This window comes from Reinekea sp. G2M2-21 (genome assembly GCF_015687175.1).
Lineage (GTDB): Bacteria > Pseudomonadota > Gammaproteobacteria > Pseudomonadales > Natronospirillaceae > Reinekea.
In genome coordinates, this window is the sequence record NZ_JADPQG010000002.1 from 115,343 (window position 1) to 576,715 (window position 461,373).

General features: G+C 49.1%; 362 protein-coding genes, 1 tRNA gene and 1 pseudogene (2 of these 364 only partly in view). 149 read left to right on the top strand and 215 right to left on the bottom strand.

Annotated features, from left to right (window positions below; genetic code table 11):
* Window positions 1-744: the 3' portion of an OmpA family protein gene (locus IYN85_RS09350; protein ID WP_196158633.1), read on the top strand. It extends 771 nt beyond the left edge of the window; only the last 744 of its 1,515 coding nucleotides appear in the window; the start codon falls outside the window, past its left edge; it ends in the stop codon at window positions 742-744.
* A 194-nt stretch (window positions 745-938) separates the two neighbouring features.
* On the opposite strand, the gene ptsP is transcribed toward IYN85_RS09350, so the two are convergent.
* Both ptsP and nagE read right to left on the bottom strand, forming a co-directional pair.
* On the bottom strand, window positions 939-3,485 hold the full coding sequence (ptsP, locus tag IYN85_RS09355) for a phosphoenolpyruvate--protein phosphotransferase (protein ID WP_196158634.1): 2,547 nt from the start codon (window positions 3,483-3,485) through the stop codon (window positions 939-941).
* A 151-nt stretch (window positions 3,486-3,636) separates the two neighbouring features.
* Complete coding sequence (gene nagE / locus IYN85_RS09360) at window positions 3,637-5,067, bottom strand: N-acetylglucosamine-specific PTS transporter subunit IIBC (RefSeq protein WP_196158635.1); 1,431 nt, start codon at window positions 5,065-5,067, stop codon at window positions 3,637-3,639.
* Window positions 5,068-5,308: 241 nt separating this feature from the next.
* Here nagE and IYN85_RS09365 point away from each other — a divergent pair, with 241 nt between their 5' ends.
* Window positions 5,309-6,520 carry an ROK family protein gene (locus IYN85_RS09365; RefSeq protein ID WP_196158636.1) on the top strand — a complete coding sequence of 404 codons (1,212 nt, stop codon included), beginning with the start codon at window positions 5,309-5,311 and terminating at the stop codon, window positions 6,518-6,520.
* Here the strand turns inward: IYN85_RS09365 and IYN85_RS09370 are convergent.
* Entirely contained in the window at window positions 6,502-7,428 is a 927-nt protein-coding gene (locus IYN85_RS09370) for a LysR family transcriptional regulator (protein ID WP_196158637.1), read from the bottom strand. The genes IYN85_RS09365 and IYN85_RS09370 overlap by 19 nt on opposite strands.
* Before the next feature lie 109 nt (window positions 7,429-7,537).
* On the opposite strand from IYN85_RS09370, the gene IYN85_RS09375 reads away from it, so the two are divergent.
* From IYN85_RS09375 to IYN85_RS09390, 4 genes are all read left to right on the top strand, one after another.
* The gene (locus IYN85_RS09375; RefSeq protein WP_196158638.1) at window positions 7,538-8,056 is read left to right on the top strand and encodes a hypothetical protein; all 519 of its coding nucleotides are present in this window, start codon (window positions 7,538-7,540) and stop codon (window positions 8,054-8,056) included.
* A 141-nt stretch (window positions 8,057-8,197) separates the two neighbouring features.
* Window positions 8,198-8,944 (top strand): MBL fold metallo-hydrolase, encoded by a 747-nt coding sequence (locus IYN85_RS09380; RefSeq protein ID WP_196158639.1) that lies wholly within the window; start codon window positions 8,198-8,200, stop codon window positions 8,942-8,944.
* 145 nt (window positions 8,945-9,089) lie between these two features.
* On the top strand, window positions 9,090-9,368 hold the full coding sequence (locus tag IYN85_RS09385; protein WP_196158640.1) for a hypothetical protein: 279 nt from the start codon (window positions 9,090-9,092) through the stop codon (window positions 9,366-9,368).
* 732 nt (window positions 9,369-10,100) lie between these two features.
* A complete protein-coding gene (locus tag IYN85_RS09390) occupies window positions 10,101-12,119 on the top strand; it encodes a S8 family serine peptidase (protein ID WP_196158641.1) in 2,019 nt (672 codons plus the stop codon).
* Window positions 12,120-12,287: 168 nt separating this feature from the next.
* Here the strand turns inward: IYN85_RS09390 and IYN85_RS09395 are convergent, their stop codons facing one another.
* The 5 genes from IYN85_RS09395 to IYN85_RS09415 form a co-directional block, all read right to left on the bottom strand.
* Complete coding sequence (locus IYN85_RS09395) at window positions 12,288-13,664, bottom strand: hypothetical protein (RefSeq protein WP_196158642.1); 1,377 nt, start codon at window positions 13,662-13,664, stop codon at window positions 12,288-12,290.
* A gap of 63 nt (window positions 13,665-13,727) precedes the next feature.
* Complete coding sequence (locus IYN85_RS09400) at window positions 13,728-14,510, bottom strand: outer membrane lipoprotein-sorting protein (protein WP_196158643.1); 783 nt, start codon at window positions 14,508-14,510, stop codon at window positions 13,728-13,730.
* Between the two features lie 9 nt (window positions 14,511-14,519).
* Complete coding sequence (locus tag IYN85_RS09405; RefSeq protein WP_196158644.1) at window positions 14,520-16,979, bottom strand: RND family transporter; 2,460 nt, start codon at window positions 16,977-16,979, stop codon at window positions 14,520-14,522.
* Window positions 16,979-17,590 carry a TetR/AcrR family transcriptional regulator gene (locus IYN85_RS09410; protein ID WP_196158645.1) on the bottom strand — a complete coding sequence of 204 codons (612 nt, stop codon included), beginning with the start codon at window positions 17,588-17,590 and terminating at the stop codon, window positions 16,979-16,981. The genes IYN85_RS09405 and IYN85_RS09410 overlap by 1 nt, the downstream gene beginning before the upstream one ends.
* A gap of 91 nt (window positions 17,591-17,681) precedes the next feature.
* Window positions 17,682-18,230 (bottom strand): carboxymuconolactone decarboxylase family protein, encoded by a 549-nt coding sequence (locus tag IYN85_RS09415; protein ID WP_196158646.1) that lies wholly within the window; start codon window positions 18,228-18,230, stop codon window positions 17,682-17,684.
* A 72-nt stretch (window positions 18,231-18,302) separates the two neighbouring features.
* On the opposite strand from IYN85_RS09415, the gene IYN85_RS09420 reads away from it, so the two are divergent.
* Window positions 18,303-18,527, top strand: coding sequence for a hypothetical protein (locus IYN85_RS09420; protein ID WP_230390657.1), 225 nt, complete (start codon window positions 18,303-18,305; stop codon window positions 18,525-18,527).
* 824 nt (window positions 18,528-19,351) lie between these two features.
* Here the strand turns inward: IYN85_RS09420 and IYN85_RS09425 are convergent.
* Together IYN85_RS09425 and IYN85_RS09430 are read right to left on the bottom strand one after the other, a co-directional pair.
* Window positions 19,352-20,269: a diguanylate cyclase gene (locus IYN85_RS09425; protein WP_196158647.1), complete on the bottom strand. Its 918-nt coding sequence runs from the start codon at window positions 20,267-20,269 to the stop codon at window positions 19,352-19,354.
* Between the two features lie 61 nt (window positions 20,270-20,330).
* Window positions 20,331-21,074 carry an ABC transporter substrate-binding protein gene (locus IYN85_RS09430; RefSeq protein ID WP_196158648.1) on the bottom strand — a complete coding sequence of 248 codons (744 nt, stop codon included), beginning with the start codon at window positions 21,072-21,074 and terminating at the stop codon, window positions 20,331-20,333.
* A gap of 133 nt (window positions 21,075-21,207) precedes the next feature.
* Between IYN85_RS09430 and IYN85_RS09435 the strand changes: the two genes are divergently transcribed.
* Window positions 21,208-22,185, top strand: coding sequence for a sensor domain-containing diguanylate cyclase (locus IYN85_RS09435; RefSeq protein WP_196158649.1), 978 nt, complete (start codon window positions 21,208-21,210; stop codon window positions 22,183-22,185).
* 6 nt (window positions 22,186-22,191) lie between these two features.
* On the opposite strand, the gene IYN85_RS09440 is transcribed toward IYN85_RS09435, so the two are convergent.
* From IYN85_RS09440 to IYN85_RS09450, 3 genes are read right to left on the bottom strand one after another with little or no spacing between them, the layout of a single operon-like run.
* Complete coding sequence (locus IYN85_RS09440) at window positions 22,192-23,043, bottom strand: DUF817 domain-containing protein (RefSeq protein ID WP_370592182.1); 852 nt, start codon at window positions 23,041-23,043, stop codon at window positions 22,192-22,194.
* A complete protein-coding gene (locus tag IYN85_RS26350; protein WP_196158650.1) occupies window positions 23,043-23,531 on the bottom strand; it encodes an acyloxyacyl hydrolase in 489 nt (162 codons plus the stop codon). The genes IYN85_RS09440 and IYN85_RS26350 overlap by 1 nt, the downstream gene beginning before the upstream one ends.
* Window positions 23,528-24,721 (bottom strand): MFS transporter, encoded by a 1,194-nt coding sequence (locus IYN85_RS09450; RefSeq protein WP_196158651.1) that lies wholly within the window; start codon window positions 24,719-24,721, stop codon window positions 23,528-23,530. The genes IYN85_RS26350 and IYN85_RS09450 overlap by 4 nt, the downstream gene beginning before the upstream one ends.
* Before the next feature lie 399 nt (window positions 24,722-25,120).
* Here IYN85_RS09450 and IYN85_RS26355 point away from each other — a divergent pair, with 399 nt between their 5' ends.
* Both IYN85_RS26355 and IYN85_RS09460 read left to right on the top strand, forming a co-directional pair.
* Window positions 25,121-26,272, top strand: coding sequence for a helix-turn-helix transcriptional regulator (locus IYN85_RS26355; protein ID WP_196158652.1), 1,152 nt, complete (start codon window positions 25,121-25,123; stop codon window positions 26,270-26,272).
* Between the two features lie 205 nt (window positions 26,273-26,477).
* Window positions 26,478-27,551 carry a DUF418 domain-containing protein gene (locus tag IYN85_RS09460; protein ID WP_196158653.1) on the top strand — a complete coding sequence of 358 codons (1,074 nt, stop codon included), beginning with the start codon at window positions 26,478-26,480 and terminating at the stop codon, window positions 27,549-27,551.
* 135 nt (window positions 27,552-27,686) lie between these two features.
* Here the strand turns inward: IYN85_RS09460 and IYN85_RS09465 are convergent, their stop codons facing one another.
* The 6 genes from IYN85_RS09465 to IYN85_RS25870 form a co-directional block, all read right to left on the bottom strand.
* Window positions 27,687-28,190 (bottom strand): heme-binding protein, encoded by a 504-nt coding sequence (locus IYN85_RS09465; RefSeq protein WP_230390658.1) that lies wholly within the window; start codon window positions 28,188-28,190, stop codon window positions 27,687-27,689.
* 612 nt (window positions 28,191-28,802) lie between these two features.
* A complete protein-coding gene (locus tag IYN85_RS09470; protein ID WP_196158654.1) occupies window positions 28,803-29,120 on the bottom strand; it encodes a hypothetical protein in 318 nt (105 codons plus the stop codon).
* Window positions 29,121-29,462: 342 nt separating this feature from the next.
* On the bottom strand, window positions 29,463-29,888 hold the full coding sequence (locus IYN85_RS09475) for a hypothetical protein (protein WP_196158655.1): 426 nt from the start codon (window positions 29,886-29,888) through the stop codon (window positions 29,463-29,465).
* A 482-nt stretch (window positions 29,889-30,370) separates the two neighbouring features.
* A complete protein-coding gene (locus IYN85_RS09480) occupies window positions 30,371-30,760 on the bottom strand; it encodes a hypothetical protein (protein WP_196158656.1) in 390 nt (129 codons plus the stop codon).
* Window positions 30,761-31,169: 409 nt separating this feature from the next.
* Window positions 31,170-31,580: a hypothetical protein gene (locus tag IYN85_RS09485; RefSeq protein ID WP_196158657.1), complete on the bottom strand. Its 411-nt coding sequence runs from the start codon at window positions 31,578-31,580 to the stop codon at window positions 31,170-31,172.
* Between the two features lies 1 nt (window position 31,581).
* Entirely contained in the window at window positions 31,582-37,701 is a 6,120-nt protein-coding gene (locus tag IYN85_RS25870) for an RHS repeat-associated core domain-containing protein (protein WP_230390659.1), read from the bottom strand.
* Window positions 37,702-38,630: 929 nt separating this feature from the next.
* On the opposite strand from IYN85_RS25870, the gene IYN85_RS09495 reads away from it, so the two are divergent.
* The gene (locus tag IYN85_RS09495; protein ID WP_196158658.1) at window positions 38,631-39,560 is read left to right on the top strand and encodes an exopolyphosphatase; all 930 of its coding nucleotides are present in this window, start codon (window positions 38,631-38,633) and stop codon (window positions 39,558-39,560) included.
* Between the two features lie 98 nt (window positions 39,561-39,658).
* On the top strand, window positions 39,659-40,087 hold the full coding sequence (locus IYN85_RS09500; RefSeq protein ID WP_196158659.1) for a GNAT family N-acetyltransferase: 429 nt from the start codon (window positions 39,659-39,661) through the stop codon (window positions 40,085-40,087).
* Window positions 40,088-40,125: 38 nt separating this feature from the next.
* Here IYN85_RS09500 and IYN85_RS09505 read toward each other — a convergent pair whose 3' ends face one another.
* Window positions 40,126-40,608 carry a peptidylprolyl isomerase gene (locus IYN85_RS09505; protein WP_370592196.1) on the bottom strand — a complete coding sequence of 161 codons (483 nt, stop codon included), beginning with the start codon at window positions 40,606-40,608 and terminating at the stop codon, window positions 40,126-40,128.
* 232 nt (window positions 40,609-40,840) lie between these two features.
* On the opposite strand from IYN85_RS09505, the gene IYN85_RS09510 reads away from it, so the two are divergent.
* From IYN85_RS09510 to IYN85_RS09535, 6 genes are all read left to right on the top strand, one after another.
* Window positions 40,841-42,052: an MFS transporter gene (locus IYN85_RS09510; RefSeq protein WP_196158661.1), complete on the top strand. Its 1,212-nt coding sequence runs from the start codon at window positions 40,841-40,843 to the stop codon at window positions 42,050-42,052.
* Complete coding sequence (gene mnmH / locus IYN85_RS09515) at window positions 42,007-43,152, top strand: tRNA 2-selenouridine(34) synthase MnmH (RefSeq protein ID WP_370592183.1); 1,146 nt, start codon at window positions 42,007-42,009, stop codon at window positions 43,150-43,152. The genes IYN85_RS09510 and mnmH overlap by 46 nt, the downstream gene beginning before the upstream one ends.
* Window positions 43,125-43,925 carry a hypothetical protein gene (locus IYN85_RS09520; RefSeq protein ID WP_196158662.1) on the top strand — a complete coding sequence of 267 codons (801 nt, stop codon included), beginning with the start codon at window positions 43,125-43,127 and terminating at the stop codon, window positions 43,923-43,925. Before mnmH ends, IYN85_RS09520 begins: the two co-directional genes overlap by 28 nt.
* A 5-nt stretch (window positions 43,926-43,930) precedes the next feature.
* Entirely contained in the window at window positions 43,931-46,051 is a 2,121-nt protein-coding gene (gene selD / locus IYN85_RS09525; RefSeq protein ID WP_370592184.1) for a selenide, water dikinase SelD, read from the top strand.
* Window positions 46,052-46,103: 52 nt separating this feature from the next.
* Window positions 46,104-47,876 (top strand): C13 family peptidase, encoded by a 1,773-nt coding sequence (locus IYN85_RS09530; protein WP_196158664.1) that lies wholly within the window; start codon window positions 46,104-46,106, stop codon window positions 47,874-47,876.
* Window positions 47,877-47,944: 68 nt separating this feature from the next.
* A complete protein-coding gene (locus tag IYN85_RS09535; RefSeq protein ID WP_196158665.1) occupies window positions 47,945-48,490 on the top strand; it encodes a hypothetical protein in 546 nt (181 codons plus the stop codon).
* Window positions 48,491-48,494: 4 nt separating this feature from the next.
* Here the strand turns inward: IYN85_RS09535 and IYN85_RS09540 are convergent, their stop codons facing one another.
* The 15 genes from IYN85_RS09540 to IYN85_RS09605 all read right to left on the bottom strand — a co-directional run bounded on the left by IYN85_RS09540 (window position 48,495) and on the right by IYN85_RS09605 (window position 60,679).
* Window positions 48,495-49,364 carry a prephenate dehydratase gene (locus IYN85_RS09540; protein WP_196158666.1) on the bottom strand — a complete coding sequence of 290 codons (870 nt, stop codon included), beginning with the start codon at window positions 49,362-49,364 and terminating at the stop codon, window positions 48,495-48,497.
* Window positions 49,365-49,507: 143 nt separating this feature from the next.
* Window positions 49,508-49,717, bottom strand: coding sequence for a cold-shock protein (locus IYN85_RS09545; RefSeq protein WP_196158667.1), 210 nt, complete (start codon window positions 49,715-49,717; stop codon window positions 49,508-49,510).
* A 273-nt stretch (window positions 49,718-49,990) separates the two neighbouring features.
* Window positions 49,991-50,509 (bottom strand): GNAT family N-acetyltransferase, encoded by a 519-nt coding sequence (locus IYN85_RS09550; RefSeq protein WP_196158668.1) that lies wholly within the window; start codon window positions 50,507-50,509, stop codon window positions 49,991-49,993.
* A gap of 268 nt (window positions 50,510-50,777) precedes the next feature.
* Window positions 50,778-51,014: a hypothetical protein gene (locus IYN85_RS09555; protein WP_196158669.1), complete on the bottom strand. Its 237-nt coding sequence runs from the start codon at window positions 51,012-51,014 to the stop codon at window positions 50,778-50,780.
* A 15-nt stretch (window positions 51,015-51,029) separates the two neighbouring features.
* Window positions 51,030-51,809: an HAD family hydrolase gene (locus IYN85_RS09560; protein WP_196158670.1), complete on the bottom strand. Its 780-nt coding sequence runs from the start codon at window positions 51,807-51,809 to the stop codon at window positions 51,030-51,032.
* Window positions 51,809-52,363 carry a TMEM165/GDT1 family protein gene (locus IYN85_RS09565; RefSeq protein ID WP_196158671.1) on the bottom strand — a complete coding sequence of 185 codons (555 nt, stop codon included), beginning with the start codon at window positions 52,361-52,363 and terminating at the stop codon, window positions 51,809-51,811. The genes IYN85_RS09560 and IYN85_RS09565 overlap by 1 nt, the downstream gene beginning before the upstream one ends.
* Before the next feature lie 361 nt (window positions 52,364-52,724).
* Window positions 52,725-53,180, bottom strand: a complete 456-nt coding sequence (locus IYN85_RS09570) for a hypothetical protein (protein WP_196158672.1) — start codon at window positions 53,178-53,180, stop codon at window positions 52,725-52,727.
* Between the two features lie 338 nt (window positions 53,181-53,518).
* Window positions 53,519-53,830: a hypothetical protein gene (locus tag IYN85_RS09575; protein ID WP_196158673.1), complete on the bottom strand. Its 312-nt coding sequence runs from the start codon at window positions 53,828-53,830 to the stop codon at window positions 53,519-53,521.
* Window positions 53,831-53,923: 93 nt separating this feature from the next.
* Window positions 53,924-54,520 carry a hypothetical protein gene (locus IYN85_RS09580; RefSeq protein ID WP_196158674.1) on the bottom strand — a complete coding sequence of 199 codons (597 nt, stop codon included), beginning with the start codon at window positions 54,518-54,520 and terminating at the stop codon, window positions 53,924-53,926.
* Between the two features lie 78 nt (window positions 54,521-54,598).
* Complete coding sequence (locus tag IYN85_RS09585) at window positions 54,599-55,171, bottom strand: hypothetical protein (RefSeq protein WP_196158675.1); 573 nt, start codon at window positions 55,169-55,171, stop codon at window positions 54,599-54,601.
* 607 nt (window positions 55,172-55,778) lie between these two features.
* Complete coding sequence (locus IYN85_RS09590) at window positions 55,779-56,255, bottom strand: JAB domain-containing protein (RefSeq protein WP_196158676.1); 477 nt, start codon at window positions 56,253-56,255, stop codon at window positions 55,779-55,781.
* Window positions 56,256-56,370: 115 nt separating this feature from the next.
* Window positions 56,371-56,709 (bottom strand): hypothetical protein, encoded by a 339-nt coding sequence (locus IYN85_RS09595; protein ID WP_196158677.1) that lies wholly within the window; start codon window positions 56,707-56,709, stop codon window positions 56,371-56,373.
* 354 nt (window positions 56,710-57,063) lie between these two features.
* On the bottom strand, window positions 57,064-57,192 hold the full coding sequence (locus IYN85_RS26140; RefSeq protein ID WP_255533703.1) for a hypothetical protein: 129 nt from the start codon (window positions 57,190-57,192) through the stop codon (window positions 57,064-57,066).
* Between the two features lie 1,480 nt (window positions 57,193-58,672).
* The gene (locus IYN85_RS25875) at window positions 58,673-59,092 is read right to left on the bottom strand and encodes a hypothetical protein (RefSeq protein WP_230390660.1); all 420 of its coding nucleotides are present in this window, start codon (window positions 59,090-59,092) and stop codon (window positions 58,673-58,675) included.
* 147 nt (window positions 59,093-59,239) lie between these two features.
* On the bottom strand, window positions 59,240-60,679 hold the full coding sequence (locus IYN85_RS09605; RefSeq protein WP_196158678.1) for an RICIN domain-containing protein: 1,440 nt from the start codon (window positions 60,677-60,679) through the stop codon (window positions 59,240-59,242).
* A gap of 212 nt (window positions 60,680-60,891) precedes the next feature.
* Here IYN85_RS09605 and IYN85_RS09610 point away from each other — a divergent pair, with 212 nt between their 5' ends.
* The 4 genes from IYN85_RS09610 (at window position 60,892) to IYN85_RS09625 (ending at window position 67,941) form a co-directional block, all read left to right on the top strand.
* Window positions 60,892-62,715: an RICIN domain-containing protein gene (locus IYN85_RS09610; RefSeq protein WP_196158679.1), complete on the top strand. Its 1,824-nt coding sequence runs from the start codon at window positions 60,892-60,894 to the stop codon at window positions 62,713-62,715.
* Window positions 62,716-62,862: 147 nt separating this feature from the next.
* Window positions 62,863-65,550, top strand: coding sequence for a LuxR C-terminal-related transcriptional regulator (locus IYN85_RS09615; RefSeq protein WP_196158680.1), 2,688 nt, complete (start codon window positions 62,863-62,865; stop codon window positions 65,548-65,550).
* A gap of 573 nt (window positions 65,551-66,123) precedes the next feature.
* Complete coding sequence (locus tag IYN85_RS09620; protein WP_196158681.1) at window positions 66,124-66,279, top strand: hypothetical protein; 156 nt, start codon at window positions 66,124-66,126, stop codon at window positions 66,277-66,279.
* A 360-nt stretch (window positions 66,280-66,639) separates the two neighbouring features.
* A complete protein-coding gene (locus tag IYN85_RS09625) occupies window positions 66,640-67,941 on the top strand; it encodes an HD domain-containing phosphohydrolase (protein ID WP_196158682.1) in 1,302 nt (433 codons plus the stop codon).
* A 2-nt stretch (window positions 67,942-67,943) separates the two neighbouring features.
* On the opposite strand, the gene IYN85_RS09630 is transcribed toward IYN85_RS09625, so the two are convergent.
* Together IYN85_RS09630 and IYN85_RS09635 are read right to left on the bottom strand one after the other, a co-directional pair.
* Complete coding sequence (locus IYN85_RS09630; protein WP_196158683.1) at window positions 67,944-69,116, bottom strand: kynureninase; 1,173 nt, start codon at window positions 69,114-69,116, stop codon at window positions 67,944-67,946.
* An 11-nt stretch (window positions 69,117-69,127) separates the two neighbouring features.
* Window positions 69,128-69,907: a tryptophan 2,3-dioxygenase gene (locus tag IYN85_RS09635; protein ID WP_196158684.1), complete on the bottom strand. Its 780-nt coding sequence runs from the start codon at window positions 69,905-69,907 to the stop codon at window positions 69,128-69,130.
* Between the two features lie 165 nt (window positions 69,908-70,072).
* Between IYN85_RS09635 and IYN85_RS09640 the strand changes: the two genes are divergently transcribed.
* Complete coding sequence (locus IYN85_RS09640) at window positions 70,073-71,281, top strand: HD-GYP domain-containing protein (protein WP_196158685.1); 1,209 nt, start codon at window positions 70,073-70,075, stop codon at window positions 71,279-71,281.
* 1,025 nt (window positions 71,282-72,306) lie between these two features.
* On the opposite strand, the gene IYN85_RS09645 is transcribed toward IYN85_RS09640, so the two are convergent.
* The 6 genes from IYN85_RS09645 to IYN85_RS09670 all read right to left on the bottom strand — a co-directional run bounded on the left by IYN85_RS09645 (window position 72,307) and on the right by IYN85_RS09670 (window position 75,916).
* Window positions 72,307-72,510, bottom strand: a complete 204-nt coding sequence (locus IYN85_RS09645) for a DUF2892 domain-containing protein (RefSeq protein ID WP_196158686.1) — start codon at window positions 72,508-72,510, stop codon at window positions 72,307-72,309.
* 112 nt (window positions 72,511-72,622) lie between these two features.
* Entirely contained in the window at window positions 72,623-73,261 is a 639-nt protein-coding gene (gene pdxH / locus IYN85_RS09650) for a pyridoxamine 5'-phosphate oxidase (RefSeq protein ID WP_196158687.1), read from the bottom strand.
* A gap of 64 nt (window positions 73,262-73,325) precedes the next feature.
* Window positions 73,326-73,526, bottom strand: a complete 201-nt coding sequence (locus IYN85_RS09655; protein ID WP_196158688.1) for a hypothetical protein — start codon at window positions 73,524-73,526, stop codon at window positions 73,326-73,328.
* A gap of 77 nt (window positions 73,527-73,603) precedes the next feature.
* On the bottom strand, window positions 73,604-74,701 hold the full coding sequence (locus IYN85_RS09660) for a low specificity L-threonine aldolase (RefSeq protein WP_230390661.1): 1,098 nt from the start codon (window positions 74,699-74,701) through the stop codon (window positions 73,604-73,606).
* Window positions 74,702-74,769: 68 nt separating this feature from the next.
* Window positions 74,770-75,543: an ABC transporter substrate-binding protein gene (locus tag IYN85_RS09665; RefSeq protein WP_196158689.1), complete on the bottom strand. Its 774-nt coding sequence runs from the start codon at window positions 75,541-75,543 to the stop codon at window positions 74,770-74,772.
* Between the two features lie 184 nt (window positions 75,544-75,727).
* Window positions 75,728-75,916, bottom strand: a complete 189-nt coding sequence (locus tag IYN85_RS09670) for a hypothetical protein (RefSeq protein ID WP_196158690.1) — start codon at window positions 75,914-75,916, stop codon at window positions 75,728-75,730.
* A 166-nt stretch (window positions 75,917-76,082) separates the two neighbouring features.
* Here IYN85_RS09670 and IYN85_RS09675 point away from each other — a divergent pair, with 166 nt between their 5' ends.
* From IYN85_RS09675 to IYN85_RS09685, 3 genes are all read left to right on the top strand, one after another.
* Window positions 76,083-77,015 carry a LysR substrate-binding domain-containing protein gene (locus IYN85_RS09675; RefSeq protein ID WP_196158691.1) on the top strand — a complete coding sequence of 311 codons (933 nt, stop codon included), beginning with the start codon at window positions 76,083-76,085 and terminating at the stop codon, window positions 77,013-77,015.
* 174 nt (window positions 77,016-77,189) lie between these two features.
* Complete coding sequence (locus tag IYN85_RS26360) at window positions 77,190-78,857, top strand: methyl-accepting chemotaxis protein (protein ID WP_196158692.1); 1,668 nt, start codon at window positions 77,190-77,192, stop codon at window positions 78,855-78,857.
* Between the two features lie 879 nt (window positions 78,858-79,736).
* Complete coding sequence (locus IYN85_RS09685; protein ID WP_196158693.1) at window positions 79,737-81,335, top strand: ABC-F family ATP-binding cassette domain-containing protein; 1,599 nt, start codon at window positions 79,737-79,739, stop codon at window positions 81,333-81,335.
* Here IYN85_RS09685 and IYN85_RS09690 read toward each other — a convergent pair.
* From IYN85_RS09690 to IYN85_RS09740, 11 genes are all read right to left on the bottom strand, one after another.
* Complete coding sequence (locus IYN85_RS09690; protein WP_196158694.1) at window positions 81,324-82,358, bottom strand: CaiB/BaiF CoA-transferase family protein; 1,035 nt, start codon at window positions 82,356-82,358, stop codon at window positions 81,324-81,326. The two genes, IYN85_RS09685 and IYN85_RS09690, sit on opposite strands and share 12 nt — an antisense overlap.
* Window positions 82,355-83,503 (bottom strand): acyl-CoA dehydrogenase family protein, encoded by a 1,149-nt coding sequence (locus tag IYN85_RS09695; protein WP_196158695.1) that lies wholly within the window; start codon window positions 83,501-83,503, stop codon window positions 82,355-82,357. The genes IYN85_RS09690 and IYN85_RS09695 overlap by 4 nt, the downstream gene beginning before the upstream one ends.
* Window positions 83,504-83,518: 15 nt before the next feature.
* The gene (locus IYN85_RS09700; protein WP_196158696.1) at window positions 83,519-85,618 is read right to left on the bottom strand and encodes a 3-hydroxyacyl-CoA dehydrogenase NAD-binding domain-containing protein; all 2,100 of its coding nucleotides are present in this window, start codon (window positions 85,616-85,618) and stop codon (window positions 83,519-83,521) included.
* Between the two features lie 3 nt (window positions 85,619-85,621).
* The gene (locus IYN85_RS09705) at window positions 85,622-86,839 is read right to left on the bottom strand and encodes an acetyl-CoA C-acetyltransferase (protein WP_196158697.1); all 1,218 of its coding nucleotides are present in this window, start codon (window positions 86,837-86,839) and stop codon (window positions 85,622-85,624) included.
* 434 nt (window positions 86,840-87,273) lie between these two features.
* Window positions 87,274-87,573 carry a hypothetical protein gene (locus IYN85_RS09710; RefSeq protein WP_230390662.1) on the bottom strand — a complete coding sequence of 100 codons (300 nt, stop codon included), beginning with the start codon at window positions 87,571-87,573 and terminating at the stop codon, window positions 87,274-87,276.
* 83 nt (window positions 87,574-87,656) lie between these two features.
* Window positions 87,657-88,592, bottom strand: a complete 936-nt coding sequence (locus IYN85_RS09715) for a DUF1152 domain-containing protein (protein ID WP_196158699.1) — start codon at window positions 88,590-88,592, stop codon at window positions 87,657-87,659.
* A 255-nt stretch (window positions 88,593-88,847) separates the two neighbouring features.
* The gene (locus IYN85_RS09720; RefSeq protein ID WP_196158700.1) at window positions 88,848-101,141 is read right to left on the bottom strand and encodes a calcium-binding protein; all 12,294 of its coding nucleotides are present in this window, start codon (window positions 101,139-101,141) and stop codon (window positions 88,848-88,850) included.
* The gene (locus IYN85_RS09725; RefSeq protein ID WP_196158701.1) at window positions 101,134-101,538 is read right to left on the bottom strand and encodes a hypothetical protein; all 405 of its coding nucleotides are present in this window, start codon (window positions 101,536-101,538) and stop codon (window positions 101,134-101,136) included. The genes IYN85_RS09720 and IYN85_RS09725 overlap by 8 nt, the downstream gene beginning before the upstream one ends.
* Before the next feature lie 977 nt (window positions 101,539-102,515).
* The gene (locus IYN85_RS09730) at window positions 102,516-104,108 is read right to left on the bottom strand and encodes an ankyrin repeat domain-containing protein (protein ID WP_196158702.1); all 1,593 of its coding nucleotides are present in this window, start codon (window positions 104,106-104,108) and stop codon (window positions 102,516-102,518) included.
* Window positions 104,109-104,113: 5 nt separating this feature from the next.
* The gene (locus IYN85_RS09735) at window positions 104,114-105,490 is read right to left on the bottom strand and encodes an HlyD family type I secretion periplasmic adaptor subunit (RefSeq protein WP_196158703.1); all 1,377 of its coding nucleotides are present in this window, start codon (window positions 105,488-105,490) and stop codon (window positions 104,114-104,116) included.
* Entirely contained in the window at window positions 105,487-107,706 is a 2,220-nt protein-coding gene (locus IYN85_RS09740) for a type I secretion system permease/ATPase (RefSeq protein ID WP_196158704.1), read from the bottom strand. The genes IYN85_RS09735 and IYN85_RS09740 overlap by 4 nt, the downstream gene beginning before the upstream one ends.
* Window positions 107,707-108,750: 1,044 nt before the next feature.
* Here IYN85_RS09740 and IYN85_RS09745 point away from each other — a divergent pair.
* A complete protein-coding gene (locus IYN85_RS09745) occupies window positions 108,751-109,614 on the top strand; it encodes a hypothetical protein (RefSeq protein ID WP_196158705.1) in 864 nt (287 codons plus the stop codon).
* 100 nt (window positions 109,615-109,714) lie between these two features.
* On the opposite strand, the gene IYN85_RS09750 is transcribed toward IYN85_RS09745, so the two are convergent.
* The 7 genes from IYN85_RS09750 to IYN85_RS09780 all read right to left on the bottom strand — a co-directional run bounded on the left by IYN85_RS09750 (window position 109,715) and on the right by IYN85_RS09780 (window position 116,460).
* Window positions 109,715-109,942, bottom strand: a complete 228-nt coding sequence (locus IYN85_RS09750; RefSeq protein ID WP_370592197.1) for an HIT family protein — start codon at window positions 109,940-109,942, stop codon at window positions 109,715-109,717.
* A 197-nt stretch (window positions 109,943-110,139) separates the two neighbouring features.
* Complete coding sequence (locus IYN85_RS09755) at window positions 110,140-110,499, bottom strand: nuclear transport factor 2 family protein (protein WP_196158707.1); 360 nt, start codon at window positions 110,497-110,499, stop codon at window positions 110,140-110,142.
* Between the two features lie 84 nt (window positions 110,500-110,583).
* Window positions 110,584-111,585, bottom strand: coding sequence for an AraC family transcriptional regulator (locus tag IYN85_RS09760; protein WP_196158708.1), 1,002 nt, complete (start codon window positions 111,583-111,585; stop codon window positions 110,584-110,586).
* A 32-nt stretch (window positions 111,586-111,617) separates the two neighbouring features.
* Window positions 111,618-111,863: a hypothetical protein gene (locus IYN85_RS09765; protein WP_196158709.1), complete on the bottom strand. Its 246-nt coding sequence runs from the start codon at window positions 111,861-111,863 to the stop codon at window positions 111,618-111,620.
* A gap of 4 nt (window positions 111,864-111,867) precedes the next feature.
* Complete coding sequence (locus IYN85_RS09770) at window positions 111,868-112,743, bottom strand: GNAT family N-acetyltransferase (protein ID WP_196158710.1); 876 nt, start codon at window positions 112,741-112,743, stop codon at window positions 111,868-111,870.
* Between the two features lie 45 nt (window positions 112,744-112,788).
* A complete protein-coding gene (locus tag IYN85_RS09775; protein ID WP_196158711.1) occupies window positions 112,789-114,618 on the bottom strand; it encodes an ABC transporter ATP-binding protein in 1,830 nt (609 codons plus the stop codon).
* A 12-nt stretch (window positions 114,619-114,630) separates the two neighbouring features.
* Window positions 114,631-116,460: an ABC transporter ATP-binding protein gene (locus tag IYN85_RS09780; RefSeq protein WP_196158712.1), complete on the bottom strand. Its 1,830-nt coding sequence runs from the start codon at window positions 116,458-116,460 to the stop codon at window positions 114,631-114,633.
* An 804-nt stretch (window positions 116,461-117,264) separates the two neighbouring features.
* Here IYN85_RS09780 and IYN85_RS09785 point away from each other — a divergent pair.
* Window positions 117,265-118,581, top strand: a complete 1,317-nt coding sequence (locus IYN85_RS09785; RefSeq protein WP_196158713.1) for a hypothetical protein — start codon at window positions 117,265-117,267, stop codon at window positions 118,579-118,581.
* 29 nt (window positions 118,582-118,610) lie between these two features.
* Here IYN85_RS09785 and IYN85_RS09790 read toward each other — a convergent pair whose 3' ends face one another.
* Window positions 118,611-119,261, bottom strand: a complete 651-nt coding sequence (locus tag IYN85_RS09790; protein ID WP_196158714.1) for a TetR family transcriptional regulator — start codon at window positions 119,259-119,261, stop codon at window positions 118,611-118,613.
* A gap of 166 nt (window positions 119,262-119,427) precedes the next feature.
* Here IYN85_RS09790 and IYN85_RS09795 point away from each other — a divergent pair, with 166 nt between their 5' ends.
* Together IYN85_RS09795 and IYN85_RS09800 are read left to right on the top strand one after the other, a co-directional pair.
* Window positions 119,428-120,570, top strand: a complete 1,143-nt coding sequence (locus IYN85_RS09795; RefSeq protein WP_196158715.1) for an MBL fold metallo-hydrolase — start codon at window positions 119,428-119,430, stop codon at window positions 120,568-120,570.
* The gene (locus IYN85_RS09800) at window positions 120,570-121,517 is read left to right on the top strand and encodes an oxidoreductase (protein ID WP_196158716.1); all 948 of its coding nucleotides are present in this window, start codon (window positions 120,570-120,572) and stop codon (window positions 121,515-121,517) included. Before IYN85_RS09795 ends, IYN85_RS09800 begins: the two co-directional genes overlap by 1 nt.
* 218 nt (window positions 121,518-121,735) lie before the next feature.
* Here IYN85_RS09800 and IYN85_RS09805 read toward each other — a convergent pair whose 3' ends face one another.
* The 6 genes from IYN85_RS09805 to IYN85_RS09830 form a co-directional block, all read right to left on the bottom strand.
* Window positions 121,736-122,017, bottom strand: coding sequence for a hypothetical protein (locus tag IYN85_RS09805; RefSeq protein WP_196158717.1), 282 nt, complete (start codon window positions 122,015-122,017; stop codon window positions 121,736-121,738).
* A gap of 510 nt (window positions 122,018-122,527) precedes the next feature.
* A complete protein-coding gene (locus IYN85_RS09810) occupies window positions 122,528-123,463 on the bottom strand; it encodes an isopenicillin N synthase family oxygenase (RefSeq protein WP_196158718.1) in 936 nt (311 codons plus the stop codon).
* 106 nt (window positions 123,464-123,569) lie between these two features.
* Window positions 123,570-124,556 (bottom strand): ABC transporter permease, encoded by a 987-nt coding sequence (locus IYN85_RS09815; RefSeq protein WP_196158719.1) that lies wholly within the window; start codon window positions 124,554-124,556, stop codon window positions 123,570-123,572.
* 3 nt (window positions 124,557-124,559) lie between these two features.
* Window positions 124,560-125,681, bottom strand: a complete 1,122-nt coding sequence (locus IYN85_RS09820; protein WP_196158720.1) for an ABC transporter permease — start codon at window positions 125,679-125,681, stop codon at window positions 124,560-124,562.
* On the bottom strand, window positions 125,678-127,255 hold the full coding sequence (locus IYN85_RS09825; protein ID WP_196158721.1) for an ABC transporter ATP-binding protein: 1,578 nt from the start codon (window positions 127,253-127,255) through the stop codon (window positions 125,678-125,680). The genes IYN85_RS09820 and IYN85_RS09825 overlap by 4 nt, the downstream gene beginning before the upstream one ends.
* 154 nt (window positions 127,256-127,409) lie before the next feature.
* A complete protein-coding gene (locus IYN85_RS09830; RefSeq protein WP_196158722.1) occupies window positions 127,410-128,408 on the bottom strand; it encodes a BMP family protein in 999 nt (332 codons plus the stop codon).
* Between the two features lie 294 nt (window positions 128,409-128,702).
* Between IYN85_RS09830 and IYN85_RS09835 the strand changes: the two genes are divergently transcribed.
* The gene (locus tag IYN85_RS09835; protein WP_196158723.1) at window positions 128,703-128,885 is read left to right on the top strand and encodes a zinc-ribbon domain-containing protein; all 183 of its coding nucleotides are present in this window, start codon (window positions 128,703-128,705) and stop codon (window positions 128,883-128,885) included.
* Between the two features lie 71 nt (window positions 128,886-128,956).
* Window positions 128,957-130,075 carry a hypothetical protein gene (locus IYN85_RS09840; protein WP_196158724.1) on the top strand — a complete coding sequence of 373 codons (1,119 nt, stop codon included), beginning with the start codon at window positions 128,957-128,959 and terminating at the stop codon, window positions 130,073-130,075.
* A 9-nt stretch (window positions 130,076-130,084) separates the two neighbouring features.
* Here the strand turns inward: IYN85_RS09840 and IYN85_RS09845 are convergent, their stop codons facing one another.
* The 3 genes from IYN85_RS09845 to IYN85_RS09855 all read right to left on the bottom strand — a co-directional run bounded on the left by IYN85_RS09845 (window position 130,085) and on the right by IYN85_RS09855 (window position 134,442).
* Window positions 130,085-131,098, bottom strand: coding sequence for a BMP family protein (locus IYN85_RS09845; protein WP_196158725.1), 1,014 nt, complete (start codon window positions 131,096-131,098; stop codon window positions 130,085-130,087).
* A 163-nt stretch (window positions 131,099-131,261) separates the two neighbouring features.
* Window positions 131,262-133,250, bottom strand: a complete 1,989-nt coding sequence (gene tkt / locus IYN85_RS09850; RefSeq protein WP_196158726.1) for a transketolase — start codon at window positions 133,248-133,250, stop codon at window positions 131,262-131,264.
* 211 nt (window positions 133,251-133,461) lie between these two features.
* Window positions 133,462-134,442 (bottom strand): TauD/TfdA family dioxygenase, encoded by a 981-nt coding sequence (locus IYN85_RS09855; protein ID WP_196158727.1) that lies wholly within the window; start codon window positions 134,440-134,442, stop codon window positions 133,462-133,464.
* Window positions 134,443-134,606: 164 nt separating this feature from the next.
* On the opposite strand from IYN85_RS09855, the gene IYN85_RS09860 reads away from it, so the two are divergent.
* Complete coding sequence (locus tag IYN85_RS09860) at window positions 134,607-134,951, top strand: MazG nucleotide pyrophosphohydrolase domain-containing protein (protein ID WP_196158728.1); 345 nt, start codon at window positions 134,607-134,609, stop codon at window positions 134,949-134,951.
* On the opposite strand, the gene IYN85_RS09865 is transcribed toward IYN85_RS09860, so the two are convergent.
* Window positions 134,893-135,789, bottom strand: a complete 897-nt coding sequence (locus tag IYN85_RS09865; RefSeq protein ID WP_196158729.1) for a LysR family transcriptional regulator — start codon at window positions 135,787-135,789, stop codon at window positions 134,893-134,895. The two genes, IYN85_RS09860 and IYN85_RS09865, sit on opposite strands and share 59 nt — an antisense overlap.
* 92 nt (window positions 135,790-135,881) lie before the next feature.
* Between IYN85_RS09865 and IYN85_RS09870 the strand changes: the two genes are divergently transcribed.
* Both IYN85_RS09870 and IYN85_RS09875 read left to right on the top strand, forming a co-directional pair.
* A complete protein-coding gene (locus tag IYN85_RS09870) occupies window positions 135,882-136,865 on the top strand; it encodes a YeiH family protein (RefSeq protein WP_196158730.1) in 984 nt (327 codons plus the stop codon).
* Between the two features lie 349 nt (window positions 136,866-137,214).
* Window positions 137,215-137,817: a pentapeptide repeat-containing protein gene (locus IYN85_RS09875; RefSeq protein WP_196158731.1), complete on the top strand. Its 603-nt coding sequence runs from the start codon at window positions 137,215-137,217 to the stop codon at window positions 137,815-137,817.
* 86 nt (window positions 137,818-137,903) lie between these two features.
* Here the strand turns inward: IYN85_RS09875 and dctP (IYN85_RS09880) are convergent, their stop codons facing one another.
* The 3 genes from dctP (IYN85_RS09880) to IYN85_RS09890 all read right to left on the bottom strand — a co-directional run bounded on the left by dctP (IYN85_RS09880) (window position 137,904) and on the right by IYN85_RS09890 (window position 141,083).
* Complete coding sequence (gene dctP, locus IYN85_RS09880; protein ID WP_230390663.1) at window positions 137,904-138,977, bottom strand: TRAP transporter substrate-binding protein DctP; 1,074 nt, start codon at window positions 138,975-138,977, stop codon at window positions 137,904-137,906.
* Between the two features lie 156 nt (window positions 138,978-139,133).
* A complete protein-coding gene (locus IYN85_RS09885) occupies window positions 139,134-140,420 on the bottom strand; it encodes a TRAP transporter large permease (protein WP_196158732.1) in 1,287 nt (428 codons plus the stop codon).
* 3 nt (window positions 140,421-140,423) lie between these two features.
* Window positions 140,424-141,083 (bottom strand): TRAP transporter small permease, encoded by a 660-nt coding sequence (locus IYN85_RS09890; protein WP_230390664.1) that lies wholly within the window; start codon window positions 141,081-141,083, stop codon window positions 140,424-140,426.
* A 204-nt stretch (window positions 141,084-141,287) separates the two neighbouring features.
* Here IYN85_RS09890 and IYN85_RS09895 point away from each other — a divergent pair, with 204 nt between their 5' ends.
* The 3 genes from IYN85_RS09895 to IYN85_RS09905 all read left to right on the top strand — a co-directional run bounded on the left by IYN85_RS09895 (window position 141,288) and on the right by IYN85_RS09905 (window position 143,653).
* Window positions 141,288-142,034: a GntR family transcriptional regulator gene (locus tag IYN85_RS09895; RefSeq protein WP_370592185.1), complete on the top strand. Its 747-nt coding sequence runs from the start codon at window positions 141,288-141,290 to the stop codon at window positions 142,032-142,034.
* A gap of 62 nt (window positions 142,035-142,096) precedes the next feature.
* Complete coding sequence (locus IYN85_RS09900; RefSeq protein ID WP_196158733.1) at window positions 142,097-143,209, top strand: Gfo/Idh/MocA family protein; 1,113 nt, start codon at window positions 142,097-142,099, stop codon at window positions 143,207-143,209.
* A 93-nt stretch (window positions 143,210-143,302) separates the two neighbouring features.
* Window positions 143,303-143,653 (top strand): DUF6172 family protein, encoded by a 351-nt coding sequence (locus tag IYN85_RS09905; RefSeq protein WP_196158734.1) that lies wholly within the window; start codon window positions 143,303-143,305, stop codon window positions 143,651-143,653.
* Window positions 143,654-144,509: 856 nt separating this feature from the next.
* Here the strand turns inward: IYN85_RS09905 and IYN85_RS09910 are convergent.
* From IYN85_RS09910 to IYN85_RS09920, 3 genes are all read right to left on the bottom strand, one after another.
* On the bottom strand, window positions 144,510-145,736 hold the full coding sequence (locus IYN85_RS09910; protein WP_196158735.1) for an EAL and HDOD domain-containing protein: 1,227 nt from the start codon (window positions 145,734-145,736) through the stop codon (window positions 144,510-144,512).
* Between the two features lie 117 nt (window positions 145,737-145,853).
* A complete protein-coding gene (mutM, locus tag IYN85_RS09915; protein ID WP_196158736.1) occupies window positions 145,854-146,675 on the bottom strand; it encodes a bifunctional DNA-formamidopyrimidine glycosylase/DNA-(apurinic or apyrimidinic site) lyase in 822 nt (273 codons plus the stop codon).
* A gap of 85 nt (window positions 146,676-146,760) precedes the next feature.
* Window positions 146,761-147,801 carry a GGDEF domain-containing protein gene (locus tag IYN85_RS09920; protein ID WP_196158737.1) on the bottom strand — a complete coding sequence of 347 codons (1,041 nt, stop codon included), beginning with the start codon at window positions 147,799-147,801 and terminating at the stop codon, window positions 146,761-146,763.
* 190 nt (window positions 147,802-147,991) lie between these two features.
* On the opposite strand from IYN85_RS09920, the gene IYN85_RS09925 reads away from it, so the two are divergent.
* Entirely contained in the window at window positions 147,992-148,600 is a 609-nt protein-coding gene (locus IYN85_RS09925) for a LysE family translocator (protein ID WP_196158738.1), read from the top strand.
* Window positions 148,601-148,647: 47 nt separating this feature from the next.
* On the opposite strand, the gene IYN85_RS09930 is transcribed toward IYN85_RS09925, so the two are convergent.
* Window positions 148,648-149,646: an NADP-dependent oxidoreductase gene (locus IYN85_RS09930; RefSeq protein WP_196158739.1), complete on the bottom strand. Its 999-nt coding sequence runs from the start codon at window positions 149,644-149,646 to the stop codon at window positions 148,648-148,650.
* A gap of 115 nt (window positions 149,647-149,761) precedes the next feature.
* On the opposite strand from IYN85_RS09930, the gene IYN85_RS09935 reads away from it, so the two are divergent.
* Window positions 149,762-150,670 (top strand): LysR family transcriptional regulator, encoded by a 909-nt coding sequence (locus tag IYN85_RS09935; RefSeq protein WP_196158740.1) that lies wholly within the window; start codon window positions 149,762-149,764, stop codon window positions 150,668-150,670.
* Here IYN85_RS09935 and IYN85_RS09940 read toward each other — a convergent pair.
* The 5 genes from IYN85_RS09940 to IYN85_RS09960 are packed head-to-tail and all read right to left on the bottom strand — an operon-like array spanning window position 150,667 to window position 152,900.
* Window positions 150,667-151,392, bottom strand: a complete 726-nt coding sequence (locus tag IYN85_RS09940; RefSeq protein ID WP_196158741.1) for a hypothetical protein — start codon at window positions 151,390-151,392, stop codon at window positions 150,667-150,669. The genes IYN85_RS09935 and IYN85_RS09940 overlap by 4 nt on opposite strands.
* Before the next feature lie 9 nt (window positions 151,393-151,401).
* Entirely contained in the window at window positions 151,402-151,605 is a 204-nt protein-coding gene (locus IYN85_RS09945; protein WP_196158742.1) for a hypothetical protein, read from the bottom strand.
* Window positions 151,606-151,607: 2 nt separating this feature from the next.
* On the bottom strand, window positions 151,608-151,832 hold the full coding sequence (locus tag IYN85_RS09950; protein ID WP_196158743.1) for a DUF350 domain-containing protein: 225 nt from the start codon (window positions 151,830-151,832) through the stop codon (window positions 151,608-151,610).
* Complete coding sequence (locus IYN85_RS09955; RefSeq protein WP_196158744.1) at window positions 151,832-152,434, bottom strand: transglycosylase SLT domain-containing protein; 603 nt, start codon at window positions 152,432-152,434, stop codon at window positions 151,832-151,834. Before IYN85_RS09955 ends, IYN85_RS09950 begins: the two co-directional genes overlap by 1 nt.
* The gene (locus IYN85_RS09960) at window positions 152,418-152,900 is read right to left on the bottom strand and encodes an NUDIX domain-containing protein (RefSeq protein WP_230390665.1); all 483 of its coding nucleotides are present in this window, start codon (window positions 152,898-152,900) and stop codon (window positions 152,418-152,420) included. The genes IYN85_RS09955 and IYN85_RS09960 overlap by 17 nt, the downstream gene beginning before the upstream one ends.
* Window positions 152,901-153,114: 214 nt before the next feature.
* Here IYN85_RS09960 and ppsA point away from each other — a divergent pair, with 214 nt between their 5' ends.
* From ppsA to IYN85_RS09980, 4 genes are all read left to right on the top strand, one after another.
* Window positions 153,115-155,511 (top strand): phosphoenolpyruvate synthase, encoded by a 2,397-nt coding sequence (gene ppsA, locus IYN85_RS09965; RefSeq protein WP_196158746.1) that lies wholly within the window; start codon window positions 153,115-153,117, stop codon window positions 155,509-155,511.
* 210 nt (window positions 155,512-155,721) lie between these two features.
* Window positions 155,722-156,282, top strand: coding sequence for a DJ-1/PfpI family protein (locus tag IYN85_RS09970; RefSeq protein ID WP_196158747.1), 561 nt, complete (start codon window positions 155,722-155,724; stop codon window positions 156,280-156,282).
* Window positions 156,283-156,405: 123 nt separating this feature from the next.
* On the top strand, window positions 156,406-156,756 hold the full coding sequence (locus tag IYN85_RS09975; RefSeq protein ID WP_196158748.1) for a ribbon-helix-helix domain-containing protein: 351 nt from the start codon (window positions 156,406-156,408) through the stop codon (window positions 156,754-156,756).
* A 101-nt stretch (window positions 156,757-156,857) separates the two neighbouring features.
* Window positions 156,858-157,559 carry a hypothetical protein gene (locus IYN85_RS09980; RefSeq protein ID WP_196158749.1) on the top strand — a complete coding sequence of 234 codons (702 nt, stop codon included), beginning with the start codon at window positions 156,858-156,860 and terminating at the stop codon, window positions 157,557-157,559.
* Here the strand turns inward: IYN85_RS09980 and IYN85_RS09985 are convergent.
* A complete protein-coding gene (locus IYN85_RS09985; protein ID WP_196158750.1) occupies window positions 157,556-158,398 on the bottom strand; it encodes a TraB/GumN family protein in 843 nt (280 codons plus the stop codon). The genes IYN85_RS09980 and IYN85_RS09985 overlap by 4 nt on opposite strands.
* A gap of 128 nt (window positions 158,399-158,526) precedes the next feature.
* Window positions 158,527-160,272 (bottom strand): 2-isopropylmalate synthase, encoded by a 1,746-nt coding sequence (gene leuA / locus IYN85_RS09990; RefSeq protein ID WP_230390666.1) that lies wholly within the window; start codon window positions 160,270-160,272, stop codon window positions 158,527-158,529.
* 351 nt (window positions 160,273-160,623) lie between these two features.
* Between leuA and IYN85_RS09995 the strand changes: the two genes are divergently transcribed.
* Window positions 160,624-161,109, top strand: a complete 486-nt coding sequence (locus tag IYN85_RS09995; RefSeq protein ID WP_196158751.1) for an Lrp/AsnC family transcriptional regulator — start codon at window positions 160,624-160,626, stop codon at window positions 161,107-161,109.
* Between the two features lie 60 nt (window positions 161,110-161,169).
* Here the strand turns inward: IYN85_RS09995 and IYN85_RS10000 are convergent, their stop codons facing one another.
* A complete protein-coding gene (locus IYN85_RS10000; protein ID WP_196158752.1) occupies window positions 161,170-161,973 on the bottom strand; it encodes a hypothetical protein in 804 nt (267 codons plus the stop codon).
* A 476-nt stretch (window positions 161,974-162,449) separates the two neighbouring features.
* Between IYN85_RS10000 and IYN85_RS10005 the strand changes: the two genes are divergently transcribed.
* From IYN85_RS10005 to IYN85_RS10080, 16 genes are all read left to right on the top strand, one after another.
* Entirely contained in the window at window positions 162,450-162,857 is a 408-nt protein-coding gene (locus tag IYN85_RS10005; protein WP_196158753.1) for a hypothetical protein, read from the top strand.
* A gap of 105 nt (window positions 162,858-162,962) precedes the next feature.
* The gene (locus tag IYN85_RS10010; RefSeq protein ID WP_196158754.1) at window positions 162,963-163,112 is read left to right on the top strand and encodes a hypothetical protein; all 150 of its coding nucleotides are present in this window, start codon (window positions 162,963-162,965) and stop codon (window positions 163,110-163,112) included.
* Between the two features lie 115 nt (window positions 163,113-163,227).
* On the top strand, window positions 163,228-163,728 hold the full coding sequence (lspA, locus tag IYN85_RS10015; protein WP_196158755.1) for a signal peptidase II: 501 nt from the start codon (window positions 163,228-163,230) through the stop codon (window positions 163,726-163,728).
* Window positions 163,729-163,730: 2 nt separating this feature from the next.
* Window positions 163,731-164,816, top strand: coding sequence for an alpha/beta hydrolase (locus IYN85_RS10020; RefSeq protein ID WP_196158756.1), 1,086 nt, complete (start codon window positions 163,731-163,733; stop codon window positions 164,814-164,816).
* Between the two features lie 125 nt (window positions 164,817-164,941).
* Window positions 164,942-166,378 (top strand): dihydrolipoyl dehydrogenase, encoded by a 1,437-nt coding sequence (lpdA, locus tag IYN85_RS10025; protein WP_196158757.1) that lies wholly within the window; start codon window positions 164,942-164,944, stop codon window positions 166,376-166,378.
* 125 nt (window positions 166,379-166,503) lie between these two features.
* The gene (locus IYN85_RS10030; RefSeq protein ID WP_196158758.1) at window positions 166,504-167,091 is read left to right on the top strand and encodes a TetR/AcrR family transcriptional regulator; all 588 of its coding nucleotides are present in this window, start codon (window positions 166,504-166,506) and stop codon (window positions 167,089-167,091) included.
* A 162-nt stretch (window positions 167,092-167,253) separates the two neighbouring features.
* Window positions 167,254-167,895, top strand: coding sequence for a hemolysin III family protein (locus tag IYN85_RS10035; RefSeq protein WP_196158759.1), 642 nt, complete (start codon window positions 167,254-167,256; stop codon window positions 167,893-167,895).
* A gap of 127 nt (window positions 167,896-168,022) precedes the next feature.
* A complete protein-coding gene (locus IYN85_RS10040) occupies window positions 168,023-168,388 on the top strand; it encodes a GFA family protein (protein ID WP_196158760.1) in 366 nt (121 codons plus the stop codon).
* A 24-nt stretch (window positions 168,389-168,412) separates the two neighbouring features.
* A complete protein-coding gene (locus IYN85_RS10045; RefSeq protein ID WP_196158761.1) occupies window positions 168,413-169,024 on the top strand; it encodes a fumarylacetoacetate hydrolase family protein in 612 nt (203 codons plus the stop codon).
* A gap of 1 nt (window position 169,025) precedes the next feature.
* Window positions 169,026-169,670 (top strand): glutathione S-transferase family protein, encoded by a 645-nt coding sequence (locus IYN85_RS10050; RefSeq protein WP_196158762.1) that lies wholly within the window; start codon window positions 169,026-169,028, stop codon window positions 169,668-169,670.
* Window positions 169,671-169,859: 189 nt separating this feature from the next.
* The gene (locus IYN85_RS10055) at window positions 169,860-171,656 is read left to right on the top strand and encodes an extracellular solute-binding protein (RefSeq protein ID WP_196158763.1); all 1,797 of its coding nucleotides are present in this window, start codon (window positions 169,860-169,862) and stop codon (window positions 171,654-171,656) included.
* A 12-nt stretch (window positions 171,657-171,668) separates the two neighbouring features.
* On the top strand, window positions 171,669-172,757 hold the full coding sequence (locus IYN85_RS10060; protein WP_196158764.1) for a microcin C ABC transporter permease YejB: 1,089 nt from the start codon (window positions 171,669-171,671) through the stop codon (window positions 172,755-172,757).
* Window positions 172,754-173,779: an ABC transporter permease gene (locus IYN85_RS10065; protein WP_196158765.1), complete on the top strand. Its 1,026-nt coding sequence runs from the start codon at window positions 172,754-172,756 to the stop codon at window positions 173,777-173,779. The genes IYN85_RS10060 and IYN85_RS10065 overlap by 4 nt, the downstream gene beginning before the upstream one ends.
* A 10-nt stretch (window positions 173,780-173,789) precedes the next feature.
* Window positions 173,790-175,373: an ABC transporter ATP-binding protein gene (locus tag IYN85_RS10070; protein ID WP_196158766.1), complete on the top strand. Its 1,584-nt coding sequence runs from the start codon at window positions 173,790-173,792 to the stop codon at window positions 175,371-175,373.
* Window positions 175,374-175,458: 85 nt separating this feature from the next.
* A complete protein-coding gene (locus IYN85_RS10075; RefSeq protein ID WP_196158767.1) occupies window positions 175,459-176,547 on the top strand; it encodes an endonuclease/exonuclease/phosphatase family protein in 1,089 nt (362 codons plus the stop codon).
* On the top strand, window positions 176,548-177,363 hold the full coding sequence (locus IYN85_RS10080) for a dienelactone hydrolase family protein (RefSeq protein WP_196158768.1): 816 nt from the start codon (window positions 176,548-176,550) through the stop codon (window positions 177,361-177,363).
* Between the two features lie 256 nt (window positions 177,364-177,619).
* Here the strand turns inward: IYN85_RS10080 and IYN85_RS10085 are convergent, their stop codons facing one another.
* The 12 genes from IYN85_RS10085 to IYN85_RS10140 all read right to left on the bottom strand — a co-directional run bounded on the left by IYN85_RS10085 (window position 177,620) and on the right by IYN85_RS10140 (window position 184,993).
* On the bottom strand, window positions 177,620-177,958 hold the full coding sequence (locus IYN85_RS10085) for a hypothetical protein (protein WP_196158769.1): 339 nt from the start codon (window positions 177,956-177,958) through the stop codon (window positions 177,620-177,622).
* A 117-nt stretch (window positions 177,959-178,075) separates the two neighbouring features.
* Window positions 178,076-178,543 (bottom strand): hypothetical protein, encoded by a 468-nt coding sequence (locus IYN85_RS10090; RefSeq protein WP_196158770.1) that lies wholly within the window; start codon window positions 178,541-178,543, stop codon window positions 178,076-178,078.
* Window positions 178,544-178,733: 190 nt separating this feature from the next.
* Window positions 178,734-178,958 (bottom strand): DUF6429 family protein, encoded by a 225-nt coding sequence (locus tag IYN85_RS10095; protein ID WP_196158771.1) that lies wholly within the window; start codon window positions 178,956-178,958, stop codon window positions 178,734-178,736.
* Between the two features lie 126 nt (window positions 178,959-179,084).
* Window positions 179,085-179,708 carry a hypothetical protein gene (locus IYN85_RS10100; protein WP_196158772.1) on the bottom strand — a complete coding sequence of 208 codons (624 nt, stop codon included), beginning with the start codon at window positions 179,706-179,708 and terminating at the stop codon, window positions 179,085-179,087.
* Between the two features lie 190 nt (window positions 179,709-179,898).
* The gene (locus tag IYN85_RS10105) at window positions 179,899-180,123 is read right to left on the bottom strand and encodes a DUF6429 family protein (RefSeq protein ID WP_196158773.1); all 225 of its coding nucleotides are present in this window, start codon (window positions 180,121-180,123) and stop codon (window positions 179,899-179,901) included.
* A gap of 567 nt (window positions 180,124-180,690) precedes the next feature.
* A complete protein-coding gene (locus tag IYN85_RS10110) occupies window positions 180,691-181,128 on the bottom strand; it encodes a GNAT family N-acetyltransferase (RefSeq protein WP_196158774.1) in 438 nt (145 codons plus the stop codon).
* A gap of 113 nt (window positions 181,129-181,241) precedes the next feature.
* Window positions 181,242-181,511: a hypothetical protein gene (locus tag IYN85_RS10115; RefSeq protein ID WP_196158775.1), complete on the bottom strand. Its 270-nt coding sequence runs from the start codon at window positions 181,509-181,511 to the stop codon at window positions 181,242-181,244.
* 413 nt (window positions 181,512-181,924) lie between these two features.
* Window positions 181,925-182,341 carry a hypothetical protein gene (locus IYN85_RS10120; RefSeq protein ID WP_196158776.1) on the bottom strand — a complete coding sequence of 139 codons (417 nt, stop codon included), beginning with the start codon at window positions 182,339-182,341 and terminating at the stop codon, window positions 181,925-181,927.
* A gap of 443 nt (window positions 182,342-182,784) precedes the next feature.
* Window positions 182,785-183,078, bottom strand: coding sequence for a hypothetical protein (locus IYN85_RS10125; protein ID WP_196158777.1), 294 nt, complete (start codon window positions 183,076-183,078; stop codon window positions 182,785-182,787).
* A 116-nt stretch (window positions 183,079-183,194) separates the two neighbouring features.
* Complete coding sequence (locus tag IYN85_RS10130; RefSeq protein WP_196158778.1) at window positions 183,195-183,485, bottom strand: hypothetical protein; 291 nt, start codon at window positions 183,483-183,485, stop codon at window positions 183,195-183,197.
* Window positions 183,486-184,043: 558 nt separating this feature from the next.
* Window positions 184,044-184,532 carry a JAB domain-containing protein gene (locus tag IYN85_RS10135; RefSeq protein ID WP_196158779.1) on the bottom strand — a complete coding sequence of 163 codons (489 nt, stop codon included), beginning with the start codon at window positions 184,530-184,532 and terminating at the stop codon, window positions 184,044-184,046.
* Between the two features lie 122 nt (window positions 184,533-184,654).
* The gene (locus IYN85_RS10140) at window positions 184,655-184,993 is read right to left on the bottom strand and encodes a hypothetical protein (protein WP_196158780.1); all 339 of its coding nucleotides are present in this window, start codon (window positions 184,991-184,993) and stop codon (window positions 184,655-184,657) included.
* A 1,448-nt stretch (window positions 184,994-186,441) separates the two neighbouring features.
* Here IYN85_RS10140 and IYN85_RS10145 point away from each other — a divergent pair.
* From IYN85_RS10145 to IYN85_RS10155, 3 genes are all read left to right on the top strand, one after another.
* Window positions 186,442-187,500: an adenosylhomocysteinase gene (locus tag IYN85_RS10145; RefSeq protein ID WP_230390668.1), complete on the top strand. Its 1,059-nt coding sequence runs from the start codon at window positions 186,442-186,444 to the stop codon at window positions 187,498-187,500.
* A gap of 71 nt (window positions 187,501-187,571) precedes the next feature.
* A complete protein-coding gene (locus IYN85_RS10150; RefSeq protein WP_196158782.1) occupies window positions 187,572-188,363 on the top strand; it encodes an META domain-containing protein in 792 nt (263 codons plus the stop codon).
* Window positions 188,364-188,453: 90 nt separating this feature from the next.
* On the top strand, window positions 188,454-188,774 hold the full coding sequence (locus IYN85_RS10155) for a rhodanese-like domain-containing protein (RefSeq protein ID WP_196158783.1): 321 nt from the start codon (window positions 188,454-188,456) through the stop codon (window positions 188,772-188,774).
* Window positions 188,775-188,808: 34 nt separating this feature from the next.
* Here IYN85_RS10155 and IYN85_RS10160 read toward each other — a convergent pair whose 3' ends face one another.
* The 14 genes from IYN85_RS10160 to IYN85_RS10225 all read right to left on the bottom strand — a co-directional run bounded on the left by IYN85_RS10160 (window position 188,809) and on the right by IYN85_RS10225 (window position 202,487).
* Entirely contained in the window at window positions 188,809-189,810 is a 1,002-nt protein-coding gene (locus IYN85_RS10160; RefSeq protein ID WP_196158784.1) for a hypothetical protein, read from the bottom strand.
* A 46-nt stretch (window positions 189,811-189,856) separates the two neighbouring features.
* Window positions 189,857-190,789 carry a 23S rRNA (adenine(1618)-N(6))-methyltransferase RlmF gene (gene rlmF, locus IYN85_RS10165; RefSeq protein ID WP_196158785.1) on the bottom strand — a complete coding sequence of 311 codons (933 nt, stop codon included), beginning with the start codon at window positions 190,787-190,789 and terminating at the stop codon, window positions 189,857-189,859.
* Window positions 190,790-190,915: 126 nt separating this feature from the next.
* Window positions 190,916-191,563 carry a hypothetical protein gene (locus IYN85_RS10170; protein WP_196158786.1) on the bottom strand — a complete coding sequence of 216 codons (648 nt, stop codon included), beginning with the start codon at window positions 191,561-191,563 and terminating at the stop codon, window positions 190,916-190,918.
* 76 nt (window positions 191,564-191,639) lie between these two features.
* A complete protein-coding gene (locus IYN85_RS10175; protein WP_196158787.1) occupies window positions 191,640-192,452 on the bottom strand; it encodes an AraC family transcriptional regulator in 813 nt (270 codons plus the stop codon).
* A 136-nt stretch (window positions 192,453-192,588) separates the two neighbouring features.
* On the bottom strand, window positions 192,589-195,726 hold the full coding sequence (locus tag IYN85_RS10180) for a glycoside hydrolase family 3 protein (protein ID WP_196158788.1): 3,138 nt from the start codon (window positions 195,724-195,726) through the stop codon (window positions 192,589-192,591).
* A gap of 128 nt (window positions 195,727-195,854) precedes the next feature.
* The gene (locus IYN85_RS10185) at window positions 195,855-197,291 is read right to left on the bottom strand and encodes a sensor histidine kinase (RefSeq protein ID WP_196158789.1); all 1,437 of its coding nucleotides are present in this window, start codon (window positions 197,289-197,291) and stop codon (window positions 195,855-195,857) included.
* Window positions 197,284-198,330 carry a TRAP transporter substrate-binding protein DctP gene (gene dctP / locus IYN85_RS10190; protein ID WP_196158790.1) on the bottom strand — a complete coding sequence of 349 codons (1,047 nt, stop codon included), beginning with the start codon at window positions 198,328-198,330 and terminating at the stop codon, window positions 197,284-197,286. The genes IYN85_RS10185 and dctP (IYN85_RS10190) overlap by 8 nt, the downstream gene beginning before the upstream one ends.
* A gap of 111 nt (window positions 198,331-198,441) precedes the next feature.
* Complete coding sequence (locus IYN85_RS10195; RefSeq protein ID WP_230390669.1) at window positions 198,442-199,104, bottom strand: glutathione S-transferase family protein; 663 nt, start codon at window positions 199,102-199,104, stop codon at window positions 198,442-198,444.
* Between the two features lie 43 nt (window positions 199,105-199,147).
* Entirely contained in the window at window positions 199,148-199,696 is a 549-nt protein-coding gene (locus tag IYN85_RS10200; protein ID WP_196158792.1) for a class I SAM-dependent methyltransferase, read from the bottom strand.
* A 220-nt stretch (window positions 199,697-199,916) separates the two neighbouring features.
* Window positions 199,917-200,714: an ornithine carbamoyltransferase gene (locus IYN85_RS10205; RefSeq protein WP_196158793.1), complete on the bottom strand. Its 798-nt coding sequence runs from the start codon at window positions 200,712-200,714 to the stop codon at window positions 199,917-199,919.
* Between the two features lie 152 nt (window positions 200,715-200,866).
* Complete coding sequence (locus IYN85_RS10210; RefSeq protein ID WP_196158794.1) at window positions 200,867-201,076, bottom strand: hypothetical protein; 210 nt, start codon at window positions 201,074-201,076, stop codon at window positions 200,867-200,869.
* A 77-nt stretch (window positions 201,077-201,153) separates the two neighbouring features.
* On the bottom strand, window positions 201,154-201,546 hold the full coding sequence (locus IYN85_RS10215; protein WP_196158795.1) for a hypothetical protein: 393 nt from the start codon (window positions 201,544-201,546) through the stop codon (window positions 201,154-201,156).
* 69 nt (window positions 201,547-201,615) lie between these two features.
* Complete coding sequence (locus IYN85_RS10220; RefSeq protein WP_196158796.1) at window positions 201,616-202,008, bottom strand: hypothetical protein; 393 nt, start codon at window positions 202,006-202,008, stop codon at window positions 201,616-201,618.
* Between the two features lie 104 nt (window positions 202,009-202,112).
* Window positions 202,113-202,487, bottom strand: coding sequence for a hypothetical protein (locus IYN85_RS10225; RefSeq protein ID WP_196158797.1), 375 nt, complete (start codon window positions 202,485-202,487; stop codon window positions 202,113-202,115).
* A gap of 702 nt (window positions 202,488-203,189) precedes the next feature.
* On the opposite strand from IYN85_RS10225, the gene IYN85_RS10230 reads away from it, so the two are divergent.
* Both IYN85_RS10230 and IYN85_RS10235 read left to right on the top strand, forming a co-directional pair.
* Window positions 203,190-203,861: a DUF3142 domain-containing protein gene (locus IYN85_RS10230; RefSeq protein WP_196158798.1), complete on the top strand. Its 672-nt coding sequence runs from the start codon at window positions 203,190-203,192 to the stop codon at window positions 203,859-203,861.
* 3 nt (window positions 203,862-203,864) lie between these two features.
* Window positions 203,865-205,721: a hypothetical protein gene (locus tag IYN85_RS10235; protein ID WP_196158799.1), complete on the top strand. Its 1,857-nt coding sequence runs from the start codon at window positions 203,865-203,867 to the stop codon at window positions 205,719-205,721.
* A gap of 36 nt (window positions 205,722-205,757) precedes the next feature.
* Here IYN85_RS10235 and IYN85_RS10240 read toward each other — a convergent pair whose 3' ends face one another.
* Window positions 205,758-206,735, bottom strand: coding sequence for an IS30 family transposase (locus IYN85_RS10240; RefSeq protein ID WP_196158800.1), 978 nt, complete (start codon window positions 206,733-206,735; stop codon window positions 205,758-205,760).
* Between the two features lie 84 nt (window positions 206,736-206,819).
* Window positions 206,820-208,025 (bottom strand): serine hydrolase, encoded by a 1,206-nt coding sequence (locus tag IYN85_RS10245; protein ID WP_196158801.1) that lies wholly within the window; start codon window positions 208,023-208,025, stop codon window positions 206,820-206,822.
* 178 nt (window positions 208,026-208,203) lie between these two features.
* On the opposite strand from IYN85_RS10245, the gene IYN85_RS10250 reads away from it, so the two are divergent.
* A complete protein-coding gene (locus tag IYN85_RS10250; RefSeq protein WP_196158802.1) occupies window positions 208,204-208,593 on the top strand; it encodes a YkgJ family cysteine cluster protein in 390 nt (129 codons plus the stop codon).
* 17 nt (window positions 208,594-208,610) lie between these two features.
* On the opposite strand, the gene IYN85_RS10255 is transcribed toward IYN85_RS10250, so the two are convergent.
* The 5 genes from IYN85_RS10255 to IYN85_RS10275 all read right to left on the bottom strand — a co-directional run bounded on the left by IYN85_RS10255 (window position 208,611) and on the right by IYN85_RS10275 (window position 213,968).
* Window positions 208,611-210,908: a caspase family protein gene (locus IYN85_RS10255; RefSeq protein ID WP_196158803.1), complete on the bottom strand. Its 2,298-nt coding sequence runs from the start codon at window positions 210,906-210,908 to the stop codon at window positions 208,611-208,613.
* Window positions 210,909-210,913: 5 nt separating this feature from the next.
* Window positions 210,914-211,771, bottom strand: a complete 858-nt coding sequence (locus IYN85_RS10260; protein ID WP_196158804.1) for a hypothetical protein — start codon at window positions 211,769-211,771, stop codon at window positions 210,914-210,916.
* Complete coding sequence (locus IYN85_RS10265; RefSeq protein ID WP_196158805.1) at window positions 211,768-212,268, bottom strand: RNA polymerase sigma factor; 501 nt, start codon at window positions 212,266-212,268, stop codon at window positions 211,768-211,770. The genes IYN85_RS10260 and IYN85_RS10265 overlap by 4 nt, the downstream gene beginning before the upstream one ends.
* A gap of 131 nt (window positions 212,269-212,399) precedes the next feature.
* Window positions 212,400-212,972, bottom strand: a complete 573-nt coding sequence (locus tag IYN85_RS10270) for a hypothetical protein (RefSeq protein ID WP_196158806.1) — start codon at window positions 212,970-212,972, stop codon at window positions 212,400-212,402.
* 12 nt (window positions 212,973-212,984) lie between these two features.
* Entirely contained in the window at window positions 212,985-213,968 is a 984-nt protein-coding gene (locus IYN85_RS10275; RefSeq protein WP_196158807.1) for a GGDEF domain-containing protein, read from the bottom strand.
* Between the two features lie 157 nt (window positions 213,969-214,125).
* Between IYN85_RS10275 and IYN85_RS10280 the strand changes: the two genes are divergently transcribed.
* Window positions 214,126-215,682 carry a hypothetical protein gene (locus IYN85_RS10280; RefSeq protein WP_196158808.1) on the top strand — a complete coding sequence of 519 codons (1,557 nt, stop codon included), beginning with the start codon at window positions 214,126-214,128 and terminating at the stop codon, window positions 215,680-215,682.
* A gap of 79 nt (window positions 215,683-215,761) precedes the next feature.
* Window positions 215,762-215,893: a hypothetical protein gene (locus IYN85_RS26145; protein WP_255533709.1), complete on the top strand. Its 132-nt coding sequence runs from the start codon at window positions 215,762-215,764 to the stop codon at window positions 215,891-215,893.
* A gap of 7 nt (window positions 215,894-215,900) precedes the next feature.
* Here the strand turns inward: IYN85_RS26145 and IYN85_RS10285 are convergent, their stop codons facing one another.
* The 8 genes from IYN85_RS10285 to IYN85_RS10320 form a co-directional block, all read right to left on the bottom strand.
* A complete protein-coding gene (locus IYN85_RS10285; RefSeq protein ID WP_196158809.1) occupies window positions 215,901-216,965 on the bottom strand; it encodes an alkene reductase in 1,065 nt (354 codons plus the stop codon).
* A 94-nt stretch (window positions 216,966-217,059) separates the two neighbouring features.
* Window positions 217,060-217,479: a hotdog fold thioesterase gene (locus IYN85_RS10290; RefSeq protein WP_196158810.1), complete on the bottom strand. Its 420-nt coding sequence runs from the start codon at window positions 217,477-217,479 to the stop codon at window positions 217,060-217,062.
* A complete protein-coding gene (locus tag IYN85_RS10295; protein ID WP_196158811.1) occupies window positions 217,457-218,797 on the bottom strand; it encodes an AMP-binding protein in 1,341 nt (446 codons plus the stop codon). Before IYN85_RS10295 ends, IYN85_RS10290 begins: the two co-directional genes overlap by 23 nt.
* Before the next feature lie 2 nt (window positions 218,798-218,799).
* Window positions 218,800-219,744, bottom strand: coding sequence for an o-succinylbenzoate synthase (gene menC / locus IYN85_RS10300; protein WP_196158812.1), 945 nt, complete (start codon window positions 219,742-219,744; stop codon window positions 218,800-218,802).
* Window positions 219,745-219,747: 3 nt separating this feature from the next.
* Window positions 219,748-220,614 (bottom strand): 1,4-dihydroxy-2-naphthoyl-CoA synthase, encoded by an 867-nt coding sequence (gene menB, locus IYN85_RS10305; protein ID WP_196158813.1) that lies wholly within the window; start codon window positions 220,612-220,614, stop codon window positions 219,748-219,750.
* Window positions 220,611-221,342: an alpha/beta fold hydrolase gene (locus IYN85_RS10310; RefSeq protein ID WP_196158814.1), complete on the bottom strand. Its 732-nt coding sequence runs from the start codon at window positions 221,340-221,342 to the stop codon at window positions 220,611-220,613. The genes menB and IYN85_RS10310 overlap by 4 nt, the downstream gene beginning before the upstream one ends.
* The gene (gene menD, locus IYN85_RS10315; RefSeq protein ID WP_196158815.1) at window positions 221,332-223,020 is read right to left on the bottom strand and encodes a 2-succinyl-5-enolpyruvyl-6-hydroxy-3-cyclohexene-1-carboxylic-acid synthase; all 1,689 of its coding nucleotides are present in this window, start codon (window positions 223,018-223,020) and stop codon (window positions 221,332-221,334) included. Before menD ends, IYN85_RS10310 begins: the two co-directional genes overlap by 11 nt.
* Window position 223,021: 1 nt before the next feature.
* The gene (locus IYN85_RS10320) at window positions 223,022-224,425 is read right to left on the bottom strand and encodes an isochorismate synthase MenF (protein WP_196158816.1); all 1,404 of its coding nucleotides are present in this window, start codon (window positions 224,423-224,425) and stop codon (window positions 223,022-223,024) included.
* 189 nt (window positions 224,426-224,614) lie between these two features.
* Here IYN85_RS10320 and IYN85_RS10325 point away from each other — a divergent pair, with 189 nt between their 5' ends.
* Entirely contained in the window at window positions 224,615-224,965 is a 351-nt protein-coding gene (locus tag IYN85_RS10325; protein ID WP_196158817.1) for a rhodanese-like domain-containing protein, read from the top strand.
* Between the two features lie 46 nt (window positions 224,966-225,011).
* Here the strand turns inward: IYN85_RS10325 and IYN85_RS10330 are convergent, their stop codons facing one another.
* The 8 genes from IYN85_RS10330 to IYN85_RS10365 form a co-directional block, all read right to left on the bottom strand.
* Window positions 225,012-225,230 (bottom strand): hypothetical protein, encoded by a 219-nt coding sequence (locus tag IYN85_RS10330; RefSeq protein WP_196158818.1) that lies wholly within the window; start codon window positions 225,228-225,230, stop codon window positions 225,012-225,014.
* Window positions 225,231-225,497: 267 nt separating this feature from the next.
* On the bottom strand, window positions 225,498-226,439 hold the full coding sequence (locus IYN85_RS10335; protein WP_196158819.1) for a CAP domain-containing protein: 942 nt from the start codon (window positions 226,437-226,439) through the stop codon (window positions 225,498-225,500).
* A 229-nt stretch (window positions 226,440-226,668) separates the two neighbouring features.
* Window positions 226,669-227,355, bottom strand: a complete 687-nt coding sequence (locus IYN85_RS10340) for a response regulator (RefSeq protein ID WP_196158820.1) — start codon at window positions 227,353-227,355, stop codon at window positions 226,669-226,671.
* A complete protein-coding gene (locus IYN85_RS10345) occupies window positions 227,352-228,734 on the bottom strand; it encodes an ATP-binding protein (protein WP_196158821.1) in 1,383 nt (460 codons plus the stop codon). Before IYN85_RS10345 ends, IYN85_RS10340 begins: the two co-directional genes overlap by 4 nt.
* On the bottom strand, window positions 228,728-230,182 hold the full coding sequence (locus IYN85_RS10350; protein WP_196158822.1) for a TrkH family potassium uptake protein: 1,455 nt from the start codon (window positions 230,180-230,182) through the stop codon (window positions 228,728-228,730). The genes IYN85_RS10345 and IYN85_RS10350 overlap by 7 nt, the downstream gene beginning before the upstream one ends.
* A 261-nt stretch (window positions 230,183-230,443) precedes the next feature.
* Window positions 230,444-232,648: an immune inhibitor A domain-containing protein gene (locus tag IYN85_RS10355; RefSeq protein WP_196158823.1), complete on the bottom strand. Its 2,205-nt coding sequence runs from the start codon at window positions 232,646-232,648 to the stop codon at window positions 230,444-230,446.
* Window positions 232,649-233,257: 609 nt separating this feature from the next.
* Window positions 233,258-234,004 carry an ABC transporter substrate-binding protein gene (locus IYN85_RS10360; protein ID WP_196158824.1) on the bottom strand — a complete coding sequence of 249 codons (747 nt, stop codon included), beginning with the start codon at window positions 234,002-234,004 and terminating at the stop codon, window positions 233,258-233,260.
* Window positions 234,005-234,970: 966 nt separating this feature from the next.
* Window positions 234,971-235,504 (bottom strand): phenylacetic acid degradation protein, encoded by a 534-nt coding sequence (locus IYN85_RS10365; RefSeq protein WP_196158825.1) that lies wholly within the window; start codon window positions 235,502-235,504, stop codon window positions 234,971-234,973.
* Between the two features lie 262 nt (window positions 235,505-235,766).
* Here IYN85_RS10365 and IYN85_RS10370 point away from each other — a divergent pair, with 262 nt between their 5' ends.
* From IYN85_RS10370 to yeiP, 4 genes are all read left to right on the top strand, one after another.
* Complete coding sequence (locus tag IYN85_RS10370) at window positions 235,767-236,585, top strand: carbohydrate-binding protein (RefSeq protein ID WP_196158826.1); 819 nt, start codon at window positions 235,767-235,769, stop codon at window positions 236,583-236,585.
* Between the two features lie 215 nt (window positions 236,586-236,800).
* On the top strand, window positions 236,801-239,296 hold the full coding sequence (locus IYN85_RS10375) for an AAA family ATPase (protein WP_196158827.1): 2,496 nt from the start codon (window positions 236,801-236,803) through the stop codon (window positions 239,294-239,296).
* A 215-nt stretch (window positions 239,297-239,511) separates the two neighbouring features.
* The gene (locus IYN85_RS10380) at window positions 239,512-240,597 is read left to right on the top strand and encodes a hypothetical protein (RefSeq protein ID WP_196158828.1); all 1,086 of its coding nucleotides are present in this window, start codon (window positions 239,512-239,514) and stop codon (window positions 240,595-240,597) included.
* A gap of 156 nt (window positions 240,598-240,753) precedes the next feature.
* Window positions 240,754-241,320 carry an elongation factor P-like protein YeiP gene (yeiP, locus tag IYN85_RS10385; RefSeq protein ID WP_196158829.1) on the top strand — a complete coding sequence of 189 codons (567 nt, stop codon included), beginning with the start codon at window positions 240,754-240,756 and terminating at the stop codon, window positions 241,318-241,320.
* 72 nt (window positions 241,321-241,392) lie between these two features.
* Here the strand turns inward: yeiP and IYN85_RS10390 are convergent, their stop codons facing one another.
* The 6 genes from IYN85_RS10390 to IYN85_RS10415 form a co-directional block, all read right to left on the bottom strand.
* A complete protein-coding gene (locus IYN85_RS10390; protein WP_196158830.1) occupies window positions 241,393-246,693 on the bottom strand; it encodes a DNA repair ATPase in 5,301 nt (1,766 codons plus the stop codon).
* Window positions 246,694-246,827: 134 nt separating this feature from the next.
* A complete protein-coding gene (locus IYN85_RS10395; RefSeq protein ID WP_196158831.1) occupies window positions 246,828-248,762 on the bottom strand; it encodes a hypothetical protein in 1,935 nt (644 codons plus the stop codon).
* A 27-nt stretch (window positions 248,763-248,789) separates the two neighbouring features.
* Entirely contained in the window at window positions 248,790-249,458 is a 669-nt protein-coding gene (locus tag IYN85_RS10400; RefSeq protein WP_196158832.1) for a DUF1449 domain-containing protein, read from the bottom strand.
* A 9-nt stretch (window positions 249,459-249,467) separates the two neighbouring features.
* Window positions 249,468-250,157: a PspA/IM30 family protein gene (locus IYN85_RS10405; RefSeq protein ID WP_196158833.1), complete on the bottom strand. Its 690-nt coding sequence runs from the start codon at window positions 250,155-250,157 to the stop codon at window positions 249,468-249,470.
* Complete coding sequence (locus tag IYN85_RS10410) at window positions 250,157-250,789, bottom strand: YjfI family protein (RefSeq protein ID WP_196158834.1); 633 nt, start codon at window positions 250,787-250,789, stop codon at window positions 250,157-250,159. Before IYN85_RS10410 ends, IYN85_RS10405 begins: the two co-directional genes overlap by 1 nt.
* Before the next feature lie 691 nt (window positions 250,790-251,480).
* Window positions 251,481-253,655, bottom strand: a complete 2,175-nt coding sequence (locus IYN85_RS10415) for a LemA family protein (RefSeq protein ID WP_196158835.1) — start codon at window positions 253,653-253,655, stop codon at window positions 251,481-251,483.
* A gap of 159 nt (window positions 253,656-253,814) precedes the next feature.
* Here IYN85_RS10415 and IYN85_RS10420 point away from each other — a divergent pair, with 159 nt between their 5' ends.
* Entirely contained in the window at window positions 253,815-254,549 is a 735-nt protein-coding gene (locus tag IYN85_RS10420; RefSeq protein ID WP_196158836.1) for a pyridoxine 5'-phosphate synthase, read from the top strand.
* Window positions 254,550-254,554: 5 nt separating this feature from the next.
* Window positions 254,555-255,187, top strand: a complete 633-nt coding sequence (locus tag IYN85_RS10425) for an HAD-IA family hydrolase (RefSeq protein ID WP_196158837.1) — start codon at window positions 254,555-254,557, stop codon at window positions 255,185-255,187.
* Here IYN85_RS10425 and IYN85_RS10430 read toward each other — a convergent pair.
* The 7 genes from IYN85_RS10430 to IYN85_RS10460 all read right to left on the bottom strand — a co-directional run bounded on the left by IYN85_RS10430 (window position 255,160) and on the right by IYN85_RS10460 (window position 259,101).
* Window positions 255,160-256,149: a Gfo/Idh/MocA family protein gene (locus IYN85_RS10430; RefSeq protein ID WP_196158838.1), complete on the bottom strand. Its 990-nt coding sequence runs from the start codon at window positions 256,147-256,149 to the stop codon at window positions 255,160-255,162. The two genes, IYN85_RS10425 and IYN85_RS10430, sit on opposite strands and share 28 nt — an antisense overlap.
* Before the next feature lie 49 nt (window positions 256,150-256,198).
* On the bottom strand, window positions 256,199-256,666 hold the full coding sequence (locus IYN85_RS10435) for a hypothetical protein (RefSeq protein WP_196158839.1): 468 nt from the start codon (window positions 256,664-256,666) through the stop codon (window positions 256,199-256,201).
* 109 nt (window positions 256,667-256,775) lie between these two features.
* The gene (locus IYN85_RS10440) at window positions 256,776-257,288 is read right to left on the bottom strand and encodes a hypothetical protein (RefSeq protein ID WP_196158840.1); all 513 of its coding nucleotides are present in this window, start codon (window positions 257,286-257,288) and stop codon (window positions 256,776-256,778) included.
* 115 nt (window positions 257,289-257,403) lie between these two features.
* The gene (locus IYN85_RS10445; RefSeq protein WP_196158841.1) at window positions 257,404-257,898 is read right to left on the bottom strand and encodes a PspC domain-containing protein; all 495 of its coding nucleotides are present in this window, start codon (window positions 257,896-257,898) and stop codon (window positions 257,404-257,406) included.
* A 10-nt stretch (window positions 257,899-257,908) separates the two neighbouring features.
* A complete protein-coding gene (pspB, locus tag IYN85_RS10450) occupies window positions 257,909-258,154 on the bottom strand; it encodes an envelope stress response membrane protein PspB (protein WP_230390670.1) in 246 nt (81 codons plus the stop codon).
* 75 nt (window positions 258,155-258,229) lie between these two features.
* Complete coding sequence (gene pspA, locus IYN85_RS10455; RefSeq protein WP_196158842.1) at window positions 258,230-258,907, bottom strand: phage shock protein PspA; 678 nt, start codon at window positions 258,905-258,907, stop codon at window positions 258,230-258,232.
* Window positions 258,908-258,945: 38 nt separating this feature from the next.
* Entirely contained in the window at window positions 258,946-259,101 is a 156-nt protein-coding gene (locus IYN85_RS10460) for a hypothetical protein (protein ID WP_196158843.1), read from the bottom strand.
* A 168-nt stretch (window positions 259,102-259,269) separates the two neighbouring features.
* Between IYN85_RS10460 and pspF the strand changes: the two genes are divergently transcribed.
* From pspF to IYN85_RS10475, 3 genes are all read left to right on the top strand, one after another.
* Window positions 259,270-260,280: a phage shock protein operon transcriptional activator gene (pspF, locus tag IYN85_RS10465; RefSeq protein ID WP_196158844.1), complete on the top strand. Its 1,011-nt coding sequence runs from the start codon at window positions 259,270-259,272 to the stop codon at window positions 260,278-260,280.
* A 111-nt stretch (window positions 260,281-260,391) separates the two neighbouring features.
* On the top strand, window positions 260,392-260,934 hold the full coding sequence (locus IYN85_RS10470) for a DUF3575 domain-containing protein (RefSeq protein WP_196158845.1): 543 nt from the start codon (window positions 260,392-260,394) through the stop codon (window positions 260,932-260,934).
* Window positions 260,935-261,040: 106 nt separating this feature from the next.
* Window positions 261,041-261,382: a hypothetical protein gene (locus IYN85_RS10475; RefSeq protein WP_196158846.1), complete on the top strand. Its 342-nt coding sequence runs from the start codon at window positions 261,041-261,043 to the stop codon at window positions 261,380-261,382.
* Between the two features lie 134 nt (window positions 261,383-261,516).
* On the opposite strand, the gene glnK is transcribed toward IYN85_RS10475, so the two are convergent.
* The 3 genes from glnK to IYN85_RS10490 all read right to left on the bottom strand — a co-directional run bounded on the left by glnK (window position 261,517) and on the right by IYN85_RS10490 (window position 264,706).
* Window positions 261,517-261,855, bottom strand: a complete 339-nt coding sequence (gene glnK / locus IYN85_RS10480) for a P-II family nitrogen regulator (RefSeq protein WP_196158847.1) — start codon at window positions 261,853-261,855, stop codon at window positions 261,517-261,519.
* A gap of 82 nt (window positions 261,856-261,937) precedes the next feature.
* The gene (locus IYN85_RS10485) at window positions 261,938-262,495 is read right to left on the bottom strand and encodes an ATP-dependent Clp protease proteolytic subunit (RefSeq protein WP_196158848.1); all 558 of its coding nucleotides are present in this window, start codon (window positions 262,493-262,495) and stop codon (window positions 261,938-261,940) included.
* Window positions 262,496-262,801: 306 nt separating this feature from the next.
* On the bottom strand, window positions 262,802-264,706 hold the full coding sequence (locus IYN85_RS10490) for an ABC-F family ATP-binding cassette domain-containing protein (RefSeq protein ID WP_196158849.1): 1,905 nt from the start codon (window positions 264,704-264,706) through the stop codon (window positions 262,802-262,804).
* On the opposite strand from IYN85_RS10490, the gene IYN85_RS10495 reads away from it, so the two are divergent.
* On the top strand, window positions 264,705-265,139 hold the full coding sequence (locus IYN85_RS10495; protein WP_196158850.1) for a DUF2390 domain-containing protein: 435 nt from the start codon (window positions 264,705-264,707) through the stop codon (window positions 265,137-265,139). The two genes, IYN85_RS10490 and IYN85_RS10495, sit on opposite strands and share 2 nt — an antisense overlap.
* Here the strand turns inward: IYN85_RS10495 and IYN85_RS10500 are convergent.
* The 4 genes from IYN85_RS10500 to rsd form a co-directional block, all read right to left on the bottom strand.
* Window positions 265,136-266,395: a hypothetical protein gene (locus IYN85_RS10500; protein ID WP_196158851.1), complete on the bottom strand. Its 1,260-nt coding sequence runs from the start codon at window positions 266,393-266,395 to the stop codon at window positions 265,136-265,138. The genes IYN85_RS10495 and IYN85_RS10500 overlap by 4 nt on opposite strands.
* A 155-nt stretch (window positions 266,396-266,550) precedes the next feature.
* Window positions 266,551-267,258 (bottom strand): ParA family protein, encoded by a 708-nt coding sequence (locus IYN85_RS10505; protein ID WP_196158852.1) that lies wholly within the window; start codon window positions 267,256-267,258, stop codon window positions 266,551-266,553.
* Between the two features lie 44 nt (window positions 267,259-267,302).
* Window positions 267,303-268,214, bottom strand: coding sequence for a WD40 repeat domain-containing protein (locus IYN85_RS10510; RefSeq protein ID WP_196158853.1), 912 nt, complete (start codon window positions 268,212-268,214; stop codon window positions 267,303-267,305).
* 204 nt (window positions 268,215-268,418) lie between these two features.
* On the bottom strand, window positions 268,419-268,883 hold the full coding sequence (gene rsd / locus IYN85_RS10515; protein ID WP_196158854.1) for a sigma D regulator: 465 nt from the start codon (window positions 268,881-268,883) through the stop codon (window positions 268,419-268,421).
* 305 nt (window positions 268,884-269,188) lie between these two features.
* Between rsd and IYN85_RS10520 the strand changes: the two genes are divergently transcribed.
* Complete coding sequence (locus IYN85_RS10520; RefSeq protein WP_196158855.1) at window positions 269,189-269,614, top strand: flagellar basal body-associated FliL family protein; 426 nt, start codon at window positions 269,189-269,191, stop codon at window positions 269,612-269,614.
* A gap of 3 nt (window positions 269,615-269,617) precedes the next feature.
* Here the strand turns inward: IYN85_RS10520 and rmf are convergent, their stop codons facing one another.
* The 5 genes from rmf to IYN85_RS10545 form a co-directional block, all read right to left on the bottom strand.
* On the bottom strand, window positions 269,618-269,818 hold the full coding sequence (gene rmf, locus IYN85_RS10525) for a ribosome modulation factor (RefSeq protein WP_196158856.1): 201 nt from the start codon (window positions 269,816-269,818) through the stop codon (window positions 269,618-269,620).
* A gap of 223 nt (window positions 269,819-270,041) precedes the next feature.
* A complete protein-coding gene (gene gshA, locus IYN85_RS10530; protein WP_196158857.1) occupies window positions 270,042-271,586 on the bottom strand; it encodes a glutamate--cysteine ligase in 1,545 nt (514 codons plus the stop codon).
* Between the two features lie 215 nt (window positions 271,587-271,801).
* Window positions 271,802-274,126 (bottom strand): Tex family protein, encoded by a 2,325-nt coding sequence (locus IYN85_RS10535; RefSeq protein WP_196158858.1) that lies wholly within the window; start codon window positions 274,124-274,126, stop codon window positions 271,802-271,804.
* A gap of 259 nt (window positions 274,127-274,385) precedes the next feature.
* Entirely contained in the window at window positions 274,386-275,369 is a 984-nt protein-coding gene (locus IYN85_RS10540) for a prenyltransferase (protein ID WP_370592186.1), read from the bottom strand.
* A gap of 120 nt (window positions 275,370-275,489) precedes the next feature.
* Window positions 275,490-276,356, bottom strand: a complete 867-nt coding sequence (locus tag IYN85_RS10545; protein ID WP_196158859.1) for a hypothetical protein — start codon at window positions 276,354-276,356, stop codon at window positions 275,490-275,492.
* A 239-nt stretch (window positions 276,357-276,595) separates the two neighbouring features.
* On the opposite strand from IYN85_RS10545, the gene IYN85_RS10550 reads away from it, so the two are divergent.
* The 3 genes from IYN85_RS10550 to IYN85_RS10560 are packed head-to-tail and all read left to right on the top strand — an operon-like array spanning window position 276,596 to window position 278,490.
* Window positions 276,596-277,321 carry a Type 1 glutamine amidotransferase-like domain-containing protein gene (locus IYN85_RS10550; protein WP_196158860.1) on the top strand — a complete coding sequence of 242 codons (726 nt, stop codon included), beginning with the start codon at window positions 276,596-276,598 and terminating at the stop codon, window positions 277,319-277,321.
* On the top strand, window positions 277,318-277,911 hold the full coding sequence (locus IYN85_RS10555) for a histidine phosphatase family protein (protein ID WP_196158861.1): 594 nt from the start codon (window positions 277,318-277,320) through the stop codon (window positions 277,909-277,911). Before IYN85_RS10550 ends, IYN85_RS10555 begins: the two co-directional genes overlap by 4 nt.
* Window positions 277,912-277,953: 42 nt before the next feature.
* Window positions 277,954-278,490, top strand: coding sequence for a prepilin-type N-terminal cleavage/methylation domain-containing protein (locus IYN85_RS10560; RefSeq protein ID WP_196159193.1), 537 nt, complete (start codon window positions 277,954-277,956; stop codon window positions 278,488-278,490).
* A 10-nt stretch (window positions 278,491-278,500) separates the two neighbouring features.
* Here the strand turns inward: IYN85_RS10560 and IYN85_RS10565 are convergent, their stop codons facing one another.
* Window positions 278,501-279,736, bottom strand: a complete 1,236-nt coding sequence (locus IYN85_RS10565; RefSeq protein ID WP_255533711.1) for an MFS transporter — start codon at window positions 279,734-279,736, stop codon at window positions 278,501-278,503.
* A 92-nt stretch (window positions 279,737-279,828) separates the two neighbouring features.
* On the bottom strand, window positions 279,829-281,073 hold the full coding sequence (locus IYN85_RS10570) for an HD-GYP domain-containing protein (protein WP_196158863.1): 1,245 nt from the start codon (window positions 281,071-281,073) through the stop codon (window positions 279,829-279,831).
* 147 nt (window positions 281,074-281,220) lie between these two features.
* Between IYN85_RS10570 and IYN85_RS10575 the strand changes: the two genes are divergently transcribed.
* From IYN85_RS10575 to IYN85_RS10595, 5 genes are all read left to right on the top strand, one after another.
* Complete coding sequence (locus tag IYN85_RS10575; RefSeq protein ID WP_196158864.1) at window positions 281,221-281,550, top strand: HU family DNA-binding protein; 330 nt, start codon at window positions 281,221-281,223, stop codon at window positions 281,548-281,550.
* A gap of 66 nt (window positions 281,551-281,616) precedes the next feature.
* Window positions 281,617-282,126 (top strand): winged helix-turn-helix transcriptional regulator, encoded by a 510-nt coding sequence (locus tag IYN85_RS10580; RefSeq protein ID WP_196158865.1) that lies wholly within the window; start codon window positions 281,617-281,619, stop codon window positions 282,124-282,126.
* A gap of 151 nt (window positions 282,127-282,277) precedes the next feature.
* A complete protein-coding gene (locus tag IYN85_RS10585) occupies window positions 282,278-282,955 on the top strand; it encodes an OmpA family protein (RefSeq protein ID WP_196158866.1) in 678 nt (225 codons plus the stop codon).
* A gap of 62 nt (window positions 282,956-283,017) precedes the next feature.
* Window positions 283,018-283,920 (top strand): DMT family transporter, encoded by a 903-nt coding sequence (locus tag IYN85_RS10590; protein WP_196158867.1) that lies wholly within the window; start codon window positions 283,018-283,020, stop codon window positions 283,918-283,920.
* Window positions 283,921-283,924: 4 nt separating this feature from the next.
* A complete protein-coding gene (locus tag IYN85_RS10595) occupies window positions 283,925-284,266 on the top strand; it encodes a hypothetical protein (protein ID WP_196158868.1) in 342 nt (113 codons plus the stop codon).
* A 36-nt stretch (window positions 284,267-284,302) separates the two neighbouring features.
* Here IYN85_RS10595 and IYN85_RS10600 read toward each other — a convergent pair whose 3' ends face one another.
* Together IYN85_RS10600 and IYN85_RS10605 are read right to left on the bottom strand one after the other, a co-directional pair.
* Entirely contained in the window at window positions 284,303-284,779 is a 477-nt protein-coding gene (locus IYN85_RS10600; protein ID WP_196158869.1) for a divergent PAP2 family protein, read from the bottom strand.
* Between the two features lie 99 nt (window positions 284,780-284,878).
* Window positions 284,879-285,505, bottom strand: coding sequence for a LysE family translocator (locus IYN85_RS10605; RefSeq protein WP_196158870.1), 627 nt, complete (start codon window positions 285,503-285,505; stop codon window positions 284,879-284,881).
* 246 nt (window positions 285,506-285,751) lie between these two features.
* On the opposite strand from IYN85_RS10605, the gene IYN85_RS10610 reads away from it, so the two are divergent.
* Both IYN85_RS10610 and IYN85_RS10615 read left to right on the top strand, forming a co-directional pair.
* Window positions 285,752-286,408 (top strand): hypothetical protein, encoded by a 657-nt coding sequence (locus IYN85_RS10610; protein WP_196158871.1) that lies wholly within the window; start codon window positions 285,752-285,754, stop codon window positions 286,406-286,408.
* Between the two features lie 19 nt (window positions 286,409-286,427).
* A complete protein-coding gene (locus IYN85_RS10615; protein WP_196158872.1) occupies window positions 286,428-287,039 on the top strand; it encodes a hypothetical protein in 612 nt (203 codons plus the stop codon).
* A gap of 45 nt (window positions 287,040-287,084) precedes the next feature.
* Here the strand turns inward: IYN85_RS10615 and IYN85_RS10620 are convergent, their stop codons facing one another.
* From IYN85_RS10620 to IYN85_RS10640, 5 genes are all read right to left on the bottom strand, one after another.
* The gene (locus IYN85_RS10620; RefSeq protein WP_196158873.1) at window positions 287,085-287,717 is read right to left on the bottom strand and encodes a UPF0149 family protein; all 633 of its coding nucleotides are present in this window, start codon (window positions 287,715-287,717) and stop codon (window positions 287,085-287,087) included.
* Window positions 287,718-287,727: 10 nt separating this feature from the next.
* Entirely contained in the window at window positions 287,728-288,024 is a 297-nt protein-coding gene (locus IYN85_RS10625) for a DUF1244 domain-containing protein (RefSeq protein ID WP_196158874.1), read from the bottom strand.
* Window positions 288,025-288,085: 61 nt separating this feature from the next.
* Window positions 288,086-288,478, bottom strand: coding sequence for a translation initiation factor Sui1 (locus IYN85_RS10630; protein ID WP_196158875.1), 393 nt, complete (start codon window positions 288,476-288,478; stop codon window positions 288,086-288,088).
* A gap of 104 nt (window positions 288,479-288,582) precedes the next feature.
* A complete protein-coding gene (locus IYN85_RS10635; protein ID WP_196158876.1) occupies window positions 288,583-289,203 on the bottom strand; it encodes an FKBP-type peptidyl-prolyl cis-trans isomerase in 621 nt (206 codons plus the stop codon).
* A gap of 78 nt (window positions 289,204-289,281) precedes the next feature.
* A complete protein-coding gene (locus IYN85_RS10640) occupies window positions 289,282-289,938 on the bottom strand; it encodes a DsbA family oxidoreductase (RefSeq protein ID WP_196158877.1) in 657 nt (218 codons plus the stop codon).
* Window positions 289,939-290,105: 167 nt separating this feature from the next.
* Between IYN85_RS10640 and IYN85_RS26150 the strand changes: the two genes are divergently transcribed.
* Window positions 290,106-290,228 carry a hypothetical protein gene (locus IYN85_RS26150; RefSeq protein ID WP_255533713.1) on the top strand — a complete coding sequence of 41 codons (123 nt, stop codon included), beginning with the start codon at window positions 290,106-290,108 and terminating at the stop codon, window positions 290,226-290,228.
* 14 nt (window positions 290,229-290,242) lie between these two features.
* On the opposite strand, the gene IYN85_RS10645 is transcribed toward IYN85_RS26150, so the two are convergent.
* Window positions 290,243-291,061 carry an AraC family transcriptional regulator gene (locus IYN85_RS10645; protein WP_196158878.1) on the bottom strand — a complete coding sequence of 273 codons (819 nt, stop codon included), beginning with the start codon at window positions 291,059-291,061 and terminating at the stop codon, window positions 290,243-290,245.
* An 11-nt stretch (window positions 291,062-291,072) separates the two neighbouring features.
* Window positions 291,073-291,690 (bottom strand): LysE family translocator, encoded by a 618-nt coding sequence (locus IYN85_RS10650; RefSeq protein WP_196158879.1) that lies wholly within the window; start codon window positions 291,688-291,690, stop codon window positions 291,073-291,075.
* A gap of 128 nt (window positions 291,691-291,818) precedes the next feature.
* Between IYN85_RS10650 and IYN85_RS10655 the strand changes: the two genes are divergently transcribed.
* A complete protein-coding gene (locus IYN85_RS10655; RefSeq protein WP_196158880.1) occupies window positions 291,819-292,391 on the top strand; it encodes a rhomboid family intramembrane serine protease in 573 nt (190 codons plus the stop codon).
* An 18-nt stretch (window positions 292,392-292,409) separates the two neighbouring features.
* Here the strand turns inward: IYN85_RS10655 and IYN85_RS10660 are convergent, their stop codons facing one another.
* Window positions 292,410-293,393 carry an NAD(P)/FAD-dependent oxidoreductase gene (locus IYN85_RS10660; RefSeq protein ID WP_196158881.1) on the bottom strand — a complete coding sequence of 328 codons (984 nt, stop codon included), beginning with the start codon at window positions 293,391-293,393 and terminating at the stop codon, window positions 292,410-292,412.
* Window positions 293,394-293,537: 144 nt separating this feature from the next.
* Here IYN85_RS10660 and ribA point away from each other — a divergent pair, with 144 nt between their 5' ends.
* Together ribA and IYN85_RS10670 are read left to right on the top strand one after the other, a co-directional pair.
* On the top strand, window positions 293,538-294,152 hold the full coding sequence (ribA, locus tag IYN85_RS10665; RefSeq protein WP_196158882.1) for a GTP cyclohydrolase II: 615 nt from the start codon (window positions 293,538-293,540) through the stop codon (window positions 294,150-294,152).
* A 29-nt stretch (window positions 294,153-294,181) separates the two neighbouring features.
* Window positions 294,182-294,871 (top strand): SDR family oxidoreductase, encoded by a 690-nt coding sequence (locus IYN85_RS10670; RefSeq protein WP_196158883.1) that lies wholly within the window; start codon window positions 294,182-294,184, stop codon window positions 294,869-294,871.
* On the opposite strand, the gene IYN85_RS10675 is transcribed toward IYN85_RS10670, so the two are convergent.
* Window positions 294,858-295,208 (bottom strand): DUF3817 domain-containing protein, encoded by a 351-nt coding sequence (locus IYN85_RS10675; protein WP_196158884.1) that lies wholly within the window; start codon window positions 295,206-295,208, stop codon window positions 294,858-294,860. The genes IYN85_RS10670 and IYN85_RS10675 overlap by 14 nt on opposite strands.
* 224 nt (window positions 295,209-295,432) lie before the next feature.
* Here IYN85_RS10675 and IYN85_RS10680 point away from each other — a divergent pair, with 224 nt between their 5' ends.
* Together IYN85_RS10680 and IYN85_RS10685 are read left to right on the top strand one after the other, a co-directional pair.
* Window positions 295,433-296,335, top strand: coding sequence for an alpha/beta fold hydrolase (locus IYN85_RS10680; RefSeq protein WP_196158885.1), 903 nt, complete (start codon window positions 295,433-295,435; stop codon window positions 296,333-296,335).
* Window positions 296,336-296,674: 339 nt separating this feature from the next.
* The gene (locus IYN85_RS10685) at window positions 296,675-298,192 is read left to right on the top strand and encodes a bifunctional diguanylate cyclase/phosphodiesterase (RefSeq protein WP_196158886.1); all 1,518 of its coding nucleotides are present in this window, start codon (window positions 296,675-296,677) and stop codon (window positions 298,190-298,192) included.
* Here IYN85_RS10685 and IYN85_RS10690 read toward each other — a convergent pair.
* Entirely contained in the window at window positions 298,171-299,037 is an 867-nt protein-coding gene (locus IYN85_RS10690; protein ID WP_196158887.1) for a LysR family transcriptional regulator, read from the bottom strand. The genes IYN85_RS10685 and IYN85_RS10690 overlap by 22 nt on opposite strands.
* 154 nt (window positions 299,038-299,191) lie before the next feature.
* Between IYN85_RS10690 and IYN85_RS10695 the strand changes: the two genes are divergently transcribed.
* Both IYN85_RS10695 and IYN85_RS10700 read left to right on the top strand, forming a co-directional pair.
* Window positions 299,192-299,653: a cytochrome c gene (locus tag IYN85_RS10695; RefSeq protein ID WP_196158888.1), complete on the top strand. Its 462-nt coding sequence runs from the start codon at window positions 299,192-299,194 to the stop codon at window positions 299,651-299,653.
* 129 nt (window positions 299,654-299,782) lie between these two features.
* On the top strand, window positions 299,783-300,346 hold the full coding sequence (locus tag IYN85_RS10700; protein WP_196158889.1) for a GNAT family N-acetyltransferase: 564 nt from the start codon (window positions 299,783-299,785) through the stop codon (window positions 300,344-300,346).
* Here IYN85_RS10700 and IYN85_RS10705 read toward each other — a convergent pair.
* From IYN85_RS10705 to rpmH, 5 genes are all read right to left on the bottom strand, one after another.
* On the bottom strand, window positions 300,256-300,678 hold the full coding sequence (locus IYN85_RS10705; RefSeq protein WP_196158890.1) for a (deoxy)nucleoside triphosphate pyrophosphohydrolase: 423 nt from the start codon (window positions 300,676-300,678) through the stop codon (window positions 300,256-300,258). The genes IYN85_RS10700 and IYN85_RS10705 overlap by 91 nt on opposite strands.
* Before the next feature lie 22 nt (window positions 300,679-300,700).
* On the bottom strand, window positions 300,701-302,065 hold the full coding sequence (gene mnmE, locus IYN85_RS10710) for a tRNA uridine-5-carboxymethylaminomethyl(34) synthesis GTPase MnmE (RefSeq protein ID WP_196158891.1): 1,365 nt from the start codon (window positions 302,063-302,065) through the stop codon (window positions 300,701-300,703).
* Between the two features lie 104 nt (window positions 302,066-302,169).
* Window positions 302,170-303,825, bottom strand: coding sequence for a membrane protein insertase YidC (yidC, locus tag IYN85_RS10715; RefSeq protein ID WP_196158892.1), 1,656 nt, complete (start codon window positions 303,823-303,825; stop codon window positions 302,170-302,172).
* A gap of 149 nt (window positions 303,826-303,974) precedes the next feature.
* Complete coding sequence (gene rnpA, locus IYN85_RS10720; protein ID WP_196158893.1) at window positions 303,975-304,343, bottom strand: ribonuclease P protein component; 369 nt, start codon at window positions 304,341-304,343, stop codon at window positions 303,975-303,977.
* 18 nt (window positions 304,344-304,361) lie between these two features.
* A complete protein-coding gene (gene rpmH / locus IYN85_RS10725; RefSeq protein ID WP_196158894.1) occupies window positions 304,362-304,496 on the bottom strand; it encodes a 50S ribosomal protein L34 in 135 nt (44 codons plus the stop codon).
* A 710-nt stretch (window positions 304,497-305,206) separates the two neighbouring features.
* On the opposite strand from rpmH, the gene dnaA reads away from it, so the two are divergent.
* Genes dnaA through gyrB form a run of 4 tightly spaced genes read left to right on the top strand, consistent with a single transcriptional unit; the run spans window position 305,207 to window position 311,324 of the window.
* A complete protein-coding gene (gene dnaA, locus IYN85_RS10730) occupies window positions 305,207-306,664 on the top strand; it encodes a chromosomal replication initiator protein DnaA (protein WP_196158895.1) in 1,458 nt (485 codons plus the stop codon).
* Window positions 306,665-306,688: 24 nt separating this feature from the next.
* Window positions 306,689-307,795, top strand: coding sequence for a DNA polymerase III subunit beta (dnaN, locus tag IYN85_RS10735; RefSeq protein ID WP_196159194.1), 1,107 nt, complete (start codon window positions 306,689-306,691; stop codon window positions 307,793-307,795).
* 17 nt (window positions 307,796-307,812) lie between these two features.
* Window positions 307,813-308,910 carry a DNA replication/repair protein RecF gene (gene recF, locus IYN85_RS10740; RefSeq protein ID WP_196158896.1) on the top strand — a complete coding sequence of 366 codons (1,098 nt, stop codon included), beginning with the start codon at window positions 307,813-307,815 and terminating at the stop codon, window positions 308,908-308,910.
* Window positions 308,907-311,324, top strand: a complete 2,418-nt coding sequence (gene gyrB / locus IYN85_RS10745; protein ID WP_196158897.1) for a DNA topoisomerase (ATP-hydrolyzing) subunit B — start codon at window positions 308,907-308,909, stop codon at window positions 311,322-311,324. Before recF ends, gyrB begins: the two co-directional genes overlap by 4 nt.
* Window positions 311,325-311,492: 168 nt before the next feature.
* On the opposite strand, the gene IYN85_RS10750 is transcribed toward gyrB, so the two are convergent.
* From IYN85_RS10750 to IYN85_RS10760, 3 genes are read right to left on the bottom strand one after another with little or no spacing between them, the layout of a single operon-like run.
* A complete protein-coding gene (locus IYN85_RS10750) occupies window positions 311,493-311,990 on the bottom strand; it encodes a GNAT family N-acetyltransferase (RefSeq protein ID WP_196158898.1) in 498 nt (165 codons plus the stop codon).
* A 42-nt stretch (window positions 311,991-312,032) separates the two neighbouring features.
* Window positions 312,033-312,320, bottom strand: coding sequence for an MGMT family protein (locus IYN85_RS10755; protein ID WP_196158899.1), 288 nt, complete (start codon window positions 312,318-312,320; stop codon window positions 312,033-312,035).
* Between the two features lie 44 nt (window positions 312,321-312,364).
* The gene (locus tag IYN85_RS10760) at window positions 312,365-312,844 is read right to left on the bottom strand and encodes a peroxiredoxin (protein ID WP_196158900.1); all 480 of its coding nucleotides are present in this window, start codon (window positions 312,842-312,844) and stop codon (window positions 312,365-312,367) included.
* Window positions 312,845-313,037: 193 nt separating this feature from the next.
* Between IYN85_RS10760 and IYN85_RS10765 the strand changes: the two genes are divergently transcribed.
* Both IYN85_RS10765 and IYN85_RS10770 read left to right on the top strand, forming a co-directional pair.
* A complete protein-coding gene (locus IYN85_RS10765) occupies window positions 313,038-313,550 on the top strand; it encodes a GNAT family N-acetyltransferase (protein ID WP_196158901.1) in 513 nt (170 codons plus the stop codon).
* A 173-nt stretch (window positions 313,551-313,723) separates the two neighbouring features.
* The gene (locus tag IYN85_RS10770; protein ID WP_196158902.1) at window positions 313,724-316,093 is read left to right on the top strand and encodes a hybrid sensor histidine kinase/response regulator; all 2,370 of its coding nucleotides are present in this window, start codon (window positions 313,724-313,726) and stop codon (window positions 316,091-316,093) included.
* A gap of 6 nt (window positions 316,094-316,099) precedes the next feature.
* Here IYN85_RS10770 and IYN85_RS10775 read toward each other — a convergent pair whose 3' ends face one another.
* The 4 genes from IYN85_RS10775 to IYN85_RS10790 form a co-directional block, all read right to left on the bottom strand.
* A complete protein-coding gene (locus IYN85_RS10775) occupies window positions 316,100-317,524 on the bottom strand; it encodes a GGDEF domain-containing protein (RefSeq protein ID WP_196158903.1) in 1,425 nt (474 codons plus the stop codon).
* A gap of 72 nt (window positions 317,525-317,596) precedes the next feature.
* A complete protein-coding gene (locus IYN85_RS10780) occupies window positions 317,597-318,499 on the bottom strand; it encodes an endonuclease/exonuclease/phosphatase family protein (RefSeq protein WP_230390674.1) in 903 nt (300 codons plus the stop codon).
* A 125-nt stretch (window positions 318,500-318,624) separates the two neighbouring features.
* Window positions 318,625-319,266 carry a thiol:disulfide interchange protein DsbA/DsbL gene (locus IYN85_RS10785; RefSeq protein WP_196158904.1) on the bottom strand — a complete coding sequence of 214 codons (642 nt, stop codon included), beginning with the start codon at window positions 319,264-319,266 and terminating at the stop codon, window positions 318,625-318,627.
* A gap of 236 nt (window positions 319,267-319,502) precedes the next feature.
* Window positions 319,503-320,135 carry a cytochrome c gene (locus IYN85_RS10790; protein WP_196158905.1) on the bottom strand — a complete coding sequence of 211 codons (633 nt, stop codon included), beginning with the start codon at window positions 320,133-320,135 and terminating at the stop codon, window positions 319,503-319,505.
* Between the two features lie 184 nt (window positions 320,136-320,319).
* Between IYN85_RS10790 and yihA the strand changes: the two genes are divergently transcribed.
* Complete coding sequence (gene yihA / locus IYN85_RS10795; protein ID WP_196158906.1) at window positions 320,320-320,958, top strand: ribosome biogenesis GTP-binding protein YihA/YsxC; 639 nt, start codon at window positions 320,320-320,322, stop codon at window positions 320,956-320,958.
* Between the two features lie 30 nt (window positions 320,959-320,988).
* Here yihA and IYN85_RS10800 read toward each other — a convergent pair whose 3' ends face one another.
* Window positions 320,989-321,894, bottom strand: a complete 906-nt coding sequence (locus tag IYN85_RS10800; RefSeq protein WP_196158907.1) for a MaoC/PaaZ C-terminal domain-containing protein — start codon at window positions 321,892-321,894, stop codon at window positions 320,989-320,991.
* Between the two features lie 322 nt (window positions 321,895-322,216).
* On the opposite strand from IYN85_RS10800, the gene IYN85_RS10805 reads away from it, so the two are divergent.
* The 3 genes from IYN85_RS10805 to IYN85_RS10815 are packed head-to-tail and all read left to right on the top strand — an operon-like array spanning window position 322,217 to window position 324,066.
* Window positions 322,217-322,456 (top strand): YheV family putative zinc ribbon protein, encoded by a 240-nt coding sequence (locus IYN85_RS10805; RefSeq protein WP_196158908.1) that lies wholly within the window; start codon window positions 322,217-322,219, stop codon window positions 322,454-322,456.
* Between the two features lie 15 nt (window positions 322,457-322,471).
* Window positions 322,472-322,981, top strand: coding sequence for a 5-(carboxyamino)imidazole ribonucleotide mutase (gene purE / locus IYN85_RS10810; protein ID WP_370592187.1), 510 nt, complete (start codon window positions 322,472-322,474; stop codon window positions 322,979-322,981).
* Window positions 322,978-324,066, top strand: coding sequence for a 5-(carboxyamino)imidazole ribonucleotide synthase (locus tag IYN85_RS10815; RefSeq protein ID WP_196158909.1), 1,089 nt, complete (start codon window positions 322,978-322,980; stop codon window positions 324,064-324,066). Before purE ends, IYN85_RS10815 begins: the two co-directional genes overlap by 4 nt.
* Here IYN85_RS10815 and IYN85_RS10820 read toward each other — a convergent pair.
* Both IYN85_RS10820 and IYN85_RS10825 read right to left on the bottom strand, forming a co-directional pair.
* Window positions 324,063-324,662, bottom strand: a complete 600-nt coding sequence (locus tag IYN85_RS10820; protein ID WP_196158910.1) for a hypothetical protein — start codon at window positions 324,660-324,662, stop codon at window positions 324,063-324,065. The two genes, IYN85_RS10815 and IYN85_RS10820, sit on opposite strands and share 4 nt — an antisense overlap.
* A gap of 275 nt (window positions 324,663-324,937) precedes the next feature.
* Complete coding sequence (locus IYN85_RS10825) at window positions 324,938-326,272, bottom strand: MATE family efflux transporter (RefSeq protein WP_196158911.1); 1,335 nt, start codon at window positions 326,270-326,272, stop codon at window positions 324,938-324,940.
* Window positions 326,273-326,501: 229 nt separating this feature from the next.
* Here IYN85_RS10825 and coxB point away from each other — a divergent pair, with 229 nt between their 5' ends.
* From coxB to IYN85_RS10845, 4 genes are all read left to right on the top strand, one after another.
* The gene (gene coxB / locus IYN85_RS10830) at window positions 326,502-327,641 is read left to right on the top strand and encodes a cytochrome c oxidase subunit II (protein ID WP_196158912.1); all 1,140 of its coding nucleotides are present in this window, start codon (window positions 326,502-326,504) and stop codon (window positions 327,639-327,641) included.
* Between the two features lie 11 nt (window positions 327,642-327,652).
* Entirely contained in the window at window positions 327,653-329,239 is a 1,587-nt protein-coding gene (gene ctaD, locus IYN85_RS10835; protein WP_196158913.1) for a cytochrome c oxidase subunit I, read from the top strand.
* A gap of 6 nt (window positions 329,240-329,245) precedes the next feature.
* Window positions 329,246-329,806, top strand: coding sequence for a cytochrome c oxidase assembly protein (locus IYN85_RS10840; RefSeq protein WP_196158914.1), 561 nt, complete (start codon window positions 329,246-329,248; stop codon window positions 329,804-329,806).
* 73 nt (window positions 329,807-329,879) lie between these two features.
* Complete coding sequence (locus tag IYN85_RS10845) at window positions 329,880-330,788, top strand: cytochrome c oxidase subunit 3 (protein ID WP_196158915.1); 909 nt, start codon at window positions 329,880-329,882, stop codon at window positions 330,786-330,788.
* A 49-nt stretch (window positions 330,789-330,837) separates the two neighbouring features.
* On the opposite strand, the gene IYN85_RS10850 is transcribed toward IYN85_RS10845, so the two are convergent.
* Entirely contained in the window at window positions 330,838-331,062 is a 225-nt protein-coding gene (locus IYN85_RS10850; RefSeq protein ID WP_196158916.1) for a DUF2909 family protein, read from the bottom strand.
* Here IYN85_RS10850 and IYN85_RS10855 point away from each other — a divergent pair.
* From IYN85_RS10855 to IYN85_RS10900, 10 genes are all read left to right on the top strand, one after another.
* On the top strand, window positions 331,046-331,777 hold the full coding sequence (locus IYN85_RS10855; RefSeq protein WP_196158917.1) for an SURF1 family protein: 732 nt from the start codon (window positions 331,046-331,048) through the stop codon (window positions 331,775-331,777). The genes IYN85_RS10850 and IYN85_RS10855 overlap by 17 nt on opposite strands.
* A 49-nt stretch (window positions 331,778-331,826) precedes the next feature.
* Entirely contained in the window at window positions 331,827-332,411 is a 585-nt protein-coding gene (locus IYN85_RS10860) for a hypothetical protein (RefSeq protein ID WP_196158918.1), read from the top strand.
* A gap of 6 nt (window positions 332,412-332,417) precedes the next feature.
* Complete coding sequence (locus tag IYN85_RS10865; RefSeq protein WP_196158919.1) at window positions 332,418-333,434, top strand: heme A synthase; 1,017 nt, start codon at window positions 332,418-332,420, stop codon at window positions 333,432-333,434.
* The gene (gene cyoE, locus IYN85_RS10870; protein WP_230390675.1) at window positions 333,427-334,347 is read left to right on the top strand and encodes a heme o synthase; all 921 of its coding nucleotides are present in this window, start codon (window positions 333,427-333,429) and stop codon (window positions 334,345-334,347) included. Before IYN85_RS10865 ends, cyoE begins: the two co-directional genes overlap by 8 nt.
* Window positions 334,348-334,363: 16 nt before the next feature.
* Window positions 334,364-335,017 carry an SCO family protein gene (locus IYN85_RS10875; protein WP_196158920.1) on the top strand — a complete coding sequence of 218 codons (654 nt, stop codon included), beginning with the start codon at window positions 334,364-334,366 and terminating at the stop codon, window positions 335,015-335,017.
* Window positions 335,018-335,230: 213 nt separating this feature from the next.
* Window positions 335,231-338,383: a diguanylate cyclase gene (locus IYN85_RS10880; RefSeq protein WP_196158921.1), complete on the top strand. Its 3,153-nt coding sequence runs from the start codon at window positions 335,231-335,233 to the stop codon at window positions 338,381-338,383.
* Window positions 338,384-338,513: 130 nt separating this feature from the next.
* Window positions 338,514-339,482 carry a prolyl aminopeptidase gene (gene pip / locus IYN85_RS10885; RefSeq protein WP_196158922.1) on the top strand — a complete coding sequence of 323 codons (969 nt, stop codon included), beginning with the start codon at window positions 338,514-338,516 and terminating at the stop codon, window positions 339,480-339,482.
* Complete coding sequence (gene dtd, locus IYN85_RS10890) at window positions 339,479-339,916, top strand: D-aminoacyl-tRNA deacylase (protein WP_196158923.1); 438 nt, start codon at window positions 339,479-339,481, stop codon at window positions 339,914-339,916. The genes pip and dtd overlap by 4 nt, the downstream gene beginning before the upstream one ends.
* 95 nt (window positions 339,917-340,011) lie before the next feature.
* Window positions 340,012-342,126 (top strand): diguanylate cyclase domain-containing protein, encoded by a 2,115-nt coding sequence (locus IYN85_RS10895; protein WP_196158924.1) that lies wholly within the window; start codon window positions 340,012-340,014, stop codon window positions 342,124-342,126.
* A 116-nt stretch (window positions 342,127-342,242) separates the two neighbouring features.
* Window positions 342,243-345,311 carry a beta-galactosidase gene (locus IYN85_RS10900; protein WP_196158925.1) on the top strand — a complete coding sequence of 1,023 codons (3,069 nt, stop codon included), beginning with the start codon at window positions 342,243-342,245 and terminating at the stop codon, window positions 345,309-345,311.
* Window positions 345,312-345,483: 172 nt separating this feature from the next.
* Here the strand turns inward: IYN85_RS10900 and IYN85_RS10905 are convergent, their stop codons facing one another.
* The 4 genes from IYN85_RS10905 to IYN85_RS10920 all read right to left on the bottom strand — a co-directional run bounded on the left by IYN85_RS10905 (window position 345,484) and on the right by IYN85_RS10920 (window position 352,583).
* On the bottom strand, window positions 345,484-347,256 hold the full coding sequence (locus IYN85_RS10905; protein ID WP_196158926.1) for a VanW family protein: 1,773 nt from the start codon (window positions 347,254-347,256) through the stop codon (window positions 345,484-345,486).
* Window positions 347,257-347,580: 324 nt separating this feature from the next.
* Window positions 347,581-348,243 (bottom strand): hypothetical protein, encoded by a 663-nt coding sequence (locus tag IYN85_RS10910; RefSeq protein ID WP_196158927.1) that lies wholly within the window; start codon window positions 348,241-348,243, stop codon window positions 347,581-347,583.
* A 5-nt stretch (window positions 348,244-348,248) separates the two neighbouring features.
* Entirely contained in the window at window positions 348,249-349,577 is a 1,329-nt protein-coding gene (locus IYN85_RS10915; protein ID WP_230390676.1) for a hypothetical protein, read from the bottom strand.
* A 105-nt stretch (window positions 349,578-349,682) separates the two neighbouring features.
* A complete protein-coding gene (locus IYN85_RS10920; RefSeq protein WP_196158928.1) occupies window positions 349,683-352,583 on the bottom strand; it encodes an ATP-binding protein in 2,901 nt (966 codons plus the stop codon).
* A 309-nt stretch (window positions 352,584-352,892) separates the two neighbouring features.
* On the opposite strand from IYN85_RS10920, the gene IYN85_RS10925 reads away from it, so the two are divergent.
* Complete coding sequence (locus IYN85_RS10925; protein ID WP_196158929.1) at window positions 352,893-357,611, top strand: binary toxin-like calcium binding domain-containing protein; 4,719 nt, start codon at window positions 352,893-352,895, stop codon at window positions 357,609-357,611.
* A gap of 509 nt (window positions 357,612-358,120) precedes the next feature.
* On the opposite strand, the gene IYN85_RS10930 is transcribed toward IYN85_RS10925, so the two are convergent.
* From IYN85_RS10930 to glpX, 3 genes are all read right to left on the bottom strand, one after another.
* A complete protein-coding gene (locus IYN85_RS10930; protein WP_196158930.1) occupies window positions 358,121-358,942 on the bottom strand; it encodes a hypothetical protein in 822 nt (273 codons plus the stop codon).
* Window positions 358,943-358,974: 32 nt separating this feature from the next.
* The gene (locus IYN85_RS10935; RefSeq protein ID WP_196158931.1) at window positions 358,975-370,878 is read right to left on the bottom strand and encodes a putative Ig domain-containing protein; all 11,904 of its coding nucleotides are present in this window, start codon (window positions 370,876-370,878) and stop codon (window positions 358,975-358,977) included.
* A gap of 260 nt (window positions 370,879-371,138) precedes the next feature.
* Window positions 371,139-372,158, bottom strand: a complete 1,020-nt coding sequence (gene glpX, locus IYN85_RS10940) for a class II fructose-bisphosphatase (RefSeq protein WP_196158932.1) — start codon at window positions 372,156-372,158, stop codon at window positions 371,139-371,141.
* Window positions 372,159-372,947: 789 nt separating this feature from the next.
* Between glpX and IYN85_RS10945 the strand changes: the two genes are divergently transcribed.
* The gene (locus tag IYN85_RS10945) at window positions 372,948-373,748 is read left to right on the top strand and encodes a TatD family hydrolase (protein ID WP_196158933.1); all 801 of its coding nucleotides are present in this window, start codon (window positions 372,948-372,950) and stop codon (window positions 373,746-373,748) included.
* Window positions 373,749-373,850: 102 nt separating this feature from the next.
* Here IYN85_RS10945 and IYN85_RS10950 read toward each other — a convergent pair whose 3' ends face one another.
* Window positions 373,851-374,744 carry an acyltransferase gene (locus tag IYN85_RS10950; RefSeq protein ID WP_196158934.1) on the bottom strand — a complete coding sequence of 298 codons (894 nt, stop codon included), beginning with the start codon at window positions 374,742-374,744 and terminating at the stop codon, window positions 373,851-373,853.
* 28 nt (window positions 374,745-374,772) lie between these two features.
* Complete coding sequence (locus tag IYN85_RS10955) at window positions 374,773-375,444, bottom strand: class I SAM-dependent methyltransferase (RefSeq protein WP_196158935.1); 672 nt, start codon at window positions 375,442-375,444, stop codon at window positions 374,773-374,775.
* Window positions 375,445-375,633: 189 nt separating this feature from the next.
* Here IYN85_RS10955 and IYN85_RS10960 point away from each other — a divergent pair, with 189 nt between their 5' ends.
* Window positions 375,634-376,089 (top strand): GNAT family N-acetyltransferase, encoded by a 456-nt coding sequence (locus tag IYN85_RS10960; protein ID WP_196158936.1) that lies wholly within the window; start codon window positions 375,634-375,636, stop codon window positions 376,087-376,089.
* 9 nt (window positions 376,090-376,098) lie between these two features.
* Here IYN85_RS10960 and IYN85_RS10965 read toward each other — a convergent pair whose 3' ends face one another.
* The 9 genes from IYN85_RS10965 to IYN85_RS11005 all read right to left on the bottom strand — a co-directional run bounded on the left by IYN85_RS10965 (window position 376,099) and on the right by IYN85_RS11005 (window position 383,976).
* Complete coding sequence (locus tag IYN85_RS10965) at window positions 376,099-376,290, bottom strand: hypothetical protein (protein ID WP_196158937.1); 192 nt, start codon at window positions 376,288-376,290, stop codon at window positions 376,099-376,101.
* Complete coding sequence (locus IYN85_RS10970; protein WP_196158938.1) at window positions 376,290-377,015, bottom strand: 16S rRNA (uracil(1498)-N(3))-methyltransferase; 726 nt, start codon at window positions 377,013-377,015, stop codon at window positions 376,290-376,292. The genes IYN85_RS10965 and IYN85_RS10970 overlap by 1 nt, the downstream gene beginning before the upstream one ends.
* Before the next feature lie 31 nt (window positions 377,016-377,046).
* A complete protein-coding gene (locus tag IYN85_RS10975) occupies window positions 377,047-377,466 on the bottom strand; it encodes a hypothetical protein (protein ID WP_196158939.1) in 420 nt (139 codons plus the stop codon).
* Window positions 377,463-378,410 (bottom strand): N-acetyl-gamma-glutamyl-phosphate reductase, encoded by a 948-nt coding sequence (gene argC, locus IYN85_RS10980; protein ID WP_196158940.1) that lies wholly within the window; start codon window positions 378,408-378,410, stop codon window positions 377,463-377,465. Before argC ends, IYN85_RS10975 begins: the two co-directional genes overlap by 4 nt.
* A gap of 120 nt (window positions 378,411-378,530) precedes the next feature.
* Complete coding sequence (gene metF / locus IYN85_RS10985) at window positions 378,531-379,367, bottom strand: methylenetetrahydrofolate reductase [NAD(P)H] (RefSeq protein ID WP_196158941.1); 837 nt, start codon at window positions 379,365-379,367, stop codon at window positions 378,531-378,533.
* Window positions 379,368-379,469: 102 nt separating this feature from the next.
* A complete protein-coding gene (ahcY, locus tag IYN85_RS10990) occupies window positions 379,470-380,852 on the bottom strand; it encodes an adenosylhomocysteinase (protein ID WP_196158942.1) in 1,383 nt (460 codons plus the stop codon).
* Between the two features lie 64 nt (window positions 380,853-380,916).
* Window positions 380,917-382,071 carry a methionine adenosyltransferase gene (gene metK / locus IYN85_RS10995; protein ID WP_196158943.1) on the bottom strand — a complete coding sequence of 385 codons (1,155 nt, stop codon included), beginning with the start codon at window positions 382,069-382,071 and terminating at the stop codon, window positions 380,917-380,919.
* Window positions 382,072-382,103: 32 nt separating this feature from the next.
* On the bottom strand, window positions 382,104-383,036 hold the full coding sequence (locus tag IYN85_RS11000) for a metalloregulator ArsR/SmtB family transcription factor (RefSeq protein ID WP_196158944.1): 933 nt from the start codon (window positions 383,034-383,036) through the stop codon (window positions 382,104-382,106).
* 184 nt (window positions 383,037-383,220) lie between these two features.
* Window positions 383,221-383,976, bottom strand: coding sequence for a hypothetical protein (locus IYN85_RS11005; RefSeq protein WP_196158945.1), 756 nt, complete (start codon window positions 383,974-383,976; stop codon window positions 383,221-383,223).
* Window positions 383,977-384,261: 285 nt separating this feature from the next.
* Here IYN85_RS11005 and IYN85_RS11010 point away from each other — a divergent pair, with 285 nt between their 5' ends.
* Together IYN85_RS11010 and IYN85_RS11015 are read left to right on the top strand one after the other, a co-directional pair.
* A complete protein-coding gene (locus tag IYN85_RS11010; protein ID WP_196158946.1) occupies window positions 384,262-385,311 on the top strand; it encodes a hypothetical protein in 1,050 nt (349 codons plus the stop codon).
* Window positions 385,312-385,319: 8 nt separating this feature from the next.
* Entirely contained in the window at window positions 385,320-387,194 is a 1,875-nt protein-coding gene (locus IYN85_RS11015; protein WP_196158947.1) for a DUF3857 domain-containing protein, read from the top strand.
* 131 nt (window positions 387,195-387,325) lie between these two features.
* Here the strand turns inward: IYN85_RS11015 and IYN85_RS26365 are convergent, their stop codons facing one another.
* The 4 genes from IYN85_RS26365 to IYN85_RS11035 all read right to left on the bottom strand — a co-directional run bounded on the left by IYN85_RS26365 (window position 387,326) and on the right by IYN85_RS11035 (window position 391,172).
* The gene (locus IYN85_RS26365; protein WP_196158948.1) at window positions 387,326-388,639 is read right to left on the bottom strand and encodes a GGDEF domain-containing protein; all 1,314 of its coding nucleotides are present in this window, start codon (window positions 388,637-388,639) and stop codon (window positions 387,326-387,328) included.
* Between the two features lie 259 nt (window positions 388,640-388,898).
* Window positions 388,899-389,666, bottom strand: a complete 768-nt coding sequence (locus IYN85_RS11025; RefSeq protein ID WP_370592188.1) for a nucleotidyltransferase domain-containing protein — start codon at window positions 389,664-389,666, stop codon at window positions 388,899-388,901.
* A 60-nt stretch (window positions 389,667-389,726) separates the two neighbouring features.
* Window positions 389,727-390,857: a slipin family protein gene (locus IYN85_RS11030; protein WP_196158950.1), complete on the bottom strand. Its 1,131-nt coding sequence runs from the start codon at window positions 390,855-390,857 to the stop codon at window positions 389,727-389,729.
* 242 nt (window positions 390,858-391,099) lie between these two features.
* A tRNA-Asn gene (locus tag IYN85_RS11035) sits at window positions 391,100-391,172 on the bottom strand.
* A gap of 341 nt (window positions 391,173-391,513) precedes the next feature.
* Here IYN85_RS11035 and rtcR point away from each other — a divergent pair.
* The 18 genes and pseudogenes from rtcR (at window position 391,514) to IYN85_RS11205 (ending at window position 457,395) form a co-directional block, all read left to right on the top strand.
* Window positions 391,514-393,097 carry an RNA repair transcriptional activator RtcR gene (rtcR, locus tag IYN85_RS11040; RefSeq protein WP_196158951.1) on the top strand — a complete coding sequence of 528 codons (1,584 nt, stop codon included), beginning with the start codon at window positions 391,514-391,516 and terminating at the stop codon, window positions 393,095-393,097.
* 144 nt (window positions 393,098-393,241) lie between these two features.
* Window positions 393,242-394,462 carry an RtcB family protein gene (locus tag IYN85_RS11045; RefSeq protein WP_196158952.1) on the top strand — a complete coding sequence of 407 codons (1,221 nt, stop codon included), beginning with the start codon at window positions 393,242-393,244 and terminating at the stop codon, window positions 394,460-394,462.
* Between the two features lie 1,059 nt (window positions 394,463-395,521).
* The gene (locus IYN85_RS11050; protein WP_196158953.1) at window positions 395,522-396,328 is read left to right on the top strand and encodes a peptidylprolyl isomerase; all 807 of its coding nucleotides are present in this window, start codon (window positions 395,522-395,524) and stop codon (window positions 396,326-396,328) included.
* Between the two features lie 2 nt (window positions 396,329-396,330).
* Entirely contained in the window at window positions 396,331-397,161 is an 831-nt protein-coding gene (locus IYN85_RS11055) for a peptidylprolyl isomerase (RefSeq protein WP_196158954.1), read from the top strand.
* A 212-nt stretch (window positions 397,162-397,373) separates the two neighbouring features.
* A pseudogene (locus IYN85_RS26370) lies at window positions 397,374-397,892 on the top strand (hypothetical protein); the annotation flags it as partial.
* Window positions 397,893-404,597: an Ig-like domain-containing protein gene (locus tag IYN85_RS11060; protein WP_196158955.1), complete on the top strand. Its 6,705-nt coding sequence runs from the start codon at window positions 397,893-397,895 to the stop codon at window positions 404,595-404,597.
* Complete coding sequence (locus tag IYN85_RS11065; protein ID WP_196158956.1) at window positions 404,594-409,993, top strand: hypothetical protein; 5,400 nt, start codon at window positions 404,594-404,596, stop codon at window positions 409,991-409,993. Before IYN85_RS11060 ends, IYN85_RS11065 begins: the two co-directional genes overlap by 4 nt.
* Complete coding sequence (locus IYN85_RS11070; RefSeq protein WP_196158957.1) at window positions 409,984-410,994, top strand: hypothetical protein; 1,011 nt, start codon at window positions 409,984-409,986, stop codon at window positions 410,992-410,994. The genes IYN85_RS11065 and IYN85_RS11070 overlap by 10 nt, the downstream gene beginning before the upstream one ends.
* 208 nt (window positions 410,995-411,202) lie before the next feature.
* Window positions 411,203-411,502: a transposase gene (locus IYN85_RS11075; RefSeq protein ID WP_196158958.1), complete on the top strand. Its 300-nt coding sequence runs from the start codon at window positions 411,203-411,205 to the stop codon at window positions 411,500-411,502.
* A gap of 12 nt (window positions 411,503-411,514) precedes the next feature.
* The gene (locus tag IYN85_RS11080; protein WP_196158959.1) at window positions 411,515-411,940 is read left to right on the top strand and encodes a hypothetical protein; all 426 of its coding nucleotides are present in this window, start codon (window positions 411,515-411,517) and stop codon (window positions 411,938-411,940) included.
* Entirely contained in the window at window positions 411,918-412,292 is a 375-nt protein-coding gene (locus IYN85_RS11085) for a hypothetical protein (RefSeq protein ID WP_196158960.1), read from the top strand. Before IYN85_RS11080 ends, IYN85_RS11085 begins: the two co-directional genes overlap by 23 nt.
* A gap of 53 nt (window positions 412,293-412,345) precedes the next feature.
* A complete protein-coding gene (locus IYN85_RS11090; protein ID WP_196158961.1) occupies window positions 412,346-412,516 on the top strand; it encodes a hypothetical protein in 171 nt (56 codons plus the stop codon).
* Window positions 412,503-413,645 (top strand): hypothetical protein, encoded by a 1,143-nt coding sequence (locus IYN85_RS11095; RefSeq protein ID WP_196158962.1) that lies wholly within the window; start codon window positions 412,503-412,505, stop codon window positions 413,643-413,645. Before IYN85_RS11090 ends, IYN85_RS11095 begins: the two co-directional genes overlap by 14 nt.
* A 317-nt stretch (window positions 413,646-413,962) precedes the next feature.
* Window positions 413,963-416,389 (top strand): hypothetical protein, encoded by a 2,427-nt coding sequence (locus IYN85_RS11100; RefSeq protein WP_196158963.1) that lies wholly within the window; start codon window positions 413,963-413,965, stop codon window positions 416,387-416,389.
* 56 nt (window positions 416,390-416,445) lie between these two features.
* Window positions 416,446-417,963, top strand: a complete 1,518-nt coding sequence (locus tag IYN85_RS11105; RefSeq protein ID WP_196158964.1) for a hypothetical protein — start codon at window positions 416,446-416,448, stop codon at window positions 417,961-417,963.
* Window positions 417,956-418,969 carry a hypothetical protein gene (locus IYN85_RS11110; protein ID WP_196158965.1) on the top strand — a complete coding sequence of 338 codons (1,014 nt, stop codon included), beginning with the start codon at window positions 417,956-417,958 and terminating at the stop codon, window positions 418,967-418,969. Before IYN85_RS11105 ends, IYN85_RS11110 begins: the two co-directional genes overlap by 8 nt.
* 377 nt (window positions 418,970-419,346) lie before the next feature.
* Complete coding sequence (locus IYN85_RS25890; RefSeq protein WP_304627154.1) at window positions 419,347-456,621, top strand: Ig-like domain-containing protein; 37,275 nt, start codon at window positions 419,347-419,349, stop codon at window positions 456,619-456,621.
* Between the two features lie 150 nt (window positions 456,622-456,771).
* Window positions 456,772-457,395, top strand: coding sequence for a class I SAM-dependent methyltransferase (locus IYN85_RS11205; RefSeq protein WP_196158966.1), 624 nt, complete (start codon window positions 456,772-456,774; stop codon window positions 457,393-457,395).
* Window positions 457,396-457,403: 8 nt separating this feature from the next.
* On the opposite strand, the gene IYN85_RS11210 is transcribed toward IYN85_RS11205, so the two are convergent.
* Entirely contained in the window at window positions 457,404-458,522 is a 1,119-nt protein-coding gene (locus IYN85_RS11210) for an extracellular solute-binding protein (protein WP_196158967.1), read from the bottom strand.
* A gap of 447 nt (window positions 458,523-458,969) precedes the next feature.
* Between IYN85_RS11210 and IYN85_RS11215 the strand changes: the two genes are divergently transcribed.
* A complete protein-coding gene (locus IYN85_RS11215) occupies window positions 458,970-459,218 on the top strand; it encodes a hypothetical protein (RefSeq protein ID WP_196158968.1) in 249 nt (82 codons plus the stop codon).
* Between the two features lie 67 nt (window positions 459,219-459,285).
* Here the strand turns inward: IYN85_RS11215 and IYN85_RS11220 are convergent, their stop codons facing one another.
* Window positions 459,286-460,431: a toxic anion resistance protein gene (locus IYN85_RS11220; RefSeq protein ID WP_196158969.1), complete on the bottom strand. Its 1,146-nt coding sequence runs from the start codon at window positions 460,429-460,431 to the stop codon at window positions 459,286-459,288.
* A gap of 187 nt (window positions 460,432-460,618) precedes the next feature.
* Between IYN85_RS11220 and IYN85_RS11225 the strand changes: the two genes are divergently transcribed.
* A complete protein-coding gene (locus IYN85_RS11225; protein ID WP_196158970.1) occupies window positions 460,619-461,320 on the top strand; it encodes a hypothetical protein in 702 nt (233 codons plus the stop codon).
* 16 nt (window positions 461,321-461,336) lie between these two features.
* Window positions 461,337-461,373 carry the 5' end (the start) of a VWA domain-containing protein gene (locus IYN85_RS11230; RefSeq protein ID WP_196158971.1) on the top strand. The gene runs 1,625 nt beyond the window's last position, so 37 of the gene's 1,662 nt are visible here — the first part of the coding sequence; it begins with the start codon at window positions 461,337-461,339; its stop codon lies beyond the right edge, outside the window.

The window sequence follows — 461,373 nt, forward strand, 5'->3', positions numbered from 1 at the left end:
TTATGGTATCAGGGGGAACTTAGCGATGCGGTGAAACCCGTTTACCCAGACCTGCCCTTTGATCTTGAAAACAAAGTTGTGATTAAAAGCATCAACCAAAAAGTCGCTATGTTGGCAACCAATTACACAGCGATGGAAAAGAACAAAAATGCGGTCATCGCCAACTTAACCAAAGAGAATGACGCACTGTTGATGTCGACCAACGAGTCCACTGCCAGCATCGTCAAGGAGAAGAATCGGGAGATTGCCTCGTTAACCGCGAAGAATGCAGCCTTAGTCAGTGCATCTAGCGCCAGTGCCGTTAAAGACAAAGAAGTTGCTGCTAAATTTGTTAAAGTCCAATCGCTGTTTACCGACAATGAAGCAGATGTCTATCGAAAAGCGGACGACATTCTCATCAACGCCCACGGTTTTCAGTTTGTCTCCGGCCGAAGTGAAATCGAATCTGAAAACTTTGCGATGATGGATAAAATTATTTCCGCCATCCGCGAATTTCCGAATTCGACGATTGTTGTTTCGGGTCATACCGATAGCCAGGGCGATGGCAACAGCAACAAAAAACTGTCTCAGGATCGTGCCGATAAGGTCGCCAAATTCTTATTGGATGTGGGTGGCATTACCTCGAACCGGATTACAGCCGTGGGTTATGGCGAGGAAAAACCCGTGTCGTCAAACGGCACCAGTGCAGGTCGGTCTTCCAACCGACGGGTAGAAATTTTCATCAACAATAACGCGGCTTTGTAACGCGTCGCAACGCACATTAATCCGTCTACAGAACGTCCCGAGCCCAAGGTTCGTGGACGTTTTTTCTCGTATCAGCCTGACCAAAACGCCCGCGTCACGAATACAGGGATTAGGTGACACAAAAAAGGGGTCCAAAGGACCCCGAAAAAACACAACTCAACAACGATGAAGGTTTGCGTTACTCCAGAAAAAACTTAGCCTGCATGGTGCTGCAACAATGCCCGAACTTCGGCGGCCGTGCCTTTGCTCAATGCTGTTCGGGCAAGGAGCTTACAGTCTTCCATGTGCAGGTGACGCACTTTGTCTTTGATCAGTGCCAATGCCGGAATACCGGTCGATAACTCTGTCACACCGAGACCGATCAACACCGGTACGGCCATTGGGTCACTGGCGATGCTGCCACAGATACCCGTCCATTTACCATGTTTCTGACTGGCTTGCGCGGTCAGCTTAATCAGCGCTAATACCGCCGGGTGCAAAGCATCAACCTGAGCAGCCAGTTTAGGATGACCACGGTCCATGGCCAGGGTGTACTGGGTTAAATCATTGGTGCCGATGGAAAAGAAATCCACTTCGGTGGCGAACTGTTCAGCCATCAGCGCGGCAGAAGGTACTTCCACCATAATGCCGATCTCCAGATCCTCAACACCGGCTCGCTGCTGTTCTTCAAGTACCAGCGCTTTCGCCGCGCGGAATTCATCGAGGCTGGCGATCATCGGGAACATGATGCGCGGTTTGCCCGCTCCCGCCGCCTGCAGGATGGCGCGAATCTGTTTGCGCAGCATGTGAGGTCGGTTCAACCCGATGCGAATACCACGTTCACCCAAAAAGGGGTTTTCTTCAGCGGGCATGGGCAAGTACGCTAAGGGTTTATCACCACCGACATCCAGGGTACGGATAATACAACCGCGTTGTGCGCCAATACCGTTCAACAAACCGCGATACACGTCTGTCTGTTCTGCGAGCGACGGTTCTGACACCCGATCCATGTATAAAAATTCGGAACGCACCAGACCTATGCCATCGGCCCCGGCCTTGGCCGCGTTGATGGCATCGGTCACGCTGCCGACGTTCGCGGCCACTTCGATGCGGACGCCATCTTCTGTTATTGCCGCTTCGTGTGCCTGGGCCTGCGCAATGTGCAATTGTCGCGCTAAGGTGTCTTGTAGCGTTTTGAAATCCGCCACCTGAGCATCGCTCGGTGCAAGCTGCACGGTGCCTTTGAGCGCGTTCAGAATCACCCGGGTTCCGGCGGCCTGTTGTGTAATCTGCGACGGGACGTTCACCACATAGGGCAAACCCAGTGACCCGGCCAGAATCGCCGCGTGGGAGGTGGAGCCGCCCTCGATGGTAATCAGGCCAACAATGCTTTCGCGATCCAGACTGACGATTTCCGAAGGTGTAATGTCGTCCATCACCAAAATGGTTTGCGCGTCAGCCGATACATTCTGTTCATCTACGCCCAATAAAAGACTCATGACCCGGTAGCCAACATCGGCAATATCGGTGGCGCGGGCTTTCAGCAATGGGTCGTCAAGTTCGGCCAGTTTTTTGGCCTCGGTTGTGTATGCCAGATGCCAGGCAGCCATAGCGCTGAGGCCGTCTTTAATGCCTGTCTGTGCGACGCTGATCAACGCCGGGTCATCCAACAGCTCAATGTGTGCGCTGAATACATCGGCCTGCGTCGTCAATTGGTTCTTTTGTAACTGTTCAATCAGTTGTTGCAGCCCTTGGGTTGCCTGCGACAAGGCATACGTTAATTGCTGCTGTTCTTCGGCACTGTCGACTCCGTCGGTGGGATAACTGGGCAACTGTTTGCTGCGAACTTGTAGAAACCCCACGGCCATACCCTGCGCCGCTTTCACCCCTTGCAGTACATCGGCACTCAAGGTGCCCTGTTGCAGTAACGGCGCTTCTACCGGAAATTCTTCGTCAACTTCCTGGCCAGCCGACGCTGGGCTGACATCTTCACCCAGACCCTTTTCAACGGCTTCGACTATGGCGTTCATCGCCAGCTGTGCATCTTGGCCCGTTACCGTCACCTGCAAGGCCGTGTTTAATTTGGTTTGTAATCCCATGATGCCGGTCACACTGGTGGCCAGACATTCACGTTGATTTAATTCGTTACGCAAGGTGACCTGCACGGGAAATTTTTTAACCACGCCGACCAACTGCGCCGCTGGACGCGCGTGCAATCCCTGTGGGTTTTTAATCACTACGTTGGCGGTAACGGTGTCAGCACCGGTCCACTCAACGTCGTCTGCTGGCTCAGCATTGTCTGCCAGCGCGAATTCAAATAACCGATCCTGTTGCGCGATAATCTGCCGGGGATAGGTTTGTGTTTTTATCGCTTCACCGGTCGTGATTAACACCACGGTTTGCGCACTGAGGCCCTGAGCCTCAATCTGTTGCTTGTTGAACTGAATTAAAGGTTGGCCCTGAGTCACCGTTTGACCCAACGCGACTTTAGGCTCAAAGCCCTGACCTTTAAGTGTCACCGTATCAATACCGATGTGTATCAGCACTTCCACACCATCGGGCTGTTTTATGGCGATGGCGTGATGCGCATCATGCAGCTGACTGACGGTACCACTGCACGGTGCCAGCAACAGTTCACTACTGGGTTCGATCATGACACCGTCACCGACCATGCGCTGGGCAAAAACCGGATCGGCTGAGCGTTCTATCGATTGCAACGTACCGTCCAATGGCGCAGTCAGGGCTGTGTTTCGAGCGTTCATGGTTTACCTGCTTTGTTTGGGCCGGTTATACATGTTGTTCGGCCAATATTGCTGTGAAAAGACCTGCCGATGGATGGGCTGTAGCGCCTGGCGGCCAGAGCACACTACTCTGGCCACACAATTTCAAAGGGATCAACAGGTCCCGTTCAACTTAAACCGCTGGGCTGAGCGACTTCATTTCATCGGCAATGATCTCAGCCTCAGGGCCAATCACCACCTGAATGTTATTGCTGCCAATGCGTACAACGGCGGCAGCACCCAAGGCTTTGATACCCGCTTCATCGATCACGCTGGTGTCTTTTAAGGTTAAGCGCAGACGCGTGATGCAGGCATCGATCTTGGTCATGTTATCAAACCCGCCTAACAGGCTGGCGTAGTTCAGTGCCAGGTCAGATTTGGTCGACGCTGCCGTTTTCGCAGCGGCAGGCTGCACATCAACCGGCGCAGCATCGCCAGCTACGGCAACCGCGGGTGTCACATCTTCACGGCCTGGCGTTTTCAAGTTCATCACCCGAATCAGGGTGTAGAAAATGCCAAAGTAAACGGCAAAGTAAACCAGACCCAGGACAACCAAAGTCACCGGATTTGTGGCCAGGCCCCAGTTCAGAACCATGTCGAACAGACCCGCAGAGAAGCCAAAGCCAGCCAACGTACCCAGCGCATTCGCCAGCACCAGTGCCAAGCCGGTCAGAATAGCGTGTACCACGTAAAGCACCGGCGCCATGAACATGAACATGAACTCAAGTGGCTCAGTGATACCGGTTAAAAACGAGGTCAGTGCAACCGAGAACAATACACCACCGATCTGGTTGCGGTTTTCAGGTTTGGCGGTTAAGTACATCGCCAACGCCGCACCAGGCAAACCAAACATCATGACCGGGAAGAAACCACTCATGAACACCCCGGCAGATGGGTCACCGGCAAAGAATCGGTTCAGGTCACCGGTAAAAACTTCGCCAGCGACATTGGTGAAATCACCCAAGCCAAACCAGAAATACGAATTCAATACGTGATGCAGACCAAAAGGAATCAACGCGCGGTTCAGGGTTCCGTAGAGGAAGTGACCCACCGAGCCGGATTCAGCGATACCGTGGCCAAAAGCGTCGATACCGCTTTGAATGAATGGCCAGACATAACCGGCGACGAAAGCAACCACCAGAATAATCAGGCCGGTCATAATCGGCACCAGGCGCTTGCCGCTGAAGAAGCCAAGGTAACGTGGCAACTGCGTCGCGTGGAAGCGGTTGTAACTGTGCCCAGCCACGATACCGGCAATGATGCCACCAAAGAAGGACATGTTAATGTCTGGGTTGATGGTGCCGGCTGCCGCCGTCAGAATAAAGTAACCCACCGCACCTGCCAGGGCTGCAGCGCCGGCGTTGTCCTTCGACAGGCCAACGGCAATACCCATCGCAAATAACAGCGGCAGGTTGCCGAAAATCGCGCCACCGGCTTCGGCCATGAATGGAATGCCTAACAGATCGCCCTGACCCAGACGCAGTAACAATGCCGCAACTGGCAGTACTGCAATGGGCAGCATTAACGCTTTACCCAATTTTTGGAGATATCCGAGGATGTTCATAAGTTTGCCTCATTTTTCTGTTTTTGTTTGTTGTTGTATTAATTCACGCTATGAATTATTGGCTAACACTAGCGCTGAAATGATCGTATTTCAACCAGAAAATGCAATATTTATTAGATTTTTTAAGCTATATTTTTTACGCTATGAAATATATGAACATTGTGCGTTTCTAAGTGCTTGATTTATGGTAAAAATGACCAATGACTGAAAAGCCGACGTATTTCCGACAACAGAAGGTGCCATGGACAAAAATCCGGTCGCAAATCTCGACTCCGTAAAACAGTTCAATCTGGCGCGGCTGTTTAAAATCATTGTCGAGTATGGCCTCATATCCCGGACTCAGTTGGTTGACGTATCCAACATGGCCGCAGGCAGTGTCACCAAGTTGTCTCGTTTGCTGATCGACCAGGGCCTGGTGCATGAAGTGGCGCACATGGCATCGGAGCGCGGTCGCAAAGCCGTGCTGTTGGCCCCCAAATCTGACGATATCCAGATTCTCGCCGCACGGGCTGACCGGCAATATCTCTACGTAGGTCTGTGCGACCTGTCCGGAAACCTGCTGCATCGCATTTCGGTGCCGCTAAACGCGCGCAGCGAGGCAGACTTTGTTGCGCAGATCACCCAAACCCTGACTCAATTTTTAACCGACCACGTAGATCAGATTCGCCACATTATCGGGGTTGGTGTCACCATGCCGGGGCTGGTCGATGCGGAAAACGGCGTTGTTAATTTCATGCCACACGTGCCAGTTAACCAATTGCCGTTACGCCAGCTGTTGCAGGACGCTCTGGGTTTACCCTGTTATTTGAACAGTTTCAGTTCTGCCATGGCGCTGGCGGAGAAACAGATTGGGGCTTCGTTTCACGCGAAAAACAGCCTGTTTGTCGAAATTCACAACGGCGTCGGCAGCGGTTTGATCATCAACGATGAGTTGCACAGTGGTGCCGGTGTCGGCGAGATTGGCCACATTCAGGTCGATCCACTCGGTAAGCATTGCGTGTGTGGCAACTTTGGCTGCCTGGAAACGGTGGTGTCTGACGGCGCCATAACCCTGAACTATGCGTACCGCGCAGGTGAAACAGGCAACACAACGCTCACGATCAAAGATGTGGTGTCGCGCGCCATTGCGCTGGAGCCCACCGCCATTGCCGTGCTCAAAGATGCGGCGGCGCACCTGGGGTCGGCCATTGCCATGGTGGTGAACGTACTGCGCCCGGACAGCATCATTCTGGCGGGCGAGATCACTCAGGCTTGGGCCATCATTGAACCGGTTATCCAACAGCAACTTAAAACCAAGAGCTTGCAGATACAGGGTTTAAACAACGTTGCCGTAGTACGGTCAGACCTTTACGACAGCCCTTGGTACAGCGGTTACGCTCTGGTACGCCAGGCTTTGCTCAGCGGTGAACTGCTGCCCAACCTGTTGGTACCGGATCAGACTGAAACCAATTGATCCCAAATCACCTGCTGTTCCAGCTCTTGGGAGTAACGCAGAAACACATTGGCGATGGGCGATAAGGCCTTCTCGTTCGGCCAGACAAAAGACCACTGACTGGGAATCGGGAAACCGTCCACCGGCAATTTAACCACCCCTTCATCACCCCCGAAACTCAAGGCGTGAGCCGACAAAATAGTGAACCCAAGATTGGCCACCACGCAGTGCTTAATGGCTTCATTGCTTTCGATGGTCATGCGAACCTGCAGGTCGATACCTCGTTCGTGCAGGAAGCGTTCAATGGCATGTCGGGTGCCACTGCCGGGCTCCCGCGCCAGAAACGCGTGTTGACTGAGGTCGGCGAGCGACACCTTCGTCTGTTTTGCCAGCGGATGGGAAGGCGCTGCAATGGCGATTAGCGGGTTGGGCAGAAATGCAGTTGCGCTGATATGCGGCAGATCCGGCACATGACTGAACACATAAAAATCATCTTCAGCCATGGCCAACCGTTCGATCACCTGCTCCCGGTTACCGACCTTTAACTGAACGTCGATGCCCGGATAGCGTTGACAAAAAGGCCCTAGCAAATGAGGAATGAAGTACTTCGCAGAGGTGACTACTGCCAAGCGCAACGTCCCTTTGGTTAAACCGTGCAACTGATCCAGGTTTTCGCGCAGCGTTTCCATTTCTTGCAAAACAGCACGTGCCGACTGTACAAAAACTTCACCGGCCTCGGTAAAAACCAGTTTCTTACCGACTTGGTCGTAAAGCCGGATATCGTTCTGCTCACTCAATTTTTTCAACTGCATCGACAAAGTCGGCTGTGTCAGGTTTAGTGTTTCGGCGGCTTTACTGATCGACCCACACTGATAGACCGCCAACAGTATTTCGAACTGTCGCAACGTGCCCAACCGGTTTACGCTCATCACTCACTCCATTGTAAAAAGCTTATAGAAACTATAAGAAACATCTAGTTTTCTTGATACGTATCTTGCCACAAACTGGTTTACATCACAGACCTACGGAGGAATCGTGATGAAATCATTTCATGCCCTGCTACCGATGAATGCCCAATCTGCTCTGGATTCACGCTACGCCGACGCGCTGGCGCATCTCAATGAACGTCACGCAACTGTCCACCTGATCATGCATCACACACCCACGGCCCGCCTAAACGGCCAAAACAATAGTCTTCGGAATTACCAGGAACAAACCGAACGCATGGGGCAGTATCTGAAATACGAAACCATGGATCGGCAGGTGATGAAGATACAGGCCGAGTATCCCAACCTGATGTTTGCCTACCACGTCACCAGCTTCCCATTACAGCAATTCCTGACGCGGCTGCAGGACGACGCTGAAGTGCAGTTGATCATTATTGACGAACCGGTGCTGGATAACTTTGATGGTCCGGAAGGCCATCCCCTGGCGTTTGTGCAATCGTTACAGGACATACCGGTATGGCGCATTGAAGACTGCGACGATGATGCGGCCACCACAGACCACCCCTATCTGAGACAACGCAGTCAGTCGTCACTGTCGCTGTCTAACTGATGACAAAATGGCACTAAACCGCCCCGGCACGCGGGCGGTTTAGCATCGGCAACGTTAAACCAAGTCGATCCTTCGCGCGCCCCTGTTGGGTAGTGCCATTCCTTTGTACACTGCAGGGCTTTAATAACAACAAGCATCGCCATGCAACTGCACACGCTTAAAGGCTACATTCAAAATATTTATCTGGTGGAGTACCCACACGGACTGTTGCTGCTGGACGGCTGTTGCCGCTGCGACATTCCCACCATTACTCGGTTTATTCGCGAAACCTTGCAGCGACCATTAACGGACTTAAAGCTTGTGGTGGTAACACACATGCACCCGGACCACGCAGGCGCGGCACACGCCCTGCGCAAACTCAGCGGTTGCCAAGTGGCCACCGGCGTGGCGGACAAACCCTGGTACGCGGGTCCGAGCGGACGACTGATGCACCTGACGGATGTGTTGCTGAGCTGGTACGTTGCCCACCGTACCGGCAAACCCATTAAGAACATGTGGTATGCGCCGGTACTGCGACCAGACTGTGTACTGGCCGATCAGCAAACGCTGCCTGGCTTTCCCGAATGGCGCGTCTACGAAACCCATGGCCACACCGACCGGGATATTTCCCTGCTGCATGAGCCGACACACCGCATCTACGTGGCCGACCTGATTGTGAAAGTGCGCGATAAGTTCATCACGCCGTTTCCGCTGTTTCACCCTAACCGGTATCGCGAATCCGTTGCGCGGGTGACCGCACTGGCACCACATTATGTGCTGTTAGCACACGGGGGCGAGCTGCAAACCACGCCCGACCACCCTTGTTTTTCAGTACATACGCCCGCATTGCCCAGAACGCACTGGCGAGCGGTGAAGTATCGCTTCCGGCAAATGCTGCAGCGAAGTTAGCTATTCCCATAACACAACGTTCGCAACCACTCAGGTGCTACCCAAAGTGACCTCATTGCTACTTTGATGACAGTGCTGGGGTTTCAGGTGGCCATGCGTATTCTTACTTGTGCAATGCAGGTCATTGCTGCCAAGGAGAACGCACATGAACAATTCCATCGACGCCGCCCTGCTGTTTGCCGCTAAAAACGAAGGTTATCGAGCCATGCTGGGTATCATTACCGAGGGCAACATTGCCGAGGGCATCCTTAGCTGGGCGGCATTGAACACGCAAACCGGTGACTGTGTGGTGCCAGATATGGACGCGTATTTTTCCCAACACCCTACCGCACGCTGGCAGACATTGAACCCCAGGCAACTTCGCGAATATTTGGCACGGCACGACGAAACCGCTTTTTTGTATTCTCAGCACAAACGCGCCTGATCAGATTTCTGCTAAATATTTGCACAGAACTAAAACTAAGATCGGCTTAGATTTCGTCTTGACTTACAACACATCTGAGCCGTTTCGATCGCGTTTTAATGTCTCCTGAGTCGGACGCATCTCCAAAGGCATCCTTCACAATGAGAATCATTTAAAGACATGTTCACCAATAGCGACACTGTGAAATTATCGTGCGGAAGAAGGATAAAATTGAGACGGAAAAAGGCAGCTTTGATTCTTTCTGCTTACCTTACTCTAATCAAATTAAGCGTCGAGCATGAGCAAACCGCTATAAAAAATTCACAACAACGATCCGCTATGGATCTGAATGACACGCCAGCACAATTACTCCTGTGATCCTGTTCAAAACATTGCAAAAAAATGAAAAGTCAACCGCAAAACCCATAAATAAGAACCCAGTCACACAACGCCTTTTTAAGCGCGCTATTCCATTCGATATCGGGAACTTTCGAGCTTTTTTTCCTCGAATTCTGGATCATTAATTCACAAAAAAAAGATTCAAACTGGTCAAATAGAAAAACACGAAACCGACTTCACAAAACCAGTGTTCAACAGTTCTCTTTTTACAATTACGAAGTATGAGACCATCGTGTCCGCTCAGCGTCTTGCTGTCATGAGCCTGGAAAGCGTCGCACTACCCTGCGATAAAATGGAAATTGAGCGCTCATTTTCACAAAAAAATAGAGCTCAGAAAAAAATAATGGAACGATCATGACCCCTAATAAAAAAATTATCACCAGCGCCGTTTTTGCTTCACTGGTGCTATCCGGTTGTAATGTCAGTAGCTTTGATTCAGCTACCGATGCAGAAAAAAATGAAGGAGTACAAGCAGAACAACCTATTGTTAACGTCCCAAAAAACGCAGAAAACCGATATGTCGTTGTCTATAACAACGCGGCAAAAGACAGAAACTCAGTGCTGCGGGATAACGGCGAGTTTTCAACTCGAAGAGCTGAACGAACGCTGTCCACGTTCAATGTCAACGTCAATAACATTATCGAACATCTACCGAGCAACAACGCTACCGTCGTCACGTTGAATGACGAACAGTTGGCTGAGCTGCAAGCGATGACAAACATCGCGACCTCGCCAATTGCCATGGTCGAACCCGACGTTAAGCGCAAACTCATTGAACCGTTCCTCGATAACAGTCCGCTGCTTGCCGCAGAGTCATCACCTTATGGTATTGCCCTGGTCCAAGCTGACAAGGTGTCCGACCAATATGCGGGAAACCAAACACTTTGTATTATTGACAGTGGCTATGACATTGCCCATGACGACCTGCAAAAAGTCGGTGTAACCGGCGGCAATACCGCCTCTTCAGCCGGTCAATGGAACGTAGACAAAAACAGCCACGGTACACATGTTGCCGGTACGATTGCAGCCTTAGGAGGCAATGGTATTGGCGTTCGTGGTGTTCATCAATCCGGTAACTTGAACTTGCACATTGTGAAGGTCTTCACCGCCGATGGCTGGGCATGGGGTTCCGATCTGGTTAAGGCCATCGCGCAATGTCGAGACAATGGTGCCAAAGTTGTCAGCATGAGCTTAGGCGGCGGTGGTGCGTCTAACTACGAACGTAATGCGATGAATGATTTCTACGCGAACGGAATGTTGCTCATTGCAGCGGCCGGTAACGATGGCAACAGCAGCTTCTCCTATCCTGCTTCGTATGATGCGGTCATGTCTGTCGCCGCGGTAGACCGCAACCGAAACCGAGCCAGTTTCTCGCAATACAATGCACAGGTCGAAATATCCGGCCCGGGTGTCGCGGTAAAATCCACGGTTCCAAATAACGGTTATGCCTCTTACAACGGCACCTCCATGGCGACCCCACATGTTTCCGCGGTTGCGTCACTGGTTTGGAGCTACGCTCCGAACTGTTCAGCGGCAGAATTGCGTGATGCGATGATCAACTCCGCACAAGACTTGGGTAGCGCAGGACGAGATCAATCGTATGGTTACGGTTTAGTACAGGCATTGGCCATGAAAACGAATCTGGAATCCCGCAGCTGTGCTTCTGGCGATACCGGACCGACCGATCCGACCGATCCAACTGACCCAAGTATCGTGGATCTCAGCAATGGTGTCGCCGTCAGTCAGCTCAGTGGACAAGAGTCAGCAACATTGCCGACCATCGCTTATCGTCTCAATGTACCGACCAACGCAACGGATCTGGTCATTTCAATTTCCGGTGGTTCAGGCGACGCTGACTTATATGTTCGTCATGGCGTGGAACCTGAAATGAAAGCCTACACCTGCCGTCCTTACAATTGGGGCAACAATGAGACATGCACGATCTCGAAACCAGACTCTGGTGACTGGTACATCATGCTGCATGCCTACAGTAATTTTGCCGGCGTATCCCTGAAGGCTTCCTACCAAGAGCCCGTGAGCCAAACCGAACGAATTCTGTTTGAAGGTTTGCAAGCGAAAAAGGGCGATATGCTGCTCGATCAAGATGGCAAGGCCTTTGTGGTCACTGTTGACGATACCATGAAGAAAGTTACTTTCACCATTTCAGGTGGCAGTGGTGACGCGGACCTGTATTTACGTCAGGGTGCAGCACCAACTCGTCGTGTTGCAGACTGCAAACCCTTTGTCGATGGCAATGAAGAGGTTTGTACCCTGGAAGGCACTGACTTAGTACTTGGTGATTGGTACGTCGGCGTTCAAGCGTTCGAAGACTTTTCGGATGTGGATTTATTTATTGATTTAGAAAAAAAGTAAGTCAGTAAACGCTTGATTTGATTCAAAGCCCTCAACGTTAGAGGGCTTTTTTTATTTTATACGAAATGCACGGTAATGCTCAGTCGTCGATCTGAAGGACCCGGAGGGCGGCCTGACATGGCAAATTTCTGCACCCGCTGAGGTAGATAGCAATTATTCAGAGCTGGCCTAAAACCGATAACTCACTGACGCTATCAATCGGTCGCGATCATCCGCACCATTCAGGAAACTGAAATCGCCATCAACATAATCGATGTAACGCAGAGTCGTCGACAGTTGATCGTTCACATCGTATTCCACCGTAACACCCTGCAAACGCCCACCACTGGCATCAATATCAAAACCTATCACCTGACCAGTCAGGGTTAAGCTATCACGCAGAAAACTTTTGGAGTACATAACAGCCCATTGCACTGACTTTTCATCGGTTTGCAGAAAGTTCTTTGTGTCGTAATCCAAGATGGACGTCGTCTGCACCTCAGCTACCAAACGCCCCAGAACGCTATGATTGAAATCAAAGCCGACGGTACCCGCAGCGCGCTCAAAGCTGACTAGTTCGCCGGGCAGCATACCGTCCAACGCCTGAGCTTGCAGACCATCAACGAACGCCGCTTCGGCTTTCCACAGTACCGAACCCATGACGTAACTGCCCGCGACACCCACGGTCGTAGTACGAGGATAATGCAATGCCACGGGGGCAGGTCCCATACCAGTCATCCCTAACTCCACTACCGGTGCATGTTCCAGCTGAGAAATCACATTCAACTGCCAGTCAAGCGGACCGACAACGCCAGACAGCGACGTAAAACCACCGGCGTTTTCAAACGCCAATCCTTCCTGCGTCAATTCAAGGTTAACGGCATCCAGTAACATCTGTATACCGGTGTCAAAATCACTGCCTTGTGTCGGCAACTGGTTCAACTGGTGTCTATGCACCACACCGGCTTTTACCCGCACCGGACCCACCGCACCTGAGACCAGTGAGGTCCACGCCGGTAGCACGGCATCATCGATATCCTGCAAACCGGGTACCGATAAATTCTGGGCGTTTAATACGTTCGACACTGACAAAGCATCGGCCAAGCCCAGGGTGACGGTTTGCACCCCGGTGCTGACTTGCCAATTATTTATCCGATACTGTGCCACCAATTCTTTAAGCTCCGCTTGAACCTGACGGGCGTCGATGTCTGCTTCGGACCAATCGTCATCGCCACGCAACCAGAAAATGCCATCCACGCTCAACAGCGCTTCGCCACTCAGAGACAGCTGTTCATTGGGCTGAAAGCTGAATGACGGGCGGTAACTGAGCTGTCCACTGGTAACCCCGGAATACAAATCCTCCACGGCATTACTTTTATCACTGTTCACGTTAATCACCGTTTGCGCGCCAACCTCATGCGACAGACTGAACAAGCTGGGTTCTGCCGCGCTGGTTTCGACGTCGATATCGGCGAAGGCATCGTCACTGAACATGTCATCAAAATCGTCGGCTGCGCCTATCGCACTGACCACGGAACAAAACACAGAAAACACAAATTTGTTCATCGTTTTTACCTTTTTCTTCCGGTCTTTTACTCGAAAGCCTCGTTGCCAAAGCGATGCCATAGGTTATAGACCCTGCTCTAAGCGTGTCAGGGTGAAATCGTCAGGGTTTACATTAAAGTCCACATCGATGTTGTCCATTTTCATTAGTGTACGGTGCACAGTCTGACCATTTTTCTGCGACACCATCTGCGTTTCCGTCGCAATCCAATAGCCACCGATCTCAACAAAATTGGCGATGTTCATCAATTTCACTTCGCCCTTTTTCTGCAAATAGCTGATACCACGGGTGATGTGAAAGTTATCCTGCCGGACATAGGCAATGGATTTGGTGTAGCCGGTTTTTTCAACAACCTCGTCACTGACCGGCGTTGATTCAATCACCCAAACCTTCACGCCATTAATGTCATCCTCCTTGACCAACTCATAAGTCCATTCTTCCAGGTTGCGTTTTGACATATCCGCGTAGGTAAAGTCGCTGCCCATAAAGGAGCCGGTTTTATCACCGCTGGCAATACGCTTCGCTTTACCCAGCGACGGCAGAAGCATCCATTGATCGTCATCGGCGTCAGCCGCCTCATAATCGAACATTAAAAAACCAGTGCCTTTCACATCGCTGGGTTCCAGGAAAAACATCAAGGATTTATCAACGCCATCAATTTCGGCACTGACGCTTTGCATGGAACGCACTCGCTGTTTGCCTTTGTTGTCGACCAGCACCATAGTCATGTTCGATTTCATCGATTGCGGTTCAGCGACCTGATCAACTTGCTGCATAATTTCGTCAGCGGTCATAGCGAAGGCCGGGACAGACAAACCAGCGATCAGGGTGACTATCATTTTTTTCATATTTCGCTCCTAGTGCGCTGTAACAGCGCTCTCTTTGTGATGACGGTAGTACCAACGCAGTAAAAATGGCGTCAGGGTAAAGTTAGAAATCATGGCCAGAATAAAGGCGGTGCCACATAAAAAGCCGAGGTTAAAAATGCTGTGCACATCGCTGAACAAAAAGACGTAAAAGCCTGCGGTTAACACGATGCAGGTTGTGAATAATGCCTGGCCCGCACCGGCGAACGCATCTTGCATGGCAGCCTGAACACTGTGCCCCTGCTCCAGGCCATGGCGGAAGTGATGGGTGAAGTGCACGGTGTTGTCGACAGCAATACCAATAGCAATGGTCGCGACGAGCATGGTTAACATATCCAGTTGAATGCCCAGCGGGTACATTAAGCCCATGACAACCAGAATCGGTGCGATATTCGGAATCATGGCCAGCAATCCCAGCGGAATCGAGTTCAGTAACAGCATCATCATCAGTGCAATGACAAAGGCCGCCACCAGATAGCTGGACGCTGTATCAAACACCAACTTGACCATGGTGCCGGACATCAGCGCAATCATGCCGGTGACATCAACCTGAGCCATATCCCCGAAACGACGATTACCTTCAACGGCGATCTCATCGACAAACGCCGAATAGAACATCAGATCACTCCAGGGCAACACCAGCGTGACTTTGGTTTTGGTAAAGTCGGCATCGACGAGTTGGTACAGCGTGTCAGCGGCGGAGTTTTCAAATAGAAATATTTCTTCGTTCAGCAATGACTGAGAGTCCGGCAATTTAAAATGTTCGTCACCACCACCCTGCAGTGCCCGGTTCGATTCTTTGATAATGTCGATTAACGAATTTACCCCTTTGATCTCAACCGGCCCCTTTTTATAAACTTCGAGCTCCTCCTGCCACTGCGCCAGCGTGTTTAAGAACTCCAGATCTTTAGCGCCATTCACTTTGCCGGTATCCAGAATTAAATCCAGTGTCATCGTGCCGCTGAGTTCTTCATCGATAGTCTGAGTGGCCTGTACGATCTGCAGATTGTCCGGCATCCAATTCAGTGGGTCATGCGAGAACTGCAATTTGGTGATCTGTGTAAGAGAAAGCAGCGACGCCACCAACCAGAACAACGCAATCTTACCACCGTGTTTCCAGCTAAATTTTCCGATCCAATCAATCCAACGGGCAACAGCGGCATGTGAACTGTCTGCCTTGACTTTGCGCATGGGAATAACCATGACCAAAGCCGGAATAACAGTAACCGTGAGCAGGAAGGCCATCATTACGCCGATGGCTGAGAATATACCGAGGTTGCGGATCGGTACGACATCGGCGATCGACAGCGACAACAAACCTCCGGCCGTGGTCAGAGACGTTAACAGCATGGGAATGGAAGTTCGGTGAACGGCGTGAAACATCGCGTCTTTCTTGTCTTCACCGAGCTGTATTTTTCGGTAAAAATGCGTTAACAGGTGCACGGCATCGCCAATCGTGATGGCCAGCAAGAACGACGGCAATAGCACAAGCGGTATCTGCACTTTGTTGCCGCTGATAACCAACATCGACATGGTAAAAATCAGTGCAGCCAACACGGCCAACATGGGAGCGATGACGGCATTTGCCTGGCGGAAAAAAGCCACCAACGTCAACACAATCAACACCACCGTCAAACGCAGAAAGAACAGCATTTCCGATTGCATGGTACCTTCGAGTGCGTCGTTCATGGCCGGAATTCCGGCCATTAGTGGGTTAAGGTCCGCGTAATCAGCCTGAATAGCATCCAGTTCCGCGAGCATATCGCGGACCTGAAACTGGGTGACAAAGGGAATGTCATTCTCGATGACACTGGCGTCGCCGGCATCGACCTCGAAGGCATCGGTGCTGAACAAATCATCGCTGAATGCTTCGTCGAAACTGTCCACGTCAGCTGATTCACCACCGGCGGCTGCGTAGTCATAGGTGGCCGGTTCTATCATCATAAGTGCCATGGTACGGGCATCGTTCACTAAGACGCTGCTGGCCAACGTGCTTTCCTGAATACGTTGCTCCAACTGCGCAAGTTCGGCCGGTGTTTGCGGAATCGCCTCAATCAGGTCGAGCACTTCGAGTGAATCATCCGTACCACGTTGATAAGGCGCGTTGATGATCGAAGTGACTTCTTCCACATAGGGGACGTCGTTTTCAATACGGCTTTGCATCGCTTGCAGGCGAGTTAGAAAGTCGGTCGACATCACATCACCGCGCAACGCCAGCATAACGATGTCGTTACGGCCAAACTCTTCCTTTACGCGGTCGTAGATCACCCGCACCGGCGCAGTTTCTTCGACAAAACTTTCCATTTCCGGATCGATCTCGACAAAACGCAACGATTGCCCAAAGCCGACAATGATCAACAAAAAGAGCAATAACGACAGCTTAGGTCGTTTCATAATGGCAAGGCTAAAGAACGAAAATTTCGTTTCCAGCCGGTGCTTCCAGTTCGACATTACTTAGTCTCCAGTTCAAAATAAGAGGTCACCATGGCCGTATTCAGCACGGCAAGGTTATCGAAAAATTCTTCATTGATTTCATCCGGATGCAGTTCCTTTAATATCGGTTGCAGCAGTTTTGGACCCAGCATAAGACTTTGCAACGCGGTCCGAAGGACTAGCGGGTCTACCGGTTTTCCGTGTTTGTCGATAATGTTTTCTGCAATTTTGGTGGCCGTCGCCAGCGCAGGGCGCATCAGGTTTTCCAAAATCCAGTCGCGCATTTCACTGCGTTCATATACCAGGGTTCGCACCACCAAATGCGTTAACTCAGGCGGTACCGTTCGGTAGAAATAGATCAGGAAATCCTGCAAATTCATCTCATTGACATCCTCGACCGACTCCTGCGCCCGGGCCATAGCCGACTCAATGTAGGACTTGATCATTTCCCGGAACAAACCGCTCTTTGAACCAAAGTAATAGGCGATCATCGCTGAGTTCACCTTGGCTTTATCAGCAACTTTGCGGATGGAAATATTGGCGTAGCTGTTTTTTAAAAACAGCTCACGGGCTGCCGTCAGCAAGGCCGCGCGCTTATCGTCTTCCGAACGAGGGGTGATTTCTGACATCCCGATACCCTTAACTAATCAATTGATTAGTAGGGTAGTCAGGAAGGTTAGGAAGTAACAGGACTATCGTTCATCAAATTTAATCAAATGATTAACTCGTCGGTATTCGGCAGAATCCCTGAGCCGGGACATCCAAGGCTGCGTTGAATTTACTGGACAGGTTCTGGAACGCGATTAAACCCGTTAACTCGACGATTTCGTCATCGCTGAACACCGCCTTCAGGCGCGCCATCAGCGCTTCGCTGACCTGCGTGTCCGAGCGTGTGACGGCCTCTGTGTACTCCAAGGCTAGCCGTTCCTGCTCGGTATAGCAGTCCGCGTTTTGCCACTGTTCCAGGGCCTCCACCTTATGCATCGCACCTGCGCGTTGCATCAGGGTATTGGAGTTGATATCCACACAGAAGGCACACCAGTTAATTTGCGACACGCGCACGGTGACCAATGAGCGCAACACCGGTGTTAACGGCGAAGAACGCCTGTCCAACGCACCATACAGCAGTGCCACGGTAGCAAACAGCCAGGGACTTCGGCCCCAGAGCAATCCAGGTTTCAGAACCTGGCCGTACTTACGACGTTGGCGCCAGAAAAACGGCCGGATGAAAAACGGATATTGGTGCAGAGACTTTTCGTTTATTCGCATATTAGAATTCCCTAATTAATAACATTAGAATATACTAATAAACATATCCGAACAATGACACAGGTTAACGCTATGATGATGTGGTTAGACAACTTAGATTGGCCCATGCTGATAATCGCAGGCCTTTTTCTGGCCATTGCGCCCATGCAGCCCGAACCCCATTTGGTGGAAAAATTGCGCATGCTCAGCGAAGGGACACTGGTAAAACCCATCGACATCTTCGACTTGCTCATGCACAGCGCCCCCCTATTGCTGATGGCGGTAAAGGCGTTCCGTCAATTTGTTTTAAAAGTTTAAAACCGGGCTTCCGTGGGGGGCTCTTTCAAGTACCAAACCAATCGGATGATTCGGTTTCGTTCTTAACAAAAGAATTTCTCAGAGTTTTTTGTTTCAAGGGGCGACCCCCTTGAACCCCCCTCTGTCGCCCGCTTTGGAGTTCTGCCGTGCCAGACACTTTCTTCGAACGGTCGCTTGAGCGTGCGTCCTTGCACGCGCGGCGCTTCCAAGGGCATCCATGCCCTTGAATCCGTTGCGATGTGTCTGCCATGTCAGCCAAAGCAGATGCGACGAAACAGTTATTTACGCCAGTCCCTGGTACATAGAATTTAGAGGTTGGTTTTATCTATCGAGAAAGTAGCTCTTGCCGCGGTTTTCTCCGCCTTTCAAACGACCACGCGAAGCAATTTGCGTCTCACAGGTTGTTCAAGCAGGGATGCTTGAACAAGTGAGCCGGCCAGGGAAGGCCGTCACGAACGACCTGTCGAAGACGAAATTGAGAAGTGTGATCAGTCGTTTGTGGCGGCGGCTGGGATTGTTAAGGGACGAGCTGTTGCGGCCCTTGACGGCGAAAGTTTCCCAGTGAAACCAAGTCACTGAATGATGCAAACGCTGAAGATAAAAACTAAATACGTTTAAGTAAGTACCATTCGGGGCGGAGCCCTTGAAAAGAAAAAACTCTGATAGATTAATTCTTCTAGATTAAAAACCGAATCATCAGATCGCTTAGATCCGCAACGACAATGCACACGCTGTGAACTTAGCTAAGGGTTTGCCCGACAGTGAAATTTACCGGCTAAATGGCATTTAAGAAACGGCCGTTCAGATCGATACGGTTGTGTCGATCAGTCTGCCACTACAAACCGATTGCGCCCGTCATTTTTGGCCTGGTATAGCGCTTGGTCGGCGCGTTCCAACAACAGGTCGGCCATCACTTCACCACTGGGTGAGATGGCGATGCCGATACTGGCAGTCACACGTGAACTGACCTGAGACTTTTCATGCGCAATAGCCAGTATTTCCAAGTTACGTTGTATCCGTTCGGCCACTTCCGCGGCGCCTTCACCGGACGTTTTAGGAAGAATCACCACAAATTCTTCGCCACCATAACGGGCTACAAAGTCAATTGGTCGCAATAGGCTGTTTGCCAGTACTTCTGCAAACTGAACCAAGCAACTGTCACCCGCCACATGACCGTAATGGTCGTTGTAGGTTTTAAAGTAATCAAGATCAATCAATAGCAAAGCTAAGTCAGTATTTTCACGTCGCGCTTGCAACTCGTGACGGCGCAATGTGTCATCAAAAGCCCTGCGGTTTGGTATTTTAGTCAAGCCATCATGCGTGGCGTAATGCTGCAGCTGTTCATTGGCTCGATTCAAGGCCATTTTCATATCGGCGATGCGTCCCATCGCTTTTAAAATAGCTTCCAACACACGTGGATTGACTGGCTTGGCGACGTAGGCATCGCCACCGGCGTCCAGCCCTTCAACGATGTATTCAGTGCTGTTTGTAGCACTTAAGTAAATCACCGGAAACCAACCATCTTGTGCGATAGCCCGCAAACGGCGACAGGTTTCGAAGCCATCAATGCCTTCCATGGTGACATCTAGTACGGCGATATCAATGTTGTTTTCAACAAACAACTCACAAGCCTGTTCGCCAGAGCCCGCGGGGACTGCCCTGTAACCCAAGGATTCAACTAGCGATGTGATCATCGACCGCATCGAGGCGCTGTCGTCAACAACTAGAATGGTTGCACTCATCTGTATTCTCAGTCGTCCTTCAATTCAACACCCGGTCCGGGCGAGAACCGTCATGGTTAATTTATTCGTTGGTCAGGTACTGTTGTTGAATGTGCGTCATGACGCCTTCATCTTGCATGTCCTGCAGCGCATCCTCAACAGCATTCCGCAACGCTTCCGGCAGCGCTCGGCTGTACAACATATTCTGTGGAATTGTCCGGTAGCGAGTCGGTAACACTTGCAAAGGCAGACCACGGGTACGCACGTAGTAGTTCAATCCCAAATCATGATAGAAGAAATATCGCAGACCTTTTTGATCGGAAATAAGTTTCACGACATTGTCGAGCGATACGTGATTATTGCTAACCTGTACGCCGGGTTGATGCATAAGCCAAGCCGACGAACTGGTGCCATAAAAACTGCCAATGACCAGCTGCTTTTCCGCGATCTCCGCAAAGGTTGTTGGGATAACCGTTTCCTCTTTATGTGCCAAGATCACGTTAGAGACGTGATAAACGGGGATCTTAGAATAGACATACAGGGTTTTTCGCTCATCGGTCATGCCTGCGCCGCAAAACGCATGCCCCTGGCCTGCTTCCAGCATCGCCAGAATTCGCTTAACCGGATAAAAAGCCTCATCAACGGTGGTAGTGATACCTTGCTCAGACAGGCGCTTCGATAACTCGGCATAAATCTGATCACACAAACCACTTTGGTCAGGTAAGTATTTCGGTTCTGAGTTCTGTTTGACGAAAACTATGTCCGCTGCATGACTGACGGAGCCAAGCAGAAAGAACATCGCTAAACAGGCAATTAACACGCGCATAACGACAACTTTTCCGATAACTCACCTCAATATAGCAAGGAAAACTGCGATGGGAGGAAAATCTGCCGTGTTTGCCTTTATCCCTTTCAAGAACCTAGGTATGCTGAAGCATCGTTGGACAAGATAAATAACAATGGCAACGAAACAACCGAATGTGAATTCAACGAAGACGAACAGTGTGCGAACTGACAATACGGACGCCGCGCAACTGCATTTTTTGCAGACGGTTTTTAACGCCTCTCCGGACATGATTTTCATCCTTGGTCATCAGTCCATAGTGCTTGATGTCAACGACGCCGCCCTTAAGCAGTTTGGTTACAGCAAGACTGACTTATACAAACAATCGCTCAGCCACTTCATGGGTAAGAAAACCAGCAGCGAGTCATTACCCGGATATTACCGGACAGATACCAGCAGCCAAGCCAGCACCCCCATGTTCCAATGGTTTGCCCGCCGCAGAGACGGGTCGGAATTTCCGGTCGAAGTGTGCATGAAACAGTTGCCGAAAGGTTTAAAGCTGGGGCCACAAACGGCACAGGTGTTGTTGACGATCCGCGACATCAGTCACCGCTGCGATCACGAAGAAAAACTGATGCGGCTAGCGCATTTCGACCCGGTTACCGGCCTGATTAATCGTTCGCTGTTAGAGGATCGGGCCAATCTCGCCCTCAGCCGGTGTCAAAGACGAAAAAAGAAAATGGCCTTTTTGTTTCTCGACCTGGATCGGTTCAAGCAAGTTAACGATGAACTGGGTCACCGTATTGGTGACCGTCTATTGAAAGCCGTTAGCATGCGCATTCAATCGATTCTTCGCCAATGCGATACGTTTGGCCGGCTGGGGGGCGATGAGTTTCTGATTCTGGCCGAAGATATTCAGTTTGCCGACGATGCCATGCACATCGGCAAGAAGGTCATACACAGCATTTCTGAACCGTTCGGCATCGACGGTCATGTGATCCAGGTATCCACCAGTGTCGGCATCAGTCTCTACCCCGAACACGGCCGCACGTTGACTAATTTGATCCACCATGCCGACAAAGCGATGTACCGCGCCAAGCAGTTGGGTCGCAATCAACTCGCGGTATATAACCCAAAACTGAAGGTTGACTGAGCCCGCCTAGGGGGCCACATGCACGAGCGCCTTTATGTGCTTAAGATGCGTCACAATGGTAAAGGTCATGATCACCAGCATCGACCAGGAACTCCACTTCGACAAATGCACCACGCTCCAGGCACCGAGTTGATCCGGGTACTGCCAGATTCCCATCAGCGTGCTGATGTTTTCCGCCAGCCAGATAAAAAAACCAATCAACACAAACGCCAGCAACAAAGGCATGCGTCGCTCCGCCTGTATGGGCACAAACGTCACGTAACTGCGCGCGTACAAGCCCAAAACAAAAGCGGTTAAATACCAACGGTAATCGCCAATGAAATGGTGCGTAAAAAAGTTCAGATAAATCAGCAGCGCGATGAGTGTCGCCATCCAATACAGTGGATGATGATGAATACGCAACTGAAACAATCGCCAGGCCTGAATGATGTAGCTGCCCACCGCGGCATACATAAAGCCGGAAAATAACGGTACACCCAACACTTTGGTAACACCCTCACCCGGGTAACTCCAACTGCCAATTGTCGGATGGGTTTTAAACACTTCCAGAACAAACCCCACCAGGTGAAACAATGAAATGGCCTTGAGTTCATCGACCGTCTCCAGTTTCAACCACACCATGGCAGCCTGCAAAGCGATGGCAATCACCAGCAATACATCGTACTTGGCGATACCGGCGATACCCGCATTTGGCGTTAAAAACACCGAGACAAAAAACAGCCCAGCGAACAAACACGCGCGCGCCTGTTTGAAACCAAAAAACAAAAACTCAAGTACAAACCGGCGCCAGCCCCGCATATGTTCGGTGCGGTGCGACGCCATTAACCATTGATCAAGGTGATTGGTCGTTGCGGTCACTAAAAGGGCAGCTCGTAGGTGACGGTAATCAGTTCAGTACCAGGGTTGACATCGGTAATGCTGGCGTTCGACAGATGCGAGAAATGCACGCCAATGCGCGTGTCATCGGCAAACTGCCAGAGTAGTCCGGCACTGGTACGCAATTCAAAAATGTGCCCCAGATTGGTGTCTTCCCCACCGCCGTGCAAATACAAACCAGGACCAAAACTGAAGGTTAAGGCGAGCCCGGTGGCGGAGTCGGTAAACTTCGACGTGCGACTGAAACCGGTGTACAGATAATGGGAGGCATCCCGGGTGCGCATTAAACCCACAAAGGGTTTGAAATCGTAACGGGTTTTGCCTTGGGCAAATTGAAACTCCACACCGTACTGGGAATCCTGATTCACTTTAAAAGTATCAACGGTGCCGATGAACACTTTGCCGAATGCCGTGTCGTCGGCATAGGCGATATTCATCAACAATAAACACATTAGAATTGCTTTTTTCACTTTGACTCCTGTTGATGTTTAAAGAGGCGGCCGCTGTGTGCATACGCCAGCAGAGATATCACGCAAACACCACCGGCAATGTACCACAAAGTGCTGCCGGTATTGGCGGCAATCAAAAACCCGCCGAACAAAGGACCTAACCCATAGCCAAGCGCGTAAAGATTGCTGGCCCCAAAATAGGTGCCCTTAAGATGATCGGGTGCGATTTGGTCGGTTTTTAAATTCAGCGTCGGGAACAATACGGCTTCGCCAATACTGAGGATAATGGTACCAATCACCCAACCAATCAGCCAGTCAACCGGGGTCAGGGCGTACACCAAGAACCCCAGCAAAAAACCAACCACACCGAAGCGGATACGGGCGTCGTAACTCCAGTTTTTCATCATCGCCAGTAACGGAAACTGCGCGAGCACCACCGTGGCCGAATTGCCAGCTACCACGAAACTGAAAATAAACGCGGCGCGTTCGAAATCCAGATAATGTGATAAATACTGAACGATGGAACTGTCCTGCTGAGCGTAAGTGTATGCGATCAGAATGCTACCAATCATCAGCCAGCGGAATACCTTATCCGCACGCAGTACACGCATCACCTCACGCCAGTGCGTTTGTTCGGTATTCACATGTTTGTTCGGCACACGCCACAACGCCACAAACAACGCGCAGGTATAAAGCGCAATAACCGCCGCCGTAACCCAGAAAGTAGACTGTCGCGCCGTAATCCCCAGATACAGTGCAATGAACGGCCCGGTGGTTGCGCCCACATTGACCATAAAGTAATTCATGTGAAAGGCCATTTCGCGCATGGCTTTGTCGGTGGTCAGATCGGTCAGTATGGCTCGGGTCGGTGGATCGACGACATGACGGGTCGCCACCACCAAAACCGCGCCAATTATGATAAACAGCGCGCTGTCAGCAGACGCCATAATGGCAAAGGCGACCGCAATGGTGATATTGGCGCCAAGAATAATCGCCTTACGGCCAAAGCGATCGGACAGGTTACCCGAGATCAAGGACGCACCGGCGCCGATGAACGCCGCCATAGACAACACACCACCGATTTGCGCGGCACTCATGCCAAAGTCCCTTTTCAGAACAATGGCCAGAAACGGCCAGGTCATAAAATAGCTCAGGCCAAACATCAGGGTACCGGCCATGATGACCCAGACCGGTAACGGAAACTTGCGCATGCGTATCCTTAGTTCAATAGCTCGTTCCAGGCGCGCACCGTCGCGGCGGAAGGAGGGAATAAAAGAGGCGGGCATAGTACGCCGCTGCGGTCAGATTGACAATTTTGCCAGCGGTGGTTATTGCAACCTGTTGTTCACTAGTGTCCTGAGTCAGAAGTGCGTATGAATTCAGCGTGCCATTCAAGTTCTATAGCTAGGCGTGTCTCGCAGTTAATGGTTGTTCCATTGAAAAGAAACAGAACAACGCTAGAGAGCTTGGATGTCGCGCCCGAAGGGAGCTCTGAAACTATACGAACTTCCGACTCAGAACACTAGCCAGTGGTTGAAACCACCGGCGCAGTACAGGACAATGCCTGCCTTGTTAAAAGTCCGCCTAATACCACGCCAAGGAAAGGTTCAGTGATCAGTACGTTAATGTATGCCGGTTCTATTCAAGGGTTGTTCGTGACCGTGGTTCTGCTTATGCAGCGCCATCGCGATGTCCGGTTTGCACGGTTACCGTTAGCGGCCTTAACGGGTTTGCTGTCTTATGACCTGTTCATGGAAGCGCTGTATTTCAGCCGGGACATTCTGGCCGTACCGCATGCGACGGCGACGGAATTCCCCATCAACTTACTCTATGGCCCCGCGTTGTGGTGGTACTGCTACACCGCCACTCGTCAGCAGCCTCCTCGCCTCTGGCACAGCTGGCAGCTGTTACCTGCGCTGCTAACAGTGGTACTGCTTTTGCCGTTCTACCGCCTAACCGCCACCGAGAAGTCCGCCCATTTGCAAGCGCTGTTCGCGCAACCTGCTGCCGATGCCGACTCAATGTTTTTGTGGGCTCTGCTTATTCTTTCTGGCCTGGTGTACAGCGTGATCTGCTGGCGTATGGTGCGCCGGTACCAACAACAATTGCCGGATCAGATTTCGTATCAACAAACCCGAAAAGTCGGTTGGTTGGTATCGCTCACCGCCACCTTTGCGGTCATCTGGGTGTCTGGTCTGATGCAATGGTCACTCCTGTTGTTGGCACAGTCGCCTTCGGAGTTCGCGTTTACCCTGCCTAATCTGGCGTATGCGTTGGCACTGTATGCTATGGGGTATCTTGCGATTAAAAACCCCGCCGCAATGTTCGGCGATGTAGATGTCCACGTTGACCGCACCGAGACAGCGCCAACAGAGCGAGAATCCGAAAAACCGACATTCCAGCTGTCTCCAGAACGCCGCACGTCCATCGCCCAGCGTATGGACAGTGCCATGAACGATAAACAGTTGTTTTTAAACCCCGCGTTAAAGCTGCGCGACCTGGCAGATTTCATTAGGGCACCCGAACATCACCTTTCCATGGTGATTAAAGATGTGTTTCAGGAAAATTTTTTCAGCTACGTGAATGGCTACCGCATCCAACACGCCAAACAATTGTTGGCGGACTCGACTCAACAGCATCTCAACATGCTGGATATTGCCCTCAGCTGTGGCTACAACGCGAAGTCGACTTTCTATACCCAATTCAAAGCACGCGAGGGCATCACGCCCCTGCAATACCGGCAAAACCAAATCTCCGGTTGAGCGATTCAACCGCAAACGAGTGTCCTGAATCAGAAGTTCGCATGAATTCAGCGTGCCATTCAAGTTCTATAGCTAGGCGTGTCTCGAAGTTAATGGTTGTTCCATTGGCAAGAGACAGAAGTACGGATTCGCCAAACCGGACCCTAAACCCCGCGCAAACCCTTATGTTTGGTCTTCTCGTTTCAATCTAGGAGATAACAAGGACATGCGCATTCAAGGCCTCGACATTGCTCGCAGTATCGCCATATTCGGCATGGTACTGGTTAACTTTAAACTGGTCACTCACGCCACCGACACTCATCATGGGCTTACCCTGTTCGCCAACCTGTTTGAAGGCAGAGCAGCACCGCTTTTTGTCATGTTGGCGGGCGTCGGCCTGAGCCTGATGACCCGTTCCGCACGCGACAGCAGCGACAGACATCGCCGACACCAGGCGCAACGACATATCCTCAAACGCGGTGTTGTTTTGGCTGTTGCCGGAACCGCCTTCCTGCCCATTTGGCCCGCCGATATCCTGCACTTTTACGGGCTGTACTTCGTATTGGCTGCGTCGGTTATTTACGCGAAATCAATCACCCTGGTGTGGCTGGCCATTATCGGTAATATCGGCTTTCTGGTTCTGTTGGTCATTCTGGATTACAACCAAGGGTGGGATTGGGATTCCCTGACCTATGTGGATCTTTGGACCGTTTCCGGGTTTCTCCGGCACTGGTTTTACAATGGCTTTCACCCGGTACTGGTCTGGATGAGTTTTCTGCTGGCCGGAATCTGGTTGGGGCGTCAGCCCATTCACCAACCTCGTTTTACGCGCCATCTTTTATGGCGTGCCAGCCTGTTATGGCTCGCCGTACATGTCATCGCCTGGTCGGGCAACCAATGGGTACAAGGACTGTCGCTGCCACCGGCAGAGGCCGAAACCCTGAGCTTCTTGTTCGGCACCGATGTCATACCGCCCATGCCTCTTTATGTTCTGTCGGCAATCGCTTCCAGTACCATCATGATCTGCCTGAGTATCGAACTGTATGAACGTTGCTCGCATTGGCGGCTCTTACAGTGGTTGGTGGTGGCGGGTCGCCAGTCCTTAACGCTTTATGTCGCCCATGTTTTTGTTGGTATGGGCATTATGGAGACCCTGGGCATGTTAAACAGCGCCAGCATCGACCAAGTGTTTCTGGCAACCGCGTTATATGTGGTGGGCGGTATTGTTTTCGCAAACGGGTGGGCACGTTATTTCAAGCAAGGGCCATTGGAAGGTGTTTTTCGACGAATCACGCAATAACGGAACAGTTAACGCCTTTCAACGTTTCCAGTTTTCCAAAAAGACCGAAGTCCCATCAAAGGACGGGGCTTCTGTTTATCATCATTGAACGTTAAGGACGGCAATACCACTGAAATTTTCGAATCAATAGAAAACCTATTTAACGGCATCCACGCCCGCTTGCGCGACAATCTTATCGTTTTCGACAGTATCCCCACTGACACCGATCGCACCAATCACTTCACCCGCTGAATTGTGAATGGGCAATCCACCCGCAAAGGTGATGAGGCCTTCATTGGACAATTCAATATTGTATAAATCACCGCCGGGTTGCGAGAGTGCACCGAGTTCGTCGGTTGGCATGTCGAATAATCGTGCGGTTTTTGCTTTTTTAATGGCAATGTCGATACTGCCTATAAACGCACCATCCATGCGAATGAACGCAACCAAATTGGCACCGGCATCCACCACAGCAATATTCATTTTTGTATTCATTTTAGACGCTTCTTTCTCGGCAAACTTCAATGCTCTTTCCGCTTGCACCAAGTCGATGCCAACAGAGCCTTCCGCGAACACCAAGGATGAACTCAAGCACATCAGCGATATAAAAAATAAACGTGCTAATGTTTTCGACAGCTTTCCCGTACTACGATTGATCATAAACTTCACTCCTGCTCACCATAACATGGCTTTGTCACCACCAGACGTTGATAAACGACGATCAGCGCCTTCGCCTCTTTTAGGTCGAAGAACGTCGCTCATCATTGAAAGATAACATCTAGTTGAAACAGTCTGTTTTGTCTTGGAAAGCGAAGGACCAATCGCAAAAATTGCGACGCCTGTGGCAAATTTCTGGGTTATTGTTAGAGGCGGTTTCTCAGTAAAAACGCCGGTAACCATGCCAGTACTCGCAACGTCGCTTTTCCTTACGAGTATAAGAACTGCCAAACGTCAAACGTCAATCGTCAATCGTCAAACGTCAAACGTCAAACGTCAAACGTCAAACGTCAAACGTCAAACGTCAAATAACAATCTAGTTTACTGAATGTTCCTGCAAGAAAGCATGAGCAATATCCATAGGACATCAGCTGAAAAATTCGTGTCTCGACATGAGCGTAAAGCGTTAGCTAAGTAAGATTACCAGATCACAAAAAAGAACTGCAGGAGCAGAAAAATTAAAGCCCCAATCGAAAGATGGGGCTTAAAATGTTTAAGGTAATGCCGAACTCTATACATGCAAAGACGGTTCAGCCTATTGCAAATACAAGCGATTTAGCCCGCGGGATCGACCTGTGTAATTAAGCAATAGCCTGTGTTCGTTGGGGCTGTATAAACAGCAACAGTTTTTCCCATTGTCCAGGCCATGAGTGTCAACGATACCATTGCAGTCTGGTCTTGCGGAATAAACATCCAAACTTTTCCACTGGTACAATTCTGAGGAACTTCATTCGGACCGATTCTTACCAGCAAACCGCCGGTAATACTGGTTATATTGGTGATACTGCCGGTAACATGTCCCGGCCCGATTGAAGCGCTGGCGAAAGCCGACATTGCAAGTACCGCCACCACTAAAAAATTCCTGATTCTCATACCATTTCTCCCTGTTTATTTCGATTCATACAAATTCAATGTAATACGACTAATATTTTTCTCATTTTCCGGGTCGAGAACATTGTTTATCTTACCTACTTCTAACCACTAGAGAAAGCTCTAGGTGCAAGCCCTAACCACGTTGAGATCGATATAGGGTCGTTTCGAGCAACGAAGAATTAGATGGACAGGCACGCTAAAGAACACAACGGAATCCTACACCAAAATTTGCTAAGTTGGTCGTTTCTTCAGGGATTTGATCACCTTAAGTCTATACCAGAATCCTTTTAGTGCCTGTCCATTTAAGTTGCTATCGCATGGTCGACTAATATCCTAACGAACTCAATGGCTTTCGTAATAGGCCGTGACCAAATTCATCAGCGGATAAAACTTAATTTTTGATTTTTCACCACGAGCATCGGCCATAAAGAACTCATGCAGAGAATCGTCTCGCTTCGATGAGTTAAATAAAAACTGATACCTCTTAATCAATACATACAAATCGCCAGTGCAAAAGTGGTTCGACAACATGTCTTTGGCTTCAGCAGACCAGTCTGTCGACTGAATTTCCCCGTCTTGTACCACGACGGGATCACCAGCGATTGTTAGATCTGACGACACCGCAAATGTAATGGACAACTCAACGTCCCCGATTTGATAGTGAATGACAATGCCGTCCGCAGAACCGATTGAGTATGTCGATGCAATATCAACAAATTCAGTGGCGTTCACGGAACTCAACTTAGCCATTAAATCATGAATATTCATAAGTAAGCCTTTCTGTCGGTAACTGAACATTTGCCAGTGTAATAAATTGGAGGCTAAGCAACCACTCAATATGTGCTTGCTGGTTTTTAAAAGAAGAAACTGAAGCAAACATTTTGTGTAACGTGCCAGTCCATTTAAGTTTCCTGTTTTGGAACGTCAGGTGCAGCTCTCATCAGGGCTCGGAAGAATCATCAAACTTCCAAATAGAAGCCGGATATTTGTCAGCACGACTGCTCATAGTTAGGAACGATAAGTGAGAAAAAAGGATTTTGAACAGCCCAGCAATCTGAGCTGTTAAGGGTGGTATTGGTTGACACCTTCAGGGCGTCCAAATATGTCCATCTAAAACTCTGTCCATCTTAACTGCGAGGTTGAAGGCACTAAACGCTACGTGCTGCCGTGATCCATCAGCAGCAGAACTTTGCAGCAAAGGATTTGCCTTGATTGAAGGCCTGAAGTGAAAAAAGCCAGCGAATGCGGGTTTAAAACTCTATTGATTCATCTGAGTAGGGTGCCAACTTTTCTAAAACCGCCTTTTTCAGTTCCTCAGCGGTGCATGCACCATATCCTTCAACATCAGGCTCAAAATAATAAAAATCATTTATCACTGCCAATGCGCATATTTTACAAGCCTTACTATTCGTTCTGTTTGCAATGGCAATAATAAAATCTAACGCCTTGAGTAAAACCGGATAATAAACACCTGCATGGTTATTGCCCAAAGCATTCATCAATCCATTGCCTACCTCTTCAGCTTTACTCGAATCATCAAGCTCTATCAACGAATAAAGTGCTGATGGAACAGACTCAGCATCATACGTGGGCGGGCCGGTAAAGCTCGACCAATCCACACTAGCAATTTCTTCTTTCAAATTGTGAGTAATCATTTTTTCAAAATTGGCCGTTTGCTACATGGAACCATTAGTCCCATGCTCCACCTTTATCGTATTTGACATCTGCAGAAAACTGACTTTTATCGTACTTAGACTGACACCTCGTACAAACGGGAATATCTGTATACTCAAGCTCCCCCGTTGCTTTTTTTCTTCTAAAACCTTTAGCGCCAGTCATCTGCGCGTCGGAACCCAATTGACGAGCAATATCATCTTCCGCGCACCCTATTGGATTACTAGAACATCCTGAAACAACTTTTAGTCTTTATGGCCGCCGGCGTAAGTAGCATGCTTTCGTTTAAGCTGATTCGCGGTGGCATCTTGAGCAGCTTCTGCACTCTTTGCAACATTACTGCATCAGTTATATGCGGCAAGGCTACAAACTAAACTAATCCTCGAACTTAAAATACTCTGTCATCATATCAATAGGCATATCTAAATCGACACCCAACTGCCCTAGCACCTCAAAGAACCACGAAAGGTGCTCCCCTAAGTCTTCAACATCGTCCAAGGTTACTGACAGCAAACAGATCGCAATTCTGGCATTCAAAGCATCTTTACTTTCAAGATCACGAGTTGCGCCAGTACCGTCTAGATAACCCCACCATACATTAGCAGAAGATCTGTATTCATCTTCTGGTAGCGACCCAGCTATGTAGCTTTTGGTTGTAGCTAATGGATCAGGGCCTGCTGATGAAAACTTAATCCCTAGTGCCTCAATAACTTTTATTAGAAATCCAAGATAAAGTTTTATCGCAACACGCCCATCAGAAGGCCAAACAATAGATCCAATATTCATCTTATTTATTAACTCCGAAGTGATCTAAGACGTCGTTGCATGATGAGCATATCTTTTTGGGTGTTCTATGCCCCTTACCAGACACACCAATATTGACGGCTTTCATCGTACCACCCGCGGGATTGACTCCTGCATTTAGAGCTTTATCGAGACATACAATCTCGGCACAGCCACCATGCCATGGTTTTCTCGCGGAAGCTGGCGTACCCATAAGAGCGCCAGTAACTTGAGGGTTATGAGCTACTTTCTCTCCGCTGACTCCGGTAAACACTTTATCACCAACCCTAAGTTCAGCTGCAGCACCTGATTTCTTGCCAGCAGCTAGCGCGGCATCTGCAGCAGAGCCTGCAGTGTTTGCAACATTACCTAAATCATCTAGTTTGCTATACCCACCACCGGGAAGGATGAAACCCGCACCAACTAAGCCTACGGCTACTATTTTTGCCCCTAAACCAACACATGGATCCAATAGGGTCCTTCCAGTGTCGTAAATATCATAGGCGCTCATCGCAACTTCCGCAGCACTCCACAGTGCAGCACCAGCCCAAATCAACAGTGGAACTATTTCCCCGGTTGGATCAGTGTACATCAGTGGGCTCTGATAAGCATACGCGTAAGTATTCAAGCCACCATTCAACCCAATGGGGTCGCTTTGAATGTACCGCCCCAAACTCGGATCGTAATCCCGATGGTAGTTATAGTGCGTGCCAGTTTCCTTGTCAAAATACTGTCCAGGGAAGCGCAGCGGCATCTCAAACAATCCGTCATGCAGCTTTTCACCACTGGCCAGCAGGTTTAGTCCGAAAGGTGAAGCGCCAACTTCGAAGTCTCGGCGCTGCCAAACCTTGGATTTCGTCGAGTTACTGGTGACAGCATAGACGGCGCCTAAATGGTCGCTGTGCAGATAAAACAGGTTGTCATTCGCTGCCGTAAAACGCGTTTCAATCTCTGCTTTGGTATTCTCCGCGACAGCGCCCACATAGGCTTCATCGGTTGTAGGTAAGTTATATTCGCGTACAGTCGTCCAATTTATTCCGTCTACCGAGGTCAGCACCGTCACAAATTGGGCGTTACGTTCCAGTTTCACCCAATCGCCGGTGCGTTCAAAGCTATCCGTTTTGGTGGTGCCCCCGGCATAAACAATGGAGACTTCGAGCTTCTCATTGCTTGTCGACTTACTGAACATGGGAATTGGTACGATTTTGCCTTCCGGTGTTTTTACCGTCAGCATATTTACCGTTGATGAATTGGTTGCTGTAAAGGCAGCCGTAATTTTGGCTCCGCTCAAACCATCCTGTTGCTCACGCAGTGTTAGTCCATAAGCTTCTTTGCCAGAGTTGCGGCTAAGATCGGTTAACTTTGCGCTGATTTCATGATTGCCGGTTATTCGCATAAGAGATGTAGATTCTGCGTTTTTGCCTGCATCCAACTGAAACTCGGTGCTGCCCACTAATGTCTGTGACGTGCTGGCAACACCCGTATAGGCATCTGAACCCGTTAGCATTGCTACCGGCATTCCACCTAAATAGGCATATTCGCGAATTGCTTGTCCACTGCTGTTCGACTCAGCGATAAGTTGTCCTGCCAGGTTATAGTGGAAGTGTGTTTCCGCGCCATTGGCTACTTTGCTGACGCGAAGGCCGGATGCGTTGTACGAGTAGGTTCCGATTACTGCAGCGCCGTTTTTAACCTGCGTTAGGCGTTGACTGCGGTTGTAAACATAATTCTTTTGTCCATCTGTTTTGGTTTGACCCGTACCGAAGTATTCATAAGAATTCGTCAACGCATAAGCGCCGTCATTAACGGACTTGTTAATGTCTTCAATCTGGTTATTGGTTGGAGCTATGCTGTACGCCCAAGATTCAGTTAAGTTATTGAATGTCTGACTGCGACCTCGCTTAGCGATGCGATTACCAAATGAGTCATAATCAAACTCAAGATACTCATTATTGCTCAGCGATTTGCCATGCGATTTCGTCCAACGTGTCGCCGTCAGCCGGCTTCCGATATCGTATTCATAGCTCTTTGCATCCCAGAGGGTTGTTCTATCTGCATTGATGATCGAACGGCTCTGGCTCGTTATTCTGTCCGCCGTGTCATAGCCGTACTGAATAACCTCATCTTCTGTAAGCCATCCGTGCGTAAGAGTCGTTGGCCGATAAGACTTGTTGTAGCTAACGTGACGAGTAGACTGATTTCCAAAGCTCAGGCTTTCAATCGGACCGAAAGGCAGATAAGTAACGTCACTTACAATCGTTTTAGCTACCACGCCTGCGCCAGAAATACTTACTTCATTAGCACGACCTAAGACGTCAAAACCGTATTCGACAGTTTTGCCACTCGGGTAGTGTATCGCTTCCAGCTGACCGACCGTATTGTAATCATAGTCGATTGAATAAAGCCGGTTGTTAATAGTGTAGTCGATGACATCAATAAGACCTTGCTCGTCATACGTCAACGTCTGGGCACCACTTTGGTCCTCGATCGTCGTCAAGTGGCCAATGCCAAACAGGCCCTCATCGTATGTTAAATCGACGTTTTCAGCAGATGCACCCGTGGGTCGAACTGTTTTTAGCCGGTTCAAAGCATCATACGTTTTTACTGTTTTTTGATTTTCACTGTTCAGCTCCTCAACCACATTACCGGCTGAGTCCAGCTTATAAATTGTTGTTCCAGTAGCAGGGCTTTGCTGTTGAATGACCTCTCCAAAACCGTTATAGACGAAGGTCGTTTTTTGATGAACCGTCGTTCGTCCACTATTGATCTTTATCGGCCTGTCTACCTCTACTAAATTTCCAGCTTCGTCATAAGTATAGTATGTAGACGCGACCACTGGGGCATCCCCCAGTGCCCTCAATGACAAATACGGACGAGTTGACTCCATCCTGACCCGATTGAAAACATCATATGTAGAGTCTTGCACAATAGTTTCAAAGCCAAGACCATCTTCTTCCGGCGTTATCCGAGATGTGATGTTTCCGGAAGAATCTCTTTTTAAGATAGTCTGGTGACCTTCTGGTGACGTAATTTCCCTTACACGCCCCATTTCGTCAAACAGTCTGGATTGCTCAAAACGGACACTACCTGCAGAATCAACGTATTGCAGTTTCGTCCAATCTCCGTTGAGTTTGTTCGGCTCAAAATTCTGCTTTTCACCCAAGTTATTAAGGATATAGTCCAGTTGCCTTGCATCATTGTATACATAGGTCAAAGACGAGCCGTCAGGTGAGGTTTTGCTCTTTAGCAAGCCATTTTTGTAGTAGCTGTAGCTGGTAGTGGCTGAGCCTTGTGAATATTTAACAGTTTGTGACTTCAGCCAACCTCTGGGCCAATACTCGTAGGAAACCTCAATACCGTTCTGTTCAATAATCGTGCCCGGTAAACCGCGACTGTTATAGTCTCGATATTCAATAGCATGGTTAAGCGCATTGCTACTTTGGCTCAATAGACCCTGGCTGTTGTATTCTAAAGTTGTGATATCACTGAGGTCGACTCGTGAACCGTCTATCGTGATTTTCTTGATGACTTTGCTGTCCGGATAGTACTCGTAGCCATAGTCTACGATGCGCTGTTGTCCATTTGTCGAGTATGGCAACACATGAGTTGTGGTGTCAGTAGACGTTATTGCGTCTATTCTTCCTTCAGGTGTGTAATCACTTACAATCTGAAGGCCAGGCTTCGTTGTGATATACGGCAAACGTAAAGCGTTATACTCGACGGTTGTTGTAACCCGCTCATCAATGGTTCCGGTCCAGCCGGCACCCGTGTCAATAACTGTCGTACTTTCAACTTGGCCATATTGGTTGGTAACCAATAGAACCCTGTTTCCACGCCAGTCTATTTTCTCATTTGCAAATCCGGTCTCTGGGTCATACTTGGTTTCAGCGTATGTTGCTGCACAGTTTGCACTTTGATGCCCAGTGACACCGGTGACCTTTAAAATCCCTTTAATGGATTCATACCAATAGGTTGTCTTCTTACCCAGTGCGTTGGTTGTTGTTACAGAACCATCGGCGTTATACGCAATGTTGAACTCTTCCACATCAGCGCCGTGCTTACTAAAGTTAGCTCGACCTTCAGCGTCATACTGCCATGTCGCAAACCGTATACTCTCTTCATCGAGTAACCCCGTCAGTGCATGTGGATAGTCCGTATTCTCGTATAGATAGTGTTTTTTTGGATTATCCGTTTGTACATTTTCTGTCTCATCCGGATACGTTACAGATGTTAAATTACTATTCTCGTAACTGTAGGTAAAAGTGAAACTATCCGGATCCGTAAAGCTTTCAATGAATCCGCTACCGTTATGTGTAAAGGTAATGGCGTTTCCAAACGAGTCCTGTATGGAACTTAATCTCCCAGATTCATAGGTATACGTGAGCGACAAACCCGTTAAAGCCGTTACTTGGGTGATTTTTCCACTTTGCTCATATTTTTTAACTGTACCGTTAAACAGGGTATAAACCCACGTACCGTCAGAATTTCTGGAAAGCGTCCCGAGATTCGAGCTTTCGTCAACCCATTGGCCTGCAGTGAAATCAAATCGCTGAACTGCGCCGGTATCGCTGACAACACTGGCTTGTTCTGCTTCTGCGTCATAGTCGACGCGCTCTTCAATATTACTGGACCAGCCGTAACCGAATAACCCCACACTTTTGGAAGTACTGTTGTAACTGCGCTTGATGTGCAGTGGCATCTCAGTTTTCGTCGAGAAATCTACTTCTGAGTGATACTTGTTCCCTGTGATCAAGTTTATCGGATTGCCACCAAAGCACTGGCCGTCATTCTGATCACCCATATTCTTTTCAGAATCATAAATGGTAATGACAAAATTCCGTGATGTCGTTTCACCTTCGACTGTTGTCGTGGCTGTAATTGAATGCAATCCTTCTTCGAGTCCCGAAAGTGAAAATTGCTTTGTGCTGCCAAGGCTGCCTGCCAGGTCTGACTGCCAAGAGATGGCGGCATCAGCCAGTACAGAACCTTTGAAATAGACGCTGGCGTCAAAACTGATAGATTCCTTAATGTCGAATATCTGGCCGCCACGTGGCGACGCAATCTCAAGTTTTGGCGTTGATGGTAGAATTTCAACTGTGGTCGATTTAACCGCTGTATTGCCATCCATTGAGAGCTCAGCGCGAATATTGTGACTACCCTCTGCCAATACTGTTGTGTAGCTTCCGCCCGTTGCAACGTCATTGCTATCGACAAACCATCGAACCAGATGTTTACTATCATTGTCATCAATGGTCGCTGTCGAAACGGAAAAGCTGACAGGCATGTAGGCTTCATGGTCGTCAGGAATATCCACATTAATATTGCTAAGCACGATACCATGTTCATTTACTTCAAACTGATGAGAAGCACTTGCGGACAGACCTCCAGTATCTGTCACAGAAGCAGTGACCGTATAAGCTCCCGCCTCAAAGGCTTTAGTAAAATAGGGCTTATTGCTCTCGACTACAGTGCCACCAATGGACCATTGTATGTAATAGTCTTTATTGCCATCTTCAGCGTCCCCCGCGGTGGCACGGAACGTAATATCTCTATTGTTGTAATACTGTGAATCGTTTGCAGGCGACTGTATGGATATTGTTGGGGAGGTGTTGAAGTTGAAACGATAGTGGTGCTTGCAGGTTAGTTCGCCAAAGTACTCATGATCGTAATACTCTGATTTCGAATCAGAATGCTTTTTACAATAGTAGTCTCCTACTCGACTTTTATTCGAATACGATTTTTTGATTTTTGTTAAATCACTGTTGCAAGCATTAAGAGCACTAGCCTCAGAACTGTATCTACTGTCTGTTTCGTCATTATGGTTTGGATCTGGATATGCAAAGTAGTGATCAGTAATATTTAGGTTAGTTTCAACAAGCGCTAATGCAACGTAACCATGAATACCATCATCTAGACTAGAAAAATTGGGCAGGTAATTACAGGCATACTTATTATAGAGATACACGGCTTCATAAGCTGATTTTCTATCCGTACATTCTAGAAGAGCTTCAAAGTAATTCGAGAGAATATGTACGTGCCTGATATTATACCCATGACCAAAGGCTAAAACGCCAACTTGAGATAAAAATAGCGTCAGTAACAACGTTTTGATACTTCGGATCATCTGCAATTCCCTATACAAAGTAGTTATGGGGCAAAATCAGTTTCGAATATTATTTTTGAAACTTTTATTGAACCCGTACGACAAAAACTCGAACATGTTTTCCGATAGTCAACTGAAAAAAAGAAACCGGCCACAATAGCCATTTAATCCCTTTAACTTTCTATCTCTATTGAAATTTTTCGTTTCAGCTTGGATAGACTCATGATTGTGCCAAACGGCATTCCAATGCAGGTGATACCGGCAGCAGGACCATATTGAAACAAGAATCTCGAAACAATATTTTTTATACAAATCACACCAATAATGAGACTTGTGTCACAAAAAAACAAAGACTCTTAGGATTTTCTGTATTTACACTAATACCTGTCTGGAAAAATTGTTACAAATTGTTCAGGTATTAATCAATGTATTGGCAAGGTAGTACTTAAAATAAATAAACTAACTGACCAGACCAATTCACCTCAACATCTGGGCAATTGCGCACGGCATATTGAAAGACTTTTTGGTTGGTCCATTTATCGATTTGATCCTGACCTCACAAGTTTTAATAAGTTACCGATTTTGTTCGATTCGAATTACCGTTTACTAACCCTTCTCGGGTAGTGCCTTCAAGAACTGGTCGAATTCTCTTGATCCAAGTGCACCGCAGAATAATTCAGCAGGTTAGTGTTTTGCCCCGTTAGAAATGTCAACGCACATTTTATTCACTGGCATTACCTCGTTGTCGTTGGTCAACTTTTCGCGGTTTCGCCGTTTTGGGCGAGCAACGGTTAAGCTCGGAATAAGGCTATGAAATGCGACTAAAAAGAGCTATAGACACTGACGTTATTGAGGACTAACCAGTGTTTTTTGATTGTACTTCACCACCATGCAACCCCAAAAAAACCGCCTATACTCAGTCTCGAACTGTTAAATGGGAACCCTTCTCTATGTCTGCTACCAAATACCGCCTGGTCACCCGCAGCGATTTCGACGGCCTGGTTTGTGCTGCGCTGCTGAAAGAATTAGACATGATCGATGACATTCTGTTTGTGCACCCTAAGGATATGCAGGACGGCAAAGTCGAGATTACCGATCGGGACATTACCACCAACCTGCCCTATGTTTCCGCGGCGTATCTGGCATTCGACCACCATCTGTCGGAAACACTGCGTAATGAAAAAGCAGACAACCACATAATTGACCCGAACGCGCCTTCGGCCGCCCGGGTAGTGTTCGACTATTACGGGGGTGCAGACAAGTTCCCGCACGTCAGTGACGATATGATGGTGGCGGTGGATAAAGGCGATTCCGCGCAGTTTAACAAGCAGGAAATTCTCGACCCGCGCGGCTGGGATTTAATGAATTTCCTGATGGATGCGCGCACCGGGTTGGGCCGCTTCCGGGATTTCCGAATTTCCAATTATCAGTTGATGATGGAACTGATCGACAAGTGCCGTGAAATGCCCATAGACGATATATTGAAATTACCGGACGTTCAGGAACGCGTGGAGCTGTACCTGGAGCATCAACCCAAGGCGAATGAGCAGATTCTGCGTTGTGCCACGGTCCATGGCAACCTGGTGGTGCTCGACTTACAAAACGAAGATGAGATCTGGGCGACCAACCGGTTCATCATTTACGCGCTGTTCCCGCAATGCAATATTTCCATCCACCGGCTGTGGGGTTTGAAGCAACAGAACACGGTTTTTGCCATCGGCAAATCCATTCTGGACCGCTCGTCGAACACCAACGTGGGTGAATTGTGTTTGAAGTATGGCGGCGGCGGTCATCAGGCGGCGGGCACCTGTCAGGTGGACAACGACAAGGCCGATAAGGTGCTGAACGAGCTGATTGCTCAGATCAATCAAGATGGCTAACGGCAGTTCCATGCGCTGATCTGCGTCAACGCAATTCGCGCATGGGCAGGCAACACTGGTCCGATCTCTCAACCCAAACCCGGCACAGGAGAAACTCGATGATCCGACAAGCGACCAACACGGACTTTCCGGAATTGGCGGACATTTATCACGACGCCAGTTTAATTGCGCATCCCTTTATCGACCCGGAATTTATTGCCGGTGACCGGCTGCGGGTCCGCGATGAATATCTGCCCTTAAACGAAAGCTTCGTCTATGAGGTGCAGGGTGAGATTCTGGGGTTTGTCTCGTTGACGGACGATCACATTAACGGCCTGTTCGTGAAGGCTGATCATCAGCGGGAAGGGATCGGCAGCGATTTGCTCAATCACGTAAAAGAGCGCCATCCGCGTCTTGAGTTGTGTTGTTTTGTGGATAACTACCAGGCGCAACGTTTTTATCACGCTCAGGATTTTGAAATAGTCGAGGAACGCGGCAACACAGAGTTGCCGTTCGATGAATACCGTATGCTGTGGCAGGCAAGTTAATCGCCTGCCGTTGTCACAACCGACGGTACCGGTCTTGCTTAGTGGTGGTGACCACCAGGGCCATGCACGTGGCCGTGCGCCAGTTCTTCTTCCGTTGCATCGCGCACTTCAACCACAGAACCGGTGAAATGCAGTGTCTTGCCAGCCAGCGGGTGGTTCGGGTCGACAGTGATGTCGTCTTCTTCCACACCGGTGACCATCAACTGGACCGGGCCGCCTTGAGTCTGGGCGGTAAACACCATGCCAGGCTCGATAGATTCAACGCCTTCAAACGCGCTGCGAGGTACTACCTGTACCATCTCTTCGTTGTATTCGCCGTAGCCATCTGCTGGGGCGACGACTGTGTCGAAACTGTCACCCGCGGCTTTGCCGACTAACGCAGCTTCCAGACCAGAGATAATGTTATTGGCACCGTGCAAATACGTTAACGGATCTCCGCCTTCAGAGGTGTCGATAACCTCGCCATGCTCGTCTTTAACGGTGTAGTTCAGGGAGACAACTTTGTTTTCTTCAATCATGATGGTTTCCTTGGTTGGAAAGGTTTGGCGGGCTTAAACGAGACCAATGACAGGCAATAATCGCAAACGCGCGGTGAACAGTTCGGCGCTGTGAACAGCTATCCAAGGAAACAAGTATGGGGCAGCTGACGGATGATTCAACCTTTCGCGTTAAAAAACCGCCATATTTGCCCGCAAACACGCCAATTTGAGCACCCTATGATAAACTGGCGCTCCATTGTGACCGATGTTTTGCATGTCCCAACGTTCTGCGCTCGCTAACCCAGACTATCGCCGGTATTTTATCGCTTCCAGCTTCGCTACCTTAGCGGTGTGGATGACCCGCTTCATGTTCGGGTGGCTGGTCTGGGAAACCACCGAATCGTTTTTATGGGTAGGCGTTGCCAGCGCCAGCATCCTGTTCCCGTCTTTATTGATCACACCGATCTTTGGGGTGATCTCCGACCGCATCAACCTTAAATTTGGCGTCATCGCCTGGCTCGCCAGCCAAGCGCTGGTCACTCTGGTGACTCTGCTGGTGTTTGAGTTTGTCGGTCAATCACTGCCGCTGCTACTGCTGATGACCTTTCTGTTCGGCTGCGTGGCCGCTGCCGGCTCTCCCTTACGGTTAACGCTGATCCCGAAATTGGTGAATGCTGCCGAATTGCCCAATGCCGTCGGCTGGGGGGCCATGCTGTTCAATACATCGCGTATTGTTGCCCCAGCAATAGCGGCCTGGTGCTTAACCCTGTTTCCGCCGCAGTGGGTCTTTATTCTGTGTACGCTGGCATTTATCTGCGCGGGGATCATCAATGCCGGGTTACCCAATGTGCAGGGGGTGGTGAAAAAGTCCAGCACCAGTGGCTGGCAAGATTTTATCGCGGGCATTCAATACTGTTGGGCGTCCCCGATGATCCGTGTGCTGTTTATCCTGACACTGACCAACTCGCAGGTTGCCCGGTCGCTCATGGAACTGCTGCCAGCGCTTTCCGGTACGCTGACCACCGGCACCGCAGCGGATCTCGCCACCCTCACCGGCTGCGCCGGTGCTGGCAGTATTGTCGGTGGCTGGTATATCTCCCGCCAACGTGGTGCGGTATCGACATTAATTAACTTGCTCGCCTTTGCTATGTTCAGCACCGCACTGCTGCTGGTGCCTATGCTGTTTTCCTTGCCAGTTTGGCCGATGGCGGTATTGGTCGGCGGCGTCAGCCTGTTCATGACCGTCCTCGGCACCGGTTCGCAGATCGTACTGCAACTGACCAGTGACGACAGCAAACGCGGCCGCGTCATGAGCCTGTGGCTGACCATTGCGCTAGTGGGTCCGGCCATTGGCGCGCTAATCATGGGCGGCATTGCCGAGTGGTTTGGTTTTCCCGTCATGCTGATTCTGATGTTAGCATTGAGTCTGGCATCCGCCCTGTGGCTGAAAACATCGGCTTCTTCTTTCAACAGCGACACCAGGTAGGCAACATTTTGCACGCGATTACCGATTACCAACGATTGTTTTTACAGGACGTTCCGATGATGGATGTCCGTGCGCCCATCGAATACAGCAAGGGGGCGTTTCCCCACAGCGAAAACTGCCCTCTGCTGGACGACGAACAGCGTGAACGCGTTGGCACCCGTTACAAAGAACAGGGGCAGGATTCCGCCATAGAGCTCGGTAACGAATTGGCCACCGAAGCGATTAAAGCGGATCGGCTGGCGCAATGGCAGGACTTCTTCAAACGGCACCCGGACGGCGTGCTCTACTGTTTTCGCGGCGGACTGCGTTCGCGCATTACTCAACAATGGTTAGCCGAAGCCGGGTTGGAGATTCCATACATCACCGGTGGCTACAAGGCCATGCGGGGTTACCTGTTGAACGAATTGCATGAGCGCATCGGCGAGGGCAATGTGCAGATTCTGTCGGGTCCCACCGGCAGTGGTAAAACCGAACTGATCGAGCAATGGCCACATTCGGTCGATCTTGAAGGTTTGGCGAATCACCGTGGCAGTGCTTTTGGTCGCACCGAAACCGAACAACCGGCGCAAATCGACTTCGAAAACGTTTGGTCCATTGCCTGGATGAAACGCACGCAGCACAATACTGCGCCAGTGTTGATGGAGGATGAATCTCGGTTGATCGGTCGCATCGCCGTGTTACCGGAATTCCTGGAACTGAGCAAACGATCCAATGTCGTGTTGCTGCAAGCTTCCGTTGAGGAACGCATAGAACGCATTCGCCGCGACTATGCCGAACGCATGTTTGCGCACAAACAAACCCACGGTGAAGAAGCAGCAATCGCGTATCTGGATGACTTTGTCCGCTCGGCCTTAACCCGTATTCGCAAACGCTTGGGCGGCGACCGTTTTGCGCAGTTATCCACCATGCTCAATGACAGCTTGGTCGCTTTACAGAACCAGCAAAGCTGGCAGGGGTTCGATGACATCGTCGCCTGTCTGCTGCAAGACTACTACGACCCAATGTACACTTACCAATTCGGCAAAAAAGCCCAAAATGTCGTGTTCAGGGGCAACCAAACGGAGATACTGCAATGGTTGAGCGAGCAACAACAGGCTTGAGCACGCGGGTTAAAACGGCGCTGACGGCGTGTATCGTATTGGCGGTGGTCATCAACTGGCTGCCAATGATCGACGCGAAAGCGCAAACGTACCTGACCGACACCATCAGCAGTAATGCCATTGTGTTTGGCGTGGTTCGAACTCTGAACGGGGTCATTTCGGTGGTGCAGTCTTCGGAAGTTAGCATCGGGGTTGCCAGTGTGGGGTTGGGCGAAATTTTTGACCCGGTCAATGACCTGATTGAACGCTTTTCTGGTCTTCTACTGGTGACCTTAACCGCACTCGGTATTCAGCAAGTCATTCTGTTATTCACCACTTCGCTGGCGCTGAAAATTGCGTTCAGCAGTTTTGCCGTTTTTCTGTTGCTCGTCGTCTGGCGCATTGAACAACAAGCGCCGGTTTGGGTGCGCATCGGCATCGCCGTTTTGTTGTTGCGTTTCCTGCTGACGCTGGAAGTCGGGCTGGTCTGGTTGTTTGACTGGCTCTATTTCAATGCCACCGGCGCCGAGGCTTTATCAGTACTCGAAGCCACCACTCAAGTGGTGCAGAACATTCGCGAATCGCTGACGAGTATCGACCTCGGCAAGCTGATCTTCGGCAACAACGACCCGGTATTGCAAAACGAAGACATCGGCAGCCGTATTTCCGCATCTGTGGTCACGCTGATTGTGGGCATGTTGTTCAAGAGCATAATTATTCCCGTAGGCACCTTATGGAGCGGCTATCAAATCAGCAGAGCCGTCCTTTGGGGCGTCTCGCAACCCTCAAGGTAGCTGCTGTGTTTGAACGTGATTTAGTTTTTATTGGCGGCGGTCACAGCCACGCCCTGGTGTTGCGGATGCTGGCCATGAAGCCGTTAACCGGCGTTCGCCTGACCTTAGTTACCGACACTCTACTCACGCCCTATTCCGGTATGCTGCCGGGTTATATGGCCGGACACTACTCGTTGGACGACACCCATATCGACCTGAACAAGCTGTGCCGCGCGGCCGGTGTACGGCTGATTCACGACCGTGTCATCGGGCTGGATGCGCAGCACAAAACCATTCGCCTGGCGAACCATGGCGACTTGCGTTACGACCGCGTATCGATCAATACCGGCTCAACACCCAACCTGACCATTCCCGGTGCCGCTGAATTTGCCGTGGGTGTGAAACCGGTCAGCCAGCTGACCGCCATGTGGCAACGATTGTTGGAGGCTGACTATAAAGGCAAAACACCGCATTGGGCGGTGGTGGGTGCCGGCGCTGCCGGTGTGGAAGTGATCCTGGCCATTGCGCACCGGTTTGCCCGCCTGCAAAAGCCCATCCGCCTGTCACTGGTGTACTCCAGTGCCGATATTTTGCCTAACTACACACCGCGCATTCGACGTGTTGTGTCCGACGCATTGGCAAAAGCCGGTGTTGAACGGGTGGCGAATTTTTCTGTCGCCGAAGTGCGCAAAGACCGCCTGATCAGTGCCAATAATCTCGAATTGCATCTGGATAAATCCATCTGGTGTACGCCAGCTACAGCACCACATTGGCCACAGGACGCCGGTCTGGATGTTGACCACAATGGCTTTATTACCGTTAACCAATACCTGCAAAGCACCAGTCATTCGGACGTGTTTGCGGTGGGCGATGTCAGCGCCATGACCTTAACGCCAAGACCAAAGGCCGGTGTTTTTGCGGTTCGTTCAGCGCCGTTTTTGCGCCACAACCTCACCGCCGCGTTTACCGACCAACACATGCGGCCGGTTCGGCTGCAAAAAGATTTTCTGTCGTTACTGGCGTTGGGCGACCAACGAGCCGTTGGCATGCGCAACGGTTTTTCGTTTGCCGGGCGTTGGGTCTGGCGCTGGAAAGATCGGATCGACCGGCAATTTATGGCGTTGTTTTCCACCGCGTTACCGCAAATGCAAGCCAGTGACAGCATGAGCGATAACACCATGCACTGCGCCGGTTGTGGCAGCAAATTAGGCCCGGAACTGCTCAGCGAAACGTTGGCGGAGCTGCATCAGGGTAAACACCACCAAGCCGAAGATGCGGCCCTGGCGTTTAACAGCGGAGGCCATCAACTGTGGCAAAGCATCGACGGCTTTCGCAGTTTCACAGATGACTTATATCGCCTGGGTCAGGTGGTGACGCACCATGCGGTGAATGACAGTTACGCCATGGGCATTGCTCCCAGCAGCGCGCAGGTCTGGGCGAACCTCGCATTCAGTCACCCACGGATTGCCCGTCGCGACTTTAGGCTGCTTATGTCTGGCATTCAAAGCGCATTAGCCGAGCACGATACTGAACTCATTGGCGGCCACAGCACCGAAGGTTTAGAAACACACGTCGCCTTGGTGGTGAACGGTGAAGGCACCGCGCAGTGGCACAAAAGCAACATCCAAGCGGGCGACTGGTTGCTGCTGAACAAACCCATTGGCTCAGGCATTTTGCTGGCAGCCGATATGCAGGGCAAAGCACACGCGTTGGCGATCGAAGCGTTGTGGGCGCAGTTGCTGCGTTCGAATCGGGCATTTTTCCAGCAGTTGCAAACACACACCGTGCATGCCGCAACCGACGTGACCGGCTTTGGTTTGATCGGCCACCTTTTGGAAATGACCGATGGCAGCGGCTGCAGTATTGCGCTGGATGCCGACGCTGTGCCGCTGATGCGCGACGCTCTGACCTTAAGTGAGCAAGGTGTGCACTCCACACTCTTGCCGCAACTGACGCCGCTGCTGTTGCGTTGCAAAGTCGAGTGCGAGAACACAGCTTTAGTGAATTGCTTGCTCGACCCACAAACTCAGGGAGGTCTGTTAATTTCGGTGCCGCCCGCTACGGCCGAGGCGCTTCTGGCGCAAGGTGATGTGTGGAAAATTGGCGAAGTCACCGAAGCCAACTCGAAACCCATTACCGTTCGTTAACTAACTCAATTCGCAACAAGGTGTTACGCCTGTAAAAAGGGATCTACAAATCATGCTCGTTCGGACTATTTTTTTCAGTACCATATTTCTGCTGACCACCGCTTCGCTGCAAGCGGAGACCTTAACTCTGCCAGATGGCAGCGAGTACGAAGGCCCTCAGGTCAATGACCGCTTGCACGGCGAAGGCACCTTGAAATGGCCTAATGGCGATGTATATGTGGGAGAATTTTCAGAAGGTCAAATGGCCGGCGCTGGCGAACTGACCTATGCACTCGGTGCCCATTACAGCGGGAATTTTCTGCAGGGATATTTCCATGGTCAGGGCGAGTACGCCGATACAAACGGCTCGGTCTGGACCGGAGAATTTGAGCAAGGGAAATTTCAACAGGGCACCGTTGTGCACAAGGATGGCTCAACGCTGACGGGCCAGTTTGCTAATTGGCAATTATCCGGTGAAGGTCAAGCGACCTTTCCCCAGCAAGGCACCTGGTCCGGTCAATTCAAAAATGGCGTGATAAACGGAAAAGGGCATTATGAAAATGAAGCGGGCGTCCGTTACGATGGCGGCTTCGCACGATGGAGCTACCACGGCGACGGCGAACTGACCTTACCGGACGGCACACATTACGTTGGGCAATTTCAGTATGGTCAATACCAGGGTCACGGTGAATTAACACTGCCATCTGGAGAAACTTATGTCGGTGAATTTGAATACGGTGAATATTCCGGCGACGGCAAGCAAACGCTGCCAGACGGCGAAATCCGAACCGGGGTCTTCGACTGGGGTTACCTCAACGGAACCGGTCGTATCGACTACCCCAACGGCGACTGGTACGAAGGCAATGTCGTTAATAACCAGTATCAGGGCACCGGCAGCCGGTATACCCAAAGCGACAACACTCTGGTAAAAGGCCTCTGGCAAGCGGGTAAATTGGTTGCGCGCATTCACGATGACGAACGCATCGAGCACTTGGGCAACTTGGCGGAACAGGTGCTGTACAACCAGAACGATCTGCTGCAAACCCAGTTTGATGCCTTGCTCGACAGCAACCCGGAACAAACCAACGCCTACCTGCTCGCTGTAGGCGGAGATGGCAATCAGGAAGTGTTTCGCCGCGAAGTGTTGTACGCGCAGCAATTGTTCGACACCCGCTTTGCGACCAAAGACCGTAGCGTGGTTTTGATCAACAGCAAAGAAACAGCGGCGGCGTATCCCGTGGCAACGGTCACGTCCATCGAAAAAACGTTGCAGGTATTGGCCGGTAAAATGAACCCGGAAAAAGATATTCTGCTGCTGTACTTAACCAGCCACGGCAGTGCCGACCATCAACTCTATTTGAATCAGCCAGGTATGGGGTTAGTGGATTTATCTGCCGACTACCTCGCGCAACTGCTGCGGAACTTCCCGGTACGCGCAAAGGTCGTGATGATTTCTGCCTGCTATTCCGGCGGCTTTATCGATGCGTTGAAGGATGACACCACGCTGGTGATGACCTCAGCGGCGAAAGACAAAACCTCGTTTGGTTGCAGCGATGACGCAGATTTCACTTACTTTGGCCGAGCACTGCTGGAGCAATCACTGCAACAAACACAGGATTTTCGCCGAGCGTTTCACAGCAGTGTGGACCTGGTTGAGCAATGGGAAAAAGAAGAAGAGATCACACCCTCCAAACCCAAATTGCACGCTCCGCAACCCATTTTAGACACATTGGCGGCGTGGTATGAATCGTTACCGGGTTATACGCCAACACCCACAACACCAATGGAATTGACCCAATGGTGGTGGCGGGAGACTAAACAGTTGCCCACCGTGAGTGCCGACTAGCGGCACTTGAATGGCGCTTATTTTAGCTTTTTTACGGCGCACATAAGGCTTTTGCGTCATTCGGCGACTTGGTTTCGCTGGGATTTTTTACTACAAGTAATGGATCAATTCTGAAGACTAAGGTTTTATTTTTAACCAAAAGGTTTATTGGAGGATTTCTTTTTTCAAGGGGAGATCCCCTTGCACCCCCTTCTGTCGCCCGCTTTGGTATTCTGCCCTGCCAGACACTTTCTTCGAACGGTCGCTTGAGCGTGCGTCCCTGCACGCACGGCGCTTTTAAGGGCATCCATGCCCTTGAATCCATTGCGATGTGTCTGTCATGTCAGCCAAAGCAGATGCGACGATCGAGTTATTTACACCTGATCGGGCTTATCAGCATTTGCTGGTTTGAAATGGTTATCAAGAAGCCGACTCATGCGGTTGGTTCTTCGCCGTTCAAACGACCTTTCAAAGATGAAGTTGAGAAGATTGATCAGTCGTTTGTGGCAGCTGGGGTTGTTAAGAACCAAGCCCGTATCGTCGGACTGGTTTGGCCCTTGACGGCGAAAAATCGCCCAGTGAAACTAAGCCAGGAGATGATGCAAATACGCGTAAGCAATAACCGTTCAGCGTGACCCTTTATTGCTCCAGCACCCGTTGATTCGTCAACCGAAACGGGTGCGCTACGTAAGTGCCCATGATGCGCATTTCCTGGGTAAAAAAGGCCAGCTCTTTTAAAGCATATTGCATGAGTTGCTCGGAAGGGTGGCCTTCCACATCCAAGTGAAAACTACTGCCCTTCGGCACACCGCTGCCCATGTAACTTTCCAGCTTTACCATGTTAATACCATTGGTCGCAAAACCGCCCAGCGCTTTATACAACGCCGCCGGAATATTGCGTACAGTAAACATTAACGAGGTGATGAACGGTACTGACGCATCGAAGTCTGGCAGACCGGCGTCTTTCGACAAAATAAGAAACCGTGTGGTATTGCCAGTTACGTCCTGAAAATTTTCCCGCAGAATGGTCAGGTCATACAGTTCGGCCGCCAGGCTGGAGGCGATCGCTGCCCGGCTTTTATCGCTACCTTGGGCAATTTCACAAGCCAAACCGGCGGTGTCGTACCCTGCGATGGGTTCCAGCCCCAGTTCATGAATGTGCTGGTCACACTGCGCTAAGGCTTGAGGGTGCGATGTGACTGTTTTGATATCACTCAGCTGAGCCCCTTTTAACGCCAACAAACAATGATTAATCGGTTCAAAGTGTTCACCAATAATGTGCAGGTGTGTGGAAGGCATTAACCGATACATTTCTTCAACCCGTCCAGCGGTTGAATTCTCCAATGGAATCATCGCCAGTTTGGCGTCGCCACGTTCCACCATAAACATGGCTTCTGCAAAGGTTTCGCAGGCAATGGCCCGCATGTTCGGAAAAACATGGCGGCAGGATAAATGAGAGTAGGCACCTTCCAGCCCCTGGAAAGCAATGATATTGGTGGTCTCGGCCATAGCAATTCCAAAACAAAGTTGATGAGTTCAGAACGCAGAATTATGGCACAAGCGCGATACGTTGCAGATTGACTTTTAACAGCCCAAAACAAAAAAAGGGCAGAGTCTTAACGACCCTGCCCTTTTTTAAAACGGTTTAGCAATTACACAGCGACGATGTTTTCCGCTTGTGGGCCTTTAGGGCCTGCTGTCACCGTAAATTCAACCGACTGACCTTCAGTCAGTGTTTTAAAACCTGAACTGACGATAGCACTGAAGTGTGCAAAGACGTCTGGACCAGATTTCTGCTCAAGAAACCCAAAACCTTTCGCTTCGTTGAACCACTTGACGGTACCTGTTGTTGTATTAGACATAATAATAATCCTGAAATTTAAAAATAAATGTGCCTTCAAAAGGCTTGAATGCGTAAAAACAGAGACTGGAACTTAAAAACTGCAGGACGTGGTGTTACGAATAAAACAACGAAATGTAGGATGTAAATAGGAGACTTAATTTCTAGCTGCGACCCACAGTATAGAGTTAGTGGGTCGCTGTCTATGTTTATTTTAAAATACTTTTTCAGCGGTGTGTGACCGTGACAAACTTGGTAACTGCTCGTGGCGGCGCTAAAGGCAATCGCGTTTGACTCAACTAATCCAATCCACCTTGTGAAGCTCATAGTGCTTTAACTGCCGCTCACCAACGCCAACGTCACCCTGATAGACAAAGCCATTCTTGATCATCACACGACCCGACGCGGGGTTCTCCGGCAGATGACGAGCATAAATAAGCGTCAAACCAAACTGATCAAACCCATACTGAATCAACGCGGTTGCCGCTTCAGTACAGTACCCCTTACCCCAGAACGGAACCCCAACCCAGTAACCCAAATTACCACTCGCATCTTCAATTTGTGTGAGACTGATCGTACCTAAGTGCTCGCCGGTGCTGTTCAATTCAATCGCCAGTGCAATGGCTTTACCGCTTTCAAACCAACCTTGGTGATTGGATATCCATTCTTCCGCCATACCCTTGCGATAAGGGTGAGGAATATTTGCGGTCATGTCCGCAATAATTTTTTCACCCGCCAAACGCTGAACACTCTTAGCATCTGACAGTTGGTACGGTCGCAGTGTTAATCGGTTTGTTTTAAGTGTGGGTAACAAGAGCGTTCCTTTTTAGAATTTAACCAGGGCCAGGTTAGGGCTCAGTTTAAAACAATAGTTAGCAAGCACCAAAAACTTCATGCAATGTGGGTTCTACCCTTTTCGGTTTTAGGGCTCTTTTTAAAGGGCCTTACTCGACGATTCGGACATGCCCCATAACAATTCCAGCTTCCACATATGACTTCACACTTCTCAATTTCGTCTTCGACAGATCGATCCTGATGGACAGGGTTATCTAAGATTCCTATTCATAAATAGTTCAATCTAATCAATTGAAAGCCTTTGCGGACATTGGCGTAAATAACCGTTCCGTCGCATCTGCATAAATTACTACGCATCCATCCTGAGTTTCATCAAATGCTTCTGCCGAATACGAACTTGCACCGGAGTCATTCGTGATCTTCGTCAGTGCTAAATTAAGTTCCTGCACCAACGCAATGCAGTCTGCGTGATCCGGCTTCACTGGCTTCGCTTCAAGGTTTAATACATTGGGATTCTGATTCATAGACTCTTTTAAATTCTAACCAAACTGCAGGCGCATGAATTCCAAATACTCATTCAGCGCAGCAACTTGATGGTAATCGTTTATCCGCTGATGGTGTTTTGTCCGATCTCCCACGACCACCAAATTCCAATTCAATTCCGCGCAGGCTTTTTTGTCCCAAGAGGCATCACCAAAATATGTGATCGACACGTTATTGCTGTTCGGTTCCAACACCGTATTACCCTGTTTAACACGAGCCAGTGCAATGTTCATAATATCGACTCGCGAAATGGCATCGTTTGCTGAGACAAGCGGTAAACCTTTAGTTGCGATACCAGCGGAATTCAATTTGGCAATCGCGGTTTCACCCCAGCCGCCGGTCGCAATGCCCAAGCAGACATGTTCATAATCACGCAGGTGAGCGATGAACGCATTGGCGCCGGGCACTTCCCGTACCGGGTTTTTCTGCAAATGCGCTTCTATCCTGGCAATAAAAGACGCTTTTACCCGCCGTGTTAATTCCGCCTCGTGCTGTTGCAAACCATGTGACACGACAATTTCATTTAAAATACCGGAATCCGTCACATGGGCGTATTCGCCCCAATCGTCTTTAAAGGAGACGTCCATGTGTTCCAGAACCGCCTCTTTAAAACAAGCGGCATCAAAACCCGTCGATTGCGTTAAGGTGCCGTCGATATCAAAAATAATGCAGTGCAAAGGCCGCTCTCTTTTCGTTTGTTCATCTGAAAAACCAGAGAGTGTAACGTACAACAGAGCGGCAGAGTTGTCATGCTCAACCCCAGTTGTTAAGCGCATTACCCGATAATCTGGAACACCCCAACCAGAACGAACACCAGCGCGGCAACAAGGTGCGCGGCTTTCAACGGAATTCGTTTCATAATGTATTCGCCCGCAAAAACAACCGGAACATTTGCCAGCAGCATTCCCAGTGTTGTGCCGAGTGTCACCAACACAACCGAATGAAATTGCGCGCCAAGCAACACGGTGGCAATTTGCGTTTTATCGCCGATTTCCGCCAGGAAAAACAACAGCGTCGACGCGGCAAAGGCACCGTATTTTTGAAATGCAGAATCTTCACTGTCGTCTTTATCCGGCACCAACAGCCATAACCCTAAAACAATAAAACTGCCGCCGAGCAGCCACTGGCCTAACTCGCTTTGCAGGTATTGGGCGAGCCAACCACCCAACCAAGCGGATGCGGCATGGTTAAGCAGAGTCGCCACCAAAATGCCAGCCACAATAGCCCATTTGTTGCGGAATTTTGCCGCCAGAAACAGAGAAAGCAGTTGGGTTTTATCACCAATTTCGGCCAATGCCACGGTGAACAGGGAAATGTAGAGAGGTTCCATATAAGGGCTCCGGTGGGATTGATCATACAAAAGGCAAACAACAGCCTCCCACCATAGGAACTGTTATTTGCCTTAAGTCTTGCCAATACCAAACGGGGTACGAACCGACCATAAGCCATGAGGGCTCAAGTATGTTGACCGGTTCTCTCAATCAGAGAAGACTACTCCCTTAAGGACGCGCGAACTTTACAACAGGTGCTTTGGAAACTCAAATCGGATTTTCCTAACTACACAGCTGCACACTAAGTATTATTACCGTTTTCTGATAGCTAATTATGACTGCTTAACAAAGCCACTTATTCTTCCACGAGCCGCATATTTGCGATCAAAGACGTTAGCTTATCAACATCATTACTGGTATTTAGTTGAAAGACCAAGTCGAAACTACGCTCGCACCGTACGCGGTTGGTCCAAGCTCTGTTGTGGTAATAACGAATAGCCAGTCCCCTTTTTCCATCACAGTAACTTTTTCTGATTCTGAAACGGAAAATACTTGTTTTAGCTTTAGACCAAGTTCAGAACTGAAAGATGGATCTACTAGCCTTTGTAGAAATTCACGATTAAGAACACCAACTTTACCTGGCGCATCCGCAAAGAGAGTTTCAGGATAGTCCTTGAATACAGTGAATCCACTTTCTATGTCTCCAACGCTTAGCGACACGCCCGATGATTGAAATGCCTGTAATTGAGAAACCTCTGGCTCTATCTCAAACACAAATGGAAAGACGGTGAGTGATAGCGGATTCATTCGCTCTTGGTTAATCGACGCACATCCTGTCATTAATATTGTTGCCAGAACCAAACTAAGCAATTTCATTGTTATATCCCCGCTGCTAACATTTCAAGCTCAGTCCTATATTGCCAAAGCCGAGTTTCTTGCTACGTCATAAAAAAAAAGGGCGCTGGTCAGCTGTTCATAAGAGTACGATTTGTAGTTCAGCTTCATTCAGTACCTAATGTCGTTGAACACCTAGCTCACCTGAAACATGGGAGCACAGCGAGTATTTTGTCCGGCGCAGCCACTTGATAGAAGCTGCTGTTTCATGTTCTAAAGATTTGTACATATCTAAATCTTCCCAGCTATCTTCCAAAGCTTCCAGAATTGTCGAAGGTAAGATTCTACTCATAAGATAAGCTTGATCCCCTGCCTTTCGTTCAATTCATCAATGGCCATTTTTTAAACTCAGGCCACCTTGTAACATGAGCAATATAATCAGCAAGTTCAGAAGGTATAAAACCAGCAGGTCTCTTAGTTTCCTTTGCCAAATGTAGCCAGTCTTTTGAAAGAGTTACTTTGAGTTCATCCAGAAACCAAGTTTTAAGATCGGGATGCTCTGTTAAATGTTCAGAGAACCTCACGAAAATAAACTCTGCGTGATTGCATCCACAGGTAGATCTTACCCACAACATGTCATATGCATTGTCTAGTGGGGTTTCCCCGTATTCTTTGGCGTACTCTATTTCCACTAGGTATTTCTAACACCATTATTTTTCAGCGAATTTACCATTCCGAAGCCCACGCACGAAGCAAGGTTTTTGGGCTTGAACAACAATTGTTTGTTAAGAGACTTGTTCTGGTGGCTCATAGCCCTTAATCATTTTAAAGTGGTGTTTGATACACTTTCTTGACTGCAGTATATGGAAGTGATCACACCCAATTTCGTTGCAATTTTGAACGCCATCTTCGGCACCTAACTGCAAATAAAAATAGTAATCATCATTTGAGTTGAATTTTTTAGATATCAAAGACTCAGACTTTACCCATTTAAATTTCGGTTCATCATGCGACAGGACATCTAAAGTGTTCAAATTACTAATAAAACGAAAGTTCTTTGGTTCTCCGCTTATTAATATTTCAGAATCCGGCAAGTGCTTGAACCAATAAGAATTTTTTACAAGAAGAAATGGATAACATGAGCCATTAGTCAGACGTGGAAGCGTCTCAGGGTATTGGTAATCCATAGGATGCCAGTGCTCGTCAAAGGAAGTAAAGCCAACAATGTGACTAAAAGTAACTACAAGATCTGACAAGACTCCATCTATGCTTTGATCTAAACCTATAGTTATAGCCAAAGCGGCACGTTTCAAATCATAATGGATGAAGTCTGAACATTTGTTTATATCCGGTTTTGTTATAAATGATTGATAAGTTTCCATAATCTCTTAACGCTTGCTGTAGTTGCGCGGGCTTTTTCGCGTCGACTGCTTATGTTTGTTATTTGGGTTAAATTAAGTTCACCAAAATTTCGATTTAGCCGAGTTACAGTAAGCAATCACTTGTCTTAAACCTTCTTCGCTGTGATTAAGGACTTCAATTATTGACTTTTGACCAAGTGCGGGAATAGATTCATTAAGCCATAATTCAGTTTCAGTGCAAGGTCCACGACCAATTGAAATCAATGCACTCCTAACTTGATCTGGCAGCGTACTAAAAACAGTCTTTGTAGGTGGCACTTTTTCCAATTTACGAGTAAGTATTGAGCTGCTCAAATCAGGAAAGACTCGTCCGAGTAACTCAATGAATGATTCTTCGCTCAAATAGCATTCTACAAATTGGTTGTTGGGGCTCTCGTCAGCGCCTAAGTAAAAACGCCACCCTTTAAATTCAGATACACCATAGTCTTCTACGCAATGCTCATCGAATTTGTGAATCCCCCAATCTAAATCACCTCCGATTCCTCCTTCGGCAAGCATTAAGCTAACAAGTACTTTATGGTTTTTAAGTTCAAAGATCCTGTTAATGCAATAGCGAGCGATATTGTCTTCCCGCTCAATGTTTAAATAGTCAACTACTAAAGGTTCGTTCATGTTGGATACTTCAAATGACAGTTTCTTATGCCGCTACAGTGGTTTTTTCCGGTGCCGTATAATCAGGATAGGTTTCTGTTCACATTCGGCTCAATGTCAGTCATATTCAGCGGTGCAGACACTATTGTCAATCTGGTCACCCTAAAAACCGCATGAGCGGTTTTAACATCAATATTTGTGCGTCTGAAACGCCCTATTCATGGGGGCTAGCCTAATAAGCGGGAAATGGATATTCCGTTAGTTCCCGAGTTTTGCGGCGCGTGCATAAGTATTCAGGAGATTTCCGGAAAATGCAGCGTAAAGGCTTTTTTAGCGGGATTGAAGCTTTTTTCAAAATGAATAAGCAACGTTTACCCATAATTGGGGTGACGGTGCGTATCATGAGGTGGTTGCGGTGGTGGTTATGCATTTTGGGCTAAAGCCGCGATCTACATATTTAGTGCCCCTTCGACTGCTTCGCGCTCTGTGCGAACGAATGGGGCTTATGGTTTCGCGTCTCTGCGTTGCGAAGCCGGATTCAGCGTAGACATTTTAATTTGTCGGCCTAAAGTCCGATCTTCAAAGATATCGCCTCTCCGCGTTGCTCAGAAGGCTCCTACAAAAAAGATTACACCAAACCGAGTCTGGCGAGTGAGGTGGTGTTCATTCGGTTAGAATTAGAGTCGGCTTTGGTGATGAGGAAGAAGTCGTCCAGCCAGATCGAGTATTCCAGTAGTCGGTCTTTTATTCGTGTGGCTTCCAGCAAATGTTTGTCTTTTATCGATAAGCTTCCCTTTGGGTTGTGGTGAATCAATATTAAACGCGTAGCGTTGGCTTGAATGATGTGGCTGATGAGTAAGTTAGTGGTGAGTTCTTTCAGGGAGAATTTCCCGTTGAGGATGGGTCTACTTTCTAATAATACACTACGGGTGCTGAGCATGAGTGCGTGTATGGCTTCGTGTTTTAAATGTATGAACGTATTGGCGATGTATAGCTCGGCACGGGCGATGCTGTCCAGTAAAACCGGGTTAGGTTTTTCCAGTTCACGTTGATGGGCGTGGGTGAAAAGCAGTTCGTCGTCTATGTTGGTGATTTTTTTGTACATGGTTTGTCTCGCTTTTTAAATTCGTTATCTGTTTTTAAGCATCAGAAACCTTGCCTGCGTGCGCAGGCAAGATGTGCGGCTAAGCAATGTGTTCTGTGTTTTCTACTGCGTGAGTTCAGCGTTTGTTGTTACTTCGGTACTGCTTTAACAGTTGCTGATAACTCATGTATTTCACGGAACACGGCTTTAGCCGCATCGAATTTGGAAAAGCTCCGGTGTACAACGCAAGGGCTATACGAAAACGCCACCTATGTAGCGCGTGTAAGTACGCGGGGTCGGTTTCTATCTGTGGGTTTCGGTGCCGGTTGGCCATTGCTTGTTTTATTGCGGGGTCACAAGGGTTTTTCACTTCAACGGGGTGTTGAAGGTCGCTTTTAGTTGCGCTTAGTTTCCCTTGCGGGGAGATTTTTTCTTGGAACGAGCGGTGCTCTAGCTTACCATTGAACTTAGCCATAATTGATACCTACTATATCGGTTGTGGTTAGCTGCCCTTGAGTGCGTCAACACTCTTGGGTAGCGCTTAGTTTTCGCTACTTTCTTTCCGTTATTTGCCTCCTGAATTTTCTTAAAAACCAACCTGTATAAAACACTGGGTGATGAATGAACACAATTTATTTTTTGTGTGAGGTGAGGTTATTGTGATGGATGTCTAAAAAAATTTGGTTTGTTCAATGAGGAGGTGGGATTTTTTCAGTGTCTTGTTAAAAGTTTTCAGCCTTGGTGACTCAAACCTTTTGCTGGTTTTAGTTTTGTGGTGTTTGGTTCATTCGAGAAATGGTTTAGTTGGGAGGCTTTTTTTCGTCAAGGGTCAAACCGGTCCGACGATTCGGGCTTGGCCCTTAACAATCCCAGCCGCCGCCACAAACGACTGTTCACTCTTCTCAATTCCGTCTTCGACAGGTCGTTCGCGACGGCCACCGAAACGTCGGACCGCCATGGCCGGCTCACTTGTTCAAGCATCCCTGCTTGAACAATCTATGAGACGCGAATTGATTCGCGTGGTTGTTTGAAAGGCGGTGAAACAACGGCATGAGTCACTCTCTCGACAGCCAGTTAAACCGTCAGTTCCTGTCGCTATATTTTGACCCACCTAAATACATTCCATTGCCGACATCGGCGTAAATAACCGCTCCGTCGCATCTGCTTTGGCTGACTTAATTGGCACGTCGCAATGGATACAAGGGCATGGATGCCCTTGGAAGCGCCGCGCGTGCAGGGACGCACGCTCAAGCGACCGTTCGAGGAAAGTGACAATTAAGGAAGATCACCAAAGCGGGCGACAAAGGGGGGTGTAAGGGGGTCTCCCCTTGGAAAAGAAATACTTCCAAGCGAAGTTTTGGTGAAAAATGGAACCATAATCTTCGGAAAGGATTTAGTACTTGAAGTAAAAAATCTCAGTGAAACTACTTCACGCAGCATTGATGCAAATTCCATTGAACACGCTTAAGTACGTGATATTCGGACCTGCCCTCTTGGAAAAGAAAAACTGAACTATTTCCCAGCACAAACGCCAAAAAAAAGGTCCAAAAAAGACATCGCGACCGCCCTCGTGCCTCGGTTGTTCGCTACTACCAAACGAATAAATCTCCACTTTCGATATCGGCGTAAATAACCGCTCCGTCGCATCTGCTTTGGCTGAATTAATTGGCACGTCGCAACGGATACAAGGGCATGGATGCCCTAGTAAGCGCCGCGCGTGCAGGGACGCACGCTCAAGCGACCGTTCGAACGAAGTGGCAATTAATGAAGAACGCCAAAGCGGGCGACAACAGGGGGGTTAAAATCGATTAAAAGCGAAGCCCCAATGGGCTTCGATTCGATTTTAACGACTTCACCTCTGGTGAAGGCCGGATCAAGGGGATCGCCCCTTGGAAATAAAAAACTGAACTGCATGCCAGCACAAATATAAATTATCTGCATCGAGTGCAAAAAAGATATCGCGAACGCCCTCGTGCCTCGGTTGGTCGCTTCTACAAAACGATTAAATCTCCACTTTCGATTTCGGCGTAAATAACCGCTCCGTCGCATCTGCTTTGGCTGAATTAATTGGCACGTCGCAACGGATACAAGGGCATGGATGCCCTTGGAAGCACCGCGCGTGCAGGGACGCATGCTCAAGCGACCGTTCGAAGAAAGTGACAATCAAAAGAAGACCACCAAAACGGGCGACAAAAGGGGGGTTAAAATCGATTAAAAGCGAAGCCCCAATGGGCTTCGATTCGATTTTAACGACTTCACCTCTGGTGAAGGCCGGATCAAGGGGATCGCCCCTTGGAAAGAAAAAACTGAACTGTATGCCAGCACAAATATAAAAACCGATCCGTCACAAAAGATTTAAGGGCACGGATGCTTTTGGAAGCGATGCCAGAAAGGCCTAAACTGCGCCAAACTTAACCTATTGGTCAGGTAATTATGTCTCATGTTTCCAGCTCATTTCTCCAGCAATTAAATTGGGTGCAAAACCAGATGCCACGTACCCGGAATGCCCTTACACCGCGTTCCGGGCGTTGCCGAAAACCCCGATTGCCATCTGCACTCACCTCGACATTAAAATGATTCCGGTTTTCGAAGGTTTGCTGAACGCCGGTTGTGAACTGTTCATAACCACATGCGATCCAAATACCGTACGCGACGAGGTGGTCGCCTATCTGGTCAGCAAGGGCGCAGAAGCGGACGCTTGGCATGGCATGTCGGAAGCGCAATGTCGCGCGTCGCTGCCGCTCGCGCCTTGGAATGCGGAGGTGCTTATGAGGGGCCAGAATGCCAGGGTTCTGAGTGGTCACCACAATCACACGGGCATCGTGGTGCTGCCCTTCCCGGACTTTTAGGCGGTTCATGGCTGGCACGAGTCCGCCGCCTATCAGGCGCTGGTGCCATTGCGGCAGGAAGCGGCGGATGTGGACCTGATCAGCTACGAATCAGACGTCGGCTCGTGAACCCCAGCCATTGAATCCCTGTCTTCATTGGTGTCGCCCGGAAAACCGTTAGTGCGCGATCAACCGGAACTGCTGATTGGCGCTTAAAGGCGTACACTCCCACTGAATCAATTTTGCTCCATTGGCGCCCGAGCGCCCTGATATATCCATGCAAAGCTCGCTGCGCCGGTTAACAATACGCCATTTCCCAGCGCCAGCATTCTGAAAACGGAATTGCTGGTTGGCACCGCCCCAGTAGTCCCAGTTCAGGATCCTGGCGCCGTTATCCAAGGACTGGTCTTCTACATCCAGAACCTTCCCGGGCGTGCGCTCCGCGGAGAGTGTGTGCCATTGGCCATCCACCGGTGTGATGGTGAAGACCTGACAATCGTTATCAAGCCAGTCCCATTGACCGATTTCGCTGCCGTTTTGGGTCGAGCACTGTTGCAGGTCCAGCGTTTTCCCGCTGTGTACAGGGACAATTCGGTAACGGCCTTCAATGAGGTTGCTGTCACTGCCGCTCGGTGGTGTTCCTATGGGGTCGCAGCCATTCACATGGATACTGGACGAATCGGTTCGAACCAACTGACAATTGGGCCGGCCGTCGGCAACACGGCCACCCAGAATGTGGGTGTCCGTTGCGTCCTCCAGCAAAATACCCTGAGCGGAAGAACTCTCGATATCAACAGAACCAATGGTGGTGCCATGACTGCCGCTGACGCTGAAAACGCCTCGCCCGGAATTCCGCGAGTAAACGCTGCGCACAGACACGTTAGGGCCATTATTATTGGCTACGCGGAAACTGGCATAGCCGCCGCCGGTGTCGTTATTCAGGCCCACCACATGGCCTACGGTTCCATTCCGGGAATTATTCAGCAACACGCCGGATCCTCCGGAATCGACTACGGTTACGTCACCAATGGTAAAGCCGTCCACACCATAGGTTTCCAGGCCGTGTCCGTTGGCACCTTTAATATGGATAGTGCCCTGCACCGTCAGATTTTTGGCTAGCCCGGTGGAGTCATCCACCCGGATGCCTAGGCCCACTGATCTGTGGCGAGTCAGGTCCATGGTAATGTCTTCAAGGACCACATCCGAACAGCCTCGAAACCAGAGGCCGTATCGTGGGGCGCCGGTCACATGCAGGTTGCGCACCGTAATATTGTTTCGATTATCGCAGTAGATCGGCACAACGAACTCGCCCCCTTCCACTATCACGCGGTGACCGTGGAAATCCAGTGTCTGATCGGTTCGAGGCCGTATCGCGTGCAGTCGGCCGGTATCGAGCCCGCTAGCACCGGAATTGCGCACATTAATCGTGCCCGCGCCCATGCTATTGGCCGCCGCGTTTACTGCATCAAAGAACTGGTCGCCTTGGTATACGGTGTTCCCATCCACGCGGGACCACCAGCTGCCATCGTTCTGACGAGTCACTTCAGCATCTGCCATCACCAGGCCGTGCCAGAGCAGCAGAAAACAGGCAACGGTAATTTTTGTTTTGGAATCCATCGGATAACTCCCTTTAAAACTGCGTGACGACAGGTTTGACATAACTGACGGCGTTTATAAAGACCTTCACCGGGCCTTCGGCGGGCGTTGCGTGTTCTGTCACAGTTTTAAATGCACAAATGACCGATTGACCGATTCAATGAGCAGGAGCTGGGGATAGACTGGCCAAGGAAAGTTGACCATTTGTTTCTCATTGAAAAAGGACATTCCCGATGCGCAATCGAACAAGAATAGTTAGCGGGTTAACGGGCTGTTTGCTGGTCTCGGCGATGCTGGTGCCTTCGGCCCAGGCGTTCGACGCAGATCAGTTCTATTACATCGTTAATCAACAAAGCGGCCAGTCTCTGGACGTGAATGGCGCCTCATCAGAAAACGGCGCCAACGTGCTTCAATGGTCTTACTGGGAAGGCGCACACCAGCAATGGCAGGTAATTGATAACGGCGATGGCTCTCATCGGCTGATCAACCGCAGCAGCGGCCAAGCGCTGGACGTTGCCGGCCGTTCCGTCCAGGAAAACGCTAATGTGCTGCAATGGCCCTGGAAATCCACCAATAACGCCAACCAGCGCTGGGAAATCCGCGAACTGGGCGACCAGTCTTTCAGTTTAATGGCACGCCACAGCCAGAAAGCACTGCAGGTGCTGGATGGGTCGACCAGCAGTGGCGCTAATATTGTGCAGGGCTCTTATTATGGAGCTGCCCACCAGCGCTGGGAAATCCTGCCAGTCGGGCCTGCGATACCGGATCCCCAGGAGCAGCAGGCAGAGGATGCCATTTGGTTGTCCGGTGCGGTGCGCCAGAACGAACATGGAGGCTTTCAGGGTTCTGCGTATGTGAACTTCGAGCCCAATGAACCAGGCGGCTTTATCCAGTGGCACATGGATGTCGAAAGAGCCGGCAACTACAAGCTTGAATTCCGGTATGCTAACGGGGCTGGCGACTCGCGCCCGGGCGACATCCGAATTAACGACCAGTCCGTAACCAACCTGCACTTCGGGCCGACCGGTGGCTGGGATCGCTGGCAGACAGATTCCGCAACGGTTTACTTCGCCCAGGGTGAAAACAGAATCCGCCTGACAGGTACCGGTGCGAATGGCGGCGCCAACATCGATTCACTGGCTATTAGTTGGCAAAACGACGACACACCCGTCGAGCCAGAACCGGCACAGATGCTTGGTTTTGCGACCCTTAACGGCGGTACCATCGGTGGTCAGGGCGGCCGCGAAGTCACCGTCAGCAACCTGGAGGAGTTTGCCCGCTACGCGGACAGCGACGAGCCTCACATCATTCGTGTTCAGGGCATCATTCCGCTCACGGGCATGGTGCGGGTCGGCTCCAACACGACGGTGTTGGGTGTTGGCAATAACAGCGGCTTCACCGGCGGTGGACTGGACATTCGGCGCGTGCGCAACGTGATTATTCGCAACCTCAAGCTGTCCTTCAGCCGAGACGACCTCATCAAGGTCAAAGAATCCGAAAACATCTGGATCGACCACAATGAACTCTGGAACGACCGCAACCACGACAAGGACTACTACGACGGCCTGGTGGATATCACCCGCGGCAGCAGCTACGTGACCGTGTCGTGGAACTACATGCACGACCACATCAAAGGCAGTCTGGTCGGCGCTGGCGATGACCACGGCGATAGCGACCGCGGCCGTCTGAAGGTGACCTATCACCATAACCTGTTCGAAAATGTGAGTTCCCGCATCCCAAGCCTGCGTTTCGGCACCGGCCACTTCTACAACAACTTGGTGGTGAACGCAGATTTCGCGATCAACTCGCGGATGGGCGCCCAGATGCTGGTAGAGGGCAATATCTTCGATTCGGTAGATTTGCCCATCTCCACCAACCGCTACAGCCGCGAAGACGGCTACGTGGTTGAGCGCAATAACCGTTACCTGAACAGTGGCAACAATGAAATCACCCGGACGGGCAGCTTCAGTAGTGCTCCCTACAGTTATTACCTGGACGAACTGGACAACCTTGCCGACGTCCTCGCTGATGGCGTGGGGGTGGGTGTCATCCGGTAGCTGCAAGCTTAAACCTGATCAGTGTTTCTAGGGCCAATTTTTGTATTGGCCCTTTTTTTGTGGGCCATCAGAGATCTGCCAATTTCGGTTGCAGGCTTTCCGGGAAGCCAATATCTTAACCATCCAAGCTCATGACACTGATGAACGATGCTGCTAGCAACCAAACTTCTCAGGCCTGGCCTGCCCGCAGGATTTCTTTCCCGCAACCGCCCGCTTCAGGCCCTGGACGATGCCACTGCCCGCCAGGTATGCCTGGTTTGCGCGCCCGCCGGGTACGGCAAAACCACACTGCTGGTTGACTGGTTGAAGCAACGCCGAAAACAAGCGGCCTGGCTGTCACTGGATGCAGGAGAGAACGACCCCGTGGCTTTCTGGTATGCGTTCTGTTCAGCGCTAGGTCAACTCAATGCCCGTTTCATCAACAATGTCTGGCCCCACTTCGCCGACACCGGTGAGGGTACCCGCCCCGGCGTTCATCAATTGGTCAACGAGCTTTGGGCCTGGTCCCGCAGTTGGGCCGCCAACGATGCACACTATCTGGTGATCGACGACTTCCACACGCTGAGCGATCCAGGCCTGCTGTCGTCCTTTGACTGGTTTCTGGACCATCTGCCAAACAACCTGCGCATCATTCTGGTGTCGCGCACACAGCCCGACCTTGGTCTTGCGAGGCGTCGCCTGGCCGGAAGCTATCAGATGATCGGTGAAGCTCAGCTGAGATTCTGTCGCGAAGGCACCGAGGAACTGTTTGCCGAACGATTCAACCTGGTACTGTCAGCGGATCAGATTCAGCAGATTCTGGCTCGCACAGAAGGCTGGGCGGTTGCCCTGCATCTCACAGGCCTGGCCTGGCAGGAGCAGGGACATTACGGCCAGCTTCCAGAACCCGCGCGGCATGAGGCACAGGGATTATCCGATTATCTGATGAATGAACTGTTCCAGCGTCAGCCGGACGCCGTCCAGTCGTTCTTGATCCACGTGGCCCGGCTTCCTCGCTTTTCGGCAGGGCTTTGCAGTGCGCTGCTGCAACGCGAGGACAGCGAGGCAATGGTGGAATACCTGGTTCGACATAACCTGCTGGTGCAGGCATTGGACGACCGACATGAGTGGTTCCGGTTACATGATCTGTTCCGCGACTGGCTGAACAGCATGCCGCTTCCAGCCACCCGGGAACACGCCCTTCGCCAACGCGCAGCCCGTTGGTTGGAAAATCAGGGTTACACCTATGAAGCCTTCGAGCAATGGGTCGCGTTGAGCGACTGGAGCAGCGCCGCCCGTCTGGTCACCCTGCATTTTTTGCTGTGGTGGCAGCAGGGCTGGCTGCCCAGGGCCGAGAGATGCCTGCAGCAGTTCCCCCGCGCCTGGCTAGCCGCAAACCCCTGGCTTCGGTATCTGGAAGGGTTCATTCTGTTTCAGCGTGGTGAGCTGATTAATGCGGCTCAGGCGCTGCGCGAAGCGGAACATTGCTTCAGCCATCATCCATACTGGGCTCCGGAAGAAGAGCCGCTCTTCCCGGCAGGACAATCCTTGCCCGACGTTGTACGAGCTGAATTCCCCCTGCATATGGCCTCTTTACGGGCCCATATTGCCAGGCTCGGAGGAGATATCCAGACCGCTATGGCGCTGTCCAAAGGGCTTAGCGACGAGGCACAGTTTTCTGATTCGCCATTGCTGGATTGGACGCTTGCCGGCTGCTGCACCGATCAGTTTTACCGGATGAATCTGCCATTGGCCCGTGATTTCGGCTTCAGGGCCATCCATCAGGCGCGGCGTAATCAGAATGCATCCTGCCAAATTGTCAGCCTTATCTGGCTGGTGACAAGCCTGGTTCAACAGGGCGAACACAGGGACGCCATGGCCTGGATCGATCGAACGCAGGAAGCGATTGGCCCGAGATGGAAAAACAATGTGTGGGCGCCCAACCTGTATTGCCAGCGAGCCCTGATTCTGCGCGAGCAGAACAAGCTCGAAGCCGCGGCCGAATCACTGAACCAGGCCTTCACCATGGCAACGGACCAGCTAATGCCCCAATGCCTGGTGTATTTTGAGTTTCTGCGCTGGCACATTGCCCTGAACCGCGGCGATTTCGACACGGCGGAACAAGCCATTGAGCAGATTGAGTACTGGCATTCTCGCCAGGATGTTCAGCACTGGCACTACACGGTTCTTGAGCCGGACCTGATGCGCGCTCTGCTTCGTGCCGCCCAGGGGCAGATAGACACTCTGCTGGCATGGACCCACCACTTTGACCCCAACTTGCCCGACATGCCTACCTGGCTCGACTTTGCCCGGCTGGCGGTGTGGTTGCGCGTGCAGGTTGATCTGGGTGGCGATATCGCAGATCCGCTGTCACACTTCCGGGAACAGGCGAAGGCTGGCAATGTGATCACCTGGCAAACCAAGGCCGCCCTGCTGGACTATCGCCTTGCACAGCGGGAAGATCGGCCGTCGGCCCGGCAATTCATGCATCAGGCTCTGTGGCTTTCCGTTCAGCACGACCAGTTGCGCACCTTTCTAGATGATGGTCCGGGTCTGGCATCAGGACTGCAGGATTGCCTTGAGGATCAGGGAGTGGCCAAGGAGGCAGGCCGGATTCTCGCTGCTATGGGTGTGGATGTGCCAAGGCAGGCGGAGGCCAACGATCCTCTGAGCGACCGGGAACGGCAGGTACTTGCCCTCCTGGAATCCGGCATGAGCAATCCGGAATTGGCCCGGGAATTAGGAATTTCACTGTCTACAGTCAAGGCGCATCTGCGAAACATATTCGTGAAGCTTGGCGTTAAAAACCGGACCCAGGCGATTTCCCGGGCCGGGAAGTTTGGCTTTGTGTGCTAGCCCCGAGTGATGGAGCCATGCTGTTCATCATACGCGTTGTCCCGCAATCGCTGGTGAACGACATTGGTGGAGCCAACAGCACCTGAATACACACTGACCCCAAGAACCAATAACGTTGCCCACAACCGCGAGCGGTAGTGAGTCGAAGGCCCACCCGCAGCAACGCGAAGGGGTATTAAAGGGCCTAGTGTTGCTGGTCCTTGTTAACAATTTAGTATTACATCGAACTCTTTCCATGAATAGAGGAAAACCGGTACAACAGTACCATCCGGTGCTTTCCATGAATCTGCTCTAGTTTTTCTTCCACCTAAACGAGAATAAAACTTCTGTGCTCGTTGATTGTGTTGAGTAACTAACAAGCCAAAGCAGATGCGACGGAACAGCTATTTACGCCAAAGTCGGCAATGGCTTTCGATAAGCTCGTTATTGAAAGGTGTGACAGAAATTGACCGAAGAAATGTCTATCAAGAAGGCAAGTCACACGGCCGTTTCACCGCCTTTCAAACGACCACGCGAAGCAATTTACGTTTCACAGGTTGGTCAAGCAGGGATGCTTGAACAAGTGAGCTGGAAATGGCGGTCCGACGTTTCGGTGGCCGTCGTGAACGACCTGTCGAAGACGAAATTGAGAAGTGTGATCAGTCGTTTGTGGCGGCGGCTGGGATTGTTAAGGGCCGAGCCCGAATCGTCGGACCGGTTCGGCCCTTGACGGCGAAAATTTTCCAATGACACCAAATGACCGAATGATGCAAAAACTTCAGGGCGCAAAAAGAATTCAGCTTTCAAAGATCCTCTTGGAAAAGAAAAACTGAATTATTTGCCCGCTCAAACACCAAAAGCAAGTGCTAAAAAGATAGCGCGACCGCCCTCGTGCCTCGGTTGTTTGCTCCTACCTATCGAATCAAATTCCACTTTCTTATAAAAGTAAAAACCATTCAATCACATCTGCTTTAGCTGCGTTAACTGGCGGGTTGAAGTCATGCCGCTAACGGCGTTACAGGCCTTTGTGAATCTTTGTTGCCAGCTTTGTGATTTTGGAAAAATCCGGTCTACACTTGGTCATATTGAACGCTACGCGTCGAGGATTCTATGTTCCAGCCCGCCTCAATGACGATCGATTTACGTCAAATGATTCTCGCTATCGAAACGGCGGTGTCGTTGGTGGGTATGAACGATACCAATCATGGTAAACGGGTGGGGTATATTGCCAGTCAGATCTCTTCGGGGCTGGGTCAATCCGATGACGAGATTCAGGCTATTTTCGAACTGGGCATGCTGCACGATTGTGGTGTGTCTACGGAACAGATGCATTCGAATCTGGTGAATCATTTCGATTGGAGCGATGCGCACATTCATTGTGAGATCGGGTACCGGTTGTTAAAAGATTTTGTACCACTGGAGAAGTATGCGTTGCCGATTCTTTATCATCACACGCCCTGGGAGAAGCTGAAAACGTTAGATTTGCCGGACGAGATTAAACGTAAGGCGAATCTGATTTTCCTGTCTGACCGGGTGGATGTTCTGGCGGCAACGCATTACGACAGCGATATTCTCATTGTCCGTGATGAGATTCTGGCTTCTATCAATTCGTATCGGGAAACGTATTTCGATCCGTTTCTGATCGATGCCTTTGCGCTGGTAGAAGCCTCTGAAGCCTTCTGGATTACGCTGTCGGATCGGCACATTACGCGTTATACGTGGGATATGGGTCAGTTCTCCAGCAGCGAGCCATTGTCGTTAAAGCAAATCAAACAGCTGTCGCTGATCATGTCTTATATCGTTGACCAGAAGAGCGCTTTCACGGCGCAGCATTCGGCCCGTGTGGCGGATTTGGCAAAGTTTCTGGCTTACAGGTACGGCCTGACCGATTACTTGTGCGACAAGGTGGAAATCGCCGGTCTGTTGCATGATTTGGGTAAGTTACACACGCCGGATCATATTCTGGAAAAACCAGGGCCGCTGAATGCGGAGGAACTGGCAATCATGAATCAACACAGTTACGAGACCTTCGAAATTCTGCGGCACATCAGTGGTTTGGGGGATGTCGCGGAGTGGGCGGCGTTTCATCACGAGGGCGTCAACGGTTTGGGGTACCCGTTCCATTTAAAAGATAGTGAGTTAAGCATTGAAGCTCGCATCATCGCGGTGGCCGATATTTTCCAGGCGCTGGTGCAGGACCGGCCATACCGCAAAGGAATGACGGAGCAAGAAGTCCTGGAGATTCTCGATGGCATGGCGCAGTCCGGCAAGTTGGATGTTGAAGTCGTCGGCATAGCCGAACGCCACAGCGCGGAGTGCTTTAACATCGCGAAGGGTACCAGCGAAAAGGGCAACAGGAATTCGATTGATCTGTTTGCACCGTTACCCGAAACCGTCCCTGCCTGGTGTTAATGTCATGCGGTCGCGCAGCGGTGTAATTCTGCCACGGCGGCCATTAATTGCGCTTCGGTAATGTACGGTGCTGGTCCAATCCTCAGGTTGTTCTGCCGTGAATCGGTGAAAATATTTTTCTCACGCAAGGCACTGACCAGCGCGGCGGCACGTTCAGTTTTTAACACTAAAAAACCACCACGTTGTTCTATGTTGTCATCAGGCAACTGAATGTCTTGCGGCCAAGCATAGCGATGAAGTTCACGCAACAGCACGCGCAGCTGTGCTTGATTGATGGCGCGCAGAGTGTCGACGTGCAACCCTTGTTGATTGAAAAATTCGATCACGCTGGCGGCCCGGTAATGGCTGGTTGGGTCGTAGGTTGAACCCTCAAACGCCCAGCGACCAGTGCCGTACTGCACGGCTTGACCTGGCGCCTGATTCAGGTTGGCAAACTCGGCATACCAGCCGGTAACAACAGGTCGCCAATCGCATTGTTTCGGCACTCGTAAAAAGCAATTGCCTTCCCCAAACTGGCAGTATTTGTAGCCGCCGCCGACCACAAACACATCGTGCAGTTCATGGTCGTCCATTGAAAATGGGACAACATTCACGAGGTGGTAGGCATCCAGCAGTAGCGGAATGGCCTGAGTTCGCAATTGGCGGGCGAGCGAATCGATGTGCGGCACAATCTCGCTGGTTTTGAACATGACCATGGAGCACATGACTGCGGCGGTTTTGGAGTCGACTTCTGCCAGCAGGCGGTCGGCTAACGTTGCGACCGGTTGTGACGCAACCTTGACCACGTCGATGTTGGTTTCATTCAGGCGGTCCAGCAACCGGCGCATGGAGTGAAACTCGCCGTCGGTGGTGATGATTTTTGCGTGTGCTTGCAGCGGTAAAGCGGATAGCCAGCGCACCAGCAATTCCTGAGTGTTGGTGCCCAACACGATCTCGCCATGCCGGTCGCCTAACCGGTCCAGATAAAACTGGCGCAGGGTATCGGCTTTGGCAAAGGCTTTGTCCCATTTGTCGTCGACCCATTGGGCGGCGTCATCAAAGGCGTCCAATTGCGCCGCTCGGGCAACATCCGGCCAGGCCTGATGCGAATGGCCTGTGAGCAAAATGCGTTCATTAACCCGAAAATGTTTGTAGTGCGCCTGCAGGGCTTCGGCGCGTGCATTCCAATTGTCCATGCGCTTAACCTCTACAGTGCGGAGCGGATTTCCCACAAGTCTGGGAAGACCGGTTTGAACAGAGTTTGCTGTAAATAAGCCGCGCCACTGCTGCCGCCGCTGCCCATTTTCGCACCAATGGTGCGCTGCACCATTTTCACATGGCGGTAACGCCATTCTTGCAGACCTTCATCAAGATCCACCAGCAGTTCACAGAGTTCAGAGAGGTTGTGGTTGGTGCGGTACAGTTCAATCAGTACCTGCTGAACCTGCTCGTTTTCAACCGTCGCTTCGGTCACGGGCTTGGTTAATTCCGTTTCCGGAATGGCGTAACCGTGTCGGGCCAACAGCTGCACGAACACCTGCCAGACCGACGGTGTTTGCAAACAATCTTCCAGTAACTTGCGCCCTACGGAACCTTCCGGTTGAAACGTCAAGGGTTGTTCGCGTTTGTAGCCGAGTAGAAACTCAAATGCGCGGAATTGATAAGATTGAAACCCGCTGGAGGAGTCCAACCGGTGCCGGAAACTGTCGAACTCCAGCGGCGTCATGGTTTCCAGAATATCCACCTGACCCACCAACGTTTTCATGATTTTCAAAATGCGTTTCAATACATGGAAACTGCGAGAAATGTCGTCTGCCTGCATGCGGCCCATTAAGAACCGGGTTTCATGCAGCAGTTGCTTAAACCATAGCTCATAGGTTTGGTGAATCACGATAAACAGCATTTCGTCGTGTTCCGGCGGCTCCGAACGCAAGGCTTGCAGGTCCAGCAGGTCGTCAATTTTCAGGTAATCAGCGTAGGTCAACATAGAATTCTTTTTATTAGCTGTGAAAGTGCCTTACAGACTATCTAATATGACGGGGAATATCTTCCGTGGATGCGACTTATTCTTATCGGCTTTATGGCAAATAATGCTGACACTTGAGGCGGCCTTGAACTATGCTGAAACTTAGTTATTTGTTGAGTTCGTGCATTGATAAAAAAAATCACCATAGACCAACTCAAGCCTGGCATGTACGTGGCCGACCTGAACAATCAGTGGGTGCCCAAGAGCAATGCATCGCGCAGCGGTTTAATTAAGTATCAGTCGACCATCGACAAGGTACGTGCGTTGGGCGTTCAGGAAATTTATATCGATACCGATAAAGGCGTGGATTGCCCCGATGGCATACCGGTGGATGCTGTTAAGCAATTACAGGCAGAGCAGTTCAGATCAATCAGTGTACAAAGCGGTACGCGTGCGTCGGTACGTACCTCGGTGGAGGCCGAACGCGAACGAGCCCACAAACTCTATGGCCAAACTAAAAACCTGATCGGCGGGATTCTGGAGGACATCAAGCAGGGTAAAAGTGTTGATGCCGAAGCGGTGGATAACTCTGCAGCGGACCTGGTCAGCTCGCTGGACGCCAATGAAAACGCACTGGCCTGTTTGTCTTACATTCGCTCTAAAGATGAGTACTTGTTGGAACACTCCATTAACGTGGGCCTATTGATGGGCATCTTCGCCCGCTCAAAACGTATGGACAATGATCTCACCCGGCAACTGGTGGCCGGCGGCTTGTTGCACGACATTGGCAAAATTCTGGTACCCGACGAAATATTAAACAAACCCGGTAAGCTGACCCCGGAAGAATGGGAAGAAATGAAGCGCCATGTGTCTTATGGCGAACAGATTCTCGACGTAACGCCCGGCTTAAGTGACGTCACGCGCAGTATATGCGCGCTGCACCACGAACGGCTGGATGGCAGCGGCTACCCGCGCAACCTACCAAAAGACCAAATCACCCAAGTCGGACGCATGTCTGCGATCTGCGACGTATACGATGCGGTCACTGCCGACCGGGTCTATCACGTTGGTATGGCGCCCAATGAAGCGCTGAAAAAATTGATTGAGTGGAGCATTTTTCATCTCGACAAAGACCTGGTGTATGACTTTATCCGCTGCCTGTCGGTTTACCCGGTGGGTACGTTGGTCGAACTGTCGAATGGTCGCGCAGGGGTGATTGTTGAGGCTAACCGCCGGCAACCCAAACTGCCGTTGGTACGGGTGTTTTTCAATACCCGTCATCAACACCAGGTGGAAACGCACTTGCTAAATTTAGCGGATGCCAAAGTGGAGGTTGAAATTATCAACACTCTGGACGCACGCGCCCTGGGTATTGATATTCGGCCTTTCATGTAACTTGGACCAATAAAGCTCATTGGTAATGTATTTTTTAATGTCTGAAGTGCCTGCGACTTGGTGGAATTGTGTGTTGTTTGATGCGAAGAATTAATCTGGTCTGACAACTTTGGTTGAGTTCTCAATTACCATTCTCTTGGAAGGTTTTTCTTTTCAAGTGGGCAGCCCCAAATGGCACTTACTTAAGCATATTTCCGTTTTTTTGAGACTTTTACGTCATTCGGTGAGTTAGTTTAACCGGGATTTTTGCTTCAAGTACTAAATCAGATACGAAGACTATGGTTCCATTTTTAACAAAAAGATCTCTTGGCGGGTTTTTCTTTTCAAGGGGAGATCCCCTTGCACCCCCCTCTATCGCCCGCTTTGGAGTTCTGTCATGCCAGACACTTTCTTCGAACGGTCGCTTGAGCGTGCGTCCCTGCACGCGCGGCGCTTCCAAGGGCATCCTTGCCCTTGAATCCGTTGCGATGTGTCTGTCATGTCAGCCAAAGCAGATGCGACGTAACAGTTATTTACGCCAGTCTTTGGTAGATAGAATTTAGAGGTTGGTTTTATCTTTCGAGAAAGTAACTCTTGCCGCGGTTTTCTCCGCCTTTCAAACGACCACGCGAAGCAATTTGCGTCTCACAGGTTGTTCAAGCAGGGATGCTTGAACAAGTGAGCCGGCCATGGATGGCCGTCGCGAACGACCTGTCGAAGACGAAATTGAGACGTGTGATCAGTCGTTTGTGGCGGCGGCTGGGATTGTTAAGGGCTGAGCTGTAGCGGTCCTTGACGGCGAAAATCTACCAATGAAACCAAGTCACCGAATGACGCAAAATCCGAAGATAAAAACTAAATCAGCGTAAGTAAGTGCCATTCGGGCAGCCCCCTCTAAACCCGTTGCGACGCGCCAACGAATTCCGCCAATGCAAATGCCACGGAACGGTCATATCCGCCGGTTCAAAAATGTCCGAATTATGTGTTTCGCTTGGATGATCGGAAATGCCACTTAATTTAGTGACATTCAATCCGATCTTTTATCGCTATTCCGATTTGTTGGTGCTCAGGCCAAACGGCAGATACAAGGGACAGAACTTCACGGTCGCTGTAATCACAAATACCGCCGCGAGCAACGCGACGATAATGGCGATTGCGCCACTGACCCATTGCAATACGACCGCTAAAATCATGATGGCGGCCAGTATTAAACGTACGATTCGATCCACATTGCCCATATTCACTTTCATCGTTGACTCCCTCTTTGCAGGTAAGATGCAATGAGTGTAGGCCAGATTTATATTATAAAAATCTAATTTACGAGAAAGCTGCGAAATAGTTGATGCAGCGCAACCCAACGGGCTAGGGCTGCAAACGATCCAACTGCCATGCACCGTCGGTTAAGGTGTACATGAACCGGTCGTGCAAACGGGAGCCACGGCCCTGCCAGAATTCGATTTTGGTCGGCTTAACTCGGTAGCCGCCCCAAAACGACGGCAGTGGGATGTCGCCTTCTTTGAACTTCGACTTCATCTGTTCAAACGCCTGCTCCAGCAATTTGCGAGAACCGATCTTTTGACTCTGATGGCTGGTCCAGGCAGCTATCTGGCTATTACGGGGACGGGACAGAAAGTACCGAGTCGCTTCGGCGACCGACAGCTTCTCGGCCTCGCCATAGACGATGATCTGCCGCTCAAGCGGTGTCCACGCGAAGTGAAGGCTTACTTTGGGGTTGTGTGCAATGTCCTGCGCTTTCTGGCTTTGCAGATTGGTGTAGAAAACAAAGCCTTTCGGGTCGTATTGCTTGAGCAGCACGATACGCTGGCTCGGCTGGCCTTCGGCGTTCACAGTCGCTAATGACATGGCGGTTGGGTCGGCATTGAGGTTGGCGTCCATCGCCTGTTGCAACCACTGTTCAAATTGCACAATGGGGTCGGCATTCAGTTGCTCTCGATCGAGCCCCTGTAAGGTATATTCGCGACGGATATCTTCTAATTTCATGACTCTTCCCGGGTCGATGCAAACGAGCTGCATCATACTGAAACTGCGGCCAGTTACCAGCGACTCACGGCAGATGACGTTTCCGCACCTGCGTGGGTGATAAGTACCAAGCCAACGCTGAAAACACACACAACTGCATTAGCGCGCGGGCACTGTGCCACGACACTAACGCGTCCTGTAGATACCGAATTCCCAATTCAGCGAGGGAAAACACCGCCAACATAACGGCAATGGCACCAATGAACATTTTAAACAATAGCAGCATGGCTCAGGCTTCTTAACATTTGCGCTGCAGCCTAACAAACCATACGCGGTGAGTCCGTCGCTCAGATCACACTGCGTTCAAATCAGAACCTGCTCGGCAAACCGGGCCAGGTGTTGCTGCCATTCTGCCGGTGTCTGTTCTGTGAACGCGTCACCAATGGTCATTTCACACAGGTAATAGCCTTCGCCGGTTTCGTAAGGCGGCGTGATAAGTGCGACGTTGTTGTCGAGCATCCACTGGGTCGCAGTGTTGAGATACCTTTCTACATCGACCGACATTCGTACCCGAAACATATTGGTTTGCGGCACGCGCGGCCAGGTGGTCACACCCAGTAGCTGATTCAACTGCTCCGCCAGCCATATCGCCTGTTCGCGACGCGCAGCTATGTGAGGTAGGTGTTTTTTTAAGCCTTCGCGTGCCGCCACGATATAAGGGGCCAGCGAGAAAAGATTACCGCCGGCGCGGCGCACCCAGATTTTTGCTTGGGCAATAAAGCTTGCATCGCCCGCCAGACAGGCACCGGAAATACCGCCCAGGTCTTTGTAGAAACTGACGTACACCGAATCGAACAGCGCGGAAATTTCCGCTAAGGATTTCCCATAAGCGGGTGGGCATTGCCACAACCGAGCGCCGTCCATATGCAATTTTATGTTGTGTTCACGCGCCCAACTGGCTTGCGCCACCAGGTCTTCCCAAGCCGGTAGCTGCCCTCCAATTTCCCGCATGGGCAATTCCAGCAAAACTGCGGCCAACGGCTCTACCGCAGCGCTTTGGATATCCGCCAGGGTGGGCACCCGATGATGACTGCCCAGCGTCACACCGCGTAGACCATAGAGAGTTTGATAGGCGTTATGTTCGTGTAATTGCAAGTGACTGGTCGCGTGCATCGCAACGTTGGGTGATCGTTGCTGTTCAGCCCAGATTTTCAACGCAATAGGTTGCGCCATGGTTCCGCTGGGTAAGAACAGCGCTTGTTCTTTGCCGAGCAAGGCGGCGATTTCCTGCTCGAACTGTTCGATCAATGCACCGTCACCATAGACATCCGTTTGCTCGTTATCGTCGACGGCATCGGCCAGAGCCTGCAATCGCATTTTTAAATTCTGCGCGGTGTGTCGGGCGGCACTGTAACGACAGCCCGATGCGGCTTTACGATAGGCTTTGATGAGAGTTTCCATGGCGCTGCATCCAATATTTTCAGATGGCACAGCGTATCAGAAAAATGGGCAGCGCCAACCGCAGTTGCTCAATCGGTATGATCGGATACGTAACGATCAATAAACGTTGCGGTCAGCGAATCGCGCTGTTCGCCGATGGCCGTCCAGAATTGTTCCACCAGCGCAGGGTGCTGTTCGGCAAAGGGCTTGGAGAAAACCAAAAAATAATCTTTGGTCACGATGGGCAATGTGCTTTTTTGAATCTGGCTCGACGGCATGTCGCTCAGATATCGGTCGACCACCACGCCCTGACCAACATAGGCCGGTATACGCTTGGTCATCAACTTTTTCAGATTGTTCAGTGTTCCGGGGGTCTCTTCCACTGGATAACCCAAAGCTTTCAGGTTACCAACTATCGAATAGCCCAGATCGACACCCAGTGGCCCGTTAAGTTGGCTGAACACTTCACCGTCCCAGGTTACGCCACTGTCGTTAAGGGTGTAGAGATAATAACTTAGTGTGGCAATGCGCTTTTCGTGGTCGGGCTTACCATCGCGCATTGGGTAGCGGGTGAAAACACTGCGTTGAGCGTTGTAGGAAAAAATAAAAGCCCCATCTATTTCACCCTGCTCTAACGAATAGATAACTCGCTTACCGGGCAAGCGCTCCAGCTCTATGGTCCAATTATTTTGTCGTGCTATGGTCTGGATAATATCGACCGCGATACCCGGCTGAGCGGATATGCGGTTTGAATTGTCAATCTGATAAGGGAAGGACTCGGTATCGGCGTAGGCTAAATGAATGGTCTCTGCACCGGCCATGCGGCAGGTTATAAGCAACAGAAGCGAAAACACTCTAACCATGGAGAAAACCGGCATCTGCTACCTCGTGACGGATTAACACGACTACATAATGGGAAGTTTAGTCTCTGTTCTGGATTGGGCAAATGACGGCAACGCGGATCGGTTTTGGCTGTTTATTTTAAGCAGCGCCAACCGTGGGTTGGCGCTTATAAGGTCAGAATTCGGTGAATCGTGGCATGCGCAATTACATGCGGTGTTTATAGGTTTGGAAGTCCCGTATGCTGATGTTGAGATCTTTTTTTTGCCAGTCTGGCATTTGATCTAACATTAGTTCTGCTTTTCGAATGCGACGGGTTAATTTGCGCTTTTCCTGTTCCTTGCGCAGAGTGATCATCATCATTTCCGGAATTCGAAAAATGAAGTTTAGTGCCATGCTGTGTCTCCCTGATTGACGGGTATGCCTACCCATGATGTTGCCTGAACGGCGGTGAAAGACTGAAACAGTGGTCATTTTGAAGCAGATCTTGTTATGATACCAACGATAGTTCCTAACAGATTCCATAAGCAAATCTTATATTTGAACTCGTGGTCAACTCCTTATGACGCAACTCAAACTACCCGATCTGGAAAGTTTTCGTTTCTTCGAAGCCGCTGCGCGTTTGAGCAGCTATACCCGCGCCGCGGAAGAACTTTGTGTAACGCAAGCCGCCGTATCGCAACAGATTCGAAGCCTGGAAAACCGCCTGGGCGTTAAGTTGTTTCAACGCAAAGGCCGGACAATGGTCCTCAGTGAACAGGGGCATTTGATTCTGCCGGAGGTGCAGGATGGACTGAAACTGCTGCAGTTAGCCGTGCGCAAACTAGACCACTACAAACAACCGGATGTACTCAGCGTCACCATGCTGCCGAGCTTTGCTGCCCGCTGGTTGGTGCCGCGTTTGTGGCGGTTCAATCACCGCTACCCGGATGTGGAACTGCGCTTGAACCCCACCCACACCCAAGTCGACATGCTAAACAGCGACCTCGATTTAGCGATTCGTTTGGGGGTAGACGACTACCCAGCCTTGAGCTGCGAATCGTTGATGGATGAATACGCCTACGCTGCGGCGTCTCCTCAGATTGCCAAGCAAATAAAAAAGCCAGAAGACGTGCTTAAATTCATGTTGATTCATGGCTGGGTCGACAGCGGCATGAACTGGGAAAGTTGGTTCCGCAAGACCGGGGTGAGCACCCGTGGTCGTCGCATCAAGAAACAGGTCATCAACGAAGGCAGTATCACCATTGAAATGTTACTGTCTGGGCATGGTATCGCCGTGGTGCGTAACACGCTGGCACGAGGTCTGGTGGAAAGTGGCCAGCTGGTGCCGCTGTTGGGTGTGACCATTTCCAGCCACTTTCAATATTTTATGATTCACCGTAAAGAGCAGCATGCGAACACTAACTTAACGGCGTTCAAGCACTGGTTGCGCGAAGAAGTGGCTGAATTCACAGCCAAACACCCGATGGAAGACCTGTTTACCATTGCGCAATAAAATTCACCAAAGGGCTCAGTTTTCGCGGCCATCTGTCGATAACCTTCTACACTAGTTAAGGGCACATCTAAAAAGTCCGTCGATCTCTATGTGTTGCTAGCCCGCACGCTAAGGGGACTTAAGGTTTTTTTAAAGTGCCCTTAATTGATTGCCACCAAACCAAAGAGCCTTATTGTGAAGAAGTTATCTATATCGCTGAAAATCAGTTTGCTGGTTTCGGGTCTTATCGTTGCGTTGTTGGTCACCGCTGGATTCTTTATCAGTAGTTTCAGCAACGCCATTCGAGCAAGCCAACAAGAGGCGAATCTGCGTCAGTTTGAAGTGGAGCTGTTGCAACACTGGGAAGACTTGCAAGCGCAATACAATCTGTCTCGCGCGCAAGCACCGGAATTCTTTTCCAAGAAGATTGAACAGTCTGAATTAGAAGCCATTATTGCGGAAGGTAAACGCCGTGAACAGGAACTGGCCGATCACCTGTCGACGCTCGACATTTCCATTGCCAACAGCTGGAACGCGGCCAATTCAGACGAAGGTGGCAGCCTTTCTGACTTTACCAACCGCTTCAACGACGCTGTTTCCCAGGCGCAAGAGGTGTATGCATCCGCCGCAGAGGTATGGATCGCTAAAGGCGCGTGGAATGCCCGCAACGCCGCCGACAAAGGCGTGTTAGAGGCCATGGTACCCATCGACAACATCGTTAAAGAATTCGGCAGCCGTTTTGGCGCACTGGTGGCGATGCGCTCAGAGCAACTGATTGCCTCGCAGCAAGCAACCATTCGCAACCTGATTATCATCATCGGCTTACTCACATTGGCCGCCATAATTATTTCGTTCAGTGTATTACGTAATTTAAAAAGCAACCTGTACGCAATTGTGTCACTGACCAACCAACTAGCGACTGGAGACCTGACTGCCGACATTGTCGCCCGCGAAAACGGCGACGAAGTTGACGAAGTAAAACTATCGGTTGCAACCATGATTGAAAAATTGCGCAGCATTGTGGAGTCTGTCGTTGAACTGGCCGAACACCTTAAATTGTCCAGTGAGGAAATACTGGTCGATACCGAAGCACGCTTAAGCAGCGCTGAAAACCAGAACCAACGGCTGCAACAATTAACCGAAGCCACCAAACTGTTAGAAGCCTTTGCCAGTGAAGTGACGGAGGCTGCAAATGAGTCGCTCACTGTGGCCAACCAGGCCGATGGATATGCCGAAAATGGCAGCGTCACTGTCACGGAAACTGTCCGCTCCATCGAAAGCCTCGCGGCAGATATTGAACAGTCTGTTTCAGTCATTGAACAGCTGGACGCACAAGCCGAAAACATCACCGCCATCATCGGTACCATTCAATCCATCGCCGAACAAACCAACTTACTGGCGTTAAACGCCGCCATTGAAGCCGCGCGCGCGGGTGAACAGGGTCGCGGTTTTGCCGTCGTCGCCGATGAAGTGCGCAGCCTCGCCGGACGCACCCAGCAAGCCACCGAAGAAATTCAAAAAACACTGGAAGAACTGCGCCAGGGTTCCCGTCAGGCCGTTACCGTGATTGGCAACAGCCACCAGCAATCGGTGGCGTCTGTGGCAAAGGCCACCGAATCTGGCGAAGCTATTTCGCACTTTAATGCCGCTGTCGCCACCATCAAAGATTACTCAGCCCAAACCACCGATGCGACCGAAAAGCAAAACCAAACCTTGTTGGACATCAGTGCCGCTGTCGATGCCGTGAGTGTGATTACTGAGGAAAATACCGACCGCGCCAAAGCATCGTTGAACTCAACGGAGATTCTGCGTGATTTGAGTAAGGATCTGGTGCAATCGATTTCGTTTTTTAAATTGCATTGATGGTGAGTGGTTTACTTTTTTGGGTTAGTGGAGGTTTATCGATTGTTTCTTAACGAAAGAAATCATCATCCCAGTGGGAGTTCCCCATGATCCGGTGTTTACCGAAGTTGAAATAAATTGACTGCACGGGTCTGTCAGAGCCCTTTTTTTCTGCCTTGGGGGTTTCAAGTGAGTCGTCGCACCGAGCAAAACCCCCAAACCCGAATGGTACTTACTTAAGCTTATTTTCATTTTGTTTGAGACTTTTACGTTTTTCGGTGACTTAGTTTAACCTAGATTTTTTACTTCAAGTATTAAATCAGTTACGAAGACTATGGTTCCATTTTTAACCAAAAGTTCTCTAAGAGAATTTTTTCTTTCAAGGGGAGATCCCCTTGATCCGGCCTTCACCAGAGGTGAAGTCGTTAAAATCGAATCGAAGCCCATTGGGGCTTCGCTTTTAATCGATTTTAACCCCCCCACTGTTGCCCGCTTTGGTTTTCTGCCATGCCGGACACTTTCTTCGAACGGTCGCTTGAGCGTGCGTCCCTGCACGCGCGGCGCTTACAAGGGCATCCATGCCCTTGCATCCGTTGCGATGTGTCTGTCATGTCAGCCAAAGCAGATGCGACGGTGGGGTTATTTACACCGGTCCTTGGCGGCGAAAATCTTCTGATGAAAGCAAGTCGAAAACTGCTGCGAATGCCGAAGTTAATCCTGCTTAAGTGATCACCATTCACTGAGCCCTTTTTTCGGCCAAAACAACATCTGAGAAATTAGACATATCCGAAAACCGCTGTTAAAGTACCGGCTTCTGCTCACCTGCAAAGGTCCCTCAGCCAATGAAGTAATGATTTTTCACATCCGCACCACACATTTATCGGATTTGGAGAATCATCTATGGCTATGCCTTTGGCGTTACACAACGTCTCGTTCACCCTGAACAACGGTCAAACACTTTTTAACTCGATTACAGCTCCGTTTTCACATCGCCTTTGCGGGTTGGTGGGTATCAATGGCGTTGGTAAATCGGTCTTGGCGCAAATACTCTCTGGTAGGCTGTTGCCTTCCGACGGCCAGATCACTGCGCCTGCTCACGTTGCCTATGTGCCTCAACAATGGACTGGACAGGCGTCGGATCCGGTACTTGCGGTGCTGGGCCTGGCGGCGCCCGTTGCTGCGATCGAACGCATTGAAACGGGCTCGGTGGACGAACGCGATTTCGAATTAGCGGAAGCGTTCTGGGATTGGCCGGTACAGTTACGTACTACATTGAACACGGTCGGTTTTATTAACGACCTTGATTTACAGCGGCCCATCGCGAGCTTCAGTGGTGGCGAACAGTTTCGTGTTATGTGGGCTGCGGCTCTGCTGAAAAATCCAGATGTTTATGTTTTCGACGAACCTACTAATCATCTCGACCGAGACGGCAAAGCGCTGTTGTCGACATGGCTTGAAACCAGCAACAAGCAGTTTGTTTTAGTGACACACGACCGGGCTCTGCTGCAAACCGTTGAGGCGATTTACGAACTGACACCCACGCAAATTCACACCCACCCCGGAAATTACGACGCCTACTTTCAGAGCAAACACGCCCGCTGGGAACAGCAGGAATCGCAGTTGAATCAGGCGCGACGGCAGCAAAAACAAACCGCCATAAAAGCGCAACAAGCGCTGGAGAAACAACAGCAGCGGGTGGCACTGGGCAAAGCCAAAGCCAAGCGTGAGAACTGGAGCGTACTAGAACGCGATGGTGCCAAAGAGGCCGGTGAAAACAGTATGCGCAATGCCAAGATTTTGCGGGATAATCGCAGCGAACGTCGCCTGCAGGATACCCAGTTGGCCGAAAACCAGCGCGAGTGGTTTGACCCCATCGGCTTTGAATTACCGGCGTCAAAAGTTTCATCAGCAAAAGTGGTTTTAAGGTTGACGAACGCTTGTGCGGGTTACACGCAGGCGTTGCATCCACCGCTGACTCTGTCCCTGAACGGTCCTTTTCGCTTGCACATTACCGGCCGTAATGGGGCGGGTAAAAGTGCGTTGTTAAAAACAATCTTAGGTCGTGAAAATCTCTGGCAGGGCGAGGTTTATACCCATGTGCCTGTGGCTTACCTAGATCAACATTTTTTTGGGTTTCAGGCACAACATTCGGCGCTGGAAAACTTGCTGGCGCTGCAACCCGAGCTCAGTGAAAAGGAAGGCCGTGACCGTCTCGCCTGGCTACGTCTACGCAACACAAAGGCAGACGTGCCCTTTGGCGCACTCAGCGGCGGTGAACAACTGAAGGTGGTGTTGGCCAGTAAATTAATGGGCAAGGTCACTCCGCAATTGCTGCTGTTGGACGAACCGACCAATCACCTGGACCTGGACAGCACCATCGCGTTGGAAAATGCGCTGGCGCAATTTCAGGGAGCGATTATTTTGGTCAGTCACGACGACTATTTTGTGCAACAACAACGGATCACCCACCGGCTGGATCTGGACATGTTATCCGGTTGAGTCCTGTTCCGCGTGAAAACGGATCGGCACGTTCAGATACTGTTTTCCTTGATCGTCGACGCGGACCACTCCTCGTTCGACAAACTGCGGATGGCGCAGCGCGTCGGCCAGATTCAACACCGGCGTCACGCAGCATTCGTCATTAAGAATGCTCAGCCACGCTTGCTGAGTGCGCTGTAGAAACAGGGCGCGCAAATCCGATTTCAATGACTGTTGATTGGCGTCGCTGTAATCGGCAAACCGACTGACCCATCCTGGCTTGCCCAAAGCTTGGCACAGGGCGTTAAAGAACTTGGGTTCTAAAGCACCCACGGCCAGCCATTGCTGGTCTGCGGTTTCATAGTAGTCGTAAAACGAGCCGCCATTGAGCAGATTACTGCAAGCCTTGGGGTTCGGCTGACCTGCCAATACTTCAGGGGCGGTGAGTGTGTTTAAGGCCAGCGCGCCATCAGCCATGGCAATATCAATATGCTGGCCGAATCCGGTTTGCTGGCGTTCAATAACAGCGGCCAATATGGCTACCATAGCGGGATAACTACCACCGGCAATGTCGCCGATTTGCACGGCGGTAGTCACCGGGGTCGCGGCGCCGTTGTAACTCGCCAACCCGGCCATCGCCTGATAGTTAATGTCGTGCCCGGCTTGCATCGCCAGCGGACCCGTTTGCCCGTAGCCCGTCAGCGAGCAGTAGATCAACTGCGGAAATTCCGCTTTTAAGGCATCGTAACCCAACCCCAAGCGTTGCATGACGCCGGGACGAAACTGCTCCAGCAGGATGTCGACATCGCGCAATTGTTGTTTAATCGTTGCAATGGACGTTGAGTCTTTCAGATCAAGCACCAGCGTGTTTTTTTCGCCATTGAGCTGCGCGAAGGTATTGGGGTAAGCGCGCAGTAAATCTGGATGCGTCGGTGATTCAATTCGCGTCACCTGCGCACCCATACTCTGCAATTGCGCGGTCGCCCAAGGGCCGGGCAACAACGTGCTGAAGTCCAGAATGTTCAGACCCGCCAGTGGTTTCATTGCCGGTCCAACAGCGAGCGGCTGATGATAAGCTTCATGATTTCGTTCGTTCCTGCATAAATACGCTGCACGCGCGAATCCACCCAACCACGCGCCACCGGGTACTCCCACATGTAACCGTAACCGCCGTGCAGTTGCACACATTCATCGGCCACTTTGCATTGCAGATCAGACGCCAAGTATTTGGCTTTGGCGGCCATGACGGCGTCCAGTTTGCCATCGATATGCCAGGCCAGACACTGATCTACAAACACCTGCATCACGGTAAGTTCGCTGTCCATTTCAGCGAGTTTAAACTGCGTATTCTGAAAGCTGGCGATGGCTTTACCAAAGGCATTGCGCTCTTTGACATACGCCAACGTTTGCGACAACAGGCTCTGCGCGTGTGCAACTGCTCCCACGGCGACGCTGAGTCGTTCCTGTGGTAATTCTTTCATCAGATACATCAAACCCATGCCGCGCTCGCCGAGCAATTGACCAGCGTCGAGCCGACAGTCATTGAAAAACAACTCGGCGGTATCCTGAGCTTTCATGCCGACTTTCTTCAACGGTTGACCTTTCTCAAATCCAGGGGTTCCGGCATCGACCAGAAACAGACTGAATGCTTTCGAGCCGGCGTCCGGATCGGTTTTCGCAACGACAATAGCAACGTCTGCCATGTAACCGTTGGTGATAAAAGTTTTGCTGCCGTTTAACACCCACTGCCCATCACGCAAAACGGCGTTGGTCTTAATGCCCTGCAAATCTGAACCCGTACCGGGTTCAGTCATGGCGATGGCGGCAATTTTCTCACCCCGAGCCATGGCGGGCAGATAACGTTGTTTCAAGTCGTCGCTGCCGTAATGCAAAATGTAAGGCGCGACGATGTCAGAATGCAAACCAAAACCCAGCCCGGTTAACCCGGCACGGTAAACTTCCTCGTCGACGATTGAGTTGAAACGAAAGTCGCCATCCACACCGCCGTATGCCTCTGGCATGGTCGGACACAAAAAACCCAGTTCACCGGCTTTCTGCCAGACGCTGCGATCGACATGGCCTTGCGCTTCCCAGGCTTCGCGATGGGGCTCCGCTTCGGTTTCTAAAAACTTGCGTACATCGGTACGGAACATTTCATGGTAACTGTCGTAAACACTGCGTTCAGTCATCGGACTTTCCTTTTTTTATTCGATCAGCATCGACGACACGTTGAAACGTTCGCCGCACTGTTGTTCAAGTTCATGGGCGCGCGCCACAAAGTTAGCCAACCCGGTTTGGTGCGCAAACTGTATAACCCCACCCGTCCAAGCGGGATAACCAAAACCAAGAATGGAACCGACATTGGCTTCGTCTTTACTGGTGACAATGCCATCGTTCAGCGCACGGAATGCTTCAATACTTTGGATATAGAGAAAACGATCTTTCAGCGTTTGCAGATCAAACGACGCCTGACCACCAAAGTGTTCGGCCAAGCCCGACCATAACTGTTTTTTAGCCCCGGACGGATACTGATAAAAACCGCCGCCGCTGTTTTTACCCACCCGATTCAGCTCAAGCATACGGTCGATAACCGCATCACCCGGATGGCACACAAAGGATTGGTTTTCCGCCGCCATATCGGCCTGTGTTTGGCGACGAATACGCTCCATCAACGTCAGTGTCACTTCGTCACTGACCGCTAACGGCCCCACCGGATAGCCCGCCAACCAGGCAGCATTTTCAATGGCGGCTGCCGGTATCCCTTCGGCCAGCATCGCCATACCTTCGTAGGTGAAGGTTTTAAACACGCGCGAGGTGAAGAAACCGCGCCCGTCGTTGACCACTATTGGGGTTTTGGCAATTTGACCCGCAAAGGCCAGCGCCCGCTGCACAGTCGCCTCAATGGTCGCTTCACCTTTGATGATTTCCAACAACGGCATTTTGTCGACCGGTGAGAAAAAGTGCAGTCCGATAAACGTCTCGGGCTGATTGACTGAGTCGGCAAGCGAGCTGATCGGCAACGTGGAGGTGTTCGATGCCAACAGCGCATGTTCAGAAGTGTTTGCCTGTATCTGGCGGAAAACATCGGCTTTCAGTGCGCGATCCTCGAACACGGCTTCGATGACCAGCTCGCAAGGTCGCAATGCTTCGAAGGAATCGCTGGGTTGAATGCGATTCAGCAGGGCTTGCCCCTGTTCGGCCGTCAGTTGTTTTCGTTCAAGGCGTTTGTGCACTATCGACTCACTGTAGGCTTTGCCTTGCTCGGCTTTGGCTAAATCGGTATCCACCAACACCACGGTTAACCCTTTTACGGCGCAAGCCCAGGCAATACCTGCGCCCATCATGCCCGCACCAACCACACCGACGGTGGTCACAGTTTGCGCGTTATCCGTGCGGCTGGTGGCTTCTAATTTGTTTTTGGCAAAGAACAGCGTGTTGATCAGATTCTTCGACACCGCGCCCTTGGCCAAGGGTAAGAAGTACCGCGTCTCCAGCCGACCTGCGGCGTCCATCGACAAGGTCGCGCCTTCGACTGCACAGGATAAAATCGCATTCGCGGCCGGATAACAGCCCTGCGTTTTCTTCAGAATCATCGCCGGTGCAATGGACAGCAGTTGCGCTGTTTTTGGCGATTGCGGCAGACCACCGGGCATGCGAAACCCATTTGCATCCCACGGTGCAACGGATTCGGGGTGCGTGTCGATCCAGGCGATAGCCTCGGCGCGGGCTTCGTCTGCGGTCGTCACCATTTGGGAGATGATGCCCAGTCGTTGCGCGCTGCTCAACGAATGCAAACGGCCTTCGGTTAAAAACTGAATGGCTTGTTCCAAACCGAGCATGCGCGTGATGCGGCTGACCCCACCGGCAGCGGGTAATAAGCCCAGAGTCACTTCCGGTAAACCGACCTTGGTCTTTGGATTGGTGACCGCAATGCGATGATGACAGGCCAGCGCCAGTTCCAGACCACCGCCCAACGCGCCGCCATTCAGGCACGCCACCACGGGTTTCCCTAACGTTTCCAACTCGCGCAGACTGTGTCGGAAACGATCCAACAGGGCGATCACCTGGTTTGCGTTATCATCCGTTACGGTCGATAGCAACGCCAGGTCACCACCCGCTACGAATGTACTTTTAGCGGACTCAACGATCACGCCACGCAAATCCTGCTGCGCTTTCAGCTCAGCGACGACGGTGTCGAATTCCAGTGTGAAAGCATCATCAATTAAGTTGGTTTTACTGTTGGCTCTGTCGAGGGTCAACACAACAATGCCATTGTCCAACGTCGTTCGTTGTATGTCGGTCATGCGTTACTCCTTCACCAGATTTTCAACAATGGTTGCGATACCCATACCACCACCCACGCACATGGCTACCAGACCATAGCGCTTGTTTTGTGCACGCAGTTCGTCCATCAGGGTGCCAATCAGCATGGCACCGGTAGCGCCAAGAGGATGCCCCATCGCGATGGCACCGCCGTTAACATTGACCGTGGCCGGATCAAGTTCGAAGTCATCAATAAAACGCAAAGTAACGGATGCGAACGCTTCGTTGATCTCCCACAGGTCGATGTCGTGTTTAGACAGGCCAGCCACGTTTAACGCTTTTTCGGCAGCGGGCATCGGGCCTGTGAGCATGATGGTCGGGTCGGTTCCGACCAACGCGGTGGCTACCACGCGTGCCTTGGGGGTAAGGTTCCAGCGTTTGGCTTCGGCTGCGCTGCCGAGTAACAACAGGGCTGCGCCATCGGCCAATCCAGAAGAATTTCCGGCGTGATGTACATGATGAATGCGCTCAACCTGCGGGTATTTAGCGCGAGCGACAACATCGAACGCCATCTCCCCCATACCCGCAAAAGACGGTTTGAGAGCAGCGAGGGTTTCCGGCGTGGTTTGAGCACGCACCAGTTCATCTTGTGCGAGAATCAGTTGCCCGTTGAAATCCATCACTGGCTGTACGGAACCGGCATTTTTACCCGCAGCCCAGGCAGCCGCCGCGCGGCGGTGTGATTCACTGGCAAAGGCATCGAGCCGGTCTCGATCATAGCCCGCTAAGGTGGCAATGAGGTCCGCTCCGATACCCTGCGGCAGAAAACCGGTCTTGTTGTTTGTCTGTGGGTCCAGCGCCCAAGGTCCGCCGTCACTTAAAATCGGCACACGCGACATCGATTCAAAACCACCGGCCACCACCAATGACTCCCAACCGGAACGAACTTTCATCGCCGCAATATTCACCGCGTCCGCCCCTGAGGCACAGAAGCGGTTTAAGGTAACGCCTGCCACATTGGTATCCCAACCGGCGTATAGACTGGCGATTTTAGCGATATCACCGCCCTGATCGCCCACGGCCGAGACACAACCCAGCACCACATCATCGATGGCAGCGGTATCCAGTGGATTTCGTTGAATCAGTGACTGCATCAAGCCAGCCACCAGCTGAATGGGTTTTACTTCGTGCAACGCACCACCGGGCTTACCTTTACCCCGCGGCGTACGGATAGCGTCGAAGATCAATGCTTCGTGAGTCATGTGAGCGTGCTCTTATTGTTTTTGTTGCTCACAGGTTAGCGGGTTTCAGCCGGTTCTCAATGACCTGAGCGATCACGCGAATTGATAAAAGTGATCACGTAAGAATGTTTCTGCGGCTTGTTCTTTCCGAGTGAGTCAATCCGGCCGGGTAACTGGTAGACCACCAGTGAAGCGATTTGCTACGTTTTTCCGCATGGGCTACTAGCGTTAGAGGATCCATTAGAGGACTTTCTTTCCAAGGGGAGATCCCCTTGATCCGGCCTTCACCAGAGGTGAAATCGTTACTTACGCCTTTATCGGAAATGGAAAATGAAAGCATTCCAAATTTTTTTTTAAGAAGGAAAAGAGCCGAGGAACGTTCTTTACGGAGATAAAAAAATAACGCTATTATTCCGACTTACAAACGACCTGTCGGCGACGCAATGCATTAGTCATTACGCTTCCAGCCAATGGTTGATTTCAGCAACCCATTGATCCGATGAAGCCAGCACAAATTCATAATGGTGCCCGTCCGTCATTTTCAACCGGATGGCATCGGACGTAATCGGCAAAATGCCCGCACCTTTACCAAAACACTTCTCAGCGCTGGCTATCGTGGCCTTGGCTAAGTGATACGGCCCCAGGCCGAACTCTTTATTGAACGGTTCAAAACTGATTTCGGCGTCAGTCAGGGTAAAACGACCGTCGGCGCGCACAGCGCCATTTTGCACCATGCCGATAACTGATTTTGTCACTTGTGTTTCCATAACAGTGAATCCCGTTTTAGATTTTAAATGTTCGGTACAATGCTTGAGCACAAACTGAGTGTAGCTGGATATTATTTCAATGGAATGGCCCGGTCTGTGCGCGGTCGCACCTTATAGCGGAACTGACGGTACTCATTCGCAACTTCGGACATGCTCTCAGTATCTTCAATACCGGCACCGAACTTAAGATTTTCGCTTATAGCTTTCGTATTGAAAAAAAGATACATACACATCAACGAACTGACAAACTGTACGGTTCCGGCGGTACGTCCAATAGCGTGATAATCTCCAAATTCGCCCAGCATCGCGCTTTTTATCGAATTAATGACAATGCTCTTAAAGCGCATGTTACTGTTGATATGGTTAACAAAGTCTATAAATGCCTTGCCTTCATCCGTTTGTTCTGTCAGTGATACCGATCCTAAAAAGTCTCCACTTTTTATTAAGGTAGATATGTTCTCAAGACAGGCATAGTGGTTAAAGTCATGTTCCACACCGAATCCAATCGCAGCGGTAAAGTTACGTTCAACACTCATTTGACTGGCGGCAGTAATTGAACAGGCATCTTCTACAATTGTGCCAACCCGCGCCTCATCGCCAAACATAAGGCTGTCCGTTCCTCCGTCGATCAGGATCAGGGTATCGACGTCATGTTTTTCGATCAGATAGCGGTAGGCTGCCGATAACTTTTTTACACCAGAGTCATAGAGAATTCCGTAAATAGGCGCACTCATGTCCTTCTCGATCAACCAATCATACAACCGCTTTTCCGGAAAATAAGGCAGATCTGAAGCTGCATCATTAACAGCAAACACATGCTCATACTCTTCGTCCGCATTGGTGTCATATAGCTTGGTGAAGGACAAATTGGCGAGTGTTACCTCGATATTCTGACTCTTAAGGTAAACCAACAACGGGAGCCCGCTGATTACATCAAATCCACCTCCGGCTCCAACAATCAGCACAGACTTGGCTTTCGACAATTCTTTAAAAAATGGTACTTGCATATCAAATCCTTTTTTCTAACGAGTAACGTTCATGCTGAAGGTAATCAACAGCGCTTCTCGATTCATGTTCTCTGCTGAGCATCGTGAGAAACCTAGCGCCTTGGCAGTGTAGACTGGCGTCAGCTTTCAGTACTCCAAACAGTATGTCTTGTAAAAAAAAGACACCAGCGTAGTAAAAAAACAAACCCTAGCAAAGCTAGGGTTCTAAAGTCAGACACATTGCAGGCGCACAATGTTATCTAATGCACTTAAACACTAACCTACGTTTGCGATGCCAAAAGACATATCCTCTTGAGTCGTTCTTTGAGTGTTTGTAGCATCAAACGGTTTGTCGGTATCAAAAGTCGACATCGCCTGTATCAGCTTGTCTACTCCAACACCTTGAACCGCTGGCGTTATGTCCTGAGCCATGCTGGCGATAGCGGAGGCGGATATAGCGTAACCTCCATCACCTGGTTGAACGTATTCAATTGCATGATCGCCACCCAGGAAGTGGTCCGTCACAGTCACTTGATTACTTTCATCGCCATCAATGCGGATAAGAAGGTCATCCCCTTGACGATACCAGCTAAGTTGGTCTCGCCCGATACCATTGAAGAAAACCCAATCGGTGCCGCCTTCGGAGTCGTCGATAACATCTTGACCGGTATTGGCTCGGAATATGTATTGATCATTGCCGGCGCCACCAATAAGTTGGTCATTGCCATCCTCACCAACTAAGGTGTCGTTACCTGCACCTCCTACCAATATGTCGTCGCCGGACCCGCTGAACGAGCCGTTTCCACCAGAGAGATAGTCATCACCTTCGTTACCAAGCAGATAGTCATTACCTGCAAAACCAAAGATTTGATCTTTCAAAGCATGACCTCGAACATAGTCGGTTCCGTTACTGCCCAGAGTTTGCTCACCGGTGGCATCGATGACCTGATCGAAGTCAGCGGGATTCACACCCGTTCCAGTGCCGGTACCAGGGTCAGTGCCTGAACCGCTGTCAGTGCCTTCGCCAGAATCACCATTGTCCGCTGAACTCTGTAAATCAGTAACCAAGGTTGCAATTTGTGCGGCACTAATCGCCGATTCGCCGTTGACAGGCTGTACCCATTCGATAGACGCGCCGTCGAAGTGCCCCTGCACGCGTACTTGTTGAGTTTCATCGTCATCAATCCGAATCACCAAATCATTGCCGTCTTTGTACCAATGCAATCGACTGGTTTGCACATCATTGAAGAACAGTACATCTTGCTCACCTGACGTATCGATAATGAGGTCCTGACCATTGTTGGCCTGAATGTAGTAATTATCGCTATCGCTACCACCTGCCAGTACGTCATTTCCATCTTCGCCCACCAAGGTATCTTGGCCAGCACCGCCAACCAGAATGTCGTCACCTGAGCCATTGTACGATCCGTTGCCTCCTGACAAATAGTCGTTACCGGCATTACCTTCAAGGTAGTCGTTACCGCTGAAACCGAAAATCTGGTCATCCTGGTCGTAACCTCGAATGTAATCTTTTCCATTGGAACCCAGAGTTTGACTGCTGGTCGCATTGATCACCTGGTCGTAATCGGCCGGGTCAACGTTTAACGATGGATCAGTGTTACCAGAGTTGCCCGTGTCAGGATCGCCATCACCAGGATTGCCATTATCAGGTTCTCCACCATCCGTTTGGGACGCTAAGAATTGATCGATGGAAACGACGGCGATTGCTCCGTTGCCATTGTCATAACCAATTCGTTCTATCTGATTATTCGCGTTCAAATAGTGATCTTTAACGCGAATTTCCTGCTGTGTGTCATCATCAACACGAATGATTAGGTCATCACCATCACGCTCTGTTGACAGCTGGCTTTCACCGATGCCAATGAAAAACACCGAGTCAGTACCGCCACCAGTGTTATCAATAACGTCCTGCCCCGAATTCGCACGATAGTAATAGGTGTCATTACCCGTACCTCCTATGAGTACGTCGTTACCCGTTCCTCCGTCCAAGGTGTCGTTACCTGCCCCACCAATCAGCTCGTCGTCACCACCTAGTCCGAAAACAACATCATCACCTTCCAGCGCATTGATTTGATCCTTACCGGTATTACCTTGCAGGGTTTCTCCCGTTTCTGTACCTGTCATGACTTGGTCAAAACCGGTCCCCGCAGCATTGATGATTTGCTCAATAGCGTCCGCCTGAACGACCTGACCACCGCCTAACACGATGTAATCTATTCGTGCATCGCCACCAGCAAAATGATTTTCCACACGCACGGTTTGGTTTGCATCTTCATCAATGGTAATCAAAAGGTCATTACCATCTTTCGCGTAGTTCAGTCTATCCCCGGTAACACTAAAGAAAATACCATCGTTACCATCGCCGGTTTGACGAATCACGTCATTACCACTGTTATTCGCGTAGATGTATTTATCGTTGCCGTCACCGCCATCCAAAATGTCATTACCCAAACCGCCGTTCAGCTGATCATCTCCGGCTTCGCCAAAGAGGATATCATCACCGCCTTTTGCATCCACGTAGTCATTCCCGGCACCCGCTTCAAACGTTTCAGACCGATCCCCTGAACCAAAAAGTGTATCTTTCAGGTCAGTCCCCCGGTAAACAACGCGATTCTCTATGTCTTCATAACTCAATTTTTGACCATCAGAGAATACGAATTCTTGAATTTTAAACAGCTCAACATTGTTCGTGTATGGGTAGTACCAATTCTGGATCGTGATCTGATCCAAACCATTACTGTGTTCAACGATCAGGTCGTTTTCCTGACGAACGAATGTTAAATCGCTTAAGGCAATATCACTTCCAAACTCCAGCTTGTTGTCAGCAATTTTTTGGTTAGGGTACGTATGATTGTCGGACAACACTGTTTCGATAATCACGTCATTACCATCACCCAAATTAAACTGGTAAGTATCAGCCGCGAAGGAGCCATAAAGAGTATCGTCGCCAGTACCGCCGTTAATGACATTGCGAATATTGGCACCAGAAAACCAGTCATCATTCGAAGCATAGATGGTGTCGTTACCAGCACCACCGAGCAGAATGTCAGCTGAGTTAGCATCACCGGTTAAGGTGTCGTTTCCTTCCCCACCGTCTAGAGTGCCTCTGCCAGACAGCGTGTCCTTTCCCGCACCTCCGTCGAGCGTGCCTTCACCGGTAATGGTGTCGTCACCTGCACCACCTTCCAGCCGTCCTGTACCGCTGAGCGTGTCATTGCCCGACTCACCGTACAGATTTCCATCGCCAGAGATGTCATCGTTGTCTCTGCCGCCATACAAATCACCCGAACCGGTTATAGTATCTTCCCCAGCGTCACCGAAGACAGTACCGGTGCCATCAATGATGTCGTTCCCTTCTCCTCCACGCAGGGTACCGGTTCCTTTTAAGGTGTCGGTACCGTCACCACCTCGAATCGTATTTGTTCCCGAGTAGTCGGTTATTGTGTCGTTACCGGCACCACCATCCAGTTCGTCATCGCCTAAACCACCAACAATCTCATCTTGCCCGGCTTCACCGAAAACGATGTCGTTTCCATCGCCAGTATAAATGGTATCGTCGCCCTCTCCGGCGTATACGGTGTCGTTCGTCGTATGACCTTTAATCTGATCATTCAAGGCAGTACCTTTAAGCGTTTGAGCCAAAATATCTGCGTAAGAAAGTATTGTCGAGCCAACGATTACGGAGTCGATTGATGCATCAGAACTTTCACTTTCCTGGTCAAACTGTTTCCGAACCCGGATAAGTTCAACTGGCGAAGTAGCAGACCCTGTGGATTGCTCCAATGCCTGGCTGGCCTTGTCTAAAATGATTAAATCATCACCTTCCCGTCTGAATACGAGTTCATCTATTGTGTACCCGGTAATATTGAGTGCATCGTTACCGGACGCCTCAATAATTGAATCGGTACCATCCCCTTTTTGGTAGTGGTATGTATCATCACCACCAAGCCCTTGCAAAGTGTCGTTACCGCCGGCACCCAACAGATTGTTGCCACGAGCGTTTCCGATCAACTCTTCATCAATGGACGTCCCTTTCACGGTTGCTTCTTCTATGTCCTCAACAGACCATTGAATGATTTGATCGTTCGCATCCACAAACTCGATTCCATCTCGCGCATAATAGTCTGGCGAACTGAACCAGTTGTTTAGGGTCAGTTTGTCGGTGCTTTCCGCGGTCGAGAATGTTATTTCGAGGTTATAGCCGGCGCGTCTGAAAACGGCGTCGCTCAGGTTCAAATCGGTCAATTCAATGGTCATCTTGCCGGTCAGATCGACAATAGAATCTGCACCATCGCCCAAACCAAAAACGTAACGATCATCGCCTTCACCACCTTTGAGACTATCGCCCCCCACACCACCGGCTAAGGTATCATTGCCGTCTCCGCCGACCAGCGTGTCGTCACCTTGGCCACCCAACAGAGTGTCATCGCCACCCAGGCCAAACAATGTATCGTTACCAGCGGCACCTAACATGTCGTTTGCCCCTGCGTTGCCAATCAATTTCTCGTCTGCGGCAGTTCCTATAACCGTGGCGGCTTCAATATCTTCCGCTGACCAATAAATGACTTGGTCATCTGCATCAACAAATTCGAGTCCATCACGTGCGAAATAGTCAGGTGAATTGAACCAGCTGGTTATCGTCAATTTATCGGTGCTTTCTGCGGTCGTAAACGTGATCTCTAGATTACTGCCGGTACGTCTGAAAATCGCATCACTCAGATTTAAGTCGGTCAATTCGATAGTTAATTTACCGGCATCATCCGCAATGACATCCGATCCGCTGCCAGATCCAAAGACGTAGCGATCATCGCCTTCGCCACCGCGTAAGACATCACTACCTTCACCACCGACTAAGGTATCGTTATCGTCGCCTCCGATGAGTGTGTCATTCCCTTCACCACCATATAAAGTATCGTTACCTGAACCGCCATCCAGCGTATCGACCCCACTGTCACCAAACAGCGTGTCTTCACCCATACCGCCACTCAGACTATCGTGCCCATCACCACCATAGAGCTCATCATCGCCTTCTTCGCCGTATAGCCAGTCTCTATCGGCGCCACCAAAGATTTTGTCATTGCCTGCTTTACCGTAGAGTTTATCTACTCCTGCCAAGCCTGTTATTTCATCGTCGCCTTCACGACCATAGATCGTGTCAGAACCTGCTGTACCCACGGTCGATAAGCGAAGCATCTCGGCTTGATCCAAAGTTGAACCATCCGCAAATTCAATCAGCTCAATCAGTGAAGCTTCACGCTTCCAGTTTTTAAAGATAACACTCACGTTATCTGCCGGTATGGACACTTCCAAATCGAACTCACCACTGTGGCGAATAACGACATCGTCTTTGGTCAAAGATGCATCAGTAATTTTGATTTTATCTATGGCACTAGCGTCTTTGCTGAGGTCTTCAATGACAACATGCCCGCTGCTCCGATCGATCTGATAAGTCGTGCCGCCATGACTGCCACCAATAAAGCTCAGGTCGCTGCTTACTTTGACAACCGACGTATGCTCATCAAGGTACAGCGTGTTTGCGCCTGATATTACCTCCACAGGAATGGCATTTAATTCTGCTAAGGTGAAAATCGCACCATTGGCAAAGGTGAGGCCTTTGATCAATCGTTCAGATAGTCGGAATTGATCTTTTACAACAACAGAACTATTGGTCGACGTGTCGGTGATGACCAGGTCATCATCCACGTGACGCAGGATCAGATTTTCAAGCAGAACATCTGCGCCAAAAGACAGAGTATTCTGACTTCCATCCGCAATTTCATAGACATTATCTTCGCCCCAACTACCCGTAAAGTGGTAACGGTCTGCACCTTCTTTGCCTATGAGAGAATCATTCCCCGCACCGCCTTCAATGACATCGTCACCAGAGGTTGCTTCCACAAAATCATTAAATTCAGAACCCTGGTTAGCCGCGCTTGCAATATCAGCTGCCGTCAACACCGTTGCATCCGAAAACCGAATATTGGCGATATTCGGGCTATTCACAAACCAGTTTTTAACGACGATTTGATCACTACCCATCGATATAAACAGATGTTTCTCGGTACGCGAAAACGTTAAGTCCGCTAAGGTGACGGTGGCATCAAATTCTATTTCGTTGGTTCCAGAATTATCGTCTATCGTGTCTTGACCAAAACCAATGCCATAACGATAGGTATCGTTTCCGGCACCGCCTTTAAGATAGTCGTTTCCGCCTTTGCCTGTGATGACATCGTCTCCGCTGGATCCGGTTATGTCCTCAGTTCTGTTAGAGCCCGTAACCTCACCTGCTTCGTTTAATGTAACGATACTGGAAATTTCATCGGTCAGTACGCCAGCATTGTCGGCCAGTATATTTACCTGGTCCTTTTCCCAGACCACACCATTGGTGAACTCGATACGCTCAATAGGATAGTCCGGTGAGTTATACCACCCTTCGATAATCACCGTGTCGTCGGTGTCGCTGAACGTAATATAAAAATCCTTACCCTTGCGGTAAGCATTCAGGTTATCGGGGTTTTCACCGCTAAAGCGAAGAACATCAAAATCTCCGGAAGCATCGTGAATACGTGCGATACCAAAACCAGCCGCCATCGCGTAAACATCGACATTGTTCGCCGTATCGAAAAACTCCAGATCAGCGCCAGGTAAAGGCAATGAACGCTCAACATCGTCAGGAACAAGCTCTGATGTTTTTAGCTTTTGCAAAACATCGTTTCTATTCCAAACCGTGCCGTCGGAAAACTCAATGAATTTAAAACGGTCGCTGGTGAAGCGTACGTTCACGTCACCATCTGCATTGGTAACATAGAAAGTGCCATACTGGCGTTTAAGTTGAAGCTCAGACGCTGCAATGCCCTCGCCAAATTTCAAGGTATCGTAGGCGTTGAGATCAAAGTTGATCGCATCATTACCATCACCTTTTTCATACAGGTAGGTATTGGCTCCAGTCCCGCCGGACAAATTATCATTGCCTTTGCCCCCGCTGAGGGTGTCATCGCCGTCGGCACCGTACAGCACATCGTTGCCATCACCACCGTCAAGATTGTCGTCACCGATAGCACCATAGAGCTTATCGTTACCCAACCCACCCAATAGTGTGTCGTTACCGGCCGCACCCAAAACAGTATCGTCACCATCGAGCGCATCGATTACATCGTTCTCAGCTGAACCTTCTAAATAGTCATTGCCTTCGGTAGGGGCTTCAGTCAACGCGATCACGTCATCGGGTAAAAGCAGTGAACCGTCTGCAAATTCAAACTCACGAATCGATAAATGTCCCGTACCGCCAAACCAACCTTCAATGGTTACTTGGTCACTGGTAGTATCACTTCCGGGCGCTTTCAATAAAACCAATAAGTCTTTATCTGAACGCGAGAACGTGACGTCGTCTTGGGTAACGCCCTCCTTAAAGCGCAGTTTATTCAACTCGACAAAAAGGCCACCATTGAGCTGACGACTGCCCCGATCGTTGATGTAATCATGGCCATCACCGAAACCGAATAGGTATGTGTCGTTTGCACTACCGCCTTCCAGGCGGTCTTGACCTGCACCACCGTCGAGGGTGTCTTCGCCATCACCGCCATATAGCAAATCGTTGCCACTGTTACCGAATAAAACGTCAGTGCCACCACCCGAGGACAACGTATCGTTGCCTTCGCCGCCGGAAAGAGTGTCGTTACCTAAGCCAGTAAATATTTGATCGTGACCCGCGAGCCCATCGACAACATGACCATCATCGCCTTGCACAAGATAATCACTACCCATTGTAGATTGGTTTGCAAGCGCTAAAATCTGTTCAGCGTCCCATACGGTGCCATCTGCAAAAACAATTTCTTCTATCTCGAACGAGTCAGACGTAAGTTTGCTGAAGGTCAACGATGCATTCGAGCCGATGAGTGACAGAATAACGCCATTCTGAGTCGACCGGATCACAACATCCGTTTCGCTAATACCTTCATCCAACATCACTCTGTCGGTTCCCGCCACCCCTTTGCTTTCATAAATACGATCCTGTCCGGATTCATGGCCAAACAGGTAAGAGTCGCTACCGTTCCCGCCATAGAGGTGATCATTACTATTGACTCCGCCGGACAATGTGTCGTTCCCGCCATATCCGTAAATACGTTGATTAAGACCGTTCTCACCAATAAGCGTGTCGTCGTCTTCAGTTCCATAGACTCGTATTTGGGCATTGAAATTTGGCGCACCAGGCGTCTTTTCCCAAACCTCTGCCGCTGTCCAGACTGTACCGTCCGAAAACTCAAACTCGTCAATAGAACTAACATTACGTAAGAAGAACGAACTAACCGTTAATACATCGGTTAAGTTCGTAAAACGAATAACCAGATTGTTACCTTGTTTTTCAAACGAAACATTTTCAGAACTGAAGTCACCGGTAAATTCCACTCGGTCTTGCGCACCTTCAAAATCAGAAACTTCATCGTGCCCAAAACCATTGGCGAAAATGAACCGATCGTTACCGGTACCTCCGCCTAGCTTGTCGGAACCAGAACCTGCATGAATAATGTCATTACCACTGCCTGCAATAACTTCATCATTGCCGTCACCGTCATAAATAGTGTCATCACCACTTCGACCAAAGATTTTGTCGTTACCTTTACCAGCGTCGATGATGTCATCACCCCCACGAGCGTCGATCTGATCCGCCACATCAGAACCCGTGAGCGTGTTGCTGTCCCCCGTGTCTTTTATCAGCCGGGTACCGTCTAACAATTCAACGTTGTAATAAAATGGCAAGTCTGACTGAATCAGCTCGTTTTCCAGGAACAGTTTTTGATACTTCTCTGCCTTAGCTGGGTCAATCGAATTGAGGTCATCGAAATAGCGTTGGAAATGGCCATCAAAATCATCTGTTATCCATATACCATCTTCAGAATCATAAACATCACTGGTGAAGAAATTGCTTAGAAAACCATAGCGTACCATTCGGTCATTCAGATAATCGCGATACCCTTGCAACTGGTTTCCTAAATTACCCACGTTAAAGGTATTGGCATCGCTGCCTGAAAAACGCTCTAACGTGCGAATGGCCTGCAGCTGAGTATTGTCAGTGATGTAGTCGGTACCCACCCACTTGAACAATATCGCATTGAGTTTCTCGGTATTACCTATGTTGGCATCATCACTGATAAAGTCTTCAACGAGGGCCTGTAGCTGGCCGGTTGTGTCCAATGCCATGGCTTGATGCAACGTGGCGACTTTTCCAGAACCCAATGCCTGTGGCAAACTCTTAATGAGCTCTGAAATTTCGATGTCGATATCTAAAAAGCTGTCGTAGTTATCGGCGGAGAAAAATACCGCTGCGGTATCACGAACATCACCATCCGTCCGAGTGTACGATGACGCATAAAACAGCTCATTGCCGTTTTGGATGGTACCATCCAATTGGTGTTCAATATTAATGCTCTTAACACCCGCTTGTTCCATCGTCATCATTTCATCAAGCGTCGAAACGCCATCACCGTCTTTGTCTTGCCAAACACGCAAATTTTTGAATATCGCATCGTTTTCATCGATGACTTTATCGTTGTTGTCATCGACTGCCGCGAGTGCTTCAAAACCATGTAGTGAAATGTTCCCGTCGTTCAATACGGTACTGTCACCAAACAGTTCTCGACCATTGTCGATAACACCATTCCCGTTTAAGTCAACAGACAAAATGCCATCGTCCGGCGAGACAAAACCGGTGCGAGTGCGGAAGCCATCTGAATTTAAATCGAAGTGAACGGACTGGTTGGTTGTTTCAACACCGTCACCGTCTAAATCCAACACAATGGGGTCGCGGCGCTGTGGTGGGTCTAGATCGGGGTTATCGGGGTTGTCATCGTCACCGCCTTTTAAGCGAATGCTTAGGTCGTTGTTGCTGAAGTTCAGGATGCTGGTGCCGTTTGCGAGATTCAGGTCACCGTTGTTATCCCAGTGATAAATTTCACCGGAGTCCGTATTTTGATAGTACCGGCCTGAGTCATCCTCATCGATAAGCTCACCACCGGTATATTGAAAACCTTTTTCACCGCTGCCATTGTCGTTAAACACTTGACCGCTGCCATCGGCGTCAAGGATTCGGTCTCCCGCGCCAGCGATGTAGGTATCGTAGCCCTCGGTGTCTACCAGCAGATCCTCACCTGCCCCTCCAATGAATTGGTCGTTACCCGAACCTCCGTTGACAACGTCATTTCCATCACCACCGGTCAATACGTCATCGCCACCGGCTCCCATGATTTGGTCATCGTCGATTCCGCCGTCAATGACGTCATCACCGTCACCCCCAGACAATGTATCGTTTCCTTCACCGCCTGAAATATCGGTTGATTGATTGCTAGCACTGATCTGGTCATCGAAGCTCGAACCTATAATATTCTCAGCACCCTCTACAACTAAACTTTGCGAATCTCCTGAGGTTGTGATCGATACAGAATTTTCTCCTTGGCCAGTAACAACTGCCGCTTTCGCACTATTGGTGAAGTCGATGGTATCGCCATCTTCCCCTTCTGCACCCATGTCAACGGAAGTTAAATCGTTGATGCTTTCATTGGTTAGTTCACTGACATTGATGACATCATCTGCATCGCTCAATGTTATTTTTTCGACTCGATATAACTCGTCTTCCCACGAACTCCCATCTTTTGACTTTACTGTGTTGCCTACTTGTCCACTGGAGTCACTAGTGACGTTGGCGTCTAAATCGATCCGTACGCCGTCAACAATATTACTGTAGGTGACTTCGTCTTCTGACCCATCACCCCCATCTATATAATCATTCCCTTCAGTACCAATGGCAATATCATCACCACCCATGCCAAAGAGGTGATCATCACCCTTGCCGCCAATCATCACTCCAGAGTGATCACCATGGAATACTATTTCCCTTGAATCGATAATTCCGCCGTCGACTCCATCGACATAAAGCTCATCGTCATCATCGACAAAATGAATATCTCCGGGAATAGGTAGTGGAAAGAATAGTGGCCCGGAAAAGGTGCCATCAGTATCGCCCGACAGCCAGTACTGTTTAAACAGAAGTAAATAAGAAGCTCTCTTATCTATCCATTCATCGGTCGCACTGCCTGTCCCGGCTTCTGGATTGTAGAAGTCGAGCAGATTGTCTTTGTGAGCGGAATAGTCAGCGTCTTCAATAACAAATGGGTTTAACTCCATTAGAGCATATTGCCAAGCTTCGCTGGTTTTTACTTTGGAAAGAATTTCCTGTTTGGTTTCGTCAATTGTTTTAAAATCTTCAAACTTTAAAGCACCCGATTGAAAAGAAGCTTTAATAGAATCACTGCCTTCAGGGAAGAACAGTTTATCAAGTCTCACAATTAGGTCTCTTTTTTGGTCTACTGTGAACCCGAAAAATGCCTTATAAAAATCTTTTGCAGTTTCTTCACCAAAATACCCACCCAAAAACGCGACGCCAATAATGAGTGCAACGGCAGGTGCACCAGTGATACCTAATGCTATAGCACCTAGCCCTGCAACCGCTCCTGCTGCTGATCCCAAAATTTCGGAGCCAGCTGTTTCAACTGCAAATTCAGCCAATATACCCTTCGCGAGCTCATGATCACCAGCTGCTTCTGCAGCTTGTGCTTGAGAAACAGCAACCATTGTTCCTAGTACAAGAGCAGCAGGGCCCATTTTATTCAGGACTGACCCACCATATTTATTTGCGTAGTCTAGTGAAACGGTATAAGAGGATTTGAGGTAGTCTCTCAGCCCACCGTCACCAAGCAGCTCCTGATACAACTCAACCTGTGCAGTAGAAAGAGTTTCCGTGTTTAAACTCGCAGGATCAAAGTTCATTAGTCGAGTCATACCGTCCAATGAAAAACCGCTAAACATGTCTGAAGCGATCAACTGTGTAATCGAATTTCCAACGAGAACCTTTTCAATCTCTGCAATACCATAGCTATCAAATAGCTTCTTTACATCTGCGTAAGGCACGCCGTCAATCGACTTAATATTCGAATTTTGCAAAAGTGCTGGTAGCTCTGATTGAATAAACACACTTGAAGGGTCAGGAACTTCCGGCAATATAAGCCTAAAGTGACCGTTGGCTTCGGCTACATATTTTTCTGAAGCAATATCCCAAAGTGAAGTAGAGCTTACTCGGCTACCACCATCAACGCGACCCTCGTAGGCGACGTCAAACTTATAGTCAATACTACTTTGCTGTTCTGGTGAAAGCTCTTCATATCTAACGCCTTCCTGCTCATAGGCAATAGAGTCCCTCAGTGCCTGTTTAAATGGTTGAGAACTTAAAAACGAACCTATCTCACTAGACCCCACATCCACATACTGACCTTCAGGAGCGTTCGTGACCAACTCACCCGCAATTTCTACAGCCCTCGTGCCATTTGTAAATTTGCCACTGAACAGTAAGTAAGTATCGTCTGGTGTTGAATTATTGACTTTACCACTAACCTGGTCAACGAGGTCATATAATTCCTGAGTAGTAAATATTTTTGCAGTACCATCAGGGTTTTTGTCACCTAATCTATTGAATGCTTGTTGTGCAGTTAGTTCACTCATCGTCTTTAATCTCCACTGCCATAAACCCGTCCAACACACCATCGTAACCATGCACAGCGAAAGCAGCTTCTAACTCATCCCTAAATTCTTTTAATTTATTGGTGTCAGGGCGCTGTATAACTTCAGCTTCGCGTGTCACTGGAGATTCAATACGTATAGCGTATAACTTATCTTCGAAGCAAAAATAGAAACTTTTTACCTTAGTCATAAGGTGTTCATCTGGCCCGACTACCAAAAAATTTCCGTTTCCTGGGTTAATTACATAGTTCATCCACTGACCGTAATTATTAAAATAGCCACCTCGTGCTTTAAGTTTTAAGTAGAGTTTACTTTTTGGATCAACTAGCGAGAAAAACCTCTCGACAAATTGATCATCAACGGGTTTGAATTTGTACATATTATCTTCCTTTATATTTTCCGTTCATATAACGACACCCAATGGGAATGTAATTAATCAAAGGGGCAGTGTCATTGATCTGAACCCTTCACTTTTAAATTCTTGCTCATTAGATGCAAAAACTTCAATCACAAAAGTTACTCCAATCTATTAATGGTAACGTGACACAGTAATTGACTATAAAATCACGACCACAGGGAGACCTAATTCAAATATCAATTGCTCTGACCCCTTTGAATTTTTTCATTAGAATTTTTTAAGTGGGTTGTGCACATTTTAAAGAAAAGGGGTCAGTGTCATTGATCTGAACCCTTCACTTTCATTTCTTGCTCATTAGATGCAAAATCTTCAATCATAAAAGTTACCCCAACTTCTCCATTTTAAAGTTTCACAATAATTAATTTTAAAATCACGATCACAGGTAGACCGAATTCAAATATCAATTACTCTGACCCCCTTTGATTTTGACTCACTTGAATTAGCGGTAGACGTTATTCATTCTATTTTTTAACTTCATTAAAGATCATTCTTCCTATTCCAAACGAAAACAGTAGCCATAGGATAGAAAACAAAATATACACAATAACTTCAACCCTACTTCCTTTATGCTCTTTCCGTTCGAACACGATTCGGCCATTAAATGCCAAATAGAACAACTGTTTTCGTCCAGACATCCCGATTGTATACTTTGCGTTATATTGCGATTCTCCCACTCTATTTCCACTGAGAAAGGAAATGTCACTAAATTCATAATCTTTAAGTACTGCTCTCAGTTTTAACTTCCCTCCATCAACTTTCGTGAAATAAATACCATGCCCACCAGCTCCTTTACGCGGGGGCAATGTAACGCTTTCGACTTTCCCAACAATCTCTATCGCTTCAGCACCATTGCTATACCAGGTATACCAATTGTAGAAACTTGAAATTTGATCATATGATCTGTAACAAGCAAGCTACTGTTATTACGTTTACTGGCTTCATGTTTTGTTTTCTTGATTCTGTTTCGACTTAGACTTTAAGTACTCAACTTTCTCGTCACCTACCGCATAATCCAGTGCCGTTTTTCCCTTGTCATCCGTCGCATCAATATCAGCCCTCTGCTCAATCAGGAACTCAAGCATTGCTAAATCCGCATGTTGTGCGGCATGCATCAAGGGGGTTCTGCCCATGTTTTCAAGAGTCAGGCAGGTATAGTAATTTTCTTCACTTTCTTGATACGGCTTGTTTACGTCGGCACCATTTTCCAACAGTACTTTTACAGTTTCATGTTGATTGAATTGAATTGCATAAAAGAGCGGTGTTTTACCGAACTCGTTGGCGTGGTCCACCTCAAAGCCTGCGTTGATAAGCATTGAAACAATATCGGGGTGATTGATTGCTAAAGAGATGGGGGTTTCCGGCGAATACAGTTGCGTTTTGTCGTTAACTGAATGTGCGACGGTCTCTATTAAATCTGGCGATGCGTTCTGAGTGATGAGCATTCGAAGCGTATTCAATTTGTTTTGATCATCTGCTTCGTTCAGCGCAGTAATAAGTGGATCTATGTCGCCTTTCATTGCCGCTAGCGTATGTGGCACAACTGCCCAGGCCTTATCCTGATAAGAGAAGGCACCGAATGCCCACCGGGAGATATCATCAGTCGCTTTGCTTGCAAATATCGTCGCTTTTGCGCTCGATGCCTTGTGTTTGGCTTTGTACCACTCGGTAAGTTTTACGGTGACACTGGCAAGTTCACGGTTAAATTCTTCATATAAGCGACGGTTGTATAAACTCTGATAACTCCAGTACTCAAAATAGCTGTGCGCTGGCTGGGTATCTGAGAAGTAAGTGTTGTAGGTTTGAGGTGAGTACCCAAGCCATGTGAGTCCGAAGTCGTAAAATCTCCGTTGTGCGTGAATTATAGAACCGCCACATGTCGAGCCATATGCGGGGCTTCTTATTTGTCCAGCAAGCGTTAGAAGTTCTTTTAAGAATGCTAATTGCCTGAGGCTATTTTGGCACTGAAAGTCTACTTGTATTGGTGAGCCGTGGCCGGTTCCTAAATCGAGATCGGTATGAAAGATCTGACTCGGGTAGGCTTCCAGTTCGGCGCAGCTTACTTGGCCATCCGCCAGAGGGTCGGTCAGTTGAAAGGCATAGCCTTCTGGTAGTTCACCGGTCTGTGTGTGCACGCCATACCAAGTACCCGAGTACTCAGCAACGTTCGTTGCCTTTGGCCAGTCTGTGGTTTGTATAATAACGTCGCCAATAAAGGTTTCTTTAATATTTGGGTTGTTAATAGTCTTTAACGTCAGTACGTTTCCCTCTAGCTTGCCGGACAGCTCGATAGGCGTTTGCGTCTTTAAGTAAAAGTAGTGCCCTTTGGCGACACCATCATCTTTGATGTATACCTGCATTTCTATTGGCGTTTTCGCCACTGTACCTTGAGCGCCTAGGTTTATATCTGCACCGCTGAAAGGAGCGCGCAACACCATGGCAATGACTGCTAGTTTTTTAATATTCATCCTAAGTTTAATGCTCAGTTCTGGGCTTTTTGAAGCAGGTTTCTGAACCAATTTCGATTTAGACATCTTCGTTACCGTTCCCTGAGCGATTCCATTTTCATTCGCATTAATGGCGACAGGAAAAACTCAATGAGCCGACGATTGCCAGTTTGTATTTCAGCCGTGACAGCCATGCCGGGCTTGAATTTTACGTCGCGGCCTTCAGCGTAAAGGGAACTTTTCTTTAGCTTCAACAACATGCTGAATACAAGGCCACGCTTTTCATCCAGTATTGCGTCACTGGAGATCGACAGTATTTCTGCGTCGACAATGCCATATTTTGTAAAGGGTAATGTGTGAATTTTCACTTCGGTGCTCATACCTTCATGAACAAAACCTATATCCTGATTGGCGATGAATACTTCCACCTCGACGGCATCGCCTTCTGGAACAATGGTCATCAGCTTTTCCGCATCGGTAACGACTCCGCCCAGCGTGTTGATGACCAGATTCTGCACAACCCCATCAACCGGGGAATTCAGCGTATAGCGTTGCAGCCGTTGCTCGGCTTTGGTTTGCTCATCTAGCAAAGCCAATTTCTTCTGTCGTAATTCTATGATCTCATCCAGCAGCTGGTTATTCGTTTGCGCCGTGAGTGCAGCGATGCGTTGAACGGATTCTGCGTAGGAGGCTTGCAGCTGTTGTTTTCGTTCCCGCTCTAACTGTAATGAGTAGGTGGCTTCAGTAAGTTCCTGCTGAAGGCTCATCATTTCCATCTCAGAGACACCATCGTACTTGTAAAGCGTGCTCACTTTCTCGAATCGCGTTTCAGTCAGAGGTACGGTTTCTTGCAGTTTTTCAATGAGTGTTATATTCATTTGTTGTTCAATTGCCACACGAGCCATGGCTTCAGATAAGCCTTGTAGACTGGCATGATATTGTCGCCAAAGCCCATTCAGTAAATCTTGGTCTTGTAAGTGATCGTCTCGGTTTCGATACCAATCCGCCATAACGAGCCGTGGCTGAAGGTTGATTTCAGCCTTATTTGACTCCGCCAAAACAAGGTTTCTATAGCTTTGCTTCACCCAAAGTTTCCGCTCAGTGGCGTAGAGGTCACTCTGGATACGATTAAGATCCGCACCAACGCTAATGCTGTTGAGTTCTACCAAGGGTTGCCCCTGCGTCACCAGCTCACCCTCTTTTACATAGATTTTAGTGACCGTACTTTTTTCATAGGGCTGAACATACTGCACGCGCTGAGTCGGCAGTATTTTTCCGTCCGCACTAACAACGATGTTTACAGTACCGATACAAGCCCAGGCAACACCAATGATCAACAACAACGACAACGCACGAGCCAACCAACGCGATAACGGATTCGGCGGTGTGGCTTGAACTGAAAGTGCCGCTGGCATGAACTGGTAAGTTTCCATGTCGGCCTTTGCGTGAGACTTGTTAAAGAATTTCATGCCTCTGCCTCAGTTTTAACAGAGACTGTCGCTCGTTTAAGAACGACGTTTGGATTACCCGTTGTTTGTACATTTGGGCTGCGTGACTTAATGGGTTTCTGTTGTATGGCATGGAGCTGAGCGTAACGGCCATTTCCAGAAAGTAACGCTTGCGGCGGGCCATATTCAACAACCCTGCCTTTCTCTAACACCAGTATCTGGTCGCACTGTTCAACTGCCGAGAGCCGGTGCGCAATAATAAGTACAGTACGGTTTGAACAAATAGCGCGCATGTTCTCCTGAATCACTTTTTCTGATTCATAGTCCAACGCACTGGTGGCTTCGTCAAAAATTAGAATTCTGGGATTGTTGATTAACGCGCGGGCAATGGCCAGCCGTTGACGTTGACCACCGGAGAGATTGCTACCCTGCTCCTCGACTAACGTGTCATAACCATTGGGAAGCTCCGCAATAAAACCATGGGCTCCCGATAATTTTGCGGCTTCAATAACTTTCTCGATGGGAATTGAGGGATCGATTAAAGCAATGTTTTCGCGAATAGTTCTGTTAAACAGAAAGCTGTCTTGCAGGACAACGCCTATTTGCCTGCGCAACACGGTAGGATCGATGGTACCCAGGTCGATACCATCCACGCAGATGCGACCGCCTTCCGGTACATACAAACGCTGTAGTAACTTTGCGATCGTGCTTTTACCTGATCCTGAACTACCAACAATGCCGATTGACTGTCCCATGGGCAGGGTGAAGTTCACGCTGTTTAAAATCGCAGGGCCGTCCACCACATAGCGGAAGTCAACGTTTTTAAATTCTATGTCGCCCTGAATGTGCTCCATAGTAGACGATGCCTTGCCCTGGTTCGGCTCCCTCGGTGCATTTAAAATGTCACCCAGGCGTTGGATTGATATACCCGCTTGTTGAAAGTCTTGCCAGAGTTGTACCAGCTTCAGCACAGGACCACTGATACGACCGGCAATCATGTTAACGGCTATCAACTGACCAACCGTTATTTCACCATTGATGACCAAGTGGGCACCAAACCAAACAATGCCCAACGTCATTAGCTTGTTTATGAGCCCTGATATCTGACTCGCAATATTGGTCAAGTTCGTACTTTTAAACGAAGCACCGACGTAGGCAGACAAATTGTCTTCTAAACGGCGCTGCATTTGAGGCTCTACCGATAACGCCTTTACGGTTTCAATGCCCGTTATAGATTCGGTCAGAAACGAAGTATTCGCAGCACTGTGTTTGAATTTCTCATTTAGACGTTGACGCAGAACCGGTGTAATGAGCAGCGACAAAACGACGTACAGCGGAATCGTACCCAGAACAACCCAAGTTAGCGTAGGGCTGTAATACCAAAGTACGCCAATAAATAGAAACACAAACAACAAATCAATCACTAAGGTCAACGCCGTACCGGTGATGAAATCGCGGATGGTATCTAACTCGCGTACGCGCGCTACGTTCTGACCAACTTGGCGGGACTCGAAATATGGGAGAGGTAACGCCAGAAGATGATTATAAAGCCGCGCACCAAGCTCTACATCGACCCGATTGGTCGTGTGACTGAATAGGTAGTTGCGAAAGCCCCCCATGAAGGCTTCAAATACAATGGCAATGAGAAATCCAATCGCTAAGACGTTCAGTGTTGAAAATCCCCGATGCACAACCACCTTATCCATAACAACCTGGAAAAAGAACGGTGTTACCAGAGCAAACAGCTGCAATACCAATGAGGCTATCAGAACTTCTGCAAAAAGCTTTCTGTACTTAACTAACGAGGGCAAAAACCATGAAATATCAAACTTCCTGGCCAGGGCGTCGGCTATGTTTGTTTTCTTGGTAATGAGAATTACTTCGCCCAACCAGCGTTGTTCAAAACTCGGTAGATCCAGAACTTCTGGTTTAGTGCTCCGCAAGTCTTGGATAAGGATCGACGATATGACACCGGCTTCATCCTTCGCAATTTTTGCCAAGATGAAGTAACTTCCATCTTCGCCTTTTACAATACAAGGAAGATTAGCAGGCTTAAGGGCCGCGAGCGACGGAGACATCTTTTTTGCTTTTAGCGCCAGAGCCTCAGCGGCTTGCAGTAGGCTGATGTCATCAAATGGCTTGTGCGTATGACCATAAAGATGTTGAAGCTTCTGAGGATTTGCACTGATCTGATGATACTTTGCAAGCGCCACAAGCGTGGCTAACCCGGTGTCCATGACTGTTGAATTCCTTTAAAACAGCAAACTTACAATGACTGCGCTGTGATATTTGTTGAGCCATTTAATTGAGTTTTTGGTCACTCAGCCGCAACTAAATTATAAGCACCCAGTGATTTTAAACTTAAATACTCGCAAGAATTGCAGTTGGTAACGGTCAGTTTTTAGGCTTGATACGCTGGCATTTATTGGCGAATGCAAGAGGCTAGTAACTTTGAAACCAGGGATGAAATTACCGTGATTGTTGAGATGTTTATCAGCAATCATGAGCTGAGTGGTGACCATCACCTAAGGCTCTCAATTACAAATTGTTACAGATGCTTACGCAACATCACATAATACTAAATGTGATACAAATCACAAAAACAAGGCATACATTAGAATCTCATAAAATAATTTATGTCGATATCTCACCAATAATGGCTAAAAAAAAGAATTAGAATGGGATTGATATACAAACGTAGTGACTACCCACGGTTAGAAATTGCATGTGGAGCAATCACTTTGCAAGGAATTTTGCGTCACTTTTCATACCCTAAAAAAGTTGGTGCACTATCGGCCACATTATTACGACATTTGTTAAACACACTTCTTTTACATTCGAGAAAAAACAACTCATACCTTTATTTTCGAATTCAGATTTTGTTTCTGCCAACATTGATCCCAACGATACATAGCCATTCCGGTTCAGACGATTCATCAGTCCAGATAGCATTTCCACGTAACGTTTTGACCTGATCGATTTCGCGGTTTACCATTGCAGCGAATCGATCCGTTATTGAGAGAAAACACGGCTAACAAACAGGGAAGTTATGCGCAAACAATATTGAGCATCTACAACATGTAGCGCAAGACATCTAAAAATAACGCCCAAGGATAATCTAAAAGGAATCAAGGTGGACTTAGCCCCTGTGGTTATTCCAATCAACACATGATTGTTTTTTGGTTGCACTTATTTTTTACCTTCACCTAATTCCAATTCACGATATTCATTCCAACAAACGACAATTTCGTTGCATAGCGAACGAAAATAAGGAACGCACGTTGAATAAAAACTTTACAGGTTCTGTAGGTAGGAACACTTCAAAGATCGCACTATCTCTAACCTTGATCAGCGCTGTTGCATCTGCAGGGGATTACAAAAGGACATTCTCTGTCACGAGCGTGTCTGAAAATAAAACGCAGACTGAAGCCTGTGTAGAGGCAACGTTAAAAAACCGAGCAATGGCCGATATCGAATTTGGTGAAACAAATTACATGATGATATCGTCTGATAAGAAACTGAATTATTCTGATGAGTCTGTGTTTGTTTGCGAAGCCACTATTCTTTGGGGCGTACCGGGCGTAGAGAAACCCAAGCTTATCACTCTTCATAACCCCACAGATGAAGATATCATTGAAACAACAAACGAAAAACAACAAGGGCAGCTTACACTATCTGTTGGCCAGTCATTTTCGTTTGAATCACTAGCCGGATACAAGACTTTAGATGGGCAATATGTGTCAGGCACGTATTCAAGCGCAGGTAAGACCGGCTATCGCATAGCTCTTTATCAAAGCCGTTTACATTATAAGTTCCCGGAAAACGATGAAGAGAAGCAGACTAAAGCTTTCACAAGCGTTGGTATCGGCATAGAAAGAACATTATTGAAAAGTCCCTCACTACAGTTACTGGTAAGACTCGACGCAATAGAACCTTTTCCGTTTTCCCAGACATTAAAAATAGATCATGAGGAAGGAACTGTAGAGAAAAAACTTGTTGCTGGAAATGTGATTTCGGTAGGCTTGCCAATAAACTATCAATGGCGAAATACTAACTTCTCTTTGAACCTGAATCGCGTCATTTATTCAGATTTGCGTAATTTGCATCCATATAGTTTGGGAGTCGAAATAGGCTACCGATGGTAGCATTCTATTTGGCGGCGGGCATTGGTACGAAGCACCTTCGAAGAATTGAACTTGCTTACTGAGGTCCGACGTAAGCAAGTTCTGCTCAAAAGGTATCTGTTTACTGCTTAAACATGTCTTTACCTTTTCCAAGTACTGGCCACGCATCAATGCCATCGCCTTCGCGTCTGGGCAAGATATGAAAATGCAAGTGATCAATGGATTGTTGTGCACTCACACCTGTGGCATTGAGAATGTTAAAGCCGGTAAAGCCATATTGTGAACTCACTTCAGAGTATACATACTGCACGAAGGCCATGACGTCTGCTAACAGTGTCGCAAAAACTATAGCTCATAATGTACCTTTAGCCTTTTTGAAATTATGTTTTGCGTGCACGGATCTGCATAGAATGGACGTCAATCGATTTTTGCGAGTCATGTTTAGCTCACACGAATCCCAACCCATCATTGCTTTTGATTTACAACCCAAAAGTGGGAATTCCTTGCACCACCATCAGCCGCCCGCTTTGCTTTTCAACCTAAGGTTTAGTCAACTGAGTAACAGGACGTGCATCGGCTGACTTTACCATTGGTATCAAATTCAAAATACTCCGCCGTTTCACCGCCGCGCGCATTCTGATAATAGAGGGTTATACCGTCGACACCCATCAATATTTGCCGTAGCTTGAAAGTCAGTGACGGGTTACGAGTCAGTCCGATCAAAAAATACTCGCGCAGTTTGTCGCGACTAACGATGGTCCCAGCAGGATCGTTGTAACGCTCGACAATCAACGGGCTTTTGAACACCAGCGGATCGGCGTAGTGAGAAATGATGCGCTCAATATCGTGTGTGTTCCACGAGACAATCCAGTCGCTTGCGAAGGCCTTGACCTCTTCCAATGTCATATACGGTTGTTTCCTTATGTCCATGCATTCATCAATTCTTTGAGTACTGAGTGACGCAGTCGTATTGATGAACAGATGACGGAATTATGAGTTCTGTGACTGCCGTATGTCGCCAGGATTCATCCCCGTCCACTTTTTAAACGCGCGCGAAAAAGCACTCGGTTCAGAGAAGCCCAGCTGAGTGCTGATGTCGTGTATCGACCTGTCGCTCATGCGTAATAGATGCATCGCTTGTTTACGCCGCCATTGATCTTTCAGCGTCTGAAACGATTGACCTTCCGCACTGAGTTGCCTGCGCAGAGTCGCGGCCGATATTGCGAGTTGCTCAGCAACGGCATTCTGATCAGCGGCAATGGCGTTCGGCTGATGTGAGAACAGGTCCAGCACTAGTGCCGACACGCTATTAACCTGCTGATAGTGCACCAACAGGTTTTCTGGCGCGTTACTGAGAAACTCTGGCAGATCCTTAGCTGTTTTAACAATGGGCAAGCTCAGGTAGTGAGACGGAAGCACCGCGCAACAATGAGTCTGTTGACTGAATACGTGGCAATGGTACATATGCGGATATTCGTCCGACCAATCCGGGCTGGCAAACGGCAAGTGCACGCGATTCAACAGCAAGGGTTGTGCAATAAGCCAGCTGCTCCAACGTAACCAAAGGACCAGCATGGCGTCGTAAAATACCCGTAAGTCTGCAGAATCATTGCCCGTAATGCGCAACGAGAGCGTTGCTTCTTCACCCTGTTCCGTCAGATCGAACTGAATGCCGATATCCATCAGTTTATAGAATTGCGCACTGCGCAACAGCGCCCGACGAAGATTCCCAGCGGAGATAATCGCGTGCATGCTCATGGCAAAGGTCCCAGCCTTAACCGGATTCGGTAGAAAACCGCCGGACTCATCATCATTTTCCTGCCACATGGTCGACAACCATTTCGCGAAAGCACCTGCATCACTGCGCCCGGTCCCCATTCGAACGGCATCGAGGTGCAACCCCGATTCGGTCAACAGATTCGGACGCAGATAACCCACTTGTTCAGCCTGCCGATAGTGAGCCTGCAAAATTGAATTGGCGATCGTGGCCATAAACTCGCACCGGAAAAATGGAACCTCAGAGCTTACTGAAAATCCGCAGGCTTCGCCAATTGTGCGGACACCTGCTGCGCCAAACGCTCATTGCCACGCTTATAGTTTCCCGTAAGTCTGGCCAACAACTGCTGCTGGTCCGCAAAGTCCAGCCGCGTCAGCTTTTCAATAACCCCGCGTGCTTTGTGTGCTGAAAAGCGCGTGGCATAACGTCCATGGTGATAAATACTCACATCACCGTTCTTGGTCTGTTGCCAGGTAAAACCTAAGTCGTCCATGCTGTTAACCTCGTTGTGTATCGGGTAAACAATAGATATCCAATGCCGGAAACGCATCATCAGCAAAGAACCAATCCTCGTCACTCATGACGGGCTGCGCTTCACACTGCAACTGGTCCGGACTGAAAAAGAATTTCACAACGGTTTGCTCAGAAACGGAAAAATAGGGTTGTAATTCAGCCCAACTGGGAATCCGCAACGCAATAATGTCCTTTACCTCAATATCGTCACCTTGAAAGACTGCGATCACGTAGGCTTCCAAATCCGGTAACCAATACAAATTCTGCTGATGAAAGTATTGGCAAAACCAATGCAGTAACCAGTTTCGCTGTACGAATCCCATTTTCTGGGAGACCGCCTGGCGGAGTTCTGCGACACGCTCAAACTGCTGGCGCTGGGCAGGGTCGTTCAAATCGATCGGCTGCATCTTTTTTCTGGCGGGTGCGTTAACGTTAGGCGCTAATGCAAAATAGTCGGTCAACGGAAAGGTGCGATAACCGAACTTGCCGTAAAAGTCCGCCATGTGCTTATGGGCTGTAAAAAACGTTCGGCCGGTCGTTTGTGCGATGTGCTCTTGCACCGGCTGAAACAGCGCACGGATCAACCCTTGATTGCGGTGAGGCTCTGCCGTCATCACGGTCTGAATCATGCTGGCATCAAAGGTTTTATTGTCCGCGACCAAGCAAAAGCGTCCAACACAGACGTTCGCAACCACGTCGCCATTCAATATTTGCGAAAAGGGCACATAATCCGTCTCGCCCCCCTGTAATACGGTGATACCCCAGAGACTGTTGGAGAGCCGGTTCAGGCTGTCCCGCAATTGCGCGTTGTCAGCGTAATGGCTGACAAACGAGTACCCATTAAGTGTGTTTTTATTCATTTTAATATCCTTGTCGGGGCACCTCATTCGGTGCCCCTGCGACCGTTATTGGCTCAGTAACTCTTCTTCCGTTTCGGTCTGAAATTGTTTGCGATACAAATCGAAGTACCGGCCCTTTTTCGCCAGCAATTCATCGTGACTGCCCTGCTCGACTAATTCACCTTGGTCGATGACCACAATAGTATCGGCCGAACGAATGGTCGATAAACGGTGAGCGATCACAAAGCTGGTACGACCCTGCAGTACTGTTTGCAAACTCTGCTGCAGCAGATGTTCGGTTTGAGTATCCACCGACGACGTCGCTTCATCCATCACCAAGATCTGCGGGTTACCGATGATCGCGCGAGCAAACGAAATCAACTGCTTCTGACCTGTCGACAGATTGTTACCGCCTTCCTGAATCTCCGTGTCGTAACCGCGTTCCATCTGCATAATAATGTCATGCACGTTCACCGCTTTGGCGGCGGCAACAATCTCGTCATCAGTCGCGTCAAGATTGCCATAGCGAATGTTCGAACGGACGGTACCAGTAAACAGAAACGGAGTTTGCAGCACGATACCCAGGTTTGACTGTAACCAGGCGAGGCTGCGACCTCGGTAATCTTCACCATTAATCAAGATCTGTCCTTGGGTCGGTTCATAGAAACGACACAGCAAACTGACAATGGTGGATTTACCAGAACCCGTCGCGCCAACCAACGCAACGGTGGCACCCGCCTTCACCGCCAGATTAAAGTTTTTCAACACCGGTTCTTCTGCTTTGTAGCCAAAGTCGACGTGTCGGAACTCAATGGTGTCTATGCGTGCATCACCGCCATCAAGCGTTTCCGCGCCCGACTGCAAAGCCTGCTCGATATGCTTCTTAACCTGCTCTGAATCGGCGATGTCCGGCTGTACTTCCAGCAAACCGATGACGCGCTCAACACAGGCCGTTGTGCGTTGCAGTTCTGCCAATTTTCCAGAGACTTCCAGCATGGGGTCCATCAACGAGCGCGCATAGGTCATGAAGGCAACCAGGGTACCCAGCGTCAGTGTTCCAGCCAACACGTCGACGCCACCCAGCCATAAAGCCGCACCAACCGCCATACTGACAAACACGTTTACGAATGGGTAAAACGCGGAAGTCAGCAACAGGTTGTGCATGGATAGCCGGTACATTTTGCGCGTGTCGTTCTGAAACTCCTTCAGGTTTTCGTCTTCACGCACCAAGACCTTACTGGTCTGCACACCGGATATACTTTCGTTATACACAGCGGTTATCCGGCTGTTGGTCCGGCGGAGATTCCGCGAGCTATCCAGAATCCGGATGTTGAACCACATGGCCACAGCAGCTAAAAATGGGAACAAACCGAGAACAACCAAGCCCAGTTGCCAATCCAAAATCAGCAGCACCGTAAAAATTCCCAGAATAAATGGAATACCCCAGAAAAGGTCCAACGTTCCCCACGCTACAACATTGGCAATGCGTGTTGTGTCAGACGTGATACGTGCCAGCAACCAACCAACGGCGTTGTTGTCAAAAAAGGTAAAAGACAAGCTCTGCAGATGCTCAAAGCTTTGCTTGCGCAGGGTGTACATCAGCGTGGTGGAAAGTCGTCCGGCCAGGCGGATGAAATACCAGATGGAACTGACAATACTGAGCATCAATACGGTAAACAAGACCGCATACTTGAGCAAATTTGCCTCCACACCATTAGCGACAATGTCATCTACCAACGACTTAGTCACCAGCGTAAAACTGGCGTCTATCGTCGCGGTAAAGATGGCCACTGCCATAAGAGTGTGGAATAGTTTTTTCTGAGGTCGGTAGACCATCAGGAATAACGTTTTCCAGGCCCCCTTTCGAGCGGGGGTACTGTTGTATTGTGTTGTCATACCTAATCCTTATCAGGCGGTGACGGCAAGATCGGAGTCGAACTGATCTTGCTGACCGCTTTGTATTTGCCACAACTGCTGGTAAAAACCCGGCTGCTGTTGCAATTGTTCGTGCGTCCCCTGCGCAGTTAACTTACCGTTTTCCATGACGAATATCCGATCCGCATTGCGGCACACACTGATGCGGTGCGTAATGATGATCAACGTCTGCTGGCCACGTTTTTTATGCAAGGCTTTAATAATCTGGCGTTCAGTTTTGGAGTCCACGGCGCTCAGGGTGTCATCCAAAACCAGAATCGGTGTTTCCTGAATCAACGTCCGCGACAAGGTCACCCGTTGTTTCTGTCCGCCACTCAAACTCACGCCACGTTCGCCAATCACGGTGTCATATTTATGCGTGAAGGCTTCAATCGTATGGTGCACGGCGGCGTCATGTGATGACTTCACCATCTGTTCGTCCGTTGCGTCAAAGCGGCCAAACTTAATGTTATCCTTCAAGCTTCGACTGAACAGAAACGGTTCTTGCAACAGAGAGCCAATGCCACTGCGCACGCTGCGACGGTCAAGACCGTTCAGCTCATGCCCAGCGAGTTTTATCGACCCTTCCGTGTAATCATACAAGCGCATCAACAGTTGAATCAGCGTACTTTTTCCAGAACCGGTTGGTCCGACAATCGCAATGGTTTCGCCCGCATCAATATCGAAACTCACGTTATTCAATGCCAGCTTGTGTGCATCGAAACCAAAACTGACGTTGCGGAATTGGATACTGCCATCAAAGTCAGCGGGCAAGGCGATGGCGGTATCACTTTCGGGCTCTTCCGGTGCATCCAGAATTTCCTGAATCCGCCCAATAGCAACGGTTGCCTTACCGGCCTCACTTAACTGCTGACCAAGCTGACGAATCGGCCAAATCAACATAATGGTGTATCCGATAAACGCAAAGAACGTTCCCATGGAAATGATGCCGCGAGAGGCCAAATAGCCACCGCCAATCAACACGATACCGTTCTGACAAATGCACAACAGATCGGAGGTTGCCCAGAAATTCGACAACATCTGAATCAATTTATAGTGCAGTTGGCTGTAGAGACGATTGCCTTCATCGAACTTCTTGCATTCGTATTCCTGGCGCGCAAAGGCACGCACCACACGAATGCCGGTCAGGTTCTCCTGGACGATGGTGGTCATCGCACCTTCTGCCTCATCAACCTGCTGAAACAAGGCTTTTATCCGACCAAAGAACACCCAGGCGAAGGTGAACACAATGGGTACCAACATCAAAGAAATAACCGACATGATCACGCTTTGCATGAACATCAACGGAATGACGATGCACATCAGCACCACGGTTCGGCCCATGTCCATCACCTGCATGGTTAAAAATTCACGCAAGGTATCCATGTCGGACGTACAACGCTGCACTAGGTCACCGCTGTCCGCTTTGTTTAAATACGCTTCGGACAATCGATGCAAGTGCGCAAAGAGTTCTTCACGTAAACGCCGAATTGTCGACTCGCACGCGGTCGCAGCCAGATAGTCTTTAAGGTACATAAACAAACCCGCAAGCGCGGTAGTGATGACAATCGCAATGCCGGCAAACCAAAGATTTGCCGCTAAGGAATCGGCACCACCGAACCATTGGATCACGTTATCGACGAATCCTTCGTCGGTTATTCGTGGTTCCGTTATGACGCGGTCGATAACAATTTTGCCGATCGTCGGCACTAAAAACATGAAGTAACTGGCTATGCTGACGGCCACGATAGAGCCCAGGTAATACCACTTCTTGTTGCGAATAAGATCAACGAGGATTCGATGATGATGTTGTGATTTATTCACGTTCTTTTCCCTTACAAATCAACTACTTTGCGCGGGCTTTGGATTGCGAGTTACCTTTTAAGGGGTATGCAATCAACTTTTTCCAAGAACCTAAACGAAAAAAGCCCGCATAATTGCGAGCTTTTCGGCATGAACATCACAGGATGTTTTCAGCTGCTAGCCCGCAACACCGACGGGCTTAGCTGGAATTAAAGCTTACCCGTCAGCGAAAACGTACAGACGCATTTGGTGCGTCCCAATTATGGAAGATGCTGTTAATCATAAAAATTTTCCTTTTAGATTAAATTCTTCATCGTTGCGTTTTCCGCGGGTTAAAAAATTCACACAGCTGTGTGAGATGTCGTGCAAATTTAGGCGACTTTTTTTGACATTGCAAGCCGTAAAACAATTTATTTCAAAAATCATCGGCAAATAGTGCGATGAATTAGCCATAATTTCCAAGCGCCGCGAAACTGCGCGAGCCAGAAACCTCTAGTGCCCTGGGTCAGAAGTTCGCATGAATTCATGCGTGCCATTCAAGCTTTATAGCGAGGCGTGTGTTGCAGGAAATGGCGAGTCCTTTTCAAAATATTGTTCACAAAAAAAGCTATCGAACAGCGCCGCATTTATTTTCACAGGCCATCGGTTGGGGCTGAATCGACTTGCATGGCTGTAGCGTTAACGTGACAGATTCGACGAACTCAACCTCGAACATGGGTCAATACGCCATTGTTATCATCATTATGATGAGTTATTGTGCACCCCCATCTCGGATGTTGCCTTGGAGGCAAGGGATGACGAGCTGCACCAACAAAAGGGAATATCATGCGTCTGGCACCTATACTGTTACTAAATTTTTTGATGCTGGCTGGCTGTGTGCCGGATTCACAACATCCTTCGGATAACATTAACCCTGCGCCAGAACCAGACGAACTCGACACGCCCACTAAGATCAAATTGCCACTCTATGCCTATGACGAGTGGGATGTACCCATCACCGAAGCTCAGGTTGGCGATACCATCGTATTGGATGCGACTCAGATAGATTTTGATACCGACCTGAACTACAACTGGGTTACCTGGACAGGTGAAGAGCAGAGTACGCGCGGCTGGAACAGTGGTGCGTTTGGCTCAATGGACCGCTCCTTGGCAACCACTGAGTTTTCGGTTCCGTTTCCGGGTTACTATAAAATCAGCTGGTGTCCGGTGCAGACAAGTCAGCCGTGTGTATCGTTCGGAGAGTTACACGCAACCGGCGAAGCGCCCGAGAATCGCGCTCCGTTAGTGGACTTTTTTTACGAGGATACCGTCAACCTCAAAACCTTGTGCGCAACTTCCTGTCAGACGTTAATCCCAACAGGTGAGTCCATAAAACTGATCGCTGAGATCGATGATGACGATACAGCACACACCTTCAGTTGGCGCAGCACCCGCGTTCGCCAGAGAGATTCCGTAGAGTCTGCTTATGGATTAACAGCAGACGAACTCGTTTTTTCGCCCAGCATTGAAGGCAGCTACCGGGTCAAGTTAGATACCTTTGACGGGCACGTTACTGTTAACGGACCACAGTCCACACAGGCTTTCTGGAATTTTGTAGCACGCGGAGCAGACAATCAGCTTCCGACCGCCAGTTTCAATATGGTTGGTCATCCGGCCGTGACCGCCTCGATGTCATTTCTGTTTGATGCGGAAAACCAACGTTACTTTCCGTCAATTCAGTATTTTTATGAAACCACCTTCAGCATCGATGACTGCGATCCATTGCCCGGTTGTAACCAGGATGACCTGAGATTCGACACCTTTCAGAACAATAACAGTGCAGCCATACCCGAGTTTCAAGTGGGTTCCCGTGTCGATTTCGATGCCAGTAACAGCATGGACCCGGACGGTGACGAATTAAGTTTTCTATGGAGTGGATTCGTTGACAAAGCGGCGAACGGAAATGGCATTTATTTAAAAGTTGGCGATGATTCGCCCACTTTCTCAGTCGATACGCAGGTTGCAGGCGACTACTATATTTCGTTATGCGTTCAAGAACGCGACACCTTTACGTTATACAGCGGCGCTGACCGGTTTGTTCGCCCTCTGTACGATTTGCCATTTCACCGGTGCCCGCAAATACAGTTTCGGGTTACGGAGTAAACTAAGAACCCAGGCGCGTAGAAGCAAGCTCAGCCACTAAAAGACTGATAGAGCGCCTGCACACCTTCCACCAACGTTTGCTGAGCATCCTGAGCTGAGAAGCTCAAGTCCAGCTCATCCATGATCTGTCGTTGTCGATCTGTCATTGTCACCATGGCATACATGCCGCTCATTAGTGACGTCTGCGTCACCAAAAACTTATGCGCTTTTTCTTCTTCCCGAAACAGGTGCTTTGCCTTCAGGCTGCCTGTAATGGCACGGATATCCACGTCGGTCGCCAACTTGAAGGCTTTAAAGCGTTCGTCTGACACATTCTTTTCCAATAGTGTATACAGCAGTCCAAACAGAGTGAGTAAACGATCATAATTCAATAGCAGACCCACCCAGGCTTCGGCAAAGTTAGCCTGATTAATTTTATCGTTTTCTATCCATTCAACACCCTGTTCGCGCCATTGCTTCATATCATGCGACAGCAATTGCAAAAAAATTTCTTCCTTGGTGCTGAAATAACGGTAAAGGTTCGAGCGGGTGAACTTGGCTTCTTTGCCAATCATCGCCAAGGTTATTTCATCTAGCCGATAACGGCTGAGTAAATTAGCGGCAGCCTCCAGAATGGCATCCGTTCGCTGTTCGATCTGATTTTCACTGCGGGCGCGCTGCCAGCTTATGCAATTTTTCATACTACCCTTTGGTTAGCCAGTGTCCATGATGGCATTTGTTTGTGCTCATTTTAGGGCTCTCTGGCCGAAAGTCACAAATTTCATTTTAGTGACACAGCGTCTCTTGTCAAGAGACTTGGTGTCACCTATTATCAGTACACGATTTAACCAGCCCAATGAGGATTTCATGCGCCGGGTAATCACGATTATCGGCCTGTTGCTGGGCTTTATATTTCTGACAGGAATTCTATTCATGACGTTCAATTCACAATTTGGGGCCAAACCAAATGCTGAGGACCGACTGCGATACCAACAATCTCAAACCTTCAACGGCCGCATATTTGAGAATCAAATTGCGACAAATATGGGAATGGAAAAGGGATCAACCTGGTCGACTCTGTGGCAATATCTGAAGGGCAATCCGAATCGCACTCCAAAAAAGGGCGACGTGCAGGTAATACCGGTTACGCCAGAAGCCCTGAGCAACACTGCTCACGACACCCGCATTCTCTGGTTTGGCCACTCCACATTTTTACTGCAGCATGGTGGTAAAAACTATCTGTTTGATCCGGTATTTGCTGATGTGCCATCACCGGTTTCCTGGCTGGGCACACCCCGTTACAGCGGTGAACTGCCGATTAAACCTGAACTCCTGCCCGACATCGACGCTGTCTTCATTTCGCACGATCATTACGACCATCTGGACATGGATGCCATTCAATTACTCAACGATAAGGTCGCACATTTTTATGTGCCACTTGGGGTCGGCAATCATTTGCGGAAATGGGGAGTCGAGGCATCGCGTATATCCGAGATGGATTGGTGGCAAGAACAACCCTTACACGATTTAAAACTGGTCTTGACTCCGGCACGCCACTTTTCCGGGCGTCGCTTAACCGGACAGAATCAAACATTGTGGGGTGCATGGCTGTTAAAAAGCGATGACTTTTCCCTCTACTTCAGTGGCGATTCTGGCTACGGACCTCACTTCAAGGAAGTGTTTGAACGCTACGGTGCTGTCGATTTCGCGCTCATCGAGTGTGGTCAATACAATGTGAACTGGGCCGATATTCATATGCTACCGGAACAATCCGTTCAGGCCGCTCGCGATTTACAGGCACGGGTGATGATGCCCGTGCATTGGGGTGCCTTCACCCTGTCACTGCACGACTGGTTCGAACCCGCTGTACGCGCAACCGCGGCAGCGGAACAAGCTGGACAACCTATTGTGATACCGCAAATAGGCGAACTCATGTTAGTTAACAACGAGCCAATTCCCCGTAATGCGTGGTGGGAAAATGTTTTGGCAGAACTCAGGAGTAATTTCTAATGTTTACGATGAACAATGTCCCCTCGCAACAGGGGCGGGTCGCAATTGTCACCGGCGCAAACGTCGGCTTAGGCTTTGAAACCACCAAAGTACTCGCTGCAAAACAAGCAACTGTGATTATGGCCTGTCGATCGGAAGCGAAAGCGCTTGAAGCTCGAACTAAGATAATGGCCGAGCATCCCAGTGCCGATGTGCACTTCATAGCGCTAGATCTCAGCGACCTTGCCTCCGTGCGAAAATTCGCAGAACAATTTTTATCACAGTTTAAACGACTGGATCTGCTCATCAACAATGCAGGCGTCATGATTCCACCGTATGAAAAGACCGTCGATGGTTTCGAACTGCAAATGGGCGCAAATTATTTCGGCCACTTTTTACTGACCAGTTTGTTGTTGCCAACACTGGAAACAACTGCGGGCGCACGTGTCGTGCAATTGAGCTCAATCGCGCATAAGAGCGGACGAATTCATTTTAGCGATATGCACTTTGAAAAGCGCTACTCGCGTATGAAAGCCTACGGGCAAAGTAAATTAGCTATGTTGATGTTTGCGTTTGAATTAGACCGACAACTGAAAGCACATGGCTACAAGACGCTTTCGGTTGCGGCGCACCCCGGCGTATCGAGCACAAACTTATCTCGTTACATTCCGGGTTGGTTAATGACCTTGGCATCGCCTCTGTTCAAATCCATGTCCCAGTTACCTGTCGATGGTGCACAACCACAGTTGTACGCCGCGCTCGGAGAAGACATTAACGGTGGCGACTTTACCGGCCCCGACGGACCGAGAGAAATGAAAGGCAAACCGGTAAAAGTCAGTGCCATGCCACACGCACTCGATAAAAGCGTTGCCAAAAAATTATGGGACGTTTCTGTTGAGTTAACCGGCGCAACGTGGTTTACGACAAGCGAACAAAAAATAGATTCTGAAGCAAAAGAATTAGCTTAAGTTGTGGTGGTCAAAAGGGCACTGGTTTATCTCCATTGCCCTTGGTTTTGTTGGCTTGCGGTGTTCATCGTTTGAGTTTCCTTTACCAGACAGATAAGACCGAATAGTTGTTACCTGGAACTGTGAATTCGACTCATCCTCAGACCCATCACGTGGTCAGTTTTTTCCGTATTTTTTTCTTGCAGGGTACTAGATTTGATCTTTGATGAAAGAATATTTTAAATTCCTTTCTTTCCCATTTTTGCTTTTATATCTAAAATTCGAAAGCTATCGGGACTTTGATCAACTGTTCGTTTAGCGTTGTTAATGACGAGTTCGGTCCTACGATTGAGCTTTAAATCTCGCAGAGTGAGTTGCTCGAAATGTTTTTCTTTCCAAGGGGCGATCCCCTTGAACCCCCTTTTGTCGCCTGCTTTGGTATTCTGCCTTAATTGCCACTTTCTTCGAACGATCGCTTGAGCATGCATCCCTGCACGCGCGGCGCTTACAAGGGCATCCATGCCCTTGAACCCGTTGCGAAGTGTCAATTAAGTCAGCCAAAGCAGATGCGACGGAATGGTTATCTACACCAATGTCGGCAATGGCTTTCGATTATTTAGTCAAAAGATGTCAGAACGGAAATCGATTGTAGAAAAAATCTATAGAGATGGTGATTCAGTCGCTGTATCACCGCCTTTCAAACGACCTCGCGAAGCAATTTACGTCTCACAGGTTGGCCAAAAATGGCCGTTAAATTGCCGAGAGTGAATAAACGTTTTTGGCGGCTGGGATTGTTGGGGTTCAAACCCGAATCGTCGGGATGGTTTACTTTTTGACAACAAGAATCGTCCAATGAAACAATGTCATTGAATGATACAAATGCTACGGATATAAACCAAATCAGCTTAAGTAAGTACCATTAAGCCTGCTCCATTGAAAAGAAAAACTCCTTTATCTATTTCAAGGCTATGAATGAACCTATGTTTACCACATAGATTCATAACATGAAAAGCTGGCGTTCAACAAGCCGTCTATTTGATCAGCCCAATCTCACGTAACCGCTGCATTAAATAGTCATTCGCTGTAATTGCCGGTTCCCGTTTCGGATTATCCTCGGTGACACATTGCGGCAACGCATCCAAGGACGTATCCGGGTTGGCGTGCATGAAGAACGGAATGGAATAACGAGATTTTTTACCAGCCTCTCCTTTTGGGTTAACAACACGATGCGTCGTCGACGGTAAAACATGGTTAGTCAACCGTTGCAGCATGTCGCCAACATTACAGATGATGGTGCCTTCAATCATCGTAATGCCTACCCATTCTCCGGTTTTACTAAGCACTTCCAGACCTTCCTGTTCAGAACCGACCAGCAATGTGATGAGGTTAATGTCTTCATGTGCACCGGCACGCACATTCGGCAAATTCGGGTCGGTAATTGGCGGGTAGTGCAATGGCCGTAAAATGGAGTTACCAAAGTTCACCTTGTCTTTGAAATAGTCGGCCGATTCACCAACAAATAATGCAAATGCCTGAAGCATTCGATTGGCGAGTTTGTCGAGCTCGGTGTACAACGTCAGCATGGCCGGTTTGAATTCAGGTGTTTCGGCGGGCCACAAGTTGGGTAGCAGTTGTGGGTAGGGAGGCTCACCGTCAATCTCGCGTCCGACATGCCAGAATTCTTTCAGGTCGACATATTCTGCGTCTTTGGCTATTTCCGTTCCAAACGGGGTATAACCGCGTTGGCCGCCGTTATCCAGAAAGTATTGCTTTTTGGTGGCCTCTGGCAAGGCAAAAAATGCTTCAGAGGCTTTCAGCGCGTTTTTGATAACGTCCATCGGAATGCCATGGTTAGTGATACCGGCAAAGCCCCAGGCCTGATAGGCTTCGCCCATCTCTTTCACAAATTGTTCAGGGTTTATGTCAAATTCGGCAATATTCAGAACGGGAATAGTCGGTTGGTTCATGTTGTGTCCCTTAAAATGGTTGAGCCCGCCGTTTTACGGGCGGGCTCTTTCTCAGTGAGGTTCCAATCTAACGTCGGAATCCCCGAAGCTTGCGTTGAGCCCGTTATTACTCGCGCTCTTTCACATATGGTCGGCCAATAGCTTTTGGCGGAATGGCTTTACCAATAAACCCGGCCAGTAATACGACGGTCAGCACGTATGGTAACGCTTCGATCGCCTGCACTGGAATGGCGAAACCACCCAGCGACACGCCCTGAGAGCGGTCAGCAATGGCCTGCAAAATACCAAACATCAAACAGGCTAACAGCGCGCCACGTGGTCGCCATTTACCAAAGATCAGCGCCGCTAAGGCCATGTATCCCTTACCCGCACTCATGTTCGGCAAGAACTGGGCCGTCACCGCGACTGACAAATACACACCCGCCAAGCCTGCTAACACACCACAGATCGTCAATGACAGATAGCGCATTCCAGCGACGGAAATACCAGCAGTATCAACCGCAGATGGGTTTTCACCAACGGCACGCATACGCAAACCAAAGCGAGTACGGAACATTACCCACCAACAAACAGGTACGGCGGCCAGTGCGATGTAAACCAATAAGAAGTGACCACTAATCAACTCAGAATACAGGCCACCGATCACCGGCACATCCGCAAGCTGGTCAGCAAAGGGCAATGTGATCGGTGAGAAGCGCGCATCAATGTCATTGAATGGGTCAACCAGATTGGGCGTATTACCACCCTGTTTGAACCAGAAGTTACCCAGGGCCGCCGTTAGACCGGCCGCCAGGATATTAATCGCCATACCGGACACCACGTGATCACCATTGTGAGTGACCGTTGCAAACGCATGCATCCAAGCGAACACAACAGATACCATGACGCCGGCCAATAAACCCATCCAAGGAGAGTTAGTGACATAGGCGGCGGCAGCGCCAGCAAATGCACTGGCGAGAATTTTTCCTTCCAAGGCGATATTCACGATACCGGTTCGTTCGGAAAACATGCCCGCCAATGCAGCAAAAATCAACGGTGTTGCGACCCGAAGGGTGGCATCCAGAATCAGGATCAGACTGTTAAATGCTTCCATGATTTATGCCTCCGCCGCTGCTGACTTCTTGGAACCCGAAGCCAGTTTTAGATACAACTTTTCGATCGGATGTTTCATCATTTTCTCCAGCGCGCCGGAGAATAAAATGACCAGACCCTGCAATACAACGATGATGCGTGGGTCAACGCCGTATTCAAACTGCAACTCACCACCACCTTGATATAAGAACCCGAATAGCAAACTGGCGATAACGATACCCAAAGGGTGATTACGCCCCATGAGTGCCACCGCGATACCGGTAAAACCCATACCGTTCACTAAACTCAGTTTGATCTGATGGGCTTCACCCTGAACCACATTCAACGCAAAGAAACCCGCCAGCATACCGGACACCAACATGGCCAAAACAACGGTTTTGCCTAAGTTAATACCGGCATACTCTGCGGCCGAAGAATTCTGTCCAGTAGAACGGATCTCATAGCCCCAGCGCGTCTGCCAGATGAAGTAATAAACGCCCGCAGCACAAAGAATTGCCCACACGATTGAAAGGTTCAATGGAGATTTCTGCAGGTCAATGCCAAAGAAACCCAGAACTTCCCACATTTTCGGAATCCAGCTGGCCTGATCGAACACCGCACTTTCAACGGACATGGTGCCCACTGGCTTCAGCACTTCAACCAAGAGGTAACCCATCAACGCTGATGCAATAAAGTTAAACATGATTGTTGTGATTACGATGTGAGATCCGCGATAGGCCTGCAGCCAAGCTGGGATCAGGGCCCAGGCAGCACCGAATACGCCAGCAGCTATAATGGAAATAGGTAGCAGTATAATAAATGGCACGTGTCCACCTAATCCCAAACAAACCAGACCGACACCCAGTGCGCCGATGTAGGCCTGACCTTCACCACCGATGTTGAACAGTCCGCAATGAAACGCGACCGCAACAGCGAGACCGGTAAAGATAAAACTGGTTGTGTAGTAGAGTGTATAACCCCAGCCATAAGAGTCGCCAAATGCGCCATAGGCCATGGTTGAAACGGCATCCAACGGGTTGATATCCAAGTATAAGAACACCAGACCCGCTGCAAAAGACGCCAGTAGAATGTTTGCCAGTGGAATGACAATGACATGAATCCAGGCTGGAACGTGTTGTTGACTCATGCGCTGGCCTCCTGCTGTAACGCCTTCACTTCATCGGGAACAATATTTGCCATCATCAATCCAAGGATCTGTTCATTCGCTTTGCTGGCCGGAACTTCGCCCACAATTTTGCCGTCGAACATCACCAAAATACGGTCAGCCAAGCTCATGATTTCTTCCAACTCCACTGAGACCAGTAACACGGCCTTGCCCTTGTCTCGCATTTGAATAATGCGATTATGGATCGCTTCGATGGCGCCAATGTCGACACCGCGGGTCGGTTGTCCAACCAACAGGACATCAGGGTCTTGTTCCATTTCACGGGCAATAACTAGCTTCTGCTGATTACCGCCAGAGAAGTTAGCCGTTTTTAAATTCGGATCTTGAGGGCGCACGTCCCACTTATCCATTTTTTCCGCGCAGTCACGATTAATCGCCTGCCGTTTGGTGAAAATTTTTCCGTTGTATTCTGGCTTGCGATGGAAACCTAGAATGAAGGCTTCGTCGGCGTTGAAGGAGTTGATCAATCCCATTTTGTGGCGGTCTTCCGGAATGTGACCGACCTTAATATCGCGCACCTGAGACGGATTTAACTGATGCCCCTGATTGATTTCGTGACCATTCAGGCGAATCGTGCCGGACTGCACATTTTTAATGCCCGACAAAACGTCCAATAATTCTGATTGACCATTGCCACTCACACCAGCAATACCAACGATTTCACCAGCACGGACATTCAAATTAACATTATCGAGTTTGACCACACCGTCTGACGCAGTCCAAGTCAGGCCTTCAACCTCCAGCAGTTTTTCAGCTGGGTTTGGCTCGCCTTTTTCAACTCGCAATAAAACTTTGCGACCCACCATCAATTCCGCCAGCTGTTCTCGACTGGTTTCGCGGGTCTTAACATGGGCCACCATTTCGCCACGACGCATGACACTGACATTGTCTGTCGCAGCCATAATTTCCTGCAACTTGTGGGTAATGAGCATCACCGTAGTGCCCTGCTCTTTCAGGGAATCCAGAACTTTAAACAAGTGTTCGGTTTCCTGAGGCGTTAACACACCTGTTGGCTCATCCAGAATCAGGATTCGTGCGCCCCGATACAAGGCTTTTAAAATCTCGATCCGTTGCTGCAAGCCCACCGACAAACGTTCAACAGGCACATCCAATGGCACATCCAAGCCGTATTCTTTGGCGAGGCGAACCAACTCGGCGCGCGCATGGTCCATGCTTTCATTGATCAGAAAACCGCGCTCAGCGCCCAGCACTACATTTTCTAAGGCCGTCATGTTCTGAATCAGCATGAAGTGTTGATGCACCATCCCAATGCCAGAGGCAATCGCGATTTTGGAATCGGTGATCCGGGTTACCTTGCCATCAATGAGAATGTCACCTTCGTCGGCTTCGTAGAAACCGTAGATGATGCTCATCAAAGTGGATTTGCCTGCACCGTTTTCACCGACGATACCGTGAATAGTGCCCTTTTCGACCTGAAGGTCGATATGTTTGTTCGCGTGTACTGCACCGAAACGTTTATCGATACCGCGTAGTTCGATTGCCATCTGAGCAGCAACATCTGTCTGAGCAGTCATGACTCACCTGATGTTTGAAATTGGAAGAGGTCAACAAAAACAGACAACCCTATTTACTGCTACAGTGATTGCCTGTTCGGTTTAAGCCTAGTTCGATTCTTCGACTTTGGCTGTAAAAAAACGGGTACATAATTTCATGTACCCGATACCTGACTTAGTAGTTGCAGGTATTGTCGCTCATGTAGTCATGAACTTTGATCTTACCAGCGATGATGTCTGCTTTAATGGCATCAACTTTCGATTTCATATCGGCAGAAACCAGAGACTCGTTGAAAGAGTCTAGAGCGTAGTCAACACCGCCAGCGGCCAGGTCAAGAACCTTCAGACCACCTTTCCATTCACCTGCCTGTGCTTCTTCCCATGAACCGTATGCTGCAACGCCAACACGCTTAACCATAGAGGTCAGCATAGTGCCTGGTTGCAGGAAGTTTTGGTTAGAGTCAACACCGATTGCCAGCTTGCCTTCGTCTTTAGCTGCCTGGTAAACACCAATACCGGTACCACCAGCGGCTGCGAACAATACGTCAGCGCCTTTCGCGATTTGAGACTTGGCCAATTCAGAACCACGTGCAGGGTCGTTAAAGGCCGCAGGCGTAGAACCAGTCATGTTCTGGAACACTTCTGCATCAGCGTTAACGTACTTAGCACCTTGCTCAAAACCACAAGCAAACTTACGGATCAATGGAATGTCCATGCCGCCAACGAAGCCGACTTTGTCAGATTCAGACGCCATAGCCGCCATCGCACCGACCAGGAACGAACCTTCATGTTCAGCGAAAACGATAGACTGAACGTTTGGCAGATCAACCACTGAGTCGATGATGACAAACTGGACATCTGGGAATTCACTTGCGACTTTTTCTACTGAAGAAGAGAAATTAAAACCAACCGCAACGATTGGGCTTTGACCACGGCTGGCCAAACGGCGCAGACCCTGTTCACGTTGCTCTTCGTTTTGAGGTTCAAATTCACGAACACGGATACCCTTGTCGGCAGCGAATTTCTCAGCGCCGTTACGGAAAACCGCTTCGTTAAAAGATTTGTCGAATTTACCAGCAGTGTCATAAACAACAGCAGGTGCGAAGTCAGCAGCCATTGCCGTGGCAGACATGCCGAGTACAGCAGAAGCAGCAAGCGTTAAAATAGCTTTCATGGAGGATCCCCTTTACGCGTTTTTCTTTTTAGGTTTTTAGTTACGTACGGTGTAACTGCAAGGTGGTTTTACACACCTTAAAGAACCTTGACCGTTTGGTCAAGACTTTACCGTCACTAACTCAATCATTATACACAGTAAACCTTTGGTTACACCGTGCTCGGCGAGATTCATTCATTTAATGTTCATCTCGCGCTAAGCCACGCACCATCTTGACTTCCATTGATTGAAGTCAGCACAGAAACAGGGCAATTAAGTACCCTGAACAGCATAGTCAACACACTGGAGAATAGTATGAATTTAGTATGTCCGGATTGTTTAAAACCGATAGAAATCATCAAAGCTTGTGGTTGTCGCGATTATTTCTGCAATCACTGCAATCAATTGGTTAGTAAAAGCAGAGCCTTGGATATAGATGAGTTGTCCAACTATCAAGAAAAAGAAGTAGATGATAAGTCGACTGAATCGGCAGCATAACTGATTCTTAATGTGATGAGTCCTTCTGTGGTAAGCTGCGGCAACACTTCATTTGCCTAAACTCATCTTATATGTCCGACCCATTTCAGGTTATTCCGTTATCTGGCTTTGACTTAGCCAATGCGAGCTCATTGAGGCGCAAACACGTCCGCAATGAATCCCGCCGCAACGAGCACTATCTGGCACGTTATGACGACACAACGCTGTTCTACGATTGTTTTTATAACCCCCAAAAGCGCTGTTACACCTTTACCGCGCCGCGATTTCTAAATCTTTGGCCTGAATTCAAACAGGCTGTACAGGTTAATGGAAGTCGCTTTAGGGGGCGCCTGAAGCGCTATACTTGGCAGCGTTGCGAGCAGGTTGAGGTCTATGCCCCTGCCAATGCTGAACTCAGCTTGCGTAGCGAACACCTGAACGGAGTCATTCCCGTAAGAGACAGTCACCGAGACCTGTTCTCGGCTATGAACTGTGCCTTGGCCATCAGTAAGGATAATCAACTAAGTTGGATTCGAGATTGGGCACAGTTTCATGTGCGGGCACATGGGCTGGAAGCAGTTTGCATCATTGACAATGCATCGACGGAGTACACGGCTAGTGATGTACTTGAAACTTTACGCTCAGTATCAGAGCTAAAGGCGGCAGTCGTTCTCAGTGCGCCCTTTCCCTATGGACCCGTCGATAGCAGCAAGAAATTGGAAGTCAGCCCGCGCTTTTTACAGACCTCTATGTTCAATTTGATCAAACAGGATCTGTTCGCAGACGCTCGAGCCATTTTGAGCGTCGATATTGATGAGTTGGTGATGCCTAATAAGTCTGTTTCCGTTTTTGATGCGGCAGTCGCAGCCCGGCTAGGAGCCGTTTCGTTTCGGGAACTGCGAGTGTTCCCTGAGGCCAATGAAGAACGTGCTTACAATCATCGTGCTCACACGCAGGTGCGGGCTGGGCGTAAATTGGGCAATACTAAATGGTGTGTCGCCGGTCACGGTTTCATGAATCGATTCGGATGGGCAGTGCATCGCTTTGGCGGGGCTTTTTTTCCGTTTACCGAAACGCAAGACTTCACTTACTTGCATTGCCATGCTACATCAACCAGCTGGAAGAAAAACAGATACGGACAAGTTGAGAATTTGATGGTGGATGGAGCCGTTCAAAACGCCCTGACTCAATACTTGAAGCAGGGCGAATGAGTTTGGATCTCAATTTTCCAGCAATGGCACCGGGCATTGATTGCTGTCAAGATAGTCAACCACTTTGATCTTACCGGAAATGATATCATCGCGAATGGCGTTAATACGCTTTTCTTCCTTCAGTGACACCAAGCCCCGGTTAAAGATATCCAACTGCCAGTCCACGCCGTTTTCGGCCAAGCCTAGGGATTTCACACCGGCTCGCCAAGTGCCCCGCTTTGACTCTTCCCAAGAGCCATAGGCTGCAACGCCGACTTTTTTCACCATGGAGGTCAGCATGGTGCCCGGGTGCAAAAAGTTCTGGTTAGAGTCGACCCCGATTGCATACACATTAGCGTTTTTGGATGCGGCTTTATGCACGCCATTGCCAGATCCACCCGCGGCGGCATAAATGACTTCCGTACCGCCGCCGATTAACGCGTTGGCGATTTCCTCGCCTTTTGCCGCATTGGAGAAACCAGAAAAGTCCGAGGCAATCATGCGTAACTGCACTTCGGTTTTCTTATTTACATAGTGCGCGCCTTGCGCAAATCCACAGCCAAAGCGTCGAATAAACGGCAAATCCACACCACCAATGAAGCCTAATTTGGCATTTTTCGCCTTCATAGCAGCCAAAGCACCAACCACAAACGAACCTTCGTGCTCTTTAAATACAATAGACTGAACGTTAGGCAGATCGACCACCGTATCAATTACGGTAAACTGCAAGTCTGGGTAGTTCGGCGCCACCTTCTGCACGGCTTCTGCGTACGAAAATCCGACAGCCACAATGGGACTACGTCCTTGATTGGCCAGATCGGTTAATACCTGCACGAACTGGGTTGGCGAGTTAGGGTTAATTTCGACCAGATCATTGCCGTACTGAGACTTAAAGGGAACGACACCCTCACGATAGACGGCTTCGTTAAAGGAGCTGTCGAATTTGCCAGCTTCGGTATAAGCCACTGCCGGGCCAGACGCCATTGCCACAGGTGTGGCACTGACAATTAACATTGAGACTAATAATTTTTGTAATGACATCATTCGACCTGCCTGGTAATTCATTGACTGAAAGCTCGACCATGACATCCCTGATCTACTTGATTGCACACTCCACTGCACAATTCCTGACCAACTATACAACTAAATAGCACAAAAACAAAAAAGCAGCATGAGAATGCTGCTTTAACGTAACTCTCAGTCAACTTTAGACGTTAGCTTCGACCAATTCCACTAAGGCGTCACTGGTAATGCCAAAGTGCTTGAACAACTCACCGGCGGGTGCTGATTCACCGAAGCTCTCCATACCGATGATGCCACCTTCCAGGCCAACATATTTGTACCAGAAATCTTTCGCACCGGCTTCGATAGCAAAGCGCTTAACGCCTGCAGGCATAACACTGTCTTTGTAGCTGGCATCTTGCTGGTCATAGACATCGGTACATGGCATTGAAACGACTTGAACCTGCTTACCTTTGGCAGTCAGTTTTTCTGCTGCTTCAACCGCCAGCGCAACTTCGGAGCCGGTCGCGATCAGCACGGCATCCGGCTTTTCAACGGCTTGTAATACGTAACCGCCCTTGCGAATGTCGTTAATCTGCGTCGCTGTGCGCTCGCAATGAGGCAGGTTTTGACGTGAGAAGACCAAAGCATTTGGCGTCTCGGTACTCTCAATAGCCACAACCCAGGCGACGGCGGACTCAACCGCATCCGCAGGACGCCAGGTATTCAGGTTAGGCGTGGCGCGCATAGCCGCCAACTGTTCGACGGGTTGGTGAGTCGGACCGTCTTCGCCCAGACCAATGGAGTCATGGGTGTATACATGTATCAACGGCAGCTTCATCAATGCCGCCATACGCACAGCATTTCGCGCGTATTCCATGAAGATAAAGAACGTGGCACCGTATGGCTTCAGACCACCGTGCAGGCAGATACCGTTCATGATCGCAGACATACCAAACTCCCGCACACCATAGAAACAGTAGTTGCCGGATGGATCGGCGGCACTGACCCCCTGCGCACCACTCCACAGAGTCAGGTTAGATCCGGCCAGGTCGGCAGAACCACCAAACAACTCAGGCAATGCTGGCGCCAGCGCTTCAATCGAATTTTGGGATGCTTTACGTGAAGCAATCGTATCCGCTTTGCTGTTCACGTCTGCAATGAATTTTTCCGCGATCTCAGAGAAGTTACCCGGTAACTCACCGTTCATACGGCGAACGAATTCATCGGCCAATTCGGGGTAGGCTGATTTGTATGCCGCAAATTTTTCATCCCAAGCCGCTTCCTGACGCGCACCTTCGGCATTCGCGTCCCAAGCTGACTTGATGTCTGCAGGGATTTCAAACGCGGGGTGTTTCCAGCCCAAACGTTCACGGGTCAGGGCAATTTCGTCGTCACCCAATGGCGCTCCGTGACAATCTTCTTTGCCTTCTTTGTTCGGTGAACCGTAACCAATAATCGTTTTGCAGCAGATCAATGTCGGTTGTTCGGTATTGGCACGGGCTGTTTCAATCGCCTGCTTGATCTCTTCTGGATCGTGACCGTTTACTCGTGGGATGACCTGCCATCCGTAAGATTCGAATCGCTTCACAGTATCGTCTGTGAACCAACCTTCAACTTCGCCATCGATGGAAATGCCATTGTCATCATAAAAAGCGATCAATTTGCCGAGACCCAAGGTACCCGCCAAAGAACAGACTTCATGAGAAATGCCTTCCATCATGCAGCCGTCACCCATGAAGACATAGGTATTATGATCAACAATGTCGTGACCATCGCGGTTGAACTGACCGGCCAAAACCTTCTCAGCCAGTGCGAAGCCAACGCCATTTGCTATACCCTGACCCAAAGGACCAGTCGTGGTTTCCACACCTGGGGTATAACCATATTCAGGGTGACCCGGTGTTTTGGAATGCATTTGTCGGAAGTTCTTCAGGTCGTCAATGGAGACATCGTAACCAGTTAAATGCAGCAGTGAATACACCAACATTGAGCCATGGCCGTTTGACATCACAAAACGGTCTCGGTCATACCATCCTGGGTTCGCTGGATTGTGCTTCAGGTAATCGCACCACAATACTTGGGCGATGTCGGCCATACCCATTGGGGCGCCAGGGTGACCAGATTTGGCTTTTTGAACGGCATCCATGGCGAGCGCACGAATGGCATTGGCAAGATCACTGCGTGATGACATTTTTTTTCTTTCCTCGGAGTAGGTAGCAACGTTGGCTCGGTACACGTGATGGCACCAGAGCGCGAATTGTCCCAGAAAGGCGCACGCTATTCAAAGCCGAATGCGGCAATTGTTTGAGTATTTAGGACGTTTTTCAATAATGACAGCAATTCAGTCCATGAATTCCCTAGCCGGACATGGTTACCCAACCGAAGTCGGGTTGGAGATCCCCTTATTTGTAGGCAATCGACGCCAGAATCCGACGATCGCCGGTATAGGGCTCACGCGCGTGCAATACAGTGTGATTATTGATGAACAATACATCGCCCTGCTGCCACTTAAAGTTCACACACAACTCGTCCATGGCGGTCACGGTTTTGGCCATAACATCCGGGTCCATTTGGTCACCGTTGGGCAGAGTCACGGCTTTATTAGCCACATTGCGGGCATCATCCCAGCCGGTGTAGACCGCCAGTATGGAATTGAAAAAAGTCTTTTGGCTGGTTTCCTCGTCAAACCGAATCGCCGGCAGGGTTTGGGATTCCGTGCGCAGCAAGTCATCTTCAAGCCATTGCCAGGTCATGCCGTCGTCTCGCAAACGGGCTTCGCAATCTGCCCGGTTATCAACATGGAATGTCTCCTTCCAGGATCGACCAATGGCCGAGTTAGTGTCAGTTTCTGCCGGCATGTAACGAATATATCGAACCCCCTCCTGCTCAACTCTGGCCGCAAACTCCGGTGCTAATTCAAAAAACCGCTGACAGATTTCGGCCGAATGCAGAATGGAGGTCGCCCCACCGGAGGCAGGGGCAATGTCGCAATAGAAAAAAATGTAGCCCGGTGGATGCGGCGTTTGCGCCATTTCATGATGAAACGGGATTTTCTCACTCGCGGGAGATTCATTGGCGGTCACAATTCTGGATTTGGTCACCTGCGTTCGTGGCGCCGCGCCGCCGACATAAGGCATATTCTGATAATCGGTTTGGTCGAGAAAGGCCTCAAACGCATCAGCTGACGGAACCGGGAAGCCCCGAAAAAGAATGGCTCCATGCTGAATAAGCCGCTGGTGCAGTTCATTTTTATGGTCAGCCATCCACCGATCAAACGCGGCGCGTTCACTGGCCACCTGGTCATCTGGAGGTAACACCACCAGAGGGAAATCTAAGCCACTCACCTGTTTTTGTTCTTCGATGATGCCGATGTTCAGACTCATGTTCAACTCTCTCAAAATATAAATCAATGTTGTATGAATTTAATCGAGATCACCTTAGCAACGATTGTTACTGATGTAAATCAATAGTGAATGAATTAATGCTGACAAAGTGTGACGCAATAACCCACTACGCTACGATGTGCACTTAACATCGAGGATTGAAAATGGATGTAAACCAACTGGCGACTAGCCTGGAAATACTTTCCAAACAGTATGCGCAGCGCTATCAGATTGACCGTACGGGACAATGGCTGATGCTAAAACTCATGGAAGAAGTTGGAGAACTGACTCAGGTTTTCCTGAAACAGTCCGGGCAAACGCGGAATACCCGCACAGAAGGCGACGCCAAGTGCGCTTTCGAGAACGAATTAGCGGATGTACTGGGTATGACCTTATTGGTTGCCCGCAAATTTGATCTCGACATTGACGCAGGCCTGCAACGAAAATGGTTCAGTCACCAGACAGCGAACGAGGCCGCCATTGCCGGGCGAAGTCCAGGAAGTGCTTAACTAAGGCTGACGGGGTAGATTGCTTTAAGGACAGCAGAGAAAAACGGCGGGTCAGTTGCAGACTGGTCCGCAGTTCAACCAAGGACCCCGCGGCCAATTCATCTGCAACGGCCATCCGGGACAGGCATCCCACCCCCAATCCCGCGCGGGCCGACTGTTTGATTGCCTCCTGCCGAGTGAGGGATAACTTGATTTGCGGCGTTTCCTGACGCTGTGCAAAAGCGTGATCAAATACCGCACGGGTACCTGACCCCAGTTCCCTTACGATCCAGGGTTGCGCAGCCAGTTCACCGTCGGGTATGGCCCGTTTTGCAGCCCAGAAAAAATCAGCTCCGGCAAAGACAGTAAGCTCATCACGCAACCAGGCTTCCTGCTGGGTATACGCCGAATAGGCAGGCCCTTCTATAAAGCCGACACTGGCCTGGCCACTTTCGACCTGGTGCACCACTCTTTCGGTGTTGTCGATGTCCAGCTTTGGCACCACTTTCGGATAGCAGGCGACAAAGGCTGCGAGTAATTGTGGCATCAGATAAGAGGCAATGGTTTCACTGGCACAGACTTTCAGCTCGCCACCCACAAACTGATCGCTGGGAAATCGCAAGCTGTCGAGGTTTGACAAGACCTGCCGGACCTTAGGCAAGGCCAGCGCACCGGCTTCGGTCAGCGCCAGTACCCGTCCAGCTTTGCGGAACAGCGCGTAGCCGAGTTGCTTTTCCAGCTCCTTCAAGGATTGACTGGCCGCAGACTGACTGATGGCCTGCTCGTCTGCCGCCAAGGTCAGCGACTGTAAACGACAGATGGCATCAAACAACTTCAATTGCCGTAACGTAACATTCATTAGATTTACTTATGTTTTTTATTGAATATATCCATTATTTTTAAATAAGCAATCGACCTAAGCTGCAGCTTCTTTAACAGAGCGACCTGCCTATGTGGATTGCCTTACCTCTGATCAGCTTACTGGCGTACCTGACCGCCCAAACAGAGGCCGCTCAGCGGGCTGGTCTGGGTGCCCTGCCGATAGCGATTGTGCTGGGCATTGTGGTCGGCAATGTGTTCGCTGACCGCACACTGTCTGAACGCAGCATGCGAGTACTGGAATTCAGCAAGAAGAAACTCCTGCGCGGCGGCATCATTCTGTTTGGCAGTCATCTGACATGGGCTCAGTTAGCTGCAGTCGGTTGGCAGGCTGCAGTATTGGACGCCATCGTTATCTGTTGCGTGCTAACGATTGGCTATCTGGTGGGTGTTCGGTTGCTGGGCATGGGCCGGGAAGAAACCATCCTGACCTCGGTCGGCAGTGCGGTATGCGGTGCCGCCGCTATTCTGGCCACGGAACCGGTGTTAAAAGCGAAACAACAGGATGTCTCTGTTGCCGTTGCGACGGTTGTCGTGTTCGGCACCCTGGCGTTGTTTTGCTATCCGATCATCTTTAGCCTGACGGACATCAGCAGTGATGCCTTCGGTATCTATATTGGCAGTACCGTGCATGAAGTCGCTCAAGCCGTTGCGGCAGGCCAGGCCATTGACTCGGTGGCGATGAACAATGCAGTGATCGTGAAACTGATGCGCGTAATGATGCTGGCACCGGTTGTTGCTCTCATCGCCTGGCTTTACCAGCGCCAGCAATTGCACGCGACAGACCGTTATAACCGCACTGTGCCTTGGCCTTGGTTTGTACTTGGCTTCCTCATTATGGTGCTGGCCAACAGTCTGTTACCACTGCCGGCGCGGTTCGTCTCGGCGTTGCAAAGCACCGCACAAATATTGCTAACCATTGCTATGGCCGCCCTGGGACTGCAAACCAAAATCAGCGCCATTAAAACAGCTGGGGTCAAACCCCTGTTGCTGTCGTCCTGCCTGTTTGTGTTGCTGCTGGCAGGGGGGTTCGGCGCGCATCAGTGGCTATACTGAATGCAACCACTGGCCAACAAACTAGTGTTCTGAGTTAAAAGTTCGCATGAATTCATGCGTGCCATTCAAGTTTTGTAGCTAAGCGTGTCTTGCAGTCAATGGTTATTCCATAGACAAGAGACTGAACGACGCTAGAGAGCTTGAATGTCGCACCCGAAGGGGGCAAACGGAAAACACTATGACGGCGTTGCTCTTCTTGAAAAGATCTCGATATTCTCTACAAAGAGCGCCTTGTACTAGCCCTTCCCATGCGCTCTGAAACTATACAAACTTCCAACTCAGGACACTAGGTTTACCTGACTCCGGCCACACGCTACCCTTGCGGGAATTTCAATGAAGGAGTAGTTCGATGACCTCACCGGACGATAGTCAAACAGAATATGTTTCAGAAACCTTTGTCGGTCTTGATCTGGCCAATACCGAATTTGTGCATAAAGAATTTGACGGCTGCGTTTTCAAAGACTGCAACTTCAGCGACAGCGTGTTTGATCATTGCAAATTTATCGAATGTGAGTTCCGCAATTGTAATCTCAGCCTGATGAAACCGAAGTATTCCCGGTTTATGGACGTGTTGTTCAGCGAGAGTAAACTGGTCGGCGTCGATTGGACCACCGCTCAATGGTCAAACATGTCGTTGCCTGCACCCATCGGGTTTTACAAGTCGGTGCTGAACGATTCTTCATTTTATGGTCTGTATCTGGCTGAATTGCGATTAGAGGAATGTTCCGCCAGAGATGTGGACTTCCGGGAAGGCGATTTTCATGACGCTCAGTTTGCCGGTTCGGATTTTACCAACGCGTTGTTTAACAGCGCCAACCTGGGAGCCGCCAATTTCGAGTACGCAGAAAACTATTTCATCGATCTCAACCACAGTAACATCAAAGGCGCAAAGTTCAGTCGGGATGAAGCCGTCAATCTGTTGCTCAGTCTGGATATCGAACTGCTCGATTAAGCAAAAAAAGCCCACATCAATGTGGGCAAATTCGACAACAACAAACAGAGAAAAATCAGCGTTATTATTCTTGGTCGAAATCCTTACTACAGGTCTTTCGCGTACTCGGCATCCACTGCTTTTTCAGCTTTTCCAGCTTCAGCGACCAACAGATCATAATATTTCTGACCGGACTTCACGTTCTCAGTAAACCAGCTGTATACCGGCGATGCCGCTTTACGGAACTGTTCTTTTTCCGCGGGCGTGGGTACGTACAATTTACCGCCAGCTTTGGCAAAGTCCTGATAGGCTTGAATCGCTTTACGCTTTGGGGAGGCAAAGGTGGCTTGTTGTAACGCACTGAAGCCGTCCACTACCACGCGACGTAAATCATCTGGCATATCCATATACATCTCGTTATTCATGAACCACAGCGCGGACATGTAGGCGTGTCCATCCAAAGTGACATATTTCAAACCAGCTTCCGGGAACTTCATGCTCATGATATCGGTAATGCCGTTTTTGGAGCCTTCAACCACACCGGTCTGGAACGAGGTATACAGTTCTGGCCATGGGATTGGGGTTGGGCTCGCGCCCAGGGCTTTCACCAATTCCTGCGGCAAGTCCGCAACGACGGTACGGATTTTCAAGCCTTTAATATCATTCGGTGTCTTTATCGTGCGTTTGGTATTGGCAAAGTTACGCCAACCGCCGGTATTACCGATGGTCATTAACCGGATACTGTTGTTGGAATCTTTCAAAATGTCTTTGCGCATTTCGCGAACGAAATCTCCGGTTAAAACTTCTTCAGCAATGCGATCGTCTCGTAACAGGTAAGGTAAATCGAGCACCTGCACGTAAGGAAACATATTGGCCGTACCGCCACTGGTGGAAATGTATATATCCACCGAACCATCTTCCAGCGCCTGCAGACATTCCGTGCCGTTTGCACACAGTTGTGTACCGATAAACAGATCCACACTGATTTTGCCGTTCGAATGAGCTTCCACGAAGTCTTTGAATACAACAAGACCGTCGTAATCTTCATCGTTTTCATTCGAGTTCGCCACCGCGCGCAATTTAAAATCTGCCGCTTGAGCGATGCCTATCGACAGTGTCAGCGCAGCAGCGACAAGGCCTCCGGCAATTTTTTTAGCCATATGCTTGGTATCTGGAGTCATAAGGGTAACCTCATTATTATTGTTGGTTAGTTCCGGCTCTCTCGTCCGGGTTGCAGGACACGCAAAGCTGATACTCTGACGCGGTCAAAGCATGCGCTGCGCCCTTTCTTCTCAAAACCACAGGCAGACTGCACAACCTGCGTTGGTTTTATCTGTCTACGCCAACCCAAGCAGCCGAGGTATCGTCATCGACACCGATGGGAAAAACGTAATTAAAAAGATCACAAAAATTTCCACCGCCAAAAAGGGCAAAATAGCTTTGGCGATGGATTCTACTTTTTCGCCTGACACGCTAGAGGCAACAAATAACACCAGCCCCATGGGCGGTGTAGCCAACCCCACGGTCAAATTCACGCTCATGATGATGGCGAAGTGCACCGGGTCGATGCCCAGCTGAATGAAAATGGGTGCCAGTATTGGCCCCAGAATAATGATCGCCGGACCGGCATCGAGAAACATGCCGACGACGAACAGCAAAATGTTAATGGCAAACAATAAGATCAAGGCATTGTCACTGATCGCCAAAACCCAACCGGCTAAATCCTCGGCCGCGTGTGACAAACTCACCACGGTTTTAAAAGCAATGGCAGAGCCAACGATCAGCAACACCACCGACGACGCCATCGCGGACTTGGTAAAAATCGCAGGCAGATCGGACAGCTTCACCGTCTTTAAAACCCAAACACTGAGAATCAGCGCGTAGGCGACGGCAATGGCCGACGCTTCGGTTGGTGTAAACACGCCGAAGATAATACCGCCAAGAATAATAACCGGCGTCAGTAGTGGCAGAATGGCTAACCTGGTGGCGCTGCCGCGTTCACGCCAGGTGGCCTTTTCAGTTGCCTTTGGAAAATTGTGTTTGCGGGCCATGACGGCAGTGACTGCCATTAATGCCAGTCCCACTAACAGACCTGGAACAATACCTGCCGCAAACAATGCCGCCACGGAGACTTCCATCGTGTAGGCGTAAATGATCATGATGCCGGAAGGCGGAATAATCGGGCCGATGACTGAGCTGGCTGCCGTAATAGCGGCAGCAAACTTACGAGAGTAGCCGTTCTTTTCCATTGCAGGAATCAGCATTGATCCCAGGGCGGAGGTATCAGCCACCGCAGAACCGGACAAGCCTGCGAATAACATACTCGACATAATGTTAACGTGCGCCAAGCCACCACGGACATGGCCAATAAACACTTGCGAAAAATTCACCAGCCGAACGGTAATTCCGCCCCGGTTCATGACCTCACCGGCCAGCATGAAAAACGGAATCGCCATCAGAGGAAATGAATCAATACCGTTGTAGATGTTGCGAAACAACAGCGGGATATCACGCGACATATCATTCAGCAGCAACATAAAGCCAGGCGCAAACAGCGTCGCAAAAAACACCGGCAGGCCGATTAAAATCAGAACCAAAAATAATGGTAAAAACAAAACTAGCATTGGCTATTCCCCGGACATGACAACGTCGGCTGGTTCGGTCTTCATACCCAGCAGATTTTTCAGGATGAGCTCGATATTGACGAGCAACATGGTGCCGAAACATACCGGCATTGCCAGATAGATCCACGCTCGTGCCAATTTGAAGGACGCAGCGCGGGTGCGGAAACCACGTTCAAAAAATTCCAGGCCCAAAAAGAAAAGTTTGTAGAGCACCAGTCCTGCTAAAACCAAGAGCAACAGTTGTAGCCAGCGGCTGATGGAAGCGGGCAGGGCATCGGGCAGCATCTCTATTGCGACAAAGGCTTGATTGCGGTATGCCCTGGAGGCGACTAACGCCATCATCCAGATCATCAGAGCACGGGCAACTTCCTCAGGCCAAGGCAAGGCGCTGTTCAGAACATAACGGCAAAACACCTGCAGCAGAATGGTTAACACCATCAGCGCAACACAAACCCAGGCAACCGAGGAGCCAACCCTCATTACTAAAGAGTTCAACCGTTCCAACAGTACAAGAAATTGCTTCAGGGCAACCATGCATTGCCCTCCCGTCGGGTGACGTACTTCATATAAGTTTCCATTTTTGTTTTTATTGTCAGGTAACACCTCTGCAACAAGCGGGTGCTCCTCGTACTCTCGTCCAGTCAGCCTTGAAAAGGTTTTCAACGCATTAACCTAGCTTACCAGCCATTAAGTATAAATAAACAGGCAACGTTTTCATTCACTATTCATTCATATTTGTCTTGCGAGAACACACTAGCAATGTATGATACTGATGTAAATCAATAATGAATGAATTATCTGAAATTATTTGATTTTGAAAATGTGATAGTCTGACAGCCTTTATCAGCCGCCCTACGGAGTCAGTGCGTGACAACGGACACCCCAGTTCTGAATGCAGACGATTTTGCCGCCCGCGCAGGCAAGCGCAGACCCAAGTACGTTCAGGTCAGCGAGCTGCTGATCCGGGAGATTAAGGCGGGCCATTGGCGTGAAGGTGAACGCTTGCCCGTTGAAGCCGACCTTGCGGTTGAGCTGAACGTAGCTGTAGGAACATTGCGAAAAGCACTGGCTTTACTTGAGGACGATGGCTTATTGGAGCGTCGACAGGGTTCCGGCACCTACGTAAAAAAACCACCCAAAGAAGCGGCCTACCAGCTGTTTCGGTTGGAGTTACTGGCCGGGGGCGGTACGCCACATGCAGACACGCTCAAGGTCAGCCGGGAAAAGAATACGGAGGTTGCCGCACATTTTGGTTTGCCAAATTCCACGTTGTTCTGGCGCATTGAGCGGAAACGTTTTCTGAACGCGACCGCCATTGCCGCAGAAGAAATGTGGATACGAGCATCACACGCCAAAACGTTGAGCGCCCAAGAACTGGATGAATCGTTGTACCGGCATTATCGCGAGCACTTTGGCTTTTGGATCAGCCATGTTGAAGACCGCATTCGTGTTGCAACGGCGACTTCATGGGCGGCCGGCATCCTTGGCGTAACCAACGGTACACCTCTGGGTTGGATTGAGCGGATAAGCTGGTCGGATCAAGACCGTGTGGAAGAGTATTCACGCACCTGGTTTGATCCCTCGGTCTGTCATTACGTGTCCCGGATGGCGTGACCCGAGACTAGACTGGCATCGTCACATTTTCTGTAAATAACAATAACGGAACAGGAAATTTTATGACATTACGCTACGGAATCATTGGCTGCGGGATGATGGGCCAGGAACATATTCGGAATATTCAACTGCTGCCGGATGCCGCCATCACCGCCATTGTTGAACCTGACGCGGGGATGCGAGCAGCCATTCAGACATTGGTGCCGAATGTCGATTTTGAACCCTCGATCGATGCTCTTTTGGCGCGGCACGATCTCGACGCGCTGTTAATCGCCAGTCCTAATTTCATGCACGCCGAACAGCTGTTGCAGATATTCCAACAAACCACCTTACCGATATTGGTAGAAAAGCCCCTGGTCACCGACGTCGCAGACATCCCCCGGATTCGTCAAGCCGCCGAGCAACACCCGTCGCCGGTTTGGGTCGCGATGGAATATCGCTACATGCCACCAGTGGCGGCATTGTTGAACGAAATCAATAAACAGACACACGGTCACACCAAACAATTCAGTATCCGCGAGCACCGCTTCCCGTTTCTGGAAAAGGTAAACGATTGGAATCGCTTCAACAAAAACACCGGTGGTACGTTGGTGGAAAAATGTTGTCACTTTTTTGATTTGATGCGACTTCAGGCGGGCAGTGAAGCGATTCGTGTTTTCGCGTCTGGCGGTCAAAACGTGAATCACCTCGATGAACGTTATAACGGGCAACAACCCGACATTCTGGACAATGCCTTTGTTATCGTTGATTTCGCCAATGGTCAACGGGCACTGTTGGAGCTGTGCATGTTTGCCGAAGGTTCGGAGTATCAAGAAGAGCTTTGCGCCGTCGGTGAAAAAGCCAAGCTGGAAGCCAAGGTTCCGGGGCCGGGCCGATTCTGGAACACCGACCTCGGACCCGCACCTGTACCAAAGTTGATTATCAGCCCACGCCGCCCAACCGGTCCGGTTGAAACTCCGATCCCTGTCGACCCGACCTTGCTGGCTGCCGGTGATCATAACGGTTCGACCTACTACCAGCACCTCGGGTTCTATAAGGCCGTCACGGAAGGTGCGCCGGTTGAGGTCAGCATCGACGACGGATTGAAAGCTGTCGTTCTGGGGTTAGCGGCTCAGGAGTCGATTAAAACCGGGCAAGCCATGACCATAACCAACAACGGATTTACGTTCAGTTAAACGACACTCCCATGGGCAAATGCCTTGCGCAATTGCCCATCTACCCTATAATTCAGCCACTTTTCACCCCACCCCCTCCCGTTCAGGATAATCATGAAAAAGACCTTCTCCCTGCTGCACCCGAAAATCAATGTTGATCGACGCGTGGAAGCCATTAAACACGAAATCAAAAAATATCAGACTCGCGAACGCAAGAAGCCGTTGCCAGCCGAGGCTGACTTCTGGGGTTTTGATTGCCGATTCGGCAACACAGAAGCCGATGCGGTTGACATTCATGTTGCCGAGATCAATAAAAAAATCGACGCCATTCATGCACAGGGTTTAACGTCGTTTTATCTTGAAGTGATGGCAGTGCCACAGCAACGCACAGCAAGACCGGTCGAAGACCCGTTGGATGACGACAGCAATGACATTGCCGAAGACGAAGACATTGAAAATAACTGAATCGAATTTTTATTGGTAAGTCTGCCTTAAATTCTGTCAAACGCTTCTTGTTTTCGTTCCCTATTCTGCCAAAAACCGAAGGCGTCTGGCTCTCGGTTTTGCAGGGGAATAACCCGGCTGGTACTGACTACAGCGTATTTGCATTGTACCTGTGGTATTTGCATAAATGCGTGACTTAGTTTCACCTAAGTTTTTTAGAAATCTGTTACGAAGACTTTGGTTCCGTTTTTAACCAAAAGATCTCTTGGAGGATGTTTCTTTCCAAGGGGAGATCCCCTTGCACCCCCTATTGTCGCCCGCTTTGGTGTTCTGCCTCCATTGTCACTTTCTTCGAACGATCGCTTGAGCGTGCATCCGTGCACGCGCGGCGCTTCTTCGGGCATCCATGCCCTTGAATCCGTTGCGAAGTGCCAATTGAGTCAGCCAAAGCAGATGCGACGGAATGGTTATTTACACCAATGTCAGCAATGGCTTTCGATTGGTTGGTCTATAATTGAGAGGTCAGAAATCGACTTTAGAAGCGTCTATCATGGTGGGACTCATGCGGCTGGTTCACAGCCTTTCAAACTACCACGCGAAGCTACTTCCATCTCACAGGTTGGTCAAGCAGGGATTCGTGAATAAGTGAGCCGGAAATGGCGATCCTTAACGGAGAAAACATCCCAATAGAACCAAGTTGCAAAATGAAGCAAATACCGACGATATAAACTGCATCAGCTTACGTATCATTCGGATCGCCCCTTGGAAAGAAAGAAACCCACCAAATGATCTTTGCTTTAACAATCGAACTACAGCCTCCCGAACCGGATGGGTTCTTCACAACAGAGAACACACATCACCAAGCTCTAAGTATGCTCTACACCAGTATTTGATAAACCGAATCGGCTTCCTGTTCGCTGCGTAGAAATGTTCGGAATATTTCGGCCATCGGAACATTAACGGGCTGCTTTTCCAACGCGTCCCAATTACCCAACATGAGGTTGTCTATCAACGTCAGCATTTCGCCGACTTTCCCCTGTCGATGGACAATGGCATTCATCACAACCGGGTCCAATGGTAATTTGCTGATTAATTCTGGCAACGGTCTATCGAAATGCGTGTCCAGCCGAGACAGAAATCCCACAAAGAAACAGTCGGTGGCACTTAGGCCGATATCCGACATCAAATCCGTGGCAAATATTTCCATGGCATAGGCGCAGACCAGCGTGAATCGAATGAGTTCCGGTGGTTTATTATCGAGATCGGTTAATGCAATCAGCGATACCCAGCGCTTGAGCTGATCCAAACCCATGATGACAACAGCCTCTTCCAGATTCTTAACCTTATTTACTCGCGCGTAGCGACTGCTGTTCACCAACTGTAAGAGTTTCACCGTCAGAACAGGGTCAGATTTCAGCTCGTGAGCAATGTCATCGAACTCTACTTCCGGCTTCATCAGTGCCGCCAACAGAGACAGGGTTGTTTGCTTAGGCGGTTTAACCAACTTATCGTGACGTTGTTCGGGTTTGCAGAAAAAATACCCTTGAAACATGTCGAAGCCCAAAGGTAACAACCATTCAAACATTTCCTGTGTTTCGACCTTTTCAGCCACCAACGTGACTTTGTGTCTTTTGAGAACCCGCACGGTATTTTTGATTTCGGTTTTAGGCAGGTTAAGTACGTCAATTTTTACGATGTCCGCTTCAGGCAATAACTGCGACGTATTCAGGCTTAGGTCGAAGTCGTCGAGTGCTATCTTATTTCCTTGGTGTTTCATGGCTCGAATAGAGGACGTCAACAACGGCGTGACGTTTACATCTTCCAATACTTCGATCACACAATTAGGGCGATCGATAGGCACGCCCTGAATAATCCAGGCCGCGGTGAAGTTAACAAAGATGGCCAGATCTTCATTGGCCAACACCGGGTCATCGCTGGTGAACGAATTCAGCAATACCTGGGCTGTCGCATTGTTGCCATCGGTAATCGACAAACTTTCCTGTGGCCGGAACAACAGCTCATAACCAATGACCTCCAATTCCCGGTTGAACAGAGGTTGCTTAGCATATAGAGGGGGTTCAGTGGGGGTTGGGCTGTCACTCATTGTTTACTCGTTTGCTTGCTCTTTACCGCAGTATAGATCAGCTTGCCGGCTTAACCGTCCCGAACGTTGTTAATATTCCTGGTAGAGATTTAACAGTTCCTAATCACCCATATGCGCTCAGTTTCTGGCTTGGCATTGCGGGCAATAACAGGTACTTCGGTTATTGGTGCGTAATTCCTTAATCAAAGTTCCACAGTGACGACACAGCTCACCCGCGCGACCATAAACATTCAACGACTGCGCAAAATAACCGGGTTTACCATCGCCCCCGACAAAGTCGCGCAAGGTCGTGCCGCCCTGATTAATCGCCAGGGCCAACACCTGTTTAATATTGCTCACTAACTTCTCTGTTTCCGCTCGGGTTATTTTGCCCGCGAGTTTATGCGGGTAGATACCACTTAAGAATAACGCTTCATTGGCGTAGATATTACCCACGCCGACTACGACGCTTGCGTCCATAATGAACGACTTTATTTTGGTTTTGCGCTTTCGGGTTTTGGCATAGAAATCAGCGACATTGAAAGCATCGGTCAGCGGCTCTGGTCCGAGATGCTCGATCAACTGATGAGCATTAATGTCCGTTTCGGTATACAGCCAGGCGCCAAAGCGGCGCGGATCGTTGTAGCGCAGACGGACACCGTTATCGAGCTCCACGTCGACGTGGTCATGCTTACCCGGAGTCGGATCATCCATCAGTACGCGCAAACTGCCAGACATACCCAAATGCACAATTAACGTGCCCCGCTCCAGTCGGATCAGCAGATACTTGGAGCGTCGCTCGACAGATAAAATGGTTTGATCGCGCGACCATTCATCAAGCTCATCCGGGATCGGCCAGCGTAAACGGGCATCCCGCACCACGATGCGGCTGATCCGACGATTTTTAATGTGCGGTTCTATACCGCGACGGGTGGTTTCAACCTCTGGAAGTTCCGGCATGCAAGACTCAAATTTTTTTGGTTGGAGAATTGTAGAGTGCTTCGGTAGAGAAGGAAACCGGCGCTCTCACGAGCAGCGAAGCGCGTTAGAACAGATCAATGTCGTTGCTCTGGTCGGCGCGCACTTCAGTAATCGCCTGTTCTGCCACCAACGCCTGATAATTGCGGACCGAATTACGACCATGTTTCTTCACATAATAAAGCGCTTTGTCAGCCTTTTCGGCTACCTGCATGGGGTAGTCTTTCTCGGTGATTTTTTCATAACCGATACTGACCGTGACCTTGTCCACCAGCGGAAAGGATTGCTCGGCAACATTGCGCCGGAAGCGGTCGAGAATTGCGAACACTTCCTGTTCTGCCGTGGGCGCCAGCACCACGACAAATTCTTCCCCACCGAAGCGAAACAACAAATCCTCATACCGAAACGATTTCCGCATAAGATTCGCCATGGCCAACAAGACCTCATCACCACAAACATGACCGTACTGATCGTTGACGGATTTGAAATGGTCGATATCTATCATGGCTAACCAAAGGTGCTGATCAAGACGATAGGATCGCGAATGCTCCCGACCAACAGCCGCCAACGACTGTTCTTTGGCGCGCTCATAGTGGGCACGTTGGCGGGTCACCAAACGTTCAAACTTCACGTCGAACGTTTGTCGGTTGAACAATCCCGTCAGCGTATCCTGCTCACTGGCGGTTAAGATTTCCAGGTAGTTTCGGTAAATCTCACTGAAGATGCTCAGTTCATTGGCATAGCCCGATAGGTCGTGCTCACAATGCAGATCAATACCGCCAACTGGTTTCTGGTCACTGTGCAATGGCACTATTATCTGCCAACCGGCGTCGCCGCGCTGGATGAACACCGGTTGCTCCGTGGTACTGAGATAGTGCACCAGTTGTGTGTCATCCGCAGTGCGGCAATGTACATCCAGTTCGTATTGCCCATCTTCATCTTGGTACAGGGTCAGTGCGTGCTCGCATTGTGCATCATTGATCCGGTACAACGTTGCCTTGCGACCATCAAAATGTTCAACCAAGGTTGTTACCAGCGTCATTTCGAGCGAATCGACATCTCGGGTGCCAGACAAGGTGTGCAGAATGTTCACGATTTGTTTAAACATAACTCTCGAACAATTATAGTGCGAAAAACAGGGGGCTATGCGTTTACCGCGCCGGTAAGGCGGGTTCACAGCAATAACAAAAGAATCAAAAAAGCAGTGTAGACCACTGTGAACATTGTCTGCTTTCTATTGACCGGTATTTTTGGCAAGCTTGCCGCCAAAGACTTTTACTCAAAACACAGGATTTCAGATGACACTTACCGCCTGGTTAACCATTGTCGGCATTTGCGCGCTCGGCGCTTTGTCTCCCGGCCCGTCACTGGCTGTCGTTCTTAAACATACGCTCGCCGGCGGGCGTCGCAAAGGGATGGCGGCAGCCATTACTCATGGCTTGGGCGTCGGGTTATACGCGCTGATCTGTATTTCAGGCTTGGCGGTGGTGATTGTCACCTCCGAAACCCTGTTTGCGATTTTGCAATGGTCTGGGGCCGCGTATCTGGCATGGATGGGCGTCAAAGGCCTAATGAGCCGTGCGAACCCGAACCAGAACTTGCCGGAAATTGAAGCACATACCGCCGCCCGCGATGGCTTTATGATCGTATTCCTGAATCCGAAAATCGCCGTGTTCTTTATCGCGCTGTTTTCACAGGTAGTGGGAACCGACACCACCGTTCTGGGCAAGCTCGTGTATGCGTCAACGGCGATGCTGATCGATGGTCTGTGGTATGTGATCGTCGCCTGGTTATTTTCCAATCCGCGTTGGCTGGCAACGCTGCAAGCACGAGCGGTGTGGTTAGATCGGATCTTCGGCGTGGTGCTGATTGGACTGGCCAGTAAACTGGCTTTAGACATGGCTTGAATGACAGCCCTGTTCACCAGGTGTGAACAGGGCGTCAGAACAACGGCTTACAGCTTAACGATCAGTTTGCCTTTGTTGCCACCGGTAAAAAACAGGTTTAAACCGGTCATCGCGGAAGCCAAACCTTCCAACGTATGGGCTCGGTATTTAATCTTGCCCTGCATCACGTAAGGCGTCAGCTTTTCCAACAGCTTGGGCGCATTGTGCAGGTGGTCCGGCATGGTGAAGCCCTGAATTAACAATCGTTTCTTGATGATGTTCATCCAGTTTGGACCCGGAGGTGGTGTCGCTGTGGTGTAGTCGGCAATCTGTCCACAAACCGCAATTCGGCCATGGGCATTCATGCGCTCAAAAACCAGCGACTGAATCGGACCACCAGTGTTTTCAAAATAGATATCTATGCCGTTTGGCGTCAATTCAGCGAGTTGCTCTGCCAAGTTATCGCTCTTGTAATCAATCGCTGCGTCGAAGCCCAGTTCATTGACGATCCAATCGCACTTCTCAGTGCCACCAGCGACACCGACCACGCGCAGGCCGTCCGCTTTCGCCAGCTGACCTACGATAGAGCCCACGGAACCCGCAGCGCCGCTGACTACCAGCGTTTCACCTTCTTTATGCTGGCCAATGGCATACAAACCCTGAGTGGCGGTTAAGCCCGGCAGTGCAAACACAGATAGCGCCATTTCAGGGTCAATCTGCGAATCCAGTTTATTAATCCCCTGACCTTTACTTAAGGCATATTCGGTCCAGCCAAACATTCCCATGACCTTATCGCCCACCGCAAAATCAGAGTGCTTAGAGGCAACAACCTCACCAATGCCAGAAGAGCGCATGGTGGTGCCCAGTTCCACAGGAGGGATATAGCTGTCGGTCGCGGGGCTCATCCAACCAAGCATCGCCGGGTCCAGGGACATATGAGTCTGTTTTACCAGAAACTCGCCATCGGCGACGTCTGGTATGGGTTGTTCAACGACCTTGAACAGATCGGGGCCGATTGGACCGCCATGAGGGCGGGCAATTAATTGAATCGCGGTATACGTGCTCATAACTCTCTCCAAATTAGGTCGAAAATTCGATAGCACCCATATTAACGATAAATTCAGTGCTATATACGGGTGAAAATGCGAATATTTATTGTCTTTAAAACAAAAATGAGGCGATATGGACCAACTCAGAGCCCTACGGTATTTCGTTGCTGTGGCCGAAACCGGCAGCTTTACGGAATCGGCAAAACGCTTTGGCGTACCACCGTCGTCTTTGTCACGCCGGGTTGCCGATCTGGAAAACAGTCTTGGCGCAAATCTGTTGCAGCGCACCACGCGCTTGGTCAAGCTGACCGAAGTGGGGCAGGAATACTATCGTCAGGTGAAGGATGTTTTGGAACGACTCTCGCAAACCGATGCGTCTGTGCGTAACTACCAGACCGAACCCATGGGGCGTTTGCGCATCAGCTCCATGGTCGGTTTTGGTGAACGAATCCTGTTGCCATTGCTGGATAAGCTCAAAGCGGCGTACCCCAAGATCATACTGGATGTCAGCCTGACGGATGAGGTGTCGACGTTAAACCGCGACGACATCGACATCGCCATACGCGGTGGATACGTGCCCAATGAACGCGTGGTCGCGTTACCGTTGTTGGATAACAATTTCATTGCCGTCGCGGCCGAACACTACCTGATTCGCGCCGGGATACCCGCAAACCCATTCGATCTCAAACAACATCAAGGGCTTTATTTCCGCACGCCAATGGGACCTACACCTTGGCTCACCAACATAGACGGCCAATGGCACGATGTTTCAGGACCCGCCGCCCTGATCAGCAACAATGGACAATGGTTGGTACGACAAGCTATCAATGGGGAAGGCATTCTGTTCTTGCCTCGCTGGGTATTGCAAGAGGCGATCGCGCATGGGCACTTACAGGAACTACGCTTCGATCATCCGGTGAATATCACGCAACAACCGGATCTGGGTGTGTATCTGCTGTATCAGAAGCACCGCTACGCGATTCCGAAAATTCGCGTTGCGGTGGATTTTATTCGGCAGGAAGTCACCGATTCATTAAGTTAGCAGGGGCTGCCGTCGCAGGTTCTGGTAGTGGTGCCTAAATCGAGCGTTGTCTGCATCACGTGGCCATCGGTCGAAATATCAAATATCATCGAAGTGAATCCACCGCTGTCGGTTATTACTAGATTATCAGTAGTGGTATAAGTCACCGTACCTGAAAGACTATAGCGAATATCATTTTCATAGAACACGAAGTTAGAAACACTCCGACCGTCAATGTGATAAATAGTTTCTTCTGTAGTTGCCAACCAAGTAGCGTCAATCATCACAGAAAACTCTTCTGCTTTGGCTAAAGAAAGGTTATCCAGGTTTTCCTGCAACATGGTATCAGTCGTAATTAAGTCGGCGATACCTGTTCTGGTCTCTTCATAATCAATTCGCTCAACACCTTCACTATCATCAAGGTAAAAAACAAATCTTTTTTCAAATACACCATGATTTACTTCGTAATCGTAACCGTCATCATTAAGGCTGGATACACAACGTTCGGCATCTGTTTTGAATTTGAAAGTTATCGTATTCGCATTACTGTCTACAGTTTTACTCGCAGAAAAATGCTGCGTTCCATAGAGATCACAAGAAAACTCTTCATGGGTTTCAGTCGCGGCTTCTGGATTTGCCTGGAACTCTGCATAATCAGATTCAAGGCGATTAATTGATTCAAGCCTGCCCTTCACCAAAGCTTCCCAGTTGGCATTCGAATAAGAGGCTGATGCGAGAAGCATATATTGCCATTAACCAGAGGTTCCAGCACTAGCCGACCCACTAAAAAAGTTGTGCAGTTGCACCCCTCGATCACTTTCGATTTCATAAAACTCCAAATTCTCGACGGGCGGAATGGAGCCTTCCGGTGCTGTTGTTTCAGTCGGGCAACCACTGAACAAGGTTGCTGCGACACATGTCAGCGCGAGGGTTGTGCCCGTATCAAATAATTTCACGATCAATTTAATCCCATCCCAATCACCAGACCCACGGCAATCCCTAAGCCGACAATAATCGCCGCAATTACGGTACCGACAGCCTGATTGCCTTTGGCTAATTCATCGTGGGTATTAAACGGTGTGATTTTGTCGAACAACCAATAGCCTGCGGCCATGAATACCAGGGTGATAGTGCAACCAAATATGGCGTAAACGAAATTAATGAAAATGATGGACCAATCCATTATTTAATGTCCTCTTTAATAGTGAATATTTTTTCAACGTAGTTCAGGGTTTCTTTCGAATGATCACCGGTAACTTTGGGCAATGCGTGCACCATTGAGTCCCAAACTTTGGGGTTTAATCCGGCGTTTATGGCTTCGCGCTGAGCTTTCAGCAAGTTACCGCGTCCGGCGTTATAGGAGCCATACATAAAACGCAATCGTTCTTCGAGGCTTCGGCCTTTTTCCCAAAAATCGAACTGTTGCTTGTTGTACCAAATGCCCGCTGCAATGTTCCATTTCGGTTCTGTAGCGGTACCTTCAATAAACTTACTTTTGACTCTTATCTCTTCAAACGTACGCGGCATAATTTGCATGATCCCCTGCGCGCCCACATAGCTTTTTGCTTCAGGATTCAAATTACTTTCGGCAACGGCCTGCGCCTTGAAGTAATGCCAGTCAAAAGCAGGGCTAAAGAAACGTTTACTGTATTTGCGAAAGTAGTCGTCGTAATCGTCATGGTGTTTGTATTTGCTGAAGTCGGCGGCAATGGCTGCACCGGTTGTGAGCAGAAGGCACGTAACAACAAACAGGAACTTTGCCAGGGCTTCAGAATTCCGCATCATCGCCTTCTACCTGAACACCCAAATGTACTGGATGGATGAAGGGTTGCTCTATCCGCGCCCACAGATCATCCGCCAATTCTTTCGGGTAAACCCGCATCGACGCCAGTTCATCGCGGTGGACAAAGCGAGCTTCACTGATCATATGCTCATCACCACCGAGCCCAGCCAGATTGGCCAGTGTCAATTCACCCTGCCATTCCGTTACCCGGAAAAACTGCTCCATATGGTAGGTATTCTCAGACAGCGACTTGAATTCCCGAACATACACCAGTTCACCGACGCTAGTGACGTCCAGCCCGGCTTCTTCTTTAACTTCACGTACAACGGTATCTCGTGTGGTGGCGTCGACGGTTTCCAAACCACCCCCGGGAGGTACCCAAAAAGTACGGCCATTCATGGTGTGTTTGATCAGTAGTACAGTGTTATCCCGAACCAATAGTCCAGCAGCGCGGATTCGATGTTGCATACAGCTTCCTTTTCTTGAGTCCGGCATTAAAACCAATCCTGCGCGGTAGTGCAATGTCGCTCCAAGACGCTTGATGCAGGTCAATGCCGGATGTCATCAACAAGCGCAACATTTAACCAACATTGCACATCAACATCCGAATTCTGGTAGACACCAGAGCCACTTGGATGACAAAAGTGAGCCATGGCGGCTACCTCTCGGTTAGGAGGCCTCCATGACTACGTCCTATACATTCCTGAAACGTTTTTCTGAATTGCGTCTGACTGACGTGCCTCTGGTTGGCGGTAAAAACGCCTCGTTGGCCGAAATGTACCGCGAGCTATCGGGGGCTGGGGTGAAAGTGCCTAATGGCTTTGCCACCACCGCGGACGCCTACTGGGCGTTGCTGGATGAAAACCATCTGCGCGACCGCATTACCGGACTACTGGCGGATCTGGATAAGCGCGATGTGGATGCGTTAAAACGTTGTGGCAGTACCATCCGAAGCTTGATCCGCCACGCCACCCTGCCGGCGCAACTGGCTAATGAGTTGCGACAAGCCTATCACGAGCTCAGTCAGGAAGGCGGGGCCGATGTCGCCGTGCGCAGTTCGGCTACAGCAGAAGATCTGCCAAACGCCTCTTTTGCCGGTCAACAAGAAACATATTTAAATGTGCAGGGTGAAGAAGCCCTGATGGAAACCTGCAAAGCCTGCTTTGCCAGCCTGTTTACCGACAGGGCGATCAGTTACCGGGAAGATCAGGGGTTTGATCACATGAAAGTCGCTCTGAGCATCGGCGTGCAGCGAATGGTACGTTCGGACAAAGGTGCCTCTGGAGTGATGTTTACGCTCGACACCGAAACGGGTTTTGATCAGACCGTGCTAATTACCGCCGCCTATGGTCTGGGCGAAAACGTCGTTCAGGGTGCGGTCAATCCCGACGAATACCAGCTGTTTAAACCCGCTTTGCGGTCTGGCAAACGGTCGATAATCCGCAAACACCTTGGCGAAAAAGCCATTCAAATGGTGTATGCCGAACACAAGCCTCATCGTTCACCGGTAAAAAATATTCACGTCGGCAAAGCTATGCGGGAGCGCTTTGCGCTTACGGACGAAGAAGCAGAGCAATTGGGCCGGTACGCGCTGGCTATTGAGGATCACTACAGTCAACTGGCCGGACAATATCGCCCCATGGACATCGAGTGGGCAAAAGACGGCATCTCTGGTGAACTGTTTATTGTTCAGGCCCGACCCGAAACTGTTCACAGCCAACGTCAGCAAGCCGTCATCGAAACCTATGTGCTGAAGCAGCACAGTGATGTACGCATTACCGGGAAGAGTGTCGGGAACAAAATCGCCAGCGGTCGTGCCCGGGTGATTCTGGATGCAGCCCATATGAACGAACTGAAACCCGGCGAGGTGTTGGTCACCGACATCACTGACCCGGATTGGGAACCAATCATGAAACTGGCCAGCGCCATTGTAACCAACCGTGGCGGCCGTACCTGCCACGCGGCCATCATCGCACGTGAACTGGGCATACCGGCGGTCGTCGGCACCTCCCACGCGACCGACGTGCTGCACGATGATGAACCGGTTACTGTTTGCTGCGCCGAAGGCGATACCGGGTATGTCTATAAAGGGCAATTGGCCTTTGATATTCAGCGTCACGAATTGGCCGATGACCGCGTGTTAAAGACCAAAGTCATGGTTATCCTGGGCAACCCTCAAAAAGCGTTTGAAGTTCAGTATCTGCCCAACGACGGTGTCGGCCTGGCGCGTCTGGAATTCATCATCAACAGCGGCATTGGCATTCACCCCAACGCTCTGTTGAACTTTAAGGACCTCGGCCCGGAATTGCAGAAGCAGATTCAATCGCGCATCGCCGGTTACGAAAATCCAGTCGCCTTTTATGTCGACAAGTTAACCGAAGGTATCGCGACGCTCGCTGCTGCCTTTTACCCCAAACCCGTTATCGTCCGGCTGAGCGACTTCAAATCGAACGAGTACGCGCAATTGATCGGTGGCGAAGCCTATGAAGAAAAAGAAGAGAACCCGATGATCGGTTTCCGCGGCGCGTCCCGCTATATCGATTCTCGTTTCCGTGACGCATTTGCGTTGGAATGTCAGGCACTGCGACGCGTCCGCAATGACATGGGGCTCACAAACGTTGCCATCATGGTGCCTTTTGTTCGTTCCGTCGATGAACTGCTGGCGGTACAGAAAGAACTAAAAAGCCATGGGTTAGAACGTGGCAAGGACAATCTGCAATTGTTTGTTATGTGTGAAGTTCCGACCAACGCGTTATTGGCGGATCGATTCCTCAAACACTGTGACGGTTTTTCCATTGGCTCCAACGACCTGACGCAGCTGACACTCGGTGTGGATCGTGACAGCCAACTGGTGACAGGACACGACGAACGAGACGATGCGGTTAAAGTCTTGATGAAACTGGCCATTGATGCCTGTAAAGCCCAACACAAATACATTGGTATTTGTGGACAGGCGCCCAGCGATTGGCCGGAAATCACCCGTTGGTTAGTTGAGCAGGGTATCGAATCCATCTCACTGAATGCCGACACCTTGCTGGCCATGCGCACCTTGGTCGCGGATGTTGAAAGCAAACAATAAACTAATCCAAGTCGGCATCTTATGACGATGCCGACCTTCCCTTAGTAAGAAGACACCGACACAATGACAGAAAGCTATAAAGTAGTATTCAACTAATACCTTGCGATCACGTCAACTTGCTATGTTCACACTCGGCGATATTCCTGCACCAGCAATGGGCGTCGTCAAACCATCCAGAACACAACAACAAAAAATTATGGAGAGAGAACAATGAAAAAAATTCTAATGATTACCGGCGATTACACCGAAGACTATGAAACCATGGTTCCGTTTCAAACCTTGCTTGCGGTTGGTCACCAGGTCGATGCTGTCTGCCCAGACAAGATTTCCGGCGACACCGTTGCCACAGCCATTCACGATTTCGAAGGTGAGCAAACGTACTCCGAAAAACGCGGACACAACTTCGCGCTAAATGCGACATTCGCAGATGTGAACGCAGCAGATTACGATGCTTTGGTTATTCCTGGGGGGCGTGCGCCAGAATACTTACGCTTGAACAAAGCGGTACTGAACATGGTGCAGCATTTTTTCGTGACCAACAAACCGGTGGCCGCGATATGCCACGGCGCACAACTGCTGGCAGCCGCGGGTGTGTTGGAAGGAAAAACCTGTTCTGCTTACCCAGCGTGCCAGCCAGAAGTCGAAGCTGCGGGAGGAACTTTTGCCGCGATTGAGGTGACGGCCGCGGTGACCGATGGAAATCTGGTGACGGCACCGGCATGGCCTGCGCATCCGCAATGGTTGGCTCAGTTCATGGCGCTGCTGAAATAGTCGCCAAAAACTCTCCCGACACAAAGTCACGGCGGATTGTTAATTGCCGCTTTGGTCGCATAGCCAGACCGTGAGATCGGGTTATACTCACGCTGGCTTGTGACTCGAAAAAGGAAACTGTGTATGTGCAAACTCTTTATCGGCGCCGACGCCAAACTCTGGAAAAGCAGTACCCGTTCCATCCGAATCGACGGTATGGTGACCAGTGTCCGTTTGGAGAATTATTTCTGGAACGTGCTGGAACGTATCGCCGCCCGTGATGAAATGAATATCCCACAGATGTTGACGCGACTTTACCACGAGTCAATCGACGCCGGTCACGATCTCGGTAACTTCACTTCTTTTTTGCGCGTGTGCAGTATGCGTTATCTTGCGCTGCAGTTGAGTGGCGACATTCCATTGAACGAAAGTATTTCAATTGCTTCTTTAGACGCAGATTCCATTTTGTCACAAGAAGTTGAAAACATGCATTGACAGCCAATAGCAAACCGGGGCAAATTAGCTGAACGACGTGCGAAGTGAATCGCCAAGACAGAACGACACTTTCTGAACAATTAAAAAAAAAGGAATGACCGTTGAGACCTTCTGCTCTATTGTTAAAAGCTGTCGAAAACAACATTCATTGGTGCGACGCCGTTGCACAATCCCATTCACTGACCACACACTTCACGGAACATCATTGGTACTGTACCAATGCCACACCTCCGCTTTACCCGAACATCATTACCCGTCAACCCAAGCATTTTAACCCTGCGCAATTCAACGACCTGATGGGAAAACTAAACACAGATTGGGCTATGAAAGACAGCTTTCACGAAGCAGAGCAGTTTGAGCACGCCTATCTGAACTTATTTACCGCGCACTGGTATGGATACGAACCTCGCAACCTGCGTGACCACGGCTTTCATTACCCTCAACTGAAAACGGTCAAAGACAGTCATCAATTAGCGTTGTGGGTCGCAGCCTGGGGGCAAACACCCGCGGGACAAACTATTTTCAACGACCGCTTGCTGCAACACCAATATGTGACCTTTGTTTTCTTAACTGAACAGTCAGTTATGACATGCGGTGCCATTTTGTTCGAGCACAGTGACGTATTGGGTATTACAAATTTGTTTGGCAGCAAAGAAGAACAGCAGCGTCTGGTCAGAACGATTCAGGTCAGCTTTCCTGAAAAAACACTGGTTGGTTATGGTGATGACGCTGAGTTCACCCTGTTAAAACCTTTTGGCTTTCATGAACTGGGCAAACTCAGCGTACTCCTGTCTCAGCGTTAATCGCGCAGTTGCGTCACGCGATAACCGGCCTGTTTAAACTGGTTGAGTAAGCCGTGGTCGGCGGCCATGTGCAGTGCACCCACCGCAACGCATTGTACGCCGTCGTGAGTAGAACCCAACAGGGATTTCATCCACGCATTATTACGTTCAACTAACATGCGTTGTTCCACACGCTCATAACCTTCGAACGCGGCCTGTTCGTACATGGTTGCAACGTCACCACTGCGCCAATTTCCATACAAGTCCTGGACCAGTTGATCTACATCGTTCATATCGGCTGTTGAAAACTCGACAAACTCATCGCCATACTCATCCGACAATTCATCAAACATATTCAGTTGCCACAGCAGGGTTTCAAATGCGCGCACTGGTATATTCTGCTGCTGCGCGAAACGTTGCAGATACATGTCCAGCCCTTCACCGGTAAAGCCTCTCTGTTGAAAAATCATTAGTGTCAGTTGGTTCGCTGCAGCCCAAGGTTTTAGTCCTTGCAACAACGACAAAGGCACGCCGGCCTTATCCGCCAGAATCTGCAATTGTTGATAAGCATTCTCAGACAACTGATCCTGGAGTTTGTCGCCCACGGGCAATCGCATCATTTGTTGAAGTTCGTGCAATACGTTGGCGTCCTTCAGTTCATCACTGTCAGCTTCCAGCCAAAGTGCATCGCATTTTTGCAATGTCGAGGCATAGACGGGCGGTAGCGGATAAGAGTCCGGCTTCAGAACGTGGATCGTGCCAAACAGATAGAACTCCTGTTCGCCATCGACATGCCAAATGGACGCAGCATAGGAATGCACACCGAGAAAAAGTGAAAAAAGAGTTATGAGAGAACGCATAGGTTTTACCAGAAAAGTTTTGCCATACCTTAACACGGCACCGTTTAAAAATGTTTGCGGCAAGTCTGACTTTACTTTCCTGATAACAAAAACGGGCCCGCAGGCCCGATTAGGTGTGTGCTATGACATCAGGCTTCTGTTGTTTCTTTGTGCAGAAAACCAACGGTTAGCGCGGCACGTCCGACGGCCGACAACAGCGCCTGTAAATTTGCGGTTGTAGTGTCTTCATTAATGGACGAGGCGACAGATTCAACACCATCGACGGTGATACAAACACTCGCGATGGCGTCGGCGTCGGTACCCTGACGTAACGCGTGCTCATCAAACTGGGTGACTTTCATGGTCACACCGTAGTGCTGACTTAAGGCGTCTGCCAGCGCTTCCAGCGCGCCCTGACCTTTACCCTGTAACTCCAATGGCTCCGCTGCTTCGATGCGGAAAGTCGCCAGAGTTTGCGAATCCTGCGTGCTTAAATCGTATCCGCGTAAATTCCAACCATCTGGTATGGCGACAAAATGCTCATCAAAGATGGCTTTGATTTCTTTACCTCGCAGTTCAGAGCCGGTTTGTTCGGCAACTTTCTGTACCACTTTGGACACGTGTAGGTGCATCCACTTCGGTAATTCAATGCCGTAATCCCGTTCCAGAACATGAGCGACACCACCCTTCCCTGATTGCGAGTTGATGCGCACGACGGCTTCGTAGTCGCGCCCCAAATCAGCAGGGTTAATGGGCAGGTATGCCACTTCCCAATGTTCGAGCCCCTTCTTGTTATGGAACTCCAGCGACTTACGGATCGCATCCTGATGTGAACCGGAAAAAGCGGTGTAGACCAATTCACCCACCCAAGGGTGACGCGGGTGAACAGGTAAGTCAGTCACTTCGGTACAGATGTCGATCATCTCCTGAACATTACTGAAATCCAATTCAGGGTCGATACCCTGCGAATACAAGTTCATCGCCAGGGTAACCGTGTCCATATTGCCGGTTCGTTCACCGTTGCCAAGCAACGCGCCTTCAACGCGATCGGCACCGGCCATCAAACCTAATTCAGTTGCCGCCACACCACAGCCGCGATCGTTGTGGGTGTGCAATGACACAATGACATGTTCACGTTGATGCAAACCGCGGCACATGTACTCAATCTGGTCCGCGAAGACGTTCGGTGTGCTCATCTCAACCGTCGCAGGTAAATTAATGATCACCGGCTTGGTGTTTTGCGGATCCCACTCATCGATCACCTGATTACAAACATCTATGGCGTAATCCACTTCTGTGCCGGTAAAACTCTCCGGCGAATACTGGAATTGCCAATCTGTGTCAGGGTTCTGTGCCGCGTATTCCTTGACCCATTTCGCCCCCTGCACGGCAATCGCGGCGATTTCTTCTTTGTTCATGCCGAAGGTTTGTTCACGCTGCACAGTGGATGTGGAGTTATACACATGCACAATGGCACGCTTCACACCGCGCAAGGCTTCGTAGGTTTTCGCGATCAGATGTTCGCGCGCCTGCGTCAACACCTGAATAGTCACGTCATCGGGAATGAGGTTATCGTCGATCAATTTACGGGCAAAGTCGTACTCCGGCTGCGCCGCCGACGGAAAGCCGATTTCAATTTGCTTGAAACCAAGCTTCACCAAAAGGTTAAACAGGCGAACCTTTTGTTCAACGCTCATGGGTTTCACCAGCGCCTGGTTACCATCGCGCAGGTCCACAGAACACCAGATTGGCGCTTTGGTCAGTTGTTTGTCAGGCCAGGTGCGGTCTTTCAGTGACAGAGGCGCATACGACTTATATTTGCGGTAATCAAAAGAACCCGATTCAGCCATCTGCTGAGCAACGGATTTGTTGTCGTGTTGCGTTACGTTAGCCATATGCCACCCTGTGCATTATTCATTGGAAGTTGTAGAGACAAGTAAAGGCGCGCACGGATGGGGCCGTACGCACCTTTGTAAAACTGTTCATGCTTTTGGTGCCTGATTAAAGCACCGGTTCACTGGATCAGTGGGTTGACATGGTAGGGCGATGGTTGCCGATGAGCAAACCTTGCGAATCAGACTTTGGGTAGGAAGTCTGCAAACCACTCATTGCCTAAGCTTGGGAGAAAGTCTACGCAGAGCAGGGCGCAATGTCCTTGCGTTATTCATTTATTTTGACCATATTTAGCAAGAAATCACCAGTATATTTAAATTTTCAGCAAGTTATTGTCTTAAAGGCGGATTGGTATGGCAGAAAGTACAACGTTAGACCGGTTTGACCGGCAGATTCTCGAGTTAATCCAACAAGATGCGGGGTTATCGAATCAGGACATTGCTGAAAAGGTGGGTTTGTCGGCCTCGCCCTGTTCGCGCCGAATCAGAAGTCTCGAGGAGCGCGGCTTTATTGATCAGCGCATCACGCTGGTCAACCGCAAGGCGGTAAACCTGAACCTGATTGCCATAGTGGGCATCCGCATGGACAAACACACGCCCGAACGCTTTGCCCGTTTCGAGCAAGCGATCCGTGAAATCGACGAGGTGATTGAGTGCTTTTTGGTCACCGGTCAGGACTCAGACTACCAACTCAAGGTGGCCGTGCCGGACATGGACCATTACCACAATGTGCTGCTCAAGCACATCACGACTATTGAAGGTGTCGACGGCGTGCATTCGAGCTTTCTGCTGAGGGACATCATTAAGAGCAAGCCATTACCGTTGAAATACTTGTCGTAGAAAACACGCATAAAAAAGCCCCGCAATTTATGGGGGCTTATTGGCCGGTAACAGGCAATATTAACCCTCGCAATCAGCCTGTTTAACCATGACGGTGTCCATTAATACATCGTCCGAGCTGGTGTAGTTAAATACCAACGTCGCGCCACGTTCCAGCAGTGTTTTTGACGGGTTCATGTCACAGGAACTTTGAACGACCCCTTCGCGTAAAACATCCGCAAGGTTGTCGACAATGTCCTCGGCGGCGAGTCCAACTAACTTGTAGTTGTACGCCATAGATGTTCCTTGAGCCATGACACTGGAAAGCTCAGTATCGGCATCGACCATAGCCGGTAACTGAGCGTTATAAGCATCCGCTGTCGCCGCTAATGTTCCAATGAGTGCCTTGTTCGTTTCGCATAGGCCCTGAGCTAATGTCACTGAGTACTCTTCTGTAATCGCCAACTTACCGGTGTCGCTTTCTTGAATCACCATGTAATAACTGTCATCGGAAAAACAGTTCAAATTGGAATATCGAGTAGCGGTAATTTTAGCGCTGGTTTCATCCAGCAACGCCACTCGAACATTTGAATAGTCGCTGGCATCACCTGCCTGTTTCGCGCTGACTAACAGTTTAGGCAACATTGCCTTAAGGCTGGCAAGCGGTAACGCCATTGTTTGTTCCGTGCCATCGGCAGATCTTCGACTGGACAGCAACTGACCTTCGTCAGCGTACAAATCGACGACAGCGGCATCGAAGTTCGAGCTCAGCGTTTGGTAGCGATCGAAGAATTGCGTCGCCGATTCTGTGGTAATCGCCTGCGATAAGCTCGATAGAGCGACAAGAGAACTGGCTACGGCAATGTTAAGAGTTGTGTTTTTCAAACTGATTTCCTTTTGAATCCGTTCAATTGAGCATATTTGTTCAAGCGGCGATTAAACGGAATTCCTAGCTGCATACAAGTACTCCGTAGCGAAATCATAATGGGAATCCAAATACCAAGGAATTGCTCGAAATTTTCACCATAAAACGGTAGCAAATGGTGGGATAGGTACTCAATTGGCATTGAATACGATACGCACTTAGCAAGTCCGACTTCATTTCCGTACGAGTTAAAACTCTTTTTCAGCATGAATTTGCGTATCAAAGAAACACTGCGTCAACATAGACAAAATATCGTCAAAATTAATGTGTTGGTCACAGCTCAAACGCATCCAAGACATCGGTTAACGGATTTTTGACGCAAACTCTCGTTTTTTGATCAAAACTTCACCAGCCCAAACAGGCCACATTGACGTCGAGTTACCAGCCTTTAAGATCGCGGCTTTTAAATTGCGGTAAACTGAGACAACAACGAGCCATGCCTTTTACGCTGAACCTGACCCTAAAAGACCTGATGATCATCATTGGTTCTGCTCTTATGATCACGCTATTATTGCCCAAAATCTTGGTCCCGGTGTTAATTGCGTCTTCCGGAGTTCCGGCAAATTACGTCGAAGCGTCAGAGTCTCGCGCGGAAGGCGACCTGATTAACATCTGTTTTGAAGACATAGCGCGCAAGTCCAATCTATCGGTGGACAGCCTTCGCTTAGATAAACGTTCCACGGCTTACCGTGGCGATCGCTATAACGTCCATGGCTATGTCGAAAGAAACGATGGGGACTACGATTTCCAATGCTGGTTTGCGGCCAACGGTGAATTTGAATCATCCCAAGCCAACCGCTTCAGTTTGCAAGACGCGTCATCAAAGCCCTCAAGCCCTTTTTAAAGCAGGGAACTTCGTCGAGGGAAACTACCTGGACACGTTCAAATAGCCTCAGGCTTAGCAGATCAGAAACTGAACGAGGCGCGTGTGGCAGGAATGGTGCCTTCTTTGCAAAACACACAACAGTTCTCAGGTATGGATCTGCAAGACCCAGAGGACGGGGCTGCAATTCTCGATTTCATTGTTAAGCCCTTTGCCAAGATAAAGATATTACCGACCGAACTGCCTGGATACCCCCATATTTCCGTGCCCGCATAGATAGATGGCAATTATTCAGACGTACCCCAGATACATTTAAATGCCACTGACACTGCTTTTTTAAATTTTCCGGTATACTGCGCGGTCTCATTCACTTGGATTTGTGCAGTACACCATGAAGGAACAGATTAAAGCCCGCCTTTGGATTATGGCCCCGATAATCAGCGTGGGCATACTTTTCGATCAACTCACTAAAATCTGGGCCGTTAACGCTTTGCAGGGTGGTCCGCGCTACAGTTTTTTAGGCGACACCATCCGTATTGCATACGCTGAAAATATCGGAGCCTTTCTGGGGCTCGGTAATTCATTGCCCCCGCATTTACGCATGTTGATATTCACGGGGCTGGTCGGTTTATTTCTGTTAGGACTGTTCATCTACTTGCTGGTGGCAAAACAGATGGACAAGTTAAGCTTAGCGGCTCTGAGCCTGATTTTCTCAGGCGGATTCAGCAATTTTATTGATCGGGCCATGAACGATGGTGCCGTTGTCGACTTTATGAATATGGGCATTGGCGGATTGCGCACCGGCATTTTCAATGTCGCCGACGTCTATATCATGATTGGCGCCGGTCTGATCATCGCCGGCCAGTGGCTGGTCGAGCGCCACAAACCCTGACGATGACCCTACTCCGTCCCTTCATCGCGGCCCTCAGCGGCCTGTTTCTGATCGGCTGTGTGCAGAATGTGCGGCCGATCGGTCTGGATGACAACCAGGCGTTCTCACCAAGACATGTATATTTTGCCACCAATCGCAATGAAACCGACAAGACCAACTTGAACAAACGCTTTGGTCAAGACCGAGCCGACGTCAGCTTTGGTGTTAACACGGTTGCGATCCCCGCGGATTATCCCAAGGCACACTCCGCATCTTTTATTCACTGGAACTTACCGCTAAAACGCAATCCTGAAAAACATCTCGCTTTAGTGAATTCTGCTCCCTTATCAGAAGCGGCATTTTATGAGCGTATCAGTACAGAAACGCGACGATTTAATCCGCACGATGCACTAGTTTTTATTCACGGTTACAACGTCACCTTTGAACGGGCAACGCGCATCAGCGCCAAGATGGCCTATGATCTGAACCTGAGCGGTCCGGTGGTGATGTTCAGTTGGCCATCGGAAGAAAGCGCCACCAAGTACACCGTCGATGAAGTCAACCTGCAATGGAGTCAGCCAGACATTGATCGTTTCCTGGCGCAACTGTTCGCACAAACCGACATTGAACGGGTGTATCTGTTAGCCCACAGTTTGGGGAATCGGGCGTTAACCCGTTCGCTGATACATCTGCTCAGCCAACACCCGCAATACGCGGCTCGCATTGGGGCTGTCATTTTTGCCGCACCGGATATGGACAGTGAGATCTTCGCGCGGGATTTTCTGCCCAAGCTCACCCCTTACAAACTGCCGATGACACTCTACGTTTCCTCCCGTGACCTGGCACTTTCCGCCTCCAGTAGGTTGCACGGATATCCAAGGGCGGGTGAAGCAGGGGACAACATCATTGTTACCCCAGGCGTAGATACCGTTGATGCCAGCGATGCCGAAGCCGAACTGCTGGGTCATGAATATTTTTCGCAAGGCGCTCACACCATTGCAGACATCTACCAGTGGATTATTGAAGGCAAATCCGCCGATCAACGTGATAATTTGCTGGCAATTGAGCACGCAAATGGCCATTACTGGCAAATCGTACCCAGCGAATAAGCACCGGTTAAACCGCAAACACCCATCGTCAAATAGTAGGATGACCCTCTGGTAATTCTGGGGCTTCCCTTTCTGCCGTGCTAACCTACCTACTGATAGGTTGATCAGTAACAGGAGAGTAGCGCATGTCAAACAGCATAACGCAATTGAAAACCGACGTTCTGGTACTGGGCTCAGGTCCTGGCGGCTACTCTGCCGCCTTTCGAATAGCGGACTTAGGCAAAAAAGTTACCCTGGTCGAACGCTATGCCACTTTAGGTGGTGTGTGTCTTAACGTTGGCTGCATTCCGTCCAAAGCGCTGTTGCATGTCGCTCAGGTGATTAATGAGCCAAAAGAGTCAGGACATATTGGCGTTACCTTCGAAGAGCCCAACATCGACATTGAGGCTATCCGTGCCTTTAAGGATAAAACCGTGCAAAAGCTCGTCGGTGGTGTGGGCGGCATGGCCAAAACCCGTCATGTACAGGTCGTTCACGGTACCGGCAGCTTTGCGGATAGCCATACTCTCACCGTAAACGGCAGCGAAGGGCAGACGACTATTGTATTCGATCATTGCGTTATTGCAGCCGGTTCACAGCCGGTGACCTTGCCGTTTATTCCGCATGACGATTCCCGGATTTGGGACAGCACTCAGGCGCTGGAGCTACCCTTCATACCACAAAAAATGCTGGTCATCGGTGGTGGGATCATCGGTCTGGAAATGGCCACAGTCTATGAAGCGTTGGGCAGCCAGATCACCGTTGTCGAGTTCGCCGATCAGCTCGTACCGGCCGCCGATACTGACCTGGTGAAAGTTTATCAACGTTACAACAAAGACCGCTTTTGGATACACCTGAAAACCAAAGTTACGGCAGTGCATGCCGACGCTAAAAACCTGACCGTTACCCTGGAAGATGCCAAAGGTGAGAGCCGGACCGAGCAATTCGATGCGGTACTCGTCGCGGTGGGGCGTCGACCGAACGGCAAGCTTATCGGCGCGGAACAGGCAGGTGTTGTGGTGGATGACGCGGGGTTCATTCCGGTGGATGCGCAGTTGCGAACCAATGTTCCGCACATTTTTGCCATCGGCGACATTAACGGCAATCCGATGCTGGCCCATAAGGCGACTCACGAAGGACACGTGGCGGCGGAAGTTATTGTAGGCCACAACGTTGCCTTTGAGCCACGGGCCATTCCGTCGGTCGCGTACACCAATCCAGAAATCGCCTGGACCGGTCTGACCGAAAAGGAAGCCAAGCAACAATCGCTGAATGTCGAGGTGGCCACGTTTCCTTGGACGGCCAGTGGGCGTGCCATTGGCGCAGATCGCCAAGAAGGCAAGACCAAGCTCATATTCGATAAAGACAAGGGCAAGCTGTTAGGCGCCGGCATTGTTGGCATCAATGCCGGGGAATTGCTGGGTGAGCTCAGCCTGGCGCTGGAGTTCGACGCCGACATTGAAGACATTGCACTGACCATTCATGCGCACCCAACACTGCATGAAACTGTTGGCCTGGCGGCAGAAATGGGCGCAGGGACCATCACCGATTTGCCGAATCCAAAAGCCATAAAGCGCGGCTGATTTTCTTTCAATATGCAGTGGTAACGTTGCGAAAAGGGTTTCGGTAAACATGCCGATTAACCACTTTTCGCCACCACTGTCTGCGTTCATAATTCAGTAACAACACACACTTAGGAAGACTTCAGGTGAGCAGTACCCGAGACGCATTAATGGACCGTGCGGAGTTTTACATCCGCACCGGCGGCTACAGTTCTTTCAGCTTTCGTGATTTGGCGAAAGATCTGGCGATAAAAAGTGCGAGTGTTCACTACCATTTTCCGACAAAAACGGACCTCGGCACGGCCGTCATGCAGCGCTATAACGACCGTTTCAAAGCAGCGTTGCCCGACCCGTCGTTAACAACCTTAACGGCGCCCGAGCACGTGCGTCATTACATCATGATGTTCTACACCGAAATGATGCAGAATCAATCAATGTGTTTATGCGCGGTTTTAAGCGTGGAGCAGATGTTGTTGCAACCGGCGCTGACAGATTCGGTTGATGCATTTTATACGCTAAACCTCGATTGGCTGACCTCTGTCTTTCAGCTTTCACCGCAACCGGCGTTGCCGAAAGCGCAGGCAGTGCAGCGCGCGACGCAAGTGCTTGCGACACTGCAAGGGGCTTTGATTGGCGCGAGTGCACGCACAGAGGCTGACTACTTTATTATGGCGGCCAAGGCCCTGTACAAAGACCTGTTCGGTAAGGATTTGCGTTTTCCATCAACCCATTGATGCCCAAAAACCCGGACCGTTGATCTTTTACCGAAGCGAGGATTTCCGTCACCAACTTGACGCTTTGTTGTATTTTTGCAGCCTGAACACCGTTTTTGTGGAATTTTTTGTGAACTGGTCGATCTTTATAGGTAACCGTAGTCGTTGTACAGAAGGTTAACGATGAGTGATGCACTGCCCACCTATTCACGTTTAGAAGATCAGTTAAACGTTTCCTCGCACGCACTGGGCGGTGCACTCTCACTCGTCGGCACGGCGCTGATGCTGATTGTCGCCATTCATCATGACAACAACTGGGCCATTGTCAGTGCGGTTATCTACGGGGCGTCCCTGATCACGATGTTCGCTTCGTCGGCCATCTACCACGGCATTCAAAACCCCAAGATCCGCTCACTGATGCAACGTTTTGACCACATCGCCATCCTCTACCTGATTGCCGGAACGTTCACACCTTTCGCGCTGGTCAGTCTGCAAAATCTTTGGGGCTGGCTGGTTTTTGGTTTCGTTTGGTTCTGTGCCATTACGGGCACCATCGTGCATCTGACGCCATTGCGTCGTTACCATCTGATGATGGTGGTGTTAAACCTGATCATGGGATGGTCGGCTCTTTTGCTGATCGGCCCCTTGATGGCCGTCATTGAGCCGGCAGGTTTGGGTATGCTTATTGCCGGTGGCATCACCTACACTCTGGGTCTGGTGTTCTACCTGAACGACCGCCTCTGGCTCAACCATTTCATCTGGCACCTGTTCGTCCTGATCGGCGCTGGCCTGCACTTCTGCACCGTCTTGTTTTACGTGTTGTAAGAAACTCAGACGGGCCAAATAAGCCTTCATTTTGACTTGTACCGCCTGCAACTTCGATTACACTGAAATGTACCTCTAATGTATTTGACGCTTCGAATCACCCACCTGTAACCAGAAGGAACTCTGAGTGCTGACCGGACATTGCCATTGCGGCAACATAACACTGACTGCCAATAAGCATCCCAAAACAATTACCGAATGTAACTGCTCGATCTGTCATCGCTATGGTGCTCGCTGGGCTTATTATACCGTCGCCGACGTCAGCATCGAGTTACGCGACACACCAACCGTCACCTATCGTTGGGGCAACAAGATGATCGACTTTCATCATTGTCCACATTGCGGGTGCATGACACATTATTCCGGTGTTGAGGCGCAACCCAAGCCAGACGACCGCATCGCCATCAATACCCGCATGTGTGCCATTGATCAGATGGCCGACATAACTATCCGGCACTTTGATGGCGCTGACAGCTTTAAATATCTCGACTGATTCTTGAAGAAAAAAGGATACCTGATGACCTCATTGGTTTTTAATGGAGAAGCATTTTTACCGGGAAAGATCGTCTGTGTGGGTCGCAATTACGTCGACCACATCAAAGAACTCGGTAATGACATGCCTGACGACATGGTGGTGTTCTGCAAACCTAACACCGCTGTTTCCGACAGCCTGTTGGCTGAGCAGGATGAACCCCTGCATTACGAAGCCGAACTTTGTTTTCTGGTCAGCGACGATGATCTAACCGGTGTCGGAATCGGGCTGGATCTGACTAAACGCAACCTGCAAAACGAATTGAAGAAAAAGGGGTTACCCTGGGAGCGCGCCAAAGCATTTGATGGTGCGGCAACCTTCAGTTACTTCGTACCGGTGCCGGAAGACCTGTCGAAACTGACGTTCACGCTGCATATCGACAACGAGCTGATGCAACAAGGTGATCCCTCGCTGATGATCTACTCACCGGAAACCATCCTGCTTGAGTTATCACGGTTCATGACACTCAACGATGACGATATTATTATGACCGGCACGCCTAAGGGCGTAGGCACGGTAAAAGAGGGCAGTCAATTTGTCGGTCGTGTTTATTACGACCATGAATTGCTGATCGAACACACATGGATAGGACAATAACATGAACGTTAAACTGGTCATTGGTAACCAAAATTACTCCACTTGGTCTCTGCGACCCTGGCTGCTACTTAAAGCTTTCAATGTACATTTCGAAGAAGTGAAAGTTTCGCTAGCCGAAGAAGGCTTACGGGAACGACTGCTGGAACATTCACCAACCGCCAAAGTACCCGTGTTAATTGAGCGTGACTTGCATATCTGGGATTCGCTGGCGATCTGTGAGTACGTGAATGACGTACACCTCGAAGGCAAAGGCTGGCCACATACCGCGAAAGATCGAGCCAAGGCACGTGCCGTTACCTGTGAAATGCATTCGGGCTTTGTCGCCGTTCGCGGGGCGATGCCCATGAATATTCGAGCTAAGCGCAAAGTGAATATCACCCCAGCGGTCGCACAGGACATTGCACGGATTGAAGCAATCTGGGCAGATCACCACCGATCCGGATGGTTGTTTGAAAGTTTCAGCATTGCTGATTGTTTTTTTGCACCCGTGGCTTTCCGCTTCCAAACCTATGGCGTGGAATTAAACGAAGCCGCCAGCCAGTATCAGCACAAATTATTGGCCCATCCGGCCATGGCACTATGGGTTGAAGCAGCCCTTGCCGAAGATGGAATCCTGCCGGTCGATGAGGCCGGAGAGCCGGTTTAATTTTACCTCTGAAAGGGGCAAACTGTTTTACCCCTTTGTCTTACCTCGCCCGTCAATCATTTCCAGTATAGCCATATGCAATAAACTAAACCTATTTCTATCACGTATCTTCTTCAATTAATCTCATTTACACGCTATGTTAAGAACCTGACCTGAATTTAACGATAAAAAAAGCCGTCGGAGACTGATATGAAACGCATCATTGCTACCCTGACCCTGCTTTGTTCCGTAGCCTTTGCCGACGTATCTTTTATAGATGCCGAATCCATCGCACTACGAGGACAACCGAAATACGCGCCCGGATTTCTTCATTTTGATTACGTTAATCCCGACGCACCAAAGGGAGGCATGTTACGCAGCGAAGCCATTGGTACATTTGACTCGCTAAATCAATATGGTCAACGAGGTGATCGTGTCATTAACGCAGACGCACTGAATGACACTTTAATGACCGATTCGGACGATGAAATATCTGTCTATTATCCACTCATCGCAGAGCGTATCCGGTACGCAGATGACTACTCATCCATCACCTTCTTCATAAATCCTAAGGCTCGATTTTCAGATGGTAAAAAAATAACCGCAAACGATGTGAAATTTTCATTCGAAAAATTCTCAACTCAAGGTGTGCCACAGTTTGCAAAATACTACGCCTTTGTAAAATCCATTGAGGTGTCCTCGGAAAACACAGTCACCTTCAGCTTAGAGGGCGCTGACAGAGAACAAATGATGTCTCTTTGCAATTTGACGGTATTGCCGGAACACTTCTGGTCCAGCCGAGACTTGTCTGAGCCACTAAAGGAAGTCCCGATTGGCAGCGGCGGTTTTACCATCAGTGATTTCAAATTTGGGCAGTACGTCATTTATAAACGTTTACCCGATTACTGGGCCACGGATCTACCGGTAAACAAAGGGCAAAGTAACTTCGATGAATATCGTTTTGATTATTACCGAGATCAGACAGTCGCATTTGAAGCATTTAAGGCTGGGGATATCGATATTTGGCAGGAATCAATCGCCAAAAATTGGGCAACCGCCTATGACATACCTGCAATTCAGCAAGGAAGAATGATTCGTGAAGAGATAGAACATGACATTCCTCAAAACATGCAAAGCTTTATTTTTAATACCAAGCGAGCTGTGTTCTCTGACGTCAGAGTCAGACAGGCACTGAATTACGCATTGGACTTTGAATGGATGAATAAGAATCTGTTTTACGACCAATACTCTCGAACAGTCAGTTATTTTCAAGGCACCGACTATATGGCGCGCCAGCTACCAAGTGATGAGGAACTGGCCATTCTGGAGCCTATTCGTGACAAAATTCGCCCAGAAGTATTCACCCAGATTTATGAGCCGCCAAAAACCGACGCGAGTGGGAATATACGCAGCAATTTAAGAGCTGCGCTGGCCTTATTGAAAGAAGCAGGGTGGGAAGTTAAAAATCAGAAATTAACCAATGTCGACACTGGTGAATTATTCACTTTCGAACTTTTGACTTACAGTCCAACAACTGAACGAATAGCGATCCCGTTGCAGGAAAACTTGCAAAAAATGGGTATTGAAATGACTATTCGGCAGGTTGACACTTCCCAATTTGTGAATCGGTGGCATGACCATGATTTCGACATGGTCTCCATGCGCTATAGCGCAAATGCTTATCCGTCGAGCAACCTGCAGATTGTTTGGCGATCCGACTTTGTCGATTCTACTTATAACCAGGCTAATGTTACGGACGAGGCAGTTGACTATTTGATAGACGGTATCGTCGCCAACCAATCGGATGAAAATGCGCTTTTGCATTGGGGCAGAGCACTTGACCGTGTTTTGCTTTGGAACCATTACGTCATTCCACAATGGCATTTGAGCAAATTCCGTGTCGCTTACTATGACAAGTTTAGTCGACCCGCGCAGCGACCGAAATACGCACTGGGCACATCTACCTGGTGGCTTGACAAGGAAAAAGCCAACAAACTCAAACAGTAAGAGAGCATCCGAATGGGCAGCTATGTCATCCGACGTTTGCTTCTTATGATTCCAACCTTGTGGGCAATAATTACACTGAATTTTTTCATTGTGCAGATTGCTCCGGGTGGCCCCGTGGATCGAATTCTTGGACAAATGCAAGGCATCAATGGGGAGCTTCTAGACAGGGTTACCAACGCTAACCAAGAAGAAACCTCTGTGACATTTGACAATGCGGAACAGACTAGCTATCGGGGTGCTCAAGGACTCGACCCTGAAATCGTCGCTGCCATTGAGAAACGTTTTGGGTTTGATAAGCCAATAACTGAACGTTATTTCGACCTGCTTTGGAACTACATTACTTTTGACTTTGGAGACAGTTTGTTTAAATCAGGCACGGTCATTGAACTTATCGTCGACCGTATGCCGGTATCCGTTTCGCTGGGACTGTGGAGCACGTTGATCATATATTTGGTTTCTATCCCTCTGGGCATTCGAAAAGCGTTACGTCATGGCACCCATTTCGATGCTTGGACAACAACCATTCTAGTGGCTTTAAATGCCATCCCGGGTTTTCTATTTGCAGTATTACTTGTCATCTTATTTGCCGGAGGAAGCTATTTTGATTGGTTTCCTCTACGAGGCCTTGTGTCGATCAACTGGCAAGACCTTCCCTGGTGGCAAAAAATCCTCGACTACTTCTGGCATATGACGCTACCGATAGTGGCGACGGTCGTCGGAGGCTTTACCGTATTAGCCATGTTAACTAAAAATAGTTTTCTTGATGAAATCAGCAAACAGTATGTTGTGACAGCACGAGCCAAGGGTAACTCTGAAAACCGGGTTTTATATAAACATGTCTTTCGAAATGCCATGCTGATTATTATTGCGGGTTTCCCTGCAACATTCATCAGCATGTTCTTTACCGGTTCGGTGCTTATCGAAGTGATCTTTTCATTAGAAGGACTCGGATTGCTCGGTTTTGAAGCAACGACTCAGCGAGACTATCCGGTCATGTTTGCAACACTCTATATCTTCACATTACTCGGTTTACTACTTGGGTTGATAGGTGACTTAATGTACACCATTGTCGATCCCAGAATTGATTTTTCAGCGAGGTGAATCACTTGTCTCCCCTGAATCAACGTAGACTGAATCGCTTCAAGAAAGATCGGAGAGCTATCATTTCTTTCTGGCTATTTAGTTTACTTTTTATGGCCTCTCTTTTTTCGGAACTTATTGCGAACGACAAACCACTGTTGGTGAAATATGAATCGCATTTTTTCGTTCCGTTTTTAAAGGCTTATTCAGAAACTGAATTTGGCGGCGACTTTGAAACTGAGGCCGATTACAAAGATCCCTACGTCATAGATCTCATTGAAGCTAATGGATGGATAATTTGGCCGGTTATTCGCTTCGACTACTCAACCATAAATTATGACTTACCCACACCTGCGCCGTCGCCACCAGATCAGACAAACTGGCTGGGAACGGATGACAATGGTCGCGATGTAGTTGCAAGAATACTGTACGGTTTTCGTATCTCCTGCCTTTTTGGTTTCACGTTAACAATCATATCTGCTTTGATTGGTGTCATCGCGGGCGCGCTTCAGGGGTTTCACGGTGGAAAGCTAGATCTTCTTTTTCAGCGTTTCATTGAGGTGTGGGGCAGCATGCCTACGCTCTTTATTCTTATTATCCTCGCTAGCGTTGTTCAACCAAGTTTTTGGATGCTGATGGGGTTTTTATTGCTGTTCAGTTGGATGGGCTTTGTCGGTGTCGTGCGCGCTGAGTTTTTGAGAACCCGGAATTTCGAATACGTGCTCGCCGCCAAAGCTTTGGGGATGAGTAATAATCGCATTATGTTCAAGCATGTTCTACCCAATGCCATGGTGGCAACGCTTACCCTGATGCCTTTTGTGTTGAGCGGTTCAGTGACCACACTTACGTCATTGGACTTTCTCGGCTTCGGGCTTCCTCCAGGATCGCCCTCGTTGGGCGAACTTTTAGCACAGGGAAAAGCCAACATTCAAGCGCCCTGGCTAGGATTATCCGCCTTTTTTGTTATCGGACTATTAATGGCTTTGCTGGTGTTTATCGGCGAAGGTGTTCGCAATGCTTTCGACCCACGACATACGGATTGAAAAATAGCCAATGAATGAATTAGTCTCAATCGAGAATCTGAGTATCGCGCTGAAACAGGGCGATAGAACTCAAGATTTAGTCCAAGATATCAATCTAACCATAGGCTACGGTGAAACACTCGGACTAGTTGGCGAGAGTGGCTCTGGCAAGTCCATCACGGCGCTTTCCATTGTGCAATTGAATCCAAAACCACAAATGTTTCATCCAACTGGCAGAATCATGTTGGACGGCATTGATATCCTCCGACAAGATGAAAAGGACCTGCGACGACTAAGAGGCAGTACCGTCGGGTGCATTTTTCAAGAACCTATGACATCCCTAAATCCATTGCAAACGGTTGAGAAACAGTTAGCCGAAGTCCTGTTTTTACATAAAGGATTATCGGTTGAGCGATCTAGGTCCACCCTGATTACCTGGTTGGATCGGGTCGGAATTCGGGAACCTCAGCAAAAGCTTAAATCTTATCCACATCAGTTATCAGGCGGTGAACGTCAACGAGTTATGATTGCGATGGCTCTTTTAACAGAGCCGAAGTTACTCATTGCGGACGAGCCGACAACGGCACTGGATGTGACCGTTCAGGCACAAATACTTGACTTGTTACAAGATCTACAAAAGGAATTGGGCATGGCCATGTTGTTCATCAGCCATGACCTTGGCGTTGTTAAGAAACTGGCGAGCCGTATCGCCGTTATGCAGCAAGGTAAACTGGTTGAAACCGGCTTGGTTGATGATGTGTTCAATTCGCCTCAACACCCCTATACGCAGTCACTGATCAATGCTCAACCTCATGGTGAACCGGTAATAGTCGCTGACAGCACTACACTCCTACATGCCGACAGTGTTCACGTATGGTTTCCTGTTTACAAAGGAGTTTTCAAACGTACCGTCGGACATGTTAAGGCTGTTAACGATGTCAGCTTTGCGCTGAGGCGAGGCATGACACTCGGTATTGTAGGTGAGAGTGGATCCGGAAAGTCGACCCTCGCCAAGGCGCTGCTCGGTCTTGAAAAAGCCCAAGGCGACATTGATTTCGATAATCAACCACTTATAGGTCTCAGTCATAAGGCGTGGCAACCATTGCGCAGACGAATCCAGGTTGTTTTTCAGGACCCTTACGGCAGCCTTAGCCCCAGGATGTCTGTCTCTCAAATAATCATGGAAGGGCTGGAGGTTAACCGAATTGGTAACAAGGAAAGTCGAGAGCAGGCAGTAGAAGACATTATGCGCAAAGTTGGGCTTGATCCATCGCTAAGTCATCGATATCCGAATGAGTTTTCGGGTGGTCAACGCCAACGCATTGCCATTGCGAGAGCTATGATTCTAAACCCCGATGTTGTTATCCTCGATGAGCCAACTTCCTCTCTTGATCGCACAGTACAATTTCAAATCCTGTCACTGCTCAAGGAGCTGCAACAGCAACGCAGATTAACGTATATATTCATTTCTCATGATTTAAAGGTGGTGAAGTCCATTGCACATCATGTAATAGTCATGAAACAGGGCAGTATTGTTGAGCAAGGAGCCAACATATTTACTGACCCTCAAGATCCGTACACGAGATCGTTAGTTGAAACTGCTTTCGCTTACTGATCCAACCAGTTAGATTAGAAAAGATCTGACCCTCAAGCTTATTGAGGTTTGCATTTTAGAACAAAATTTCTGCAGGATATTATCGATGTCGCTAAGAACTAAAAAAATAATCGTCGGCTTTTTCGCTACGCTACTCACACTGGTATTCACCATCGCCGCACTCATTTACGCGATCACCTTTCACCCAAAACCCATTCAAGCGGCGGCGGTAACCTGCCCAGCCGATACACCAACACTGACCGCCGGGCAGTCCGTGAAAGTGCTTAATTACAATGTGCAGTACTTTGCCGGAAAGGATTACGTATTCTATTACGATGTCGCTGATGAGGCTGGGCCGGATACCCGACCGAGCCCCGAAGCGATCAGCAAAACCTTTGATGACATTGCCGCGCTGATTCGCCAAGAAAACCCTGATGTTCTGTTATTGCAAGAGGTGCACGAGGGTGCGAAAGCAACCGACTATGAAAACCAGACTGAGCGTTTGTTGTCACTGATTGGCGACCAATACCCCTGCTACAGTGAAGCGTTTTATTGGCAGGCGAAGTTTGTGCCGCACCCTTCCATTATGGGCAGTGTCGGCATGAAGTTAGTAACGCTCTCGAAATATAAACTGCAGTCGGCGCAACGATATCAATTGACCAAAATGGATTCCGACCCGGTGACCAAAGCCTTCAACCTGAAACGAGCCATTCTGACAACCGAAATGCCCGTCCAGGGTGGCGAACCGCTCATTGCCATGAACACGCATCTCGATGCCTTCTCGCAAGGTATGGATACCATGGATCGACAAGTCGCCGAAGTCGCGACCTTACTGGAAGCCACGCAACAACCCTGGTTTATTGGTGGTGATTTTAACCTGCTGCCACCAGACCAGTACACTGCTCTGCCGGATCATCAACAGATCTGGTACAACCCAGAAACCGAAATTGCGCCCCTGGTGCGTCAGTACCCGAGCATTCCTTCCATGGCGAATGTATCTGGCAGTGACCGCGAACGATGGTTCACGCATTACCCCAACGATCCATTAGTCAAAGGACCGGATCGCACAATAGATTACATTTTCTACGATTCACGGTTAACGTTAGAAGATTCGAGTGTGATACAAGACGAGGCCATCACGCTGTCTGATCACTTACCCGTCACGGCCGTTTTCACGCTGCCAGAGGCAAATTAAGTGAATACCCGCCACTTCCTTAAGGATTATCGTAAAGAGGAATTTGCGGCTAAAACGCAGCGGGGCGATCGCATCGTTCATGACATTTACAGCAAGGGAGACGGTCCGCCGGTGATTCTGATACAGGAATTGCCGGGCATCGGGGAGGCCACATTTCGTTTGGCCGACACACTGTGCGCGAATGGCTTCAAGGTTATTCTGCCGCACCTGTTTGGCCCCATTGGCAAACTCAGAACCGTCGGTAATATGGCGCGTGTTTTTTGTATGCGGCGTGAATTCCACCTGTTTGCGAAAAACCACTCCAGCCCGATTGTTGATTGGCTGAAAGCACTGTGTGCACGAGTCCGGGTTGAGGAGCAGGTGGAGGGTGTCGGCGTAATCGGCATGTGTTTAACCGGCAACTTTGCGATTTCCTTAATGGCGGACAACAACGTTTTGGCTGCGGTGGCGTCACAACCGTCGCTGCCGTTGACAAGTCAGTCCGCGCTGCACATGAGTCCCGAAGAAATCGATGCCGTGAAGGCGCGCATCGACACAATCGACTCCTCCCACGGGTCACCCCTGAAAGTATTTCGATTCTCCGGTGATTGGATGTGCAGCCAAACCAAACTGGACGCCATAGATGCCTGCTTTAACGAGCCAAACCGGCAGCGTGTTCACTGTGAATCCTTACCCGGCCATGGACATTCAGTGTTAACCGTAGACTTTGTCGATCAAGTCGGTCACCCCACTCACACCGCGTTGCAATCGGTTCTGGATTATTTCGGGCGCCAACTAACAGGAAAAAGTGCAGCCCCAAACAACACAAAACAATAGCTAGTTCATTTGAAAGTGTTGGTTTAAATATGCTGACGGCGAATTTTCTTACGAGGTTGGGTTGAGGTATGCTTCTCGATAAAGTTGGTACGTGATATTCAACATCGTTCAATCCACCGTTGCTAACTCCGACGCTCACCTATTGAATTAGGCGACAGAACGTACGTATTTGCGGCGAGATGAGCGCCAGCGAAATTGAGTCCTAGGCCCAACTGAGTGGAATGAAGGGGTTTTTGACCGTTGCAACATACGCTTGTTATTGGCAGTTTTGACCCCCACTTTCAATATATCTTTCTAATTCGGCCATCATTTCTAAGTTGTTTTCTTTTTGCCAAGAAAACTGTGGCTCTAAATAGTTAGGTATGTCTGTCTGCATAAATAGGTCATGTTGATTGTATTTCATAACCTCAATTAAGTAGTAACAAACACCTTTTTTGTTGTCCTCTATAAGTCCTTTTGCAATCCCAGTATTTCCATTGTTAAATGATAGTAGTAGTTCATAAGTCCCAGCCATACCAACAACATCTGTTATTACAAAGAATGTAACCGAACTACCGATAATTATCCCAATCACGAATCCAATTATTAATTTCATATCTCACGCAAATAACGTTTCTGTAACCGGCAAATTTGAGCGCCAGCGATAATAAGTCCGAGGCCCGCCGCGATAGCGGTGATTTTAGGGCTGTATTGCTACAGCACTTGTTACTTACTAGTGCACGTCAGCCACAAAGGTTTTATGAGAAGAAATAGCGTCTGCAATTTCTCTCGCGCTAGGATGACCGCTTAAATTACAGCGGACTTTAATATTTCGGGATGCACCTGGTGCGATTTGATTTTCGCTACCTTCACACTGATAAATAAAGTCACCTGCCTCGTTAAAGAGATCAGTCTTCACAAATACCCAAGTAGCTTTTTTTTCAGAGTGATTGGTTAATGTAGCCATAAATTCAGGACCAAAACTACTGAAAGTCATGCCCCTATCCTCAATTGAAAACTCAGAAGCCCAGTTTTTCATTTGTGGCATAACAACTATGTCTTCCTTGGTTGGCTCAATGATTTCTGCCGTATCTAAATTTCGTTCTAAAACTCGATTTGAGAGAAGCAGAACTAAGACTACGGCTAATGAGAACCCGATTCCAAAAACGAATCCCATCGCACCCTTTTTCAAATATTCCACATAGCATCCTTTTGTAGGTAACGCAGTGCTTTGCGACGAACGATAGTGAGTCCAAAGCCTACCGCGAAGCGGTTTTAGGCGGGGCAAATTAACTGTGCCTTGTTATTGCTGGCAACTCCGTAAACCATATTTCTGACTGCCCCAAAACATTGTTTATATTTAATCACCAAGAAATAAATTAACGGTGGGACTATTTTGAGAATAGTACGTTAAACAATTCTTCTGATTTTGACAAACCCTCGTCAGTAAGCCGAACCGACTTGCTTTTAGTGACAGGGTCGTCGATAAAACCTTTCTCATAGAGCCTATTCATCACCTCAAAGTCCATTCCCTTCCAGGCTCTACGCTCATCATGAAGGGTGAGGTATAAGAGAGCTAAAACTGCATCATCGAATTTTTCAGTATCTATTTCCATATATGAAAACTTCTCTTAAATGCAATAACGCCGTGCTAATTGGTTTGGGTAAGATGGCGGTATTTTTACGGCTTTTTGCGAAAATAGCGACAGCTTGCCCAAATCCAATTGAACACATTGTTATAGCTAATCATTCTGTCCAGGCCCAGGAACTCTCAGCACCTTAAGATTTGATATTTTGGGAAGTCCCATTTCATTTGCTACGACGTTGCCTTCCTCATCTCGCTCTATATCATATTCCCAAATCTTAGTTGAGTAGTATTTTTCATCGACGAAGCTACCGTTTAGGTAACCTAAAACAGGTTTGTCTGATTCGACCCATAAAAATTGTCCATATACAAACATCAGATCCTCTCTGCCTATTGCACTTCGTATATAAGGCTCGAATTGAGACTTTTCTTTGTAGCGGAAGAGAACAATAAAGTCACCGCCACCTTTACTGGAAAGAAACATCCTTTCAGTTTGGATGCTGTAATCTTCGACATAGTCCCAATACTTTTGAGATAAGGTAAGCTTAGCTACTTGCTCACCTTTATATTCAACAAATTCAACATCTTTTAGAATACCAATCCAATGTATTTCTTTGCCTAAAAAATCCGAGGGAGCTTTCAGTACATCGCTAGGCATTTTATCTTTAATTGCCACTTTAAAGTTTTCTTTCAAATAGTCAGGAGGACTATACATTCGACTCCCAGGAGCAACGCAACCGCTAATAGTTAAAATTATCAATATTGCCAGAAAATTTCTCACTGCTTCTCCTTTGCTATAACGTTTTTATTTTGGGGTGAGGTTCAGCGAGTCCTAAGCCTACCGCGAAGTGGTTTTAGGCGGGGCAAGTTAACAATGCCTTGTTATTGCTGGCAACTCCGTAAACCATATTTCTGACTGCCCCAAAAACATTGTTCATATTTAATAACCAAGAAATAAATTAACGGTGGGACTATTTTGAGAATAGTACGTTAAACAATTCTTCTGATTTTGACAAACCCTCGTTAGTAAGCCGAACCGACTTGCTTTTATTGACAGGGTCGTCAATAAAACCTTTCTCATAGAGCCTATTCATCACCTCAAAGTCCATTCCCTTCCAAGCTCTACGCTCATCATGCAGGGTAAGGTATAAAAGAGCTAAAACTGCATCATCGACTTTTTCAGTATCTATTTCCATATATGAAAACCTCTCTTAAATGCAATAACGTTTCCCGCATGGCGACCGACACAAGGAGGGAGTCCAAGGTCCGCCGCGTAAGCGGCCTTAAGCGGGCCTAATGTTGCCGGGGTTTGTTAAGTATTGATATACGCGTATTCCCGTAAAAACCACAGCGGTCATTACTAAATAAGGCAATACAATACAACCGACGTAGAAAACTACCAAAAAGATTGAAAGATCTGTAAGAATTTCAAGCCAATTGCTGATAAATGAGGCAATTAAAATTGGAATAACCATATAAACAGGTGAGATTACCAGAAGGTATCCATAGGTTATAAATGATGGGCTAATAAGTAGGGCTAATACTAGTGACGCCTTTAAGGACTCAATAACACTTTCTCTTTTGTGTTCCCCACTAAAAATAATCTTCGAAAATAGCCAGATACCCGGAAGCCAAGTCAAGATGTGTATTATGGTGTACAAGTTCATAAAGATACTTAACGCGCATGGTTTGGGGCGAGTGAACGCGAGTCCATAGCCCGCAGCGTCAGCGATATAGATCGGGCTATTCCCAACAACTTTTTGTTAGAGATAGGTCGACTCAAATACCTTCTTAAAACAAATTCGCTCACCGTCTTTATTACCGTAATTTTCAACAGCCGTTATATCGTAGTCATTTGCTAATAACATGTGCAGCATTGAGCGAAAACGATTCATGGATTTAACCGTAATGCTTGTAAACGAACGTTCCCGTACAATCTTCTCTTGCAGGGCGAGCATTCTTTTAGCTGACCCGAGTTTTCGCATTTCTGGAATTACACCACCAAGCCAGCTATAGAATTCATTATCGTTTAAAGGATAACCAATCTTAAACCCTATAAGTTGTCCTTTATTCTCGCTGACTAGGATTAAAGCACCATCCTGAATTTTTTCACGCATCTGTTCTATGGAAAGATACTGATCTAGTTCAGGGACTTTTTTAAAGACTTCGAAAGCTTCTTCTACTGTGCCCAATCTTTCCATAAATGGTCTCTAACGCCAAAATAACTGGCGAGATTGCGCGCCAGCGAAATTGAGTCCAGCGCGTACCGCGAAGCGGTGTTTACGCACGTAGTTCATTGCCTTGTTAATGGTATTCATTTATCGCGTTTGCTCTTTCTTACTTCTAGCCCATGAATATGGCCGTTTGCAATATCGGAAATGGAGCGTGAGTCGGCACTATCTTCTTCATATTCGCCGATCATATAAATGAAGAAGAAAAAACTACTAAACCCTCCACCTATAAGAAACGGCACTCCAAATACTGGATATACGAAGTGCTTTAGAATTAGGCTACCAACCCATACAGCTAAAACACTTACAATGAAACCTACTAACATTTTCCTTTTGTAACGTGACAGTTTCATATATTTACCATTAACAGTGTGATATACGGACCCAACTGCAAAAGACTGGTCCGTATATTACTATTTATGTCATTCATAAATGAAGCCCGCGTCTAAAGCCCATTTCCGTATTTTCTTAATACTCGGCTTAGGAAGAATAACGGCATTAAAACAAACAACCCCCATATAGGATAAAGAGGCTCAGGATCAAAAAAATTTGAATATAGTGTTAGAACAATGAACAAGCCTGTATAGAACATAAACAACCACCCTAAAACCTTAAGGGTAAAGTTTAAAACTTTATAATAGGTCTTCATATTCGAGTTACCTAAAAGACATAACGTTCTTGGTTTGGGGCGAGTTGAGCTCCAGCGAAAACGAGTCCAATGCCCGCCGCGCTAACGGTAAAAGTGGGTATGAACAACACCAGTTTGTTAGCTGGCACTTGCCACTGCTTCGGAACTAAATTTTAGTTTTAGTGAAGGAGCTTCTATTAACCAGGTACTAAATACACAGTTATGCGATTGAGCTACGTCAGCCATAAATTCAACCCAAGCTTTGTGCTGTTCATTAGATAGGTTCATGCCATATGGTCGAGTAGTACCTTTGATAAAATACATGTCCTTTTCGAAAGCCACTTTCATTTCGTAATTTTCAGATAGCTGATTCGATAGTGCTTCGGCACCTTCTTTAGATTTAGAAAAATGAACAAAGTCCAGTGCCAAAACCGTATCTTCAGTAACACCAGACTCCTGCATATTTCGAGTTAAGACATCAACCTCTTCAATACGCTGTGCTCTCTTTCGAGCATAATAGTCGTCCCAAACCTTCTCTGGATCATCCTGTGTCATAAATCATCCTTTCAGACAGCTAACGCTTGCAGTAGTTGCGCGGGATTTTTCGCGTCGACTGCCTGTAATTGTTATAAATCAGTCTCTACTAATTCTCGAATTCTTCCCTCTAAGGCTCGTAGCTCAGGATCATCTGCATTTGTTCTACGCTTATCGAGATAAGCGTTTAGAAGCCCCGCAGTTAACGCGTCTATTTTTTACCAAGATACGTATACCTTTCTTCTAACGGGCCTATTTCAAAGCTCATTGCATCAGCTGCGATCATGCTTTTTGCAGTACTTCGAATTGCATATAACTCAGAGAGTCTGCTTCCCACTTTGAGGTATTCATCAAACACTTAGTCTTATCCTTAAGTCAATTTATAACGCCAAAATTTGGGGCGAGCGGTAGCGAGTCCAAGACCCGCCGCGAAGCGGTTGGCGGGGCTGCCCAACATTGCCTTGTTACTTTTTGCTAGTGTAGACGAAATCGTATACATATGACTTGTCACCTTTACAACTAACCCACTTACCTTCAGGTGGTAGTTCACCTTGCTCATCCCACGGCATGAACCAAGGAATAGAAAAAACCTCGTCATGCTCGTTCACACAAACCCAGCCAAGTTTTGGTATGAACTTTATCCAGAGATCCATGTCGATTCGCTTCCAGACGTTCTCAGCTGAATCTGCAACCGGCTTGTACTTATAAATTACATCCGCTGGCAATCTTCTTCGAAACTCAAAATACAAGTCAGTCATTCAGTCGCATCCCTAATGAAAAGTAACGCATTTATTTTGGGGCGAGCGACGAAGGAGTGAGTCCCTTGGCCCGCCGCAAAGCGGTTTTTGGCGGGACAACTCGCAACAATTTCTTGTTAAGTGTATGCACGAACCACCCCCTCAATTTCAATAAAGACCTTTGAATCAATAACTTCTCTAAATACCTGACTTATTTGATTAACCCAGGACTTCATGTCTTGCCAGCTAAGATCAACTTCAATTCCAGTGGCACGATTTACTAATTTTGGCTGGTAGTGCTCCTCAACAGAACAACTGTCAATAGATAGCATTAACCAGTACTCACATGAATCAGCAGCCTGAAATGCTACAACGAGCGAACCACCATCTCTTAGCTTTTCAACATTTAGCACATGCAGTATTTTCATGATTACACTTAACAGTTTCTTCTTAGGCCACCGCCTATTTTTTCCTGAGCGCATATGTAATTAGCTGAAAGAACCACAGAATTGCTCTCTGCCAGTCATACTGCAGCCTTCAAACATCCTTGTCAATTTGGTTGTCATTACATATGAGCGCATGCCTAAGTATTTTAAATACTGCAGCGCTTGAAACGCCCTATTCATGGGGGTTAGTTGAATAAACGGGAAATGGATATTCCGTTAGTTCCCGAGTTTTGCGGCGCGTGCGTAGATATTCAGGAATTCTCCGGAATATGCGGCGCAAAAGCTTTTTGGTGCGAACCCTGGGGTGGTTGCAGTGGTGGTTATGCATTTGGAGCTATATTGCTGGCCTAAAGCCCGACTTACAAATTCATTGCCCCTTCGACTGCTTCGCGCTCTGTGCGAACGAAAGGGGCTTATGGTTTCGCGTCTCTGCGTTGCGAAGCCGGATTCAGCTTAGACATTTTAATTTGTCGGGCTAAAGCCCGACACACACAGTTATCGCCTCTCCGCGTTGCTCCGAAGGCTCCTACAGAAAAACTGTCATACTAAACCCAATCTTGCGAGCGAGGTGGTGTTCATTCGGTTGTAACTACTGTTGTTAGCGATATCCGCTTTGGTGATGAGAAAGAAGTCGTCCAGCCAAATTGAGTATTCCAGCAGGCGGTCTTTGATGCGCGTGGCTTCCAGCAAGTGTTTGTCTTTGATCGATAAGGTTCCTTTGGGGTTGTGGTGAATGAGGATGAGCCGTGTGGCGTTGGCTTGAATAATGTGGCTGATGAGTAAATTGGTGGTGAGTTCTTTCAGTGAAAATTTGCCGGTGAGGATGGGTCGACTTTCCAATAACACGCTGCGCGTGCTGAGCATGAGTGCGTGAATGGCTTCATGTTTTAGATGGATGAAGGTGTTGGCGATGTACAGCTCGGCACGGGCGATGCTATCCAGTATAACCGGGTTGGGTTTTTCCAGTTCGCGTTGATGGGCGTGGGTGAACAGCAGTTCGTCGTCGATGTTCGTGATTTTTTTGTACATGGTTGTCTCGCTTTTTAAATTCGTTTTCTGTTTAAAAATTTTCAAGCATCAGAAACCTTGCCTGCGGGCGCAGGCAAGATGTGCGGCTAAGCAATGTGTTCTGTGTTTTTTACTGCGTGAGTTCAGCGCCTGTTTTTACTTCGGTACTGCTTTAACAGTTGCTGATAACTCACGAATGTCACGGAACACGGCTTAAGCCGCATCGAATTTGGAAAAGCTCCGGTGTACAACGCCAGGGCGATGCGAAAACGCCACCAGTGCAGGGCACGTAAATACGCGGGGTTGGTTTCTATCTGTGGGTTTCGGTGCCGGTTGGCGATTGATTGTTTTATTGCGGTGTCACAAGGGTTATTCGCTTCAACGGGGTGTTGAAGGTCGCTTTTAGTTGCGCTTAGTTTTTCTTGTGAGTGGATATTTTCTTGGAACGAGCGGTGCTCTAGCTTAGAATCTTGCTTAGCCATAATTGATACCTAACTTATCGGTTGTGGTTAGCTGCCCTTGAGTGCGTCAACACTCTTGGGTAGCGCTTAGTTTTCGCTACTTTCTTTCCGTTATTTGCCTCCTGAATTTTCTGAAAAACCAACCTGTATAAAACACTGGGTGAGGAATGAACACAATTTATTTTTTGTGTGAGGTGAGGTTATTGTGATGGATGTCTAAAAAAATTTGGTTTGTTCAATGAGGAGGTGGGATTTTTTCAGTGTCTTGTTAAAAATTTTCAGCCTTGGTGACTCAAACCTTTTGCTGATTTTAGTTTTGTGGTGTTTGGTTCATTCGAGAAATGGTTTAGTTGGGTGGCTTTTTTTCGTCAAGGGCCACAACAGCTTGGCCCTTAACAATCCCAGCCGCCGCCACAAACGACTGTTCACTCTTCTCAATTCCGTCTTCGACAGGTCGTTCGCGACGGCCATCCGTGGCCGGCTCACTTGTTCAAGCATCCCTGCTTGAACAACCTGTGAGACGAGAATTGCTCCGCGCGGTCGTTTGAAAGGCGGTGAAACAACGGCATGAGTCACTCTCTCAACAGCCAGTTAAACCGTCAGTTCCTGTCGCTATATTTTGACCCACCTAAATGTATCCCATTGCCGACATCGGCGTAAATAACCGCTCCGTCGCACCTGCTTTGGCTGACTTAATTGGCACGTCGCAACGGGTTCAAGGGCATGGATGCACTTGGAAGCGCCGCGCGTGCAGGGACGCACGCTCAAGCGACCGTTCGAAGAAAGTGAAAATTAAAGAAGATCACCGAAGCGGGCGACAAAAGGGGGTTCAAGGGGATCGCCCCTTGGAAAGAAAAAACTGAACTGCATGCAAGTACAAATATAAATTATCTGCATCGAGTGCAAAAAAGATATCGCGACCGCCCTCGTGCCTCGGTTGGTCGCTCCTACAAAACGATTAAATCTCCATTTTCGATTTCGGCGTAAATAACCGCTCCGTCGCATCTGCTTTGGCTGACTTAATTGGCACGTCGCAACGGATACAAGGGCATGGATGCCCTTGTAAGCGCCGCGCGTGCAGGGACGCACGCTCAAGCGACCGTTCGAGGGAAGTGACAAGTAAGGAAGATCACCAAAGCGGGCGACAAAAAGGGGGTTCAAGGGGATCGCCCCTTGGAAAGAAAAAACTGAACTGTATGCCAGCACAAATATAAATTATCTGCATCGAGTGCAAAAAAATATCGCGACCGCCCGCGTGCCTCGGTTGTTCGCTTCTATATATGTAATCAATTTCCCTTTGCAGTACAAACGTAAAAAACCATTCCGTCACAAAGGATTTAAGGGCACGAATGCTCTTGGAAGCGACGCCAGAAAGGCCTAAACTGCACCAAACTTAACTTATTGGTCAGGTAATTATGTCTCATGTTTCCAGCTCGTTTCTCCAGCAATTAAATTGGGTGCAAAACCAGATGCCACGTACCCGGAATGCCCTTACCGCGTTCCGGGCGTTGCCGAAAACCCGGATTGCCATCTGCACTCACCTCGACATTAAAATGATTCCGGTTTTCGAAGGTTTGCTGAACGCAGGTTGTGAACTGTTCATAACCACATGCGATCCAAATACCGTACGCGACGAGGTGGTCGCCTATCTGGTGAGCAAGGGCGCTGAAGCGGACGCCTGGCATGGCATGTCGGAAGCGCAATGGCGCGCGTCGCTGCAAAAGGCCATCGCTTGGCAACCTTCCTTTATCTGTGAATTTGGCGGTGAACTCACCGCGCTCTACCACCAGCAACCGGGGCAGGGCTTAATTGCGGCGATGGAAGGTACGGGCTCGGGTGTCGCTAAATTAAAAAAACTGGATCTGCAAACACCTGTGTTGAACTGGGATGACCTGGATGCTAAAGAAGGCCTGCACAACCGTCACATGGTTGGCCTTACCGCCTGGCAAGCGTTTTGCCAGCGCACCCATCTGACTTTGCATGAAAAGCAGGTCACTCTGCTTGGCTATGGTTTGGTCGGGCAGGGCGTCGCTGCTGCCGCTCGCGCCTACGGGGGTTGCGTGACTGTCGTCGAACGCGATCCAGCACGCCGGCTAATGGCAGCCTACGATGGCTGGCGAGTAGCTGAACTGGAATCTGTGCTGAGCACAACCGATGTTTTGGTCAGCGCCACCGGCGCCGTCGGTGTTGTGGGTCGGCAAGAAATAGAACAGCTGAAAGACGGTGCCTTTGTGATGAATGTCGGGCACGGCAGCGGTGAAATCCGTACTCAGGAATTAGCCGACATCACACCGACCGAAGTGATGCCTTTTGTGTTTGATTACCCGGTGAATGATCGACACGTTTACCTGCTGGCAAACGGCGCTATGTTTAACTTAACAGCCGGCTTTGGTGACAGCCTTAATGCGTTTGATGTCACGTTGGCGATTATGGCGGGCGGACTTCACTGCCTGTTGACGGAGGCCGACAAACTGCCTGCAGGATTGCACCTGTTACCCGATAACGCCTGGAAACCCTGGCTGGCCTGAAACGGTGCCATTCACCCAACGTTCAGCCGGGGCAGGCATACTGCTGTGGAAGAATACTGAGGAAAAACATCATGTTACGTATTTTCAGTCTGTTTATCGTTGCGCTGCTCACCGCTTGTTCTATGCCACCAGCCGCCGTTTCCGCTGACAACAGTCGCACAAGCCTGGATTGGACCGGGACTTATCAGGGCCTGTTACCCTGTGCCGATTGTGAAGGCATTCAAACGGTTATTGAACTGATCAACAGTCATGACGGATCAAGCAATACCGGGCACTATCGGCTCACGCAACACCACCTGAAAGAGGGCAATACGGAAGTCAGCCATACGTCTGGTGTTTTTCAATGGCAACCCGATGGCTTGCGCATTTCACTGTTCGAGCCCGAGCAAGACACCGTGCAACTGAAAATTGAAGAAAATCAGTTACGCTGGCTGGACCAAAATGGCCAAGTGATTCAAGGTGATTTAACGGAAAACTATCGGTTACAGAAAGTCGCTGATAACACCCGGGTAGTGCTCCCAATTGCCGGAATTCACTGGCAGCTGACGGAATTAAATAGCGTTTCAACCGTCGATCAGAATCAATTGCCCACGTTGCTGATAAGCCCTGACGGGCGCGCTTCCGGTTTTGGCGGATGCAACCGTTACGCAGGCGACCTGAACATGACCAAGGCAGAACCCCTGTTTGGCCCACTGATGTCGACGCGCCGAGCCTGCATCGCCGCAACACTGGAACCTGAATTCTTCGCCACGCTGGCGAAAGCTGACCGGTTCGTTTTAACCCAAGCCAACGAGCTGCACGTGATAAACACGCAGGGGCAAATCGTTTTGCGCTTTGCCCCGGAGGCGTCCGCCGTCGACTGAACAACTCTTTCGGAAATAATAGACATGGGCACTTGCACTTAATATTAGAAAAAACTAATATTAGGCAAACTTCAATTCTCAGGTGACACTATGTTCGGTTTTTTAAAGAAGTTATTTGCGGACGACAGCGATGCGTTAGTTGCAGCATTAAAACAGGGCGGCACGGTTATTGATGTACGCTCACCCGGCGAATTCGCCAGTGGCTCAGTACCGGGAGCGATCAATATCCCGCACACCGATATCCGCAAAGCGAAGAAGAAACTCGCCAAAGCCAAACAGCCTCTCATTTTATGCTGCGCCTCTGGCATGCGATCTTCTGTAGCGTTGCAAGAGGTAAAGGCTTTGGGTTACGACAGTGCGATCAACGGTAAAACCTGGGGTAGGGTACTCAGCGTGAAGAAAGGGCTTTGATGCCCTTTTTAATCCAGAGAAGAAGATAAACGACTTAACCTAAACTAACACCGAGCAATTCTTCAACAACTTCATCATAGAAATATTCATCTGTGTCGATCAGGTTCCAAGGATACGGTAAAAACCGAGTTCCTCCTTTTCTAAGTGCTTGGCGAGCTCTCTTCTTTTCACCCATTAAGTAAAAACAAAACGCGAAACTATTCATCGCAATAATATGCCCAAAATCTGTCATTGGTCGACAAACGGTTTTTTCATAGTTCTTAATAATTTGCTGTTTAATGACGGGGTTTTGAAAATAGTTCTTCTGAGGAATTTTGTTCGCTTCAAACCCCAATAAAAACCAAGCTTCTGCATGGGCATCACATACCAAACTATGGATTGCAGACCCCAATGGAGCCTGCTTACTTGCATTCATGGCAAATTCTATCGCTTCACCTGGCTCACCACGCCATTTTTCAGACAATGCATAGACCATTCTTGAATGTACTTGGAAGTTATTAGGTTCACGCTTACCTGCAATTGCAAAAGCTTTCCACAAATGTTCGATTGATCTATTAGAAATCATTTCAACTTGAATCAGAAACGTGAATGGAACGACCGTTTTGCTGTTAAGTTTTATAGCGGTAATTAAACTGGTACCCGCTTGTTTCATACGCCTGAGAAGAATCTCGGCATTTTCTTCAGAAACGGATGAAGACCAACCAGTCCCTCTGGCGCGATAGCCTATTTCAATAAAGTTTGCAGCCAATACGGTGTGACTTATCCAAGAATTGGGTCTTTCGCTTGCCCAGCGGGAAAACAGTGTGGATGTTTTTTCCATACTGGCAATATGACCGATAACGTTTGCCTGGAGTTCGGTGGGTAGCTTGGAAATAAGTGACTCTGCTTTAGCCCACCTATTTGCTTTTAAATAGCGATAGCCATGATGTATTGCGTGTCTGGCTTTCGGCGACTGATAGCTTCGAACCAACGGTGCGCGGTCTAACGTAGACTTAGCAAAATAAACAGCTTTATCAAGCCAATATGGTAAGTACATCTAAAATCCCTTCTTACGTGCTTAACAAAGTAATTTGTCAGGCAATTTACAACGATTTCTGCAACCATTCACTGCGCTGCAATTGACTTAAAAACGTCCAGGCGACGAATCGGCTGACTTTCTGCCCCTGCGCCATGTCAATGATCCGCACATCGGTTGGCTTGCACTTCTTCAACATACGCTTCACGACGGAGAGGTGATCCTGCTTGGACACGAGACAGGTAAACCAGCAGACATTGTTTCGAAACACTTTGCTCTGTTCAATCATGTTGCCAATAAATGCCAGCTCGCCGCCTTCGCACCACAACTCCGATCGCTGCCCGCCAAAGTTCAGTGTCGACTCTTGTATTGCTTTGCCTTTGTTCAGGTTTCGGTTTTTACGTTGCGATCCGGCCGCAGCATCCGCAGCCGATTTATGGAAAGGTGGGTTGCACATCGTGAACGAGAAGCGGTCGTTTGGCTGTATCACGCCCTTAAATACAGAACTGGCATCGGTTTGCTCGACTAATTTAATTTTCGAAACCAGATTAGGGTTTTGAGTGATATTTGCCGCCGCGGCGCGATGGGATTCCGGATTAATTTCTGAGCCGGTAAACTGCCAGCCGTATGTTTGGCTGCCAATGATTGGGTACACCAGATTGGCACCGGTACCCACATCCAGCACACGTACCTTTTTACCGACCGGTACTTTGCCGTTGTTGTCGCTTGCCAAGAGATCTGCCGCGTAATGGATGTAATCAGCACGGCCCGGAATAGGCGGGCACAAAAATCCGTCCGGTATCGACCAGTGATGAACCCCGTAATGGTGAGCAAGTAAGGCTTTATTAAGAGCCAGTACCGCCTTCGCGTTACTGAAATCAATGGTGTCTTCGCCGCGCGGGTTCTTGGTGACAAAGGGTTTCAGCCCAGGCGTTGCCTGACACAGCAGGTCGATATTATAACGGTCTTGGTGCGGGTTGCGCGGGTGCAGCTTGGACATAACAGGGCAATAACCTTGAGCGGGAGCAAATTCGACGGTACAGGAAGCGATAGTAAGGTAATGCCTGCCCGCCCGCCACTTTGCAAATCGCCCAAAGGCTCAAATCACGCCGCTTGCCGCTAATTGTTACAACCCTTCGGCGGTGTTCAGCAGATCCATATGCCATTGAGCCTGAGCCAGCCCACCTTCATTGCGGTGCCAGGTAATCACCTGATCGCCATCGGCATCCGACCCATGAACGATGGCCGTCACCAGATCGTGTATTGCGTTTACCTTGGTTCGGGCTTCTGACAAGTCGTTCATGACGGCCACATTGTCTGTCAGCGCAATGGCCTGCTCAGCCCATAACGCGACGTTGCTGGCAGAGGTGCCGATGTGCAGGGCGTGGAGTTGGACGGCATCTGACGAACCGGGCGATTGTGCTGCCAGCATGATGTGTTTTTTCGCGCCTTTGGCGGCATCGACTACGCCAAAACCGAGTCCATTGCCGGAGCCTTCACCAGACAGCGCTTGGGCAACCTGACGCACATGGGCTTTTAACTCCGCGAGATCACTCGCTTGGGTTGCGGCCAGGCTGTGTTGCTCCGCAATGCTGGCTTCGGCGATGGCCGTGGTCAGGAAGCCTTGTTGATCCGGTGTGCTGGCCCATCGTTTATCCACGTGCTCCATATGGGCATGCGCCATATTCGGGGTGGGGTTGGTGGTTGTACCATAATCCGCGGCAAGCGCAGTTAATGACAGAGAAGCGAAAAGCAGTACGGTGAATGAGCGCATGGTTGAAACTCCAAAATTTGAGGGGGTTATACGGGTAACGAACCCAAGCCCCTCATTGGATGCAAAAAATTGAAAATTAAGCCACCGTCACCGCGCGCCAATTGCCCAACACCTGATGTTGCTTCTTCAATGCGCCCGGGCTGCTGCCATACTTTTTCTTAAACGCGCGAATAAAGCCGCTTTCAGATTCAAACCCGCTCATGGCTGCCACCTGTTTGATGGGGCGATTTTCTGAGACCAAAGTCAACGCATATTCCATACGGCATTGGTTGATCATCTGGTACGGGGTTAAGTCGGTTTTTTCATGAAAGATATTATGCAGTTGCGAAACACTGACAAAGGCGGCATCCGCGACCATGTCGACGGTCAGTGCCGGGTCTTTGAAATGATCGGAAATAAACTGAAAAGCTTTGTCGAAAGCCAACGCTGAGGAATGCGAAAGGCTCTGAAAATCGGCGCCCAACATGGGTTCACTGTGCACCTTGAGGGCACAGTACAGATATTCGGCAAATTCGGGGTCATTCACGTGTTCAGTCAATCGGCGCAGCGCATCTTCTGCAAACTGCCGGATACTGATCACACCGCTCCAGCGATTCATTCGCGAACGGCGCAAGCTGCGACGCGGGTTTATCTCCAACGCCAGAATAATGCACTCATAAGGATGGCTTTCACGCGTGCTGCAAATGGTCTGATCGCCGGGACGATGCCAGATGACATCGCCGGGTCCCACCCGGTATTCCTGATGGGGTGTTTTCAGAATCGCCTGGCCGTCGAGTACGAGTTCGATCTCTTCACGACCCGGATATATGATGCGCGGCAGGTAATGCCGGTCGTAGGTCTGAAATGACATGAGCGACAACAACGACGCCACGTACGGTGTGTTGGGCATGGTAGACAGTCTTTTGTTGTTTTTATAGTGCTGCCCATTCTATGTGCTTTGCCCTGTGTTGTGTGTATCAAAGTATTACATGGTTGCGGGCACAAAAAAGGCCGGTTAAAACCGGCCAAGACTAACGCCTGATGATTTACGGAAGAATGCGAATGTTATCGATCTGGAAGTGCACATCGTTGTGTGTTTCGTTCCAGTTTGGCAACACCTCGAGCACAGTGCCGACTTCGCTGAAGTCGATGTCCGCTGAGCTATAATCGGAAAATACAATTTCGTTGGTTACCCAGGTATCCAGCGTACTGTTCAACACAATATCGCCGGTCGACATATTGCCCGGGCTGACCATCTTGCCCCAGATTTCGGTCGCGCCTGCGTAATCCAACACTTTAATATCAAATTGCACCTTACTCATGGCACTCAGGTTGTGCGCGGTCTTAAACGGTATGGAGACGGTGGCTTTCGGACCGTCGGCCACGTCATGATTCCCGTAGAGAATATCCAGCGCCAGGTCGCCCGCGCCCTGATCAACATCGGTCACGGTGACATAATCAGGAATTCCACTCCAGTCGGTTGCGCTCTTGGCTGACCATACCGCCGGAGCATTGAACAGGTCGGTATCGGCGATGCCATCGATGTAAACATCGGTACTGGTGGTGATTTCCGGCGCTGGGTCTGGTTCAAAGCTCGAACAGTCTGGCGAGCTGCCGGCGGTAAATGGCATCCAGCGTACCTCTTCTATTTCCAGATCAAGCCCGGCATCGTCCGCCCAGATCAGGAAAGGGGTATTGATGTTGGTGACATCCAAACCGGAGAAGCACTGCAATGGAATAGAAACGTCATTCCACTGACTCAGCGTCATGCCACTCAATAGCGGCGCAATGTTTACTTCACCCAAACAAGGGTAAATGCAGTGCACGCTGAGATTAACCGCGGCGGACTGCGGAGCCGCATTGACTTTCACGCGGAATTGAATGGACGTTTCAGAATTCGCGTACGCCGCCAAATCTGTCCCAACAGAGTCGATTTCATTTTGCAGATAGATCTGCCCGTTACCGATCCACAACGCGCGTTTGGCACTGTACTGCACGGCGCCGTCTGTGGTGGTAACCACGATGTCGGTGTCGGTGGCATCGCCCGGTGTCGTATCGGTCGACGCCAGCGGATCAACACTCACCGCTGTTCCGTTCCAATTGCTTGGACCGCCAATGCGCATAACGTATTCACCCTGCGCGGTACCGGAGGTGAAGATATCCAGCGGCTCATTGGTGGTGCCGGCATCGGTGATGTCGGGCGCGCCGCAACCTCGGTCGGATTCGGTTTCATCCAGCAAACCGACGGTGACAGAATCCGATGTCGCCAGACCATACCCCAGCGCAAACAGAGGGGTTTGTCCATCGCCGGCATTCACCGGAACCTGGCAGTCTTCAGCAGGCCAGGAGTAAGACAATTTGCCGGTGAACGGTACGTCGCCAAACAAAACATCCGCTACGCCTTTGCCTTCCGAGCCTGGTAACCAGGCACTGACGAAAGCTTCGGACAAGTTCAGTTCTTTGTTCATCCATAATGGTCGCCCACCCACGTAAACGGTCAGAACCGGTGTGTTCGGATCGTTCGCATCCAGATCCGCCAACAGCTGGCTGGCAGCCGGGTTTTGCCCGTCAAACGCCATGGTTTCAAACTTACCGATATCGCCATTGCCTTCGGCGTAAGGCGTTTCACCAATGACCGCAATGATGAGGTCATAGCTACCGTCGGCCAGTGAACCGTCGGCGCTGAACGTAACACTGCCCGTTCCTTCGGCGACTTCGGCGCTAAAGCCATCCAACAGGGTGTCACCATTCGGGAAATCGGCATTGGTGTTACCGGTTCCCTGCCAAGACAAGGTCCAGCCACCGGTTTGATTTTGCATGCTGTCGGCAGACGCGCCCACCACCAGGATGTTGGCGTCTTTGGACAATGGCAACAGGCTGTCGTTGTCTTTCAACAGCACCAAAGATTTCTGAACGGCTTCGCGCGCCAAGGCACGCATTTCTGCGGTGGCCAGCTTGCTGTCATCACCCGCGTCCAAACGTAACGATGGTTTCGGTTTGCTGAACAAACCTGCGCGGTATTTCACCCGCAAGATCCGACGCACGGCATCGTCTATGCGTGTCATGGAAATTAAGCCCGCGTCGACATCCGCGATGGTATTGGTAATAAAACCTTTCCAATCCTGCGGCACCATCATCATATCGATACCGGCATTCACTGCCTGAGCACAATGATCGTTAGTACAACCGGTCACCTGACCCTGACCGTTCCAGTCGGAAATAATGAAGCCATCGAAGTTCATCTTTCCTTTCAGAACATCGGTGAGCAGGTAATCATCGCCGTGAATTTTTTCCCCGTTCCAGCTATTGAACGAGGCCATGACTGTTTGAACTCCAGCATTCAATGACGAGTAATAGCCCTGTCCGTGCAGGTTAATCATCTGCAACTCGGTGGACAGGTTGTCGCCCTGATCATCACCGCCATCGGTACCGCCATCACCAATGTAGTGTTTCGCTGTGGCAACGACGTTGTCTTCGGCAAAAGTACCCTGCAGCCCTTTCACCATGGCACCGCCATAATTGAAAATGATTTCCGGGTCTTCCGAGTAACCTTCGTAGGTTCGCCCCCAACGATCATCCTGTACCACGGCCAAGGTCGGCGCGAAGGTCCAGTCGATTCCCGTCACAGTCACCTGTTTGGCCGTCGCGGCGCCGATTCGCGTCATCAGATCAGCGTCGTTTGCAGCACCGAGGCCGATGTTATGCGGGAAGATAACAGCACCATAGACATTGCTGTGGCCGTGTACGGCATCCGTTCCCCAGATCAAAGGAATCGCTGCGTGTCCGTCGCTGGTGTCCATGGAGGCTTCCCAGTAGGCGTCGGCCAACGCCAACCAATCAGCAGCGGACGCCGTCTTGCTGCCGTTCGGCCAGGAGCCGCCGCCATTCAATACCGAACCCAGGTGATAGTCGATCACGTCCTGTGGTGTGGCTGAATTGATTTCTGGTTGCACCATTTGGCCAACCTTTTCAGCCAATGTCATGTTGGCGATTAACGCTGAGATCTGATCTTCAATGGTCTGATCCAAGGCAATGGCACTGGTAATGTCCGGCCAATCGGTATGGTCTGTGCGGAATGTGAATTCCGTTTCGTTATCGGGTTTATCGTCTTTCGGCTGATTGGTTTCGCAGCCGCTGACCGCTAGCGCAATGGCGACGGCCAGAAACAGTGGTTTCGTATTCATGTTGATCCGCTTTTTATTTTTGTAGGGAAACCGAACTGTATGGAAATGACTCTCAATCAAACATCGATGAAGAGTTTTGGCCCATGAATTTGGAGAAATGGTACATTTTTGAAACGCGGTCTGATGCGTCAGGTGGTCAATTGGCGATGCGAGATCCGTTGCAGTTTTTTCGGTAACTTAATGTCGAACCGGGTACCTTCTCCGGGCGTAGACGCCACGCTGATGTGGCCCTGCAGTTTTTTAGTGACGATGTTGAACACAATGTTCATGCCCAGACCCGTGCCGCCTTTGCCCCGCTTGGTGGTAAAGAAGGGGTCGAAGATCCGTTTGCGAGTGCTCTCTGTCATACCACGGCCATTGTCACTGATACTGACGGTAAAAAAGATCTGGTCATAGTCATCGATGCGAATGTTAATCCGTTTTTCAGCGGGCGCAGTCCAGGTCACACCCGGTTCACTGGCACCGTCACTGAACGCATGCAACAGGGCATTATTCACCAAATTGGTCAGCACCTGTGCGATCGCGCCTGGTATCGAACGAACCACCAAAGCATCACCGCCACTGATGGTGAACTGACAGCCGGCTCGTTTAATCCCGATGGCCAGAGTGACCATCACTTCATCGATGTATTGGCGGATATTTATTTCACGCGTATCTTCCACGACCTGGTCGGACGATATCTGTTTAAAGTGGTTCACCAACTCAATGGCGCGGTACAGACTCTGATTCGACACATGCACCGTTTGCAGTGTGTGTTGAAGATAATCATCCAGACTCGACTTCGTCATTTGGTTCGATTCAAAAGCGCGTTTAATTCCTTTGGTCTCAGTCTCTACCGAACTGAACGAAGTCAGCGCGATACCCAATGGTGTATTCAATTCGTGGGCAATGCCTGCCACCAGGGAACCCAAACCGGCGAGTTTTTCTGACTCAACTAATTTTTCCTGAGTCTCTTTGAGATTCTCCACGGTTTGCAAAATCTGTTTGCGCTGATGACTGGCGCGATACAGCAAATACACCGACATCTGCAGTAAGAACGTCACCATAAAAAACCGAAAGGTACTGGCTACTTTCAACGAAGTGGTGCGAGCCAGGTGAAAGGCATCGGTGTAATAAATTTCGATATGGCCGATGGTCATGGCGCCCTGCACCATGCCGGAACGAATTTTTTGCGTATAACGCGGAGTGATTTCCGAAACGTGGGTCACCGGCACAATCAGGCCGTCCTCGGTTTTCTGGCGACCCATCAACACATGCCCAAAATTACCCAACACGGTAATGGCCACGATAAAATCCACGTTCAATTCAGAGTCGAGAATGTCGGCGGCCAGCTGTTCCGGGAACTGACGGTCCGTACTGCGCTGATACACTTCCCAAGCTGTGGGCGCCACACTTTTGGTCAACCGCTGGGCAGCTTCGTCGGCACGCTCCAGCAGATTTTGCTGCATCTGTTTATTAATGCCATTCAATTCTTGAAGATAGAAATACCCCACGAGAACAAACACCAAGAAAGACAGTACGGCGAAAAATCGATCGGATGTCGGGTCTATGCGGTGCTTAATCATAGGGTCCAAACAATTGATAATAATCGTTGTAGCGCTGCTTGAAGGCGTGTTTTGACTCAATCAACCGTCGCGAGTATTCATCACGATCGGCATAAATGCGATAAATATTGTCACTGGTTGATTTCCAGACTGCCAGGTCTTCGTTTGACCAACGCACAATGGAGGTATTGGCGGCGCGGAATTTCTCCAGTGCCTCAATGTCCTTCGATTTACCCAGCGCTGTTGTGGTCAACGTAAATGAGCGGATCGCCGTCATTAAAATCGCCTGCAAATCGGGGGGCAGCTCGTTGTAAGCCGTTTCGTTTATTAAGAAGTCAGCCAGTACCGATGGCTGCCAAACAGCCGGAATAATCGCGTGAGTCGCCAACTCGCTCAAGCCCAAATCCCAGGCACCGGCGGTCGTTGTCCATTCCACCGCATCCAGGTCGCCACTGGTTAGTGCTGGTTTGATTTCTTCCGGAACCAGCGGAATCGCTGCGGCACCACTGGCGGACGCGAGAACTTCGCTGGGCAGCCCGGGCCCCATGCGAACGCGTTTCCCTGCAAGATCTTTCAAGCCCAGTATCGGTGTGCTCGACAGCAGACCAAATTCCATGCCAGGCCACCAGGCAGGTCTCCAGAGTATGCCGTCACGTCCGGACAATTCGTTCGCCAGTTCTGTACCACCACCGTTTAAGAAGAACATCAGTGAGGCATCGATATTCATGAACTCATAAGGACCTGCGTTCATCACTGCCCACGCAGGGTGATACCCTGACCACCAATTTGGCCAGCCATTGCCCATTTCAACACGGCGATCTTTCACGGCGCTGTAAATATCCGCACCTCCGGTGATCTGGCCCGCATAATGCGGTGTGATATCCAGCCGACCCTGACTCATGAGACGAATGTTATCCGTCATTTTGACCAGCTCTTGATAATCAAAACTGGTTTCCGTGGCGTGGGACTGCAGAGCCCAGTGAAAGGTTTCTTCACGCGAACAAGCGACCAAGCTCAGACAACCAATAACGATCAGGAAACGGGAAAGATATGGATGCATGACGACGGCCTCGGAGTTCTGAAATGCACCGGCTGCAAGCGAGCCGTGTAGCCTTCAGTAAAGCACCGAAGCCCGAATAGTCAACCAGGTTCAGCGGCCGGAATGACTAGCCTATCCGTTACGATCCAGGACACCGTAGTCGAGATCGATTGTCCTTAGATTTTCCTTCTTACACACGGTATAAACTTCCTCGCGCTGAGCCATTTGGCGCAGGTAACGAGCCAAATTCGCGAACGACAGCGGTGGTTGCTGGAACTCATCGGCCCAAACGGCCAACATGAACAGGTAATAGTCGCAGGCGCTGATGGCGTGCCCCAGCAAATATTCTTTACGCTCAAGCTCCTGATCCAGTAACCGAAACATGTCGGTTACCCTGAGTTCCTGAGCCCTTTTAATACACTCAGCATCCGCCAGTTCGGTAGTGTGCCGCTCCGGGTAAAAATACACCATCAATTCCGCCTGCAGCGTGTTGGTCAGATACATCAGCCATTGCAGGAATAAAGGCCGGGTGCTGTCACCCACGTTTGGTATCAAATTGTATTGAGGATGAGAATCGGCCAGATAAATGCAGATCGCCGCGCTTTCAAAGATGGGCTGGCCATTGTCAACCAATGTCGGGATACGTCCCGTCGGATTTAACGCCAGGTATTCCGCTGATTTTTGCGCATTGTGCTCACGGTCAACCAATATCAATTCGTAGTCGATCTGCATCGCTTCCAGAATAAAATGCGGTGCCATGCTGGCATTTAACGGATAGTAATATAACTGATACAAAATATGCTCCTTGGACTTTTGTTTCTTCCGTGGTTGTTTTTGGCTATACGGAAGGCCTTGCATTCACCGCGCCAAATTCCCAAACCGTTTTCACTTTGTCATAACGGTCTATTTGTTTTTCGGTAAGTTTGACTAATGTCCAGCCGTCGCTAAACAATTTGACAATATCGTCTCGCGTAAAGAAACGTTTGAGCTGTTCCTTAACCAGAAACAGCCGGGTTTCGATTTCAGGGTAACCTACCGCGCCGTAGTGAATGTCCTGTATGGAGTTCACCCGGCAAATCAATAGTCCTTCACTTTTTAAGACGCGTTGAATCTCATTAACAATATTAACCGTCAAGCGCCACTCAAAATAATGCAGGGTCAAACTGGCCACAACTACGTCGAATTTGTCGTTCTCAAATGGCAAAGGCTCGCGATGATCCAGGTGAGTCACAGACGCATGGCGGGGGTTCAGGTCACCGGCGATCAGCTGATCGGTCAAGCAGGCAAGCGATTGTGTATCGATGCCACTGCCAGCGCCCAATTCCAGAACGGAACGGTCAGTGATGTCATTCGCCCATGAGTCCAGCCAGTGATCATCTTTTTTCATTAGGTCGCCTTTTTTCAAACGAGGATGAGTTTAAAAGTCTGTTCTCGCGGTTAACAGTACTTAGTAGTCCATGCGTTAAATGGGGTAAGTAAAGCGCATAGCAATCGCGCCGAAGGCAAGGCGAAAAAGTGAAGGCATAGTGGTGCTCTGTCAAACTTTTCCAACGCAGCATTCGGTAGGAGGGCGAAGCGATGTGCAACCCTAATTTCCGCATGGACCACTAACCAAGCAGATAAGTAATAATGGCTCGTTGAACGGGTAACAACAATTGCTTCTGCGCGTAACCTACAAAACCCTGATACTCACTCAACGGTTGCGCCAGTTCGTTGCCGACCGTCACCGGTGGCGTTGGCAATAACAGCGGGTCGCCAAGCTCGGCAAGGGTGTTCTTTGTAAGCGTGTAACGGTCATCGGTAAATCCCGATGGCCAAGCATCGGTAATAAGCACGTCATAATGCCCCGACAATTGCGATACAAAGCGAACTGGCGCTTCGTTGGTTTGGAACGGTTCTGGGCAATAATGCGTGACGTTTAACCCCATCACCCGTGCCAAAGCATGCCACGACTTAAACACGTTGGTCATCGGCCCCCACAATAAAATGCGAACATCGGGCAGTGACGTAAAGCGGGTGGACAGATAGTACGCATCGGTCAACACCTCGCAGGGATGCGCTTCACTGGACATGGCATTGATCAGCGGCCGTTTTGTGGCGGCCGCGAATTCCACCAAACGTGAATGATTGCGTTCACGGATGACATACACATCGTAAAACCCATCCATGTAACCGGCCAGGTCGGCCACCGATTCATCGGTCTTCAAAAAATTAGGTAATTCGATGTAAGTCAAACCCAGTGACTGGAACGCTTGCAGGAAAGTCGTTCGGGTACGGATGCCGTTCCCTTCAAAAGACCAAGCAACGTTGCCGGTCAACGCCGGTACGGTCGTTACCGTGACATGTCGCCATATTTGCTCAATGTCGTGTGCTTGCAGCTGGTCTATGTCCAACAGTTTAATCATGGTTTACGTCACCTTGTAAGACATTTTGCATGAAGGCAGAAGTATCGGCTTGCTTTCTCCATCACTGAAACAGAGACAGAAACAATAAACCACCTTTGTTCGGAGTGATCGGTAAGTATTACTCAACAATCGGATTCAACGTACACGGCGGGTTATAAAACCTTCACCTCACTGTGTGCAGGTGTTGCCCACTCATGACATAAATCAGCGATATACGCTGCAACGTCGGCTTCATCCAGATTGGTCGGCACCACAATATCATGTGCTTTGCGTTTTTTCCCATCATTGCCGAGGTAATAAACACACCATTCATTATGTTGCCTGAGAACTTCGATCCGCCGACCGAATACATCAAGTTTCATTAAGGTCACCTCCAAAAGAGCCCTCGCCAGAAGCTTGTTCTTAAATCCTAAGTCAAATGGTCTTTCCAGAGCCGACCCTAAAGATTTTCCAATTTTATTTTCACCAACTCGGCCAAGGCTACGTACCGATCCGCACCATTTTTTGGTGGTTTGTTGGGTCTGGCAAACACGTCAGGGTCTCTAAGGCTTTCATTTTCCCAGAATTGATCGCCGGTTGCGTCTATCCGGGTTCCGTCTGGCAGTTCATTCGAATAATGAAAACCCACTTGCTCGTCTTCGACAAAGACCTTCCAGAGAACCAGGTTGCCACCGAAATAATCATTCACAATCAACGATGATATGCCGCATTGCCCCCGGCTGGGGTTGGAAGGTGTCCAGTTTTCAGGTTCTTCTGAACTGGCCAGCGACCAAGATTCCCGCAATGCCTGCAACACTTGGGGAAGGCTCGGTGGTTGATTATATAACGTCACGTTTCTATTACCTCATGCTCTAACGAATTAACCGGCCAGGGTTTTTGTTTACTTTTTAGGTTTACTTGACTAGTCACCGTTACAAATGAACGATGAGACACGAATATTTCCATCCACAAAAACAAAATGTGCTCGCGCTTCAATACCGATGACGTCCGAGTCACCAGCCAGAGGCGGCGCAACACACGAGTTTCTTTCAGAGTTTAAGCGACAGCCTAATTGAAGTACATTGAGCATTTTCCGAAAACACGCTCCATCCTCTTCATACTTCTGCAGAAACGCACTGTATCCTACTTCGCCCGGACCGAAACCCAGTAACGTATTTTCGGCAAGAAAAGGTTCCAAATCTTCGAACTGTCGTGCTTCGAAAGAATACAAAAATCCCCTGTATGCCCAATCAAACTCATTTGCAAAAATACATGGACTAAAAAGCAAGGTTATGCAAACTAATATAATCCTCATACTCCCATCCTTAATAGCCATTTTAAAAATACAGTCAATCAAGTATTGCGTCACTTATTATTGCCCTGCAAAATTTAAACAACATTGGTAAGGCACTGCAAAGGTCAGTATAACTGGCTGTACTGCTGCCGCCATTCTGGTTGTTGACCCAGTTGCGCCCAATAAGTTTCTATCTTTCGTATTAACCCAACTTCTACAGCCATAATAGACGTTGCATAAAACTGCTCTTCCGCATCTGGGCTGGTCACCAGCATAATACTGAGATATTCAATATTCGAAAGCGGCATCAACTTGTGTTTCTTGAAATTCCAGCGGCCTGGAAACGCGACATTCATCGCGATAAATGACTCAGCGTTTGTAAACATCTCACGGCTTGTTGGCCAAATGAATTGTAGATCGTCTGCCAAAAATTTGCTCGCGCTGAAAAAGTCAGCCTTATCAAAACAAGCCCAGAATAAATCTATTATTTTTTCATGCACTATGATATTTCCTTATATTGATCACGCCTTCGACTTTTATCAGCAAGCAATAAAAAGATTAACTCAGCAACAGGGGTGTTAACACTTAATATTCATCGAACCCTTCTATGGGAGGCGAGCGCGTTTATAATCTCTAGTAGAATTGACACCGTTCCACATAAGGTTCAAAAGACAACTCTTTTTACTAAGGCTAAAAACAGACATTAATAAAGGCTTTGTAAACAGTAAAACTAATGGACTAGAAACTCCGTCCTTGTCGAGCATTATGATATGGGTGTAGATAATCCTTTTAGTCTAAAAGTTGTTGAATTCTTCTGATGGCAGTAATGGCCTTGAGTACTGAGTTGCGATGCTTTGCCCTAATATACGTCAGGTAACTCTTACCAAAATTCAAGGTGAAATCCCTGCAGGAAACAGCTTGCTCAAATTAGTGTGTGCGGGGATACTACAAGTATTCGAGCACCGAGCGCATCTCGTGAATAATTAACGCCCAATGTCTCATTTGGCAATACAGTATTAGGGTTGACTGGATGATCAAATGATCTTAATAAACACACTATATAAAATAACTCGTAGTTGTCTATTGGCACCACGAGGAATTCACCCAATACAAATTTTTCCCATAGTATTAGCGCCCTATGGATCATCCTAGTAAGTTGAGAATTTTTAATGAGGCTAAGGCATAGACTAAAGAAAACCATTTTGGTATTGCCATTGTCGATATCTATTGGTGGTTTTTTCTTCTTACTTCAAACTTTTTCGCCTTCTAGCTCTTTGGAGTATTGGATTTGGCGAAATAACGATATGCGATTTGTACCTAATGAAAGCAGATTGTATGTCTATCAAGGTAATATATCTAAAGACTGGTTTTATGAACCCTTAGGTATAAAACCTATTGGAATTTCTCAAAAGAATATTGCTGTAGTTCTTCGCCTATATACCTTGGTTGATGTCCAACAACTCACTGAACTTTTTGAATCTCTAGTCAATGATTGGGCTAGATTTGGCATTACTGTAAATGAGCTTCAGATCGACTATGACAGTGCGAGCAACAAGCTTTCAGAATATGCAATCTGGTTGGGCACGTTAAACCCTTTAATAAATGTTGAACTAAGTGTTACGGGTCTATCGACATACTTGTGGGACAACCAGGCGGGATTGCGTGAGATTGGTCAGAATGTTAGTTATATAGCAATGCAGCTTTATCAAGGACGAATACCACATGATAATTATGAGGAAGTTATAGACAAAATGAATAATTTAGGTTTACGACATAAGATAGGAATTACATCCGACAAGGGTTTTAACAATGTTTCACGTTTATGCAAAAGACATTGTATAGCAACTATCGTTTTTATGAATTTTAAGGACTAATCAGTGAGATTTCGAACTTTTATTTCAATTGCCTATATTGGATTCAGCTCTACATTTGCATTCTCAGGTGGTTCTGACGAACCATATACCCGAGAAAATTCATTCGAAGATTTTAACAATCCGAATTTGGCAATTCAGGCAGAGGTAAATTCTGCCTTAATCAAGGACCTCATTTCAGAATCTGATTGGTACATATCAAACTACTGGGGATCTAGCCTTGATCTAGGTGGCAAAAATTTCAGTACGTATGTGAACGACTATTTAACCGAAAATGGACGTTCTGGTTCAATAGTAAAGAGCACTTTTTTAGACGACGGAGGCTGGTCACGATGCAAAGGTAGTGAAGCTCAATCAGGTGTAATTAACCTTTTGGACATTATTGTGCCGGACAAGAATTTAAGTGATGCCGAAGTAAAAGGTATTTTATTAGCACGTTATGAGGTTGCCAAGGAATGTGCAAGTAGCCGACCAAATCTCAGATTAAGTAAGATTTCTCACCTTCCAGATGACTGGGAATTGTACCTAAATGCAACTTATGCGTGGTACAAGCAGGACATTCATTCTACGATTTTATTTTTGGAAGATTTGCTAGAGAAAACCGAACCACAAAGTTCAATCCATCAGCTATCCGAGTACATGATTGGACGAAGCTATTTGATTAAGGCCCAGGAAAATTGGATTTCTTGGGAAGGAAAAGAAGGTTTAGATGTTGAGGAATTAGAGAAGGCGAGATATTTCTTTGAAACGCATTTTAACGAACAGCGCATCTATGCAGACTCTGCGTATGGACTATTGGGTCGTATAGACTATTTACTTGATGACGAATCGGCCTACATTCAAAACTTATCGAATCGAGTGGCCTTAGCATTAGATAATAGGGATACAAAGTGGTTCTCACAAATTGTACGTGAGATTTTTCTAACCGACAAAGAACCATTGTTCGAAAAACTTTTGTCAGAGTATGTTATAGAAAACCCACAGACACTTACTGACGGTCCGTTTGCTAACTTTCTGTCTTTCATACATGCTCATATTCTTTATCAATCAGGTAGTAGACCAGAGGCTATCCCTATTTTTGCGACCTTAAACTATTCTGCAGGCTTCAACTACATTATGGAGTATGCAAAAACAACTAATGACTTCCAACTGGAAAGGAAAGCGATAGATCAATACTTAGATGGCAATACTAAAGACCTATATTTGGCTGAGCTAGATTATCGTAGTAAGGGTGTATCTGCCTTCTTGCAGTCTCGAAATAGTGAACTTGTAAGCAACGTTGCAATGGCCTATTGCAAACCTAGCAGTTTAGCCAAAGACATCAATAGCAATTTGGATGCCCCACACATTTTCGAGGCCCAGAAGATACTATATCGTAGCCTCATTCAAAGAAAGGATTTTGAGACACTCTACCAATTATTTAACTCTCCAGGTTATACACTAGGAGAGTTTGAACTTGTCCGAACAGCTATTAAACAGGCCGCCAACAACGTGGCACTAGGGAAAGCATACATGAATATTGGTTATTTTATGGAGGCCAAACAAAGCTATCTGGAGTATTCCGGTGTAGTTAGTTACTTAGAAAATAAATATTCGGACGTTTTTTGTAAAGGAGGACTTCTTGACAATTACAGGGGGCCACAGTTTTTTTATCATTTGTCTATCGGGAAATTTTCTGAACTGGAAAAAAACATCGATGAAGCAAAAGCATTGTCTTTCATGATAAATTGTGATCGTCCCGGCATGAGGGGTTGTTGGGGAAGTCGACCTCAAGACGCTGAGTCATCAGAAGCTCTTTTTCAAAGGCTGCATAGAAAATACCCTGATACGAGTTGGGCTGAGAACACACCTTATTATTACTAAAGACTAAAAGCGCGCTTTCAAGTAATGACTGCAATTTCATCTGATTTGCGCTGCTAACAAGTCTTTTCGCAGCCCCATAAATAATTCATTTGGTGATCGACAAGCTCTTGTCTTTCTGAGACGGTCATTCAGCTTGTCCATCACCTTTTTTATGTCTTCATCGCTGACTTCGTTAAAGTCAGTTCCTTTTGGAAAATACTGTCGGATCAGACCGTTGGTATTTTCGCTTATTCCTCGCTCCCAGGATGCATAAGGATGAGCAAAGTAGATATTTGCCTCAAGTGCATCGGCAATTCGTTCATGTTCTGCGAACTCCAAACCGTTATCCAAGGTGATCGTTTTTATTCGATCTTTTAATTCGACCATGGCTGCAATTGCTGCATCAGCCAATAAGTCGGACTGCTTGCCTGTTAGGCGAACGATGATGGTGTATAACGTCTTTCGTTCAACCATTGTCAGTAACGCACTTTTGCGCCCCTTGCCCATGACCGTATCACCTTCCCAGTCTCCGATTCTAGATCGACGATCAACAATGTTGGGGCGCTCATCAATATCCACGCGATTGCGAAGCTTGCCTCGACGATCGTAGTGGCCATAGAGCTTACGATAAGGCTTTGAAGCGATACGCAGATGTGTGTATAAATCGCCACCTTCGGCCTTGTCCGCATATATCCATTGATAAATCGTTTCATGGTGCAGATCGATACCTTTATGCTTCTTTAAGTAGTCGACAACCTGTTGCGGACTAAGCTCCTGACGAATCAGTCTTTCCATCCATTCAACAACTTCTTCACTCAACTTGAAGTGCTTGTAAGCACTTACCCGTCTGTGATCGCTAATCGCCTGCGCTTGTTTTGGGCGATACCCTCGAAGTCCACTGTTCCGCTTTGTCTCTCTCGATATCGTTGATGGACTCCGTTTTAAATTGTCTGAAATTTGTTTTTGGTTGAATCCCTCTTTCAATAGCGAATAGATCTGGTATCGTTCGTTTTCAGTCAGCTGATGGTAGTTCAAAGTGCTTTATCTCTTGGTCGGGAGGAGCGCAACTCTATCAGCTGGCTCCTCAACTACCAAATGCACTTATTATGCGAAATCGCCTTATTCTAAAGAGTCTGCAATGGCACGGAATGCCGCAACGACTTTGTAATCACTCTCGTAGTTGTTATCCATAAATTCCCGGTCCGCACTGTTTTTAACAATCACCACATCCTTCGGTCGGTTGATGTAGATGTATTGGCCATATATGCCGATAGCCATAAACTCGCCGTCGGAATTTTCTGGAATCCACCATTGATAACCATAACCAAAACTTGTGTCAGAACTGTCGCGCGGCCCAGGCATGAGGTGCGGTGCGTCTGGGGTAATACTGTCGATAATCCATTGCTCGGGGATGATCTGCTCGCCGTTCAAGCGACCGTTGTCTCGATACAGTTGACCAAACCGTGCGTAGTCGCGGCTGATCATGTTTAAGCCACCCAACACCATAGGTTGCTTCTCGGTGTCGATGATGTAATACGCATCACGTTCGGCACCCAGTTTTGACCACAATTTGTCGTTGAAATAGTCCACCACGTCTCGCCCGGTTGCTGCGCGCAGTACCATGCCGATCACGTGCGTATCGATAGAAACATAATGCATGTAGTTGCCAGGTTCCCGGCCGCGTTCCAGCGTTGCGGCAAAATCATCGAAGCTGCCACCCAGGGCGAGGATACGGCCGAATCGGTTAATGTCACTGTTAAAGTCACCGTAGTCTTCGTTAAAGTGCACTCCGCTGGACATTTGCAATACGTCTTTGATGCGGACTCCGTCGTATCCGGTGCCCACCAGCTCAGGCACGTAGTCGGTCACCGCTTGCTCCAGCGATGCTACATCGCCTTCCGCAACAGCAACGCCAAACAACGCACTGAGAAACGATTTGGCCATGCTCCATGAGATGCGTGCGTCCCATTCGGTGGTGCCCTGGTAGTAACCTTCGTAGGTTATGTCGTTCCCCTTTAAAACCATCAGCGCCGTCGTCGAGGAGTCCACCAACCAATCGTTGAGTTCATAATTTTTACCCTTAAACTCAAATCGTGTCGGTAACGGTTGTGGTGCGCGACCGAACGTGTGCTTGGGTGGTACCGCGGTGAGTGTGACGGTATCGATCATCGTGTCGATGTTTGAAAAGTTGTGAACGATGACGTCGTCATCAAATAGATGAATCACGTGATACAGCTGCGTGAGTTCCTTTTTATAAAGCAATCCACCGACGGAAAGGACAATGACTAAACTTCCCAACCCAACCAGGGTGATTCTCTTCAACATATCGCCACTCTCTTTTATTGTTTGCGGTCTTTATGCCCTGTACGTGTTTGAGTTGCAATCATTCTTTACGGCGGCTTTTTCACCCGTGAACTTGCGAGCTAGGGCTAAGGATGGGACAGTAGTGCTAAACAGGCCCGAGATACAATGAACCGGAACCGATCATGAAAAACACCCAAACATGAAAGCCTGTAACGCCTGCGGAAAGTGCTGCATTAAATACGGCGGTCAGGGTTTGGACGTCAATGAAGATGAGATTGCGGCGTGGGAAACCTACAACCCAACCGTACGAGAATACGCACGTAACGGAAAAATCTGGATTCATCCCACCAGCGGTGAACCCTTACAGCAATGCCCCTGGCTGGAGAAAGCAGAAGGGCAAAGCACGTACACCTGCAAAATCTACACAGATCGCCCAAACGATTGCCGCCATTACCCTACCACAGTGAGTGAAATGGTTCGGGATGAGTGTGAAATGATTGAAGCACACGACATTACCAACCTTGATCGTGCGCAACGGGAACTCGACCGGTTGATGGCGGACAGTCGTCCGCCAGTTCAATCCCGATAAACCGCGCTCAACCCCTACTACAGAATTTCCAAACCAAACGAATAACCGACCCAACGACGACCGTTGCCTTCCTGCCAAAGGGCATCGGTCAGATAATTCTGCGCGAAGTTGGCAATCGGTTCGTTAGACCAATAGTCCGTATTCCAGCCATCCAACGTGCCGTTCAAACTGATGCCCGCCACCAGGTTGATATGACGGGTTACTTTCTGGCCCAGATTGAAACGCAAACGGGTGATGGATTTGTCGGTGATTGTCGGGTTGCTGCAGAAAACACAGCCCTCTGGTTTCAGGTACTGTACCTGTCCGAAATCGGCTTCCAGAAAATGGGACCGTAAATCCAGCATACGCACGCCGAAGGCCACACTGACCGACGTTAAATCATCGTCCATGCGCTTGCCGACGGCCAATTCGGTGTAGGTTGAACGACCACCCGTTTTTAATTCCAGCGTTGGCATTTGACGTTCGTTATAGCGCAAACTGACACCGTGCCGACCGTTACCAATAAAATTCAACAAGCCGATGGCTTCACCATCCAGTTCCCGGGCAACATTCACTACGCCAATTTGCGACCCCCGAATGGTATTGGCAATGTTGACGGTACCAATCTGCACGCCGTGATCTACGGTCAGTGCGGTATTCACACCACCGGTCAACTGCAATCCCTGTTCAAATGATTTGGCAAAGTTCACGCCGCCGCTGATCTGAACACCTTCCGCAAAATGGTCCGCGTAGTTCAATGCTCCGGCACCTTGCACACCCTGGTTAAAAAACTCGGCGTAGTTGATCGCGCCCGTCAACTGCCCGCCCTGCGAAAACTCTGGGGTGTAGTTCAGCAAACCGGCGGCCATAAAAGACTGATCCGCACTCACCATGGCCAGGTTAACAGCCCCCATCGTAAACGCCTGCTCCAAAGTGCCGCCAATCAGGTTTAAACCACCGGTGAGCATAAATGAACGCTCGACATCGCCACCCACATCGTTCATTAACCCGGAGATTGCCACACCATTCAGATCGCCACCGATGCGATTATAGAATCCAGCCAATTGCACGCCGCGCGTGTTTTGCTCGGTGTGGGTTAACAATGCACCGGCAGACAAACCATCAATGGTGTAGGTCTTGTTACCAAACAGGTTGAAGTCCCACTTCACCCGCTGCCGTTCACCCGGCAGAGTCGCGGGAGAGGATTTCGATTCGGTGAAGGAAAGTTTCACGTCTACATCGACCACATCCAACGCTGGCAGAGACTCCAGTGAACCTCCACGAGCCGAAGCCAGTTCCGTCTGCGCCAACGAGAGGTCATCCATGCTTAAGGTGGAAATACCTTTGTTAACGGCAAACGATTCGGAACGGAAGATCTCACCCTCGCGCTCCAGAGTGATTTTGTAAGCACCCGGTTCCAAACCAATTTTCAGTGGTTTGGATTCGTTCTTGGACAGCTCCACCATCAAGTTGCCGCGCGCATCGCGAATATACAACCGACCGGTAATGTCCTTGCCCAATATCAATTCTCCGGAGGTCTGGTTCAGGTCAGTCAGCACCAGGTCGCCTTCACCAGACAGCTGGATATTGTACGCCGCGTGTTGCGCCCCGTACTGGCTGCCTTCGGTACGTGCCAGCGTTTCATTAAAGGCAAAGTGATAGGCTTCGTTCAGTGTGACTTTGTTATCCGCGCTGAGATCGCCCGCACCGCGTAACGCGGACACCATGTAATGGGTGAAGTAAGCACCACCAATGGCATCACTTTCCTGGGCGGCTTCGTCAGCGGAACTCGACGCCAGATAAGCGTACCCATTCACCGATGTGGCGCTGTTGGCCAGGAAGGGTTTCACGTGCGTTCCACCTTTCAGGCGAGTAAACGCGCCAGACGCGCAGGAGTCGAGCATCGCCACGGTCACGTCGGCGTCTATTTTGTCGATGGCGACTTTCAGTTGTTCGTAACTGACTGCCTCCTGGCCGATTAACAACGCTTTTTCATCGGAATGGCCGGAGTAATAAAACAGGAATTCAACGCGCGGTGCTGGCGAAACAGAACTCAGTTTGGCCGTGGCTATATCGCCTTCGACCTTCGCCAGCGCGGCGATTAAATCGTTCGCCGAAGGCTCCAACATCAGCTGCGTGCGCTCGGCGGACAAACCACCGAGGCTGGTGAACACACCGTAAATAGATTGCGCATCGACCGTGGCGTATTTCAGTTGCTGGCGTTCCGGTCCACCGTCATTCACACCCACAATAACCGCGTGACGAACAACACCCGCCTCTGCAAACAACCCGCCACTGAGTAACACACTTAAACAGAACAGAAGAAAAGCTCGCATGGTGATTACTCCTTATCGGCTTTCAAAAACGTCATGCTGGTCACCGAAAAACTCTGCGACGGCGGTGTCGGAAACACGAGCTGTCCATAGTCGGCCGTTTGCGAATCAAGCAGTGCGTTAATCGCCCGATCCACAATCTCCGTCGGGAACGGTTCTGGTGACGTGACGAAAATAAACCGTTCAAAACCGGGTGCGTCATCTAGCCGGTAGCCTTCGGCTAAACGCACTTCGCCGTCACTGAGCAAAGCCACCGACTGACCGGCGTTAGCCAAATGAACGGTGGTCACATTGTTGCCATCCACCGACACCAAATATCCGTAAGCTTGCCCCGCGGCAACGTAACTTAACTGCAACAGGTCGCCTGCTTGCAGTGAGTTTTGTACCGACAACCGATGAGGCTCGTCCTGCTCCAGCCGATAAACCCGAAACGAGGGGGTCAGGCCTTTTAACCGCACACCCTCTTCAGTCACCTGCACCGAGGCTGTCTGCGGTGTATTGATGATCGTCGGCAACAGCATGATGACAAAGACCGACATCAACGCGGCTGCGCCAATGGTTGTCCAAGCGCGCGAACCCATGTTTTGCTGCCACCAGCCCGTAAATTGCGCCCAGAAATGCGACTGTCGCTGCTGTCGTTGCTGGGTAGACGAAATTTTGTCTGCCGCAACCGCGTTCGCCACCGAAGCCGCAAAAGCCTGAGGGGGCATTGCCCGCATTAACGCGCGGTTACTGTTATGAATTTGATTAATGCGTGCTTGCAAGGCCGTATCTTGGCTAGCCTGTTGCCGTATGCTGCGCATGTCATCCGCGGGTAACTCCGCCAATACGTATTGCTCCAACATCCAGTCTGTTATTTTGTTCATGGTGACACCTCCGTTTGCGGAATCACTTGCCGCAATTCACGCAGTAAACGGCGTGTATTGGAATTCGACATGTGCATCATGGTTGCAATTTCATCCATCGTAAAACCGTCAACATAGTAATAAAGCGCGGCTTCCTGGGTTCGCTCTGGAACCCGGTTCAGCACTTTCATAATGCGGTCCAGATTGATAATTTGGTTTTCAGTGGAGGTTTCTTCGAGGTCATCTTCTGGGATAGAGTCCAAAAGCAGGTCGCGCTCGCGCACGCGCTGATGACGCAATGCATTCAGACTGACATTGGTGGCCATCCGGTACAACAGGCTCGATAGCCCATTTGCCGTGAGTCGCGTTTGCTGCTGCAGCAATTGCACAAACACATCTTGCATGGCGTCCATGGCCCGCTGTTCATTCGCCAATATCGACTGGCACCGGCGTAACACCATGCCCCCGTATCGTTCGTACAGGTTTGCCACTTCCAATAGCGTATTTTCTGTTGTCATGTCCTTTCCGTGTTACCCGTTGAGTCACTCCACATCGCTTCCACTGACCGGTTTTTGTTTGGGTTAATGGCCTTGCGATATGTGTTAAACACCTGAGCGACCAAAAAGCGTCAAAAATAAATTAAAAAAACTCAGCTTTGGTACCGAACCTGAATAAAACCGTAAAAGACAAAACTTAAAGACAAGAGCTGTAACGTCATGAGGATGGGCTTACCCTGCAAGCCCATCAAGGTCGCCATCGACAGATTCATTAACATGAAAAACAACCAACCGACAGGATTGCTTTTCGCCAGAAAGTAACTGCCCAACAGGAATCCAGTCATGATCCCCAGTTCTAAAACCTGAGACAGAGATGTCACACCACCGTTTAGCAACAGACTGTATATCAGTCCAAACGCAACGGCCGCGTAGGTGGCGGCTGCCACACTGTGATTGATCAAGCGCGAAGCACTGAGCTTGCCCTGATAGGTGTTGTACAGGCCCAACAACATAGCCGGTACACCGCCCGCTTCAATGGCAGCAGCGATCCAGTTGTTGTGATCGATCATGATAATGACCCAGGCCGGAACCCCAAGGATATAGACAAGCCAACCGATGAGCTTGAGCTGTCGTCGTTGCGCCTTAGCCTGGCGCTCGGCAAGGGCAAACAAAATTTTGTTTGCGAGGTAAAACAACCCACCCCAAAACTGAAGAATAAGATCCATTAAGTTAGTGCCCTAGATTTCCTTCGGTGTGAGTTCTGCGATACTGACCGCGTTTTTACCTGAGTCCTTCGCGCTGTACATTGCCTGGTCGGCGCGAGCTAACCATTGGTCGGCGGTTTCACCCATTTGATATTCAGAAACCCCAACCGACATCGAGACCGCTTTACCGGTGACCGCTCGATCTTGAACGACACGTTCACGTATATCATTGGCCAATACATGCGTGGTCGCGATGTCGGAGTGATTCGCCAACACCATAAATTCGTCGCCACCATAACGGTACAGATAGTCGGTGCTGCGGATACGTTGCTGAATTAGTTCGGCGACGCGCTTTAACACCTGATCTCCCACGAGATGACCAAATTCATCGTTGATCACTTTAAAGTCGTCCATGTCCAGAAAGATCAATGACATGGGTTGCCGGTCGCGGGCATGCAGATGGATTAGGCTGTCCAATTGTTCGCGCAATGCACGGCGATTTCCGGCACCCGTCAACGCGTCGACGCGACTCAACTGCTTTAACTCTTCATGTTGCCGGTTACGTTGCCAGGCGAACAAAAACGTAAACAGCACCGTTGCCAGCAGGGAAAACATCGCTTTGACGGTGTCAAACAGGGAGACCTGGTTTACGAGAATAAGGCTGATCACCATCACCGCCAGGGTGGTGGCAATGACGGCAGGCCAGGGGCGTAGCAGGAAATAGGCGGCTATGAGTACCGGGTACATGAAGTAAAGATCGTCGATGCCCAATCGGTAGATATTGCTGGTCATGCCAGCCAACGACACGATGGCAATTAAGGGCGCAATCACCCGTGTTTGATGCGTGCGCCAAACGTAGATAAAACAACTGAGCGCGCACACAGCACCAAAAATATCCATGACGGCCACCCAGTGGTTGCCCATGGTCAGGCGAATCACGGCAAACGGCGCCAAACCCAGCAAACACAGAAAACTGATGCCCAAAACAATCCATTCGTCCGCTGATCGTTTATTCATGCTCGAACCACCCTCCGTTGTGGCCGAAAATCATAACAGAATCCGGTTTTTCGTGCGGCTATATTCAGACCGCGGGTTATAGCCAAACGCGCTTAATCTGAAAGCCATCTTGGCCGATAACCTTTTTGTATTCGTGCGCCCAGGCGAAGGAGACGACATGAGAATTCAAGAGGCCATGGTAGTTCTGCAGGGAAATGCTTCCAGAACGACGGTAGCAACATCGAGTCAAGTCGTTGAAACCATCCTCGATACCGTCGACGACGAAAACCAAGCCAGTGTCATGCTAACACTGTCCACCGAGTCAGCCGAAACCCAGCAGCTGCACAGCCAATCGAAGATACAGTTGCCCAATGATGAAGTCGCCCGGTTCGACTCGCAGTACGTCGCCGAGCAACTGACACACGTGCTGACACAACGTGAAATAACCGTGCACCGGGCGCAAGCGGAGCAAGACGGCGCAAACAACGTATTGGTCTCCATCCAGCGCATCAACCGAACGCAGTTACAGGATGAACTGACGGTTGAGGCATTTGGTTCTGTCACCACCCAGTCTGGCGAGTCCATCCAGTTTTTAATGGATATCCGTTACCAGCGCGACACGACATTTGAATCGGATCAGACCTTCAGCGGTGACCGCGACCTGATGGACCCACTGCTGATCAACACGCACGGCGGCTTGGTCACCTTGAGCAACACGTTTTTTGAATTTGATCTCGATGCCGACGGCACCCTGGATACCGTCTCGCAAACAGCGACAGGTACCGGATATCTGGTGTTTGATAAAAACGCCAATGGCGTGATTGACGATGGTCGGGAAATGTTTGGACCCACGACCGGGCAAGGCTATAACGAGCTGCGTGCCTACGATGACGATGGAAACGGTTGGATCGACGAACAGGATGCCATCTACGAACGTCTGGGGTTTCTGGGTTTTAATGCCAGTGGCGCGACGTTAACGTCACTGCGTTCTGAAAACGTCGGCGCGATATATCTGGGCAGTGCTGCAACGCAGTATGACCTCAACGACGACCAGGGCCAGTTCCTGGCGCGCATCAAACGCACCGGCATGGCCTTGAGTGAACAGGGTCAGACCCTGATGGTTCAGGAAGTCGATTTAAAAGCCACGGAACCGGCTAACCGGTTAGTGATGAACGGCATCCCACTGGCCGGTCAAATCCGCACCGACTTCGCTCCGGTAGAAACACCTTTAAGTGCCTTTACCGGCCTGAACACGGCCTTGGTGAATGGTCGCAATGCACAAACTCAGGTGACACTGGAAAACGTCAATGAGGGGCTTGAGGTTGTTGAGTCAGCGCCGGTCCGGCAATGGCAACGCAATCCGCCTATCGGCACCATACAGAGTTTTTCTTCAGCAGAAGTACACTTGTTTTCTTCGCCAAAGACATCTCCCATGACCGTTGAACAGCGACAACGACACTTGCAGGCTTGGGTCACTCAGGCGATGAATACGCTAACGCCCAGCGCCCCGCATTCCTCGGTCAACGATCAAAACGAGTCTGTCTATGTGCCGCAGATGCACGAGTTCCGGTTTCTGGATAACCTGCCAGACCGCTATCAATGGCAGCAAGCTCGGTTAGATCCGAAGTTGCAGGAACTGCGGTCCATGGTGGAAGAGCTGAAGGAGATCCGCCGCAATCAACAGGAAGCGCTGAAACATCTGTCCCTATATTCGATAATTCAAGCGGCCGGTTAGTTTGCTCTTTGTTCAGTCCGGATTCAGCCCGCTACGTTAGACTGGCGACCTATGAACAAACAGGGAGCCAGACCGTCGCATGCAAGTCGTTATCCGAACATCGCAAGGGTTATTGTTTCTGCTGGTGATTGCCTTGGCCAGTGTGGAATGGGGTGGTTTGGCACCAAGCCAGGACGAGCCGACCCAGTATTTGAGTCAACTCGGCCGTTAGTGAGCACTTACACGTCTGCCAGAAATGGGTAGTCGGTGTAGCCTTTCTCGGCGTTGAAATAGTAAGTTTCTGGATTTGGCTGATTCAATTCGGTGCCCTGTTGCAGACGCTCAACGAGGTCTGGGTTGGCAATGAACAGCTGCCCGAAACTCACCGCATCGGCGCGGTTATGCTCCAGCAACATCGCCGCACGGGTTTGATCAAGCCCCTGATTGGCAATGTACACACCATCAAAATTCTCTCGCACCAAACGACCGACCGTATGCTCTTCCTTCGTGTCCTCGCGGGCAAAAATAAACGCGATATGACGCTCACTGAGCTGCTGAGCCACATAGGTAAACAGGGCTTCGGGATTGGAGTCTTCCAGACCCGCACCATCACTGGCCGGCGCTAAATGCACACCAACCTTGTCCGCGCCCCAAACGTCGATCAGCACATCAACGATTTCCAGCAGAAACCGGGCTCGGTTTTCAATGCTGCCGCCGTATTCGTCAGTCCGGGTGTTGGTACTTTCATGCAGGAACTGATCGAACAGATAGCCATTCGCGCCATGCAACTCGACACCATCAAACCCAGCGGTTTTAGCGTTTTCAGCCGCGCGTCGGTAGATGGTATGCAGGTTTTTGATTTCCACCAGCGACAGCGCCCGAGGCACCACGAACGGTTTATACGGACGGATATGGCTGACATGACCGGGTGCGGCAATTTCAGACGGCGCTACGGGCAACTCACCGCCCAGATACGTTGGGTCGGAAATTCGGCCTACATGCCACAGTTGCATGAAAATGCGACCGCCTTCCGCATGCACGGCTTCCGTGATCGGTTTCCAGCCTTCGGTTTGCGCGTCATTCCAGATTCCGGGGGTGTCTGGGTAACCGACGCCCATCGGTGTCACCGACGTCGCTTCTGTCAGAATTAAACCAGCACTGGCGCGCTGCCGGTAATACTCGATCATCAATTCGTTAGGGATACGCCCAGGGTTATTGGCCCGTGAGCGGGTTAACGGCGCCATGATAATACGGTTGGGCAGGGTATAAGCACCGACTTGAATCGGCTCAAACAGGGTTGGCATAAACAGAATTCCTCAAAACCTGAACGGTTAATAACACCTTAGAATTGAGGGCAGTTCTGTTTTATTAAAGGGTCGGTATGGACGCCCTCAAAGCTTAACCGTGCTGTTTCACCGCCATGGTCAACCGTGACGCGCAGACCAGTTTGCCGCGTTGATCTTCAATATTGATCTGCCAGACCTGAATGGTACGGCCGATATTCACCGGCGTCGCTGTCGCCGTTACCAATCCCTCCGTCACTGCACGAACATGATTGGCGTTGATATCTAATCCGACGGCGACTTCACCCTCTGCAACGCAGAAATTGGCGGCCATGCTGCCGACGGTTTCCGCCAACAACACAGAGGCACCACCGTGAAGCAGGCCAAACGGCTGCTTGGTGCGTTCGTCGACCGGCATGGTGGCGCGCAAAAAGTCATCGCCCACTTCGGTAAACTCAATCCCCATGTGGCTGGTGGCACCCTTCAGACCGAGTTCGGTCATACGGGCAATGTCAGGTAAGGTCGTCCAGATCATTGTTATTTACCTTTGCAATCAGTGACGGGCGCTGCACTTTCAGTGCGGCATCGGCTTGCCACTGATAGTAGTGTTTCGGTTGCTCATGAGGCAACAGCTGTTGACGGGCAAAATCGCGCAACCGCTCGAGATCGACACCGGATACCGGGTCAAGCACCGCCACCGTTTTTGCGCCCCATTCATCATCGGCCTGCGGCACAATCACAATGTGATTCACCAAACCAGCGTTGATAAACGCCTGTTCGATGGTTTCCGGGCAAACATTTTCGCCCCCGCTGATAAACTGGTTGTCACGACGACCGACAAACCGAAACCGGCTGCCACTGATTTCCGCCATATCCCCAGTGGCGAGCCAACCATCCAGAAGCGTTTGCTGTGGTTGCCAGGGATCGCCATAGCCCAGAAACAGGCTGTCACCCTGAACCAGAATTTCGCCGCCGCGACTTGCACACTGCACATGCGGCAAACATTGCCAATGATTGACGGAGACTTCTGTCATTACCTGTGAGGCCATTTCACTGAGCCCATAGCTACGATGCAGCTGCCAGCCTCGTTCGCGCGCCTGTGTGATCAGGGTATCTGGTATTGGGGCACCGCCTAAGAGCACCTGTCGTGGTTTACGCGGCATCGACTGCTGCATTAACCGGTGCAATTGGGTGGGCACCAACGACACTCGTGCGATCGGATACTGTTGATAAGTTTTCGCGTCGTCTGCCGGTTGATCGAACAGCAACGGGCGGCCACTGATCAGCGCACGGAACACCACGCCCAAACCGCCGACATGGTGCAGGGGTAAACTGACCAGTGAAAACCCCGCTGTGGATAACGGTAACAATCGGTTACTGCCTTCGGCACTGTGGATAAAGTGAGATAAGCGATGCCAGATGCGTTTGGGCGTGCCCGTACTGCCCGAACTGAGCACACCCAACCGGGGCTCAGATTCGGTCATCAACGCCATATCCAAGCCTTCCCGCAACCGGGTGAAGATGCCTTGCTCACGGTCGGTCAGGTAAACAGTTGCCTGGGTTTGCAACTGAGTCAGCAACGTTTGGGGCGTCTGAGCCGAACAGAGCAACGTCGCGCCGGTCACGGTCGTGGCGGCCAGTACGTTTATCACATCGCTGGGGTCTTTGGCCATGGGCAACAACAGCACATCATTCATTGCGAGCCCCTGTTGCCGGAATTCATCGGCTCGCTGTGTCACGACTTGATGTAACTGTGCATAACTGAGGTCGCCGGTACGACTGCACAGTGCGTTTAATGGATTTCTGGCAAAGCCGACCCGGTCTAACATCCGCCAGGATTCAGACACAGTCATGTTTACAGTACCTGTTCGACGTCGAATACGGGGGCAATGGGCAGTGGGTTCTCGGCGTCGGGTGTGTGCCACTGCTGTTGAAAAAAGTCGGCCGTCGCCAACCCCTGCACGGTGGATAACTGCCAATGCCGGGCGAGGTTGTTCAACAGGTTCAAGCCGACCAGACTTTCAAAACTGCTGCTCAACACCTGAGAGCAGCCCTGCTGCCGGGCAATTTGATTACAGTCTTGCGTGCGCGACCAGCCCAGCAGGGTTGGTTTGATCACCAGAGCAGAACAATGGGGATCGGGCTTGAAATCGGGTTGTCGCAGCCGTTCATCATGGGCAAAAGCCAACCGGGTCACGCTCGGCCAGAGTTGATAGCTCAATTCTGGTCTTAGCGGCTCTTCCACATAGGCAATGCGCGGTTCGTCCCCCAGGGCGACATCAAGTTTGTGGATATCTTCATAGGTCCAGCTCTGATTCGCGTCCAGCCGGAAACAGATGTGTTCGCAACTTTGCGCCAGCAAGCTCTGTATGCGGGCAATGTCGACATCAATGGGCAAACGGCCGACTTTCACTTTGTAGCATCGTTTGCCGACGTTAATGACAGTTTCGCCGAGGATGTCATCATCTTCCAACAATAATAGATTCGATTCAACGGCAGGCTCACGCCGTGCACAGTTCGGCAAGGTTAGCAGCCCAACAGCTGTCGACAAAGCAGGGGGCAGGTCGACAGACAGCGCCTGTTGTGGCGTCAGGCCCTGTATTTGTGGCAGGGCTGCTCGGTTATCCACAACCGTGTCGCAGGACCAACCCGGTAACGGCGCAGCTTCTGTCCACAAGGTTTCGTTTGCCGACTGATAGCACAACAATAAGACCTGACGTTGCTCTATGCTGTGATGACGCAGCGTGACCGACTTGGGTAACGCCAACGTTGCTGACCAGGCCGACCAACGTGCTGTCATGACCTAGGGAACCCGGTTAAATTTTTTGAAGTCCGGGTGACGCTTTTCCAGATACGCGTCTCGGCCTTCCTGACCTTCTTCGGTCATGTAAAACATCATTGTCGCGTTACCGGCCAGTTCCTGAATGCCGGACTGCCCGTCGAGACCCGCGTTAAAGGCTGATTTCAATGTACGCAGTGCCAACGGAGAGTGCTGCAGAATCGTTCGTGCCCAATCCACGGTTTCGGTTTCCAGGTCAGCCAATGGCACCACCCTGTTCACCAAGCCCATATCCAACGCTTCCTGGGCGTTGTACTGGCGGCACAACAACCAGATTTCCCGGGCTTTCTTCTGGCCAACTATGCTGGCGAGATAACTGGCGCCGAAACCGCCATCAAACGAGCCGACCTTCGGTCCGGTTTGCCCAAAACGGGCATTATCCGCCGCGATGGTCAGGTCACAGACCAGATGCAAGACGTGGCCACCACCAATGGAGAAGCCTGCCACCATGGCGATAACCGGTTTTGGACAGGAACGGATATCTTTCTGCAAGTCCAGTACGTTCAGGTGATGTACCCCCTGCTCGTCTTTATAACCGGCGTTACCGCGTACGCGTTGATCGCCGCCGGAACAGAACGCCATATCACCCTGACCGGTGAAGATCACTACGCCGATGCCGGCGTCAAATCGGGCATCCGCCAACGCGTGAATCATTTCTTTCACCGTCTGCGGCCGAAACGCATTACGAACTTCAGGTCGGTTAATGGTGATTTTGGCGATGCCTTCAGCCTTGTGATAATAAATGTCTTCATAAGGGGCGGAGCAATCCTGCCAGTCGGCTGCCGGAACGATGGAACTGTGGCCGGGGTTTACGGATGCTTGGTCAGTCATGAATAGAAGTCTCCAGTGGTCATAGTGTGAGCCAGAATCGCGGCAACGCGCTCAGGCTGCTCAACATGCACGATATGCCCCGCCTGTGCAATGCAGTGGCGCAAGACAGGCGGACAAAAGGTATCGCTCAGGGTTAAAAATTTGCGGTCCAGTTCGCCCACCAAGTAGCTGACATCGGCGTTGGCGATCAATGACTGACGCAGATCGGCTTGTGTCCCCAGGCTGGCGCAACGCAGAATTTGCGCAAGCTGTTGCGGGTTTTGGCTGGTTTTGCTGGCGATCAATTGCTGTTTCTGTGTTTGGCTCAACGAACCGAATACCGGTTGCTCATACCATTGTTGCAACGTTAACGGCAGTGCTTGTGACGTGAAGCGCTCTGCCCAGACGGCATCGCTTTGTTGTCGCGCATGTCTGGTCGAATGGTCAAGCAACCCGGTGTGAGCGCCGGCCAGAACCAGCCCACGACACCTGCGTATAAAGTCGGGCTCACTCAGCCAATGCAGCGCCACGCGCCCGCCCATGCTGTAGGCATACAGATAAAACGGCTCCGGGTGAGCAGCGTTAAAACGCAACCAACACTGGTGTGCATAACCCGCTATATCGTCAACGCCGTCAGGCCAGGGCCATTGCCACGGCTCGCTCGCAGGCAGGCTCAGGTATTGGCGCACCCGGCTGAAGTCGTCGCCACTGCCCATAAAGCCGGGCAGAAAACACAACTCAGCGGCCATGCACGTGGCTCTGAATCAGCGCGTGATGCGCACGGAAGGCATTGTTCGGCACGGTCACCTCAATCACATGCCCACCCGGCTGACCACAGACCTGTTGATAACTTTGCCGGAAGGCCGACTCGGACGACACCTGTTGATAACTCACGCCAAAGCCTGCGCAGAAATCCCGGAAATCAAGGCCATGCGGCTGCAGAAAGGCGGCGTCAAACACATCGGTCTGCTGTGCCGCCGGTAACATGGAGAAGATCTGCCCACCGTCGTTGTTTAGCACCACCAACACCACGGTTTGCGTCACGTTGCGCAGCCAGGCGAGACTGTTGAGATCATAAAGGGCCGACATATCACCGATCATGGCTGTCACCGGATGACGATCCACCAGCGCTAATCCTGCGCTGGTGGCGATAAGCCCATCGATACCACTGGCGCCACGATTGCAATACACCCGGTTCGATTGCTCTCGCTGCACCGCAACCTGATCAAACAGGCGGATACTCAGGCTATTTCCCAACATCAATGCATGGTCTGTGGGCAGCAGTTTGGAAAGGGTGTCTGCAACACTGTATTCTGAAAACATCGAATGCGTGCAGTTACCCACAATACGCGACAATTCGGCCCCTGTTGCTAGCAATTTCTGATTAAAAGCGGTCTGATCGGGCAGGGTATCTGGCAGCAATGTCGGCCAATCAACCGCGCAGGCCTGGCGTTGTAGAGCGCGGCCGGATGGGTCCAACAATGCGGCCGTCGCGCTAAACAGATAGCGTGGCGCCGAGGTAGATTCCAACCATTGATTCAGCGGTTTGCTGACCAACCGCCCCCCGAACTGAACGATGGATTGAACAGCATCAAGCGCCCCGGTCTGTGCCAAAAAGTGAGGCACCGGAAGAACATTCGGGTGCTGCCTCTGCCGCAATTGACTGCCAATATCCGCTAACAGGGGCAACCGTAAGGCGTCCGCCAGCTTTAACACGACTTCTGCTTCTTCAGGCTGAAGCTCCCCAGCCACCAGCACCGTGGGCGATGTGAGTAAGATCGGAGCAACATCCGTTGCTGGCACCCGGGCCGACAACCATTCGGGCAATATGGGTTTATCCACGACGGGCCAAGCCGCAGGCGTGGAATCTAACTCAGACGGCTCAACATACAAAGGTTCGCGCAATGGCACGTTGAGATGAATTGGCCCCGGTGTGTGCCGCAACGAGGTCAACACCTGTTGTGCCAACAGCGCTAACTGCTCAGGGACATCTTCATCGTCTGGCAATGGCAGATTTTGCGCATGACGGACAAAATGTGAGAACAAGCCGGGTTGGGCAATTGCCTGATTCGCGCCAACGCCGATCAACTCCTCGGGTCGGTCGGCGGTCAGCAAAATCAATGGCAATTCCAGTTGACTGGCCTCCACCGCGGCGGGTAATAAATTCGCCACTGCGCTGCCACTGGTGGTGATGACGACCGTGGGTGTGTCGCTGGCTTTGGCAGCACCGAGCGCACAAAAGGCCAGGCTGCGTTCATCAAAGAAAGTGTGGCACTGGGTGCCCAGTGAGTGGGACAACCGCAGACAGGCCATGCTGAGCGGTGCATTGCGTGAGCCCGGGGCAATAAAAAAGTGTTGCACGCCGCAGACCACCAGCGTGTTGATCAGCGCTTCGGCCCACCGGGTGTTTTGCCATGCCAGCGCCATATCAGTTCAGTAACCGCTCCACGATTGCGACTTTGTCGTTCAATTCTTGCCATTCCGCATCGGCGTCCGAACCCTGCACGATGCCGGCACCAGCATAGTTAATGAAGCAGTCCTCTTGCAATAGGCCTGAGCGGATGGCGACACTGAATTCGCTGCAGTGCTCACCGATAACCCCCACAGCACCCGCGTACCAGCCACGCTGAACCGGTTCGTCTTTGGCGATGCAATCAAACGCCAATTGAGTCGGCAGGCCACAGACAGCAGGGGTTGGGAACAGCGCCTGCAGCAAAGCAGGAGTATCGGCAACGGAATGCAACTGGGCGCGGTATCCCGCCTGGCGGTGCTGGACATTGGCGAGTTTGAGAATCCCGACCTGTGCATCCCTGAGGCTGTGTTTACTGAACGGTTTTAGTCGCTGCGCGATAAAGTCAGCAACCAGTTTGTGTTCGTGGATTAATTTGTCATCGTGGCGCAAAACCTGCTCATAGGCCGCATCCTGTTCCGCGCAAACACCTCGAGGCTGCGTACCGGCCAACGCTTCGGTGGCAATATCGAGCCCTTGTTGTCGTAACAGACGCTCCGGTGAGAACCCGACAAAGCTGGCGTCACCAAAATTGACGGCAAAGCCAAAGGTCCCCGGCGTGCGCGCTTGCCAGCGCTGAGCTAGAGCAGCCAACGAGGTGGGTTGCTGAAACGCAAAGGCCGTGGCGCGTGCCAACACTACTTTGTCCATACGATGCGCCTGAATACTGCTCAATGCGCTTCGAACTTGATCCCGCCATTGGTCGGCGCTGGTCAGGCTGGTGCGTTCGACCACCGCAGGAATGCTCGGTGCCGCGTCGTCTGCGTGCATCAACGACACCTGATGCAGTATTTCCCGGGCCGTATTGAACTGCTGATGCCATTTTTCCGCGCACTCTGCAAATAGCTGCACACTCAGCTGCCACTGGTTTTCACGTCGACGCAACTCAACCACCGGTAAGGCGAAGCGAAGCGCGTCGAAGCCCTGCCAGTGACCAGTGCCATTACGGCCATTAAATGACAGGCCACCCATGAACAGTGCATCGGAGCCCGCAGTGATGGCTTGTATGTCGCTCCAGTGATGGCTCAGTTGCTGCTGGGTGTGGTCACGCACGTCGTGCGCAATACCCAGACCAACCAATTCAAGCTGCTGTTGTCGGTCTTGCCAGTAAAAACGGCCTTGAACGCCTAATTGTTCAGCAGTACGCATCAACGCCCAGGTGCTGGGTGTCGAGCTAACAGCGCAACTGAAACGGTAGAGTTGATTGAACTGAACCGGAACCGTCAGCAATTGAGACCAGAGTTGCTGAGCGGCGGCAAACAGTGGGCGGGGCGATAGCGGCAGCGCTTCACGGGGAGAATAGGGGGGCAAATTTAACGACATTTCCCATCAGACCTGAACCAAGTACAACCTTAACCATAGCAAAAACTTTTCACCGGATGATGATGCGAATCATTTCTCAGCCCGATACTCCGTTAGAAGTACTTGCCACTTTTTTTGCTTGCAATTGCCGTCACTTTCATTACATTAGAAAAAACTAAATTAAAGTATATTAATATACCGGAGAGAACGATGAACTATACCGAAAAATTTCAAGCTATGTGTGACGCCGCCCGAGCCCGTATTGACGCCGTATTGCCAGAGCAGGTAGACGAGTTGGTCGCCAACGGTGCGATTGCTTTGGATATCCGCGACAGCGAAGAACACGCCAAAGACCACATTCCCGGCTCTATGAACATCAGTCGCGGCAAGCTGGAAATGATCGTCGAAGGTAAAATCCCCGATCTGCATACCGAAATATTATGCTATTGCAACGCCAACAACCGTGGCTCCTTGTCGGCAGCGAGCCTGCGGGACATGGGCTATGTGAATGCGAAAGTCATTGCCGGAGGGTTGGGCGCGTATCGGCAGCTTAAGGGCTGATCCGGTGCCTGACGGGGCGGTTATTACCGCCCCTGAGTTGGGTGAATCAGTCCGTACTAACTTCTTCTGCGTGTCCTTTTTGCTCGGCCTTCATGCCCAAGACAAGCAGAATAACGCCTGCGACGACAGCACTGCCACGAATAGCCCAACCAACGGTTTCACCCCAGTTATCTATCCACATCAGCAAACTGAATTCATAGCCAAATTGATTCAACAGAATTGAGCCAATACCCGCGATCAACAAATACACACCAACTTGTTTCATTTTTTATTCCTTTTGATATTTATTTTCGTTCATCATGCCAATGCATGCGCTATCCCTAATAGCGCCGTCATCATGCCAGAATCTGGAATACGGGCAACGAAAAATGCCATCAATAAGTTGATACCCCTCACAACGACTCTTGATTCGATACGAAAGAATGGGCTTTGGGTTGCTAATCGTTCGTGACCAATGTCAGCAAACAACATGAGTTGAATTCGGGCTGTCGAGTATTTGGATCCCAACAGCCCGATAGATGTGCATAAGAACTTAATTAATCTGGTAAGGATACTGGTTAATGTAGTTACCACCCGGAGCATAGTTGCAAACGCCAAAGGCAGTATGAAATCCAGAAACCATATTTGGACAAGACGCTACCCCACAACCCACCTCGACAGTATTTTCCCAAATAATCTGCGTAAAATGTCCCACTGTTGAGACATCCTCGGATTGCAACGTTTGATATTCCCAGTCTTTGTGCTCATCCCACCACGCATTGGTAAGAATTTCAGCGTAATTCTCAAGCGGCTGCAGCGCCGCGGATGACGCTTGATACGCAATGTTCTCACCTATATAGATATTCTCGCCACCGGCGGCGACATACTCAGTTTGCCGATCAGTATTATGACCGTACACGCATGCATCAGCGTGCGTTTGCGCAACTTGCGCCAGCTTTTCATTCCAGATTAGTTCCGGAAGTGGATTCGAAGGGATTGGATAGTTCCCTCCTGCTCCATCAGTTACTGCGCCCTCACTAAGGCTTGCCCGCAACGCATTGTGTGTATTACGCCATGCCGAACAAATCGCATCGGTCCCACATACATCGCTGCACTGGATAGTGAAAGTCGGTGCTTCACTTTGAACGGTACTGGTTAATGCCGTGACGTCGCACTGTTCATGCAATGGCGCCGTCTGAATAACCAACCCCAATGTATCGCCTGTGGACAAAGGGGTCGCAAAATCAACATCCGGGAAACTGCCTGCAAGGTATATCAGCTCCTGCACCTCTTCAGTGTCACCATTAATAACCAATTTAATCGCCATATCTGACGTATAGCCTGTAATCGACCCAGTTAACGTAAAAGGCCCTCGATCCGTGTTCTCCTCCCCTCCGGTATCGTCGACGTTATCAGTGTTTTCGGGTTGCGGTTCTGGCAAGCAACTGGCTAACAGGATGGTACACAACAACAGTGGGAAAGCTGCATACTTCATGGCGTCACCTTTACATGAATGATTATCGTTTCGGCATCCTAGCAAATCCCGACTGACACTGTCTTCTCTACTTTTGTGAATGACCTGGGTCGTAGTGCGCGCCCGGCTTCAAAATTTGCTTTGTTCAACGGTGACATCGACGCGTCGCGTCGTTTTCTAGCGAATAACAGGGGAGCGAGCAACCAAAGATTCAACTGTCCGCTTTCAAGAGGATCGATTTAACACGGGTTTAGCTTTGCACCAGGAACCGATACCCAATGCCCGGTTCGGTTTCCAGATAGGTCGGATTTGAGGCATCGTCCTGCAGTTTAATGCGCAACTGACGTACGATGTTGCGCAAATACTGACTGTCGTTGACGTGGGTTGGTCCCCAAATATTGGCGAGCAGTGCCGACTGTGTCACCAGCTTGCCCGGAGAGGCCATCAGCATCTCCAGTACCGCCCATTCTTTTTTGGTGAGGCTAACAGTGTGGTCCTGCAAACTCACTTGCCGGGCAGCGAAGTCGACGACTAACCTACCATCATCGAAGCGGCGATCCTGTGCAGTTTCGGCACTGGCCCGTGAGGCTAAAATACGTCGAATACGGGCCAGCAATTCATTCACACTGAACGGTTTAACCACGTAATCTTCTGCGCCCATATCCAACAGCTGAACTTTTTCCTGCTCTGAAGAGCGAACCGATAACACCAGTACCGGGACTTTTTTCACCAGGTGAATTTCGCGCATGACCTGTTTGCCGTCCATGTCCGGTAAACCCAGATCAAGGATCACAATATCAGGCTCCGCCAAAACGGCTTGCGCAATGCCAGTTTTGCCATCACGCGCTTCAATGACGTCATAGCCCTGGGAAGATAGGCTAATGGTTAGAAAACGAATAATCTGTGGTTCGTCGTCGATGATCAGTATTCGGGTCATGCGTGTTCCTCATCATCTGAATCTAATTTCACCGGGACCGATAACCGCAGACAAAAGGCAAATCCGGCGGGTGGTTCGATTAAACGAGCGTCTCCGCCATGCACTCGGGCCATGCCGCGACAAATGGTTAAGCCCAAACCCGATCCGGGTGAGTAGCAGTCGCCCTGTTTAAAAGAATAAAACTTGTCGAATACCGCTTCCCATTTCTCGTTGGGCACACCCGGTCCCTGATCACAGACGTCGAATACCACAAAGCGGTCATCGAGGTCAGCTTTGATCATAACCGTTCCACCCTCCGGGGATGCTTTTACGCTGTTATCAATTGCGTTGAACAACGCCTGCTCGATCAACGCGGCGTGTACCCAAATCGCGGGTAAGTCATCTTCAATGTCAAAGCGGAACTGAAGGCCGCTTTTGTCGATTCGCAAGCGGCGCTTTACGGCATGAATCAGCTCTGCCGCCGAGACCCATTGCCGACGCAAACTCAGGGCGCCCTGGCCGAGCTTGGTCATGTCGAGTAGATTCTGAATGTATGCTTCCATGCGGTGCGATTCGGTAATGATCGACGCCAGCAATTCCTGTTGATCTTCAACGCTTAGATCGGCGTGCAAATCACGCAGTGAAGTGGCCGAGCCAAGCATCGTCACCAACGGTGTTTTCAAATCGTGCGACACCGAAGACAGCAAAGCGTTCCGTAATTTCTCTTCATCGGTTTGACGTTCAGCTTCCACCAGTTGTTGGCGCGCCAGATACCGATCCAGCAACACCTGAATCTGCAAGCCAAGCCCCTGCACCAGTGCCTGCCAACCCGTGCTGAGTTTGCGTTCGTTATGAATGTCGATATCCAGACACTGAGCCAAGCGGTCATCCGACGCGTTGAGATGCAAGCTCAGGGTAACGCTGCCCTGAAAGACTCGTTCGGAGAATTCAGCGACCAGTTGAGCCAGTTCTTCTTCACCACCGTGCAGCTTGGTGACACTGAACAACTCGACCTGGGCACTGAGGAAACGCTTCTGAAACATCAGCGCATCCAGCTGTGTGCGTGCGCGCAGCGCGGTCGCACCGGCCACCAGTGCAAACACGACATAAACCAGCGCCGCGATACGTTCATGTATGTCGTGCATGGCGAAACTGAAGCTAGGCTGGGTGTGAAAAAAGTTAAACAACAGAAAACTGAGGACAGAACTAACCACGACACCGAGCCAGCTGCCCTGCAAAGCCGCCGACAGCACCACCACCAGGTAGAGAATCAGTAATGTGGAATGACTGAACCAGTCGACGTAAACCCATCCCAGTACCGTCACCAGCACTGGGGCCACGATGCTGATTATCAGGCTAAGCCAGAACCCGACGGATTGCGAGTAGCGTACGTTTACCATTTCCAAAACCTGGGCGACAGAAAGATCAATAAGGCCAGAAACTCCAGTCGCCCCATCAACATGGCCAAACACAACAACAGTTTGGCGGTTTCACCCAGTGTTGTGAAATTGCCCGCGGGGCCGATGATATCGCCAAAGCCGGGGCCGACGTTCATCAACGCGGTGATGGTCGAGGTGAGCGACGTGACAGGATCGAGTCCGGTGAGCGACAACGCAACACTAAACACCATAAGACTGATCAAAACCATAAACACATAGGCCAGGGATGCGGACAGAACGCCTTCACTGACCGGTCGGTCGTTATACCGGCGCGGATAAAGGCCAGACGGGTGCAGAGATTTGAACATACCTTCGCGCATGGTCAGTGACAGCAACTGAAAACGGAACAGTTTGATGCCTCCGCTGGTCGAGCCTGAGCAAGCCCCAGAGAACATCAGAAAAGCGAACACCACCAGCGGAAAAGAGCCCCAAAGAGTGTAGTCCTCGGTGGCAAAACCGGTGGTGGTGACGATCGAGACGACATTAAACGCGGTGTGGGTAAAAACCGCAAAGGACAACTGATCTTCATGCTGCCAGAACCGGAACAGCGTAATGCTGAGCGTCGAAATAGCCACCACTTTGAAAAACAGCTGCACCTGACTGTCTTTAAACACCAATGGCTTTTTGGATTTCAGCGAACTAACGTACAGCAGATATGGAATGCCACCCATAAACATATAAAGAGAACCGGCCCAGACCAGGCTGAGTTTGTCATTAAACTGCCCAAAGGAGGCATCCGAGGTTGAGTAGCCACCGGTCGCAACCGTGGTGAATGCGTGATTAACAGCATCAAAGAAACTCATGCCCAGTATCCAGAAGGTGAGTATCGCAGCAATGGTGATAAACACATACACCAGGCCAATCTGCCGGGAAACAGCGCCAATACGGTTATTTTGATGATAGGACCATTCCGACGATTCCGTTTGGAACAGTCGCATGCCACCGATTTTCAGAAACGGCAACACCGCTACAGCCATCAAAATAATGCCAATACCGCCGACCCATTGAATCAGGGAGCGCCACAACAACAGCGGCGGAGGGATTTTTTCGATGCCGGTGATGATCGTAGATCCGGTCGTGGTAACACCGGACACGGACTCGAACAGGGCATCGACAAAACGCATGTCATGCAGCCCGAAATAAAAAGGCAGGGCACCGGTCAGACAAAGCAGCCCCCAGTTGATGGTGGTGACGTAAAACATCGGTTTAGAGCCGACTCGCGGCACCGCGCCCCGACCGAGCATCATTAACACCACAGACAACACAATACACACCGAACCACTGATGAAGAGTCCCTGCATTGACCGATGATCTTCGTGGGCGAAAGGTACCATCACCAAAAACATCATCACCGCCCAAATAAACATGGTAAAGGAAGCGACTTTAAGTGAAGGTCGGAGGGCGTTCATAACTACTGCCGAGTCTGTAAAACGGTAAATGATAGTCAAAGCCGGGGTAATCTATCCGTAATGAAAACGCCCAAGGTATAAGGAAAGCGTAATTTTTTGAGAATGACCGATGACAGTGGTCGTAGCCAACCGGCCTTACTTTAGCAAGTTGACCTTGGCTGTAAAGCCGTTTTCAATGCGATGTGCATCGAGAAACGGTTGTGTTGGTGACCAAAAAAAAGCGGCCCGTGAGCCGCTTAGACAATTTATAGAATCAACACATTACTGCACTGGCGATATCTTCACTTTCATAAAGTTACCCTGAGCGCTGGTGTTGTGGATATAAATCTCAGTACCGGTCTTAGGCACCATCACGCTGGCGTAGGGGTTCGCCGCCGTCCAGTAGTCGTACAGGTCGTTAAAGGCCCGAGCACCTGGCAATGATGGATGGTAAGAGGCTTCACTGTTCCAATGCAGCGTTAACGCGTCGGTATCTTCAATGGAGAAGGTCGAGTCATACGACTGAATACGAGGACGCCACAGACCGCCGTCGGCGCGGTACATCGGCTCTGGATGCGCATCCACTGGCAAGATCAGACCACCACCAGGGTGCGCACTGACGTTGTTGTCTGTGTATGACGTATCCCAGTATGACACCAGCAAACCATCCTGATACGGGAAGCGTTCAACCCAATCGCCCAATTGGTCCTGGAAGCCGAAGTTGTACGGACCCAATGCCAAGTTGGCATCAAAACCACGGTAAACACGGTTTTCCGCCAGGTAAGCGTTGAAGTAAGCACCCGATTCCGTACCGGTACTGGTGCGGAAGCCTTCCAATGTCCAGCCTTCATCCATTTCAGCGCCGTAAACCGGACCCATACCGATCTGAATATTATCAACCATGAAGCCTGGCTCAACGTAAGCACCATCGGTCCAGTAACGGAAGCCAAGCAGTACATCACCGGTATAAGCAGACAGATCCGCCGTCAAGGGTACCCAAGCTCCGCCGGTAGATCCCATAATGCCCCAGCCGAAGTTCTGACCATTTGGATCATCCATGGTTGAGTGATCGGTTTGCAGATTTTCCCAGGTTGCTCCGCCGTCGGTAGAAATTATGACGTAGGCGTAATCCCAGTCGACTTCGATGGAGTAGTTCACCATGGCATACAGAGTTTCGCTACCGGTTAAGGTTGCGGAGGCGTACATACGGTTATCCAGGTCATCACCTGCGCCGCTGTAATAGAACTTTTCACCTTCATAGGGTGAGCCGATTTCTTCCGTTACCAGCTTGTCCGGCAAGACCACAAACACCCCTTGAGCAGCATGCTTAGTGGTGGCTTCAGCAGGCCCTAACTTATGCTCAGAAGCTTCTCCGGCAAAGGCAACCTCATAGTTGTACCAACCTAGTTGGAATTTCTCCCAGCCACCCATGTGACCCGGCATTGAGCCGATGTCCGAGGTGCCATTGTTGAGCCACGATCCTGAACTCATCAGTGTCCAAAAGCCGGTTGAGTTTTCACCACCGCCAGTGTCGTACAGGTCTGGCAGGCCATGGTCGTGTGCAAACTCATGGGCAAATACACCAACACCCCCGTTTTCTGGTTCGACGGTATAGTCACCTATCCACAATCCGGTACCCGGTATTTCGACACCACCCAACAGGTTACCTGCAGGGCCTTCGCTGCCGATGCCACCGAAGCGAGCATACCAACGGTGTGACCAAATGGCGGCACCACCTAACACGCCACCACCGGCTTCTTCACCTTCGCCGGCGTGAACTATCTGGAAGTGGTCAATGTAGCCATCTGGCTCATCAAAGTTGCCGTCACCGTCGTAATCGTATCGGTCCCAGACGTCGTATTTGGCCATTTCTGCCGCAATTTCAGCGTCGGACATACCACTTGCGGCCATTTGGTTATACCACCCGGTCACGGAATCTTCGATCAGGTTCCACACGCCACCGGAAATATCGTCATCGTATTCCTGCGCATTGCCTGGAACGGTAATCCAGTCGGTCACGTCACCATCCACGGTGTAACGATTGGACGACTGTTCAATGTAGTAATTACGCATGGAATTCGCACCCGGAGCTTCATTGAACAGAATGTTCATAAAGTGATCACGCGAGAAGTCTTCGGTCCATATCGTCGAGTTATTTACCGACCGGTCCGGTTGCGGGATGCTGTTATGAGCCAGGTTGTTGAACTCGGTCAGCACGGTCCAGATGAGGTCCTCTCCTTCGCGTTCCAATTCGACAAATTGTCCGCGCGCGACTTCATGGGTTTTGCCAAAAGCGTTGCCTTTTAACTTGGCCTCCAGTGCTTTGGCTTTCAATGCATTTTGTTTTTTTCCGAGGGGGTGTTCTTTGACATGGCCCTTCTTATGTCCATGTTCACCTGAGGTATTACTGGCTAGAACCATCGCCGGTGCCACTACGGATAGGGTTAGGGCAACGGCCAGGCTTTTCTTGAGGAATTTTGACTTCATAAGTACTTCCTGTTTTTTATAGTTATTAAATTCCGTTTACTCTCTTATACCGGCTTGAAACTCAACGTCTCATCAGCTTGATGGACGACAACTTGAGACAGCATCCACGCCATCCTGAGCAAACCCGCCCATGACCTTGTGAGTCACGAGCTGGATTAACCTAACACCAATCTCAACCCCAATTGAATTGATTATTCTGCAATCGAATTGCAACTCAACGTTTCGTTATATGCAACATTAGCGATAGCTCAGCTTTTGCGCCCGTTTGTGACGCAATAAACCGGTCAATAAAACGTCCGTTTTTTTTTAAGGGCAACTCTGACTAATTCAAATCACCTCAGTCCTATCAGATTGAAGGATGAGTGGGGCGTGTGTTGCAGGGACTGGCGAGTCCTTTTCAAACCACACAACGAAGCTCAGTCATCGATCTGAAGGACCCGGAGGGCGGGGCTGAAATGGCAAATTTCGTTGTTAAGTTCTTTGCCAAGCTAATGAATAATGCCTGCAGAACTTGCCTCTCATTTTGCGAATTTCTTCACCCGCGGAGGTAGATAGCAATTATTCAGAGTTGCTTTAATTCGAAATAAAAGGCGTGTTCGACAAGGTTAATCAGTAGTTCAGGCCATACTTGCTGAGAATAGCGAGTTGCTCATCGCGCACCGAATCCAGCGCTTGTTGAAATGCTCTGACAACGGCCGGATCCACAGCCTGACTGAAGGCAAAATAGCCCTGACTATTACGTGTCGTCGCTAGAACGACAAATGGAAAGTCTCTAAAATCCTCGGTTTTCCGAATAACCCCGAAGGGAGAGTCCGCCACCGAAAACAACTGTTCTCGTTTATTCAACAGCATATGAAACAGCGTCGTATTGGAATCGACTAACTCTATTTTGGTTTCTGGATAGCCCAACTCTTGCATAGCGTATTGGGTCACGTCAGATTTCACCGCAACCACCGGTAAATCATGCTCGGTGGCCGGATCATAACGGTCAATGCCGCTGTCACCGTAGGTGACTAAAAAGGTGCGACTGGCGTGTGTCGGACCCGCCCACTGAAACAGGTTTTCCCGCGCGGACGTTCGCGACATGGTAAACAGCATACCGGGGCGGTCTGTTTGCAACAGGTGATAAGCACGAGACCAAGGCAGAACTTCGATGTCAGGAAACGGCACACCAAGCTTGGTGTAGACCAAATGCAATATCTCCGCAGACGCGCCGGTTAACTCACCGTTTTCGAGATAATTTAACGGTGGATAATCTTCGGTCATCACGGTCAATTGGGTGAGCATATCTGGCAGCTCATCCGCTTGTGCCAGGCAACTCCAGCAAAGCAAAGCAACACGCAGCAGGTACTTCAAGGCCAACTCCATTGCAGGCAAGTCTCTGCAGTTTAGCCAAAAAACGAATTTGTGCCTGTTTTCTGAATAGCGCCAAAACCCTTACGCTGTTTGAATTGGAAGGAGACAGACTGGCGTTATTGCGAGCATTCATGCAGCGCATCTGAATTGACCGATGAAACGACCTATCGTGACGATTGAGTCACCGTACCCCGAATGGCACGCACTTATACTTGTTTAATGGAACTGGCATCAATGCGTAACTTAGTTTCACGGAGATTTTTTTGCTTGTGACTAAATCTGTTTCGAAGACTATGGTTTCGTTTTTATCCAAAAGATCTTTTGGGGGATTTTTCTTTCCAAGGGGAGATCCCCTTGATCCGGCCTTCACCAGAGGTGAAGTCGTAAAAATCGAATCGAAGCCCATTGGGGCTTCGCTTTTAATCGATTTTAACCCCCCCCTTTTGTCGCCCGCTTTGGTGCTCTGCCATGCCATACACGTTCTTCGAAGGGTCGCTTGAGCGTGCATCCCTGCACGCGCGGCGCTTCCAAGGGCATCCGTGCCCTTGAATCCGTTGCGATGTGTCCGTCATGTCAGCCAAAGCAGACGCGACGAAACAGTCATTTACACCAGTCCTTGGCGAATAGAATTTTGAGGTTGGTCAAGCAGCGATGCTTGAACAAGTGACCCGGAAATGGCGGTCCGACGTTTCGGTGGTCGTCGCGAACTACCTGTCGATAACGGAATTGAGAAGTGTGACCAATCGTTTGTGGCGGCGACTGGGATTGCTAAGGACCACGCGAGAGTCGTCGGACCGGCTTGGCCCATATCGGTGAAAAACTCCCAGTGAAACCATATCATTAGTTCAAACTAATGCTGAAAAAAACAAACTGCATTTGTTTAAGTAAGTACCATTCACTGTACCCCGCCTGGTTTGAGCCGACGCCGAGCGGGGATTATTCGAGAAGGGGCACAATACCGTTAGTTTACGACCACTGCTTAGAACTCTGCTTATTGAAAACGTCTTTTACTTTCTGCAAGGTCAGAGCCTGAGTCGCAGTCATTGGGCCATCTACTTCCGCGGCCTGATGTATCAGCGACAATAAGCTATTAATTTGGTCTTCAGTAAACTCAGCTTTGACGTTAGCTAAAATATTTTCAACGTGTTCGTGCACATTGCTATGCACTTGCTTTAACAGAAAAGTACTTGATCCAAAAAGCTGCGTAGCATCGTCATCGGACATTGAAAAGGTGTCTTTGAAGGTGTCTATCGCAAAACGCTTCTGTTCTCGCGACAGATCACCTTCTTGTTGCAAAGTGCCTACAATGAGAACGGCTGCTGCCTCCATGGAATTATGAAGGTTGTACAAAGGTACCTGTTGGTATTTTTGTCGCCACTTTCGACGATGAGCCCATGCAAAAGGATTTAACCAACCCAAATCCAATCCGCCACGTTGCAAGGAGTTAAGCGCCCACAAAAGCCCTCCGATTGCCGTTATGAGTCCTATCAATATATGCATCTCACTGTCCCTACTTAGAATGAGGCAGGCGATTCTAATCAATTTGATCGTTTAAGACTATACCAGAACCACGAAATACCCCTCCCATTCCCCTGGGGTAAAAACGGTGCATTTTCCCGGACACTTGAAATACAACCCTCTCGCTACGGCCAAATTTTGGTTACATAGGCTGGCGCCTTAAACCTGAGCGCACCGCTTTCTAAAACCAGAACAAAAAAATCTTTGCTGGCGGCACTCAATTTTTGAATACGGAGATATGAAAATGAAATTGTCACAAGCCATCATTGCGTTGGGTCTGAGTCTATCGGCCATCGCCGCGCAGGCGGAGCCTATTGAACTCAATAAGGTCGACAACCGCATGCATTCCAAATACGGTTTTTCCTGGCAAACCATTGAAGTCGAAGCCATTGTCGATAATCTGGCGTTTGACAAATCGGTACAGCTTTACTTTGAAGACGAGACCCAGAATTGGGTCACTGCCGACATGACCTACCAGGGCGACGCCGGTCCGGGCAAAGAAATCTGGAAATACAATGTATCACGCACCATTACCGGACCTTATTCCAATAATGCGCCACTGGATCTACGTTTTGTTTTGAAGTATGACGTAAACGGTCAGACCTATTGGGATAACAACGACGGCCAGAATTACTTAGTCACAGCTGGCAGTGGTGAATACTCACCGAAACCGATTGTGTTAAACAGCGCCTATGCGCATGCGCCATACGACTACAACTACAATGGCAACACCGGTCATGTAAATGGTTACTTCAATGCGCAATTCATCCTGCAAAATCTCGGCTACTCGAAAGATGTCGAAGTGCATTACACTTTCGACAACTGGGTGCACAAATATGTGGCAGCGGCACAGTTTACATCGGGTGTTTTCGAAGGCTACTCCTATGTAACCTACCCTAACGCCAACAATGCGGAAGTGTGGACCTTCTACACCAACGGTAGTGAAGCGCAAAGCACGACAGCAAATACGGTAGAGTTTGCGGTGAAATATACAGTGGAAGGTGCGACCTATTGGAATAACAACAATGGCGCAAACTTCAAAGTGCCAGTGGTGTATAATTGATCGGTCTTTGATTTATAATCATTTCAACCCACAGTCGACATAGGTCTCTGTGGGTTTTTGTTGATACCCCCATTCATTTTTTAGACGAGTACCAAACTATCACTGCCAGTGATGCTGAATAATCTAAAAGATCACTTTCGACAATTCGCGACTGACAACGCAACCAAATACCGGAACAATTAGCGTCATTTTTGCGGAACCCTTTGTGGGAAATTATGGATTCTCAAGACAGCTTTTTCGAACAACACGCTATCCTGCAATCCAAATTGCGCTGTCCGGTAATTACCCTGAACAGTGTCGACCGATCTGCGCTCACGGAAAAGCTCCACGATGGTTTTCAGCGTGCCATCACCTTTGTCCAGGCACCTGCTGGGTTTGGGAAAACCACCGCCATTGCGCAATGGTTTACGCAGCTCGATCGACCCAAAGGATGGCTGGGCTTGGATGAACTGGATAACGACTTTCCGAAATTCATTTCCTATGTATCTGCGTTAATAGAACAGGGTAACACCTTAGCCGACGTCACTACTGTCTTTCGCGACTGGTCGAAAATCAGTCCATCTCATACGGAACAAATTGTCGCTAATTTCAGCAATCATCTGGCGCAGTACCCACAACGCCCGGTCATCGTTCTGGATGATTTCCATTGGATCACTGATCCAACACTCATCCACTTTATCGAGCGCTTACTCAAGCACATCTGCCATCAAGTGCATTTGGTTTTAATCAGCCGAACAGCGCCCGCTTTGAATCTGCACGAGTTGATGTTGGCGGATCAAGTCCAGTTCATCACCACACACGAACTGAAATTTTCGGCGCACGAAATGCGACATTTTTTCAGCCATTACAATGACGAGGCTTTCCGACAACTGCAACCCCAGCTGTCCGACATGGCCGGTTGGCCAGCAGGATTGCAACTGTTCCGACTGGCTCGCGAGAACAAATTGCCCATGTCGCAAGAACAAGCGATGTTAAGCGACTATATCTTTGAAGAAATTATCCGCAACATGCCGGAACCCTTGTTAACAGCGACACTGAAAGCCGCCATCAGCCGCCGCTTTAACCGATCATTGCTGACGCTGCTGTGTCCCAATAGCAATGTTGATATGGTGCTGCGCGAACTAGAAACGCGCTACGCGTTTATTTCTGTCACCGGAACCACCGATCGTTGGTACCGCTTCCACAGCCTCTTTCGTCAGGCGCTGATCGATTATTATCGCCGAACGGACCCGACCTCGTATCAGGCCACCGAACAGATCTGTGCTGACTGGTGGTTAAAACAAGCCTGCTACAGTGAAGCCGCGGAACATCTGATTCAGGTCGGTCATGAGCCGGTTATCGCCGCGTTCCTGCTTGATCACGGTTGGTCGTTTTATCGCAGTGGTCAGTACCGCTTACTGCAGCAATGCTTTGCCCAGCTGGCGCCAACCACCATCGCCAGGCACCCGACGCTGGCCCTGACACACGCCTGGTGGTTACTGATTCACGAAGACCCATTGCAAGCAAACCGCAGTATTCAAATGTCCGAAACCCATTCGTCATTGCAGGCCAGCGATCAGGCGTCCTACTGGGCAGTAAAGTCGGCCATCGCGGTGATCTTCGATGATTTTGTTGCCGCAGAAAATTGGGCGCAGAAATCGTTGAACAGCGCATCATCAGCGCGCCCCTGGGAGCGCTGTCACAGCTTTTTGGCGATCGCAGAAGCGCGCCTTAATCAATGTGACTTTCCTGGTGCAGAACAAGCATTGGTAGCCGCGAATCAGATTTGTCAGACCGAACGCTACACCACCTTGTTAATACAGGTAATGTATTTGCATGCAGAGATTCATCTTGCGCGGGGCGACTGGGCGGACGCGCAGACGGTGCTCGAAACTGCGTTGAGCTATGCCCGCGAGCGCGGCCTGTCGAGGTTATTTTCGATCGACCATCTGCAACGAACGTACGCCCGGGTTTTGCGCTTACGAGGCCAAACGGAGCAAGCCATCAGGGTATTAAAAACGACGGATATTTCAGAGCGACCGCTCGGTGATTACTGGCAGTTCCCGATTCTCATCGAGCAGCTGTCGACGCATCTTTTTTCAAATCAAGCCTCGGCATCGACCCAAGCGGACATCAGCAAGCGGATTCTGTATCTGGCCAGCACCTGTGATTTCAGCGTGAAATGGCAACTGTCGGCCGACCGAGCCCTGATTCTCTATTGGACACAACAGCAGGATCGGAAATCTCTGCGCTACCTGATACAACGTTATGAAAACATGAACTTCAATACGCGTCGGTTTAATCTGAATGCCCGGTTTAATCTCGCATTGGCAAAGCTCGGCTGCCACGATGTCGATACCGCGCGATCATTGCTACAGGAAGTGAGTGATGAAGCCACTGCGGTTGATTACCGCGAACTGCGTATTTTCTGCCAGGTGCTCATCAATCTGGCGGGGCAAAACATCAACCTCGACTTGCAAGCCAGCGCAGACAAAAACACGGCAGCACTGCGGCAACCCCTGTACCGACTGTTTAATGACCCGGAATGCGATACTGCACCGGCAACAGAGCAAAACGCACTGCTGACCAAAACCGAGCAAAAGGTGGCTTGTCTGCTGAAGCAGGGTCTGCAAAACAAGGAAGTGGCTGAAAAATTGAACATTCAACTGTCCACCGTGCGCAGCCACATCAAATCCATCAACCGAAAACAGCGGTTGTCTACAACTCATTGAATCTACAAAATATGAATGATTTGTGAATGAATTGTCGTGAATCTTCGGAACGCGTAACTACATCCCTACCTTTGCTCACAGGTTCCATCCCGGTATCGCTTATTTTTTGCACACCCTGAAAAAAGTCTTTAGCGTGCTCTTGCTCGATACGATGAGTGGGAATAGAGAGTCAGCAGTTTCCCAACTGAACAACAAAAATAAAAAGGTGAGAAACAATGAGAAACACAATCCTGCGATGGACGGCCACCGCGTGCCTGTTGATGTTAGCCAGTGCCGGTTTTACGGCGACATGGCCAAATTCAGAGTTCAGTCAATTGCATTATGGCCTGTACTGGTTTGGTTATGACGACAACTGGGCAAAAGCGGTTCCGGGTCAAGCAAACCCCTATTACAACCAAAATAAAAAAACCCTGATTTACATTCACGGCTGGCAAAATGGCACTACGCCCAACAAAAGCCGCGAAACCTTTGATCGCAGCAGTGTCGGCGGCCCGAACACAGACCTGGCGGCCGCCTGGCTGAGCGCCGGGTATAATGTGGGCGTGCTGTATTGGAATCAATTTGCCGACGAAAGTGAGGTGAAGGATGCCGAAGCCAAAATCTGGACGACTAACGGACCCCGTGGTATGCGTTGGCGCAGGCTCGATGGCAGCTACAGCAGCATGAACACGTCGGACAACGTAACGCGGCTATTGTACAACGACCTGAAAGCCAACATGTCCGGGTTCGCAGGTACTGAATTGCGGATTGCCGGCCATTCGCTGGGCAATCAGGTGGCGTTGGCACTGTCTGATCTGATCCGAGCTGACGTCAACGCTGGCAGGGTAACCAGTAAACTGTTGCCCAAACGGGTCGCGTTGCTGGACCCCTTTTATTCCAATGGCAGTAAGAGTTATCTCAATGGCGACTGGGCTGGAGAGCGATCGCGCTGGGCCGCCAACCGTTTGATCTCCGCTGGTGTAGCCATTGAGGCTTATAGATCCAGTTCAGTCACAAACACCGTGTTTGTAGGTGACGCCAACACCGCGTTAATGAAGAAGACTGCGTTTACTGAACTCAAACCCTGGTATTTCCAGTCCTGGGAACAGGACAAGAAACACCACGCGGCAGCCTGGCACTACCTCTGGTCCTTCAGCTTCAACCCGCCAGCCATCAAGAACAGCAGTGCTGACGCAGCCAGTGCACAAACCAGCACCAGCCGGATCAAAGCGCTGATGTCCAGCACTCAGAAATTGGTGCATGACCTGGGCGCTTACTCGAAATCCCCCAGCGATGACCGTTTTAAAACCGCCAGCAAGTAGTCGGTATCGCCCACGCTGGCTCAGCGTGGGCATCGCTTCCACAAGTCATTTCTGAACCCTTTTTTTTCCACGCATTTATTGGAGTCATTTCCCATACTTTCGATTAGAATACGGCGACTTTGTTAACCTTAAAAACGAATTTCAGGAAATCCGATCATGCCAAAGGCCAGTGAGATCAAAAAAAACGCCGCCGTTGAATACAATGGCAAGACTTACATCGTTCACGACATTGAACGGTCTGTGCCACAGGGCCGCGCAGGTGGTAGCTTGTACCGCATGCGCATGTATGAAGTGTCGACTGGCTATAAAGTAGATGAAACCTTTAAAGATTCAGACATGCTGAACTTAGCAGACCTGGTCCGCCGCCCGGTCATGTTTTCATACGAAGACGGCGACGAATATGTATTCCTGGATTCCGAAGATTACACCCCATACAACCTGAATAAGTCGACCATTGCCGATGAAGTCCCCTTTATTACTGATTCAGTCACCGGCATTCAGGTGATTCTGGTGAACGAAGCACCGGTTGCATTGGACATGCCAAGCAGTGTTGAACTGGTGATCACCGAGACCGATCCGTCGATCAAGGGCGCATCTGCCACGTCGCGTACCAAGCCAGCAACACTGTCCACCGGCTTGGTCATTCAGGTTCCGGAATACATCGCCACCGGCGAGAAAATCAAAATCAACATCGAAGAGCGCCGTTTTATCAGCCGCGCATAAGAGATTCATTTCCCGAGCCAGGGACGCCCGTCACGAACGTCCCTGGGCTATTGTTGCCGTACAGCCGTCCCATTAGCCCCGTGTGCGCGTGGTTTGTCGAACCACCGAATCCAGATCACGAATCTGCTGTGTGATTTCTTTCATCTTTTCGTGCGTGCGCAGATCGATATCCAGTTTTTTATCCATGGTGTGCATGATCGGGAATATGCTTTCCTCAATCGTAGTCGCCAGCACTTCCAAAATTTTCCCCAACCCCTGAACCGGTTCGTTCACGACTTCCACCGTTGGCTTGCTGGCAATGATAGCCTTGGCAATTTTTTCAAACGACTTTGCCAACAGGGCACTGTTATCGGGCACCGTAACAGGATCCGGTTTACTGGCCTCGACCGCCGCAATCAGTTTCGCCATCGCGGCCTGCTGCTCGGTGTTTGGCTGAGCCGCTGTAGAGGCCAATGCGCTTAAGCCATTGGCCAGGTCGGCCAATTGCGCGACAACCTTGCCACCAACATCGGCATCGTCGCCGCCCATGGCTTTGTTACGCAGGAAGTCCTTCTTGATCTGCGTCCAACGTGTCGCTTGCTCGTCGGTCATATTGCCACGCAGTTCTGCCAGTTTGAGCAGGTTATCTTCGGCACCGGTGGTGAGCAGTTGCGCTTCGCCCAGATAGTGATCGGCGATCATTTGCATCAGCTCCTGCTGATTCATCACGGCCGATATTTTTTCCGTCATCTTATTCATGTTGCGGTAACTGCCTTGCAACTTGAACGCGGGTTCGGTGCGGTATTTGTCATCCTGTGCAGCCGAGGCGATGTATTGTTTGTTGATCTTTAACACCACATCCTGGACGACAAACATTTTGGCAATAATGCCGGTGATTTCCTGAATTTCAGCGCCACTGTACTGATGCGCAAGATCCGTTGCGGCTATATCGTGCCCCTGCGCCATCTTGATCAACTTGTAAGTGTCGTCCATCTCCCGAGTGGCCAATGGCGCCAATACAGGATTGGAAGTCAGTGCGTTTTCGATATAACTCAGCGCGAATTGTTCATCCATACCGCCCAGAATATCACCCAAATTATAGATATCTGCTCGGTTGGCGAGCATGTCCGGAATCTTGAAGGCTTCGCCGGATTCAGTGTAAGGGTTGCCCGCCATCACCACGCAGAATTTTTTACCACGCATGTCATAGGTTTTGGTTTTACCTTTCCACACGCCTTCTACACGACGGGTGCCGTCACACAGTGAAATAAATTTCTGCAGAAACTCTGGATGCGTGTGCTGAATATCATCGAGATACAGCATCACGTTGTTACCCATTTCCAACGCCAGATTCAGTTTTTCCAACTCCTGCCTAGCGGTCGCATTCGGTGCCTGCTGCGGGTCGAGTGACAACACATCGTGTCCCAGTGACGGGCAGTTGATCTTCATGAAGATCAAGCCCAGACGGTTCGCCACATATTCCATCAACGTGGTTTTACCGTAACCCGGCGGTGAGATCATCATCAACAAACCCATCAGGTCTGTTCGCTTAGAATCACCCACGGTGCCCATCTGTTTTGCCAAATTATCGCCGATCAATGGCAGATAACTTTCGTTGATTAATCGGTTGCGCACGAACGATGCAAGTGGCCGTGCCTTGAATTCATGCAGACGCAGTTTATCGCGCTCGTCGCTGATGATGCGCTGACGTACATCCAAATACCGGTGGTAAGTCGGTACTACCACGGTACGGTGATGTTCGGTGCGTTCCAGAAAGTCATCAAGACTGAAACGTAACTCGCGATTTTGAATACGCGCGTGATCGCCCATCAGTCCATCAACGACGAGTTCAACATCCACATCAAGGAAGCGATGCGTCATGTTCTGAGCGGTCAGAATCTGCGCACAGGCTTCCGGAACATAGCGCGCCAGATGGGTCAGTTGCTTGTTGTTGACCAGGGCCTGTAACCAGGCTCGGGTGAGCTTCCACTGTTCTGCGGGCAATGCCTGCAGTTTCGCAATCGATTGTTCGAACTGACGCCAACTGTCACCGGACATAGAACGCTGCAGCTCTTCACTGAGCTGACGACCGTATTGACTGATGATGATCTCCACCGGCTCACGCGCCAGTTCGGCAACCAGATAATCCGCGGCACGCGATATCGTGAGGGCATCACAATCGATCGGATGCTGTTGTATAAAGCTGGTCAGTTCGCGGCCGATCTCGGCGGCCAATAACTGGCTCGCTTCATGGCTGGCAAACACAGCATTCATCTGCAAGGCAGACTGTGCTCGTTCTGGCCAACTTTTAAACTGGCCGTCATCTTGCTGCTGCAGATAGCTCCAGAACAGGGCAGCAATGCCGCGACTCATTGGATCGAAACGCAATAGTTCTGCCAATGTCAGTGCTGGCATTACGGCGCGGAGAATCTTAGCGGCGTCGAAATCATGAATCCCTTTTTCATAGCCATCTTTGTAGCGAGGGCTGGCGAAGTCGCGTACCAGTGCACTCAACTGATCGTCTTCCGCGACCGCCTGACTGAGTTGGCCAAGCGACAGGCCATCGGTATGTTGTTCAGCGGCGTGTAGAATGAGGGCCGCCAAATATTCCGCCCTGTAGATGTTAGGCGTTTCCGACTCCAGGGACAATTCCCAATAGTCTTTCAGTGCCAGCAGTTCCGGATGCTCTATGGCTTCAAAATAGTTGGTTCCGGTTAAATGAATATTCAGCAGACCATTGCGCGGAATAATGGTGAGGTCCAGTTCCTGTGTGTTCACAGAAAACTTGTGTCGTGGACCCAGCTTGATCACATTGCCACCGGCTTCGTATATATCCGTTTTGTCGCGCAATGAACGCAAAGCCTGTTCTTTAATGGACTTGAGTCGGGCCTCAATATCGTCAGCTTTCACCGCCGCGTCCAGCTCTCGCAATGACTCTACCAAGTCTCTGATTTTAAGAACCAGCGCGTCAGTGGCAAAATAGGTGTTCAGTTGATCGGCTTCGGTAAACTTAAGTGACCGCTTTTCAATCGAAGACAGCATACGGGCGGCAGCGTCGGTAACACTCTGTGCTTTGCGCTGTCGCTCATCAAGCAGTTGCTGTTTGTGACTTTCAAAAGACTCATAGACTTCTTCACGTTTGTCCATAATGTCGGTTAAAAACTGGTCGTAATCAGAGAACTGGCTTTCCAGCTCTTCCAGTTGCACCAACAAACGCGACAACTGCTCTTCGCATCTTTCCGGCGTTGTGGATAAGCCGAGCGCATTTACAATGCTCTGCGAAAATAATTTGAATTGCGCCCCAAATTGCGCCACGGCTTCGGACGAACCCAGGTTCTTCTGTTTGTGTTTGGCGTTGGCCTTGCTCTGGTTTAACTGAGCGTAAACACTGGAGACCGCGTCGATGATCTGCGTGCGAACAGTTGCATCGGCAACCTTCAACGTGTTCATCAGTTCCGTTAGTAAGTCTAAACCCGCTGCCGTCTGCTCAATCGCCTCGATGACCGGAGTCAGTTCGGCAATCGTTGCTGCTGTTTCAATCTCTTGATCAAGCTGGGTGATCTTGTCAAAGTAGGGATTCAGCGCTTCGTCGCGCGATAAAAAAGTCACCGTTTGTTCCGACAGTGAAGCGTTGACCTTCTGTAAGTCAGCTTCCAGTTTGTCGATACGGGCTTGGTCAATGTAACGTAATTCACGGATAGTGATCAGGTGACCGCGCTGTTGACGAATCTGACTCAGGGCTTTGACGTACTCTTCTGCCGTCTGCCAGGAATCCGGACGAATCGATTGCAGCAGGGCCGTTTGCTTCTGTTCGGCCTCTGCCATCGCCTGCTTGGATTGCGCCTGGATGCTCTGAACTTTTTCAAATTCATCGATCACCAACTCGGAGGTTGCCGCGACCTCGCGTACCAGTTCGGCCAACGTTTTGCTTTCAACACTGTCGAGCCAATAGTGATCGTCAAATACTTTCTTGGCGGCTTTGCTCAGCTCTTCATAGAGTCGAGAGGAGACCGATTGACTGTCGATGCTGCGGCAAATACTAAATAGATCTGATACCCCACGCACCAGGGCTGCGTTACCGATTTTGCCATAGAAGCTTTGGCTTTGTGGCTGGGTACTGGCGAACTCATCACTGACATAAGGCGTTTGCCAAACCTGCATTGGGTGGACTCGGGTCGGCTCCGATTCCGCAGAAAAAATCACCAACCGGCCGTCTTCTGCCAGCGCATAGCCATGACCGAATATGGGGTTTTGCAGTTGTTTGGTGATCAGGTTGTAGGCGAACAGACCCACCACACCGTTGTTGGGTTCGTAGAAAACGTACAGCACGTCTTCGCCATTCGGCGAACGGATCATTCGCTGAAATTTGAGACCGTTTACATCCTCATCGAAGGCTTTGTATTCGCCATTCTGAAGGTAATAGCCGCCGGGGAAAATCAACCCGTGGTCTTCGGGCAACTGGACACAGGATTCACCGATGGCATCCACGCGCATCACCTGCTCGTTCAGCGTGTTATAAATCAGGTATCGGGTTTTGGTTTCTTTATAAGGCAATACACTGAGCAGGATAAGATGACCAACTTTAGCGTACGACAGTTTGCAGTCATCAAGGGATTGGGTGTCGTCATCCACCGGTTCTCGATAAATACCCAGACCATCTTCCGTGTTGTTTTCAATTTTAACCGTCAGGTCGCCACCGATGGTTTCCACAAAAACCGTATCCAGAACATTAATATGCGGATGACGACCGTTAACGATGTTGTCGCGAGTGGCTTCGGTCCATTCGAAATCGTAATGCGGTGGTGGTTGGATGTCTCGTTCACCGCGGTTATCAATGTAGGTGATGGTTTTACCATCCGCCGAAACACTCCAACGGAACACGCGTTGGTCGGACAACCGTTCACCAATTTGAAAGGCGGCCAGCAATTTACCGTCTTTCACCACCAATTGAATCAGTTTGGTGTTTTTGTAGTACCGGTACAGTTCGGAGAAATCATTAACGAAGCGGGTGTCTGTCAGAAAATGTTTGTTGTGCGAAACCGGCACCAGCTCAATGCCATCGTCGGTTTCCTGCACGTCAAACAGGGCGAATACGTCATCTACTTTGGTTTCTTTTTTCAGTCCGATAAAAACGTTGTAGCCAAACAACAAATGCTCGCCGACCTGAACGATATCGCGGGCAATACAGTTGTTTTCAGTGCGCACGCGAGTACGGCCCTTAACGGCCAAATCCGACGAGCCGAACTCGGCTAGGCGGGCGTCGTTCAACTGCTTGGTACGCTGGTATAACTTGCTTCCCTGCTCAGCTAAACGCTTGCTGATGACTTCATAAGCGCCACCTTCGGCAACGGCGTTGTCAACGGTATTGGCTTGCGGGTCGTTTGGCTGGGTCATGCGTTAATCCTTTAAAGACTATGTTAACTATTCGCCGCAGCCCTGAGCTGTGTCTGTCTGACACGGCACAGATCACGGCGATTTGGCGTAAGGAGACCTAACGATCACTTACGCCGTTTCAGCATACGATGCGATCAGGCATCTTCCTGGTTCGATTTCGATACCGGAGCCGACTGCATCATTTTACCGACCAGCCCCTGAATCACATTGCTCTTTCCAGCCAGACCATCGACTGCCTTACCGATAGACAGGGACTTGGCAAAGTTATCGAAGAAGTGGTCTTCTCCACCGACAATGTCGATCTTGGCTTTCTGCAGAGCAACAGCCAAGACTTCTGCGTTTTCTTTCGCAATTTCCTTACCGGCTTCCATCGATGCCAACGCTTCTTTCAAGGCCGTTTCCAGACCCATGCGGAACTCTTCGTGTTCACGTGCCTGTTCGCTCATGGAGTTCATGGCTTCGAACTTATCAACCAGACCTTCAGCCTCGGCTTTGAATTGCGCGCGAGTCACATCAGCCTGTGCGGTACCGGTACCTAACAGAGCATCGGCTTCAGCGTCACCTTTTGCTTTAATTACATTCGCTTCGGCGATACCTTGCTTCTCAAGAGATTCCGCCTTGGCGTTCAAGACGTTGGCTTCGGCAATACCTTCTTTCTCCAGCGCTACAGCCTTAGCTTCCTGTACTTTGGCTTCAGCCAAGCCCAGAGCCGCCGATTCCGCCTGAATACCTTCCGCCAGTTTCTTCTTGGCATCGGCTTCCTTGGCTGCCGCTTCCAGTTCAGCCTGTGCGATAACCGTAATTTCAACAGAACGGTGCTTAGCGGCGAGTTCGTCAGCCTCCGCAGCTTTCACCTGCTTCACTTTCTGTTCTTCGGCCAGTGCTTCTGCTGCCAGAACCTGCGTTTGCTTGGCTCGGTCGGCTTCAGACACTTCGCGTACTTCCTTTATGCGCTCTTCTTCCACGGCCACGGTTTTATCCACGGCCACACGCTCACGAATGACGTTGGCGATTTCTTTCTTCTCTACTTCAACCGCTTTTTCGGCTTCAATGCGCTGTAGTTCCACTTCACGTTCACGAGAAACAATTTCCAGATCACGGGCACGGGTCACCTTTTCCTGCTCGATGGCCACAGCACGCAATCGGTTCTGTTCAGCCACTTCCATTTCACGTTTCTGGTTTTCCGTTTGTACGGCCAATTCCTGATCGGTCAGAATCGTTGCCTGTTGTGCCTTGAGGCGCTCTTCTTCCTGAACCTTGCGTGTTTCGGCTTCTTCACGCGCGATAATGGTCTCGATTTCACGTTTTTGCTTGGCTTCGGCATCGGATTGTTGACGCTCCAACTCCAGCATGGCCTCAACGGTTTCCACATTCTTTTTCTTAATCGCCAACTCTTCGTCGCGGGAGAAGTTGTTGGTCTGAATGTTTTGCGTCGCCGTCAGTTCGGTGATTTTACGGATACCTTCGGCATCAAGAATATTGCTTGGGTCCAACGACGATTTCGGCGTCTGCTCCAAGTAGTCGATCGCAACGTCTTCCAGCACATAGCCGTTCAAGTCATTGCCGATAACTTCGATGATTTTGTCGCGGAACTCCTGACGGTTTTCAAACAGCTTCACAAAGTCAATTTGCTTACCCACGGTTTTCAGCGCTTCGGAGAATTTCGCGTTGAACAGATCGTTCACTGCGTCTTTGCTGGATGCCCGATTTGCCCCAATCGATTTTGCAACCTTGAGTACATCTTCGGCTGTTTCATTTACCCGCAGATAAAAAGCTACCGTAATGTCCGCACGCATGTTGTCGGCACAGATCAATCCGTCCTTACCGCGTCGATCCACTTCCATGGTAATCAATGAGATTCTCATTAATTCCTTTTTGTAGATGATCGGTAACACAAAGCCACCGGTAAACTTGACCTTTGGTGTTGAGGACAGGTCGTTGACGATTAACGCCACCCCCTGCTCAACTTTGACGTAAAAGGCTTTGAACAGAATCCCTAAGCCTATAATTACAGCGAACACGACGCCCACTGCGGTTAGTATCGGCGCGAGAATTGCTAAATCCGCCATGATGGTTTCTCCATTTCCAGGTTGTTATTAAGCGTTGCCGAGGAATTCGTCTTCAGAGACGACTCGATACACGTTTTTGTCGTTGAGGTATTCATAGGCAACCACCCGGTCGCCCTGTTTGAAAGAGTTAGGTTGGTCACAGCGTATTTTCAGCATCAGACCGGCACCACCGTCGTTAAGCATCGCTTCGCCGAAATTTTCATCCACGCGAGACGTCCGCACGATCAGAACCTTACCCAAAATGCTTTTATTCGAAGTTGTCTCGCTGGTAAAAAATTTCCGTAACGGTTTGATTATTTGTGCAGTGAGCATGGTCGATAAGTAAAGAGACCCAAGCAAAACCAGTGAACCCAGGCCAAACTGCATCCAGACCGATTCCAGCGGACGGACAAAAAAGTGCACGCTGTAATAGCATAGAAGCCAGCCAATCAGGGAAATCAAGGTGATGATCAAAGTCGTAGGGACACCATTCAAACCAAACTTCATCATCAACCCAGCTAAGGCGTTTATCTGCCCAATATCCGTATCTGGTTCCGGCAGATCAACATCCAACGCGTCGATGTCAACCAGACCCAAGACAGCCACTAGCCAATAGAGCATGGACAGCAATAAGAAAAAGGTAAAGAACACCGTTGGGAATGATGCAATGTTCTGATAGAACGGGTCCATCCCTTCGAGGAAGAAAACAGCAAACATAATATCTCCTTATTTTTTCTTAGCCTGCAATCGATCAAACACACGATCGATCTGCGTACCATTGGTTTTAATACCGGCCTGTTCCAATTTGGCCAGCAAGTCATCTTTCTCAGCGGATACGTTCAAGTCGTTGTCCACATCAAACTGCGCGGCTTTGTGTGCCTGACGTTGACGCAATCGCTCCAGGGAATCCTGCGCAGTTTGTATGCGCTTACCTGATCCGGCGCTACGTTGCGAAATAGCGGCCTGCGCACGCTGTACACTTTGCGTTGCTTTTATCGTATCCAACTGTTGCTTCAAGCGGGTGACACTGCGCTCGGTTTGACGAAGAATCTGCTGAGCGTCTTTGACGTGACGGGCGTAGGCAGCCCTTTCATCGACAGCGTCCTGCTGTTGCGCTTCAAACTCGACGATTTTTTCGGCCACTTCCAACGCCAGCGCTTCATTATTTTGGGTAAGGGCCTGACGGGCATAGTCCTCATGCTCGGTAATTTTCCGCTGCCAATCATTGACCTGTTCGTCGGCCAGTTTCTGTTTGGCCATCAACTCAGCCAGGGCATCCCGTGCTTCACTCAGGGCAATGGAAGCTGAACGCACTTCGTCGTCCAACAATCGGATTGCCCGCGCATCAGCGCGAGATTCACTGTGTTCGTCATCGTCACCTTTCAACGCGGCAATCATCTTCGACCAGATATTCATCATGCCTCCCTGCGCGCGTCATCAATCAGGTAGTCGGCATAGGCTTCGGTTACCTGCAACACATTGGTGGCGAGCGTTTCTATCTCGATCAATACACTGTTTAACACCGAAGCCCAGCTTAACGCACCAAACATCGTGTAGGATGCTAGGCCGTCTTCACCGGTCTCCAGGCTGATCGTCGACAGCGGAAAATACTTGTGCGTCATCAATACCAGTTCGTTAAACGCCGCCACGTCCTGCACATGCGACATCGGCCACAACAAACACTCGACCAGTATCTGTTCACCGCTGACCGTCAGAAACAGGGGTAAGTCACCAAATTCGGTCATTTCAATCAACAACACCGGTTCTGCACCCTCAATGAATTCCAGGCGCGCGCGCCCTGTGCTCACCAACTCGGTGGCTTTTAACGCATGAAATAAACTGGATGTGGTCCAAACCAACGCTTCTGACGCCATCGCTTTTCCTCCGACTGCCGCTCCTTCCGCATCTTCCAGGCGCAATTGCTTCTCATACGCCAACAACTGCTGGGTATGCTCTGGGCGAATCCACACTTCTTTCTTAACCAGCCCTTGCTCGCGCAAGCGGCGGCGAAATTCGCGTTGATAATGGGCGGACGTTTTAACTTGCATGGCGGTGAATTTAGAACCTTACATGTAAGGGGTCAAACAGTTTCACATGTAAGATGAAAAGTTGTGACCAAAGTCATGTTCACGAAACAGTGAGCAGGGGGAGCAAGAATGAAGCCGAAGGGTGACGCACTGTAGCGAAACAGCCGCATGTTTGTCTATCAAAATGACAACGTACTATGGAAAACAGCGGCAACCCGAATAGCACTGACTCAAACTTCATTAGTCATTAAATCTAATTGTCGAAAGCTACCGCGACTTGGCTCACCTGCGAGTTTATTATCTTTAAGGGTCGAACTGGTCTGACGATTGGGGTTTGTTCTTAGCGAAAAAATCCCAGAGGATTTTCCTTTCCAAGGGGTGATTCCCTTGTACCCCCTTTTTCCGCCAACGTTGGTTACCTTCCAGCTGCTGTGCTCGGTCAAACGGGCTCGGGCGTGCGCCGACACATCGGCATTCCCTGCACGCACAACGCTTTCAACGCCTTCCCTAGCGTTGAATCCGTTGTCTCGCTCAACACCTGTCAGCCAACGCAGTGCTGGCTCGCTGTTTCTGCCAACTCGAGTGACATCAAGCTTTTTTAAAAGGCTTCATGACCGGCGGTGCAGCGACTGCTGGTGTTTTTTTGCCTTGCAAACGACCACGCAAAACCATTGCGGGGGCCTTGCTAGACGTCCTGCTGTCCCAGGCCCATTCAGTCCAGCCGAGCAAACATTGACGCTGGCTTAAAACCGAACAGTTTGGCCAGGAAAACGTCAGGTAGTTTCTGAATTTGGGTGTTGTAGAGCTCGACAGAATCGTTATAACCGTTGCGGATCAGACTTAGTTCATCCTCAGTGCGCTCCATCTGTTTGCGGAATGTCTGCACCAGTGAGTTCGCTTTCAAATCCGGGTATGCCTCCACACGCGCAATAAAGGCTTTGACGACCTTTTTTTCGTACTGCAGCTGCTTGGTTGCCTGCTCAGGATCTTCAGAATAACTGGCTTGACCGCTGCGCATTTTGGTCATGGCTTCCATCAATTTTTGCTCATGGGCCATATAGCCTTGCACAGTACTCAGCAACTGAGGCCATAAATCGTGCCGACGTTGCAGCAACGTATCGATATCCGCGCGGGTTTTGTCGACCCGGTTTTTCAGAAACACCAGTCCGTTGTAATGCAGAATGAGGGTAATGAATGACAACATCAGCGGTACAACCAGCGAGACCTTGATCAGATCCAACGGTGTCAGGGAGCCACTGCCGGACAACAATACTGTCCCGGCGACCAGGCTGAACCCAAGGGCCAGGCCGGTCAACATAAAGCCAGCGGCACCTTTACCTTTGACCACCTCGTCTTCTTCCTGAGTGGTAATCAGGAACTCAAAGTCATCACTGTTCTGCACAGACAATTGCGCGGCGTTCTCATCGGCAATGCCGGCAAATCCCAAGCAATAAACGTTGCGAAAGGGCGGTAGCCAGTATTCAGAGTAACGCATTTTGCCGCGACGATCGACCTGCTTCTCGGGAAACACAATGTTTGCTCCCGCTGGATTAACCACCACTTTGCCGGATTGATCTTCCAACCAGAAACGGGATTCTTCACCCCCTTCTTCCACCGTTACCCATTTCGCGTTTTTACCACTGCCGCGTTTTTCCTCCACGGTATATTTGTAGGCCACGCATTTCTGCTGATTTAACCGACTGGAGAGCGGCGGTGCGACCTCATCGTCAACATCAATCATGCCAAACAATTCAGTTATCCCGTAGGTTAAACCCGTGGTCTGGGAGGTGGGGATAAATTCCACCAGTCGTTTGAATCGAATGGCTTTCAATGCCCAGAAGATCAACCCCACGGTAAACAAGGCACTCAAACCAGCCACCGTCAGGATTAACCACTGTTTATCGAACCGACTGTTATCGATGTCCACCAGACGACCTTCGATCCGATGTTGCGTCGCTTCGTCCAAGGCGGGCGGACGGAAGGATCGCTTTTCGGCCACTGTAAACAGCAGGCTGTCTGGCCACTGGTCTGCGCTGCGTTTAATACTTGCGTACATCGCGTATAAGTCTTCCAGTGCTTCCTGTCGATTACTGGCCATCGCGCCAACAGACCGCTCCTGGTATATCGCCGCAGTGTTATGCCAATCCTTTTGCAAGTGCACAGCACCGAGCACCCACAGTGCTGCGAACAACCCCAGGGTCATGAAGGTGACAAATACCCAATATCGATGCACTCCAAAAACAACAAGCAGAGCAGCGAGACCAACGGCGAGCAGGCCAGTCGCAGCGGAAATCAACAACCCAGATAAGAACAGGGCATCGCCACCTTCGGTTTTCAGGGATTGATACGTAACCAGAGTCGTCAAGTCATACTTCATCGCGGATAGGTTAAAGGATTGAGACTGGTCATCATAAAAGGCCAGCATTTGCAGGTTGTCACCTTGGCGGATGGTATGTTCAGTGTATATTCGACTGCCGGATTTTTGCCGATGGGTTTGCCGGGCTGTCCAATCAATAGCCGACACGTTAAACCCTGGTTGCAAGGCGACTTCAGCGCCGGAATCCACTAACAGAAAGGCCGTCGCGCTTTCTCCAGAATCCAGTGTCCGAGTTTTCCGGTTGCCATCGGAATCGGTGTATTCTTCTTCCAGCTTAAAACGAAAGTAGACCACTTTGTCTTTGGAATAGGGTGCGGTAATGGTTTTGCCACCGTCCTTCACCTGGCCCTGAACCGCATAGACACCATGGGTTAAGGCAGATAGCGGCGTCATCGGTAATCGGTCCAACTGACGGACGTCGGACAATTGCGCAAAGCCCCATTGAAAGCAAAATATTGCAGCCCCTATCAATACGGCACTCAGTAAGCCGTAACCCAACCGTTTTAACATAAGCGTTCCCTGTCTCCATTTACGGGTATTTGGTACCGGTTCTGTAACCGCGCATTCCAGTGGACACGAAATTATTGCGACCAGACCCTAGTACATCGTGTTGAGATGATTACACTATCGCACCGAAACCGCGATGCAATCACCAACATAGGATAAACCATGACCGAACTCAGCGTTAATGTGAATAAACTGGCTCTGCTGCGCAACTCGCGCGGACACGATGCACCCAATGTCGTTGAGTTCGCAAAAAAGTTTATCGACCTTGGCGTTAAAGGTATCACCATTCATCCTCGGCAGGATGAACGCCACATTACCCGTCAGGATGCGCGCGATCTGGGTAACCTGATCCGCCCTCTGGCCGGTATTGAGTTAAACATTGAAGGCTACCCTTCAGAAGAGTTCCTGCTATTGATTGAAGAAGTTAAGCCTGATCAGACGACATTGGTACCCGATTTACCAGATCAGCTAACCAGTGACCATGGTTTTGACTTCCACACTCAGGCTGAATTTCTGGCACCCATCTTGGATCGCCTGAAAAAAACCGGCACCCGGGTGTCGGTGTTCCTTGACCCTGACCTGGAACAGGTCGAACTAGCGGCCAAATCCCAAGCCGACCGTATTGAACTGTATACCGAAGAATACGCTCGCGAATTCAACAGCCCCAAACATGCCGAAGTACACCAGCGTTACCACGATGCCGCGGTATTGGCGACGAAATTGGGGTTAGAGCTGAACGCAGGCCATGACCTGAACCTGGACAACCTGGCGAAGTTCGTCACCATCCCGGGCATTCTGGAAGTGTCGATTGGTCATGCGCTGATCATCGAATGCCTCGAATATGGCATGCCGTATGTCGCGCGCCAGTACCTGGCCATCTGTGCCGCGTCGGCGTAGATCCTATGCAACCGGGCGCAGACGACAACATTCAGCATCTGGTGTTTGACATGGGTGGAGTGCTGGTCGAGATCGACTGGCACGGCAAGATATCTCAATTGCTCGGCAAAGACATTCCGTTTAACGAAATTCATGCCCTTTGGGCTGCGTCACCGGCGGTCAATGATTTTGAACATGGCCGTAGCGATTTCGACACCTTCACCGAAGCCTTTATCGCAGAACAAGAATTGCAGATCAGCCACAGCGACTTCCAGCGCGAGTTCTTGGCCATTGTCATCGGCGAGTTTGCGGGTATCAGCGAGCTGCTGGCGTCGCTGCAACCTCATTACACGTTGAGCCTGCTCAGCAATACCAACACCGCGCATTGGCAACATATTATTGAACATACCGCTTTCTTATCTTGGATCGATAACCCTTTCACCAGCATTGAATTTGGTTTGATGAAACCAGTCCCGGCCATATACCAACGGCTTATCAAAGAATTGAAATGCCAGCCTGAGAATATTCTGTTTTTCGATGATGGCCTGGCGAACGTCATGGCGGCCAGAGCGGAAGGTTTGCGGGCCGAACAGGTCTTCGGCCCAGAAGATATTAAGCGAGTCCTTAAAAACTACTCGCTGATTCCTTCGAACGGGTAATGCGGCCCCCAGTTTTTACGCAGGAAATGCAGGTACTCGGACAACAGCAAACTGTCCTGCCAACTGTGTTGAACCGCTTCCAACTCGCCAGCCACAATAGCCGAATTGACGGCTTCGAATTCGTACCCCCAACCGCGATTGACCAACGGAATATGTTCGGTGGTGCCCACTTTGTCCTTTTCATGCCAATGAATGGCGTTGCTGGCGAAGAAAGGGCTTTCCAGCTCAGCCCAACCCAGTGTGCCACTAAAGGCGGCTTTTGTCGGCAACATGACATCGAAACGATAGGAAATGGTCGCGCTGCGGCCGTCCTTGTAGCTCATGATCAGATCGGTCGCAATATCCACACCGGTATCGCCTAAGATGACCTGAGCTTTAGTCTCATCCGGGACACCAAACAGAGTCAACGGCAAAAAGATCGGATACAGGCCGATGTCGAGTAGCGCTCCACCAGCGTGTTCAGGGTTCAGCAAACGTTGTTGCGTATCGGCCAGATCAATTGCAAAGCCAAAACTGGCGTTGATGTGGCGAACGTCGCCTATTCGGTTCTGCTGCAATTGAGCCATTAACGTTTGGTACGCCGGTGCAAACTTAGTCCAAAGGGCTTCTGCGCAAAAACGTTGGTTCGCTTTGGCGGCGGCAAATACCTTGCGCGCGTCGGCTGGAGACAACGCCATCGGCTTTTCCACCAGCACATGTTTTCCGGCATTCAGCGCTCGGATCGCCTGCGCTGCGTGATACGGATGTGTACTGGCAATATACAATGCGTCTATATCTGGGTTTGCTAACAAAGCGTCATAATCTGAATAGGCATGCGCTAACTGATGTTGCATGGCAAAAGCGTCGGCGCGACTTTGCTGCGAAGAATAGACGGCCACAAACTGACCATTTGATACCTGCTCACTATCCTTAACAAAAAGTCTGGCCATATTGCCAGAGCCCGATACTGCCCATCGAATCATCCGTTTTTCCCTGTTTTTTCAGCGGTTATAGAATTCGTGACATTGTAGCCTAATCATCTTGCGCGCGGGTCGCGACTTTAAGTATTTCAATCAGGTGATGAATTTCCATCGGCTCGGGAGGTTGGCGGTTATGGTAAACCAAGCGGCTCGGCGATTGCTGCCGTAAGTAGCGCACCTGGTCACACAGGGCCTGAAAGTTATCGAGCTGTTCAGCTTCACGTCCCCCATAAGCGATAACCACCGCTTCGGGAACAACATCTTCAGCGATAATGGGATCACTTTCACCCCGCTCAAGCGCCCGTTGAGATAAAAAATGGGATGAAATGACCGACCAATCGTCAGGTATCCTATCCGTTTGCAGTTGGCCGGCCACCTGCCGGTCAATATCGACGAACACCATATCCGTTCCCGGGATTTCACCATAGAGCAGATATTTAATGTCGTTCGCCCGCAGCTGATGGAGCAAATATACCAAGGCAGGCGGAACCGGTAATGCAGTCAAGAGCGGTTCTTTCATGAAGTTTTTTCGGATCAGACGCTTGCTTACAGTTTAGTCAACGCATTCAAAATCGCTCAATAAAACCGCTAAATGGCTAATTTCACCCTAAAAAATGTGAACTGCGTCGCTAAAAGTGAGCGTTCGCCAAAAACACATGGGCTCGTTCGACCCGACTCTCCATGCTGGGCTTATACAGGACAGAGACTTTAACCCATTGACCATCGCGCAAGAAAACCCGATGCGACTGAATGCGGTTTTCGGCGTCAAAAAAGGAGTAGCTGGCGTAGTCCTCACCTATTTCCAACGGCTCCTGAACAGCACCGCCGACCGTTGACCGATCACGCTCGGCAAAGGCAGACACCATGAACGCAAAATCTTCGGTCAAGGTATCAGTCTGCACCAAAAATGACATGCCTTTGCGCGTTAAGCCCCACACTCGTGGTGATTCAACCGATTGCAACTGAGGCTCCTGCTCCCATTCCACCTGGAAACCATTATTGAGTGTTTGGACATAATAGCTTGGTTGCTCGCTGGTGCGGACGTGAGTTGGCCATTGCATATAAAAAAAGCCAATGACCAGTACGATCATGACCCAACCGGTTGGTTCTTTCAGCAAGCGGGGCAGGCGAGAAGTATTCATGAGCATTAGGAAGAACAGAGAATTTGGGCGCAGTATACACGTTTCTGTTTCATTTCTAAGACGTTGAAATCAGCAAAAGGGCGTTACCGCCCTTTATCGAGTCTGCGTAAGCCGATCATTTGTCGATCTTAGAAAACTCTTTGTCCAGTTCATAGCGGCGGGAGGTGACATAACGCTCCATCGTCGACACCCGACTCATGACTTCGTCCATACGCTGACGCGCGGTACGCAAGCGGTCCGATGGACTCATCTGATAGCGAAACATATTCACCGGCCGGTCCTGATGAAGATTTTCATCGTAGCGATACGCTGTTTGCGCAAGCCCGCCTTTCGGACGCGGAGCCAGTGCAATCCAAGCGCCGATATAAGCAAAAATCATCAACGTATTAAAGAAAAAGAATCCGCCGACAACCGCAAGTCGAATAACCCAGTGATCCACATTGAAGTGATCTGCCAGACCAGCGCAAACACCAGCGATCTTCTGGTCGCGGGTATTGCGGTACAGATTCATTCCGTGGCCGTTGCGTCTTCGATCCCACCAATCCTCCGGATTGAATTTTTCCGGGCCGCGTGTGCGGTAATGACCATGACGGTGTTTTGAACGGTTCATAACTGTCTCCTTATTCGCGTTCGGCGTCACGACGCCAGCGTGGATTCCGTTCATCCAAAATTGATTCAAGCGCTTCCATACGATCGGCCAGGGAATCCAGCGTTCGCAACAGATCGTCTAATACCGCCTGATCATCGTCGCTCAGGCCGCGACCGGTTTTGCCCTTGCTCTTGTAGTGCAGAACCAACCAGATCGGCATGACGACGACCATAAACAGGATGGTCGGTACGATCATAAAATCAAAAAATTGCATCATGGATAACTCCTGATAAATCCCTCAGGCCAGCCAGCAGCTGGCCTGTCTCATATATAGGCTATAGTCTAACCCTGATTAGCCTTCTTTTTTCGGTTGCATGTCAGACTTCAGGCGTTCGAGTTCGGCATTAATGGAATCATCCTGAGCGAGCGAGTCGATCTCGTTTTTCAGGCTTTGTTTCACATCACGGCCCAAATCATCCGCTTCCAACTGGCTTTCCATGTTGTCCATCTTACGTTCATAGTGCTCGAACTTCTCGAAGGCATCGTTCAAGGCATCCTTGTTCAACTGGCTACGGGCTTTCATGCGTGATGACACAGTCTTCTGACGCATCATCATGGTTTTCTGCTTCGCCTTAGCATCGTTCAGTTTAGTCTGAAGTTGGCCAATTTCTTCCGACAGATGGGCTAAATGATCATCCAGAGCATGGAATTCCTGCTTTACGATCTTGGTTTCATCCAGCAAACCCTGCTTCTCCGCCAGTGCGGCTCGAGCCAAGTCTTCACGTCCTTTTTCCAGCGCCAATCGTGCTTTGGCTTCCCAGTCTTCAGCTTCGCCTTCCAGTCGACTCAATCGACGCTGCGCATCTTTTTTGTCGGCAATGACCCGAGCAGAGCTGGACCGCACTTCAACCAATGTTTCTTCCATTTCCTGAATAATCAGACGAATCATTTTTTCCGGATCTTCAGCCCGATCCAGAATAGCATTCAGGTTACTGTTAATGATGTCACTTAATCTTGAAAAAATACCCATAGTGGCTCTCCTATTTAAAATTCAATTCGCGGTCAGGCTTACTTATGCAACCGACTGACACTTTCCAACACCAGGGCTGATAGCCCAAATCCCAAAACACCAGCCCAGATGACTGTAACTATCGCCAGCGCACTGCTGAGCGTGATCAAGCCAAGGTAAATAGGTGTCCGTTCGCTTACGTTCATGAGTTCCATAAACCCAACCTCCTTTGAGTAGTCTTAATCCTCTATTACAGAAACCGTGCCAACTAGGTAAGTCATTGAATTAAAAGGATTTATCAAATAAGTGACTTCCAGCGACTCGCCTCGCCTGAGGAAATAGACTAAGTTATTTGGCGAATTCGGCGAACAAGAACGGAAGTCATGTCCAGAAACCAACCACAACGATTGATCGGCGAAAGCATGGCGCTGGCCGACGTGCTGGATCAGGTATCCCAGGTTGCCCCATTGAACCGACCAGTTTTAGTCATCGGCGAGCGCGGTACCGGTAAAGAATTGGTCGCAGAGCGACTGCACTTCTTATCAACCCGATGGGAGCAACCCTTTCTGAAGGTTAACTGCGGCGCTATCAGTGAGTCGCTGCTCGACGCAGACCTGTTTGGCTATGAACCTGGTGCCTTCACCGGCGCTAACCGTGTACACAAAGGGCGATTTGAACGCGCCGACGAAGGCACGCTTTTTCTTGATGAGTTGGGCAATATGTCGCAGGCATTACAAGAAAAGCTATTGAGGGTGATTGAATACGGCGAATTCGAGCGCTTGGGCGGGCAGAAAAGTCTGCACGTTAACGTACGTATTGTCGCGGCCACCAATGAGAACCTGCCGAAGCTGGCCCGTGAGGGGAAGTTCCGAGAAGACCTGTTGGACCGTCTGGCGTTTGATGTCATAACGTTGCCACCCTTACGTGCCCGGGAAAAGGACATCGAACGACTGGCAGAGCACTTTGCTATCGCCATGAGCATTGAACTGGGCTGGGAGGACTTCCCAGGTTTCAGTGATAAAGCATTGCGACAGCTGACATCCCATCCGTTTTACGGCAACGTTCGTGAACTGAAGAATGTCGTTGAACGCAGTGTTTACCGGTGGGGCAAGCAGGATACACCCATCGCACACCTGGTCATTGATCCGTTTGATTCGCCCTGGTCACCGCAAGGCGCGCAAGGCAGTGGCCGACCGGAGATTGCTCTGGATGTTGATCCCAGCTTGGGGTTCAGCGAACAGGTTGCGCGATACGAGGTCCGTTTGCTGAGTCAGGCCTTAGACCGCAATGACCAACACCAGGGAAAAGCAGCCGATGCATTGGGGTTAACCTATCACCAGTTCCGTAGCCAGCTGAAGAAACACGGAATTATTGGCAAAGATAAGCTGAATTAGTGATTCTTTATTGAAAAAATCAACATAGAGCTATTACTTTCCTGGACTGGACTCTTTTTGGTAGTATCCCGCGCGCTTACCAAGCAGACTAATTAATCTAGGGAACATAAAATGAAGAAAGTGATATTTGCGACAGCCATTGCTGCATTAGGGACATGCGCTGTAGCAAAAGATATGGCTATAGAAGCTAACCCACTCGGACTGGCAATCGGCTTATTTAATGGGTCATTTCTATACGACATAAATGACACCTTATCAGTTGGACCTACTGTATCTTACTGGAATTTTGATCTCGGCTCCTCTGATGAATACACCTATTTAAATCTGGGTGGTCGCCTAGAATACATGCCTGACACAAATAAAGTCTCAGGTTTATATGTTTCAGGAAGTGCAAATAGGGCAAGCTTTTCTGTCACTTCAAGAGATGGTTCACTCACTTGCGAAGGCAACATCAGTACGATTGGGCTAACTGCAACTGGTGGCTACAAATTCATATCAGCCGGAGGCTTCATTGCAAAAGTAGGCGCAGGCTACGGTCTAGGATCCGTTGGCGCGTTGGAGGGGCGATGTTCAGACGATTCCGTTTATAACGAAACCGCAGATTTACCGTTTGGTGGCCTCGCTTTTGAATGGACACTTGGCTACAAGTTTTAACATAAATCAAAGCGGCATCTGCCGCTTTTTTTGTGCCACCAAAGTCGCATTGCTAAGCAAGGCCATTCGCCGGTTAATAAGGCTTAAAAAAAACCGGAGCAATTCCATGCCGATAACCCGAATCGCCACCGCCGCCATTTTCACGGCCATTCTGTTGATGCTGGCCAGTTTATACTTTCAGTCCCCGTATCAATTGTGGGCATCCATGGCCGGCTTGGGAGTGATCACTGGGGCGTTTTTTACCCAAGGACAACGCCATGTCATTACGGGGTTCGGCCTGGGTATTGCCGTGACCCTGTTGCGAGAGGTCGTCATGTATGACGCAGCGATGATTCAGGTAACAGCGCCGGTGTATGCGGCGGGCTATTTGTTTGCCGTTGCAACAACTGTGAGCGTGCGCGCACTTATTCGCAAACTGAATCCGGATCTTAAGGCGAACCAAGCATAATCTGCCGTCCCAGACCCAACCCATCAAAAAAAGTGCTTGCTGCAACGTCTAAGTTCCTCAGCATACATCTAAATATAAAAAGGCCGTTCTATTGAACGGCCTTTTGATGTTTGACTGGCAAGAGACTACGACGATCAGACGGCGTCGCTGCCGGTTTCACCGGTTCGGATACGGATAACCTGTTCCAGAGGTGAAACAAAAATCTTTCCGTCACCAATTTTGCCTGTTGCGGCGGCATTGGTAATTGCTTCGATCACACCATCAACCTTATCGCTGTCGATCGCGATTTCAAGTTTAATCTTCGGCAAAAAGTCGACCACATATTCAGCGCCACGATACAACTCTGTGTGACCTTTTTGACGACCAAACCCTTTAACTTCGGTGACAGTGATGCCCTGTACGCCAACTTCAGAGAGAGCTTCACGAACATCATCAAGCTTGAATGGTTTAATAATAGCAGTGACTAATTTCATGGATGATTCCTTTTGTTTGTTCTTATAACCGCCAACGATCACGGTTAGCTGCGTTGACCGTGCCTCCGGTCAAATGCGTAAATTACAGTTCCGATGAAGACTTGATGATCTTATCAACAATACCATACTCGATTGCGGCGTCAGCGGTCATCCAGTTATCACGTTCAATATCACCACGAACCCGTTCAATAGGTTGACCGGTCTGTTCCGAGATAATCCGCGCCAAACGTTCACGCATACGGATAATCTGTTCAGCCTGAATGGCAATATCGCTCGCCTGACCACCCACACCACCTGAGGGCTGATGAATCAGAAAACGGGTATTCGGCAAACAGTAACGATCGCCCTTATCAGCGGCGAGGAAAATGTGGGTGCCGGCACTGGCGACATAACCAGTTCCGATCACTTTAACCTTGGGTTTGATAAATTGAATAATGTCGTGAATGGTATCACCGGCTTCCACGTGACCGCCCTGACTGTTGATAAACAACAGGATGTCATCGTCGGACTCTTCAGCCAAAGCCAAGAGTTGGGCAGTGACCTTTTTGGCCATGGTCTGATTGATTTCTTCGCAAATAAGCACTTTGCGACCGGAAAACAGCCGCTCGACGACCGGATCAAAAGATTGTTCGGATTTCACAAGGGTCTCCTTAGGTGAATTCTTTGAAATTGCTGTCGTATTATCGTGAGTATAGCCAGTCTTTGCGCCAGACATCAGCTTTTCTTTCCGTGTTCAATGACGCTGGGCGCGGTCATCTATACACATTTATTTACTAACCGGGCTCAGCGGTTGCCGGATGTTAAATAACGACCGCTGTCAACCGCTAAACCATTGAAAAACCTACTAAAATCAGAGCTGATCATTTGTGGATCAATTCCGTACAGGCCTATAACCGTGCCGACTGTGGGTGGATACAAAGATGTTATTCAATGACTTATCCACAGTTTATGTGGACGATTGAATGGTCTCCAGTTGCTCCTGAGCATCCATCCACTCTATTTCCACCTCGTCTAACGCAGATTTTAATTCCGCCTGCTGACGAAGTACCACTTGTAACCGTTCTTTGCGCGCAGACTCGTATAGGGTGGCGTCAGAAAGTTCATTTTCAATGTTACGCAAATCTGAGTTCAGCTGATCCATTTTTGACTCGGCCTTTTTGATCCGATTCATCAAGGGTTTTAATTTTTCGCGCTCCGCCGCGCGTGCCTGACGTTGCAATTTTTTATCGACGACGGTGTCGGGCTCTGCTGCCGTGTGCCGAGCGGGGCTTTGCGACGCCTTAGGCGCTTTCAACAACTCTTGAAAGTAATCGTTTAGATCACCGTGATAGGGCTCAACGCGACCATTGCGTACCCACCAAAATTCCTCCGCCGTCGAGTTAAGCAGATATCGATCATGCGAGACCAAAATCACCGCGCCCTCGTACTGCTGCAGGGCAAAGTTCAGCGACTCCCGCATTTCCAAGTCGAGATGGTTGGTCGGTTCGTCAAGCAACAACAGGTTGGGTTTCTGCCAGGCGATCATCGCCAGCGCTACCCGCGCTTTTTCCCCACCGGAAAAGTGCCGAATCGGTTCGTCAGCTCGTTCCCCGGAAAACCCAAAACGCCCGACAAAGTTTTTAATATCCTGATCACGAGCGACACCGTCTAACCGACGAATGTGCAAGTAGGGGCTGCCATCTTCATCAAGTGATTCCAGTTGGTGCTGGGCAAAGTACCCCAGTTTCAGATTTTGTCCGCGATGCACATGGCCGGCCTGCGGGACCAGGTCACCAAACAAAGCTTTAATCAACGTCGACTTACCGGCACCATTCACGCCTAATAATCCCAGCCGTGTCCCGGGGTGCAGGCTGACATTCACATGACTCAAAATGGTCTTCTCACCGTACCCCAACTGGACGTCGTGCAATGAAATGACGGGGTCGGAAACTCGACCATCCGCGCTGATGGACAAGTCATAACCATGACTCAGAATCGTCGGTGCGTTGAGGGTCAGCTTTTCCAACATTTTTACGCGGCTCTGTGCCTGCTTTGCTTTACTGGCTTTGGCTTTAAACCGGTCAACGAAAGACTGTAAATGCTCCCGCTGCTTCTGTTGTTTTTCGAAAGCAGCCTGCTGCTGAGCCATGCGCTCGGCGCGCTGTCTTTCAAACTGAGAGTAGTTACCACGGTAGGCGATCAGCTTCTGTTGCTCAAAACTCACCACGGAAGTGGCGACTCCATCCATGAAATCACGGTCATGGGAAATGAACAACAATGTACCCTGGAACTGTTTCAACCAACCTTCCAACCAGTAACAGGTGTGCAGATCGAGGTGGTTGGTCGGTTCATCAAGTAACAGTAAATCTGCTGGACACATCAGCGCCCGAGCCAGATTCAAACGTACCCGCCAACCACCGGAAAAGGAGCCAACCGGGTTGTCAAAGGCCTCTTCCGCGAAACCCAGACCCGCAAGCAACTGTTCAGCTTGATGCCGTTTATTGAAGGCATGGTAATTATCCAGCGCGCCAAGGGCGTCCGCGACGGCATGATCGTCGCCTGCTTGCTGAGCAACCAGCAAATGATGCTCTAATGCACGAAGGTGATGGTCGCCGTCGAGCACAAAATCGAGCGCTGAACGCTTAACCTCGGTTATTTCCTGTGCCATATGGGACAATCGCCAACCGAGCGGCACCTGACAATCACCAGAATCGAGACCAAGCTCGCCCTGCAACACTTTAAACAGGGTTGTCTTTCCGGTGCCATTGGCGCCGATCACGGCGATTCGCTCACCGGGATTGATCGTGACACTGGCTTGATCCAGCAAGGTTTTTCCACCAAGCTGAAGAGAAACATTTGAGAGTTTTATCATGGAGCGGGAGTTTACCAACGCACTGGCTTCGATACCATTGTGGCAATACGCAATTAACGTTTATCCGCACCATCAAGCGGATCTTTTACACTGGCAAGCGTCCCAAAACGCCAGCGTCAATATTTTACTCGCATTGGCATTTGCCCAGCACAACCAACAAAGACTGCCCACTCAGTGGTGGCGTTATCCGCCGTTTAGCAGGGCGCAATCCTTAACCCGGCGAATACGATCACTGCGTCAAACTGCAAAAGGGGAGGCCTATTATCCTCAACTGAAAGATTGGGAGTTGATGATGGAGGGGGTCGAGATTCAACTGCTGCAGAGCATGATGCTTCCAGGCGATTGTCAGTCGAATATTGCAGAATACACGCAGTGTTTAAAATTGAAAAAAGGGGCCTTAGCCCCTTTTATTGATACGCTCGCGAACTGTTAAGCGTCTTTTGTCGGATCAAAAATGCTACGGCCTTCCGTGGTTGGCGCGGTATTAACCACAGGTGCAACAGGTTTCGGCGCTTCAATTGGCTTGGTCGCTGGTGTAGCGGCGACCGGTGCTGGCTTTTGCGCTTCAGCCGGTTTTGCTTCCGGCGCTTTAACAACAGCTGCCGGTGCTTTTTCAGCAACAGGTTTAACGGGTGCTTTCTTGGCAACAGTTTTCTTCGCCGCAGGCTTTTTAGCAGGGGCTTTTTTAGCAACTGGCTTCTTAGCCTCTGCTTTTACTGGAGCGGCTTTCTTTGCTGCAGGCTTTTTGGCGGCCGCTTTCTTAGCAGGCGCTTTTTTCGCAACCGCTTTTTTCTCAGCGGGCTTGACAGCCGCCTTCTTCGCTGCCTTCTTAGCAGGGGCTTTCTTTGCTACTGCTTTCTTTGCCGCAGGTGCTGCAGCTTCTTTTTTAGCGGCTGGCTTTTTCGCTGCAGCTTTTTTAGCAGCGGGTTTCTTGGCAGTTGCTTTTTTAGCTTTGGCTTTTTCTTTCTCAGCGGCTTTCTTTGCAGCCAATTTCGCTTTTTCAGCTGCTTTTTTTGCTGCTAACTTAGCCTTGGCAGCGGCTTTCTTCGCTGCAGCCTTTGCCTTTTTAGCGGCAGCAGCAGCGGCTTTCTTCTCAGCAAGTGCCGCTTTCTTGGCAGCGTCAGCCGCTTTTTTTGCCTCGGCTTTCGCACGTGTCTGGCGGGCCTTGTCTTCATCTTTACGCAGTTTGTCGATACCGGCAGCAACGGTCTTCGCCAATGCGCTTTCAAACTTCAGGACTTCCTGAGTCGCTTTTGCAGATTCCAATGCAGCTTTGGTTTCTGCGACAGAGGCTTTGGCCACTTCTACAGCTTCGGACGCTTTAACAACTGCAGCTTTGTTCGCCGCTGTGTTTGATTTCTTCGCCTTGGCGACAGCCTTAGCCTTCTTACCAGCTTCTGTTTTGGCTTTTTTATTTGCCGCTGCCAGCTGTTTTGTCAAAGTTGCTACCGATTTAACGGCATCGTTCAGCGATTTTTCCTGGGCTTTTGCTACTTTCGCTTCTAAAGCAACCAGTTCTTTTTTCAACTGATCCACTTCAGAAACAACAGCTTTTACCACAGATGGTTTTTTCGCTACCGGCTTTTTAGCAGCTGCCTTTTTTGCAGGTGCTTTTTTTGCAGGTGCTTTCTTCGTTGCAACTTTTGTCGTTGTTGCTTTTTTAGTAGCTTTTTTCTTTGCAGCGGCCATGACCCCAGTCCTCTATTTTTTGAAGGTATTTTCCAGCTTTATCGACCAGAATTACCTAAGCATTACATCAATGATTTTCCGACGACGTACTATTGTCATCCGACACGAAAAATTCAAGCGTTTGTTTCGATTTTAATCAAGTTTTTGGCGAATATTCAGTGTGTATCGATCCAATCAACCAATTTCTGCCAATCCGTGACATCGGATTTGTGCGCATTGTTTAAATCGTGAATGCCCAGACCGTATTCTGAGGCTCGAATATAAAATTGAGTATCACGAAAAGACGCGATGAAAGGGATCTTCAAACTCTTTAAAAACAGCTCTAATTTTGAGTACACCAGAGTGTTTTTACGGACACGGTTTGCAACCACGGCAATGCGCCGGGGATTCGTTCGAAAGGCGGGTGTTAAAAACAATTCTTTGATAAAGAAAGTGGTGGCGCGAATATCAATGGGTGAGGGTGTCACCGGAATCACTATGTAATCACATTCGCGAACCAGGTCATTGAGTAACATCCCGGTTAAGCCAGCGGGTGTATCAATGACCACTTTCGTTGTTTCGGCAGGCAAGTTCCGTAAATACCAGGTTCGGGTAACCTGAGTCGTCGACTTCTTAAAAGCTGATACACCATGAATTTTTGATCGGTTGGATTGCCGCAATTGCAACCACTGTATCGCTGAACCCTGCGGGTCAAAGTCGATTAGAGCGCAATGCTCATCGCGTGCGGCAAAGAAACTGGACAGATTGGTCGCAATGGTTGTTTTTCCACTGCCACCTTTGGCATTTGCGATCAACACCCGTTTAGGAGTCGGCGCATTAATGACTCTTGCTGTTGTTTCAGAATGTGGTGTCGTGGTTGCCATGTGTACTCCCGCCATGCGCCTCCATGCTAGCAGATTTTCGCCAATCAAAAAGCATACAAATAACCATTTGAGCCAATCGCAAGCAATTGGGTCCCCCTCCAGGCTAAATCGAGCACAATGGCACTTTTAAATGCTTGCTTACCTTCCGTGCCGATTTGCCACGTAGCGGTTTTTTCCCCAGTCCGGGCATCAAATTCAAAAATGTTACGATGGGTAGTTCCGACCAAGAGGCGACTGTCACCGACAAACTCTGCACTGTAGAGTCTGAATTTAGCGGTATTGAGACTGCTGATGATCTGCCGACGAGGAAGGTTCCAAAGTTCCGATTTTTCATTTGCAGGAGTAATCAAGGCGATTGTGCCACTTCGACTGAAGCGGACCAGGGAAACCTGATTATTGAACTGAAACGTGCGGATCAATTCAGCGTTGCGCAGATTCCACAGTTTCGCAGTAGTGTCTTCCGACCCGGTGAGCACCAGACCCGAGGCAACATTCAAGCTGACCGAGGATACCGGCCCCGCATGGAGAAATTCGCGCAATACGCCACCGTTTTGAGCGTCAAACAATACCGCTTTGTTGTTATCGAGACCCAACAGAGCAAAACGACCGTCGGCCGACAAGTCCACGGCTTCGATTCTGGCAGGCGCCGACCAAAACCAAATCGGTTGGCCATTGGTTGTATTCCACAAAACCAGGTTGTAATAGTTAGCCGTGAGTGCAAATTTGCCATCGTCCGATAGATCGGTATAAAGGATTTCCGTCACAAAACCTTCTTTGTGATTCCAATTGAAATTGCGTGCGATCTTTGTAAGGTCCCAATAGGAACCACCATGTTGGAATGATCCTAAGACCATGCCTCGACCCTGCAGATCAATGGACGCCGCGTAAGCCCCATTGAGGGCAACCTGCCATTTTTGCTCAGGCTTAGTTGGCAGACATCCAACTAGCCAGAACATTAACGACACCAAGAGCAGCGTCTGACGGAAAAAATTCATGAGTTTTAATCGGTGCTGACTTCAAATGCAGTGTAGCACCACTGGTTAAATGAGCGAGAAAAGGCCGCTTGAAGACCCAAATCCTCAAAAAACAGAAGCGCGATATAGCAAAAAACCCGCAGGGGCGGGTTTCAGATCTGAGCTGATATATTCAGCAAGCGCCAGTCAGGCGATCACTTTCTTATGGACGTTATGCAAACGCTCGATAAGCTGATCTTCCATGTCAAAGCGTTCGGTCATTTTCTCACCGAGTGCTGACAAGTCTTCTTTAAGCGATTGAATGTTCATTTCAACATGATCGGCAGAGATGTATTTGTCATTAAAATCGAGGACTAGCTGTGTGTACTCTTCTATCTTCGGATACAGTTCGCGCGCTAACTCGATACCGCCATCATCAAATTCCTTGGCTTCGCGGAATAATTGTTCATAGATTTCAAAGTGGCCTTCGGAGACATAATCCACCAGCTGTTGGCAAAAACGCTGCAAATGGTCACTTAATTCGTCTTTTCCCTGTGCGTCCTGAATGGCGAAATAACTGATGAGAGCTTGTTGGCGATCTGCCAACCATCGGTCAATCATTTCATGTGTCCCACCCCAACGTTCCTGAGCTGTTTTGCAATTTTCCAACATAAAAATGACCTGTATTGAGACGGCAATGCCTGCCGTTGTCGCTTAATAGTGTTCTTACAATATAAGCGTTGCCACCGCATCAGACAACTGTCATCAACAAATTGACTGTTCGGCTTCAGAGCCATAAGACACGAAACAACACTAATTATAACCCCATGACAGCGCGTGCATTTCACTCCAGAGAACGTCAATGACGGTGATAAACAAAGCATTAACGGCTTTTTTACAGAGGTTAAGCTTTGCCTTTGCTGGCCGATACTCTGGGATAACCTATACTCTTTTGGCACCTTACATTGGGATTACGCATGCTCCATCCAGCTATTTTGCGCCGTTTCGTCGCCTTGTTCGCAACGATTTTATGCCTTGCCTTAGCGACACATACGGCTGCGGAAGACCCACCAGCGGCAGTTGGACCATCTTATGTAGATTTGGAACCGGCATTTACCTTGAATTACGGCGACCCTAAACGAACCCGTTATTTGCAGGCGTCGATCACATTACGCGTTAGAGACGCAGCTGCGGCTTTGGAAGTGACCGCTCATTCTGACGCCATCCGGCACCAGATCATCATGCTGTTTTCGCGTCAGCCAGCGGAAAAAATCCGCAGCAGTGCCGGGCGTGATGAAATATTGGAGCAAGCGTTGAGGGAACTACAGGATTTGATGTTGAAGGAGACGGGTAAAACACTGATTGACCGAGTGCTGTTCACTGCCTTCATTTTGCAGTCGTAAGGGTTAGGCCATTCTTTTATGGGCACGATCTTTCATCGCTCGCCGATATTGACTTAAGCCATCGTCCCAGCCGGCTTCCCATGCGGCAATGAGAACATCGTTCTGATACGGGCAAAAGTCGCTTTCCTTTCCGGCCAGACCAGTCATATAACCTTGCTGGTAGGCTTTGTTGAGCGAATCCAAAGTCCATTGGGTTTCTGTCATAACATCCTTTCTCCAGTGCATACGGTCGCTTTAAACCGTCAGACAAGCTGGTGTTTTGATCTGTACTGATAATGCGTGGTACCGATCCCTATGTCACGCATTGTAAACGATATATCATTGTAATGTGACTAACGAGTCACAGATTAAACCGATAAGTGGTGGTTTTTTGGAGAACAGTGGCACTGCGTTAAAACAGCACAACTGTGCATCATTGACTGTCCGATTATTGGCGTAAATATTCCGCCAGAAAATCGTCAAACGAACCTACATCGCTGGCTTCAATATCTTTTTGACGCCGCAAACTTTCCTCACTTAACGATTCATATTTCGCTTTGTCGTCAAGGGACAACGGCGCAGCAAACTGGTCGGCAAACTGTTGAGATTGCGCAAGACTGAACGCCTTATACGACCCTGCCTTTTTCACATCATCCAGCACGCGTTGGGATGGCAGCAAAGCCGGATTGTTGAGCTTATCGTGTTGAGCCTGACAAGCTTGGGTGTAGCATTGCGCACCATTTTTTTTATCGATCATTTGAGCAAACTGACAAATGGAATCCACCAGCGTCGCAGCCAATTCTGGCAACTTGTGATCTTCCCCGAAATGGCGAATCAAAACTTCTGGATCACGTCCGTTAATAGCGACTCGGCGACTGTTGTTCTGCAAATGCATGCATTCTTCAGTGGAAATCGGGCGACTATCCTGCACCAGACACCAGAGTAAAAATAGATCCACAAAATTAATCTGCTGATCATCGATACCCAGAGGCAGATAAGGATTCACATCCAGGCAACGCACTTCAATGTATTCCACGCCACGGTACCGAAGTGCGTGCAGCGGCTTTTCGCCGGAATAAGCAACCCGTTTGGGTCGGATATCCGAGTAATATTCGTTTTCAATCTGCAGAATACTGGTATTAAGTTGCTTATAAGCATCGCCCTCTTTTAGACCGATGGCTTCGTAGGCTGGATAGGGTTGCTGAATCGCTTCAGACAAGGTCTTGCCGTAAGATTCCAGTGAATTAAAACAGACAAACAGTTCGGCCTGTGCTTTGTTTGAGTACCCTAAGTCACTCATGCGTAAACTGGTGGCGTATGGATGGTACAGCGTATCCCCTATGCTCTGCAGATAATCCACACGATGGTCGATGAAACTGCTATCCGCCGCAGGGGATGATCCAAACAAGTAAAGCAACAACCAGCTGTAGCGCCGGAAATTGCGAATCAAACCAAAGTATTCATCGGTTTTAAAATCCGTCAGGTCACCGGTTTTATGATTCACCAGCGCCCATTGGCGCCAAAATTCTTCACTCAGTGACCAGTTGTAATGCAACCCGGCAATGGTTTGCATTTTACGCCCATAGCGATGCCATAAACCGTGTCGGTAAATGGTTTTCAGGGTACCGATGTGACTCGATCCATATTGGGCAATAGGAATCTGTTCCTGCGCTGGCAACGCGGCTGGCATGCTGCCACTCCACAGGTATTCGTCCTGCAAATACTGAAAACTGAACCGATGTAGTTCATCCAATTCGTTCATCAAACTTTTCTTGTCGGTATGCACTGACGTGATGAATTCCAACAGGCTTTCGGAATAATCGGTGGTAATAGACGGGTGCGTCAGCGCCGAACCCAAACCGGCAGGATGCGGTCGTTGGCTTATGTCACCGGCTTTGGTCACCCGCAGGGTTTCCCGTTCAATACCACGCTGAAAGGTAAAGGCATTACGGTGTAGTTCATTCAGTTGCTGCAGACGGGAAATGACAGGCAAAGGGGAATCCTCAATTTGGGTCGCTTCAAAGTATGGGGGCGATTCGAGGAACGTCAAGGCAGTCGATCGGCCATTGTCACGGACATTGATATCATCGGCTCAGTGATGACGTGATAATTCCTAAATAGAGGATCGAAGAGAGCCGGCACCACCATTGCAGTGGCGCCAGTGAGAGCTTGGCATATATGCCCTGGGCAAACTGAGATGCTGGTCGATTAGAGGCGAGCTTTCTTCTTCGACAACGCCTGATCGAACAGAGAATCTAACGTCGTTGACGGCGCGGCTTTCTGTTTCATTTTAGGCGCAGCGCCCCGGCGACCACCGCGTTCAGCTGAACCTGATTTCAATGAACCAGACTCGGCATGCTCATTGGCGTCGTCGTCCAAACGCATCGACAGCGCAATCCGTTTACGCGCGACATCCACATCCATGACTTTAACTTTAACAATGTCACCAGCCTTAACCACTTTGGAGGGATCATCAACAAAGGTATGACTCAAGGCTGAGATGTGTACCAAACCATCCTGGTGCACACCCACATCCACAAAGGCACCAAAGTGCGTTACGTTGGTTACAACGCCTTCCAGTGTCATGTTCAGACGCAGGTCGCTGAGCTTCTCGACACCGTCCTGAAATTCAGCGGTTTTAAATTCTGGGCGCGGGTCGCGTCCAGGTTTATCGAGTTCTTTAATGATGTCAGTCACCGTTGGCAAACCAAAGGTTTCATCGGTGTAGTCAGCGGCATTGAGCGCTTTCAGGAACTGCGTATCGCCAATGACATCACGAACCGATTTACCACTGGTGTCGACAATTTTGTTTACCACCGAGTAGGCTTCCGGATGCACACCGGAACGGTCCAACGGATCATCACCATCCATAATGCGCAAGAAACCGGCGGCCTGCTCGAATGCTTTCGGTCCGAGACGGGCAACGTCTTTTAATTGTTTGCGAGAACGGAAGGCCCCATTGGCGTCGCGGTGCGCGACAATATTATTGGCAATGGTGCTGTTCAACCCGGAAACCCGAGCCAACAATGGCGCGGACGCTGTATTCAGATCCACACCAACCCCATTTACACAGTCTTCAACAACCGCGTCCAGCTGACGGGCCAAAGCCACCTGCGAAACGTCGTGCTGATATTGACCGACCCCAATCGACTTCGGATCGATCTTCACCAGTTCCGCCAACGGATCTTGCAACCGGTGAGCAATAGAGATCGCACCACGGATCGTCACGTCCAGGTCGGGGTATTCTTTTGCAGCAAACTCCGAGGCGGAATAGATAGACGCCCCAGACTCATTCACCACAACTGCTTGCGCTTTGATTTGCGGGTAGTTCTTGAGCATACCTTTAACGAAACGTTCGGTTTCACGACTAGCGGTACCGTTGCCGATGGCGATCAGTTCAACATTGTATTTTGCACACATGGCCACCAGAACCTGTTCCGATTCGGCGATACGGTTTTGCGGCGGCGTTGGGTAAATGGCGCAATGGTCGAGCACTTTGCCGGTGGCATCAACACACGCAACTTTGACACCGGTGCGCAGACCCGGATCCAAACCGATGGTGGCTTTCGGACCCGCTGGCGCAGCCAACAACAGATCTTTTAAATTCTTGGCGAACACATCAATCGCGCCCTGCTCAGAGGTCTCACGCACACGGCCAAACAAGTCCGTTTCGATATGGGTTAACAACTTGATTCGCCAGGTCCAACGGCACACATCCATCAACCATTTGTCTGCCGGGCGTGACTGGTCTTCTAAGCCAAACTGTTCTGCAACCATCATGGCACCAGTTCCTCCGGTGCGCGGATCTTCGTCTGGAATAACCAGAGACAATGACAATACACCTTCATTGCGGCCACGGAACATCGCTAATGCTCGGTGGCTGGGTACTTTATTGATGTTTTCATCGTGTTCGAAGTAGTCCTGAAATTTTTCGCCCTCGGACTCTTTACCGGGAATAACGCGCGCCTGAATCTGGCCATTTTGCCACATGAACTCACGCAGCTTTTTCAACAGCTGCGCATCTTCAGCGAAGCGTTCCATCAAAATATAGCGAGCACCGTCTAAGGCGGCTTTGGTGTCGGTGACTTCAGCCTCTGGGTTTAAATAATCGGCTGCCAATGTTTCAGGATCCAGCATGGGGTCGGCCAACAGGGCATCGGCCAGAGGTTCCAAACCGGCTTCAATGGCGATCTGGCCTTTGGTGCGACGCTTTTTCTTATAAGGCAGATACAGGTCTTCCAGTTCAGTCTTTGTATCGGAATTCAAAATGGCCTTTTTCAACTCGTCGGTCAGCTTACCCTGTTCTTCAATGCTGGCTAAAATCGAACTGCGCCGCTCTTCCATTTCCCGCAGATAACGCAAACGGTCTTCCAACGTTCTCAACTGGCCATCGTCCAGACCACCGGTAACTTCTTTTCGATAACGAGAGATAAAGGGAACGGTCGCGCCTTCATCCAACAGCGCAACAGCGGCCATAACCTGGCGTTCCTGAACCTTTAACTCACTGGCAATTTTTTGTTCGATGGCAGACATAAGAATCCTGAAAAAACTATGAATGGAATACGATGACGAAGGCGCAATCATTAGGGCTTTTTGCCCGGATTGCAAGCCCTGTACAAAAAGCTAACTGGCTGATTTTACTCGGTTTTTAAAACACGAACTGTGAAGTTGATCGCCTCATCGCAGCGATTTGAATTTCCGAACGGCGTGCAGATTAAGCACCCCGCTTGTCGATTCTGCGGTACGCGCATCGAAGACGATCCGTTGCACTGAGTACGACGTTTCTGTCCGGTTAGACGATCAGGTTGAGTAACACCGCTAAGAACAAGCAGCCACTGAAGGCTTTGTTATGGTCAAACGCAAACGCGACCAGATACAAAGGCCAAAACCCTTCTGGCAGATCCTCAGGCGCTTGTTTCGGGCGCTCATTGGCAAAATAGCGAACATTTTTTAAAGCTTTCGGCAACGCCAACCATACCAGAAGAAACGGCCAGTTCAGCACACCCAGCAAAACGGCGATGGTGATGCCCAAATACTGCACCTGCCAGATCATCAGCACCATGAAACGGCTGACCATTTCACCCAGCAACACAGGAAGCGTATTGATGCCTTTGCGTTTGTCCTCTTCCAATTTGTCTGTGTGTTTGCCGAACAAGACAGTGGTAGGTCCTAGGCCATAGAGCACGGCAAGCCAAAACACCGGGGTTGACCACTGACCGCTAACGACATATGCCGATCCACACACCATCAACGGTCCCCAAACCAACCAGACCGCCGGCTCGCCCAGACCGATGTATTTCAACGGGTAGGTGTAAAACAAGACAAAGAACATACCCGCCAACATCAGGTAAAAAGTATTGATATCTGTCCGCCAAATAAGCACTGCGCCAATCAGCAGTGCCAGCCCACCGGTTACAGTGATGTAACGGAACAGCGTCGCTTCAGTGACGAATCCGGCTTCTAACGGCTGCGGACCATATTGCGTGCGGAAATAGTTGTCTTTATCGACGCCTTTTTTAAAGTCAGTCCAATCGTTTACCAGATTGTTGGTGGCGTGTGCCAGCACCAAACCCACTGTCACCAATATGGCATTCACCAGATCGAACGATCCGCTCGGCACAGCCATCAACAAACCGATCAACGCTGAAAACAGAGTCATCACAAACACAGCAGAACGCGTGGCAATGAACCAGCGTTTCGCCAGTCCCATGGTTTGCCAGTCTGTCTGGTCAATTCGGGGGATTCGGGTAAGGATTTGAGTCCAGGCTGGAATCACAGTCGTCAGCTCCTGCAATGAGAATTGCCCGCATTAAAGCACGATTCCAGCCTTGGTTTTTAGACTTAATTACATTGAGTCCGACGTGACGACTCATAAGCCGTCACAGAAGGCTTACTGTTAGCGATCAGGACCGTTGACCAGTTGCCATTCGCTGACACGCGGGTTCAGAAATCCGCAATCGGTGTAGGCTTTTACCACCAGCCCGTCCTTTTTCATCTGCATCAGACCACGGTGCAGGGCGGTGTTGAAATCCCAGCCAAGCGCATGAGCCCGTGACACGGCAAAATGTCGGGTGCCGACCAACGCTATCTTCACTTCTGGAATGGGTACCATTTTTCCTTCGGGTAAATCCAGGGCTAAATCCGGTGTCGCCTGAAATGGCGCCAGCAGATAGTCGCTGTCACCGCTGAACACCTGAGTCACCATGTCACCCCAGGTATCGGTATGACTAACATTGGCACCAAAGGCCTGCAGGGTATTCCAGTCAATCACCCAGTTTTTACTCGAAACACCTTGCAGAGTCTGCAATTCAAGATTATCCCGGCTGTCCAGAGCTCGACTGTTCGCGGGTGACGTGTAAAAACCAGCTTCAAACTGGCCCCGTTCAATGACCGCCGTGGTGATATAAAGGTTATCCCAGCGCGGCGACAGATCTTTGCGCCATAAACTGGTAACCGAAGCAATGGCGTCGCCAGCTTCCAAGCCGTCCAGCATGGCACCATAGTCGGGTTGCTCTACAAACTGCACCTGAAACCGCCCACCTGTGCGCAATAACGCTTGTTGAAACAGCACGACTTCGACCACATCACGTCGAGCCCCGTTGCCAGAATAGTCGGTGATGGTCGCCGGATCCCGGCCTGCCATGAATAATTGGTAGTCCGCAAGAACGTCAGGTGGAATATAAACGGGTACGGTTTCAGCGAAAGAAAAGGTGGTCAGAGTCGTGAGAGTGAACGCGGTGAAGATCAGGCGAAATAGTTTCATGTTGCCTCCTCGTATTATTATAATACCAAAATAGTACCTTTTGATTGAAAAACAGGCAATAAATAAACCCAATTAATAAATTGGTACTAACATCACAGACAACAAGACCAATTCATATTCCTCTTCATCGCGTGATAGCACCAATCTTGATGGCTATCGATTGTGTTCGAACCGAGAACCGGGTCAAATACAGATCGAGCGTCTATCAACCATTGAAGGGCATAAGTAAGGAGACACCCGTGAACATAGTAGCCATCGGCGGAGGCGAGCTTCGGCTAGAGCAAACCTTGCCAATCGATCGTTTCATCGTCGATTTAACCGGGAAGCCACAGCCTAATGCCCTGTTTCTACCCACCGCGAGCCAGGATTCCGCCGGGTACTGCGAAACGTTCAGAAACGTTTACGGTAAAACACTGGGTTGCCAGGTTGAGTTTTTGTGCCTGAGCCAGCCGCGATTAACCAAAGAGGACATCGAACAGCGTATTGCCAACGCCGACCTGGTTTATGTAGGCGGTGGTAACACGCGGTTGATGATGCAGCGCTGGCACGAAACCGGAGTCGATCACTTACTCCTTGAGGCAGGGCAGCGCGGGTGCGTACTCAGTGGATTAAGCGCCGGTGCGATCTGCTGGTTTCAAGCCGGGCTGTCGGACAGTGACGCGTTCAATGATGAGGCGGATTGGTCCTTTGCTTCCGTTGCGGGCTTAAACCTGACGCCGGAGATTTTTTGCCCGCATGTCGACTCTGAACAACGCCATCAACCCTTTACAGAACTGGTCCGGAACACCGATGCTGTTGGACTGGGCGCCGATGATGGCGCCGCTGTTTGGATACATGACAATCGCTACCTGGCTCTCAGTTGTTTGCCCAACGCAGCAGTTGGGCTCTACCGGTCGTCCAAGCAAGGGCTGGATTATCAGCGCTACGGCGATGGCCAGAAATTGCCTTTAGGAGAGTCTGCGTGAATTTTTTGACCCTGGTTCGTCATGGTGAAACGGATTTTAATCGGCAAGGTCGGCTGCAAGGTCAGACCAACACCCCTTTAAACCGCGACGGTCAGCAACAGGCCCAGCGAGTGGCCGAAGTACTGAAATCGCAGACATTTGATGGCCTGTGGTCCAGCCCTTTAGACCGAGCGTTGAACACGGCCATCACCATCAATGAACATCATCAGCTGCCAATCCAAACCATGGAAGTACTGATAGAACGCTCATTCGGTACATTCGAAGGCCTGCCAGTGGCACAGCTGCGCGCTCATGAGCCCGACGATATGGAGTCGCTGCAGGACTTCGTCATTCCCGGTGGCGAGTCTATCGCGCAATTACAACAACGGGCGAGAGAGCTGGCAGATCGAATTAGAGCTGAGCCCAATGAACATCTACTCATTGTAGGACACGCCGGTCTGTTTCGGCCCGTAATCGGCGCGTTGCTGAATTGGCCGATGGACCGTTGGTTCCATCTCGCTCAGCACAACACTTGCCTGAACAGCTTTCGTTTCGATGAGGACGGTCAGGTGGTGGCATACCAGTTGAATGATCACCAGCATTGTCTATAAATGGACAGCATCGACGACAACCACCTGCATTGGAAACCAACCATGCCTTACTGTGCAAAACAAAGGGGTTTCACTTTGGTCGAATTGATCCTCGTGATCATCATCATTGGCATCCTGTCGGCTATTTTTATTCCCAGTTATTGGGAGGTATCCCGGCAGGCGCGAATCGCCACGTTGGATGGTGTCAGTGCCGCCATGCGCTCTGCCGCGGCCATAACCCGAGTAAAGGCTTTGTCTCAGGGGTTGGAAATTGCGCCGAGCAATCCAGGCAATGGGCAGCAGAATTACATTGTGGATGTCGAAGGGCTGTCTGTCGAAGTTGATTGGCGGAATCTGTGTCCAGAAAGCATTCCAGAATGGGGCGATGCGCTGTCAGACAGTACGTTGTCAATGCTCGATTACATTCAATTAACGGCAAATCCAACCGGACTCGACGGCGATCTGAAAACCGAGGTAGACAATCAATTCACCCGGGTCGGCTATCAGTTTCCGTCCGCCGGCAAGCTGGGTTGCTTTGTGGAATACGATTCGTTCGGCGACCCGATGTGCACCGTCCGTTTGGTTATCGACGACTGCTAACTAACCGGAGTTAGGGTTCCGTGACGACGCTGGAGCCAACGGTCGTTTGCGCTTGCCGGTTCAATAACTCCTGATCACTGCGTAAATACAACCATGCGGCGACAAGTAAAACCAGCGCCGTTGAGAAAAACAACGTCGGCCCCCCCGCAAACTGCAACACAATACCACCAACCAATGGCGAAAGGCTGACGCCAATAGCACCCAAACCACTGGCACCGAAATAGGTTCCGCGCATATGATCCGGCGCGATACGGTCAATCAGCAGACTAAAGGTTGGAAACAGCACCACTTCCCCTAAACTTAACACCACGGTCGCCACATACCACCAATACACTGGACCATGCAGCGGAATAAAGCCGTACATGACAAAAGCGCCGATAAACCCGATCAAACCGACATTCACGCGAAACAACAGACTGCGATTGGACAGTAACTTCAGTATCGGAAACTGCAACAGCACAATAATAGATGCGTTAATCAGCATTATGGGGGTATAGATTTGCACCACCCGATCGCCCAGTTGATTGAGGTATTGCACCAACGACGTCTCTTGATGCAGATAGCTGTACATCACTAAGGCATTAGCCAGAATCAATAACAGAAAAGCGTGATCTTTGCGCAGCACCCGCATCGCATCGCGAAACCGGTAAGGAATTTTTGGCACTTCTTCATTGCTGTTGATACGGCGAAATACCCAGACAAAACTCAATCCCCAGGTGCCATAGGCTAGGGCCACCAGCCAAAACGTGGTTTGCGCTCCAGTGAAACCCAGATTCAGCCCCACCAACGGTCCAAAGGCGGCGCCAACGTTCACCAAGTAATAACGTACATGATGCGCCAGCTCTCGTTGCGATTTGTCCGCAATCAGATCCGAAATCATCGCCCGGGCAGGTGGTTCCAGCATGGAACGGCTCATACCGACACATACAGCACCCATCGCAAACAGCCAGGCGACCGACGCCAACGCGAGCAAAATGAAGGCCAACACATAGATGCCACAGGCCGCGACGATGACTCCCTTGCGGCCGATTTTATCGGACAGGAACCCGACATACAGTGAGAACAGGGCGCCGGCCAATGCGGTCATACTGAGAATGGCGCCAATCTGCGACTGGGGCATGGCGAATTTATTGTGCAGAATCACCGCCATAAACGGCCAGACCATAAAAAAAGACGCACGCGTCAAAAAAGTTCCTAGCAAAACGACCCATACGGCAGCGGGAAAACGGGAGAGTTGAGCAAACATAGCAAGACGGGCACCAATTTTCAGGGGCGCGAAGTATACGTCAAATTGGCAGGTTCAGCGAATTGAAACAACAGGCGAGCCAAAGGCCAACGTCAATCAAACAGCTGCTCGGCGAAATGCTCTAATTGAATGCCGAGATGGCCATCGGGTAACACATTGGCAATGTGAATCCGGGTCTCGCCTTGGGCGGCTGTCATGCTTGTTAGATCCCAGATAGCCCCCAGTCTGAACCCCTGATTGGTCGGCATCAGGATACGGACCTTTGGATACAAACGCTGGCCTTCGGCTGCCTGAATGACGACGGCGAGATCACCGGACGTTAGCTCAACCAGGGTCCCTGGGGTCACCCATCCTAAGAAATGAATAAAGGCTTCCACCATCTGGCCATCGAATTGGCTGTCGCGGAGACGCCATAGAATACCCATGGCTTCATGATGGGATCGGGCTTTTTGATAGACACGGTTGGAGGTAATGGCGTCGTAGGCATCGACAATCGCAACTATTTTCGCCATATCATCAATCTGACTACCGGTTTGACCTGACGGATAGCCTTTGCCATCGGGCCGCTCATGATGATGTCGGATGCCATTCAAGATACGTTCGCTCAGTTCTGGTTCGTGACGTAACCGCTCATAGCCATAAACGGGGTGTTGCTTCATGACTTCGTATTCGTCTTGGGTCAATTTGCCGGGTTTGTTCAGCACCTGGTGATCGACATCGATTTTGCCGAGGTCGTGCAGCAGACCAGCGACACCAACTTGAGCCACATCGCGATCATTCCAACCCAACGTGCGGGCCAGCCCCATAGCCAACACACAGACATTCAGACAATGCTCTGCAGTGTAGGCATCCTCATGTTTAATCCGTGTAAGCCAAACCAGCGCCGGTAAGTTGTCAGCCAATGACATGGCCATGCGGCGAACCGACACGACCGTAGTACGGACATCATCCTGACCAAGATCTTTAAAATGATCGATTATGCGCCGGGCTTGTTTATTCAGATCAAGATAGCTCGTCAGCGATGCTTTCATCGACTGCGCGGTAATGGGTTTCTTGATCAGAGGCGAAGGAGGGCGATTCGGCGAAATAGACTGCATCGCCGCCGACACTGATTGGGCGTTACGACTTTTGGCAATATCAACAATGACCCATTCGCAGTGCTGTTGGATCCAAAGTTTTTCGACCTCGTCGGCGACCACAAAGCCTTGCAAAAGAAATGGCGTTTCACTCCAGGCAGCCGACAAACGAGCGACATAATGCCCAAGCTGTAGCTGGTGACTGGGTATTTTTTGCTGATTTTCCCAAATGGTCTGGTCAGTTTCCTGGCCAACTTGCATACGATACGCCTGAATTCGTCTGAATAATTACCAATAGTACAGCTTTATACAGAAAATCCACGAATGTTCTATTGTCTTTTTGTGCCACTTTGTAATACTCCGCGCATCGACTGACGTCATTCCATCAAACACACAAAGGACAATCCAATGGCTAAAAAACCAACCGCCATTAAAGAACGTTACACAAAAACCCAAATTTTAACTGAGATTGCCGAAAGCACGGAATTAAGCAAAAAGCAGGTTCAGGCGGTTTTAGACGAACTCGCAGACATCATGGAACGCCACATCAAGAAGCGCGCCTGTGGTGAATTTGTACTGCCAGGTTTGATGAAAATTCAAACCGTTAAAAAGCCTGCCCGTAAAGCCCGTCCTGGTGTTAACCCATTCACCGGTGAAGAAATTATGATTGCGGCCAAGCCAGCAAGTACGACGGTAAAAATCCGTCCATTGAAAAAATTGAAGGACATGGCGGTTTAAACCAACTTGTCCTCTCCCGGGCCCAATATCATTGGGCCTTGTTAGCTGCTCACTTCGGTGCCCGCCTTGACTCAAAACACGTCAAAATCCCGACCATTGGATCGCATTGATCTGAAAATACTCAAAGCCCTGCAGGATAATGCACGCTTGTCTTATGTCGACCTCGCCCAAAAAGTCGGTTTGTCGACCACGCCATGCATGGACCGGGTTAAACGATTGGAGCATTCAGGTTATATTCAGGGCTACCACGCCAAATTAGATCCCGATAACCTGGGTCTTGAATTATTGGTCTTCCTGGAAATAACCCTAGCCAGTCAGTCCCCGGAGGCGTTTGCCGAGTTTAATCAAGCCACGGCGAAATTGAATTACGTACAGGAGTGTCACTTGATTTCCGGCCAGTCTGATTATCTGTTAAAACTGCGCCTGCCGGATTTAAAAAGCTATCGTAAACATTTGGGTGAACTGCTGTTGGCACTGCCACACGTTCGTGAATCGAAAAGTCATATCGTCATGGAGGCGTCGAAGCAAACCGACAAGCTACCCATTGATTTGGTCAGTCATCGCTTTCGAACTTAAGGCCGTAAAAACAAACGTTAAATTCCAGCCCAGCGTTGCATCAAATTCGAACGCGGGGTTTTCAACCGCAAAAAATAGGCTAAGGTATGCTGACAGAGTCATTAAATCTTAGCGATCAAAGCAAACATCAGAGTCCATTCAGGAGTAAATTATGATCAATCGTTGGGCAAAAATTGGCCTTCCCCTGGCATTAACCGGCGCTGTGCTATCCGGTTGTACCACCTTAGAAGCGTACTCTGGTGAGACGCAAATCAGTGGCGCATCAAAAGGTGCCATTGCTGGTGGTCTGATTGGTGCTGTTATCGGTGCGGCGACCGCACCAAAAGAAGAACGCGCCAAGCGAGCCATTATTGGCGCCGGTATCGGTGGTGTCGCCGGTGGTGGGGTTGGTTTTTACATGGACCAACAGGAAAAGGAATTACGTGATGAATTGGTGGGTTCCGGAGTTCAGGTGCAACGAACCGAGGAAGGCCAGATTGATCTGATCATGCCTGGCAATATCACCTTCGATGTAGGCAGCGCGGATGTGGCAGAATCGTTCCTCCCTACTCTGAAATCGGTGGCCAAAGTGTTGAAAGAATATGAAAACACGTTGGTAACCATCGGTGGACATACCGACAGCAGCGGTTCTGAAGAGTTTAACCAATTACTGTCTGAGCAACGGGCAACTTCTGTTGCCAATATTGTTTTACAGGAAGGTATCGTGGTTGAACGCGTTGCCGCCGTCGGCTTCGGCGAAATGCAACCCATTGCGGATAATGGTACCGCTGAGGGTCGCGCCGAGAACCGTCGTGTTGAAATCACGTTGGATGCAATCGTCGCCGAATAAAAACTCGGATCGATATTACCGGGGTCTCGTTTGAGGCCCCTTTTTCGTTTGGGGAATGTCTGTTGGAAATCCTGGGATATGTTGCCGCCTTGGGCGCCGCCAGTTGTTGGGCGGTCGCTGGCTTACTGGCGGTTGGACCGGTTCGAGTTTTGGGTCCGATACCGTTTAACGCCTTGCGAATGTTAATTGTCGCCAGCCTGCTCACCCTTTGGTTACTGGTAACCGGACAGTGGTCCTGGCCAAATACATACGCCCTGACAACGCTGATACTTTCAGGTTTCATTGGTATTTTTTTGGGCGATACCCTGCTCTTTACCAGCGTCAAAATATTAGGCCCGAGAATGGCTGGTCTGTTGTTTGCAACCAACGCGCCGTTGTCCTTCCTGTTTGGCGTCTTCATTCTCAGGGAGTCCGTCAATGCTGTGAATCTGCTCGGTGTGGTCGCAGTGATCCTAGGGGTCTTCATTGCGATCATGGCTCGCGCCAAAGCAGGCACCCATCATTGGGAGCAGTCTGCAGGCCATACAGGGCTGGGCATATTGGCGGGTTTTGGTGCAGCCACCTGTCAATCCGTGGGCGCACTGATTGTCGTCGGTTTGCTACGAGACGACCAAGACCCGGTATTCGCGACCATGGTAAGGGTATGGGTCGCAGTGTTGTTTCTGTTCATCAGTTTGTTTTTTAGCCGTTTTTCCGGTGGCTTCGGTCGTTATCGCCTGTTAACTCCGCGGCTGATGACCATCCTGATGTTCAGCGGACTGATGGGCATGGCGATTGGCATGAGTCTGTACCTGATCAGTATCAGTTTAGCGCCATTGGGCATTGCCACTATCCTCAGTGCCACGACTCCGGTGATTATCCTACCGCTACTGTGGATATTTACCGGAGAACGGCCCTCCTGGCGCTCTACGATGGCAGCCTGTATTGTGGTCGCCGGAACTAGCTTGATTTTTGTCGCCCGGTAAACCTATGAAAAGCAAAGACAGATTATTTCAAATCATGACGCCTTGGGCAGCTTGGTATCGAGCTTTCAAAGTACTGGCAGTCGTTCAACTGCTGGTCTCGATCCTGTTACCCTTTGTGTGGCCAGATCTGGATACCGGTCTGTGGCTGCTCTCGTTCGCACTATTGGCGTTTTGGCTGTCCAACTACGCCTTACTGCGCCTGACCTTGCACCACAACCCAAAACGTCATGGTTTGGTAGGGTGGTTCGTGGGATTGTGGGAGAATCTGTTATTTATCATCTGGTTTGGGGTACTGCTGGCCATTGTTATGCTTATCATCAAAACTGTCGGCTTGATGGTCGGCTAAAGTTGAGCAGGCAGCAAATGGGCGAGCGGATTGAATTCAGGCCGTCCACCAAAGCTGCAGCCCGTAAGCGATAACCGCACCAAAAGCCAGTCCGGTAAATACTTCACCCACACTGTGACCTATACGTTCTCGGAAACGCTGTATCACCAGTTTGCCTTTATTGGGTTCGCGACTAAAGGCTAGCTGCCTCAACTGCATGAATTCATCCATCAGAATATTCAATGCGGCGGCGTGTTTGCCGGCAGCCAAACGCACTCCCATCGCATCGTAAGCAACCACCGACATAAAGATAAACGAAAGGGCAAACAGGCTAGAGCCAAACCCTTCGTGCAGGCCGATGGCCATGGTTAAAGCCGCCACCGTCGACGAATGGCTGCTCGGCATGCCACCGGAGGCGAAGATCACATCCGGGCTTATGCTTCGGTGAGTGATGGCCTGCACAACACCTTTCGCGGTCTGTGCAGCCAGATTACCGACCACCGCGGCCATAAGGGGGTAAGAAAAAAGTTCCATATCGACTGTTTGTAATGGGCTCTGCCTTAATCATACACAACACGGCGAAAAATGCGCCTCGGTGTCAGCGGATAAATCGCCTTTTGCCCCAAAGAGGGCTCAGCCTAAAGCCAGCCAAACGCCCACAAACAGCATCAAACTGCCAGCAATGCGGTTAAGTACCCGGACATTGGCCGATTTCTGTAATAATCGATTTAACGAGCGTCCGCCTGCGGCATAGGTCATCAATGCAATCCATTCGATTAACAGGATCAGTACCACCAACAAGGTTAATTGCCCCGGCAATGGCAAAGACTCATCGATAAAGGGCGGCAACAACACCATAAAGAACGCCCAGCCTTTTGGGTTAGCAACCGCCGTAACAAATCCCTGAGTCATCAGGGTAACGCGGGATATTGTTGGGTCGTCAGGATTCACCTGATCTGGAATCGCCATTTTGCCTTTGGAACGCCACATCTGCATACCCAACCAGATTAAATAGGCGCCTCCGAGCCATTTAAACAGGGTAAACGCCCAGGGCGCACCGAGCATGACGGCTGCGACACCAACAACCGCCGCAATCGCAACTAGGCCGACACCGACCAGTTCACCTGCCATCATCCATAAGGTGCGTCGCACGCCAAGTGTAATACCCAAGGTCATCGAAAGAGTCATGCACATGCCAGGAGTAAAGGAGACAAATAAAAAGGTTGGCACGAAGGCCGCTAACAACGCGAAATTCAACACGGAAATGCCTCAAAGTGGACTGCGAAACCAGCGCCCCGGCGACCAGAATTAAGGCCAGAGCAGAACACATAGTACTGTTGTCAGAGGCAAAACCAAGTGGTCATGCCATCCGTTTGCTTAACCCAATTCTACAAACCGACCAATAAACCGTTATATCCTGTGCTGAAATGATAACGGTGCCACTTGCAAATTGTGAGGCTGTGATACACTCAACCTATTCAACTTTCACAGCATTGAGGTCCTATCATGCGACATTTGAGCAAATTGGTCATGGTGTCACTGGCCACTGTCGGCGCCAGTGTAACCGCGTTTGCAGACGTGGGTGTACTCGACAAATACGAGTGCCATAAAAATCAGGAAACCAAAAAATATCACTGCCATGGCCCGGTTGAGCTGGCCAAACTGGGGGGTGTCATCGTCGGTGCGGATACGCGAGTTCAGGGCTGGGCAGGAGCCGATAACGGTCTTTTCCTGTTTGCGGGTGTCGCGGCAAATATCGAAGTGAACTATAAATGGATCGCGGCCACAGGCAGTTACTTCATGATGCCCCAAGTGACTAACGCGGATCCGGAAAACATCAACTTTGACGATTCCATTTACCTGCAAGGTTGGGAAGCCGGGTTGAAATTCGGTCCGGGCGTGGGTCGGCTCGGGTCAAAAATGTACGTCACCGCGGGGTGGTCTAATCCAGTTGTTACTGACGTTGGTGATGCCTCCAACAATGCCAACATTGCGGGCTATTACGCCGGTGCGGGTTTTGGTGCCAATACCCAAACACTGGTCTTTGACGTTATCGCAACCTACCGCGATGCCACTGCAGTGGCTGAGTTTCTGACCGATCAGGGTCAATCACCGGATGTGCTCAGCTTTGATACCCGAGTAGCTATTGGCTGGCGTTTTTAATCAAACGGAATCGTTGTACATGAAATCAGTATTAATCCCGCTGCTGGCGGGACTGGCGCCTTTGTGTTTTGCTACGCCTGGCGCAGTCGATGAGTACGATTGTCATCGTGATTTTGACTCTGGTGAATACCACTGTCACGGCAGTGATGATCGGGCCAAACAACAACATACGCTGATCGGCATCAGCAGTCGAACGGATGTCTGGCGCTATAGCGACGGTCCAATGAATGTTTTTTCCGGCGCGGCTGCAGAACTAGAATTGGCTTTCGATCACCTGGCCCTGCACGGTGGCTACGCGTATCAGATTCATGTGACCGGCGCTGAGGACTACAACCTGACCGGTTGGGACATTGGTTTGAAGGCCGGTCCCAACATAGCGCGCTTGGGTTTTCATCCCTATGTTGAAGCGGGCTACTTCAGTCAGAATTTCAATCTGTTGTTCGGTCAGCAGTTACCTTTTTCGGGTATTCAGTACGGTGTCGGATTGATCTGGAACCGTAACGCCATGGCGTTTGATCTGCGGCTGATGAACAAAACCATCGGCGAACTGGAGCAGGTTTGGAGCTCGCTGGGCGCACCGGGTGTTATCATGAACGCGACTGGACAGTTCGGTCTGTATTTTCGTTTTTAACCAGAACAAAGTGTCACGGCGGAATTCCCCTTCCGTGACCCGAACTCAGTGCGCGATGCCACGATCCATCTCCATGGCCATGCCCAAGCGGACATGCAAGTCAGCCGCCTTTGGCAGGTTCGCGAGTACTTGTTCTGCAAGTTGATCTGGCCGCATGACCGATTGGCGTTGTTTTAAATAATTGTTGGCGTGTTCGGTGCTGGAAAAAAACTTCAGCGCAAACACCTGAGACTGCAATTCACCGCGCAATTCCTGTGCAATGGAAGCAGACCAAACAGATTCAACTCGCCGGTAACCGACTTCAAAGCCATGACTGAAACTGTTTAGTGGACTCGCCGGCGCTAACGCTTGCAATGGATCCGTTTCATCGGGTAGAGCATATTTTTGCTGCGCCATGCGCGACTTGCTGTGCAACGCATACGAAATCAGCACATTGACGGCCTCAGCGGGCTTTTCCCCTTCCAGCTGGATAAGTGGCAACAGATCCCCGAGCCATTCCGTTGGAGAAATCTCTGCCGGTGCGGCATTAATCGCAAACAGATAGCCGTCGATGGAGGCAAGATTGGGCATCAATTCATGATTAACGATGCGATCTTGTTGGCTGCGTTCTTTAAACCGGGCGAGCAGAGCGTCGAGCGCTTCTCGGTAACTGTAGCTTTTTGCCCATTGATTGGTCATCGCGAATACCTTATTCCTGTGGTTTCGATTGCTCGAAATGAGCCAGCTGGTCTGCGCTGGCTTCTTGCTGGTAGCGCGCTTTCCATTGTTCATACGGCATGCCATAGACAATTTCACGGGCTTGTTCTTTGTCGACCGACTCGCCATGTTCCTCAGCTGCTGCGCTATACCATTTTGACAGGCAATTGCGACAAAAACCGGCCAGATTCATCAGATCGATATTCTGGACATCTTTACGAGCGTCGAGATGTTGCAGCAACCGTCTGAACACGGCGGCTTCGATATCGGTTTGGGTTTGTTTATCCATGGTCGATTCTCCATTCTGAAGCACTCACCGAGCGTAACGTGGGTGGTGCGGTTTGTTAAGCTCAGCCACCAGCCTTTTTCACGTGGAAGCCTTTTGCCTGTAATACGTCCATCAACAGGTCACGGAAATCACCTTGAATTTCAATGACACCATCCTTAACCGTGCCGCCAGTGCCACATTTGCTTTTCAATTCTTTAGCCAAAACCTTTAACTCAGTTGGCGTCATCAACACGCCATCAACCAGCGTCACGCCTTTGCCTTTACGGCCTTTGGTTTCGCGCCTAATCCGCACGATACCATCACCTTCGGGGATCTGTTCTTCGGCGCACCGGCAGGCAGCGATCGGCTGGTCACAGTCGGGGCAGATTTTACCGTCCTCTGTGCTGTATACACGACGGTTATTGCCGAGCAAATCATCGAGTCCGGCAAGGGATGACGTTTTCTTCTTTGACATAGGGCAGTTTTAAAAAAGTAACTTACGGAAGTGTTAATTGAACGGTTGGCAAAGTAAATGACTGATGGGGGCTGCCACCAGTCATTTGTCGGGCAAGCACCGAATTAAACGATGTCGAGTAGTTCCACTTCGAAAATAAGCGCCTGGTATGGACCAATAGCACCACCAGCGCCTTGTGCACCGTAAGCCAGATTGTGTGGGATATAAAGTTTCCACTTGTCACCAGGAACCATCAATTGTAATGCTTCTGTCCAACCTGCAATCACACCGTTTACCGCGAATTCAATAGGTTGACCACGCTGAACAGAACTGTCGAAGACTTCACCGTTAATGAGTGTTCCGTGGTAGTGAGTCTTTACTTTGGAATTTACCGCCGGTTTGGTTCCGGAAGCATCACCTGAGACCAGAACTTCGTATTGCAGACCTGAAGCTGTGACAGTGACTTCATCACGCTTGGCATTTTCAGCCAGAAACGCTTCACCTTCACCGGCCAGCACTTTTTCTTTTTCAGCTTGAGCCGCAGCCAAACGTTCGCGAATGACTTCATACGCCTGCTGCATATCCATTGGATTGATTGGATCAGCAACTTGGGTAAAGGCATCCAACACACCCTCGGTGACCGCTTTGATATCCAGACCTTCAAAAGGCTGTTCCAACAACTGGCCACCCATCTGACGACCAATGCCGTAGCTGACGCGTAATTCCGGGGTATCGTATTTAGACATAGTTATTCCACTGGTTTGAGATAAAAATTGGCCGCGCAGTGTAGCACAGCCAAGTAAAAGGGAGCAGGCCAGACCGAATTACACCGAAGATGTCTGCTCCTGTTGAATCTGCTGCAACGCTTCTTTAAAGACGTCGGCTGGCTGACCACCATTGATGGCGTATTTTTGATTGATGATGAAAGTCGGAACTGACTGAATGCCCATTCGATGCATACGGCGCTGCTCATCGCGAACCTCTTGCGCAAATTCATCACTGTCAAGCACAGCGGCGGCTGTTGCTCGGTCTAGCCCGACACTGGCAACAACGTCTAGCAGGGTTTCAGCATCGTTAAGCCGTTTGTTGTCGGTAAAATGTGCTTGGAACAACGCCAATTTCAAGTCGGTTTGTTTGCCCTGACCTTTAGCCCAGGTTAACAGCCGATGACAATCAAATGAGTTGATCATGATGCCATCGTCTGCGAAATTGAAGGTAAATCCCGCCTGTTCACCCATTACAGATATCCGCTCGCGATTTGCATCACTCTGTTCGGGCGTTATTCCATATTTTTCCATCAGATGTTCGCGCAAATTCTGACCGGCCACCGACATATCCGGATTCAGTTCAAAAGCATGCCAACTAATGTCGGCGTCAATGTCGTTTCCCAGCGCTTGCAGCGCTATTTCCAGGTTTTTATAGCCGATTGCACACCAAGGACACATGACATCTGAAACGATTTCGATGGACATCTTATTCATAGCAACACTTCTTCACAAAAATGTGAATTCTCTTGATACGTAGATATACCCTGCTATGGCGGCAAAAAGTTGGGCTTCAAGGTAAAACAGGTTTTTTTATGTAATCGACAGCCACGGAATTTTAGACTTTAGTCGTATATACCAAAGTCGTATTCATGGAGATTGCCATGCCAATGCCAAAGGGTCGTCCGGATTCTGAATCGCACAGTAAGTCCTATATTGTTGTCGGGCTCTTACAGGGATTTACCTTAACCATTTCGCTGTTCTTGCTGATCGGCATGGGTTTGTAGGGTATTTGCCTGGCTCAGCAGCCAAGCAGGTTGGTTTGATAGAACTTCGGCGTCACCGCCAGTCGGCGCTTGAAATGTCGCTGAAAGTGGGCCTGATCCGCAAAACCAAGCTCCAGAGCAACACTGCTCAATGCCTGGCCCGATCTTAACAGCTGCTTCGCACGCTTAATGCGGCTGTCTAATTGAAAGGCATGTGGGGTTTGACCGAATCGAGCTTTGAAACTTCGAATCAATTGGTATCGGCTCAGCCCGGTCTGCGCGCTGAAGTCTGACAAGGTTAAATTATCCCCCAGCCGATCCATGATCATCTCTCTTGCTGTATCGGCTGCGCGCAGCGAACCGTTCTTTGCAGGTGACTCTGCTTCAGTCACAGCAAACAATAAGGGAACTAAGGCGAGGAATTCCGTTTCGACCTCCAGTGTTGATGACGCTGACATTAGCGTATAGTAAAAGTGCTGAATTGCGGCGAAAACGCGAAAATCTTCGTTCTTATTCGCAGAAAATTCCCGATAGTCAGAACCATATTTACCATCGAGTTCGGCCTGAATCTGGCCTAACCAGGTTGTGTCCAAAAACAGCATTCGATAAGACCAGTCCCCTTGGTGAGGATTACAGGAATGGGCCATGCCCGGATTAATCGTCACCGTCGAGCCGGCACCAATACTCTGCACTGAGCTGCCATTGCGATAACGAGCGCTGCCGGTATCGATAATTCCGAATGAAAATTCATCATGACTGTGCGTGTGATAACAGGCCGTTGAATTCACCGTCGTACGTACTTCAATATGCGGACACTGCGGACTGCGAAAAAAAACAGGCGCTATTTCGGTCATGGTTAGGTTCCTCAATGGATAAACCTGTGACTGTCAGAAAGCCATAAACTGGCAATCGACAGCACTAATAATAAGGCCATGATTCGATTAAACCACCGCTGACGATCCGACGTCGTCAATAATATTTGCAGAGCTTGACCCAAAAACGCCCAGGTACCGACGGATATCACACAGATGAGCAAAGACAAGCTTGCAAAACTTGTCAAAACAAACACCGGATCATCTTGGTTGAGTATAAACAGGCTGACCCCAGACGAGGCAACCAACCATGCTTTCGGATTTAGCCACTGCAGTAAGGCACCGGACCACCAACCTGGCGGGCGTTGCAGATCATCCGCTTGCCATCGTTGTGGTTGAGCAGACGCTATTTTTAATGCGAGGTAAAGTATAAACAGCCCACCAACTATGGCCATACCAAGCTGTAATTGTCGACTGTGTTCCAGTAGCCGACTCAGGCCGAGGCCCGCGGTAAGCACTACAATCAGGTACGCCACGCTAGCCCCCATAACATGAGGTAGGGTACGCAGAAAACCAAACCGAGCCCCAGAATTGGTTGCAACCAGGTTCACCGGACCTGGCGTAATAGCGCCGACCAACGCAAACAAACCCATTGAAATAAGCAACGACATAGTCACCTCTTTAATGCAGAAAACAAGAACGTAACAGTGCAACGGGCACTGGGTATTGAACAAAATTGCGGTATCGAAGACAGTAACGATACACTGCGGCTACGTCGTCGTTGTTACTGAGTTTGAACATGCTCTTCCGTTTTCCACGCAAAACCGTGCCTTTACGGGCGCAATTAAAGTTAGTGATTCAGATTTTTCTGCTGGTCAGCGCGGTAGAACTCATCAATCTGCTCACCGGACGCAGTTTGAACAGCTTTGGCATTATTCCGCGCACGATGAACGGTCTTTACGGCATCGCTACCGCGCCGTTTATTCACGGCAACAGTGTGCACTTTGCCAGTAACCTGTTGCCCTTACTTCTGTTCAGTGCGCTTATGCTCGAACATGGCCGGTTGCGGTTTTGGTTAACAACCGTGGGGGTGATATTGCTGGGCGGGGGCGCGGTATGGCTGTTCGGACGCGCAGCGGTACATATCGGCGCCAGTGGGTTAATCTTTGGGTATTTTGGATTTCTGGTGACGGCGGGCATCATCAGCAGAGAACTGAAATTACTGTTTATTGCTGGGGTGGTTGGGTTCTTTTACAGCGGAATTCTCTGGGGCGTCATTCCATCGCAGAGCTACGTGTCTTTTGAATCCCATTTGTTTGGCTTATTAGCTGGCATTGCTATGGCGATGCTCATCGGCAGTGCTAAACGCTGATACGCGTAGACAAGCGCATCACTGTGCAAAGTCAGACAGCAGCTGCTCGGCCAACGTCTGTGCACTGAGCCAGGCATCTTCCAGACGACTGCCAACGGTCCAATCCCCAGCAAGGCCAACACCATTATCCACATCCCACAACGGGATAACATTGCCCTGTTTTGAACTGCGCGCGTGTAACCAGCGATGCTTAAAGTACTCGTGAATTCGAATCGGTTTGCCAGCCAAACGCTCCAGCAAATGAACCACCTGTTGGTGTAACAAGTCCTCAGACGCATCCAAATGATTGGCAGTCCACTTAGGAGAAAAATGAACAATCCAGCTTTCATAGTGAGAAGGCCGCCCGGGTTTGCAAGAATCTCTGCAGGCCCAGGTGACGATACCGTCATTGGCAAACAGCGCGTCCGCTTTAATACCGGAAGGTTCAGCCAGCGCAAGTCCAAATGCCCAGGTCGGTGTCATAGTCGCTTGCCGTAACGACGCTTCTGCTTTCGCACCAGCGGGTAACAAGGCCAACGATTGCGCTAGTGGAGCGGTCAGGATGACTGCATCAAACAAGCCATAGTGTTCGCCATGCCCATCCCACAGCCGCCATTTTTGCTGCTGTTTTTCCAAACGGTCGATACGGCATTCACTGTAAAATTCTAATCCTTCACTCAACCCGTGGACCATGGCATTCATGGTGGGTACACCAACAAAACGTTGTTGGTTGTCAGGGGAGGGTGTGAAGGTTTCACGATGCAGCATCCAAGGCTCAACCGACCATAACTGCACCCAACCCAGGCTTTGCCAACGATTCACTTCGGCTTGAAATTCAGCGGAACGGGCTGTGAAGTACTGAGTGCCATGATCCACTTGCCAGTCTGCCAGGCGTCGGGTTGACAACCGACCACCCTGACCGCGGCTCTTTTCGAACACAACGACATGATGACCAGCATGATGTAACCGATGCGCGACGCTGATACCGGCCAAACCACCGCCTACAACCGCAAAACTTGCCATAATTTACACCTTTACCTATACGATCTGAGCTACACTGCCAAAACTGCCTACCAGTAAGTAAAGCAGAAATTACGCAGAATTTTGCACTTTAATGCGTAAAAGTTGCCCCTATATTGAAGATCACTCAAGTAGTCTGGAAATACGATGCCTGCCTCACCTTCCGCAAAAATACGCGCTAATGTTCCCATCCCGCTCAGCGAGAAGGCCATTGCCACCCGCTTTGTCAGCTTCTCCGGCTTGAACGATGATAAAGAACATATCGCCATTATCTATGGCAGCCCTGAACAACAAGAAGCCCCTTTGATCAGGATACATTCAGAATGTCTGACCGGAGATGTATTTGGCTCTCAGCGCTGTGACTGTGGTGAGCAACTGCATGAAGCACAGCGAATCATGAGTGCCGAAGGTGGCGTTCTGTTGTATTTACGCCAGGAAGGACGCGGTATCGGTCTGTATAACAAGCTGGATGCTTATGCGCTGCAAGACACCGGTGTCGATACCTACACCGCCAATGAAATGCTTGGCTTTGCCCATGACCAACGTGATTTCACTCCCGCAATCGATATGCTTAAAGCACTGGGTTTAAAACGCATTCGTTTACTGTCCAACAATCCACATAAGGCGGATGATCTGGTGAAGGCCGGTATTGAGGTTACGGAACGCGTGCAAACCGGTGTCTATGTTAATCAATACAATGCAGAGTATTTAAAAGCGAAGGTCGATCAACAGGATCACAGCATCACGTTAAAGCAAAACTGATTCAACAGTTAACAAAAGGATTTAAACCCATGCCGACTATTGTCATTACCGGTGCAGGACGCGGGATCGGTTTGGCCACCTGCAAAGCATTCTTAAGCAGAGGGTATCAGGTTATTGCAACCTATCGCTCTGCAAATGGCTTGGCTTCGTTGCAGTCTCTGCCCCACCAAGCTGGTCAGCTGCAGTGCTTCCCTCTGGAAGTCAGTGACAGTCATGCCATTGAGAATTTTGCCGAAAAATTGCGTGGCCAAACAGTGGATATCCTGCTGAATAACGCTGGGGTATTTGGTGGCGAAGCACAATCCATTAACCATCTGGATTTTAACGAATGGAAACAGACATTGGCCATTAACACCATCGCACCCATTGAGTTAACTCTCGCGTTACTGCCCAATCTTAGGAAAAGCCTTTCCGCTCGAGTCGTAGCTATCTCCAGCCAAATGGCTTCTCTGGAGCGAAACCAACCCGGATATTATGCTTACCGCAGTTCCAAAGCCGCACTCAACAAAGCCATTCAATGTCTGGCACATGATCTTAAAGCTGACAATATAGTGGTTTGTCCGGTTCATCCGGGCTGGGTAAAGACCGATATGGGCGGCACTGACGCGGATATCTCCGTTAACGAATGTGTCGCTGGACTGGTTCCGCTGATTGAACAACTCTCGATGGCGCAAACTGGGCATTTTCTTCAATACAACGGAGAATCTATGAGCTGGTAGACGGTTCCGTCTCGTCATCACCCTGCCGCTTTGGTTCCAACACAATCTGATCGAAAACAAAGGGGCCAAACGGCATCATTGCGCCAATCAAACCAAAAATCATCGCCCACGCTGGAATCACTAAACGAAACGCAGCCAACACCAGGCAGACACAATAGCTGCTGAAAAAAACGACGTGCACCACCAACACTATCTGCATGACCTGAGGCAGGCCAAACCAATACTTCATGGGCAACGCCACAATTAATAACAAAAGATAGGAAAGTCCTTCGACATACCCTATCCGCGCCAATATGCGAATCATAAACAGTACAACCAACTCTGAAGCGCCGATCATAGTCGCCTTTACCCAACAAACTCAATTATTCAAAAAGACCCTAATATCGGCGATGATTGGCTGATTTTAGATCAAATACAGGCATTTTGCGTGCATGTCTTTATTTTGATCCGGCAACCCCCTAAGCTGTGAGTATCCTCTGAATCAGTGGCCGAATAATGCTTGCATAACCTGTGGATGAGTGTGGATAACCTTAAATTTAAAGATAGTAAAGGAGCGCTGACATGCAGTATTTAGAAGAATTTCTGCCCTCTTCGGACGGACATGAGATACCGGTGCGGGTTTGGCGCCCGGCAACTGTGGATAAGATCCTAGTCATTGCCCACGGTATGGCGGAGTACTGTGAACGTTATGCGCCACTGGCAGAATGGTTAACTCAAGCCAACATTGCTGTGGTCGCGCTGAATCATCGTGGGCACGGGATGGATTGTGCCGACAAAGACCTGGGACACTTTGCAGACCATTTTGGCTGGACACTGGTACTTGAAGATTTACAACGCACCGTCGAATTTGCACGCCAAGAAATGCCAGATGTACCAGTCACGCTGTTCGGCCATAGCATGGGGTCCTTCATCTCCCAAGCCTATGTGCAGAAATATCAGAACATCGATCAACTGATTTTGTGCAGTACCAATCGCATTGATCGCGCAAAATTGATGGTTTCCCTGTTGATGCTTAGTTTCATTAAGTTCTTTAAAGGTCCGCGCGGAACCAGCAAGTTGGTCGACTTTCTCAGCTTCGGCATTTTTAATAACAAGTTTAAACCTGTACGCACCGACTCAGATTGGATCAGCCGCGACACTGAACACGTTGACGCTTATGTGGCTGATCCCTACTGCGGTTATTCCTGTACGTTGTTGATGTGGCAAGACTTCATCAATGGCATGTTGTCCATTAACCCAAAGAACTGGCCGACATCCCTGCCCGTGCATTTCATCTCAGGTACGGACGATCCGGTAGGGGAATTCAGTCGAGGCGTTACGAAGTTGGTTAATCAGGCGAAAGCTGCCGGAAAAACTGTCGCCTCATTTAAGTTATACCCGGGCGCCCGGCATGAACTGGTGAACGAAACCAACGCAGAAGAAGTGTGGCAGGACATTCGCGATATTGTCCTGCAAGGGCAATGAAGGTCACTGATTACAAGTCCTTCAAACTCTGCGCGAGTTTATTCTGAGCAACAGACAAAGCAAACACCGCTAGGAGTAACGAATCCTTTTCAATGTGTTTGACGATGAGTTTTGCGAGGAAAACCCGCGCCCTTCATGTGGTCCGATATTCCGAAATTGAGAGCGATCAGACAACTGCGTTGGAATTTCCTAACTTAGTCCGCTAGGTTTTCGAAATTCCTTCTTGTCCAAAACGTCGAACCACTAATATCGCTCTCAGGTCCAGACTCAGGCAATCTGGCCAGATGTGTCTATACTGCGGTGATGCCCTCTACCACTTCAATTGAGTTTGACAATAATATGCCTCCCGCAATTCAGTCTGCGTTACGAATAACACTTGCTTATGCGTTATTTGGAAGCCTGTGGATCCTGTTCTCCGATCGATGGGTAGAGTGGTTGTTTACCGACATCAATACGTTAACCCGGGTACAAACCATTAAAGGGTGGTTGTTTATTCTGGTCACCGCCTCTTTATTGTTCGGCCTGGTTTCTAAAGCCTTTTTGTCCATTGAAAACCTGCACCGAATAGATACGCAAACGCGCCTGCTTCGTCACCCAATGTTCAAACAGTTAATTGATGCACAACTGAAACGCATACCTGAACAACAAACGCTGATGGTTATTCACGTTGATATCGATGATTTCAGTGATGTAAACAGTCGCTTAGGGTTTGATCAAGCCGATACATTACTGATCAGTATTGCCGATACGCTACGCGATAAATATACCGCTAATACGTTGCTGGCCAGGTTAGGTATCGATCAGTTTGGTATCGCACTGCAGACTCTAAACAGCAATGAGAATATCGACGAGGAATTACGTGAGCTGCGATTGGCTTTAGCTGAGGCCGCCGGGTCCGTGACAGACGGTATCAGCTTTACTATCGGCGTGGCGCTGAGCCCAATGGACGGCAAAGACGCCAAAAAACTGCTGTCTTCCAGTTCCAGGGCTTTGCACAAAGCAAAACAGCATTCTCGTGGCAGTGAAGAATTCTATAACGACCGTTTATCGAAACGGGAAAATGACCGACAGCAATTACTTACCGATTTACGGCTCGCCATTGCCGAACACGCTTTGTCCGTTGTGTATCAACCGCAGTACCATTTACCGGATTTACAGATTACTGGTGTCGAAGTACTAATTCGTTGGCAGCATCCTGAGCGGGGGTTTGTTTCACCGGATGTATTTATTCCGTTAGCCGAGGAATATGGGCTATCGGATAAAATTTCAGCCTTTGTGGTGCAGCAAACACTGAAAGAATTATCCGAGAATCGTTTATTGGGTAACGCCATCCCGCGAGTGTCCGTGAATATTTCTGCCATTGAATTTAACAGCGAACCGTTACTGCAGGCATTGACCAACACCCTGCGTCGAACGCCTCATCTGTTGCCGTTCTTACAGTTGGAAATTACTGAAACAGCCGCTCTAACCGATATCAACCATTGCGCCACCATCATGCACCGGCTGAAAGCCATGGGTTTACGTTTTTCCATTGATGATTTTGGTACCGGCTACTCCTCGTTAGCCATGTTAAAAACGCTGCCAATCGACGAAATTAAAATTGACCGTTCATTCGTTCATGACATGCACATCGACCGGAAAGTCGAAACGTTAATCAAAGCAATATTGTCCATGGCCAGTGGTTTTAATGTCTCCGTTGTCGCCGAAGGTATTGAAACTGAGCATCAACTGAACACCTTAACAACCTTGGGCTGTCACGAGGCACAGGGATTTCTTTTGTGTAAACCGTTAACCATACATGAACTGCGAAAGATACCCCCAGGACACAAACATGTTCACGAATCGGGATTGAAGTAAGTGTTGAGATAGTGCATCAGGGTAGTAACGCGCTTCGAGGCTTTTAACTCTTCCGGCGCTATTACGTAAACGTCGGTGGAAAAGAGTGCCGGGCGAGACAGACGGTGAAGTGTTTCAACGGAATCGCCGACGAATGAGGGTAATAAAGCAATACCTAACCCAGCGCGAGCGGCACTGGCAACCCCATCGAAGCTGTTTGCCGTTATGACGGGCGGCGTGTTCATGGTTTCGCGCAACAGCTGTCCAACTCGGGCGCTGGCCAGCGCTCCGGAGTAACCAATCCAGTCAGGCCATTGTTCTAACGCAGATTCTTCCACCTGTTTCGCTATGCTATGTGGCGCATAAAAATAAAAGCTGAGTTCAAACAAGGCATGTCCAAAAAAATGAGCCGGTACTTCAGTCATGGGTCTGATGGCAATATCTGCTTCCAGCTGGGTCATGTTCACTAACTGATTGGAAATCAATAATTCCAGGTTAATGCCTGGATAAAGTTTGGCGAAATTGAAGACTGGTGTTTGTAAAAAAGACGCAAACAGATTCTCCGTGCTGGTCAGCGTCAGTTTGCCTTGCAGATGCGCATCGTAACCTTCCAGGCGTCGTGCCATCCCCGACATCACCTGATCGATCTGTTCAAAGTCCCGCAGCAATGCTTGACCGTGGCGGGATAAACGATAGCCCTGAGGTTCGCGGACAAACACATTCACATGATGCTTCTCTTCAAACTGCTGAATACGACGTAGTACCGTAGAATGATTGACCGACAGCTCGCGCGCTGCCGCCGACAACGAACCTCGTCGAGCAACGCAAATTATGGTTTGTATTTCGCTCCAATCAACATGACGCATGATACTAATCCTTGGGACCTCAATTGCCTGATTGTGCATATTCGCACAGGTTTCCTGCAAATTTGTAGAATTGTGATCTTGGAGAACGCTTCTAAACTGCATGTAACGTCTGCAGTATCGCGTTATATCTAAAAAACACTGGGAGAGAGAAACAATGAGCAAACTGAAACTTACCATACCGATGTGCGTGATTGCATTTACGTTATCCACTGGCACACAGGCTGGGGATTTTGATAGCCAGATTGAGGCGCGCCAATCTTGGATGAATCTGCTGGGATACCATTCCGGTATTTTGGGTAATATGGCTCGCGGTCGAATGGATTACGATGCCGACCTGGCTACAGCCAGTGCTAAAAACATGGCCCTGGCTGCACAGATGAACAACGCCTCGATGTGGCCTATGGGTTCTGATATGTCCGCCAACGACAACACAGTTGCAAAGGCAGAGCTTTGGCAGAATTTTGCCGACGCAGGCCAACATCTCAGTGACCTGGCCAGTGCCACTAAAACGCTGGAAATGAATGCCGGTAACGGCTTGGAAGCCTTACAGGCGTCCATGAAAGCGGTTGGCGAGGCCTGCTCTGGTTGCCATCGACAATTCCGCGCGAAACGCTGACCCGTTGCTTTTCCACGCCAAACTCCGGTTTGGCGTATTCTGGGGCAGATCCACAGATGTGACAAAATCACTTGCAACCGATAGCCATTTGTCTTTTCCTAAGGGGACACTGAGCTATTGAGACCGGCAATGTCACTGGTGATCCGCCCCTTAAACTGCAAAGATGCCGAAGCAATGCGCGCACTGCGCTTATTGGGATTACAAACCGATGCGTATGCTTTCGGCGCCTCTTACGATCACGAAAGTGAACAGCCGCTGAGTTTCTTTCAGGACCGTTGTACACCAACCGACGACAAAGTGTTCTTTGGGGCCTTTTTCAAAAACCAGTTGGTCGGTCTGATGTCATTGGTGCGTGAAACCAATCCGAAGACGCGCCACCACGCCAATATCTATGCCGTATACACCCACCCGAAAAATCGGGGACAGGGTATTGCAAAAAGAATGTTGGCTCAGGTTATTGAAACAGCGCAATCGTGGACAGGGCTCCGGTATCTGCAACTCGGCGTTGCTGCGCGTAATGCGGCCGCGTTAGCGGTTTATCAACAGGCTGGCTTTGTGACCTGGGGCACTATGAAAGCCGCCTTAAGGGTGGACGGTGAGGACTATGATGAACACTTTATGTCATTGGATTTAGCCCGGCTCTGTAACAACGTCACAAACGGGATGTCGGCCGGTGCCCAGGTTAATGTCTGAAGATCATCAATGGCAAGCCAACGATAACAGTCATGGTCGGTTAATCGTAAATCGCCACCCGTGATTGCCACGTTATAGGCCATCAGCTCGATCTTTTTATCTGCGTAGTGATGATGGTTCGTTGCAAAATACCCGAGGATCCGACAGGTAAGGTTCAGTTCTTCTTTTAATTCGCGGATCAGGGATTGTTCCGGCGTTTCACCGGTTTCGATCTTGCCACCAGGAAATTCCCAATAACCGGACAGATGACGACCGGGAGACCGTCGAGCACAAAAGACTAAGCCGTCCCGTTCAATAATGGCAGCCGTGACGGCTATTGATCTATCTGTCACATAATCACCCACTGTAAATAGTTTATTTTCCAATACAGAAACTGCTAAAAATGCGACCCAATAAATCATCGGGACTGAATTCGCCGGTAATCTCATTTAAAGCGTTCTGAGCCGCACGCAAATCTTCAGCAAGCAGTTCACCCGCGGCCGGTCCCAATAATTGCACCAGACCATTGTCCAGCGCTTCAGAGGCCCGATGTAATGCGTCCAGGTGACGCTTGCGCGCTATGAAGCCAGATTCGTGCTGGCCTTCGAAACCCATTAATTGTTTCAGATGCGATCGAAGCTCTTCAATGCCGCTTTTTAGCTGTGCAGATAAACGAATAACCGCTCCGGACTCCATCTGCACCAAGCCCGGCTGTTCATTGGTCTTATCAATTTTATTACGCACGACGGTTATTTTGGCATCCGCCGGTAAACGATGAATAAAGTCTGGCCAGATCTGTTCTGGCTCGATGGCGTCGGTATCGCTGGCGTCAACCATCAACAGGATTCGATCGGCGTTGTTGATTTCTGTCCAGGCACGCTCAACGCCAATGCGCTCCACGGCATCTGGCGCATCGCGCAATCCTGCCGTATCAATAATATGCAACGGCATGCCATCAATATGAATATGCTCTTTCAAAACATCCCGAGTGGTCCCGGCAATATCTGTGACAATTGCGCGCTCCTGACCAGCCAACACATTTAACAAACTGGATTTTCCAGCGTTCGGCCGGCCAGCAATCACCACAGTCATGCCTTCTCGCATCAAACTGCCCTGATTTGCGGTTTTTTCAACCTCAGCCAGTTGTTGCATCACCGAGCGTAAATCCGATTCGACCTTACCGTCAGACAGGAAATCGATTTCTTCCTCCGGGAAATCAATTGCCGCCTCGACGTAAATGCGTAATTGAATTAATTGTTCGACAAGACTATGTACCGCGGCGGAAAAATCACCTTGCAGCGAACGAACAGCGGATCGAGCCGCTTCGCGCGAACTGGCATCGATCAGATCCGCGATGGCCTCTGCCTGAGTTAAATCGATCTTGTCATTTAAAAATGCCCGCTCAGAAAACTCACCCGGTCGCGCCACCCGACAACCTAGTGCCACAACCTGTTCCAGGAGCATTTCCAAAATGACAGGACCCCCGTGCCCCTGCAACTCTAGGACATCTTCGCCCGTGAACGAATTCGGTCCCGGAAAATACAACGCAATGCCTTCATCCACGATCTGGCCATCAACTGCATAAAACGCCCCATAATGGGCGTAACGCGGTTTCGGAGAATGCTTTAGCACCGCTTGAGCAATGCTCTGTGCTTTCGCGCCAGATACCCGAATAATGCCGACACCTCCGCGACCGGGAGGCGTGGCAACCGCAGCAATGGTGTCATGACTGGTGAACATGTTCTTTCCTCTTCAGACTACGCAGCAGTGTAGATGATTTCGGTAATCGTCAGTGACAAAAAAAGGCAGACCGAAGTCTGCCTCTAGGTATTTCCAGAAATTATTCAAGATGCGGTTTTAGCGTCCGCCCGGTCAATAGAACGGTTGACGAGGTATTGCTGGGTAATGGTAGTTACGTTATTCACGAACCAGTACAACGTCAGACCCGCTGGGAACCAAAGGAACATAAAAGTAAACATGACCGGCATAAACTGCATGATTTTCGCCTGCATCGGATCCATCGTCGGTTGCTGTTGCATGCGCATCTGGAAGAACATTGACGCACCCATTAACAACGGTAATACGAAGTAAGGATCTTTAATCGACAGGTCAACAATCCAGAACATAAAGGGTGACTGACGCAGCTCGACCGATTCCATTAATACCCAATACAGGGCAATAAAAATGGGCATTTGCAGTAACATCGGTAAACAACCACCAAGCGGATTCAGCTTCTCTTTCTGATAAAGCTTCATCATTTCCTGGCTCATTTTCTGACGGTCATCACCAAACTGATCGCGAAGTTCCTGGATTTTAGGCGCAAACTTACGCATTTTAGCCATAGACTTATACGAAGAAGCTGTTAACGGGAATAATAGGGTTTTAATCAACAGGGTCAGTAACACAATAGACCAGCCCCAATTACCCACCATGCCTTGAATTAATTGCAACAACCAAAAAATCGGTTCTGCGACCCAAAACAACCATCCATAGTCGACTGTTTTTTCCAGATTCGCTGCAATCTCCGCCAGTGCATCCTGATCTTTCGGACCCACATAGAGTTGAGCGCCAGCAGAAATAGATTCACCCGGTCCAACGACTAGCGTCGGTGCGGTAAAACCCGCGTAATAGTCACCATTAGAGCCCTTCTGGCCATAAAACTTGTTGGTATCGTTGCTCGCTGGAACCCAAGCTGAGAGGAAATAGTGCTGTAAAATAGCAACCCAACCACCTACGCTGGTTTTACTGAATTTCTCATCATCCAAATCTTTGAACTTAACTTTTTCGTACCTAGAATCAGTGGTTGAAAAGGTGGCGCCTAAATAGGAGCTCATGCCAATACCGCCGGTACTGCTTGGGTCAGGTGACTTATCCCGACGCAATTGGGCAAAGACATTGGTACGCAGGGTATCGGTACCCTGATTTTGAAGATCAAATCGAACGTCAATTAAGTATGAGTCCGGGCTGAAGGTAAACACCTTCTTGACCAGCAAGCCGCTATCGGCCATGTGAGTTAACACAACTTCTAATGGTTGGCCGTCATTCATCTGATACTTAGACTGTGTTGCGGTGTATTGCGCACGACCTTGAGTATCGATACCGTTTTCGCCCACCAAGCCACTCTGTGCTAAGTATGTCAGTTTATCGTTTTCGAGAATCTTAAATGGAATATTCGGAGTATTGATACTCAACGGATATTGCGGCAATGAGGCGTAAATAATATCGCCACCGCGTAAATCAATAACGACATCCAGCGTATTGGTCATGACCTGCACTTTGTCGGTGGCTGAAGTGGGTGCCGCCGTTGCGGGAATATCCGAGCTCTCGGCCGCATTAACAACCGGTATTTCTGAAGCATCGGCAGCGGTGATTTCACCGGCAATCACGGATGCAGCAGCCGTCTCCGGTCCCGATGTGGAATAATCTTTCGACCATTGCAGAATCATTAGGTATGAAACAATTGCCAAAGCAGCAATTAACGATATACGACGTACGTCCATAAGTTGGTTCCAGTGTTGGATGACCACTCAATCGGTGTCAGAGCGGCGATTTATACAGAAAAAAAGCGCCGAAATGGTACCTGTCAGACAGCATTTTTGCCAGTTGATTTACCGCACTAACCGTGAATTTAACTTAATAAATCAATGTATTAAGACCGACTGGCTCTTTTCTTCAGTTTTTCGAATAGCTTCTGCAGCAATTTATGCAGTTGTTCGTCGGATAATTGATCCAGACCCTTACGACCCATCAGGATAATATCCAGATCTGGTAGCTGATGTTGGTTTAGTCGCAGATATTCACGGCAAAAGCGTTTGATACGATTTCGCTGAACGGCACGTTTGATATTCTTGCGAGCAAGAATGAAACCGATTCGGGGTAAACCCAATGAATTGCGACGAGCGAGCAAAGTGCATTGCTCAGAAGGGGCTTTAACTTCGACTTGATCAAAAACCGTTCGGAAATCCGATGCGTTCAACAAACGCAGATTTCGACGGAAGCCAAACGGTTTTTGGTTCAATGGTTCTGGCTTCAGTGATTAAGCGCTCAGAACAGCACGACCACGTGCGCGACGGCGAGCGAGTAACTTGCGACCGTTTTTAGTTGCCATGCGAGCACGGAAACCGTGGCTGCGCTTACGCTTCAGATTACTTGGTTGGAATGTACGTTTCATGTTAACGATCTCTGTTGGGTTGTCGGGACCAACCTCGACAACAAGGGTTTTTTGTCACCAGATCATTATTCGATCTGATCACCTTTAAATTTGGACGGCGGATTCTAAAGAGTTTGTTGCATCAAATCAATGCTGTTTTTTTAAACAACTGAATTTAACCACCGAGTCCATTTCTTCCATTTTTATCTTGGATGGCAAATAAGAATATTAAAGAAATGTTTATATATTTTTTTTCTTATTCTTTGTTATTACTTATTAAGGTCTATGATATCTGTGAGTAAATAAAAAAATAGCAATAGAATCAATGGGTTACGTTAGTAATAACTACTGAGAAACCAGCGCGTAACCGCTGTAAATGTGAGCGGATATGTGTGCATAACCAGATGAGTTATACACAAAAGGTCGTACACAATTTCGTAAACAGAGTTATGAACAGCCTTATGAGTGTTGTTATTCACAGGTTAAATCGAAGAGTTTGTTGGCACTTTTTTAGCGGTATGAGCATGAGTTGTGTTTTTTTCAGTGAATGATATAGATGCTTCATTACACTTTTCTTGCCGCGTTGGGTTGCCTGTCTTGGTTATTAGAATGAGTCCTTGGTTTGCGTGTTTTAACAGCGGCAGTTAAATGTGCAGCCAATTGAAATGAGGGTAGCGGCTATCTGATGGGTCAGTTAAAATAACCGGCCGTTTCAATCACCCGGAGTCCATGTGCAGGACGCGTTGTGGCATCAGTGTTTAGAGCAGTTACGCACCGAATTGCCTTCACATCAATTTAATACTTGGCTTAAACCGCTTGGCATTGTTAGTCATCCGGATGAAGTCGTGCTGTCCGCACCTAATCGATTCATTGCCAACTGGGTTAGAGATAAGTATTTGAGTCGTATTTCGGCTATCGCAGAATCGTATGGGTTTAACGGAAATGTCAGTATTGAAGTTAAGACCAAGAGTTCGACACGTTCTTTTGTCTCCTCTGGTGCTACCGCCCCCGTTTCCGTGCATGTTGAAACCTCAGCTGGAGTAGATCGACCTTCAAGAGTGGATAAACCGGCCAATATTGACGAGTCAATTGCGGAGCCCGCTATTATAAGCAATACCGACGTCGTGGAAGTAAAAACCACGGGTGCTAAGCGTGGGCGTACGAAAGTACAAAGTTATTTGAATAAATCCTTTACCTTTAAGTCGTTCGTTGAAGGTAAATCCAACCAATTGGCGTTAGCAGCCAGTCAACAGGTTGCGGAAAATGCCGGTGGTGCCTACAACCCACTGTTTATATACGGTGGTGTGGGTTTAGGTAAAACGCACTTGATGCAAGCAATCGGTAATGAAATTATCGAACAGAATCCCGCCGCCAAAGTGGTTTATCTGCATTCAGAGCGATTTGTAGCAGACATGGTTAAAGCGTTACAGTTGAATGCTATGGCTGAATTCAAGCGTTTTTATCGGTCACTGGATGCGCTGTTGATTGACGACATTCAGTTTTTTGCCAAGAAAGATCGCTCTCAAGAAGAATTCTTTCATACCTTTAATGCGTTACTTGAAGGTAACCAGCAGGTGATTTTGACCTGTGACCGGTTTCCGAAAGAGATTGACGGTTTAGAAGATCGGCTGAAGTCTCGTTTTGGCTGGGGCCTGACGGTTGCTGTCGAACCACCTGATCTGGAAACCCGGGTCGCTATTTTGATGAAGAAAGCAGAAAATGCGAAGGTGAAATTGCCCGCTGACGCTGCTTTCTTTATCGCTCAGCGCATTCGTTCAAACGTGCGTGAATTGGAAGGTGCGCTAAAAAGAGTTATCGCCAATGCGCAATTTACCGGTTCGGCTATTGACACCCCCTTTGTAAAAGAGTCCCTGAAAGATTTACTCGCATTACAGGACAAACAGGTTAGCATTGAGAATATTCAGCGGACGGTTGCTGAGTATTTCAAAATCAAAATATCCGATTTACACAGTAAACGCCGCAGTCGCAGTATTGCACGACCACGACAGGTCGCTATGGCACTGGCCAAGGAGTTGACGCAACACAGTTTGCCGGAAATCGGCGATGCCTTTGGAGGTCGTGATCACACCACTGTGCTGCATGCTTGTCGGAAAGTAAAAGAATTGCGTGAAACCAATCAGGATATACGCGAAGATTACAGTAACTTACTCAGAACATTGACCACCTGACGACCGGATGGAAAAGGCCTCATGATTCAATTCTCTCTAGCACGTGAACAGCTGCTAAAACCCTTACAACTTGTCAGCGGCGTAGTGGAAAAGCGCCAGACATTACCTGTGCTTTCCAATGTGTTGTTGGAAGTGGAAGGGTCTCAGCTGGCGCTGACCGGTACCGATTTGGAAGTTGAATTGGTTGGTCGCGTTGTTTTATCTGAACCAGCGACAGCAGGTTCTATCACAGTACCCGCAAAGAAGTTCCTAGATATTGTTCGATCATTGCCGGATGATGCCATTATCAGCGTGCAGCAAATCGAAGAACGGGTTCAGGTCTCTAGTGGTCGCAGTAAATTCACGTTGTCATCATTGCCGGCAACTGAGTTCCCGAATGTTGAACAAGACGACAGTTCAGATCAGTACGCTTTGCCACAGAAGCTGTTGTCTCAGCTTATTGAAGCAACTGCCTTTGCTATGGCGCAGCAAGATGTTCGCTACTATTTAAATGGCATGTCATTGGAAATGAACCAATCCATGGTGCGGACAGTGGCAACGGATGGTCATCGTTTGGCCATGAGTTCGCGTCATGTCGACGGTTTAAATGTTTCTGAGCGCCGACAGGTGATTGTGCCACGCAAAGGTATACTTGAATTGAATCGGTTGTTGGCGGACGACGATCAACCCGTACAAGTCTATATAGGTGCTTCTCATTTACGCGCGACTACAGTCGAGTTTACCTTCACTACTAAGCTGGTTGATGGCAAGTTCCCGGACTACGAACGCGTCATACCGCGCGGTGGTGATAAAGAAGTGGTGGGAGATAGACAGGTACTGAAATCCATTTTTTCCCGTGCGGCTATTCTCGCTAACGAAAAATACCGCGGTGTGCGCATGACGTTGACGTCAGGGTCATTGGTGGTGAAAGCCAATAACCCAGAGCAGGAAGAAGCCGAAGTGGCTGTAGAAGTGGATTACGACGGTCCAGATCTGGAAGTTGGCTTTAACGTCAGCTATCTGTTGGACGTGATGAATGTGATCAGTGGTGAGCAGGTTCGGTTTGTCCTGGCTGATGCGAATTCCAGTGCGTTGTTAACGGACTTTGATGATGACGCTTCCGCTTATGTTGTTATGCCGATGCGTTTGTAGTTTAGAGGCGGCCGCAAGTGTCTCTGCAGGCACTTTCTATACAGGGTATCCGTAATCTCGCCGATACCCATCTCACGCTTTCCCCTGGCGTTAACGTCTTCTTTGGCGATAACGGCGCGGGGAAAACATCTCTGCTTGAAGCTATTCATATACTCGCAATGGCTCGGTCTTTTAGACTAGCCCGTACTCGCACCGTTGTTGCTCATGAAGCTGATGAGCTGCTCGTTGTCGGTGAACATCAGGTGCTTGGCCGAATTGCTGTGCGTAGAACCCAGAAAGGACAGTATCAAATTCGTCTGCGCGGTGAGCCGATCAATTCTTTGGCTGAGCTGGTTCACAACTTACCCTTACAATTGATTCATTCAGACAGTTTTTTGTTGTTGGAAGGCAGTCCGGGTGATCGGAGACAGTTTTTGGATTGGGGTGTTTTCCATCAGTCCTCTGCGTTTCATGAAGACTGGCAAAGATTGCAAAAAAGCCTTAAAAACCGGAATTCTTTGCTGCGATCTGGTAGAATCGAGCGTTCGGAATTGGAGGTCTGGGAGCGAGAATACGAGGCAGCTGCCGAACGTATTGACGGCTACCGGAAGACTTATCTGAAAGGTTTTGTGCCCTGTTTTCACCAGGTTTTGGCACAGCTGATCGACTTACCGGAGCTGCGGATTCATTATTATCGTGGTTGGGATAAAGACCGGCCATTACGCGATGTACTGGAACAGCAGCGCGAGCGCGATACTAAGTTGGGATATACCCAATCCGGGCCGCAACGGGCCGATATGCGTATTAAGGTAGGAAAGATTAATGCCGCCGACGAGTTGTCTCGTGGGCAGCAAAAACTTGTGGTCTGTGCATTGAAAATTGCCCAGAGTTTGTTTTTACAGCAACAACAAGAACAGCCCACCATTTTTTTGATCGATGATTTACCGGCTGAGCTGGATCATCACCATATTCAGAAGTTAGGAGAACTCATGGAAGGTCTGAACAGTCAGGTCTTCATGACATGCGTTGACCCGGAACCTCTGAAATATTTTTGGAAACACCCGAATCAAGTTCGAATGTTCCACGTGGAACATGGCGAGATTCGGCTCGTGACGGAATTTGGAGACAAGACATGAGTGATAATTACGATTCCTCCAGTATTAAGGTACTGAAAGGATTGGATGCGGTACGGAAGCGTCCCGGTATGTATATCGGCGATACGGATGACGGTACTGGTCTTCACCACATGGTCTTTGAAGTCGTCGATAACTCGATTGATGAAGCCCTGGCTGGTCATTGTTCTGAAATTTCGGTGGTTATCCATCCAGATGAATCTGTCAGTGTGGAAGACAACGGTCGTGGTATACCCACTGAACCAATGGCAGAAGAAGGTGGCAAATCGGCCGCTGAAATTATTCTGACGGTTCTGCACGCAGGGGGTAAGTTCGATGATAATTCTTATAAGGTATCGGGCGGTCTGCATGGTGTTGGTGTTTCAGTGGTTAACGCCTTATCCGCAGAACTGAAACTGACCATCCGGCGTGGTGGTAAAGTACATGAACAGTTCTATAAGCATGGTGTTCCTCAGGAACCCTTGAAAGAGGTTGGTGATGCTGACACGACAGGGACTAAAATTACATTTCTGCCGTCCTCTGAAACGTTCGCTAACATTAAATATTCCTTCGACATTCTAGCCAAGCGCCTTCGGGAATTAAGCTTCCTTAACTCCGGGGTGGCGATTCGCTTGAAAGATGAGCGCAGCGGCGCAGAAGAGTTCTTTCACTATGAAGGTGGTTTGAAAGCCTTTGTTGAATACCTAAACAGCAACAAGCAAACCATCAACGAGGTGTTTCACTTCCAGTATCAGCGCCCAGACGATGATATTGGTGTTGAAGTCGCTTTGCAGTGGAATGATACCTACCAGGAAAACATTTTTTGTTTTACCAATAATATTCCTCAACGCGATGGCGGTACCCACCTGGCCGGTTTCCGCGCAGCCTTAACCCGGACTTTGAATAACTATATTCAGCAGGAAAACCTGTTGAAAAAGCATAAAGTTACCACCGGCGGCGATGATGCTCGTGAAGGTTTGACGGCTATTATTTCTGTTAAGGTCCCGGATCCTAAGTTCAGTTCACAGACCAAAGATAAATTGGTGTCCAGTGAAGTGAAACCAGCGGTCGAACAGGAAATGGCGCGGATATTTGCTGAGTACCTGGTTGAACATCCTAATGAAGCGAAAACGGTTGTCGGTAAGATGATCGACGCAGCTCGCGCTAGAGAAGCGGCTCGGAAAGCCCGAGATATGACCCGCCGCAAAGGCGTGCTGGATATAGCCGGCTTGCCCGGTAAATTAGCGGACTGTCAGGAAAAAGATCCGGCTTTGTCAGAATTGTACTTAGTGGAAGGGGACTCGGCCGGCGGATCTGCCAAACAAGGCCGAAATCGTCGTACACAAGCCATTTTGCCATTGAAGGGTAAAATCCTGAACGTAGAGAAAGCGCGTTTTGACAAGATGCTACAGTCTCAAGAGGTGGGTACCCTGATCACTGCCCTGGGTTGTGGTATTGGCCGCGAAGAATTCAATATCGAGAAAGCTCGTTATCACAACATTATTATCATGACCGATGCGGACGTCGATGGATCGCACATTCGGACGTTGTTGTTAACGTTCTTTTTCCGGCAAATGCCGCAACTTATTGAACGCGGTTATATATATATCGCGCAACCGCCACTGTATAAGATCAAAAAAGGTAAGCAGGAAAGCTATATCAAAGACGAAGCAGCCTTGGAACAATATCTGTTGTCGCAGGCGCTTGACGGTACGGCTTTGTACGTAAATGAGAACGCTCCGGCCATTACCGATGCCCAGCTGGAAAATCTGGTAAATCAGTTTAATGCTGTGCATGCGCGGATCGACAAGATGAGCCGCGTGTATCCGAAAGCGGTCCTGGAGCGTTTGATCTACTTGCCAACGCTCACCGAAGAGATGATGAAAGATCAGGATATCGTTGCAGAATGGGTCGATCAGCTCAGCGAGAGCTTTGCTGAAGTGTTATCAGGTGCCACGGTGTATCAGGCATCTATCACGGAAGACAAAGAACGGCACCTCTGGTTGCCGATGGTGCAAGCCACAGCGCATGGATTATCAACAGATTACGTTTTCTCCCATAACTTCTTTAACAGTCATGATTATGAAGCGATCGTGGCGTTAGGCGCCATTTTGCAGGGTATGATTGAAGACGGTGCTTACATTCAACGCAATGATAAGAAGCGCGAAATTCAGAGTTTTGAAGAAGTTATTACTTGGCTCATGAATGAAGCAAAGCGGGGCTATCAAATACAACGATATAAGGGACTGGGTGAAATGAATCCTGAGCAATTGTGGGAAACTACGATGGACCCTGATGCACGTCGTATGTTGCAGGTGACGGTTGAAGACGCTATTGCAGCCGACCAGATCTTTACAACTCTCATGGGTGATGATGTTGAACCTCGTCGAGAATTTATCGAGTCAAATGCATTGATGGTGTCGAATCTGGATTATTAGGTCACATTCGCTGGACCTTATTTTACACATTTTAAGGCGCTGATTTCAGCGCCTTTTTTGTTTTCATAAGGAGGTTAGGTACGTTAGAGAAAGGACCATGTTTGGCTATGTTTCCATGGTCTAGTCAAATAGTGTTCCACGTGGAACACTGCGCAAATATATATAAAATTAGAAATGCTTTTCCATCCAATAAACGGAATGGTATTGCCCAAACTTACGCCCAGCTTCAGTTAATGTGCCGACTTCTTTAAACCCGAATTTGCTATGAATGGCGACAGAGGCTTCATTCGGTAACGTGATTAACGCATGCGCCCGATGTACATCTTCCTCTGCTAATTCCGAAAATAGTCTGTCATAAAGTGCGCTGCCCAAGCCTATTTCATGGAAATCCCGTGCTTTATAAATACTGACTTCGACTGAAGTGTCGTAAGCGCGTTTAGGTCGTAGTGGGCCGCTATTGGCATAACCGACAATGCGTCCATCCACTTCAGCGACAACACACCGGTGTCTTCCCGTTTTAGAAAACTGACTAAACCATGGGCGCCGAGTGTCAACTGTGTAGGGCTCAGTATCGAAAGTGATGGCCGTTTCACTGATAAATGGGTTAAGAATATGGACCATTCCAGGAAGATCTGCCAACTCGGCCGGACGGATTAAACAAGGCACCTGAATTTCTCCAAGAAGAGGTGAGGGAGGTTGAGCAGAATACTATTTTGGCCAGAAAAATTCTTCAGGAAATTTTCCACTCTTATTCGGCAACAAACCTTCTTCCGCCAAATACTGATACTGGCGCGCCGCGCCAGGATGTTCAGTAATCTTACGTTGGCTGTTGATAATCCTGTACCATGGCAATCCAGAATCCCTGGGCAACGTTCTTAACCAGGCTTGTATTTGCCTGACGTGTACGCCACACAGCTCAGCTAACTTGCCATAGCTGGTGAAATAACCCTTTGGTACCGCGGCCAGTGTTTGATAAAACACATCTTTAGAAGTCATTTGTATCTTTTGCTACTCACTTATTTGGTGTGTTGAATTCGGCGCTAAAGATGCGTTAGGACAGTTTCGGCACTGGACAACTCAAATTGGCCAGGTTCGTCGACGCCAAGCCACTCCACCACACCATCATTGACTATCATGGCGTAGCGACGAGACCGAACACCCATGCCTTTTTCGGTTAGATCTGTGGTTAGACCTAGGGCATCCGCAAAGTCTGCACTGCCATCGCCGAGCATCAAAATAGCTTCGGCATTTTGGTGTTTCGACCAAGCGTCCATCACCCAGGCGTCATTCACGCTGGTACAGATGATGGAGTCCACACCGCGAGCTTTAATCTCATCAGCTTTCACCACAAAACCGGGAACATGCGCCGCACTGCACGTTGGGGTGAAAGCTCCAGGTAAGGCAAATAGTACGACTTTTTTATCGCTGAATAGTGATTCTGTGCTAACGGCCTGTGGACCGGTTTCCGTCATTTTATAGAGGTTTACATTGGGCAGCGTTTCGCCAACTTGAATAGACATAGAGTTAATTTTCCAATTAGGTTAATTTTGTGAATCGTATCCGTGATTCCGAACATCCGCGTTGTCGTTATGATTGCTGCCAGTATTCAACAGACGGATCATAACGAGGGCTTGTAAAAAAATTCAGCGGCCGTTTTCAAACGCTAGGGTTTCGGAGACACATGGTTGATTAACAAAACAAAGATGATGTTGAATGGTTAAGAATACAAGTCAGACAGACAACATAATATTGCGTCCTATTACTTACTCAGATAATTCCGAGATGGAAACTATTATCCGTACGGTATTAACCGAATTTGATGCGAACAGGCCTGGATTCGCCTGGCAGGATCCAGAATTGTCCAATCTCACCGCAGCTTATGAACGACCGGATACGGCCTACTGGATTGCCGAGGTTAACGGTAAGGTGGTTGGCGGTTGCGGAATAGGTCAGTTGGCATCCGCTTCATTATCCTCCGTTGGTGAGTTGCAAAAAATGTATGTGACCGGGGATGCGCGTGGACTGGGTATTGGGCAGCAATTGATAAGCGTTGCGCTAGCGTTCGCGCAGGACCACTATGGTTGGTGCTATCTGGAAACACTGCATACCATGACAAAAGCGGAGCGGCTGTATCGCGCGTCAGGTTTCATTCGCCTGCCAGCACCTTTGCTTCAGACAGAGCACAATGCATGTGATCGATGGTTTTTGAAGGAGTTACAGCACTGATCGTCGTCAAGTGGCAACGATCTAGTCTCATCGTACCATCTGGCGTTATCCGTCAAAGTGAATCCTAATTACGCCGGGCAGTTATCACTTATTGGCTTATGGCTCTGGGGATCGTCGCCACTCATGCTACAATGCCGCTTTAAACAGCATCTCAACGTGTCGGGGTAAATGGATTGACCTTACAGCTTAACCGTATTTTTTTGGGTTTTTTCCTGACCCTTATGAGTTATTGTTCATCGTTCGCATTTGCAGTTGACGATTTTTCACCAGATGTCGTGCAGTTGGGCAACGAACCTTTTACCGAAGTGGGCCCCTATCTCGAAACCCTTGTTGATCCAAAAAACGAATTTTCACCCTTTGAAATTGTGTTGCCTGAATGGACGACGGCCTGGCAGCCAGTTGATCAAGCGGTATTGAACCTTGGCTATGTTGATGATGTTTACTGGTTGCGAATGGATGTTGACGCATCCGCCTCCATTCACAAACAATGGGATCTGGTGATCAGCACTCCAATACTCGACTATGTTGATGTGTACCAGGTTTTTAATGACAGTGGACCACGACTCATATACCGCTCAGGTATGAAACGCGCATTCAATAACCGCAATGAAGATCACCGTTACTTCATAGTACCGTTGGAAATTTATAATCAACCCGACAACCCGGCCAGTTTTCTCATTCGTGTTGAAAGCGGCAGTACCTTGTATATGCCCATGCAGCTGTACCCGGCAAATGAATTTTGGGCACCGTTGCAGAAAGCAGATGTTTTAAATTGGATGTTTTTCGGCATTATTGTGGCCATGGCGTTGTATAACCTATTTTTGTTCACATCGGTGCGTGACATCAGTTATTTGTATTACGTCCTGTTCATATCCTGTTTTGCGTTACTGCACCTGTCTCTTGATGGCTATATTTTCCAGCATTTCTGGCCAGACGATAAACCTTACAGTGCGGTACCCGATACGATATTTTCATCTCTGTCGGTTTTTTTCGGATTTCTGTTCATCACGAATTTTCTGGATTTAAAAAATAATCTGCGCACGATGCACCGTGTCATTGTCGTTGGTGTTGCGCTGCAAGTACCCATCATTGCTCTGTCGATCTACTACCCGCATTTACCGATGGATAAATGGACTGTTCCGCTGATGGCATTGATGCTTGTCGTGGCTGTAGGTGTCGGTATTTTCGCTTCTATTAAAGGTCTCGTCACCGCCCGCTATTTTATTGTTGCTTGGGTTGTTTTCGCTTTGGGCAATGTTTATCTGATTCTGGTTTTTACCGGTACTAACCTGTTTCCGGTATCACCATTATATGTTTCTAAAGTAGCTTCTTTTGCTGAGACGATGTTACTCAGTTTTGCTCTCGCTCGGCGCATACGCGTATTGCGTGATGAGCGTGAAAAACAACGTCTGAAAGCGGAAGCGCAAAGTTATTTCCTGGCTCAGATCAGTCATGAAATCCGTACTCCTTTGAACGGCGTGCTCGGTACCGTCGATTTGCTGGAACAAACCAAATTGAATGAAGAACAGGAAACCTACGTCGAAATTATTCAATCGTCCGGTAAAACCCTGCTCACGTTAGTCAATGATGTTTTGGATTACTCGAAGATTGAAGCTGGCAAAATGGGTTTGCTTGAAGAGCACATTGCAGTGCATGATTTGGTTAAACATCAGGTAGAGCTTTTTCGTTCGCAAGCCGTGCAAAAGAATCTTGAATTTACATTGCACATTGAACCGAACGTACCCAAGTGGATTCAATCCGATTCACAACGCTTACGTCAAGTTTGGTCGAATTTGATTTCCAACGCACTTAAATTTACCGACGACGGCTATGTGCGCGTCGTACTCGGCGTTGTGCAGGAACGCGGTGCCAACTTCCTTGTTCTTAAGGTTAAGGATTCGGGCATTGGTATTTCAGCCACCGATATTAACCATCTGTTTAATGCCTATCAGCAAGTTGATCTTGGCAAACGGCGGGTCTATGGCGGAACTGGACTGGGTTTGGCGATATCGCGCGAGCTGGTGGAGCTGATGGGCGGTGAAATCCGCGTCAACAGTCAATTGAATCAAGGTTCTGAATTCTCTGTACTCACGCCATTGAAACCGGTTGTTGGTGTTCATCCGGCGAAACCAGCGGAACGTAATCAGATTACCGACACCTATTCCATATTGGTCGCCGAAGATAATCTGGTGAATCAGAAAGTCGTGCATGGTCTGCTGACGAAAATGGGTCATTCCGTGGTGATTGTGGCCCAGGGCGATGACGCCGTGGCAGAGAGAATCAACCCGCAATCGCATTTCGACATCATTCTGATGGATTGTGAAATGCCAGCCATGGACGGTTATGAAGCGACCCGATTGATCCGCGCATACGAGCGAGACAACGGGTTACCACCAATTCCTATCGTTGCGCTAACGGCGCATGCCCTGGATGAAGTTCGCCATAAATGCCTGGCCAGTGGTATGAATGATTTCTTGACCAAACCGATCAACACCACGCAATTGAACAGAGCTATTAGTCATCTGTTCTCGCCGTCAGCGTAGGCGACCTCAGGCGGCTGTTACCTGGTCCCGACCATTGCGCTTGCTGTCGTATAGCGCGGTGTCTGCCCGGTCGAGCCAAGAATCCGTTTCCTCGTTTTCCTGGAGTTCCGCAACGCCGCCGGAAATAGTTAATTTTACTGGTTTGTTTTGGTAGTGGAAAGGGCATTGCGCGATATGTCGGCGCAGTTTGTCGACTGCAATTTTGGCATCCTGCAGATTGGTCTGCGGTAACAACAAAATAAATTCTTCACCGCCAAAGCGCGAAATAAAGTCTGATTCACGGCATACCTTCTTCATTTCTTTGGCCATCATCCGCAAGACCTTGTCGCCGACCAAATGCCCGAATTCGTCGTTGATCCGTTTGAAAAAATCGATGTCCAAAATAGCGATGCTCAATGGGTGTTTATATCGCTTCGCCCGTGACAGTTCTTCATCCAGTCGGTTGGTAAAGCCCTGTCGGTTTGGCAGCTGAGTCAGGGGGTCGATCTGGCTCATTTTCCGTTCTTTGTTCAGTTCTATCAGCAGCGCTAGGTTTTCTTTTTCCAACGATTGTATCTGATCATTCATCTCTACTTTGCTGGCTTGCAAATCTTGCAGCTTGGCGCCATAGCTGGATTGGTATTCTTGAAGCCGGTTGGCGATGAGATCCAAGGAAGCCAGTAAATCGGTTTTTAGTGTGGCCACGGTGTGTTGATTGTCGATCTTCATCCTGGCTTCAGACATCTGCTGATTAATGCTGGAATTGAAATCGATATTAATCTGTTTCAGTTCAGATAAGGTCGCTGAATCGGCTTCGACGATTTCGTTTATTCGGGTCAGTTTTTCGGTTAACTGAGAGAGGTATCCTTCGAACTGCTTTTTCTCTTCGCTGAGTCGTTTCCGTAACAGAGTGATGGTTTTACTGGCCAGTTCATCCAGCATTTTCCAGCTGGGTTCACCCTCCAGCATGGCATCCAAACGTTGCAGCGAGCCGCTATCATCTCCCATCAGAGTCAATGTCTCCAATAAAGATTTAAAACGGCGGATCAGGCGTAAGCGCAGGTGATCGAGTTCCTCATCGGCGCGGTCAATGCGTGGCGAGTAGGCCAGGGTATTTATGTGTCGGGCGAGTGGTTCAGCAATTTTCAATAAGTCCGACAGCAGAGGTTGTTCCTTGTCGAGCGGTTTGAGGATATCGGCACCGGTTTCCTCTAACAATACTGCAAAGGTTTTCTTGTAGGTATCGATGCTTTTGTCCGTAATACCTTCAAGACTGTCGTAAACGCGCTCAACATCCTCAAGCGCAATTTTGAATTCAGACAATTGCAGATTTTCTTGACGCAATACGTTACGTAACTTAGTTAACTGCTGATCGAGTTCGGTATCGAATCCCATCATCATCAGTGTCAGACTCGTTGCACCGCGCGCCAACCAGTTCTGCTCGTCGGACATGGCCGATTTCCTTGAAACGATTTTGAGTTCGTTCAGTATAGTCAAAGCCACAGGATGTACAGGGTTGTTCACTCACAAATGTGGCGACTCTATTTCAATGGCCACGGGCAGATGATCGGATAATGCAAAGTCCAGCACCGCGACTTTGCGGATGTTAATGTGCTGGCTTAATAGGATTTGATCGAACCCTTTCATTGGCCGCCAACTTGGGTAGGTCGCTCCGGAATGTGATGACTTCAGGCCACTGTTTTGTAACGGTGAATCATACAGAATTCGCATACTGTCTGTGTTCAGGTCACCCATTATCACCACGTGCTGATACCGTTCAATCAGATCCTTTATATACGCAAGTTGCTGATTCTGTGCCTGTCGACTTAACGCCAGGTGAGCGATGACAATCAGCAGAGGGTCTTTCTGTCCTAACTCGACGGCGATAGCGCCTCGGCCTCTTAATCCTGGCAGAGAGTGATTCTGTATACTTACTGGTGTGATATCGCCAATAACGCCGTTGCTGTGTTGTGCGAATCGACCGAGATTACGGTTCAACTGCTGATGCCAAAATTGCTTGTTAGCGGCCTTGGCCAGATAAGAAATCTGGTTGGTATATTTACTGCGGAAACTTCCTCCATCAACTTCCTGTAATGCAATCAGATCAAAGTGTTGAATCAGTTCCGCAATTTGCTGGAGATTGTGCTCTCGTTTGGTATGCGGTAACAGGTGCTGCCAACTCCGCAACAGATAGTCGCGATACTGCCGAGTGTGAATACCAACCTGAATGTTATACGACAACAGCCTCAGTGTTTCTCGATGCTCTAACGGCTCTTCATGGATAAATTGCTGCCAGGACTCCAAATGAGCGCTAGGTTGATGTTTTAGATTACCACTGATTCGCATGGTGACTATCCGGTAGGGTTGCATCGTCTGCGCTAAGTTTAGCAGACCCGTTATCGTTGCACTGGTTGTTACCACCGCCATAAGTCACATCAACGATGTCAAAAGAAAACAAGCTTGGTTAATACTTGGTGTCTGGCAGGGTGGACATAATAACCAAGGCCAAAAAAACCGGCTCGCGGCCGGTTTTTCGGTAGTTATGTTAGTGACTACTGCTCGGAAGCGTCTCGCTCAATTAACCACTTGGCTGCGTACAATGCCATTTCATTACCACCGACAGCACCAGAGTCGATCAGGTATTTGCCATTGGCAACGATCGAAGGCGTTCCGCCAATACCACTGGCGCCGGTCAGGTAAACGGACTTCTGTACCTGTGGATCAACACCAAAAGAATAAGCCGTCTGCATGTACTTCTCTTCAGAAACACCTAACTCGTCTGCGAAGAACTTGGCAAACTGCTTGTCGGTACGTAACGACTTGCGCTCTTTATGAATGGCATCAAAGATTGCTTGGTGCGCTTCAGGGCCTAATTTTAATGTCTTCTGTACGTAGTAAGCCCTTACTTCGGGTTGCTGGCGTTCGTTAAACATGACGGGAACACCAGTAAAGCGAATATTGTCCGGCTTCTCTGCCAGGAAACGATTCAAAGCAGGCTCCAGATTATAACAGTGGATACAGGCGTAACTGAAAAACTCCATAATCTCGCCAATCTCATCCCCACGGTAAGCCGTCTTTAACGGTGTTGACAACACCTGATAATGCACGCCTTCAACATATCGAGGCGTTTCTTCAGCATGGACAGAAAGTGCAGTGATAAGTAAGCCAATGAACACCAATGACCGTTTTAGCATATTAGGTAACCTCTCGAGTGAATTTATTTTACAAAGGCTTGTTTGCGCAGGTTTATTTGCTTCGGGCAAACATAACTTAGTTAACAACTGGTTATGTTCGCATCAGAAAGTGAAGCTACCGGTATAGCCCTTTGGCAACGAACTATAAATCAAAAAAAAGCGAGGAAGGTTTGTCCTTCCTCGCTTTTCAGTATCTTTACTGCTGGTTAACGTGAGCTTAACCGAGATCAGACTTGTTAGTGCAAGCCTTGAATATAGCTGGCTAGCGCTTCAATTTCGAAGTCTTTCAGGTTGAACGCAATGCTGCGCATGACCATGGTATCTCCATCATTTTGACGAGCATCTGCGCTTGGTGCTTCCGCGCGGTAACCGGTTTGGAATTTCTTGAGCTGAGTCGCAATATAAGCAGCATGCTGTCCACCCAAGGCTGGGAAACCACCGACAGAGTTGCCCTCACCGTTACTGGCGTGACAACCGGCACATGAAGGAACACCAGTTTTTGCATTACCGGCTTTATACAGAGATTCGCCTAACTTAACCAGATCTGCATTGGCCTGACCGACCTGAATAGATTGTTCAGCATAGTAAGCGGCAATATCGTCAAGTTGTTGATCGTTGAAACCGTTCAGCAGTCCTGTCATTTCAATGATGACGCGATTACCGTCTTTTACATCGTGCATTTGTTTTACCAGGTACTTTTCACCTTGACCAGCTAACTTAGGAAAGCTGGCCACGGCAGAATTGCCGTCTACACCATGGCAACCTGCGCACACAGCAGTCAGGGCCTTACCGGCTTCGGCGTTACCTGCAGCTTGGGCGCCAGTCAATAAACCACTTAAAACGAAAAGGCTAACGATCAGTTTTTTCATGACGAATCCTGCGTACTTATCTTATTTTAGGGCTAATACCGGCATGAACGCCGATCTGAAATTGGCGGTAGTATAAAGGTCACCTCCCGAAATTCATAGCGTCTAAGTAGATTGAAACGCAAGCACTGTGGGCGACAAACCGCTACAATACCCGGCTATTTCATGAAAGAAACACGCTGACGTTATGCAATCTCTAAAATTCGATTCCGCTGCCTTCTTAACCAGTGCCGCAAAATTTTCTCAGTGTCCTGATGATACCGGCGCTGAAGTAGCCTTCGCAGGGCGGTCCAATGCCGGTAAAAGCTCAGCAATGAATGCACTGACGCGCAATTCCAAACTCGCGAGAACCTCAAAAACGCCGGGCAGAACTCAGTTGCTGAACTTCTTCACATTGTCCAGTGAAGGTCACCGTTTGGTGGACCTGCCCGGTTATGGCTACGCCAAAGTTAATCGCAACATGAAGCAGGACTGGGAAGAGAATATTGGTGAGTATCTTGCTGAGCGCAACAGTCTGAAAGGCTTGGTCCTGGTGATGGATATTCGCCACCCAATGACAGAGTTTGATCAGATGATTGTGAATTGGGCTATTGAAACTGAAATGCCCCTGTTGGCGTTGCTGACTAAATCGGACAAGTTAAAAAAAGGTCCGGCCAAAAGTGCTTTTCTGAAAGTTAGCAATGAGTTGCATTCGCGCGCGCCATGGTTGACAGCCATCATGTTCAGTTCGTTGAAGAAAGAAGGTGTTGCTGAAGTTCATCAGTGGCTAAATGAACAATTGACCGATCCAGACGAGGCTATGATTGCTGACACAGGTGAGGAGTGATCCCTCACCTGTTTACTGTTAAGGCGGATGTTAACCGTAAATGTAGTGTCCTGAAACCAGAAGATTGCCATCTTTATCGACCAGCTCGAACTGATCAAGCGTGCAAATCAAGATTGGCGTTGACGGCTGCGCTACCGGTCGGATGAAATTGATTTCCATGGATCGGATACTGCCCTTCCAATGCTTGCCGAGAGCGGCGATGATCAGGTTTAAGGTACATAACCCCTGTACAAACGAGGTTTTGTGACCAAACAATCGCGCACCAATGCTGCTGATATGCAATGGGTTCAAATCACCGGACAGTTTGCCGTATTTTTGCCCCATCGATTTGGCGATCGGCAGTTCCATGCGGTCGGCCATGGCATTGTTCATTAACTGCGATTTGGATGGTCGTCGTTTCTGTGCTTGCGTATCGATTGCCAGGCTTTTTACAAACTCCTCATCGAGACCAGCGACATAGAGCTCATCCTCCAATGTCATAATGTCGCGCCCGGTAATGTCTTTGACCACCGACTGAAATCGAATCAAAACCGCGCGTTTGCTGTGTGGCGTTGCGCCTAAATAATGCACATAAGTCGAGTAATGTTGGTTCTGGCTGAAGCCTTCTTTGTTCAACATCAGTAAGCGGCTGCTCATGTGCATAATGCGACTGAAACTGATGCCGATTTCTTTCAAAACCTGCATTAGCGCCCAAACACCCGCTGGTGCGCTGAATGTGAATGCCTGCGGTGCACCGCCATCATAGTCGACAAGGTCCATCCAGCTCTGATATTTGTCCTCGTCCAGAAACCAGCTCGTTTTCATGGGCGGTAAATTAGCATCCAGTGCCAGGGACTCTTCCTGTTGCAGAGATTGAAAGACTTTTAAATAGAAACGACTGGCATAACCAAACCCGGAACTCGGGGTGTCAAACCACTTCGTTTTACGTGAAGTCATAATTACTCCATTAATAATAGGATATTCCCGGATGTCAGATTTCTATCACAGGCATAGCGTGCAACTGGGCTTGTGCCGGTTGCTGCACTCGTATGAAACAAGCCATTGAAGGTATTCACACACTATGCCAATGATGAAAGTTCCATAGAGTCCCTGAGGAATTTTTCATCAATGAAGGATAGACCAAGACGGGCCGGGTGGCATTTTCGAAGGCGGGAATTTTAGCTGATTTATTGACCAAAAGGGCAGTAAAATTTGCGGAAAAACAGCAATGACGCACGCAGGCGAGGTCGGTATACTACGCGCCTTTGAGGAGTGATGCATGTCGAAGAAACGTTTTATCGCTGGGGTTGTCTGCCCCAAATGCGGCACCCTGGACAGCATTATGGCCGCTGAAGATACCGAGCAACAGGTTCTGTTGCGGGAATGTGTCGAATGCGGGTTCCACGACAGGATGAGTACGGTGGTTAACACTCCCAAAGAAATTCAGACCCGGGTATCGCCCGATGTCGATACAACTGCCAAGCAAGAAGCTGTGCAAGTAATTAAAATCCTCGAGTAAAAAAGGAAGCCTGCCGTGTCTGCAGCAAACAAAGCCATTCGTGTTGGTGTCATTATGGGTTCCCAATCTGATTGGGCGACTATGTCTCATACCTCAGAAACACTGAGGAAACTCGGCATTGAACACGAATGCAAGGTGGTCTCCGCCCATCGAACCCCTGATCTGTTGTTTGAGTACGCTGAAACAGCGTTTGAACGCGGCTTGCAGGTAATTATTGCCGGGGCCGGAGGGGCTGCGCATTTACCAGGTATGTGCGCTGCCAAAACGCACCTGCCTGTTTTAGGCGTCCCGGTGCAGAGCTCAATGCTCAGCGGGGTCGACTCCTTACTCAGCATCGTACAGATGCCTGCCGGTATTCCCACAGGTACCCTGGCCATCGGACGAGCGGGTGCTATTAACGCAGCCTTAATGGCGGCCAGTATAATCGCGAATCAGGACGCTGATGTGCGCAAAGCATTGGTCGACTTCCGTACCGCCCAAACCGATCAGGTATTGGCGAATCCGGTACCTGGAGAAATGTCATGAAATTAGGGATCGTCGGCGGTGGTCAGTTAGGTCGAATGATGGCGCAGGCGGCATTACCACTGGGCGTTAAAACAATATTTCTGGATCCCGCGACCGATGCCTGCGCCGGTGATGCCGGGCAATTGATTTGCGCCGCTTACGATGATGCCGCTGCCGTGCAACAACTGGCGGATCAGGTAGATGCCGTAACGTTTGAATTCGAAAATGTTCCGCCTGACAGTGTGGCAACACTGGCGACGCGCAAGCCAGCCTTTCCACCGGTCGACGCGTTGGCAACCGCCCGTGACCGTTGGTTTGAAAAATCATTGTTCCAGAAACTCGATATTGCAACGCCGAAACTGGCGCTGGTTGACGACCAGGAATCCCTGGAAGCCGGTGTCGATCGCGTTGGTTTACCCTGTGTGCTGAAAACCCGCACGCTCGGGTATGACGGCAAAGGACAGAAAGTGCTGCGCAAACGTGCCGATCTCACCGACACATTCGCTGAACTGGGCAGCGTGCCGATGATCCTGGAAGGCTTTGTTGATTTCGAATACGAAGTATCCTGCATTGGCGTTCGCAATCAACAAGGGCAATGCGTGTTTTATCCTTTGGTGAAGAATGAACACGATCAGGGCATCTTGTACCGCAGTCAGCCGCTGACCAATTCTCAATTGCAGACTCAGGCAGAACATGCGGTTAAGTCCGTTATGGATGCGCTTGATTACGTCGGCACCATGGCGTTTGAGTTTTTTGTCAAAGGTGATGATTTGATCGCCAATGAGATTGCGCCGCGTGTACATAACTCGGGTCACTGGACGATCGAAGGATCCCGTTGCAGTCAGTTTGAAAATCATGTTCGCGCGGTATTGGGCTTGCCTCTCGGGTCAACGGAAAGTACTGGACCGGTTGTCATGTTCAATGTTATTGGCCGTCGGCCAGATGTGCAGCAGCTGTTGTCTATACCTGGTGTGCATTGGCATGACTATACGAAAAGTGAGCGTGCCGGACGGAAAATTGCCCACATCACCGTGACCGCGGCTGATCAGACACAATTAATTCTTCGGGCAGATAAAGTTGCAGGGCTGTTGGTGAACGAACTTTAAAAGTTCAGCTTTAAACCATGATGTGCGCAAAAACAGGGCCAGGCATTCGCCTGGTTTTTTTGTGTGTGATCGTTATTTAATTGAGGTGCCTGTGCCGTTAGTTTATGTGCCAGTTCGATAACCGTTCCATCGAGCTTTGCTGCATAGTCGTTACCCAGCCATTGATGCACCAGTAAGTTGGCTGCCGTCATGTTCCAACTGGTTGCTGGCGTTCCGAGATTGCACATCATGTGGTCGTGTAACTCTTCGATTAATCGATGCGAAAAATAAACTTTATCGAGCAGACCGATGATGCCAGTCTGCAGCAAAATGATCTCACTGCGTTCAAAAAAAGACGCGATAATTCTATTGGACTGGTCAGCAACCATTTGCCAATGGCACCGTTGACAATATGCGTTGAATTCGTCGAGATGAGTGGGTAAGTACTGCACATACTGCAGGATCAACTGCACCAAGTTTTGTTCCGTAATGGCATCGGACGGGTCAAAGAAAGGTTGCGGCTGGAGTGTAAAACGATGTGCATATAACAGCAGTGTGTGTTGGCTATTGGGTTCAATTCGAACTTGGTCGATAAGAATTTTTAATGCGCTTGACAAAGGTCTGTCCCGATCAAGTTTTCTGTAGCCGGCTGCTGAAACCATAACTCAACTTACCTTGCGTGAATGCTGGCAATACGAGTATTTCTATGACAAAACTAAGAAACTTAAGCCGCAGTACGAAACTGCAGCGCCCTTTGTCATCTAATAAAAAATCAGTTTGTCGCAGACGTCCTTCCACTAAACAAATAAAACACTCAACTGAGTTGGGTCTAAGCCAGCGAAGCAAACCGACGGGTCACCCAACCAAAAACAGTGTAGTTGAGAACCCGGTTTTACGCTGACGCTGAGAGCATTTTTTTGTAAAAAACCGTCAATAACCAAAATGAGCGGGCGGCGAAAAAAACATTAAACCACATCCAAAGTTGTGTATTGGATTGGGCAAAAAACCACGAGCCGAGAACAAAAAAAGCGAAAGCGATTAACACACTGTTCCGCATGTCCTTCGAACGTCGTGCGCCGATGAATACTCCGTCTAGCCAGAATGCGATACCTCCGGTGAGAGGTAAGATGGCGACCCACGTCAGTTGAGCATAGGCGTATTGATAGATGTCGTTTTGGTTGGTCAGCAGGTGTAAGAACGCGCCGCCTCCTACAAAAAACAAACCGCTGAGCGAGATCATGAAGCAAGCATTTAATGTAGCGCTGGCTCCCCATACCTGACGCAATAAAGCGGGATTATTCTGACCCACCGCGTGTCCGGTTTGTGCTTCAGCCGCGGCAGCAGTTCCATCGAGAAAATGCGATATCAGCGTAAAGAAAGCGAGCAGTACACCGTTAGCCGCCAGAGCCACACTACCGAAATTTGCCGCCATTCGATTGAACCAGACAAACGCGGTCAACAACACAAATGTTCGCACGAACAGGTGCGAACTGACGTGGAATATGGGTGTAAACTCTGACCACCGAAAGGCCAACCGGTGGGTTATGGTGGTTATCGACTGATGATGACGCCAGGTTTTGCGCAAGTGCCAAAGGATTAACCCCAATCCCATGTACTCACTGATTACGGTTCCAAGTGCAATGCCGGCCGTTTTATAACCGAAGCCAAAAACAAACAACAGGTTAAGACCTATATTCATGATCTGTGTAATGCTCAACGAATACAGACTAATGCGGGTGTTTTGCAGGCCGATGAAGAACCCTAATAACATGGTGTTGAATACAATAGCCGGGACACCCAGCATGCGGATGCTTAAGTAAACATTTGCCTCCTGCGCGATGTCCGATGCTGGACCGATGACCGCCAAACCAGCTTGAATGAAAACCCGGTGAAGGCATAGCACCAGTACAATGAGTGCTATTGCCACGAGGCAGTACTTCTTTAACTGCAGCTGAATTCCGGCATAGTCACCTTTACCGAGCAATTGAGACGTGAAGCCGGACAACCCCATGCTCAGAAAATTGAACCCCCAGAAAATATAGGCCATTAAGCTACCGCCGACAGTGACACCCGCTAGGTAAACACTGTCTGGCAAATGGCCTAATATGGAGGCGTCCACCAAGCTGAGCAGCGGCAGTGAGAGGTTGGCCAGAATGACTGGCCAAGCTAAACCCCATGTTTTCGACAGTTGAGTCCGCTGTTGACTGTTTAAAAGATAACCAAACATAAAAAAATTAATTCTTCCTGAGTTGAGCTAAGTCATTGTTTTTAAATAAATAAATCGCAGTTCACCAGGGAGACCTGAAATTTTTCCTGCGAATCCCCCTTGGGCTTTAAAAAAAACACTGTTTATACTGGCAACGTGAAAATCTAAATGGTTTTGCTAAGGAGTGCCGGAGAGAGTACTGCTGTCCTTGGAAAAAGCCCTAACAATAAAAACAACAACGAGGTGAATTATGCCAGTTAAGCTGCTCAAAAGCGGCGTGGCATTGCTAATTGCCTTTGCAAGCGCAACCGTGCATGCAGATTGGCAATTAAACATGCCCCAAGGTGTCACTGATATCAGTGCTGAAGTTTACAGTTTACACATGCTCATTTTCTGGGTGTGCGTGGTCATTGGCGCCATCGTCTTTGGTGTCATGTTTTATTCCATGTTCAAGTACCGAAAATCAAAAGGCGCTAAAGCCGATAACTTCCATGAAAACGTCTGGGTTGAGCTTGCGTGGACGCTGATCCCTGCATTGATCATTGTCTACATGGGTGTGCAGGCCTATCCAACGCTGAAGAATATGTATGACTTTGACGACTCAGCGATGACCGTCGAAATTGTTGGTTATCAATGGAAGTGGCGTTACACCTATTTAAGTGATGATCCGAACGAACAAGTTAGTTTTTTCTCCACCTTGGCCACACCACAGGAACAGATCAATAATCGCACCGACAAGAATGAAAACTACTTGCTCGAAGTCGATGAACCTCTAGTTCTGCCGGTGGGTTCAAAAGTCCGTTTTGTCTTGTCCTCTGCAGATGTTATTCACAGCTGGTGGGTTCCTCAGCTGAGTGTGAAGAAAGACGCTATTCCAGGTATTGTTAATGAGGCTTGGACCAAGATTAATGAGCCAGGTACCTACCGCGGTCAATGTACCGAATTGTGTGGAAAGGACCATGGCTTCATGCCGATTGTTGTGGAAGCACTGCCACAGGCTGAGTTTGATGCCTGGTTGTCCGAGAAGCAGGATCAGGCCCGTAAGTTGGCCGAGCTGACTCAGAAAGATTGGACCTTTGATGAGTTGATGGCTGTGGGTGAGGTTGCCTACGGCAAAAATTGTGCCGCGTGTCACCAGGCAAATGGCTTGGGTCTGCCACCGACCTTCCCTGCCTTGAAAGACAGTCCGATTGCCCTTGGCGCAGTTTCAGAGCATATCGATATCGTGTTGAACGGTTCGGCTAAGAATCCGGCAATGGCCGCCTTTGGTCCTCAGCTGAGTGAAGTCGATATCGCCGCGATCATTACCTATGAGCGAAATGCCTGGGGAAATAACACTGGCGATATGGTCACCCCTGTCGACATTCTCAACATTAAAGCTGGCCAATAAGGAGATCTCTGATGACGACAACAACAGATCATCACGACCACGATCATGATCACCACGGGCCAGCCAAAGGCATTGGCCGGTGGTTGTTCTCTACGAACCACAAAGACATCGGTACGCTATATCTGTGGTTTTCATTTGCGATGTTTTTCTTGGGTGGCATTTTCGCCATGGTCATCCGGGCGGAATTGTTTCAACCTGGACTGCAATTGGTGGATCCCGCGTTCTTCAACCAGATGACGACCATGCATGGGTTGGTGATGGTCTTCGGTGCGGTCATGCCAGCCTTTGTTGGCTTGGCCAACTGGATGATTCCGCTGATGATTGGTGCGCCGGATATGGCGTTGCCACGCATGAACAACCTCAGTTTCTGGATCTTGCCATTTGCGTTTGCGTTACTGGCCAGCACCCTGTTCATGGAAGGTGGAGCACCTAACTTCGGCTGGACATTCTACGCACCTTTGTCCACGACTTACGCACCTCCGAGTGTCACCTACTTTATTTTTGCCGTTCATATTATGGGTGCCAGTTCCATCATGGGCGCGATTAACGTCATCGCCACCATTTTGAATATGCGTGCACCAGGCATGACCTGGATGAAGTTGCCTCTGTTTGTATGGACCTGGCTAATTACCGCATTCCTGCTGATTGCTGTCATGCCGGTTCTGGCGGGTGTGGTGACGATGATGCTCATGGATATTCACTTCGGCACGTCGTTCTTTGACGCTGCGGGCGGTGGCTCACCAGTCTTGTTCCAACACGTGTTTTGGTTCTTTGGTCATCCGGAAGTGTACATCATGATTCTGCCCGCTTTCGGTGTGGTGTCTGCGATTATTCCTGCGTTTGCACGTAAGAAGTTGTTCGGTTACAGCTCCATGGTGTATGCCACAGCGTCGATTGCCTTTTTGAGCTTTATCGTTTGGGCGCACCATATGTTTACCGTCGGCATACCCTTTGCCGGTGAACTGTTCTTCATGATTTCTACGATGGCGATTGCCATTCCCACCGGTGTGAAGGTGTTTAACTGGGTGACCACGATGTTCCGTGGTTCGCTGACGTTCGAAACCCCAATGTTGTTTTCCATTGCCTTTGTTGTGCTGTTCACTATTGGTGGCTTTTCTGGGTTGATGCTTGCGGTTGCTCCGGCAGACTTCCAATATCACGACACGTATTTCGTGGTGGCGCATTTCCATTATGTGTTAGTCCCCGGCGCGGTATTTTCCATTATGGCGGCGGTCTATTACTGGTTGCCAAAGTGGTCTGGCCGTATGTACAACGAAACCATGGGTAAGGTGCATTTCTGGTTGAGTTTTATCGGGGTTAACGTGACGTTCTTCCCGCAGCACTTTATTGGTTTGGCGGGTATGCCGCGTCGTATTCCAGACTACGCGGTTCAGTTTGCGGACTTCAATATGGTGTCGAGCATGGGCGCCTTTTTGTTTGGATCGAGCCAGTTGCTGTTCCTGTTTATCGTGATTCACACGATCGTGGCAGGTAAAAAAGCGCCGGCCAAACCTTGGGATGGCGCCGAAGGTCTGGAATGGACGGTGCCTTCGCCTGCGCCGTTCCATACGTTTAGTACACCACCAAAGGTAGACTAACAGCTTATGACTGAGCAAATACCAGAACCGAAATCGCACCTGAAAGTTGTCCTGACCTCGGTTGTCGTGGTTATTGGCATGGTGATGTTTGTGTTTCTGGTGTTACGGCCGATGTATTACCTTATCTGTGAATGGACGGGTATTACCGGTTCGCAATTCGAAGTTCAGGAAGCTCGCAACTTCGAAGTGCAGATGGATCGGCCGATTAAAGTTCAGTTTTTGGCGATGAATAACGCGACCATGTCGTGGCAGTTCAGACCGATACAAAACGAAGTGATCGCGTATCCTGGTCAGCAGGTTCAGATCGCCTACTTCGCGCGTAACGGTAGTCCACGCGATATGGTCGCACAAGCGGTTCCAAGTTTGTCGCCCTATGAAGCGACCAACTTTTTTATCAAAACAGAGTGTTTTTGTTTCAATCAACAGCCATTGGCGGCGGGTGAAGAAACAGAAATGGGCTTGGTATTTCAAATTGATCCTGATTTGCCTGACTGGGTAAAAACCATCAGCCTGACTTACACTTTATTTGACGTAACCGAAAAAGAAGAATTAGCTGCGAATTACTGAAACGGCTTGCCGTATTAGCCGACATAAACAGGCGTAGCCAAATTTAACAACAATAAAAATATTGGAGAGTGATATGTCTGCATCCAGCGACAACCACGCCAGCGAACACGAACATTATTTTGTGCCCGCTCAGAGTCGTTTGCCGATTTATACGGCATTCGCGATGTTCCTGACCGTATTCGGAGCAGGATCCCTGTTTAATGCTATGTCCAAAGGCGTTGAGACGAACGCTGAGTGGATTATGTTTGCCGGATTTGTCGGCCTTGCTGCGGTATTGTATCTCTGGTTTTCAGCGGTGATTCGTGAGAATCATGCCGGCCTGGTCAGTACGCAACTCAATCGCTCGTACGTTTGGGGTATGGGTTGGTTTATCTTTTCTGAAGTGATGTTCTTCGCTGCATTTTTTGGCGCACTTTTCTACTTGCGTAACTTTGTTGGTCCTTGGTTAGGCGGTGAAGGCGATAAAGGTATTACTAACTATCTTTATGAAGGCTTTGAATTTACCTGGCCTCTGCTGGTGAATCCAGATAACACAGCCTTCGTTGGTCCGCATGAAGTCATTGATCCCTGGCATCTGCCACTGGTCAATACATTGTTGTTACTTAGCTCCAGTGTCACCCTGACCTTCGCCCACCACGCATTGCGTGCTAAACAACGCACGAAGTTGAATGTCTGGTTGGGACTGACGATTCTGTTAGGTTTAGCGTTCCTGGTTTTCCAGGTTGAAGAATACGCGGAAGCCTACAATCATCTGGGTTTAACACTGGAGTCTGGCATTTACGGGTCGACGTTCTTTATGTTGACGGGTTTCCACGGCGCGCACGTCACCATTGGTACGTTTATGCTGATTGTGCAGTTTTTCCGTTCACTGAAAGGTCATTTTGAGCCTGAAGATCACTTTGGATTTGAAGCATCAGCGTGGTACTGGCACTTCGTGGATGTTGTCTGGGTCTGTTTATTCTTGTTCGTTTATATTCTGTAATCGACCTTGGAGTTTGGCGAAGCGGAAACACGCTACGCCAAACTCCGGTTCAATACCGACCCGTCCAAGGAGCACCAATCGACAGTTGTCCGGTGAAAAAACCATAACTGACAACGGCAAGTATGGCGACGGCAAGAGAAACACGGATGACTAACCACCTGTAGGTCTGTGCCGACGTGTCTTGCCCCGGATTCCGGAATAGTGATTTCAATGCGCCGCTCAACGACACCAGCATCGCAATAACCAGTAGTACCAAAATGAACTTTAATAGCATTCGCTCTCCTGAACAGTCTTTGCCCTCGGCTCGTTTTAAACCGGGCCGGTTGTTGTGGGCATTTGTTGTATTTTTTTTGCCACTGTTTATCAGTTTGGGCGTCTGGCAGCTTAACAGAGCCGTACAGAAAGAACAGTTGTTAGCAGAACGAAACAGTCCTGTGTTGGTGGGTGACGCTATTAACTGGCAAGCCCTGCCACTTTACCGTGATATCCAGTTCACGGGTAATGCTGCCGCTGCGTTACCTTTTTTACTCGACAACAAAACGCACAACGGTCAATTTGGTTATGAGGTTTTCCAACTCTATCGTCACGATGCATCGGTGTTGGTCGTTTCTCTGGGGTGGGTGGCAGGTTCGGCTGACCGAACGCAACTTCCGGTGATTGAGGTTCCGACGACTTTAACGCAACAACCGCTGACCCTTCGGCCTGAGCCAGTCAACCCGTTGTTCGATGTTGACACGAATCCGCCACCATCGGCGCCATCGGGTGTCTGGATTGTGCAAGGTTTAACAGCAGACTGGATAAGCCGGGTAACAGGCTATAACGTATTGGGTTTCGCGCAACTGCATAACAGTGACGTCTTTGGCGTCGGACCCGTGGTGTGGCAACCCACGGTCATGAGCCCAGCGCGGCATCGCGGTTATGCACTGCAATGGTTTACCATGGCCATAGCTCTGTTAGGTATGTTTCTATACGCCGGTTTTAAGCGCTAATGGTTGCTCTATATGCAATGAATACAACAATAACAATGAGGATTTTTTTGTGAGTGAACACGTGGCTGCCGCTTCATCGGTCAAATACAATCGCACGCAACTGCTGATAATTCTGTTAACCCCTATTCTCGTCGTAGTCAGTTCAACATTGCTGTATTTCAGCGGCTGGTTGATACCGGACGAACGGTCCAATAACGGCGTGTTGCTGACGCCGGTGTTGTCGGTGACAGACCTTGGATTTCCAGAAGTGACCATCACCCAGGACAGACAGTGGCAGCTGATTCAATTTTCACCGAATTGCGGGCAAAGCTGTCTGGATAAAATCTATGAGCAAAGGCAGATGCACATTGCGCTGGGTAAATTGCAACCGCGCATACAGCGGGTGCTCATTACTCAGACCGACGTCAGTGCTCAACTGGGAAATGAATACCCCAGCCTGTCGATTTCCGCGTTCCGAGCGCAGGCACTGACAGATGCTCTGAAGTCCCGGATACCTCCACAGCACCTGACTGATAATCCGGTCTTTGTCGCAGACCCCTTTGGTAACATCATGCTTTATTTCACGCACGAGCAGGACTACAAGGCACAGATGAGCGACCTTAAGAAACTCTTAAAAAATTCAACCATCGGATAAACGGTTATGAACAAAACCCAACGTAAACCAGGCTTTTACCTTGCTATCATCGCTACTCTGATGGCCGCCATTGTGGTGGTTTTGGGCGCGTTTACCCGATTGGTGGATGCTGGCTTGGGTTGCCCGGACTGGCCAACCTGTTACGGTCATTTTTGGGCGCCACAATCCGCGATTGAAATCGCGGTGGCCAACGAGACCTTTCCCGAAATTCCCGTCGATCTCGATAAAACCTGGCCGGAAATGGTACATCGTTATTTGGCGTCAAGTCTCGGGCTGTTAATCATTGGCTTGGTGGTCGTTGCAGTACGCCAACGAAAAAACGCCGGTCAGCCGTTCAAGTTGCCTCTGTTTCTGTTGGCGTTTGTCATTCTTCAGGGCGCGTTCGGTGCCTGGACAGTGACCTTGAAACTATGGCCTCAGGTTGTCACCGCTCACCTTCTGGGCGGCTTTACGACCTTCACCCTGCTGGCCATTTTAAGTCTCCGTTTAAGCGGTTTGAAGTTTCCCCGTTTCAGTTCTCTGCCGTTGCTGAACAAACCCACCAAGTTAGCTGGGTTGACCCTGGCGGTAGTGATTCTACAGGTGTTTTTAGGTGGCTGGACCACGTCCAACTATGCGGCGCTGGCTTGTCCGGACTTTCCGACATGTCAGGCACAATGGTGGCCGGAAACGGATTTCATCAAGGCGTTTGACTTCGCCCATCCGGTGGGTCCCAATTATCAGGGTGGCCATCTGGAACTACCGGCACGCACGGCAATCCACATGATGCACCGAGTGGGCGCTATCGTAGTGACGTTGTTCACAACCGTCTTGGCGGTGTCGTTGTTTTCGATTGGACTGAGACGTTGGTCGTTGTTGTTGATAGTGTTACTGACAGCACAGGTGTCGCTTGGCATCAGCAATATTGTCTTTGGCTTACCGTTGGCCGTTGCTGTATTACACAATTTAGGGGGCGCCTTGCTGTTGATCAGTACGGCGATTATCAATGTCTTGTTACATAGAAAGGAACTCGCGTATGTCTGATCAGATTATGAACACTCCTATTCCGGTCTGGCGCGAAATCGCTTCTGACCTGTTTGAAATGACTAAGCCCAAAGTCGTTTTGCTGATGCTGATCACGGCATGGGTCGGTATGGCTCTGGCGCCATTAGGCGCGGTACCCTGGTTACCGGTGATAGTCGGAACTCTCGGCATTGCATTGTTGGCCGGTGCCGGCGCGGCGTTCAATCACATTCTCGATCAGCACATTGACCAGCGCATGGCACGAACGCACCGTCGTCCCGTCGCCACGGGACGTATTTCGACCCGGGCTGGACTGTGGTTTGCTGCCTCGTTGACCGTGCTCGGATTCGGTTTACTGTTGTTGTTCACGAACGCGACTACCGCCTGGTTGACACTTTTTTCCATGGTGGGTTATGCGCTGGTGTATACCGCGTATCTGAAACGATCGACACCGCAGAACATTGTTATTGGTGGGCTGGCCGGTGCCATGCCGCCGCTGCTTGGTTGGACGGCTGTTACCGGACACATCACCGGCTTTCCACTGTTATTGGTGTTGATTATTTTTGCTTGGACGCCGCCGCATTTTTGGGCACTGGCTATCCACCGTAAAGACGATTATGCCAAAGCCAACGTACCGATGATGCCCGTCACCCATGGTGTGGAGTTTACCCGTATTCAGGTTTGGCTCTACACCTGGTTGTTGCTTGCAGTGTCATTTTTACCATTGGCTCTGGGGGTTGTTGGCGGAATTTATGCGTTGTCGGCGCTGGTGCTTGGCGTCCGGTTCTTGCAATGGAGTTATCGCTTACTAACCGGTAAACGGATAGATGCCGCGTGGGGAACGTTCAAGTTTTCGATCAGTTATTTGTTATATCTGTTCTTGGCTTTGTTGGTCGATCACTATCTGTGGCAGACTGTTGTCATTATTTTCTGAACCGAACGGAACAACCATGACCGAATCACTCCAGATAAAACAACAGAAAACCATCCGCCTGACCGTGTTGCTGCTGGTAGCGGTTGTAAGCCTGTTTTTTGTCGCCATTGTGCTGAAGTTTGTGAACGAGAAGCCAGATGTAAAAGCTATTCTTGAAGAAAACAATACCCTGTTGTTTTCCTCACCACGACTTCTGCCCGCTGTGGCTTTGACCCGTCACGACGGCACTGGCTTTACCAGCGATCAGTTCGAAGGAGCCTGGAACCTGATTAACTTCGGTTACACTTTCTGCCCGGATATCTGTCCGACCAACATGGCTGACATGAACATCGCTCACCGTCAATTGACGGAAATGGGTTTGGCCGATCAGGTTCGTTTCTGGATGATAACGGTTGACCCTGCCCGCGATACGGTCGAACAGTTAGCCAATTACGTGCCTTATTTTAATGACAGCTTTATCGGTCTGACCGGTGATGCTGCCGATATTACAACATTGGCGACGCAACTGTCGGCGGTGTTCTATCAGGAAGGCAGCGGCGAAACCTACACAGTGGCACATAGTGATAATTACGCCATTATCGATCCCGACGGGCATTTTGTTGCTCTGATGCGGCCGCCTCATAAACCTTCACACATTTCCGCCAGTTTACAGGCGCTGATGGCTCAATAATCGGTTCAAGCTCCCTGACGTTTGCTCAAACGATGCTAAGCTTTATGAATTATTGGGGCGGGTTAACCCGCCCTGCCACTCGGATCCGACAATTCGATTGCCCTTCCTGGTGGTTTTGTGAAGCACAGAGTTATCCGGCCGGGATGGCCACTGAAAGTGGGCTGGGTGTGTCGATGTTGACCGATCGACAAGCAATTTGAGTATAGGAACGGTATGCAGGCATTTCAGGAGATTGCGCGAAACTGGCTGTCCGCCATAGCCAACGACAACGTGGATCTTTCGTTTCAGGTTTTTGATACCAATGCCAGTCATGCCATAGCCAACATCGTAACCGAACAGGCCCAGACGCTGTCTATTCAGGTGTTCAATATTGAGTTTCAACCCAAGTTGATCAATGACCCTCTGTTGGTTTTTCATCGGATTCTGCGCTGGTATGCCAAGCATGAAAGTCCACAGCTGATCCTTTCGCTAATTGACGAATATTGTTACCCGGCTTTGGTGAAGGTTTTTCGAGCCTGGTATGAACATGACCGGTATGTTCGGGAAGAGCCTCTGTTGTTTGATGAGTCTGGCTATGAAGAGATCGAGTTCAATCGATCACTGCTGAAAATTATGAATCGCCTGGCGGCGATCAAACCCTTTCTGTTATTGGTCAATCAAATCGATTACGCCCCAAATCAGTTGATTTACGGGTTGAATCGGCTTATTGAGAATCACTCATCGATCCGGCAATGGGGGGTTCTTGGCTTCGTCAGTCATGTTCGAAAATCGACACGAATAAAGGAACAAGACGCCTGGCAAGACTGCTTGCGCCGCCTGGAACGCCAAGGGATTATCCTGCCCATGATTCAGGAAAATGTCGATTCCGCTGCATTCAATTGGTACCGCCCAACCCCACTAAAGACATTTGAGCGGCAGTACAAGATGCTGCTGTCCGCAGCGGATCTGTTTGCCTATCGGGATGTGATGCAAATGGTCGAGTGGGTGCGCCACAAATACAACGACCAACACAACGGACAGCTGCTTTTTATCAGTGCTTATTGCGCATTGATGTTGGGGGACCTGGATACGGCTGCCAGAGACTTTGTTAAAGTCCAGAATCTGCTGCAGGCCACGGAAAACCGAGCGATTTTGACCGCCAGCTACTATTGGCAAAGCATATGCTATACGCTGAAGTCACAGGAAAAGCTGGCGCGGGCGGCGCAAGAACAATGTGAAAAGCTGGCATTGGAATACAATGATCGGCGTTGGTATGTCCTGAGCCTGTTCTCTGATTTCTATATTGATGCGTACATCGCTCAACATCGGCTGACCCAAGCGTCATTGGAAACGCTGAAGTTTATGCTGACGCAATTGGGTTACGACACCATTCTGGCACTAATGTTGACTCAGGTTTACGCCCACTCGGAACATTTGGACAAGGTCAGTTCGCGAGCCTATCTGCGCAACTGTGTGGAGGCGCTACGTACTTCGCGTCACACCCGAAATCAGTTGGGTATGTCTGTCGCGCTACACGCCATGGGCGTCGTTTACATGCGGATCGGCAACGTGAAGCAGACGCAGAAACTGTACGAATTTAGCTTGAATATTCGCGAACGCTACCAACGTAAAGCTGATCTGGTACCGATGCTAAACGCCCTGGGTTATTTTCTGGTGGGTCAGGAAGAATGGCAGAAAGCCTGGTCGTTGTTCGATCGCTCGCTAACGTTGCTGATTGAGAACCGCAATTTCAGCGAAGTGTCGATTACCCTGTACAACTTCGTTTGGTTGTACGCACAGGGAGGTAATATTCAGCGAGCACTGGATGTGCTCAATGACCTGCTGGAACTCATGCACATTCGTGGTATCGACAGCGTGCCTTTTCGTAATCTGAAAGACCTGTATGTGCTCAAAGGTTGGCTGCATATCTTGCAACATCAACCGGTGCAGGCACGGTATTGCCTGCTGCGATTGAATGATTTCAAAGAACTGCATGAAACCACCTTTACGTTGGTGTTGCGCAACATTCTCAGTTCCCGAGTCGCCTTCCACGAAAACGAAGTCACGGTCGCGGTGCGCGATGCCAAAAAAGCATTAAAAACGCTCGAGACCAGTAACGACCTCGATCTGTATATTGATGTGACATTGCGTATGGAAATTGCCCGCTTGCTGGTGGAGCTGGGCCAGGAAGAAGGACCGCCGATATTTGCGCGATTGCGCAAAAAGGCACACGAACTGAATCTGAATACCATCGCCCAGCGCATCTCTCGAGCTTCTCTGGGGCTGTCCAGTATCTCTGATGTCGCTTTGCCAGAGATCTCTCAGCCTTACCGCGTGTTGATGGATTTGGCGCGCAAGGAAACCCGTATATCGGCGCTGCAACAAGAGCTGGCGGAAATCCATCAGGTGAATCTGCTGGTAGAAATGTCGGCGAGCGAGCCGGATATCGACGTATTTTTACGCCAGGTCATCGGCATATTAGACCGGCGCGTGCCCGCAAATGATTTCGGTATTCTGTTGATCAACCATACCTACAATGAGCAACCGCTGGACAAGTTGCTGAGTAACGATTCTGCACCGACCATACAACAGGGGTGGCGCGCAATTCTGGAGCAAAGCCCGACCAAAGCGCAGCAGTTTCAGGTTGACGAACATGTGTGTTGTGCTTGGCCTTTGCAGATGGGCGCCAGTGATTGTAGCTGGTTGGTGGTGGCTGGCGATGAACAGCAGAAATCGGTTTGGAACGACACCTTTTTGCGCCTGATCGCTCAGCAACTGGGGTTGATTCTAGATCGCCGACTGCGTGAAGCCTATTTGGAATACCGCAATAAAACGGATTTGCTGACAGGGGTGTTGAACCGGATCGGACTGTTTGATCGGCTGAAAAAGCACTTTGCGCAGATGCAGCGCAATCCGGCGTCGCCATTTGCTCTGTGTTATTTCGATCTCGATCATTTTAAATATTTCAACGACACTTTCGGGCACGAATTAGGCGATGGGGTATTAAAGAACCTGGTGCAATGTGTCGACGGTCACTTACGCGGCAGTGATGAACTCGGCCGTGTTGGCGGTGATGAATTCATAATCTTGTTGCACGATACCGGTATCGAAGAAGCCCAAGCCTTGGTGGAGCGGTTGCGAAAAATCATTGCGGCGCCCGATTGGTGGTTGCCGCTATTAATTGGTGACGGTGATCAGGCGAGTAACCCAATTCCAGAACAGGAGTGGATCAGCGCCAGTTTTGGTGTCGTCGTGGTTGATGGTTGGCCGGAATCCGGTTTGTCTCGCATCAGCCTGATCGCCCAAGGCGATGCGGCTATGTACGAAGCCAAAAATGCTGGCAAAAATTGTGTCGTTATTAAACCTTATGTCGAAGATAAGCCTTAGCCACGGTGGTCTGTCCACATCCAGGGCTTACCGATCACGAGACTTTGTGCCAAACTGAACAGCGCTGCCAGGGCCAGAAGCCATCTTAATACCCTGTTCTGCGTACTTAAGTGTGCCGGAGAAAAAAATAATGAAAATTCTGTACCCGGAAATCCGCCCGTATCAGACCGAATGGTTGTCGGTCGGTGATGGTCATGAACTTTATCTTGAGCGTTGCGGAACACCGACGGGTATTCCAGTGTTGGTTGTGCATGGTGGTCCTGGTGCTGGTTGCTCGGACCAGATGCGCCGGTTCTTCGACCCGGAGCGCTACCATATATTTATTTTCGATCAGCGTGGCGCGGGTCGTTCCAAACCACACGCTGAAATCCGCAACAATTCCACAGTAGACATCATTGCCGATATTGAGCGTATCCGTGAGCATCTGAACGTTCATAAGTGGGTCTTGTTTGGAGGCAGCTTCGGTGCCACCTTATCGCTGCTGTACGCGCAACAGTTTTCTCAGCATGTCTGCGGGCTAATTTTGCGCGGTGTGTTCTTGGGGCGACAACAAGATCTCGATTGGCTGTACCGGCAAGGTGCGGGTCGGTTTTTCCCGGAAGAATGGCAGGCGTTTCAAGCACCCATTGATGAAATCGAGGGCGATACGCTACTTCATAAATATTACAACGTGCTCAACGGCGAAAATGAGCTCGCCAAAGTCGGTGCCGCCAAGGCCTGGGCCCGTTGGGAAGCCGCCAACAGTTCCTTCCGGCCCAATCAAAGCTCACAAAATTACTATACCGCGACCCACACCGCCTTAGCGTTAGCGCGCATTTCCAGCCATTTTTTTATCAACGACTGTTTTCTGGATACTGACCAGATATTGCAAAATGTCGCCAAATTAGACGGAATTCCAGGCTATATCGTGCATGGTCGCTACGACATGATCTGCCCGCCAGACCAAGCCTGGGAACTGGCCGAACACTGGCCCAGCGCTGAGTTGGATCTGGTCCGCGAAGGGGGGCATTCTGCCTTTGACGGGGCTATGGTGGATGCCTTGGTGCGCTCTACCCGTCGCCTGGCACTTAGGCTTGGCTCCCCGGATAACGAAGCATGAAAGCATTATTACAAAGGGTCAGCCAGGCCCGAGTGGAGGTTGACAGTGACGTGGTGGGTGAAATCGGTCCGGGCTTATTGGTGCTTGTCGGTATTGATGCGCATGATACGGAAGCCAGCGTCGACGCCCTGGCGGATCGGTTGCTGCAATACCGGGTGTTTGCCGATGAGAGTGGCCGTATGAATCTCAACGTACAACAGGTAAATGGCGGTATTTTGCTGGTTTCTCAGTTCACGCTGTCGGCAGATACCCACAAAGGGTTGCGACCGGGTTTTTCCACAGCGGCCATTCCCAGTGAAGGTGAGCGGCTATTTTTACGGGTGGTGGAACGGGTACGCGAGCGTCATTCAACCGTCGCGACGGGTCAATTTGGCGCCAATATGCAAGTTTCCCTAATTAATGACGGTCCAGTGACGTTTTTGCTGGAAAACTAGTCAGGAAGAGTCGCACAATTCACTTTTTTTCATAACAATTTTAGATGTAATTCTCGTTTTGCTAATCTCGTGCTTGACAATCGATTTGGAAAATCATGAAAACTGACAGGGCAAGCCTTGAAACCCTGCTGGCCACCAGCTGGGACCTGATGATCAGCAACCCGAAGCTGGCGCGGGACTATGCCCAGCAAGCACTCGATGCGGCAGAGCTGAACAGTGAACGCTATTGCGAAGCCATGGGTTATATGGGTCTGTGTGACATCTATCTGGGTGATTACGAGTCTGCGGAAGGTCTGTTAAACCGAGCCCTGAGCATCATCAGTCTTTACAGTCACATCAAAAATTCCCGGTTAATTAATAATGCCTTGGGCATGTGTTATCACGCCCTCGGCCGTTATGGCGCAGCGTTGGACCACTTTGAGTACACCGCAGAGCTCGCTCGTAAGACCGGTGATCCCCATGCACTGATGCCGCCATTGATCAACATGGCCAGTTTGCTGTTTGAAATGGAACATTTCGATACCGCCGAACAAATTATAACCGAAGTAATCGGTCTGGATTTAAGTCATGCATTGCCCGATAACGTGGTGGAAATGAACATTGTGCAGACCCAAATTCTGCTCAGTTCGTTTCGCTTTAAAGAGTCTGAAATTGCCTTAGATCAGACCGAAGCGTTGGCACGAGATACCGGTTTTAAAGTCGCCATTCTTCGGTGCCAAACCTTGCGCGGGCGAATGTTGCGTTTGAAGGGGCATTTGCCGGAAGCAATCGCCTTGTTGGTTCAACTGGCTCAGCAACCCGACCTGGACACCGAGGGCACCGATGCCATTGCCACCTACGTAGAACTGGCAAAAGCGCTCTACAGTATGCAGCAGCCAGCCGACGCACTGAAATCCCTGCATGAATGTCTTGAGCGGTTCCAGCCACCTCAGTATTCACCGTACCGGGTGCGCTTACTGGAACAACTGGCGCATGGCTACCGTGAACTCGGTGATTATCAGCGGGAAGCGGAGTCCTTGCGCGAGATTCAGCGTATTGAACGTTCGACAACCGCAAAGCAAACCCAGCACATACTGGAGTTACGAGAGTTCAAACGCAAACAGGATCAGGAGCGTCTTAACCAACAGCTCGTGGATCGAGAAAATGCGCTGCTCAAGCAGAGTCATGAACGCATCAGTCTGCTGAATGACATAGCGCACCAGATCACCATGACGCTGGATTTTCAGGAATTGGGGCAACGGCTTTGGGGCATCTTGGCCAAACATCTCGATGTTCACTTTGTTTCGCTCACTACCATGCACCCAGATCAAGCCTTGCTGCAGTTCCGTTTTATTATCGATATGGGCGAGCCGATGTCTGCGGCGGATATCCCTCTGACGCGCACTAACAGTAATGCGGTTCGGGCCATTGCCACTCGAAAGCCGATCATCATTGATGATGCCACGCAGTTGCGCGACCTCAACACGGTCGGAACGGCCGGCTTGCAGCCCCGTTCCATGCTATTTGTACCTCTGGTTCTGGAGGATGAGGTGCTTGGCGCGTTTTCCATGCAATCGCCAATCGCCAGCCGCTTCGGCACCGAAGAGGTGCAATTGATGGTGGCTATCTGCAAGTTCATTTCCATTGCAGTCAGTAATATCATCGCGCATGAACAGGTGCAGCAGTTGAACCGAAGTCTGTATAGCGAAAAGCAGGCCATTGAGAGCGCTCAGGAGCGGATCGCCTACATGGCCTACCACGACTCTCTGACCGGATTGCCGAACCGGCAAGCCCTTGAAGACCTCGTGGAACGACGTATCCAGGATAAAAACCGATCGTTTCATCTGGTTTATATCGATCTGGACCGATTTAAACCGGTCAATGATCACTATGGTCACCGGGTTGGCGACAACGTGTTGATCGAAATTGCTCAGCGCATCAAACAGTCTCTGCGATCTAGGGATTACGCAGCGCGTATTGGCGGCGACGAGTTCGTGTTGATCGTCGACGCCTTTGCCAGCGCGCAGGACCTTCAGGGGTTTTTGTCTCGCCTGCTGGGCGTGATTGAAATGTCCATCAGCACCGCTAACGAGACAGTTCAGGTATCGGCTTCCATCGGAAGTGCCCAATATCCGCATAAGGGTCGTGACTTGGATGCATTGATGCATAGCGCCGACGTAGCGATGTATGAGATCAAACGTCTCGGCAAAGGCGGCGTGAACACGGGGTAAAGCACGGCAGAATCCAACCTTCGGTTTCGTGACAGAATTCGACTCGCGTCCAAACAAAAACCGCGCTATGCTTTCGGTCTTGAAAACGTTACCAACGAATAAGATCGGGACAAGTTATGCCAGCATTCAGCTCATTGGTCGCACAGCGTTTGTGGGAAAACCCAGCCGTTGTGCAGCAGAATAGTTACCCCGCCCACGCTCCTTTACACAGCTACCGCTCCGCTGCCGATGCGCTAGCGCGTCAGTACAGTCAGCGTCGTGACCTGAACGGTCCATGGTCGTTTGCCTACTTTGAGCAGCCTGAACGAGTGCCCGACGACATCACGAAAGCTACCTATGTTTTTGACGACCAGATCGATGTTCCCTCGAACTGGCAGTTACAGGGTTATGACCGGCCGATATACACCAATATCCAATACCCGTTTTCTGAGCCAGCCCCGACCGTGCCGGCGGCAAACCCAACCGGGGTTTACCGGCAAACCTTTGAGCTGAGCGCAGAGGACATTGCGCAACAGGTGCGCATCATTTTTGATGGCGCCAATTCCACGTTGTTCCTTTACTGCAATGGCTATTATGTGGGGTTGTCCAAGGACAGCCGATTGCCCGCAGAGTTTAATCTCTCGCCCTATGTGCACGAAGGCCGCAATACCATTACCGCTATTGTGGTGCGCTGGAGCGATGGCAGTTTTCTGGAAGACCAGGACATGTGGTGGCTATCCGGCCTGTTCCGCGATGTTTCACTGTTAATTAAGCCAACATTGGCCATTGCCGATTACCGCGTGCAAACCCATTTGGATGCGGTCTACAAAGATGCAGTGCTCGACATTGAAACCCGGTTGGAAGGCAAATTGCCTGCACGTGTGGTGTCTGTCCTGGCGCAGCTGTTTGACGGCGACCATCTGGTCTGCGATAGCAAAGTGAATGTTGGCTCCTTGCCGGTGGATGAACACGGTGGCTACCCCGAACTTGCCCATCATGCAATCACCGTCGAGAATCCGAAAAAATGGACCGATGAAACCCCTAACCTGTATACCCTGGTCTTGAGCTTACTCGATGCTAAAGGAGCGGTACTGGATGTGGAACGAACGTCTGTGGGCTTCCGCAAGGTTGAAATTCAGAACGGTCAATTGACCGTAAACGGCAAGCCGTTATTGATCCGGGGTGTGAACCGCCATGAGCACGACCCTAAGCGTGGCCATGCCGTGACCCGCGAAGGCATGCTGCAGGATGTGCAATTGCTCAAACAGATGAACTTCAATGCAGTGCGCACTGCTCACTATCCGAATCACCCCTACTTCTATGAACTTTGCGATGAATATGGTCTGTATGTGGTTGATGAAGCCAATCTGGAAACCCATGGTATGTGGCCCTGTTCACGGTTGTCGGAAGAGCCGCTTTGGTTAAACGCCTATATGGAACGGATGACCCGTTTGGTGCTGCGTGACCGTAACCACCCCTGTGTCATTATCTGGTCGCTGGGTAATGAATCGGGCGTGGGGAAAAACCATCACGCCATGTATCAGTGGACAAAACAAACGGACCCAACCCGACCGGTGCAATATGAAGGTGGTGGTGCCGACACTGCCGTGACCGACATCATTTGCCCCATGTACGCACGGGTGGATACAGACCTGCCGCATCCGGCGGTGCCCAAGTGGGCCATTAAAAAATGGCTGGGTCTGCCCGGCGAACAACGGCCGTTGATTCTCTGTGAATACGCACATGCGATGGGCAATAGCCTGGGGAATTTTCATAAATACTGGCAGGCATTCCGCGACTACCCTCGTTTGCAGGGTGGTTTTATCTGGGATTGGGTTGATCAGGGTCTGGAACTGCAAGATGGATCGGGTAAGCCTTATTACGCCTATGGCGGTGATTTTGGCGACACGCCAAACGATCGACAGTTCTGCATCAATGGCCTGATGTTCCCGGACCGAACCCCGCACCCGACGGTTTATGAGGCGAAATTCTGTCAGCAGCATCTGCAATTCTCCCTCCAACCGGGTCGACAATTGGCGGTGCTGGCGCGAAGTGAGTACTTATTCCGTAACACCGACAACGAACAGCTTAACTGGCAAGTCCTGCAAGACGGCAAGCCGATCTTAAGTGGTCATCAGGTGCTCGATCTGGCACCGGGCGAACAAACCAGACTGACGTTGGCCGATGAAGTGATCGCACCGAAACCCGGGCGTGAATACCATCTCACCGTGGAAGTGGTCAGCCGTCACTCCAATACCTGGAGCAAAGCAGGCCATATCATGGCGCATGCACAGTTTGAATTGCCTATGTCGATGACGTTACCGGCCGCGCAGACCGAATCGACCGGGTTTATCGCCCTGAAAGAAGACAAAGGCTACCGCATTACCTGCGAACACGCGCAATGGCAGGTGAACGCCGCAACCGGTGAATTGACCAGCTGGATCAAAGCCCGGGGTAAGGAAATCATACATCGCCCGCCGGTGGACAATTTCTGGCGCGCTCCGCTGGATAACGATATTGGTGTTTCCGAGGCGCACCATGTTGACCCCAACGCCTGGATTGCCCGTTGGCAGAAAGCTGGACTGGACCAGCTTGAACGTAAATTGTTGCGGCTGGATGTCAGTGAACACAAACATTGCATACAGGCAGTGGCCGTCCAGCAATATTGCGTGGATGAACAGCCGGTGATTGAATCACATTGGATCTATCAGTTCTTTGCCAGTGGCGAGTGGACGTTGGCCGTGCGTGTGGAACTCGCAAAAGGGTTGCCGCCACTGCCAAGAGTGGGAATCGAATTTCCGGTAAAAGACATCAAAAGTAGGGTCAGTTGGTTTGGTCGCGGCCCGTTGGAGAATTATCCCGACCGTCAGGTCGCTGCTCTGGTGGGTCATTACGAAGCCGATGTCAGCGACTTTTATACGCCGTACATTTTCCCGAGTGAAAGCGGCTTGCGGACCGATTGCCGCCGTGCCGATCTGGCGGGCTTTACCGTGACGGGTGACTTCCATCTGGGCGTCAGCCGTGTCAGTCAACGTAACCTGACCGACGCCAAACATACCTGTGATCTGGTTAATGAGCCTTGTTTGTATGTGCGGTTAGATGCCGAACATATGGGTGTGGGTGGTGATGATTCCTGGAGCCCGTCTGCGCATCCGGAATATTTGCTGCGCGAGAAACACTACCGGTATAAGTTGAGTTTCAGCTAAACGGGTCCAAGTTGGCAGAGAATCGGTGCTGGGTCGTTGATTCTCTGCGGGCTGCGTTGCGTCTGTTCAAGTCCCGCATGGCAAAATCAGCAGCGTTACCCTGTGTCGCAAATTAACCTTAGGCACGACTAAAAACCAACACCCGGTCGGTAAACCGGCGGTTTTCAAGTCCTTATTCGATTAATACTGAACGAACCACCGTTTCCAGTTCATCGACGTTTCCATAGGAAACCCAGTACAAGCCCGGTTGATCGGGCAAGCCGCAAACTTTGGTTGCTACCACTGGCAGTCCTGCTGTAAGTGCCTGCAGCAACGCGCGTGGTCGATGTTCGATAACGGCCGGCAATAGCGCAACATCGGTGTGTGATAGCCAATCGCTGTTGTAACCGACGGTTTGCCACTCAACATCGTTCCAATGTTCAATGTCAGTGGGCGCTGAGCCAAGTATTAAGACGCGCGCTCTTAAACGCCTGGCCAGTTCAGCGACTTCGAAAGCGCCCTTCCGAGGTAATGCGCTGGCCGCAAGCGTTAGCGTTATTCGCGATCCGCGATCTCTTTGCCTTCTGGTTACCGGCAATGTGGGCAGTTGCCATGGTAGTCTCATTACCTGCACGCCAAGATTTTCCAGTACTTGCTCGATCTCTGTATGTGCCGTCAGTACCTGTTTCGCGTTTTTTAGAGCAGCAAGTTCATCGAGCTGCCATTGTCGGTCGACTCTGAAATCGCGCAGACTGGTCTGTTGATGGGCAACCGAGTCGGCAGCGCCGTCCAGGCGACGTTGTAATTCAACAACTGGCATTTCAGTCATATAGACAGAATAGTAACGGCCGCCTAACTCTCCTGAACGCCATAACGGCACCAGCAGCGATTGAGTGACGACCAGAGAGTTGTGCGTTGGTTTCAGCCAGCGGCGATACTCATCAACCAAGTCAGTGGCCTGACGTTGCCGTTCAGCTTGCCACGCTCCGAGTTCGCCCATTTTTTGGCTGCGCCGCCATAGCCTTCGGATTGCGGCTCGATAAGCGACTTTGGATACGCTGGGTGTCGATGGTTGCCAAGCACTCATGCGGTTTCTGGGGGAAGACCATGGGTGCCACCATTGTGTTGAGTTCGGGTGCTGACGAAGCCAAAGATTCAGTTCTGGGCTGGTCTCGTTGAGCAGAAACACGGTTTGGGGAGATGAGTCCGGTATTTTTGCAATATGACGAAAACAGGTTGTTTCGTGACAGGTGAGGCAGCCACGTGCAACCGGTCTTTCTTCGACAGCGTCTGACTGAATGCTGAGCGGAATTTTAACCGAGGGTTTTGGTGTGCGAATACGAACCACGAGTTCTGTTGTGGTGAGTTCCACTTCGACTCGAAAATCGACCTCCGACTGTAAGCGTAAATCGACATAATTCCAGGCCACCGTTGCGTCTTCTGGTGCAGTCGGTTGATGTCCCTCGATAAGCGCACTATGGCGATGGCGCTCCACCAAGCGAATGCCTGCAGCGACCGCGGTTGAGGCCAATGCATTTGACAACTGACACAAGCCACCGCCGATGGTCGGAACAATGCAACCGGCAATCACTTCCCTGCCGATACTGAAACCGCGTCTGGCGGTTGGATGTCCCACCTGGGCCCAAAAACTCAGTATTTCACCCGCTGGGACTTCAATACCATTGAACGCACGAGCCGCGACTCTGAGGTTTTGGATTTTACCGCAGACCAGAATGTGCTCCTCTGGTCTGCCATCCGTCCACAAGGGTGATCGGAACTCAGCAACGATATTTGCGTTCTGCCATTGTGTGTTTGGTTGCCAACGCCGCAGTTTCTGCCGACGATTCTGCAAGGTTCGCAGTGCGATGTGCGCAATGACTTTACATTGGCGCCAAACTGCCGGTAGTCGCGATGGCCTTACCCAGTCTGGATGTTGACCCGCTGAAAGCGTAAAACGAGAGCCCAACAGAATATTCCTTTCCCTTGTGATGTCGATAAGGTAACTAAAACTATCAACTCAGATCAATGAACTGCATGATCAAGATCTGTCAGCTGCAACCGAACCCGAATGCCGGGGTATAGCGCGATGACCTGTATCTGAGCTTGAACGGCATCTGCCCGATACCGCATATTCCTTAACCCTTTGCTCGAATGTGGCTTTGCATCGGTCAGGTCGATGCCCATTGGTTATTCAGGCTATAAAAAAGGAATTCCAAAGCGAGGTTAACAGTTAACTGAGCATGGTGTTAAGTTCAATACGGCGGCCGGTTGAGTTTGCTTTGCCTGAGAATTAATCTACCTCGCCAATTGAAGGCAAGGTCGCCATAATCTTATCGCGCTCCGCATATAACGCTTCCGTAAACGATGAAGGGTCACTGAGCCAGGCCTGTTGGGCTTCCAATGCGTGATTATAACGTTGCTGTGCGGCGGTGACTTCGGCGGCCAGCTCGTTAAGTCGACTGCTGTGCAACCTTATAGAAAATGACAGCATTTGGCTGGCTTCTGCGTCCAATTCCTGCGAAAAATGCGAAAGCGCGTAGGTGGAAAAAGTAATGAAGTCTGTGTGCAGTTGTCTCTGTTCGGTGAAGTAAGCATCAATTTCCAGAGGGTCTGCAACCCCTGCCTGTATGCGTCCTCTGAGTTGGTCACGTCGTTCCCGATTGGTTTCAGGTAATCGCTCTGCGCTTGAGTCTCCGGTCTCGGCGGTCCATTGCCAATAATGGTTGTCCGGCTGTGCTGAACGCATTTGCGCGATGAGGTCGTCGAACAGTTCGGGGCGACTTTCTACAGTATGGGTGAATGCGACTTGATTTGCTGGCACGGCAGTGACTTCGACGCTGCTCGTAATGACATCGGTTGCTTCCGATGAGATCAATAGCACGTAACCGTAGACGGTAGCCGCCAGCAGCAAGCTACCTGTCCAGTACACCCAAACCGATTTTTCCTGCGCCATGGTTGTTACAACGCTCCGTTAATTAGGGGGCTAACCAGTCGCATGGTGGCATCCTGCTCGTTGTATTTGTTGAATGGTTCTACCATGCGCACGGTGACTGATCGGTTCAACCAGGCGTTTAAAAAGCCATTCATCGGTGTGAAACTTTTGTCGCATATCCATTTTTGCGTCGGATTAAAGTTGATCCGCTCATACCATTTACGCAGTCGTATCGTTGGGCACACACGGGCCCCCATGAATGTCAGAATACTAGAACAATGGCTGTCATTGATCTGACGTTTCCACGGCACAAAGTAACTGTAATTCGGATACTTTTTCATTTCCGCAATCAGGTTGTTCTGGTCTTCTCGCCACATGCGCAAAATGTCTGCTTTGCTGGCACTCGGGTAAAACAATTCGTAGGAGAAGCGGGAAAAATTGTAATCGCGGCTGAAGCCGGTGTAGGCAAATTTATCATTGGGGTATTTACGGGCCATCGCGCCGACCATTTTGCCCAGATTCCAAAACCGGAAATCATCCGGAAAGGCGCCTCGTATACTGCTCAGACGCCATGCTTGAATCACTTTTTTGTGCATCAGCTTTGAGTTGAAATTGCCATTCGGCGCTGGAAACAAGGGGCCGGAATCGTTCAACATAAAGCCTTGTTTCGGTTGCAAGCGTTCGCGCGCTTCCTGGTAGATGGCGGTCGATGCGACGCCACCAGCGCTGAAACCGGTAATCAGCATTTTATTGATATTGGGGAAGTGGCTGGCCAGAAAGTCGAGTGCCTTTGTGGAGTTATTGTACCCAGTGTGAAAGAAGTTGAATGGCGGCGAGACACCGCTGTCATCAACATAGGTCACAACATTATTCCCTATATGTACATCACCAGTACAATAAGGCATGTAGGCAACGTCCCAGCCTTTGGTCGCAATGGCGTTTTTGTCTCTGATCAGGGGTAAGCCCGGGTCTTCACCGTTGACAATCGGCGATACAAAACGTGCTTTGGTCTTATTTATATAATCGTTAGCGATGCCATTTGGATTCGCCGCGCCCAATTTGCCGGTTTGGCCACTGCAGGTGGCGTAATCCCAACAGGCACCGCCGCCTTCATACAACACGACGAGATTGGTGGATAACGCGCTGTCGTGAACCCAAAACTTGTATTGTGATCCGTCACTGCAGTATGTCCCTGGCAACTCAATACGTTGCCAGTTGAAGTTATTGCCACCGTCGACGACATCGTCGACGGAGATGACATCATCGATGCCCATGGCGGCCGCATGATGTAGCGTCATCACCGCGAGCAGGCTCAGCAGTCCTGAACGCACGTTTTTCTGGATGAATGAAAGCATTGCCCGTCTCCCTGTCGTTACACAATCTGTTTCTCAGACTGACAGTGTTATCTCAGCGCCCTGATAAACCCAGTGGAGTTAGGTACATTGAGAAACGATTCAACATTATTGAGACGTTTGTGACGTTTGCCCGGAGTCGGCCGCTTGCGCGGGAAAGCGTTGCTTATACAAACGGGAAAAATACCCAGGGCTGGCAAAGCCAACGGCGTAGGCAACTTCGGCAACCGTACGGAATGCATTTGCGTCCATCAGTTCACGTGCTTTTTGCAATCGTAAATCGCGGATAAACGCGGCTGGTGTGGTCTGAGCGGCTTTCTCCATGTGTCTGTGTAAGGTGGGTTTACTGACGGCCAGTTTATCCGCCAGTGTCAGCGCATCGAATGCAGGGTTCGCTAGGTTTTCCTGAACATATTGCGTCGCTTTAGCCAGCCACTGTTCGTCGGCGCTCGGTGGTGCAGTGCTACCGGCGATGTCGGCTTCTGCTTTGACCGAACTGTGCCGTTGCCACAAATTGCGCACGCGTAGCACCAGCTCTTCACTATCAAATGGTTTCGCCAGGTAGTCATCGGCTAGGTTGGACAGAGCCAAATTACGGTCTGCATGGCTGGAGCGTGCCGTTAACATCATTACCGGGATGTTTGCGCATTCCGTCTGTGATCGGATGCTTGCGAGTAACTGCATGCCATCCATCAATGGCATCATGAGATCTGTAACAACGATATCAACCGGCTGTGACTGAATCAGGTTCCAGGCTTGCAGACCATCGCTGGCGGTGATCAGGTGGTAGTCGCTCTGAAAATGGCTGGCGATGTAGTCACGCATATCCGCCACATCTTCAACCAACAACAATGTTGGTCGAGATTTGGCTTCGCCGGTAGGGTGTGATTCCAGTTGGGCATCCAATGCTGTGGTTGGCGTGTCTGCTCGATAGTGTTCATCGCTGTGCGTTGCGAATTCGCCCTTGTCGAAGTGGCTGAATCCTAGTGGCAGAGTGACCGTAAATACACTGCCACCGGTTTCACCGCTTTGCACTTCGACTTGCCCGCCGTGCAGGTCGGTCAGCTCTCTCACCAGCGATAGGCCGATCCCACTGCCTTCCACGCCACTTCGATCGTCCTGTTCCAACCGATAAAAACGTTCAAAGATGCGTGAATGCATCGTCTGGGGAATACCGGGACCGGTGTCGCTTACGGCAAATCGGCAGACGCCCTGCTCAGCATCACCCGTCGCCTCAAGACTTAAACCAAAGTGAACGTTACCCTGCCGGGGCGTGTATTTAAACGCGTTGGACAACAAATTGCACAACACCGTCTCAACCTTATTTGGATCAAAAAACAAGACGGTGTCCGCCTTCAAATATTGTTGGCTAAACACGACATCGCGTTCAATCGCCTGGTGTTCAAAGAGGCTGGTGATACGGCGGCAGAAACTGTTAACCTCGATTGCCTGTACCTGTAAGCGTAATTGGTTTGCTTCCAGATGGGAGAGTGTCAACAATTCTTCCATGAGCCGACTTAAGCGATTGGCGTTGCGACTTGAGGTCTCAATGGCTTTGGTCAATTGCACGGTATTGTCTTTCAGTTCACCGGACAAAATCCGTTGCAGAGGGCCCTTGATTAGGGTCAGTGGTGTTCGGAATTCATGACTGATGTTCGCCAAGAACTGTGATTTCATACTGTCCATTTCCAGAAGTTTTTCATTCTGTCGGGCCAGCACTTTGCGCTGAACTTCCAATTGAGAAGTTCGTTCAATCACTTCGCGTTCCAGAGTCTGGGCGTAGTCGGCTTTCATTTGTGCCGTGGTTTCCAATTGCTCCAGAACCTTACGTTTGGCTTCATTGCTTTCCAGCCGCAGCGCGTCGATATAGCTGGCCAGTGCCATTGCTAGAAAGAAGACTTCAATCACTGAACAGGTGTAAAAGAAATACTGCTCCATCCATGGAATCACCTTCAGGGCGAGTTCCGAACCCAGAATATCCAGCATGGGTAATGAGTAGAGTGTGGTTTCAATACCGTAACCGGTGGCAATAAAGATGAAGGATGTCGCAAAGTAGATGGCGGTCTTTTGCCCTTGTTTTATCATGGCGGCAGCAATAACCCCAAGCCCGATGGTTAACAGCACCACGCTGATTTCCAGCCAGAAATTAAAGCTACTGAGTTTTAGTAGGGTAATTGGCAAACCCAAGAGAACTATCACGATTGCTCGTTTGTAGAAACGGGCAATCGTGGGGCGAAAGCGCTCCAGTTGAAGCACATTTAGCCCGAAGGCCATCAAAAACACGCTCGATAATGTTGGGGCGATACTGATACTTGCGATCACCCACGACGCGGGCGGTGGCACGGGCAAATAGAACAGCAAACCCTCATAGCTGGCAATGATTAAGACCATCGACAGCAGATACAGGCTGTAATAAATGTGGCCTTTAACGCCAATGCGCAGATATAAAATCGCGTTGTATAGAGCTAAAGCTGTGAACAGCCCTATGAGCAGAAAGAAGGCGATGTTTTGTGACAACTGCGTTTGCAGGAAGGTCGACAAGGGCCAGATCACCGGCCGCAATTCTAACGCGGCATTGGGCTTACTGATCAGTGTCAGTTTAAAAAGATAGCGTGTTTCGCTGTTAACCTCCGAATAGATCATAAACGCGGGTTTACGATAGACAACATTACGCTTAAAGACAGAATCATTGATATCCACGCGATCCAACAACTGCAGGCCCGTTTCTCCGACCCTGTACAGTTCGCTGTGTTCGATAAAAATATAATCGAGGTCAAGGATTTGAACGTTCTCGGAAGCCCCGCTTTTCAACCAAAATGAAAGCCAATAAGTACCGGTGTTGTGACTCAGCGTTAATTGAGGTTTCGCATTCATCGGGGTGCTAGACAGGGAACTCAGTGCCTGTTCCGGCGTAAGCTGTTGCTCAGGGTCTGCGATTAGGGTCAAACGTGGCGCTAGTTCCAGCGTTGTATTATCAGCGCCGAAGGCGATTGGCAGTAATAATAGCAATAAGGATACTGTTCTGGTCAAAAACCTTAATGGGCGTGCGTTTATGCTGAACCTTCCAAGTTTTTCATGATGTCAATTGGCGTTTGGAAGCCCAAGATAACGGAATAAACCCAATCGAACAATTAGTCATTCTTGTTTTCGCGTTGAAATTCGCTTGAACAAACGTCTCAACTTACTTCACAAACGTTTCAATTCGCCCGCGCGCTCTGGCGATGGACACGCTACTGGTCAATAGTGCTTTGACAAAAAAGCACAGGCAAAGGCGCTGATTTTACAGCAATGCGGGCCTGGCAAATTAAGGAGAGAGCAATGATTAAGTTTCGCAAAGGGTGTGTGGTGACGCTGGCGGTGTTTGGACTCATCGCCTGCAATCCGAGTGGTCCAAATAGTAGTGGAGGCGAAGAGCAACCATTAAAACTAACCAGTGTCGCGGCAACCTCGAATACTCAGGTGGTGGTAAGTTTTAATCAAGCTGTGAAGGGAGATTTCAGCGATATCAATAAATTCGTCATTGTCCCCGATAACGGTACCAATGCCGTTTTACCGGTCGTTGCTGCAACGCCAGCAGTGGATCAACTCAGTGTTACGTTAAAAACCACATCACAAGCTCAACAACCCTATTCAATTAAAGTCGTGGGCGCTACTGCGGACGACGCCATTGCAGAGTTTACTGGCCTGCCACCCAGCCAATTTGAAATAACTTTGCTGGAAGGTGAAGACGGTCCTGCTTTCTGGTATGACATAAATAACAACTCAACGGTGGATGTTGGAGACGCCATTACCAATTCAGCCGGTGATGGTTTTGGATTAATTGACGCCAATACCGACGGTATCGTTGATAATTGGCAAGATAAGAATGGCGATGGTGAGATAAACGCGGGTGACATCGTTGCTGGGTTTCTGGATAACGATTTCGATGGGCTGCAAGATAGCCGTGAGTCCCTGGGTTGGCCGGTGACCATTGAAGACAAAAACTATGTCGAAACAACCTATTTCGTGTCCAGTGACCCGCTCAAAGCAGACACAGACGGCGATGGCCTTAACGATTTCTTCGAATTCTCCGAGCTCACTGACCCCCGTAATGCGGACAGCGATGCGGACAGCTTGTCAGATTATCGTGAAGTTCGGGTAATCTTTTCAAAACCGACCAAGGCGCATTCCGATGCCGATGGTCTTGCCGATGGCGATGAAGTAAATAATAAGTTCACGTCGCCCACTTTAACGGATACAGACGGAGACAACATTTCCGACGATGATGAAATTGACCAGAATCGCAACCCTCGGATTGCGGATCGACCGAACTTCCGGATAACCGTGGACCGCGTCAATCTTTGGGCAGACGTGAACATTTTTGACGAAGCCACCAACACGTCTTCCTTCTCAGATGAGCTCAATTACGATGTTACGCTTTCGCGTTCACAGTCGCAGTCATATTCACATACCGATTCGGTGATTGATCAGACTGTTGGGAAAATAAGTTCACAACTCGCCGTAGAGGCCAGTTATGAATCTGAAACCGAAAGCGGAATCGCACCCGTTCCATCGTTGAAGCAAACAACAAAGTGGGGGACAAAAATAAGCGCTTCGGTAGGAGGTGGCAAAGAATGGACAAATGCCCACAACTGGCAGACCACCCGCGACAGTGCGAGCAGTGCGGAGCAGGCCTACAGTAATTCGGTCTCAAAAGCGAAGGAATACATTACACAGCAGACCCAAAGCCGACAGGTTGAAGGGGGCATCATCAAGACCACCGTCGATATTTACAACGACAGTAATTTCACCTTAACGTTCAACAATATCCAAATCTCCGTTCTGCAAACTCGCTCTGGTGAGCTAGAGCCAATTACGACGCTAACCATGTCCAATGGTCCAGTCACCATCAGTCCGTTGAGCAGCTCCAACCTCGGTGGTGATCTCATTTTTGAAAATACCAACGCCAGTGAGTTGAAAAGCCAAATAGAATATCTGATGCGCAACGTCGACACGCTGGTATTTCAGGTAACCAATTACGACATCACGGACAGTAACGGAAACTTGTTTACCCATTCTGACCAAAGTGTTTTTAACAGTACCGCGGGCGTTGTGATTGATTATGGTAATAATGCCAATGCTGAACGTTTTCTGGTCTCAACCGCGGGCTCTCAGGATTCTCAATCCTTCGTGGATGGCGAATGGCAAGGTGGTTCAGATAAAAGCGGCAAAGAGCGTGGCGTATCCTTGAGTTATGTGATGCAAAGCATTTTGGGCTTAGAGCGCCATTATGCCTTCGACACTATTCACGCGGGCGACAACGGTACACTGGATACGATCGTGTTGGAGGGTAGTGACGATGAAATGCTAGGTGGCATTATTTTGCCTGGTGCCAATGGTTGGTTAGAAACCCAACCGGAAGGTGATGACATTGTTCTCACCAAGGCGGTAGATAAAGAAGGCAACGAAATTACCAAGCAGGGGGTGTTAGCCGGTCCGGATGGAGTATTCAATGAGGGTACCGTCGCCTTTGGTGATGATATCGCAAATGGAACCGTCGGCACCAAGGGATTGCCGTACGGTGCGGTGATCATTTCGGCGGGTAACGACGGTGTTCTCGATGAAAATACAACCATTGACCCACTTGATCTGCTCGATTATATCGACGGCTTTCAAACCCGACGCACCTGTACCGGTAACAGCCAAACTACCGGCGACATCTGTACGGTTAACCGCGACTGTTTTACAGAGGAAGTTGAGGAAGGCCAATGCAATGGACCTGAGCGTATTTCCCGAATCAAGCAATTGAGCAGTGGTGACTTCAACCGGGACTGGTTTGTGTTTGTTGATGAAAGCATGCCAACAGAAGCCGACTTTAATGCGGTCAAATTAAAAGCTGGCAACCGCTATTCACTCGCTTTCCTTCAAGATTTAGACCGTGATGGCATTGTGTCCAGAGTCGAGGCGTTATATGGCTCGGCTGATAGCGCTGCAAACATTTATGACAATGCTATGTTTGGTCCAGGCTTTGATGTGGTCGCCAACGCTGGACAAACCAATGGCGATATCTGGCCCGACTCTCGCGATACCGACCATGATGGTCTCGATGACTACAGCGAAATTTATTTTCCAGTGCAGGTTAACACCGAAGACAAGGGCTTGATTGATGTCTATTCGAGACCTTACATGGCCGATTCCGATAATGACGGTTTATACGATATTGAAGAACGCGATTTACGTCAGTTCTGTACTGAAAACGATCCGAGAACGGACGCGTTATGTCGCGGCTTCATCAACAATTCCGACTATATAGCATGGGCAACGAGCCATAACACAAAGCAACAGGCTATAGGCATTATCGCCGGACCCAATGGTACGGTGGATAGCGTCCTTTCGGGAGGTGATATCGAGCTGTATGCGCAAGGCACGGAGAATCTGCGGTATGGAACGGCAGTTATAGTTGCCGGCGTGGACGAAAGTTCAGGTGAACTATTGCCATTGGCCACTACCATATCGGGCGATGATCGCTATTTAGTCGCGGATGATTACATTCCTGCGACTAACCCATTGGCCATGGACACTGACAACGATGGAGTCTCGGATTATGACGAGCTCTATGGGTACCTGGCGGCAGGCGCGTTGGTTACCAAGGGCAGTGAAACAGACATTGTCGTCATGGATGTCACTGCACAAGGGGATGATGTTCAGTTAGCGGGTGTTGGGGAGTCCGTCACTGGAGGAGTCAAAGTCATCGGCTTTGGTGAAAATCAGTTGTTGGAATCGAATGTATCCGCCAGTCTGGACATATTGGCAGCACAGACTTATGTGACTGATCCGCTGCGCAGTGATTTTGACAGCGATGGCACCAAGGATGGTTTCGAATTTAAACACGCCGGAGATCCTACGCTTTTTGATGGCATCAGTAGTTTCGACAGTGACGGTGATGGATTACCGGACGCGATCGAAGAATCAGGTTGGGATGTAGTGGTGATCGAGGGTGAAGTCGTAAACAACAGATTGGTCCGAACGGCCAGCACCTTCAGAGTCACATCCGATCCTTTTGTTACTGACAGTGATGATGATGGTTTGAGCGATGCTGAAGAATATCATTTAGTACCCAAGACCAATCCAAATGAGGCCGATACCGATGGTGATGGACTTTCAGATTTTTATGAAGTGTTTGGCTATGAAAAAGATGACGCCAATAAAGCGCCTTGGTCCATTGAAATAAAAACAACAACGAATGGATCAGCTGAACGCATCAAATTAACCCATGTTCAGGGTGCTGCTTATGTTACCAATCCCGCAAATACCCATACTGATAACGACTATTCGAGTGACTTTGACGAGGTCGATATGGGTACGAATCCTCAAAAACAAGATACCGATGGCGATGGTTTAGGGGACTACTATGAAGTCCTGGAGAATATATCATTAACGATTAATGGTGTAGAACTCCCAGACTTTGGTTCTGATCCAACAGATTCGGATGCAGACAACGATGGATTGAACGACTTTGATGAGAAGCAGTTTGGTGCTCACCCGGGAAAGGCGGACACCGATGAAGATTTACGTCTTGATTTAGATGAAACGTTACTTGGTACAGATCCCGCGAATACGGATAAGTGCGTTCGAGTGAGTATTGCACGGTTAACCCACAATGGTGATAAAGATAAGAAACGTCAGGCAACAATTCGATTCCAGATTGTACGACAAAATTCAAACGGAGCCGATAATGTTGTCTTATACGACACGACTCAGCAGTCGACTTTCGCTCGAAAAGATTTCGCGGTCTATCACTACGGGGACAAATTTTCGGATGTCTTTCCTGTTCGAGACACGCAAAGAGCAAAAATCTACGTATACGCTGCCTGGGGAGGTAACCATGCGGAAAAAACGACGATCGTAGATTTATTTGCTGAGTTAGAAACTACTGCTGCAAAAGAAAAGAGCGTTACAATTGGGAAAATTGATGGTCTTGAGTTGTATGCGGTTTTTAAATATCAACGAATTGATGGACCGAATTCAGATATTGGCAACTGTGTCGGCTCAATTTGATGGCGAAGCAGTAAACGAGAAATGAGGGTTTGGTCATTTTCACAGACCATAAATTTCTACAGTTGCAGAAATAGCAGTGTAAATTGCAACAAAGGGCTCAAATGAGCCCTTTTTCGTCGGAATCTAAACGAAGCTTACAAAATCACGTCTTTTATATCGTCGTCTTTGCGATCCAGGTAATGCGTCGATTGAATCTTGCGCACCGTTCGGCTCTTGCCACGGATGAGCAACGTTTCAGTTGTCGCGAGGTTGCCGCGTCGGCGGCCAGCATAGAACCTAAACGTGAATGCTCTTACAATATTTTTGATTTTTGAGTCGCGACGGAGTTATTAGAGGTACCCTTAAAACCAAAACCTCCTTGTTAAACATCGTTCAACTTGAGTTTTTCTCGTTTTGAGAAATGAACCCTGATCTAAACCCCCCTTCATTTTGACCAACGCCATCACGTTTTCAGAATGACTAATTTAAGTCACCGAAAGGCTTTGTCCGCTGACTTTTTCTGGGAACCGTCAAACTTCCACAAATTTGTAGCTGACAATTTTTAACAGCTGATCCGTATCTTTAATCACATTCAAATGCAGCTCTGTATTAAAAAAGGGCACGCCGTTGGGTGTTAGTAATGAACGTAAGTGAATGCACACGGAGCCCCGCCGTTGGTCTCTACCAAATCCTTTTGGTACACGCATTTCATCATCAACGTTTTGTTCTCCACCTTCAGGGGAATACACATCGCCGACTCGGTTCACCGAAAAGGTTTCAAAGCCCCCCATTTTTTTATCGAGCGCTTGATAGTCTTCTTGAAACTGAGATCCAGTGCAGGAACCATTTTCAATGATACGACTTTTGAACACGTCAAATTCCTGCTTCATCAAGTGAACACCCAACCATTCTGCAAAGTGAATGAGTTGCTCGCGAACCTGCATGCCAAGTTCTTCGTCGCCCACAACTCTAAAAAAATCGTGTCGTACAACGCCTTTGTAAACTTGATTGTCATCCACGGATTGTTGATTGTTGGGGTCGCTGACCCAGTTGTACTGAGAGGACATTTCTAGCTCGCCCTCTTCCCACTCATGTTCAACGACGATGTGAAACTTCTCCGGAGCTTTCATGACGATATTGACATCATCCACATACTCGCCTGATTGCTTTTCACGAATGGTAAATAAGGTGTCACCACAATTTAAATTCAGTAAGCAACTCCAAAGGTAGCTTGTACCTTTTTCCATCGTCAGGCTCAGGAGCTCCATCGCTTCGGTGAACTCCATGGCTTCCACCTGAAGCAATTGTGCCAAAAAGTGTTTTTGTTCTTGGTATTCGTTTTCGAATTTCAATGGCTCTTCCTCAACTCATTTCTCTGTCAGTATTACTTCGCACTGACCATGACGGGTATCACCCCTTTCGGTATAGCATAGCTGTTTAGCAATGCCGACAACGCAGCTCGCTCAGAGGCCTTACCTGAGTATAGCGCCAAGAAAACAGCCGTTCTGGCGTACACACGTTTTTGAGCAAATTCAATGATTTGCCGGAACTGGTTCTCATTGTAACCACCGTTTTTATAAGCTTTATAGAAGGTGGACAATGACAGCTTCACTTCACCGACTAAGTACGCTTTTATGCGACGATGACCGGTTCGCCCAAGTTTCGACGGTGGTGTTTTCGACAGCACAAAATCCGGTTTCGAAGAACCTGCAGCCGCATAGCTGCCTCCGCCGCCTGGGCATCCGTAACCATCCGATGCGGCAAAACCACCGCTGATTGAGGGTTCAAACCACACAATTTCACGCGCGACATCCGGTACAAATGAACAAACAAAGTTTTGAATTTTCTGTTCCCATATCTGCCCCGCTTGCGCCACCGGGCCAACACCGACAAAACCCCAAGGACTAAAGCTACTCATGGCCGTAAAGTTTTTCACCGCACTCAATACGACGGACCCAATCACACTTTGTGCTTTATCGATCAAATAGTCTTTCGCGATATGGACCGCAATACTGCGCAACGTTGCCGAGATGTTCATTGAAATATTGACACTCACTAACGTAAAACGTCCGGATGGATCGGAATGCAAATACGGATTCGCATTGGCAAACTGGTAACGGTTCAAACTTTCGGGTTGTCGCACATTCGGCTCAGCGGGGTCTGCCGTTAAGAAACGTCCTGTTTGTGGATCGTAATCCCGTGCACGTAAATAGTAATAACCCGTTGCGGCATCCAGCCATTGACTTTGGAAACGGAAATCGCCACCGGACTCCGCGGCCACCGTCATATTCCCGGTTGAATGGACGACATCGCCAAAGGCGTCGTACGTTTGCGAACCCACAAGCTCGCCCGCTTCATTCACCAAACCGATGACCGAACCCAGCCCGTCCGTTAAATAGTAGGTGCTTTGCTCGTTCTCAATGCGCTGCAACGGTACATCGCCAATGTAGTTGTAAGTCTGGCGAATTTCGTTATCACTGTTTAACACCGCGTGTGGGTTTTCGTATTGTCCCGTGATTCCCGGCATTCGCAGGAATTTTCGTTGCACACCGTTGTGCGTGACGGATGCGCGCGTTCCTCGTGCATCGTATTGAATGCTCACGGTATCCTCGGTGCTTTCTACACGGGTCAATTGACCATCGACAGTGTACGCATAACTCGTCGTTTCACCGAGTTCGGTAATTGCGGTGGTTTGTCCGTCGAGGTTATAACTCAATGCTTTGTTTTCTCCGCCACTCACGCTTACTAAGCGACCTCCAGCACTCAGCTGATAGGTCGATTCCACGCCATCTATGATTTTTTTCGTACGCATCCCGGCGAGGTTATAGGTGTAAGCGATGCGTTTTTCCAGCACATCTTCAGAGTTATAAAAACGCTCTTCGGTGACACGAACATTGGCGTCGTAATCGATCTCGACATAGCTCCCGTCTTCCCATTCGATTCGGCTAGGTTCACCACCGATGTTTCGCTGATAGGTCACCGAACGAAGTACTGTGTTGGCGCTGTTTACGTGAGTGACAGACAGGATTTGATCGCGCAGGTCATACACATAGCGACTTTCCACACCATTCGGCCGCACCACCGAAATCAGACGTCCGGCTCGGTCGTAACTCAACGCCGTTGTGCCCTGTTGATGATCCGTCACACTCGCTAAGCGACCGGCACCGTCATAGGTGTAACCGGTCGTGATCACTTGCGCGCCACTCTTGAGGCGTTTTTCAATGACACGGCCTGCGGCATCGTACCGGTATTCGATGGCTGCGCCGGTGCTGGTGCGTATCTCAGAGAATTGTCCATTCAAGCGATAGTCGTATTCCGTCACACCCAAACCATCTAACGTGGAACTTAAGACTCCTTGAGCAGAATAATTCAGCTGCTTGGTTAACGTGCCGGATTCGGATTCTGAGATCACTCGACCCAAGGCGTCGTAGTCATACGTTTTATTACGGCCTGAGGCATAGTCTACGCGCTGGATACGACGCGCATCATCGCGGACAAGTTGCTTGAAGCTATCGTCTGCATAGCGTAGTTCGGCCACTTCGCCATTCGACGCGTAGGTTAACGAAATGGTTTCGTCGATTGCGTTCGTCATTTCAGTGATGCCTTGATCGCCATACGCGTACGTCGCTTCTTGCTCAGCAAAATCAGACGCCGCTAGCAGACGCCCTTTGTCATCGTAACGGTATTGACGCGTTCGATTGGCTTCATCGGTAAACGACGTTGGGTGCTCACCGCCATCCAGCGCAGCATGTTCCGTTAGGTACGTCCAAGTTCGTTTCGTGCCATCGGCATGCGTGAGTTCGGTCAGTAGACCATGCTTATTCGTTGTGCTCACAACCGCCCGGTTCAACTCATCCGTCACCGTTGCACTGTTGGGGGTATAGCTCATCTGCCAACCGCGCCCACTGCCGTCGATCACTTGTGCGACTCGTCCATCTGGGGTATAGGTGGTTTCGCGACGTGCTAAGGTCGGGTTGATGACGGCGGTGGTGCGCCCATTTTTGTCCAGTTCGTAAGTGGTCACACCTTGCACTGGGTCTGTTTCTGATTGCAACCGTCCGGCGGCGTCATAATCATACGTCGTCACGCCACCAAACGCGTTCCACTCGGAAATCACTCGACCAGCTGCGTCGTACTCCCAACGGTTTTGACTGCCGTCGGCGTAATCAAAAGTCAGCGGTTTTCCATCGGGCGAGAAACGACGGGTCATGCTCGGAATCGTGTCGGATTCGACTTGAGTCCAGTCCTGTCCATAGCCGTAATCGAATTCAATTGCTACGCCATCATAGTTTGCGGATTCCATTCGCCCCATTGGGTCAAACGTTTGTGTAGAACTCTGCCCTTGGTTTGTAAAGCGTGTCGGGTTGCCAACGGCGTCGTACTCAAACGTGGCAACCGTTTCATCGTCGATAGTCAGGGCATTCATGTATCCGTTCGAATTGTATGAAAAGTTTTGACTGCCGTAGGTGTCTTGCTCACTTAATAAGTTGCCACGCGAATCGTAATTGCGCGCCAAAAGTTCAAACCCTGTTTCGTCGGCCAATTGCGTCATGTTTCCGTTGGCATCGTAACTAAAGTCCTGGCGGCCTCCATTTGGTTTGGTGACGGAGGTTACTTGATTCCGTGCATTCCACTGATACTCCGTGGTGTAGTCAGCAGGGTCAGCACCTTCAGGATACGGTTCGGTTCGCGATAAAAGGTTACCCGAAGCATCCCACGATTGTGTGGTGATGTTGCCTTCCGCATCGGTCATCTGCGTCCAATTATTATTGTCGTCGTACTGGTATTTTATGGTGTTGTTCAGATCATCGGTGACCGAAAGTACGTTTCCTCGCGCATCGTACACGTAGGTTTTTTGACGACCCGTCGCATCGAAATTGGTTTGTGTTCTTCCAGCCAAATCGTAAGTGGCTGTTGAACAGCCGCTTTCATTGCAGGCTTCGGACACGCGACCCTGATCGTCGTAATTAAACTCCGACACTACTCGGCCATCCGGTAACGTGATCGACTTTAAATGGTGACGATACGGCGCTGGGTGATACTGATACGTTGTGGTTTCGTTCAGCTGATTCGTGAAGACCGTCAGATTATTTTGCGTATCAAACCCGTACTGAATCGTGTGACCATTCGGATCTTCGATTTGAACGATTCGCCCATAGGCGTCGCGTGTAAATCGGACACCGATACCCTGCGCATTCACCACACCGTTTTCGGAAATGAATAACTGGTTGTTGTTTAAATCTTGCAAGCGAGTAATGCCTGTCTGCACATTCAAATCGAACACGCGGCCATCCGGCGTGGTTAAGCGCACATCCGTAGGTTCCCACGGCAGACCAAAATCTTCATCGCCGAGGTCAAACGTAAATAGGTTTTGCCCATTTAAATAAAAGACATTGTTGTTACCCAACACTTGCAGCTGCGCACCGGCTAAGCCACCCGTTTGTACAAAGTCGGCCTGACCTAAGCAACCGCCTGAGATCATGCTGCCGTACCCAGACAGATGAATTCGAGGCCGGAACTCATACGTTTCTTGATCACTGATGCGAATGTGCGTGACATGGTGCGCGCCCTCAGCAGCGGTATAACACGGGATTTTCAGGAAACCACCCGAGTTTGCCACCGACCAGCCTTGCCCTGGCTCACGGTTATTGACGTACTCGCCTTGCCGCACAGAGAGATCCCAGCCTACACCTAAATCCCGCGAGGTTTTTACTCGGCTGTCGTACGTTCGCTCAATCACAATGGGAATTCCGGCAATAGGCAAGGTCATGTCCACAAACGAAAGTTGAACAACGCCTGGTTTTAAACTGCCTTCAACCAGCACAACCGTTTTATCGAATGTTGTTTGCCCGTTGGCATCTTCCGCTTTCAAAATAAGGGAATAGAGACCATTGTGCAGCAACGTTGGGTCGAACGTGCTGGCGCGTTCGTTCGTTAGATTTGAATTCCCCGTTGCGACAACTTGATATTCACTCGCTGGGCTATCCACTTCTTTTACGATCAAAGACCACTCACGTAAATTCGCATCATTAACGGTGGCAATCACATCCACCGGTTCGGTAATGGATTGGCCTTCGCTGGGTGAATGCAACATCACGTCCGGTGCGGTGGTGTCGTTAGGATCGATCACGGAGAACCAGCCGCTTTCGGTTAGGGTGTCGGTGCCGTCGGTGACGGTGGCAACTACATCGTTCACGCCGTAGGTATTGGCAAGAACGCTTGCTCGCCCGTATTCATCCAACGACACGCTGGTTCCGTTAACGGTTAAGGTTTTTACGAGCGTGTCGCGTCCACCACTGGCCAGTACTTGGATGTCCACGAGGTCACCAAATTCTGGGTTTTGTGGCGTGACATTCAAGAACGCATCGATCGGCAGGAAGTCTTCAAACACGGCGATGCTGTAGCTTTGGATCGCACGTATGTTTCCGTCGCTGACGCTCAGCACGATGTCTTCAATGCCCACTTGGTCTTGTGTCGGCATCCAGGTGAGCAAGCCATCCGTTGAGAAGGTTGCGTTGGCTGGAATTGTCATCGCTGCAAAGGTCAGTGCATCGCCATCGGCATCGATCGCGGTGACTTGATATTGATACTCAGCGTCCGCGACCGCTTGCGTGCGTGGCGTGCTGGTAATTTCTGGTGCGGTGTTGGTGTTGCCGTTTTCATCCGGCGTCTGCGCTTCTACCACTTCGAGTGTGAAGGTTTGCGTCACCCAGGCGCGGCCGTCTTCAACGCGCACAACGAGTTGGTGCAAGCCCAGTTGGTCTTCTGTGGGTGTCCAAGTCAGTAAACCGTTGTCGTCAATCGCCAAACCAGCAAGTGCCGGCGTGACGGTGTGAGTCAATGGATCGTTTTCTGGATCGCTCGCGATTACCGCATACTGATATTCCTCACCGGCAAAAGCGGGTGATATTGGCGTACTTAAAATGCTTGGCGCAGTATTCGGTGGTAGTTGCTCGTTCACCGTAATGCCAAAGGTTTGTGTGGACGCAGCACCACGTGCATCGGTGGCTTTAGCAATTACGTTAAACACATTGCCTGCTTGTGCGCTCGACGGCGTCCAATCGATTTGGTTGCCGCTGAGTTTCATTCCGTTTGGTTTTTCGAGTAGTTCAAACGTGACGGCGTCACCGTCCGCGTCTTCTGCCGTAATCACGTATTGGTATGCATCGTTTGCATAAACGGAAAGCGCTGGTGTGCTGGTTATCATCGGCGGGTTGTTGGCAGAATCGTTCACCGGCAGCGTCATTTTTTGGCTGGCGACACCACCACGGCCATCTTCCACAATCACTTCCACCACAATGGCTTGGCCGATCAATTCGGTTGAGGGCAACCAAGTCAATAAACCTTCGTGATCAATGGTAATTGCTGCAATGTCACTTATCACTCGGTACGTGATTGGGTCGGCATCCGGGTCTGTCGCAACTACGTGATAGCTAAACTCTTGCCCGGCAACTACGACACCGGATGGCACGCTGGTGATGACCGGCACTTGATTGGTAAGATCCGGCTCAATCACATCCACCAAGAAATATTGTTTGGAAATCGCGCCTTGTTCATCGACAACGCTCACTTCCAGAGATTTCAAACCGACTTGGTTTTGTGTGGGCGTCCACTGAATCAATCCACTGGTGGCATCGATGCTTACGCCCGCTTGGGTACGTGACATGAAAAATTCAATTGCATCGTCATCGGTATCTGTCGCACTGACCGCATATTCGTACGTTTCCCCCATAGTGACCGACGTTGGGGGCACGCTGGTGATTTCCGGTGCGGTGTTTGTTGCAGATACGATCGAAAGTACCATCGAGTGGTCGGCATAAGCACCTGCTAAATCGTAAACCCTTACAACAAGTGGATAGGCTCCAAAAGCCAGACCGTTGCTGGTGATCTCGCCTGAAAACTCATCGATCTCAAGGCCGGCAGGTACATCCACACTCTCGAAGCGATGGTCATCGCCCACATCGATATCGTTGACGTCAACAACGAAACTGATCGGCGCGTTTTCTTCAAACGTGATGCTGGTTGAGCTGATTACGGTAGGCGCGTCGTTTTCATTTGCGATGGAGGCCGCAAATAGTTGCTTATCCGACTCGCCCGCTTCGTCGTACACGCTGGCTTGCATCATCACGGCACGCGCGGTGTTGTTGTCGGTTATACATTCTTGCGTATTTGAATTTGGTTCAACGTCGATGCGAATCGTTTGTTCGAGTACAGAGACATCACTAATCGGCAACGAGACCGTTTGCGTTTCGCCAATAGCCAATGCATTGATGGTGGCCGTTCCCAATGCGGTGTCACCCGTCCAATGATGTTCGTGTGTAAACGATACGGTCATCGGCTGTGTGATTGGGGCTAAACCACGGTTCACGATGTCGGCCGTAACTGTATTCGTGTTTTCAATGAAACGAATGTTGTGGACCGTGACATCGGCCATACCCAACGCAGGGCGATCAGGGAACGCATTCAAACGGAAGGTGTTGTGCGTTAACCAGGATGTAACTGGCGTTGCTGGAACGGTTAAATCGTCGTTGATGTTGTTGATGTGGTAGTTGTATTGGTTCCACAACTTACGGGTTGGCGCCCAGCTGTCGTTCAAATCTTCGAACGCGCGGATGCCTACGGACGAACCGCCATCGGAGGTTACTAAAATTTCTGCATGGCCATCGGAATCGATATCGGCTACCACGGGGTATTCCGCCGCTGTTGCTGACGTATTCGGTACGGAGAATTCCACTTTACCGGTCGCGCCATCAAAAATGCGCAAGTTACGTTCGTCGGCGTAGACAATTTCAGCGTCGCCATCGGCATCGAAATCAAACACGGTCGAACCGGTGGTGCGTGAGCTGTAATCTTGAACGGTGGCTTGCCAAAGCACGCTACCGTCATCATCAAATACGACATAAACGGAACGGCCCGATACGCCCACTTCGGCTAAGCCATCGCCATCCAAATCCGATACGGTCGGTGAACCACCACCGCCACCTGGAATGGCCGTCGGCCCCCACACTCGGGTACCATCAAAATTAAAGACGCTGACAGCACCGCCAAACACGGCCACCAACTCTGGGTCGTCATCACCATCCATATTCGCAACGGCGTTGTATGATGTGGTCATACCAAAATCAGCCAACAGTTGGCCATCGGCACTATACAGATAGCCACCCATCACCACTTCTTGCGTACCGTCGCCATTGGTGTCCACGGCAATGGCCGATGCACGATGCCCAATGGATTTATCGCTGACCCACAGTAAATCACCTTGTGCGCTCAACACCCAATGCTTGGCAAGAATTTCAGGCTCGCCATCGGCGTTTAAATCGGCAATGGTGATGGCACCGTAATTGTAGCGATCGTTTACACGCGCGTCGGTATTGCGCCACAGCACATTGCCTTGGTAATCCGTTGCGGTGACGTAACCTGAGGTGTCGTAGTAAAAAATCTCGGGTGCAGCGTCGCCCATTACATTTGCAACAGCAATGCTGGAACTCGCTTTGATTGTGCTCGAAGATTGCGCCCAAAGTTGCTCGCCCGTTTTACCGTTTAGGGCAACGAGATTTCCTGAGGCGCTGTCGACAAAACCACTGTATTGATTTACCAACACAACCGGCTCATCGTTTTCATCGAAGGCACCGTCGTTATTTGAATCAATCAACGGGGCAACGACGGGCAAGCTTAAGACTTTGTTATCTCGGTTTTGCCATTTCAATACGGGCTCGAAATCACCAATGTTCAACGCCGTATTCGACACACAAAACTCATTCGCTGTCGTCGTCGGCTCTACAAACTCCGAACGACCCACCCAGTTCAATAAACCGGAGTTCTTATTGATCCACGAACCTTGCGGGAAAATTTCCAGCGCGTATTCAAGTTCGTCATTGTTCGGGTCAATGGCGTCGACATCGTATTCATAACCGCCGTTTTCCAAACCTTCGCTGACCGCTATGGAAACAATTTGTGGTGGCTCGTTCGCGAACACAGTAAAGGTAATGGTTTGTGTATCCGTTTCTCCACGCAAGTCGGTCACTTGTACGACGACGGTGTAGTCGCCGGGGGCAAGAGTGCCCGGTGCCGCCGTGAGCTTGCCCGTATTTTGGTCAATATAAACATTGTCCGGCGCATTCATTAACGTGAATTGATGGCCGTCGCCTTCGTCATTATCGGCAACTTGGACTTGATAGACTAAACCTTGCCCACCTTGGTGCGTGAGTGGAGCGTCACTTATGATGACAGGTGCTTCGTTAACATCTAAAACGTTCAATGTGAAAACTTGGGTATCAAACTCTTCATCAGGGTCGGACGCTTTAACGCGGACTAAGGCAGCATGGGTTTTGTTGTTGGTAATTTCACATTCGTCTGCATCGCTAGCACTGGTGATTGTCACATAGACATGATCCGTCAATGCGCTATCTTCAACGTTAATTGATGCAGTCGCTTGCTCACCACTGAGTAATCGGTTCAGCGTCGTGGTGCCTAACAGCTCGTTTTCACCTTCGCCATTAAAAAATTGGATCAGTAGTTCAGAGGTAATATCAGCTAAACCCCGGTTAGATATTTTTGCTGTAAGTTGATGCGATCCAGACTCACCCTCCACTAAATGAATTGTGCCAGCGTATACGTCTGGGTTGCCTAGATGCTCTAATGCAACCGGCAAATAGGCCATAACCAAGCTGGTTGTGGCCAAGTGGGTGTTGAATAGGCCACTGGTTGTGACCCAAGTTCCATTTGCTGATTGCGACTCCAGCAGGTACTTGATGTTGTTTATTACTGCACTATCGGTTAGTGCCGGGTCTAGATAATTAAGTGCTAACCCAACCCACGCGGACGTCAGAGGGTCTGCGCTTGAACCATAACTGTAACGCGACCAACCGCCAACTGGAAGTTGACGGCTTCGTAATGTGTTATCAAGCCAATTTATTGCATTGTCAATTTCTACCAAGCGAGTCGCATCACTCACGAGTGGTCTTAACTCTGCTAATGCTATTTGCCGAAATGCAAGCCACAGAGTTTCATTGTCGTTGCCAAAAGCGCGAGCCAATTCAAAATTTACAATTTTATCTACGTTATCTTGAAAAGCGTCCGCATAGTTTTGCAACTCGGACGTTGGGGAATCAATTTTCTTTAAATCTTTAATAAATCGCGCGCCGCTAAGGGCGATTACCGACGTGATGGAATCGTAATCGCGCATCCAACCAGAGCTGTGGTCCTGCGACCAATAGATTTGATCGCCGTTAGTGCTTTGGCGATCCATCATAAAGCGCAGCGCTCGACCCCGTTTTTCCAGAGTGCGCTCGAAATCCGTGACGTAACTAAGTGACCAAAGTGCAAACGCAGTTTGTGTTTTAGAATACTGAGGATGCGATTGTCGAATTGATCCATCCGATTGCTGGCTACTTAGCAATTCTTCCAGCAGGAATTCTGCAGAGTTTAGGTCTACATCTGCTTTGCCTAACGAAGCTTGCAACCCTAGAAGTGTTTGAGTTTGAATATGACAGCCCAAGCATTTTTCTTTTCTATCCCAGGCCACTGTCCGCTCACCGGTATAGTCACTGGCGTGCTCAAGCGCTCTTTTAACTTGCTGAAATAAAGGCGCTACATAAGTAAGGGCGTTATCTTCATCACCCTCTTCATAGACTTTTGCAGAGCCGGTCGGGACGACATAACATTGCTTGTTAAAATCGGGAACACTTTGAACCCATGACGAATCCGGTGTCCAATCAATGCGGCCGGTTAAGGAGTCAATGCTCATGTTGTGTGGCGCAAAACTCAACTCGTAACTTAGAACATCGCGTTCATTTGGGTCTTCGGCAATTACTTGATATTGATAGGTGGAGTTTTCATCGGTGAGTTCAATGGCTGAGGATGTAATCACCGGCGGTTCATTAATTTTTAGTACATTTATGGTAACTGTTGCTGTATTTGACAGGTTGGTGCCTTCGTCAAATTCACCAATGGCAAGGTCATTCGCTCGATACAGCCAGCTAACTTGACCTTCAAAGTCCGAATCCGCGGTGTAAATTACCTGATTGCCATTGATGACTAAGGTGCCGGTTTCTGGGTGACTTACTGTTTCTAAAACATAGCTATCACTATCAATATCGGTCACTTCTGGTAAAAACTGGACAGACGCTCCTTGCTCAACGTCTAGTGTTAGACCTAACGCCACTGGCGAATCGTTAACGGGTAACACACGAACCAATAGGTCGGCGACATTTGAATACAACTCACCGTCATAAGCCTGGTAGGTCAGGGTTATATCGCCTGAAAAATTTGCAGGAGGTTGATAAAAATACTCACCATTTTCCTCCAAGATTTGCCCAATTTGGTTATTAAGGCTTGGCTCAAACGTGAGCTGTGAAGAGTCAATATCGCTGGCGTCAAATGTCAACTTTATTAGTGAGTCTTCCAATCCAGTAACTGTTTGACCAACGGCAACAGGGGCATCATTAACGGGTATTACTCGAATTCTCACTTGGGCTTGGTTTGAAAGTTGCTCTCCGTCGTGCAACGTAAATACAAAACTATCATCACCGTAATAGTTTTGGTTAGGTGAATAATGCGCGGTAAGCGCTAAGCCATAAACCGCTAAAGAACCAAACTGAGTATTTGAATGTTCCGATACAGCTAGTTGGTCTGAGTCGTCATCGGAATACAACAGACGGATGTCGATGGTGTGATCTTCCAAAACCTCTATGATCTGGTCATTGGCGACAGGTCGGTTGTTGTAGCAGCGAGTGTGCCGAACATACTCAAGGCTCACGTATCCTTTTCCATTCAGTTTGTAATCTAATAACTTAACCACCGCGAATTTGGATACTTGATAATTGAGATTTGTACCACTGCCTTCATAGCTAGAGTACAAAGGAATAATGATATGTTGGTTAATCAGGGCATCCATTTGAGTACGAATACCATTTGAATTTTTTACGCCGGGTGTGCCTTGCACCCAATCACCAACATTGATTTGATTATCTAACCCATCATTGGGGTTAACATAGGTGTTGGAATTGCCTGGCGGAATAAGGCGAGCTTCTTGGCTGGGGGCGTTATTTGTTCCATTCCAAGATAACCAATTGTAATTTCCAGGACCCGTTCCGAGACTTAACGCTGGGAATTGCTCACCAATGGAAGCGCCTTCAAAGGTCGTATCTTCAAGCGTTATGGGGTAGAGCGAACAAAAGTCTGGCTCAATGGTTATTTGAGGCGTCTCTACGAAAGGTTCCGCCATTACGGTGGAAATAAGTAAAACGGCAGCAGGAAATACGCCCAAAACACGTGGGTTAAATAACATTTTACATCCTTGTTAGACTTCAAAAATTAGGGAAGTGTAACTAAGTCCACCCTCAGAAATCAAATTGAGAGCTTCACATAAGCCATATCAATCTGAGTCAACTAGGGACATTACGGCCATAGCAACGCCAACGTTAACAATGGTCTACTTTAACCTTACACATCGGCATCTAGACCATTCTCTCCTGAGAATGGTCCTACGAATGTAACAAGTAGTTAGACTCGGGAATTTCTAACGGCTCTCTATTGTTTTGAATAGTTCTACTTCAAAATCACGTCTTTGATATCGTCGTCTTTGCGATCCAGGTAATGCGTCGATTGAATCTTACGCACCGTTCGGCTCTTGCCACGGATGAGCAACGTTTCCGTGGTCGCTAGATTGCCGCGTCGGCGGATACCTTCGAGCAAATCGCCTTTGGTAATGCCGGTGGCTGAGAACACGACATCGTCTGAACGCGCCATGTCTTCCAGTTTATAAATGGCATTGGGTTCGACACCCATTTCGGCGCAACGGCGAGCTTCGTCTTCGGCCAGTTTTACCGTTTCAGCGTCGGTGCCTTTGCCAATCACCTCCGTACGAATGAGCAAGCGACCCTGCATATCGCCACCCAAGGCTCGAATGACCGCCGCCGAAATCACCCCTTCAGGAGCACCGCCAACGCAATACATCATGTCGACTTCGCTTTCCGGCATGCAGGTTAAGATGGATGCCGCCACATCGCCGTCGGGCAACGCAAACACACGTACACCCATGTTTTGCATCATCGCAATGGCGTCGTCATGGCGTGGTTTTGCCAGCGTGACCACGACCAAATCTTCCAATCGTTTATTGAGCGCTTTGGCCACCAGTTTCACGTTTTGCTCCAGTGGCATGGCCAGATCGATAAAACCTTTAGCGTCGGGTCCGACCACCAGCTTCTCCATGTACATGTCCGGCGCTTTCAAAAAAGTACCCTTGGCGCCGACGGCCATAACAGCAATGGCGTTGGCCTGACCCATGGCGGTCATTCGCGTACCTTCAATCGGGTCCACCGCGATATCACAGGCATCGCCAGTGCCGGTGCCGACCTTTTCGCCAATGTACAACATCGGGGCTTCATCAATTTCACCTTCACCGATGACGATTTCACCATCAAAATCGATCTTGTTCAGCATTGAGCGCATCACTTCAACAGCGGCACCGTCCGCTTTATTCTTGTCGCCCCGGCCCAACCAGTTGTAGCCAGCCAGAGCCGCAGCTTCCGTCACACGTGAAAAATTAAAGGCGAGATCGCGTCGCATGGGGTTCTTCCGTACAAAATTTGCGCGCATTCTACTGGTTTGAGGGGCAAGGTGCCACGGCTGGGTGAGATTGAACGTTGGTTGTTCGACATATGAGGTTTCATTCAAACGGGAAACTGGGAATGGCACTTACTTAAGCTTATTTCCGTTTTGTTTGAGACTTTTACGTCATTCGTTGACTTCGCTTAAACGAGATTTTTTACTTTAAGTACTAAATCAGTTACGAAGATTATGGTTCCATTTTTAACCAAAAGATCTCTTGGCGGATTTTTCTTTCCAAGGGGAGATCCCCTTTCACCCCCTTCTGTCGCCCGCTTTGGTGTTCTGCCATGTCGGACACTTTCTTCGAACGGTCGCTTGAGCGTGCGTCCCTGCACGCGCGGCGCTTGCAAGGGCATCCATGCCCTTGAATCCGTTGCGATGTGTCCGTCATGACAGCCAAAGCAGATGCGACGAAACGGTTATTTATGCCAGACCTTGGTACATAGAATGTAGAGGTTGGTTTTATCTATCGAGATAGTAACTCTTGCCGCGTTTTTCCCCGCTTTTCAAACGACCACGCCCGAATCGTCGGACCGGTTTGGCCCTTGACGGAACAAATCTTTTAATGAAACCATGTTACTGAATGATGCAAATCCCCTTGAATAAGCTTAAGAAAGACCCATTCGGGCCGCGTCCCCGAACCCTGGTCGATCTTCCTCCTAGTGTTCCTCCAATGCCCTGGCTACTTGCCCCTAAGCCCTCAATCATTACACTGTCGGCTCTGCCAACACAGCAACCGAGCCAGCCATGAGCAACAAGAAACGCGACATCCCGGTGTTTGAACACCCGATTATTGAGACCCACTGCCACCTTGACTATCTCGAAGGTGAAGCGTTGGAACAAACCCTGGCCGATGCCGCAGCGGTGAATGTTGAGAAAATCGTGACCATCGCGGTGTCACCTGGGAATCTGGCAAAGGTCCGTGAGTTGACCAAAGTCCCCCACATCTGGGGCACTCAGGGCGTGCACCCGCACGAGGCAGAAGAATTCACAGACGCGACGGCAACGGAAATTCTTGAACACGGAAAAGACGAGAAGATTGTGGCCGTAGGCGAAATCGGGCTCGACTATTATTACGATCACGCCGACCGTGACGTGCAGAAAAAGGTCTTTGAGCGACAGCTTGAACTTGCTGTTGAGTTGGATAAGCCGATTGTCGTGCATACGCGCGAGGCCGATGACGATACTCGCGCCATTCTCAGCAACTTTTCGGCTCACCTGAAGAAAAAGGGTGTTATTCACAGTTTTACGTCGGGTTTGGCGTTGGCGGAATACTGTTTGAACGAAGGTTTTATGCTTGGCTTTAACGGCATAATAACCTTTAACCGCGCCGATAATGTGCGCGAGGTGCTCAGTGCAACACCGATGTCACAATTGGTCGTAGAAACCGATGCGCCCTATCTCACCCCGGTGCCGTTCCGAGGGCGTCCAAATGCGCCAAAGTACCTGCCCTTTATTATTGAAAAAATCGCCGATGTAAAAGGCGCCAGCATCGATGACGTTCTACAGCAAAGTTACCAGAATGCACAGCGGTTATTCTGGTCGTAAGCCTTAGCCCGGAAATTTTGCTATATCGTTTAAAACAACTCTGTATCCAAGTGTCCTGAGTCAGAAGTTCGCATGAATTCAGCGTGGCACTCAGAGTCCGGGCTAGCGCGTGTTATCGAGCGACTCTAGCAATGCGTCTTTTTCCTGCCACAGCTGCGTAATCCACGCCTGAAACGCGGCTTTGTCGTCGGCGTTATTGGTGTAATCCATGGTCAAAAACGCATCTGGAATGTGCCGTTTTTGCAGCCGGATGGTGACTTTGCCGATCCGTCCGCAGGCCACATCCCAGGTGCTCGGTGCGCCGCCTTCATAATGCAGAGTGGCATCAATGACTGTACTGAACTTCTCTCCCAGCGCCTGCAAGGCGAAGGCAACGCCCCCGGCTTTTGGTTTAAGCAGGTGTCGGTACGGCGACTGTTGCTGCTGGTGCTTCGCCTTTGTAAACCGTGTGCCTTCCAAGAAGTTCACCACGCTGGTGGGTTGTTCGGAGAATTTTTCGCAGGCCCTTTTGGTGGTTTCCAGGTCTTTACCGGCTTTTTCAGGGTGTTTTTCCAAATAGCTCTTCGAATATCGAGACATGAATGGGTAATCCAGCGCCCACCATGCGGCACCCGCCACCGGCACCCAGATCAGCTGACTTTTAATGAAGAACTTCAGAACCGGGAGTTTCCGATAGGTCACAAAAAACAGCACAAAAATGTCGAGCCAGCTTTGGTGGTTGGCGATGATCAGGTTCCACTGCTGCATATCGAGTGTCAGGTCATGCGCCATGTCGAGCTGCACTCGGTGAATGCGGCGTAACCACCAGAGAATGCCCCCGACCCAGATCAGCGCGACTTCCACAATCAGTGGATTTGCATAGGTCCGCGCCAAGGTCGTCGGCAGTAAAAACCGTAGCAGAATGGCGAGAAACAGGAAGATGCCCAGAAACAGGGTGTATACGATCAGCGTCAATACGGAGATAACGCCCTTGAAAGTAGAAAATAATTTGCGCACGTTGCTATGTTTTTTTTGACTAAAAAGTCTATTTTTCCGTCGTTGCCGATGTTTTGCAAGTCTGCGGCTTGGTTAGAAACACCATATCCCGGCCTTCAAATGCGACCTCAGATGCGCCCATGACTTCGGCCAGCCAGCGAAAGGTGTTCTCATGATAAAAGCAGACGTGGGTAGGGTCGTTTTTGTACTGCCAGTTCTGGAAGCGTTCTTTATTGATTACACGCTGCGTCATAACACCCAGAACGCCGCTTGGACTCAGTTGTGACCATAATTGCTCAAGTTGCGGTCGAGGTTGATGCAGGTGTTCAATGACTTCAGTCATGACGATGGCATCGTACGTTTGGTTTAACGCCTGTGTGTCGGGGTAATAAAACAGATCGTACAGAAAAACCTGATAACCCAGCGCTTTCAGTTGTTCGGCTAAGGCCGGTGCCGGTCCACATCCAAAATCCAATACGCGTGCTTGATTTGGTAACCGGTTGCGCAATGGCTCAACCATCCGAGCCAGAAAGGCATTGTATCCCGCGTCGTTAACATCGTTTTCGTGCAGGTCGTATTCCGCTTTCTCTTCCGATTGCGTTGGCCAGCTTTGCGGGTCGGCAAACACCAACGCACATTTTGAACATTGCAAATAGGTTCGCCGAGCATCGGTAAAGAATTGTTCACAGGCGGACTGACAAAGGACGCACGACGCAGGCATAAACACTCGTAGAAATGGGCATAATCAGGCGCAGCAGCTTAACCGATGGTTCGTGTACAGGCAAAATTCTGACCATTCAGCCATTAAAGTCGCGTTCTAAGGTGACTGATTTATTTAGGCGCGCTCTACCACCGCTCTAGAACATTACGGTATAGTGCGGTGCTTTCGGTATGGAAATTCTCTGTCTTTATGGATATCCGACAATTAGATCTGACAAATGAGCGTTTGGTGCTGGAAGCCTTGGCCATTCACTGCACCTGCCCTTTGGAGTGGGGTGGCGACCTGGCACTCGACAGCAACGGTGTTGCAGAGAATTTAGCCAAGCTCGACGCTCATTATCCGAAAACCATATTTTACCTGCAAGATCATAATCGCATTGTGGGCATTTATTGGCTGGAAGTACCGGTGCGTCGTCGTGGGTTTATCCGTTCGTTGTGGGTAGATCCCGCTTATCGTCGTGCCGGTATAGCGACCCGGATGAAACAGCTCGGCGATGCCTGGTTTGCGGAGCATGATGTACGTTCGGTTGAGACGATCATCGATGTTAAGAACGCTCTGATGATGGAAAAATACCGCGAACTGGGTTTTGTTCAGAAAGGCGATAGCTTTGTTAAAGTGTTTGAGGCGGATCGTGTGGCGGTTTAACGAGACGCTTTAAGCGGGTTGTTTGTCGATGTATTCCTGAGCCTGACGCACCGCATCCTGGCTCAGTTTGAAGTTCTCTGTCCGAAACGTTGGCTGCACACGATTCGGAACAAACGCAAACCAAGTCGCATCCTTATCCTGATATAAATCGACCTGGATACCTTTGTAAGACTTCCTGATGTGGTGTTTGTATTTGTGCATTAGAAGTCACCCCACTTCATCTGCAACAGGCTCAAAATAGCCACGGGGGCCGTTTCCGTGCGCAGTATTCTTGGGCCGAGTTGCCAGCTTAAAAAATCATTCTGGTGCGCAAAACGAACTTCATCGTCTGTTAACCCGCCTTCGGGACCGACCAGGAAGCTGACCGACTGAGGCGTTTGCTCTGGCCAGGCGGGTTCGGTTGCGGCGGTATGGAAGACCAACTGCACGTCGCTGTCTTGCGTTGTCGTCCAATCCTGCAGCGACTTTGTCGGGTATAAAATCGGCAATGTATCGCGGTAGCATTGCTCACAGGCCGCAACGATAACACCCTGCCAATGCGCCATTTTTTTCTCCGCCCGCTCGGCATTCAGGCGCAGATCGCAACGCTCACTGGTCAGGGGGGTGATTGAAGTCACTCCCATTTCGGTGGCTTTTTGGATGGCAAAATCGAAACGGTCGCCTTTGCTCATCACAATGCCCATATGCGTATGCAACGGTGATTCTGGTGTGCCGATCAATGCCTGGCGAAGCTTCACCTGAGCCTGTTTTTTGCCCACATTGCACAACTCCGCAGCGAAGCGCTGACCGTGGCCGTTGAAAATTTCAAGCGGTGCACCATCGCCTAAGCGCAGGACCTTAACCAAGTGTTGGAAGACCGATGCAGGCAGGTCCAAAATCTGGTTTTCGGCGGTAGCGGATTCAAGGTAAGCACGGATGGTTCGCATAACAGATTCTCAGACTCGACAAGCAGGAGGATTAAAGCTCAATACCGCAGGCGGCTAGCCGTTCGGCCTGTAAGCCAAACTCAGCGACCCAGTCTCGGAGCATACAGTCGCGATACTCTTGGGCGTACTGAATTGCGTTTTCCTGAGTTTCAGCAAAGCTGGCAGGCCAGGCTTGCAGCAGTTTGGGTCCGCAGCGTTCGGCGGACGCTTCGACACTGGCAGCGCACAGTTCGCTGGGCATTTGCAGGCAGGCAATGCCCGGGTCCTGCTCACACAAAAGCGTTGGCGCCTGCTGATTCAGATACTGAATAAAAATAACCGACGGTACCATGGCCGTCGCGTCATCTTTTGTCGTTTCTGCCACAGATTGCGTTTTTTCTATGGCGGTGTCGTCTGCGCAGGCCGTCACCATGGTCAGTAGCGCAGCGAGTCCCACTGCCGCGTGCTTCATAATGTCAGCCCGATGGTTTCATCCAGGCCGAAGCGGCAATTCATGTTCTGTACGGCAGCACCAGACGCGCCTTTGCCCAGATTATCCAGGCGAGCCGTGAGGAACACCCGATCCTGAGATGAAAACACGAACAGCTCGATTCGGTTGGTCCCGTTACAGGCGGTCGCTTCGAGAAAACCCTGGTCCAATTGGCTGTCGTCGTTTAACGCAAAGAGTTTGACGAAAGGCTCATCAGCATAGGTGAGCGCCAATGTTTGATGAATGCTCTCGGCAGTGCCCTTAATCGCATGTTCATGCAACGCTATGGAGACCAACATGCCCTGTTCAACGTTGGCTACGGTGGGTACAAACACAGGCGCGTGTGTTAATCCGCTGATCTGTTGCATTTCGGGTAAGTGCTTATGATTCAGATCCAGATTTTTCAAACGTGCGGACGCTTTGGCTGCTTCGCTACCGTCTTTGCTGCGGTAGTCCGCGATCATGGCGTTACCTCCACCACTGAACCCGGTAATGGCCTGGACCGTCATTGCATAATCTTTTGGAATGAGATCGGCTTGTACCAAAGGTGCAATCAGCGTAGTCATGCCACTGGGGTAACAACCCGGGTTGGCGATCCGATTGGATTGTTTGATCTTGGCGCGTAAGCCGGGCAATTCCGGTACCCCATACACCCAGTTGGGATCGACACGAAAGGCAGATGAGGCATCAATGATCACCGTATCCGGGTTGTCGACCAAAGCAACCGCCTGACGCGAGGCATCATCGGGTAAACACAAAAACACGACATCCGCTTTGTTCAGAAATTCACGGCGCAGGTCGGGGTCTTTCTTTTGAGCTTCGGGAATGCTGATGACCTCAACATTCGGGTGTGCGGCGAGGCGTTCCTGAATCTGTAGGCCGGTGGTGCCGTATTGGCCATCGATATAAGCGGTAATTGTTTCCATGTCTGCAAGTCATCATTCGCTGGGCAAGAGCCGCGATTATAGGCTATTCCATGCCATAACGAAAAAGCCGAGTTGCGCAACCCGGCTTTTTATTTTTTGCAGTACTGCTGTGTGAGTCTGTTAAGCCTTAAGTCTTTCAAGGATCGCCAAGGTTGGTGCGGATTGGTTCATGCTGTAAAAGTGCAGCTTAGGTGCTCCAGCGGCAATCAATTCCTGGCACAGATCGACCACGAAGTTCAGGCCAATACGCTGGATTCGGCTGACGTCATCGCCACAGGTCTGCAGCGCTTGTCGCATCCAGCGGGGAATGTCCGCGCCACAGGCATCGGAAAAGCGCGCCAGATTACTGTAGTTGGTAATCGGCATGATGCCGGGAACTATGTCAATATCGCAATCACGACGGCGAACTTCATCAACAAAATGTTTATAGGCATTCACGTTATAGAAGTATTGGGTAATCGCGCTGTCGGCGCCAGCCTTTGCCTTAGCCACAAAATTGTCGATGTCTTTATCCAGATTCGGCGCTTGCGGGTGCATTTCCGGGTAGGCCGCCACTTCAATATGAAACGCCTTGCCGAACTCAGCTTTGACAAATGCGACCAAGTCCGACGCATAATTAAAGTCGCCACCTGTACCCATCATTCCGCTTGGCAAATCACCACGCAAGGCCACAATGCGTTTAATACCGGCGTTCTGGTACTTAATCAGTAAGTCGCGAATGGCATCCGCTTTGGAACCAATGCACGACAGATGAGGCGCAGCCGGAACGCCACGCTGATTGAGTTCAATCACCGTGTTGATGGTACGCTCCTGAGTGGAACCACCAGCACCGTAGGTGACGCTGAAGAATTCCGGGTTGGCAACTTTTAATTCGTCATGCGCTTTCAGTAATTTTTCATAACCGACATCGGTTTTTGGGGGGAAAAATTCAAACGAAACAGGTACTGGAGTATTCATTGCTATTTTCTTAGTTGAGTTAGGCTGGAAGGGTTCTTGAGGAAATAAGCAAGATGTGATGCTTAACACCCTAAGGCGCTAAGCATCACATTCGTCTAACGCTTAGTACTTATACTCTTCCGGTTTAAATGGACCTTCCACTGGTACATTGATGTACTTCGCCTGTTCCGCCGTCAGTTTAGTAAGCACGCCACCGAAACCTTTGACCATTTCTGCAGCGACTTCTTCGTCGAGTTTCTTCGGCAACACCTTCACGTACAGGTTAGCGGCTTTCTCGTCTTCTGGCAGGTCGGCAAACTTGGCTTCATACAAGTACATTTGCGCCAGAACCTGGTTGGCAAACGAGCCATCCATAATGCGGCTTGGGTGACCGGTCGCGTTACCCAGGTTAACCAGTCGACCTTCGCTCAACAGAATAATGAAGTCAGACGTGTCATCGCTGCGGTAAATCTGGTGCACCTGGGGTTTTACTTCTTCCCACTTCCAGTTTTCACGCATGAACTTGGTGTCGATCTCGTTATCAAAGTGGCCGATGTTGCACACCACGGCGCCTTTCTTAACGGCGGCTAACATGTGCTTGTCGCAGACGTTGGTGTTGCCGGTGGTGGTGACAATCAAGTCGGTATTGGCCAGCAGACCTGTGTTTATTGATGCCGCTGTACCATCGTTTTGACCGTTGATAAACGGAGACACGATTTCGAAGCCGTCCATACACGCTTGCATCGCGCAGATTGGATCGATCTCTGTGACTTTCACAATCATGCCTTCCTGACGCAAAGAGGCTGCCGAGCCTTTACCCACGTCACCGTAACCGATGACCAGCGCTTTTTTACCGGCCAGTAAGTGGTCTGTACCGCGCTTGATGGCGTCGTTCAACGAGTGACGGCAACCATACTTGTTGTCGTTCTTTGATTTGGTTACGGCATCGTTCACGTTGATGGCAGGCACTTTCAGTATGCCTTCCTGCAGCATCTCCAATAAACGGTGCACGCCGGTGGTGGTTTCTTCAGAAATACCGTGAATCTGACTTAACAACTGTGGGTATTTACTGTGAACCATTTCAGTCAAGTCGCCGCCATCGTCCAGGATCATGTTGGCATCCCAAACCTCAGTGCTTTCTTTTTCGGCCAGAATGGTCTGCTCAATACACCACAGAAATTCTTCTTCGGTTTCGCCTTTCCAGGCAAACACCGGAATACCCGCAGCCGCAATAGCCGCTGCCGCGTGATCCTGTGTCGAGAAGATATTGCACGATGACCAGCGCACGTCTGCACCGAGATCAACCAGTGTCTCGATTAACACCGCTGTTTGAATGGTCATGTGAATACAACCCATGATCTTCGCGCCTGCCAGAGGCTGTTCCGCTTTGTATTTTGTGCGCAGGGCCATTAGGGCTGGCATTTCGCTTTCGGCGATGGCGATTTCTTTGCGGCCCCAATCGGCCAGAGAAATGTCTGCGACTTTGTAATCGGTGAAGTTTGACATAGTGAGCTTCCTAAATGAGGTTTGGTTTCGACCCGTTCGCAAACGGGTCGGTATCGTTATTTAGTTAAAGACCGGCGCCCGCTTTTAAGGCGTCGACTTTGTCCGTGTTTTCCCAGCTGAACCCTTCACGACCGAAGTGGCCATAGGCAGCTGTTGGCCGGTAAATTGGCTTGCGCAGGTCGAGCATTTCGATGATGCCGCGCGGACGCAGGTCAAAATGTTCGCGAACGAGTTCGGCAATTTTCTGTTCGGACACTTTGTGGGTACCGAAGGTATTGATCGAAATGGACGTCGGTTCAGCAACACCAATGGCGTAAGACACCTGAATTTCACAACGATCGGCTAACCCGGCAGCGACAATGTTTTTCGCAACATAACGACCGGCGTAAGCAGCGGAGCGGTCAACTTTGGATGGATCTTTGCCAGAGAAGGCACCACCACCATGGCGAGCCATACCACCGTAGGTATCAACGATAATTTTCCGTCCGGTTAGACCACAGTCGCCCACCGGTCCACCAATAACAAAGATACCGGTCGGGTTGATGTGGAATTTGGTATCGGCGTGCAGCCAATCACTCGGCAGAACTTCTTTAACGATGTTTTCCAGAACAGCTTCGCGTAAGTCGTCCAATTTAATGTCGGGGTTGTGTTGAGTGGACAAGACAACCGCGTCAACGGCAACGGGTTTGCCGTTTTCATACCGCAGCGTTACCTGAGATTTCGCGTCTGGGCGTAACCAGGGCAAAGTGCCGTTTTTACGCAACTTGGCTTGTTGTTCAACCAAACGGTGCGCGTAAAAAATCGGTGCTGGCATAAAGGTGTCTGTTTCGTTGGTTGCGTAACCAAACATCAGACCCTGGTCTCCGGCACCAAGGTCTTTGTCTTCGGCTTCATCAACACCGATGGCGATGTCTGACGATTGTTTGCCAATGGCATTTAACACAGCACAGGAAGCACCATCGAAACCCACGTCAGAAGAGTTGTAGCCTATGTCGTTAATGACATCACGGACGATGTCTTCCAGGTCAACATAGGTCGAAGTGCGAACTTCACCGGCGATGACCGCCATTCCGGTTTTTACCAGTGTTTCCACTGCAACGCGGGCGTGGGGATCTTCACTGATAATGGCATCCAGAACTGCGTCCGAAATCTGATCGGCCATTTTGTCCGGGTGCCCTTCTGAAACGCTTTCGGATGTAAATAAAGAATATTCGCTCATCTGCTGTGTCCTGTGGTTAAGCTTGTATAATGTTAGGCGTTTCGATACACCTGGGTCTGCACTTGAAACCCATTCCGTAACGCTAAAAATCGTGTTTGGTCATGGTCGAAGCCGTGCCGTTTCGCCCACTGATGCAGCTCTTCAGGTTCAAATCCCAGCCATTGGTCGCCACACTGTTCGCGCGCCCATTCCTGATCGTGATGACAGAGATCAGTGATGATCAACAAGCCATTCGGGTTCAGCAATTTGGCGCATTGCGCGATTTCGCTCTCCGGCATCGGGACATGGTGAAGCACCATGTTGTAAATGATGACATCAAATTGTGCCCCTTGGGTCAGCAGCGATTCTGTACTGCCTTCCAATAAGGTGACGTTGGCAGCATCCTTCACCTGTTCTCCCGCTTGTTCCAACATAACTGGCGAGATATCAATACCAACAACCTGATCAAAACGCTGTGACAGGGCTTTCAGGAATTCCCCCTTACCGGGCCCGACTTCCAGAACTCTTTGCTGTCGCGGGCGATCCAGACTATCAAGCAATTGCAGCGCTTCTGGACCGTAGTGTTCAAACAGAACGATCCGCTCTTGATGCAGTTCAAATTCTTCAGTGTGTTCAACAAAAAACTGGCGGGCGGCGTTTAGACGTTCTTCACGAATCTGTTGTTGCTGAATACGCACGCTTTTCGGCAATGGATTGCTGTCCAGCTCGCGAAAGATGCGCTGTTGCACACCCAGGGCATCCCCAAGCGAGCGGCGATAATAGATGCTGTTGCCTTCTCGTCGACTGTCTACCCAGCCTGCTTTCGCCAACACTTTCAGGTGGTGGCTCATCCCGGATTGTTTCACATCCAGTAAATCGCTCAGCTCCAAAACCCCATAGGCTCCCGTCCCCAGCACCTGAAGAACGGCGAGGCGGGTAGCGTCACTGATGGCTTTAAAAAAGCTCGGAATATGTTCAGTTTTCATAGGGAGGGAAAGATAGCAGTCGATTCGGGAAATGCAAGAACTATATCAAAATATTTTGATATAGATTTGAGAGGGGTCGACTACGTCTAAAGAAGTGGCTGGATTTGCTGACACACCGGGGACCAAAGGCACAAAAAAGGGGGAACCCAGTTCCCCCTACTCACCTACTGAATGGCGCTAGAGTTTAATAATCATCCCAGGCTACCAGGACGGTTTGGCCACCATTTACAGAGTATTCGACGCCATTTGCGACAATTGTCGCTGTGATAAAGGTGTCTTCAGCTCCTTCAATACGCCAGGCACCAGAGCTTGGGTAGGCGTCAGCTGTATTGAAAACAATATTGCTGGTGGTTTTAATCCGGATGGTTTCTCCTCCGGTTTCTGTCGCTGAAACCAGATAGTTAAAGCTCATAGAAACCGAGTCGCCGCTGATACTGGCATTCAATTTCCCGTCCATACTGGCACTGCCTTCTGAGGAGCTTGTTTCGAACTCATCAAAGTCAATGACCAGGGAAACGGTGGATGCGTCATAGCCATCGTATCCAGTCCAGCCAAAGGTTATGGTCATAGAGCCATTGGACGTTTCGCCAAATTCCACACAATTATTGAAAGCTGTTGTAATGCTCATGGAACCATTTGCTGCCAGATCATCACCACTGATAGCGCTATCATCGACTGAAATAGTCATGGTTTGCGAACCGGAGTCGCATGAGAACGTGAAGGATTCCGTTGCACGTGTAGCACTTCGTGTGCCTGTATCTTGCAGTGATCGGAAGCCAATATCGCTGTAATCTTCGGCAAAATCGGTCAACGCCAGCGAATTGGTCACTAATGCCTTTGCGTTTGAATCAGTAATAACAAGTGACGGACCTTTGGCTTCTTCTGGTGAACAGCCCAAGATAGCCAACGTTGCAATCACAGTAGAAATTGTCTTTTTCATTGTTTTTCCTTTCAGCAGTTTGTGCCGACATCATTCTCGATTACGTGAAACTGGTCAAAAAAAAGATAACAAAGTGTGACTTAGTTCAATTTTATGGTTCAGTTTGGGTTCATCTGCTCAGCAAAGGGTGAAGTAAATCGCCATGACTAGAACATTTACCCTACTTATATGTCATTAGTTGAATTGTTTGTGTTGGCTCATTAAAACCAGTCTTTTTTGTTCACATTTAAAGCGCCTTACGGCACTGTAGCGGTTTTCTGTTTCTGTCGTAAAAGGGATGAGGTAATGACGCAGGGAACACCATTTGATGTGGTTGGTGAGCTTAAGTTGCCAGTTAAAGTAACGGCGCCCCGGCTCTTTATTTTTGATTTTTTGTTGCTGTTTGGCAGTTTTGGAATCTATACGCCCTTCTGGCTGGTAGGCCAGATGCGAGAAATTAAAAAAATTGGGGAGGAATCCTTTAAGCCTTGGCTATGGTGGTTTGTGCCGTTTATCGGGCTAACTCAGTTCTGGGCGCTGCCCAGTTTAAATCGTGAGCTCAACCGTCTGGAGCGCAAACTGGACTTACCCAGTTGGCAGCAGCGCTACAGCGTATGGGCCGCCAGCATAATAATCCTGACATTCTTAAACAATTACCTCGGTCGCTTGGAAGAAACACCACTGACCATCTTCCTGGCTTTCTATTTGATTCATATTAGCCTCTGGAGTTTGTTAATACTGCGCATCCGGCGGATCAAAACACATCTTCAATCCAGCCAGGATCCAGCAGTGTTGAACAAATACCGATGGTGGGAATGGCCCATTGTGACCCTTGGAACACTGATAGTCGTCTCCCTATGTCTCTTCATTCTAATTGACACGACGCAAACAAGTGTCATCAAAACCTGGGTACCAAGCTCCACATTTGTCGACGAGGAAACGGGACTGATGTTCCCCGTTGAGTCCGTCGTTTGGACGCAAGTGGAGAACGAAGACGACAGTGATGCACTGTTCAGTTTTGTGGGGCCTGACGCAGAATTTTATGCCCACATTTTCGAGTATAAAGAACGCAGTGTTAATGATCTTGCGAAGAACCGATACGCAGAGGCAGTAGATTTAAATAACGCGTTTGATTGTGTTGAAACTCAGTCCTTTATTGCCGGCACTCTAAATGTTCGAGCTGAACAACGTTGTCTTTTCTCTGGCGTACTTGGGGTGGATGGCGCGTTCTCAACATTTCTGGAAACGAAAGAACAAACCTTTGAGTTACACATTATCGTGTACTCCACGAAGAGTATGAACAGCAAATTGATCTCTAGCGTCAGAAAAGCTGCAGCGGGGTTCCGTTTGAAATGAAACGTTTGATGTATTTTCTTTTACTGTTAACGGGTAGTTTAAGTTATGCAGACAATAGGCTCACAACAGCGCTATCCGAACAAGGTTTTGTGCAAGAAGCAAAATCGATTATCTACGCATTGGAAGGTGAGCTATCAGAGACTTCGAATGTGTTTCGGCGGATGGTCATCGATATCAATGGTGACATCGTTGTTAAAAGGGTTCAGGAAATCTGGTTCTACCCGGATGTGGTCAGTGTCGAGGACTACGGGACTGATGTGATTTACATGGGTCAAAGTGATACTTCAATTGTGGTTAACGTTGCCGCGAGCGTGCAATCCGATGGCACGGTTACCATGATTGACCCCCAAACGATCCAATTTGCTGAACAGGATGCTTACAATACCTTCAACGATACAAAGGTTGCTTACCTCCCTATTCCCGGGTTAACTAAGGGCAGTTTCACGGTTACGGATTATGTGGTTACCGAAAATTTACGGCTGAATCAGGGTGGATACTCCGACGCATTGTGGGCTGAACATTACTTTCCTTTGTTAAGCATAGATTTGCGGGTTCGCTGGCAAAATATCGATCTGGTAACCGACAACTCTCATCCAATGTTAAAATGTGATCAACAAGTTCAGGAAGTACACTGTGTCGGCAGCAACATTCCAGCATTGAGAGCCACCAACAATGCTTTCATGCGGGACAAATTGCGTGGTCTTTCCGTCGCAAGAAAAGCAAGTTGGGATGATGTCATCGATAGCATGTTAACTCTCTATCAACAAGCATTTGAAGATGCCGATAAGGTTGACCGTTTATACGATCAGTTGTCCGCAGGTAAAAACCGTCAGGAAGATATTATTGACGCAATATTTAGATTTGTTTCCGAAGACATCCGGTATGTTTCATTGTCCACTGCCGGTCACACCCATCAGCCTCATAGCAATAATTCCGTTATCGCTAATCGTTATGGCGATTGCAAAGATAAAACCGCACTATTACACGCATTGTTGGTAAAAGCGGGCTTGAACCCAACACCGGTACTGGTTACAACATACCGTGCTGATGCAGGTCGTCTGGTGTTACCGAGTTTGGGATATTTTAATCATATAGTGCTGTGCTTTGATCGTAATGGTCAGTCATTTTGCCTTGATCCAACCGACCGTAATACGCATTGGACTTATACATCCGATTGGATACAAGGGAAGGTTAGCCTAGCGCTGAATCATGGTTCAATACCAAGCGTCATTACCAGTGCGACTTACCGTTGGCAAATGAACGTCGACACCCAAATAACCTTGATGCCAGACGGTGGAAGCCGCGAATCGGAGACTCGAACATACTTTGGCGAGTATGCGTCATTGCTTCGTTATCAACTGGAAAATGCGACCGGTGACAAACAGCTTGAGAGCTTAGAGAAGCAGTTCCGCGATGTGGTTGCCGACGTTGACAATGTTGATGTTAAGATCCTCACGCCGATAGACGGCGACCGGTTGACCTTCAAAGTATCTACCGAGGTAAGTTTCCAACCGTATTTGGATGTAGAGGCACCGCTGAATCTCACTGAATACGAATATTGGTTTGTTGACGAACTGTCATCATTGGCAATTCAGACAGCAACCGAGCCGGTAGAAGTGCAAGGTTTTCTTTTTAATAGTCGTAAAAGCATTGATTTCTCCTCGCATTGGCGGGTAACTAAAACAACGCCCGAGTTATTATTTGAACATCGCTTTGGTCGCATTGTTCGAGAGAGCGATGTGCAAAACGGCATCATGAAGGTCAACACTCGTATAGAAATGCCGCACCAGACCGTTGCGATTGAAGATATCGACGAGTTCAATAGGTTTATTGATAAAGTCAGTGATGTGTTGGATGTACGGCTTTACGGGGCTCTACGTTGAAAACACCTGTTCTCTAAACAGGATAGAAGTAACTGGATTGCCTCTACCTTTGGTTTCAGTTGAATAGTTAGTCCGTATTTTGAAATAGGCACTTGAGGTGACCGTCTCTTTATCGCATCGGTTTTAGCCAGTCAGCTTTCGTTGATTTCAACTCTGTTCCGGCCGCGTTCCTTTGCTCGATACAAAGCAATATCCGCGCGATTCAGGAACGTTTCAATGTCTTCGCTTTTTTGCATTTGTGAGACGCCGAAACTCGCGGTTAGATTTAATTGTTCAGGCCAAGCGGCCGATTCAATAGACTGCCGTAAATTTTCCGCGAGAATAGAGGCGGCGTTGAGCGATGTTTGTGGACAAAACAATACAAACTCTTCGCCACCCCAGCGGACGACGAGGTCATTTGTCCTGGTTCTTGTTTGCAGCAAGGTAGCGAATTGAGTAATCACTTGATCACCTAAACCGTGTCCATAGGTGTCGTTCACTTGTTTGAAGAAGTCGATGTCACAGAAAATGACCGAGCATTCCTCGCTGTTTTGCTGAACGCTCGTTTTGAGTTCCAACAATCGCTTTGCAACACCGTTGCGATTGAGCAGGCCAGTCAGCGCATCCGTTTTGGCCTGTAACTCCATGCGTTGAGAATGTGTGTTGAGTTTGCGGTTTAAATCATTGAGCTCCTGAACCTGTTTTTGTTTTTGATGAAAGGCACTGTTCATTCGAACGACCAAACTAAGCAGACTCAGCACCGCCAGTGTTATCCAAACGGCCAAGATAACGGTCAGTAACTGGGTATACGAAAGCACTTTACCGGTTAAGGTCAGCTCCTTGACCCATAACTCGTATTCACCAGGCGGTGTGTTCGTGCCCACGGACACTTCGATGACAGTAACGTTGGTAAACTCTGGCTGTGAATAGCGGATAGGAACGTTGTATTGACTCACCCACCATTCAGGTACCTGGAAGTAGCTCAAGGGAATGGTTTGGCGATGACCATCTGCGGTAGGGTTAAATTCAATGATGTTGAATTTTTCAGACGTTGGGTCTCCGGGCAGGCTGTATATAGGGTTAGGGTTTTTCATCTGCACCCTGACCTTCGCATCCGGGCTGTTTTTAAAGCCTAATTCCACGGTCACGGAATCGAATTTGGATAAGTCTAAGCCTTTGCCCTGCTGCGTAACATTAATGGCAATTTCACAAAACGAGTAGGTTTGGTTTTCTGGAAATAGCTCACAAACAAGGGTCGTCACAGATTTATCTGTCTCCAGAAATGACAGTGTGCTGCCTCCATTTGAACTGTCATCGACACTATAGACATTGTATTGCGGGGCATCCGGGCCAAGAATCGGCAGCGTCAAGTTCATACCGACGCGTTGCCAGCCAATTAGAATCAGAGTCACCAGAATAAGAAACACCAGTAACCACCGATACCCTCTTAGACTTAAAAAAGTCACAGCCCAAAACCTCTTGCAAATGCACTATATTAAAAAGATCTAAATTATGGGGGAAAGACTCTAATTTGCGCAGGGATTTACCGAACTAAGCCTCCGAACGCTGTTCTTATAGGGTCAATTAATGTGATGTGCATCACATTTTTGACGGTTTTCAGGTTTGGGTTCAGTCGGAAGGGCTTTTTGACGATGAACGCGAGTATGTCGCAAAGGTCGTTGAGTATTGATCTGCGAATGACCCTGCGCGTGCGCAGGGTTTGGGTCACCTCGGCGGGTATATACATTGCTTGAATACGGCGTCCAATGCTAGCCGGTCGATCTGAATAGGCGCCAAACTTACTTCACGGTTCAGCTCTGCTTCTATAAAGCATGTGAGCACTCCATTTTTTGCAATGAGCTGCTTTTCCAAGGCGGCTTTCTTTTGCGCCAAGAGTCCATTCACTTCAGCCAGTACTGATGGTTCTTCCTTTAAAAGCGCCAATAACGCATCGAATTCTATCGGTGGAGCGGTTTTGTGTGTTTCTATCCAGCGCATCGCCAACAATGGTCGCAGAACATAAAAGTACTTCTTCAGAGGCACAACCTCTTCTTGTAAGTAACCACGATAGTTTGTTTTCGCCATGCTTCGGTAATGGTGCCAACCACTCGGGCTTGAGTAACGTGTTTTCAGCATGTCACGCAGCGCGGGCGCGAAGGTTTTGTCGTCTCGATACACCAAGGGAGATTGCAGCCACTCTACCAATGATGGATTCGATTTATAAAACAACTGCAATGCCTTACGCACGTCCCAACCAGTTAAGTCAATATCATCAACGATAGGGTATTCGATGACATCGCGTTGCGGGAAAACGGATAAATACCAGTCTGTATTATGTGCATAAACAAAGCGTACATCGTAGTCGCTGTTCGGTGAGGCGAACCCCCAAGCGCGACTACCAGATTCAACCGCGTAGAGTATTCGTACGTTGTGTTCTGCTTCGACTCGGGCCAAACGTTCTACTATTTCTAATCTGACGGTTTCCTTTATCACGATACTGTTCTCCATTTATTATCAGCGGCTCAAATTCCGTCCCTGGAAAATGAACATCCTTTAGGTCAGAAGCTTAGACATGTTCAGGACCTGATCTAAACCACCGACCACCTGAATTTTTTCAATGCGTTCGGCAATTTTCTCTAAGCTTTCCAATTCTTTTAAACGCAACAGCACCGGGTTGTTTTCCATTAACTTCGCGGTGTTGTGCAGTGATCGTGTCGCGGAGGTTTCTTCGCGACGACGAATGCCGTTGGCCTCGGCGGCTTTTTGCGCTTGAACAACCTGATTCAGAATATCTTTCATGTCGCCAGGCAAAATGATGTCCTTCACGCCAACATCCTTTAACGCCACACCAATGTCTCGCAGTTTTTCACTGGCCTGCTCGAAGATAGTGGCCGAAATCGCCTGCTTGTTTTCGAGCAATTCATCTAAGGTTCGTGTACCAACCGCCTCCCGTAAGGCGAGTTGCAGAACGCGGTAAATATGATCTTCACCTTTTTTGACCATCGTGGTGTACACGGTGGCATCCACAACTTTCACCATGGCATTCAGGTTTAAGCGAATGGACACCCGATCTTTGGTGAGGATTTCCTGACCGCTGATTTCCTCCGTTTTCAAACGAAGGTCGACACTTTCAACATGCAATGCGCGTGTCATTGCCCAATAACCGTATCGGCCAGGCTGCAAGATTTCCTTGAGCGTGCCGTCTTCAAAGCGCAAACCGACGTGTTGCTCTGGAATCACGGCGTGCAGAATCCGTGGCTTGTTATAGGCAGCGTTTTCTAGACCTTGATGAATAATTTCGCGCAACAATGCCGTTTCGACGCGTACGTGCTCGTTAAGGTCGATCAGGGTTACTTCCCATTGGGCCGCCGCTTTCCAATAGTAGCGTTGATCATCTGGCGACAAGATCGTTGCTAGTTTGCCGTTCTTGTAAATCAGCGCGGCTTGCGCGTTGTTGGTTTTCACTTCCAGCAAATGTGCAGCCAGTTCAGGTTTTAGTGCCAACACACTGCCGTTTGTGTGTTTGAATTCGCAATCTTTCAGGTCCATCACTTCCCAATGACATTCCTGCTTTAAGTCCCAAAACGCATGCTTGCCCGGTTCCAATACCCGAACAAACTGCCGGTCTTTATACAATAAGGCGCGTTCGTGATCGGCGACCAGAATTGTTGTTTTAAATTTCATATCGTCATTCCTTTTTTAAAATGTTCGGTAGCCTGCCGTTCCGTTCGGGGACACTCGACTTGAATTGGGTTAGCGCTGCGTGCGACCAACACGCTAGACTGCAACGCGTTGGTTTCACGGAGCCCGAACCCAAAACAGAGGCCGGTGTTCAACCGTCTGGGGGCGGGAAGTGACTCGCAAGCTGGCTTGTTCGTCACCTCCGGCTACCTGTGGTTATTTCTCAAAAGCCGTGAAAGGGCTTGGAGCTAATGCGGGAATCGAACCCACAACAAATCGATTAACTGTCGATTGCTCTACCATTTGAGCTAATTAGCGATCTTGAGTAGGAATTGAACCTACAACCAATCGGTTCTAGCCGACTGCTCTATCCAATTGAGCTATCAAGTTCAATGTGTTCCGGTTACCCGTTGCCATTGGTACACCCTGCTTCAGTGAAGAGGTGCCAGGTTGGTGAAAAACCAACACCGTTAATAGCTGCACACACTGTCGTTATTACAAGTGACGTGCCAATTCATGAGTTGAGCGCAAAAATAAATTTTAAGTTGTTGTTTTTATTGATTTTTTTAGTTCTTAATGCGTTTTTTGCTGAAAAACCTAGCCGTTTCAGAGTGAGCTGATATGATCGTTATCGATTAAAGCTTATCGAGAAAGATCAGATGAAAAACGTCGTTGTGGGATTGGTCGGAACCGTTTTGGACATGCGGGGCAAGGGAGCGAAGCGTTGGGAGCGATGGCGACCGAGCGTGAGTGTGTGTCAGCAGGATGGCTTTCCAGTGGATCGCTTTGAGCTGATTCATGACAGGGACTACACGCGTTTTGCTCACCGCATTAAGCAAGACATTGAAGAGACGTCTCCCGGAACACAGGTTGTCTTGCATTCGATTAACGTGTCGGACCCGTGGGATTTTGAGCAAATGTACGGTGCGTTGCTCGACTTCTGCACACAGTATCGTTTCGATACGGAAACTGAGCAGTATCATCTGCACATCACCACGGGTACGCACGTCGCACAAATATGCTGGTTTCTGCTGTGTGAGGCGAATTACATTCCCGCAACTTTGCTTCAGTCTTCCCCAACACCCGATCAAAGTGCCAAGGGGCGGCTTCATCATATCGATTTGGATTTATCGAAGTACGACAAATTAGCGTCGCGATTCGAGCGGCAGGCGACGGATAATATTCAATTCATCAAGAGTGGGATCGAAACCAAAAACCAAAAATTCAATAGCATGATCGATCAGTTAGAGCGGGTCGCCACCCGCTCTGATGCGCCGATGTTGATTACCGGACCAACCGGTGCTGGCAAGTCGCAGATTGCCAAACGGATTTATGAACTTAAAAAACATCAGGGATTGCTGCGTGGTGAATTTGTCAGTGTGAACTGTGCGACGTTGCGTGGTGACGGCGCGATGTCGGCGTTGTTCGGACACACCAAAGGCGCGTTTACCGGGGCACAAAGCGCGCGGCAAGGGTTACTCAGTAAAGCTCATGATGGCTTGCTGTTTCTCGATGAAATAGGTGAGCTGGGCATAGACGAGCAAGCGATGTTACTGCACGCCATTGAAGAAAAGTGTTTTTATCCCGTCGGTGCTGATAAAACAGTGAACAGTAATTTTCAGTTAATTGCGGGGACCAATCGCGACCTGACGGCGAGCATTCGCGACGGTCTGTTTCGTGATGATCTGTTGGCGCGTATCAACCTGTGGTCATACGAACTTCCGGGCCTAGCACAACGTAAGGAAGACATAGCCCCAAACCTGGATTATGAACTGCAGCAATTAGAGCGGCTGCGCAAACAAAAAATATCCATGAATAAATCAGCGCGCCGCGCTTATTTGGCGTTTGCGGAATCGCCGGTGGCGACGTGGCCTGGAAACTTTCGTGACCTGAATGCGTCGGTGGTGCGCATGGCGACACTGGCTGAAGGTGGGCGCATTACGATCGACATAGTGGAAGAAGAGATTCTTCAGTTGCAATCGCGATGGCAGCGTCAAAGCGACTCCGGTGAACGTCAAATCGACCTAGCGGACTACCTTAATGTAGAGCAGCTGGCGTCGATCGACCGGTTTGACCAACACCAACTGGCTTACGTGATTGGGGTTTGTCAGCAGACGCATTCGTTGAGCGAAGCCGGACGTTTACTGTTTGATCAATCGCGACTGCAGAAGGCGTCCAACAATGATGGGCATCGGTTACGTCAGTATCTCGCGAAGTTCGGATTAAAGTTTGATGATTTTTGATCAGTAACGATCAAATTCGATAAAACGACTATGGCGTATCACAAGTCGAATCTTGGATTTTATAATAAAATCAATGAGTTACGATACTGGCACACCATTTGTAATGTCATCTGGTAAATCACATGCCATTCGAAGGAGAAAACCATGAGCATAGAAGTGATGAACGTACCGGGTGGTGTGCCTGTTAAGTCGTGGACAACCGGTGTTTTATTTGAAGAAAAAGCACGCCAGCAATTAAAGAACATTGCCTCCTTGCCTTTCGTGCATAAGTGGGTGGCAGCGATGCCGGACGTTCATTTAGGCAAAGGGGCTACCATCGGCTCTGTTATTCCGACGCTGGATGCCATTATCCCCGCTGCGGTGGGTGTGGATATTGGTTGCGGAATGATGGCCGCAAAAACCAATCTGACCGCCAGCGATTTGCCAGACAATTTGCACGCGGTACGTACAGCCATTGAACAGGCCGTGCCACATGGGCGGAATTTAACCCGTGGCCGCCGCGATAACGGGGCTTGGGGTCGTGCGCCGGAAATGGTGACGTCGCAATGGCAAACCCACTTGGCGGCGGGTTTTCAATGGCTGTCTGAAAAGCATCCGGTGCTAAAAAACACCAACAATGTGAACCACCTGGGAACCCTCGGTACGGGTAACCACTTTATTGAGTTGTGTTTGGATGAAGCGAACCAGGTTTGGATCATGTTGCACTCAGGTTCGCGCGGTGTCGGCAACCGAATCGGAACGCATTTTATTGAACTGGCTAAAAAAGAAATGCAACGTTGGCATATTCAGCTCCCGGACCAAGACCTCGCTTATTTGCCAGAAGGTGCTGAACATTTTAACGACTATGTTCAAGCCGTTGGCTGGGCGCAAAACTTCGCACGCATTAACCGCGAAATTATGATGGCAAACACCGTGACCGCTGTTTCAAAAACATTAGGCCGACCGGTTGATGCGAGCTTAGAAGCCGTGAATTGTCATCACAACTATGTGCAGAAGGAAAACCATTTTGGTAAAAACGTTTATCTAACACGTAAGGGCGCAGTGAGCGCGCAAAAAGGACAGCTGGGTATTATTCCAGGCAGCATGGGGGCAAAGTCTTTCATCGTGCGCGGTTTGGGTAATGAAGAAGCGTTTTGTTCTTGTTCGCACGGTGCCGGTCGCGTGATGTCGCGTACACAAGCGAAAAAAGAGGTGACCCTTCAGGAACATATCGCTGCGACCGAAGGGGTCGAGTGCCGCAAAGATGAAGCGGTGATTGACGAAACACCGCGCGCTTACAAAGATATCGATGCTGTCATGAACGCGCAAAAAGATCTGGTGGAGATTGTTCATACCTTGAAACAGGTCGTCTGTGTCAAAGGGTAAGCTCGGCTTACCCTGTGAAGTTTTCGCCAGTGGTTTTTTAAAAAAGCTTGCTTTGCGTTCAACTTGGGGGACCACCATGTGAGTCACTTCCCCGCTGGATATGTGGTCTGCGTTTCCGGGAGGCAGGATCTCTATTTTAGAACAAACTGATCTTAACATCGTCAGTACCGTGTTGCAGAAGTCAGGCTTACCTACGAATGAAATTGCGAGTGATATCTGCAGTGGGGACCTCACCCTTATCGCCAATTAGCGGGAGTGTGATCTTTTTGCGCATTTACGTCAGCAGACGAATTACCTTGGACTTCACTTCACCAGTACGTCTGATCAATTAACTAGGCTTGGTCGTGGCACTAAAAAACTGTTTGGCTATCCAAAGGAGAGCGGACTCCAAAACAACATTGAATATAGTTGTGCCGGTAAAATTGCAAGATGAGGCAATATGCTGTTTGTATCAACTGCAACTCAAAGACTAAGTCACTGCATGGCGCGACATGACACATCTTTATACGGTCAACCGGTTGCATTGTATCGGCAGTTATCAAAGTTTGAGCTCGTTCAATGTCATGGCGGAATCGGTACCATAACCCCTGCTGTTAAAGCAGGCGAACTATTCAGCATGGCAATTTAAGCAAAACGGTTGTGCGAGCGTTGCTCAACAAACATTAACTCTCTCATTTAACCCGCGCTTATCGATAGGCTCGAATCTCGTACTATGTCTAGTGTAGCTAACCTATGTATGTTCATTAATTTTTGATCATCAGCTGTCAGGTTTGAGACATGCCCCTTCGATTTGTGCTCACAGATCATGATCCACATTGAAATCCAAGAAAATCTCCATTTCACATTAGATAAGTAAGCGTTCAATCGTCAGGTTACGGATTACAAGCTATCGGCCTCACGTTTTGCTGTTGAATTTGTGCATAATTCACGGTTTTTGCAAATATTCTTGATTTCCCTCTATTTTGTGCTAATGACACTCTCCTGTTTTTATGCGAAAATCGTGCAATCTTGGCGGTCTAAATGCCAATCAGTTCTAAAATCTAAGGGAGTATTGATTAAATGGACTTTAAGCCGGTCTTTCTGTTGCCCGTCGTTTTTGTTGTTGCCTGTTCAGGGGGCGAAACGATCGCCAAAGTTGGCAAAGACTCCATCTCTAAGGCAAAGTTTGAGTCGCATCTGGCATTTAAGCGAATAAATCCAACAAATGTGGACCGTGCTTCAAGCGAACTCGACTCCTATTTGACACAAACTGCTCTGGCGCAAGCCATTGAACATCAAGAACTCACCGACAACGCCCTCCTTGCGGCTGAATTCGCCGACATCAAGAAGCAAATGACGATTAGCAGATATATGGCGGAGTATCTTGATAAGGCGGTAAATGATGTCGCTGTCGAAAACTACTATAACGGTCACCAAGAAGAGTTCACTCAACAAATTGCTCATGTCGCACATATCGTTTTTCGTGTGAGTACATCGATGACCGATGTTGAAAAGCAATCCGCACATCAGAAAGCCCGTGACGTTGTCGCCAGACTTGCAAAAGGCGAAGCGTTTGAAGTATTAGCTCAAAATATGTCCGATGATGTGTATTCTGCAGATAAAGGAGGAGATCTCGGGTGGGTCTCTCCGTCATCAATCGATCCTGCTTTTGCATCTTCAGTATTGTCGCTGAAGGAGGACGAAACCAGTGACATCGTTGAATCCCAATATGGATACCATGTCATCAAATTATTGGAGCCTTTACGGTCTCAAGTCTCACCATTGTCCCAGGTACAGGGTGATATTCGATATAAGCTACGTCAAAAGGCGAAAATTGCTGAAACACAGCGGTTACTTGACTCAGTCTCAATTGTCAAAGTGGATTAACCATGGCCAGAAAGAATTTATCGTTGTGGCTGGTGCTGACATATTTTGTCGCGGTTTTTGTTTCATGCAGCCGTAATGATTCGCCTGCGGAAGCCACGCAAGAAGAGCCTTGGGCTATTGTTAATGGTTCAGCTTTGACCGAGCCTGAACTGCAGTTTGCGCGCAATCGCTTTTTTGGCGATCAGTTTGTCGACGCTCGCGCAGACCAAAAGATTAGAGACAGTCTGATCGCTTCTCGTGCATTGTCACAAAGGGCAGAAAAAGCCCTGAGCGAAGAAATCTTAGCAGAGTTGGACATAGCTGTGAGAGCGTATCGTGAGGAGCGACTGATCGCTGCATACATTGAGGCAAACCGCACTGTCGAGCCAGTAAGTGCTCAGATGGTTGCTGAATACTATCAACAGCACTTGGCGGAATTTGGTGAAGCAACGATAAGGCGGGTTGAGGTACTAGAAGCGGATATAGCGTCTGCAGGTCTGACGCAAGCAGAATTGTCAAAAAAAGTATTTGAATACAGCAAAATCTCCGATTGGTCTGCCCAAGTATTGCCAGACTATATGAAAATCTATGAAATTAATTCAATGGCAACCTTGTCGCCCAAATTAAAGTCCGTTGTTGAAGGAACCGCCATAGGGTCCCGATCACCTCTGGTCATAGAAGAACACCGAATATCGGTTATACATGTCGTGTCCGAAAGTAAAATCCCTGCGCAACCCTTAAGTAATGTGAGTGTTGAAATTCGCAAACGATTAGCTGCGGCACAGTTGAAGAAAGAAATTAAGTCTCTTACCGAAGAAGCTTTAAGCGAAAGTGACGTAATTAAAAAATTCTAATCCAGGGATGAAAAATGAAGGGTATCCGTCCAGCTGCGAAAGTGAGACCTAGGGCCGTGGCTGTTTTAGTTGCTGGCATTATTTTGTCTTCAGCAACTACTGTCGCTTACCGATTGTGCAGTTTTTTCAGGGAGTTAATCAGAGGTATCAAGTGTTTAACTCTAGCAAAACACAAGAGTAGCACACTAAGATTATTAGCTCTGTCTCTGTTAATGGGTTCTGGTTATGCCGCAACCCTAGGAGACCCTGTTTTCCCACAGGTTAATGCGCCTGAGGACATAGCTGCTGAAGCAACAGGTGCATTGACTTATGTAAGCATCGGCACGGGTTTGGCAGTGGATGAGATAGACGGCAATATCCCTGCGACAGCCGATAATTTGGGTCCGTATAGTTTAGGTTCTACAATAATTCAGTGGAGCGCCACAAACAGTGCCGGAAACACGGGTACAGCAGTTCAAATAATTACTATAGTTGACACAACGAAGCCCACCCTAACAACAAACCTTCCAGCTAATCCATATACAAACCAATCGACATTTCAATTTGAAGGCACAATAACGGATAACAGCTCAGCGCTGGCAAATTCGTTAATAATTGTGAATGGTGCCCAATCTGACTTGCCGCTAGTGGAAGGATCCTTTTCGCAGCCGCTAACGTTCATAGAAGGCATAAATGTCATTACGGTTATCGCCACAGACTTCTCTGGAAACGAGTCGCGAACGACATATGCAATGTTTTTGGATACCACGACCCCTCGAATTGCTTGGAAGAGCTCGCTTTCGGCGACTAATTCCCACCTATATACAGCAGATATATCGATTGATCTAAATACTCAAGCCGAACGCCAAATCGTAATCGTCGATAATGACACGGCGGTTTTCGAGGGCAGTTGGTCATTAGTACCGACTCAGGATGGTTCAAATGGCGGAGATTACTCTAAAAGTGAACCCATTCAACTTTCGGGAGAGTATGTGGTTGAATCGGCTGAAGCAACGCTAACGGGCAGCTGGATAGAGTCAACGACTATTCCGGGTTATGTTGGAGCCAATTATTTATACAGCGCAGCAAACCCTTCTCCGCTTGCCAACCAAATTACCTGGCCTATATCGAATATAACAGGGATTAAGAGTCTATCTGTAAACTTCACCAGTGACGCCAGTCGAACACAAAATGCTGTCTATCGTGTACAGCATGTGGCTGGTACTACTGAAGTGGTGGTGAATCAGAAAATGGGTGGAGGAGAATGGTATCGGCTGGGTGAGTTTGAACTTGACGAGAATAGTTCCGTCACTCTGCTTGGTTCCGCTGATGGTTATACAATTGCCGATGCCATCTTAGTTGGCGATGACACGACACCTTATTCAAAGGCATCGTATACCATCGATGCGCCAAAAACGGCACGCTACAGAGTCGAAGCACAATATGTTGCCGCCAGTAACCATAATCAAAAATCGATTTATGAAGTATATTGGTCCGACACAACTGGGTTGAACAAATCTCTTACTTCTGAGGTGGATCAACGCAAAAACGGATCGATATGGCACCCGCTTGGCTATGTAGACTTAATTGTCGGTCAGTCTGTGAATGTTATCGTAAGAAGTGGCGCGACCTATTCAACCATCGCAGATGCAATAAGGATAGTTGAGGTTGATGCATCATTTGCACAGCCAGATGTGCAAGTCTTTGGTGCACTGGATTCAGTCTTGTTGGATTTTAATACCAACTACCAACCTATCATTGCTGGTGAGTTTGATGGAAATGGCGGCTTTGAATTCACTGAATATGGTTTGCGAGGTGTGTCTGGAAATACTCTGGCACTCGACAAATACAGATCGGTTGATGATGATTTATCGATTTCAGTCGAACTATCGAAAATAAAATCCTATGACTTCGTCGGTTTGTTAGTAAGGGGCGATGAACTCGGTAATGGGTACCTTGTTCAAGCTCAAACAACCGACAATTATCTCGATCGGATATATCTAATGCGTCTGGATCAAGGTACTCCAACAAGCCTTGGTTATGTAGAGCGTGAGCTGGAAGAGGGTGAGCGTTTTGGTATTCAGGTTGAAGGTGATTCGTTTCAAGTTACTGTGAACGATGTGCCAGTTGGGCCTGTCTTTGTGGACACGACGTACTCCAGCGGCCAAACAGGCGTCGCTTACCATTGGGAAAATGTGGGTGGAACCAGTTTTACAGACGTTGTTGTAGCAGGCTCAAACCTCGCAAGTATTAGGCTTGATGGCTTTTCAGATTTCATTTCCAATTACGAAACTGTCGTTGTTGGTGAGTTCGATGGTACAGGGTTCGAGTACACGGACAATGGCGTTCGTGGTTTAGTCGGTCAAACGTTAGCGCTGGATAAGAACCGACTATTTGCAGACAACCTGTCAATGTCCGTCGAACTTGTTGAAATAAACGAATGGGATCTTGTGGGGTTGGTACTAAGAGGTGACATCTATGGAAATGGTTATTTAGTACAGGCACAAACGGTCGACAATGAGTTAGATCGAATTTATTTATTTCGTCTAAACAACGGAATAACTACCAGTATTGGTTATTTCGCACATGAATTGCAATCTGGTGACCGATTTGGTGTTCAGGTCGAAGGGAGTGTTTTTCAGATCACCGTCAACGATATTCCTGTCGGATCACCTTTTACCGATACGACCTATTCAACTGGGCGAACCGGTATATCGTACTTACGCGGCAACTTTGGTGGAACGAGCTTCGACAATCTATATATTCGAAATCAAGAGTTAACGGGTGCGCAGTTTTCTGGATACGCTGATTTTGCATTGGATTTTGAAACCATAGCGGTTGGAAATTTCAACGACACTGGGTTTGAACCAACGGATCGAGGTATCCGAGGTCGCTCAGGTCAAACATTCGCATTGGAAAAATTTAGAACATTCGCTGATGACCTTTCTATTTCTGTAGAACTCACAGCAATATATAACGTCGATTATGCGGGACTCATCGTTAGGGCTGATGCTAAAGGCAACGGTTACCTGGTTCAAGCGAAAACAATCGATAACACAGTCGATGAAATACATTTAAAACGATTGGATAACGGGTCGGTTAACAGTATCGGGTATGTAAAGCACGAATTAAAAGTTGGCGATCGTTTTGGCGTCAAAGTACAAGGCGACGCTTTTCAACTCACCGTTAATGAAAACCCAACGGGTCCAATATTTTATGATGATGCCTACCCGACAGGACGAATTGGCATAGCCTATGAAAGAGGTAACATTGGCGGAACGAGTATCGATCGTTTAGCGGTAAGCAATACCCGACTTCGCCACAATAAGCTGAATCTAATTCAGCAACCCAATGAATTCAGTGGTGAGATTTTAGTTAATGGGAACTTATTGCCCCTGACCGACGTAAACTCAACATTCACCGCCGACGTAACGCTGAACGACGGAACTAACAACTTAACTGCACGTTTTACAGACTCCGCCGGTAACTTCGCAGAATCTGACGTTTCCATATCAGTGGACACGGTTGCACCGACCATAACATTAGATCCACTGCCAGAAACGGTCTCTGCCGATCAATTGTTCGTAACAGGGAGCGTTCCGGGTGCAGAGAGAGTCAAAATTAATGGACGGTTGGCAACAATAGACAGTGAGGGCAATTTCTCTGGGCCACTTTTTGTAACTGAAGGCAATAATACTATTTCAGTTATTGCTTGGGATGCAGCGGGTAACATGGCTCAGCAAACGGTAACCTTTACGCTGGATCGTACCCCTCCCGTGTTGGCCTGGATCGGCGAAAAAGCGATATCGGCTAAGCCAGCCTATTACGTCATGTGGAGCGTCAGTGATGAAAATAATATTAGCGATGTTGTGGTAACCCATCAGGGTGAGCCAATAGCAATTCAATCGCTCTCACCACCAATGGCAATAGCGACGTTGGTAGAGGGACTAAACAGGATTACCGTGCGGGCCACGGATGAATACGGTAATCAGTCACAAATTGAAACGACCGTTTTAGCCGATTTCACCTCACCGACGGTATCGATCAAAAAAGAAGATGTTGCCATCGCGCATGACGCAACGGTTGTAATCTCTGATTTAAACGTACAGCTTGCACTGGATGTCGACGGCACCGGGACTGAATTAAACTCTGTTAACGCTACGCTTGATGGTGTCGACGTTAGTGTGCCAGTTGACGGTGGTTTGATGTCATTCACATTGAACTCTGGCGCCGAGACGTTGGAAATCGTGGCCACCGACGCCGTGGGTAACAGTACTTCCATGCGCATTCATTTTAGCCTGGATCAACAGCCGCCAGCCGTTACCTGGCTGAGTGTCATTGAACCAACGAACAATCCTGCTTACCTTGCACGGTGGACAGCAACAGACATCAGTGGCATTTCGCTGCAGCAGTTCACACAAAATGGTCAAGAAAAGGCATTCACCGCCCTTGATGATATGCATGAGGCTTCAGTGAACCTTATCGAAAGTGTTAATACCTTTAACCTGAGTGTGACCGATACCGCAGGCAACGTGCAAACGTTGCAGCAGACGGTTTTACTCGATACCACAAAGCCGGTCATAACCCTTTTGCCCTTGGAGACTTTAACCGCCAGTGCTGTCATTAACGTGAGTGGCTCCGTGCAGGATGCAGTCGATGTTGTCCTGACGGTTTCTGGTCAAAACGTCGCCGTGAACGCGCAGGGCCAATTTGCCAGCGATATCACGTTAGTTGAAGGTGACAACGTGATAACGGTTCAGGCTGTAGATGCTTTGGGGAATCTTGAGCAGCAAACGGTGACGGTGGTGCGGGACCAAACCGGTCCGGTTATCCAAGCCAGTTTACCGTTAACAGTCAGTAACCAAGTAATTACGCTGTCTGGCACGGCAGTGGATGAACGCACCAATGTTGCATCCATCACGATTGAAAACATAACGACCGGTGTGCCTTTTTCGGCCAATGTGACGGCATCGCAATTTACCGGGGAACTGATATTACAACCGGGTATCAACCAAATACGAATCGTCGCAACCGATGAACTCAACAACAGCAGCAGTTTGCAACTGCAAACTGAGCTACAGGCGGACGGTTTTCAGTGGCAGTGGTTGTCGCACAGCAACAACGCCGATGTTGTAGATGCCGCCATTGTTCTGGAAGGTCTGCTGGAAACGGATATTCCGCAAGAAGACTTGTCGGTGTTGATCGGCGGCCAAAGCGCCACCATCAGCGAATGGGCCACAAACACATACAGCGTGAAGTCGACGCTTTTGCCGTTGGTCTTGGGCGACAACATAATCGAACTTTTTGTTAATTCGCCGTCCGCAACGTTGAACAGCAGCATTCGACTGGTACGCAAAGACGATAAGGTAACGGAACCTGCAAACGAGCCCACATTAACGATCCATTCGCCGGCCTCAGACAGCCAGGTGAACAGCGAGTGGGTCATCGTCAGTGGTGAAGTGAAAGCAGATAACCGCCCAACGATCCACATAAATGGCGAGGCCGTCACTGTGGCCACCAGCGTGCCTTACTACCGTTTTAACGAAACCATTGCCGTACCGCAAAACCAAACGGAATTCGACGTTGTCGTGACCGCAACTTTTGCAGACAACACACAACTGACGCAAACCCGAACCTTGCACCTTGACCGCACCGCACCGGTCATCAGCCTGGCGAATAACTTGCTGGCATACCCAGGCGTCACCGCCATCTTAGAAGATCCACTGCGGCTCAGCGGAACAGTCAGTGACCCTAACTTCAGCAGTATTTCCTTAAACGGTAATGTGCTCACGGTATCTCCGGTGGGCCAAGATACGTTTGCGTTTACCGCGTCCGTGCCGCTTGCCAATGGTGTTGAAACGACGTTGCAGTTCACCGCACAAGACAGCGCCGGCAATCTGTCTACGCTCAGCCACGTGGTGCGCGGTGACAGAACCATCGACGTAAACTGGCTACTACCGTTAAACAATAGCCAGTTGCTCACCTATGGCGACGCCTTTCCATTACAAGTCGTGGTGCAAGCGTCTGAAACCACCACCAGTGACCGATACCAGACACGTTGGCAAAATAATACCACCGCCACTACTGGCGACTGGCAGGCGATGACCTTCTCAAACGGCACGGCCGTCACCGAAGTGACATTACCGGGCACCGAAGGCGAATATCAGCTGGAGTTCCGCGTGATCGACGCTAACGATCAACGCTTGGCATCGCTGCCGCCGCGGCTGTTTAGTGTTAAGGCGCCTGCGCAAGTTCCGTTGTCGCTGATTAAAGTGTTACCCGAACAGGGTTCTCTAAACATCGACACCAAAGAGCAAATATCGCTGTTCTTTAACCAAAGCATCGACCCAGCCTTGCTCGACATCCGTGTGCATGAAACCGCCTTTGGCAAAACCTGGATAAACCGGGACGCCAAAGGCACCGAGTTCTTTAACGCCAAAGGGCACCAACTGGTAGATGTGCAACGCGAACACGAATCCGTGCCGTTGGATATCCAATTGGTGGGCAGCAACAAAACCGTGTTGGTTAATTTAGGCCGAGAACCGGCTTACAACGCCACATTGTTTGTCGACGTGACCTATAACGGCGAGAGCTTTGCCCGTTATCAATACCAAACCCGAGTGTTACCAACCCTGATCAACATGGTTATCCGCGACCAATACAGCCGCGATGTTCCCAACTTGCGGGTCGAGTTTGCGGGGTATTCCGGTATCACCAATGGCGATGGCTTGGTGCAGTTTGGCTACAAAGACAAGGGCACACCGTTGGCAGACGGCAACTATACGCTGTGGGTGAACCCTGATATGGAAAACGCCAACTACGGTGAAACCAAGCTTACCGTGCCTGCGGAAGCAGGGCGCTTGAATGACTTTGGCATTATTCCGGTCAGCTTCTTAAACCCAGAAATTGGCGCGACAGTCCTCAGCTCGGGGGCGAACCACAGCTTGAATGGCGACGAATTGCTGCTGGACCTGACCCATGCCCAAGTCACCTTCGCCAATGGTGCCACCCAAGGTAATGCCCATGTGCAATTTAATACCGCTGGCTACAACTACCCAACGCATGCGCTGGCCGAACCGAGTTGGCTGTACAGTGTTCAGCCTTTGGGCATCCGTTTAACCGGCACGGCCACCATTAAACTGAAATTGCCCAAACACCAAAACAGTTGGGAATACCTGCCCGCCAACGGCACGCTCATGTTGGCCGTGGCAGTGAACCCGGATAACGAAATGATAGAACCGATTGGCCTCGCGGAACGCCAAGGCAACTACGCCGTATTCCTGAACCCAGAGAGCGTCACCGTATTGGACCACCTTGGGGTGATATTCCTGCCCGAAGCATTCCAACCGACCTTAGAGGCGTTTCACAACAACGAATTCAGCTTCCCGGTGATGATGGCGAAGCTGGCCGAAATGGCAAGACAGTATGAGCCCGAGCAAATGGAAGTGACTCAATGAAATTAACGACTCTTAACCTGCGACCATCCCGTTTACTGGCGGCCTTGCTGGCAATGGCCTTTGCTGGGCACACTCAGGCCTTTTTATTTGGGGGGTTGGAAGGTCCCAATCCCATGTGGGGCTTTATTAACAATGTGAACCTGTACAAGGGTCACATGTATGCCCGCGGTATTTACACCAACGAAAACGGCAACATGGTGTATGTGGTTTACGATGCGACGGGAAAAGAAATAGAAGAAATAGGTGCCATTGAAGAAAGCGGAGAATACGACAAGTCGTTTCTGTTGTCGGCGCGCGAGTACAATCAATACATTGCTCATTACAACCAGCAAATGCAGAGTTTTACCGATTTCTATGGCAATGATCTGGGCATTGAACCGGAACTGTTAACCGCCGAAGAATATGAGGCGCGTCGCGGCTCGCTGGTGGTCGCCGATGCAAATAATACCCCCTGGAACGGGGATCTGGCTTCCCACACCCTGCGTGACTCTACCCGTTCGGTTTTGGTGTTTCCGGAAGCCCTGCTGTATACCGACTCAACGCAATACCTGTTGGCGCAGTACCCGGTCGATTTAACCGACAACAGCATTGCGTTGCCGCAGGATATCAGTTCACTCATCATTGGCTTCGACGGAAAAATACGCCAGCAACGCGCCGACCGCATCAGCTTACGTTCTATTTTTTACGAAGACACCAGCCGAGAACTTAACGACCCCGAACGCTATGACGGTTCTTACTACACCATGCGTCAGGACTTCACCGAAGAAGATTTGTCCTTGGTGTCACCCATTTCTGGTGTTGCTATTACGACCTTTTTAGGATTGCATGGTGGAGGATTAACCAACGCCAATGGTAGTTTCAACATAGATGTTCGTGGCACTCCTTGCCCGCGTTTCTCATACGACTACCCTATTTATCTGGAAGCGCAATTACCCTACCGGCCGTTCAACCCAGAACAGCCCGGCGCCAGCGTGTACTACCTGAATAAACAGGTCAATTTTTCCTGCAATGGCTATGGGCCTTCATTTTTTAAGCCTGTGCAACGCACCGATTTTGTTGTCGACGTCAACCTGCTTAATGGTGACTTTTTATTCCCCAATGTCGAATTAGCCAGCGAAACCGATGACCCAAAATTGGTGTACGACTTTAAAGAACCAACCGCGAATGCCAATGGCGAAGAAGGGGCCAGATTCGAGTACATTACCTTTGATCAATACGACTTCGACCTGGACGGCGAGTACGACATTTCGGTGTGTGGCAACCTAAACGACGCAGGCGCGTTTATTCCGCTCGACTCCGGCGAACAGTGCACCAAAACCAACATTCAGGGCATTTACCTGTCGGGCTACCCTGAGCGCCCCAATACCTGTACCGATACCGATGCTGACGGCCAGATAAACCCCGAAGACCCACAATGCCAACCACAGTTCACGCGCCTGGTGGACACCCAAAAGATCAACCAAGACATCGGTCTGGTGACCAAAATGGCCCAACAGCATGTGCAAGACACCGACCTGTTTATTGTGCGCAAAGCTAACGGCCAGTTAGTGGCCATGCGCCAGGGCCTGAAAGACGATGAAAAAGCCTACGGCCCGTCCCGCAACGACTTGCAAGCCGCCACCAATGAAGTGAAAGCCAACTACCGTATGCTCATGCGGGGGCCAAAGTCGCACATTTCACGTGCGTTTGAATATTCCCGCCTGCGCGACGACAGCAACGGCTTCAGCCAATGGCAGCAAGACAGCAACATGGCGCCGGAACTGCAGAAACTGGATGAGGCAGACCACTTACGCACCGGCGAATTACTCGAAGTTTGGGCCATTAACCGGGTCACCGGCTACATGGGCAAAGCCGAGCTGGAAATGACCCCCGCACAAATCAGCAACGGCATACTGGATACCATTGTCCCCACCATTGAAATGCGCCCCCCAAACCTCAAAGTTTGGGCCGAACGCGTGTACGACATTGAAGCCGGGCTCACCCAAGGTGAACAACGCCGTTACCTGATTGGCAATGAAGGCATCGGTGAAGCCGACGATACCTATATTCAGATTAACGTGGAATGGTACGACGAAGACGGCACGGCGCTACCCGACGCGCTGACCGACTATGGCTTTACCGGCCGCCTGGCGTACGTCAGTGACGGGAATACCCTCACCGACGCTAGCCAAGCGGGCCAAGCCCGCTTTGCCATTAAACCCGGCACCCACGTAGAACTGGTGCGGCTGTCAGGCAATATCGACAATCAACACTATTACGTGCAAGTTAATGCCGTCCCCGAAAGCCAGTTCGATGACTTTGGCCTCGCCGGGAACAGCAGTGCCACGCAAGACCGATCTGCCGAAGCCACCTTTGAAGAGGTAGAACACAACCTGTATCGCCCGGAGCGGTTTGTTCCGTTTAAAACACCGCAGTATGATGAGAAATTATCAACAGAACTAAAGCAACTCTATTCAATTGCAAAACAGAGTCATTTGGCCAATGGCGGCTCCGCAGAAGATTGGCACCCTCCCCTGCCAAGCGTTGACTGGATGTATCGGCCAGAATATCAATTCAGTGTATTTGACTTAACGGTTAACCATGTAAATCTAACGAATACTAGCGACGGTAATGATCGTGATGTATTGGAGAACGCTTTTCATGTAGTTGACGTTCAAAGTGACAATATCAGTGTTTTATTCGACATCATCGCACCAGAGTTAGAAGCATTGTCTAAACTTGAATCCCCCGAAAGACTCACTCTTTCCCTAGGACCACAAGAGTTTGAAATTGCTTACGGGAATAACGGACAAGTAGAGTTCTCCAATCTCACTGCGATGAGTAGCTTGGGCGCAGAAGACTTTCTGACTTTGAAGCTTTACGCTAACCACGATGCTCAAAACGTATTGTGGGAAATGTCTCTAGAATCCAAATCTGTCATTTATCATTCGTTAGCTCAGGAGCCGATTAACGCAACTCGAGGTTTCAGACAAATACAGAGCAATTTAGAAGATAAAACATTTTACCCTGATCTTGGGCATAAGAAATTGTTTGTATTTGGTACTGACAATCTAGGCACCCCTTATGGGGGCGCTGGCCGCTCAGGTGATGAAGTTAGAGTTGTCAGTGTCCAGAATAGCTATTTCGATACTTTTCCCAAAGCGGGTGACTTTGACAGTCGGACTGAATTTGTTAATGGCTATGCGAAAATTTTGTTGCGAGGCGATTCAATAACCAAAGCCGGATTGATTAATAATAGTCCCGTCCAAGTTCGCCTACAGGTAATACCGAACCGTGATCTCCCAAACTCACCTCCACCTTACTATGTAAATGCTTTTGTCACTGTCAAAAACAATGCAGATGTGAAGTTAGACCAGTTACTTGACGGCAGTTCAGTGTGGGTTAAGCCAACAAACCATACCGTAGGGCTGTTTCCTAAAACGGACATGGAGATGCGATACAGTCACTTATTTGGAAAAACCGTGGGAGCTAGCCCTCATCAACAGGCATTTGACTATGGTCAATACCTTATTAACATGGTGACTATTCCGTTGGTTTCACCTGTGAAAGAAGAGAATTTCAAATACAGCTTAGTGCCAGACGGTTACTTCGGGAATAACACCTCTATGGTTATAGAGAAATTGATTTCTGACGAATCAGATGAGGTGGCCTGGCCAGATGAGACGTTTAGTCCAAGTGACAAGTTGTCAGTAAAAAGGCCAGTGACGCACATGGATAATGAAGATCTACTGACTGCATTGGCTGGCGATAAACCATATCGAACCCTTCGGAAGCTAATGCAGGATTATCAAGCGACGGGTGATGTCACGACCTTGACTGATGAAGTAGAGGCAGAAATCAAATCAATTCTGCCTAAGGGCTCATGGTCAATAGAGGATCAAGCGTTACTGGTCGAGGGTTACCCTTCACTAAATTTAGAAACCTTACGTCACAGTGTTCTCACGCCAGAATTGATGAGAGGTTTGGCGCTTAATGACATTGAAACACGAACCGTTGCAAACGAAGGTGAGTTTACCGATCAAGACTTGGGTATATATGAATTGTATCGTGTATATGACTGGGACCAGGATGGGTTGAGCAACCTAGCTGAGGTTGAAAATTCTACTCAATTTGATACAAGTGGGAACGCAACTGCATTAGCACAGGATGTCTTTAACCCACTGAGTGTCACAAATAGTGGAGTAGGAAATAGAATCTTAACGGCCTACCATCGTGGCGGTTACAGTCTACGATTTCCTTACGCCGCTAACCGAACAAACTTTGAACCAACTGATGGAAGTACGGGTTTAGGTGAGTTGTCTGTAGTGACGTCTGATACTTTAGGTGCCGAAGTCGCAGGCTTGAGAATACCAACCTTTGCGGCAGGTATTTATGATATGGGTGGCAACACGGATCGTAATAAAGACTCCTACACGACATCAAATATCGTAAACACAATTGAGGCTGCAGCACGAATTTGGGACCGAGAGTACCCTGACTCCACTCCATTGCTAGCAGATCCGGGCAGATATGCCCGCAGTACCGCAAATATATATCCGGGTTCGTTGCGAATTGGGCTTAATGATATTTCTGGAAAAGCGGGAGGAATTAATAAAAATACCGCAGAAATTGCTATGTTGAGAGTTGGCCGTGCCATTCCACAGACAGTGCTTGATCATTCCAGCCATAATAACGGGCTGGATGTCGACATGCGATATGTCAGGGCAAACAACATTTACAATGATGAATACGAAGAAGGTGCCACTACAGTTGATAGTGACGAGCATGACATAGCTCGTACTGTTGAATTGCTAAATGCGATTGACGACAGTGGGGTCGGTATTAACTTTGTGATTTTTGGTTACCATACAAGTCAATTCGATAAGAATTATATTGGGAATAACAAAAATGCATCTTGGAATCCTTCTTATGACACAACTGTAGGGGATGACAATCGATCATTGCACGATAATCATTTTCATATTCGGTTTGAAATTTCGGCAGAATCTGTCTTGGCCAGAACGTCGCTCCCCGATAATGTTGTCTTCAGTTACGTACCACCCAGTGATACTATTTCTGCTGAAGAATCGGTTGCACAGTCTACCCATCTGTTGTCTTTCGTAGTTTGGGATGGGCATGGAATGAGGGCATTGCCGTGGCAGCGAATTAAGTTTTCTGTAGAAAATGATGGCGCATTTGGTGGGAATCAGGATGATGAATCCCTCCTTCTGGATGTTGGTACCACTCACTCAACTCAGCCGCAAAAGCTGTGGGTTAATTTTGAAAACACCGCTGCTGGGTTCGGTATCGCTACATTGAAGATAAGATGTAAAGAAGTTGGCGGACCCGAAACTATTGAGTTGAAAGAGCAAGTGACTACAACAACATTTGATGAGGTAACCATTACATGTCAATAAAAATGATTAAAAACACACTTATTTTGACGGTATCCTGTCTGCTCATCGCACAGAATGCATTCGCAGTTAATTTGGGCGCTTTTGATTTTGAGAATGGAAAAGCGACGTTTTTTATGTACTACGCCGGTAAAAACAAACTTAACAGCATCTACAGTGTTGATTTTTCTACCAATGAATTTAATTTAATTGTTGAAGGCTCGCCGGAGGGTGGCCTATCGTTCAGTGGTACAAGGTTTGTAGCCTATTGGATAGATGGGCAACTGAACGTTTGGGACATAATTAATCAAGAATCTGCTTTCAGTTTAAATACGAACGCAGGTAAGAACACACTCTTTTATTGGTCGAGTGGGGGCGATCGATTAGCGGCTTACACTCTTGATAAAAAGCATGCGATTGAGTTAAACCTGATTGATAATGTATATCAAGAGGTTAAATTTGACCAGCCGTTCGATGCAATTCAATGGAGTGCTCAGGCTGAAGATTTTTTATATACCTATGCTGCTATTTCGTCGTTTAAAAAAGTAACGGAAGCAGGAGAAATAGAAACTTATGATCTAGATCTGACTGTAGAAGATAATGAGTTAGAGGTGACATTCCAAGATGAGCCTGGTGATATGGAAGCCGAGGGTGCGGCTTTCATCATTAATAAAAAGGGTCAAGAGGTTGCCCGCTATAGTACCAATCAACTTATTAAGAGCGAAATATTTGCTAGTCAGCAATTCGACAACGTCATTAGAGTATTCTTCAATCAATTCTGGGGGGTGAGCTTTAAGGTTCCAGATTTTGTCATCCACAGAGAATCAATTAGTCTGGCAGCCACATATTATGATTTGGTAAGTGGTCCCGAAAAGCAGGATATAAGTATCTATTTTAATGATTTAGCTCTCGATCCTGCAGGTTATGTTTTACAGTGGAATTATCGAGAAAATAGATTTCAGGTCGAAGATATTCGTGAAGGTAAAGTGATAAAAACTTATGAAAGTTTGTGGCCTCTAAAATGATTACCAATGTTTAAGTGGATAGGTACAACTAAAACAGGATCCTAGGTTGAGCCGCATTTAGTAGTAGTGCAATTTTTCTGCGTATAGTGGACTTAAATGGACAGGCACTTATGGACAAGGGACTTAAATGGACAGGCACTTTAAGGGTTGACGATTTCGCCCAGTGCTGTTTATATAACCAGCAAATTGCATATCCAAGGATTCGTTTATGCCTAAACCAAGGAAAAGTCAGGTCTCGATAGAGGCAACCCCTTACTATCACTGCGTTTCACGCTGTGTTCGCCGCGCGTTTTTATGTGGCGTTGACACTTACAACGGCCAGAATTACGAACATCGTAGAGGTTGGGTGGAGCAACGGATATTAAAGCTTTGTCAGTTGTTTTGCATCGATGTTTGCGCCTACGCCGTTATGTCCAATCACTATCACGTTGTTTTGCACATCAACACAAAACGGCAAGCCAGATTAAGCACTCAGCAAGTGTTAGAGCGCTGGCATACCTTATTTTAAGGCAATCACTTGGTGAGTCGTTTTTTGCAGAATGAGCCGCTTTGTGACGCAGAGCTAAGCGCTATTGAAGACATTGCCGAACAATGGCGCGAACGCTTAGGCAGTTTAAGTTGGCTTATGAAAGTGCTGAATGAAGGCATCGCCAAAGAAGCGAACTTTGAAGATCAATACACTGGGAAATTCTGGGAAGGAAGGTTCAAATCTCAGGCACTGCTGGATGAACAAGCACTGGCCGCCTGTTTAGCCTATGTTGATTTAAACCCTGCTCGCGCCAACATGGCAGCCACACCTGAAACGTCCAACCATACTTCCGCGCAAAAACGCATAAAGGAAGCCCAAAAGACGCCAACTCACACCTCCGAACCTTATCAGCCATGCACGCTCATGCCATTTGTCGGCAACCCCCAAACAAGACATGCCCCAAGGCTTACCTTTTAAGCTCGAAGATTATCTGGAATTACTCGATTGGACCGGACGCGTTCAAAGAGACGACAAGCGTGGTGATATAAATCAAAAGTTGCCACCGATTCTAACTCGTTTGAATATCGAGCCTAAAAACTGGATTTACAGCGCTCAGTATTTTGAATCACCTATTGCAACAGCAACCGACACAAATTATGTGCTAGACGATGCAACCTTGATATATAACCCTGCATTGCCTGATACCGAACAATCCGAAGAAATCATAGAGTTAAGTCCTATTGACGTGCGAGGTATGACTATGCTCATTTTACAGTTGTTTACGTTACTGAAAGTCTGCAAGAAAACGTACCCACCAATTCGGATCTGATTAGTATTAGTGGTCCTGGCACTATCGTTCCTCACCGCACAGATGAAAACGGAATGATCCAGATTAGATTGAAACCAAAAGGAGTAGGGCAGGTCGTTCTAAAGGTGTATAGACCGGATGAATCGATTGATGGATCAGGTGGTGCTGTTAATTCAGTCAACGAGAGCGACTTTATAGGTAAAATTGAAATAGAAGTTTTAGGAGAATCTGATGATGGGCTATAGGCTTTTTGTTCTGAGCTTGTTGTATTGTACAGCAGTGGCTAGTGACTTCGGTCCTATTCAAACAAATTGGACATTGAATGAGAAAACAAATGTTGCTTATGTTTCAGGAAGTAGAATAAATCCATTCGATTATGATTTTAGTGTCCGAGGAATTCAGGTGTTGGATTTTCTGAATAAGGAAATTAGAACATTTACAGGACCATTTGAAAATGCAGCTTATACGGATCTGAATTTAAATATCAGAAACGAATTATTGGCGCTCCGAATAACTGATTTAGACTCTAATGATATGGCAGCACTTTATGCAGTCAACACTGAAACAGAAGAATTTATTGAAATATACAGTTCAAATCGTGAATTCGTTGCAAATTATGTCTGGAGTCCGGATGGGAATAACATAGCTTTTATTATTGCAGAAAGTTTTGATGCAAATGATGATAAAAGTAGGTACGAAGCACCGTATCGAGCAAAAGGGGTGGGTATCTACTCGGTTGACAATAGTGATGTGAGAATATTTGATGTGCCTGCGTATTCTTTGCATTGGGCTGCTCATGACAACAATCTCTATATTGATAGAAAGCCTTTTCGTGAAAATGACATTGCCATCCTCGATATCGAAAGTGGAAAAACGAAACCATCGTTGCTTAAAGACGTTTTTTTATCACCATCAGGGGATTTCTATTTTAATACTATTGCTGGTAATTCTGATACAGTCATTTATAAATCGAATGGAGATTATCTTTTCACACTGAAATCTGAGGAAGGTTATTCTTATGTAAATTCTCGTTGGATAGCAAACGATATTCTGAGCTTTGGCGATTTATCTACTGTATATTCTCTACATGATGTAAGAGCAAATAACTCAGTTGTTCATGATAAAAGCATGATTACTAAAACTGAAGACGGGAATCGAGTGATTAAAGTTCTTGGATATCGCCCTATCTCCTATGGTAAAGAAAATCTAGTGATTGTAACCGAAAGGGGTTTTCTGTTGATAAATAATCGAAATTTTGTAACTAAAATGAAGTTAGAAAATTCTTTGTTTTCGCAGGTTGGGTTTTGCTCCAAAATAACCAAAAAGTTTCCAGACACACGCTGTATAAGCCAGATTCCAAACTCGGCACCCTAACTTAAGACTTAAGTGAAGAATATTTTTTATACTAGCCGTAGGCCTATTTCCAATCTTCATTTTTGCAAATTTTGATTACACAATTGGCCAAACTATCAAAAACTTATCAAGACACCCACTTTAATAGTTCCGTCAGTAGCGGATGCCTTTGAAACAGAACTAACGTTCTGTTTTTTTTGCAGATGTGAAAACGCAGTTAAATTGATCAGGTTTAAAATTTCAGGCACAGTTCAGATCCAGGCTTGCTGAATTCTCGATGCTTGGTTCTGTTAAACCAATTTACTTTTAGCTGTTTTGGTTACGGGCGATCTTCATTTATGCCCATAATGAGTATCGATTTTCCGATTGACGTCAATATGCTTACCGGTAGTTTAGTGTTCAGTGGCGTCGAGCAAGCGCTGCCTACAGAGTATCCAACGTTGGTATATGATTTCAAGGAGCCTGGACTTGATGCAGATGGCGATGAGTTGGCGCGATTCAAGAAGATAACCTCAGATTATTATGACTTCGATCTAGATGGCGAGAATGACACCATAGTTTGTGGCGCCTTGAATGAAGATCATTTGTTTGTGCCCATTGCAAATGGCTTGAACGGTTGTTCAGCGTTCGATTATCAGGGTATCTATTTATCTTCATCAGTAAACAGACCTTATATTTGCCCGGACGACCCGCTATTACCCCTGTGTCAGCCTCAATTTGTCCGGCTAATCGATATTGAAAAAGTTGATAGAGATATAGGGCTTGTTGTCAGGATGTCTCACTTAGACATTCAAGATACCGATATCTTTGTGGTCAGGAAAGCGACCGGACAGCTTGTTTCCATGCGCCAGGGCTTGAAAGATAATGAGCGTGCTTACCCATATTCAGGCAACTCAATTAATACGCAAGTTGTTGGCACGCAAGTGGACTTCAGAATGATCATCCGAGGTGCGGATGCTGAGTTTTCCAGAGCCTTGTCCAACTACTCAAAGAAATCCTTCGATCAATGGCAACAAGAAAGCAACATGGCTCCAGAGTTTTATAGTCAGAAGAATTCGGACCATATTCGATCCGGTGAGGCACTCGAAGTCTGGGCAATAAACCGTGTTACGGGTTACATCGGGTCCCAAGAGGTTGTGGTGGGTAAAGATCAATTGGACGAAGGCTACTTGGATTCCGCCGTTAACCTTATTGAAATGCGGCCTCCAAATCTGAAGATATGGGCAGAACGGAAATACACAATTGAAGACGGGCTCGATGCCGGAAGCGAAGTGCAATATATCATCGGCAATGAAGGTATCGGCGAAGCGAATGATGCTTTTATCAAAATCACTACCGCTTGGTACAGCGAGGATGGCTCGCCAATCCCGGATGTAATAGGAGCATATGGTTATACGGGTCGGTTGGCTTATATCAGCGCTGAGAATGAGCTGGCGGAATCCTCCGCCAGTGGACAAGCGCGCTTTTCCGTTACTCCCGGTACCCATTCTGAAGTCGTGCGTATTCCGAACGGTGCGGAAGGATTGAATAATGAGCACTACTATATTCAGGTAAATGCGTTACCCGCGCAGGAGTTCGACGACTTCGCATTAAAAGCAAATACAGGTGAGCAAGAAAATCGCGACAGCGACATTAATTTTGATGGTGTTGCCGAGAATTTATATCGACCGGAAAGATTCGTACCATTCAAAACACCACAATTTAACGAAGAACTCAGCACCCTTCAGAAGCAAGCCTATCTGTTAGAGTTTAATCGCCGTGAAGGTGAAGGTGTATCGACAGATAACATGTCGGAGCCGCCTCTTGTTTACGATTGGTACTACCGACCCGACTACCAGTTCAGCGTGTACGATTTAGAGTTAAATCAAATCCAGATTGCACAGTTTTCGGAAACCGGTGAGCGCAAGCCGAATTCAGACGAGTTTGACTTGCTGAAAACGGGAGAAAACTTCATTTCACCATCCAGCATTATCGATATCCTGTATCAGCTGAATGAGATTGAGCAAACGCCTTTGCAGCGTTTCGATGGCGAACAAACATTAACATTAGCGCTTGGGCAAACAGAAACCAAGGTCACGTTTACAGAAAATCAACACTTTCTGTTTGAAAACCTGAATTTTTTTAGTCAACTCGGCAGTGAAGATTATTTAACCCTCGCGCTATATAGCAATGAAGACAGTGCCAACCTGTTGTATCAGTACGCGTTTGAATCAGAAGGATTGTTGGTCTACTACAACATACCTGCTGTTTCCAATAATGAAACACGAATGAAGCAAGTCGACTATCGTGGTCCTGACCCAGACAACGGGCACGATCATGTTCATGACGCCCCAGTTATTCGTACACTGGGAGGAATGCGCCTGAAATACGCATATCTACCACCCAAAATTCAAAACGCCGAAGGCCAATTTGTTGAGATGGTACCGGAGCACTTTAACGTAACGTTTCGTGGATCGAATGGCTGGTTATGCAAACACCAAGTCGGCTACTTAAATGAATACGATCAGCACGCTGATTGTTTGCTGACGATTGACGGACAAGAAATAGAAATGATGCCAGAGCGGAAAATACTGCACAGCTTCCAGAACGAAGTACCCGCGAATGTCTGGGCCTTCTGGTGGGAGCCAACCAGCGACACGGGTGTTTCTGGCTCCCCAGCAACGGAAGAGTCATCATCCCGCTGGGAGAATGACTTAGAGATTGAATTCACATTGAATATTGATTACCCCGGTAATGCCGAAGAAACCCAAGAACTTTTTTTTTAACTCGCGAGTTAGGTCCGCCCGCAAACGATGGTGACCCATTAATGCAAGGGGACGATGTGGCCATGTTAGAAAGTCTGCTCTGGCATTTTGGGGTGAGTCCGCAATGGGGCTTTCCAGGTCGCCAAGGTGACCGAATTGACAATATCGCTGCTGTCGCAGGAATGTGTGATTATGCGTTACCCAGAAACGAATTCTCTGGTGGTTGGGAATATCGTTACGGAACAGTTATTAATAATCCTGAAACAGGCGTAAGGGATGTTGACGCAACAAATTGCCACCTAAGAAAAGGGTCAATTGAAGCAATGGTGCGGCGTTTCTCTGCAAGGAATGTCAATGGCAACAGGCATACAGTACGGCAGCAAGACCTCGATAACCCATTGTATGGCCGCACAACGAATGATTTCCTAGGTTGGGTATCTGCAGCTTGGAGTGACTATTCGAGAGCCATTCTCGAATATGAAGATGGTTTGATCGATATCCAATCTAATGCAGATTTAGCTCAGTTCACTCTTTGGGTAACCGAAGCGACTAATATTTGGCAAAACGGGGTTGCGGATCATCTTAACCGCGTACCGGCGGGTGTATATACAAACGCCCGTCACGACGGTATTTTAACCATCGCCGGTTTGACTTCAAATGCAACTACCAATCGTGAAGTATTATTAAGTGAATGGATTCAAGAAGAAGCACGATATCATTGGGGGCGAGGGTCACCAGTGACACCTTATCGCATGTATGAAGGCGGCGCAGATGAGCATGGTAGTATGAGTTTTAGCCAATTGCTTTATAGAGCGCGTTACAGTAATTACGCATGTACAGCGCATGGAGAAATCGGTTTGAATTTATATTCACCATTAGATCAGACTAAGAGTTTTGTCATTCACACGGCATCGAATGCGACAACCGCAGATGGGTTGGCGAGTTGTGAAGGTGGTTTTCACAAATCTTTTATATCTGGGCGATACCAGCAAACCTTCGCGAACGATAACGCTCAATTTAGGGCTGCCGCTGCAAATGTAGATGACTTGGTCGGTTATCGTCACGCTGATGGCAACATTATTCCAGTTCCGGAACAGGAAGATGAGTACGATTTACTCAGCAAGGCTATTGCGGGTTATAACGGAGCCGATGGTTGGTTAAGTGCTCACAGTTTTGCAAAGCTCATTAAGTATGGCCGATTTAAAGCTAATAGCGATCGCAATAGTAATGACACAGGTGTTTGCCATTCCTGTCGTTACGCCATACAAGCGAAAGAAGAACTCTTTGGGGGTAACTTAAGAACCTTCATTTGGCAAGGCGGCCCAAACGGTGGCAACGAAGATGTTAATGGTGACGGAGTGATTGCGAATGTCGGTGAATTGGGTGAAGTCGGATTTATCCAAGAAATAAATTTGCCAGGTGTGCCTTGGTGTTTTGCGTATGGCGAGGAAGAGTGGACTACGTATACTGTAAATGGCGATGGCAGTATCACTTACGGGCCAACATTTACTGTAGCCAAAGAGCAATCTGAACGCTTTCAAAATAATAGAGAAAGAGAAGGCGATGAAGATTATAGGAGTCCTTGCAATGAATAAAATTCTAACATTTGTTTTGTTGTCCTCTGTAAGTATGAATGGTTTTGGTTTCGAACTTTTAAACGGATCGGAACATAGAGATACAATAGGTTTTTCTGAAGCTGACAAATTGCAGATCTGGGATTACGAAGATTGGGTATCACCTACGATCAAAGATAAGTTTTCGTCAATAGTTGCTTTTCATGAATCGGCAGATATAGCATTTGTGTTGTCAAGAAGTTTACATATTGGCGAAATTGATGTGCAGGAGAAATTATATTTAGGCAACTGGCCGCTAAATTACAGCCCTTACCAATACACCCCCAAACTCGCGAATGAACAACACCGTGCTATCGATACGTTTCTAATAAAAACATTCGACCTCGAATCCGGTGGCATAGGGCCGGGTTGCATGGGCAACACGCCTTTGCGATATGGCGATATTGAAAATGATGGTGAATCAGAAATTGTTCTAACACTAGGTCGAATTTTTGTTGTTTTTTCCCCTAAATATGAACGGGTAGTATTCTCAGACTATGTTCGCCTGGTCGATGAATTAGATCCCGCTTCCTACCAAAGATTATACGGCGACCAAGCTTTCCCAGAAGCGCAATTCGTATCGGATTTGGCAGCAATTAATGGCTATCCAAGGATGCCCGCAATTCGCTATTACACCAAAGTATTCACTGGAGATTTCGATGAAGATGGCTACCCAGATATTATTTCTTGGCACAAAGGCTATCTTTCACGCAGGTCGGACGATGCCACTTCAGGCTATGAATTGAAAGAGGAAGCTTGGACGCATTATGAGCGTGATTTAGTAGCGCAAGAAAGTTCCAAAAATGGGATTACAGGGCACTACATTCCTCAAGAAACTGCCGAGTCCGACATCCAAGACTGGCTCGCGGAGAACAACCTCACCTGGAGCAAAGGCAACCCGGCAAAGTCCGAATGCCCCGGTGAAGAAGGCCAGCTGATACCCGAAATGCACGACCCCCTGTTAAACGACCCGGATGTTTTAAAATAACGTTTTTTAAACACCACTAAGCTCGCGTTGGCGGGCTTTTTTATTAGCTTACTGAGTGTATTGGTTTTTCGATTCACTCAGCCTACTTCACGGCTAAATTTCAAACGTAAAATGCGATTGCTGCTTTACAGAATGAGCGCTGGTCCTTCGTTCGTCTTAACACCGCCAACGATTTTTCTGTTTTTTGTAAGTTTTAACTGACTTATCACAAAAAATTTGACTTTTCTTCGACTCTCTTCTATCGACGCTTTAATGACCCACTGATATAATGCCTCGGTTTTATAGAACGGAATAGGTGCACGGATTGCATGGCGAAAGGTTTCGCCAAACTTTGCTTCGTGCGCGAAAACCCATTTAACTTGCGACGAAGTACTCAAATGGAATTTAAAAAAGCGGCTGTGTCCGTTGCCTTTTTAGGCGCTTCTCTCCTCTCTTCCGCTGCGTTTTCGATTGGTCAAATCGATATCCGTGCAAACCAAGTCATCACCGATACCCTTCAAGATGTGCGCTATCGCGTCTCTGTTGAGGATTGCCCGCAAATAGCGGACATTAAGGTAAATTCTCAGTCGCTTGAGTTATCCGGCGCAATTCGTTCGTTAGACACCGGGCGCCGTTGTGAATTCGACGTGTTGTTATCCGCAGAGCAGCGGTTTTCTCCTTCGGTATCGGTGACGGATATTCAGGGTTCAGTGGTTAATCACAGTGAAACCTTCGTCGCAGACACGAATAGACCCACTTTAGAATTTGATTCAGTCGCCATCTCTGGTACGTCGCAAGACCAGTGGTTAGAGCTGCACCTATTCGCGTCGGACGATGTCGATATCAGCCTTGTCAAAGCTGAATTGCTTGGTCTGCGAGCATCGGATCTGTCCAATGCCGGTGGCGTTGTTGATGTTGCGGCACGCAGCGCCTTTGTCGATTCGAACGGCTATGTGACTGTGACGCCAATGGCCGATACACAAACGCATTTTGTTGTCCGTGTCCCGGTGAAGGATGCGCTGTCTGCGACCGAAATTCAGCGCGATGGTATCGTTCTGATGGACGTTCAGGCGATTGATGCCTCTGGCAATGTAGCGAGCTTTAACCGAATTGCATTCACGGGCAGTGATGTTCAGGAGAACGTTCTGGGTGTTCGGGTTGAACCCAGTGAAATCGTTCTGACCAATGCATTAGAGCGTCGTCGAATCACCACGATTGTGGATTTTGAGTTTCGCGGTGAAGTTCGTCTGAACAGCCAAACCTCCGGCCTGACTTACCGTTCGGAAAACAGTAGTGCGCTTTTGGTGACTAATGAAGGTGTTATCTACCCTCGACAGGAGACGAGTGCACCGGTAAATGTTGTCGTCACTTACTCAGGCTTCCCTCCTGTGAACGTCCCCGTAACTGTCGACTATTCCAAAGTACTGACGTCATTGTCTCCGCTTGAATCGAACCAGCATCTGGAATCGCTTAACGAGTATTACGACCTGACGGCTTGGCAGGTGACTTTTGATGATGGTTCGACAGTGGTGTTGGGTGAAGATCAGTCGATCGAATACACACTACCAGATTGGGCAAAAGACATTGTCGAGATTAACGACGGGAAAATTCTTGCCAAGCAAGCCTTAAGTACAACCAATAACCTGGTTGTTCAGGCAGAATTGACCAGTCAGGGGCTGACAGGCTCCTTTACATTGACCGCTGATGACGCCGTCCCAACGGCAATCATGAAGCTGCCACCCACGGTTAATGTTGGTGAAAACCTGTCCATTGTCGTCGACGCACAAGACGATGTTGGCATTGCTGACGTCGTCTTTTTTGTAAATGGCCAATCGGTCGGCCGGGTTTCTCAGTCGCCCTATCAATTAGACTTGCCGATTGCGGAAAGCTTGGCGGGTCAACAGTTGAATATATACGCAAAGGTCACTGACAGTGCGGCGCACAGTGTCACGACAGCACCCGCAGCAGTTCTGGCTCAGTACCGTTCGGCACCGCCACAAGCCAGTTACGAATGGAAACTCCCGATGCCTGCCCAAGTTGTTGTGGGTGGCACTGAGTTAGTCGCGTTGGTCGAGAAGAATCTCGGGTCTGTTAAATCACCAGCAACCAGCGATGTTGAACGCGTAGAGTATTTCCTGGATGGTGACAGAAAGGCCACTGTGCGTTTTCCAGCCTATGAAATTCGTACGATTAACAGTGGTGAATATCTTTTCGAACTGTGGCGTGCGGACATACCTGTTGCAGAAACCAGTCTGAATGAAACCTCGCTCGCTATTAACACCCAAGTTTTTGGGCGTAATGGATCAGTGGCCGATGCCGGTGGCCGCTTGGTTAAAGTCGTGGCCAATGGTGAACCGAAAGTTTCGCTGCGCGAACCAGTGACCGGGCAAAGTCTGGTTGTCGGTCAAACGCTGGTGGTGTTGGCTGATATTGTGGACGACACGTTGGATAACGGCGTTACGGTGCGGTTGGTTGTTGATGGCTCCGTAGTCAGCAGTAAAAATGTCAGTGTGGATCGTACCGACAAACAGCTCGCGACGCGTGATGTCATGTCGACAACCGCTCGGTTTGAATTCCCAATCACCCCTGAGTATTTGGGTAAAAGCCTTCGGCTCAGCGTGCGCGCAACCGATTACCATGGAAGAACCGCGAACACTGAAGATGTTCGGGTTTCGGTCATGGGGGATCAGCTTCCTACCGTGGCGCTAACCGCCCCTATTGAAGGTGAAGCGCTCATTTCTGGTCTGACGGCTGAATTGCGTGCCAGCGCGGTTGACGACTTAGGTGTGTCGTCCGTCGAGTTTTATGTCAATGACAATCTCGTCGGTACTGACAAAGTGTCCCCTTATTCGTTTGTTTACGAAACGCCTGCCAACCTGACTCAAGCGCAAACGGTTACCATGAAAGCTGTCGCGGTTGATACCGCAGGCCAACGGGCCGAGAGTCAGACCGTCAGTGTTTCTATCGGGCCAGACTATGAACCGCCCGTGATTAATTGGGCGTCTCCGTATATTTCCGGCACTCATGCCGATGGCGAACGCGCAGACGTTGTTGAGAAACGAGATTTCGTTCTGAAGGTAGCCGGTTTCGACAATGTCGCAACGACACGGATAGAGGCCACGGGTCTGGCCAAGGTTAACGGCCGTCTGGTACTTACGGGCAACAGCGCTGATGTTTTGGGTGCAGACCAGATAACCGTGCAGGAAATCCCTGGTGCTTTGAATGCCTATTCCGCCTTATTGCGAGTGTCCGCGCCCGCTTTCACACTGCCGGACAATCAAACCATTGAGGACTGGACTCAGAAAACGGAAGAAGGCTTACCTTACCTGAGCTACCCGGTGACTTTGACGGCTTTTGACAACGTCGGGAACGCGTCCACCGTGAAAGTATACGTGGCTGTTGTTGCAAACCAGATCCCAGTTGTCACGCTAGTGGATACCGACAAGGCCAGTTACTTTGTTAACGATACGGTAAATTTGAATGTGGTCGCGAAAGACGACATTGCCGTCGCCGATGTTACGGTTACCTGGTATGACGGTAATGACAGTCTGTTAACGCAACAGACGTTTGCAAGCAAGTCAGACTTTGTACCGCGACCTCTTATTGCAGAAAGTGTCTCGCTGGACCTTGCGGCACTGAACCTGGATAACCTTGCAACCCAACTCCGGGTAGAGATATCGGCGGTAGATAATTTTGCTGTAACCTCGTTGTTAGCAAATCATAACATCTCAATTTTGCCAGACACGAAACCACCTTCGGTCGGTGTTTTGGCGCCTCTTTCCGGTAGTGAATTAATTACGCAAGCTCAAACCGATATCCAAGTTCGCATGATCGATGAAACGGGCTTGGCGCAGGTCACAGTTCTGGATGCCGATGGCACCTTACTCGGTCAACGAACCTTTAATGGCGAAAAATCGACAGATGTGAACTTCTCTGCTCGTACGTTGAGCGAACAGAATGGTCAGTGGTCTTTCACGGTAAGAACAACGGATATCTGGGCACAAACTAACGAAACCATCGTTACAGGAACCTACATTGCAGATCAGTTCCCGACCGGCGCTATTAGAACTCCAGTATCTGGTGCCCGCTACTATGAAGGGGAAGACTTTACGATAAACGCTTTGGTGAACGATGACTTTGGCGTTCGATCGGTCGATTTGGTGGTCAGTGATGATAGTGGTGAGCTGTTACGTGAATCTGCGGCAGTACACGCCCTGAACAATGCCCAAGACAATGGCGACTATCTGGCATTTTCGCTCGTCACGCCAACAAAAACGGCAGGCTTACAAATTCAACTTGCTATTACCGATACCGCGAACCAAACGACTTGGTTGCCAGTTGATATTGAAATAGTGGACGACCAAGAGCCACCGGTCCTCGCCATGCAGAAACCGGAGTCTGCGTTTTCTCTGTTACCTGGCCAGAGCTTTACCTTTGTCGGTCAAGCGAGTGATGACAAGCGCATTGATACGTTGCGTGCGTATATTGTTGACGCAAATGAGGTGGAATATTCACTACCTTTTGGGTTACTCGTTAAAAATGACCGCATTGAAACCATTGAAGTCCCCAACAAAGGAACGCTGGGTGGAATTGCCGTCAGCAGTCGGTTTTTCAGTGATATAAATGGCTCCGTTAAATTGCCTAAGTCGTTTATCAACACACACGCAGGTCAGACGGTTTCGTTGTATTTTGAAGTTGCAGACAAGGGCATAAACACGACTCAGTCTGCTGCGATTCCGTTGACAGTTCTGGCGGATGAGCAAGCGCCTGAAATTACCTTCAAGAATCTGAAACGATTCGAAATTGAGCAAACACCACTTACAGCATCCTTGCTAATCTCAGACAATTTTGCGGTTGACTCCTACAACGTAAGGATAGAGTACCAAGGCAACAGTATTGATGTTGGAGGCGAAACCAATGTGAACGAGGCATCGGTAAACGTCTTTGGGCGTATACCTATGCCAACACTTGATTTTATTGGCGACATCACTGAAGAGCAACGATTTGTCTTTGTTATTGACGCGAGCGATATAGCAGGCAATACCCACCAGGAAGTTGTGCAGGTCACGGTAAAACCGGACCTGCCAGCGCAGATTCAGTTAATAGACTCCCTGCCTAACGATGTTGTTCAGGGCTCGATCCTGAAAACTCATTTACGTTTAAGTGACGATTATAGCGGCTCACCAGTTGGTTTAGAGGGGCTGGTGTTTGCCACCAGTCAGGCGTCGTTATCAGGTTGGACAGCGACGGTCGCGGACGATGACGATAGGTTGCCGTATGTTTCTTTTGCTCAGGCGAGCGAAAATATTGTCATTAAAACCAGTTTAGGCAAACCTCTGCTCTCAGCCACAGATGGCAACGTCCGCCTGTATGGCAGCCGCAGCAGCATGCCGACGGCGCTAAAAATAGAACAGACTGACGGCGCACCCGCTGCGTTTCAGTACGAAGTAACGCGTCGGTTTGTGGGCGATTGTGGTTACGAAACACAGACGGAGCTCGTTAATGTTAGTGACGGTGTACTGGACCTGGCTGGAAACCATGACAATGCGGTGACCGAAGTGTCAGTGCGCTTCATATCGGGTCTACCTAGTTGGTTACCTGGCTTACGTTATCAGGTAAACAACATGTTGCGGTTGCAGCCTTATAAGAAAGATGCCAACGCATTTTCTCTCACAGGGCGCAGTCAGTTGTTGTGGCAAATGTCATTGAATGGTGAGCAGCATTTTGTCACGCAACCGGTAAACGAAATTGCGATGACGTTAACACGTGATTTCGCGCTTGCCTGGTATGTACCTAAGTCACAACATCAACAACTGAATGTGTATGGCGCCGCGTTTGACCGCTTTACTTGGCAACAAAATGCTGAATTGGCGACGCCGTTAGCGTCTTTTGTCGTACAGGAAGACAACGAATCTCCTTCCATGACGATAAACTCACCAGAAAATGGCGTACCTTTGGTTGCGGGTCAGCGGCTGAAGCTCGATGTCGCTCTGGCCGATAATTCTGGTGTTATTGACGCATTGCGGGTCACCACGCCTGAAGGGCTTCTCCACCAAAATGGTGCGTTGTTTGAACCAGGTCAAATGACGTATACCGTCGACGTACCGCTCAACTGGACACAACCAACGTTCAGTTTTGATGTAACGGTAGCGGATACAACCGGGTCACTGACGACGAACAACTGGCAATTCCCGATGGAACCCAATCAGGCGCCCGAAATCCAGGCGAAAGCCTTTCGTTCCTATTTGGTGAATAACAGTTGGCAGAAAAATTACACGGATCCATCCCGGGTTAATTATGCTGAGTTCTGGGTACGCTATGGCGAAAATTTCGAACACGAGATAGCCGTTTTCGACGACGAGTCATTGAAGAGTGCGCGGTTGTTCAAAAAGAACATAGAGGGTGCATACGTTGGCGCCACTTTGTTTGAGCGTGAATGGGCACGCGATTGTGGCTCGACCATCACACTGAAAGACAAACTCACTGCAAATATCAAATTTGATGAGCCTGATGTCACTGAATACGAGTGGGTTGTCGAAGATTTTTATGGCCACGTGAGTAAACGTAGCTTTTTGGTTCATCCGCTGACGAACATGGCTCCACAGATTGAAATTATGTCACCGGCGGACAATCAACTCATTGTTGCCGGTTCACATTATGTACGCGCGATGGTCGCCGTCACCGATGACCGTCTCTTGTCGTCTGCGGATTTAAACTTCCGTATAGACGGGCAACGAGCGGTTGTTTCCCAGATGCGTCAGGTTCCAATTAACGAACTAGATCAACAACAAGCAACGGAAGTCAGTTTGGCGTTCGACCAACTTTATGACCGGATAGAACAGATCTACGGTCCTGAAATGGCGGATGACTGGGGGCGATCAAACAGCCTGTACGCGCGTGTATATAGTTTTGTTGCGCGTTTCGATGGTGGGTTGACTAACGACAAGCAGAACCTGGTGGTGGAATCGAGCATTGAAGATTCTGACAATGTTCGAACCGTCGATACGGTCAGCATCAGCTTAATGCCCGATGATACTAATCCGGAAGTGTATCTGTTAACACCGCAGGCATCTTACGGTCCTGTTGAGGGATCGGATTTCACATTGTCTTTCCAGGGATTTGACAACACCTCGGTTAAGAACATCCGTTTGTCGGTCGCCGTTGCCGCTCAAACCATTGGTCAATCAGTCTACACTTTGTCCGATTACAGTTTGCTGCAAGCTAAAACCAACATCGACCCTAAAGACTTTGATCTGCTAACCACAAGCCAGGTCGAAACACCGGTGTTTTACCAGAAAGTCAATACACCAACTTTTGCCGCTGTTGCCGCTGCCCTGGACCTGCAGGAGAACAACATAGAACTGGCGGCCTTGTTTATTAAGCTCGAAGCTGAAGATGCTTGGGGTAACAAAATAGAAACGGAGTCATTTTTCAATATTCGCAGAGATGAACCTCCCGTTATCGATATTGTCGAGCCGCTGATCAACAGTCAGGTTGTTGAACAAACCCCAATGTATGTCAATGTTATCGGCTTTGATGACGTCGGAATCGTTGAATTAGAACTTACAGCGACTTACGGCAATGGTGACCCGGCTTATACCCGTATGTTGCGTCAACCGCCTTGGCAGTTTGAAGTTCCGGTACCCGCATTTAATGAAACAGACCTGGCGCAGAATACTGTGACCATTTCAGCGACAGCATTGGATACCTACGGTGACCGTACAGGAGATTCATTGCACCGCACGACGGAACCTCCAAGAACCATTGCTATTGTCAAAGATGAGCCCCCCATCGTTGCCTTTGGTCTGCCAGTTTCTGGCGATGTGGTGACGGAGGGAGAGTATGTACTGGTTCAATTAACCGCCGTCGACGACGTTGCGGTAAGCAGTGTGTCAGTCCTTGTTGAGGGGCTGATCTCTGGTCCTAAAACCCTGACCGATATGGTCGCGCCTTACGAAATGCTGTTACCGATACCGTATGGCCAGGCAGGAAAGCAAATAACCTTAACCGCTCATGTAACCGAGACCCGCTACACTGGCACGGCAAGGACCGTGGCTGCAGTCAATACCGTATTACTGGATGTTCTGGCCGATACCGTCGCGCCAGAAGTGATCATTGAACAGCCATACACCCAGGGTACTACTGTTGTTGAAAAGGGATTTTTACCGTATCGCCTGAATATTTCCGATAACGTTTCGGTTAACAGTGTCCGCGCGACATTGTTCGCAGATAGAAATGGCGATGGCAGCTTTGACGATAACGAAGCGGTTGCGTCACAAGTGTTATTGTCTCCGCCCTATGCGGGCAAAATACCTGTGAAAACGATCGCTGAATATTGGAATGAGCAAACCCAAGCCCCAGAGCAGGTCGCATTGGAATTCCGAGTGGTCGCCATTGACGGAGTGGGGAATGCCACGGCGATGAGCCGACCGGCTAAATTAGTTCGCAACGCGAGGCCGGAAGTCACTGCTATTCAAATACTGAACGCTCGTGGCAATAGTATGGGCGGTATTACCGAAATAACAGAAGGCCGTAAGATACGCGTCACGGTTGCTGCCAATGACCCTGAAGTGGGTGTTGACTCTGTTCAGCTGTTTAAAGCAGTTGGACTTGAATCGGAATACGTCTCGGTTGGTGTGGACGGTGCTGCGCCGTTTGCCTTTGACTTTACCGTGCCCGCAGGGAAAGTCGGTGAGGTTGTATCGTTCTCTGCGACAGCGACCGATATGGATGGTTATGAATCGAATAATTCCCTGATGCGATCGCTCACCATTGTCGAAGACGTGGCTCCATTGGTCAGTATCGTGAAACCAGCGACCGATGAATCGGTCGTCATTGATGGTCAGGACATCGAAATATATGCCGAGGTTTTTGACGACTTAGGTCCAGATGGCGTTGACCGAGTGGTCTTTTATGTCAATAACCAACCGCTTTATACGGCTTGGTCGAGTTATAGCGACGTTGCTGGTGGCTATCTGCAGGATCATATCTATCGCGCAATTATTCCGGCACCTCAAGGGGTAGATGGTTTTTATGTGCAAGCGGTTGCTTATGATGTTTTAGGTCATCAAGCGAAATCTGAAACGGTGTTGATTGGTCGAGTACGAGATACCGTCGTACCTCAATTAGAACCCATCTACCCGCTGCCTTTTGAAATTTTAACCGCAGGTGAACCGATCGATATTTATTACGGTATCCGGGATATCGGTGTTATCGACAGCGTCACTCAAACGTGGATTCGCGAATCACTTGGGGCTAACGGTCAATGGCTGGAAAAGGATCGGGTTGAAGTTGAGTTAGCGCGTTTTGAAGCTGCGGAAGACTCGGATCTACCACAGTCCGATGTTGAAAATCACTTTTACGTTTATTCTGGATCCATTTCATCCGGACTCGTGTTACGTCGTACCAATGACGGGCGCGAACGGGTTCGAGTAGTGACCACGGTTGCAACGCAAGAACATACAGTTACAGACGTCACGTTACATGAAGTAGGTCTGCCATTTTCGGAAGCGCGTTACGTTGCCCCGGCAAATACTTTGCAAGGCTGGAACTCTGCTAAAGAAGTTTATTTCAGCGCAGTTGACCAGTACCTGGCGGCCGACCGCAAGGGTGCCATGTTCGGCATTTGGAATACGCAAGATCCCCTATTGCTCGAAGAACTGTATTTCGGGGAATCTTTATTGAAGGCCCAATATACCGGTCTCAGTATTTTAGATTCGGTCGATGAGCAACAATCTGCAGGTAACGGTGATTTCTTCTCCTATTCCGATTTGCTCAGTGGCGCCCAGGAAATTTTCGCAGGCACCATAGGTGAGTTTAAAGCGGATGCCAATGTCATTGTAGCGGGGAAATCTGCCGTACGTGAGAATCCAGATTTGAGTTTAGAACCTTCGAAGCCGCTATTTGTCAGTGCTTTCGAAACAAGTATTAAGAGCAATTGGACAAATGGCTCTGCTCAGGAAGGTTCGGGCAATTTGTATTATGATAATAAAGATTCTGAATTATTAATATTTGGTCATCGTAATGGAGACGCTGATTTTGGCTTAGCCACGGCGCTGATTGGACGAGTTGATTTACCTTACGAAACTGTACTTGGTTTAGATCGAAAAGATAACTTGGTGTTCGTCGCGAACGGTCACGGTGGGGTTCAGGTTATCGATATACAGAACTTTAACAGCCCTTATCACGTTGGGTATATAAAGCCAGCGGGTTATGCCCGCGATGTCATCGTCGATGGACAATTCGCTTATATTGCCGCCAGTTACCAGGGCGTCGTAGTCGCCGATATTTCAGATCCTGCCATGCCGATTGTTGCCACTCTGGATACTCTCGGGATTGCCAACCGGCTTTTCCTTCAGGGTGATACATTATATGTCAGTGATCTGTCCGGCGAAGGTCGTGTATCGCAATTAAATGCCGTTGACGTAAGTAACCCGTATCAACCACGCTTGAGTCAAGTCATAGAGCTGAGACCCGCGCGCCCCGATTTGGTTAGTGATGGTGTTTATGATGTTGAGGTAACTGGCAACAAAGCCTTTGTTTCCGTTATGTATTCGGATCAGGCTGACAAGCCGGCGCAATCTGTTATCGAGGTTGTTGACCTTGCTCGACTGAATGACATACGCATTGATGCAACCAAACCCGTAATGGTGGAGCGTCACTCTTCTATTGATAATCTTGGTGCTCGTGGCTTTTCATTAGCCCGCGGTCAATTGCAGGTAGCTGCTGGTAAAGGTGGTATAAAAGCCATTGAGTTTACGGAGTTAAATGTACTGGCCATTACACCTGCTGATGGCGCTGATCAAATCAGTGTGACACCGGAGCCGATTGTTATCGAACTGTCTGACCCTGTGCATGTATCCCAAACAGCCGACCAATATATCAGTGTGTTCGAAGGCAGTCGGTTGTTTGGTCTCGAGGTGACCGAGTTATTCGATATAAATTTCCGCGTGACAACAGAAAGCATTGTGCAGCGTCATATTATCGAATTGACGCTAAAAGAAGGTTCGCGACTCAATCAAAATCAGAAATATGTCATATCCGTTTTAGCAGGTTTGCAGCCGCAAGCGGGTGATGTTCTCAGCGCAGATGTTGACAGTTATTTTGTCACCGCGGACAGCCAGTTAGCAGCTCCGAATATTCTTTCAATCTGTGCCAAACAGAGATATGAGGCTGACGGTTTCTGTTCTGCCAGTGGCGGTGTCGAGGGCGGTACTGAATTGGTGATTACCGGAACCGATTTTTCAGACAGCCCAACATTAGTGTTGGGTGGCCAAACTTTGGTCATTGAACAAATCAGCACCTTAGACGATGGTAATCAACAGATCGTCGCGCAAACCACACCAAATTACCCTGGTCCAGCCAGTGTGCGTGTCTACAACGTCGATAACGTGTATGACGAAGTGATTGGCGGGTTTACTTATGTGAATCAATTGCGGCTGGACTTTATAGAGCCGGCGGTTGTCTCTGCAGCTCAACTGGGGCAAAACGATCGTCTGTCTGTCATCGGTCTTGGTTTTCAGCCGGACATGAAATTACGGGCTTGGAAGCACGGTCAACCGGAGACAACACAGGAGTTTACGGTTGATGGCGATCGCCTGACATTGTACAGCGCGGAGAAACTGTTTTGGGTCGCCCCCACATTTGATGGTGCTAATGGCTATCGTGGTTTTGTGGATGTTGAAATCGTTGATGGTCTAGGTCGTACTTATTTGAAGCCTAAAGCTCTGTTTTACGGGCGCTTGGATGTGAACCGCGTACTCGAAACCGAAGTCGCTAATGTTGATGTTTTAGAGGTTCTGAATCCAGTACGTTTACCACCGGGCGGCATTGTTGACCTCGCATCGGATGCAGACTTGAATCTGATTTATGTTTTAGGCCGCCCTGAAAATGGATGGTCAGAGAAACCAACTCATATTGTGAGTCCGGCTAGGGTGACGGACTACTTAAATGTGAAAGAAACTTATTATCCCGGTTGGATCAGCGTCGTGCACTATGACCGTGATGATATTATTAACGCCGCCCCGATGCATCGCTTGGGCTACTACGATTTACCCAAAGACACGCGCCCGAGTGCGATGACCCTCGGCCAAGAAGCCTTGTATGTGTTCAGCCGAGGCTATCAGTTTAATTATATTGACCCGATTCATGATAATCGAACCTGGCTGCATGTCTTTGACCGTATAGATTCGCTGGAGCCATTACCCGAAGGTGAAAGCCTTGATCGAAGTATTCTGTTTGAAGTACCGCTGCCGACTGACAAGGAAATTTCATCTGCTGTAACCAGTGGCGACGTACTCGTAGCAGCTGAAGTGAATGGTGGATTGCTTGTTTACAGCCTGGCAGATCCAACCAAACCGGTATTGGTAAACCGAGTACTTCAGAAAACGATCAATGGTGAGCAGGTTACGTTAAAAATATCATCCCTGGATGTTCGAGGTGATTACTTATACGCCACTTCTGGTTCTGTCGTATTGGTGTTCGATTTGGCGCGTCCAGGGCTTCCTCTATTGGCAACAAAAAATGTTGCCGGTAGAGCCACCGGTGTTGCGTCTCCTCAAGCCAGTGACCTCGTTATAAATAGTCGACTGGACGATACCATGAGCAGTCATGAATGGCTGCCTGCTGAATACATTGTCGAAAACGGACAATACAACAGCAATGGTTTTGAAGTACCGGGAAATACAGACAATTTAGATGCGACGTCTTCCGTTGCAGTGCGATTTGACATTGGCAACGGCATTTCGAAAGGCACATCATCTGGGTATTTGTCGCTCATTGATTTCAGTTCACCAGAACAGCCTGTTTTATTGGACGCGCTAACCGTTGGAGAGGCGGTCCAATTTTATAACCCGAATGGTCGAGCGCATAACGCTCCGTTATTACTCACGGACGACGGCCTTATTGTTATGGCGGATATTTTCAAAGCCAAGCCTACACAAATGCGTCTCACGATCACGGATACACTGGTGTCGGATGTTATCGCGACTCAACCGCTTCGCAATGCACAAAAAGTTTCTACGGATAGTGAAATCTCCGTTACTTTCTCGACGCCGGTCTCCGTTTTAGACTCTGCACTAGACAGTTTTATTAAAGTCGTTGAAGTGGACGGCAGTGAAGCCGGTATTGTTCTGAATAGTACGGCTTCGTATGCAGGCGACGACAAACGAGAAATCAACATCAGCGTCAACGATGGTCTCTCGGCGAACAGCGAATACCGGGTTGAATTGACCAGCACATCCGGTAGCCGTCGAACACAAGGATTACAGGACTATCAATGGGAATTTTCCACGGGCAACGGGATAATTGCGCCTGTCGAAATTGTCGCTGTTGAGCCCGCCGCCGTCCTGGTTACTGGTGGTACAGTCAATGTACGGGTTCGCAATACAACAACGCCTGCCTTCTATGTTGCTGAAATGCCGGTCTCGTCTGTATTTGTCGGCAATGAAGGCGATATTGCGACGTATGCATTGTCGTTGCAGGGGACTGTTCCTGGTTTGGCAAAACTGACAGTCGAAGACTCGACCAGCGGTCGGGCTGAACGGTTAGGTGCCATTCAATTTGTCGAACCACTGGTATTGCAAACAGTAACTCCAGAGCAAGGTTCACTGAATGGTGGGAACACCGTTTCCATAAAAGGTGAAGGCTTCCATGCCGACGAACAAATGCAAATTCTTTTCGGTACTCGTCCAGCAACGTCATATCGTGTACTCGATGAGACAACGATTGAGGCAATCGCACCGGCTGGGCTGATCGGCTTAGTCGACATTTCTGTTGCTTTCTCGGATGGCCAACAAGGAAAATTGACACAGGCTTACCGCTATATTCAGCCTCAGCAAGGTGTCATTCAGACTAAGACGAAAATTCACGATATTGAATTGGATTCGACGAATACTTATCTGTTTGCCGCTGCCGATAGCGCGGGTGTGATCGTCATGAATGTCGACGCCAGTACCTATACGTCTCGTCAAGATCGTATATTTAACCCTGATGATTTGTTGAAAATTATTGACGAAGATGATGACAAAGTTGATGACCGAATACTCGTTCGAGCCCTTTTACCCGATGGCTATCGGGCCATTGACGTCGAGCCCTATTTTGAAAATGGTTTGGATCGTGTGTTTGTCACCGGTATTAGTGGCCGCGGTGAGGCTAAGTTGTTCATTTTGGCCTTTGATTCAACGGACATTTCTTCCTACAGCTGGGTACGAGAACAAACACTAGCTTCAGCCTATGCGCGCGGAATGCACGTCAAAAATAATCAGGTCTTGGTCGCGACAGGCGAAACAGGGTTAACCGTTGTCGATGCATGGTTGCATAGCAAAACATATATTTCTCAAGTTGTGGACATACCGGGTGACTTACCTTCACAAGATGTCGTCACTTGGTTCGGTAAGAACAACAATCAACAATACGCGGCCGTTGTATCGGGACAATACGATCTGAGTTCTGAAACATTGCAGAGTGTTGCGCAACCTAATGCTGGGGGCTTCTCTGTGGTTGAATTGAATTCAACGACGGGGTATCAGGTTGTCGCCACACTGGATCAACCTGCTTCCAGGGTTGTTTTGGAAGGTCAGTTTGTTTATTTAGCCGCTGGAGACGACGGGCTGGTCATCGTGGATGTTACGGATCCTGCGTCGCCGATCATTGTGCGCCGTTTTACCGAAGTTGGTACGGCATACGACGTATCTGTTAATGGGGGCATCGCTTACGTTGCAACTGGCACAAATGGCGTTCAACTTGTTGATGTCAGTGATCCTGAACAGCCTCTGATTTTGAGTGCCAACGATACTCAAAATGCTTTTGCCACTATCGTTATAGGCAGTGAATACGCAGCTTACTCGGTTGGCAGCGGTGATGTCAGTATCGTAGGTGACAGCGCGCTTAAAGTTGCTTCAATCGAGCCTGTTGATCACGTTTTAATGCCTGACTTCAAAGGGCAGTTTGTTGCCCGCGTTCGATTCAATAAAGTTATCGAAGGTCTGGCTGATAATCTGAATAAATTTCAATGGCTCAACGATCAAGACGAGCCATTGCCGACCAGTGTTGTGTTAGTCGGTAATGATGCACTGGTATCACTTGATAAGTTGACTGCCGACTCCTTAGCCGGTGGAGAGCGCCTGAAATTGTTTGTTGAGCAGGGTATCGGAGCACCAGATGACAGTGGTGACAGTGCTTATGTTTTATACCGCTTGGCAAGTTCACGCAGTTACGATTTCGTGTTCAACAGTGTCCGGAATACATCAGTATTGGAACTGCACGCTGTAACCCCCCGTCGTGCTTTGGTTGGACAACCGCGAACGCTTCAGATATCCGCCAGTGGACTTGCGCAGGCAACTGATGTGCGAATCTACCTAGGCGGCAAAGAGCTTGCTTCACCAACACGCCAACAGGATCCTGACAACGTTGGTTGGTCGATACTCGCTACCCCAATGCCGGCTATCACTCAGCCTGGTTTGTACAGCCTTGTCCTCACGGCTGACATTGGTGACCTCTCTTATAAGGCTGCTCTCAGCGGTGCGATTGCGATCGACAATGCGCTGAACGTGGCAACAGTCTTACCCTTATGGGGGCCTTTGCAGGGTGGTAATACCGTCGCGTTGACGGGAGATGGGTTTGAACCAGGCAATACGGTGACGAATGGCCTGAAAATAACGATCGGAAATATTCCGGTGACCAGTTTCAATGTTACATCTACCCATGATTTAACCATGACGATGCCGATTGGGTTGTCTGGAAAGCATGACCTGACTATTGAAAACCGATACGGCGATATTTTTGTATTGCCTGATGCTTATGGATTTGGTTTGAAGCAGTTGGCTACCGTACATCCAGACATGGTAAACCCAACAGAAGTTGTGGTCGATCCAGAGCACGGTACCGCGATAACCAACACGGGTTATTTTTATCAGCATGGTACTAAGGTGTCTGTGAATGGCGGTGTCTTCTCCGACAGTTACCGCGCGACCGTTTTTGATATTCAGGAACCAAATGATCTGTTGCTCGTTGGCGGTAACAATTCACTGCCAGTTGGAGATGACGCCAATGCGCTGTTAGCGACATTTGCGGCAACCCAAATCGCGTTAACGAAATATAATGAAAATCAACCGCTTACCGATTATGAAAAGGAACTCATACAAAGCAGCGGTGAACTTTCAGTCCCGATGTCGCTTGACTCCGCCGGCATGCAGTTGGTGACCGAAATTGAAAACGGTATTGAGCACAAGCGGCTTTACGTCGCGACAGGAAGTGGCGGCGTGGCTCGTCTGAACGCGGACGAACAAAATGGTCTGCAATTGCTGGAAAACCAAGAGACAGTCGGTGGCTTGGCTTCTACGGTTTTGCGCGATGGGAATTTGCTTTGGACTGGTTATACGGGTAGAGGCGAGGGTAAGGGCCCCGATGAGCCTTGTTCTAATGCGCTTTATACTGGCGTCAGCGCTGGGATTTCCATTTACAGTAATATCGACCCTGACGATCCTGTTCAGGTAGCTAGTTTTACAACCAACGCCTCGGGTATTTTGAAGCGCAGCGCCGGTTGGATCATTGCCGGCGGGAATCACAATACTCGTAATTGGGTACTCGGAGATCAGTGCCAGTTTTTTGCATCGCTGACATTGGCGGAGGAATCGGATGCAAGCTTGTCAACTCTTACGTTGACCAGCAGTACCGATTTCAATGATGTTCGCCAAATAGATCTTCCGGCTGGAATAACCCCGAAAGATGCCCTTATTTACAACGGCTACCTTTACATCGCCGCTTCGAATCTGGGCGTAATTGCCTACGAGATTGAGCGACCTGAAAACAATTGGTTCCTGCCAATTAATGCGCAGTTGCAAGCTAATGAGCCCAATGCTTTTAACTTAAGCCGTTATGGAAATGTCCTTTTTGTAGCCGCTCGCAGCGGCGTGATCATATTGGATATTTCTGAGCCGAAAAATGAGCAGGTCATTTCAGCGGGCAATACAGAGCAAATTCTGGACGTTGACTTGTTTAAAGATCGTATGATTGCAGCCGCAGGTACGCAAGGCCTGCGCAGCATGCAGTTACCGGCAGCCATTGTCGTAGGCTCCAGTGCTGATAACCAGAGTCTGCTTTCGGTCTCCAACGCCAACAACTTCCATATCCAGTTTAATGAAGTTATCGAAGTAACGTCACTGAACGATGAAACGATATCTCTGATATCCATCGACAGATCTAACGGCATCCAAACGCCAGTTTCTTTCACTGTCGAACCGGTGTTTTCTGACAACCAAACCGATACAACAGATACCTTCATTATTCGTTTTAACGCAACGGAGTTGACGGATTACCAATTAGTTGTCAGTGATGTGCGAACCGTGCGCGGCTCAAATCTCTGGGTACCGTATCGGGTGGCGTTTGCTACTGGACCGCAGACTGTCGCTGAACCATCGATTGTGAGTATTGAGAATGGTCTGTTTTACGCGGGTGAAGAGCCTACGTTGATCATTCGCGGTACTCAGTTCGACCCCCTCGCTGTCGTCAAATTAGCGAATGTCACAGTACCTTCGGTTTGGCAAAGTAGTGAAGAGTTGCAAGTTAGTGCAGAATCGCTTTCTTCTTTGAATTTGAGTAGCGGGCAATATGGCCTTGTCGTCGAACAAGGCGGCTTCAGTGATTCCTTGGCGGGTGCTCTCGTAATCGGTGCTGAACGTACCGGAACGGAATGGTATTTGAGTCATGATTCGCTGAATATCATGGGTGGTAAAACGATCGGTATATCAGCCAGCAGGAACGTGATATTGCCAGGCACTAAAGTGCGATTAACCGGAAGGTCGTCAAATACCATTTGGTATACCGGCTACACCAAACAAGAGCAGGGGGAAGAAGAAGTAACGATTGACCTGCAAGATGATGTCATTTCACTTTCCAACATGACGTTCAAAACGCCGGGTGTTATTACTCCGGAAGTTGTGGATATTGAGTTGATATTGCCCAACAACGAGGTATTTGCTGTTGGTTCATTGTCGTATGTCTATGGGGCCGGTCGTGAAATGCGATTGCCTAATTACCCCCCTATGGAAGTCGGCGCATTCTTGCAAGAGGGGGAAACACTCTTTGTTGGTGTGTCGAAAGGCGCTAAGGCAACTGGCTCAAATCGCCTTTTAATGGAAGCCGGAGTGGAGATATATGATGTTTCGCTAACGGATCGCCCAGTTCTGCATTCACAGCTTTCACTCAGCGCACCCGTGGTGGGTCTGACAAAAGTCGGAAATCTTTTGTGGCTGGCCAATAAGAACGATGGGTTAGCTGTCGTAAATGTTTCTGACCTGCATAATCCGCTGTTAATTAATCAGCGAGAGTTTGGCAGTGGTGACGTTGTTGATGTCGATTACAATGCCGCTTCACATGTTATCGCCTTGACGCTTGCTGATACTTCTGGGAACATGGGATCGGTCCGTTTCTTGAGCCCTGCTTCCACTGACTTTATCTACGATTCGGAGTGGTCAACTGTTCAATTTGGACTGGCAGAGGTTTATCAAGGCAGCCCTATGCAAAGTGCATGGGATTCACAAGGTAACTTACGTATTCTTGTGCGCAATCTTGACCAGTGGTACGTGTTAAGTATTGACGCCGATACACACGCTCTTAGCAGACAAGATATAGACGTTCGCGGTGATGACAGCCGTGTATCGATGATGATGTTAGATGAGCAAATAGTCTTAACCAGCGCAGATACCTGGCAACTACTTTCGCTTGATAACGACCAATGGACAGCTGAATATTGGCAAGCGTTGGATAGTGTTAATACTGTGGTCGGTATGCAGAATCAACAGGCAATGATCACCACGACCGCCGGTCTGCAAGAAAAGCTTTTGCCTGCCTTCACAATGACAACAATTTTGCCTTCTTCAGGGGCTGTGTTGACCAACACCAGTGAAGTCACGTTAGGCTTTAGCCGATTGCTCAATACCGCTGATGAAGTTATTCAGCAAGCCGTTGTGGTAACAAATGAAGATGGCGATTCGCTTGATGGCGTTAGTATTGAAGCCTTCAATACTGTGTTTGGTGGATTAATATCTGTCAGGTTTGCAGACATCAGTTCAGTTCCTCAGCAGGTAACTATTGCGCTAAACAATGAACTGAAGACTATTGCAGGCGATGCGTTTTCAGGAACCCAGATATCTTATGACTTCGCTTCAGGCGAGGCGCCTTATGTTGGCCAGGTCCTACGTTTGAATTCAAAGGGTGCCTTTGAATCGAACTACTTCCATGCAAATGGTTCGGAAACGGCTCGAATAGTGGGCTCTGGATTTGGTAATGACGTAAATGATCTGTCTGTTCGGATAGGCAATGCAGTATTAGCCGAGCCAGAAATAACGCTCATCGATGATACGACCATAGAGTTCATCATGCCGACATTAGCGATGCAAAATTTGCAGGGTTCGATTGAGGTTTCTGTCAGCAAGGCGAGTAGCAATACGACAGGTAGGTTGGTTGGGGCTATCGTTGTCTCACCTGCAGTACAAATTTCGCAATTCATTCCAGAGAGTGGCCCCGTAAGGGGGGGGAATACCGTCAAACTTTATGGGGCGGGCTTTGTTCCTGGTATGACCGTTCGCTTCGGTTCTCAGATAGCTGGCGATGTTCGGGTATCTTCATCAGGTTATGCGACGGTTCGGGTTCCTTCAGGAAGTTTTGGTGCTGTCCAGGTTAGTGTTGAAAATCCGTTGTTCAGCGATGAACAAGCGCTCTCCGGCAGTGATTATTTTTATACAGGTCAGGCAACAGGCTCAGTTGTGTTGGGTGAGGGTGCGGGGTACCCGGTATCCGCTATGGATGCCCAAGGCCAGCTGGTATATGCGGTCACCGGTGGTATGCACTTGATAACGGATGAATCTGGCGGGCAGCGTGAATTAGCGTTTACCAAGTCACGCCTGGTATTGCTTGATATCAGTGATCCCGTGAACCCATATGTGCTTGAGAAAAAAGTGACAGACGGTGACGCCAAGCCATATCACTTTGAATATCAATACAACTTACAGCCAAATGGTTTTGTCGACGTTACACGACATGAAGATCAGCTTTTTGTCATTGGCGGAAACAAGTTGTTTGTTTTCGATATTACCCTTGCTAATGATCCTGTTTTGGTTAAGGAGATTACCTTAACTGACACGGCTAAACAGATGACGGTTGCAAACAATTGGTTGTTTGTTGCCACCACGTCCGGCATAACAGTCTTTGATCTCAGTGATGGATTCAACCCGAAACAAGTCACAAGAATAACTGTTTCGGAGAGCGAAGTTAGCACGATTGCAATACATGAAGCTTCGCTGTACATCGCGTTAAACAGTGGGCAGCTCCGCGTTCATAATTTAAAAACCGGCGAGTTTGAACTCGTGAATACGTTTGCCCTGGCTGATAACAGCAGTAGAGCCGTAAGCGCTCAATCCCTGATTATTACCGATCAGCTTTTGCTTGTTTCGACAGGGGCATTGGGAAGCGTACTTGCCTATACACCGACCGTTGACGGTTGGCAATATCAATCAGAGTTTTCGTTAACCTATTTGAACAGTAACTCAACGCTAACGTCCGGTTATATGGTTCTGCAGGGTACAGATCTCTATGTTGCATCCGGCGAGGGTGACCTTCAACAATACAATGCCAGTGATTGGTTAAATAACGATTTTTCCAGTGCCCCATCACTGGTCGACTACTATTCTGTTGTCGGTAATGTTAATACCTTTGTTCTTCAGCCAACAGCCATCTATGCGGGTGTAAGTTTTGGATACAAAAATGGCGAAGCGGTGGATAACCCCTTGCCAGAGTTGTCTGCACTGATCGGCGGAGGCTTAAGTACGTTTGCTAATGTGCCATTTAGTTTGCAGTCTATTCATCCTCAGCACAGCGGCCATCTAGCTGACTTGGAAGCTATTGATGTTCAATTGAACAGAATTGTGAACTATGAGCAGGTGGCTTCACAGGGAACGAGTTTATTAAGTGTAACGCGCTCTGGGGTGCCAGTACCTGGTTTCGTTTCACAACTCGTTAACAATGATGGTGGGAAACTTAGCTTCAGGCCACTAACCGCTTGGCAGGACAACAGCGAGTACCTCGTTACTTTGTCACCAGACGTTCAAAGCCTACACAGTGAAACATTGGGTAGAGCCAGCCAGTGGCGTTTGTATGGAAGTGATCTTCAGCAACCAACGCTGATTTCCCTGTCCCCGGCTTTCGGTAGTTGGGAAGGCGGTAACAATGTTGTCATTTATGGCTCCGGTTTTAATGCGGGAACGACGGTTACCTTTGGTCAGATTACGGTTCCTGAGTCAGACATATTGTCTTTGAGTGCAGATCGTCTAGAAGTCCTGGTGCCAGGTAACGCTAATGCAGCTTCTCACAATGCTTCTGTAGCTGTTAGTGTCACGAATGGCCTGCGGCATTCCACCTTGGTCGGTGCCTATACCTATGTATCTAAGCCCGAAATCTTACAGGTGGGCACCTATAACGTTTCCACTCAAACCGTAAATTACGGTGACAACCGGGTAGAGTTCAACGCGGGTGAAACGTTAGCTGTTCAAGCCAAAGGTTTGTCCGGCATAACTCGAGCAAAAATTAATAATCAGTGGGTTAGTGAAGTCTCATTACTCAACGAACAAACGCTGTTGCTGCGAGTGCCTGTTAATCACTTGGATCGGTTGGACGTACAGTTAGTCAACGGCACAGAAAACAGCAATGTGGCGGGCAACGTTTATAGTGCTTTGAACTCCAGTATTCTGTTGAAATCTCTGACGGCTTACAGTTCCAGCGAGAATCAAGTGCTCAGCCTAAAAGCAGGTAAAGCTGAATTAAGCCAACTGATATCAGGCAATGAACTCGCATTCCAGTCTTTTTTCCCGATAACGGATGTAATCAGCGTCACACTGGATAACCATGTTGCCGCCCTTTTAGACGTTAATCGAACAATTCATTTATTTGATACTTCTAAACCGTTAACGCCTAATGCAATACAGAGCTTTAATGCACCAGAAGCGACCGGGCGAATACAAATGCGTCATCAGCATGTCGTATTTATAGGTGAATCTATCTATGTCAAACAGCGACAGTCCGGACAGTTTATAGCGCTGCCAGCCGCTGTGCAGGATGTCTCATTAGATGATGTTGGTTTGTTCCTATTGTATCCCGACAAAGTAGAGTATCGACACTGGAATACAGTGACTGACATCGCCTATAGCTATCCATTGTTGTTAACGAGTGCCAGTCCAACATTTGTAGAATCTACTCGTTCAAATATTGTAGTGCGCGATAGTGATCAGCTTGTCGTATTGTCTAAGGCTGCCTTAACGCAAGGCAGTTTTGCAGTGTTACATGAATATAACTCAAACGAGTCTACACAGTACTTGTTAGACGACTGGTCGATCTATCGCTCCGGCAGCGAGTTATCGTTCGTTCATAACGAAACAGGTGCAGCATTCCGAGCAACGTTGCCAAGTTCTGGGGCATTGTCTCAGTTGTCCGTTAACAGTTTCGGGTCTCTATTGTTCCAGCAACAAGGGCAATTATTATCGGTTGCTTTGCCGATTCCACTATTCGTTAACGAACAGTTACCCGTTCTTACATCCAATCGCGACAAACTCTCTGTGCAGTTAGGGCTAGGGTTAAGCAATTGGCAAGACACTGAAATTAGTGTTACGGACGTCAACAGCAATCAGACAGTACCTGTTACTGTATCCAGAGCGGGCAGTTATTTAGAGATCACACCGTCAGTCGATTGGAATCAAGCGTCCCGCTATGAGATAGAATTATCCAATATTAATTCGTCTCTGATCGGTGTATCCGCCAATTCTTCCGTGCGGTTTACAGTACCTTCACTTAGCCTTTTTGGTTTGGCAAAACCAAATATAGACGATGTTACGCCTTCTGTTGTACGAGCAGGTACTGGTTTTAATCTGCAACTAACTGGTGACAGGCTTACCACTATAAATGAGCTTGTCTTCAATAATTCAACCTATACTGCCGACGACTGGAGCATCGGCAACGGCTCTTTGTTGTTGCCTGTAGCCGGGTTGGCTGATGGCAACTACAGCATATCCGTGAAAAGTGTCGGTGAAGTACAGCGTATTGCGAACGCAATACAGGTATTGCGTTCGCTAACTGCTGGGGAACCGTTGTCTGACTTTGCCGGTCGGGTCGACGGTCTTTCCATGAAAGGCGGCAATCTGGTTACCATCGATACCAACGCCACACATGCGCATTTACTCAGGGTCCACTGGCTAACACTCGGCGAGCAGCCCAATACACTAAACGAGATTGACTTCACTCTGATCGACGGTCAGCTGACAATAGTCGCACCGGCCGGTTCAGCAGACAGTACTGCCCGAGTTGCGTTGGTACGTGCTGCTACGAATGAGCAGTTTATTAGCAGCGAATTAACCTATGTCGACAATGTGGCGCCTACGGTCGCAGTTAAACAAAAGCTCGACAGCGCGGGACGTATTGTTATTCAAGGCAGTGAAGCAATCGTTTGGGATTCTTGGTCAGCAACCGCAACGACTCAGACTTACGACGCTTCTACCACATCGAATATCAGTGATTGGTTCCAAGTTCAAACTTACAGTAACCACACCTATGCATTTGAATTGATCAGTGGTCGTACTCTGCCTTCCAATCATCTGTTTGAATTTAAACTTCAGAGCCTGCGTGATTTGTCGGGTAATTTAGTGCTGAAAACTGGTGATAGCCTCGTTGATGGTGAATTAGTTCAACAGTTTATCTCTGCCGATACTCTCGCTCCGCAATCAGGGTCGATAGCATTATCCAAAGGCGGTCAAAGCTTATTGGATGGTTCTTCCGTCGTGCGTGGTGATTTGTATAATCTGGAAGTTTCAGCGCTTGATAATCGATTGACTTCCGAGCAGCTGACTTATCACTATCGACTGTCCGCAGATTCAGGATTAACTTTCCCGCTCAGTTGGCAAGTGGTCGATAAACAGAAATTTGTGCTGCCGGTAGACGATCGTTTTAGCTCAGACATAACCTTGGATATGCGCGTAAGCGATGGCAAACAGTCAACAACGCGTCGCTTTAGGTTCCCAGTTCAAAACGCAAGCATCGAGCTGGCCACAAACGGGTTTGCCACAAGTCCGGCATTGCCTCAAGAAGGGGATGTGATTTCTGTCAGCGCAGTGCTGTCCGGAAATTTGGAGCAAATTAGCTCAATCACTATGTTTATCGATGGTGACATGGTTGAATCAAACTGGACATCATCTATCGGTACTGTACAGGCCCTCTGGCGTAGTCAGTCATTGGAATATTACACCGATACAATCGCATCGACCCAAATACCGGTTCGAATTGCCGTAACCTATGGGCTTGAGAATAAAGTCAAGTTAATCGAAAGCGTGTTTGTACTGGCTCCTGATACGGTAGCGCCGGTGGTCGAAATAGTTTCTCCGAAGCATAACACTGGTGTAGCAATCAGCGACTTTACAACCGTTTCCGTAAAAGTCTCTGACAGTATCGGGGTTGACGCGTTGAACTGGTGTGAGTCTGTTAATGGCGAAGCATCGAGTTGTACTCAGTCATCTTCGTTGACTTATGCGATACAGGGTCAACACAGTGTTGGCGATATCATTACGGTGACAGTGAGTGCCGAAGATCGCCGAGGCAACCTAAGTTCGTTGGAGCTGGTTACTGTTACGTTGGTAGACGAACAGACCCTCTTGCCAAGTGTCGGCATTCTGGAGCCAGGTAAGGACGCATTGGTCTTTGCCAAGCAGGAAGTTGTTTTAAGCGGTCAGGCCGAAGGATTGAGCAGTGTTAATATCGATCTCTGGGTTAATGGCGAGGCGAGTCATGAATTAAATCCAGCGACGCTAATTGCACCGGTCGACGGTGAAGGCTACTTCGAGTCGACCCTGACAATGCCCGATCTCTTGAATGAAACGTGGATCCAGCTTTACGTCACTGGGCGCAATGTTGAAGGCTTTGAATCGTCGGACGTCGTGTCGCTATTGGTAAGACCAGACGACGGAATGAGTGAAACTGCTGAATTAACTGTGCAGCCATCGTCACAAGTGGCCAGTGGTCTAACACTGCTTGCAGATGCAAACGCACCGGAAGCCATGAATGACTTCAGCAGCGCATCTTCATTGGTCTTAGACAGTGTGGATGCACGAGTTGAATCGTCGTTTGGTCAGCTAACGAGCATCCGTGTCTCGGGTGCGACTGTCGAGGTGGATGCCACATTGGCAGACCTTTCTGGTAACTTGCATTCAACGGTTGTCAGTGTGCCGGTAATTCCGTATTTGGATCGGTTACCGATAGCATCTGTTCAATTAAGTAAAACGTCATTACCAGTTGTCGTTAAAGGGCAGGGCCTGTCGGTACAGGTCGTGAATACAGCCCGTGGTTATGAGTTGTTAATGGATGGCGTTGAACAGAATCTGCGCAGTTTAACGCAGGCAACGGAAGCATTCATAAGTGGTGCTAACTTAGCCGTGCTGAACAGCGAAGCAGAACTTGATTGGTATCAGTACCAGGACGGCTGGCAGTTTGTGGATTCCTACGTCCTGCCACACACCGATAAAATAGTTGGGCTGTTCGATAATTTACTGATTGTTAGTCAACAGAATATGGTTGCGGCTTGGCAGTTAGGAGGGCAGTCGGCTGTAAGCATTCTGGGTGCAAGTGTTCCTGAGCCTATTATTTCCGCCGCTGTAATAAGTAATGAAATCTTTGTGTTAACAGACTCGGCACTCTACCGGTTGTCAGTGCAACACAATGCTGCGGTTTTAAATCTGAATCTGGCGTCATCGTATTCGGTGGGCGAGGCTGCAAGCCGGGTGCTGGCTACTAAGCAGTATGTTTATTTGCTCAGCTCGAATGAGGTCACGGTTCTCGACCGCGAAACAGATGACTTCCTTGAGACAGTTGTCTTGCCTGCGTCGGTTATGCCGGAAAAAGCCTTAGTGGATGATGAAAAGATTTGGTTGCCGCGAAGTGCGAGTGGTCAATGGACCATCTATCAGGCGAATGAATTAATCGGTTTCGCGTCGAATCAATGGCAGCCGCTGACAGGCTCTGCTGTTGAGTTACAGGTTTATGATCTAGACGCCAGTGCCATTCAGACTCTGCTCAAACGTTATTCGCCTCAATCTGTAGAACTGATATCCACGACTACAGAAACAGGGCTATGGGTTAAAGCGCTGTCCAATGGTGAGACGGTCGGTATTGCGTTTGAAAACGCCAGTTTTGAATCGGTACCGGCGCTCTACGTGGCTAATGCTGGTGAACTCGGCATCGAGCTGCCGACTGAACTCAGTCAGCAGGTTTATTTTATCGCCGGAACAGAGAATGGTAGCAATGTTACGGTTAACCGAGATGCTGCGTCATGGACTGGGTTGAACACTATAAGTTTCCCAGGCCTTACTGCGTATATGAATGTTCTACCACTTCAAACGGCCGATTTAGCCAATAGGGCTGAAGTGTCTCTGCTTGCACTAGCTAACGAAGTCATCGATGTCGACGGATTTGGGTACCAGTCGGGCAACGTCACGCCAGCGCAGATTTGGCGTTCAACACTGCCTGAAGAAAATACACAAAATGTTCAGATATCGTCTAATGCTCAGAGTGAAAGCATTGAACTTTCGCTATTGCCGCTTGAGGCCGATGCAGACGCAATCGCGCTGACGGAACCTGCACAAAACAGCGTGTTCATCGAAGGTGACACAATCAACTTATCATTTATGGCAAATGAAAATGCGGATGTACGTTGGCTAAAAGCCAGTGTTACCGACTTTAATGGGGTGACGGTGTCACAGCGTTTCCTATCAGCGGATACCACTGCCATTCATCTACCGGCACCACAGGTCGATGCCCAAAGCGTATTTTATGTCAACTTAACGGCATTCGTCGGCAATCAGCTTGCGCCTGTCAGTAAACAGGTCGCCATTAAAGTTCTAAATGATTCGGCTGTTTTACAACCTCAATTAGCAGGTATTGGCACTTATGCGCTCGCCGGTAGCTATGTGCATGTGACCGCATCAACGGTCGGGGCAGCGTTCAATAAAATTGAAGTCATTGTAGATGGGCAGCCTCAAATATTCGGTTATGATGAGGTCACTTTCAGCGTACCCACTGAAGCTTCTTCGCTTGTTATTCAGCTGACTTCAACCAACAGTGAAGGCATTGAGTACGTACATTCTCAGCAAGTTGACGTGGTTTCAGGTGCTAGCTGGCAAGGCGATGAATGGTCTGCAACAGAAAGCTTGCCAACAGTAGCAGGGTTGTTTACCGCAGAAGGCCGTGCCTTAAAATTAAATGGCGCGCAAATTGCCAAGCTGCCGGCAACGATCATTGATCTCGCGCAAGTACGTGATGAGATATTAGTGGTCGACGATCGCAATGATTTGTGGTCGATAAACATAAAGAACTATAGCCGCGTAAACGTGCTGACTTTCAATCAACCGGTAACAAAACTAGTTACAGCGTCGAACCGGTTATTTGCTCTTTCTGCGAGTGGCCAACTGTATCGCGTTGAAAATGGAAAAGTTATTTTCGAATTTTCTTCCGTTGACGGACTTTACGCAGACAGTGATGCGTTGCTTTTCTGGCAAGGAGCATTGCTGAAACGTCGAACGTCGCCAGCCAAAGCCGATGTTATATTCACGCACAGTCAGCCAATTGTCTCCTTAACCCCAGGGTTGAATGCTTATTGGTTGGTAGATTCGCTTGGTAACCTTAGTCGACTTGGAAGAAATAGTCTGCGCATTGAGACGCGAACCTTCAACGCTGCTGTCCTGCAAGTAAGCGAAGTAGACGGCTTGCTATATGTATTAACAGGCGATAATCGTTTACTGGCGCTAACCGCGACAGCACGAGCACAGGTACTGGGATACTGGTCTGTTGCTGCTAACAGCACAACTGCACTTACCGCTTGGAACAATCGGTTACTGTTTAATGGCGGAGGAGTGGCCTTAACGAATGTTGGGTCATCGGTTAACTCGGGCATAGAACATCGTCGTGATAACGTAGGTATCGTAAACAAAGTGGTCTTGAGTGATGACCACTTCATAGCGGCAGCAGGCAACTTTGGTGCCGTACTTGGGGCGCAAACTGGGTTCGCATGGCAAGCTAACGAGTATCCTGCGGGTGGCTACAAAGCGACAGCAGACGATGTTGCCCTTAATGATTCAACAGCGTTTGTCTACCAACGCAACAATCATCGCGTACTCGCATTGCGTTTGACCGATTACGGCGTAAGTCGGAGCCTCAGCTATACCAACTTTGATATTGATCGCATCGCTGCGAATAATCAGTGGTTGGTGTTGCAGGCCGGGTCTCGGATACGAATCGTAAACGCCAGAAACTACACAGATATCAGTTTGTTAGACCTCGGTACAGAAAACGTTGTTGCCATGTCCGTGGCCAATGAGCTTGTTATCGTTACGGATACTAATAAGGTGTACCGGGTAACTCCGGATAATCCAGATACATTGCAAAGCATTGTACAGTTACCGGCTGGGGTCATACGTTCTCTTGCAACTCAGGGCAACAACATAGTTGTTGCACAGGGATCGGTTATTCACTGGATTAACTCGTTAACCGGGCATCGTTCGCAGCAGACATTTGCTTCGAACATAAATGCCGTAGGGTTAGTCGGAAATCAGGCGTTGGTGGTTGCAAATGATCAACCTTCGGTACTGAAAACGGTGTCGCCTGAGAATAACGTCGCCACAGAAGTCGCCGACTTTGGTGTCGCAATTCAATCGATTGCCTATTCCAAAGGACGAGTGGTTGCGAATCTGGGTAACAAAGGCTTATCTGTGTACCGTTTGGATACTGCATCCTTACCCGTATTGCCAAGTGTCTACTTAACATCCAACCGATGGACCGTTGGTCAAGCACACAATGTTGTTTTCAATTATGAACGCACTCCGGTTGCTGTGCAGCTGGATACTCAGAGCCAGTTGTACAGTGCGCATTCCGGAATAGCCGGAAGTATGGACGTGGCACTGGTTGCACAAGAGGCCATAGGTGGAGCAACAACCTTAACCTTGTCTTCGGTTGCTGCCACCAGCGGTGACGTGGTTGCAAACGGGGTTGAACTGCAAGTGACCGATCGGTTATTACCGGTAAATTACACCTTGTTAAGCAGCGCGCAGGGTAGCTATACCGCCAGTCCGCTGTTGTTAAGCGCCAGTGTCGTTGGCGACTTCCAAACCGTTGCACAGGTTCAGTTCTATGTGAAGGCACCCTCTGCTACGCAGTTCGTATACGCCGGTCGAGATACCATTCCGCCATACCAGTTGTCGCTATCCGCCACTGCTGCGGGTGACTACGAGTATTACGCAGTGGCAACAGACAGCAGTGCAGGCTCGGTGGACAGCGACATACAGAGCATCACACGAAGTGTGGATACTGAAGCGCCGCTTACGGTGTTGTCTATTTCCGGAGAATTGATTGAAGGCCAAAATGTACTGATAGACGCAACCATTAGCGATGCTCAGAGTGGATTGAATCGGGCGAGCGTGTATCTGGATGGCGTTTTTGTTCAACCTATTATGGGTGAGGGTCAAACGAAACTGGTCTTGCCACCGCTGTCGCAAGGCAACCATACGCTCACGGTTCAGGCGACGGATAACGCTGGCAATGCCGATTCAGCGGTATTGCCGTTGAATATCGCGGTGGATTTGCCACCAGTGATCTCATACACCTATTTTTACAATTTGCCCAATACCGAACGTAAAGAACTGAAAGTTTATTTTGACGCAACAGATGACGTCGGACTCAAACAGCTGAATGTGATCTGGAACGGTATGCGAACAGAGTTCCCATTGACTGGGACGACTGTTGGTCAACAATTCAATGTTCCGGATGCACGAACAACCCGAGTTGTTGGCACTGTTACGGAAGAAGTCACGTTTGAATTTGTCGACAGCCGAGACCAAAAAACGATTAAAACGGCAAGTATTACCGTTAAGGAAGACAAAAAACCGAATATTTCGGCTTTAAATTTCTACGTTTCAAAGAACCCGGTTTATGCGGGAGAGAACGTGACGTTTTCAATCAGTCGATTAAATTACGTCGATGAAACTTACTACAAGGACCTGAAAGTTGAATTGGTATCCGGTAGTGAGATTCTGGCCACACCGGTTGTCGCTTCGACATATTTGAGTGTCACTCTACCCGCACCGAGTTTAACGGAGTTGATTTGGCCAGTCAGCGTCAGAGTAACTGATGAACTCGGCCAAGGCGCGATGAAAACGATTAACGTTAAGGTACTGAATCAACCTAACTTGATCCGTTTTGTGACCGACAATGACTTGTCGCCTTCGGAGAGCAAAGTTGGCACCGCGGCTAATTTCGCCGTTGAAGTGTTGGATGATCGAGCGTTTGCGATTCCATCGCAAGCGGTTGAGATTCATCTGCTAGACGAAGAAAACAATAATGTTATTACGCCGATAACGCAGCAGACCGATGTAAACGGCAAAGTGACCTTTAGTCTGGATACACTCAGAACTGCGGGCGCCTATCAGGTTGTCGCAACGCTGGTGGGCAGCGAAACCGTCAGCCCTGCTTCGTTGAATTGGAATGTTGTTGCGGGTGATCCAGATCGAATCGTCATCCATAAGATTGACCCGGTGACCGTGGGGACCACCCTAACGATCAGCGGTGAACTGCAAGATGAAATGGGAAATAAAGTCTCAGATGATGTTTCTAAATCGGTGCGATTTACCTTGGTAAATCGCAATATTGCCGATCTTGATCGTGGTGCGTTTACGCACCCGTCTGCCGAATATTCTTTGAGCTACGGTGACACAAGCACTTCCGTTACGGTTCCTTATTCGAATGCTGCCGCATCACTCACCTTGGACGTACCAACCTTACGCGGATACCGAGATGCTCTATTATCTATCTCATCTTCAGGTATCAGCACGTATTACGATTCGGACGGTGTGGAAACAACAGCACCGTATCGGGTATACAATATCAACTTTGGGCTATTGGCCGACGAACCCAGAACAGTGACATACAATTACGCGGCATCCAGCGGTGATGCCGATGTGCTGAACTCACTTTCTTACAAGATTCCGCACAAGTTTGATATTGGACTGCAAGATCAGTACGGCAACCAACTGGGTAACCAAAGTGTCGATGGTGTACTGAATCTGGCCTGGACGGGTGCAGCAAAAATCGATAACCAGGAAGGGTTGGCCGCCATACCATTCAGCACAGGCAGTCGGTCTATTCAGATTTACCCAGATGCTAAGGGGCCGGTTGATATCTTTGTGCAATCGGGTTCTGGCGATCTACAAAACATTGAAGAGTCCAATCACCTGGTGCTCAACTTTGTTGGTGGTAATCCGATAATTGAAAAATTAGAAAACGGCTTGGCTAAAAACGACGAGGCCCCATTCATTGATGTTTGGTTTGATGAGCCGGTTGTCATCGATTTGGACAAGCCGAAATATTCTCATGTTGTTGATGATGTTGCAGAAGTGAATATAGGCAAATATCAATGGCTCAGTGGATATTTCAATATCGATGGCTCGGACAGAATAAGGTTCACATTTGATCCGAACGACCCTGACTTTGCGACATATCTTACAAGTTATGCGCAACTGAATTTCATGTATAGTAGTCTGGTTGCTTCTGTTGGTAAGGCGCCTCTAGTCGGAGAACTCCAACATACAGTTGATTCACCCGATGCGAGGTTACAATTAAAAAATGGTCGTCCATTCTTGCTGGCTGACGATGACCATGAGTTGCAAATAGATTGGAGTAAACTTCTCAGCCATGGGATGCCCGATGCGTTGATGTCGTTAAACGTCACCGTAGTTGGTGCGAATGCCAGGCAAGATGCCATTATCGATGTGCCGAGTGTTGGCGAGGATTTTGTTGATGGGCAACTTCTCACCGTGACGGCACAAGCGACCTATCTGAATGCTTCAACGGCGTTAGAGACGGACATCTCATTTGCCAACTATCTGGAGTATCAGGTGTTTGACCCAAGTGCCGACTTCGACGGAGACGGCATCAGCAATGAAGATGAAATCCTGTCGGGCGTGCTGGACCCAACCAAGGCGGACACCGATGGCGACGGCAACCAAGATGCGCCATACAACACGCCGGTGTATGACGATGCTGCTGTCAATGTTCTTGTCGGTACGGAACTCAACGATGTTCTCCACGGTTTAGAGGGAGAAGATACTATTGACGGACTCGCCGGAAATGACTACCTGTATGGCGGCGTTGATAACGACCAACTTACAGGTGGTACCGGAAATGACGTGCTGGACGGAGGTGCCGGTGACGATACTTACCGGTATGCAAGTGGGTTTGGTGTGGATACGATCACCGACAAAAACGGTACAAATACCCTGGTATTCTGGGACGGGATTACACAAGAGGATTTAACCTTCACCACCCATAATCTCGACCTCATTATTGGTGTGGCGGGTACCGAAGATAAAGTTATATTCCCGGAGGCGTTCTTGGCCGGCGATGACTATGCTCGCCTTTATGAGATTACGATTAATTTTTTTGATGAAACGGGTATGGATTCTGGGGTTGTTTATTATAAAGCAAGGTCATTAATAGGAGATGACGGCCCTAATGAGCTGATTGGTAATCCTCTTATTGGTGAATACATTAATGGCGGGCTCGGCAATGACAGGTTAATTGGCAATGGACCAGCCGGCTTTGGTTTTGGTGGGGAGCGATACCGATTCGATTTAAATTTCGGTCAGGATGTCATTGAAACTAAATATTCAAGTTTAATTATATTGGATGAATATGGGTTAGGACTCGACTTCTACAATTTGAGGCGAAATTGGGATGTGTTTTTTGAACGGGTTGGCAACGATGTCGTTTTACGGCTATCAAATAGTCTCGATACGATAACGTTCAAGGGTTGGTTTGAAGACCAGAATTTCCATTACATGTGTGATACTGGTGGCTATAGATGCTGGAAATTAGGCGACTATAGTACTGACTATAATATTGATCGTCACCCGAACTGGCTGATTAACGGTACTGAAGAAATCGATACTCTGCTTGGTTACCCCACGTCGAATCGGATGTATGGTTTTGGTGGAGCGGACACTTTAACTGGCGGACCAGAAGTCGACCATTTCTATGGTGGCTCCGGCGACGATGTACTGATTGATAACGAATCCGGAAACAGTGACCACAACTACTTCTATTTTGAAGATAGCTTTGGCCAAGACACCATTGAAAGCATTGGGCCAATTTTGCCAACTGGCCCAACCGACTATGACGATAGATTTGATGAAATAGTATTTACCGGGTCTATCGTTCAGGCTGATGTTAAGATCCAGCGAACCGATGATGATTTGCTCATAGCGGTTCTAAATCAACCCGATACCGTGACGGTGAAAGATTGGTTCCTGGGTGAAGAGTATCAGATAGAGCGTATCCGGTTCGCAGACGATTCAACATTGTTGAAATCTAATATCAATGCAGCGGTCATCAGTTTGGCGACCGGGTTAGATGAAACCCTTTACGGCCTTGATGACATCGACGACCGTATCGACGGCAATGGTGGTAACGACGAAATATATGGTCTAGCCGGAAATGACGAACTCTGGGGAAATACCGGTACCGATACACTCGACGGTGGTGCCGGTAATGATGTCTTACATGGCGATGCGGATAGCGACACGCTTATTGGCGGAACCGGCAGTGACACCTTCTATGGCGGTACGGGTAACGACACACTGATTGACACCGACGCCGTAGCCGGTCAGTCGAGCACCTTTATTTTTGCTATGGATTTTGGTCAAGACACCATCACCACGGTCGGAGTCAATAACGCATTAACGGCAGATGTCATTGAGTTCGATTCAACCGTAACATCGGATCAAATACTGAAAAGTCGTATCGGTAATGATTTGTGGATGTTTCACGTGAACGGACAGGACTCCATCACCGTAACGCAATGGTTTGATAGCCTGGAAAACCAAATTGAGCAAATCAAGTTTGGTAACGGAGAGGTCTGGAACAATGCCGAGATCAACCAAACAGTGGCATTGCATGTCATCGCAAGAGGATCCGAAACCACGGATGCTTCGCTATTTGGTGAATCAACCAGTACTGTGATCGTCGGTTATGAAGGCGAAGATGGGCTTACCGGTTTGGCCGGTAATGACATTTTGCTAGGCGGAGACGGTGCCGACACACTCGACGGTGGAGAAGGCAGTGATACGCTCAGCGGTGGCGCTGGTAATGATACGTATAACGATGGTTTCGGTAGCAATGTCTACGTGTTTGCCTTCGACAACAGTCATGACGTGATCGAATCTTCCGCGAATGCTCAAGACCGTATCCACTTTAGCGGTGACGTTCACTACGACGATCTGCTGTTTACCAATAACGCAGGGGATCTGCTCATCAGCTCTTCTAAAGCCGAAGGTTCTTTAACAATCGCCGATTGGTACTCATTACCGGAAGGTGGGCGCGTTAACGAAGTAACAGCTTATGGCGAACCGGCCAATGAAATTCAGGTGCTGCTGGAGGGCAACTTAACTCGCAATCGAACCTTGCCGCTTATTAATGGTAACGCTGAGAACCTGACGGAATTCGGTTGGATCATCGGGCAAGGTGGTCTAACGCAAGCAGCGAACGACGGTGGCGCAGAAGGCAATTATGTATTTTCAGGAAGCGGGAGCGATGTCGTTGCTTATCAGCGTTTCGATATTTCCGATTACGCTCATCTGTCTGAATTTGAAACCAATTTCTTCTTTAACGCGCGGGCGCGGGTTTCCTGGTTAGCGGCGCAGCAGGGCGAACTGGCGGACATCAGCCGGCTTGGCTTTAGGTTCTATGATGCTGACATGCAGTTGTTGTTAGCCAGTTATGCTGACGCTGCTAACGACGCGCAATGGCTTCCTTACGAGTTTTATGAGGCGTTGCCTTTACGTGCGGCATTTATCGATGTTGTGATTGAAATGAACTTAATTGAGGGTGAAAGCATCGACAGCTTTGTTGATGGCATTAACTCACATTTGGAATTCGAACCGTTCGCAACAACCTACCGCGGAAATTCAATTTTTGTGGGTACCGATGGTGGTGAAACGTTAAATGGAAGCAATGGCAGTGACTTGTTCAAGGCTAATGAGGGCGACGATACCGTCAATGCAGGTGCTGGCCATGATATGCTTCACGGCGGTGTTGGTAATGACACGTTAGTTGGCGAAAATGGTGATGACACTCTCGTGGGCGGGCCAGGAAACGACGCTCTATATGGTGGTACCACCACCACATCAGCAACAAATAACTACGATGTATATCTGTTTGAAGAAGGCGACGGTCAGGATACCGTTTTCCAATACACAACAAGTAGCTCCACTCGCGATACGATTCGGATCGCAGGGGTCATCAGCATTGCAGACATTCAGCTGGTTCGTAATGGAGAGCATTTGCAAGTGCACTACGGCTCACAAGGTGATTACGTAGAAATTTTAAATTTCTACAGTCACTTCTATTACCAGAATATCGATTTAGAATTGGAAAACGAAGAAAGCTTTTCATTTAACTCTTTAATAGGAGACATTGCTGCAGAATTCAGAGGCACAGAGGGTTTGGACGATATTTCGTTAAGTGGTAATTGGCGAGATATCGTCTATGGCTACGCGGAGAATGACACGATTAATGCAGGCGATGGTCATGACACCCTATACGGCGGTACCGGTAACGACATTTTGATTGGGGACAATGGTGATGACACTCTAGTGGGCGGGCCTGGAAACGATGCCTTATATGGTGGTAGAACCACCACAACTGCAACCAATAACTACGATGTCTATCTGTTTGAAGAAGGCGATGGCCAGGATACTCTTTTCCAATACACAACAAGTGGTTCCACTCGGGATACGATTCGGATCGCAGCGGTCAATAGCATTGAAGACATTCAGTTGGTTCGTAGTAATGATCATCTGCAGGTGCATTATGGTTCGCAAGGTGATTACGTAGAGATTTTGAATTTCTACAGTCACTACTATTACCAGCGTATTGATTTGGAATGGGAGAATGGAGACAAGGTTTCATTTAACTCGTTGATTGGAAGTTACGCTGCGGAAGTCAGAGGCACGGAGGGTGTGGACGATATTTCGTTAACTGGAAATTGGCGAGACATCATCTACGGCTACGCAGACAATGACACGATTAATGCAGGCGATGGTCACGACGTCATATATGGCGGTGCTGGTAACGATATATTAATCGGAGAAAATGGTGATGACACTCTGGTGGGCGGGCCTGGTAACGATACCTTGTATGGTGGCCGTACCAACACATCGGCAACAAATAACTTCGATGTTTATTTGTTTGAAGAAGGCGATGGTCAGGATACCATTTTCCAGTACACAACAGGCAGTTCTCGTCGTGATGCGATTCGGATCGCAGGTGTCAGTACTATCGCAGATATTCAGCTCGTTCGCAGAGAAAGTCATCTGCAGGTGCACTACGGCTCACTGGGTGATTACGTAGAAATTTTGAATTTCTACAGTCATCCCTATTACCAGTACATCGATATGGAATGGGAGAATGGGGACAAGGTATCATTTAATTCGTTGATTGGAAGTTACGCTGCGGAAGTCAGAGGCACTGACGGTGTCGATACCATTTCCTTAAGCGGAAATTGGAGAGATATCGTCTACGGCTATGCAGAGAATGACTCAATTACTTCCGGCGATGGTCATGACATATTATACGGCGGTACTGGTAACGACATCTTAATCGGCGAAATGGGGGATGACACTCTCGTTGGAGGACCAGGTAACGATACATTGTATGGCGGCCGTACCAACACATCGGCAACAAATAACTTCGATGTTTATTTGTTTGAAGAAGGTGACGGACAGGACACTATTTTTCAATACACAACAAGTAGCACAACTCGCGATACGATTCGGATCGCTGGTGTGAGTACTATCGCAGATATTCAGCTCGTTCGCAGAGATGATCATCTGCAGGTGCACTACGGCTCGCTAGGTGATTACGTAGAAATTTTGAATTTCTATACCCATTCCTATTACCAGCGTATCGATTTGGAATGGGAAGGTGGCGAAAAGAACTCGTTTAATGAGTTACTTGTTCTTCGGGCAGAGTATGAGGCGTCGGCAAAGTCGGGGGGATACTTGTGGCTTCAGAATCGAGTTTCTTCAACCGAACAGCCCGGTGCAGACTGGATAGGAGACAACCAGGAAGGAGTCTTCATTGATATAAATGATACGGTGAATACGCCAGCTGTTGGTCAAAACACCATCACTGCGTTTACTGAAACAATGAAACTCAGCGTTGTCGCTCACCATATGTGCTGGATGGGAGACTACTCAGTCCTTCAATTGAATTTTTTGAAACCAAGCGGAGAGCAAGATGGCTACTTGCGCTTTGAGAAAGTGAGTGCGAATTGGTCTGGACGGTTCATTTTGGTGAAGGATGGTGTCGAGTTGGTTAACTCGACGGAGTTTTTCGGAAGTTATGCGGGAAGATTTCAGGGAGCTGTCGAATTTGCCGGTGGTCGCTTAAAGTTTTCTCCAACCGGTAGTGCTGGCATTACTGCAAAGGACATCGCATATGACTTTTCTGAGGTTGCGTCAATAAACATTCTAGGCGAAGCAATGACGACCTATACAGGTGGAAGTTGTGGAGCTGATGTTAGGGTTAAAGTGGATAATTTTTAATAATTGAGTTAGCCACTTTTAATTTAGTACTGACTTCGCTGTGTTCTCAACCGCCAAAAGTCCTTATTGAATTGATGACTTTTTAACCATTGTTCACTTCTCTCACAACGTTCATGATGTTCCTTACAGCTCAACCGAAAAGGAACCATCATGGACGCTACCGCAAAATTCTGGGAAAAAGTCGCTGACCGCTATGCTAAGCAGCCCGTGGCCGATGAACAGAGTTACCAGACCAAGCTCGCCAAAACCCGCGAATACCTGACACCCGATTCAACCGTGTTGGAGTTCGGCTGCGGTACCGGAACGACGGCGATTACCCACGCCCCTTATGTTAAACACATACATGCAATCGATATCGCCGATAATATGTTGCAGTACGGGCGAGAAAAAGCCGCCAAGGCTAATGTAAGCAATATCAGCTTTGAACAAGCAACCATTGAGGAATTCCAGGCGCCGGCGTCCAGCTTCGATATGGTGTTAGGGCTTAGCATCTTGCATCTTTTGCGCGATCCGCAAACCGCCATCAACAAGGTTTTCACTCTGCTTAAACCCGGGGGGGTCTTTGTGTCCAGTACGGTGTGTATAGATGAAAGGCAACGGTATTTAAAGTACATATTGCCAATCATGAAGCTGCTCGGGAAAGCGCCCTTTGTGCAGTCGTTCAAAGTTGCGGACGTTGAACGCTTGTTGACCCAAGCCGGTTTTACTATTGATCATCATTGGTTACCCGGAAAGGGCACCGTGGTTTTCTTAATTGCTAAAAAACCACTTTGAGCGACTGTTTAAAAATAGCCATACAGACTGATGGGGACTTCGCAGTATGCACCGGCGCCGCAGTTCGCATACACCCAATACTTTTTCTTCAGCCGTCTGGTGCGTTTGTCCTGTACGGCAAAGCCTTCGAGTAAGGCAATGGTATGCGTGGTCGGATACACACCGGGGTTGTTCAATATGGAATGTTCCACCCATTGCGCACTGCTTAAAATTGGGTTTGGGTAGGCATTGTAGTTGGTGTTGGCGGCAGCCACTTCCGGTGTTGATAAATAATCGATAAAGGCATGTGCGCCTTCCACATTCGCTGAGTTTGCCGGTATGGCCAATACATCAAACCAGATTGAGCTGCCTTGTGAAGGCACAAAGTAGTCTATGTCTTGATCGTCTGCTTCATAGGCTGCCCCCATAATGTCCCCGGAATAACCGATAACCAGGCAAATGTTGCCATTGGCCAGGTCTTCGGTATAGCGTCCGCTGTGAAAATAGCGAACATCGCTGGCTAACTTTTTGACTAACTCGCTGGCGGTTGCCAGTTCTGTTTTCTGAGTCGTATTAATGCTGAAACCCGTGTATCGCAGTGCGGCGGCAAAGATTTCATCAGGCTCATTAACCGCTGCAATACCGCAATCAGTAAACTGTGATCTCAACGTGTCGTCAAAGACAACCGACCAGTCGTGGTAATTACGGCGTGTTACTCCGAGAGCTTGAGCGGCTGTCCAGTTAATACCCAAACCGGTGGTTCCCCACATGTACGGTACTGCATAAGGATTTTCCGGATCTTTGGTTGCCAATTGCGCCATGATCCGCGGATCGAGCTGATCATAAAAATTTATCCGGTCTTTTCGCAGCGGTTGCAGTGCATTTTTGGAAATCAGAAAAGCCAGCAAATTGTCCGAGGGGACAATAACGTCCCAGGGTTTTTCCGCATCAAAAAAAGCGGAAATGAATTCTTCTTCATCTTCAAAAGTTTGGTAGTCAAGGTCTATGCCTGTCGAGTTCGTAAAAGATAGCAGTAAGTCTTCGTCGATGTAGTCGGACCAATTTAAAACCCGCAGGGGATCGGCCGCTTGCGCGGTGACGGTGAGAGTGACAGAAACAAGAAACGTTATTAATGGGTTTGAGTTCATAAATATTTCAGACCACACCGTGATCGGTGTAATTCATCGCCTCCAAAGCGTTTTGATTTTGCCCACAAGCCGATGCAAATATGGGTCATGATTATCGAGGAATCCGGCATGCGTTAGAGCATCGGATACAGGAAACTCTACCCCTTTAGAGGTATGTCCTGTTGTTTCGTGTGACGCATGGTAATGACAATTAAACCGCAAACAATGGTTGCTGAACGCTTTGAACTCTAATGTCATACGCATGGCCGGATAAGCTGAACTCTGCGGAGAGCCAATTCAGTAGCTGTTCCAGGTGCGGAATTGAGCGTGTTTTTTGGGTGGATTTTTACGTTTAACTTTTGCAGAAATAGGCTCATTGAACTATACCTATGTGCATAGTTTTAGATGTGTTGATAACACGGATCGTTTTGAAATGTCGGTTGTATTCAGAATTTGAGCGAGGTGCTTATGTCCGAAACCATTCAAATCGTCAAAAAAGTAACCACCAGTCCGACCATTCGTCAGATGGTTTTTGCGTTACTGGTGACCGTTCTCTTGTTCGCGTTTTCTAAAGTCGCTCCGGATTATCTGAAGTTGGCCGCGGAGGCAAAATTCGGCGGGTTGGTGTTCATACTCTACAGTGTTTGGTTGGCACTGATTGTCTTGTGGTTTAAAGCCTGGCAGATGATTTTTCATGCATCGACGCGGAATAGCTAACAGGTAACGTGACCATAAAAAAGCCAACTCGATGTTGGCTTTTTTTTGTGATTGTTAGAACGAGTTGTTATTTGGTATTTCGCTCAACCTGTTCTTTCATTTGTTTGTTCAAGTCGTCCAACAGATTCACGTTATTTTGCATAGCGGGCAACGCTTCCTGCTTGTAGCTGTCGAGCAAATTCATGGCTTCAATGGTATCACCGAACGCTTGTTTTAGACCTTCAATCATCGCACTGACATCATTCGCATCTTTCACAATCTGCACACCTTGCGTCTTGGCTTTTTCTGCTGTGGACTTCAACAGATCGACTGTCATATCGTTGGTTGCCTTAACCGCTTCCATCTGTTTTTCCTGATGCGCAAGAGCAACCTGCAGTGCCGCCGCCGTTTGCAACGCTTTGGCCGACACGTTAAGAGTCCGATCCGTAGAACGGATTAATTCCTCGTTGGCCCGTCGGATAATGTCAGACACTAAAATCGCTTGATTCGACGCACCCAACGACAATTGCATGTCCTGCACTTCCTGGCGCAAATAGTAGAGAATATCTTCTTCGATGTATTTCTTCTGCGCCGCTTCCAAATTAGCGCACCAAGCCGCCAGCTCACTGTCGAGTAACATGGCGATCTGCAGTTGGTCCTGCAACTGCCAAGTGTATTCCATCAGCTTGTCGCGATCCGCCTTCAGAGTGACGTTGTCTTTGGCGAGGACATCCTTACCCTTTTCAAGATTGGTCAGAATATCGTTGATCACCGTAGACACGCTTTGGTATTGCGACCACCAAGCTTCCAGTTTGGAGCCGATGCCTGGCAATTTGCTCAGTAAACGCCGGAAGCTGCTTTCAGAAAAATCGAATTTATTCGGGTTGATTTCTTCAACCTTGGCGCGTAATGCCAGTAGGTCTTTGCTTAAGCCGCCATTGTCCTGATTGTTGCCCATGATGTCTTTGATGGGGGCGTTAAGCAGATCACTCTGGTGAGCTATATTTCGGCGTATTTCAGTACCAAAGGTTTTTGCCTCGCTGGTCAGGCTGTTGCGTGCATCAATGTCTCGATCACCGACATTTTTAATGCGCTCCAGCATCTCCTGCGCTCGTTTGCGAACTTCCTCAGGGATGTCGTCCGTGATTGTTGCCGGTGCTTTGGTGCCGACTTCCGCTGCGATTTCTTCTGGTGACATGGTCGCAACCTGTGCGATCGAAGTTTGTGTCGTCATCGCGAGATCCTTCATGGTTAGGGAGTAATGCGCTCGATTATGACCCTAATCCCGCTCCAATGAAAAGCCGATATTCACGGTCAGAAGTCATAAAAACGGCCTGCACACGCATATTAGGCCGGTCTTCCCTTTCAATTGGGGGGTTAGGGCATTATCTTAGTGAGCGGAATAGTCTTACGAGGTGAGTATGGGTCGGATTGCCCTGATAACAATCGTCACTGCGTTAATTGGAATCGGCGTATACGTCGTCTGGTTCCCGTTTGATATCGTCGCCTTGGCCATATACAGCGGCGTGTCCGTTGCGGGCGTGGTGTTGGCTCTGGCCTTCTATGTATTGGCCGGGTTTGCCCGCAAAGATGCCCATGTAGCCCTGGTGGCACAAGAAGTCGCGCGCGAGGAGGCTTTATACGCCGAAGTTCAAAAGCTGGCGTCGCACTTGACTGAGCTGAATTTAGCGGATAGCGCCAAGCAGGCCGACCGTTTAATGGGCATGTTGGCTGATTATCGACGAGTCATTGAACAAAAATTGGGCAATACCACTATAACTATGTCCAGTTACAGCTCCGAGACCAGCCGGGTATTCAAGCTGGCCATCAATAATCTGAAAGACATTTTGGCTGCGGCCCAGTCCGTGCATACCATTAAGACCGAGCAGACCGATGACAATACGCTCAGCAGTGAGGCGCTCCAGCGGCGGCAGGCCTTACTGACACAGCAGGATGACCGAATCAGCCTGCTCATTGAACAGAATCGCGAACTGCTGACGGCACTCAACGAAACCACCGTGCAGGTCGCCAACATAAAAGACATTAATTCATTTGAACTTCAGGAATCTCTGAACCGGTTACGCGATCTCGGTGTGCGCGCGCAATCGTTCAGCAAGGATTAGCCTTCAGGAGAGACGTATGAGAAAACTGATCAGTCTAGCGGTCACTTTACCGT

What these genes read in the sequence shown, in the direction of transcription:
- ptsP (WP_196158634.1), bottom strand. Translation starts at nt 3,485, where the DNA reads ATGAACGCTCGAAACACAGCCCTGACTGCGCCATTGGACGGTACGTTG.
- nagE (WP_196158635.1), bottom strand. Translation starts at nt 5,067, where the DNA reads ATGAACATCCTCGGATATCTCCAAAAATTGGGTAAAGCGTTAATGCTG.
- IYN85_RS09365 (WP_196158636.1), top strand. Translation starts at nt 5,309, where the DNA reads ATGGACAAAAATCCGGTCGCAAATCTCGACTCCGTAAAACAGTTCAAT.
- IYN85_RS09370 (WP_196158637.1), bottom strand. Translation starts at nt 7,428, where the DNA reads ATGAGCGTAAACCGGTTGGGCACGTTGCGACAGTTCGAAATACTGTTG.
- IYN85_RS09375 (WP_196158638.1), top strand. Translation starts at nt 7,538, where the DNA reads ATGAAATCATTTCATGCCCTGCTACCGATGAATGCCCAATCTGCTCTG.
- IYN85_RS09380 (WP_196158639.1), top strand. Translation starts at nt 8,198, where the DNA reads ATGCAACTGCACACGCTTAAAGGCTACATTCAAAATATTTATCTGGTG.
- IYN85_RS09385 (WP_196158640.1), top strand. Translation starts at nt 9,090, where the DNA reads ATGAACAATTCCATCGACGCCGCCCTGCTGTTTGCCGCTAAAAACGAA.
- IYN85_RS09390 (WP_196158641.1), top strand. Translation starts at nt 10,101, where the DNA reads ATGACCCCTAATAAAAAAATTATCACCAGCGCCGTTTTTGCTTCACTG.
- IYN85_RS09395 (WP_196158642.1), bottom strand. Translation starts at nt 13,664, where the DNA reads ATGAACAAATTTGTGTTTTCTGTGTTTTGTTCCGTGGTCAGTGCGATA.
- IYN85_RS09400 (WP_196158643.1), bottom strand. Translation starts at nt 14,510, where the DNA reads ATGAAAAAAATGATAGTCACCCTGATCGCTGGTTTGTCTGTCCCGGCC.
- IYN85_RS09405 (WP_196158644.1), bottom strand. Translation starts at nt 16,979, where the DNA reads ATGTCGAACTGGAAGCACCGGCTGGAAACGAAATTTTCGTTCTTTAGC.
- IYN85_RS09410 (WP_196158645.1), bottom strand. Translation starts at nt 17,590, where the DNA reads ATGTCAGAAATCACCCCTCGTTCGGAAGACGATAAGCGCGCGGCCTTG.
- IYN85_RS09415 (WP_196158646.1), bottom strand. Translation starts at nt 18,230, where the DNA reads ATGCGAATAAACGAAAAGTCTCTGCACCAATATCCGTTTTTCATCCGG.
- IYN85_RS09420 (WP_230390657.1), top strand. Translation starts at nt 18,303, where the DNA reads ATGATGATGTGGTTAGACAACTTAGATTGGCCCATGCTGATAATCGCA.
- IYN85_RS09425 (WP_196158647.1), bottom strand. Translation starts at nt 20,269, where the DNA reads ATGAGTGCAACCATTCTAGTTGTTGACGACAGCGCCTCGATGCGGTCG.
- IYN85_RS09430 (WP_196158648.1), bottom strand. Translation starts at nt 21,074, where the DNA reads ATGCGCGTGTTAATTGCCTGTTTAGCGATGTTCTTTCTGCTTGGCTCC.
- IYN85_RS09435 (WP_196158649.1), top strand. Translation starts at nt 21,208, where the DNA reads ATGGCAACGAAACAACCGAATGTGAATTCAACGAAGACGAACAGTGTG.
- IYN85_RS09450 (WP_196158651.1), bottom strand. Translation starts at nt 24,721, where the DNA reads ATGCGCAAGTTTCCGTTACCGGTCTGGGTCATCATGGCCGGTACCCTG.
- IYN85_RS09460 (WP_196158653.1), top strand. Translation starts at nt 26,478, where the DNA reads ATGCGCATTCAAGGCCTCGACATTGCTCGCAGTATCGCCATATTCGGC.
- IYN85_RS09465 (WP_230390658.1), bottom strand. Translation starts at nt 28,190, where the DNA reads ATGATCAATCGTAGTACGGGAAAGCTGTCGAAAACATTAGCACGTTTA.
- IYN85_RS09470 (WP_196158654.1), bottom strand. Translation starts at nt 29,120, where the DNA reads ATGAGAATCAGGAATTTTTTAGTGGTGGCGGTACTTGCAATGTCGGCT.
- IYN85_RS09475 (WP_196158655.1), bottom strand. Translation starts at nt 29,888, where the DNA reads ATGAATATTCATGATTTAATGGCTAAGTTGAGTTCCGTGAACGCCACT.
- IYN85_RS09485 (WP_196158657.1), bottom strand. Translation starts at nt 31,580, where the DNA reads ATGAATATTGGATCTATTGTTTGGCCTTCTGATGGGCGTGTTGCGATA.
- IYN85_RS25870 (WP_230390659.1), bottom strand. Translation starts at nt 37,701, where the DNA reads ATGATCCGAAGTATCAAAACGTTGTTACTGACGCTATTTTTATCTCAA.
- IYN85_RS09495 (WP_196158658.1), top strand. Translation starts at nt 38,631, where the DNA reads ATGTCTGCTACCAAATACCGCCTGGTCACCCGCAGCGATTTCGACGGC.
- IYN85_RS09500 (WP_196158659.1), top strand. Translation starts at nt 39,659, where the DNA reads ATGATCCGACAAGCGACCAACACGGACTTTCCGGAATTGGCGGACATT.
- IYN85_RS09510 (WP_196158661.1), top strand. Translation starts at nt 40,841, where the DNA reads ATGTCCCAACGTTCTGCGCTCGCTAACCCAGACTATCGCCGGTATTTT.
- IYN85_RS09520 (WP_196158662.1), top strand. Translation starts at nt 43,125, where the DNA reads ATGGTTGAGCGAGCAACAACAGGCTTGAGCACGCGGGTTAAAACGGCG.
- IYN85_RS09530 (WP_196158664.1), top strand. Translation starts at nt 46,104, where the DNA reads ATGCTCGTTCGGACTATTTTTTTCAGTACCATATTTCTGCTGACCACC.
- IYN85_RS09540 (WP_196158666.1), bottom strand. Translation starts at nt 49,364, where the DNA reads ATGGCCGAGACCACCAATATCATTGCTTTCCAGGGGCTGGAAGGTGCC.
- IYN85_RS09545 (WP_196158667.1), bottom strand. Translation starts at nt 49,717, where the DNA reads ATGTCTAATACAACAACAGGTACCGTCAAGTGGTTCAACGAAGCGAAA.
- IYN85_RS09555 (WP_196158669.1), bottom strand. Translation starts at nt 51,014, where the DNA reads ATGAATCAGAATCCCAATGTATTAAACCTTGAAGCGAAGCCAGTGAAG.
- IYN85_RS09560 (WP_196158670.1), bottom strand. Translation starts at nt 51,809, where the DNA reads ATGCGCTTAACAACTGGGGTTGAGCATGACAACTCTGCCGCTCTGTTG.
- IYN85_RS09565 (WP_196158671.1), bottom strand. Translation starts at nt 52,363, where the DNA reads ATGGAACCTCTCTACATTTCCCTGTTCACCGTGGCATTGGCCGAAATT.
- IYN85_RS09570 (WP_196158672.1), bottom strand. Translation starts at nt 53,180, where the DNA reads ATGAAATTGCTTAGTTTGGTTCTGGCAACAATATTAATGACAGGATGT.
- IYN85_RS09580 (WP_196158674.1), bottom strand. Translation starts at nt 54,520, where the DNA reads ATGGAAACTTATCAATCATTTATAACAAAACCGGATATAAACAAATGT.
- IYN85_RS09585 (WP_196158675.1), bottom strand. Translation starts at nt 55,171, where the DNA reads ATGAACGAACCTTTAGTAGTTGACTATTTAAACATTGAGCGGGAAGAC.
- IYN85_RS09590 (WP_196158676.1), bottom strand. Translation starts at nt 56,255, where the DNA reads ATGTACAAAAAAATCACCAACATAGACGACGAACTGCTTTTCACCCAC.
- IYN85_RS09595 (WP_196158677.1), bottom strand. Translation starts at nt 56,709, where the DNA reads ATGGCTAAGTTCAATGGTAAGCTAGAGCACCGCTCGTTCCAAGAAAAA.
- IYN85_RS26140 (WP_255533703.1), bottom strand. Translation starts at nt 57,192, where the DNA reads ATGGCGGTCCGACGTTTCGGTGGCCGTCGCGAACGACCTGTCGAAGAC.
- IYN85_RS25875 (WP_230390660.1), bottom strand. Translation starts at nt 59,092, where the DNA reads ATGAACCGCCTAAAAGTCCGGGAAGGGCAGCACCACGATGCCCGTGTG.
- IYN85_RS09605 (WP_196158678.1), bottom strand. Translation starts at nt 60,679, where the DNA reads ATGGATTCCAAAACAAAAATTACCGTTGCCTGTTTTCTGCTGCTCTGG.
- IYN85_RS09610 (WP_196158679.1), top strand. Translation starts at nt 60,892, where the DNA reads ATGCGCAATCGAACAAGAATAGTTAGCGGGTTAACGGGCTGTTTGCTG.
- IYN85_RS09615 (WP_196158680.1), top strand. Translation starts at nt 62,863, where the DNA reads ATGCTGCTAGCAACCAAACTTCTCAGGCCTGGCCTGCCCGCAGGATTT.
- IYN85_RS09620 (WP_196158681.1), top strand. Translation starts at nt 66,124, where the DNA reads ATGGCGGTCCGACGTTTCGGTGGCCGTCGTGAACGACCTGTCGAAGAC.
- IYN85_RS09625 (WP_196158682.1), top strand. Translation starts at nt 66,640, where the DNA reads ATGTTCCAGCCCGCCTCAATGACGATCGATTTACGTCAAATGATTCTC.
- IYN85_RS09630 (WP_196158683.1), bottom strand. Translation starts at nt 69,116, where the DNA reads ATGGACAATTGGAATGCACGCGCCGAAGCCCTGCAGGCGCACTACAAA.
- IYN85_RS09635 (WP_196158684.1), bottom strand. Translation starts at nt 69,907, where the DNA reads ATGTTGACCTACGCTGATTACCTGAAAATTGACGACCTGCTGGACCTG.
- IYN85_RS09645 (WP_196158686.1), bottom strand. Translation starts at nt 72,510, where the DNA reads ATGAAAGTGAATATGGGCAATGTGGATCGAATCGTACGTTTAATACTG.
- pdxH (WP_196158687.1), bottom strand. Translation starts at nt 73,261, where the DNA reads ATGAAATTAGAAGATATCCGTCGCGAATATACCTTACAGGGGCTCGAT.
- IYN85_RS09655 (WP_196158688.1), bottom strand. Translation starts at nt 73,526, where the DNA reads ATGCTGCTATTGTTTAAAATGTTCATTGGTGCCATTGCCGTTATGTTG.
- IYN85_RS09660 (WP_230390661.1), bottom strand. Translation starts at nt 74,701, where the DNA reads ATGGAAACTCTCATCAAAGCCTATCGTAAAGCCGCATCGGGCTGTCGT.
- IYN85_RS09665 (WP_196158689.1), bottom strand. Translation starts at nt 75,543, where the DNA reads ATGGTTAGAGTGTTTTCGCTTCTGTTGCTTATAACCTGCCGCATGGCC.
- IYN85_RS09670 (WP_196158690.1), bottom strand. Translation starts at nt 75,916, where the DNA reads ATGGCACTAAACTTCATTTTTCGAATTCCGGAAATGATGATGATCACT.
- IYN85_RS09675 (WP_196158691.1), top strand. Translation starts at nt 76,083, where the DNA reads ATGACGCAACTCAAACTACCCGATCTGGAAAGTTTTCGTTTCTTCGAA.
- IYN85_RS09685 (WP_196158693.1), top strand. Translation starts at nt 79,737, where the DNA reads ATGGCTATGCCTTTGGCGTTACACAACGTCTCGTTCACCCTGAACAAC.
- IYN85_RS09690 (WP_196158694.1), bottom strand. Translation starts at nt 82,358, where the DNA reads ATGAAACCACTGGCGGGTCTGAACATTCTGGACTTCAGCACGTTGTTG.
- IYN85_RS09695 (WP_196158695.1), bottom strand. Translation starts at nt 83,503, where the DNA reads ATGACTGAACGCAGTGTTTACGACAGTTACCATGAAATGTTCCGTACC.
- IYN85_RS09700 (WP_196158696.1), bottom strand. Translation starts at nt 85,618, where the DNA reads ATGACCGACATACAACGAACGACGTTGGACAATGGCATTGTTGTGTTG.
- IYN85_RS09705 (WP_196158697.1), bottom strand. Translation starts at nt 86,839, where the DNA reads ATGACTCACGAAGCATTGATCTTCGACGCTATCCGTACGCCGCGGGGT.
- IYN85_RS09715 (WP_196158699.1), bottom strand. Translation starts at nt 88,592, where the DNA reads ATGCAAGTACCATTTTTTAAAGAATTGTCGAAAGCCAAGTCTGTGCTG.
- IYN85_RS09720 (WP_196158700.1), bottom strand. Translation starts at nt 101,141, where the DNA reads ATGAGTGAACTAACTGCACAACAAGCATTCAATAGATTAGGTGACAAA.
- IYN85_RS09725 (WP_196158701.1), bottom strand. Translation starts at nt 101,538, where the DNA reads ATGTACAAATTCAAACCCGTTGATGATCAATTTGTCGAGAGGTTTTTC.
- IYN85_RS09730 (WP_196158702.1), bottom strand. Translation starts at nt 104,108, where the DNA reads ATGTCTAAATCGAAATTGGTTCAGAAACCTGCTTCAAAAAGCCCAGAA.
- IYN85_RS09735 (WP_196158703.1), bottom strand. Translation starts at nt 105,490, where the DNA reads ATGAAATTCTTTAACAAGTCTCACGCAAAGGCCGACATGGAAACTTAC.
- IYN85_RS09740 (WP_196158704.1), bottom strand. Translation starts at nt 107,706, where the DNA reads ATGGACACCGGGTTAGCCACGCTTGTGGCGCTTGCAAAGTATCATCAG.
- IYN85_RS09755 (WP_196158707.1), bottom strand. Translation starts at nt 110,499, where the DNA reads ATGACATTGGAAGAGGTCAAGGCCTTCGCAAGCGACTGGATTGTCTCG.
- IYN85_RS09760 (WP_196158708.1), bottom strand. Translation starts at nt 111,585, where the DNA reads ATGGCCACGATCGCCAATTCAATTTTGCAGGCTCACTATCGGCAGGCT.
- IYN85_RS09765 (WP_196158709.1), bottom strand. Translation starts at nt 111,863, where the DNA reads ATGGACGACTTAGGTTTTACCTGGCAACAGACCAAGAACGGTGATGTG.
- IYN85_RS09770 (WP_196158710.1), bottom strand. Translation starts at nt 112,743, where the DNA reads ATGAATAAAAACACACTTAATGGGTACTCGTTTGTCAGCCATTACGCT.
- IYN85_RS09775 (WP_196158711.1), bottom strand. Translation starts at nt 114,618, where the DNA reads ATGACAACACAATACAACAGTACCCCCGCTCGAAAGGGGGCCTGGAAA.
- IYN85_RS09785 (WP_196158713.1), top strand. Translation starts at nt 117,265, where the DNA reads ATGCGTCTGGCACCTATACTGTTACTAAATTTTTTGATGCTGGCTGGC.
- IYN85_RS09790 (WP_196158714.1), bottom strand. Translation starts at nt 119,261, where the DNA reads ATGAAAAATTGCATAAGCTGGCAGCGCGCCCGCAGTGAAAATCAGATC.
- IYN85_RS09795 (WP_196158715.1), top strand. Translation starts at nt 119,428, where the DNA reads ATGCGCCGGGTAATCACGATTATCGGCCTGTTGCTGGGCTTTATATTT.
- IYN85_RS09800 (WP_196158716.1), top strand. Translation starts at nt 120,570, where the DNA reads ATGTTTACGATGAACAATGTCCCCTCGCAACAGGGGCGGGTCGCAATT.
- IYN85_RS09805 (WP_196158717.1), bottom strand. Translation starts at nt 122,017, where the DNA reads ATGGATGCCCTTGTAAGCGCCGCGCGTGCAGGGATGCATGCTCAAGCG.
- IYN85_RS09810 (WP_196158718.1), bottom strand. Translation starts at nt 123,463, where the DNA reads ATGAACCAACCGACTATTCCCGTTCTGAATATTGCCGAATTTGACATA.
- IYN85_RS09815 (WP_196158719.1), bottom strand. Translation starts at nt 124,556, where the DNA reads ATGGAAGCATTTAACAGTCTGATCCTGATTCTGGATGCCACCCTTCGG.
- IYN85_RS09820 (WP_196158720.1), bottom strand. Translation starts at nt 125,681, where the DNA reads ATGAGTCAACAACACGTTCCAGCCTGGATTCATGTCATTGTCATTCCA.
- IYN85_RS09825 (WP_196158721.1), bottom strand. Translation starts at nt 127,255, where the DNA reads ATGACTGCTCAGACAGATGTTGCTGCTCAGATGGCAATCGAACTACGC.
- IYN85_RS09830 (WP_196158722.1), bottom strand. Translation starts at nt 128,408, where the DNA reads ATGAAAGCTATTTTAACGCTTGCTGCTTCTGCTGTACTCGGCATGTCT.
- IYN85_RS09835 (WP_196158723.1), top strand. Translation starts at nt 128,703, where the DNA reads ATGAATTTAGTATGTCCGGATTGTTTAAAACCGATAGAAATCATCAAA.
- IYN85_RS09840 (WP_196158724.1), top strand. Translation starts at nt 128,957, where the DNA reads ATGTCCGACCCATTTCAGGTTATTCCGTTATCTGGCTTTGACTTAGCC.
- IYN85_RS09845 (WP_196158725.1), bottom strand. Translation starts at nt 131,098, where the DNA reads ATGATGTCATTACAAAAATTATTAGTCTCAATGTTAATTGTCAGTGCC.
- tkt (WP_196158726.1), bottom strand. Translation starts at nt 133,250, where the DNA reads ATGTCATCACGCAGTGATCTTGCCAATGCCATTCGTGCGCTCGCCATG.
- IYN85_RS09855 (WP_196158727.1), bottom strand. Translation starts at nt 134,442, where the DNA reads ATGAGTCTGAACATCGGCATCATCGAAGAACAAAAACAGGTGAGTGGC.
- IYN85_RS09860 (WP_196158728.1), top strand. Translation starts at nt 134,607, where the DNA reads ATGGATGTAAACCAACTGGCGACTAGCCTGGAAATACTTTCCAAACAG.
- IYN85_RS09865 (WP_196158729.1), bottom strand. Translation starts at nt 135,789, where the DNA reads ATGAATGTTACGTTACGGCAATTGAAGTTGTTTGATGCCATCTGTCGT.
- IYN85_RS09870 (WP_196158730.1), top strand. Translation starts at nt 135,882, where the DNA reads ATGTGGATTGCCTTACCTCTGATCAGCTTACTGGCGTACCTGACCGCC.
- IYN85_RS09875 (WP_196158731.1), top strand. Translation starts at nt 137,215, where the DNA reads ATGACCTCACCGGACGATAGTCAAACAGAATATGTTTCAGAAACCTTT.
- dctP (WP_230390663.1), bottom strand. Translation starts at nt 138,977, where the DNA reads ATGACTCCAGATACCAAGCATATGGCTAAAAAAATTGCCGGAGGCCTT.
- IYN85_RS09885 (WP_196158732.1), bottom strand. Translation starts at nt 140,420, where the DNA reads ATGCTAGTTTTGTTTTTACCATTATTTTTGGTTCTGATTTTAATCGGC.
- IYN85_RS09900 (WP_196158733.1), top strand. Translation starts at nt 142,097, where the DNA reads ATGACATTACGCTACGGAATCATTGGCTGCGGGATGATGGGCCAGGAA.
- IYN85_RS09905 (WP_196158734.1), top strand. Translation starts at nt 143,303, where the DNA reads ATGAAAAAGACCTTCTCCCTGCTGCACCCGAAAATCAATGTTGATCGA.
- IYN85_RS09910 (WP_196158735.1), bottom strand. Translation starts at nt 145,736, where the DNA reads ATGAGTGACAGCCCAACCCCCACTGAACCCCCTCTATATGCTAAGCAA.
- mutM (WP_196158736.1), bottom strand. Translation starts at nt 146,675, where the DNA reads ATGCCGGAACTTCCAGAGGTTGAAACCACCCGTCGCGGTATAGAACCG.
- IYN85_RS09920 (WP_196158737.1), bottom strand. Translation starts at nt 147,801, where the DNA reads ATGTTTAAACAAATCGTGAACATTCTGCACACCTTGTCTGGCACCCGA.
- IYN85_RS09925 (WP_196158738.1), top strand. Translation starts at nt 147,992, where the DNA reads ATGACACTTACCGCCTGGTTAACCATTGTCGGCATTTGCGCGCTCGGC.
- IYN85_RS09930 (WP_196158739.1), bottom strand. Translation starts at nt 149,646, where the DNA reads ATGAGCACGTATACCGCGATTCAATTAATTGCCCGCCCTCATGGCGGT.
- IYN85_RS09935 (WP_196158740.1), top strand. Translation starts at nt 149,762, where the DNA reads ATGGACCAACTCAGAGCCCTACGGTATTTCGTTGCTGTGGCCGAAACC.
- IYN85_RS09940 (WP_196158741.1), bottom strand. Translation starts at nt 151,392, where the DNA reads ATGCTTCTCGCATCAGCCTCTTATTCGAATGCCAACTGGGAAGCTTTG.
- IYN85_RS09950 (WP_196158743.1), bottom strand. Translation starts at nt 151,832, where the DNA reads ATGGATTGGTCCATCATTTTCATTAATTTCGTTTACGCCATATTTGGT.
- IYN85_RS09955 (WP_196158744.1), bottom strand. Translation starts at nt 152,434, where the DNA reads ATGATGCGGAATTCTGAAGCCCTGGCAAAGTTCCTGTTTGTTGTTACG.
- IYN85_RS09960 (WP_230390665.1), bottom strand. Translation starts at nt 152,900, where the DNA reads ATGCAACATCGAATCCGCGCTGCTGGACTATTGGTTCGGGATAACACT.
- ppsA (WP_196158746.1), top strand. Translation starts at nt 153,115, where the DNA reads ATGACTACGTCCTATACATTCCTGAAACGTTTTTCTGAATTGCGTCTG.
- IYN85_RS09970 (WP_196158747.1), top strand. Translation starts at nt 155,722, where the DNA reads ATGAAAAAAATTCTAATGATTACCGGCGATTACACCGAAGACTATGAA.
- IYN85_RS09975 (WP_196158748.1), top strand. Translation starts at nt 156,406, where the DNA reads ATGTGCAAACTCTTTATCGGCGCCGACGCCAAACTCTGGAAAAGCAGT.
- IYN85_RS09985 (WP_196158750.1), bottom strand. Translation starts at nt 158,398, where the DNA reads ATGCGTTCTCTCATAACTCTTTTTTCACTTTTTCTCGGTGTGCATTCC.
- leuA (WP_230390666.1), bottom strand. Translation starts at nt 160,272, where the DNA reads ATGGCTAACGTAACGCAACACGACAACAAATCCGTTGCTCAGCAGATG.
- IYN85_RS09995 (WP_196158751.1), top strand. Translation starts at nt 160,624, where the DNA reads ATGGCAGAAAGTACAACGTTAGACCGGTTTGACCGGCAGATTCTCGAG.
- IYN85_RS10005 (WP_196158753.1), top strand. Translation starts at nt 162,450, where the DNA reads ATGCCTTTTACGCTGAACCTGACCCTAAAAGACCTGATGATCATCATT.
- lspA (WP_196158755.1), top strand. Translation starts at nt 163,228, where the DNA reads ATGAAGGAACAGATTAAAGCCCGCCTTTGGATTATGGCCCCGATAATC.
- IYN85_RS10020 (WP_196158756.1), top strand. Translation starts at nt 163,731, where the DNA reads ATGACCCTACTCCGTCCCTTCATCGCGGCCCTCAGCGGCCTGTTTCTG.
- lpdA (WP_196158757.1), top strand. Translation starts at nt 164,942, where the DNA reads ATGTCAAACAGCATAACGCAATTGAAAACCGACGTTCTGGTACTGGGC.
- IYN85_RS10035 (WP_196158759.1), top strand. Translation starts at nt 167,254, where the DNA reads ATGAGTGATGCACTGCCCACCTATTCACGTTTAGAAGATCAGTTAAAC.
- IYN85_RS10045 (WP_196158761.1), top strand. Translation starts at nt 168,413, where the DNA reads ATGACCTCATTGGTTTTTAATGGAGAAGCATTTTTACCGGGAAAGATC.
- IYN85_RS10050 (WP_196158762.1), top strand. Translation starts at nt 169,026, where the DNA reads ATGAACGTTAAACTGGTCATTGGTAACCAAAATTACTCCACTTGGTCT.
- IYN85_RS10055 (WP_196158763.1), top strand. Translation starts at nt 169,860, where the DNA reads ATGAAACGCATCATTGCTACCCTGACCCTGCTTTGTTCCGTAGCCTTT.
- IYN85_RS10060 (WP_196158764.1), top strand. Translation starts at nt 171,669, where the DNA reads ATGGGCAGCTATGTCATCCGACGTTTGCTTCTTATGATTCCAACCTTG.
- IYN85_RS10070 (WP_196158766.1), top strand. Translation starts at nt 173,790, where the DNA reads ATGAATGAATTAGTCTCAATCGAGAATCTGAGTATCGCGCTGAAACAG.
- IYN85_RS10075 (WP_196158767.1), top strand. Translation starts at nt 175,459, where the DNA reads ATGTCGCTAAGAACTAAAAAAATAATCGTCGGCTTTTTCGCTACGCTA.
- IYN85_RS10085 (WP_196158769.1), bottom strand. Translation starts at nt 177,958, where the DNA reads ATGAAATTAATAATTGGATTCGTGATTGGGATAATTATCGGTAGTTCG.
- IYN85_RS10095 (WP_196158771.1), bottom strand. Translation starts at nt 178,958, where the DNA reads ATGGAAATAGATACTGAAAAATTCGATGATGCAGTTTTAGCTCTCTTA.
- IYN85_RS10105 (WP_196158773.1), bottom strand. Translation starts at nt 180,123, where the DNA reads ATGGAAATAGATACTGAAAAAGTCGATGATGCAGTTTTAGCTCTTTTA.
- IYN85_RS10110 (WP_196158774.1), bottom strand. Translation starts at nt 181,128, where the DNA reads ATGGAAAGATTGGGCACAGTAGAAGAAGCTTTCGAAGTCTTTAAAAAA.
- IYN85_RS10115 (WP_196158775.1), bottom strand. Translation starts at nt 181,511, where the DNA reads ATGAAACTGTCACGTTACAAAAGGAAAATGTTAGTAGGTTTCATTGTA.
- IYN85_RS10120 (WP_196158776.1), bottom strand. Translation starts at nt 182,341, where the DNA reads ATGACACAGGATGATCCAGAGAAGGTTTGGGACGACTATTATGCTCGA.
- IYN85_RS10125 (WP_196158777.1), bottom strand. Translation starts at nt 183,078, where the DNA reads ATGACTGACTTGTATTTTGAGTTTCGAAGAAGATTGCCAGCGGATGTA.
- IYN85_RS10130 (WP_196158778.1), bottom strand. Translation starts at nt 183,485, where the DNA reads ATGAAAATACTGCATGTGCTAAATGTTGAAAAGCTAAGAGATGGTGGT.
- IYN85_RS10135 (WP_196158779.1), bottom strand. Translation starts at nt 184,532, where the DNA reads ATGTACAAAAAAATCACGAACATCGACGACGAACTGCTGTTCACCCAC.
- IYN85_RS10140 (WP_196158780.1), bottom strand. Translation starts at nt 184,993, where the DNA reads ATGGCTAAGCAAGATTCTAAGCTAGAGCACCGCTCGTTCCAAGAAAAT.
- IYN85_RS10145 (WP_230390668.1), top strand. Translation starts at nt 186,442, where the DNA reads ATGCCACGTACCCGGAATGCCCTTACCGCGTTCCGGGCGTTGCCGAAA.
- IYN85_RS10150 (WP_196158782.1), top strand. Translation starts at nt 187,572, where the DNA reads ATGTTACGTATTTTCAGTCTGTTTATCGTTGCGCTGCTCACCGCTTGT.
- IYN85_RS10155 (WP_196158783.1), top strand. Translation starts at nt 188,454, where the DNA reads ATGTTCGGTTTTTTAAAGAAGTTATTTGCGGACGACAGCGATGCGTTA.
- IYN85_RS10160 (WP_196158784.1), bottom strand. Translation starts at nt 189,810, where the DNA reads ATGTACTTACCATATTGGCTTGATAAAGCTGTTTATTTTGCTAAGTCT.
- rlmF (WP_196158785.1), bottom strand. Translation starts at nt 190,789, where the DNA reads ATGTCCAAGCTGCACCCGCGCAACCCGCACCAAGACCGTTATAATATC.
- IYN85_RS10170 (WP_196158786.1), bottom strand. Translation starts at nt 191,563, where the DNA reads ATGCGCTCATTCACCGTACTGCTTTTCGCTTCTCTGTCATTAACTGCG.
- IYN85_RS10175 (WP_196158787.1), bottom strand. Translation starts at nt 192,452, where the DNA reads ATGCCCAACACACCGTACGTGGCGTCGTTGTTGTCGCTCATGTCATTT.
- IYN85_RS10180 (WP_196158788.1), bottom strand. Translation starts at nt 195,726, where the DNA reads ATGAATACGAAACCACTGTTTCTGGCCGTCGCCATTGCGCTAGCGGTC.
- IYN85_RS10185 (WP_196158789.1), bottom strand. Translation starts at nt 197,291, where the DNA reads ATGATTAAGCACCGCATAGACCCGACATCCGATCGATTTTTCGCCGTA.
- dctP (WP_196158790.1), bottom strand. Translation starts at nt 198,330, where the DNA reads ATGCATCCATATCTTTCCCGTTTCCTGATCGTTATTGGTTGTCTGAGC.
- IYN85_RS10200 (WP_196158792.1), bottom strand. Translation starts at nt 199,696, where the DNA reads ATGAAAAAAGATGATCACTGGCTGGACTCATGGGCGAATGACATCACT.
- IYN85_RS10205 (WP_196158793.1), bottom strand. Translation starts at nt 200,714, where the DNA reads ATGATTAAACTGTTGGACATAGACCAGCTGCAAGCACACGACATTGAG.
- IYN85_RS10210 (WP_196158794.1), bottom strand. Translation starts at nt 201,076, where the DNA reads ATGAAACTTGATGTATTCGGTCGGCGGATCGAAGTTCTCAGGCAACAT.
- IYN85_RS10220 (WP_196158796.1), bottom strand. Translation starts at nt 202,008, where the DNA reads ATGAGGATTATATTAGTTTGCATAACCTTGCTTTTTAGTCCATGTATT.
- IYN85_RS10245 (WP_196158801.1), bottom strand. Translation starts at nt 208,025, where the DNA reads ATGTTGAAGAGAATCACCCTGGTTGGGTTGGGAAGTTTAGTCATTGTC.
- IYN85_RS10250 (WP_196158802.1), top strand. Translation starts at nt 208,204, where the DNA reads ATGAAAGCCTGTAACGCCTGCGGAAAGTGCTGCATTAAATACGGCGGT.
- IYN85_RS10255 (WP_196158803.1), bottom strand. Translation starts at nt 210,908, where the DNA reads ATGCGAGCTTTTCTTCTGTTCTGTTTAAGTGTGTTACTCAGTGGCGGG.
- IYN85_RS10260 (WP_196158804.1), bottom strand. Translation starts at nt 211,771, where the DNA reads ATGAACAAAATAACAGACTGGATGTTGGAGCAATACGTATTGGCGGAG.
- IYN85_RS10265 (WP_196158805.1), bottom strand. Translation starts at nt 212,268, where the DNA reads ATGACAACAGAAAATACGCTATTGGAAGTGGCAAACCTGTACGAACGA.
- IYN85_RS10270 (WP_196158806.1), bottom strand. Translation starts at nt 212,972, where the DNA reads ATGGATCTTATTCTTCAGTTTTGGGGTGGGTTGTTTTACCTCGCAAAC.
- IYN85_RS10275 (WP_196158807.1), bottom strand. Translation starts at nt 213,968, where the DNA reads ATGAATAAACGATCAGCGGACGAATGGATTGTTTTGGGCATCAGTTTT.
- IYN85_RS10280 (WP_196158808.1), top strand. Translation starts at nt 214,126, where the DNA reads ATGAGAATTCAAGAGGCCATGGTAGTTCTGCAGGGAAATGCTTCCAGA.
- IYN85_RS26145 (WP_255533709.1), top strand. Translation starts at nt 215,762, where the DNA reads ATGCAAGTCGTTATCCGAACATCGCAAGGGTTATTGTTTCTGCTGGTG.
- IYN85_RS10285 (WP_196158809.1), bottom strand. Translation starts at nt 216,965, where the DNA reads ATGCCAACCCTGTTTGAGCCGATTCAAGTCGGTGCTTATACCCTGCCC.
- IYN85_RS10290 (WP_196158810.1), bottom strand. Translation starts at nt 217,479, where the DNA reads ATGATCTGGACGACCTTACCTGACATTGCCCGTATGACCGAACTCGGT.
- IYN85_RS10295 (WP_196158811.1), bottom strand. Translation starts at nt 218,797, where the DNA reads ATGACTGTGTCTGAATCCTGGCGGATGTTAGACCGGGTCGGCTTTGCC.
- menC (WP_196158812.1), bottom strand. Translation starts at nt 219,744, where the DNA reads ATGACAGCACGTTGGTCGGCCTGGTCAGCAACGTTGGCGTTACCCAAG.
- menB (WP_196158813.1), bottom strand. Translation starts at nt 220,614, where the DNA reads ATGACTGACCAAGCATCCGTAAACCCCGGCCACAGTTCCATCGTTCCG.
- IYN85_RS10310 (WP_196158814.1), bottom strand. Translation starts at nt 221,342, where the DNA reads ATGGCCGCTGAGTTGTGTTTTCTGCCCGGCTTTATGGGCAGTGGCGAC.
- menD (WP_196158815.1), bottom strand. Translation starts at nt 223,020, where the DNA reads ATGGCGCTGGCATGGCAAAACACCCGGTGGGCCGAAGCGCTGATCAAC.
- IYN85_RS10320 (WP_196158816.1), bottom strand. Translation starts at nt 224,425, where the DNA reads ATGTCGTTAAATTTGCCCCCCTATTCTCCCCGTGAAGCGCTGCCGCTA.
- IYN85_RS10325 (WP_196158817.1), top strand. Translation starts at nt 224,615, where the DNA reads ATGAACTATACCGAAAAATTTCAAGCTATGTGTGACGCCGCCCGAGCC.
- IYN85_RS10330 (WP_196158818.1), bottom strand. Translation starts at nt 225,230, where the DNA reads ATGAAACAAGTTGGTGTGTATTTGTTGATCGCGGGTATTGGCTCAATT.
- IYN85_RS10335 (WP_196158819.1), bottom strand. Translation starts at nt 226,439, where the DNA reads ATGAAGTATGCAGCTTTCCCACTGTTGTTGTGTACCATCCTGTTAGCC.
- IYN85_RS10340 (WP_196158820.1), bottom strand. Translation starts at nt 227,355, where the DNA reads ATGACCCGAATACTGATCATCGACGACGAACCACAGATTATTCGTTTT.
- IYN85_RS10345 (WP_196158821.1), bottom strand. Translation starts at nt 228,734, where the DNA reads ATGGTAAACGTACGCTACTCGCAATCCGTCGGGTTCTGGCTTAGCCTG.
- IYN85_RS10350 (WP_196158822.1), bottom strand. Translation starts at nt 230,182, where the DNA reads ATGAACGCCCTCCGACCTTCACTTAAAGTCGCTTCCTTTACCATGTTT.
- IYN85_RS10355 (WP_196158823.1), bottom strand. Translation starts at nt 232,648, where the DNA reads ATGAAGTCAAAATTCCTCAAGAAAAGCCTGGCCGTTGCCCTAACCCTA.
- IYN85_RS10365 (WP_196158825.1), bottom strand. Translation starts at nt 235,504, where the DNA reads ATGCATATATTGATAGGACTCATAACGGCAATCGGAGGGCTTTTGTGG.
- IYN85_RS10370 (WP_196158826.1), top strand. Translation starts at nt 235,767, where the DNA reads ATGAAATTGTCACAAGCCATCATTGCGTTGGGTCTGAGTCTATCGGCC.
- IYN85_RS10375 (WP_196158827.1), top strand. Translation starts at nt 236,801, where the DNA reads ATGGATTCTCAAGACAGCTTTTTCGAACAACACGCTATCCTGCAATCC.
- IYN85_RS10380 (WP_196158828.1), top strand. Translation starts at nt 239,512, where the DNA reads ATGAGAAACACAATCCTGCGATGGACGGCCACCGCGTGCCTGTTGATG.
- yeiP (WP_196158829.1), top strand. Translation starts at nt 240,754, where the DNA reads ATGCCAAAGGCCAGTGAGATCAAAAAAAACGCCGCCGTTGAATACAAT.
- IYN85_RS10390 (WP_196158830.1), bottom strand. Translation starts at nt 246,693, where the DNA reads ATGACCCAGCCAAACGACCCGCAAGCCAATACCGTTGACAACGCCGTT.
- IYN85_RS10395 (WP_196158831.1), bottom strand. Translation starts at nt 248,762, where the DNA reads ATGGCGGATTTAGCAATTCTCGCGCCGATACTAACCGCAGTGGGCGTC.
- IYN85_RS10400 (WP_196158832.1), bottom strand. Translation starts at nt 249,458, where the DNA reads ATGTTTGCTGTTTTCTTCCTCGAAGGGATGGACCCGTTCTATCAGAAC.
- IYN85_RS10405 (WP_196158833.1), bottom strand. Translation starts at nt 250,157, where the DNA reads ATGAATATCTGGTCGAAGATGATTGCCGCGTTGAAAGGTGACGATGAC.
- IYN85_RS10410 (WP_196158834.1), bottom strand. Translation starts at nt 250,789, where the DNA reads ATGCAAGTTAAAACGTCCGCCCATTATCAACGCGAATTTCGCCGCCGC.
- IYN85_RS10415 (WP_196158835.1), bottom strand. Translation starts at nt 253,655, where the DNA reads ATGTTAAAACGGTTGGGTTACGGCTTACTGAGTGCCGTATTGATAGGG.
- IYN85_RS10420 (WP_196158836.1), top strand. Translation starts at nt 253,815, where the DNA reads ATGACCGAACTCAGCGTTAATGTGAATAAACTGGCTCTGCTGCGCAAC.
- IYN85_RS10425 (WP_196158837.1), top strand. Translation starts at nt 254,555, where the DNA reads ATGCAACCGGGCGCAGACGACAACATTCAGCATCTGGTGTTTGACATG.
- IYN85_RS10430 (WP_196158838.1), bottom strand. Translation starts at nt 256,149, where the DNA reads ATGATTCGATGGGCAGTATCGGGCTCTGGCAATATGGCCAGACTTTTT.
- IYN85_RS10435 (WP_196158839.1), bottom strand. Translation starts at nt 256,666, where the DNA reads ATGAAAGAACCGCTCTTGACTGCATTACCGGTTCCGCCTGCCTTGGTA.
- IYN85_RS10440 (WP_196158840.1), bottom strand. Translation starts at nt 257,288, where the DNA reads ATGAATACTTCTCGCCTGCCCCGCTTGCTGAAAGAACCAACCGGTTGG.
- IYN85_RS10445 (WP_196158841.1), bottom strand. Translation starts at nt 257,898, where the DNA reads ATGAACCGTTCAAAACACCGTCATGGTCATTACCGCACACGCGGCCCG.
- pspB (WP_230390670.1), bottom strand. Translation starts at nt 258,154, where the DNA reads ATGATGCAATTTTTTGATTTTATGATCGTACCGACCATCCTGTTTATG.
- pspA (WP_196158842.1), bottom strand. Translation starts at nt 258,907, where the DNA reads ATGGGTATTTTTTCAAGATTAAGTGACATCATTAACAGTAACCTGAAT.
- IYN85_RS10460 (WP_196158843.1), bottom strand. Translation starts at nt 259,101, where the DNA reads ATGGAACTCATGAACGTAAGCGAACGGACACCTATTTACCTTGGCTTG.
- pspF (WP_196158844.1), top strand. Translation starts at nt 259,270, where the DNA reads ATGTCCAGAAACCAACCACAACGATTGATCGGCGAAAGCATGGCGCTG.
- IYN85_RS10470 (WP_196158845.1), top strand. Translation starts at nt 260,392, where the DNA reads ATGAAGAAAGTGATATTTGCGACAGCCATTGCTGCATTAGGGACATGC.
- IYN85_RS10475 (WP_196158846.1), top strand. Translation starts at nt 261,041, where the DNA reads ATGCCGATAACCCGAATCGCCACCGCCGCCATTTTCACGGCCATTCTG.
- glnK (WP_196158847.1), bottom strand. Translation starts at nt 261,855, where the DNA reads ATGAAATTAGTCACTGCTATTATTAAACCATTCAAGCTTGATGATGTT.
- IYN85_RS10495 (WP_196158850.1), top strand. Translation starts at nt 264,705, where the DNA reads ATGGAGCGGGAGTTTACCAACGCACTGGCTTCGATACCATTGTGGCAA.
- IYN85_RS10490 (WP_196158849.1), bottom strand. Translation starts at nt 264,706, where the DNA reads ATGATAAAACTCTCAAATGTTTCTCTTCAGCTTGGTGGAAAAACCTTG.
- IYN85_RS10500 (WP_196158851.1), bottom strand. Translation starts at nt 266,395, where the DNA reads ATGGCCGCTGCAAAGAAAAAAGCTACTAAAAAAGCAACAACGACAAAA.
- IYN85_RS10505 (WP_196158852.1), bottom strand. Translation starts at nt 267,258, where the DNA reads ATGGCAACCACGACACCACATTCTGAAACAACAGCAAGAGTCATTAAT.
- IYN85_RS10510 (WP_196158853.1), bottom strand. Translation starts at nt 268,214, where the DNA reads ATGTTCTGGCTAGTTGGATGTCTGCCAACTAAGCCTGAGCAAAAATGG.
- rsd (WP_196158854.1), bottom strand. Translation starts at nt 268,883, where the DNA reads ATGTTGGAAAATTGCAAAACAGCTCAGGAACGTTGGGGTGGGACACAT.
- IYN85_RS10520 (WP_196158855.1), top strand. Translation starts at nt 269,189, where the DNA reads ATGCTCCATCCAGCTATTTTGCGCCGTTTCGTCGCCTTGTTCGCAACG.
- rmf (WP_196158856.1), bottom strand. Translation starts at nt 269,818, where the DNA reads ATGACAGAAACCCAATGGACTTTGGATTCGCTCAACAAAGCCTACCAG.
- IYN85_RS10535 (WP_196158858.1), bottom strand. Translation starts at nt 274,126, where the DNA reads ATGTCTGCCATCGAACAAAAAATTGCCAGTGAGTTAAAGGTTCAGGAA.
- IYN85_RS10545 (WP_196158859.1), bottom strand. Translation starts at nt 276,356, where the DNA reads ATGAAACTATTTCGCCTGATCTTCACCGCGTTCACTCTCACGACTCTG.
- IYN85_RS10560 (WP_196159193.1), top strand. Translation starts at nt 277,954, where the DNA reads ATGCCTTACTGTGCAAAACAAAGGGGTTTCACTTTGGTCGAATTGATC.
- IYN85_RS10565 (WP_255533711.1), bottom strand. Translation starts at nt 279,736, where the DNA reads ATGTTTGCTCAACTCTCCCGTTTTCCCGCTGCCGTATGGGTCGTTTTG.
- IYN85_RS10570 (WP_196158863.1), bottom strand. Translation starts at nt 281,073, where the DNA reads ATGCAAGTTGGCCAGGAAACTGACCAGACCATTTGGGAAAATCAGCAA.
- IYN85_RS10575 (WP_196158864.1), top strand. Translation starts at nt 281,221, where the DNA reads ATGGCTAAAAAACCAACCGCCATTAAAGAACGTTACACAAAAACCCAA.
- IYN85_RS10585 (WP_196158866.1), top strand. Translation starts at nt 282,278, where the DNA reads ATGATCAATCGTTGGGCAAAAATTGGCCTTCCCCTGGCATTAACCGGC.
- IYN85_RS10595 (WP_196158868.1), top strand. Translation starts at nt 283,925, where the DNA reads ATGAAAAGCAAAGACAGATTATTTCAAATCATGACGCCTTGGGCAGCT.
- IYN85_RS10600 (WP_196158869.1), bottom strand. Translation starts at nt 284,779, where the DNA reads ATGGAACTTTTTTCTTACCCCCTTATGGCCGCGGTGGTCGGTAATCTG.
- IYN85_RS10610 (WP_196158871.1), top strand. Translation starts at nt 285,752, where the DNA reads ATGCGACATTTGAGCAAATTGGTCATGGTGTCACTGGCCACTGTCGGC.
- IYN85_RS10615 (WP_196158872.1), top strand. Translation starts at nt 286,428, where the DNA reads ATGAAATCAGTATTAATCCCGCTGCTGGCGGGACTGGCGCCTTTGTGT.
- IYN85_RS10620 (WP_196158873.1), bottom strand. Translation starts at nt 287,717, where the DNA reads ATGACCAATCAATGGGCAAAAAGCTACAGTTACCGAGAAGCGCTCGAC.
- IYN85_RS10625 (WP_196158874.1), bottom strand. Translation starts at nt 288,024, where the DNA reads ATGGATAAACAAACCCAAACCGATATCGAAGCCGCCGTGTTCAGACGG.
- IYN85_RS10630 (WP_196158875.1), bottom strand. Translation starts at nt 288,478, where the DNA reads ATGTCAAAGAAGAAAACGTCATCCCTTGCCGGACTCGATGATTTGCTC.
- IYN85_RS10635 (WP_196158876.1), bottom strand. Translation starts at nt 289,203, where the DNA reads ATGTCTAAATACGATACCCCGGAATTACGCGTCAGCTACGGCATTGGT.
- IYN85_RS10640 (WP_196158877.1), bottom strand. Translation starts at nt 289,938, where the DNA reads ATGAATAAGATGTCCATCGAAATCGTTTCAGATGTCATGTGTCCTTGG.
- IYN85_RS26150 (WP_255533713.1), top strand. Translation starts at nt 290,106, where the DNA reads ATGCCAATGCCAAAGGGTCGTCCGGATTCTGAATCGCACAGTAAGTCC.
- IYN85_RS10645 (WP_196158878.1), bottom strand. Translation starts at nt 291,061, where the DNA reads ATGACCGAAATAGCGCCTGTTTTTTTTCGCAGTCCGCAGTGTCCGCAT.
- IYN85_RS10650 (WP_196158879.1), bottom strand. Translation starts at nt 291,690, where the DNA reads ATGTCGTTGCTTATTTCAATGGGTTTGTTTGCGTTGGTCGGCGCTATT.
- IYN85_RS10655 (WP_196158880.1), top strand. Translation starts at nt 291,819, where the DNA reads ATGCTCTTCCGTTTTCCACGCAAAACCGTGCCTTTACGGGCGCAATTA.
- IYN85_RS10660 (WP_196158881.1), bottom strand. Translation starts at nt 293,393, where the DNA reads ATGGCAAGTTTTGCGGTTGTAGGCGGTGGTTTGGCCGGTATCAGCGTC.
- ribA (WP_196158882.1), top strand. Translation starts at nt 293,538, where the DNA reads ATGCCTGCCTCACCTTCCGCAAAAATACGCGCTAATGTTCCCATCCCG.
- IYN85_RS10670 (WP_196158883.1), top strand. Translation starts at nt 294,182, where the DNA reads ATGCCGACTATTGTCATTACCGGTGCAGGACGCGGGATCGGTTTGGCC.
- IYN85_RS10675 (WP_196158884.1), bottom strand. Translation starts at nt 295,208, where the DNA reads ATGATCGGCGCTTCAGAGTTGGTTGTACTGTTTATGATTCGCATATTG.
- IYN85_RS10680 (WP_196158885.1), top strand. Translation starts at nt 295,433, where the DNA reads ATGCAGTATTTAGAAGAATTTCTGCCCTCTTCGGACGGACATGAGATA.
- IYN85_RS10685 (WP_196158886.1), top strand. Translation starts at nt 296,675, where the DNA reads ATGCCTCCCGCAATTCAGTCTGCGTTACGAATAACACTTGCTTATGCG.
- IYN85_RS10690 (WP_196158887.1), bottom strand. Translation starts at nt 299,037, where the DNA reads ATGCGTCATGTTGATTGGAGCGAAATACAAACCATAATTTGCGTTGCT.
- IYN85_RS10695 (WP_196158888.1), top strand. Translation starts at nt 299,192, where the DNA reads ATGAGCAAACTGAAACTTACCATACCGATGTGCGTGATTGCATTTACG.
- IYN85_RS10700 (WP_196158889.1), top strand. Translation starts at nt 299,783, where the DNA reads ATGTCACTGGTGATCCGCCCCTTAAACTGCAAAGATGCCGAAGCAATG.
- mnmE (WP_196158891.1), bottom strand. Translation starts at nt 302,065, where the DNA reads ATGTTCACCAGTCATGACACCATTGCTGCGGTTGCCACGCCTCCCGGT.
- yidC (WP_196158892.1), bottom strand. Translation starts at nt 303,825, where the DNA reads ATGGACGTACGTCGTATATCGTTAATTGCTGCTTTGGCAATTGTTTCA.
- rpmH (WP_196158894.1), bottom strand. Translation starts at nt 304,496, where the DNA reads ATGAAACGTACATTCCAACCAAGTAATCTGAAGCGTAAGCGCAGCCAC.
- gyrB (WP_196158897.1), top strand. Translation starts at nt 308,907, where the DNA reads ATGAGTGATAATTACGATTCCTCCAGTATTAAGGTACTGAAAGGATTG.
- IYN85_RS10755 (WP_196158899.1), bottom strand. Translation starts at nt 312,320, where the DNA reads ATGACTTCTAAAGATGTGTTTTATCAAACACTGGCCGCGGTACCAAAG.
- IYN85_RS10760 (WP_196158900.1), bottom strand. Translation starts at nt 312,844, where the DNA reads ATGTCTATTCAAGTTGGCGAAACGCTGCCCAATGTAAACCTCTATAAA.
- IYN85_RS10765 (WP_196158901.1), top strand. Translation starts at nt 313,038, where the DNA reads ATGGTTAAGAATACAAGTCAGACAGACAACATAATATTGCGTCCTATT.
- IYN85_RS10775 (WP_196158903.1), bottom strand. Translation starts at nt 317,524, where the DNA reads ATGTCCGACGAGCAGAACTGGTTGGCGCGCGGTGCAACGAGTCTGACA.
- IYN85_RS10780 (WP_230390674.1), bottom strand. Translation starts at nt 318,499, where the DNA reads ATGGCGGTGGTAACAACCAGTGCAACGATAACGGGTCTGCTAAACTTA.
- IYN85_RS10785 (WP_196158904.1), bottom strand. Translation starts at nt 319,266, where the DNA reads ATGCTAAAACGGTCATTGGTGTTCATTGGCTTACTTATCACTGCACTT.
- IYN85_RS10790 (WP_196158905.1), bottom strand. Translation starts at nt 320,135, where the DNA reads ATGAAAAAACTGATCGTTAGCCTTTTCGTTTTAAGTGGTTTATTGACT.
- yihA (WP_196158906.1), top strand. Translation starts at nt 320,320, where the DNA reads ATGCAATCTCTAAAATTCGATTCCGCTGCCTTCTTAACCAGTGCCGCA.
- IYN85_RS10800 (WP_196158907.1), bottom strand. Translation starts at nt 321,894, where the DNA reads ATGACTTCACGTAAAACGAAGTGGTTTGACACCCCGAGTTCCGGGTTT.
- IYN85_RS10805 (WP_196158908.1), top strand. Translation starts at nt 322,217, where the DNA reads ATGTCGAAGAAACGTTTTATCGCTGGGGTTGTCTGCCCCAAATGCGGC.
- IYN85_RS10815 (WP_196158909.1), top strand. Translation starts at nt 322,978, where the DNA reads ATGAAATTAGGGATCGTCGGCGGTGGTCAGTTAGGTCGAATGATGGCG.
- IYN85_RS10825 (WP_196158911.1), bottom strand. Translation starts at nt 326,272, where the DNA reads ATGTTTGGTTATCTTTTAAACAGTCAACAGCGGACTCAACTGTCGAAA.
- coxB (WP_196158912.1), top strand. Translation starts at nt 326,502, where the DNA reads ATGCCAGTTAAGCTGCTCAAAAGCGGCGTGGCATTGCTAATTGCCTTT.
- ctaD (WP_196158913.1), top strand. Translation starts at nt 327,653, where the DNA reads ATGACGACAACAACAGATCATCACGACCACGATCATGATCACCACGGG.
- IYN85_RS10840 (WP_196158914.1), top strand. Translation starts at nt 329,246, where the DNA reads ATGACTGAGCAAATACCAGAACCGAAATCGCACCTGAAAGTTGTCCTG.
- IYN85_RS10845 (WP_196158915.1), top strand. Translation starts at nt 329,880, where the DNA reads ATGTCTGCATCCAGCGACAACCACGCCAGCGAACACGAACATTATTTT.
- IYN85_RS10855 (WP_196158917.1), top strand. Translation starts at nt 331,046, where the DNA reads ATGAACTTTAATAGCATTCGCTCTCCTGAACAGTCTTTGCCCTCGGCT.
- IYN85_RS10850 (WP_196158916.1), bottom strand. Translation starts at nt 331,062, where the DNA reads ATGCTATTAAAGTTCATTTTGGTACTACTGGTTATTGCGATGCTGGTG.
- IYN85_RS10865 (WP_196158919.1), top strand. Translation starts at nt 332,418, where the DNA reads ATGAACAAAACCCAACGTAAACCAGGCTTTTACCTTGCTATCATCGCT.
- cyoE (WP_230390675.1), top strand. Translation starts at nt 333,427, where the DNA reads ATGTCTGATCAGATTATGAACACTCCTATTCCGGTCTGGCGCGAAATC.
- IYN85_RS10875 (WP_196158920.1), top strand. Translation starts at nt 334,364, where the DNA reads ATGACCGAATCACTCCAGATAAAACAACAGAAAACCATCCGCCTGACC.
- IYN85_RS10880 (WP_196158921.1), top strand. Translation starts at nt 335,231, where the DNA reads ATGCAGGCATTTCAGGAGATTGCGCGAAACTGGCTGTCCGCCATAGCC.
- pip (WP_196158922.1), top strand. Translation starts at nt 338,514, where the DNA reads ATGAAAATTCTGTACCCGGAAATCCGCCCGTATCAGACCGAATGGTTG.
- dtd (WP_196158923.1), top strand. Translation starts at nt 339,479, where the DNA reads ATGAAAGCATTATTACAAAGGGTCAGCCAGGCCCGAGTGGAGGTTGAC.
- IYN85_RS10895 (WP_196158924.1), top strand. Translation starts at nt 340,012, where the DNA reads ATGAAAACTGACAGGGCAAGCCTTGAAACCCTGCTGGCCACCAGCTGG.
- IYN85_RS10900 (WP_196158925.1), top strand. Translation starts at nt 342,243, where the DNA reads ATGCCAGCATTCAGCTCATTGGTCGCACAGCGTTTGTGGGAAAACCCA.
- IYN85_RS10910 (WP_196158927.1), bottom strand. Translation starts at nt 348,243, where the DNA reads ATGGCGCAGGAAAAATCGGTTTGGGTGTACTGGACAGGTAGCTTGCTG.
- IYN85_RS10915 (WP_230390676.1), bottom strand. Translation starts at nt 349,577, where the DNA reads ATGCTTTCATTCATCCAGAAAAACGTGCGTTCAGGACTGCTGAGCCTG.
- IYN85_RS10925 (WP_196158929.1), top strand. Translation starts at nt 352,893, where the DNA reads ATGATTAAGTTTCGCAAAGGGTGTGTGGTGACGCTGGCGGTGTTTGGA.
- IYN85_RS10935 (WP_196158931.1), bottom strand. Translation starts at nt 370,878, where the DNA reads ATGTTATTTAACCCACGTGTTTTGGGCGTATTTCCTGCTGCCGTTTTA.
- glpX (WP_196158932.1), bottom strand. Translation starts at nt 372,158, where the DNA reads ATGCGACGCGATCTCGCCTTTAATTTTTCACGTGTGACGGAAGCTGCG.
- IYN85_RS10945 (WP_196158933.1), top strand. Translation starts at nt 372,948, where the DNA reads ATGAGCAACAAGAAACGCGACATCCCGGTGTTTGAACACCCGATTATT.
- IYN85_RS10955 (WP_196158935.1), bottom strand. Translation starts at nt 375,444, where the DNA reads ATGCCTGCGTCGTGCGTCCTTTGTCAGTCCGCCTGTGAACAATTCTTT.
- IYN85_RS10960 (WP_196158936.1), top strand. Translation starts at nt 375,634, where the DNA reads ATGGATATCCGACAATTAGATCTGACAAATGAGCGTTTGGTGCTGGAA.
- IYN85_RS10965 (WP_196158937.1), bottom strand. Translation starts at nt 376,290, where the DNA reads ATGCACAAATACAAACACCACATCAGGAAGTCTTACAAAGGTATCCAG.
- IYN85_RS10970 (WP_196158938.1), bottom strand. Translation starts at nt 377,015, where the DNA reads ATGCGAACCATCCGTGCTTACCTTGAATCCGCTACCGCCGAAAACCAG.
- IYN85_RS10975 (WP_196158939.1), bottom strand. Translation starts at nt 377,466, where the DNA reads ATGAAGCACGCGGCAGTGGGACTCGCTGCGCTACTGACCATGGTGACG.
- argC (WP_196158940.1), bottom strand. Translation starts at nt 378,410, where the DNA reads ATGGAAACAATTACCGCTTATATCGATGGCCAATACGGCACCACCGGC.
- metF (WP_196158941.1), bottom strand. Translation starts at nt 379,367, where the DNA reads ATGAATACTCCAGTACCTGTTTCGTTTGAATTTTTCCCCCCAAAAACC.
- ahcY (WP_196158942.1), bottom strand. Translation starts at nt 380,852, where the DNA reads ATGTCAAACTTCACCGATTACAAAGTCGCAGACATTTCTCTGGCCGAT.
- metK (WP_196158943.1), bottom strand. Translation starts at nt 382,071, where the DNA reads ATGAGCGAATATTCTTTATTTACATCCGAAAGCGTTTCAGAAGGGCAC.
- IYN85_RS11000 (WP_196158944.1), bottom strand. Translation starts at nt 383,036, where the DNA reads ATGAAAACTGAACATATTCCGAGCTTTTTTAAAGCCATCAGTGACGCT.
- IYN85_RS11005 (WP_196158945.1), bottom strand. Translation starts at nt 383,976, where the DNA reads ATGAAAAAGACAATTTCTACTGTGATTGCAACGTTGGCTATCTTGGGC.
- IYN85_RS11010 (WP_196158946.1), top strand. Translation starts at nt 384,262, where the DNA reads ATGACGCAGGGAACACCATTTGATGTGGTTGGTGAGCTTAAGTTGCCA.
- IYN85_RS11015 (WP_196158947.1), top strand. Translation starts at nt 385,320, where the DNA reads ATGTATTTTCTTTTACTGTTAACGGGTAGTTTAAGTTATGCAGACAAT.
- IYN85_RS11030 (WP_196158950.1), bottom strand. Translation starts at nt 390,857, where the DNA reads ATGAAATTTAAAACAACAATTCTGGTCGCCGATCACGAACGCGCCTTA.
- rtcR (WP_196158951.1), top strand. Translation starts at nt 391,514, where the DNA reads ATGAAAAACGTCGTTGTGGGATTGGTCGGAACCGTTTTGGACATGCGG.
- IYN85_RS11045 (WP_196158952.1), top strand. Translation starts at nt 393,242, where the DNA reads ATGAGCATAGAAGTGATGAACGTACCGGGTGGTGTGCCTGTTAAGTCG.
- IYN85_RS11050 (WP_196158953.1), top strand. Translation starts at nt 395,522, where the DNA reads ATGGACTTTAAGCCGGTCTTTCTGTTGCCCGTCGTTTTTGTTGTTGCC.
- IYN85_RS11055 (WP_196158954.1), top strand. Translation starts at nt 396,331, where the DNA reads ATGGCCAGAAAGAATTTATCGTTGTGGCTGGTGCTGACATATTTTGTC.
- IYN85_RS11060 (WP_196158955.1), top strand. Translation starts at nt 397,893, where the DNA reads ATGTTTTTGGATACCACGACCCCTCGAATTGCTTGGAAGAGCTCGCTT.
- IYN85_RS11065 (WP_196158956.1), top strand. Translation starts at nt 404,594, where the DNA reads ATGAAATTAACGACTCTTAACCTGCGACCATCCCGTTTACTGGCGGCC.
- IYN85_RS11070 (WP_196158957.1), top strand. Translation starts at nt 409,984, where the DNA reads ATGTCAATAAAAATGATTAAAAACACACTTATTTTGACGGTATCCTGT.
- IYN85_RS11075 (WP_196158958.1), top strand. Translation starts at nt 411,203, where the DNA reads ATGCCTAAACCAAGGAAAAGTCAGGTCTCGATAGAGGCAACCCCTTAC.
- IYN85_RS11085 (WP_196158960.1), top strand. Translation starts at nt 411,918, where the DNA reads ATGCCCCAAGGCTTACCTTTTAAGCTCGAAGATTATCTGGAATTACTC.
- IYN85_RS11090 (WP_196158961.1), top strand. Translation starts at nt 412,346, where the DNA reads ATGATCCAGATTAGATTGAAACCAAAAGGAGTAGGGCAGGTCGTTCTA.
- IYN85_RS11095 (WP_196158962.1), top strand. Translation starts at nt 412,503, where the DNA reads ATGATGGGCTATAGGCTTTTTGTTCTGAGCTTGTTGTATTGTACAGCA.
- IYN85_RS11100 (WP_196158963.1), top strand. Translation starts at nt 413,963, where the DNA reads ATGCCCATAATGAGTATCGATTTTCCGATTGACGTCAATATGCTTACC.
- IYN85_RS11110 (WP_196158965.1), top strand. Translation starts at nt 417,956, where the DNA reads ATGAATAAAATTCTAACATTTGTTTTGTTGTCCTCTGTAAGTATGAAT.
- IYN85_RS25890 (WP_304627154.1), top strand. Translation starts at nt 419,347, where the DNA reads ATGGAATTTAAAAAAGCGGCTGTGTCCGTTGCCTTTTTAGGCGCTTCT.
- IYN85_RS11205 (WP_196158966.1), top strand. Translation starts at nt 456,772, where the DNA reads ATGGACGCTACCGCAAAATTCTGGGAAAAAGTCGCTGACCGCTATGCT.
- IYN85_RS11210 (WP_196158967.1), bottom strand. Translation starts at nt 458,522, where the DNA reads ATGAACTCAAACCCATTAATAACGTTTCTTGTTTCTGTCACTCTCACC.
- IYN85_RS11215 (WP_196158968.1), top strand. Translation starts at nt 458,970, where the DNA reads ATGTCCGAAACCATTCAAATCGTCAAAAAAGTAACCACCAGTCCGACC.
- IYN85_RS11220 (WP_196158969.1), bottom strand. Translation starts at nt 460,431, where the DNA reads ATGACGACACAAACTTCGATCGCACAGGTTGCGACCATGTCACCAGAA.
- IYN85_RS11225 (WP_196158970.1), top strand. Translation starts at nt 460,619, where the DNA reads ATGGGTCGGATTGCCCTGATAACAATCGTCACTGCGTTAATTGGAATC.